Origin of the sequence: Amycolatopsis sp. lyj-346 (genome assembly GCF_046548975.1) — a bacterium.
Taxonomy (GTDB): Bacteria; Actinomycetota; Actinomycetes; order Mycobacteriales; family Pseudonocardiaceae; genus Amycolatopsis.
Genome location: NZ_JAJPWT010000001.1, coordinates 615,080 through 1,066,536 on the forward strand (window position 1 = coordinate 615,080; position 451,457 = coordinate 1,066,536).

Below are 451,457 nucleotides of genomic sequence, written 5' to 3' on the forward strand. Positions count from 1 at the left end.
CTCGACGCCTGCGCCGCCGGGCTCCTCGGCCGGAGCACCGGCGAACTCTTCCTCCGCGCCGAGCGCACCTCGGTCGACGTCGAAGGCCGGCTCGTCGAGCGCGTCGTCAGCCTGCTGGACCCGGACCGGTTCCAGTTCCACCTCACCTTCGGACACCGGTGAGCGCGCGGGACCGGGCGCTCGGCGCGTTCACCGGGCTGGCCGTCGGCGACGCGCTCGGCATGCCGACGCAGTCGATGTCCCGCGCCGCCATCGCCGCCACCTACGGGCCGGTCACCGGCCTGCTCACCGCCGTCGCCGAGCAGCCGGTCGCGCCGTCGATGCCGGCCGGCTCGGTCACCGACGACACCGAGCAGGCCGTCCTGCTGGCCCGGCTGCTCATCGACGGCCGCGGCGTCGTCGAGCCGCACGTCTTCGCCGACGCGCTGCTGATCTGGGAGGCCGACATGGTCCGCCGCGGCTCGGCGGACCTGCTCGGCCCGTCCACCAAACGCGCGCTCGCCCGGCTCCAGGACGGCGTCCCGGCCGACGAAGCCGGCCGCACCGGCACCACCAACGGCGCCGCCATGCGGGTCACGCCGGTCGGCATCGCCACGCCGTCGGACGACCTGCACCGGCTGGTCGACGCGGTCGTCGCGACCGCGCGGGTCACGCACAACACCAGCCTGGGCATCGCGTCGGCCGCCGCGGTCGCGGCCGCCGTCTCCGCCGGGGTCGACGGCGCGAGCTTGACCGAAGCACTCGACGCGGGCCAGCGCGCCGCCGTCGTCGGCGGCGAACGCGGGCACTGGGCACCCGGCGGCGAGATCGCCGCCCGCATCCGCTGGGCGCGCGACTGGGTGCGGGGCATGGCCCCGGCCGCCGTCGCCGACGCGGTCGCGCAGGTCATCGGCACGTCGGTCGCGTCGCAGGAGTCCGTCGTGGCCGCGTTCGCGCTGGCCGAGGCCATGGGTGACGACCCGCCGTCGGCGTTGCGCCTGGCCGCCGGGCTCGGCGGCGACACCGACACCGTCGCCGCGATCTGCGGGGCGATGCTCGGTGCCGCACACGGCGCCGGCGCCTTCCGCCCCGACGTCGTCGAGACCGTCCTCGCCGTCAACCGGCTCGAATTCGGGCCGCTCGTCGACGAACTGCTCAAGCTGCGCCGCCGATGACCGGGCGGCTGGTGCACACCGGGCAGGTCGTCGTCGACCTCGTCATGACGGTCCCAGCCTTGCCGCCGCTCGGCGGCGACGTACTCGCGTCGTCGACGAACCTGTTGCCCGGTGGCGGTTTCAACGTCATGGCCGCGGCCGCGCGGTCCGGTGCGCGCGTGCTTTACGCGGGCAGCCACGGAATCGGCGGCTTCGGTGATCTCGCCCGCAGCGCCCTTGCGGCCGAAGGCGTTGAACTGGCGCACGAACCAGTGTCCGAAATGGACACGGGGGTGGTCGTCGTGCTGGTGGACGCGACCGGCGAGCGCACCTTTGCGACCGGCACCGGCGCCGAAGGACGGCTGAGCGCCGAGTTGCTCGACCGCGTCACCCCAAAGAATGACGACGTCGTGTACGTGAGCGGATACAGTTGGTTGCACGAGATCAATCGCGCGGCCCTCATCGAGTGGCTGCCCCGGCTGCCCGGCTCGAAGATCCTGTTCGACCCCGGCCCGCTCATCACCGACATCCACCCTGGAGACCTCCATGCCATTCTATCCACAATAGACATATTGAGCTGCAACGCCCGCGAAGCCGAAGTGTTAGGCGAGCTGCCGCCGGTCGCCATCGTCCGCGAGGGCGCGAAAGGCTGCCGGGTTCACGAAAACGGCCGGATCACCGACGTCCCCGGGTTCCCGGTCGACGCGGTGGACACCACCGGCGCCGGCGACACGCACTGCGGCGTGCTGGCCGCAGAGCTGTTGCGCGGCAGTAGTGTCCTCGACGCCGCCGTGCGCGCCAACGCGGCGGCCGCGCTTTCGGTGACCCGGCGCGGCCCGGCGACCTCGCCGGGCCGCAAGGAGATCGACCAGCTGGTGGAGGCCATGTCATGACCGGTTCCCGCAGGCTCGAGGTGGAGACCAACGGCCTCGACGTGATCGACGACGCCGAGCGGCGCGGACGACCGCGGCAGCTGTTCTGGCCGTGGTTCGGCGCGAACGTGTCGGTGCTGGGGCTGAGCTACGGCTCGTTCACCCTCGGCTTCGGCATCTCGTTCGGGCAGGCGCTGGTCGCCGGCGTGGTCGGCATCCTGTTCTCGTTCCTCCTGTGCGGGTTCATCGCCATCGCCGGCAAACGGGGGTCGGCACCGACGATGCTGTTGTCGCGGGCGGCGTTCGGCGTGCGCGGCAACCGGCTGCCGTCGGCGATCTCGTGGCTGCTGACGGTCGGCTGGGAAACCGTGCTCGCGGCACTGGCGACGCTGGCCACGGCGACCGTGTTCGAGCGGCTCGGCTGGGGCGGCGGGACACCGACGAAGGTGGTCGCGCTCGTCGTGGTGGCGACGCTGACCGTCGCGGCCGGCGTGCTCGGCTTCGACGCGATCATGAAGCTGCAGACGTGGATCACCTGGATCACCGGGGTGCTCACGGTCGTCTACGTGGTCCTCGTGGCCGGCGACGTCCACTGGTCGGCGGTCAGCGCGCTGCCGTCCGGTTCGGCCCAGCAGTGGATCGGGGCGCTGGTGTTCCTGATGACCGGCTTCGGCCTGGGCTGGGTCAACGCGGCCGCGGACTACTCGCGGTACCTGCCGCGGTCGTCGTCGAGCCGGGGCGTGGTCGGCTGGACGACGTTCGGCGCGTCCGTGGCGCCGGTGGTGCTGCTGGTGTTCGGGCTGCTGCTGGCCGGCTCGTCACCGGACCTGAACAAGGCGATCGCGGCGGACCCGATCGGCGCGCTGACGACGTTGCTGCCGCTGTGGTTCCTGGTCCCGTTCGCGATCGTCGCGGTGCTCGGCCTGGTCGGCGGCGCGGTGCTGGACATCTACTCGTCGGGGCTGGCGCTGCTCTCGGCGGGCCTGCGCATCCCCCGCCCGGCGGCGGCGCTGGTCGACGGCGTGCTCATGATCCTCGGCACGATCTACATCGTCTTCTTCGGCGGCGAATTCCTCGGCCAGTTCCAGGGTTTCCTGGTGACACTGGGCGTCCCGGTGGCGGCGTGGTGCGGCGTGATGCTCGCGGACATCCTGCTGCGGCGAGGCGACTACGCCGAGCGCGAGCTGTTCGACCCGGCCGGCCGCTACGGCGACGTCCGGGTCGGCCCGATCGCCCTGGTGCTGGTGGCAACGGCGCTCGGCTGGGGCCTGGTGACGAACACGTCCGCGGACTGGCTGAAGTGGCAGGGCTACCTCCTGGAACCGCTCGGGCTCGGCGGCCGCGAAGGCGCGTGGGCGTTCGCGAACCTCGGCGTGCTGCTGGCGCTGGCTCTGGGCTTCCTGGTGACGTTGCTGACGCGGCAGCGGGTCCGCGCACAGGAGGCGGTGTGAAGAGGATCCTGGCGGTCATCGACCTGCAGAACGTCTTCGCCGACCTGGCAAGCCCGTGGTTCACCCCACGCTTCGCCGAGGTGATCCCACCGATCCACCGGCTGGTGACCGCCTTCGGTGACGACGTCGTGTTCACCCGCTTCGTCGCACCGACGCGTCCGGAAGGAGCGTGGCGCCGCTACTACGAGCAGTGGCCGTTCGCTCACCAACCACCGGACGCCCCGCTGTACCAGGTGGTCGGCGCGTTCAACCCACCATCCACAGTGGACGCCACAACGTTCGGCAAGTGGAACGCCCGGATGGCCACCCGAGTGGGCGGCGCCGGCCTGGTACTGGCGGGCGTCTCAACGGACTGCTGCGTCCTGTCGACGGCGTTGGCCGCCGCGGACGCGGGCGTCTCGGTGACGGTGGTCTCCGACGCGTGCGCGGGTGTTGACGACGAGAGCCACACCAAGGCACTGGACATCCTGCGGCTGTACGCCCCGCTGGTGAACGTCACCACGACCGCCGAACTGCTCGGCTGAGCACCAGCCACTCGCCGTTCAACCGGGCGAAGTAGATTCGCCTGCGTGATCGACCACATCAGCATCCCCACCGAAGCCGGTTCCTTCGACGCCATCGCCGCCGGGCCCGAAGACGGGCGGCCCGTGCTGTTGCTGCACGGCTTTCCCGAAGCCGCGGTCGAGTGGGAGCACCAGGTCGCCACCCTCGGGGTGCTCGGGTTCCGGGCCGTCGCGCCGGATCAGCGCGGGTACTCGCCCGATGTGCGGCCGGAGCGGGCCGGCGACTACTCCATCGATCACCTCGTCGGGGACGTCGTCGCGATCGCGGAAACGCTGGGGTGGCCGAAGTTCGACCTCGTCGGGCACGACTGGGGCGGGGCCGTCGCCTGGTGGACCGCCGATGCGCACCCCGAACGGCTGCGCAGCCTCGCCGTCGTCTCGACGCCGCACCCCGCCGCGCTCGCCGATGCCATGAAGACCGACGAAGACCAGTACCTGCGCACGCAGTACATGACCGAGTGGCGGCAGACCCGCGTCACCGAGCGGCGGATGCTGGAGAACGACGCACGGGCCCTGCGTGACATGTTCGAACGGCGCGTGTCGCCGTCGAAGGTCGACGACTACGTGCGGCGGCTGTCCGAGCCGGGCGCGCTCACCGCCGCCCTCAACTGGTACCGGGCCGGGCGGCCGGGCGGGAAGATCGGCAAGATCGCCGTGCCGACGCTGTACATCTGGAGCACCGAGGACGTCTCCTTCGGCTCCACCGCCGCGCTCGACACCGCGAACTGGGTCACCGGGCCCTACCGGTTCGAGATGCTCGAAGACGTCACGCACTGGGCGCCCGAGGAGACGCCGGAGGCTGTCACGTCGCTGCTCGTGGAGCACCTCAACGCGGGGTGACGGCCCGTCACCCCGCCGGGCGGACCGCGGGTAACCCACCCGCCTCGCGGTACGGCGCACCGCGAGCCGTCGTGTTCACTGGGGCACGTGGATACCGCGACCGAACCCGAGACCGAGCAGGTCGTCTTCGTCACCGAGGACGGCGTGCCCACCGGCGAAACCGGCCCCAAGCTGGCCAGTCACCACGAGCACACCCGGTTGCACCTGGCTTTCTCGTGCTACGTCCTGCGGCGCGGCGACAACGCCCTGCTGATCACCCAGCGCGCCCTCCACAAGAAGGTCTGGCCAGGGGTCTGGACCAACAGCGTCTGCGGCCACCCCGCACCCGGCGAAGCCATCGAGGACGCCGTCCAGCGGCGCGCGGGCTACGAGCTCGGGTTGCCGTCGCTGTCCGGGTTGCACTGCGTGCTGCCGAACTACCGCTACCGGACGCCGCCGTTCCAGGGGATCGTCGAGAACGAGTTCTGCCCGGTGTTCGCCGCGTGGGCCGACGCCGAGCCGGCACCGAACCCGGAGGAGGTCGGCGACTGGCGCTGGATTGCCTGGGCCGACTACATGGAGTTGCTGAACGACACGACGGCTAATGTGAGTTACTGGGCCAAGGACCAGTTCTCACTGCTCAAGGGCATCGAGCCGTTCTCCGGACTCTGAGCCGACCACTGCGGAGAGTCACTAACGCAGTCCCGTTTGAGCGAAATTCATCTTCTTCCACACCGGTACCTCAAGCGCGGCCGCCCCCACGTCGACAACCAAGGGGTGGTGGAGGTGGGGATGGTCGCCGAGGGCGAAGGCGCGCTGGGCCGGACGACCAGCCCGCAGCCGCCGGACCTGCTCCGCCTGCACGAGGCCATCGCCGGCCTCTTCGCCACCCAGGGCGACTGGCGGCGCGCCTACCAGCACCTGCGGTCCGCGCTGGACATCGCCCGCGACGGCAGTCTCCGCGACGCGCTGACGTCGAGCTACAACCGCCGCTACCTCGACGAGCGGCTGTACGGACCGTTCACCGACCGTCCGCCGCTGGCGCTCGCGCTGATCGATCTCGACCGCTTCAAGAGCGTCAACGACACGTACGGTCACCTCGTCGGCGACCGCGTGCTGCGCCGGGTCGCCGACCTCCTCCAGGAGGACCTCCCGCCGGGCGGCTTCTGCGCCCGCTACGGCGGCGAAGAGTTCGTGCTGTGGCTGCCGGGGCTCGACGCCGGACGGGCCGTCCGCGTCGTCGAGGACGCCCGGTTGCGAGTCGCCCGTCATCCCTGGTCACACCTGGAGCCGGGCTTGCGGGTGACCATCAGCGCCGGCCTGGCGCACGAGCCCGGGACGCCGGCGTCGCCGGAACGCCAGCTGCGCCGCGCGGACGCCCTGCTTTATGCGGCGAAACGCGCAGGCCGCAACAAAGTCGTCTATAGCGATGCGCAAACGACACAGTTAATAACCCACTCTGAGTAACGCAAACGGCGCATTACCCCGTCCGCCGAGAAGGCGTATCACCCGTTTGTCGACGCACACCGGCCGTTCGTCGACTCAAGGTGAAGAAAATTCCGGTGGGGTGTCGTCACGAACGGGGGGTATCCGTACGATAACGAAAACCTCCCGGGGAACGATCACCTTCTGCGGGGGGAGACGGCCAAGTCGAAGCCACCCCCTTCGATCGCGCGAAAGGAGACCGAGTGCCGGACGAGCTCGACAGCCCGGGAACCGGTCGCCACCTCGACGGTCCCGCGCGGCCCCGGCCCGGACGCCGCCGGTCGATGGAGGACCAGGGCGGGATCAGCGTCTCCGACGTCGTCGCCAAGACCACCGGCACTCGCCCGGTACCGCCCCGCGAGCAGCAGGACCGCCCCGACCAGGCGGGACGCCGGGTCCGCTCCGCCGAACCACCGGACGCACCGGCCCCGCCGCGGGCCTCGCAGCCGCGCGCTCCGCGGCCGGCGCAGGGTGCCGCCGAGGACCAGGTACCCACGGACGCCAACCGTCAACCCCGCACCCCGCGCCCCCGCCAGCCCCGCCGCACGACGGCCGCCGCCCCGCTGCCGGAGGCCCCGCCGCAGAGGCGACCCCCGGCCGCGAACCCGGGCCCGCAGCAGACGTCGGCCGCACCGCAGCCGCCCCGCCGCCTCCGCCGCCCGGTGGCCGAGCCGGACAGCGCCTCACCCCGACGCGTCCCCCGCCCCGACGCGGCGGCACCCCAGCGGCCGACCCCGGACAGCCCGGGTCCCCGCCGACCTGCCGAGGGGACCGCACCGCAGCGCACCGCAGGCGAGGGTCCCGCCGGACGCCGCCCAGCCGCCGACAGCCCGGCACTCCGCCACAGCCCGGCCGACGGCGCCGCACCGCAGCGCCCCGGCGGCGAAGGCCCCGCCGGACGCCGCCCCGCCACGGACAGCCCAGCACCCCGCCACAGTCCAGCCGAGGGCGCCGCACCGCAGCGCCCCGGCGGCGAAGGCCCCGCCGGACGCCGCCCCGCCACGGACAGCCCAGCACCCCGCCACAGTCCAGCCGACGGCCCCGCACCGCAGCGCACCGCGAGCGAAAGCCCCACCGGACGCCGCCCGGTGACCGACGGCCCGGCACCTCAGCGCCCCGGCGGCGACAGGCCGGCGCCCCGCCGAACCGCCGACAACCCCGCAACCCGGCGTCCCGCAGCACCGGCCGAGGCAGCCGCACCCCTGCACTCCACGCCGGACAGCCCGCGGCCCCGCCGCGCGGCCGCCGCCGACGGAGGCGCACCTCAGCGCCCCGGCGGCGATGGGCAGGCACCTCGCCGAACCGCCGACAACCCCGCGTCCCGGCGCCCCGCAGCCGCTGTCGCCGCTGTTCCGCCGCGGGCTGATCTTGATCCGCTGACCATGACCGACGAGATGGAAGCGATCGACGAGGCGACCCAGTACCGCCGCAAGATCGATCACACCCTCGCCCGGTTCTCCGCCGCCCATGACGAGATGGAAGCCGAAGAGGCCAAGCGGCGTGAGCGCCGTGAACGTCTCTCGCCCGCCTCGATCCTCGAGAGCACCCGGACCGCCCTGCACCGGGTTGTCGCCGCCGGGCCGTCTGCCGAAGAAGAGGCCGAACAGGCTCGGCTGCAGGAACAGAAGCAGCGGAAGGTCCAGCGGTCCGCGCGGTTCGGGCGGATCGCCGCCGCCGTCGTTGCCGGGCTCGTCTTCCTCGGGATCGGGGGCGCGTGGGGCGCCCAGACCTACTTCGACGCCAAGTTCACCCAGGTCTCCGCGCTCGACGAGGACTCCACCGACATCCAGGACGCCGAGGCGCAGGCCAACGACGAGAACTTCCTGATGGTCGGCTCCGACACCCGCGACGGCGCGTCCGCCGAAGAGGGCGTCGGCACCGCCGACAGCACTCCCGGCGCGCGCAGTGACACCGTGATGGTGGCGCACATCCCGGCCGACCGGAAGCGGGTTGTCGTCACGTCGTTCCCGCGTGACCTCGAGGTCAACCGGCCGGAGTGCCAGCGCTGGGACCCGGCGCAGAGCAAGAACACCGACGAGAAGGTTCCCGCGCAGAAGATCGCGAAGCTCAACACCGCGTACGCGGTCGGTGGGCCGTCGTGCGTCACCAAGGTGATCCAGCAGATCACCGGGCTGCGGATCAACCACTTCGTCGGCATCGACTTCAACGGCTTCAAGGAGATGGTCGACGCGGTGCACGGCGTCACCATCCACAACGAGATCCCGATCGACGACAGCATCCTCGGCAAGGTGCTGCTGCAGACCGGCGACGTCACGATCTCCGGCGACCAGGCACTGAACTTCGTCCGCGCACGGCACGTCAAGGGCGACCCCACGTCCGACTACGGCCGGATCAAGCGGCAGCAGGAGTTCATCGGCGCGCTGCTCAGGAAGGTCATGTCGTCGGACGTCGTGCTCGACCCCGGCAAGCTCAGCGACTTCATCAACGCCTTCGCGAAGGCCACCTTCGGCGACAACCTCGGCGTCAAGCAGATGATGACGCTGGCGCAGTCGATGAAGGGCCTGGACCCGTCGAAGATCACGTTCCTCACCGTCCCGACGGTCGGCACGGCCAACAACCGCGGCAACGAGGTTCTCGTCGCCAGCAAGACGAAGGCCCTCTTCGACGCGCTGCGCAACAACACCCCGCTGCCCGACCCGAACGCGCCGGTCCCGGTGGGCGAGCAGGCTCCGCCGACCAGCACGTCGAAGTCCAAGAGCAGCGGCAGCTCGAAGTCGACGACCACCCGCAAGAGCACCACCACGGGCTGAACCGCGAGGATCGTTAGACCGGGTTCACGTGCGGTTCACCCGGCGATGCGGTATTTGGCCACAGTTGGCCGTAGGGTTGGGCCATGCGTGAGGCTTACCATGTCGAACTCGAACAGCTCGCCGATCACCTGGCCGCGATGTCGGTCCAGGTCGCCGACGCGATGGAGCGGGCCACGAGGGCACTGCTGGACGCCGACCTCAGCCTCGCCGAGCAGGTGATCAGCGACGACGCCAAGGTCGACGACGCCCGCGCCCAGTGCGAGGAGCAGGCGTACGCCCTGCTGGCCCTGCAGGCGCCGGTGGCGACCGACCTGCGCACGGTCCTGGCGGCGATCCACGCCGCGGAGAGCCTGGAGCGGATGGGCGACCTGGCCCTGCACGTGGCGAAGGCCGCGCGCCGGCGGCACCCCGAGCCGGTGCTGCCGGACTCGGTGCGGCCGTACTTCGCCGAGATGGGCGAGGTCGCGGTCAAGCTGGCCCGCCAGACCGAGCAGGTCATCAAGACGAAGGACGTCGAAGCGGCGAAGACCGTCGAGTCCGACGACGACCAGGTGGACGACATCCACCGCCACCTGTTCACGGTGATCATGGACCGCGAGTGGCCGCACGGTGTGGCCGCGGCGGTCGACGTGACGCTGCTGGGCCGCTTCTACGAGCGCTACGCCGACCACGCCGTCTCGGTCGCGAAGCGCATGATCTTCGTCGTCACCGGCAAGATGCCGGGCTACGGCGTCGACGAAGACCTCTGAGCCACCCAAAGAAAAGCCCCCGGCCGCGGCCGGGGGCTTTTCCGTTACTCCACTTAGGACTCAGCCGAACCGGCCGGAAATGTAGTCTTCTGTGGCTTTTTCGTCCGGGTTGGAGAAGATCTTCTCCGTGTCGTTCAGTTCCACCAGCCGGCCCGGCTGGCCGACGCCGGCGAGGTTGAAGAACGCCGTCTGGTCGGAAACCCGGGCCGCCTGCTGCATGTTGTGCGTGACGATGACGATCGTGTAGTCCTTCTTCAGCTCGCCGATCAGGTCCTCGATCGCGAGCGTCGAGATCGGGTCCAGTGCCGAGCACGGCTCGTCCATCAGCAGCACGTCCGGCTGGACCGCGATCGCGCGGGCGATGCACAGCCGCTGCTGCTGACCGCCCGAAAGCCCGCCGCCCGGCTTGTTCAGGCGGTCCTTGACCTCGTTCCACAGGTTCGCCCCGCGCAGGGCGCGCTCGGCGATCTCGTCGAGCGCCTTCTTCCCCTTGGTACCACCCAGCTTCAGGCCCGCGACGACGTTGTCCTTGATGGACATCGTCGGGAACGGGTTGGGGCGCTGGAACACCATGCCGATCGTGCGGCGCACCTGGACCGGGTCGACCGACGACGCGTAGATGTTCTCGCCGTCCAGCAGGACGTCGCCCTCGACGCGGGCGCCGGGGATGACCTCGTGCATGCGGTTGAGCGTGCGCAGCACCGTCGACTTGCCACAGCCCGACGGGCCGATGAACGCGGTGACGTTGCGCGGCGGCACGGACAGGGTGACACCGTCGACGGCGTGGAACTTGCCGTAGTAGATGTCCACGTCCTTGACGTCGATTCGCTTTGCCATGGCTACAGCTCACTTCTTCTTCGGGGCGACAAGGCGCGCGAACACGGTGGCGAGAAGGTTGATCAGCGCGATGATGAGCACCAGCGTCAGCGCGGCGCCCCAGATGCGGTCGAAGCCGACCGAGCCGGGATCCATCGAGTTGGTGACGCGTTCGTTGTTCATCAGCAGCGGGAGGGCCGCCTGTTCGCCGCTGAAGATGTCCCAGTTCGTGTAGGCGGAGTAGCCGACCAGGACCAGCAGCGGCGCCGTCTCGCCCATGACACGGGCCAGTGCCATCATGATGCCGCCGATGATGCCGGACAGCGCCGTCGGCAGCACGATCTTCATGATCGTCTTCCACTTCGGCACGCCCAGCGCGTACGACGCCTCGCGCAGGTCGTCCGGGACGATCCGCAGCATCTCCTCCGACGACCGCACGACCACCGGGATCATCAGCAGCACCAGGGCCAGCGAGACGGCGAAACCGCTGCGCGGCAGGCCGAACGTGGTGATCCACAGCGCGTAGATGAACAGGGCGGCCACGATGGACGGCACGCCGGACAGGATGTCGACCATGAACGTGGTCGCCTTGGCGAGCTTGCCGTTGCGGCCGTACTCGACGAGGTAGATCGCGACGAGCATGCCGATCGGCACCGCGATGACGGCGCAGACGAGGCCCTGCAGCAGGCTGCCGACGATGGCGTGCAGCACACCGCCGCCGACCTCGTCGGACAGGTAGTTGCCCAGGTCCTCCGACCACCAGTTGCTGTACGGGAGGCGCTTGATGCCGTTCGCGATGACCGTGTACAGCACCCAGACCAGCGGAACGACGGCGATCAGGAACGAGAACCAGACCAGCGTGGTCGCGATCCCGTTCTTCACCTTGCGGGCCGCACTGACCTGCTGGAACGCGGGCGTTGTCGCGGGCGCTTCGAGCGAGGTGGTGGACATGGTCACAGCCCCTTCTTGCCGATGACGGACCGCGCGGCCAAGTTCACGACGAAGGTGAGCACGAACAGCACCAGGCCGGCCGCGATGTAGGCGCCGGCCGAAATCTCGTTGTTGAACTCGCTGTAGTTCGCGGCGATCTTCGATGCGAAGGTGGCGCCACCGTCGAAGAGGCTCCAGTCGAAGTTCTTGCCCTGCGGGATCAGCAGGATGACGGCCAGCGCGATCGTCTCGCCCAGCGCGCGGCCGAGACCGAGCATGGACGCGCCGACGTACCCGGCCTTGCCGAACGGCAGCACCGTGGTCCGGATGACCTCCCACCGCGTGGCGCCGAGCGCGAGCGCGCCCTCGATGTGCGGGGTCGGCGTCCGCTCGAAGACCTCGCGCGAAAGCGACGTGATGATCGGCAGGATCATCACGGCCAGCACGATGCCGGCGGTGAAGATCGTGCCGCGCACGCTCGGCGCGACGTTGCCGGGCGCCAGCAGCGGGAACCACGAGAACGTGTCGTTGATCCACTGCGAGAACGGCTCGATCGCCGGGGCGAACACCAGGATGCCCCACAGGCCGAAGATGATCGACGGCACCGCGGCGAGCAGGTCGATGATGTACCCGAACGGCCGGGCGAGGCGCGGGGGCGCGTACTGGGTGAGGAACAGCGCGATGCCCAGCGAGACCGGCATCGCGATGATCAGCGCCACGAGCGACGTCGCCACCGTCACCTCGAGCAGGTCGAGGATGCCGAACGACATGTTCGCGGGATCGCTCGTCGACCAGCCGTGGTTGGTCAGGAAGTTGCCCTTGTTGGCCTGCAACGCCGGGATCGCCTGGATGAGCAGGAACAACCCGATCAAGCCGATCAGGGCGACGACGAAAACACCGGCCCCGGTGGTCAGGTTCTGGAAGATGCGGTCACCGGGCCGCACATTCTTCGGTTTCTCACCCGCGGGCGGCTGCTTCTCGGCCGGCGGGGCTGGTTGCTCCGAAATCGGGACCTCCGGGGGCGTCGTGACGGACGACGAACGCCCACCGGGGTCGCCGGTGGGCGTTCGCGTCGAGGATGACTCGCTCATCAGCTACTTCTGACCAGCCTGTATCAACTCGGGGAGCTGTCGCAGCACCAGGTCAGGAGATGGCCTTGACCGCGGCCAGGACCTTGGTCTGCAGCGACTGCGGGATCGGGACGTAGCCCTTCGAGGACAGCGGCTGCTGGCCGTCGGTGGCGGCCACCGTCAGGAACGCCTTGACGGCCTTCGCGACGTTCGGGTCCGCGTACTTCGAGCAGACGATCTCGTAGGTCGCCAGCAGCAGCGGGTAGGCACCCGGGGTGTTGCTGGCGTAGATGCCGTTGAGGTCGAGCGCGAGGTCGTTCGACCCCTCCTTGAGGAACTTGGCCGCGTCGAGGGACTTGGCCACGTTCGCCGCGTTGAGCTCGACGCCGCCGGAGCCGCTGTCGAGCAGGGCCGGGGTCAGGCCGTCCTTGGCGAACGCGCCCTCGACGTAGGTGATGCCGCCGTCGGAGGCCTTCACCGCGGTCGCGACGCCGTTGGAGCCCTGCGCACCGTTGCCGACGCCACCGTTGAACTTCTTGCCCGCACCCTTGGTCCAGTCGGCCTTCGCGGCCGCGCCCAGGTACTTCTGGAAGTTGTCGGTGGTGCCCGACTCGTCGGCGCGGGACACGACCTGGATGGCCTTGTCCGGCAGGTTCAGGCTCTCGTTGCCCTTGACCGCCTTGATGGCCGGGTCGTTCCACTTGGTGATGCCGCCGCTGAAGATCTTGGCGGTCACCGACGGGGTCAGCGTCAGCTTGTCCACGCCGGAGAGCTTGTAGGCCACCGCGATCGGGCCGACCACGAGCGGGAGGTTCCAGGCGTCGCTGGCGCAGCGGGCCTTGGCGGCCTCGGCGTCGGCGTCCTTGATCGGCGAGTCCGAGCCGCCGAAGTCGATCTGGTTGGCGTTGAACTGCTTGACGCCCGCGCCCGAACCGCTCGGGTTGTAGTTGACCTGCTGGCCGGCGCACTTCTTGCTGTACTGCTGCGTGAAGATGTCGATGGCGTTCTTCTGGGCCGACGAACCTTCCGCGGACAGCGGGCTCTTGCCACCGCACTCCACGTCGGCGGTGCCGGTCGCAGCGGGCGCCGAAGCCGAGTTCGAGCCACTGCTGTTGGTCGCCGCGGGGTCGGTACCACAGGCGGCGAGCACGAGGGCGGCGCTCGCGACGATGCCCACCGCGCTCAGGGGCCGCATGATCTTCACTGCTGTTTCCTCCATCAGGAGCTTGACCGGGGTCGTCGCGGCGTACTACCGCGCCGGATCCGGACATTAGGCAGCGCTGATGGACGGTCGGCCGTGAACAAATGAACGCAAAGTGAACAGACCACCGGATGTGAGCAGGGCTACTAGCCGGACAGGTCGCCGTGTCCGGGCCGTGACCTGCGCGTTTGCCGTCAGTGACGACACGCTCGCGCGGCGTCGACCGTGGTCACCGACCGTACTGGACGTCGGTTTCGTGACGCGTGAACCCGAGCTTGGTGTAGACCGCCAGCGCCGGTGCGTTGTCGCCCTCGACGTACAGGATGATCTGCCGCAGCCCGAGGCCCGCGAGGTACCGCAGCCCGGCGAGCGTGAGCGCCCGCCCGAGCCCGCCGCCCTGCGCGGCCGGGTCGACGCCGACGACGTACACCTCGCCGACGCGTTCGCCGCCGAACCGGCCCGGCGTCGGCTCGTGCACCTTCGTCCAGTGGAAGCCGATGACGGTGTCTTTTTCCACGGCGAGGAAGAAGCCGTCGGCGTCGAACCACGCCCGCCGCTCGGCGGCGCGGACGTCGTCGGCGGTCAGTGCGCCCTGCTCGGGGTGCCAGTCGAAGGCACGGGCGTTGACCCGGACGACGGCGTCCTCGTCCTGCCCCGGCACGAACGTCCGCAGTGAGACACCGTCGCGCAGGACCGGCTCCGGCCAGTCCGAGTTCTCGACGTCGACGTGCAGGATCAGCAGCTCGCGCTTGCGCTCGAGGCCGGTCTTGAGCGCCAGCTTCTGCGCGGCCGGGTGATCGCCGTGCGCCCAGACGCGGAAGCCGACCGCGGCCCGCTCGTCGAGCGCCTGAAGCAGCTTCGCGCCGTAGCCGCGGTTGCGGTGGGCGGGGTGCACGAACAGCTCGGCGACCTGGTGCCCGAACGAGTTACCGGTGGTGTTGAGGTGCGCGTAGCCGACGACCTCGTCCTCGACGCAGGCGACGAGGTGCTCACCGCCGTCGAACTCGCCGGGGAGCGGCCCCGTGGGCTCGACCTCGGGCCGCCCGTCCGCGTCGCGCACGGCCAGCAGCAGCCGCCGCACGTCCTCGAGCTGCTGTTCGTCCAGTTCCTGGCGCCACTCGCCGTCTCCGCTCACCCTGCGACCGTACCCGGGCCGGACGCAACGCGACGGCTGTGCGGGACGTCTTCCGTGCGCGGAAGGGGGATCAGTGGGCGAGTTCGGGAGTGTCGGCCGAGGCCGAGGCCGGCGTTTCGGCGGTCGCCTGCGCGGGCACGCCCGGACGCGGGCCGCCGCTCTTGGCCGGCCGCTCGAACTTGTAGCCGACGTTGCGCACGGTGCCGATCATCTGCTCGTGCTCGGGGCCGAGCTTGGCGCGCAGCCGCCGGACGTGCACGTCGACCGTGCGGGTGCCGCCGAAGAAGTCGTAGCCCCAGACCTCCTGCAGCAGCTGGGCGCGGGTGAACACCCGGCCCGCGTGCTGCGCGAGGTACTTGAGCAGCTCGAACTCCTTGTAGGTGAGCTCGAGGGTGCGCTTGCGCAGCCGGGCGGTGTAGGTCGCCTCGTCGATCACCAGCTCGCCGACCCGCAGCTCGGCGTCGACCTGCGCGGAACCGCCGTCGCGGGTGGTGACCAGCCGCAGCCGGGCGTCGACCTCGGCCGGGCCGGCGGTGGGCAGCAGGATGTCGTCGGTGCGCCACTCGGCGCTGACCGCCACCAGGCCGCCTTCGCCGACGACCGCGATGATCGGGGTGGCCGCCTCGTCTTCACCGGTGCCCTTGAGCAGGCGGCAGAGGCTCTTCGCCGAGGCCAGGTCGCTGCGGGCGTCGAGGAGGATCACGTCCCGGTGGCCCGCGTCGAGCAGGGCCGTCACCTCGGGAGCGCGGACGCGTACGGTGTGCGGCAGCAGGTCCAGTGCGGGAAGTACCGAGGTGGCGTCGGCCTCTGCAGTCAGTACCAGAAGGTCCAGGCTCATCAGCCGCACCGCCTTATCGAGTCGTCGCCGCACAGCGGCGTTGGTCGGTGCTAAGTGAGAATAGCGGCTGAACGGCCGGGCACCTAACCCTTGCTGGATCGATCACACCTGGAGGAATCCGGGTGTCCCCGACGAACAGGAGTACGGACGCGATGGTGAGCAGGCCCGTGACCCGGGACGACCGACCCGCACCGAGGCCCGACGCGCGACGTCGCGGCCGCCGGGCCCGGCGCTGGGTGATCGCACTGGTCGTCCTGCTGCTTCTGCTGGTCGGTGCCGATTTCGGGGCCGCCGCGTACGCCGAGCACATGATTTCGCAGAAGGCCCGCACCCAGCTGCAGCTGAGCGACGACCCGTCGGTGACGATCCACGGCTTCCCGTTCCTCACGCAGGCGCTGGGCGGTGACTACGGTCACATCAGCGTGTCCGCCGCCGGCGTCCCGGTCGCGGGCAAGCTCCAGGACGTCGCGGTGAACGCCGAGCTGGAGAACGTCACGGCGCCGCTGTCGGACCTCACCTCGGGCAACACGAAGGCGATCACCATCGGCGAGCTGACCGGCTCGGTCACCATCAAGGCCGCCGACCTGGCCCGCCTCGCGCCGCTGGACAAGATCAAGGACCTGCGGATCGAGCCGTCGAGCTCCGACTACGTCGAAAACGGCGACGCCGGGCAGAGCGAGCCGGCGCCGACCACGACGAAGACCACCGAGGGCCAGGCCGACCAGGACGAGTCGAGCACCGGCGTCCGCATTTCGGGACACCTTCAGTTCGCGGGCAAGGATCTGGAAATCTTCTGTTTCGCGATGATCGAGGCCGACGCCGCCAAGGGGACGATCAACTTCCTCCCCAAGCGGCTGCAGTTCGGGAACAACCAGGAGACCACCGTGGTCCCCGCGGCGGTGCAGAAGGCGCTGATGCCGAACTTCAACGCCTCGATCAACACGAAGGACCTGCCGCTGTCGGTCACCCCGACCGGCGTGCGGGTGCAGAGCGGATCGGTGACGATCAAGGGCAAGGCGACGAACGTGTCCTTCGCGGACCTGAGCAAGTAGGAGCGGCCGGTGACGGGGCTGTGGGTACTCGTGGCGGCGCTGGTGGCCGCCACGGCCGCCGGCGCGCTGCTCAAGGCCCGAAACGGCCGGGTGCGCGACGCCAAACCCGCGCGTGCGCTGCCCGGTCCCGTCGCCGACGCCCTCGACCCGGCGTCCGCCGTGACGCTGGTCCAGATCTCCACCACCTTCTGCGCGCCCTGCCGGCACGCGAAGGCCGTGCTCGCGCCGCTGGCCGAGCGGACCGACGGACTGCACCACGTCGAGCTCGACGTGACGAACCAGCCGGAGGTCGCGCAGTCGCTGTCCGTGCTGCGGACGCCGACCACGATCGCACTGACCCCGGACGGCCGGGAGCTCCTGCGCGTCGGCGGCGTCCCCAAGGGACCCGAACTGCTCGCCGCCCTCCGGCCGCATCTCACCGCCCCCACCCCCTGACGTTCGCGTTCGCACATTCACTTTCCCCGGGAAAGATGCGTACGCGGGGGTGTGGTGTCCCACGTGCCGGGATGCATCCCAAGGTATGAACGTGGTTCCCACCCTGAGGGAGCTCTGGGTACCCTCACACCCGTGACCGGGCTGACCACCTTCTTCTTGACGCAGCGGCGTGCCGTCGACCTCTGCCGCGTCCGAAGCAGCCTGTGTCGCACTCACCCCGACCGGCGCTGACCGACGCCCGGACCCAGCCAGCCCCGATGACGCTGACGCGTGCCGTTCGCACGCACCCCTCTGCTCCAGCTGGAGGAACCATGTCCGCCGGACCGGCCGTCGACCCGCGAGGCCCGCGGTTCGCCGCCATCCTCACCACGATCGTGCTCGCGGTCGTGCTGGTCACCGAATGGTGGCCACTGCTGGCGGTCCAGACCGTCGTGTTCGCGATCGGCGCCTTCGCCGGCCTCAAACCGGCGCCGTACTCGATCCTCTACCGCACGCTGGTCGCCCCGCGTCTCGGCCCGACCGACGAGCGGGAGGACGCGGCGCCGCTGCGGTTCGCCCAGGCCGTCGGGTTCGTGTTCGCACTGGTCGGCACGATCGGCTTCGCCGCGGGGATCACCCCGCTCGGCCTCGTCGCGACGGCGTTCGCGCTGTTCGCGGCCTTCCTCAACGCGGCCTTCAACTTCTGCCTCGGCTGCGAAATGTACTTGCTGATCAAACGCTTCAGCCCCGCCCGCGCGTCCTGACGAACAACCCAGAAAGAGAGTCCAGTTCATGAGCCGTGAAGACGTCCTTGTCACCACCCAGTGGGCCGAAGAGAACCTGGACACCCCCGGCGTCGTGTTCGCCGAGGTCGACGAGGACACCACCGCCTACGACGCCGGCCACATCCGGGGCGCGGTGAAGTTCGACTGGCGGAACGACCTGCAGGACGGGGTGCGCCGCGACTTCGTCTCCAAGGAGGGCTTCGAGAAGCTCCTTTCGGAGAAGGGCATCTCCAACGACGACCTCGTGATCCTCTACGGCGGCAACAACAACTGGTTCGCCGCGTACGCGTACTGGTACTTCAAGCTGTACGGCCACGAGAAGGTCAAACTGCTCGACGGCGGCCGCAAGAAGTGGGAGCTCGACGGCCGCGAGCTCAACTCCGACGAGGTCAAGCGCGCCGCCACCGAGTACAAGGCGCAGGACCAGGACCTGTCGCTGCGCGCGTTCCGCGACGAGGTCGTCCAGTCGATCGGGTCGAAGAACTTCGTCGACGTGCGCTCGCCCGACGAGTTCTCCGGCAAGCTGCTCGCCCCGGCGCACCTGCCGCAGGAGCAGTCCCAGGTTCCCGGCCACATCCCCGGCGCGCTGAACGTGCCGTGGGCGAAGGTCGCCAACGAGGACGGCACCTTCAAGACCGAGGAAGAGATCAAGGAGCTGTACAAGGACGAGGGCATCGACGAGGGCAAGGGCACCATCGCCTACTGCCGCATCGGCGAGCGCTCCTCGATCGCGTGGTTCGCGCTCCACGAGCTGCTGGGCTACGAGGACGTGAAGAACTACGACGGTTCATGGACGGAATACGGCTCGCTCGTCGGCGTGCCGGTCGAGTTGGGAGCCAAGTGATGGCGGTTGACGACAGCTGCGGCGCACCGGTCCAGGAGGCCACGCCGTCGGACTTCGACACGCGCGGGCAGGTCGTGCTCGCCGGCAAGGTGACCGGCGCGAACGGGCCGGTCGGCGGCGCGTTCGTCCGGCTGCTGGACGGCGGCGGGGACTTCACCGGCGAGGTCGTCTCGTCGGCCGACGGCGACTTCCGCTTCTACGCGGCGCCGGGCGAGTGGACGGTCCGCGCCCTCCACCGCACCGGCAACGGCGAAGCCTCGGTCACCGCCGAGGGACCCGGCCTGCACCAGCTGGCCATCTCGGTCGCCTGAGTTCAGCCTCCTGAGGGCCTTCCCGCCGCGGCGGGAAGGCCCTCACGGCTGTCCGGGGGTCACCCACGCGGTGACTGTGCTCACCGCGGCGGCCCTGCGCAGGGCCGTCCGGAGCCGGGCGGACTATTCTGCGGGGCGTGGAAGCCATCTTTACGACTCTGCTGGTCCTCGCCGGCGTCGCGATCACCTGGTTCGCCGTGTACGTCGTTTACCGGCTGTACGCGGACCAGCGCTGACCCATGACCGCCAGCGGCGACGAAGCCATCGTGGCAGCGGAAAGGCGCGCGGAGAGCACCCGTTCGCGCAACCTCCCGCTGTGGGACGACCTGCCCATCCCCAACGACACCGCGAACCTGCGCGAGGGGCCGAACCTCAACGACGCCTGCCTCGCGCTGCTGCCGCTCGTCGGCGTCTGGCGTGGTGAGGGCGAGGTCGGCTACCCGACCATCGACGGCCCCCGCAAGTTCGCGCAGCAGCTGACGATCTCCCACGACGGCCGCCCGTTCCTGATCCACGAGTCCCGCGCGTGGCTCCTGGACGACGACGGCAACGTCATCCGCCCCGCCGCCCGCGAGTCCGGGTTCTGGCGGCCGCAGGCGGACGACACGATCGAGCTGCTGCTCACGCACAACACCGGCATCGTCGAGCTGTACTACGGCAAGCCGCGCAACCAGACGTCCTGGGAGCTCGGCACGGACGCGGTGATCCGCACGGCCACGGCCAAGGACGTCACCGCGGCCCAGCGCCTCTACGGCCTGATCGAAGGCTCCCTCGGCTACGTCGAGGAGCGGGCGATGGTCGGCCAGGAGCTGCAGCCGCACACCTCGGCCCTGCTGCACCGCGTCGTCGGCTGACGCCGTGCGCTGGCGGCGGTGCGGCGAGGACGCCGCCCTGCTCGACTGCGGCTCGCTCGACCGGATGCGGGCCGCCCACGCGATCGTGCGGGCCGCGCGCCCGCCCGGGGTCGTCGACCTCGTGCCGGGCGCGCGCAGCCTGCTCGTCGTCGGCGGTGTCGCGGCCGTGCGTGCGCTGCTCGAAGGCGCCGATCTCACGCGGCCGCCCGCGGAACAGCCCCGCGAAGTGACTCTCGACGTCCGCTACGACGGCGAGGACCTGGCCCTGATCGCGGCGGACGCCGGAGTTTCCCCCGACGCCGTCGTCGCGATGCACACCGAGGCCGGCTACACGGTGGCGTTCACCGGGTTCGCCCCCGGTTTCGGCTACCTGACCGGGCTTCCGTCGCCACTTAGGCAGCCTCGCCTGGAGTCGCCGCGGACCCGCGTCCCGGCCGGCTCGGTCGGGCTCGCCGGCGAGTTCACCGGCGTCTACCCACGCGAGTCGCCCGGCGGCTGGCGGTTGCTCGGGCACACGTCGGCGACGCTGTTCGACCCCCGCGCCGACCCGCCCGCGTTGTTCGCACCGGGTGTCCGCGTCCGCTTCCGGCGCGTCCGGTGAGGAGCCTGGAAGTGCTCGATCCCGGGCGGTACGCGCTGGTCGAGGACCTGGGCCGGCCCGGCTACGCCCACCTGGGTGTCGCGCCGTCGGGCGCACTCGACACGGCGTCGCTGCGGCTGGCGAACCGGCTCGTCGGCAACTCCGAGGACACCGCCGGGATCGAGGCCCTGCTCGGCGGCCTCTCCGTGCGGTTCACGGCGACGGCGACGGCGGCGGTCACCGGCCCGGCGGTCGACGTCCGGGTCGACGGCCGTCCGGCCGGCTCCCACGCGCCGCTGCCGGTCCGCGCGGGACAGACGTTGTCGATCGGCACCCCGGCGGCCGGGCTGCGGTGCTACCTGGCGGTGTCCGGGGGCATCGCGGTGGAGCCGGTGCTGGGCAGCCGGTCCCGGGACGTCCTCTCCGGCATCGGCCCGCCGCCGCTGCGCGCCGGCGACGTGCTCCCGCTCGGCGATCCCGGGATCCCGGCGGGCGCGGACGTCGTCGTGCCCCTCCGGGCGCCGGACGAGCTCGTGGTGGCCGTGACGCTCGGCCCGCGTGACGACTGGTTCGACGACCCGGCGGGCGGGCTCGCGGCGGGGTGGACGGTCACGGCCGAGTCCAACCGCGTCGGCCTGCGCCTCGACGGGACGCCGCTGCGCCGGGCCGTCGACGGGGAGCTGCCCAGCGAGGGCGTCGTCACCGGCGCGATCCAGGTGCCGCCGAGCGGGCGGCCGGTGGTGTTCCTCGCCGACCACCCGACGACCGGCGGCTACCCCGTCGCCGCGGTGGTGAAAACGGCCGCGTTGAGCGCGCTCGCGCAGGCTCGGCCGGGTACCCGAATCCGGTTCCGGCCTTCCTGACCAAGGCGTACCGCCGCGCGGGTGAGACCCCGGTCACGCGGTGCACCCGTCCGGGTAGGGGCCGGAACCATGTCGCGCCGTCACCCGTCCTCATAAGTGTGGAACAGGTGACGATCAGCGGTGGCACGGGTTTTCTCGACGTGAACACGCGAGCGCGGGCCGAGCTGCCGCAGTCGCTGCGGATCGCGCTGGCCACCGGGCAGCTGCGGCGTCCGCTGGCCGCCACCCTCGGGCCGGTGCTCGACCTGCTCGTCGACGGCGACTACCGGGTGAGCGGCCCGGAACGGCTGCGGGACGACCAGCAGCTCACCCCGACCGATGCCTGGCCGCCGTCGGACGAGGCCCGCGTCGGCTACTACCGGACGGCCATCCGCACCGGGCACCGGCCGGTCGCGGTGGTGCTGGCCGACGGCGAACGCGAGCTGATCATCGACGGCCACCACAAGATCGCCGCTTACCGCGCCGAAGAGGTCGCCCCCGCCGTCGTCCGGATCACCCAGGGTCAGGCGTATTCGCCTTCGTAGGCCGCGACGAGCTCGGCGTACACCGCTGCGGAATCGGGCAGCCGCTCGCCGTCCAGCGTGTGCACACGGGTCAGCTTGCGCACGCTGGAGGCCATGAACACGCCGTCGCCCTCGACCAGGTCGCGCACGGTCAGCGGCTCCACCTTGACCGCCCAGCCCGCCTTCTCGGCGCCGCGGAACAACGCGGCCTGGGTGGTGCCCGGCAGGATCCCGATGCTCGGCGGCGGCGTGTAGAGCGTCCGCCCCTTGGCGAGCACGACCGTCGACGTCGGCCCTTCGAACACCGAACCGCCGTCCGCGGTGAAAATCACATCTCCGGCACCGCGGCGGTTCGCCTCCCGCACCGCGGCCATGTTCACCGCGTACGACAACGGCTTGGCGCCGAGCAGCAGCCACGGCGCGCGCTCGGCGAGATCCGGCGGGAAACCGCGTTCCAGGGTGATCGCGGCGACGCCCTCGGCGCGGGCCTTGAGGATCGACGGCGCGACCTCCGAACCCAGCGCGAAGCCGGTCGGCACCGCGGCCGGATCGCCGTCGGATCCCCTCGTGCACACCAGTTTCAGCACCATTTCCGCCCCGCCCGCCCACCGTTCGAGCACCAGCGAAACGGCCCGCTCCCACGCCGCGAGGTCGGGCTCCGGCAGGTCGAGCATGGCCGCCGAGCGGGCCAGCCGCTCGAGGTGCGGCCGCAGTTCCCGTGGCCGCCCGTCGACGACGAGGATCGTCTCGAAGACGCCGTCGCCGCGCAGCAGCCCGAGGTCGTCGACCTTGATCTGGGCCACGTCGGGGTCGGCCGGGGTTCCGTCCAGGAAGACGAGCACGCGCATGCGGGACACGGTACTCACCTAGGCTGGGCGGTATGCCGTACTGCTCGCCGCTGCTGGACGTGCCCGGATCCATCCCTCCGCCCGACGACCACCCCGAAGCCGGCGTCCCCTGGCATTGGGGAGACCCCTTCGCGGAGCAGCGCACGGCCTCGCGCAGCGTGGTCGTGATCGACCGGTCGCACCGCGAGTTCCTCGCCGTGACCGGCGAAGAGCGGCTGTCGTGGCTGCACCTGGTGATCTCGCAGCACGTGACCGGGCTCGCCGAGGGCTCCGGCACCGAGGCGCTGGTCCTCGACAGCCAGGGCCGCGTCGAGGCGCACATGGTGCTCGCCCACCTGGACGGCACGGTGTACCTCGACAGCGACGCGGGCTCTCACGTGACGAGCGCGCTGCCCAAGGGCGGCCCCCAGACGCTGCACGAGTACCTCGAGGCGATGAAGTTCTGGTCCAAGGTGGACATCAGGGACGCCACGGGCGAATTCGCGCTGCTCACCGTGCTCGGCCCGGACGCCGAGCGCGTGCTGAGCGCGGTCGGCGCCGAGGTCGGCCCGGAACCGTACGCGGTGGCGGCGCTGCCGGGTGGCGGGTTCGCGCGGCGGATGCCGTGGCCCGGCCGCTCGAGCGTGGACCTGGCGGTGCCGCGCGCCTCGCTGGCGGACTGGTGGAAGCGGCTCACCGACGCGGGCGCGCGCGCGGCGGGCAGCTGGGTGTTCGACGCCCTGCGCGTCGAGTCGGTGCGGCCGCGGCTGGGCCTCGACACGGACGACCGCACGATCCCGCACGAAGTGGGCTGGGTCGGCTCGGCCGCGCACGTCGCGAAGGGCTGCTACCGCGGCCAGGAGACGGTGTCGAAAGTCCACAACGTGGGACGCCCACCGCGGAACCTCCTCCTGCTGCACCTCGACGGTTCGCCCGAGATCACCCCGGAAACCGGTGACCCGGTGCTCCTGGACGGCCGGACGGTGGGCCGGATCGGCACGGTGATCCAGCACCACGAACTCGGCCCGATCGCGTTGGCGCTGGTCAAGCGCTCGACGCCGGTGGGCGCGGAGCTGCTGGCCGGATCCGCGGACAACCTCGTCCAAGCGGCGATCGACCCCGACTCGGTGCCCGCGGAACAACCCGCGCCGGGGCGGGCGGCCGCGGCGCAACTCCGCGGCTGAAGGAACGCCCCTGACAGCGAGATCACGCTCTACCGGGATAAACTGCGCTGTGATCGAAGTGCGGCCCGGCGGCAGGCGGCGAATCGACCGCGTGCTCGGCCCGGGGTACCTCAGCGGCCTGGGTGAACTGCCGCTGAACGTACTGCGCGAGCGGCGCGACGAAGCCGCCCAGGAAGAGACCGACCTGTCCTACCTGCGCCGTCTCCTGCACGCCCGGATCGACATCGTGCGTGCGGAGCAGGCGCGGCGCAGTTCCGGCGGCGAAGCGAGCATCGTCGACCAGCTGGCGACGATCCTGGCCGACAACGCACTCGGCCCGGCGATGGGTTCGGGCCGCCACCAGCAGCTGGAGCCGTCCCGGGCCGGCGAGCACCGGCGGCACGCCGAAGCGCTGATCGGCGACACGGACCTGACCGACGTCGAGACCCTGACGGACGAGAAGCTCGCCTCCGCTTTGGACACCTACGCGAGCGAAGAGCTGTCGGTGTCGTCGTTCCGCCGCGAGGTCCAAGGCGTGATGGACACGCTGAACGCGGAGATCGCCAAGCGCTACCGGCAGGGATCGGCCACTGTGGACGAGCTGCTGGAGAACGAAGGCGGCCGCGGCGAGTGACCAACCCCGTGCTCGCCGAAGTCGTCCGCTCCGATTTCGTCGAAAGCGTTCACCGAGGCGCGCTCGTGATCACCGGTCCCGAAGGCGAGGCCCGCCTGGCCCTCGGCGACGTGGCCTCGCCGTTCTTCCCGCGGTCGTCGAACAAACCACTGCAGTCGGTCGGCATGCTGCGGGCGGGCCTCGGCTTCACGGGTGAGGACCTGGCGCTGGCGTGCGCGTCCCACTCGGGCGAGCCGGTGCACGTGAAGCGGGTACTGGAGCTGCTGGAAGTGGTCGGCCTGAGCGAAGACGACCTGGCGTGCCCGCCGGACTTCCCCCTCCACGTGCCGAGCATGCGCGACGCGGCCGAGCCGCGGCGGGTGATGATGAACTGCTCGGGCAAGCACACGGCGATGCTGGCGACCTGCGTCCGGGCGGGCTGGCCGGTGGCGGGGTACGAAGCGCCGGACCACCCGCTGCAGCAGGCGATCGCGGACGCCGTCTCGGAGCTGACGGGTGAGCCGATCGTCCACACGGGTGTCGACGGCTGTGGCGCGCCGCTGTTCGCGTTCTCCCTGACGGGGCTGGCGCGCGCGTTCGGCCGGGTGGCGTCCGCGACCTCGGGCCCCGCGTCGGAGGTCGCGTCGGCGATGCGCGCGCACCCGTGGCTGGTCGCCGGGACGGGACGCGAGGACACGGCGCTGATGTCCGCGGTGGACGGTCTGGTCGCCAAGGCGGGCGCGGAGGGCGTCCAGGCGTTCGCGCTGCCGGACGGTTTCGCGGTGGCGATGAAGGTGGACGACGGCGCGAAACGGGCGTGCGCGCCCCTGGCGGTGGAGGCTTTGCGGTACCTCGGGGCGGACGTTTCGGGGCTCGAGGAGCTGACTCACCCGGTGGTTTCGGGCGGCGGGCAGCCGGTGGGCGAGATCCGGGTGCCGCAGCTGCGCTGAACCGGCCCGCCTGCCGCGGGTGCCTGCCTGAGCAGCCCCCGTTTTCCACGCTACCGGCGGGCACCGACGGTTTCGGGCCGCGAGCACTGTCCTGGTTGGCGCTGTCCTAGTTGGCGCGTTCGCGGGCGGCCACGTCGCCCCAGAACTCCCGCAGGTCCGAGAACAGCTCGGCCAGCTCCTCGACGTTGCCCGAGCGCAGGGCGTCCAGGATGTCGTGGACCTCGTCGGCGGTGTTGTCGGCCTCGAGCACCGGGTCGGTGAACAGCTGCACCAGGCCGCCGTAGTCGAGCTCGACCACCGAGTCGGCGTGGAAGTTGTCCAGCCAGCGGCGTGTCTCGAACAGCACGCGGCCCGGTCCGGAGTCGCCGAACGTCTGCTCCAGCAGCTCGCCGGCCTCGCGGGCGCGGTGCTGAGCGTCGGCGAGGGTGGCGCGCCAGGACAGCTCGCGCCGGGGGTCGGCGCGGCCGTCGCCGAGCACCAGGCGCCGCTCTTCCGGCTCGATCAGCACGAACCACGGCAGCGGGACGGTCCAGGTCGTCGACAACGTGTGCGCCGCCGACGTGCTCAGGTCCGCCATCGCCGACTTCGTCCGGGCGCGGATCGCGTCCTGGGTGAAGCCGCCTTCGTCGAGGACGACGTTCTTCAGCGCCGGGTGCGCGTCGCCGAGGAAGGTGACGAGCGCGGCGGCCGAGCGGGCCCGCAGCTCCAGCGGGCAGACGAGCGGGCCGTGCTCGGCCTTGCCACCTGGTACTTCTTCGGGATCGAGCACCAGGACGTCGGTCAGCAGGCTCGGCGCCGGACGGCCGTCGGCGAGTTCGGCGGGCAGCAGCCGCCGCGGGGCGGCCACCTGTGACTTGAGCCACATCGCCTGTTCACGTGCCCCCGCGTCCGTCCGCCGCAGCTTGGCCGCCGCGACGGCCGCGCGCAGCCGCTCGTCCGGCGGTTCGCCCAGGGCGAGCAGGGGTTCGTACACCCGCAGGTAAGCCACGAAGGGACGGAGCACGGGTAGATCGTGGCACGTCTACCTGCACCGATCGCCACCGACCGGCCGGTAACCGGTGTCGGGCGGACACTGTCACGACCGGCACACCGTGCCACGTCGCATCGAACCCCCCGGACACGGTACGGTGTGACCAGGAAAGAATTGTCGAGACGATGCGGGGCCGCCGATTCCCCCGGCCGCCCCGCCCCTGTGCGAGGGGGTCGAGCCATGGGGCGCGGCCGGGCTAAGGCCAAGCAGACGAAGGTGGCGCGTGAGCTCAAGTACAGCTCGCACGAGACCGACTTCGATGCTTTGCAGCGCGAGCTGTCGAGTAACTCCTCGAATGATCATCATCACCACGAGGAGCCTTCCGACAGCCGGTATGAAGACCCGTACGACGACGGGTACGACGAGTACCGTCGTTGAGCACGCGTAAGACGCGCGAGGGCGAAGCCGGGCACCACCCGGCAACCGCCCTCGCGCGTCGTGTGCTGCCCAAGTGCTGTCCAGGCGCGGGGCTGCGAAGCGACGAAGGAGTGAGCCGGTGGTAAGTCGGGTTGGAGTCGTCGGGGCGGGCCTCATGGGGTCCGGTATCGCCGAGGTGCACGCGCGGTCCGGGTTGGACGTCGTGATCACCGAGGTGAACCAGCCGGCGCTCGACGCGGGCAGGGCACGCATCGAGAAGTCGCTGCAACGCGGCATCAAGAGCGGCAAGCTGACCACCGAGGACGCCGACGCCGCGCTCGCCAGGCTCCGGTTCACCACGGACATCGCCGAGTTCGCCGACCGCGAACTGGTCATCGAGGCGATCCTCGAGCAGGAGCAGGCGAAGGTCGACGTCTTCCGCCAGCTGGACAAGATCGTCGAGGCCGAGGACGCGCTGTTCGCGTCCAACACGTCGTCGATCCCGATCATGAAGCTGGGCATGGCGACGAGCCGTCCGCAGCAGGTGGTCGGCATCCACTTCTTCAACCCGGTTCCGGTGCTGCCGCTGGTGGAGCTGGTGCCCTCGCTGCTGACCAGTGAGGAGACCGCCCGCCGCGCGGAGGAGCACGCGACGACGGCGCTGGGCAAGACGGTCATCCGTTCACAGGACCGCGCCGGGTTCATCGTGAACTCGCTGCTGGTGCCGTACCTGCTGTCGGCGATCCGCATGATCGAGTCGGGCTTCGCGTCGGCCGAGGACATCGACCGCGGCATGGAGCTGGGCACGGCCCACCCGATGGGCCCGCTGCGGCTGTCCGACCTGATCGGCCTGGACACGATCAAGGCCATCGCGGACTCGATGTACGCGGAGTTCAAGGAGCCGCTGTACTCGTCGCCGCCGTTGCTGCTGCGCATGGTGGACGCGGGCCTCCTCGGCAAGAAGACCGGCCGCGGCTTCTACTCCTACAACTGACGCTGGTCGAACGTCACGGGCGCGTCGAAGGCGGCACGCCTCGCGGCGCGCCGCATCACGGTCAGGACGGCGGGTCCCAGCAGGACGATGGCGACGGCGTTGGTGACCGCGCGGCCGGTGTCCCAGCCGAGCGTCGACGTCAGGACGGTGTAGACGGCGAACCGGTGGAGGTTTTCCAGCACCGGCGCCCCGGGCACGAAGCTGAGTGGTGTGCTGGTCCCGGCGAGGAACGGCCACGACCACAGGCTCATCAGCAGCCCGAAGAAGTAGGCCGCGAGGACGCCGTAGCCGACGAGGAGGGCGATCTCGGCCTTGCCGCGCGGTTTCCGCGGGAGCAGGCCGGCCCCGAGCCCGATCAGCGATGACGCAAGCATCTGGAACGGCAGCCACGGCCCGACACCGGCGGTGAGCAGCGCGCTCGTGAAGAGCGACGTCGAGCCGAGCACGAACCCGAAACCGGGCCCGTAGACGCGGCCGGCGAGCACGAGCAGGAAGAAGACCAGCTCGATGCCCCCGGTGCCGGCCCCGAGGGGCCGCAGACCGGCGTTGACGGCCGACAGCACGCCGAGGAGGGCGAGCGCCTTGGCATCGATGCCACCCCGGGACAGCTCGGCGAGCACGACCAGGATGAGCACCGGCAGCGTCGCCATGAAGACGAACGGAGCATCCGCGGTGTGCGCGGCCGCACTCGGCTGAGGGTGCGCGAAGAGCGGCCAGCAGAACATGGCCAGCCCGAGAAGGCTCGCGACGGCGAGAACCAGCGCGGGCCGCGGAGTCAGCCGGACGGGCCGCGGCGGCGGGCGAAGGAAGCCGGTCACGCCGAAGTCACCCCCACGCGCCGAGCAACGGCTGGTCGCACGAAGGCATCACCCGGCCGAACCACGGCCGCCGAGGCGGGCTCGGCGGCCTTGCCGGGACCCCCGCCGCCGGCCCGCCCTGCTCCGGCGGGCACGCCAGCCTGGCGCAGGAAGGCACGGGTGCGGGCGGAAGGTCGGCGGCGGCGGACAACCGCAGGTCGGCACCAACGCACCCCCGAAAGACCGGCCGCGGACAACCGCTGGCAGGCACAGGCGCGATCGAAGGCGGGCGGGAGGTCGGCGCCGGACAACCGCAAGCAGGCGCGGGCGCGATCGGAAGCCGGCGGGACGCCGCCGACCGACACTCGCAACCCGGCACTAAGGCACCCGCGAAAGACCGGCGGACAACCACAGGCAGGCACAGGCGCGATCGGAAGCCGGCGCGAGACGGACAAACCGCAGGCCGGCGCGGGGTGCGCTCCCGTACCCGCGAGAGACCGGCGGCGGACAACCGCAGGCCGGCGGCGGAGTGCGCTCGTGGGCTTCGATCCCCCCGCCCCCCACCCCCGCCCCCCACCCCTCCCCGTCCCCCTCGGCTGCGTGCTCATGCCAGGGCCTCGGCTACCTCGTCCACCGTCAGCCACTGCTGCGGGGCCAGGATCTTCGCCACCTGCGGGGCGAAGGCCGGCGAGGCGACGATCACCTCCTTGGTCGGGCCGTCCGCTACCACCTCGCCGTCGGCCATGACCACCACGCGGTCGGCCACCGTGGCCACGAACTCGACGTCGTGGGTGGCCAGCACTACCGCGTGGCCCTGCGAGGCCAGCTCTCGCAGGGCCGACGCGAAGCGCCGCTTTGCGTGGTAGTCGAGGCCGCGGGTGGGCTCGTCGAGCAGGACCAGCGGTGGGGCCGACGCCAGCTGGATCGCCAGCACCAACGCCAGTCGCTGCCCTTCCGAAAGGTCGCCGGGGTGCGCTTCACCGGCGATTCCGGGTGCGAGCCGGTCCAGCAGGGCCCGTGCCGTTCCTGCCGGGACCTCGGACTCGGTGTCCGCCTGTGCGCACTCGGCGTCCACCGAATCGAGGTACAGCAGGTCGGCCGGGGTCTGCGGGACCAGGCCGACGCGCTGACGGGCCACTTTTGGCTTGAGCGATGCCGGGTCCGCGCCGCCGACGTCGACCTTCCCCGCCGACCTCGGGCCACTGCCCTGCACCGCCCAGAGAAGCGACGACTTGCCGGAGCCGTTGCGTCCCATCAGCGCGACCACCTCGCCCGGTCCGACACGCAGGTCCACCCCACGCACCGCCAGGACATCTCCGTATCGGACCACCACCCCTCTCACGTCCAGTGCCGAACCGGTCACCGACAGGCTACGACCCACCACCGACAATTTTTGAAGACTCGGCGCGAGCCGCGACCGCAGCGGCCCCGCGACCCGCCGTGCGTCCCGGACCGACAGCGGCAGCGGCGACCAGCCCGCCAGGCGTCCCAGCTCGGCGATCGGCGGGGCGATCGACGACGTCGCCAGGATCTCGGCCGGTGGTCCCGATCGGACCGAGCCGTCGCCGGGCAGGTACAGCAGCCGGTCCGCGTACTGCGCCACCCGCTCCATCCGGTGCTCGGCGACGATCACCGTCGTCCCCAGGTCGTGGACCAGCCGCGTGATCGCCGCGAGCACGTCCTCGGCGGCCGTGGGGTCCAGCGCGGACGTCGGCTCGTCCAGCACGACGACCGACGGGTGGGCCGTCAGCACCGAGCCGATCGCGACACGCTGCTGCTGGCCGCCCGACAATGTCCGAAGTGGACGATTCCGCAGCTCCGCGATGCCGAGCAGGTCCAGGGTCTCCTCGACGCGCTTGCGCATGACGTCCGGCGGCACCGCCAGCTGCTCCATCGCGTACGCGAGCTCCTCCTCGACGGTGTCCGTCACGAACCCGGCGAGGGGGTCCTGCCCGACGACGCCGACGACCGCCGCCAGCTCCCGCGGCGGGTACCGGGACGTGTCCAGACCGGCGACGACGACCCGGCCGGAAAGCCGGCCGCCGGTGAAGTGCGGGACGAGCCCGTTGAGCGCGCCGAGGAACGTCGACTTGCCGGCCCCCGTCGGCCCCGCGACCAGGCACAGCTCACCCTCCTCGACCTCCAGGGACACGTCCGACAGCACCGGCCGCGCGGCGTCCGGGTAGGTCACCGTGACCCGCGAGAACTCGATCATCGGACGACCTCCGGAACGGGCGGCGAGACGAACGCCGGCAGCACCGCGACCAGCACGGACAACGCGTGCACCCAGGAAACCTCCGGCCAGCGCAACGGGCTCAGCGAGGGGAACAACCGGCCCGGGTCGATCCGGGCGGTCGCGAACAGCAGCGCGCACGCCCCGACGCCGGCCGCGACGACCAGCGTCTCCGGCCACCGCCACGGGTCCGGCCGGTACGCCGTCCGCCGCACCCGCCGCCCGCCGAGGACGAAGCCCACGACGGCCACGGCCAGCCCGGCCGCCAGCATCGGGACGCCGAGCCAGGACGACGTCCCGTCGAGGACGCCGTAGACGCCGACGCACACGCCGGCCAGCCCGGCCAGAACACAGGCCGCGATCAGCGCCCGCAGCCGCACACCGAGGTCGGCCCGGCGGCCGTAGCCCCGGGAGTCCATCGCGGCCGCCAGCCGCAGCGACCGGTCCATCGCGTCCTCCAGCACCGGCACCACGATGCCCTTGACCGCCCGCAGCCCGCGACTCCGGCCCGCCCGCAGCCGCCGGGCCCGCCGCACCCGCTGCACGCTCTCGACGAGCTGCGGGGCGACCGTCAACGCCACCGTCACTGCCGTGCCCACTTCGTACAGCGCCCCCGGGACCGCCTTGAGCAGGCGCTTCGGGTTGGCCAGGGCGTTCGCCGCGCCGACGCAGACGACCATCGTCGCCAGCCGGAGGCCGTCGTAGAAACCGCCGAGCAGCTCCTCCGCCGACGTCGGCCCGAGCAGGGACAACCCGGCGACGATCGGGATCCGCGGCAGCGTGAACAGCACGTGGCCGCCGTCTTCGCCGCCGATCAGGATCCGGAACAGCACGCGCGAAGCGACGATCAGCGCGCCGACGTAGACGTACAGCCGGAACGCCAGCGCCCAGGGCGCGTCACTCCGCCGGTTCGCGACGACGAACCCGGCGACTGCGATGATCAGGCCGAGCAGCAGCGGGTTCGTCGTCCGGCTGGCGGCGACGGCCAGCGCGAGCGCCCAGGCCCACCAGGCGCCGGGGTGCAGCGCCCTACTGCGCACGCCGGCGACGGGCGACGACGATCCCGGCGCCGCCGACCAGCACGATCACGGCCGCCCCGACCACCAGGCCCCACGGGAACGAACTGCCCTCGTCGGCCGCGGCGGGGGCGGGAGACGGCGAAGCGGCCTGACGCACCGGCGGCACCCGCGGCGGCGACGGCAGGTCGTTCGCCGACTTCGGCCGCGCGAACGCCCAGCCTTCGAACCCACCCGGGGCCGGCTTCGCCGTCTGGGCCCCCTCCTGGCTCGACGTCCAGCTGCCGCCCGCGGAGGCGTGCCAGTAGCTCCAGTACGCCGTCGCCGATGGCATCCCCGCGCAGGGCTCGACGTCCGGACCGGGCTTGCCGTCGATCCGGCAGGCGACGGCCAGGCCGTACTTCTGCGAGCCCGCCACTTCGAGCCCGGCCTCCTGCAGGGCGGCGATGCCGTTCGCGGGCGTGCCGGCGGCGCAGCGGATCAACGGCTGCGGGCCCAGGTCGCCGAAGTCGACGACGACCGTCACGCCGCCACCCTCCGGGCAGGCCCCGTCGGTGCCCGCCGCCGAAGCGGGCGCGGATCCCACGAACGCGACACCGAACAGGAGAGCGCAAACAACGGCGAACCGGGAGGCGATCATGCAGGCACTTTAACCAGGCCGGTGCCCGCCGCAGGTGCGGTTCCGGAGCGACGCGGGACACACCTAGACTGCGGGCCGTGGGACAGCTCATCGCGGACGGACAGCTGCGCGTCGGCCTGATCGGCGCCGGCCCGTGGGCGACGACGATCCACGCGCCCGGACTGGCGGATCATCCCGGCACGGCGCTCACCGCGGTCTGGGCCCGGCGGCCCGAAGCGGCGCAAACGCTTGCGGAAGCGCACTGCGCGGCCACCGCCGGCAGCGTCGAAGAGCTGTTCGCGCAGGTGGACGCGGTCGCGCTCGCCGTTCCGCCGTCGATACAGGCCGAACTGGGGGTGCGCGCGGCCGAAGCCGGGAAGCACCTGATCCTGGAGAAGCCGATCGCCGCCGACCTCGATGGCGCGCGGCGGCTGGCCGACGCGGTCGCCGCCGCCGACGTCGCCGCGCTCGTCGTGCTGACCCTGCGCTACTCGGCGCAGACGCAGGAGTGGCTGGCCGGCCTCGCCCAGGCGGGCGGCTGGGCGGGCGGCGGTGCGCGCTGGCTGTCCGGCGCGCTGCTCGGCGGGCAGTACGCCGCCTCGGCGTGGCGGCAGGACGACGGCGGCGCGCTGTTCGACATCGGTCCGCACGCCCTCGACATGCTGGACGCCGCGCTCGGCCCGATCACCGAGGTGGTGGCGGCCCGGCAGAGCCCCGGCGACCTCTGGCACCTGATGCTGGCGCACGAGGGCGGCGTGGTCAGCACGGCCACGCTCTCGCTGCGGCTGCCGGTGCAGCCGACCGTCGTCGAGGTCGCGGTCTGGGGACAGCACGGATACCGGACGCTCGGGCGGAAACCGGGCTCGGCGCAGGAGTCCTACACCGCATTGCTGGACGATTTCGCGGCGATGATCGCGAGCGGGACGACAACGCACCCCTGCGACGTCCGGCGCGGTCTGCACCTCCAGGTCCTGCTCGAGCAGGCGCGCGAACTCGCCGCGAAGTAGTACACAGGGCAGCCTCTCGCCCTTCTGTTGCAGCACAACGCTTTCCCCTTGGCGCGTTGAATTCATCCACAGGGTTGTCCACAGCCTCCACTGTGGACGGTGTGTGCCCCCTGACCGAACCACGCCCGAACAACCGCCGCCACCGGAAAGATCACCGAATAGTGCGGTCCGGTCGGAATGCCGAGTCGATCTTGTGATGCGAAGGTGATCTTGCAAGAGGTCGTTGTATTGCGCACCGAAGATCTTGAGGGGTTCGAGAAGGGAAGCGCATGGGAGCTCTGCTGCGCGCCTTCTGGGGGATGATTCCGATTTCGGCCATCGCGCTGCCGTACGCGCTGCTCGGCTGGCCACTGCTCGCGGCGAGGCGCCGCCGGAGAATGGCCGCCCGCCGGGCGAGTGCGACGGCCGCCGTCGACTGCGCGGGCCTGCTCGTCGCGTTCCTGGTGTTTTGCCTGGTCACGATGCCCGTCGGCGGTTCTGCCGAGAGCACGCTCGACCTCGTGCCGGGCGCCGACGTCGCCGCGGCGCTCAGCAGCGACGGGTCACTCTGGCAGGTGATCGGCAACGTCCTGCTGCTCTGCCCGCTCGGCGCGCTGCTCCCGCTGCGGATCCGCCGCCTGCGCGCGCTGCCGCGGATCGCGCTGGCCGCGCTGGCCGCGTCGGTGCTGGTGGAGGGTACGCAATATCTGATCCACACCGGCCGCGTGACGTCGGCCGACGACGTCCTGCTCAACACGGCGGGCGCCACGCTCGGCGCGGCTCTGAGCCGCCGGGGCTGGCTCGCGCTGGACACGGCGCCGCCGGCACCGGTGGTGATCCCGCTGCCGCGCCGCACCGTTTGCGAGGCTCCGACGCTCCGGCTGCGGGTGCCGAGATCGGTGTGGGACACGCGCTACGCGGCCATCGCGCACCCGGAACGCCAGTAAAACCGGTTGCCTGCCGTGCGACCATGGCCGGGAAGAGCCCGTTCGAGTTCAAGGAATGACTGCCTATGCCTGGCGCCGTCTCCGGCGTCGGCCCCCGCTAGGCCCGACGCCCAGCGCCCTGCCCGCACGCCCGTCCGGGGCTGCGGTTCCTTGACATGCTCTCGAAAGGCTCCAACCCAGCAATGTCTGCCATTCAGGCTTATGTCCGCACGACGGCGCCGCGCGGCCGGGAGACCGAGCGGATCGGCCCGTTCCTCGCCACCTACTCGCCGGGCAATTCCCACCCGATGCTCAACTACGCGATCCCGGACGACGGCGCGAAGCCGACCGCGGCCGAGATCGACGCACTGACCGCGGCCTACCGGCGGCGGGACCTGCTCCCGCGGCTCGAGTACTTCACCGACGTCGCTCCCGACCTGGAGAAACTGCTGGTCGACGCGGGGTACGAGCTCGAACGGCGGGTGCCGTTGATGACGTGCGCACCGGCCGCGCGGGTCGATCGGCCGGCCCCGGCCGGGATCCGGCTGCGCGCGCCGGAGTCCGCCGAGGACTTCCGGCGCATGCGGTCGGCGCAGAACACGGCGTTCGGCGTACCCGCGGAAATCAGTGACGAAGAGGTCGAGCAGCTGAAGGCCGGTGCCGGGGTGCGGCACCTCCTGGCGGAGGACGCCGGCTCGGTGGTCGGCGGCGGGCTCGCGCTCGAAATCGTCGACGGCACCACCGAGATCGCCGGGATCGCCGTGCTCGAGCCGTACCGCGGCCGCGGGATCGCCGCTGCGCTCACGGCGCACCTCACCCGGCAGGTCCACGAGGCCGGGGCTCACACGGCGTTCCTCACCCCCGGTGACCTGGGGATCGGGAACGTCTACGCCAGCGTCGGCTTCCGGCCGGCGGGCGAGTGCGTGCACCTCTCGCTGAACTAGTCGTCGAAGCGGCCGGAGCGGCCTCGTTTCACGTCGCTCCGGCGCTTCTTCGACGCCAGGCGGCGCTCCTTCGAGCCGCGGGACGGCTTCGTGGGGCGCCGCTTGGCCGGCGGCGGCGCCGACGCGTCGAGCAGGAGGTTCACCAGCCGGCCGCGGGCCGCCTCGCGATTCTGCAGCTGGGACCGGTGCTCGCTGGCGGCGATCGTCAGGACACCGCCGACCAGCCGCGAGCCGAGCCCGGCCAGCACCCGGTCACGCAGGTGTTCGGGGATCGACGGCGAAGAAGCGACGTCGAAGGACAGCTCGACCCGCGAGTCCGTGGTGTTCACGCCCTGTCCGCCGGGGCCGGACGACCGCGAAAAGCGCTCGCTCAACTCGGCTCCCGGGATCACGAACCGGGAGCCGACCACCACGTCTTCGGCTGCCACACCGTCAAGTGTGGCAGCCCGAGCAACCGCGTTTCAGAACCGCGGGTGGTCACCCGAGAGGATCGCGCGCGGGCCGTCGACGTCGTCGGCGGGCTGGACCTCGCCCAGGATCCACGCCGGGACGTGGCGCGCGGTGAGCATGGCCAGCGCCCGGTCGACGTCCTCGGCGCCGACGACCGCGACCATGCCGACCCCCATGTTGAACGTCTTCTCCAGCTCGGCGCGCTCGACCTTGCCGCGCTGGCCGATCAGGGCGAACACCGGCGCCGGCGTCCAGGTGCCGCGCTCGAGCCGGGCGACCAGGCCGCGCGGCATGACCCGCGCCAGGTTGGCCTCCAGGCCACCGCCGGTGATGTGCGCGAACGTCCGGACCTCGGTCTCGGCGGCGAGCGCCAGGCAGTCCTTCGCGTAGATCCGCGTCGGCTCCAGCATCTCCTCGCCGAGGGTGCGGCCGAATTCCTCGACGTGCCCGCCGAGCGGCATCCGGGCGATGTCGAGCAGCACGTGCCGGGCCAGGGAGTACCCGTTCGAGTGCAATCCGGACGAGCCGAGGGCCAGCACGACGTCACCCGGACGGACCTTTTCCGGCGAAAGCAGCTGCGATGCCTCGACCACGCCGACGCCGGTGGCCGACATGTCGTAGTCGTGCTCGCCCATCATGCCCGGGTGCTCGGCGGTCTCGCCGCCGAGCAGCGCGCAGCCGGCCTGGACGCAGCCCTCGGCGATGCCGCCGACCAGCGCGGCGATCTTCTCCGGGTGCACCTTGCCGACGGCGATGTAGTCCTGCAGGAACAGCGGCTCGGCACCGGTCACGACCAGGTCGTCGACCACCATCGCGACCAGGTCGATGCCGACCGTGTCGTGCTTGTCGAGCGCCTGCGCGACCGCGATCTTCGTGCCGACGCCGTCGGTGGAGGACGCGAGCACCGGCTCCTTCCACTTGTCGAGCTTCAGGGAGAAGAGCCCGGCGAAACCGCCGACGCCACCCATGACCTCGGGCCGCGTCGCCCGCTCGGCGTGCGGCTTGAGCAGCTCGACGGCTTGGTCGCCGGCGTCGATGCTGACGCCGGCGGCGGCGTACGTGGCGCTCGTGGACTCGCTCACGGTGGAAGGACTCCCAACTGGAAGGACTGCTAGGGACGCCGGACGGCGTCTTCGGCACCGTACCCGGCGGAGCTGACGGGGGTCGCCGCGCCATTGACCGCGTCGAGGCTTTCGAGCAGGTGTTTCCCGATCAGCGCGTCCTCCGGCAGCGCGATCGGGTACTCACCGGAGAAGCACGCCGTGCACAGCCGCGACTTCGGCTGCTCCGTCGCCGCGACCAGGCCGTCCAGGGAAATGTAGCCCAGGGAGTCGGCGCCGATCGAGCGCCGGATGCCGTCGAGGTCGACGCCGTTCGCGACCAGCTCGGCCCGGGACGCGAAGTCGATGCCGTAGAAGCACGGCCAGCGGACCGGCGGCGACGCGATCCGGACGTGCACCTCGAGCGCGCCGGCCTCCCGCAGCATCCGGACGAGCGCGCGCTGGGTGTTGCCGCGGACGATCGAGTCGTCCACCACGACCAGGCGCTTGCCGCGGATGACGTCGCGCAGCGGGTTCAGCTTGAGCCGGATGCCCAGCTGGCGGATGGTCTGCGACGGCTGGATGAACGTGCGCCCGACGTAGGCGTTCTTCACCAGGCCGGTGCCGTAGGGGATGCCGGAGCCCTGCGCGTAGCCGATCGCGGCCGGGGTGCCCGACTCCGGCACCGGCATCACCAGGTCGGCCTCGACCGGCTGCTCGCTGGCCAGCCGCCGGCCGATCTCGACGCGGGTGGCGTGCACGCCGCGGCCGGCGATCGTGGTGTCGGGGCGGGCGAGGTAGACGTACTCGAAGACACAGCCCTTGGGGTCCGGGTTCGCGAACCGGGAGGAGCGCAGGCCCTCGGCGTCGATGGCGATGAGCTCGCCCGGCTCGACCTCGCGGACGAAGGACGCGCCGACGATGTCGAGGCCCGCCGTCTCGCTCGAGACGACCCAGCCGCGCTCGAGGCGGCCGAGCACCAGCGGGTGCACGCCGTGCGGGTCACGCGCCGCGTAGAGGGTGTTCTCGTCGGCGAACACCAGGCAGAAGGCGCCCTTCAGGGTGGGCAGCAGCTCCATGGCGGCGGCCTCGATGCCCTTGTCGGCGGCGTTCGCGGCGAGCAGGCCGCAGATGAGGTCGGAGTCGCTGGACGAGCCGGTCAGGCCCGCGTGCGGTTTGAGACCCGCTTCGATGGTGCGTTCGCGCAGCTCGGCCGTGTTGACGAGGTTGCCGTTGTGCGCGAAGGAGAGGCCGCTGCCGGTCGCGGTCGTGCGGAAGATCGGCTGGGCGTTCTCCCAGATGGTCGCGCCGGTGGTCGAGTACCGGCAGTGGCCGACGGCGATGTGCCCCTGCAGTGACTGCAGGATCTGCTCGTCGAACACCTGGCTGACCAGGCCGAGGTCCTTGAAGACCACGATCTGCGAGCCGTCGGAGACGGAGATGCCGGCAGCCTCCTGGCCCCGGTGCTGCAGGGCGTAGAGGCCGTAGTAGGTCAGTTTCGCGACTTCTTCCCCGGGAGCCCAGACGCCGAAGACGCCACACTCCTCTCGGGGTTCCGGTTCGGGCTGGTCGGACACGAGCTGCGGGTCGGAAACCACCGAGGAGCTCCTGGGAAGACGTGGTCAGGCCGGTTTCAGTGTAGACGGTGCGGACATGAGCCAGGCCCCGCCCGGCGTGGTTCTGACCACTTCGGACGGGGCCTGCAAGCGGCCGCTAACACGCATCCGGCAACGAAAGGATCTCCGTCAGCACCTGCGCGCCTTCTCCGCGGCGGTGCCACAACCACCGCTCCGGCTCGAAGATGTTCTCTTCGGAGCCGGGCATCCTGGTCGCCACGACGTCGTCCTCGGCGTTGAGCCGGACGACGTCGACGACGTCGTCGTGCACCCGCACGCCGACGACGGCGAGGACCTCACCGCGGTCGTCGGCGGGGTGGACGAACTGGTACCCGCGGGCCACCAGTTCCTGCAGCCCGGTTTCGATGTCGAAGACGGCGGCGACGGCCTCAGCCGAGGACATCGTCGAATTCACCGTCCTTCGCGCCCGCCAGGAACGCCGCCATTTCGGCGCGCGTGTAGACGAGCGCCGGGCCGGTCGGGAACCGCGAGTTGCGCATCGCGATCTCCCCGTTGGACAGTGGCGCAACCTCGACGCAGTTGCCGTATGCACCGCTGTAGCTCGCCTTGCGCCACTCGGCCCCGGACAGCCGATCGGCCGGGATGCCGTTCTCGAATCGCTCAGCCATGTTCCCACCTCTCGATGCGGAAAGCTCCAGGGGCAATGCATATGCATGTGCATTTGCCCGCGTATCCGAGGCTAGCACGTGTGCCTGCAGCGGTAAATGCACGTGCAGAATTTCTTGCAAAGTTTTCGGACGGTAAAGAACCCCGCCTTCACCGTTAACCTACCAGGTGACAGATACCTGCTCGTTCGGCCTAATAGCTACTCGGGGTCACCGCGCAGGGGGCACGACGATGCCTTGGCTCGAACGTGCCAAGGGTGCTAGATCTCCTGCCGGCGCTTCGCGAGCATCGAACGGCTCCGCTCCGGCGTCTCGGCATCGACGGCCAGCATGTCGAGTGAGCGGCTGTACTTTTCGATCTCTTCGCGCTTCTCGATGTAGTGCGCGCCGGTCAGGTATTCGACGTAGGCGATGTTCGGCAGTTCCGGTTCACCGAACCGCAGCAGGGAAAACGCGTGCTCCGCGGACAACCCGCTGCGCGTGTACGGCAGGACCTGGATCGACACGTGCGGCAGCGCGCTCATTTCGAGCAGGTACTCGATCTGCTGCTTGAGGACCTTCATCCCGCCGATCGGGCGGTAGAGCACTGATTCGTCGAGCACCATCCACACGCGCGGCGCGTCCGGCCTGCTGAACATCTTCTGCCGGCGCATCCGCAGCGCGACGAGCTGGTCGACCCGCTCGTCGGCCATCTCCGAACGGCCGTGGCTGAAGATCGCCCGCGCGTACGGCTCGATCTGGAGCAGGCCCGATACGTAGAGCGGCTCCCAGATCTGGATTCGCGCGGCGGCTTCTTCGAGCCCGACGAGGTCGGTGAACCAGTTCGGCATGGTGTCGCCGAAGCGCCGCCACCAGCCCGGCTCGTTGGACTGCTTGACCATGTCGAGGAACGCGCGGCGCTCCGCCGGGTCGTCGACGCCGTACATCGTCAGCAGGTCGGTGACGTCGCGTTCCTTGAACCCGACCCGGCCCAGCTCCAGCCGGCTGATCTTCGACTCGGACCCGCGGATGTTGTAACCGGCCTGCTGACGGGTGATACCGGCCTCTTCACGGAGGCGGCGCAGCTGTGAGCCCAGGATCATGCGGCGCGCCGTGGGGCCGATGTTCTGTTCACCTGCGGACGCGTTCACCGCGTTCATTCCCGGCCCTTCCGCGCTCACGTCACCAGGGGGTTCTAGCCCGACTACCGAAAGTACACGTTGGGCCGTCCTGCGCAAAGAGGTGACCCGGTTTACCGCATGCGTGTGGAGTCCTACTCTACGTAGAGTACGAGACTTTCGACACACAACTTGTGAGGTTCAACATGCCCGACGCCGCGACCCGGACCGAACGAGTTCCCGTGGGGGTCGACCCGACCCGAGCGAGCATCGCGCGCGTGTACGACGCCTTCCTGCTCGGGAAGGACAACTACGAGATCGACCGGGAGGTCCTGCACAAGGTGCAGAAGGCCGCCCCGGAAGCGCAGGACCTCGCCTTCGAAAACCGCGGGTTCCTGATCCGGGCGTGCCGCTTCCTCGCCAGCCAGACGGGCATCACCCAGTTCCTCGACTGCGGCTCCGGTCTGCCCACCGCCGAGAACACCCACCAGGTCGTCCAGCGGATCAACCCGGACATCCAGGTCGTCTACGTCGACAACGACCCGGTCGTGCTGGCCCACGGCCGTGCGCTGCTCGAAGAGAACGAGAACACCCACTTCGTCGCCGAGGACATCTTCGAGCCGCAGCGGATCCTCGAGAACGAGGTCGTCCGGCAGCACATCGACTTTTCGCAGCCGGTCGCGTTCCTCCAGCTCGGCACGCTGCACCACTACAACGGCCCGGCGGAACGGCCGGCGGAGATCATGAAGGAGTACGTCGACGCGCTGCCGTCGGGCTCGTTCGTGGCGATCTCCCACTTCTTCGACCCCGAGGACGAGGACTCCGCGACCGCCCGCAAGATGGAGGACTTCTTCCTGCACAGCCCGATGGGCTCGGGCACCTTCCGGACGCAGAAGGAGATCGAAGACCTGTTCCCGGGCCTCGAGATGGTGCCGCCGGGCGTGGTCCGCTGCGCCGACTGGTGGCCGGACGGCCCGCGGCTCAAGGACCTCAACGTGGCCCAGCGGACCATCGCGGGCGGGATCGGCCGCAAGCCGTAGTTCCCCGGCTCGCCCGCCCGTCAGGCACGGAGCAGGGGAAGCCAGTGGGACAGGTCGGCCCGGGTGCCCGACGCGGACACCCGGCCGTCGGCCACGGCCGTGGTCCAGTCCAGTCGCCCGGTGGCCAGCTCGAGCCACGTGCGCGGGTCGGTCTCGATCACGTTCGGCGGGGTGCCGCGGGTGTGCCGCGGGCCCGCCACGCACTGCACCGCGGCGAACGGCGGTACGCGCACCTCGACCGTCCGGCCCGGCGCGTCCGCCGCCAGTGCGCGCAGGCTGAGCCGGACCGCCGCGGCCAGTTCCGGGCGCGCCGGATCGGGCGCACCGCCCTGCAACCACGGGGAAATCGCCAGCACCGCCGCACGTAACTGTCCGGGGTCGACCGAACGCGAAGAGGCCATGGGCAAACAGTAGAGTGGCGCACCAAGACTTGGCAGGCACACCCGAGAACGTGGGGATGACGATGGCGCAGCGGGACGAGGCGGATCGGATGGTTTCGCAGCAGCCCACCGGAAGCGGAGCCGATCGCCCCGGCAGGCACGGCAAGCACAACCGGGCCGCCCGGCGCGGAGGGCAGCAGGCAAGGCGCACCGGCAAGCACGGCACGCCCGAGATCACCGCGGAGATGCGCGCGAACGCCCGCGCCAACCCGAACAGCTGGCTCTACGTCATCGACGAGGCCTTCGACCCGAACGGCCCGGTGCCGTCGTGGGCGGTCGTGGGCGCGTACCCGGTGAACGAGGCCGGCGACGTCGTCGCCGACTTCCACCCCAACGACCGCTACCGGCCCTCGCCCAAGGCCCTCGGCTTCCCGGACCCGGCGAACGACCTCGAGCACCTGCTGCAGCTCGTCCGCACCGAGCACCGCCCGCCGTCGGACCTGCCGAAGGCCGTCCTCGACGCGACGCTGTTCGTCTACGCGATGTCGCCGGTGCAGCGGACCGTCATCGGCTTCCACAACGCCGACGGCCGGGTCATGGTGCCCGCCTACACCCGCAAGTCGCTGGTGCCGCGCGAGTGGCCGCACGCGCGGGCGGTGCTCGGCCGGGACATCGTCGACCTGCTCGGCGGGCACCCGGTCGCGATCAACCCGCACGACCTCATCACGGCCGTCGTGCCGGCGGAGCACCTGCTGAAGGCCATCGCCGACGAGCGGCGCTGACCTGCGGGTCCCACCCCATCGAGTGATCATCGACTCGCCGATCCGGCGGCGGCGGTGCATCGTGAGGCTGAAGAAGTCTCACGAGATCGGTGGGGAGCACGAGGGTGAAACGACGTTCACTGCCCTTCGCCGCCGTCCTCGCGTCGGGCCTGCTCCTGGCCGGGCAGGCGCCGGCGAAGGCCGTCGATGTCCGCGGCGGCGCGGAGGACCACTACGCGGGTTCGCAGATCGCCAAGGTCGAGGGCGTCGGCGAGGCACCCGACGTGCTGTACGGAGACGACAGCCGGCAGCTCGGGCACGACGTCAGCGGGCACCAGGGCCCGGTCGACTGGCGGGGTGCGGCTGGGTCGGGCGCCAAGTTCGTCTACGTCAAGGCGACCGAGGGCACCGGCTTCGTGAACCCGCAGTTCGCGCAGCAGTACAACGGTTCGTACCAGGCCGGCCTGATCCGCGGCGCCTACCACTTCGCGCGGCCGGACATCTCCGACGGCGCGTCGCAGGCGCGGTACTTCCTCGCCCACGGCGGCGGCTGGTCCAAGGACGGCAAGACCCTGCCCGGCGCGCTCGACGCGGAGTACAACCCGTACGGCGAAACGTGTTACGGCAAGGACGCCGCCGGCATGGTCGCCTGGATCCGCGCCTTCTCCGACACCTACCGGGCGGCGACCGGCCGGTTCCCGACGATCTACACGTCGACGAGCTGGTGGAAGCGGTGCACCGCGAACAACGGCGGTTTCGGTGCCAACCCGCTCTGGCTCGCGCGCTACAACACCGCCATCGGCGAGCTGCCGTCCGGCTGGGGCACCCACACGATCTGGCAGTTCGCCGACCGCGGCACCCTGCCCGGTGACCAGAACTGGTTCAACGGCCCGGCGGACCGGCTGCTCGCGCTGGCGCTGGGCTGATCGGCCCCACTGTCCAATAATAGGTGTTAACTCGCCACCAATTAACGATCTTCTTCCCGGGAAAATCACCCACACGTATACCCAATTTCACGGAACTGAGTGACAAACGCCACTTCGTCCTCAACAATCGTGCTCGGGCGGCTACCTGCAGTAAGCCGCTCATCGCGAGGGTATCTGTGAAGGGATCCAACGATGTCCACCTCCCGAAGAGGGCGGCTGTTCGCTGCCCTGGTCGTCCCGGCCACGCTGCTCCTGCTCGGCAGCACGGCCCAGGCGGCAACCATGTCCCCCGAAGTCGACCCCGTGGCCGCGATCAACGCGGACATCGCACAGCACAACCACGAACTGGGGTCGCAGATCCGGCGCGTCGAAGGCGACAAGTCGACCCCGGACTCCCAGAAGGCGGCGCAGCAGCCGCAGCCCGGCCAGGCCATCCCCGGCCAGGTGCTGGCCACGGTGGCCGGCATGGACGTCGCCAGCTACCAGGGCAACGTCGACTGGGCGTACTGGTGGAACCAAGGTAAGCGGTTCGTCTGGACCAAGGCCACGGAGAGCACCAGCTACACCAACCCGTACTTCGCCCAGCAGTACAACGGCTCCTACAACCAGGGCTTCATCCGCGGCGCCTACCACTTCGCCACGCCGAACACCTCGAGCGGCGCGGCGCAGGCGCGGTACTTCGTCGCCCACGGGGGCGGCTGGTCCAAGGACGGCAAGACGCTGCCCGGAGCGCTGGACATGGAGTACAACCCGTACGGCGCGACCTGCTACGGGTTCAGCAAGGCCGGGATGACGTCGTGGATCCTCGACTTCCACGACACGTACCGCTCCCTGACCGGCCGCTACCCGGTGATCTACACGTCGACGAGCTGGTGGAGCAGCTGCGTGAGCGGTGACTTCTCCAGCACGGCCCCGCTGTGGGTCGCCCGGTACTCGTCGTCGGTCGGCACCCTGCCCTACAACTGGGGCTTCTACACCGTCTGGCAGTACACCTCGAGCCCGCTCGACCAGGACACCTTCAACGGTGCCTACGACCGGCTCCAGGCACTCGCCAACGGCTGATCCACCCCGGCCCGGCTCCCGGATCGTGACGGGTTCGCGTCGCCACGACCGGGAGCCGGTTTCATGCCGTACCGTCCGAGCTTGCAGAATGCTGCAGCCACGTCCTGGGGGAACCGCACGCGTCCACCGGACGTCGGAAGCGCACGAACCCCCAGCGCCCGGAAGGCATGAAAGATGACCTACCCGCCTCAGCCGGGCCAGCCCGGTCAGCCCGACCCGTACGGCCAGCCCGATCCGTACGGCCAGCCACCGTCCGGCGGCTTCCAGCAGCAGGGCGGGTGGGACCCCAACCAGCAGCAGCAGCCGTACCCGACGCAGCAGTACCCGCAGGGCTGGGACCCGAACCAGCAGGGCTACCCGCCGGCGTCGGGCGGCTTCCCGGCCAACCCGCAGCCGGCGTGGGGCGACCCGTACGCGCAGCAACAGCAGCAGCAGGCGTGGGCGGACCCGAACGCGCAGCAGTACGGCCAGCAGGCCTGGGACCCGAACGCGGCCGGCCAGGTGTCCGGCTGGGACCCCGCGACCGGCGGCTACGCGCAGGGCTTCGGCGGGCCGCCCGCGCCGCCGAAGAAGAGCAAGACCGGGATGTGGATCGCCATCGGCGCCGCCGTGGTCGTCGTGCTGGCCCTGGTGGGCATCACGGGCTTCGTCGCACCGGGGTTCTTCCTGTCGAAGGAGGACACCAACACGGCCGCGCCCCCGTCGTCGAGCACGTCCGCCAAGCCGTCCACGTCGAAGCCGACGTCCAAGAAGCCGACGACGTCGGCCACGAAGCCGCCGTCCGGCAGCGAAGGCGGCAGCTCGGACGCCAAGGCCGTGCTGCAGGGCTTCATCGACAAGCTGAACGCGGGCGACAACGCCGGCGCCGTCGCCATGGGCTGCGCCGACTCGAAGGAGCTGCTCAGCTCCTGGCTCGAGACGTTCCTCAAGCCGCCGCTGCAGCTGCAGCTCGGCGACGTGCCCACCGACAAGTACCTGGTCGAGGGCGAGGTCACCGGAACGTCCGCCGGCAAGCCGGTCAAGGGCACGCTGAGCGCCACGAACTTCGACAAAAAGGGCTTCTGCGTCAGCACCATGCTGGTGTCCTGAGCCGGTGAAGCTGTGGCGATCGCCGCTGGCGTGGACGTTCCTCGCGTCGGTGGCGCTGCTGCTCGGGGTCGGCGGCTGGCTGCTGTCCGACCCCGCCACCAGCCGCAGTGACGCGCTGAAGACGGGCGGCCTGGCCGGCGGCGCGATCGTGGCGCTGTACGCCCTGTGGCTGAACGACCGGCGGCGCCGGGTCGAGGAACGCCGCCAGGACATCGAGCGGCAGCGGCACGAACTCGAGGCGCAGCGCGCGGAACAGGACCGCGAGCGGGTCGCCGACGAGCGGTTCGCCAAGGCGGTCGAGCTGCTCGGGCACGCGGCCGACCAGGTGCGTGTGGGGGCGCTGCACGCGCTGGCGGGGCTGGCGCGGAGCAGGCCGGACTACACGCAGACGGTGCTGGACGTGCTGTGCTCGTACCTCCGGCGGCCGTTCGCGCACCCGCGGTACGGACCCGGCCTGGATCGCCACGTGCGCAGCGACACCCGAGGCGATCCCGAGCAAGAGCAGGAACTCCAGGTGCGCCTGACCGCACAGCGGCTGCTCAAGGACCTGCTTCCGGCCACCGACCTGCCGGACGCTCCGGACTACTACCTCGATCTCACCGGCGCTGTCCTCGAATACCTCGACCTCGGCGGGCGCCGGGTCGGCGGGATGCTGCTGCGGTACGCAGCTCTGCACAGCAGCACGAACTTCAACGGATGCCGGTTCACCGGCCGCGTGTACTTCACCGCCGCAGGCACCGGCGACGGCCGGTTGATCGGCAACTTCCGTTGCCGCGGAGCGGTGTTCGAAAGCCACGCTTGGTTCAGTGGAACCCACTTCGCCGAGCTCGCCGACTTCTCCGAGACCACGTTCGCCGGTCCGACCACGTTCAAAGACGCGGAGTTCGCCGGCGATGCGGTCTTCACCGGGGTGAAGGCCACCGGCTCGCTGGATCTGCGGCGGACCCGGTTCGGCGGCCAGACCGACCTGCGCTTCGCCGCATTGCCGGAGGTGGTTTCGCTGTACAACACCCTGGTCCAGACCGCAAAGGAAGTGCGGCTGCCCGAAGCGTGGGACCACGAGGAGCTGCGCGACGGGGAGGCGCGGATCGTCGCCAAGGCGGGCTGAGCAGCTCCCGTTTCCACGCCCGGCCTGGCGCGCGGTGTGACCGGCTGGGGCCTTCGGTCGCGCCGAAGGCCCCGGGCCAGGTCAGTCGAACAGGGCGGGAAGGGTGCGCTCCCAGGCTTCGCGCAGCTCGTCGAGCGTGAACTCCGTGATGCCCTGCAGTTCCAGTGCGCCCGACTCCGGGTCGACCACACCGGTCTTGCGCCACGGGAGGCCGCGCGCGGTGCACATCTCCGTGAAGCGGAGTTCTTCCGTGCGCGGGACCGCCACCAGCACGCGGCCCGAGGACTCGGAGAACAGCTGCACGAACGGGTCCTGGCCGTCGTCGAGGAACACGCGGGCGCCGCACTGTCCGATGAGGACGGTCTCGACCAGCGTCTGGATCAGGCCGCCGTCCGACAGGTCGTGGGCCGCCGAGATCATGCCGTCGCGGGACCCCGCCACCAGGATCTCGCCCAGCAGCTTCTCGCGGGCCAGGTCCACGCGCGGGGGCACGCCGCCGAGGTGGCCGTGCAGCTCGCGGGCCCACGCCGAGCCGTCCAGCTCGTCGTGCGTCTCGCCCAGCAGCAGCAGCGTTTCGCCCGCCTCCGCGCCGACGCCGGTCGGGATGCGGCGGGTGACGTCGTCGATCACGCCGAGGACGCCGATCACCGGGGTCGGCAGGATCGCCGCGTCACCGGTCTGGTTGAAGAAGCTTACGTTGCCGCCCGTCACCGGGATGCCGAGCTCGACGCAGCCGTCCGCCAGGCCGTGCACCGCCTGCTCGAACTGCCACATCACGCCCGGGTCGGTGGGGGCGCCGAAGTTCAGGCAGTCGGACACCGCGACCGGCGTCGCGCCGCCCGTGGCCACGTTGCGGTACGCCTCCGCCAGCGCCAGCTGCGCGCCGCGGTACGGGTCCAGGTAGACGAACTTGCTGTTGCAGTCGGTCGCCACCGAGACGCCGCGGCCGGACGACTCGTCGATCCGGATCATGCCGGAGTCCGACGGCTGGGCCAGCACGGAATTGCCGCGCACGTACCGGTCGTACTGCGACGTCACCCATTCCTTCGACGCCTGGTTCGGCGAGGAGATCAGCTTGAGGACCTCCGCGCGCAGTTCGTCCGGAGTGGACGGACGAGGCAGCTTCGCCGACGTGTCCGCGATCAGGGCGTCCTGAGTGGACGGCCGCTCGATCGGCCGGTCGTACACCGGGCCCTGGTGGGCGACCGTGTGCGCCGGGACGTCGACGACGACCTCGTCGTGCCAGGTGATGACCAGGTGCTCGCCGTCGGTGACCTCGCCGATGTCGGTGGCGATGACGTCCCACTTGCGGCAGACCGCCATGAACGCCTCGACGTTCTCCGGCGCGACGACCGCGCACATGCGCTCCTGCGACTCGCTGGAGAGCACCTCGGCGGGGGTCATCCCGGTGGCGCGCAACGGAACCCGGTCGAGGTAGATGTGCATGCCGCCGTCGCCGGCCGCGGCGAGCTCCGACGTCGCGCAGGACAGCCCGGCGCCGCCGAGGTCCTGGATGCCGACGACGAGCTTCTGCGCGAACAGCTCGAGGCAGCACTCGATGAGCACCTTCTCGGTGAACGGGTCGCCGACCTGGACGCTCGGCAGCTTCTTGCGGCCGCCCGACGACTCGTCACCCGAAAAGGTGTCACTCGCCAGGACGGAAACGCCGCCGATGCCGTCGAGGCCGGTGCGTGCGCCGAACAGGATGATCTTGTTGCCGGTGCCGGACGCGAAGGCCAGGTGCAGGTCCTCGACGCGCATCGCGCCGACGCACAGCGCGTTGACCAGCGGGTTGCCCGAGTAGGACGGGTCGAACACCAGCTCGCCGCCGATGTTCGGCAGGCCGAGGCAGTTGCCGTAGCCGCCGACGCCGGCGACCACGCCGGGCAGCACGCGCTTGGTGTCCGGGGCGTCGGCCGGGCCGAAGCGCAGCGCGTCGGCGACCGCCAGCGGCCGCGCGCCCATCGCCATGATGTCGCGGACGATGCCGCCGACACCGGTGGCCGCGCCCTGGTACGGCTCCACATAGGACGGGTGGTTGTGGCTCTCCACCTTGAAGGTCACCGCCCAGCCCTCGCCGATGTCGACGACGCCCGCGTTCTCGCCGATGCCGGCCAGCATCTTGGCCTTCATCTCGTCGGTGGCGGTCTCCCCGAAGTAGCGCAGGTGCTTCTTCGACGACTTGTACGAGCAGTGCTCGCTCCACATGACCGAGTACATCGCCAGCTCGGCGTCGGTGGGCCGGCGGCCGAGGATCTCGCGGATGCGGGCGTACTCGTCGTCGGCGAGCCCGAGCTCGCGATACGGCTGGGTGTGGTCCGGGGTCGCCCCGGCGCGCTCGGTGGTGTCAACGGTGCTGGTCACGGTGTCCGTGTCAGGGTTCGCCACGGCCGTCAGGATACGGGGCGCTCCCGGCCACCCCGGACAGTGGGCCGCCCAACCCGGCCACCCCGCAGCCGGTGTGACCGAGCCGACATCGCCGCCCGGCCGGAGCGCCCCAATGTGGCCTTCGGTGCGTCCAACGCACCCAAGGTGGCCTTCGGTGCGTTGAACGCAACCAAGGCCACCTTGGGGCGCTCGGGCGCCTGGGGACAACTCGGGTGGGCGGGCACGCTTGTGGACAACCCGGGGGTGGCTCGGGTGCGCGGGCCGGAATTGTCGGTGGCCGCGAGTAGCGTTGAAACCGGGGGTCCCCCAAGAGCGGCGGTGCCCCGAAGTGCTTCCCGAAGGCGCCGCGGCCGCCGCCGCGAGGGCGGGGCCGCCGTAAATCGGTCGCCTTTGCCCGGGTGTCGGCTTACCGTCGAGAATCGTGCTTTCCGCCACGTATCCCTTTCCGCCGCTGCGGCTGCCCGCACGGCCGACCGCGAGCCGCTTCCTGCTCGCCGTGTTCCGGGCCCGGCTCGGCACGGTGCTCGGTGCGGCCGCGATCGGTGTCGTGTGGGCGCTTCCCGGTGCGCTGCTGCCGCTGGTCGTCGGCCAGGGCATCGGTGCCATCGGTGCGCACGACGGCGCCGCCGTCGCGCGCTGGGCGCTGGCCGCGGCCGCGCTCGGACTGGTGCAGACGGTCTTCGGGACCTGGCTGCACTTCCTCAACTACGGCCTGTGGCTGCACGGCGCGGGCACGACCCAGCGGACGGTGTCCGCCCACACCACGCGCGTCGGCGCCGGGCTGCGCGAGCAGACCACCACCGGCAACCTCGTCGCGGTTTCCACGACGGACATCAACCACATCGGCAACACCGTCGAGATGACCGGCCGCGCGTTCGGCTCGCTGCTGGCGTTCGTCGTGGTCGCGGTGTGGCTGGTCTCGACGTCGCCGCTGCTCGGCGTGGTCGCGCTGGTCGGCGTGCCGGTCGCGGTGCTCGGCATCGGGCCACTGCTCGCGCCGCTGCAGAAGCGCAAGGCGACGCAGCGCGAGAAGCGCGGGGACGTCAACGCGCTCGGCGCGGACATCGTGTCCGGCCTGCGGATCCTGCGCGGCATCGGCGGCGAGCGGCGGTTCTTCGCCCGCTTCCGCGAGACGAGCCAGCGGGTGCGGCTGGCCGGCGTCGAGGTCGGCAAGGCCGAGGCGTGGCTGGCCGCGGCGGAGATCGCGCTGCCCGGCCTGGTCACCGTGGTGATCACCTGGCTCGGCGCCCGGCTGGCCGTGGCCGGCTCGATCGACATCGGCCAGCTGGTGGCGTTCTACGGCGTTTCGGCCTTCCTCATCTGGCCGGTCAACGCCGCGACGGAGGCCGTCGGGTCGATCACGTCGGGCCTGGTCGCGTCGCGGAAGGTGGTCGCACTGCTGGCCATCCACCCGAAGCTGGCGGACCCGGAGACGCCGGTGCCGCTGCCCGAAGGACCGCTGGAGCTGGTGGACACCGAGTCCGGCGTCCGGGTCGCGCCCGGCCGCCTGACGGTCGTCGACTTCGGCGCCGACGGCGAAGCGGTGGCCGACCGGCTGGCGCGGTTCGCCGATCCGGCCGAGGGCGAAGAGGTGCTGGCCGGCGGGGTGCGGGCGGACCACGTCGCGCTCGCGGAGCTGCGGCGGCGGATCGTCTACGCGCACAACCAGGACATCTGGTTCTCGGGCGTGCTGCGCGAGCAGCTCGCGCCGGCGCGGCCGAGCGGCGTCAGCATCACCGAAGCGCTGTACGCGGCCGACGCCGACGACATCGTCGAGGCGCTGCCCAACGGCGTCGACGAGGTGATCGGCGAGCGCGGCCGCGAGGTGTCCGGCGGTCAGCGGCAGCGGCTGAACCTGGCCCGCGCGCTGGCGACCGACGCCGAAGTCCTGGTGCTCGACGAGCCGACGTCGGCGGTGGACGCGCACACGGAGGCCCGCATCACCGAACGCGTCGCCGCGCTGCGACGCGGCCGGACGACGGTGGTGTTCAGCCAGAGTCCCTTGTGGGCACACGTAGCGGACGAAGTCTTCACGGTGAAGGCGGTAACGGTATGAAACGGCTTCCCACGGCGACCCGGCGGGACGTCCGCCGCTGGGCCCTGCAGACGGCGAGGAACCACAAACGCGAGTTCGGCCTGCTGCTGGGCTCGATGGCCGTGGCCACGCTGATCGGCCTGGCCGGGCCGCAGCTGATCGGCTCGCTCGTCGACGACGTCGCGGCCGGCACCACGACCGGGCACGTCGACGTGCTGGCGGCGGCGTTCGTCGGCATCCTGCTGCTGCAGGCGGTGGCCGCCAAGATCGCGCGGATGCGCGGCGCGGTGTTCGGCGAGCTGGTGCTGGCCGAGACCCGCGAGGAGTTCGTCGGGACGGCGTTGCAGCTGCCGCTCGGCACGGTCGAGGCGGCGGGCACCGGCGACCTGCTCAGCCGGGCCACCACCGACCTCGGCCGGATCGACCACGCGGCGCGGTTCGCCGTGCCGCAGATCCTGGTCGCGGCGGTGACCGTGGTGTTCACGATCGTCGCGATGGTGCTGACGTCGCCGCTGCTGTCGCTGGGTCTGCTGGTCGCGCTGCCGCTGCTGGTCCCGGTGAACGTCTGGTACCAGCGGCGGATCCCGTCGGTCATGCAGTGGATGCTCGACCGGTGGGCCGACCTGACCACCAGCGTCCACGAAACGGCGGAGGGTGCGCGCACGACCGAGGCGCTCGGGCTGACCGAGCGGCGGATCGACGCCGCGTACCACGAGCTGGACCAGAGCATCTACGGCGAGCGTCGGATGCGGGCGCTGCAGCTGCGGTGGCTGCCGTCGCTGGAGATCAGCTACGTGCTGCCGCTGGCGGTGATGCTGCTGCTCGGGCTGCTCGCGTACACGCAGGGCTGGGCCGGGCTCGGCGTGATCACCACGATGCTGCTGTACGTGCAGGGGATGGCGGCCCCGCTGAACGAGGCGCTGTTCTGGCTGGAAGACCTCCAGGTCGCGGCGGCCGCGGCGCGCCGGATCCTCGGCGTCCGGTCGGTCGCGGTCGAGGAGGCGGAGAAGGTGGCAGACGTGCCGCGCGGGCGCGACATCGACGTCCACGACGTCCGGTTCAGCTACACCGCCGACCGCGAGGTGCTGCACGGCATCGATCTGCGGGTTCCGCGCGGCGAGCGGCTGGCGATCGTCGGGCCGTCGGGCGCGGGCAAGTCGACGCTCGGCCGGCTGCTGGCCGGCATCGCGGCGCCGTCGGCGGGCTCGGTGCGCATCGGCGGCCAAGACGTCTCGGCGCTGGCCGACGACGTGCTGCGCGGCGAGGTGCTGCTGCTGACCCAGGAGCACCACGTGTTCTCCGGGACGCTGCGGCAGAACCTGGCCCTGCCGGCCCGCCGCGCGGGCGGCGACTGGACGGACGAGGAGCTGACGGCGGCGCTGGCGTCGGCGGGTGCGTCGGACTGGGTCGCGACGCTCCCGTCCGGCTTGGACACGAAGCTGGGGCCGGGCGAGCACCCGGTGCCGGCGGCGATCGCGCAGCAGCTGGCGCTGGCCCGGGTGGTGCTGGCGGACCCGCACACGCTGGTGCTCGACGAGGCGACGTCGCTGCTGGACACGGGTTCGGCCCGGGACCTGGAGCGGTCGCTGAACAGCGTGCTGGCGGGCCGGACGGTGATCGCGATCGCCCACCGCCTGCACACGGCCGCGGCGGCCGACCGCGTCGCGGTGGTCGAGGGCGGCCGCATCACGGAGCTGGGCCCGCACGACGAGCTGCTCTCGGCGGGCGGCTCGTACGCCCGCCTGGTGGCGGCGGCCAGTTAGTCCGGAATGTCCGGAGCGATCGGCGTGTTGCTCCCCGGTGGATGACCATCTACCTGGGGAGTGACATGTCGTCGTTCGTGATGACCGCCGCGGAACGCGAAGAGTTCCTGAGCGGGGTGCACGTGGGAGTGCTGGCGGTGGAGCGCGCCGGCCGGGCACCGCTGGCGGTGCCGGTCTGGTACGACTACACACCGGGCGGCGAGCTGCTGATCTGGATGGATCGCGACTCGGTCAAGGACCGCTCGATCCGCGCGGCCGGCCGGCTGAGCCTGGTGGTGCAGGACGAGAACCCGCCGTACAAGTACGTGACGGCCGAGGGCCCGGTGGTGGCGAACGACGAGCCGCCGACACGCGAGCAGGCCCTGCGGATCGCGAAGCGCTACTGGCCGGAGGAGCAGGCCACGGCCTACGTCGACTCGGCTCTCGGAGAGCGGTCGGTGCTGGTCCGGGTCCGGCCGGAGAAGTGGCTGTCGAACGACCAGAGCAAGAGCTGACCGGCGCCGCACTCGGCACCACGACGACGTCCGGGGCTGTGGACAACTCACGTCCACAGCCCCGGAACCGTCGGTGTCCCCCGGTAGCATGGTTACCGGGGGGCGCGGCCCGCCCTCAGGCCTTGACCAGCGCGTCCACCGCGCTAAAGAACATGCCGAGCCCGTCGTCGGACGGCCCCGTCAGCGCGTCGATCGCGTGCTCCGGGTGCGGCATCAGCCCGACGACCCGGCCGTTCTCGCTGCGGATCCCGGCGATGTCGTTGCGCGAGCCGTTCGGGTTCCCGCCGACGTACCGGAACACCACGCGGCCCTCGCCCTCAAGCTCGTCCAAAGTGGACTGCTCGGCCACGTAGCAGCCGTCGATGTTCTTCATCGGGATGAGGATTTCCGCGCCGGTTTCGTACCGGCTGGTCCACGCCGTGCCGGTGTTCTCCACCCGCAGCCACTGGTCGCGGCAGATGAAGTGCAGGCCCTGGTTGCGGATCATCGCGCCCGGCAGCAGGCCGGCCTCGCACAGGATCTGGAACCCGTTGCAGATGCCGAGCACCGGCATGCCCGCGCGCGCCGCCTCGATCACCGGCGTCATGACCGGCGCGAACCGGGCGATCACGCCCGCGCGCAGGTAGTCGCCGTAGGAGAAACCACCCGGGACGACCACGGCGTCGACGTCACGCAGGTCTTCGTCGGCGTGCCACAGCGGCACGGCCTCGCCGCCGGCGTAGCGGACCGCGCGGGCCGCGTCGCCGTCGTCCAGCGTGCCCGGGAAGGTGATGACGCCGATGCGCGCGCTCACGCGTCCACCCGCTTGATCGTCCACTGCTCGATGACCGGGTTCGCGAGGAAGCCTTCGGCGATCTTCTCCAGCGTCGCGTCGTCGACCGTGTCGTCGACCTCGATCTCGAAGTGCTTGCCCTGGCGGATTTCGGTGATCCCGGTGAACCCCAGGCGGCCGGCGGCGCCGAGCGCGGCCTGTCCCTGCGGGTCGAGGATTTCGGGCTTCGGCATGACGTCGACGACAACTCGGGCCACGGCAGGCTGCTCCTTATTCACGCAGGTCGTGGGTACCCCGCGAGCATAGTTCACCCGCTCGACCCCCTGGCGGGGCCCACCGGCAAACCTAGACTGGCTCCCGGCGCGGCGCTGCGCCATGATGAGTCGTTGACACCTCGCCAACAGGAGGCATCGTGGCCGTCCAAGACTCCTACGACTACGTCATCGTCGGCGCCGGGAGCGCGGGCTGCGTCCTGGCGAACCGGCTGACCGAAGACCCGGCGGCGCAGGTCCTGCTCCTCGAAGCGGGTGCGGAGGACACGGCGGACGAGATCCACATCCCGGCCGCGTTCGCGTCGCTGTTCAAGACCAAGTGGGACTGGAACTACGAGACCGTCGAGCAGAAGCACACGGGCAAGACGTCGTACTGGCCGCGCGGGAAGATGCTCGGCGGCTGCTCGTCGATCAACGCGATGATCTACATCCGCGGCAACCGCGCCGACTACGACGGCTGGCGCGATTCCCACGGCGCCGAAGGCTGGGGCTGGGACGACGTCCTCCCGTACTTCAAGCGCGCCGAGGGCAACCAGCGGCTCGGCGGGCCACTGCACGGCACGGACGGTCCGCTGCACGTCGAAGACCGCCGGTTCACCCACGAGCTGTCGCACGCCTGGGTCGATTCGGCCGTCACGTGGGGGCTCAAGCGCACCGACGACTTCAACGGCGAAAGTCAGGAAGGCGCCGGCGTCTACCAGGTGACGTGCAAGCGGGGCCGCCGGTGGTCCACGGCGGACGCCTACCTGCGCCCGGCGCTCGAGCGGCCGAACCTGACGGTGAAGACGTGCGCGCCCGCCACCCGCGTCGTCTTCGAGGGCACCCGCGCGGTTGGCGTGTCCTATTTGGACAACGGCGTGGAGCGCACCGCGCACGCGTCGACCGAAGTCATCCTTTCAGGTGGTGCTGTCAACTCACCGCAGCTGCTCATGGTTTCGGGTGTCGGCCCGGCCGAGCACCTGCGCGAGCACGGCATCGACGTCGTCGCCGCACTGCCCGGCGTCGGTGAAAACCTCCACGACCACCCGGCGTGCGGGATCATCTGGTCCACTCGCGACACGACCGACCTGGTCGACGCGGCCACCCCGTTCGGCTTGGCGCGGTACCAGCTGACGCGGCGCGGCCCCTTGACGTCGAACATCGGCGAAGCGGGCGCGTTCTACCCGACCACGAACGGCCTGCCTGCCCCGGACATGCAGATCCACGTGGTGCCGTCGTTATTCTACGACAACGGGTTGCGCGAACCGACGGTCCCGGGGTTCACCTCGGCGGCGACGCTGGTGGACGTCGCGAGCCGCGGACGGCTGCGGTTGAAGTCGGCGAACCCGTTGTGGAAGCCGGAAATCGACCCGGCTTACTACGCGGAGCCGCGTGACATGGAGAGGATGATCGCGGGGCTGCGGGCCCTGATCGAGATCGGGCAGGCGGGGCCGCTGCGGCGGTTCCTGGACAAGCCGTACCTGCCGGCGCGGCACGACCTGAGCGATTCCGAGCTGGCCGAGCACATCCGGGAGAACACGCAGACGCTGTACCACCCGGTGGGGACTTGCGCGATCGGGTCCGTGGTGGACCCGCAGCTGCGGGTGCAGGGGGTGGCGGGGTTGCGGGTGGTGGACGCGTCCGTGATGCCGGTGGTGCCGCGGGGGAACACGAACGCGCCGACGATCATGGTGGCGGAGAAGGCGGCGGATCTGATCCGGGGGCAGTCGGCTTAGCTGAGGCTTGGCGGGCGGGCACGAAAGCGCGGCCCTCGGCCCCCGGTATCCAGTTTACCGGCGCGCACTGACAATTCCGGGCCGTCGCGGGGTTGTGGACTCCAGTAGTCCACAACCCCGGACACGGCTCAGCGCTTGCCGTGCAGGATGGTCACCAGCTTGGCGACCAGTGCGTCCGTTGATTCCTTGCGGCTGAACGACGTCAACGTCAACGGGGCCGTGAAGCGCTGGCGTGCGATCGCCTTGGTGCGGGCGAACTCACGCAGTCCCTCCGGTCCGTGGATCCGGCCGAAGCCCGAATCGCCCACGCCGCCGAAGGGAAGCGACGCGATTCCGGCGAACGACAGCGGTGCGTTGATCGCCGTCATGCCCGTGCGCAGCTTCTCCGCCAGCTCCACTCCGCGGGACTTCGAGAATACGGTCGAGCCCAGGCCGTACTTCGTGTTGTTCGCGCGCTCGACCGCTTCGTCCATGTCGCGGACCTTCGCGATCGTCACCGTCGGGCCGAACGTCTCCTCCTGCACCGCCTCGGCGTCCTCGGGAACGTCGACCAGCACCGTTGGCTGGGCGTAGCGGTCGCCGACCGCGCCCTCGCCGCCCAGGACCGCCTTGCCGCCGCGGGCCAGTGCGTCCTGGATGTGCCTCTTGATCACCGAAAGCTGCGAGGGCATCGTCACCGGGCCGTACTGCGCTGCCTCGTCCGAGCCCGCGCGGACGTCCTTCGACTTCTCGACCACCTTGGCCACGAACTCGTCGTGGACCTTCTCGTGGACGTACACCCGCTCGACGCCGATGCAGGTCTGGCCGGAGTTGGAGAACGCACCCCACACCGTGGCGTCCGCCGCGGCGTCGAGGTCGGCGTCCGCGTCGACCAGGACCGGGTCCTTGCCGCCCGCCTCGATGACCACCGGGGTGAGCGTCTCGGCCGCCGCGGCCATGATGCGCTTGCCCGTTGCCGTCGAGCCGGTGAAAGCGATCTTGTCGACACCCGCGCCGACCAGCGCCGCGCCCGTCTCGCCGAAGCCCGTGATCAGCTGCAGCACCGGCTGCTCCGGCACGATCTCGGCGAACGCGTCGACCAGCCACTTGCCGACGCCCGGCGTGTACTCACTCGGCTTGAACACCACCGCGTTGCCCGCCGCGAGGGCGTACGCGATCGAGCCGAGCGGGGTGAACACCGGGTAGTTCCACGGGCCGATCACGCCGACCACGCCCAGCGGCTGGTACTCCACCGTCGCCGCCTGGTTCGACATCAGCAGCCCGGCGGACCGCTTCTGCTTGCCGAGCACCTTGCGAGCGTGCTTGCCCGCCCACGCGATGTGCTCGATGGCCAGGACGCTCTCCAGCTGCGCGTCGGCGATCGGCTTGCCGGTCTCGTCGCGGACCACCTGGCACAGCTGCGGCAGCCGCCGGGTCAGCACGCCCTTCCAGCTCTTGAGCCGCTCGGCACGCCCGGCGAAGCCCAGGCTCGCCCACCACTCCGCCGCGACGCGCGCCCGTTCGACGGTCGCCTTGACGTCCTCCGCGGTGTGGATCGGGTAGGTTCCGACCACCTCGTCGGTCGCCGGGCTGAGCGAGTCGAAGGTTTCGCCGATCGTCGTCGTCGGCTTCGGCTGGACGGCAGTCATCGGCGTCTCCCGTGGGTCGAGGGTCAGCCCAGGTTACGACGGTACTGACACGGTGCCAATAGCTCGCGCGGGCTTCACCACCAGCATTCCACCGGCGATCGCCGCGGCAAAGGCACCGAACACCGGGGCGAGCCACAGCGGCAGCACGCCGACCGCCAGCGAGCCGAGCCCGAAGCCGCACGCCTGCACGGTGAAGCTCAGCGAGAACCCCGCTGACCTGCGGTTTTTCGGCAGCAGCCGCTGCAGGTTGACCGACGTCGCGGCCACCAGCGGCCCGGTGCACGCGCCGATCAACGCGATCGATCCGATCAGTCCCGGCCAGCCGAAGCCGGCGGCGAGCACGAGCCCGCCGGCGACGAACCCGCCGAGGAACAGCCGCGGGTCGCCGGTCTTGCCCCGCCACGCGTAGAGCGCGCTGCCCACGATGCTCGCGCCGCTCAGCACGGCGATCACCACGGGTGCCGCAGTCGCGGGTGCCCCGAGGCGCTGGACCAGGGGCAGCGGGGCCACCTCGATCGTCGAGAGCAGCAGCCCGACGGTGAACGCGCAGCACAGCCACGGCAGGTAGGTGGTGACGCGCGCCGGCGGGACGTCGTCGCCGGATTCCGCCCGATCGGGCTCACCCGCACGGCGCGGGACGAGCGCAGCGGCGGCCACGCACGCGACGGCCATGGCGGCGACCGGGACGAACGGGCCGGCGAGGTCGAGCAGCGCGACCAGCGCCGGGCCGCCGATCAGCACGCCTTCGAGGAGCATCGCGTCGACCGAGATCGCCCGCGGCAGCAGTGCGTCGTCGACCGTGTCGGCCAGGAGCGTCCGGAAGCCGCCGGACAACGCCCCCGCGGCGACGCCGGGCAGGAGCACCAGCCCGAGCAGCACGGCGTTCGGCGCGTGGTTCGCGGCCGCCGCGGCCAGTACGACGAAGCCGGCGGCGGTGAGCAGCAGCAGCGCGGGCAGGCCACGCGCCGGGCCGACGCGGTCCAGCAGCCGCCCGACCGGGACGGCACCGGCCATCTCGGCGACGACGAAGACCGACATCAGCACGCCACCCAGCCGGTAGGAACCAGTCGTGGCGGTGGTCAGCAGGGTGAACGCGAGCGGCGCCATGGTCGCCGGGAGCCGGGCGAGCTGGACGCCCGCCGACCAGCGCCAGTACGCGCGATGGGTGAACAACGACATGGCGTCACGCTCTCTCGGCAGGCGTCCACGGCATACTGATTCGGGTGGGAGCGAATCAGTCGTGATCGAGCTGGCCCTGACCGCGGCCGGGAGCCAACGCGTCCGCTTCGCGATTTCGCCGTTGGAGGAGGTCCTGGGCGCGGTCCAGACGCTGCTCGGCATCCGGCGCCACCCGGCGCACCTGCCGTGGCTTTCCGACGTGCCGGACGTGCCCGAGCTGACGGCGGTGCTGAGCGCACGGCACTACATCACCGAGTTCCTGAGCCCGCCGCCCGACGGTCCGGAGACGACCGCCGAAGCGCAGCTCGACGTGGTTCGCGCGACGCCGCCTTCGCAGGTCGCGCTGGAACTGGGCATGGTCGACGCGGACCTGTCCGGCCTGCCCGCCGACCCGGCGGCCGCGCGCGACCTGCTCGCCGGCCAGCTGGCGACGGTGTGGCAGGCGGTGCTGGCGCCGCAGTGGCCTCGCCTGCGCGAGCTGCTCGCGGCGGACATCGCGCACCGGACGCGGCAGCTGGGCTCGGGCGGCCTCGCGGCGATGCTGGCGGAGCTCCACCCCCGCGTCCGGCTGTCGGGAACGTCGGTGCTGGTCGACGTCCGGGCCCGGGAACGGCTGTCGATCGACTCGCGGGGGCTGCTGCTGATCCCGGCGGTGTTCGCATGGCCGAACGTCGGGGTGGTGACGGTGCCGCCGTGGCAGGTTTCGCTGCTGTACCCGGCTCGGGGCGTGGCTTCGCTGTGGACTTCGTCCGCCACGCCGCCGGAACCGCTGGCGGAAATCCTCGGCCGCACACGCGCGCTGTTGCTGACAGCCCTCGACCGCCCGGCGGCGACGACCGAACTGGCCCAGCGGCACGGACTCGCCCCGGCGACGGTTTCGGCGCACCTGACGGCGTTGCGCGGGGCCGGGCTGCTGGCTTCGGAGCGGCGCGGACACCGGGTGCTCTACCGGCGCACGGAGCTGGGCGACGCGTTGCTGACCGGCAAACTGTGACGATGAACAGAGCGGTGACTTGGGAAGGCTTCCACAACACCAGGGACCTCGGTGGCCTGCCGACGCGGTCGGGCCGCACGACCCGCCGCCGTGCGTTCTTCAGGGCCGCGGACCTCCGGTTCGTGACCGGCGCCGGATGGGCCCAAGCGCGGGAATCCGGCGTCCGGACCGTCATCGACCTGCGCAACTCGGACGAAATCCGGCCGACGACGGAAACCCCCACAGCGCTGGCGGGTTCCGCGCAGTTCGCCGCCGCGGCCGCACCGGCGGCACCGGCGGCACCGGCGGGCATCGACCGCGTCGAGGTTCCCCTCGACGACATCGACGACATCGAGTTCTGGCGGTACGTCAACCGCGAACGGCTGAACGGCACGCCGCTCTACTACCGCGTCTTCCTCGAACGGAAGGCCGAGCGCTGCGCCGCCGTCATCGAGGCGATCGCCCGGTCCGGCCCCGGCGGCGTCCTGTTCCACTGCGGTGCCGGGCGCGATCGGACCGGTCTCGTCGCACTCCTGCTGCTGGCCCTGGTGGACGTCGCCCCCGACACCATCGCCGCGGACTACGACCTGTCCGCCGAAGCCGTGAAACCACTGTTCGCCGCGATGGGCACCGAAGACCAGGGGCCGGTCATCGCGGCGCTCCTCGCGGAGCGGGGCACTACGACCGCGGCGGCCATCCGGGAGACGCTCGAAGGGTTGGACGTCAAGCAGTACCTCCTCGATGCGGGCGTCGACGGCCGGGACCTCGACGACATCCGGCACCGGCTGACGAACCAGGACTAGGCTGGGATCGACCACCAGTGAAGGAGAACCATCGATGCGTATCGTCCATTTCGGACACGCCTGCCTGTTGCTGGAGACCGGTTCCGAGCGGATCCTGATCGATCCCGGCGTCTTCTCCACCGGCTTCGAGGGTGAGCGGGAGCTGTCCGCCGTGCTGGTCACGCACCAGCACTTCGACCACCTCGACGTCGAACGGCTGCCCCAGGTCCTCGAAGCCAACCCGGGCGCCAAGCTCATCGTCGATCCCGGGTCCGCTCCCGAAGTCGGGAAACTCGGCCTGGAGTTCGACGTCGCCGATGTCGGGGACACCTTCGCCGTCGGGGACACCTCGATCAAGGCCGTCGGCGGGGAACACGCCGTCATCCACGCCGATATTCCCGTCATCCCGAACATCGGGTACGTCTTCGACGACGGCGCGTTCTTCCACCCCGGCGACTCGTTCTTCGTGCCCGGCCAGCAGATCGACGTCCTCGGCCTGCCCACCGGGGCGCCGTGGCTCAAGGCCGGGGAGGCCGTCGACTACCTGCGGGCCGTCGCGCCCCGGGTGGCCGTGCCCATCCACGAAGCCGTGCTCGCCAATCCCGCCATGCACTACGGCCTCTTCGGCAACCTTGCGCCCGAAGGCACCGAGATCAAGGTGCTCGACCGCGGCGAACCGGCAAAGTTCTAGACCGCGCGGTGTGCCGGTCACGAACCGACCGGCACGCCGCACAACTCGGCCGCGCCGCGCCACAACTCCTCCTCCCGCTCCACGTCGTACGACTCCTTCGATGACGGCACGACCCGGCCACGGTCGAGGTACGCCCCGGACTCGGCCGGCCGGGACACGGTCATGGCCGCGGCCAGCTTGGCTCCCGCAGTCCGCGGGCTCGACGCGATGGGGGTCGCCCACAACAGCGGGAGCAGCCACCGGAAGCCGAACCGCTGGATCGCGCCGGCGTCGCGGACGAGGCCCGTGCCGGGAACGAGCCCGGGCGTGTAGGCATATACGTCGACCTCGGGAAGCCGCTTCGCGAGCGCGTGCACCAGGTACTGCACGCCGAGCTTGCTCGTCGAATAGGCCCGGCGCCCCGCGGCCACGGTTTCGGCCTCGGGGCCGGCGCCCGGGCGGGCGAGGCTTCGCGGGTCGCTCCAGCGGGGCGCCGGAACGAGGCCCAGGTTGTGCCGGAAGTCGCCGAAGTGCGACTCGCTGCCGGTGACCACGATGCGCGCGCCCGGCTCGAACCGGTCGGCGAGCAGGCGGAGCAGCAGGTAGTTCGCCAGGACGTTGATCGCGAACGTTGCTTCGAACCCGTCCGCCGTCGCCTTCGTGGCCGACGCCATCTGCACCCCGGCGTTGGCCAGCAACCCCGTCAGTGGCGGGATTTCCCGCTCGTCGAGCATCGTCCGCACTGCTTCCGCCGCCGCGCGCACTTCCGTCAGGGAGCCGAGGTCGCAGGCCACCGCCCGGACGTTCGGGTTCCCCGTGCGCGCGGCCAGTTCCCGCGCGAGGCGGCGCCCGGCCTCCTCGCCGCGCACGACGACGAGCAGCAACTGGTCCGGCCGGTCGCGCAGCAGCTGTTCGGCCGCGGCCCGGCCGAGTCCCCGGCTCGCACCCGTCATGAGCAGTGTCTTCGTCGGTTCGGTCACGGCCTCCCCTTTCACACGATCGGGTACTCAGTCCGATCTGGTACTCAGTACCGTAGCGCACTCGATACCGGTTTCGCTACTGTGTGTTCATGAGACAGCGCCCCTCGCTGCGGGAACGCAAGCAAAAGCAGGCTCGGGAACAGATCGTGGAGGCTGCCTTCGAGCTGTTCGCGGAGCGCGGCTTCACCGACGTCACGGTCGCGGACATCGCCGAGCGCGCAGAGGTGGGGCGCACGACGTTCTTCCGGTATTTCGGCGACAAGCAGGAGGTGGTGTTTTCGGACGAGCAGCAGCTGCTGGAGCATCTGGCGGCGCGCCAGCGGGCCATGCCCGGCGACGCACCCCAAAGCCTTCCGGCGGCTTTGGAGCAGGTCCGCCCCCTCGTGCTGGAGGTGTGCGCGGAGGCCACCGCGGATGCCGCGCGCTACGAAATGCACCAGCGGCTGCTGGAGCAGAACCCGGAGCTCAAGGACCGCAGTGCCCGGAAGCTGCAGCGGTTCGCCGAGCTGGGCGAAGCGATTCTGCTGGAGCGTGGCACGCCCAGGGAGGTCGCGGTGCTGGCGGCGCAGATCGCCGTGGCCTGTTACCAGGCGGGCAACCGGATCGCCGGCGCCGACGCACCCGCGCTCGCGCCGGCGGTCGACGTGGCCTTCGGGCGGCTGGACGTGCTCCTCGACCCGAATCCGGCGCACTGAGCCCGGAACGAGCTCGATCCCCGGCAGGGGACGGTGTTTGACAACTCCAGAGTGCAGCGGTCTCCCGCGGCCGTTCAGGCCGCGATGGCGCGCAACGAGCCGTAGGTCGCACCGAACGCGCGGTTCTCCAGGGCGACGTCCACCGCGTCGAGCAGGGCCTGGCGGAGGCCGGGGCGGGTCAGGTCCGCCGCTTCCACCCCCAGCCGGACCAGCCCGCCCCGGCGGGCCGAGCGCGCCGCCGCCAGGACCAGCGCGAAGCAGCGCACCGTCTCCGTGCGGTGCGACTGGCTCGTGAACTCCTGGACCCGCGCGCGGTGCACCTCGCCGGTCACGAGGTCCCGCACCGCGCCGAGGTCCGCGCACAGCCGGAAACCGTGCTCGGCCAGCGCCTGCAGCGTGCCCTGGGACGCGATCCAGCGCGGCGGCGCGAAGCCGTCGACCGACAGTCCCGCGTTGTCCAGCGCGGCCCGCGCGGCGATCAGCCGCAGGCGTGCCTCGTGGGCGGGCAGCGTCGCGAATTCCGCCCGTTTGCCCAGGTAGACCGTGCGGTGCGTGGGCGTGACGGTGTGGTCGTAGCCGTGCAGCAGCACGGAATCACCAGCGCGGGCGCGGGTCCGCACCCACTCCGTCACCGGGCCTTCGCCGGTGCGGGCGGCGTACAGCAGCGAGAGCGGCACCTTGCGGCGGTCGAGCTCGGCCGCGAGGTCGGCGCACCGGTGCAGCGTGCGCGGGGTGATTCCCGACAGCGAAACCAGCAAGCGAGCGTCCACGACCACCATGGGAGCGCACGCGTCTGAAACTCGCGTGAACTGCGCAGAACGGGCGGGCGACCGCTACCGGAAGCCTCACATGCCCTCACGCAGGCGCTTCGCCGCCACCGCGATCCGCCCCCGCAGGTCCGGGTCGGCGACCTGGCCATCGGCGACGTCCGCGCGCGAGACCGGGATCCGCGCGCACGCTTCCTCGACGATCTTCGCGCCCGCGTACGTCAGCACCTTGCGCAGCGAGTCGTGCGCGTCCCGGCCGCCGGTCGGCGCCGCGATCGAGGACGCGTTGATCCACGCCACCGGTTTGCCGTACATCTCCCCGCCGCCGACGGTCCAATCGAGGAGGTTCTTGAGCGAGCCGGGCAGCCCGCCCGCGTACTCCGGCGTGCAGATCAGGACCGCGTCGGCTTCCTTGAGCGCGGCACGCAGGGACGCGACCTCGGGGTGCAGTGGATCGCGGTCGTCATCGGGGTTGAAGTGCGGCAGGTCGCCGAGGCCGGTGTACGTCCTGCTCGCGGTGAGGGTCGCGACGGTCCCCAGCACCGCCGCATTGCCCGAGCCGGCTCGCAGGCTGCCGCAGATCAGCAGGATCACGAGGCCAGTCTGCCAGTGAAAGCCCGGTGATGCGCTGGTACGCCTCGATGTACCGGTGGCGCGTGGCCGTCACCACCTCGGGCGGCAACGGCGGCAGCGGCGACACGCAGTCCCAGCCGGACGCCGGGTCGACCAGCCAGTCACGCACGTGCTGCTTGTCGAACGACGGCTGCGGGACGCCGGGCTGGTGGCCGTCGGCGAGCCAGTAGCGCGCCGAATCCGGCGTCAGCAGCTCGTCGGCGAGCACGAGCCCGCCGTCGGCACCGATGCCGAATTCGAACTTCGTGTCGGCCAGCAGCAGGCCCTGCTCGGCCGCGCGCGCGGCACCCCGGCGGTACAGCTCCAGCGAGGCCTCCCTGACCTCCTCGGCGAGGGCACGACCGAGCACCGAAACGCACGTGCCGAAGTCGATGTTCTCGTCCTTCTCCCCGGGACGCGCCTTGGTGGACGGCGTGAAGATCGGCTCGGGCAGCCGCGCCGACTCGGCCAGCCCGGGCGGCAGCACCAGCCCGCACACCTCCCCCGACCGGCGGTAGTCCGCGTACCCGCGGCCGGTGAGGTAGCCGCGGACAACCGCCTCCACCGGCAGCATGTCGAGCCGCTCGACCAGCAGGGCACGGCCGCGGACGGACTCGGGGATGAGCGGGCCGTCGCAGGTCACGAGGTGGTTCGGGAGGACGTCGGCGAGCTCGCGGAACCAGAACACGCTCATCGCGGTGAGCACGCGGCCCTTGCCGGGGACCGACGTGGGGAAGACGCGTTCGAAGGCGGAGATGCGGTCGGAGGCGACGATCAGCAGGTGGTCGTCGCCCACCGCGTACAGGTCACGGACCTTGCCGGTCGCGAGCCGCGCAGGGATGGGGAGGGGTGTCACGCGCTGAACCCTAACGGGCACCCTCTGCCACCATGGATGATGCTGGCATGGCGTACGACTGGATCTCGGTGACCACCGACTACGGCCTGCGCGACGGCTTCGTGGCGGCCTGCCACGGCGTGATCGCGCGGCTGGCGCCCGCGGTGCGGGTGATCGACGTGACCCACGAAGTGCCACCCCAGGACATCCGGCACGGGGCGATGGCGCTGGCCCAGACCGTCCCCTACCTGCCCGAATCGGTGCACGTCGCGGTGGTCGACCCCGGCGTCGGCACCGCCCGGCTCGGCGTGGTCGTCGTCGCGGACGACGGGCTGCTGGTCGGGCCGGACAACGGCCTGCTGCTGCCGGCCGCGCAGGCGCTGGGCGGGGTCCGGGCGGCGTACGAGCTGGCGGAGCCGTCGCTGCGGCTGCCGGCGACGTCGGCGACGTTCCACGGGCGGGACGTCTTCGCGCCCGCGGCCGCGCACCTGGCGCTCGGAGTGCCTCCGGCCGACTTCGGCGACCCGGTGGACGGCCTGGTCGCGATGCCGGAGCCGTTCGTGGCCGCGTTCCCGGGGAAGCTCGTCTCGGAGGTGCTGACGGTCGACCACTTCGGCAACGTCCAGCTGGCCGCGACGCCGGCGGACCTGGAGCTCTCCGGCCTGTCCGGCGCGGTTTCCGTGCACAGCGAGCGGGTCGCGGTGACCACGGTGCTCGGCCGGACCTTCGCCGACGTGCCCGCCGGCGCGCCGGTGCTCTACACGGACTCGGCGGGCCGGCTCGCCGTCGCCGTGAACGGCGGCTCCGCGGCGGCCGTGCTGGGGCTCGGACCGGCCCAGGAGTGCACGATCACCTCGTCGCCGACGGCGACCTGACCCGGCCGCAGCACCGCGGCCTTCATCCCGAAGACGACACCGCCGCGCGGATCACGCCGGTAGGTCGCCAGGGTGCGGATCGGCTCGGGACCGGCCTTCGCGCCGGTCTCCTGGTCGATCATCGGGACCGTGCAGCGGACGCACTTCTCGGCGTAGCCGAACTTCGCGGTGCCGGCGGTCAGCTCGCGGGCTTCGTCTTCGCGGTGGGGTTCGCCCCAGCCCGCGATGACGATGTTCGGACGGAAGCGGTCCATCGGGACGGGTTCCCCCTGGCCGGCGGCAATCCGTTCGTTCAGGCTGTCCAAAGAGGACTCAGAGGCGAGGAGCACCGCGTGCCCGTCGGCGAAGGCGGCCCTGCCGGGGGTTTCGCCGCCGGTGACGCGCTCGTGGTCGGGCGTGACGCCGATCAGTTCGGCCGGCCGGCCGAGCAGGTCGGAGAACCACTCGTCGGCGGCTTCGCCTTGGCGGACGCCTTCGCCGTGCCACGCGAGCATCGACACCGGGCGCCGAGGGCCGTCACGCCGGATGTCGAGGACGAGGTCTTCACGGCCGGGGGCGGCCAGCGCGAGCCGGTCGCCGAGCACCCGCGGCCGGACGGACGCCAGCACCGGGTGCGGCCGCTGGGTGAGGATGTCACCGTCCGGCGTGACGAGCTGGAAGAACCGGTCGTACGCGAGCCCGGCGGAGGTCACCTCGGCGGACGGCACGTCAATGCCGGCGCAGGACTTGACCGGGTAATACGTCAGCCGAGCGATTCTCGCCATCTTCGCAGGTTATCCACATCGCCCCTGGCTATCCACAGATTTGCCCGTTAGCGGGTTCTCGCCGCCGCGACGAATAGACTGGACCAGGGACGCCCCCTGGGAGCCCGGAACTGCGGCCCGCTGGCACCTGCCTGCCCGCATGCGGCGCACGAGCCGGCCACTGCCCGGCGAGCTCGCTGCTGGTGGGTGGTGTTGAGTGACTGTGTCATGCGTTCGGCGGGCAGTCCCAGACGAGGGTTTGCGGGTCGGTCGTTGAGTTCGATGCCAGTGCCCGGGCACCGCGCGATCCGCGACTTCCGGTGGCCGGTCGCTGAGCATCACCATCGGGTGGCCATCCGCGGTCGCCGCTGATCCGGGCCTGTCCAGGGCCGACCAGAGCGACCAGTGCGCAGATCCGTGTAGTTCGACCCAGCCCCCCGTGGGGCGGGTGATGTTCGTGGCGTGCTGATGTGCCCGCGCGATCGTGGAATCGATCGACACTGACCAGCCCAGCAGGCCCGCGGCGTCTGCTTCGGACCGAACACCGCAGGCACGTCCCGCCACGCGATCCCGCACCGATACCGGTAGATGATTCCCTCCACCATCACGCGGGCATCGGAGGGGCTGGAGTCAGAGCACCTGCGAAAGGAACCGCTGCAAGCGGGGGCTCTGCGGCTCGTCGAAGAGCTCCGCCGGTGGGCCCTGCTCCACGATCCGGCCCGCGTCCATGAACGCCACCTCGTCGGCGACGCTGCGCGCGAAACCCATCTCGTGCGTCACCACGATCAGCGTCAGCCCCCGCGAAGCCAGCCCCGCCATCAGGTTCAGCACGCCCTTGACCAGCTCCGGGTCCAGCGCGCTCGTTGCCTCGTCGAAGAGCATCACCTCGGGGTCCATCGCCAGCGCACGGGCGATCGCCACGCGCTGCTGCTGACCGCCGGACAACGCGCTCGGCCGGTATGGGGCCTTGTCCGCCAGGCCGACGTCCGCCAAGCGGGCGCGGGCGATTGCCGAGGCCTCCTCCTTGCTCAGCTTCTTCACGCTGCGCAGCGGCAGCACGATGTTGTCCAGCACGCTTCGGTGGCCGAAGAGGTTGAAGTGCTGGAACACCATGCCGACGCGCTGGCGCAGCACGTCCGGGTCGGCCTTGATCACCGACTCGCCGTCGAGCAGGAGGTCGCCGGAATCGGGTTCCTGCAAGCGGTTCACGCAGCGCAGGAGCGTCGACTTGCCGGAGCCGGACGGGCCGATGACGCACGTCGTCTTGCCGCTCTCCACGCGGAGATCGACGCCGCGCAGGACTTCGAGCGTGCCGAAGCTGACGTGGATGTCCCGCAGCTCCACACTGGACGAACGCACCGCCGTTGTCACGAGGGCACCTTCCCGCTGGCGACCAGGTCCAGCTCGTCTCCGTCGCCCGGCTCGTCCACGCGCACCTTGCGGCCGGTCCGGAGCTTCTTGTCGATGTAGTTGACCAGGTGCGTCAGCGGCACCGTGATCACCAGGAAGAACACGCCGGCGGCGACCAGCGGGGACAGGTTGCCCGTGTTCGCCGCGAGGTCCTGGCCGATCCGGAACAGCTCCCGCTGCCCGGACAGCAGCCCGAGCACGTAGACGAGGCTGGAGTCCTTGACCAGCGCGATGAACTGGTTCACCAGCGCCGGCAGCACCCGCCGGACGCCCTGCGGGATGATCACCAGCAGCATGGACTTGGTGTAGCTCATCCCGAGCGCCCGGCTGGCCTCCATCTGGCCCTTGTCCACGCTCTGGATACCGGACCGGAAGATCTCGCCGATGTAGGCCGCGGCGATCAGGGACAGCGCCAGGATGCCCATCGGGTACGGGTTCGTGCCGACGACGTCCCGCGCGAGCGTGCCGAGTCCCTGGCCGATCAACAGGATCGTCAGGATGGCGGGCAGCCCGCGGAAGATGTCGGTGTAGACCCGCGCGGGCCAGCGCAGCCACCACTTGGTGGACAGGCCCATCACCGCCAGCACCATGCCGACCACGGTGCCGATCAGCGCCGAAGACACCGACAGGATCAGCGTGTTCAGCAGGCCGGTCTTCAGCAGATCGGGCAGGACCTGGGAAATGTAGTCCCAGTCGAGGAACGTGTTGATGAAATCATCCATTGTGGACTACTGCCCCGGCTTGAACTCGGCGGGCACCGGCGCGGTCGGTTCGAACTGGTCGTGCACCTTCACCCAGGTGCCGTCCGCGATGACCTTCTTGAGGCCGTCGTTGATCTTGTTGATCAGGTCCGTGTTGCCCTTCTTGAAGGCGAAACCGTGCGGGATGGTCGTGGTGATCGCCTTGGTCACCTTGAGCTTCGCGTCGGCGTTGTTCTTCGCGTAGTCCTCGGCGGTGGCCTGGTCGAACACCGCGCCGTCGATCGCGCCGGTCTTGAGGGCGTTGAGGGCCGCGGCGTCATTGGGGAACCGGACGGCCTGCGCGGTCGGTGCGTTCGAGCCGAGCCAGGAGTCCGAGACCGTGCCCTGGACGACGCCGATCCGCTTGCCGGCCAACGAGTTCTCGTCGGTGATGCCGGCGGTCTCCTTGGCTTCGATGCCGAGGGCCTGGTAGTTGTACGGCGCCGAGAAGTCGACGGTCTTCTTGCGGGCGTCCGTCTGGGAGATCGCCGAGCTGCCGATGTCGAACGTGCCGTTCGCGACCTGGCCGAGCAGCGCCGAGAACTCCGTCGCGGCGAACTCCAGCTTCAGGCCTTCCTTGGCCGCGATGGCCTTCAGCAGCTCGTTGTCGAAGCCGGTGTAGTTGCCGTTCTCCTGGTAGGCGTTCGGCTTCGAATCGCTCAGCGTGCCGACGCGCAGGGTTTTCCCTTCACCGCTGTCCGAGCCGCCGCACGCCGTGAGGGCGGCCAGCAAGGTCGCGGTGAGCGCCGTGACCAGTGTCTTCCTCATGCTTCTCCTAACCCTGGAACCCGGCCGGCACCGGAACGGTCGGCAGGAACTGCTGGTGCAGCTTAAGCCAGGTCCCGTCGGAGATCACCTGCTTGAGCCCGTCGTTGATCTTGCCGAGCAGCTCCGCGTTGCCCTTCTTCACCGCGAAACCGTGCGGCACGTCCGTGACGAAGCTCTTCACGACGACCAGCTTGGCGTCCGGGTTGTCGGTGACGTTCTTCTCGGCGATGGACTGGTCGAGGATGTAGGCGTCGACTGCGCCGCTCTTCAACGCGGTCAGCGCGGCGGCGTAGTCGGGGAAGCGCACGGCCTCGGCGGCCGGCACCGTGCTGGTCAGCCAGTGGTCGCCGACGGTCGCCTGGATGACGGCGACGCGCTTGCCCGCCAGTCCCTTTTCGTCGGTGACCGGCGTGCCCTGCTTGGCCTGGATGCTCATCGTTTCGAAGTCGTAGGCCGCGGAGAAGTCGACCGTCTTCTTGCGCTCGTCGGTCTGCGCGATCGCCGAGCTGGCGATGTCGTAGCGGCCCGACGCGACCTGGCCGAGCAGTGCGGAGAAGTCGGTCGCGGCGAACTCCAGCTTCAGGTTCTGCTTGGCCGCGATGGCCTTGAGCAGCTCGTTGTCGAAGCCGGTGTAGTTGCCGTCCTTGAGGTAGATGTTCGGCGGCGCGTCGCTCAGGGTGCCGACGCGCAACGTCGAGGAACCGCTGTCCGAGCCGCCGCAGGCGGTCAGCGCCAGGACGGCGGCCAGCACGGTGACGATCAGCTTCTTCATGTCACGCACCCAGGTTCTTCACGGGCAGGCCGGGGCCGCCCTGCCGGAGTTCCGTCGACAGCGGGGTGTTCTTGTAGAACTGCCCGTAGATCCGGGCGACCGTGCCGTCCGCGATGGCCTTCGCCAGGCCGTCGTTGAGCTTGTTCAGCAGGTCGGTGTTCGTCTTGGCCACCGCGAACGCCGACGGCGTGTCCTTGTCCTCGACGGTGTACCCGAGCTCGAGCGGGACGGCCGGGTTCTGGTCCAGGTACTTCTGCCCGATGTCCTGCGGGACGACCCAGCCGTCGAGCGTGCCGTTCTTCAGCTGCGCGAAGCCCGCGTTGTAGTCCGGGAAGCGGACGACCTGGGCCCCGGCGACCTTGCCCGCGAACTCGTCCTGCACCGAACCCTGGACGACGCCGAGACGCTTGCCGCCCAGCGAAGCGACGTCCTTCAGGTTTGCGCCCTTGGCCGTGACGATCGTGGTGAAGCCGGTGTTGTAGCCGTTGGAGAAGGCGACCGTCTTCTTGCGCGCCTCGGTGCTCGAGATCGTCGAGCTGCCGATGTCGAACTTGCCGCCCGCGACGCCGGCGAGCAGGCTGGCGAACTCGGTGCCGACGAACTCGACCTCGAAGCCTTCACGCTTGGCGATGTCGCGCAGCAGCTCGTTGTCGTAGCCGGTGAACCGGCCGTTCTCCAGGTAGATCGACGGCGGGGCGTCGCTCAGCGTCCCGACGCGCAGGGTGGTCGACCCCGCGTCGGAACCACCGCAGGCGGCGAGGGTCAACGTCAGCGCGCCCGCGGTCAGGGCGGCGGCGATCTTGGACAGCGTGGATCTCATCGCTTCTTCCATGGTGAGGACTGGCGCCGGGAAGCGCTCCGTGGTCAGCGATCGAGATTAGGGATTTCGCCCGTTCGAGTGGATTCGTTCCAGTCCGTGGACTGGTGGGTCAGCTCACAGGATCGGCTGCGGCACGTAGCCGGCGGCCTCGGGGAACCGCTCGAGGACCTGCGCGACGCGCTCGGCCACCTGCGTGACCTGCCGCCCGGCCGTGCCGGTGAACGAAATCCGGTCGGCGAGGAGTTTGTCCAGCTCACCGCGGTCGAGCGGGATGCGCTCGTCGGCCGCGAACCGGTCGAGGAGGTCGTTCTCGGCGCGGCCTTCGCGCATCTCGAGCGCGACGGCGACCGAGTGCTCTTTGATCGCTTCGTGGGCCGTTTCACGTCCGACGCCGCCGCGGACCGACGCCATGAGCACCTTCGTCGTGGTGAGGAACGGCAGATAGCGATCCAGCTCACGCTCGATCACCGCCGGGAAGGCGCCGAACTCGGCGAGCACGGTGAGGAACGTCTCCAGCAGGCCGTCGAGCGCGAAGAACGCGTCCGGCAGCGCCACACGCCGGACGACCGAGTCGGAGACGTCGCCCTCGTTCCACTGGTCACCGGCGAGCTCGCCGATCATCGACAGGTAGCCGCGCAGCACGACGGCCAGGCCGTTCACGCGCTCGCACGAGCGGGTGTTCATCTTGTGCGGCATGGCGGACGAGCCGACCTGGCCGGGCTTGAAGCCCTCGGTGACCAGCTCGTGGCCCGCCATCAGCCGGATGGTCTTGGCCAGGCTGGACGGCGCCGCGGCGAGCTGGACCACAGTGGACAGCACGTCGAAGTCGAGCGAGCGCGGGTACACCTGGCCGACGCTGACGAACCGCCGGTTGAAGCCGAGGTGCTGCATGACGCGGTCCTCGAGCTGGTCCAAAGTGGACTCGTCGCCGAGCAGGTCGAGCATGTCCTGCGCGGTGCCGACCGGGCCCTTGATACCGCGCAGCGGGTACCGCTCGATGAGGTTGTCGAGCCGCTCGAAGGCGACCAGCAGCTCGTCGGCCGCGGTGGCGAACCGCTTGCCGAGGGTGGTGGCCTGCGCGGCGACGTTGTGCGAGCGCCCGGCCATGACGGTGTCGGCGTGCTCGACGGCGAGCGTGGCCAGCCGCGCCAGCACGGCGCCGACGCGGGTCCGCACGAGCTCCAGCGAGCGGAGCAGCTGCAGCTGCTCGACGTTCTCGGTGAGGTCGCGCGAGGTCATGCCCTTGTGGATGTGTTCTTGGCCGGCGAGGTCGCTGAATTCCTCGATCCGCGCCTTGACGTCGTGCCGGGTGACGCGCTCGCGGGCGGCGATCGACTCGAGGTCGACGTTCTCCAGCACCCGCTCGTAGGCCTCGACGACGCCGTCCGGCACCTCGACGCCGAGGTCTCGCTGTGCCTTGAGGACGGCGAGCCAGAGCTGCCGTTCCAGGACGACCTTCTGCTCCGGGGACCAGAGCGAGACCAGCTCCGCCGAGGCGTAGCGGGCGGCGAGCACGTTCGGAATGCGGGGCTTGTCCGTCACGCCCTCACGATACCTGCGCAGGTCAGCCGGATTGCCGTGGCAGGCAGCACAGCGGCGCTTTCACCATTCGGCGAGGCCCCCGTCGTCGTGGCGCCACACCGGCGACCGCCAGGTGTGCCCGACCTCGTCGGCCCGGCGAACGGCCGCTTCGTCGACCTCGATGCCGAGGCCGGGCTTGCGCGGCCGGGCCGCGTAACCGTCCTGGAAGGCGAAGACCGACGGATCGACGAGGTACCCGTGCTCGCGGCCCTCGTGGTAGTGCATGCCCGCACTCTGTTCCTGGATCAGGAAGTTCGGCGTCGCGAACGCGATCTGCAGCGACGCGGCCAGTGAAATCGGGCCCAGTGGACAGTGGGGTGCCAGCGAAGCGCCGTACATCTCGGCCAGCGCACCGATCCGCCGCAGCTCCGAGATGCCGCCGGCGTGCGACGGATCGGGCTGGACCACCGCGACGCCGGCGTCGAGCACCGGCTTGAACTCCCAGCGCGAATAGAGCCGCTCGCCGACCGCGATCGGCACCGTGGAGGCCTCGACAACCGTGCGAAGTGCGTCGCCCTGCGTCTCCGGCAGCACCGGCTCCTCGACGAACATCGGCTGGACGTCCTCGAGCATCCGCACCAGCCGGCGCGCCATCGCGGGCGAGACGCGGCCGTGGAAGTCGATCGCGAGGTCGCGGTGCGGGCCGAGCACCTCCCGCGCTTCCCACGCGCGCGCCACCGCGGCGTCGGCCTCCGCGGGCGACGCGATCGCGGCCAGCGGGCCGGCGACGTTCATCTTGACCGCGGTGAACCCGGCCTCGACCTGCGCGGCCACGGCTTCACGGAGGCCGGCGGGCCGGTCGCCGCCGACCCAGCTGTAGACCCGGACGCGGTCGCGGACCGGCCCGCCGAGCAGCTCGTGCACCGGCGCGTTGCGGACCTTGCCCGCGATGTCCCACAGCGCGTGGTCGAATCCGGCGAGCGCACTGGAAAGCACCGGGCCGCCGCGGTAGAACCCGCCGCGGCGCAGCACCTGCCAGTGGTCCTCGATGCGGAGCGGGTCCTGGCCGATCAGCAGCTCCGAGAGCTCGTGCACGGCCGCGCGCACGGTCTCCGCGCGGCCCTCGACCACGGGCTCGCCCCAGCCGCTGACCCCTTCGTCCGTGCTGACCTTGAGGAACAGCCAGCGCGGCGCGACCAGGAACGTTTCGATCGCGGTGACCTTCACCGTGCCCCCGTTTCTACGCGGAATCCTTGGCGGCGGACCAGCCGCCGTCGACGGTCAGTTCGGCGCCGGTGACGAACGACGCCGCGGCCGAGAGCAGGAACGCGATCACGTCCGCGACTTCCGCCGGCCGGCCGAGGCGCCCCGCCGGGGTCGCCCGCGCGCTGCGTTCGCGGTCCTCCGGCGAGATGCGGTTCCAGGCCTCGGTGAGCACCGGCCCCGGGAGCACGGAGTTGACCCGCACCTCGGGGGCGTACTCGACGGCCAGCTGCCGGGCCAGCGCGACGAGCGCGCCCTTGCTCGCCGCATACGCGGGGTGGCCCGGCAGGCCGAAGTGCGCGTGCACCGACGAGACCAGCACGATCGCGCCGTGCCTCTCCCGCAACGACGGCAGGCACGCCTTCACGGCCAGGTAAGCGCCGGTCAGGTTGACGTCGAGCTGACGCTGCCAGCCGGCTCGGTCCAGTTCGTGCAGCGGCCCGGTGCTGGGTACGTAGGCGTTGCTGACCAGGGCGTCCACCTCGCCGATGGCCGCCCAGGTCGCTTCGTCCCGGACGTCGCCGCGGACCGGGACGACGCCGCCGGGGAGTTCGGCGATGTCCACGCCCAGCACGCGGTAGCCGTCGGCCAGGAGTTTCCGCGCGGTCGCCGCCCCGATCCCGGACGCCGCTCCGGTCACCACCGCTGTGGGCATCGCCTCTCAGACCCTTCCGTGAACGTGGTCGCCGGAAGCCAGCCTGACAAAGAGCCGCCAGAGCCGTCAAGATAACTCCTAAATTAGGATTTCAATCAGGAGCACCCCGGCGGCACCGGCCCGGACGACGTGCCAGGCTGGCTCCCGGTGGGTGCGGTCGCCCGGATCTGTGAGGAGCACGCATGGCTGAGCTGGTCTTCGTCGGGTGCTACACCGGCGATGCGGGGAACGGCACCGGGATCACGACGCTCTCGCGGTCACCGTCCGGCTCGCTGCGCGAAGTGGCTTCGCTGCCGCTGGAGTCGCCGTCCTGGCTGGTGCGCCACCCGTCGTTGCCGGTGCTGTACGCGGCCAACGAGACCGCGGACGGCGGCGTGACGGCGTTGACCTTCTCGCCGTCGGGCGAGCTGTCCGCACTGGGCACCGCGGAGACGGGCGGCGCGCACCCGTGCCACCTGGCGGTGACGCCGGACGGCCGGTTCCTGTTGTGCGCCAACTACACCGGCGGCAGCCTGGCGGTGTTCTCGCTGTCGTCAACGGGTGCCCCGGTTTCGCGAACCGCGCTGGTCCGGCACAGCGGCAGCGGCCCGGTGTCCGACCGCCAGGAAGCAGCGCACGTCCACATGGCGGTCCCGTCGCCGGACGGTTCCGTCGTGAGCGCGGTCGACCTGGGCACGGACGAAATCCGCAGCTACACGCTGACGTCGTCGGGCGGGCTGGAGCCGCTGGCGGTGTCCTCGCTGCCGCCGGGCACGGGACCGCGCCAGCTGGTGCGCCGCCCGGGCACCGACTTGGCGTACGTCGTGGGCGAGCTGGCCGGAACGCTGGTGACGGTCCGCGAGAAGGCGCCGGGCGCCTTCGAGGTGGTGTCGTCGACGCCGTCGACGCTGTCGTCGGTGACACCCAACCTGGTGGCACACCTGGAACTGGCCGACTCGCGCCTGTACGTGTCGAACCGCGGCCCGGACTGCGTGACGGAGTTCGCGCTGGACGACGCGGCCGCGGTGGCGGACCAGCCGTGCGGCGCGAACCCGCGGCACTTCGCGCTGGTGGACGGGACTTGTTACGTGGCCGCGCAGTCGGAGGACGCGATCACCGCGTTCACGCTGAGCGCGTCCGGCGAGGCGGAGCTGCGGTACTACCCGACGGGGTCACCGACCTTCGTGCTGCCGGTTTCGCTGCCCTGACGACGTTTATTGATAAATTATGAGAACTTCCCGGGCGGCGTAGGATGCAGCGGTCACGACCGGCCGGCTGAGAGGGCCCTCCATTGACCGAACACCGGCCACGCGGGCTGCACGGCCAGACCGTGGAGGCACTGGCCAGCCGGATCCTCTCCGACGAGTGGGGCGAGGGCGCCGTCCTGGACCTGCCCGCGCTGCGCGAAGAACTCGACATCAGCCTGACCGCGCTGCGGGAAGCGCTGAAGGTGCTGGCCGCCAAGGGCATGATCGACGCCCGGCAGAAGCGCGGCACCTTCGTCCAGCCGCGCGAGAAGTGGAACATGCTCGACGCCGACGTCATGCGCTGGCAGACCGCGGCCGCCGACGACCCCGGACTGCTCGACGAGCTCACCGAGGTCCGCGCGGTCGTCGAACCCGCCGCCGCCCGGCTCGCGGCCGGACGGGCGTCGGACGAAGACATCGAATCGCTGCGGGACGCGCTGGCCGACATGGCCGCCGCGGGCGACGACCCCGAGGCGAGCGTCCAGGCCGACCTCGCCTTCCACCGGCGGCTGATGGCCGCCACGCACAACAACTTCCTGGTGCGGATGGAACGGATCATCGCGATCGGGCTGGCCGAGCGCGACAAGCTCGTGCACGGTGCCTCAACCGCGGAAGACCCGGTGCCGAGCCACCGGAAGGTGTTCGACGCGATCGTCGCGGGCGACGCGGCCGCGGCGGAACAGGCGATGCTCGCCCTCGTCACGAAGGCCCGCGAAGACCTCGAGAGGGCTCAGCGCACGCGGTAGGCCGCTCATCCGGCGAGGGCCGCCTGGAGCATCCGGGCGGCTGCCGCGCGCGGCTCGGGGTCGACCGCGATCAGCGCGTTGACGACCGCGCCGTCGACCAGCGCGACCAGCCGCTCCAGCTCGGTGGCGGTGACCGGGGTGCCCGAGCGGGCGAAGATCTCCGTCAGCAGCTCGTTGAGCTGGGCCGACAGCGTCCGCATCAGCGGCCGCAGGTACGGGCGGCGGCCGGTCGCGACCAGCCGCTCGTACCGCAGGAGGACGGCTTCGGCGTCGGCGGCCGGGTCGCCGCTCTCCGGGCCGAGCAGCAGGTCCAGCACCAGGTCGACGGTCGCCTGCACCCCGCGGTTGCGGGTGGCGAGCTCGTCGAGCCGGCGGCGGCCGGTCGCCAGCTCGGCGTTCGAGTGGTGCTCGACGGCCGCCGTGACCAGGTCTTCCAGTGAATCGAAGTAGTACGTCGTCGACGCGAGCGGCAGGCCGGCCCGTTCGGCGACCGCCCGGTGCCGCACGGCGTCGAACCCGCCCTCGACGAGCAGTTTCGCGGCGGCCTCGACGAGCGCGGCGCGCCGTCGCTCCCCCTTCGGGGTGGTCGCAGCGGTCATGGCCGGTCATTCTGCCAACCGGGTGGACCCGGGCTCAGAAGCGGGGCGCGAGATCCTGCGCGAACCGGTCCACCTGACCCGCGTACGGCGCCGCCGCTCCAGGAGAAGGCACGCTGACCAGCACCAACACCCCACCGGACGCGGTACCGACCCGGGCCGTGACGGTGCCGGCGGGCTGGGACTTGAAGACTTCGGGGATGCCCTTCGGGTACACCGCCGCGGCGACTTCGCCGCCCGGGACCGGGAACCCGGCGGACCGGGACACCGTCGAACAGGCGCCGCCCGGGACGGCCCGGGTGGCGGCGACGTGGCCGGGGAGCTCGCCAGCGAGGGCGATGGCGAGCTCCCCGTCCACCTGTTCGCACCCGGAGGCGCCTTCGGCCAGCTGGCCGGTCTTCCCGTCCCCGGCACCCCCCTGCTGGGGTGGCTGAGCCGGGAAGTTCGGTGACTCCCCACCGATCTCAGGACGCATCGAGCCGTCGCCCGGTTGCGCGGAGCCCGGTCCGGATTGCGCGGGCGCGGCGTTGTCCGCCGCGGTCATCGATTTGGGGGTACCCCCGGAGAGCACCCCGTACGCGCCGAACCCGGCGACGACCAGGGCGACGGCGCTCACCCCGGTGGTGATCCGGTTCCGGCGGCGCACGGTCTGGCGGCGGGATTCGCGGACGATGTCGTCGCGGGAGAACGTCGGCGACGGCGCGTCCGGCGGCGCGGCGGAGAACAACGAGCGCAGCTCCTGCTCATCCATTGGTCTCCACCTCCCGTTCGAGGACCTGCCTCAGGTTCGCCAGCCCGCGGGCGGTCTGGCTCTTCACGTTGCCTTCGCTGCAGCCCAGCGCCTTCGCCGCGCCGGTCACGTCGAGTCCTTCGAAGAACCGCATGACCAGCACCGCCCGCTGCTTGGGCGGCACTTCCTTCAGCGCCGCGAGCAGGTCCTCCCTGGTCGCGACGAGGTCGTCGAGGCCGGGCGTGTCGTCGGACGGCTCCGGCAGCGTCTCGGTCTGCCACTCGCGCCGCCACGGACGCCGCGATTCGTCGATCGACGCCCGGACGAGCGTCGTGCGCACGTACGCGTCGGTCGCCGCGCGATCCCTGATCTTCGTCCACCTCCGGTGCAGTGCGACGAACGCCGTCTGCGCGAGGTCGTCCGCCCGGTGCCAGTCGCCGCAGAGCATGTACGCGGTCCGGCGCACGGCGTCCCGCCTGGCGGCGAAGTACTCCGCGAACTCCTGCTCGTCGCGCTGGTCCACGCGCAGTCTTGCTCCGCTCGATCGTCGTTCGCCCGGGAGGACGGAATCAGGGGCCACCACGGTTGCACGGACCGAGTGGGTTCGACCACCGCCGGGCTCATTGATCCCCACGACGTGGGTGTGATGTGATCACAACGTGACCTTCAGCCCGCCCGTACTGGACTTCCGCTCCGACACCGTCACCCGGCCGGATGAAACGATGCGGGCGGCGATGGCTTCCGCCGAGGTCGGGGACAACGTGCTCGAGCGCGACCCCACGGTCGCGGCCCTGGAGGAGCGGGCGGCGCACGTCCTGGGCATGCCGGCCGCGCTCTGGGTGCCGAGCGGGACCATGGCCAACCTGATCGCGCTGAGCCTGCACCTGCAGCGCGGCGACCGGTTCCTCGCCACCCGGGGCGCGCACGTGCTGGCCAACGAGCTGGGCTCGGCCGCGTGGCTGGCCGGCGGCATGCCGGACATCCTCGAGCACGACGGCGGCCCGGGCCGTCCATCGCCTGACGCCCTCGCAGCCGCGATCGGACAACCCGGGCCATACTTCACATTACGGACATCCCTGCTCTGTCTCGAGAACACCCACAACGCGGCCGGCGGCGCGGTGACACCGCCCGACGAGCACGCCCAGCTGCTGTCCGTCGCCAAGGAAGCGGGCCTGACCGTGCACCTCGACGGCGCCCGGCTGTGGCAGGCCGCGGTGGCGCTCGAAGTGCCGCCCGCCGCGCTCACCGTCGGCGTCGACACCGTGTCGGCCTGCTTCAGCAAGGGCCTCGGCGCGCCGGTCGGCTCGGTCGTCGCGGGCAGCGCGGCCTTCGTCGAACGGGCACGCCGGATGCGGCAGATGCTCGGCGGCGGCGTCCGGCAGGGCGGCGTACTGGCCGCGGCCTGCCTGATCGCGCTGGACCGCATCCCCGACCTGGCCGAGTCGCACGAGAACGCCCGGCGCCTGGCCGAGGGCCTGACCGAGTACGGCTGGGCGACGAACGTTCCGGACACCAACATCGTGCTCGCCCAGGTGCCCGACATCCCGACCGCGCTGGCCTGGCTCGACTCGCTCGGCATCCGCGCGGTGCCGATGGCGGGCAAGGTCCGGTTCGTCACTCACCGGGACCTGAGCGCGACCGACGTCGAAGAAGCCCTGCGCCGGCTCAAGTCCGGCGTCTGAACAGCACTGGGGGACCCGATGAACTGGATCGTGTTCGACTACGGCGACGTGCTCAGCAAGCCGAGCGCCGCACTGCCCGACCTGGCCACGGCGATGGGCGCGCCGCTGCCGGAGTTCCTGAAGGCCTATTGGGAGTACCGGATCCCCTACGACGCCGGCAGCACGCCGCTCGAGTACTGGCAGGCGGTCGGCAACGCCGTGGGCGCACCGGTCGACCAGGCGCTGTCGGCCGAACTGACCCGCATCGACGTCGAGGGCTGGGGTCACCTGGAGCCGTCGTCGGCGGCGCTGCTCGAAGCGCTCTCCGACGCAGGCGCGAACCTGGCGCTGCTGTCGAACGCGCCGGTCGCGTTCGGCGAATGGGTCCGCGCGCAGGACTGGGCGCGGTACTTCCGCGTGACGCTGTTCTCGGGTGACGTCCGATGCGTCAAACCGGACGCGAAGATCTTCCGCCTCCTGCTCGACGAGCTCGGCGCCGAGCCTGCCGACTGCCTGTTCTTCGACGACCGCGAGTCCAATGTGGACGGCGCACGGGCGGTGGGGCTCCGCGCCCACGTCTGGAACGGCGCCGACGCGGCCCGCGCCTGGCTGGACTGAGCACTCACGCGCACCGCATGGCCGCCTACCCGCCGTGATCCCCGTGTTCTAGGCTGGGCGTCCCACACTCCCCCGGTAGGTGCCCATGGCGATGAGCGAACGACCGTCGGCCCACGTCGACTTCGAACGGCCGAGCGTCGCACGCGTCACCGACGCGCTGATGGGCGGGCAGAACCACTACGAGCCCGATCGCGCCGTCCTGCGGCAGCTGATGGCGATCGCGCCGGAGGCCCCGGCCATGGCGCGGGAAATGCGGCAGTGGCTGGTGCGCGCCGTCCGCTACCTGACCGAGCGGCTGGCCGTCGACCAGTTCCTCGACCTCGCTTCCGGCTTCCCGACCGCGGAGAACACCCACCAGGTGGCGCAGAAGTACAACCCGGAGGCGCGCGTCGTCTACGTCGGCGACGACCCGGTGGTGGAGGCGCACGGCCGCGCCCTGCTCGTCGACAACGACTTCACGCACATCTGCGGCACCGACCCGCTGAACCCCGGCGAGACGCTCGCCGGGGTCGCGCGGTTCATCGACTTCGACCGGCCCGCCGGGCTCGTGCTCTGCGGCGTCGTCGACCACATCGCCGACCTCCAGCAGGCACAGCAGGTGGTCAAGTCCTACGTCGGCGCGCTGGCGCCGGGCTCATACCTGATCCTGCTGCACCAGCACAACCCGGACGACGGCTCCGACGCGGCCGCCGTCGCGACGTCCCTGCAGGAGCGCTTCGGCCACATCGGACTCGACACGCGCTACCGCACGCGAGCCGAGATCACGTCGTTCTTCGACGGCCTCGACCTGCTCGAGCCGGGGCTGACCGCGCCGCACCTGTGGTGGCCGGACGGGCCGCGCCTGGCGCCGCTGACGCCGGTCAACTGGACGGCGCTGGGCGGCGTGGCGCGGATTCCTCAGTAGCGGTTGATGCGCCGGGGGTCCTTCTTGCCGCTGGTGATCGCCTTGTAGCCGGCCGCGCCGAGGAAGGCGATGCCGCCGATGACGGCGATCCACAGGACCGCCTTGAACACGAAGCCGATCACGGCGCCCAGCACCATGAACGCCACCCAGGCGACGATCAGGCCGCCGACGATCTTCCAGAACATGGTTCCTCCGATGTTTCCCCGTGGCCCCACCGGCCCGATGGCTCCACACTGCCACCTGCCGCGGTGAAACTCCCCTCGGAAGGCCAACGTTCGGGGTTTATTCAGGGTTCCCCCTGGCCAGCCAGGCCCCCAGGCGGCGGACCCCTTCGTCGATGTCCTCGGCGCTGCCGGCGAAGGAGAACCGGACGTACTTGCCGCCGTCGACCGGGTCGAAGTCGACGCCGGGGGTGATGGCGAGCCCGGTGTCGGCGAGCAGCCGCTGGCACCAGCTCAAGCTGTCCCGGGTGTAGGCACTGACGTCGGCGTACGCGTAGAAGGCGCCGTCGGCGGGAGCGAGCTTGTCGAGACCGATGCGCTGCAGGCCGGCGAAGAGGCGATCCCGGTTGGCGCGGTACCGCTCGACGTGCGCGTCGGCTTCCGCGTACGCCTCGGGCGTGAAGGCGGCGAGGGCCGCGTACTGCGAAACCGCGGGCGGGCAGATGGTGAAGTTGCCGGTCAGGACATCGACCGCGCGGTGCAGGCGCTGCGGCACGAGCATCCAGCCGAGCCGCCAGCCGGTCATCGCGAAGTACTTCGAGAAGCTGCCGAGCACGATCGGCTCGCGGCCGTACTGCCACGCGCAGTCGAGTTCGGCGCCGTAGGAGATGCCGTGGTAGATCTCGTCGCTGATCAGCTGGACGCCGTGCGACGAGCACCAGCCGGTGATGGCGGCCAGTTCCCCGGGCGGCAGCACGGTGCCGGTGGGGTTGCTCGGGCTGGCGACGATCAGGCCGTCGATCGGCCCGAGCTCGTCGAGCAGGGCGACGGTGGGCTGGAAGTTCGTCTCGGCGGTGGTGGCGAACTCGACGACCTCGCAGCCCAGGACGGAGAGCAGGTTGCGGTAGGCCGGGTAGCCGGGCCGCGCCATCGCCACCTTCGCCCCGGGGTCGAAGGCGCTGAGGAAGGCGAGCAGGAAACCCCCGGACGAGCCGGTGGTCAGGACGACGTCGTGCGCTTGGACGTCGACGTCGTACCGCTTCCGGTAGTGCCCGGCCACGGCCTCGCGCAGTTCGGGGACACCGAGCTGCTCGGTGTAGCCGAGGGTGCTCCGGCGAAGGGCCTCTTGGGCGGCCTCGAGCACGGGCTTCGGCGCGGGCGCGGACGGCTGCCCGGCCGCGAGCGACACGAGATCGCCGTGACTGCGCTGCCGCGCCCCGGCCGCGGAGAGAACGTCCATGACGTGGAAGGGCGGCACGCCGGCCCGCAACGCGGGCCCGGCGAAAGCTCCGAGGTCGGCCATGGGGCCAGGCTAGTAGCCGCGGTAGGCACCACCGTGGGCCATGGCCTTGATGCCGGGCACGTTGTCGAGGCTCCCGTACCGGTCGAAGGAGTACCGCACGCCGGCGATGATGTTGTCGACCGGGTTGTAGATGTTGTCGTGCCCGGGCAGTTTGTGGGCGTTGAACGTCGAATCGATGCACTGCATGAGCCCTTTGGACGGGTGCCCCGCGGCGGCATTGGAATCCCAGTTGTTTATAGCGTTGGGATTTCCGCCCGATTCATGCTGAATAATCGCCCAAATCTTGGGAATGTCCGCTTCCGTCACCGGAATTCCGGCCGCCTGCAGTGCCTTCATGGCTTCCTGGATCCACTGCTGGACGTTCCCCGGAGGCGGTGAAGAAGGCGGGCCGCCGCTCGGGCCGAGGCCGCCGCCACCGCCTCCGCCGCCCCCACCGCCGCCGCCTCCGCCGTGGGAGGAGCCGTTGCTGTGGATGCCGCCCGTGCTCTTCGGGGCCGATGCCGAGCTGCTCGGCAGCGGGACCTGGTCGTAGCCGCCCTCGATCTGCTGGGACATCAGCTTCTGCGACGCCTTGATCGCCGTGTCGGCCTGGGTCTGCAGGCCGGTGACGTCGCCGTCGAAGCCGGCCGTGATGTTGTGGATGTCGGTCTTGGCGGTGGCCAGGATCTGGTCGGCGCTGGGGCTGGGCGCCGGCTTGCCTTCGTCGTGGGCCTTCTTCGCCGCGGCCAAGGCGTTGTTGATCTGGGTTTCGGCCGTGGCGTTGCGCTCGTTGACCGCCTTTTCCGCGGCGAGCTGCTTGTCCCCGACGTTCTTCTTGATCTGGTCGAGGGTCTTCGCGAGGTCGTCGAGGTCCTTGGCGACATCCTCGAGGTGGGTCTGCACCTTGGTCCCCGCGTCGCGGACCTGGCGGACGTATTTGAAGAACTCGTCGGCCGCGGGACCGGCCCACACCTTCGCGTCCAGTGCGTCGGTGGAGCTCTTCAGCGAAGCGTTGTGGTCACCGGCGTTCTTGCCCGCCTCGCGGAATTGCGCGGCCGCCGCGGTGATTTTTCCCAAATCGACCTTTTCGACCTGGTCGACCTTCTTCATGAAGGCTTCCCAGTTGTCCGGCGTTCCGGCGCCGCCTCCGTTCAGACCCACTCTGGTGCCCCCTGTTTATTTGTCGACGTGCAGCTTGAGATCGCTCGCGCCGACCTGGTCGGTCTCGGCGATCAGGCCGGCGGCCTTGCGCATGGCGAACCCCAGCGCCTCCATGTGCTTGCCCGCGGCGTCGAACTGGTTGTGCACGCCGTCCTTGAACTTGCCGACCGCGCCGTGCGCGTCGCCCGTGTCGTCCATGCCGCCGAAGGGGCTTTCCTTCTCGTGGTCCAGGCCGGTGACCTTCTGCTTGGACTTTTCGAACTCGTCCTTCAGCTTCTCCACCTGGCCGGCCGCGATGGCCATCGAGTCCGGGTCGTAGACAGGCACGGTTCGTCATCCCCTTCGGAAACTTGTCTCCGCCCGTTCAGACGTCGTCATGACCAGGACGGTTCCCGCGCTTACTTTATGACTTCGTCCGGAGCGCGGGTACGGATCTCCGCCAACTTCCCCCCAGCGGGGATCAGGCCTCCGCCATCAGTTCGCGGATCCTCGTCGCCAGCAGGGCGTTGTCCGCCGGGGTGACCGTGGCCCACTCGCGGCCGTCGCCGTCGCGGCCCACCTGGAACAGGTAGCGGCCCGCGTCCGTGTCGAAGAACGCCACCACCCGGTCCGCGCGGTGCACCACGCCGTCGCGCGAGGTGCGTTCCGCGCCGAACTGGCCGCGGGCCTCCTGGCCCAGCAGCATGCCCGAAAGCTCCTGGGCCTGGAACAACGGTATCCCCCGGTCGGCCAACGCCGTGACCAGCGCCTTTGCGTCACCCTTCGCCGCCGCGTCGGCGGATTTCACGACGTCGTAGGGAAGGCTGACCGTCTGGCCGATGCCCGGGCCGAGGTCGCCCGCCACCGAGACCGCCGCCTCCGGCAGGCCGTCCTCGGTGGCCGGGATCAGCCAGACCTCGCCGTTGTCCACCACCGCCAGCACCGCGTGGCCGCGCAGGCTGACCGCGCGGCCACGGATCTCGCGTTCCGCCCACACCCACACATCCAGCGCGGACTGCGGGCGCGCCAGCAGGTGCAGCAGGTCGGCCAGCTCGCCGGACACCCGCCGGTTGCGGGCCAGGCGCCGCTCGCTCAGCGACGCCCACGCCGACTCGACCAGCTCGAGCCGCTCGGCGCGGGTGGTGCCTTCGCTCGGCACGTCCAGCGCGACGTGCCGCCGGGGCAGTTCGAAGGACTCCCAGAGCACGTCGAACTCGAGGGCCGACAGGACGAGCGACACGGTCAGCGACCATCCCCGCCGTGGTCACCGAGCACGTCGGGGGACACCATCCGCTGGTCGGCGAACAGGTCCTGGTCGTCAACGCCGTAGCGGCGGACGTGCTCGGCGTCCTCCTCCTGCGGTGCCGCCTCGGACAGGTACTTCGTCTCGCCGGGCTTCTGCTTCGGGCTGATCTGCTCGGACTTGCGCAGCGCGACGGCTTCCTCCTCGGGCAGCTCGCCGACCGGCAACGGCCGCACCGGGCCCTTAGGCTGGCCCTTCTCGCGCCGCTGACGTTCCTTGTCGCCGCTCAACGCGCCGCCGGCCACGCCCGCGCCGATCGCCGCCGCGCCCGCACCGAGGTCGCCGGGGGTCGCGCCGGGCTTCACCACGAAGCCGCGTTCGCCCGTGTACTGGCCGGGCTGGAGCGGGGCCTGCGGCATCGCGCCGACCGTGCGGCCCTTGGCCAGCAGCCCGTCCGGGCCGCGGCTCGCGGAGCTGTCGATGCCGGTCGAGCCACCGGGTGTCCCCCCGCCACTGCCGCCGAGCGACTTGATCGGCGTCGTCGCCGGGGCCGAGCCGGGCGGCTGCGCGCCGGGCGCACCCGGCGGGCAGAACGGTTCGCCCTGGCCTCCGGTCGCCGGGCCGGGGGTGAAGCGGCCGGACGGGTCGCCGGACGTGCCGCGGCCCGGGGGCTGGACCCAGCCCGGGCCGGGCTGGAAAGCCGGCGGCTTCGCGCCCGACGGCGTCGTCGAACTCGGCGTCGTGTGCTGGGCGGGCGGAGCACCGGCCGCGCCGGCCGAGCTGGTCTGGCGCGGCGGCTGCTGCTGGGCGGGCCGGGACGACTGCTGGGCCGCGACGCCGTAGACCGGGGTCGGCGGATCGGCGTGCACGGTGTGGGAGACCGGCTGCACCACCGGCGGCTCGACGCGGACCGACCGGACCTGGTCCGAGGCCGGCTTCACGCCGCCGTCCGGCGTCACCGCGACCGCGGCGCCCGCGACGTCCAGCACGCCCGGCGTCACGCCGGGGGCGGCCAGCTTCAGCGACTCCGGGTCGGACAGCGCCTGCGTCGAGAGCAGGTTCGTGCCGCTCTGCTGGGCATACTCGTTCAACGCCTGCTGCGCCTGGGCCTTGGCGTCGTTCGCGGCCTCGACCTGCCGGGCGTGGTCGGTCTCGAAGCCGATGAGGCTCATCAGCAGGCCGTCGGTGAGGGTGAAGCCGCCCGCGCCCTTCCGGACCGTTTCGGCGTCCGGCAGCTTGTACTTGGTGCGGTTGAACGCCTCACCCTGCTCGAAGACCATTTCCGCGGCGTGCGCGACCTTCGTCGTGGCGTCCTGGGAGAAGCCGGCCTGCTCGGTGAACACCTGGCTGGCCGCGCCCCCGGCCTGGCTCTGCCACTCGACGCCGAGTTCGAGCAGCTGCGCGCGCAGCGTCTGGTCGGTGTGGGCGAGCGCGGTCGCGACGGCCTTCAGCGCGTCGACGGCGGTGCCGATGCTGCCGGTGCCGTCGCCGTTGATCATCCGCGTGATCTGGTCGGCGATCGCGGTGTTGGTCCAGCCGTCGAACCGGTGGTTCTGGATCCCGGCCGCGAGCTCGGAGAATTCCACGCGCCCTCCCTAGTTGCGTGCTTTCAAGGTCTGCAACGCCAGGTCGGCGGCGTGGGCCGACATGTCGCACAGCTGCGGCTGCGTGAGCCGGCCGCGGGTGATGGCGAAGGTCTGGACGGCGAGCGTCTGTCCCTTCGCGACGCCGACGAGCGTTTCGCAGTCGGCCGGGTCGCCGGCCGCGCGGTAGTTCGTCAGCGCCGGATGACCACCGATGGTCTTCGGCTCGGTGGTCATGCTGTTCTTCTTGCGTGCCCCGGTGATCCACTGGTCGAGATCCGCCGGGACGGACCGCACGTGGTAGGAGTGCACCGGCTCGGCGCCGTCGGCGTCGAACACGCAGGTCGGGCCGTCCTGTTCCGGAGCCATCCGCGGGACGCTGGTGACCTTCAGCGCGTCGAGCTGCACCTGGGGGAAGATCTCGCACAGGTCGACGCCCTGCAGCGTCAGGTCGGCCGGCCGCTGCGGCAGCTGGGCGGCCTTGGCGCTCTGCGACGCGGCCGTGGCGGCCGTCTCGACCGGGTACGGCGTGCCTTCGGTGCCCGCGGAGCAGCCGGCGAGCGCCGCCGTCGCGAGCACGCCTCCGGCGATCCGGTTACGCACCGTGCTTGCCGCGGTCACCGAACACCGCCGCCTTCTCCTCTTCGCTGATCTTGTAGTCCTTCGCGGCTTCGCGCAGCTGCGAGACCAGGCGCTTGAGGCCGGCGACGTACTCGCGGACCTGGCCGGCGTAGGAGCGGTCGCCGTCGGCGATCAGGGTGTTCCAGGCCTGGACCGACTGCGTGCTGATCACGTCGGCGGACGGCGCGTCGATCCGCAGCTGGCCGAGCTTGGTCAGCAGCTGGTCTTCGAGGGCGTTGGCCTGCTCTTCGACGATCCGGGCGACGTCGAGGAGCTTGTCCGGGTGGACCAGGACGTCCGCGGCCGCCGGCGCCACCGGGACGGCCGAACTGAGGTCTTGCGGGGGTCCGGGTGGCGGAGCCCCCGGCCCGGGGCGAAGCCCCGGAACAACGCCGTCGTACGAGGGTCCTGACATGCGCTCCCCTGACGTCATACGGACAGTGACCGGCCGGCTCCCGTCGAGGCTACCAACGTGGAGGTAGTAGCAGCCTGAGTTTGGACGAAGAGCGGGCCCGGCCGGTTCCCCCGATCCGTGGAATCAGGCGCGCTGTTTCGCCGAGGGGGCGCCGACCTCGCCGTTCGCCGCTTTCAGCGCGATGTCCGTGCGGTGGTGCGAGCCCGCGAGGTGGACCTTCTCGACGGTTTCGTACGCGTGCTTGCGCGCCGACTTGAGCGTCTTGCCGGTGCCGACCACCGACAGCACGCGGCCGCCGGAGGAGACGACGGCACCGTCGTCACGGCGGCGGGTGCCGGCGTGCAGGACGCCTTCCAGCTCGGCCCCGGTGATGATGTCGCCGGTCCGCGGCTTGCCCGGGTAGCCGTCGGCGGCGATGACGACGGTGACCGCGGCGCCGCCCGCCCACTCCAGCGGCGGGTGCTCGGCGAGCTTGCCGGTGGCGGTGGCGTGCATGAGCCCGGCGATCGGCGTGCGCAGCAGGGCCAGCACGACCTGCGTCTCCGGGTCGCCGAAGCGGCAGTTGAACTCGATGACCTGCGGGCCATCGGAGGTCAGCGCGAGGCCGGCGTAGAGCAGGCCGGAGAACGGCGCGCCGCGGTTGACCAGCTCGTCGGCGACCGGCTGGACGACCGTCTCGACCAAGTCGTCGACCAGGTTTTCGGGCGCCCACGGCAGCGGCGCGTAGGCACCCATGCCGCCGGTGTTCGGGCCCGCGTCGTCGTCGCCCACGCGCTTGAAGTCCTGCGCGGGCAGCAGCGGGACGACGGTGTTGCCGTCGACGAAGCAGAACAGCGACGCCTCCGGGCCGTCCAAATAGGACTCCAGGAGGACCGGGTGACCGCCGTCGAGCAGCATGATGGCGTGTTTGCGCGCGACGTCGATGTCCGGCGTGACGACAACGCCCTTGCCGGCGGCCAGTCCGTCGTCCTTGACGACCCAGGTCGGGCCGAAGCGGGCGAGCGCGGCATCGAGGCGGGCCGGGTTGTCGACGACCTCGCAGCGCGCGGTCGGCACGTTCGCGGCGGCCATGACGTCCTTCGCGAAGGCCTTCGACCCTTCGATCCGCGCGGCGGCGGCGGACGGGCCGAAGCAGGCGATGCCGGCCTTGCGCACGGCATCGGCGACGCCGGCGACGAGTGGCACCTCGGGCCCGACGACGACGAGGTCGGCCTGCCAGCTCTTGGCGAGCCCGGCAACCGCATCGGGATCGGCGGCTTCGACACCGAGCTGCTCGGCGACCGCGGCCGTCCCGGCGTTGCCGGGCGCACAGGCCAGAGCCGTGACGGTGGGATCGCCGGACGCCGCGAGGACAAGTGCATGCTCGCGGGCGCCGGAGCCGATTACCAGTACGCGCACGCCGCACAGCGTATCCGGCCGGGTTCGCGGCGCACACCGCACCGTCGCCGGGGGCCGGGGCTCGGCGCCGGACGGGCCTGTCCACAAGTCTCCACGGGTGTGGACAACTCGGCCTCCGGCCCCGGCGATCCGGAGGTTTCGTCGGAAGTCGCCGATACGCTGGACCCGGGGGGCGCCCCCGGCGGGCGAGGGCGGTTTCCGGCGGGCGAGGGGCGGTTTCCGGCGAAGTCGGCCGAGTAGCCCCTGCCGCCGGTATCAGCCGGGTGCAGCAGCGGGTTTTGAACGTCGCGACAGCCCCGACGTCCCGCGGTCGCCGCGAAGGGCCACCTGGCGATCGACCTGGCCGGACACGGCCAGCGAGGGTCGGGCTACCGCGCGAACAGGAGTCCACGTGCCGTTTACCGTGTCGACCGCTCAGGTACGTAGTTCGGATGCTTGCGGCATCGAGGGTGGCGCGAGTAGTCAGGGCACACCCTGAGTGAAAAGAGGTCACCAGATGAAGCGCAGACGTGTCGGTTTGCTGGCACTTGCCGGGCTCGCGTTGCTGAGCGTCACCGGCGTCGCGGTCGGTTCGGCCAGTGCCGACGAACCGGGTGCCGCCGGAAGCGGGTCCGCCGATGCGGCCGCGCACGGGCGGGGCCACCATGACCCCGTGATCATCGGACACCGCGGCGCGCCCGGGTACCGGCCGGAGCACACCCTCGCCTCCTACGAGCTCGCCTACCGGATGGGCGTCGACTGGGTCGACGTCGACCTCGTGCCCACCAAGGACGGTCAGCTCGTCGCCCGGCACGAACCCGAGATCGGCGGCACCACCGACGTCGCGAAGCACCCCGAGTTCGCGAACCGGAAGAAGACCGTCGTGCTCGACGGGGTCAGCACGACCGGGTGGTTCACCCAGGACTTCACGCTGGCCGAGCTGAAGACGCTGCGCGCGGTCGAGCGGATCCCGCAGAACCGGCCGCACAACACGCTCTACAACGGCCGCTACCAGATCGCCTCCTACCAGGAGGTGCTCGACCTGACCCGGCGCCTCGGCCGCGAGCTGCACCGGACGCTGGGCACCTACCCCGAGATCAAGCACTCGACGTTCTTCCAGTCCATCGGCAACCCGACCGAGCCGAAGCTGGTCTCGATCCTGAAGCGCAACGGCCTCGACCGGCCGGACGCGCCCGCGATCATCCAGTCGTTCGAGGTGTCGAACCTGGTCGCGCTGCACAAGCAGGTCCGGACGCCGCTGCTGCAGCTGACCTCGGCGACCGGCGCCCCGGCGGACCTCGTCGCGAAGGGCGACCCGCGGACGTACAAGGACCTCGTGACGCCGCAGGGGCTGCGTGAGATCGCGAAGTACGCGAAGTACCTCGGGCCGGAGAAGGCGCAGATCATCCCCCTGGACGCGGCCGGGAACCTGACCCGGCCGACCGCGCTCGTCGCGGACGCGCACCGGGCGGGCCTGAAGGTGCAGCCGTACACCTTCCGGAACGAGAACCCGTTCCTGCCGGCGAACCTGCGCTCGTCGGCCGAGCCGGACGCCTACGGTGACGTCTTCACCGAGGAGACGGCGTTCCTCAAGGCCGGCGTCGACGGCTTCTTCGCCGACCAGCCGGACACCGCGCTGGAGTCGCTGCACGCGTTCCTCGGCCGGTAATCGCTTTGCCGTCAAGGGCGCTTCCGTGGACGCTGAGTCCATGGAAGCGCCCTTTTCCGGTGTCGTGCTCGTCAGCCGCGGAGACGAAACGCTCCTCGCCGAGGCGTCCGGGTACGCGCACGTCGCCCACGGGGTCGAAAACACCGTCGAAACCCGGTTCGCGATCGCCAGCGGCACGAAGGGCCTGACCGCGCTGGTCGTCGTCGGCCTGATCGCCGAGGGGCGGCTGGCGCTGGAGACCACCGCACGGGAGGTCCTCGGCGGCGACCTGCCGCTGATCGACGACCGGGTGACCGTCGAGCACCTGCTGACGCACACCTCCGGCATCGGCGACTACTGCGACGAAGAGATCGACCCACCGCCGAACCCCCTGCTCGCCACGTCGGCCGACTACCTCGCCGCGCTCGACGGTTTCCCGCAGAGGACCCCGCCGGGCCAGGAGTTCCGCTACCACAACGGCGCGTTCGTCGTCCTCGGCCTGATCGCCGAACGGATCGCGGGCATACCTTTCACCGAGCTCGTCCACGACCGGGTCTGCGGGCCCGCCGGGATGACGGACACGGCGTTCCTCCGCTCGGACGCGCTGCCCGCCCGGACGGCCACCGGCTACCTCGAAGACGGCCGCACCAACGTGTTCAGCCTGCCCGTGGTGGGGCACGGCGACGGCGGGATCTACAGCTCCGCGCCGGATTTCCGGAAGTTCTGGCCCGCGCTGCTCGACGGCCGGATCGTGCCGCGCGAGTGGGTGGACCGGATGCTGCGCCCGCACACGGACGGCTACGGGCTCGGCTTCCGGCTGCCGCGGCCGGGTGTGGTGCACCTGGAGGGCGGCGACCACGGCGTCACGTTCTGGAGCAGGCACCAGCCGTCGTCCGGGCTCACCGCGACCCTGATCTCGAACGACCACCGAGGTGGCGGGCCCCGGCTGCGGCGGCTGGACGAGTTCTTCACGAAGGCTTGACACCCTCCGGGACCGGGGCTACCTTCGGCGAAATTCAATGGTCTGGCCGCATACCTTTCAAGAGGTGCCCGATGGACGTTTCCGACCAGCAGACCACTCCCCCCGACGACGACGCCGCCCGGCTACACCAGCTGGGATACGCCCAAGAGCTCAAACGGACGATGTCGGCGTTCTCGAACTTCGCCGTCTCCTTCACGATCATTTCGATCCTCTCCGGCTGCCTCACGCTCTACGGCTTCGGCATGAAGACCGGGGGCCCGGCCGCGATGATCTGGGGCTGGCCGCTGGTCGGGGTGTTCGTGATCCTGGTCGGGCTCGGCATGGCCGAGGTCTGCTCCAGCTACCCGACCGCCGGCGGGCTGTACTACTGGGCCGCGAAGCTGGCGCCGAACAAGTCCGGCCCCGCGTGGTCGTGGTTCACCGGCTGGTTCAACCTCATCGGCCAGATCGCGGTCACCGCGGGCATCGACTTCGGGGCGGCGCTGTTCCTCAACGCGTTCCTCGACCTGCAGTTCGGCTTCGAAGCGACGCCGGGGCACACGATCCTGCTGCTCGCGATCATCCTCGTGGTGCACGGCCTGCTGAACACCTTCGGCGTCCGGATCGTGGCGATCCTCAACAACGTCAGCGTGTGGTGGCACCTGATCGGCGTGCTGGTGATCGTCGGCGTGCTGGTGTTCGTGCCGGCCAAGCACCAGGACGCGTCGTTCGTCTTCGGCAGCTTCGTCAACCAAACGGGCTGGGGCTCGACGTTCTACGTCTTCGCACTGGGGTTGCTGGTCGCGCAGTACACGCTGACCGGCTACGACGCCTCCGCGCACATGACCGAGGAGACGAAGAGCGCGGCGACGGCCGGGCCGCGCGGCATCGTCATGTCGATCGTCGTCTCCCTCGTCGCCGGCTGGATCCTGCTGATCGGCCTGACCTTCGCCATCCAGGACTACGACGGCGCGGTCGGCTCGGCCACCGGCGTCCCGCCCGCGCAGATCTTCATCGACGCGACCGGCGCGGTCACCGGCAAGTTCCTGTTGCTGATCTGCATCGGCGCCCAGCTGTTCTGCGGCATGGCCTCGGTGACGGCGAACTCGCGGATGATCTACGCGTTCGCCCGCGACGGCGCGATCCCGGGTTCGGGCTTCTGGCACAAGATCAACAAGCGGACGCAGACGCCGACCAACGCCGTGTGGCTCGCCGCGGGCGGCGCACTGGTGCTGGCCCTGCCGTACCTGTGGAGCGCGACGGCCTACGCCGCGGTGACGTCGATCGCCGTGGTCGGGCTGTACGTGGCGTACGTGATCCCGGTGTTCCTGCGCGTCCGCCGCGGCGACTCGTTCGAGCCGGGACCGTGGACGCTCGGCCGCTGGGGCAAGCCGATCGGCATCATCGCGACCGTGTGGGTCGCGCTGATCTTCGTGCTCTTCATGCTGCCGCAGGTTTCGCCGGTGACGGCCGATTCGTTCAACTACACGCCGATCGCCTTCCTCGTGGTGCTGGGTGGGGCCGGCCTGTGGTGGGTGATCTCGGCCCGCAAGTGGTTCACGGGGCCGAAGGTCCAGGGTTCCGAGGCGGAACTGGCCGCGGTGGAACAGGAACTGAAGGAACTGGGCTGACCTCCGGTGACGGCGCGTGGCGGCCGGGGCGGACCACCGCCACGGCCGCCGCGCCCAGGGCGCCGACCAGTGCGAATGCGTAGAAACCCCATGGGTACGCGATTCCCGCCGTCAGCAGTGCGCCGCCGAGGATGGGGCCCGAGATCGCGCCGATGCGGCCGATGCCCGCCGACCAGCCGAGGCCGGTCGCGCGGATCGCGTCCGGGTAGAGCCGGCCGATGTAGGCGTACACCAGCACCTGGGCGCTGAACACGAAGCAGCCGGTGAGGAACACCGCCGCATACAGCCCGACGGCGGGCAGCTTCACGCTCAGCAGGGCGAGGAACACCGCGCCCGCGCAGAACCAGGCGATCGCCGACGGGCGGATGCCGACGCGGTCGGCGACCCGGCCCGCGACGAGCAGGCCCACAATGCCCCCGACGTTCAGCGTCAGCAGCAGGCTCAGCGCGGCGCCCAGCGGGTACCCGGCCTGGCGCATGATCTCCGGCAGCCACGTGTTCAGCCCGTAGACCAGCAGCAGGCCCATGAACGAGGTGACCCAGAACGCGATCGTCGCGCGCAGCAGGCCGCCGCGGAACAGCCCGGCGACGGCGTGCCCGGCCGACCGCTCGGTCTCGCGGACCCGCTCGAACGTCTCGGACTCCGGCAGGTACTTCAGCATCAGCGGAACCAGCACGACGGCGGGCAGCGCGCCGGCGACGAACATCGCGCGCCAGCCCAGCGGCGAGATCAGCACGATGCCCAGCAACGCGGTCAGCACCGCGCCGACGTGGTAGCCGGTCATCACGGTGGTCGTCGCGCTGCCGGACCTGCCCTGGCGCGCGTACTCCGTGACGAGCGTGATCGCCGTCGGCAGGCAGCCGCCGAGGCCGAGCCCGGCGATGAACCGCAGCAGCCCGAAGACGAACGTCGACGGCGCGAAGGCGCACAGCAGCGTGCACAGGGAGAACAGCGTCACGGAGATGATCAGGGATTTCCGGCGGCCGATGACGTCGGTGACCGTGCCGATCGCCAGCCCGCCCAGCATCATCCCGGCGAGCCCGACGGTCGACACGACCGACGCCGTGGCCGGCGTCAGGCCCCAGACGTGGCCGCGCAGCAGCACCGGCAGCACGGTGCCGAGCACGACCAGGTCGAACCCGTCGAGCAGGACGGCTGTCCAGGCCAGGGGCACGACCCAGCCGCGGGTGCCAGGGGACATCAGAACCTCCGGAGGTGCGTCGGTGCACGTCTTCCGCACAGGTGTGCGCATTGCGAACAAGTATGCATGTGGGATCCGGTACAATCCAGCGCTTTTCCGCTGAACGGAAGCCGAGCAAGGCCGTGCGACCTGCGGAAAGATGCGGCGAGTGGAACTTTTGACGCTGATGGGCGTGCTCGCCGGCTCGCTGGCGCTGACCGCGGTCGCGCGGCGCTACAACCTGTCCGCGCCCCTGCTGGTGGTGGTCGTCGCGCTCGGCGTCGCCCTGATCCCCGGTGTGCCCCGGCTGGAGCTCGAGCCGGAGCTGATCCTCACCGTGGTGCTGCCGCCGCTGCTCTACTCGACGTCGCTCGAGAGCTCGCTGACGCACTTCAAGACGGCTCTGCGGCCGATCATCACGCTCGGCGTGGTGCTGGTGGCCGTGACCGCCGTGGTCGTCGCCGTCGTGGTGCACCTCCTGCTGCCGGACCTGCCGTTCGCGTCGGCGCTGGTCCTCGGCGCGGTCGTGGCTCCGCCGGACGCGGTGACGGCGGTGGCGATCGGGCGCAAGCTCGGCCTGCCCCGGCGGATGATGGCCGTGCTGACCGGGGAGAGCCTGGTCAACGACGCCGCCGCGCTGACGCTGTACAAGGTCGCACTCGCCGCGGTCGCGGGCACCGCGGGCTCGGCCGGGCACGGGTTCGCGGTGTTCGGCGTGGCGACCGTGCTGGGCATCGCGACCGGCCTCGCGATCGGCGCGGTCGTGGTGCTGATCCGGCGGCTGCTCGACGACCCGCTGATGGAGTCGGCGTTCGGGATCATCGTGCCGTTCGCCGCGTACGTCACCGCCGAGCACCTGCACCCCTTCGGCGACGACTTCAGCGGGTCCGGCGTGCTCGCCGTCGTCGCGGCCGGCCTCTACCTCGGCCACCGCTCGCTGTACGCCTCACCCGCGACCCGCATGCAGGACAGATCGGTGTGGGCGTCGATCGACGTCCTGCTGGAAGCGCTGGTGTTCGCGCTGATGGGGCTGCAGCTGCCGTTCGTGCTGGACGGCGCCCAGCACGCGGCCCGCGACAACAGCACACTGGCGCTGGTCGCGGCCGCCGTGCTGGCGGTGACGGTGCTGGTCCGGATCCCGGCGGTGTTCGTCTCCGCGTACCTGCCGCGCGCGATGCGGCTGTTCGGCCGCGGCCGCGCGGCACCGTCGTGGCGGGTGCTGGCGGTGGTCTCGTGGACGGGCATGCGCGGCGTGGTGACGCTCGCCGCGGCGGCCGGCGTCCCGGCGGGCACCCCCGGCCGCGCGGAGATCCAGCTGTTCGCGTTCACCGTGGCCATCGGCACGGTGCTGCTCCAGGGGCTGACGCTGCCGCCGCTGATCCGGGCCCTGAAGGTCGAGGACCCGGACGAGGCCGCCCGCGACGAAGCCGAAGAACTGGCCGCGCGCGAAGTCGCGAAGCAGGCCGCGCACGAACGGCTGCGCGAGATCGGTCACGAGCGGCTCGCCGCCCTGGACCTGCCACCGGAGCGCATCGCCCACCTGAAGGAGCGCCTGGAACGGCTGATCGACATGCGCTACCGGTTCGCCAAGGCGGCGATCACGCTGTCCGGCGAGGACCATTCGGGCAGCCCGCAGGCCCAGTTCGCGAAGGCCCGGCGCGAACTGCTGATCACCCAGCGCAAGGCGATGATCGAGGAGAACCGCGCGGGCCGCCTCGACGACGAAGTGCTGCAGAAAGTGCTGCGGGAGCTGGATCTGGAGGAACTTTCGGTGTCGGCGACCCTCACGAACCGGTCGGGCTGAGCGCCGCCCAGGTCCGCAGGCGCTCCTCGGCGGAGCGGATCCCGGCCTGGGTGAGGACGACGTCGGTGGCGCCGGCGTCGTAGTAGCGCTGGATGCCCCGCGCGACGGTCTTTTCGTCACCGATCAGGGCCAGCTCGGCGGGGTGGTCCACGCCTTCCGCGTCGAGGATCTTCCGGTACGACGGAATCTGCCCGTAGAAGGCCATCTGCTCGACGGCCAGCGCGCGGACGGCGTCGGGATCGTCGGTGACGACGGCCGGGACGGCGGCGATGATCCGCTTCCCCGCGGGAAAGGCCGGGACGATCCGCTCGGAAAGCGCTCTCGGCCCGGCGAGGTACGGGAGGGTGCCGTCGGCGAGCTCACCGGTGACGGCCAGGGCCTGCGGCCCCATGGCGGCGACGACGACCGGCACGTCCCCGCCACCGGCCACAGTGGACGGACCGATCGAGTGCGCCAGTACGGTCTCGCCGTCGAAGTCGACGGCTTCCCCGGCGAAGGCCTGCCGGAGAACGGTCAGGTACTCGCGCAGGTGCCGGATCGGCGGCGGGTAGTCGAGGCCGTAAAGGGGGCCGAGGAAGCTCTTCGCGCCGAGCCCGATCCCGAGCGTGAACCGCCCCCCGGTGGCGGCCTGCGCGGTTTGCGCGGCGCTCGCGACCAGCAGCGGGTGCCGCGGATAGGTGGGCACGACGGAGGTGCCGACCTCGATCCCGGGCACTTCCCGCCCGGCGAGCGCGGCGATCGCGATGGCGTCCTGGCCGTGGGGCAGCTGGGAGAACCAGACGGATTTCAGCCCGGCCTCGGCGGCTTGCCGGGTCTGGGTGATGAGTTCTTCGACGAGGTTCGGTGCCGAGTCCGTGTCACCGGACGGCAGCGCGACTCCGATGGTCATGACCCCAAGTTAGCGAGGGGCGCCGGCCGGTTTCGGGCTTCCCAGAGAGCGGGAAACCGGCCAACTTCGAAAGATCTCATCATGGACGTGATGACGAAGAGCGTGGGCTTTTCACCCTCCCGGCGGCGCGCACGGCGAGCCCCCTCGCCCCTCCGTGCGCGCCGCCGGCACCGCACCCGGCGATGCCGAAGGTGTCAGTGCGGCTGTACAGGATCGGCACATCCGGCGAACATCGACTGGTCAAGCCACGCTCGCGGGGGGAGGGATGCTGTGGAGTTCCTGCTCCTCGGCCCGGTCGAGGTCCGGTCGGGAACCGTGCACCTGCAGCTGGCCTCACAGCGGCAGCGCGCGCTGCTTGCCGCCCTCCTGCTGGCGCCCGGCGTAGTGGTTCCACCGCACCGGTTGATCGAGGTGATCTGGGGTGAGACGGCTCCACCGTCGGCACCGGCGAACCTGCGCACCCACGTCGGCCAATTGCGCCGGCAGCTCGCCACGCTGCAAGGCGGTGCCCACCGCATCCACGCCCGGGCCGGTGGCTATCTCATCAAAGTCCAGCCGGATGAGCTCGATGCCGAGCGGTTCGAGCGCCTCGCCGCGGCGGGCCACCGGGCGCTGCTCGCCGGCGATGACGAGTGCGCCGCGGAGACGCTCGAGCGGGCCCTGGCTCTGTGGCGAGGACGACCGTTGGGCAACCTCGCCGCTACCGCCACGGTCGAGGGCGAGACGCAACGGCTGGTCGAGATGCAGCTCGCCGCCGTCGAACACCACTGCCGCGCGCGGCTCAACCTGGGTGCCTGTGCGGACGTGGCCGCCGAGCTCCACCGGCTGGTGGCCGACCACCCGCTGCACGAACGGCTCTGGGCACTGCTGATGCTCGCGCTGGCCGCCGCCGGGCAACAGGCAGCGGCGCTCGACGCCTACGACACGATCAGCAGCAGGCTGGCCGGCGATCTGGGCGCCGAACCGGGCTCCGAGCTGCGCAACGCACATTTGTCCGTGCTGCGGCACCAGGCCATCCCCGAGCCTTGTGCGTTGCGCCCCGCGCAGCTTCCCCGTGCTGCTTCGGGATTTCGTGGACGGCGCACCGAACTGCAGGCGCTCGACCGGCTGCTGCCCGGCGGCGACGGCCCGCGCCTCGGCGTCGTCGTCGGAACCGCCGGGGTCGGCAAATCGGACCTCGTGACGCAGTGGGCGCACCGGGTCCGCGACCGCTTTCCCGACGGGCAGCTGTACGCCGACCTCCGTCGTTCGGCCCGGCCCGGCCCCGTTCTCGTGCGGTTCCTGCGTGCGTTGGGGGTTCCGGCGCGGCAAATCCCCGAGGACCTCGATGAAGCCGCGGCGTTGTACCGATCCGTGCTGGCGGCCAAGTCCGTCCTCTGCGTGCTCGACGACGTGCTCGATCCCGGCCACATCCGGCCGTTGCTGCCTGCGGCGCCGAATTGCGTGGTTCTGGTGACCAGCCGCAACCGGCTCGACGGCCTGGTCGCTTTCGACGGCGCCCAGCACCTCACGCTGGACGTCCTCGATGCGGCTGACGCGGTCGCCGTGCTTGCGACCGCGATCGGTCCCGAACGCGCGGCCCGCGAACCGTCGGCCACCGCCGAACTGGCCGAGACGTGTGCGCGGCTGCCCATCGCCCTGCGCATCGCCGGTGCCCAGCTCCGGTACCGGGCCGCCCGCCGGGTCTCCGACCACCTCGCCGACCTGCATGCCCACGGTGTGCTGGACAGCTTGACGACCGACGGCGGAACCAGCGCGGTCCGGGGCGCCTACGACCTGTCCTACGCCGCGCTCGACACCGCAACCCGCCGTACGTTCCGGCTGCTCGGCCTGGTTCCCGGCCCGGACACGACCCCGGCCGCGGCCGCCGCGCTGACCGGTGCCCCGGCCTCGACGACGGCCCGCCACCTCGAACGGCTGGCCCTGGCCCACCTCGTCCAGGAGCATGCGCCGGGACGCTACCGCCTGCACGAACTCCTCCGCCGGTACGCCGTCGAACGCGCGGACCTCGAGTGCTCCGGGAAAGAACGCGACACGGCGACGCGCGCCCTGCTCGACTACTACCTCGCCCGCACCACTGCCGCCGCCGATCTGCTGTACCCGTTCGTCCTGCGCCAGTCTTCACCGCACCAGCAGTGCGGGTTCGACAGCGAGGAAGCCGCGCGGACGTGGCTCGACGACGAAGTCCCCAACCTCGTCGCGGCGATCCGCCGCGCCCACGCCCACCGGCACCAAGGGCGGACCTGGCAGCTCGTCGACGCCTTCCGCGGCCACTGCATGACAACCTGGCTCGCGGAAGGACCGGAACTGGCCCGGATCGGCCTCGCCGCCGCGGAAGCCACCGGCGAACCAGACCTGCGGGCTGCCGCGCACAACAACCTCGCCGCCACTTGCGCACACCGGTACGACTTCGGACCCGCCATCACCCACTTCGAAGCCGCTCTCCGGCTCTACCGCGCGCTCCGTTTCCAGCGGGGCGTGGTCAGCGTGCTGGAAAACCTGGCCACCCTCCACCTCGTCACCGGCGATCTCGATCGGGCAGGCGCGCTCTTCACCGAGGCGGGCGCCCTCGAACCGGAACGGAACCCGATCTGCCGCCGCAATCTCGGGGTTCTCCACGAACACCGGGGCCGGCTGGCCGAGGCGACCAGGATCCACGCCTCGCGCGCCGCCGGCACGCGTTGTCCGGACGACCTGGTCCTGCTCGCGCGCGTGCGTTTCCGCGCCGCCGATTACGAAACGGCCCTTTGCGCTGCCGAAGAGGCCGCGGAGCTCGCGCGGCGCGCGAACGATCGGTGCACCGAGGCCTATGCGTTCGCGGTGCTCAGCCGAGTCCACGCCGGCACCGGCGACGCTGCCCGCGCCATTCGCCTCGCGGAGGAAGCACTCGAGACCGGGCGCGGCATCGACGACGCCGGCGCCGAGATCGCCGGGTACGCCGCACTCGCGGTGAGCAGGCTCGCCGGCGGTCTCCACGCTCGTGCCCTGCTCAGCGGTCACCACGCCCTTCGCCTCGCCCGTCGAACCGGCATCCGGTTCGACGAGTGTGAAGCGCTCATCACCATCGGGCAGGTCCACCGGGCTGCCGGTTCACCGGAACAGGCCGGCCACTACCTCGGTGCCGCCTCGCAGCTGGCCGAAACTCACGGCTACCACGGGCTTGCCGCCGTCGCAGGTGAGACCTGAGCTACTTGCCGTTATCGCCTTCAACGCGAGCGGGCAAGCGCTTCCGCATGCCGGACGTGCCGTCTCCCAGAAATTGAGAACCCGAGCGGGCCGCCGTGGATTCGCCCACCCTGAAGCGAAATTCCGATCTTCAGGAGAGCCCATGTCGCTGACCGAAGTCATCGAAGGCACCCGCAAGGCCGTTGACGCCGATCCGCACAACGCTGCCGTCTCCTTCAGCGTTGACCACGTTCTCAAGCCCGGGACGAAGACCGAGGTCGAGGTCAAGGTGCGGGACCACCGGTTCACCGTCGACGAACCGGCCGCGCTCGGCGGGACCGACCAGGCCGCCAATCCCGTCGAGTACGCGCTGGCCGCGCTCGGGTCCTGCCAGGTCATCACCTACCAGTTCTGGGCGGCGAAGCGGGGGATCCCGATCGACTCCATCAAGGTCACCGTCGACGGGGACCTCGACCTGCACGGCTTCTTCGGCTTCTCCTTCAACACGCGGCCCGGGTTCGGGGACGTCCGCGTGTCCGTCGAGCTCGAAGGGCCGGCGAGCCGGGAGCGCTACGAAGACCTCAAGCGCGAGGTCGACGAGCACTGCCCGGTGCTCGACCTGTTCCGCAACGAGACGCCGGTCAGCACCAAGCTGACCTAGCCGGAACCTCAGACGAACGTGTGCCGCACGATCGTCTGCTCGCGGCCCGGGCCGACACCGATCGCCGAAATCCGGGCGCCGGACAGCTCTTCCAGGCGCTCGACGTACGCGCGGGCGTTCGCCGGGAGCTCCTCGAACGTGCGGCACGCCGAGATGTCCTCGAACCAGCCCGGGTGCTCTTCGTAGATCGGGATCGCGTGGTGCACGTCGGTCTGCGTCATCGGCATGTCCTGCGTGCGGAATCCGTCGACTTCGTAGCCGACGCACACGGGTACCTTCTCCAGCCCGGACAGCACGTCCAGCTTCGTGAGGAAGTAGTCGGTGATGCCGTTGACGCGCACCGCGTACCGCGCGATCACCGCGTCGAACCAGCCGGTGCGGCGCGAGCGGCCCGTCGTCACGCCGAATTCGCCGCCCTGCTTGCGCAGGTACTCGCCGGACTCGTCGTGCAGCTCGGTCGGGAACGGGCCGGAGCCGACGCGCGTGGTGTAGGCCTTGAGGATGCCGAGGACCGTGCCGATGCGGCCCGGCCCGATGCCGGACCCCGCGCTCGCGCCGCCGGACGTCGGGTTCGACGACGTCACGAACGGGTACGTGCCGTGGTCGACGTCGAGCAGCGTGCCCTGTGACCCCTCCAGCAGCACGGTTTCACCGCGCTCCAGCGCCTGGTTGAGCTGCAGGCGCGTGTCGGCGATGCGGTGCGCGAACTTCTCGCCCGCCGCCAGCACCTCGTCGGCGACCTGGTCGGCGTCCAGCGCCTTGCGGTTGTAGACCTTCACCAGCACCTGGTTCTTGAACTCCAGCGCGGCTTCGACCTTCTGGCGGAAGATCTTCTCGTCGAGCAGGTCCTGCACGCGGACGCCGACGCGGGCGATCTTGTCCTGGTAGCACGGCCCGATGCCGCGGCCGGTGGTGCCGATCTTGCGGCTGCCGAGGTACCGCTCGGTGACTTTGTCGATGGCCACGTGGTACGGCATGATCAGGTGCGCGTCGGCCGAAATCAGCAGCTTGGACGTGTCCACGTCCCGCGCTTCGAGGCCGGAGAGCTCGTCGAGCAGCACGCCGGGGTCCACCACCACGCCGTTCCCGATGACGTTCGTCACGCCCGGGGTCAGGATGCCGGACGGGATGAGGTGCAGGGCGAAGTTTTCGCCGTTCGGCAGGACAACCGTGTGACCGGCGTTGTTGCCACCCTGGTAGCGGACGACCCACTGAACGCGGTCACCCATCAGGTCGGTGGCTTTGCCCTTGCCTTCGTCTCCCCATTGGGCACCGATGAGCACGATGGCCGGCATGTGACACTCCAGGTGTTCGACGACGTGAGGTTTAGTGTCCCGGACGGACACCGGTGGCGCTGCTAAATGCCGGTGCATGAGCGTAACGGAGGACCCGCGGGTGCGCGGAATAGTGGTGGCTTGTGGCGAGGACTCGGCCGGCTTCGAAGAGGTCGACGACGTCGAGTCGATCCGCGTGCCGAGCCGTCCCGGCAAGGCGGAAATCGACCCCTTGCTGGGCGAACACGATCACCTGGTGGTGTCCGGCACGGACGCGGACCTCGCCGCGGTCGTGCTGCGCCTGCTTCGCAAGAACGCGCTCTCCGGCGTGTCGGTCGGGTTCGTGCCGTCGTCGCCGGACTCGGTCGTCGGCGCGCTGTGGGGGCTGCCGAAGACGCCGCTGCGGGCGCTCGCGCTGGCGTTGCGCGGCGAGGTCGACCCGGTACCGCTGATCCGCGACGACGTCGGCGGCGTGCTCGTCGGGCGCGGGCAGCTGCGGATGGTCCGCGGTGTGGCCTACGCCGACGAGCAGGTGGCCCTGCGGGGGCCGGCCGCGTCGATCGAGGTGACGCCGGACCCGGGCGGCCCCGGCTTGGCCGTCCGCGTCGTGAAGGGCACGATCTTCAAGCGGCCGTCGACGCTGTACTCGCGGGCGTTCCAGATCGGCTGCATCCCGACCCGGCCGGTGCGCGACGACGTCGTCCACGAGCGCGCGGTGAACAAGTGGACCTGGTACCGGCACACCGAGGACCTGCGGCTGGTCCGGGGCGCCCTCTGATCGTCACCGCAACGGTGGCCCGTGAGTAACGCGGTGTTCATTGACGGCCAGCAGCATGTCACCTATACGTGTTGTACGCGCCACTCTCGTGCCTCAAGGTTAGTTGTCCCCACTTCTAACCCGGAGGCAGCAAGATGCCAACCAGGCGTACTGTTCGTCATTCGTTCACCATTCTCGCCGTCACCGCGTTGCTGTCCGGCACCCTGGCCGGCGTCGCCGACGCGACCCCGCCGGGCATCCCGTCGGCCACCACGGCGAAGTCCGAGCTCGCGACCCTGACCGTCAAGGCCGACGGCTCGCAGACCGGCTACAGCCGCGACAAGTTCCCGCACTGGATCGACCAGGGCAGCAGCTGCAACACCCGCGAAGTGGTGCTCAAGCGCGACGGCACGAACGTGGTGACCGGGTCCGACTGCGCCGCGACCTCCGGGAAGTGGGTCAGCCCCTACGACGGCGCGACCTGGACCGTGGCGTCCGATGTGGACATCGACCACGTCGTGCCGCTGGCCGACGCGTGGCGCACCGGCGCGTCGTCGTGGACGACCGAGCAGCGCCGGGCGTTCGCGAACGACCTCACCGACCCGCAGCTGATCGCCGTGACCGACAACGTCAACCAGGAGAAGGGCGACAAGTCGCCCGACCAGTGGAAGCCGCCGCTGGTCGGCTACTGGTGCACCTACGCGAAGATGTGGGTCGCGGTGAAGTACAAGTTCAAGCTGACGATCAACTCCGCCGAGAAGACCGCGCTGACGGACATGCTCAACCGCTGCTGACGCCGGTACGCTGCGGCGGTGCGGATCCTCTTCACGTGCCGCCCGGCGTACGGCCACCTCTTTCCCCTGCTCCCCTTGGCGAACGCGGCACGCGCGGCCGGGCACCAGGTCGTCTTCGGCACCGGCGAGGCGTTCGTGCCGAAGGTGCGTGAGCTCGGCTTCGAGGCCCACCGCGTCGGCATCTCCATCGGCGACGCGGAAGCCGAGGCCAAGCGGCGGCACGGCGAGGACGCCGGCTTCCTCGACGTCGGCATCACGATGTTCGCCGAGCTGCTTCCCCAGGCGACGATGGCCGACCTGCGCCCGCTGCTGCCCGGGCTGCGGCCGGATCTGGTGGTTTACGAACAGAGTGACGTCGGCGCGGGTGCGCTGGCGCGGCAGGCGGGTGTCCCGGCTGCCTCGCTGGTGATCGGCCGGTCGATGCCGCCGGAGGTGCTCGCGGTGGCGGCCGAGCGGCTGGCGCCGCTCTGGGGTGCCCGGCCCGCGGACGCCATGCTCGGCGACGCCTGCATCGACGTCTGGCCCGACAGCGTCCGCGACCCGGGCACGGCGGCCGTGCCGACGGTGTTCCGGATGCGCCCGACGCAGTACAACGCCGCCGTCCCGCTGCCGCCGCTCCCGCGGGACGGCTTCGTGTACCTGACCCTGGGCACCGTGGTCTTCGGGGCGACGCAGGTGCTGCGCGGGGCGATCGCCGCACTGGCACGGCTGCCGGTGGACGTGCTGGTGGCGGTCGGCCCCGGCGATCCCGCGGCGCTGGGCGAGCTGCCGGAACGGGTGCGGGTGGCGGGTTTCGTGCCGCAGGCCGAGGTGCTGCGGCACGCGGGCCTGGTGGTGCACCACGGCGGCACCGGGACGGTGCTCGGCACGCTCGCCGCCGGCCTGCCGCAGCTGATCCTGCCCCAGGGCGCCGACCAGTTCGCGAACGCGGAGACGCTGTCGGCACTCGGCGCGGCCAAGGCCCTGGCAGGCGAGGACATCCGGATCGACGCGATCGAGGCGGCGGCCCGCGAGCTGCTGGACGACCCGGCGGCGCGGGAGGTCGCTCGGGCCGTTGCGGCCGAGATCGCCGGAATGCCCGCCCCGGAGCAGGTTCTCGGCGAGCTGGTCGCCTGGGCCTCGTGAGGGGCGCTAACCCGGATCACCACTCACGAGCGCCAGGATTTCCCGCGCCACCGCGTCGTTCTGGCGGAAGGACAACGCGTTCGTCCGCGGCCGGGTGAAGGCGGCCGCCGAGCGGGCGCTCGTGTGGGGGCCCACCGCGAACCGGTGCGGGTGCGGGCGGCCGGCACCGTCGAGCAGCCGGGAATCCGACACCCGCGTGTGGATGCGGCCCGACGGGAGCCGGGCGCCGGTCACCGGGTCCGCCACCGTCTCTTCCGCCAGCTCACCCGCGTCGCGCAGCTGCCGGAGCAGGCCGTCGGCCGCGCGGGTCACGCTCGGCTCCGGCAGCCGCGCCTCGATCAGCGTGCGGGCCTCGACGACCTCCGGGTGGCTCGCCGACGACGCCACGAAGACGCCGCGTTCCGCCGTGACCCGCATTTCCGCACCGGCAAAGGAAACCAGCCCGGCTTCGTGCAGCGCCAGCAACTCCTCCAGGCGGCGCGGAGGCGGACCGCTGGCGTAGTAGGAGAAGAACCCGTGGAACCAGCCGTCCACATCGGACACCTGCGACCCGGCGCCGAGGCGTCCTTTTTGGATCAGGACGGGCAGCTGGCCGTACACCGACAGCAACGCCATGAAGGCACCGAGGTCGGCACTGAACTCCTGATCCGCCCGGCGCGCCAGGTCCGCTTCGATGTACTTGCGCAGTTCCTTCCCGAACTCCTCCGCCGTGCCGAACCCGCGGCCCGCCATCGGCCGGTCCAGCCGGTCGAGGTCGAGCCGGTCGACCTCGGCCGGTACCGCCCGCGCGACGAGGTCCCGCATGGACGGCGAATCCCAGGCCAGGTCGGCGAAGGCGTCGGCGAACACGGCGAAGTCCATGCGGACGCGGCCGGGGTGCCCGGTGAACAGCTCGCTGTAGTAACCCCAGGCCAGTTCCTTCGCGATCAGCGGCCAGACGTCCCGGCGGAAGTCGAGGACGGGCCCGGCCAGCGCGTCGATCGCGTAGGCGTCGAAGAACCTGGGCAGCCGCAACGGTTTCCCGCGCGGCCGGTAGCCGATCTTCGCGTGGTAGGGCACCCCGCGCCGCGAGCCGACGTGCAGCACCGGCTCGGCGCCGCTCGGGTGGTAGCGGAGGCCGCCGCACGGGAGGTCCTCGAACCGCCCGCCGCGGCCCTCGGTCAGCAGCAGCATCAGATCGACGAACGCCAGCCCGAACCCGCGCACCAGCACGGTTTCGCCCGGCTCGACACCGGCGTAGTCGACGTCGGCGGTGTAGCCGGCCGGGTAGTAGGACAACCCGTGCCGCGCGGCGAACGCCACCAGCTCGCGCTCCCGCTCGCCGGGTTCCGCGTCGAGGTGGCCGACGGTGAAGACGACGGCGTCCGCGACGATCGCCGTTCCGTCGGACAGGCTGACGGTGCGGCCGTCGACCCCGGTTGCGCGGACCGCGTGCTCGACGACGTCGATGCCTTCGGGCAGGTCTTCGACGACCTTCCGGTACACCCAGGTCAGGTAGGCGCTCTGCAGGCGCCGGGTGGGGAAGTCGAAGGCGCCGAGCGCCGACAGCTCGACGGCGACGTCGGGCGGCACGTCGGCGTCGCGCCCGCCGTCACGCACCTTCCGCGCCCACTCCAGCAGCGACGGCCCCGGCCACACCGGGCCGGCCATCTTCACCGAGGAGTCGGTGAACATCGTGACGTCCTCGGGCATGGAGTTCATCCGCAGCAGGGGTGACTGGTCGTAGCGCCACACCCGGCCGGGCCCCGGCGGGAACGGGTCGATCAGGTGCACCTCGAGCCGACGGCCGCGCAGCAGTTCTCCGGCGTTCGCGCCGAGCCGTTCGAGGATGCCGACCCCGCGGGGTCCGGCGCCCACGACAGCCAGGGTGAACGGCGGGAGATCGGCCACGAACCCGAAGCTACGCCGGGGTTCCGGCGCGGGAAGCCGTTCCCACAGAGCGGAATCGCCGGCGCGACCAATCCACCCCGGCCCGCGGCTCCGAATTCCCCGGGCACCGGCGAAAGGAGCTCCGTTGTCCCTCGTCCACTTAGGCGCCCGGGCCTCGACCACCGCCCTCCACCTGCGAATACTTGGCTGATGAGATCGGTTCGCCGCACCGCGTCCACACCGCGCAGGACGTGGTCGGCACCCTCCTCCGGGGGCACTGGGCGATCTTCGCCCACGAATGGGCCGATCCGGACGGGATCGACCCGGAGCACTGGCGGGACGTCGTCGAGGCCGCCGCGGAGGCGGCCGGGGTCGACGTCGAGTTCGTGGTCATCCCGCGCCGGTCCCTGACCGTCGTGTTCAACCGGGCGGCGCCGCCCACCTTCGAGCAGGTCCGCGCGTCGATCGAGGTCATCGAACGTGCGCGCGGCCCACGCTGACCTTCCGTTCCCCCGGTAGCCACCTCGCGCACGCGAGGTGGCTACTTTTGCCTCTGGCGACCGACCAGGCGGTACGGAATGATCGATTGGTGACTCCTGGGCCACCGGTCAGACACTGCGGGCTATCGTCTGACCCGTTCGGGGAGCTCCGTGACGCCTTGGATACCAGCGAAAGAACCTAGAGATTTACCAACAGTCACGGGACACTGGCTGGGGTAACTCACGTACCGTGACCGCCTCATGACCGACTGGTCGTCTCGTCACCGGAGGTCATGGGACGCCGCGGTCTGTCAAGAGGTCGGGAGAAAACGCATGGCAGCACCGCCGGATCGCGTCACGTTCCGCGAGGTGTTCGGGATCGCCGAGTTCCGGGCGCTGTGGTTCGGCGAGCTGCTCTCGATCGCCGGCGACCAGCTGGCCAGGGTCGCGCTGTCCATCCTCGTGTTCACCGGGACGAACTCCGCGACGCTCACCGGCTTGACCTACGCCCTGACGTACGCGCCGTCGCTGCTGGGCGGCATCTTCCTGACCGGCTTCGCCGACCGCTTCCCCCGCCGCAGCGTGATGGTGCTCGTCGACCTGCTGCGGGCGGCCCTGATCCTGCTGGTCGCCCTGCCCGGCATGCCGTTCTGGCTGATGTGCGTGCTGGTCGGCGGCGTTTCCCTGGTCAACCCGCCGTTCAAGGCGTCACAGCTGGCCCTGCTGCCGCAGGTGCTCGAAGGCGACCGGTTCGTCGTCGGCATGGGCATCCGGAGCATGACCGTGCAGAGCGCCCAGCTGCTCGGCTTCGCCGGCGGCGGCGCGCTGCTGCTCGCCCTCGACCCGCACGTGGCGCTGATCGTCGACGCCGCCACCTTCGTGCTGTCGGCCGTTTTCGTGCGCTTCGGCGTCCGCGCCCGGCCGGCCGCGGCGACCGGCGAGCAGCGCAAGTCCTTCTTCGCGACGCTCGGTGGCGGCGGCCGGACGGCGTTCGCGAGCTCGCCGCTGCGGACGCTGGTGCTGTTCACCTGGCTGATGGGGCTGCTGCCGGTCTACGAGGGCATCGCCGCGCCGTACGTCACGGCGGCGGGCGGCGGCCCCGAAACGATCGGCCTGCTGCTCGCGGCCGACCCGATCGGCAGCGTCATCGCGACCTTCGCCTACACGCGCTGGGTGCCCGCGCGGCTGCGGCCGAAGCTGATCGGCCCGTTCTCGGCGCTGTGCGCCGTGCCGCTGGTGCTCTGCTTCCTGAACCCCGGCCCGGTCTCGTCGATCGTCCTGTTCGTCATCTCCGGCGGGCTGGGCACGGTCTGCCTGCTGCAGGCGACCGCGTCACTGACCCTGGCGGTGCCCGACGAGCAGCGGGCGCAGGTGATGGGCCTGTCCAACACGGGCCTGACCACGATGATGGGCATCAGCCCGCTGATCGGCGGCGTGCTCGCGGATCAGCTGACTCCGCATTCGACGGTCGGGATCTTCGGCATCGCCGGAATCCTGCTCACCCTCCCGCTCGCGGTGCTCTGGACCCGCGCGCTGTCGGGCGAGCCGGAACGATGGATCGACAAAGAAGCCGCACGCGCCGAACATGCTTGACATGCTCCGCGCGTGGGCTTGACCTGCGCGACCTTGCGGTGCGCTGTGCGGTCACTGATCTTTGCCGCGCATCGCTGGCCACCTCTCGTTCCGGTGTCAAACAAAAAGTACACACCGAAAGCCCTTGTGGACAGCACGCGAACGGTCTGAAACTGTCCGTGAGTAGATTGTCACTGATCACCTGCGCAAGGGGCTGGGGGAAAAATGGTCACATCGGGGGAACGATCTGGACAAGCCACGGCTCGTGGTGTTGCCGATTGGGCACTGTGGACCCGGCCACGAGCCTGGGTCGCCGTCACACTCACCGCGATCGCCGTCATGCTGGCTTGGACCACGGCCGCGACGCTCACGATCCCGGTCACGCTCGCGAACTTGGGGACGTTCGCGCTGCTCACCGCCCTGGCGGTGGCCCAGACCGAGGTCAGCAGGCGCATCGAGCGCCAGCGCCGGATCCTGAGCAACGGCCCGCACATCAACATGACGTCGGTCTGGCTGCTGCCCGCCGGGCTGCTGGTGCCGCCGCAGCTGGTGGCCGTCCTGGGCACCGTGCTCTACGTCTACCTCGCGTTCCGCAGCTGGTCCGGTACCCGCCCGGGTGAGGCCCACCGCGTCGCGGCGAACGCGACCACGATGATCCTGTCCGGCTTCGCCGCCGGCCTGGTCGCGGAGCTGTTCAGCGGGCACGGGATGGTGGCCGTCGCACTGGCCGCCGTCGCGTTCTTCACCACCAACACCGCCCTCACCGGGCTCGGCCTGTACCTGGCCGCCCCGGAGAAGGCGACCGTCGAGGGCTGCCTCGGCAACATGGACGACAACCTGCTGGAGCTGGCCACCCTGTGCGTCGGCGGCCTGCTCGTGATGGTCCTGACCACCGAGCCGCTGCTGTCGGTGCTCGTCATCCTGCCGCTGTACGTGCTGCAGCGGTCCGTGCTGATCAAGCGGCTGGAAGAGCTGGCCACCACGGACCAGAAGACGCAGCTGCTCAACGCCACCACCTGGCAGGACGGCGCGCAGCGCGAGATCTCGCGCGCGCAGCGGGAGAACGGCAGCTTCGGCGCCATGATGATCGACCTCGACCACTTCAAGCGGATCAACGACACCTACGGGCACCTCGCCGGGGACGACGTGCTCAAGGCGGTCGCCGCCGTCGTCAAGCAGGAGACCAGGGCGCACGACCTGGTCGGCCGGTTCGGCGGCGAGGAGTTCGTCGCGCTGCTGCCGTCGACGTCCAAAGAAGACGCGATCGTCACGGCGGAGCGGATCCGGCAACGGGTCAGCGAGCTGATCATCAGCACCAAGACCAACGAGGGCGCCGCCGTCGACATCGAACGGCAGACGGCGTCGATCGGCGTCGCCGCCTACCCGCTGGACGGTTCGTCCATCGAGGAGGTGATGGCGTCCGCCGACGCAGCGGTGTACGCGGCCAAACACGGCGGACGCAACCGGGTGGTGGGCTCGGCCGCGGCGGTACTGGCCCCGGCTTAGCGCCCTTACCGCAACCGCTCGATGACGTCGCTCGCCTTGGTCTGCAGGCGGGCGACGCCGCCCACGGTGAATTCGGTGAGCAGGTCGATCAGGGCGTCCTGGTCCGGCGGCTCGCCGTCCCAGGTGGCCTGGACCAGTGACTCGGTCATCGCGAAGAACAGCGTGACGAGCGCGCGGTCCGCGCGGCCGGAGTCGATGCCGTGCGCGGCCCACCGCTTGCGGCTGGCTTCGGCGTAGACGACGGCCAGCCTCTCCCTCAACCGGGTGAGAGCCGGGTCGCCCGCGCGCTCGGCCGCGCGAAGCACGCCGTACCCCTCGGGGTGGTCGGCGACGAAGGTGACCATGTTGGCGTAGTTGGCCCGCGCCCAGGCCCGCAGGCCGGGCTGCTCGTCGGCCACCGACGGCCCCGCGATGGCGGTGAACGCCCGCTCCTCGGTTTCCGCCACGACCTCGGCGAACAGCGTCGCCCGGTCGCCGAACTGTTCGTAGACGGCCTGGCGCGAGACGCCGGCTTCGCGCGCGATCTGCTCGATCGTCGCGCCCTGCATCCCGTGCTGCCCGACGACCCGCGCCGTCGCCTGCAGCACGCGGGCGCGCTGCTCCGAAACCGGGAGCTTGCGCGGCCGCCCACGCGGAGCCGGGCTTGACATGGTGGTCCACCTCACGTGATTCTTTTTCCGACACCTCTGTCCAAAAAGGTGTTCCCCCACGCACCCGCCCTGCTCAACGAGGAGCACGCATGCGTATCTTCCCCCGCCGCGCCCGATCCGCGGCCGTCGCCACGGTTTCCGTGCTGGCCTTGGCGACACTCGGCCCGCCCCAGGCCTCCGCCGCGTCCTTCTACGATCCGCCGTCCCCCCTGCCCGCCGGCGCCAACGGTGACGTCATCCGGCACCAGCCGTCGACGTTCTACATCGACCCGATCCAGCTGATCAAGGCCGACGCGAGCGTGCAGCGGATCATGTACCGCAGCACCGACACGCACGGCTCGCCGATCGCCGTCACCGGCACGGTGCTGACCCCGCGGTCGGCGTGGCACGGCAGCGGGGTGCGCCCGATCGTCTCCTACGCCGTCGGCACCCAGGGCGAGGGCGACGACTGCGCCCCGTCGAAAGCGCTTGCCGCGGGCTTCGAGTACGAAGGGCCGTTCATCGCCGGGCTGCTGACCCGGGGCTACGGCGTCGTCGTCACGGACTACGAGGGGCTGGGCACGCCCGGGGACCACACGTACGTCAACCGCGCGTCGGAGGGCCACGCCGTGCTCGACGCGATCCGCGCGGCGCAGCGGCTACCGGAGGCGGGGCTCCCGGACGACGGCCCGGTCGCGATCGCCGGCTACTCCCAGGGCGGTGGCGCGTCGGCCGCGGCGGCGGAACTGCAGCCGAGCTACGCGCCCGAGCTGAAGCTGAAGGGCGCGTACGCGGGGGCGGTGCCGGCGGACCTGGCTTCGGTGGCCAAGAACCTCGACGGTCACTACGCGGTCGGCTTCCTCGGCTTCGCGCTGGTGAGCATGAACTACGCGTACCCGGAGCTGAACATCCCGGCGCTGCTCAACGCCCGCGGGAAGCAGCTGTTCGAGCAGGTCCGGACCGAGTGCACGGTGGAGGCGATCGCGGCGCACGCGTTCACGCAGTCCTCGACGCTGACCACCGACGGCCGCTCGCTCGTCGCCTACCTCGGGGAGGAGCCGTACCGGTCGCGGGTGGCCGAGCAGAAGATCGGGACGCTGAAGCCGACGGCGCCGGTGCTGATCGTCCACAGCGCGCTCGACGACATCGTGCCCTACGCGCAGGACCGCGACCTGGGCCGGACGTGGTGCGGCAAGGGCGTGAAGGTGCAGTTCAGCACGTCGCTGGTGCCGACGCACGTGCTCGGCGCGGTGCGGGCGTACCCGGAGGCGTTCGCCTGGCTCGAGGGCCGCTTCGCCGGCCTGCCGGCACCGGTCAACTGCGGCTGGTTCTGAGGTCTCTCCCGCAGCCGGTCGTGAGTGGTAACCGGGTTACCACTCACGACCAGTGGGTCACTTCAGGCCGGTGGCTTCCGCGGCGGCGGGGTCGGAGTCGGCCAGGAACGTCCGGCAGCGCTCGTGCTCCTCGGCCTCGCCGATCTTCCCGGCGGCCTTGCCGAGCACGGCGAGGGCGCGGAGGAACCCCTGGTTGGGGCGGTGCGCCCAGGGCACCGGACCGAAGCCCTTCCAGCCCGCGCGGCGCAGCTGGTCGAGACCCCGGTGGTAGCCGGTGCGGGCGTACGCGTACGCGGCGACGGTCTCGCCCGCGTCGAAGGCCTTCTCGGCCAGCGAAGCCCACGCCTCGCTGTAGTAGGGGTGTTCGGCCGCGACGGTGGCCGGGTCCGTCCCGGCGTCGAGCGCGGCCTGGGCGGCGGTGTGCTCGGGCAGCAGCGTCGGCTCGGGGCCGAGCAGGTTGTGCGTCATGGCACCCATTCTGCCCACCCCCGCGGATCAGAAGAACAAGCCCACGAGAATCCCGCCGCCGGCCAGCACCAGCGCGGCGACGAGCACCGCCGCGACAACTCGTTTCGGCATCATGGCGGCACACCATGCCAAGCCGCGGCGGGGAAAAGCAAATTGCCCACCCGTAGGGGTGAACCCGGATTTTCGCGTCGTTTGCCACCGTCTTGGCCCACTCGTGACCATGACCGGCCATGATGTCGGGCATGGCCAAGGCAGTCGACGTCCCGGTGGACGTGATCCCGCGCAGTCCGATCGGCAAGACGCGGCTGTTCTTCACCCGGCACTGGCACCGCGGCGCCCCCGGGCAGCCGACGCCGGACTGGGTGCTCCGGTTCTGCTACGGGATGTGGCTGGCGGCGTTCGCGTTCAAGCTGGTCGGCTCGTCGTGGGACATGTCGTGGCACTTCATGTGGCTGCGCGACGACCTGGCCCCGCCGCACCTGATCAACACCGTCGGCACGGTGATCATCGTGGTGCTGGTGGCGATCCACAGCTACACGGGCCTCGGCGCCGACAAGACGTCTCTGCGGCTGATGCAGATCGGCCTGCTGATGTTCCTGATCGCGGCGCCCCTCGACGTCATCAACCACCGCGTCAACGGCCTCGACCTGACCGCGTGGAGCCCGTCGCACATGATGCTCTACCTGGGCACGGGCATCATGCAGGCCGGCGTCCTGCTGGGCTGGCTGCGGGCGGCGCCCCCGGGCCGGTTCCGCACCGGCGTGCTGCTCGCGCTGTGGGCGTTCTTCCTGGAGAACACGTTCTTCCCGAACGGCCAGCAGGAGTACGGCATCCTCGGCCTGCGCGCCTGGGAGCGCGGGGAGCCGGAGGCGGAGCAGTCGCTGCTGGACTTCGCGGCCAACCAGATCGGCCACCCGGTCGACCGGACGGCCGTGCTGCACTTCACGATGCCGATCCCGGAGTGGGTGTACCCGTTGTGGGGCATCGGCGTGATGGCGCTGATCCTGGTGCTCGCCCGCAAGACGTTGGGCTTCCGCTGGGCGGCATCGTCGGTGGCTCTCGGTTACGTCGCCTACCGGTCGGTGATGTGGCCGCTGCTGCTCGGGATGGGCTTCCCGGTGTCGACGGTGCCGTTCTACCTGCTCTTCGTGGGCCTGGCGGTGGATCTGGCGTTCGCGATGAGCCATGGCGTAGTGCGGGCGGCCGCGGGAGCGCTGCTGGTGACGGCGTTCGGGTACGGCGCGTTCTGGCTGCAGTCGCAGTTCAGGCCGTGGGTCCTGGGCGACGCCCACACGGAGTCGGCACCCCCGGCGGCCTACTGGACGGCGCTGGTGGTGCTCGGCGGGGTGTTCGTGCTGTGGGCCGCGGCCGGTCCGGCGACCCGGCGGTGGAACTCCCGGAAGACAAGCCTGTAGCACCACGTGCTACGCCGCGCTACCATGGTGGCATGAAGGTCATCAGCCAGCGCGAATTCCGCAACAGCTCGGCCGCCGTCATGGACGCGGTCGAAGCCGGCGAGACCTACCACGTCACGCGCAACGGCGTGGAGATCGCCGAAGTGCGACCGGTGCCGCGCCGGAAGCGGTTCACGGCCGAAGAACTGGTCGAACGGCACAAGCGTCTGCCCCGGGTGGACGCGGCCGCCATGCGGCGGGAGACAGACGAGTTCTTCGGAAGCGAAGACCGGATCGGCGACGAGGTCAACCCCTGGGAGCGTCGGCGTGGCTGACCGTCACGCTGCCGGTGTGCTGGACACCTGCACCTACATCGATCTCGATTCGCTGGATCCGAAGGTACTCCCGGAGTTCCCGGAGATCACCGCGGTGACCCTGGCCGAGCTCCACCAAGGTGTCGCGATGACGGCGGACCCCGCGGAGAGAGCTGTGCGGAACGAGCAATTGGGCGCGGCGATCGTCGAATTCACCCCGCTGCCGTTCGACGGCGAAGCGGCCGCGCGGTACGGCACGTTGGCCGCCTTGACCATGGCCGCCGGCCGGTCACCACGACCGCGACGGCTGGACCTGATGATCGCAGCGATCGCTTCCGTCCACGGATTGCCGCTGTACACCCGAAATGCGAAGGACTTCTTCGGCCTCGAGAGCATGCTCGAAGTCGTCGAGGTCTGAGGGTCACCAGCCGCGGCGGGTGACCTTTCGTGACGACCCGTGGAACCACCGCCTGAACAGGAAGGGCCGCCACGGAGATCCTCCGTGGCGGCCCTTCGCACGAAGAGACTTACTTGAGCTTCGTCCCAGCCGAGCCCAGGGCCTGGCAGGCCTCGACGACGCGCTGCGCCATGCCGGCCTCGGCGGCCTTCAGGTACGAACGCGGGTCGTAGACCTTCTTGTTGCCGACCTCGCCGTCGATCTTCAGGACGCCGTCGTAGTTCTTGAAGAAGTGGTCCACGATCGGGCGGGTGAACGCGTACTGCGTGTCCGTGTCGACGTTCATCTTCACCACGCCGTACGACACCGCCTCGCGGATCTCCTCCGGGAGCGAGCCCGAGCCGCCGTGGAAGACCAGCTCGAACGGCTTCGAACCCGCGTCCAGGCCGAGCTTCTTCGACGCCGCCTCCTGGCCGCCCTTCAGGACGTCCGGGCGCAGCTTGACGTTGCCCGGCTTGTACACGCCGTGGACGTTGCCGAACGTCGCCGCCAGCAGGTAACGGCCGCGCTCGCCGGCGCCCAGTGCGTCGATCGTCTTCAGGAAGTCGCCTTCGGCGGTGTACAGCTTCTCGTTGATCTCCGCCTCGACGCCGTCTTCCTCGCCGCCGACGACGCCGATCTCGACCTCGAGGATGATCTTCGCGGCCGCCGTCTTGGCCAGCAGCTCCTGGGCGATCTCGAGGTTCTCGTCGAGGTCGATCGCCGAGCCGTCCCACATGTGGGACTGGAACAGCGGGTTCTGGCCGTTCTTGACGCGCTCGGCCGAGATCTCGATCAGCGGGCGGACGAAGCCGTCCAGCTTGTCCTTCGGGCAGTGGTCGGTGTGCAGCGCCACGTTGACGTCATAGCGAGCCGCCACGACCTGGGCGAACTCCGCCAGCGCGGTCGCGCCGGTCACCATGTCCTTGACCTTCTGGCCGGACGCGAACTCCGCACCGCCGGTGGAGAACTGGATGATGCCGTCGCTCTCCGCCTCGGCGAAGCCGCGGATGGCGGCGTTCACGGTTTCGGACGAGGTCACGTTGATGGCCGGGTAGGCGAACTCGTTCGCCTTGGCCCGGTCGAGCATCTCCGCGTAGACCTCGGGGGTGGCGATGGGCATCGTTACTCCTCCTTGGCACAGGGTGGTCCCGACCGCATCGTACGAGGTCCGCCGCCGCCGCACACCGGTCCCCGCACAGAAACTTTCCCGCACGTCGGATCGGTTCAGAAGGGAGGCGTCCGGCCGCCGGGCGAACCGGCGGCCGGACGGGGCATCACCGCAGTTCGGAAGCCAGCGCCCGGTAGGCGGGCCACGGGTCTTCGTTCAGCACCTGGACGATCACCTGGTCCGCGCCCGCCTCGAGGTGGGCCGACAGCCCGCGGGCGATCGTCGCCGCGTCGCCGTGCAGCGCCAGCGCGTCGACCAGGCGGTCGCTGCCCGCGCCCTCGACATCCTCGTCCGTGAAGCCGAGTTTCCGCAGGTTGGCGACGTAGTTCGACAGCCCGAGGTAGAACTTCACCGTGTTGCGGCCGATCGCGCGGGCCTCGTCGGCGTCCGTGCCGAGGACGACCTTGTGCTCCGGGGCCAGCAGCTTGCCCGCGCCCAGGATCTCGCGCGTGCTGCGGGTGTGCTCCGGCGTCGTCAGGTACGGGTGTGCACCGGCCGTGCGCTCGCCCGACAACGCCACCACCTTGGGGCCCAGCGCCGCCAGTGCGCGACCGGCCACCGGGACGCCCGCCGCGTCGAGACCGTCGAGGTAGTCGACCAGCGCCGCGTACGGCTTCTTGTACTCCTTCGTCGCCTCGCGGTGGCCCGCGCCGACGCCGAGCAGGAAGCGGTCCGGGTACTTCCCGTTGATCCGGTGGTAGGCCTGCGCGATGTCCGCGGGCTCGTCCTGCCAGATGTTCACGATGCCGGTCGCGATGACCAGCGAGTCCGTCGCCGCGAGGAGGTCGTCGACGAAGGCGAGGTCGCCGCCGGGCGAGGCGCCCAGCCAGATCGAGCCGTAGCCGAGCTTCTCCGCCTCGGCCGCGAAGGCCGGGTCGACCTGTGAGTAGGTCCGCCAGATGCCGATCTTGCCCAGTTCGATAGCCATGGAACACCCCAACGCATGAGTGACCGGTTTTCGTCCCGACGTCCCGGATCGTGGGAAGTATTACCGTCGGGAGCATGACCAAGCTGGGTAACACCGAGCTCGACGTGTACGGGCTCAACCTCGGGTGCAACGTCTTCGGCTGGACGGCCGACGAGCCGCAGTCCTTCCGCGTCCTCGACGCCTACTCCGCGGCCGGCGGCAACTTCCTGGACAGCGCCGACCTCTACGGCGGCGGCGGTGGCTCGGAGACGATCATCGGCAACTGGCTGACCGCGCGCGGCCGGCGTGACGACGTCGTCGTGGCGACCAAGGTCGGCATGTGGGACGGACGACCGGGCCTGTCGGCGAAGAACATCCAGGCCGCGGCCGAGGATTCGCTGCGCCGCCTGCAGACCGACCACATCGATCTCTACTACGCCCACCGCGACGACCCGGACACCCCGCTCGAAGAGACCCTGGAGGCGTTCGACGCGCTGGTCCGCGCGGGCAAGGTCCGCTACCTTGGCGCGTCCAACTACCCGGCCGGACGGCTCGCCGACGCACTGTCCATTTCGGACCGGAACGGCTTCGCGCGGTTCGCCGTGCTGCAGCCGCACTACAACCTCGTCGAGCGGGACTACGAGCGTGACCTCGCGCCGCTCGTCGAGCGCGAAGGCCTCGCGACGCTGCCGTACTTCGCCCTCGCGAAGGGGTTCCTCACCGGCAAGTACCGCACGAAGGACGAACCCGGCGACAGCCCGCGCGCCGCCCGCGCCGTGTCCTATTTGGACGCCGACGGCGAACGCGTCCTCGCCGCACTGGACAGGGTCGCCGAGGCGCACGGCGTCTCCGTCGCCACGGTGTCGCTCGCGTGGTTGCGGCAGCAGCCGACGGTCGCCGCTCCGATCGCCAGCGCCCGGACACCCGAGCAGCTCACCGACCTGACCGCCTCGACCACCCTCGACCTGACTACAGACGAAGTAGCGTCACTTTCCCTATGAAAGATGCGTGCCAAGTCCCTGGCGACGCATCTTTCCTAGGGAAAGTGGCGTCTACTCTGGAGTAGCTTACTGCGGGTAAGTTGGGGTACGGTGCCCTCGAGAGCGACGTTCGACGTCCAGGAGGGCACCGTGGCCAACCCGTTTTCGCTGCTGAGCGGCACCAAGAAGGTCGACGGCAAGGTCGTGCTGATCACCGGCGCCGCCCGCGGCATCGGCGCCGGGCTCGCCGAGCGGCTGGCCGCGCGCGGTGCGAAGGTCGCCCTGGTCGGCCTCGAAGCCGACGAGCAGAAGAAGGTCGCCGACCGGATCGGGCCGAACGCGAAATCCTGGGAAGCCGACGTCACGAGCTGGGACGCGCTCAATGACGCAGTGACCGGCGTCGTCGAGCACTTCGGCGGGATCGACATCGTCATCGCGAACGCCGGCATCGCGACGGCGGGCTTCGTCCGCTCGGTCGACCGGGCCGCGTTCGAGAAGGTCATCGAGGTCGACCTGCTCGGCGTCTGGCGCACGTTCCGCGTCACGCTCCCGCACGTCATCGAGCGCAAGGGCTACCTGCTGGCCATCTCCAGCCTCGCCGCGATCACGCACGCGCCGGGCATGGCCAACTACGCCGCCGCCAAAGCCGGCGTCGAAGCCTTCTCGAACAGCCTGCGCGCCGAGGTCGCCCACCTGGGCGTCAAGGTCGGCGTCGCGCACCCGACGTGGATCCGCACCGACCTCGTCGAAAGCGCCGACGCGCACCCGGTGTTCGGCAAGCTCCGCGCGTCGATGCCCGGCCTGATCGGCAAGACGTACCCGCTGGACGTGGCCCTGGGCGACCTCGAGGCGGGCATCCTCAAGCGCGCCAGGACCATCCACGTGCCGCGCTGGGTCGGCGGGCTCAAGCTGTTCCGCGCCTTCCTGCCGCCGGTCATCGAGATCGGCTCCCGCAGCCGGGTACCTTCGGCGGACAAGGCCGCGCTCGCCGACATCGAGGCGCGCGGCGCGTTCGAGTCGGCGGTCACCGGCCACGGCGGGCGGGCCGCCACCAAGGGGTGAAGATGTCCCGTCGCGACCAGATCAGGATGACCGAGGACGAGGTGCGCGAGTACCTCGCCGGGCAGAAGGTCATCAACGTCGCCAGCGTCGGCCCGAACGGCCGCCCGCACCTCGCGCCGCTCTGGTACTTCCCGCACGAAGACGGCGTCGCGACCTGGACGTACGGCACGTCGCAGAAGGCGAAGAACTTCCGGCGGCTGCCGGAGGCGACCGTGCTCGTCGAGGACGGCGACAGCTACGAGAAGCTCCGCGGCGTCTCGTTCGAGGCCGACGTCGAGATCGTCGAGGACACCGCCGAGGTCACCCGGATGGGGACGGCGCTGATGCAGCGCTACTCCGGTGCCAAGCCGGGCGACCCCGCGCCGGCCGAACTGCAGGCCTTCATCGCAGGTCAGGCCGCGAAACGCGTCGGGCTGATCTTCCGGCCGACCAAGGTCGCCAGCTGGGACCACGGCAAGCTCGGTGGGACGTACTGATCGGTAGGGAGTACTTCCAAGTAACTGTTACCTGAGGTAACGTCATCTGGGCAGGATCCTCGACGCAGCGGAGGCCGACAGATGACCGAGCGGTTCAAGGTCGTGATCGTGGGCACCGGGTTTTCCGGGCTCGGCCAGGCGATCCAGCTCGAAAAGGCCGGCATCCGGGATTACGTCGTCCTGGAGAAGGCCACCGAGGTGGGCGGCACCTGGCGCGACAACTCCTACCCCGGGTGCGCGTGCGACGTGCAGTCGCACATGTACTCGTTCTCGTACGAGCAGAACCCGGACTGGTCGCGGTCGTTCTCGCCGCAGCCGGAGATCTTCGGCTACCTCAAGGGCGTCGCGGACAAGTACCGGCTGCGCGAGAAGATCCGGTTCGGCGTGGAGCTGACCGGCGCCCACTGGGACGAGCGGGAGCGCCGCTGGACGGCGACGACCAAGGACGGCCGCGAGTTCGTCGCGCAGTTCCTCGTCTCCGGAGTCGGCGGCCTGCACATCCCGCAGGTTCCCGAACTGCCCGGGATCGCGAACTTCAAGGGCCAGACCTGGCACTCCGCGCGCTGGAACCACGAGTACGACCTGCGCGGCAAGAAGGTCGCCGTCGTGGGCACTGGCGCCAGCGCCGTCCAGTTCGTCCCGAAGATCGCCCCCGAGGTCGCCGAGCTGACGCTGTTCCAGCGGACGCCGCCGTGGATCATGCCCAAGCCCGACCACGCGATGCCGTCGTGGGCGCAGACGCTGTTCAAGCGCGTCCCGGGCGTCCAGCGGGCCTACCGCAACGCGCTGTACTGGCTCCTCGAGGCGCGGGCCATCGGCTTCAACGGCCACCCGGCGATCATGAAGGCCGGCGAGCTGATCGCGAAGCGGAACATCGCGAAGGGCATCAAGGACCCCGCACTGCGGAAGAAGGTCACGCCGGACTACACGATGGGCTGCAAGCGCGTCCTGATCTCCAACGACTACTACCCGGCACTGGCCCGCCCGAACGTCGACGTCGTCACCGACGGCATCAGCGAGGTCAAGGCGCACTCGATCGTCGACTCCGCGGGCGTGGAGCACGAGGTCGACGCGATCGTCTACGGCACCGGCTTCAAGGTGACCGACGCGCTGGAGTACCTCGACATCACCGGCGTCGACGGCCGCAACCTCGCCAAGGAGTGGGCGAGCGAGGGCATGCGGACCCACAAGGGCATCACCGTCTCCGGCTACCCGAACCTGTTCTTCCTGCTGGGCCCGAACACCGCGCTCGGCCACAACTCCGTGGTGTTCATGATCGAATCGCAGGCGCGGTACGTCGTCGACGCCATCAAGCTCGCCGAATCGCGGGGCGCCGCGGCCCTCGACGTCCGGCCGGGCGTGCAGGACGAGTTCCAGCGCGAGATCCAGGACAAGCTGGTCAAGGGCGTCTGGACGCAGGGCGGCTGCAAGAGCTGGTACCTCGACGCGCAGGGGGTGAACCGGACGATCTGGCCGGGCTTCACCTGGCGCTACTGGCTGGAGACCCGCAAGGTCGACCCGGCCGACTACGAACTGTCCGGCCGGGTGTCATGACGGACGAGCTCGACGCGGGTTGCTGCCGATCCCCCGCGGCCCGGGCGGCGGAGTGACCGAGCCGAGCCGGGCACTTTCACGTGAAAGTGCCCGGCTCGGGCGGCCCCTGAGGCTCGACGGCAGCGGGCGCACCGACCACCTGATGTCCACTTTGGCCGGTGTCGTGGGCGTCTACCTGCGGTTGTCACAAGTCAGCGGGAAGCGGCGGCCGCCCGTGCGCACAGTGGACCGCGACCTTTCGCCGGTCGTCGAAACGATCCGGCCCGAGGCCGAAGGCGTCGTGAGCCTGCGGCTGGCGAACGGCGCCCCGCCGTCCACTTCGAACGGTTCGCCCCGTCGCCGATCGTCGCCGGCACGCCCTTCGAGCTCATCTTGCGAAGGTCAGGGCGCACGTTGGCGGTACCAGGCGACCGGACCGCGCTCGACGTGCTCCTGGCCACGCGGCCCGGCACGGCGTACTCGTGCCGTCAGGGCTTCTGCGGGACCTGCGCGGTGCCGACGGCCGACGGCGGGTCGATGCGGCTCTGCGTCGACCGCGGCACCACCGTGCTCGACCTATGACGGCAGCCAGGCGCCGATCACCGGCTTGAACTCGCGGACGGTCCGCTGCGCGACGACCCCCTCCAGGAAGTACGGGTCCTGGTCGATCGTCTCCTTCAGGTGCGCCTCGTCGTCGGCCTGGTACAGCGTGAGGCCGCCGGTCCCGTCGCCGAGCGGCCCGGCGACCGCGACGCGGCCCTCCTCGGCCAGCTTGCTCAGGAACTCGCGGTGACGCGGCCGGACGTCCGGCATCTTCTCCTGGACGTAGGTGATTTCGACGAGGAACCAGGCCATGTGGATCTCCGGGGTCGGGCGCGGACGGGACAGCGCCGACGCTACCCGTGTCACGGTTCTGTACCAGCAGCCGATCTGTGGCACCGGCATCTGAACCCGATAGGCTGGGCGTGCGTCAGTACCTGTGTGAGCGCTGTGAATACCGTGAACCTGCTGACGCGGCACACCGTGCAATCCGGGGTCGAGAACAGGCAGGGGTTCATGCTCGAGGGCAATGCGGAACGCAGTGTCGAGGCGACCCTCGGCCACCTGCGGGTCATGGACGGTCCGGCCCCGGCGCAGATCGCCGCGCCACTGACCCTCGAAGACCTCTACCGGCAGCACCGCATGCGACTGGTCCGGCTGGCGATTCTGCTGGTGGACGAGCCCGCGACGGCGGAAGACGTGGTCCAGGAGGCCTTCACCGGCCTGCACCGCAACTGGGGCAGGCTCCGCGACGCCGCGGCCGCGGTCGGCTACCTGCGCACCGCGGTGGTCAACGGGTCGCGCAGCGTGCTGCGCCGCCGGAAGACGGCCCGCGAATACGTGCCGCCGCACGCGGTGAACGCCCGGTCCGCGGAGAGCCTCGCGATGCTCTCCAGCGAGCACCAGGCCGTGGTCAGCGCGCTGTCCAAACTGCCGCCCCGCCAGCGCGAAGTGCTGGTGCTGCGGTACTACGGCGGGCTGAGCGAAGCCGAGATCTCTGAGGCCGCAGGCATCTCCAAGGGTACCGTTAAATCGACCGCCAGCCGGGCGCTCGAGGCACTCCAGAAGGCCATGCAAGCCCCACAGTGACCCGGGTGGACCACTCCGATCACTGAGTCGTATCACCATGCTTGGTCCAGACCAATATATGCTGGGGTGCGTGAGAGGCGCCGGAGATTTCGTGATCATGGGCGGCCGGGTCGCCGCCCCGGACCGTGTACTCGACGACGGCTGGGTAGCCGTCACCGACGGGCGGATCGCCGGCGTGGGTTCCGGGACCCCGCCGTCCGGCGAACACGTGGACGTCGGAGGGGCGCTGGTCGTCCCCGGGTTCATCGACACCCACTGCCACGGCGGGGGAGGTGCTTCGTTCACCTCCCTCGATCCCGAGGAACTCCTGACGGCGGTGCGAGCGCACCGCCGTCACGGCACCACCACCATGCTCGCCAGCCTGGTCTCCGACCCGGTGGACATCCTGCGCGAGCAGGTCGCGGCGCTGCGTGAGCTCGTCCAGGACGGCGAGGTCGCGGGCATCCACCTGGAGGGGCCGTTCATTTCGAAGGCCCGCTGCGGCGCGCACGACCCCGAGACCCTGCTCGAACCGGACACCGGCACGGTGGAGAAGCTCCTGCGCGCGGGCCAGGGCGCGATCCGGATGGTCACCATCGCCCCCGAGCTCCACGGCGGCGTGAAGGCCGTCCGGCAGCTGGCCGAGTCCGGTGTGATCGCCGCGATCGGGCACACCGACGGCGTCGAGGAGCAGCTGCTGCCGGCGATCGACGCGGGCGCGACGGTGGCCACCCACCTGTTCAACGGCATGCGGCCGCTGCACCACCGCGAGCCCGGCCCGGTCGGCGCACTGCTGGACGACGAGCGCATCACGATCGAGCTCATCTGCGACCTGGTCCACCTGCACCCGACCGTGGTCCGCCTGGCGGCGAAGCACGCGGGCCGCAACCGGACGGTTCTGATCACCGACGCGATGTCGGCCACCGACGCGGCCGACGGCCGCTACACGCTGGGCCGGCTCGAGGTCGACGTCCACGACGGCGTCGCCACCCTCGCCGACAACGGTTCGCTGGCCGGCAGCACCCTGACGATGGACACCGCCTTCCGCAATCTGGTCCGGGGTGCGAAACTCGGCATCCTGGACGCGGTGCACGCGACGTCCCAGCGGCCCGCGGAGCTGCTCGGCATCGCGGACCGCACCGGGATGCTGTGCTCCGGTTACCAGGCCGACATCGTGGTCCTCGACCAGGACCTGCGGCCCGCGAAGGTGCTGCGCCGGGGAGAATGGGTTGCCGAGGTGGGTACGGCTACCTTGAGTACGTAGACCTTGCGAGCGGACGGGCGGAGATGAGCGAGCCGAAGGACCCCGAGCAGCTGCTGGCGGACGCCCTTCGCGCGCAAGCCGTCTTCGCGCCGCAGGTGTCGCCGCCGGCACCTTCGGCGTCTCCTGCTCATGAGCCCGAACCGGCCACCGACGCGGTCCCGACCAGCGCGATCAACGAGCTGCCGTCGGCGTACGGGCTGCTGTCGGGGGCCAGCGCGGACTCGCTGGAGCGCGAGCGCGCGGCCCTGGACGCCGAGGCGCCCACGACGTTCGCCCCGCGGCCGCCGGAGCCGGTGCGGACGTCCGCGCAGCTCCCGGCGTACTGGATCTTGCTCCTGGCGGTGCTGCTGGGGCTCGCCGCGGGGTCCGTGGTGGGCCTGCTGACGCTGGTCTGACCGGGTCTCAGTCACGACTCAGGGTGACCCTGTACCGTTTTTGAGGTGATTCTCGCCCAGAGCACGGTCAACACGATGTCGCTGCTGCCGTCATGGCTGGACCCGCAGCACCTGCTGAGCGGTCTGACGACACCGGTCATCGCGGTGCTGTGCCTGATCATCTTCGCCGAAAGCAGCATCTTCCCGGTCCTGCCGGGTGATTCCCTGCTGTTCACGGCGGGCCTGTTCATCGCGAACGGCACGCTGGACGCACCGTTGTGGCTGGTGTGCGTCCTGGTGACGGCGGCGGCGCTGATCGGCAACGTGGTCGGCTACTACATCGGCTACTTCGCCGGACCGAAGCTGTTCAACCGCCCGGACTCGAAGTTCTTCAAGAAGGAGTACGTCGACAAGACGCACGAGTTCCTGGAGAAACACGGCCCGAAGGCGGTCGTGCTGGCCCGGTTCGTCCCGTTCGTCCGCACGTTCATCACGTGGATCGCGGGCATCGGCCGCATGGACCCGAAGCGCTACTTCACGTACACGGTGATCGGCGGCATCCTGTGGGCCGCGGGCATCACGGTGCTCGGCTCGCTGCTGGGTGGGGTGTCGTTCATCGCGAACAACGTCGACGCGATCTTCGTGCTGATCGTGCTGATCTCGGTGGTGCCGATCGTGCTGGAGTACCTGAAGGCGCGCCGCGAGAAGAAGCTGCCCGCCGAGGTGGACCCCGAGGTCACGCAGCGGATCCCGCGCATCAGGGACTGAGCCGGCCGAGGCTGGGCAGCCGAAACTGTCGGACCCTCGCGGTAACGTAAAAGCAGGGGTCCCCTGGGCGGGGACCCCTGTGAGCGCGGCTCAGGTCATCGAGAACATCGAGCCGGGGTTGAACAGGTTCTCCGGGTCCAGGGCCCGCTTGATCTGCTGGTGCACCCGCAGCCCCACCGGGCCGATCTCCCGGGCCAGCCACTCGCGCTTGATCTTGCCGACCCCGTGCTCGCCGGTCACCGTCCCGCCCAGCGACAGGCCCACCTCGAGGATCTCGTCGAACGCGCGCTGCGCCCGCTCGAACTCGGCCGGGTCGTCCGGCTGGTACACGATCGTCGGGTGCATGTTGCCGTCGCCCGCGTGGCCGACCACGGCGATCCGCAAGCCCACCTCCGTGCTGATCTTCTCGCAGCCGCGGATCAGCTCCGCGATGCGCGTGCGCGGCACGCAGACGTCGTCCGTCAGCCACTGGCCGTACGTCTCCAGTGCCGTCAGCACCACCCGGCGGGCCTGGAGGAGCATCCGGCCCTCTTCGAGGTCCTCCGTCGTGTACGCCAGGTCCGCGCCGCAGTCCAGGCAGATCTGCTCCAGCGCCGCCAGCTCGCGGCGGGCCACCTCGCCGCCCGCGTCCGACTGGCCGATCAGCAGCGCCTGGCAGTCCGATCCCGCCCCGAGGTCGGTCTTCAGGTACGCCTCCGACGCCTTGATCGACGACGCGTCCATGATCTCCAGCAGTGACGGCACGAGCCCTTCGCGCACCACGCGGGCGACGGCCTCCCCGGCCGCTTCGGTGGTGCTGAAGCCCGCGACCAGGGTCGCCGGGGCGTGGGGCAACGGCTTGAGCTGGACCGTCGCCTGCGTGATCACCCCGAGCGTGCCCTCGCTGCCCACGAACAGCCGCGCGAGGTCGTAGCCGGCGACGCCCTTCACCGTCCGGCGGCCGGTCTTGAGCAGCGAGCCGTCCGCCAGGACGACCTCCAGGCCGAGCACCGAGTCCGTCGTCACGCCGTACTTCACGCAGCAGAGGCCGCCGGCGTTGGTCGACAGGTTGCCGCCGATCGTGCACCAGTCGTAGCTCGACGGGTCCGGCGGGTAGAACAGCCCGTGCTTCTCCACGGCGTTGCGGAAGTCCAGGTTGACCACGCCCGGCTGCACGACCGCCAGCCGGTTGCCCGCGTCGATCTCGACGATCTCGTTCAGCTTGGTCAGCGACAGCGTGACGCAGCCGTCGATCGCGTTCGCGGCACCGGACAGGCCACTGCCCGCCCCGCGCGGCACGATCGGCACCTTGGCCTCGGCGCACGCCTTGACCACGGCCTGCACCTGCTCCGTATTCGCGGGCAGCACCACGGCGAGCGGCGTGCCCGACGGCGCCAGCGGCATCATGTCGCGGGCGTAGGAGGCGGTGACGTCAGAGTCGGTGAGCACGGCGCCCTTGCCGAGCAGGTCGCGGAGCCGGGTGACCAAAGCTTCGTTGCCCATGGCCTCATCGTAAGCCCGGAGAGTCCGCACTGCGGAAATCTTCTTTCGAAACCAGCCGTAACGGAGCAGTGCGTCAGCGGACCAGCCCCAGCAGCTTCTCGACGTGGACGGTCAGCAGCACCCGCTGGTCGGTGACCATGGCCTGGCGGTACTCGGCCCAGTCCGGGTGCTCGCCCGCCGCGCGGCGGTAGTAGTCGACCAGCGCTTCCACCGTGTCGTCGCCGGGCGCCGCGGCCGGCGCCGTGAGCGAAGCGCGGCCCTCGACGACGACGTAGCTCCAGCCGTCCTCGCTGCCCACGTGGAAGGTCACCCGCGGATCGCGGCGCATGTTCTTCGTCTTCGCCCGGGTCTCGGTGATCGACGCGATGAACGTCGCCGACGCCGGGTCGTACAGGTACGTGATCGTGGACAGCTGCGGACGGCCGTCGCGGCGGATCGTGGCGAGGACACCGTGGTGACGGGCGGCCAGGAAGTCCTTCAACGCTGTGTCGTCGGTCATACCCCTTCCAAGCCGGCCACGGCCGCGGTTGTTCCGGGGAGCAGCCCGGAGAAATCTTGCTTGCATGCGACAACTAAAGTGTGTTCGGCCACAACACGAGGTACTCCGCTTGCACAACCGCTAGTGAAGGCACATCCTTGCCTGAGGCAACTAGTTGCAGCCGCCAACCAACGCCTTGAAGGATCACCCATGGCACCGAACAACTCCGCCACCCGGCCCACGGCCGAGCTGGACCTCGCCGACCAGCTCGGGCACGAGCTCGTCCGCCTGGTCCGCCTGATCAACAAGGCGAAGTCGCAGGTCTCCAAACAGGGGCCGGACGGCATCGAGCGGGCGGCGTACGCGATCCTCTTCACCCTCATCCACGAGGGCCCGCAGCGCACCAGCAAGCTGGCCGAGTCGCTCCACTCCGAGATCTCCACGATCAGCAGGCAGTCGAGCTCCCTCGTCCAGCACGGCCTGGTCGAGCGCCAGGCCGACCCGGAAGACGGGCGCGCCTGCCTGCTCGCGCCGACGCCCGAGGGCATGCGGGTGTTCGAAGAGAACCGCAAGCAGCGCAACCAGTGGCTGGCCGAGGTGCTCGGGGACTGGACCGACGGGGACATCCAGACCCTGAACCGCCTGTTCGGCCGGCTCAACACAGGTATCGAGAACCACTCTCCACAGCTGGCCGACGCCCACGCGCCGGCCGGTGCACCGGCCAAGGGGGCCAATGCATGAGCGAGCTTGCGAGCGAATCATTCAACACTGCGCCGTCCGCTCAGGACGCACCGAGCGTCAGCGAGGTGGGCGCATGAGCACCACCGTTGAACAACCCGTGGAGAAGGAACCACCACGGCTGAGCCACCGCCAGATCGTCACGATCTTGAGCGGCCTGATGTGCGGCATGTTCCTCGCCGCGCTCGACCAGACGATCGTGGGTACCTCGATCGTCAAGATCGCCAACGACCTGCACGGCTTCGACCTGCAGGCCTGGGCGACCACGGCGTACCTGATCACCTCGACGATCGTCACGCCGATCTACGGCAAGCTCTCCGACATCTACGGGCGCAAGCCGTTCTACCTGGCCGCGATCACGATCTTCGTCGTCGGCTCCGCGGCCTCGACGTTCTCGACGTCGATGTACGAGCTGGCCGCGTTCCGCGCGATCCAGGGCCTCGGTGCCGGCGGTCTGATGTCGCTGGCCATGACCATCCTCGGCGACATCGTGCCGCCGCGTGAGCGGGCCAAGTACCAGGGTTACATCCTGGCCGTGTTCGGCCTGTCCACCGTGCTCGGCCCGGTGCTGGGCGGCCTGTTCGCCGGCATCGACGACCTGGCGGGCATCGACGGCTGGCGCTGGGTCTTCCTGATCAACGTCCCGATCGGCGTCCTCGCGCTGTTCGTCGTCGCCCGGGTGCTGAACGTGCCGCACGAGCGCCACGACCACAAGATCGACTGGTGGGGCGCGCTGACGCTGGTCGTCGCGGTCGTGCCGTTCCTGGTCGTCGCCGAGCAGGGCCAGAAGTGGGGCTGGGGCGACCAGAAGGCCATCTGGTGCTACGTCATCGGCGGCGTCGGCGTGATCTCGTTCATCGTGGTCGAGAAGCTGATGAAGGACGCCGCGCTGATCCCGCTGCGGCTGTTCAAGAACTCGACGTTCACCGTGGCGATCATCGGCGGTGTCATCGTCGGTGTCGCGATGTTCGGTGCGATCACCATGATCCCGCAGTTCATGCAGGTCGTGCAGGGCTACACCCCGACCGAGTCCGGGCTGCTGATGATGCCGCTGATGGCGGGCATCATGCTGAGCTCGATCGTGTCGGGCCGGCTCACCGGGAAGACCGGGCGCTACAAGATCTTCCCGATCATCGGCACCGTCCTGATCGCCGCCGGCGCGTTCTTCTTCGCCCAGGTCAAGTACGACTCGGCGGTGTGGCACCCGCTGGTCGCGGCCGCCATCATCGGCCTCGGCCTCGGCCAGTGCATGCAGACGCTGATCATCGCGGTGCAGAACGCGGGCCCGCGCAGCGACATGGGCGTCTCGACCGCGTCGGCGACGTTCTTCCGCCAGATCGGTGGTACCGCGGGTGTCGCGATCTTCCTGACCGTCCTGTTCAACACGCTGATGCCGAACATCACGAAGGCGTTCGGCGGGCAGCTGCCCGCCGGTGCCGGCGCGAGCGTCGGCACCCTGTCCGAGAACACCAGCGTGATCCAGTCCCTGCCGGACGCGATCAAGACGCCGATCCTGGTCGGCTTCACCGAGTCGATCACCACGGTGTTCTACATCGCGGGCGCGGTGGCCCTGCTGGCCACGGTGGTGCTGCTGTTCATGAAGGAGATCCCGCTGACCAACGCGGCCCCGGCCGCGGCGGCCATGGAGGGCGGCGAGGCGCTGCTCGACGCGGACGACCACGCCGACGAGCCGACCGAGATCGTCGAGCCGGTCCGTCCGGCCGACCGCGAACCGGCGCTCGTCGGTGGCGGGAAGCACGCGCTGAACAGCAACGGGCACGGCGACTACCAGGCCGTCTCGGGTGCCCCGTCGATCACGAACTCCCTCGGCCAGGCCGAGCTCGACGTCCCGGTCAGCGCGGGCGGCGTGCCGGTGACCGGCCACATCCGGCGTCAGGACGGCAGCCACGTGGCGGGCGCCGCGCTGACCCTGATCGACCAGCGCGGCCGCCAGGTCGCGCGGGCCACCGGGGCCGCCGACGGCAGCTACTCGGTACCCAGCCAGGGCCCGGGCGCGTACGTGCTCATCGTGTCCGCCCACGGCCACCAGCCGCAGGCCTCGAGCGTCGTGATCAGCAACGGGCCGGCGACGGTCGACGTCACGCTCACCGGGTCCGGCGAGCTGACCGGCACCGTGCGGGCGGCCTCGACGGGCCAGCCGCTGCCGAACGTGACCGTGACGCTGACCGACGACCGCGGCGAGGTCAACGGCGCGTTCATCACGACCGCGGACGGCACCTACGCCTTCGTCGGGGTCGGTGCCGGGGCGTACACCCTGGTCGCCAGCGGCGCGGGCTACCGGCCCGTCGCGCTGACGCTCACCGTGCCCGACAGCGGCGTGCTGCGCCACGACGTCGAGCTGGCCAGCTCGGTGCTGCTCACCGGCACCGCGCGGACCGAAGGCGACCGGGTCGTGCCGGACGCGCGGATCACCGTGCTCGACGCCGAAGGCAACGTGGCCGCGGTCGCGCGGACCGACGGCGAAGGCCAGTACGTGGTCAGCGACCTGCCCGCGGGCGCGTACACCGTGGTCGCGAGCGGCTACCCGCCGGCGACCAGCCAGGTGGAGCTGACCGGCGGCGAGGCGGGCCACGACGTCCGGCTGAGCTACGACCAGGCCCTCGACGAGCTGGTCGACCGCTCATGACCGGCTTGCGCGCGACCTTCCGCACGGCCGGGGGCTGGGCGGTGGAGCACGCGGTGCTCACCGTCACCGACCCGGCCGGGCGGCAGGTCGCCCGGCAGGCCGCGGACGTCCGCGGGGAAGTCGTCACCGGCGCGCTCGCGCCGGGTGCCTACACCGCCGTCGTCACCGCGGCCGGGTACACCCCGGTCGCGCGGACGGCGCAGATCGCCTCGGACGGCAGCGGCTCGCTCGGCGACGTCGTGCTGGCCCCGGTCGCCGAGGCGATCGAGCTGCCGCCCGCGGGGCCGTGGGTGATCGACCCGATGCACACGTCGGTGGTCGCGACCGCGCGGCACCTGGGCATCGCGAGCATCAAGGCGCGGTTCCCGGACGTGTCCGGCCGGATCGAGATCGGCCACCCGGCCGAGCGGTCGTCGGTGCACGCCGAGATCAAGGCGGCGAGCATCGACACCGGCATCCGGATGCGGGACGACCACCTGCGCTCGCCGGACTTCCTCGACGTCGACGTGCACCCGGTGATCACGTTCACCAGCACGGGGCTGCGGCAGCGCGCCGCGGACTCGTGGACCCTGCTGGGCGAGCTCACGCTGCACGGCGAGCGCCGGGAGGTCGAGCTCGAGCTGACCTACGGCGGCTGGGGCCCGGACCCGTGGGGCGGCGTGCGCGTCGCGTTCCACGCCGAGACGACGCTGCACCGGAACGACTTCGCGATCAACTACAGCGCGATGGTCCGCGCCGGCGTCGCGGCGGTCGGCACGACGGTGAAGATCGAGCTGGACGTCGAAGCGGTGCAAGGCGAGTCGCTGCCGCAGTTCTGAGGCACACCGTTTCGGAAGGCCCTCTCACCGCTGGTGAGGGGGCCTTCACGGTTGGTGAGCCGAAGAACTTCGGGAGAGCTCGATTTGACCGTTCGCCGCGGCCCGTTGACCCGGGCCACGTAGGCTCGCGGTGTGAACGTCGTGAGCATCGAGGCCGCGGGCGTCGGCGTGAGCTGGCTGGACACCGCCGGACCGCTGCTCGTCTGGGTGATCGTGCTGAGCTTCGTGTTCGTCGAGTGCGCGCTGATCATCGGGCTGTTCCTGCCCGGTGACTCGCTCCTGTTCGGGGCGGGCGTGGTGCTGGCGCAGCACGGTTCGGACGCCAACGCGTGGCTCCTGTCGGGGGCCGCGCTGATCGTCGCGATCCTCGGCAACCAGGTCGGTTACTACATCGGGCGCACCAGCGGCACCAAGCTCATCGCGAGACGCGACGGGAAGGTGCTGAACCGGCAGGCCCTCGAGCGCGCGCAGCGGTTCCTGGACCGCAAAGGCTTCTTCGCGATCGTGGCGGCCCGCTGGATCCCGTGGATCCGCACGCTGGCCCCGCTGATCGCCGGCGCCGCCCGGATGGACCCGCGCCGGTTCATGGTGGCGACCGCGCTCGGCGGGCTGCTCTGGGTGCCGACGCTGGTGCTGCTCGGCTACTACGGCGCGGGCCTGCTGGATTCGCTGCCGTGGGTGAAGACGGCGGCGCTGTGGATCAGCATCGCGTTCTTCGTGTTCGGCACCGGGTACGGCGTCCTGCGTTACCGGCAGGAAATGCGCCGCCCGGTGGACGAGCCGGACGACGCGCGGGCCTGAGCCGTCTTGCGGGGGTCCGAGTGGCGGAGCCCCGGATGTCACAGTCAGAGTTCCGGGTCGGCCCAGATCTCCAGCTGGATGCCGTCGGGATCGCGGAACACGACGACGCGCGAGCCTTCGAAGGTGCGCGAAGGCGCCACGTCCTGGTAGTGGACGCCGAACTCGGCGAGCCTGCTCTCCCACTCGGCCAGCTCGGCGGCCGAGTGCACCCGGAAGGCGACGTGGTCGAGGCCGGTCCGGCGTTCGTCGAACCCGCGCCGGCCGGTATCCGCGTGCTGCACCAGGACCACGGAGAACTCGTCCCCGGCGGACCGCAGCACGACCTTGCGCAGTCCCGTGTCCGGCTCTTCGCGCCGGGTGACCTCCTCGAGATCGAGGACACGCACGTACCACGGCACGCTGCGGTCCACGTCGGTCACGGTGAGCGCGAGGTGGTGCACGGACATCAGTTTGGCCATGGCTTCCGAAGCCGTCCTTTCTGGTGGCGGCTCCCCAGAGTTGCACAGCGTTCGACCGCCGAAACCGAGGTGACCAATTCCCCGGCCAATCGTGATCTCGCCGTCTCCGGCCGTCTCAGCAATCGGACGCCGGTAACCGAAGGTCACACGAGTACGTCAAGGGGTGTTCACACGGTCACCGAAAGTATCGCGGATCGATTGGCCTGACTGGCAGGAGGGCCGTCCGTCAGAACGGTGCGAGCAAGGAGGCATCCACTGAGCACCACGCCTGCCCAGCACAGCACCCCCCACCGGCCGTCCGCCAACGCGGTCCTGTTGATCGGCTTAGCCGTCACCGTCGCGGTCGCCCTGGTCACCTTCTTCTGGCCGCAGCTGGACACCAAGGTCGCCCTGCTTCTCACCCTCGCCGGTTCGGCGGTCTCCCTGGCCCTGAGCAGCAGGCTGGAGCTGGGCGAAATCAAGCAGAGCCTGGCGGGCCTCGGCCTGGAACCCCAGCGCGCCGCCCAGATCCAGCAATGGGCCAAGAGAGACAGGTTCATCCTCGCCAGGTACAACGAGCTGCGGAAGGAGATGGACGACCTCGCGTCCGGGACTTACCAGCTCCGCACCATCGACGCGGTGTTCGAAGACGACACCCGGTCCATCGACGAGATGACGGCGAACGAGGTACTGCGCTCCACCTGCCCCGTTTCGACCGTCTCGGTGGAAAAAGCCCGGGGTCAGATCGAAGATGCCCGATATCGCGCCTCGATCAGATCGCACATCGCCGCGGCTCAACGCGGCGTCAAGGTCACCCGCGTCTACCTCTTTCGCGACGAAGGAATGTTCACGGACGAAGTCCTGCTCGATCACCTCAAGAAGCTGAACGAGAACATCGCCGTGATGGTGTTGCTGCACGACGAAGCCCCCCAGTACGAAGATTTCGATTACCTGGTCTTCGGTAACCGCCGGGTGTCGGTGGGCGTCGTCGGTGGGGTGACCGGGACGGTGCAGTCGGCGGTCGTCTACTCCGACCGCGAGAAAGTCGAGGACTACATCGAGCGGTACCGGAGGCTCACTGGTCTGTCCGTACCGTTCGCCGAAGCCTTGCGTCGGGTCGAGAGCCGCAAGAACTGACCACGATCAGCGGCCGCCGCCGACGTCCAGTACCGCGCCCGTGGTGAAGGACGATGCGGCCGACAGCAGGAACAACACCGCTTCGGCGATCTCCGACGGCTGGCCGGCGCGGCCCAGCGGGATCTGCGGTGCGTACTTCGCCATCCGGTCCGGCAGGCCCGCGGCCGCGTGCAGGCCCGTGTGGATCATGCCCGGCCGGACCGCGTTGACCCGGATGCCGTCCGCCGCGGCTTCCTGGGCGAGCCCGAACGTCAGCGTGTCCACCGCCGCCTTCGACGCCGCGTAGTGCACCCACTCCCCCGGTGAGCCGGTGCGGGCGGCCGTCGAGGAGATGTTGACGATCGCGCCGCCCTCGCCGCCGTGGCGGGTCGACATCCGGCGGACCGCCTCGCGGCAGCACAGGAACACACCCGTCACGTTCACGTCGAGGGTGCGCCGGACGACCTCGACGTCGTAGTCCTCGAGCCGGCCGGGGGTGTTGCCGACGATCGCCGCGTTGTTGACCAGGCCGGTGACCGGGCCCAGCCCGGCCGCCGCGTCGAACAGTGCGCGGACGTCGTCCTCGCTGGAGACGTCCGCGCGGACGGCCATCGCCTGCCGTCCCGAAGCCCGCACCCGCTCGGCGACGGCTTCAGCGGGCGAAGCGTCGCCGGAGTAGTTCACGACGACGTCGTAGCCGCGCGAAGCGGCCAGCACGCAGATCGCCGCGCCGATCCCCCGGCTGCCGCCCGTGACGACGAGGGTCAAATCGCGAAGTTCGCCAGCGGCAGGTTCTCCAGCACCAGGTCGGCGCGGTCGCGCGTCTGCGAGATGAGGTCGGCGTTGCGCTGGTCCGAGCCGAGCGCGCGCTGCCGGGCCTCGACCAGCGAACGGCCGTAGCGGCGGTGGCGCGACACGAGCCGTTCGATGCGCTCGGGCTCGTCCGGCGCGAGGAACCAGGCCTCGGTGAGCAGCGGCCGGATCGCGCTCCACGGGTCGTCCGGCAGCAGCAGGTAGTTGCCCTCGGTGATGACGAGCTGGACCTCCGGCGGCACCGCGACGGCCCCGGCGATGGGTTCCTCGATCTCGCGGCGGAACTCCGGCGCGTACACCGTTTCGCGGCCTTCGGCCAGGCGGCGGATGAGGTGGTAGTAGCCCGCGGCGTCGAACGTGTCCGGGGCGCCCTTGCGCTCGGTGCGGCCCAGCCGGCGCAGCTCGACCTGTGCGAGGTGGAAGCCGTCCATGCCGACCACCGCCGCGCGCGAGCCCAGCGCGTTGGCCAGCGCCCAGGCGAGCGTGGTCTTGCCGGACGCGGGCGAGCCGATGATGCCGAGCACGTTGCGTTGCCCGCGCACGGTCAGCCCCTCGGCCCTGGCCAGCAGGTCGTCGAACGTCGTCATGTCCTGTTCCTTCCTGCGATCGCGGTCGTCCACGACCGCGGTCCCACCTGCCGCACCCGTTCGGCGGCCACCTCGTTGGCGAAGCGAATCCGGTCCGTCACCGTCGGTTCGCACGTCACGGCCACGGCGAGCGCGCCGTGCCAGACGTCGCCCGCCCCTAGTGTGTCCCGCGCTTCCACGTCCGCGACAGGCACCTCACCCGAGCTGCCGTCCGCAGTGGACCAGCGCACCGGGTGCGGCCCCGCGGTGGTGATCACGGTCGGGACGCCCCGCTCGTGCAGCCCCGGCCCCGGCGCACTGAAGTGCGCGGAACAGGCGGCCACGTCGACCAGCGGCAGCAGTTCGTCCAGCACGGGCTTCCAGCTCCCGGCGTCAAGCACGACCGGCACCCCCGCAGCCCTGGCCTCCCGCGCCACAGCCAACGCCAGCTCCGGATGATGCCCATCCACCAGCACCACATCAGCCCCAGCGGCCTCACCAGCCCCAAAAAACGTCACTTTCCCTAGGAAAGAGGCGTCTTTGGCGTTGCGAGAGACGACGGTGCGCTCGCCGTCTCGGTCGCGGACGGCGACCGCGCTGACCGGTGGCGGGTCGGCGAGCGAGGGAGCCAGGTCGATGAGCCGGACGCCGTGGGCCTCCAGGTCGGCGCGGGCGAGCGCGGCCAGCGGGTGTGCACCGAGGACGGTCAGCAGGGTCGCCTCGGCGCCGAGCGCGGCCGCCGTCACCGCGGCGTTCGTCGCGGGCCCACCGGCCGCGACGTCCACCCGCAGCGACTGCACCTTCTCGCCCGGTGCCGGGAGCTCGTCGACCCGCTGGATCAGGTCCACGGTGCACAGTCCCGCCAGCAGCACTCTCAACTCAGCCCGGCCACGTGGGTCGCGGCGGCGGCCTCTTCCACTTCGCCGTTCTCGTTGAGCCGCAACGCACCCGTGAGCAGGCCGACGACCTGGTTCATCGAGTGCGTCTTCGGTGAGACGACCGCGACGCGCTTGCCGAGGCGGTGCACGTGGATGCGGTCGGCGATGTCGAAGACGTGCGGCATGTTGTGGCTGATCAGCACCACCGGCAGGCCGCGGTCGCGGATCCGGCCGATCAGGTCGAGCACCTTGCCGGACTCGGCGACGCCGAGGGCGGCGGTGGGCTCGTCCATGATCACGGCCTTGGTGCCGAACGCGGCCGCGCGGGCCACGGCGACACCCTGGCGCTGGCCACCGGAGAGCGTCTCGACGGGCTGGCTGATCGACTTGATGTTGATGCCCAGCTCGTCGAGGATCCGCTGCGCCTCCGACCGCATGGTCGCGGTGTCGAGCTTGCGGAACAGCCCGAGCGGCCCCTTGAGGCGCTTTTCCCGCCCCAGGAACATGTTCGACGCGATGTCGAGCGCGGGCGCGACCGCGAGGTCCTGGTAGACCGTCTCGATCCCGCAGTGCCGAGCATCCAAAGGGGATTTGAAGTGGACGGTACGACCGTCCACTTTGATCTCCCCCTCGTCGGGGATCACCGCACCGGAAAGGGTTTTGATGAGCGAGGACTTGCCGGCACCGTTGTCGCCGACCACGGCGAGCACTTCGCCGGGCAGCAGGTCGAAGTCGGCGCCGTCGATGGCGGTCACCCGGCCGTAGCGCTTGACCAGTCCGCGGGCCTGGAGGATGGGTTCACTCATGACTGCTGCTGCCTCCTCGCGATCCGGTCCACCACGACGGCGGCGATGAGCAGGGCGCCGGTGGCGAGGTCCTGGTAGTTGCCGTCGACGTTCATCTGCGTCAGCCCGGACCGCAGCACCGCCACGACCAGCGCGCCCATCAGCGTCCCCAGCACCGAACCGCGGCCGCCGAACAGGCTCGTCCCGCCGAGGACGACGGCGGTGATCGAGTCGAGGTTGCCGAGCTGGAACTGGTTCGGGTCGGCGTTCGGCGTCCGGCCGAGCGCCTGCCAGGCGGCGAGCCCGAAGGTCAGCCCGGCCACGATGTAGACCGACAGCACCGTGCGGTTGACCTTGATGCCGGACAGCCGCGCGGACTCCGGAGCGTTGCCGACCGCGTAGACGTGCTTGCCCCACGCGGTTTTCGTCAGCGCGTACCAGACGCCGAGGTACATCAGCAGCGCCAGCGTCATGCCGTAGGTGATCGGGATGCCGCCGAAGAGGTAGCGCTTGGTGCCGAGCCACTGCAGCAGCCCGTCGGTCACCGGCACGGCCTGGCCGTCGGCGATCAGCTTCGACACCGCGGTCAGCATGGTGAACGTGCCGAGCGTGATGATGAACGCGGGCAGCTTGATCCGGGTGGCCAGCCCGCCGATGAAGATGCCGACGATGATCGTCAGCACGACCCCGGCGAGCAGCGCGACGAAACCGTTGGTGCCGGCCGCGGCGAGCTTCGCCATGATCAGCGTCGCGACGACCATCGACGCCGCGTTCGACAGGTCGATGCCCGAGATGAGGATGACGAGCGTCTGGCCCAGCGCGAGCGTCCCGACGACGAGCGACTGCTGGACCACGGTGGACAGGTTGTCGAGGTCGAAGAACGTGTCCGTGGCCAGCGAGAACACCGCGATCGCGACGATCAGCGCGAGCGCCGGGCCGACCGCGGGGGCGCGGAGGAGGAACTCGCCGAGTGACTCGCGTTCCCGGGCGGGTGTAGCGGTCGCCGTGGTCATTTCGTGCCTCCCCAGCAGTTCTGCAGGCCCCAGGTGGTGTCGTGGCTCTCGATGCCGGGCAGGGGCTTGTCGGTGATCACGGCCGACCCGGTGTTGACGAACCCGGTCGGCTTCTTGCCGGTCTTGGCGTACTCGACGGCGGCGAGCACGCCCTGTTCGGCCATCTTCGCCGGGAACTGCATGACGGTCGCCGCGTAGAGGCCGTCCTTGACGTTCTGGACGCCTTCGCAGCCGCCGTCGATCGAGCCCATGACGATCTGGCCGGTGAGGCCGCGGGCCTTCAGCGCCGCGTACGCGCCGCGGCCCATCGGCTCGTTCATCGAGTAGACGGCGTTGACGTCGGTGCTGCGCTGCAGCAGGTTCTCCATGCCCTGCTGAGCGAGGCTCTGGTCGCCGTTGGCCGCGGTGTGGCCCTTGATCTCCGGCGAGCCGTCGGTCAGCCCGATGCCCTTGAGGAACCCGGTGTGCCGCTGGGTGTCGACCGAGGCGCCGGCGGTGCCGTCGACCATGAGCAGCTTGGCCGGGACGCCCTTGAGCGCGGCCTTGACGTAGGCGCCCTGCTGCTCGCCCGCCGCGAAGTTGTCGGTGGCGAAGGTGGCGTCGACGGCGTCCGGCGGGTCGGTGGCGGTGTCGAGGGCGATGACCAGTACCCCGGCGTCGCGGGCGTCCTTGATCGCCTTGAGCACGCCGGTGGACGAGCTGGGCGTGATCAGGATGGTGTTCGCGCCCTGCTGGCGGAGGTTCTCGATGGCGCGGACCTGGCCGTCGTTGTCGCCGTCGAACTGGCCGGCGAGCGCGCTGAAGTCGGCGCCGTTGGCCTGCGCGGCCGCTCTGGCGGAGTTGCGGAGTTCCACGAAGTAGGGGTTGGTGTCGGTCTTGGTGACCAGGCCGACCTTCGCCTTGCCGCTCCCGCCCGTGTTGGTGTTGCCACCCCAGTGCCGCTCGACCGTGCACCCGGTCGTCGCGGTGAGGACGACGGCCAACGTCAGCGCGGTGAGACTTCGCTGTCTCATGGATTCCCAGCCTTTGTTCGTGTCGAGGCTTGCCGATGGTCGGGAAGGTAGACAGACTGCTCCGTGCGCGCAAGCGTTTGCGCAAACGCTTGCCGGAAAGGATGGGTATGCCCCAATCGAAGTCTTCGCGGCCGACCCAGCGGGACATCGCCGAGCTCGCGGGCGTGTCGATCACGACCGTCTCGCACGTCGTGAACGGGACGCGCGCGGTCGCCGAGGAGACCAAGGCGGCGGTGCTGCGGGCGATCGAGGCGACCGGCTACACCGGCGACGCCATCGCGCGCTCGCTGGTCACCGGGGGGACCCGGTCGATCGGGATGGCGATTTCCCTGGTGGCCAACCCGTACTTCGCGACGCTGATGCAGGCCATCGAGCGGGAGGCTTCGGCGCACGGGTACACCGTCCTGCTGGCCGACACCCACGACGCGGCGGACACGGAGCGCGACACCGTGCGGGCGTTGCGCTCCCGTCGCGTCGACGGCCTGCTCATCACCCCGGCACCCGGCGACGGCCCGGTGATCAGCGAGCTGGTGTCGCTGGACGTGCCGACCGTGCTGATCGACCGGCTGGCCACCCGCACCGACGTCGACCAGGTCGGCTCGGAGAACATCCAGGCGACGTCGGCGCTGACCGCGCACCTGGCGACGCTCGGGCACCGGCGGATCGGGATGATCAGCGGCGTGCCCGGGCTGTCGACGAGCGAGGAGCGCGTGCTCGGCTACCGGCTGGGGCTCGGCCGGTCCGGGCTGACGTGGTCGTCCGACCTCGTGGCCTGCGGAAACTCCTCGCGCGACGGCGGCGCGCTCGCCTTGAGCACGCTGCTGGCGCTGCCCGAGCCGCCGACGGCGCTGGTGGTCGGGAACGACAGCATGATGGTCGGGGTGCTGCACGAGGCCCGCCGCCGCGGGCTGCGGATCGGCCGCGACCTCCCGGTGGTGGTCTACGACGACGTCGAGTGGGCGGACCTGGTCGACCCGCCGCTGACGACGATGGCGCAGCCGATCGAGGAGATCGGACGACAGGCGGTGCGGCTGCTGCTGGCGCGGATCAACGACCCGGCGCGCAAGGCCGAAGCGGTCCGGCTGCCACCCACGTTGCGTCACCGTGAGTCCTGCGGCTGTCCACCGGTTCACTCACTCCAGTGAATCTGGGTTCCTGATACCGTCGCGCGGCCGTTCAGCGGATACGTTTCCGCTGAACGTTTGCGAGGGCTCATGACCGCACTTTCGCCGGACGTCCGGTTGTGGGACCCCCCGGTCACCTACCGGATCGGCGTCGCGATGGGTGTGCACGCGCACCCGAACTCCGGCGAACTGCTGCGCGCCATCAGGGCAGCCGCGGCGCAGGCGGGGTGTGACGTCGTGCTGGCGGACACCGAGGACACCGTGAGCGAAGAGGCCGCGGTGGTCCGCGCGCTGCGCGCGGACCTGGTGGACGGGGTGCTGCTGGTTCCCTCGGCCGGCGACGAAGCGGTGATCAACGGCCTGGTGCGGATGGGCGTGCCGACGGTGCTGGTGGACCGCGTGGCCGCACGCAACGACGTCGACCAGGTCGGCACGGAGAACGTGCACGCGGTGGCGTCGCTGGTTCGCCACCTGACCGACCGGCGGCACCGCAAGATCGGCCTGGTTTCGGGAGATGAGGGCCTGGAGGTCAGCCGCGAGCGCATCCGCGGCTACCGGCTGGGCCTGGAGCAGGCGGGCCTGCGCTTCAACCGCGAGCTGGTGGAGTCCGGCTTCTCGAACTCGGGCGGCGCCACCCGGGCAACGGCCAAGCTCCTCGACGGCTGGCCGTCCCCGACGGCTCTGGTGGTGGCGGACGAGGCGATGCTGGTGGGCGTCCAGTACGAGGCCCACCGCCGCGGCATCCGCATCGGTTCGGAGCTGGCGGTGGTCGGCTACGGCGACATGGACTGGGCCCGCCGCGTGAGCCCGGCGGTGACGACGCTGGTCCAGCCGGTCGCGGACCTGGGCCGCCGGGCGGTGCAGCTGCTGATGTCCCGGATGGCGGATCCGGATCGGCCACCCGAATCGGTCTGGCTGACCCCGAAGTTCCTCCACGGCGCGTCCTGCGGCTGCTGACCTGCCACAGCCCCGGTGAGTGACAAACCGTCCGGATACGTCACTTTATTGGTACTCTCGTCGCACTCCCGACCGGGAGGGCGAAACGGGGGAATTGCGCATGAGCGGGCAGTACATGAGCGGAAGCGTCTACTCGGCTTCCCTTTCGGCGGCGCTCAACGATTACTGGCAGACGCTGGAACGCCGCTGGATCAAGGACGCCGGGCAGACCTTGCGCGGCGGGACGAGCCAGATCGACGGCGTGCCGTCGCCCGCCCGGTGGCAGGTCCCCGTCGAATCACGGGGCCACCTGACCACCTGCCCGATCGTCGCCTGGGCCGTCAACGGCGGCACGCAGGCCACCCGGCCGTCCGCCGATGCCTGCGACGGGTGGAGCGTCCCGGACGCGAAGTACGTCGAGTGCCGGGCGCACGACGTCTTCTCGCAGGTCGGGGACTGGGCGTGGGCGAAACGGGAACAACTGGCAGCCGCGATCCCGGATCTCGCCGGCGGGCCGGAACTGTCGTCTCTCGAAGAGGCGCACGACAATCTCTTGAAGGTCGACGGGGCGATGCGACCGGACGGATCGGTCGACGCCTACACCCTGCCCGGCATGGTCGAGAAGCTCTCCACCAGGGACGACGGCAACAACAACCGCGCCTGGATGGCCGGGTGGACGGGGCTCGCGGCGAACAGCCTCAAAGGCGGCTTCCTTTCGACCGTCGGCGCCACGCTCAAGAACCAGGGCGTGCTCGTGCGGTGGCTGGCCAACTGCTACTCGATGCGGGCCACGACGATCCACGCCACCCGTAACAACATCCTCCAGCTCATCGCCCAGGCCACCCGCGAGCTTTTCGAAGCCGCGCCGCCGTCGGCACCGGCGGGCACTCCGAAGGTGAAGAAGGCGGTGAATGCCGCCAGTGAGGCGTGGGGCATCGCCACGACGATCGTCAAGGCACTGGGCGAGGAGGCTCCGGAGAAGGTCGGCACGTCGCTGACCCTGATCGGCTTCGTGGTCGACGTCGCGCTGAGCATCGGCGAGGCGAAACCGAACGAAGGGCTCCGGTTCCCGCAGCTGAGTGCCTTCTTCGCCCACCTGGATTCCGCCGTTCGCGCCCTCCACGAGGAGCTGAACGCGGCCGAAGAGGACTACCAGAAGGCCATCACGGCCATCGAGCACCGGATCGCCGGCGTCGATCGCACGGTCCTGGAACTCTACGACTTCACGAAGAGCAGTCCCGACGGTGACGACAGCGACCCGTCCGCTTCCGGCCGGTACGCCGTGGACGTCGTGGTGGTCATGGAGATCGCCCAGCACTGCTACGACGCCGCCGAGATCTACTCCGGCCTGTTGAGCAAGGTCGCAGCGGCGTCCTACGCCGACGGGCAGCTGGCGGGCCGTGGCGTCGTCCCCACCGCGGCGGACACCGCGTTGATCGCGTTGCGCAACGACGTCGAGTCGTTCTTCCAGAAGACGACCGCGCGGTACCTCATGGCGGCCGATCGCATCAAGAAAGCCGCCGAGAAGTACGCGGAGAGCGACGCGGAACAGAAAGCCCGGCTCCATGCCGCGATCGCCGATTGGCACGAGTCCGGCCAGGACAAGAAGCGCGGCAAGATCGACCTCGACCCGCGCAAGGAGGGCGTCCAGAACTGACGCGCCCGCTCACAGCGTCGCCGCGGCCTCCAGGAGCATCCAGCCGCCCACCTGGACCGACAGGTCCCGCTCCGGCGCGTCCTCCGGCAACGGCCAGGGTGCCGGGCGGTCCCAGTACGCGCTGAACCGCGGGCCCTCCGGCGTGGCCGCGGCACCTGCCCAGCACGCCTCCGCCGACGTCAGGACCAGGGACCGCGCCGTCGCGGCTTCCGGACCCGGCAACGAACGGGCCGCCAAAGCCAGGTACCGGGCCAGGATCGCCGCGAACAACCCGCCGTCCCCGCCGCCCTGGCCGCGGATCACGCCTCCTGGCGCGAGGTGCTCCGCCACCGCGCGGACCGTCCGGGCTGCCTCGTCCACTGAGGACAGTTCCAGGCACGCGCCGAGATACACCCCTTGGCAGTACGTGTAGATGTGCTGCACCAGCTCGCCCGTGTCCGCGCGGATCCCGTCCCAGACCAAGCCGGACGCTGGATCGACCAAAGTGGACGTCAGCCAGTCCGTCATGGCGCGAGCGCGGGCCACGTTCCCCGACCGGGCGTGGAAGATCGCCGCCGGGCCGTTGGCCGGGGCGTTCTTGAAGTCGTCGCCGCGGCGCCACCGGATGCCGCCGCCCGCCGCGGCCGTCCAGCCGGAGAGGAGCTGCGTGTCGATCGCGGCCAAGGCCGGGCCGGCGTCGATGCCCAGCGGCGAAACCCGTTGCAGGGCAAGGCCCAGCCACGCGATGTCGTCGTAGTAGTCGTTGGTCCAGCGGCCGAAGTTGCGCAGCCGCACCGAACGCACGAACGCGCGGATCAGCGCGAGCCGGGCCGGCGAAGGCGCCCGCAGCTGGGCGTCGGCCAGCGTGTCGAGCAGGTGGGCCTGCCACCAGTAGTTCCAGTGCCAGTGCAGCCGCTGGTCGACCGCGGCCGGCCAGCGGCTGCGGCCGAGGACCGTGCCGGGCAGTGCCCACACCCGGCGCAGGTGCCGCGAAGTCACCGCGTGTTCCGCGGCCGAGACGTCCATGCCGCAATCGTGCCTTGCCGATCGACATACCGCTCGGTACGTTCAGTGGTCATGACGACCGCCCACCTCACCTGCCCTCTGTGCGAAGCCACCTGCGGCCTGGAGGTGACGCTCGACGCGGACCAGCGGGTCACGCGCGTCAAGGGTGACGACCAGGACGTCTTCTCGCGGGGGTACATCTGCCCCAAGGGCGCGTCGCTCGGCGCACTGCACCACGACCCCGACCGGCTGACCGCGCCGCTGCTCAAGCGCGACGGCGAGTTCGTCGAGGTCAGCTGGCAGGAGGCCTACGACGAGATCGCCCGACGGCTCCCGCCGATCATCGAGCAGCACGGCCGGGACGCGGTCGCGGTGTACGCGGGCAACCCCGGCGTGCACAACATCGCGCTGACGCTCTACAGCCGCGTGCTCTACAAAGCCTTGGGCACCAAGAACTTCTACAGCGCGACATCGGTCGACCAGATGCCGAAGCACTTCTCCGCCGGCACGATGTTCGGCGATCCGCTCGCCATCCCGGTGCCCGACCTCGACCGGACGCGGCACCTGCTGATCCTCGGCGCCAACCCGCTCGTCTCCAACGGCAGCCTGATGACCGCGCCGGACATCCGCGGGCGGCTGCGCGGAATCCGGGACCGGGGCGGCAAGATCGTCGTCGTCGACCCGCGCCGCACGCGCACCGCCCAGTTCGCCGACGAGCACCACGCCATCCGCCCCGGCACCGACGCGCTGCTGCTGTTCGCGCTGGTCAACGTCCTGTTCGCGGAGGGTCTCGTCGCGCCAGGGCGACTCGCGGAGCACCTCAACGGCCTCGACGACGTCCGCGAACTGGCCCAGCCGTTCACGCCGGAGGCCGTCGCGCCGCGCACCGGCATCGACGCGGCCGAGATCCGCCGGATGGCGCGGGAACTCGCCTCCGAGAACGCCGTGGTCTACGGCCGGCTCGGCACCACGACGCAGGCCTTCGGCACCATCGCGAGCTGGCTGGTCGACGTCCTCAACGTGCTCACCGGCCACCTCGACTCCCCGGGCGGCGCGATGTTCCCGCTGGCCGCGTGCCAGCCCACCGGGAACCGGCGGCCGTTCGTCGTCGGACGCTGGCGCAGCCGCGTGCGCGGCTACTCCGAGGTCGTCGGCGAGCTGCCGGTCGCGACGCTCGCCGACGAGATCGAAACCCCGGGCGAGGGCCAGGTCCGCGCGCTGATCGCGGTCAGCGGCAACCCGTGCCTCAGCACGCCGAACGCCGGACGGCTGGCCGCGGCCGTCGAAAGCCTCGACTTCATGATTTCCGTCGACGTCTACCTCAACGAGACGTCCCGCCACGCCGACGTCATCCTCCCCGGCCCGTCACCGCTCGAACGCCCGCACTTCGACCTGGCCTTCTACCAGCTGTCCATCCGCAACGTCGCCAACTGGACGCCGGCGACGCTGCCCTCGGCGCTGCCGCAGGAATGGGAGACGATGCTGCGGCTCACCGGCATCGTCGCCGGTCAGGGCCCGGAAGCCGACGTCGCGGCGCTCGACGACTTCGTCGCCGGGGAGACCGCGCGCCGCAACGGGCTGGACGTCGCCGTCGCCGGCGAGCGCACCGGTCCCGCACGCCTGGTGGACCTCCTGCTGCGCGCCGGCCCCTACGACGTCACGCTGGCCGACCTCGAAGCGGCGCCGCACGGGCTGGACTTCGGGCCGCTGCGGCCGCGGATCCCCGAGGTGCTGTGCACGGCGTCCGGCCGGATCGAACTCGCGCCCGGGCCGGTGGTCGCCGACGTTCCGCGGTTGCGGGAAGAACTTGCGAAAACCGCGGAAGACGGCCTCGTGCTGATCGGACGGCGGCACCTGAGCTCGAACAACTCGTGGATGCACAACCTCGAACCGCTGGTCCGCGGCGGCAACCGGTGCACGGTGCAGGTCCACCCCGCCGACGCGACGCGCCTGGGCCTCACCGACGGCGCCCTCGCGTCGGTGACGTCCCGCGCCGGAAAACTGCAGGTCCCGGTCGAGGTGACCGACGAGGTCCGGCCCGGCGTCGTCAGCATCCCGCACGGCTGGGGCCACGACGTCGACGGCTCGCGGACGCGGGTGGCGCGCGCGAACCCGGGGGTCAACTCGAACCTGGTCGCCGACGAGACGCTGCTGGACGTTCCGTCCGGAACGTCGGTGTTGAACGGCATCCCGGTCGAGGTCACCCCCGTCTGACGCTTGACACCGATGTGGGGGCTGCCGCATTCTCGGCTCCGATGTTGACGTAAACATCGATCTTCTCCCGCGCGGCCCTCGGACATCGGAGTTCGTATGAAGCGCTTTGGCACCCGTATCTGGCTACGCGCCGCGATGGCCGCGGCACTGGCTGTTCCCCTGCTCGCCGTTCCGCAGAGCGCCACCGCCGCCACGAACGCGTTCCGCGGCGTCAACTGGGCGGACGCCCGCGACAACTACGTGGACGGCTGGGTGATCCCGACCGGCCTCGCCGCCGGGGACAGCTACGACAGCGTCCGCGGCAAGGCGGACGGCATCATCACCGGTTTCCAGCAGAAACTCGGCGCGAACACGGTGCGGCTGCCGATCAACCCGCAGAGCGTCAACTCGGACTGGTGGGGGCGGTACAAGGGCGCCGCCGACTCGGCCCTGTCCCACGGCATGAAGGTCATCTTCGGCTACTGGGAAGCGAACAAGGACGGCTTCGTCGACGACGGAGGCGCCTGGAACACCATGTGGGACAAGGTCACCGCCGACTACGGCGGCAACGGCAACGTGTACTTCGAGCCGATGAACGAGCCGTTCGGCTACAGCCTGAACGCCTGGGTGTCGCTCTGCTCGACCTGGCTGTCCCGGCACTCGAACATCCCGCGCGGCCGGGTGCTGATCAGCGGCACCGGCTACAACGACAACGTCACCGGCGTCGGCGCGGCGAGCGCGCTGAACGGCACGCTCCTGTCGCTGCACTTCTACGGCTTCTGGGCCTCGGACACGACCCGGTCGGCGTGGACCACGAACCTCAGCAACCGGCTCGGGTCGTACTCGTCGCGCACCATCATCGACGAGGCAGGCGCCCCGATGACGACCGGCTTGGACTACTCCGCCGGGCACCAGGACGGGAACAACTTCACCGCGTACTTCGCCGCCACCACGGACCTGGCGCGCTCCCGCCAGATGGGCGTCGTCTACTGGCCCGGCCTGCGGTCCGGGGACACGTACTCGATCACGCGGCAGAGCGGCAGCGGCCTGGAGGTCAACAACGCGACGGGCGTGGCCCAGCTGCGCTGGGGCTGGGGCCTGTAGGTCACCACGCGCGGCCGAGGTCGGCGTGCTGCCGGATCCAGGCGTGCATGACGATCCCGGCCGCGACCCCGGCGTTGATCGAGCGGGTGGTGCCGAACTGGGCGATCGACACCACCAGCGACGCCGCTTCCTGCGCCACTGGGGACAGCCCCGGCCCTTCCTGGCCGAAGAGCAGGACGCACTCGCGCGGGATCTCGGCCGTCTCGACCGGCTGGGAGCCCGGCGTGTTGTCCACCGCGACGACGGCGAGGCCGTGCTCGGCCGCGAAGCCGACCAGGCCGCCGACGTCGTCGTGGTGGCGGAGGTGCTGGTAGCGGTCGGTCACCATGGCGCCGCGCCGGTTCCAGCGGCGGCGGCCGACGATGTGCACCTCGGCCGCGGCGAACGCGTTGGCCGTGCGGACGACGGTGCCGATGTTGTGGTCGTGCTGGAAGTTCTCGATCGCGACGTGGAAGGGGTGCCGCCGGCTGTCCACATCGGACACTATCGCCTCGCGGCGCCAGTAGCGGTAGGCGTCGACGACGTTGCGGCGGTCGCCGTCCCGCAGCAGGTCGGGGTCGTACCGCTCGTCCGCGGGCCACTCACCCGGCCACGGGCCGACGCCGACCTCTTCGCGGCTCACCCACTCGGTGGGTCCGGCGTCGTACGGTGTGGTCACCCGGGAGATTGTCGCCTAGCCCAGGTGGACGGGGCGCACGCGGGTTTCCTCGCCGCGGTCGTGGCGGTGACGCCACCGGTGGTACACGCCGACGTAGGAGTAGATGACCACCGCGATCGCGCCGATGCCGATCGCCGGCAGCCAGGACTGCGGGAACACCGTGCCGTAGAGGTAGTAGGCGTTGAACCCGCCGGGCAGGTCGCCGAGCCCCTGCTGGTGCCGGAAGTAGTTCTCCAGCGCGGTGAACGGGCACGGCACCGGCGCCACGTTGACCAGGATCCCCCAGGCCAGCCCGAGCATGTGGACGAAGATGAGTTTCGGCCAGCGCCACGCCACGAATCCACCGAAGCCGATCAGCAGCAGCGCCACGATGTGCACCACGACGGTCACGTCGGCCAGGACCTTCGCCATCGCACCCCCTCCACCGATCCCCCTACCAGCGACTTTACTCCGCCGGCCGGGCTCGTCCGCCTCTACGGATGCCCAACGGTGTGATGTTTAACCCAGCAGAGCAACCTGTTCACCTCGGTGGTGACGGAGGCGTTACACCCGGTGGAAATTCCGGCGGGCGCTTCGCGGGGTACTGCGTCGGCTCCTCGTGGGGGTACTGGTCCGGCGCGCCGTCCGGTTTCTTCCGGTTCGGGTCGGCCGGGCGCTGCGGTTCCGGCGGCTCGCCGGGCTTCGACGGCTCGTCCATGCGCCCGACGGTACGCCCGGGCCCCGCCCGCGCCGCCCGGATTTCGCCCTCAGCCGAACGCCGCGCCGTCGAGGTCGGTGACGACCAAGCGCAGCCGCGCGTTCTCCCACTCCGTGCCGGCCAGCACCGCGCGCACCGCTTCGGCCGCCCGGTCCAGCCGCGGCGGGATCGGCAGCCGCGTGGCGACCAGCCGGATCTCGACGCGCTCCGCCGACAAGCCGACCGCCGGGTCCGAGGGCAGCCACGCCGCCACCGGTTCCGGGGTCGCCGGGCGGAGGCCGTCCACCTCCGCGAGCGCGCCGACGATCCTGCCGACGGCTTCGCGCGCGATCACCGGGCGGCCGGCTCGATGTCCATGATGGACACCGCCACTTCGGCGACGACCAGGCCGGTCTGCTCGGCGACGCACCGCGTCACCGCGCGCTGGACCGCCCGGCCGACCGCCGCCGCCTGGTCGGCCGCCGCGGTGACCAGGTCGATCTCGACCGTCACCCGGCCGTCGGTGGTCCGGACCCGGACGCCGTCCACCGGGGCCGGGTCGAGGCCCTTCCAGCGCCGGCGGGCCGTCCGCGTCCACGCCGTCACCAGGCCGCGCAGGCCCGGTTCGAGGCGCACCACGCCCGGCGTGGTGATCGCCGCCCGCGCCGCCACCCCGGCGATCACCGGGTCGGCGATCACGTATTCAACGCTCATTCCGCAGGCTCCCCGACAGCGTCTTCCTCAAAAATGTCGTCCACGAGCAGGTCGAGCTTCGCCAGCGTCAGGCCCACCCGGGCCGCGGCCGCCGCGGTCACCCGGTCCCGCACCTGCGCCAACGCCGCACCGCCCGTGGCGTTCCGCAGGCTCACCGCGAGGGTGAGCTCGACTTCGACGGCCCCGCCGCCGACGGCGAGCACCCGGCAGCGCCGGGCCCGGACACCGTCGACCGTGTCGGCCGCGTACCGCAGCACCACCGCCACCGCCTGCTCGCTGACCTCGACGAACCCGGGTTCCGGGGTCGGCAGGGGCACCATCGAGCCGCGCCGCACCTCGGCGCGCACGGCCGACATGATCCGCCCGAACAAGTCCGGCGACGGCGCGTCCTCCTCGGCCGCCAGCTCGGAAGTGGCCTCCCGCAACGCCAGCAGGCTCTCGCGCGCGGCGGCGCAGTGCGGGCAGGTCAGCTCGTGCTCGTCGGCCGGCCCGGCGCCGAGCCGCTCCCACACCTGCGCGACATCGCGCTCGCAGGGCAGTTCGTAGTCCGTCATCGCCATGGCTTCATCACCTGCGCCAGCTGGGCCCGGGCGCGCGCGATCCGGCCGCGGACCGCGGTCGCGTTCACGCCGACGATTTCGCCGATCTCGTCGTAGGACCGGCCGTGCACTTCACGCAGCAGCCAGCACGCCCGCTGCTCGGGTGTCAGCTGGCCCAGCGCCGCGGTCAAGGCGGCGAGCTGGCCGCTGAGCTGGGCGGCCCGCTCCGGCTGGAGGTCGCCCCGCGGCGACTCGGCGGTGTCGAGGTCGACGTCGGCCAGTGGCCTGCGCGCACGGATGGCGTTGAGGCAGCGGTTCGTGGTGGCCCGGTAGAGCCAGCCGACGAACGCGGCGTCCTCGCCGAGCTGGCCGAGTTTGCGCCAGGCGTTGAGGAACACCTCCTGCACGACGTCCTCGGCGTCACCGCGGTGGGCGAGCATCTTGACGGCGAGCCGGAACATCGGGCCCTGGTAGCGCAGCACGAGCTGCTCGTACGCCCGGACGTCCCCGTCCCGCGCGCGCCCGACGAGGGTCGCGTCGTCGAGCGGCGTGGTCGTCGTCGTCACGGCACCTCCTCGCGAGGAGGACACCGGGGCGCGGAAAACGTCACGCACCGATTGTGGGTGACGGCCGTCACCGGGGCGAATCCGCGGACCCGCCCCGGGCGGAGAGTCAGTCCAGGCCGAGGTCGTCCTTGCCGAGGACGTACCGGTACGCCAGACCTTCCTTCTCGATCGCCTCGCGGGCGCCGGTGTCGCGGTCGACGACCGTCACGACGCCGACCACGTCCGCGCCCGCTTCGCGCAACGCCTCCACCGCCGTCAGCACGCTGCCGCCCGTGGTGGACGTGTCCTCGACCGCCAGCACGCGCTGGCCGCGGACCTCCATGCCCTCGATGCGCCGCTGCATGCCGTGCTCCTTGACCGCCTTGCGGACGACGAACGCGTCCAGCACGACCCCGTCGGACGCCGCCGAGTGCAGCATCGCCAGCGCCACCGGGTCGGCGCCGAGCGTCAGGCCGCCGGCCGCCACGTAGTCCCAGTCCGCCGTGAGCTGGCGCAGGAGCTTGCCGATCAGCGGCGCGGCCGCGTGGTGCAGGGTCGCCCGCCGGAGGTCGATGTAGTAGTCGGCTTCCTTGCCGGACGCCAGGGTCACTTTTCCGTGCACCACGGAAAGATCGGTGACCAGCCTGGCCAGTTCGAGTTTCGCCGCTTGATCCAACCCGGGGTTCGCCACGGCCGAGAGTCTTACACACGGCCGGGTTCACTCACCGATGGATGTGGCGTCGACCGCACGGCCGCGCGTGGCGGCCCAGGCCGGGACCAGGATCGCCGCGAGCGAGAGCACCACGGCGATCGCGAGCACGGCCAGGTAGATCGTCACCGGGCCCGACGGCAGCAGCGACCCGGTCACCACGAGGCAGAACGGCACGATCGAGCCCGCCGCGACGAGCGTCCCGAGCAGCACCGCGATGGTCGCGATCAAGCCGCCTTCGACGCCGGCCATGCGCAGCACCTGGCCGCGGGTGAAGCCGCTCAGCCGCTGCACCCCGAACTCGCGGCGGCGCCGCGCGGTGGCCGTCACCAGCGTGTTCACCACGGAGATCACCGTGTACGCGATGATCATCCCGACGAGCAGGTAGTTGACCCAGGCGCCGACTTCGTTGCCCTTCGCGTGCGCCGCGATCAGCGCACCGCGGTCGCCGACGAACACCGGCAGCCCGGCCGTCGCTTCGCGAAGGCGCGAAGTCAGCGTCGCCGAGTCCACGCCCGGTGCGGCGCGGACCAGCAGCTGCGGGGCGAGCCCGAGCGTCGTGTGCGGTACCAGCAGTTCCGCGGGCAGCACCAGCCGTTCGAACCCGGGACGCTGGTCGACGACGGCGGTGACCCGCACCTCCACCGGCGTGCCGTCGCCGAGCCGCAGCGACAGCGTGTCGCCGACGTGGTGCCCGAGCGTCGACGGCACCTCGACGGCGTTCCCGGTCAGCTCGCTGACCCCCACCGCGGACCGGCCCTCGTCGTGCTGGCCCGAGTCGAACGGCTTCTCGACGAACACCGTGCTGGTGACGTACTCCGACGCACTCGCGACCCCGGGGGTGGCGCGCACCCGCCCCAGCACCGCCGGGTCGAGCCCGCCGGCCGCGCCGACGACGGCGTCCGCGCGCAGGTCCTCGGTGTAGGCCTGGTTCGAGACGGCTTCCTGGGTGGTCTGCAGGTAGATGTTGGCGGTCGCGATGCCGACCGCGAGCATGATCGGGGTGACCGCGCCGGCCGCCCGCACCGCGCCGACGCGGGTGTTGCGCAGCGCCACCCGGCCGTTCACGCCGGTGAGCGCCTCGACCGGCCAGCGCAGCAGCGTGGCCATCAGCTTCGTCACGCCGGGGCTGATCGCCGCGAGCCCGAACGCCCACAGCATCACCGCCGGGCCCGCCGTGCTGGCCGCGACCGGGCCGGTCATCACGGCGACCGTGACGATGCCGAGCGCCGTCCCGCCCGCGAAGCACAGGATCGCGGTGATCAGCCGGATCGGCGTCAGCCAGCGCCGCTCGACCGCGGCTTCGGCGAGTGCCTCGGTCGGGCGGATCCGCGACGCACGCCGTCCCGCCACGAAGGCGGCGCCCACGACGGCCAGCAGCGACGCGCCCGCGGCGACCACCGCCGGGAGCCAGCCCTGTTCGAACCGCAGCACGTCGGGGACGACGTGCTGGTCCGCGAGCCGGTCGAACAGCCACTCCCCGAGCACCGGGCCGAGCACCACCGCGGTGCCGACCGCGAGCAGCCCGACCACGAGCGCCTCGCCGAGCACCATCCGCCGCAGCTGGCGCGGCGTCGTGCCGACCGCGCGCAGCAGCGCGAGTTCGCGCTGGCGCTGCTGCGTCGACAGCGTCAGCGTGCCCGCCACGACGAACACCATGACCATCGCCGAGAGCCCACCGGACACGGCGGCCAGCACGATCAGGTTCTCGCCGCTCCGGCCCGTCTCGGGGAACTCCAGGGCGCCGCGGTCGACGCCGGTCGTCACGACCCCGGCGTCCCCGACGGCCGCGGTCACGGCGGCGACGTCACCACCGAAGACGCCGATGGTGTCGAAGCGGCCCGGGTGCCCGGCCAGCCGTTCGGCGTCCGAAGCCGCGAAGAAGACCGCCGCGTCCCGCATGGCCTGCGGCGCTTCGGCGATTCCGGAGACCCGGTACTGGCCGGCGCGGCCGTGCGCGGCGATCGGCAGCGTGTCCCCGACGGCGAGCCCGAGCCCGGCGTCGACCACGACTTCACCCGGCTTCGGCGCCTGGCCGCTGAGCGCGTACGGCGTCAGCACGGCGGAATCCCAGGCGTGGCCGAGCGCGCTCGCGGGGCCGATCTGCGCGGGGAAGCTGACTTCGCCGACGACGTTCGTGACGCCGGGGACCGCGCGCAGGCGGTCGGCCAGACCCGCGTCGAGCCGGACGCGCTCGGGCAGGGTCGCGTTCTCGAACTTGTGCTTGTCCTCGGGCTCGAGGGTCGCCGGGTCCTCCTCGGGCAGCTTGAGCGTCTGCTGCCCGCCGACCACGATCGGGGCCGCGGCCAGCCGCTGCACCGGCGTCTCGGACCGGATACCGGTCTCCATCAGGCCACCGCACGCCGAGACGACCAGCGCGCCGAAGAACACGGCGACGAACGTCGCCAGGAAACCGCCTTTGCGCAGGCGGAGGGTTCGCAGGGCCAGCTTGAACATCAGGCCCGCACCGCCAGCCGGCCCCAGGCCCCGAGGTGGGTCATCCGCTCGGCGACGGCTTCCGCGGTCGGCCGGGCCAGCCGTCCGGCGATCCGGCCGTCGGCCAGGAACACGACGTCGTCGGCGTAGGACGCGGCGACCGGGTCGTGCGTCACCATGATCACCGTTTGACCCGACGACCGGACGGACTCGCGCAGCAGGCCGAGCACCTCGGCGGCGGTCCGGGTGTCGAGGGCGCCGGTCGGCTCGTCCGCGAACAGCACGGCGGGGTTGGTGACCAGCGCCCGCGCGATCGCGACGCGCTGCTGCTGGCCGCCGGACAGCTGGCCGGGCAGGTGCTTGCGGCGCCCGTCGAGGCCGACGTGCGTGAGGATCCGCGCCACGAGCCGCTTGTCCGGGCGCTTCTTGGCCAGCTGCAGCGGCAGGACGACGTTCTGCTCGACCGTCAGCGCCGGGAGCAGGTTGAACGCCTGGAAGACGAAGCCGACGCGGTCACGCCGCAGCTTCGTCAGGTAGGTCTCGCTCTTGCCGTCGAGGTCCTGGCCGTCGAGCACGACCCGGCCGGACGTGGGCCGGTCGAGGCCGGCCGCGCAGTGCAGGAAGGTGCTCTTGCCCGAGCCGGACGGGCCCATCACCGCGGTGAACCCACCGCGCGGGAAGGCGATCGAAACCCCGTCCAGCGCGACCACGCCGTCGCCGTACTCCTTGCGCACGGCTTCCAGCCGAACCGCCTCATTCGTCATGGGGAAAACGCTATTGAGACGGCGCTTCGACCACCCTGGTGCGCGCGTGCGTCTTCCCGGTAGGGACAGCCCTACCGGGGCACTTTCACGTGAAAGTGCCCCTTTTCAGGTGCGGCCCCGGCCGCCGCTGATCCGGCGCAGCACCGCGCGCGGCAGCAGCCCGCCGATCGCGACGACGACCTTGTACTGCAGGCTCGGCACGGAGATCACCTTGCCGCGGCGCAGGTCCGCGAGCGCCTCGCCGACCACCTGTTCGACACCCAGCCAGGCGATTTTCGGGCCGGCTTTGCCGATGCCGGCCCGTTCGTGGAACTCCGTCGCGGTGAAGCCGGGGCAGAGCGCCATCATCCGGATGCCCTTCGGCAGCGAAGCGGCAATGCCTTCGGTGAAGGACGTGACCCAGTTCTTGCTGGCCGTGTAGGTCGAGCCGCGGCCGCTGAAGAAGCCCGCGACGCTGCTGACCTGGATGATTTCGCCGTGGCCGCGCTCGATCATGCCGGGCAGCACGGCACGGGTGAGCCGCAGGACCGCGGTGACGTTGACGTCGAGCTGGCGCTGCAGCGCGTCCGGCGGGATGGTCCAGAAGTCGCCGTTCAGCCCGAAGCCGGCGTTGTTGACGAGGAGGTCGACCGGCCCGGCCGCGAGCCGCTCCTCGACCGCCGTTCGACCGTCCACTTCGGACAGATCGGCGGAGAGCACTTCGACGGCGACGCCGTGCTTTTCCCGCAGCTCAGCGGCGTAGGCGTCCAGCCGCGCGGCGTCGCGGGCGACGAGCACCAGATCGTACTTCTCGGCGGCGAGCGTGCGGGCGAACTGGGCGCCGATACCGGCGGTCGCTCCGGTTATGAGAGCGGTGTTCATCCGGGGCTCCGCCCCGGGCCGGGGGCTCCGCCACCCGGACCCCCGGCAAAGAAACCTGTGGTGGTCATGTGGGTGAACATACTCGCTGGTCACGGGTGGACGTGCGTTCGAATGGGCGGGGAAGTATCGTCCGCCGCATGGGTAAGCACACCAGGCGCAAGAGCGGCTACCTGCCCAAGGTCGCCGCGGGCGCGGCGCCGGTCGCGCTGCTCTTCGCCGCCCCCGCCGCGGCACTCGCGAGCCCGGCCGAGCTGACCCTGCCCCTCGACCACCGCGACGACAGCACGTTCCGGCGTGACGTCGCGACGTCGGGCGAGGACGGCTCGTCGGTGGTGCGCGAGACGCTGACGGCGACCCGCCACGACTTCCTCGCGAAGGAAATCGCCGGCGTAGTGCTCACCAACGACCTGACCGGGTCCGCGATCACCCGCCGCGAAGAGCGGCAGACGGAGACGTCGGCCGCGTCGCGGGAAGCGGAGTCACTCGCCCGCGCCGGCCGGCACACGTTGAGCCTGGGCGGCGTCCGCGCGGTCACCGCGAACAGCCAGCGGTTCGGCCAAGGCGCTTCCCGCAACGTGTCACTCGCTCCCCTCGACGGCGGCGCCGACCACCGGATCGGCCTGGGCGAAGGCACGAGCCACGGCATCTGGCCCGCCGAGGGCGTCGACGTGCTGAGCCAGAACGCGGAGCAGCTGGACACGGGCCTGCACGGCACCTTCGCCGGCGACCTCCAGGGAGCGTTGTCAGCCCGCCGGTCCTCGGGCCAGGCGGCCGACCTCGGCCGCCTCGGCGCGGTCGGCACGGCGTCCGAGCAGTACGCAACGGGCCAGCTCACCGGCGTCCTGGACGTGGGCCAGAGCCACGAAGCAGGCGGCCAGCTGGGCCCGGCATGGGGCCTGGCGAAGACAACCCAGTCCCTCGGCCCGGCCGGCCCGGCCGGTTCAATCCGCGGCGACCTGAGCGTGGACCACGTGATCCACGCCGAAGGCACCACGACGTCAATGCGCGGCACCCTCGACCGGTCGGGGTCGCTCAGCGTCCTCGACCAGCGAATGCTCGGCCTCTAGCTCTCGCTCGGCTTCGGTTCCGCGTCCGCGGGCGGCTGCTGAACCGGCGTCCCCGCCGCCGGGGTGCCCGGGGCCGGGGCCGTGGCCTCCGACGGGACCGGGGCGCTCGCCTGGTGGCGGCCCGCGTCGTAGTCCTCGTCGAACGGGTCCACGATGTCCGCGATCTCACCCAGGTCGCGCAGCAGCCGCTCCAGGCGGGACGGGCCTGCCGTCGGGGCGACGCTGGCCAGGACCCACTCGTTCTCCAGCCAGGCCACGCCGACGTCGCCGCCCAGCTGGTCGGCCGCGTCGACGAGCTCCTGGGTGATCACCGCGCGGGCGCCGTCCGCGTCGTCCGCGAACGCGTACCGGGCGCCGATCGGGCCGAGCATCTCGGGCATGTCCGCGCGCTGGAACGGGACGCTGGACAGCCACATCTCGATCGGGATGCGGTGCTTCTTGTTGCAGCGCACCGCGACCACGACCGCGGGGATCTGGCCCTCGGTCTCGATGTCGAAGATGAACACGGGGCGGCGGCCGTCGGAGGTGAAGGTGGAACCCGCGACCACGTTCACGGCCGCGTCCGCGCCGAAGTAGCCGATCGCGCCGTTGGACCACTGCTGCGGCAGGCGCTCGTCCTCCTCGACGAACTGCCAGCCGCGCAACTGTGCCCAGCGCATTCGCTCGCGGTTGCGCGAGCCCTCCTTCGCCCGGTCGGCCGCGAGCAACCCCAGCCCCGCCACCAGGGCGACGGCCGCGATGACGAACCAGATCCACGCCGGAATACCCACGACCGCCAGGGTATCGCCTGTTACGCCGGAGGGATGATCGCCGGTACCCGTGTCGCCGGGCCCATTCGGAGCATTTTCCGCGGTTCCGGGTCGACAAATCGGCACGAACCACTGTGGACAGCCGTGAAGGCCACCTCGAGCGAGGTGGCCTTCACGAACGGTCAGACGCGGGTGACGGTCAGCGCGTTGCCGGCCTCCAGCTCCGGGGCGTCGACGAGCACGGTGTCGCCGTCCCGGACCCCGCCCGACAGCAGCTCCTTGGCCAGCTTGTCGCCGATCGCCGACTGGATCAGCCGCCGCAGCGGACGGGCACCGTAGATCGGGTCGAAGCCGTTGAGCGCGAGCCACTCGCGGGCGCCGTCGGTGACCTCCAGGTTCAGCCGCCGCTGCGCGAGCCGCGAAGCCAGCCGGGCCACCTGGATGTCCACAATGGACGTCAGCTGCTCGGTGCCGAGCGAGTGGAACACGACGATGTCGTCGAGCCGGTTGAGGAACTCCGGCTTGAACTGCCGCTGCACCACGTCCAGCACGGCGTCCCGCCGCTGCCGCTCGTCGAGCGACGGGTCGGCGATGGCCTGCGAGCCGAGGTTGGACGTCAGGATCAGGATGGTGTTGCGGAAGTCCACCGTCCGGCCCTGGCCGTCGGTCAGCCGCCCGTCGTCAAGGACCTGCAGCAGCACGTCGAAGACGTCCGGGTGGGCCTTCTCGACCTCGTCGAGCAGCACCACCGAGTACGGGCGGCGCCGCACGGCCTCGGTCAGCTGGCCGCCCTGGTCATAGCCGACGTACCCCGGCGGGGCCCCGACCAGGCGCGCCACCGAGTGCTTCTCGGCGTACTCGCTCATGTCGATGCGCTGCATCGCGCGCTCGTCGTCGAACAGGAACTCGGCGAGCGCCTTGGCCAGCTCGGTCTTGCCGACGCCGGTGGGGCCGAGGAACAGGAACGAACCGGTCGGCCGGTCGGGGTCGGCGACGCCGGCCCGGGCGCGGCGGACCGCGTCCGCGACGACCTGCACGGCCTCGGCCTGCCCGATGACGCGCCGGGCCAGCTCCTCCTCCATCCGGAGCAGCTTGCCGGTCTCGCCTTCCAGCAGCCGTCCGGCCGGGATGCCGGTCCACGCGCTGACCACGTCCGCGACGTCGTCCGCGCCGACCTCCTCCTTGAGCATGACGTTCTGCTGGCTGGCCTCGTTCGCCGCGGTGGCCGCTTCGAACTCCTTCTCCAGCGCGGGGATCCGGCCGTAGCGCAGCTCGGCGGCCTTGCCGAGGTCGCCGTCGCGCTCGGCGCGCTCCGACTCGCCGCGCAGCTGCTCGAGCTGCTCCTTGAGCTCGCGGACGCGCTCGATGGAGCCCTTCTCGTTCTGCCAGCGCGCGGTCAGCGCGGTGAGCGTCTCGCGCTTCTCGGCCAGCTCGGCGCGCAACGCCGCCAGCCGATCGCGAGAAGCGGCGTCGCTCTCCTTCGCGAGCGCCATCTCCTCGATCTCCAGCCGGCGCACGGCGCGCTCGACCTCGTCGATCTCCACCGGCCGCGAGTCGATCTCCATGCGGAGCTTCGACGCGGCCTCGTCGACCAGGTCGATCGCCTTGTCCGGCAGGAAGCGCGCGGTGATGTAGCGGTCGGACAGCGTCGCGGCGGCGACCAGCGCGGCGTCCGTGATCCGGACACCGTGGTGCACCTCGTAACGCTCCTTGAGCCCACGCAGGATCGCGATCGTGTCCTCCGGCGACGGCTCACCGACGAGCACCTGCTGGAAGCGCCGCTCCAGGGCAGCGTCCTTCTCGATGTGCTGGCGGTACTCGTCGAGCGTGGTCGCGCCGACCATCCGCAGCTCGCCGCGGGCGAGCATCGGCTTGATCATGTTGCCCGCGTCCATCGCACCGCCCTCGCCGGTCGCGCCGGCGCCGACGATCGTGTGCAGCTCGTCGATGAAGGTGACGACCTCGCCCGCGGAGTCGGTGATCTCCTTGAGCACGGCCTTCAGCCGCTCCTCGAACTCGCCGCGGTACTTCGCGCCGGCCACCATCGACCCCAGGTCGAGGGCGACGACGCGCTTGCCCCGCAGCGACTCCGGCACGTCACCGGCGACGATGCGCTGGGCCAGCCCCTCGACGATGGCCGTCTTGCCGACGCCCGGCTCGCCGATCAGGACCGGGTTGTTCTTCGTGCGCCGCGACAGCACCTGCACGACGCGGCGGATCTCGGTGTCGCGGCCGATGACCGGGTCGAGCTCGCCGGCGCGGGCACGCGCGGTGAGGTCGACGCCGTACTTTTCGAGCGCCTTGAACGTGCTCTCCGGGTCCGCGCTGGTGATCCGGGCCGAGCCGCGGACCTTGGCGAACGCCTCCTGCAGCGCGTCCGGCGTCGCGCCGTGGCGCTTGAGCAGGTCGGCGACCTGGCCGCCCTCGGTCGCGAGCCCGACGAGCAGGTGCTCGGTCGAGACGTACTCGTCGCCCAGCTCGGTGGCGAGCTTCTGGGCGCGCGTCAGCGACTTGACGGCGAAGGTGTCGAACTGCGGGCTCGACACGGTCGCGCCGGTCGCGGACGGCAGCGCCGCGATGAGCGGCTCGAGCTCCTTGTGCACCACCTCCGGGTCGGCCCCGACCGCGGTCAGCAGCGGCGCGGTCAGCCCCTCACCCTGCGCCAGCAGGGCGCCCAGCAGGTGCGGCGCCGACACGTGCGGGTTGCCGGCCATCGTGGCCGCCTGCGCCGCCGACGAGATCGCCTGCTGGGTCTTCGTGGTCGGGTTGAAAGCGTCCATCCCTCACCTCATGCTCGGTACTGCGAGAAGTCCTGGTGACAGGCCTGACCGTGACCCGCCACTTTCTCTAACGCACGAAAACTTGAGTCTGTTCCGCTCAACTTCGCCCGGGGGCGACCGCGCTCGCCGGCAACCGCGAGCCGAGGGTGCCGAGCCCGGCCACCGCGAGGCCGGCGCACGTCCCCACCAGCACCCAGGGTAACCAGTCGGCGACCGAGAACAAGGCCACCACGGCGGGCGCGATCACGTGCGCCACGGTGAACGCGTACTGGTACGCAGCGAGATAACGACCGCGGGCGACCGGAGGTGCCGCGGCCTCGGCGAGCGCCCCCGACCTCGGCCCGAAGACCAGGTCACCGGCGGCGAACACCAGCGTCGACACGAGCAGGTACCCCACCTGCCAGCCGGTGGGCACCAGCAGCACGCCCAGGCTGACCAGGCACCACGCGGCGAACAACGCCGAACCGACGCGCATCGCGTCGATCCGCGTCAGCCGGGCGGTGAGCCGCAGCGCGAGCGTGCCGCCGACGCTGGTCAGCACGGTCAGCAGGGCGAGGATCGCGCCCGGCAGCCAGGCCGGGCCGTGCAGCCGGTCGAGCACGAACACCGGCGTGCCGATCAGGAAGAAGTCCAGCGAGAGCCCGAAGAGCCCGCTGAAGAGGATGAGGGCGAGGTACGGCCGGTCACGCAGCACGCGCACCGACCGTTCGCGGACCGGCCGGTGCGGCCGCGCGAGCCGGACGAAGAAGACGAGGATCGACGCGGCCACGAAGAACGTCAGCACGTCCACGACGAGCGCGACGCGGTAGCCGGCGTTCCCGAGCCACGTCAGCAGCGCACCCGCCACGAGACCACCGAGGCCGAAGCTGGCGGCCCGCATCATCCCCACTTCGGCGAACGGCCGGTCCTTCGGGCCGTCGCCCGCGACGTCGGCGATCAGCACGAACAGTGAACTGTAGAACAGCTGCTGGCCGGCCGACAGCAGGACGGCCGCGACCACCACGAGGGCCGCCCGGTCGGCGATCAGGTACGCACCCGCACCCGCGGCCTGCAGCAGCTGGGCGCAGGTCACCACCGCCCGTGGCCCGAACCGGTCGACGAGCCGGCCGGCGAGCGGCGGCACGACGAGCCCGCCGACGGCGCCGAGGGTGACGGCGGCACCGGCCATGGCCAGCGGCATGCCGACCACCTGCGTCACGTAAACCAGCGCCAACGGGAGGAACAGACCTGAGCCGAAGTTGTCGATCCCCAGCGCGCACAGCAGTGCGACCCGGTCACGCGTCACCCCACCGACGTTAACCCTGACGAATGCCCCTAAGTCAGGACCGAACGGACAGTTTCCACAGGGGAAAAGGACACTTCCGGTGTGCCTCTCCCCGCGGTGTCACTTGTTCGTGTCGGCCAGGCAGGCGTCGCTGCCGAGGGCCTGGCGGAGGTCGGCGTTCATCTCCGCCAGGCGCGCGGTGAGGTCGGTGACGCGCTCGTCGTCCCAGCCGCCGAGCGCCTTCTCCATGAACTCGATGTAGTTGGCGCGCCAGCGGGCGAGCTCGGCTTGGCCCTTCTCGGAGACGCTGACCAGTGACGCCCGGCCGTCCTCGGGGGCGGGGCGGCGGTCGACCAGCCCGGCCGCGGACAGCTGGGTGATCTGCCTGCTGACGACCGAGAGGTCGACGAACCGGCGTTTCGCGAGCTCGGACGGCCGCGTCTCGCCGTTCTTCGCCAGGTCGGACAGCAGCATCGCGGCGGCCGGGTGCAGCCCGGGCTCGCTCTGCCAGGCTTGCATGACCCAAGCGTGCTGGAGCTGGGAAGCGGTCTTCAGCTCTCGCATGAGCTCGACCCGGACGTCGTCGTCGGTGTTGTCGAAGCCCATTCGGTACCTCCTTGGTTGCGCCATACAAGTATATTGCCGGACACTTGCCGTGGACAATCATCTCTCCGGTGAGGTCGCCCACGCCTGACCGGGGCGAATACACCCGGTCGGAGCAACAATGCGGGCAAAAGGGCGCCCGGCGGCTACCCTGCGGACGGACCGCGCGCGCGGTGCGGACGAGTGACGAGGTGGAGGCAGTGGCAATGGACCCAGGAGGCGGCCGTGGGCTGAACTGCCGTCACCGCACCCGGGCCGGCGGTGCATGATCGGGTGTCCCCGCTCAACCGTCCCGGACTCGTGACCGTTCCATGACAGCCGACTCGGTAAGCCCGCTCCCCAGGTCTTCGGCCCCGCGTGAAGCCCCCGCGGCCGTGATCGCGATGGTCCGGCTCATCCGGGACAGCTGGGCCAGGTCCGAGCCGTACATCGCCGACATCTCGCAGTTCTTCTACGGGATGCTGTTCACCCTGGCCCCGACCACGCGCGACTTCTTCCCGATCAACATGGAGATCCAGCGCGGCAGGCTGGTGCGGGCGCTGGTGCACATCGTGCAGATGGTCGACCGGCCGGACGACCTCGCGCCCTTCCTGCGCCAGCTGGGCCGCGACCACCGCAAGTTCGGCGTGGTGCCGCGGCACTACGAAGCGGTCGGGACGGCGCTGCTGGCGTCGCTCAAGAACCACCTCGGCCCGGCGTGGACGCCCGAGGTCGAACGGGCGTGGGCCGAGGCGTTCACCATCGCCGCGCGAGCCATGCAGGACGCGGCCGCGTCCGACACGAACCCGCCGTCGTGGCAGGCCACCGTGGTCGAGCACCGGCGGCTGACCTGGGACCTCGCCCTGGTGCGGCTGGTGCCGGACCAGCCGGTGCCGTACCACCCCGGCCAGTACGTCAGCGTCGAAGTGCCGCAGCGGCCACGGCTGTGGCGCTACCTCTCGCCGGCCAACGCGCCGCGCGAGGACGGCGGCATCGAGTTCCACGTCCGCGCGATCGACGGCGGCTGGGTCTCCCGCGCCATCGTCAGCCACACCCAGCCCGGGGACGTCTGGCGGCTCGGCCCGCCGCTGGGCCGGATGACGGTCGACCGGGAGGCGTCGCGGGCCGTGCTGATGGTCGCGGGCGGCACGGGCGTCGCGCCGCTGCGGGCGATCCTCGACCACCTCGCGCTGTGGGGCGAAAACCCGAAGACCCACCTGTTCTACGGCGGCCCGGCCCGCGAGGACCTCTACGACCTCGAAGAGCTGCGCGCGCTCGCCGCGACGAACCCGTGGCTGACCGTCACGCCGGTGGTGGAACGCGGCGGCGACGTCCCGGGGTTCGAACAGGGCACCCTGGCCGAGGCCGTGACGCGGTACGGCTCCTGGCCCGGCCACCACATCCTCGTGTCCGGCTCGCCGGCGATGATCCGCGCGACGGTGTCGCGCATGCTGGTCGCGGGCAGCGCGCTGGACCAGATCCAGTACGACCCGTTCACGATCGACTAGCCGCACCGGGCGGCTGCAATCCGCCGTCCGGTGATTGATTTCGTTACGCTTCGGAAATCGGCAACCAGTAACAGATGAATCCGACGCGTGATCATTTTCACGCAGCGACAGGCGGGGTTGACCGGGCGTACTTGAATTGCTCCGTTCGAGCGGAACGCGCGGAATCACGCGCATCTGCACGGGAATTCGCCTACAGTCGGGAACCCTCGGGGGCGGCACCGCCACAGCGACGCCGCATGCACGGCGCGAAATCCTTTGCACGACTGGAGATTACCGTTCCCGATGAGTGCTGAATCCGTGAAGATCTCCACCATGCCCGAGACGCTTCCCGTTTCGGCCGTGGAAGGTCGAGAGATGGCCCGGTTGATCCGTGAAAGTTTTGCGGAGGTCGAGCCGAAAGCTGATGCACTGGCGCAGTACTTCTACGGTGCGTTGTTCGTGGTCGCCCCCGATTGCCGGGATTTGTTCCCGGTGACCATGACGACGCAGCGGAGCAGGCTGCTGCGTGCCCTCGTGTACGTGGTGCAGATGGTCGACCGGCCCGACGAGCTGGTCACCTTCCTCGGGCAGCTGGGCCGCGACCACCGCAAGTTCGCCGTCGTCTCCCGCCACTACGACGCCGTGGGCGTCGCGCTGATCGCCGCGTTGAAACGGTTCCTCAAGGACAAGTGGACCGCCGAGGTCGCTTCGGCGTGGACTTCGGCCTACGGGCTGATCGCCAAGACGATGCGCGAGGCCGCCCAGTCGGAGACGGGACCGGCGGCGTGGGAGGCGACGGTGCTGGAGCACCGGAAGCTCGGCCGCGACGTCGCGCTGGTGAAGGTGCGCACCGAAGGCCTCCTGCCCTACCGCGCCGGCGGGTACGTCAGCGTCGAAGTGCCGCAGCGGCCGCGGTTCTGGCGGTACCTTTCGCCGGCGAACGCGCCCCGCGGCGACGGCCAGCTCACCTTCCACGTGCGCGCGGTGCCCGGCGGCTGGGTCAGCGGGAGCATCGTCAACCACACGAAACCGGGGGACGTCTGGCGCCTCGGGCCGTCGATGGGCGTGCTGAACGTCCGCCCGACCTCCACGAAGCGGCGCCTGCTGATGATCGGCGGCGGCACGGGGATCACGCCGTTGCTGGCGATCCTCGACGATCTGTCCCGCTGGAAGCGCAACCCGCCCGTGCACCTGTTCTTCGGCGGCCGGGTACCGGAAGACCTGTACGCACTGGAGCAGCTGCGACGGCTGGCCGCGACGTCGAAGTGGCTGACGGTCACCCCGGTGACGGAGGAGGGCGCACTGTCCGGCGGCGACCGCGGCACGCTCGCCCACGCCGTCACCCAGCGCGGCACGTGGCGCAACCACGACGTCCTCGTTTCCGGTTCGCCACCGATGATCCAGGCGACCGTCGCCAAGCTGCTGGCCAAGGGGATCGATCTGGAACGAATATCCTACGACCCCTTCACGCTGGACTGAGGTGTGCCGGGTGACCTCCTTTTTCTTCGGCGAACACCCGCACCAGCCGTTCCGACCTTCGCACTGGGCCGAGCGGAGCAGCGGAACCGGCGAACGGCGGTAGTTCGTTGACCGTTGTGCCCTAATCGCCTTATGGTCTAGACCACATCGTCCTCCGATGTGCTCGTTCGTCCTCCCCTTCGGAACAACGCCGTTCCCCTTCGAGGAGCCGGAATGACCTGGAAACGCAAGCTCTTCGCGGCCGCGGCCGGCGCCTTGTTCGCGCCGGTGCTGGTCGTCGTCCTCCCCGCCACGTCGGCGAACGCACACGGTTACGTGTCCGATCCGCCCAGCCGGCAGGCCAACTGCGCGGCCGGGAAGGTCTCCGGCTGCGGCAACATCGTCTACGAGCCGCAGAGCGTCGAAGGCCCGAAAGGCCTGCGCAGCTGCAACGGCGGGTTGTCGCAGTTCGCCCAGCTGACCGACGAGTCGAAGCCGTGGCCTGCCAAGTCGGTCGGCAGCACGGTGACGTTCAACTGGGTGTTCACCGCCCGGCACGCGACGTCGAACTACGAGTACTACGTCGGCAACACCCGCGTCGCGGTGTTCAGCGGCAACAACCAGCAGCCGCCGCCGACGTTGTCGCACACGGTGAACCTGGCCGGCTATTCGGGCCGGATCAAGGTACTGGCGATCTGGAACATCTCGGACACGGCCAACGCGTTCTACAGCTGCGTCGACCTGCAGGTCGGCGGGGGCGGCACCCCGCCGCCGACCACCACCCCACCGACCACGACCCCGCCGCCCACCACGACCCCGCCCCCGACGACCAAGCCGCCGACGGGTGGCACCTGGGCGACGGGCACGGCGTACAAGGCGGGCGACGTCGTGACGTACGGCGGCGCGAGCTACCGCTGCCTCCAGCCGCACACGGCGATCGCGGGCTGGGAGCCGCCGAACACGCCGGCCCTCTGGCAACGCCAGTGAGAGTGGTCCTGGCCGTCGTCGCGCTGCTGCTGGCCGGATGCGGCAGCGGCGCGACGCCGGCCGCGCCCGGGTACAACGCGGCCGACGTGATGTTCCTGCAGATGCTGATTCCCCAGAACCAGCAAGGGATCGAGATCGTCCGCCTGGCGGCGGCCCGCCCGCTCCCGGCGGAGCTGAAGGAGCTGGCGGCGGCGATCGAGGTGACGCAGCGGACCGAGATCGACGACATGCGGCGCTGGCTGCGCGAGTGGAACCAGCCCGACACGACGGACCTGAACCCCCAGGCCCACGCGGGCCACGGCGGGCTGAAGATGATGTCGCCGGACCTGGTGGGGGCGTTGAAGGCGGCCCCGGACGGCGAGTTCACCCGCCGCTTCCTGGACGTCCTGACAGGACAGCAGCAGGGCGCGATCGAGCTGGCCCAGGCGGAGAACGGGGCAGCCGGCGGCGTGAACCCGCAGGCGCGTGAGCTGGCTCGCCGGGTGATCGAGTCCCGGACGGCGGAGGTCAAGCAGCTGCTGAACACCAAGGCGTAACCCGCGGCGAAGGCCTCCCCGGTCGCCCGGGAAGGCCTTCGCCGCTTCGGTGGTCAGCGGCGCTTGGGGCGCCAGACCACCAATGCCGTCTGCTGGTTCATCGGCACCAGGTCCCGGCGGTAGGACGCGTGCGCCGCCGCCGTGGCCTGTTCCGCCGCGACGTACGCCGCGGCCAGTTCCTCGGTCAGCTCGGTGATCCGGGCCCGCAGCGCGTCGACCTGGTTCTCCAGTTCGATGATGCGCTTGATACCGGCCAGGTTGACGCCGTCCTCCTGCGACAGGCGCTGGACCTCGCGCAGCAGCGCGATGTCCCGCATCGAGTAGCGCCGCCCGCCGCCGGGGGTGCGGCCCGGTGACACCAGGCCCTGCCGGTCGTACGTGCGCAACGTCTGCGCGTGCATCCCGGCGAGCTGGGCCGCCACCGAGATGACGAACACCGGGGTTTCCTCGTCGCCTTCCTGCGGAATCCCGCCGAACATCACGCTCACCTACCTTGCAGCAGCTCGGTGATCTCGGGCCGGGGATCGTGCCCGGCCATCGCCTCGGCGTACGCCTGCAGTGCTTCGCGCGCCTTGTCGTCCAGTTTGGCGGGAATCGCCGCCTGGAGGGTGACGAGCAGGTCACCCTGCGAACCGTCGCGCTTGGCGATGCCCTTGCCGCGCACGCGCAGCACCCGTCCGCTCGCGGTGCCCGGCGGCACCTTGAGCGAGACTTTGGCTTCCAGCGTCGGCACCGTGATCGTGGTGCCGAGCGTCAGTTCCGTGAAGTCCACCGGCACGGTGATCGTCAGGTCGAGGGCCTTGCGCCCGAACAGCGGGTGCGGGGCCACGTGCACCCGGACGTACAGGTCTCCCGCCTGCGCCCCGCCCCGGCCCGGCTCGCCCTGCCCGGCCAGCCGGATGCGCTGGTCGTCGTCGACGCCCGGCGGGATCCGGACGGTCAGCGTGCGGGTCCGCGTGCTGATGCCCTCGCCGCCGCATTCGGGGCACGGGTCGTCGATGATCGTCCCGCGGCCGCGGCAGTCGCGGCACGGCTCGGAGAACGCGAACGCACCCTGGCTGCGGCTGACCAGCCCCGAACCGGAACAGGTCGAGCAGGTCCGCGGCGACGTGCCCGGCCGGGCACCGTTGCCGCTGCAGGTCGCGCAGGTCGCCGGGCTCGACAGCCGCAGCGGCAGGGTCGCGCCCTTGACCGCCTCGGTGAAGTCGATCCGGACGTCCGTCTCGACGTCGGCACCGCGCTGCGGCCGGTTCGCCGTCGCGCCCGCCGACGCCCGGCCGCGGCCGAAGATCCCGCCGAGGATGTCGCCGAGCCCGCCGAAGCCGCCCTGCTGACCCGCGCCGGCGCCGGCCTGGCCGAAGATGTCGCCCATGTCGAAGCTGCCGCCACCGCCGCCACCGGGGAAGTTGAAGCCACCCCCGCCGCCGAACAGCCGCCGCGCCTCGTCGTACTCCTTGCGCTTGCTCGCGTCGGAGAGCACGCCGTAGGCCTCGGAGACCGCCTTGAACTTCTGCTCCGCCTGCGCGTTGCCGGCGTTCGCGTCCGGGTGGTTCTCCTTGGCCAGCTTCCGGTAGGCCTTCTTGATCTCGTCCGCGGTGGCGTCGGAGGAGACGCCCAGTTCACGGTAGAAATCCTTACCGATCCACTCCCGTGCACTCATCGGGCGTCTCCTCCTCCCACTTGAACCGGATAGTGCTTACTGCTGCTGCTCATCGACTCCGCCGTCGAGTGGCAGCTCGCCACCGACGGACGGGTCCCCCGGGGCCGCACCGGGCTCGTGGTCGGTCACGCCGACCAGCGCCGCCCGCAGTACGCGGTCCCCGAAGCGGTACCCGCGGCGCATGACCACGGTGACCGTCGGGCCCGCCACGTCCGGCGAGGTGTTGTGCTGCACGGCCTCGTGCACGCTCGGGTCGAAGGGCTCGCCCTCGGCGCCGAACGACTCGAGGCCCGCGCGCTGCAGGCCGCTGATCAGCTTGTCGCCGACCGCCTTGAACGCGCCGGTGAGGTCACCGTGCTGCTCGGCCCGCTCGAGGTCGTCGAGCAGCGGCAGCAGGTCGTTCACCACGGTCGCCTTCGCGCCGATCACGACCGCCTCGCGGTCGCGCTCGACCCGCTTGCGGTAGTTGGCGTACTCGGCCTGCAGGCGCTGGAGGTCGGCGGTGCGCTCGGCCAGCTCCTTCTCCACGTCGGAGACGACCGACACCGAGTCGTCCACGATGGTCTCGCCGAGCGAGGGGCCCGCGTGCTCCACGGGCGCCTCCTCCGGCTCCGGCGCGGCGTGGGCCGGACCGGGCGGGCGGACCTGCCCGGTCTGGGGGTCCACCCGGCGCCGGTCCCGCACGACCACCGGCTCCTCGGGGCCTCGGCCCTGGTTCTCGGATTCGTCGTAGCTGTGGGTCACTTCTTCTCGTCCTCTTCGACGATCTCGGCGTCCACCACGTCATCGGCCTTGGCCTGGCCGCCGGCCGCACCGGCGTCCCCGGCCGCACCCGCACCGGCACCGGCGCCACCGGCCGCACCGGCCGCCGCGTCGGCGTTCGCGTTGGCGTACAGGGCGGTGCCCAGCTCCTGCGAAGCGGTGTTCAGCTTCTCGATCGCTTCGCGGATCTTGTTCGAGTCCGTGCCCTTCAGCGACTCGTTGGCCTCGTCGATCGCGGACTTGACCTTGCCCTTGAGCTCCTCGGGCAGCTTGTCGTCGTTGTCCTTGACGAACTTCTCGGTCTGGTAGACCAGCGTCTCCGCCTGGTTGCGGGTCTCCGCTTCCTCGCGGCGCTTCTTGTCTTCCTCGGCGTGGGCCTCGGCGTCCTTGACCATGCGCTCGATGTCGTCCTTCGGCAGCGCGGAGCCACCGGTGATCGTCATCGACTGTTCCTTGTTCGTGCCCAGGTCCTTCGCGGTCACGTGCACGATGCCGTTGGCGTCGATGTCGAAGGTGACCTCGATCTGCGGCACGCCACGCGGGGCGGGCGGGAGACCGGTCAGCTCGAACATGCCGAGCTTCTTGTTGTGCGCGGCGATCTCGCGCTCACCCTGGAACACCTGGATCTGCACCGACGGCTGGTTGTCGTCCGCGGTGGAGAAGATCTCCGAGCGCTTGGTCGGGATCGTGGTGTTGCGCTCGATGAGCTTGGTGAAGACGCCACCCTTGGTCTCGATGCCGAGCGACAGCGGCGTGACGTCCAGCAGCAGGACGTCCTTGACTTCGCCCTTCAGCACACCGGCTTGCAGCGCCGCGCCGACCGCGACGACCTCGTCCGGGTTCACGCCCTTGTTCGGCTCGCGGCCGCCGGTCAGCTCCTTGACCAGGTCCGACACGGCCGGCATGCGGGTGGAACCACCGACGAGCACGACGTGGTCGATGTCGCCGACGGCGATGCCCGCGTCCCGGATGACGTTGTTGAACGGGTTGCGGGTGCGCTCGAGCAGGTCCGCGGTGATCTTCTGGAACTCGGCGCGCGAGAGCTGCTCGTCGAGGAACAGCGGGTTCTTGTCCGCGTCCACGGTGATGTACGGCAGGTTGATGCCGGCGGAGTTCGAGCTGGACAGCTCGATCTTCGCCTTCTCCGCCGCCTCGCGGATGCGCTGCAGCGCCATCTTGTCCTTGGTCAGGTCGATGCCGTTCGTGGCCTTGAACTTGTCGACCAGCCACTTGACGATGCGCTCGTCCCAGTCGTCACCACCGAGGTGGTTGTCACCGGAGGTGGCGCGGACCTCGACGACGCCCTCGCCGATCTCCAGCAGCGAGACGTCGAAGGTGCCACCACCGAGGTCGAAGACCAGGATGGTCTGCTCCTTCTCGCCCTTGTCCAGGCCGTACGCCAGCGCGGCGGCGGTCGGCTCGTTGACGATGCGGAGCACGTTCAGGCCGGCGATCTGCCCGGCTTCCTTGGTGGCCTGCCGCTGGGCGTCCTCGAAGTACGCCGGCACGGTGATGACCGCGTCGGTGATCGTCTCGCCCAGGTACGCCTCGGCGTCGCGCTTCAGCTTCATCAGCACGCGCGCGCTGATTTCCTGGGAGGTGTAGTTCTTCCCGTCGATCTCGGTCTTCCAGTCGGTGCCGATGTGCCGCTTCACGGACCGGATCGTCCGGTCGACGTTCGTGACGGCCTGGTTCTTCGCCGGCTGGCCGGTCAGCACTTCACCGTTCTTGGCGAAGGCGACGATCGAAGGGGTGGTCCGGGAGCCTTCCGAGTTGGCGATGACCGTCGGCTCGCCGCCCTCAAGGACGGCGACGACCGAGTTGGTCGTGCCGAGGTCGATGCCGACCGCTCGCGCCATGGTGGTTCCTCCTGTGTACGGCTGCTATGTTCGTGACCTGCACGTTCGCCCTCGCCTTGAGCGAGGTCCTGGCAAGTTCTATCGGGCCTTCGCGCACCCCGTCAAGCCGGACTTGAGTCGACTGCGCTCAACCTCTGTACCCAGCCTAACGAGGCGATCCGGGTTCTTGTTCCCGGGTCCGGTAGCCGAGCGCCCCCAATGTGCTGTGACGCCGCTCACCGGCCGGTTCGGCTCACCGGCAGACCGCTCCGCGGCCGGGGACGACCCCGTTCACCAGGTACGCCACCTCGGCCGCCCGGGTGCAGGGGGAGTTGAACAGGCCCGTGTGGCCGTCGTCGGTGCGGGTGAGCAGGGCCGCGCCGTCGATGCTCGCCGCCAGTCCGCGGGCCCAGACCAGCGGGGTCGCCGGGTCGTGTGCGCCGCCGACCACCAGGATCGGCGGGGCGCCGTGGACCGGATGCGGCTGAGGTGGGTTCTTCGCCGGGACCGGCCAGCCCGTGCACCCGGCGGCGAAGTCCCAGTACTCCGAGTACCGCCAGCTGTGCGGCGCCGCCGCGCGGAGCAGGCGGGCCATCCAGGCCAGGTCCGCCGGCCTGGTGAACGGCGACGGGAAGTCGTGGCAGCCGATCGCCCGGTAGGCCCCGTAGATCGGGGACAGGAACTGGTTCCGCTCGGTCAGCCCCTTCGCGTCCGGGAACTCGCCCCCGGCCGCGGCCAGGTCCTTGCCCAGCGCCGGCCAGTCGTCCCGGAGGTAGAGGTGGCCGTAGACGCCCGCCGAGACTTCGTCGGCCGTCGCGGACCGGCCCAGTTCGCTCGACCAGATGCCCCCGCGCGCGGCCCTCGCCACGACGTCGTCGTAGAAGCGGAGGACGTCCCGGCCGTGCAGCGCGCAGCCGGCCGAGCCGCGGCACCACTCCGCGAAACGCACCAGCGCGTCCTCGGTGGCCGCGGCTTCCTCGAGGATGGCCTGGTTCATCGGCCGCGCGTGGTCGATCGCGCCGTCGAGCACCATCGAGCGGACCCGGCCGGGGTGCTTCGACGCGTAGACCGCGCCCAGCTCGGTGCCGTAGGAGAGGCCCAGCCACGAAATCTTCGGCTCGCCGAGCGCGATCCGGATCGTCTCGATGTCCTCCGCCGCGCTTTGGGTGTCCGCGTTCGCCAGCAGCGGGCCGGTCCGGGCCAGGCAGTCCGCGCCGGCCTTCCGGTTGTGCGCCACCAGCGCGTCGAACCCGGCCCGCGTCGACGGGAACCGGTCCAGCGCCGGGTCGAACAGCGTTGCCGCGTCGCACGTGATGCGTGGCGTGCTGTACCAGTCGCCGCGCGGGTCGAACCCGACGACGTCGAAGCGCTCGCGCAGCTGCGCGAGGTCCGGCGAGGCCAGCCCGCCGAACTGCACGAACCCGACCCCGGAGCCGCCCGGCCCGCCCGGGTTCACCAGCAGCGACCCGATCCGCCTGTTCGGATCACGCGCGGGCAGGCGGGCCAGCGCCAGCCGCGCCGACCCCAGCTCCGGCCGCGCGCGGTCGATCGGCACGTCGACCGTCGCGCACTCAGCCGACGGCTCCTGCTGCGTGGCGCACGGGCGCCACGAAAGCGCCGACGCTTCGGCGACGGCCGGTACACCCGCCATGATCACGACCGCCGCGATGACCGCGACGACCCGGCGCACGTCCATGATGTGTGTTCCTCCCCTGCACGCCGGCCTTCGGCGTGCTTCCTTCCTAACAGCGGCCACCGACAGTTCAGGAGTGGCGGGCCGTCCAGGAGGAGAGGAAGAAATCCGGTTTTCCTTGCTGCACAACGACTTCGGCCGGGGTGCCAACCCAGGAAGTCACTCGATAGTGGGAATCCGCGGTGACCGGCACCCCCTGCGCCGGCGTTTCCGCGGGCCCGCCCCGCGTAAAGCCGACGGCGCCGAACATCGCCACCGCCCCCAGCAGCGCGGCCACCAGCACGCGCCGTTCGATCCTGCCCATCGGAAATGCCCCCGTAGTAAGTGAAAGTCAGGCCGCGCGGACCGTGACGCTGCCGCTGTCGGTCGTCAGGTCCAGCACGTGCTGGGCCGAGCCGTCGGTCTGGACGCCGATGTCGCGGTGCCCGCTGTCGCTGTCGCCTTGGACGCGGTACGGCCCGTTCGGCACCTTCAAGTCGATGCTGCCGCTGTCGGCGTGCACCTTCACGTCGTTCGCCTGCACCAGCGCGAATTCGACGCTGCCGCTGGAGGACGTCACGTCGACCGGGCCGTGCACGTCGTCGCCGGTGATGCTGCCGGAATCGCTCTGCAGCTGGACCGCGCCGACGTTCCGCAGGTCGATCGAACCACTGTCCACCCGCAGCTTCACCGCGCCCGGGACGTCCTCGACCTTCGCGTGCCCGGAATCGACGTGAACGTCCACAGTCGACATCCCGGCGACGTCCAGCCCGCCGGAGTCGACGTTCCCCGTGACCGGCACCCCCGCCGGCACGACGACCTCGAAGTCGACCTCGCAGTTCGTGCCGCACGAGCCGAGCACCAGCTGGTCGCCTTCGACGCGGTAGAAGGGCCCGTCCGGCTTGTTCCGCCAGTGGTAGCTGACCTCTTCGCGCACCGTCGTCTGCCCCGAGCCGGTGCGGATCTTCACCGCCCCCGAATCGGCCTCGAGCTTCACACTGCGGATGGTTTGCGAAACGGTGCCGGTGTTCTCGTAGTCCGAACCCCAGCCCCACCCGAGCGCGGTCGCCAGGCCGACGCCGATCAGGACGATGCCTCCCAAAGCCAGAAGCGGGCGCGCCATGCTGGTTGGTCCCCTCAGTGGTGTTTCCTCTGCGTGAGAAACGTTATGCCGGGGTGAGCAGGCCGTACATGGGGGTAACCCCCTGAAAGACCCTGAGATCCCTCCCTGAGACGCGGGGGTGGTGCCCGGGGCCTAACCTGGCGCAAGTCTCCAGTTCCGTGATCAGGAGGATCCATGCCGCAAGCACCCGGTCCGTACGAGTCCCTGCCCGACGTGCCGTCGTTCACCCTGCGCAGCAACGACGTCGCCGACGGCGAAACCCTGGCCACGCCCCACTTGTCCGGTATCTTCGGTGCCGGCGGCGAGGACCGTTCGCCGCACCTGGCGTGGGAAGGCTTCCCGGCGGAGACGAAGAGCTTCGCGATCACCTGCTACGACCCGGATGCCCCGACCGGCAGCGGATTCTGGCACTGGGCGGTGTTCAACATCCCGGTTTCGGTGACGGAGCTGGCGTCCGGTGCGGGAGACGGCTCCGGCCTCCCCGAAGGCGCGGTGACGCTGAAGGGCGACGGCGGGGTCAAGCAGTTCCTCGGCGCCGCGCCCCCGCCCGGGCACGGCCCGCACCGCTACTACTTCGCGGTGCACGCCCTCGACCTGGACAAGCTGGAGGTGCCGGAGGACGCGACGCCGGCGTTCCTCGGCTTCAACATGTTCGGGCACACCCTGGCCCGCGCGGTGCTCACGCCGGTGTACGAGAACAAGGGCTGAGTTTTCCGGGACGGGCCCGGCGCTGTTGCGGATCGGCAACGGAGCCGGGCCCGTTTTTGTCGGACCCCGCTGACACACTGCGGTCATGTCACCACCGATAGCGACACCCCGGTCCAGGGCGCTGGGGTTCGGACTGCGGAAAGCGCGGAAGGCGCGCGGGTACGGGCTGCGCGAGCTGGCCCGCGCCACGGACGTGCACGCCGCCGAACTGTCCAATTGGGAGCTCGGCCTGCGGGTGCCCCGGATCGAAGAGGTCGCGCTCCTGCTCGGGCAGCTGCGGGTGCTCGGCACCGAGCGCGACAGGCTGTTCGAGCTGGCCCGCAACGCGCGCGAGCCGAACTGGCTCGAGAAGGAGATGCCCGACGCGCCGTCGATCCTCACGACGCTGGCCGAATACGAGCGCACCGCGGCGACGATCTTCAGCTGGCAGCCGATGGTGGTGCACGGCCTGCTGCAGACGCCGGACTACGCGCGGACGGTGCTGGCCCTCGGCGGCACTCCGGCGCAGCTGATCGAACAGCGGCTGAAGGTGCGGATGATCCGCCAGTCGGCGCTGCGCGAGCACCGCGCGCCGGAATGTTCCATCCTGCTCGGCGAGAGCGCGCTCCGGCAGCCGATCGGCGGCACCGAAACCCTGGTCGAGCAGCTCCGGCACCTTCTTGACGTCCCGAACCGGATCGAGTTGCGGGTGGTTCCGTCCGGCGGCGACTACCACCCCGGACTCAACGGTTCGTTCAGCGTCTTCGAGTACTCGGACCTGCCCGCGATCGTCTTCTTGGACCAGTACCGCGGCAGCGCCTACCTCTACGCTGAGGATCAGGTGGCGGACTACAAGTCCGCCGCGAAGACGATGGCATCCCTGGCGCTGAACGTGGCCGACTCGCGCGCGTTCGTCGAGGGGGTGATCGCCGAACTGGAGGCCTGACATGCACAACTGGCGGAAGTCCAGCTACAGCGGGCCAGAGGCCGAGTGCGTAGAAGTGGCGCTCGCCCCGGTGGTGCGGATCCGTGACACGAAGGACCGCCCGGGCGGAACCCTCGAAATCACCACCCGATCGTGGGACGCCCTCCTCACTGACCTGACGCGGCGCTAGTCGGTGAAGTTCGCCGAGTTGGGCCCTTCGCGCTCCAGGTAGTGCCCCCGGGTGTGCTCGGCGAAGCCGAACTGCCGGTACAGCCCGTGCGCGTCGGCGGTGTGGAGCATCCAGCGGAACTGAGCGCCGGGACCGTTGTCGATCATCTCCCGCACGATCTCCTTGCCGAGACCGCTGCCGCGGGCGGAGTCGACGACGAAGACGTCGGCGAGGTACGCGGACGAGACGCCGTCGGAGAAGGCGCGGGCGAAGCCGACCTGCTCATCGCCGCGGTAGGCGCCGACGACCCGCCACGAGCCGTCGACGGCGGCTTCGACCTGCTCGCGCGTGCGCCAGCGGCCCCAGTAGGCCTCGGTGGAGAGGAACTTCCACAGCACGTCGAGGTCCAGCCGCGTCCGGTCGTCGTCGAGTTCGTAGTCGCCAAAAGTTCGCATGATCCGAAAATAATCGGCACGTCAACGCGGTTTCAGCAGGTAGTCCACCACCGGACGCAGCTCGTCGGCCGACGGCGGCTCGTCGTCGATCAGGCCCTGGATGAGCAGCCCGTCGATGCCCGCGAGGAAGACCCGGAACGCCACTTCGTCGTCGTGGCGGACCATGGACGTCAGGACGTCCAGCCAGCGTCGCGCGGCCGGGCGCAGCTCGGGCTTCCGCGCGGCCAGCAGGTACAGCTCGTACTCCGCCATCGTGCGCCCGCGCCGCGGCCCCAGCGCCTCGGCCAGCAGGCCCGCGACCTCCTCGGCGCCGCGTGAACCGCGGGACCGGGCCCGGTCGATCATCCAGTAGACCTCGGTCGCCATGTCGCGGGCGCACGAGATGAGCGTCGCGACCAGCAGGTCGTCCAGCGACGAGAAGTGGTAGGTCGTGGACGTCGTCGGCACGCCGGCCTCGGCCGCGACGGTCCGGTGGGTGACGCCCGCGACGCCGTCACGCTCGATGATCCGCAACGTGGCCTCGATGAGTTCGGCGCGCCGCTTCTCGCCGCGCACCTTCCGGCCGTCCACTTGCAGCTTCACCATAGGGTGAAAACTACCTGAACGATCGTCCCAAAACAAAGAGCGACGTACACCACATCGGTGGGACTTAGGGCTACTCAACGGGTTACTCATCGGTAGGAAGCATTAGTCTGCCGGCTAACCCACCACGAATCATCCGGACGAAAGGCACCCGAACGATGGGCGCTCTGCAACTGACGCTCGGCGGGATCTCGGTCCTGCTCGGCGTCGTCGCCTGGGGAATGTTCGCCGCGACGATCGCGCGTTTCGTGCGCATCATCCGTCTCGGGCAGCCCGACTCGACCCGCAACGGCCCGTTCTGGCCGCGCATGAAGACGCTGATCAAGGAGTTCGCCGCGCACACGCGGATGAACCGCAAGCGCAGCGTCGGGCCGGCCCACTGGCTGGTCATGTGGGGCTTCCTGCTCGGCTCGCTCGCCCTGTTCGAGGCCTACGGCGAGGTCTTCGTCCCGACGTGGGGCTGGCCGGTCCTCGACGACTTCCCGCCGTTCCAGCTGCTCATGGAGCTGCTCGGGCTCGGCACGATCGTCGGCATCCTGGTGCTGATGGCGATCCGCCAGCGCAACCACCCGCGCCGCGCCGACCGCCAGTCGCGCTTCGCCGGCTCGAGCTTCAAGTGGGCCTACTTCATCGAGGCCGTCGTCCTGATCGAGGGCATCGGCATCATCGGCGTCCGGGCCGCGAAGTCCGCGCTGAACACGCACGAAGGGCCGCTGTGGGCGTCCTTCGTCTCGAACCCGATCGGCCAGCTGCTGCCGGCCAGCCCGAACCTGGTGACGATCTTCGCGTTCGTCAAGCTGATGAGCGCCACCGTCTGGCTGATCGTCGTCGCGCGCACGATGACCATGGGCATCGCGTGGCACCGCTTCAGCGCCTTCTTCAACATCTACTTCAAGCGCGAGGCCGACGGCGGCGTCGCCCTCGGCGCGCTCAAGCCGATGATGAGCGGCGGCAAGGTCCTCGACCTCGAGGAAGCCGACCCCGACGAGGACACCTTCGGCGTCGGCAAGATCGAGGACTTCAGCTGGAAGGGCTGGCTGGACTTCTCCACCTGCACCGAATGCGGCCGCTGCCAGGAGCAGTGCCCCGCGTGGAACACCGGCAAGCCGCTGTCGCCGAAGCTGGTCATCACGCAGCTGCGTGACCACGCCTACGCGAAGGCGCCGTACCTGCTGGCCGGCGGCAAGCGGGACATGGCGGGCGACGAGGTCGGCCTGTCCGGCGACAACATGTACGCGGGCATCGACGTCCTCGCGATCGCCGAATCGCAGAAGACGCTGATCGGCGACGACGGCGGCGTCATCGACCCCGACGTCCTGTGGTCCTGCACCAGCTGCGGTGCCTGCGTCGAGCAGTGCCCGGTCGACATCGAGCACGTCGACCACATCGTCGACATGCGCCGCTACCAGGTGATGATCGAGTCGTCGTTCCCCAGCGAGCTGAACGGCATGTTCAAGAACCTGGAGAACAAGGGCAACCCGTGGGGCCAGAACGCCAAGGACCGGCTGGCCTGGACCGAGGACCTCGACTTCGAGGTGCCCGTCTTCGACGGCGACCTCGGCGACACCGAGTACCTGTTCTGGGTCGGCTGCGCCGGCGCGTTCGAGGACCGCGCGAAGAAGACGACGCGCGCGGTCGCGGAGCTGCTGCACATGGCGGGCGTCAAGTACACCGTGCTCGGTTCGGAGGAGTCCTGCACCGGTGACCCGGCCCGCCGCGCCGGCAACGAGTTCCTGTTCCAGATGCTGGCCCAGCAGAACGTCGAGGTGCTGAACTCGGTGTTCGAGGGTCGTGAGCGCAAGGCCCGCAAGGTCGTCGTGACCTGCGCGCACTGCTTCAACACCCTCGCCAACGAGTACCCGGAGCTGGGCGGCCAGTTCGACGTCGTGCACCACACGCAGCTGCTGAACCGCCTGGTGCGGGAGAAGCAGCTGGTGCCGGTGGCGCCGGTCGCCGAGGACGTCACCTACCACGACCCGTGCTACCTCGGCCGCCACAACAAGGTGTACGAGGCGCCGCGTGAGCTGGTCGGCGCGACCGGCGCGCGGCTGCGCGAGATGCCGCGGCACGGCGACAAGTCGATGTGCTGCGGCGCGGGTGGCGCGCGGATGTGGATGGAAGAGAAGATCGGCAAGCGGATCAACGTCGAGCGCGTCGACGAGGCGCTGGGCACCGCGCCGTCGAAGATCGCCACCGGCTGCCCGTTCTGCAAGGTGATGCTGAACGACGGCCTCACCGCGCGGCAGAGCGACGGCAGCGCGAGCGAGAAGGTCGAGATCGTGGACGTCGCCCAGATGCTGCTGGAGGCGGTCAAGCGCAAGCCGGAACCGAAGCCGGTGGCGTTCGGAGCGCCGTCACTCGCGGAGGAGTGACACAGTTCCCGAGAACGCGCGGCCCCGGTCAGAAGTCCTGACCGGGGCCGTTTTCTTGATCGTAAACATTGGCCACTTCGTAGCCATTCCGCTACCCGTTGTCACAACTTTGTCCTGCCCAGCAGGCTCGCTAGCTGGGGCTTTGCTTCGGTAATCGTTTTCTTGAAAAATGTTCATGATAATCACCGAAATGGCCCATCAGATTGAGGAGAAACGACGGCCTGAACCCTGGACAAGCGGCGTATCCTGGCCTTTCCTCGCCGCCGCCGTTGCCAGCGAGGGCACCTTTGACGATCACGGAAACAGGGGGCGGCACGGATGGCCGAGGACCGGCGGACCACTACGACCGGCCGACACGCTCTCAACCCCCTCCCCGACGGCTACCGGCCCGCTTCGGACTACGTGCCCATCCAGCGCACCCTCGTGCGCCCGTACGTCCTCACGCGCGGCCGGACCCAGTCGCGGCGGCACCTCGCGATCGAAGCGATGGTCTCGACGCGGGCGGAGGCGCACTGGGACGGCGCCAGGCTGACCGGGGAGATCCGCTCGGTGCGCTCGCTGTGCCTGCACCCGCGTTCGGTCGCCGAGGTCGCGGCCACGCTGAGCGTGCCGCTCGGCGTCGCGCGCGTCCTGCTGGACGACATGGCCGAGCAGGGCCTGGTCACCATCCACGACAGCCGGACCTCCGCTGACGGCCGTCCCGCGATAGCGCTCATGGAACGCGTTCTGCACGGCCTGCGACGCCTCTGAGCACTACGCTCACAACGGTGAGTGAGCAATCCGGAAACTCCGGCGGCGAAAGCACCCTGACCGTCCTGCTCGCCGGCGGGGTGAACCTGGCGATCGCCGTGATGAAGCTGGTCGCGGGCATCATCACCGGCTCCGGCGCGATGCTGTCCGAAGCGGCGCACTCGGTGGCCGACACGATCACCGAAGTCCTGCTGCTGACGGCCTTGAAGCGCTCGGGACGCCCAGCCGACCGCGTACACCCCTTCGGCTACGGCAAGGAGCGGTACTTCTGGTCGCTGCTCGCGGCCGTCTCGATCTTCGCCTCGGGGGCGATGTTCGCGCTCTACGAGGGCGTTTCGACGCTGTTCGGGCACGGCGAGGCGCAGAGCACGTCGGTGCTCAGCTACATCGTCCTCGCCGTGGCGTTCGTGCTCGAAAGCACGTCGTGGCTGCAGGCCGTGCGGCAGGTCGTCCGGGAGTCGAAGGCCGCGAACCGCTCGCTGTGGACCTACCTGCGGCTCATCGACGACCCGACGCCGAAGACCGTGCTGTTCGAGGACTCGGCCGCGCTGGTCGGGCTGCTGCTCGCGTTCGGCGGCATCGGCCTGCACCAGCTCACCGGCTCGGAGGTCTGGGACGGCGTCGCGTCGATCGCCATCGGCCTGCTGCTCGCCTGCGTCGCCTACCTGCTCGGCCGCACCAACCGCGGCCTGCTCGTCGGGCGCCAGGCCGACCCGACGCTGGTCCGCGGCGTCCGCGACCACCTGGACAACGCGCCGGAGATCGAGGTCGTCGTGGACCTGCAGACCATGCTGATGGGTACCGACCAGGTGCTGGTCTGCACGCGCGTGGACTTCGACGACTCGCTCGGCGCCGCGGACCTCGAACGCGCGTGCGTCCGGCTCGCGACAGAGCTGACGGAGACGTTCAACGACGTCACCGAGGTGTTCATCGAACCGGTGCCGCGGTCGGATCCGGAGCTGCGGGCGACGGTGCTGGCGCGCTACGGCGACATCGCCGAGCGGTGGAGCAAGAGCCAGTAGGGGCTTCAGCAGGGCTTTCAGCAGGACCTCAGTAGCCGAAGTTCTGGACCCAGTACCAGCCCGCGGTGGTGACGCCGACGCCGATCTTCTTGAGCGTGCAGTTCAGGATGTTGGCGCGGTGGCCCTCGGAGTTCATCCAGGACTCCATCACCTGCGCCGCGGACGTCTGCCCGCGCGCGATGTTCTCCGCGCCCGGCTTCGGGTAACCGGCGTTCTTGATGCGCTGGTCGAACGTGGTGCCGTCGGGGCTGGTGTGGGAGAAGAATTTCTCGGCCGACATCTGGTCGCTGTAGTCCTGCGCGGCCTTCGTGATGTGCGGTTCCTCGGCCAGCGGAGCACAGCCGGCCTTGGCCCGCTCGTCGTTGACCAGCGTGATGACCTGCGCGGCGGCCGACGGGGCAACGCGGGCCGCGGCTTTGGTGCTCGGCGGCGGAGCTTCGGACGTCGTCGCGGGCGGGGGCGCGGACGTTTCGGTCGGCGTGGGGGCCGTGCTGGACGTCGCGGGAGCAGCGGAGGTCGTGGGCGCGGCAGGCTGACCGGGGGTGGTGGTCTGGACCTGACCGCCGGCGAGGTCGGTTCCGCTGCCGCTGCCGGCACCGGCGGGCGCGTTGGGCAGGACCAGCGCCGCGGCGCCGAGCTCGGCGGTGTTTCCTTCCGCGGTGGCCATCCAGGTGCCGGCCGCGGCGGAAAAAACGCCGAGCAGCACACTGAGTGACACGATCACCACGTGAGTACGTTCACCAATGGGGGACACGGCGCAGGAACGTATCACGGAACAATTACAGCGAGAACCCTGCGAACGCAGTGGTCACATTTCCCATCGGTGACAGGCACGGATTTCGAGGCAATCGGGCGCTTCCTCGTTACTCCATTCAGCCCATTCTGACGACGAACGCTGCTTCGTCTGTCGCGATCACCGGACGCCGGGTCGGATCCTGACCGGTAGCCGTTGCTTTACCCGTGAAGCCAACTTTGCCCGCGATCGTTGTGCAGATGTACGAGATTTCGGCGTCCACGGCCAGCTCTCCCGCGGTGCGTGCGCACGACGGCGTGTGGTCGTCGACGACTCCGACGTCGACGAGCGGGACGTCGCCGGTGTTCTTGACCAGGATCGAAAAGGTGACGGTGTCGCCCTCCCGGACTTCGTAGGGGGCCGCATCTTTCATGACGGCGATCCCGGGGTGGACGACGTCGACTTTTGCGTCACCGGCCGATTGCACGGTGCGACCAGTCGGATCAATTCCGGTGATCTCGACGGCTTGCCCGAAGTCGTCGGCGGGCGCTTTGCGGGTACAGGTGTAGGTCTTCACCGTTCCGGCGGCCAGCGCGCCGAACCCGGTGGCGCACGTCGTCCGCTTGGCCGCACCTTCGGCCACGTCTTTGTCCACAACGGACACTGCGGTCAGTGCGACGTCACCGGTGTTCTGCGCGGTGATGGTGAAGGTGACTTCGTCGCCGGCGCGGACCGTCGTGGGCGTCGCGTCGGCGGTGATCTTCACGGCCGGGTGGATGACGTCGATCTCGTCGACGTCTCCGGCGCCGACCGGTGGGCCGACCGGGGCGGCCGCCGTCGCCTTCACAGCGCGGACGACGTCGTCGGCGGGGGCCGTCGTGGCGCAGTCGAACTGTTGCTTGGCACCGGCTTCGAGCTGGTCGAAGGCCTTGCCGCAGGACGGCTCACCCTGGACGTTCACGGCGGTCAGCGGGACGTCGCCGGTGTTGGCGACGGTGATGGTGGAGGTGACGGCGTCGCCGGGGCGGAAGGGGCCGCCGTGGACGTCCTGGGTGAGCTGGAGGGCCGGGTGCAGGACGGTGTAGCCCGCATCGTCGGTCGCGCTGACCTGGCGTTTCGTCGGATCGGTGCCTGTTGTGGTGGCGGAGCTCACGAAATTGTCGGTGCCGGCGTCTACCTTGCAGGAGTGGCGCTGATGGGCGCCGGGAAGGAGGGTGCCGATGGACCGAGCGCACGCCGGAGTCCGGCTGTCCACAAGGGACACGTCGGTCAGCGGGACATCGCCGGTGTTCGCGACGACCAGGGTGAACGTGACGGTGTCGCCTTGTCGCACTCGTGCGGGTGAGGCGTCGTCGGTGAGGCTGATCGCGGGATGGATGACGTCGACGCCGGCCGAGGCGGAGGCGGTCACCGGCCGATTCGTGGCATCGGTACCGGTGACTTTCGCGGCGGCGGTGAAGTCGGTGTCACCGGCGGTTTGGGTGCAGCGGTAGGTGTGCTTCTCCTCCGGTTCGAGCCGGCCGAGGGATTTGGCGCAGTCCGCGGCGAGCGGGTCGGCGACGGTGACGTCCTGCAGCGCGCTGTCACCGGAGTTGGTGACGGTGATGGTCGAGGTCACGGTGTCTTTGTCGCGCACGACGGAGGGATCGACGGTCCGGACGATCGCAACGGCGGGATGAATGACATCGACGGCGGCTTCGGCCGAGGCGGCGACGTCGGGCCCAACCGGCGGAGTGGCGACAACCCGGACACCGCGGGTGACATCGTCGGCCGGGGCGGTGATGGTGCAGGCGAAGTCCCGGGTGGCGCCGGGTTCGAGCGTGCCATCGACAGCCTGGGCGCACCCGGCGGCCGGTGACTGGGTGGGTGGTGCGGTGGGTGCGCCGTTGCCGGACTGGGCCGCGGCTCGCCCGCCGGTGGTCGGCATCTCGGCGACCTGCCCGCCGGCACCCGGCTGAGCCGCGGCCTGCCCGGCGAACGCGCGCGCCCCCGGGGCCTGCGCGTCCGGGACCTGCGCGTCCGCGACTCGGAGGCCGGTCAGCGGCACGTCACCGGTGTTGCGCACCGTGATCCGGAAGGGCACCTTGTCGCCCTCGCGGAACGGGCCGCCCGTTGCCTGGGCCGTGAGCGCGACCGCGGGGTGCTGGACCGCGAACGCTCCCTCGGCGGCCGCCGTCACCGGGCGGGTGGTCGGGTCGGTGGCCGTCAGCGTCGGCTTGTTGGCGAAGCCCGTCGCGCCCGCGAGCGTCGTGCACGTGTACTCCTGCTGTGCCTGCGGCTGGAGCGTGCCGAGCCGCTTCGGGCACGTCGGGACCTGGTCGTCCGCGATCGTGACCTCGGTGAGCGGTACGTCGCCCGTGTTGGCCGCGGTGATCGTCCACGTCACCGTGTCGCCCTCGCGGACCTGGGCCGGTGTCGCGCGCACGGCCAGCCTGGCCGCCGGGTGGATCACGTCCACCGCCGCGTCGTCGGTGACCTTCACCGCGCGGCCGAGCTGGTCCTTGCCGGTGGCCGTGGCCGTGGTGGCGAAGTCGTCCGCCGGGGCCGGGGCGGTGCACGTGTAGGTGACCGTCGTGCCCGGGGCCAGTGCGCCGATCGCCTTGGCGCATGCCGGGACGTCGTCGGTCACGCCGACCTCGGTCAGCGGGGCGTCGCCGGCGTTGGCGACCGTCGTCGTGAACGTGATCGGGTCGCCGGCGCGCGCGATGCCCGGGGTGGCGTTCTTCGTGAGCGTCAGCGCCGGCGTGATCACCGTGACCGTGGCCGACGCGGTGGCCGTCACGGGCCGGCCGGCCAGGTCGGTGCCGGTCGCCGTCACCTGGGACGTCGCCGTCCGGGACGGGTTCGCCGTGCACGTGTGCGTCTGCGTCGCGCCCGCGGCCAGGCCGGCGAAGGTGTGCGCGCACGCCGTCGTCGTGTCGTCGGTGAGCTTCACCGGGGTCAGCGGGCTGTCGCCGGTGTTGCGCACCACGACCGTCCAGGTGACGGTGTCCCCCGCGTGGATCACCGGCGGGTCCGCGGTCTTGGTGACCTCGACCGCGGGCGCGATCGTCGGCGCGGGCGCGTCGGCGGTGGCCGTGACCTGCTTGCCCAGCTCGTCGGTGCCCACCGCGGTCGCCGTGTTGACGCCGTCGGCGATCGGCGCCTTCGCGGTGCACGTCGTCGTGCGGCTTTCGGCCGGCGCGAGCGCTCCGGTGAGCGCGCACGAAGGTGTCTTCGGGTCGGCGACCTGGAGGCCGGACAGCCCCGTGTCACCGGTGTTCGTGACCTTGATCGTGAAGGTCGCGACGTCGCCGGCGCGGTACGCGGGCCGGTCGGCCGTCTTCGTCAGGCCCAGTGCCGGGTGCAGGACGTCGACGGGCGCGCTCGCGACGCCGTCGAGGGCGTCGCCGAGCGCGCTCGTGCCGGTCGCCTTCGCGGTGTTCGCGAAGTCGTCGGGCGGCGCGGTTCCGGTGCACGGGTAGCTGACCGTCTGGTGCGGGGCGAGCGTGCCGAGCGGTTTGGCGCAGCCCGGGACGGCCGGGGCGGCGACCTCGACACCGGACGCCGCGACGTCGCCCGGGTTGGTCACGGCGACGGCGAACGTCACCGGCTCGCCCGCGTGCACTTTCGGCTGGGTCGCGCGCACGGCGATCTGGAGTTCGGGCACCGGCACCGAAAACGCGAGGTTCTGCGCCAGGATCGCGTCGCCGCTGGTGACGATGCCGAGCTTCGCGCTCGTCGCGCCGGCGGGGATGCTGTCGACGTTGAACGCCTTCGCGTCGACGCTGAAGTTGTTCTTGGCGCCCGGTGCCGCGGCGTTGTCGGCGTTGGAGATGAAGAAGTTCGACGTCCCGCCGGTCGCGGGCTCGGCGGCCGGAGTGCCGTCGACCAGGAACTGGTCGCCGGACGCACCCCAGTCGCCGTCGTACGCCGTGACGCCGAGGTGCGCGTCGGCGGCCGCCGCGCGGAAGCCGGTGATCGTCGTCTCGGCCGCCGGGGCGCCGGCGGTCTGCCGGACGTGGCCGTCGTAGACGACCACCTTGCGCTTGTTCGGCGCGTAGTCCGCGTTGCGCTCCGGGTAGGCGTAGACGAGCGCCACGGACCAGCCGCCGACGCAGTCGAAACCCTTGGGCGCCCAGACGTTCCCGACCGTCACGTCGAAAACCGACGGAACCTTCGCGAACCGGCTGGTCACGTCGGCGTGTGCCGAGTAATAACCGCCGTCTTCCGCGTACCCGGAAGGCGCGACGTCCACGGATGGCGCGCTGCCGACGGAAAGCCGGACGTTCTGCTTCGCGGGCGTCCCGGGTGGCGCGACCGCCGACGGGCCGCAGGTGGTGCTCCCGGCCCAGTTCAACCGGGCGAACACGACGTGGGCCCCGGGCGGGACGCCCACCGATGCGCTCGCCGAGTCGAACGTGCCCGGGTCGGCGTCGACGTCGGCCCACTGCATGAAGAACGCGTCGTTGGCCAGGGTGTCCTTGCGGTCGGCGGTGTTCGCGCACGCCGACGGCGTGGCGACCGTGCCACTGGCCGGCGCGCCGTCGGCGGCGACCGGGCAGCGCAGGACGCCGTTGCCCGCGTAGACGAAGTCGCCGTAGACCACGCCGTGGTAGCCGACCTCGAACGGTGGCGCGGCGGCCGCGCTCGCCGCCGGCACGAAGGCCGCGGCCAGGAAGACCAGTACCAGCACGAAAATCGGGCAACGCGATCTTTCGGGCAAGGGCACTCCTCGCCACCTCCGGGGCCGAGACGACCTTGGGAGCGTGGCACGAGACCCGGTTTTACGCCCCCAAACTCACTCGTTCGTGGAACCGGGGCCGGAGCCGGAGCCGGAGCCGGTCAGCTTCGCCGTCGAATCGTGGGTGAGGGCGGTGGCGGCCTGGACGAACCCGATCACCGTCCGGAGTTCGTCGTCGGTGTAGCGGTCGCAGAGCTCGTACATGCCCTTGACCAGGTCGTCCCACAGGTGCACGCCGCTCGCGATGGACCGCATGTCCAGCGCGATGAGGACCTTGCGCCGGTCGTCCGGGTGCGGTTCGCGGTTGACGACGCCCTTGCGTTCCAGCCGATCGATCATCGCCGTCACCGACGCCGGCGCGAGCCCTGACAGCCGCGCGAGGTCCTTCGGCGTCTGCGCGCCGAACCGCGCTAGGTAGTCCAGGACCTTGCCCTCCACCGCCGACAGCCCCCGGGTCTCGGAGATCGCGGTGTGGAACATGACCGTCTCCGTCGACAGCTCCCGGGACCTGAGCAGGACTTCTTCGACGAGTTTCGTGCGCTCGCTTGACACGGCGATCAGCCTAGCCCACTGTTTAGTTCGACAGAACGAATTAGTTTCTAAGATATTCGATGGGACGAACGACATGACACGGGCACTGATCATCGGCGGCGGCGTCGCGGGCACGATCACGGCCATCGCCCTGCACGAGGCCGGCCACGAGCCGCTGCTGTTCGAGGCGTACGACCGCGGCGCCGAAGGCGTCGGCGCGTTCCTGACGCTGGCCGTCAACGGCTTGGACGCGCTGCTCCCGCTGGGCCTCAAGGACGTGGTCCGGAGCGCGGGCTTCGACTCGCCGCGGATGTCGATCGGGCTCGGCAACGGCTCGCGGCTCGCCGAATTCCCCCTGGGCGACGCCCTCCCGGACGGCACGGTGAGCCAGACCGTCCTCCGCTCCGACCTCTACGTCGCGTTGCGCGACGAGGCCGCGCGGCGCGGCATCCGCGTCGGGTACGGCAAGCGCCTGATCGGCGCGAGCCAAACGAACACGCACGTCAGAGCGAACTTCGCCGACGGCTCGCAGGCCGACGGCGACCTCCTGATCGGCGCCGACGGCCTCCGCTCCCGGGTCCGCACGATCATCGACCCGGACGCGCCATCACCGCGGTACGTCCCCTTGCTGAACACCGGCGGGTTCGCCGAAGGCCTGGACCTGCCCGACGAGCCGGGCGTACTGAACATGGTGTTCGGCAGGCGCGTGTTCTTCTGCCACGTCGTCAGCACGGACGGCCGCGTCTGGTGGTTCGCGAACCCCGCCCGCAGAACCGAGCCGACCGCTTCCGAACTGGCTGCGCTCGCCGGGGAGAAGCTCCGCAGCGAGCTCCTGCACCTGGTGGCCCGCGACCGGACGCCGGCGGCCGAGATCATCCGCGCCACGCGGGAGATCTACCCGGCCTGGCCGACGTACGACTTCCCGACGGTCCCGGTCTGGCACCGCGGCCGCATGGTGATCATCGGCGACGCGGCGCACGCGACCTCGCCGGCGGCGGGACAGGGCGCCTCGATGGCCATCGAAGACGCCGTCACGCTGGGCAAATGCTTTCGCGACGTGCCGGACGTCGAGCGCGCGCTGACCACCTACGAGAGTTTGCGGCGCGGGCGCGTCGAAGCGGTGGTCGCGGCCGGCAAGCGAAACGGCGACCAGAAGGTGATCGGCCCGGTCGGGCGGGCGGTCCGCGACTTCTTCATCAAGCGGGCGTTCTCGAAGCCGTTCGACGAGGACCCGAACGCATTCATGTGGAACCACCACATCGACTGGGACGAGAAGGTCGCGGTTTAGCGCCCGAGGTACTTTTCCCCGCCGAGGGCGAATCCACTACCGCCAGGTGTCGACGCGGTGGAAGTTCTTGTACGCCCGGCTCGGGGTCGGGCCGCGCTGCCCCTGGTAGCGGGATCCGGCCTCACTCGAGCCGTACGGGTGCTCGGCCGAGCTCGACAGCCGGAAGATGCACAGCTGGCCGATCTTCATGCCGGGCCAGAGGGTGATCGGCAGGTTGGCGACGTTCGACAGCTCCAGCGTGATGTGCCCGGAGAAGCCGGGGTCGATGAACCCGGCGGTCGAGTGCGTGAGCAGCCCGAGGCGGCCGAGCGACGACTTGCCCTCGAGGCGGCCGGCCAGGTCGTCGGCCAGGGTGACGAGCTCGAACGTCGAGCCGAGCACGAACTCGCCGGGGTGCAGCACGAAGGGCTCTTCACCCTCCTTCTCGACCATCGACGTCAGCTCGTCCTGCTGCAGCTGCGGGTCGATGTGGGTGTACTTGCTGTTGTCGAAGACGCGGAAGAACCGGTCGAGCCGGACGTCGATGCTGGACGGCTGGACCATGCCGGCATCGAAGGGGTCGATGCCGAGCCGGCCGGCGTCGAGCTCTTTGCGGAGGTCACGGTCACTGAGCAGCACGGCCGAAGCCTATCCGGTGGGCTCAGGCGGCCCGCATGTGCTGCGCGTAGGTCGTGTCGGGAGCGAAGATCTTCTCGAGCCGCTTCACGTACCCGCGGCGGCCGGCCTGGCCGATCCGTTCCTGCAGCGCGGTGGCCCCGGGGATGAACCGCCGCACGGTCTCGGCGGCGAAGTTGACCCCCGCGACGGCGACGATCGCGGCCTGCGCGACGGGGTCGTCCGGCAGGCCGAGGAAGTCGGCGTTGGTCTTCCCGAGCACGAGCCGGCTGATCGACGAGTGCACGGCGACAGAGACGTGCGACAGCACCTTCCCGACCGCCCCGCGCCCCTCACCGACGGCGGCGTTGGCCTCGATCAGCGCCTTGGCGAGCCGCTTCGAGTCGTCGTCCGGGATGAATTCGGTGGCGGCGAGCAGCCAGAGCAGCCGCCAGGCGTCCTCTTCACCGGCGGGCAACAGCTCGTCGTCGACGCCCATGAGCCAGCCGATGTAGCGCCAGAGGTGCAGGATGTCGCCGCGCTCGCGGGCGGAGTAGCGGAGGCCGAGCAGCTGCGTGCCGAAGACGTAGACGAGCGAGAAGAGCAGCAGGGTTCCGGCGGTCTGCACCTGGTTGACGGGCCGGTCCCAGGCCGCGTAGTCCCAGTCGTCGCGCCGGTTCATGGCGGCGCGCACGTGGGCGTGCACGAGCCGGATCCGCAGCGCGGAGGCGTACCCCCGGGCACCGTGCTTGAGGGCACCGGGCGTGGTGACGTCGATCCACCAGGCGGCGGTCTCGACGAGCCGCCTGGTGGCCTTGTATTCGATCTCACCGGTGCCGACCAGCGATTTCGTGGCGCGCGAGGCGAGGTAGCCGCCCATCAGCGACATGTCACCGAGCGGGAAGAGCCCCAGCAGCCCAGCCCGCGTGATGGCTTTCGCACCGCGCTCGAGCCGCTCGTCATCGACCCAGTACGGCTTGGCGTCAACCTGGTCGAAGAAGTCCTTGAGCGGCCCAGGCGCTTGGGCACCACCGTTGAGCGCGTCCTCGAAGAGCTTCCGCCCGTGCCCCTTGGGCTGCTGCGCCATCCAGGCGACAACGTCGTCCGCGAGCCGGTCCTGCACCTGGGCGAACTCCCGCAGCCGCGCGACCTGGCGTTCGTCGCCCCGGATGTCACCCTCGATGAACAGCCGCTGAGCCAGCCGGAACCCGCCTTGCCGGAACAGCTCGGGCTCGTCCATGACGCTCACCTCCGGAGTCGACAACAAGTGTTGTCACATGACGCACGCGAGTCAAGGAGGGAGGGCGCTGGACAAGGGGATCACCGTGGCGTGTATGCTGGCAACGCACTGCGGATGTAGTTCAATGGTAGAACATCAGCTTCCCAAGCTGAATACGCGGGTTCGATTCCCGTCATCCGCTCTCATCGAAACCCCGGGCGCTTTGTCCGGGGTTTTCGCTTTCTATTCTGGCTCGCAAATGCGTCACGTGGGCCGCGGGCAAGCCGGTTTCCTCCGCACGCTCCAACGCCCCGAGAGCCGACTCAGAACCCAAGCGGTGCAACAACTCCGCCCGCGATGCGTGCCACCACGGGTACTCCGTCAACTCCGGCAACGCGTCCACCAGCGCCAATGCCTCGGCCGGGCCGTCCCGTTCCGCTACCGCCGCCGCGCGGTTCAACCGGACCACTGGCGTGTCCTGGACCGTCAACAGCACGTCGTACCAGGAAATCACCGCGTTCCAGTTCGTCTCTTCATAAGACGGCGCGAGGTCGTGGCATGCCGCGATGGCCGCCTGGATCACGTATGCGTTCGGCGTCGACGGCGTCCGGCGCAGTCCCCGGCCGACCAGCTCGACGCCTTCCTTGACCAACGCCGCGTCCCACAGCGAACGGTCCTGCGCGGAGAGCAACACCGGGGAGCCGTCCGGTCGGAACCGCGCGGGGCGGCGGGCGTCCTGCAGCAACACCAAGGCCAGCAGCCCCAGTGCCGTCGGCTCGTCCGGCATGAGGGACGCCAGCAACCGGGCCAAGCGGACGCCTTCCGCAAGAAGAGAAACCCGACCCGTGTAGCCCTCGTTGAAGATCAGGTACACCGTCGACGCCACGCCGGCCAAACGGGCAGGGAGTTCCTCCGCCGCAGGCACTCGGTACGGGATACGAGCCGTAGCGATCTTCTGCTTCGCGCGCGTCAGCCGCTTCGCCATCGTCGCTTCCGGCACCAGCAGGCCCCGGGCGACCTCCGCGGTCGACAAACCGCCCAATGTCCGAAGCGCCAAAGCCACCTGGGCGTCCAGGGACAACGCCGGGTGGCAACACGTGAACACCAGCCGCAGCAGGTCGTCGCGGACCGAGACCGGGTCCGGGCACGGGTCGATCGCGGGCATCGCCACGGCCTCCTTCCCGAGCCGCTTCGCCTCGCGGCGGAGCACATCCACCGCGCGGTGGCGGGCCGCGACCAGCAGCCAGCCACGCGGGTTGGCGGGGACGCCGTCGCGCGGCCACGTCTCCAGCGCGCGCACGACGGCGTCCTGGACCGCGTCTTCGGCCAGGTCGACGCTGCCGGTGACGCGGACCAGCGTGGCCAGTACCCGGGTGCCCTCGTCCCGGACCAGCCGCGCGACCGCGTCCCCGGCGCCGGTCACTTGCCGAAGTCGACGACCGGCCGGACCTCGATCGCGCCGTCCCAGGCGCCCGGGATCCGGGCCGCCACCTTGACCGCCTCGTCGAGGTCGGCGCATTCGAGCAGGTAGAAGCCGGTCAGAGCTTCCTTCGTCTCCGCGTACGGGCCGTCGCTGGTGACGATGTCGCCGCCCTTGCCGCCGGTGACGCGGACCGTCGTCGCGGTCGCCGTCGGGTACAGCGCCGCGCCGCCGCGGATCACCGCGGCCGCCCCCGCGCCGAACTCGTCGTAGTCCTTCATCATGTCCGTGGCCTCGGGCGTGGTCGGGTCGATGTCGGTGGCGTAGATGATCGCGGCGTACTTGGGCATGAGGTACTCCTCGCGGGTGCTGACCGGCGCCGATCGCCGGTTCTCACTGTAAGGACGAACGGGCGAAGCCGCGCCGGGACACTTGTCGCGAAGAAAGTCCGGCGGGCAGGGTGAACGCATGGCAGAGCCCGCGCTGTTCGGTCCGGACTTCGATCGCGACCCCTCGCCCGCCTACGCGTGGCTGCGCGAACGACCGCCGCACCGGCTCGCTTTTCCCACCGGCACCTGGGCCTGGCTGATCACCCGGTACGACGACGCCGTGACGGCGCTCAACCACCCCGCCCTGGTCAAGAGCCCCTCCGCCGGCAACGCGGAGTGGCAGCGCTCGGGCATGGGCCTGCCGCTCGACCACCGGCCGTCGCTCGCGTCGAACATGATCAACACCGATCCGCCCGAGCACACCCGGTTGCGACGCGCCTGCGCCGGCGCGTTCGGCCCCCGCCGGATGCAGCACCTGCGTGAACGCGCCCAGCAGGTGACCGACGAACTGATCGACGCCGTCGAAGCACGCAGGCACGGCGACCTGGTCACCGACCTCGCCTACCCGCTGCCGATCGCGATCATCTGCGATCTGCTCGGGGTGCCCGAGCGGTACCGGGACGACGTGCACGAGTGGTCACTCGTCATCGACAGCGCCGACGACACCGACGGCTCGAAGGTCCGCGAAGCCACCGACGTGCTGGAACGCCTGGTCACCGAGGTCGTGGCGGCCAAGCGCGCGGCGCGGGGCACCGATCTGATCAGCGATCTCGTCGCGCAGGAGGCGACCGGCAAACTCTCTGCGGACGAGGTGACCTCGACGGCCTTCCTGATCCTCATCGGCGGCCACGAGACGACCGTCGGGCTGATCGCGACCGGCGCCCTGGCGCTGCTGACCCATCCCGGCGAAGCGGCAAAAGCAAGAACCGACCCCGCGCACCGTGCGGCCGTCGTCGAGGAGACGCTCCGGCTGCACGCGCCGCTGCAGAACGCCACCTGGCGGTTCCCCACCGAGGACGTCGAGATCGGCGGCCGGCTCATGCGGCCGGGCGACCCGATCCTCGTCTCGGTGCTGGCCGCCGACCGCGATCCCGCCGCCTTCGCGGAACCGGACGCCTTCCGGCCGGGGCAGCGGACCGAGGAGCGGCGGCACATCGCCTTCGGCGCCGGGCCGCACCTGTGCATCGGCGCGGCACTGGCCCGGCTGCAGGCCGACGTCGCTTTCGAGACGCTGCTCCGCCGCCTGCCGACGGCCAGGCTCGCCGTGCCCGAAGCAGAACTCACCTGGTGGCCCAGCCCGATCACCCGCGGGCTGTTCCACCTGCCGGTCGAGCTGTGACAACCGGGGGCTCCGCACCCGGAACCCCCGAAAAACGGTCAACCCTCGACGAGCTCCCAGTCGGACTCCGGCGTCGCGCGGTCGTACACCTGACCCGGGGCGGCCTTCAGCACCGTGCGCACGTCCGGGTACAGGTTCGCCACGTGCTCCAGCTCCAGGCCCTCGACCTCGAAGTCCTCCGCCTCGGGGACCTCGAAGCCGACGAACAGCCAGGTGCCGTCCTGCTCGCGGACGACCTGGCGGACCGCGCGCACCGGCTGCTGCGGGCCGGTCGGGATCTCGGTCAGGCCGCTGCTGATCTGGGCTTCGTCGTCCGGCGAGCCCTCGAACTTCCAGGCCGCGCGGCGCTGGGCGAGCAGCCGGACGTCCTCGTCCTCGTCGTCCGAGCCGGTCACCGACGACAGCAGCCACGTGCGGCGCTCGGGGTCCCAGTCGGCGGCCATCCCGGTCGGGAGGCTCGCCAAGGCACCCAGCTGCGGCAGCAGTTCGACGGCTTCGCGCAGCGACATCTTGCCGAAGTTCTCGCGGTTGACCAGCACGTCTTCGGACAGCTCGGTGCCGTCGCTGATGAACCAGTCGTCCTCGTCGTCCAGCACGACGAAGCCCAGCGCGTCGGGGTCGTTCACCAGGGCCAGCGCGATGATGACCGGCCCTTCCGGGTCCTGGCGCAGCGGCCATTCGGTCGACATGCGCCATATCCCACCATCGGAGCCCCCCGCGCGGGGAGCCGGGGTCACCCGATCGGTTAATTCATCGACTGTTGATATCTGACTCCCGCAGGATCATCATGGGCGCATGGTGCTCTCCAAGCGGGTCGCCCGCTTCAACCGCGTCGCGACCAACCAGGTCCTCAAGCACGTCGCCGGGTGGGCTCCCGGGTTCGCCATGGTCGTCCACAAGGGACGGAAGTCCGGGCGCGAGTTCCGCACCCCGGTCAACGTCTTCCGCACGAAGGACGATTTCGTCGTCGCGTTGACCTACGGGCCCGGCGCGGACTGGGTGCGGAACGTGCTCGCCGCCGGCGGCTGCACGCTGGTCTTCCGGCGGGAAAATATTCACGTGCGCGGCGCCGAACTCGTGCACGATGATTCGCGGCAGGCCATGCCGGTCCCGATCCGGAAGATCCTCGGCCTGCTGGATGTCAACGACTTTCTGCTGTTGAAACGGGAGTGAAGATGCTCGAGGGGGAACTCGTCCGGCTGCGCGCGCTCGAACCGGAGGACGCCGAACGGCTGCACCCGTGGACCTACGACCCCGAGGTCGGCCGCTGGATGACCAACGAACACCCGCTGTCGCTCGCCCAGGTGCGCAAGCGCTGCGAGGAACGCCCGCGCAACACCTACGAGAAGGTCGTCCTCGGCATCGAGGCCAAGGCCGAGCGCAAGCTCATCGGCGTCATCGACCTGCGGGACGCCGAGCCCGAACTCGGTGAAGCCGAGCTGGACGTCTACATCGGTGACGCCGAATACCGGGGCGGTGGCTACGGCACCGAAGCCCTGCGCCTGATGTGCCGCTACGGCTTCAACGCCATGCGGCTGCACCAGATCACGCTCTGGGTGGTCGCCGGGAACGAGGCTGCCCGGCACGTCTACCGCAAGATCGGCTTCGTCGAAGAGGGCCGACACCGCGAATCGTTCATCGACGCGGACGGCGAGCGGCACGACATGATCCTGATGAGCATGCTGCGCGGCGAGCTCAAGTGAGGAGACGGCGCGGCGCCTTCAGCCGCCACGCTTCTTCGATCAGCTCGCGAAGCTGATCGAGCTCCACCCGCTCCAGGTCGACGATGATCGAGCCGTGCCCGTCGTAGTGCGGCGTCGTGAAGAAGGCCGCGTCGCCGGACTCCAGCAACGCGGCCTTCTCGTCGAGCCCGCACAGCAGGACCAGGCCACCTTCGGCCTCCGTCCGCAGCCGCGCGAACCCCTTGCCCGCCACCTTCAGCGAAGGCGAGCGAAACCACGTCGACTCCTCGACCTCCGGCAACGCGGAGGCGAGGCGCACGACGTCTTCCCAGGTCGTCATGGGTCCATTGTCGACCCGGTGTCTTGCAAAAACGAGAGCTACGGCAAGCGGGTGATCCGGTTCGCCGCGGGCGGGGCCAGGTTCGGGTGGGCGCCCAGGTACTCGATCAGGGCGTCGAGGTCCACCGGGCCACCCGAAAGGCCGGTGCCCTTGGTGAACTCGGTGAAGCCGTCCCCGCCGGCGGCGAGGAAGTTGTTCACCGACACGCGGTACGACGCCGCCGGGTCGACCGGCGTGCCGTTGATCGTGATGCCCGAGACCCGCGAGCCCTGCGGCGCGGACGCCGAGTAGCTGTAGTGCAGCGAGCTCGAAATCTGCAGGAAGCGCGTCACCGTGCCCTGCCACTGCTGCTCCAGCACGTTCTTCAGGTTCGCGCCGGTCAGCGTGATCGTCTGCATGATGTTCCCGAACGGCTGGACGGTGAACGCCTCGCCGTAGGTCACCACGCCGTCGCCCTCGCCGTTCGCAGACGACTTGTAGGTCAGGTCGGCACGGATGCCACCCGGGTTGGTCATCGCGACGACCGCGTTGTTCGACTGCGTGCCCGCCAGCTGCGCGTCCGCGATGACGTCGCCGAGCAGCGACTCACCGGCCGCGTTGCCCGCCGCCGGCAGGTCCGCGGTGATGGTGCCGACCTGCTTGTTCGCGATCGGCGCGGCCTTCGTCTTGGCGTCGGCGATCAGCGCGGCCACGGCCGGGTCGGGGGTGACCGTGCGGGTGACGATCTCGTTGAACGCCTTGGTCTGCGAACGCACGACGTCCCGCGTCTGGCGGCTGATCTTCAGGTCCACCACGGACAGCAGCCTGCCGAACGACGAGCCCTGGATGACCGGCCGCGGCTGGCCGGCCGGGTCGGTGAGCACGCAGTTGTACTGCTGGTGGCTGTGCCCGGTGAAGAACGCGTCGACCTTCGGCGTCACCGCGGTCGCGATCGCCGAGGCCGGGCCGGGCCGCAGCTTGCAGTCGTTCGGGCCTTCGACCTCGGTGCCGTCACCCTGGTGCAGCAGCACGACCTGGGCCTTGACGCCGAAGTGGTCGAGCAGGTTCGCGGTCCGGTTGATCGCCTCGACCTCGTCGCCGAACTTCAGGCCCTTGATGGCCTCCGGCGTGACGACGGTCGGCAGGTCCTTCAGGGTGGCGCCGATGACGCCGATCGGCACGCCGCCTTCGAACTTCACGGTGAACGGCAACAGCGCGGGCAGGCCGTTGGTGAAGTACACATTGGACCCGATGAACGGGAAGTTCGCACCCTTGAAGGTCTTCTGGAACTGGCAACCGTCGGTCGGGTGACAGCCGCCGAACTGCATGCGCTGCAGTTCCTTGAAGCCCTCGTCGAACTCGTGGTTGCCGACGACGGACGCGCTGACGCCGAGCATGTTCAGGAAGTCGACGGTCGGCTCGTCGTGGAACAGCGCCGAGATCACCGGCGACGCGCCGATGTTGTCACCGGCGGACAGCACGACCGAGTTGCGCACCTGCGAGCGAAGCTGCTTCACGTGCGTCGCCAGGTAGGCGGCGCCACCGGCGTCCACAGTGGTCCCGTCGGACTGGATGACGCGGCCGCTGGAGCCGGACGGCGGCTCGAGGTTGCCGTGCAGGTCGTTGAACGTGATGATCCGGACGTCGGTGGTGGAGTCCGGGCGCTGGCCCGCGGACGCGGGTGCGGTGGTCACCGCCGTGGTCGCCAGCGCGGCCGCGGCCAACACCGCGAGCCGGGTCGAAAGCCTCATGCGTGTTCTTCCTCCGATTCGCGCCCAAGTTCCCCGAACGGGCGCACGGCGGAGGATTCTGCCTCGCGAAGCAGTCACCTGCCAGGGTCAAAAGACGGACGTAAAGGGAACGTCACCTAACGGCTTCCGTCGAGCAGCACCCGCGCGACGAGTTCCGGGTCGTCGTTCATCGGCACGTGCCCGCAGCCCGGCAGCAGCCGGAACACCCCGTGCGGCGCGACTTTCCGCAGGTCGGCGACGCGCGGCCGGGCGAGGATCCGGTCGTGCTCGGCCCAGGCGATGGTCACCGGGACGTCGGTGACCGGGCCGGTGAACCGGAAGTCACCGCGCGACTGCGCCGCGGTCGGCTCGAACCCGGCGCACGACGTGCGGCGGCGTGCGCTGCGCGCGGGCTCGATGCCGTACCCGCCGGCCGGTTCGGGCGACGCACCGAAGCCCGGCAGGTCGACGGCACCAGCGGCTCGCCGCGGCCCGCCCGGTCGTAGACAACGTCGTCCATGATCCGAGCCTAAGACGCGGACAGCGGAAAAGCCGCAACCGCCAGTAACAGTTACTCCGCGTCCGGCTGGGTCCGGGTGCCGCTGTCGGCCGACCGCTGGACGGCGTCGAGCACCCGGTGCAGGCGCAGGGCGTGCGCGAAGTCCGGCAGGTCGCCCTTGAGGTGCCGGGCGTAGGCGTGCGCGACGTTGTACGACGGCTCGGCGCTGCGGCCGGCCAGCTGCGGCAGCTCGTACCGCGCGGGCACGGTGAGCTTCTCCAGCGTGCCGGTGCGGCTGCCGCGCAGCGTCAGTTTCGCGATCCAGAACAGCGGGTCCGCGGCCTCGACGACCAGCGTGCCCTCGGTGCCGTTGATCTCCCAGTGGAAGTCCGTGGCCGGCGACGTCCCGCCACGCAGGTGCAGCGACGCGACGGCACCCCCGGTCAGCACCCCGGTGACGGCGATCTGGTCCGGCGCCGTCATCTCGACCGACTCGCCGGTGACCTCGTCACGCACCCGCGGCCGGACGGTCGCCATCGTCGCCGACAGCTCGGCGAAGCCGCCGAGGACCATGGCCAGCGCGTCGACGGTGTGCGCGAACGGAATGGTCAGCATCGTCGCCCCGCCCGCGGGGTGCAGCTGGTAGTCGCGGCCGGCCCGCACGCTCGGGCCCCAGTTCGCGCCCGAAGCGATCAGCGACGTCGAAAGCACGCGGCCGACGTAACCGTCCTTGATGAGGTCGCGCAGGTAACGCAGCGCAGGCGCCGACCGCCCTTGCAGGCCCACCGCGGTCGTCTTTTCCCGGGCGGCGTCGGCCAGCGCCTCGGTTTCGGCCAGGCTGACGCCCAGCGGCCACTCGCTCAGCACCTGCTTGCCCGCGGCCAGCGCGGGCTCGATGAGCGCCCGGTGCTGCGGCACCTTCACGGCGACCACCACGAGGTCGACCTCCGGGTGACGGGCCAGCTCCCCGGCGTCGCCGAAGGTCAGCGGCACGCCGTACTTCTCCCCGGCCACCCGCGCCGAGTCGGCGCTGCTGCCGGCGAGCGCGCGGAGTTCGTAGCCGTCCACCGCGGCCAGCGCGGGCACGTGCGCGGTCGCGGCCCAGCCGCCGTTCGCGCTGAGCCCGACGATGCCGACCCGGACCGGTGCCATGAGCGTTCCTTTCGTTGCCTGCATAGAGCCCGACGTGCCGAGCGTCGTGCTCATTCCCGTATCGGCGCAAGCAGCATCCGGTTACGCCGGCATGACATCGATCACCCGCCGCCCGCCGATCGGTCGCGCGGGGATCGGCCGAGTGGCCGATGGCGTCGGACCCTTCGACCGAAGCGGCACCGGCGGCAAGATCCATAACGTCGGTGGCATGACGAACGCACAGCTCACGGCCCTGCAGCACGGCTTCATCGCCTTCCTCGCGCTGTGGGCCGTGGTCCTGGTGCCGCAGCTGATCACCCAGCTCGCCCGGTACGGCGGCCTGCGGCCGCGCGGCCTCGCGACCACCGCGGCGGTGCTGCTCTACGGCTGCATGACGCTCGCGGTCGTGTTCCTGCCGCTGCCGGGTCCCGGCACCCGCCGGCTCGCGCAGACCGTGCAGCTGCACCCGTTCCAGTGGATCGCCGACATCCACACCGAGCTGCTCAAGCACGGCGGGACCTGGTTCATGACGCAGACGTTCCAGCAGGCGTGCCTCAACGTCCTGCTGTTCGTGCCGCTCGGGGTGTTCGCGCGGATCCTCTGGCGCCGCGGCCTGACCGGCACCGCGCTGATCGGCTTCACGGCGTCACTGCTCATCGAGCTCACGCAGCTCACGGCGAACTTCGGCACGGCGCCGTTCGCCTACCGCATCTTCGACGTCGACGACCTCGTGAACAACGCGTTCGGCGCCGTCGTCGGCTGGGTGTTCGGGGCGCTGCTGCTGACGCTCCTGCGGTCAACGGTCGACGTGCAGCCGGCCCGGCGCGAGCGGGTCCACTTCGCCGAGACGCGCTAACCGCGCTTTCCGCTGCAGCGCGGCCCGCTTGGCGGCCCGCCGGTCTTCCATGACGACAACGAGCGCGGCGACGGCCAGAACCAGCGCGACCAGCCCGAGGACGATCGGAAGCTGCACGAATCCTCCTCGGTACGGCGCTGTGCGGGAGATCACACAGGTTACGCAGGTCAGTACCGAATTCGCTACCCCCCGCGACGGGTTCGACCTCCACGTCGCCGCGCATGCCGGAAACTGGACGGGTGAGCACCCGACCCACGAAGGACCAGCTGGCCGCGGCGCACAACGCCACCATCCCCGACGTCATTGCCCCTGACCTCGACGTTCTGTTCTGCGGCATCAACCCCGGTCTCTACTCCGGCGCGCTCGGCCGGCACTTCGCGCGCCCCGGCAACCGCTTCTGGCCCGCGCTCCACAACGGCGGCTTCACCCCGCGGCTCTACGCACCCAGCGAGCAGGACAAGCTGCTCGAACTCAAGCTCGGCGTCACGAACGTCGTCGCCCGGACCACCGCCCGCGCCGATGAGCTCACCGGCGACGAGCTGCGCGAAGGCGGGAAGATCCTCACCGCGAAGGTGCTCGAGTACCGGCCGCGGTGGCTGGCCGTCGTCGGGATCACCGCCTACCGGACCGCTTTCGGCTTTCCGAAGGCGCGCGTCGGCCCCCAGGAGCACCGGATCGGCGACACCAGCGTGTGGGTGCTGCCGAACCCGAGCGGGCTCAACGCGCACTGGACGCCGTCCGGGCTGGCGGCGGAGTTCGCCCGGCTGCGAGCCGCATCCGATGACTGTCGAAATCGTTGAACGGACTACGGGCCACCCTCAGTAGCGCCGACTGCCCCATCAGCCCCTTTCCCGCCCGGGCGAGCCAACTGTCCAAGATCGACTTCTACGGAAAGTTTGCTGTGACCGGCGGATTGGGCCATGAGGGGGATTTGGCGTCATGAGCTGGGCAATCGCGACTCGTACCAAGCAGGAGTAGTCACTTCCGGCCGGTCCAAGCAGGGGGACCGGGCGGTGCCGGAGACGTCCGGCCCCCGGGAGTGACGACAGAGACGGAGGCCCGCGATGCACGGCATCGAGCCCACCCGCAGGCCCACCGGGCCGCCCGGACCCGGCGGTCGCAGCCTCGGCGTGGCGGTCGTCGATCCCGTGCCGATCTTCCGCGACGGCCTCGCCGCGCTCGTGCACCGCAGCCAGGGGCTGCACTGGGCCGGTCAGGCCGCCAGCCACCACGCCGCCCTGCAGCTGTGCGAGCAGGTCAAACCGGACGTCGTCATCCTGGACTCGGCGCTCGACCCGAACTGCCACCTGACCAAGCTGCTCAACGCCGGCGACCCCGCGCTGCTGCTGGTCACCCTGATCCGTGACGCGAATCGCACACAGCAGTACCTCGCGGCCGCGATCGCGGCGGGCGCGCACGCGATCGTGCCGCGGTCGATCGATTCGCGACGGCTCGCCGAAGCGATCCGGCGGGCGCACAGCGAACGTCGTTACATCGACCCGGCCATCGCCCCGCTGACCGCCCGGCCGAAGCGCGCCACCACTCCGAAGGGCGACCTCGCCCACGACAGCCCGCCGTCGCCGCGCGGCGGGATGCCGCTGTCCAGGCGCGAGTACCAGGTGCTCCAGCTGGTCGCCGAAGGACTCGAAAACTCCGGGATCGCGAAGCTGCTGTTCCTGTCCGTCGAGACCGTCCGGACCCACGTGAAGAGCATCCTGCGCAAGCTTTCCGCGCGGGATCGGACACACGCGGTGACGATCGCCTTCCGCAGCGGGATCCTCATCGCCCGGCCCGAGGACGGGCACGTTCCGGTGACGGCGGACACAACAGCGATCCCGGGCCACCGCTGACCCCTCTTGCCCAGGCCGAAGGCAACATTCAGGTGGATTTCCGATACTCGGAAGTGCGGATCTGCTTGCTCCAGTTACCCGCAGGTAATATCCTGAAGTTACCGGCGAGTAAGGCGAATATGTGCCCGGCCGGGGAGCCGAACACATTGGAGTGACGACATGGGCCACTACAAGAGCAACGTCCGAGACCTCGAGTTCAACCTCTTCGAGGTACTCGGCGTGCAGGAGCGCCTGGGCAAGGGCGTGCTCGCCGAATCCGACGAAGAGACCGCCCGCGGTGTGCTGTCCGAGCTGAACAAGCTCGCGACCGGCCCGCTCGCCGAGTCCTTCGCCGACGCCGACCGCAACCCGCCCGTGTACGACCCGAAGACGTTCAGCGTCAAGATCCCCGAGTCGTTCAAGAAGAGCTACAAGCAGCTCCTCGACGGCGAATGGTGGCGCCTCGGCCTGACCAACGACCTCGGCGGCTTCGGCCTGCCCCCGACCGTGCAGTGGGCGGCGTCCGAGCTCATCCTCGGCGCGAACGCCCCGCTGTTCATGTACATGGCGGGCCCGAACTTCGCGATGATCGTGAACAAGAACGGCACCGAAGAGCAGAAGCACTGGGCCCAGCTCATGATCGACCGGGCCTGGGGCGCCACGATGGTGCTGACCGAGCCGGACGCCGGCTCCGACGTCGGCGCGGGCCGCACCAAGGCCACCAAGCAGGAGGACGGCTCCTGGCACATCGACGGCGTGAAGCGGTTCATCACCTCGGCCGAGCACGACATGAGCGAAAACATCATGCACCTGGTGCTCGCTCGCCCCGAGGGCCCCGGCATCGAGACCAAGCCGGGCACCAAGGGCCTGTCGCTGTTCCTCGTCCCGAAGTTCCACTTCGACTCGAAGACCGGTGAGCTGGGCGAGCGCAACGGCGCCTTCGTCACGAACGTCGAGCACAAGATGGGCATCAAGGCCTCGACGACGTGCGAGCTGACCTTCGGCCAGCACGGCACCCCGGCCAAGGGCTGGCTGCTCGGCGAGGTGCACGACGGCATCGCGCAGATGTTCCAGGTCATCGAGTACGCCCGGATGATGGTCGGCACGAAGGCCATCGCGACGCTGTCGACGGGCTACCTCAACGCGCTCGAGTACGCCAAGGAGCGCGTCCAGGGCGCCGACCTGCCGAACATGCTGAACAAGGCCGCGCCGCGCGTGACCATCACCCACCACCCGGACGTCCGCCGCTCGCTGATGCTCCAGAAGGCGTACGCCGAGGGCCTCCGCGCGGTCTACCTGTACACCGCGTCGTTCCAGGACCAGCTGTGGACCGGCGAAGGCGACCTGAAGCTCGCGCACGGCGTCAACGACCTGCTGCTGCCGATCGTCAAGGGCGTCGGCTCGGAGCGCGCCACCGAGCAGCTCGTGCAGTCCCTGCAGACGCTGGGTGGTTCCGGCTTCCTGCAGGACTACCCGATCGAGCAGTACATCCGCGACGCGAAGATCGACTCGCTGTACGAGGGCACCACGGCCATCCAGTCGCTGGACTTCTTCTTCCGGAAGATCGTCCGCGACAAGGGCCAGTCGCTGGCCTTCGTCGCCGGGGAGATCACCAAGTTCATCGAGTCCGAGGCGGGCAACGGCCGGCTCAAGAACGAGCGCGTGCTGCTCAAGCAGGCTCTCGAGGACACCCAGGGCATGCTCGGCTCGCTGATCGGCTACCTGACGGCGTCCCAGGAGGACCCGCAGAGCATCAACAAGGTCGGCCAGCACACGGTCCGCCTGCTGATGTCGGTCGGTGACCTGCTCATCGGCTGGCAGCTGCTCAAGCACGCCGAAGTCGCCATCGGCAAGCTCGACGCGGGCGCGTCCGCCAAGGACGTCCCGTTCTACGAGGGCAAGATCGCCTCGGCCTCGTTCTTCGCGAAGCAGGTGCTGCCGGAGCTGACCGCCCGCCGCGCCATCGTGGAGGCCGCCGACAACGCGCTCATGGAGCTGGACGAAGCCGCGTTCTGATCAACGTGTTCGCCCGAAGGACCCCTTCCCGGCCGGGAAGGGGTCCTTCGGCGTTTCGGGATCCGATCGCCGGGGAATTCCGTCTTCGAGTTCGCGGGATCCGAGTGGCCGGACCCGCACCGAGAGGAGAAGCGATGACTGTCGCCGGCATCATCAGTGCCATCGTCGTCGGGTTGATCATCGGCGTTTTGGGCCGGCTGGTCGCTCCCGGCAAGCAGGGCATCCCGATCTGGCTGACCATCCTGATCGGTATCATTGCCGCGTTCATCGGTACGGCCATCGCGCGGGGTCTGGGCTACGCCGACACGAATGGTATCGACTGGCTCGAGGTCCTCACCCAGGTCGTGCTCGCCGCGATCGGCGTCAGCATCGCTGCGGCCGCCTACGGCCGTCGTGGTGTAACCAGGTAAGGCTTTCGGTCACAGCCCGGCCGGTCCACCTTCGGGTGAACCGGCCGGGCTTTTCCGTGCTACGGCTTGGCCGACGCGCGGGCGAGCGCGACGGCGAACCCGGTACCCACCAGCAACAGCACCGCGGCCCAGGTCATCGTCGTGGTGATGGCGTGCGCGGACGAACCGGCGGCGAGTGTCAGGAAGAGACTGCCGAACGTCGCCACCCCGATGACCTGGCCGAGCTGCAACGTCGTAGTGAGCAGGCCGCTGGCGTCCGCCGCGCGTTCGAGCGGGACGTGGGTGAGCGCGTGCGCCATCAGGGACCCGAACGCCAGGCCCATGGAAAGGCCGAACAGCAGGAGCGCGGCGAAGAACAGGACACCGCCGTCTCCGCCGTCCTTGAGGCTGAACCCCAGCAGGGCGTAGGCGACGGCGGACCCGACGTAGCCGCACGGCGTCAGTGCCGTGTGGACGCGTCCGGGCAGCTTGTGCCAGAAGAACCCGCACACGCCGAAGACCACGCCGCCGGGCGCCATGGTGAGCCCGGCGGCCAGCGCCGTCGCTCCGAGGCCCGCCTGCAGGTGCAACGCGACGCAGAACAGGAAACCGCCGTAGGACGCCACTCCGGTGGCCAGCGCGGCCAGTCCGGGTGCGACACCGCGGATCCGCAGGACGCCGAGGTTCACGAGGGGATCGCGCACCCGGCGTTCCACGACCACGAACAGCACGGCCAGCAGCGCGCCCGCCGCGAGCGAAGCGAACGTCCACACCGGCCAGCCGGTTTCGTGCCCGAGGACCAGCGGCAGCACGAGGAGCACCACCGCGGGCACGGCGAGCGCGAGGCCGGCGACGTCCAGCCGGCGGCCCGCCTTCGCCGCGCCGCCCGGCACCAGACGCAGGGAGAGCACGGCCACGAGCACCCCGATCGGCACGTTGACCAGGAAGATCGGCCGCCAGACCGCCCCGAAGAGGTCCGCGCCGACGAGCACGCCGCCGAGCACCTGGCCGGACACGAACGCGACCGAGATGACCGCGGTGTACGCGCTGAGCGCCTTGGCCCGCGCGGGGCCGCTGAACTGCGCCTGGATGACGCTGATGACCTGCGGCATCATCAGCGCGGCCCCGGCGCCCTGCGCGATCCGCGCGACGATCAGCGTGGCCGGGTCCGGCGCGAACCCGCAGAGCAGCGAGCAGGCGGTGAAGGCGAGGACGCCGGTGACGAACAGCCGTCGCCGCCCGAACAGCTCGCCGAGCCGGGCGCCGGTGATCAGCAGCATCGCGTAGCCCACGGTGTAGCCGGAAACGATGAGCTGCAACGCGGCGCCGGACGCGTGCAGGTCGGTGCGGATGTCGGTCATGGCGACGTTCACGACGGTGACGTCGAGCAGCGCCATGAACTGACCGAGCAGCAGGACGGCCAGCATGAACCACGGCCGCGCGGCCCGGTCGGGGATGGCCGGGGCAGAGGTGGTCAGAGTCATGCTGCTGACCTTGGGGGTCTTCGGTCCGGCGCGGAGAGAGCCTGCCGATGCTGGTATTGGGAGCACCTGCCTTGGTCCGGGGGTCCAGGTGGCGGAGCCCCCGGCTCGGGGCGAAGCCCCGGACAACACAGCGGAAATTGTCGTACCCCTCGGGCACCATGTCCGCATGACGTCAACGCAGGTCCACGCCGGCCGCCGGGAGGAACTCGGCCAGTTCCTCAAGGCGTGCCGGGCGCGGATCGGTCCGGAGGAGGTCGGGCTGCCACCCGGCGTGCGCCGCCGCACGAGCGGGTTGCGGCGGGAGGAGGTCGCACTGCTCGCCGGCGTCGGCGTCACCTGGTACACGTGGCTCGAACAGGGGCGGCCGATCAACGCGAGCGCTCAGGTGCTCGACGCGGTGGCGCGCACGCTGCGGATGGACCACCCCGAGCGGGAGCACCTGTACCGGCTGGCGGAGCTGACGCCGTCGCGGCTGCCGTCGGCGGTCGAGGTCGTGCCGGACACCGTGCGCGAGGTGCTGCGCGCGCTCGATCCCCTGCCGGCCACGGTGATCAACGGCCGGTTCGACATCCTCGCGTCGAACGCGGCGCAGGAGGAGCTGTTCTGGGAGTGGCACAGCCTGCCGTGCCTGCACAAGAACCTGCTGTGGTGCTGCGTGACCGAGCCGAACGCGCGGCGGATGCTGCTGAACTACGACGAGGAGGTGCCGCACATGGTCGCGCGGATGCGCGCCGAGTACGGCAGGCACGTCGGTGACCCGTCGTGGGACGAGGACATCCGGCGGCTGTCGGAGCTGAGCCCCGAGTTCGCCAAGTTGTGGGCGCGGCACGAGGTCGCGGAACCGCGGCCGCGGGTGCGGGAGTTCCAGCACCCGCGGGCAGGCCGGATGAACCTCAGGCTGACCGAGCTGGCCGTGTCGGAGGCGCCGGGTCTGCGGATCCAGGTGTCCACTCCGGACGACCCGGCGACGTGGGCGTTGCTGCCCTTGACCCGGCTGGAGGAATCGTGACCCTGCTGGACCTGAGCGACCGGGGGCTGACGTCGGTGCCGTCGCTGCCGGACGACGTCACCCGGCTCGACCTGTACAAGAACTCGCTCTCGGCGGTGCCCGGGTCGCTGTGGTCGCTGACCGGGCTGCGCGTGCTGAACCTCGCGGCGAACCGGATTTCTTCGCTGCCGCCGGGTATCTCGGCGCTGACGTCGCTGCACACGCTCGACCTGGCGCACAACCGGTTCGACTCGCTGCCGGACGAGCTGGGCGAGCTGGCCGGGCTCACCGAGTACCTGTACGTCAGCGACAACCGGCTGACGAAGTTCCCGGATGCCTGGTGCCGGCTGGGAAAGCTGCGGTACCTCGGGTGCACGGACAACCGGCTCACGTCGCTGCCCGCGGACCTCTCGGGGTTCGCGGCGCTGCGTGAACTGCGGCTGTACCGCAACGAGCTGGCGGCGCTGCCGGAGTCGATCGGCACGCTGGGAGCGTTGCGGGAGCTGCACCTGCGGGGCAACCGGCTGACTTCGCTGCCGTCGTCGATCGGCTTGCTGAGTGAGCTGCGTCAGCTCGACCTGCGGGAGAACCAGCTGACGACGCTGCCCGCGTCACTGGCCCGGCTGTCCAAATTGGACAAGCTGGATCTGCGCTGGAACAAGCAGCTCCGGGAGCCGGCGTGGCTGCGCGACTTCGAGGAGGCGGGGTGCATGGTCCTTCGCTGACAACTCAACAGAGAACGGTCGGACGCGGACCGTAGGTCGCCGTGTGCGACGTCCGCCGGAGCTCGGTGCCGCTCGCGAGGTCGTAGAGCACGCGGGTGTCAGTGACGCTGAAGCCGGACGAGCCGATCGAAGGACGGCACGTCCCGTCCTCGCCGGAGCCGAACTGGATCGGGGGCGGGTCGCCGGGTGTCTGCGCGCCGGTCTGGCCCTCGACGCGGAAGTGCCGGGTGCCCCAGATCCGGACGGTCACCGAGTCACCGGAGACGGTGGCCTGGATGGCGATCCCGGTGGCGGCGTCGTTGGTCAGCTTGAGCTCGACCGGGCTGCCGTCGGCGTTGACGGCCTTGGCGTCGCGGCCGACGGGGTAGCGGTCGAGGTAGTGGTCGTGCTCCAGGTGACCGGCGTCGGCCAGGCCGGCGAGGTAGGCGGCGTTGTACAAAGTGGACGCCAGCTGGGAGACGCCGCCGCCGACCACGGACGGGCCGGTGCCGTCCTCGTCGACCGGGGCGGGCACGTAGCCGGCGTCCGCGGTGCGCGGGCCGGAGCGGCCGCCGAGGCTGAACGTCTCGCCGGGCTTGACGATCGTGCCGGACACGCGGGCGGCGAGCGTCCGGTTGTTCGTCTCGGCCGGGCCGGTCAGGCCGCCGGTGGTGAACTCGCCGATGACCTCCTTGATGCCGAGCGCGTTGGCGGCGTCGGTGGTCACGCTGGGTGTCGACGCGCTGTAGACGACGGGGAGATCCCGCCCGTCGGTCTTCTTGAGCACGTCGATCAGGGGGAGGAAGGTCTTCTCCCAGTCCACCTTGCGGGCGTCTTCGGACGGCTCGATCGTCGGCTGGTCACCGGTGAAGACGATCTGCGCGTCCTTGCCGTCGGTCTCGGTGCTCGCGAGCTCGTCCTTGAGGGCGGCCTGCAGCTTGCCCTGGTCGATGCGGACCTCGACGGCCCCGCCCTCGACCGCGGCGAACTGGAACGAAGACGCGATGGTGGCGGGCTTCAGCGGAACGTCCTTGCCTTCGCCGTGCACGACGACCGGTTTCGCCACGGCGGGCACGACGATCTGCCGGCAGGCGGCCTGCACCCCGGCGGCGGTCGCCCGCACGGGCGTGATCGCCATGGCCAGCTTGACCCCGCCGGGGTCGAGCCAGTGGTCGGTGACGGTGTGCGCGGCGCCGGCCAGGTCGGTCAGCTGCTGGCCCTGCCGCGGCAGGATCGGGTAGGCGGTGACACCACCGTCGCTGCCCGCGATCGGGGTGAACCCGACCGAGCCTTCGGTCGCGGGGTGGTTCAGCTTGCCCTCGGCCAGCTCGCGCACGGCGTCCGCGATCCGGTTCTGGTCGGTGCGCGTGGCCACCCCGACCTCGCGGCTGGTGAAGAAGGACATGATCCGCGTGATCGGGCTGAGCGGCTGGTGCCCGGCGAGCCCGAGGGTGTTCGGCCAGTCGAGCCCGAGCCCGGACCGCGAGGGCACGAGTTCGGCCTGCACGTCCCCGCCGTGGACGACAACGGGCCGGATCAGCCGCGGCTCGAGTTCCTGCCGCAGCTTGGCCTCGGCCTCGGCATGGCTGAGCCCTCCGACCTCGATGCCGGCCACGGTGACCCCGCGCGGCACGTCCCCGGCGCTGACGGCCAGATCGATGGCGTAGAGGATGACGAAGAGCCCGAGCGCGAGCCCGATGGCCATCATGGTCCGGGCGACGCCCGTGCGCAGCTTCCGGGCGGGCGTCTCCGGAGCCGGCGGGGGCGCGGGGGTTTCGAGCAGCTCGCCGAGCAGGTCGTCGGAGAAGAGATCGGTGGTGGCGGCCGGCGCTTCGGCAGCGGGCTTGGCCGGTACGGGTTCTTGCGGCGCGGCATCCGGTTCCGCGGCGGGCCAGACCGGCGGCAGTCCGGCTTCGGCTCCGGGTTCGGCGCTGGTCTCGGCCCTGGGTTCGGCGCCGGGTTCGGCCAACGGCAGCCGGGGTTCGGCCTCAGGCACCTCAACCGACTCAGGGGCCCCAGCGGACTCGGCCACCTCAGCCGGCTCGGGCTCCGCCGTGCTCGCGAGCTCGCGCACGTCGGTGCCCTCGCGTACCTCTTCGTCTGCCACGCGCCTGCCTTTCGCGGGACCCGACCTACAGGTAGAGCCCCGTCCCGTGCTCGGTGCGCTCGGTCGCCACCGCGTGGATGTCGCGTTCGCGCATCACCAGGTGCCCCTCGCCCTGGATCTCGACCTCGAGCTGGTCCTCCGGGTTGAAGAGCACGCGGTCGCCGGTCTTGACGTTCCGCACACTGTTGCCTACGCCCAGTACATCACCCCACGCCAGCCGTCGCGCCACCTGCGCCGTCGCGGGGATCACGATGCCGCCGCTGCTGCGGCGCTCCCCTTCTTCCGGCGACAGCCGCACGAGTACCCGGTCGTGCAGCATTTGGATTTCGAGTTTCGGCCCGTCAGACACGGCCTGCATGTTACCCGCCGGTCCGAGGCTCACCGGCCATGACCAGGCTCAATTCGCTCGCGCCGCCGTCCTCGATCCGCACCGGGACGCCCCAGTCCTGCCGGGTGATGCGGCACGCGGGGTGCTCGGCGCCGTCGTCGCAGCTCGCGGCCTGCGCGACGACCTGCAGCACGCCCTCCGTGACGCCGGGGGCCAAGCGGATCTTGCGGTTCAGGTCCGTGCCGGTCCCGCCGCCGTCGGCCAGCAGCGACGGCGGCGACGCGCTGATCTCCAGCCGCGTCGACGGGCCGAACCGGTCGTCCAGCTTCTCGCCGGGTGGTGCCGTGAACACCACCGAAAAGTCGATCTCGCCCGGCGCGAGCACCGTCGGCGGGCGGCGCACCGCGTGCGCGTCGCCGGTGACGAGCGTCGGCTCGGCCGCCGTGAGCGGGGTCAGCCGGTTGCCCGCGGACTCGACGGCCAGCAGCTCGCCGTCGTGCAGCAGCAGGCCCTGGGGCTCGGCGAGCCCGGTCGCGATCGTGGTGACCTGGCGGGTGAAGACGTCGAAGCGGCGGACCGCGCCGTTGTAGGTGTCGGCGATCGCGATCTTGTCGCCGGGCAGCACGGCGAGGCCCAGCGGGTGCTGGAGCAGCGCCTGGTCGGCCGGGCCGTCGGTGTGGCCGAAGGAAAACAGGTCGACGCCGATCGCCGTCTGCACGGTGAAGGACTCGCCGTCGGGCTCGATCCAGCGCAGCGCCGACGTCTCCGCGTCGACGAGCCACAGCTTGTCGCCGTCCACGGCCAGACCGGACGTCTGCGCGAAGAATGCTTCGCCGACGTCGCCGTCGCGAAGCCCTTCGACGGTTGTGCCGGCGAAGCGGCGGATCGTGCCGCCGACCGGGTCGAACACGCTCAGCGTGTGGTTGCCCGCCATGGCGACGACCACTCCGCCGGCCGGGCCCCACCAGACGACGTCCCACGGGCTCGTGAGGTCGGTCTCGGTGGCCTTGCCGGAGTCCGGCCCGGTACGCCACTGCGCGCCGGTGCCGGCGACCGTCGTCACCTCGCCGGTGATCAGGTCGAGGCCGCGCAGCCGGTGCCCGGCCGTGTCGGCGACGACGGCGTGGTAGCCGACGCGCTCGGCGATGTCGTACGGCAGCAGCGCGATGCCCGACGGCTCGGTGAAGGTCGCGATGTCGAACGGACCGTCCTGGTCCCCGCGGGCCCCGCTGCCGAAGCGGCGGATGACGGTCTCGCCGTCCGAGGCGAACTCGACGATCGCGTGGTGCCCGGTGTCGGCGACCAGGACGCGCCCCTCGGCGGTGGCGACGGCCTTGCTCGGGAACCGCAGCTCGCCGGGCTGCTCCTCGACCGGCACGTACGGGCTGCCGCCGCGCCGGAGCGTCCCCTTCGCTTCGTGCTTCGTCACGAGCTCCGCGATGACGCGGCGAAGCGCCTCTTCGTGCCCTTCGCCCGCGGCGACGTGTACGACGTACCCCTCGGGGTCGACGACGACCAGCGTCGGCCACGCGCGGACCGCGTACTGCGACCACAGCTCCATCCCGGGATCGTTGACCACCGGGTGGTGCACCTCGTACCGGCGGACCGCCGCCTCGATCGAGGCGCGCTCGCCCTCGTGCAGGAACTTCGGCGAATGAACACCCACGGTGACCAGCACGTCCGCGAACTCGGCTTCCAGCGGACGCAGCTCGTCGAGCACGTGCAGGCAGTTGATGCAGCCGCTGGTCCAGAAGTCCAGCAGCACGACGCGGCCGCGCAGCTCGGCGAGGGTGATCGGGCGGCCACCGGTGTTCAGCCAGACGTCGCCGCGCAGCTCGGGGGCACGCACGCGGCTCTGCGGTCGTGGAGAAGTCACGGCATGAGTGAACTACACGCGCTCACGCTCTGTTCCCCGGTCCGCCCGATGAGAGAACAAACTCACCCATTGGTGGACCTCCAGGTCGGCGCGAAAAAGGACGCGCGGGCGGGTGAGCCGCCGCTTAGGCTCAGGTCATGACCCCCGTCCAGCCGGCCGGCGCCCTCACTCCGGAGGAGGCGCGGCACCTGCAGGAGAACCTCCGGGAACCCGTGCGTCCCGGGCTGAGCGAACCCGAACTCGACGACGTCGAGCGCCGGTTCGGCTTCCGCTTCGCCGCGGACCACCGGACGTTCCTGTCCGCCGGCGTCCCGATCGGCGACCGCTGGCCCGACTGGCGCTGCGGCAACGTCGAACAGCTGCGCAAACGCTTGGCCTGGCCGGTCGACGGCGTGCTGTACGACGTCGAACACAACGGCTTCTGGCTGCCGGACTGGGGCACCCGCCCGGTCGGCCCGGAAGACGCGGTCCGCGAAGCCCGGCGGCGCCTGGCCGACGTGCCGCAGCTGGTGCCGGTGTGCGGGCACCGGTACCTGCCCGGCCTGCCGGGCGCGGTGGGCTACCCGGTGCTGTCGGTGTACCAGACGGACATCATCGTCTACGGCAGTGACCTGCGGGATTACCTGCACCGCGAGTTCGCGACGGGCGGCATCAGCACGGCCCCACCGGACGGCCCGCGCTACATCCCGTTCTGGTCCCGCTTCATCGACTAGCCTCGGCGGCCCGCTTCAGCCGGGCCAGGGTGGCGGCGATGTTGGCGGTGTTGGCCCGTTCCCGGTCCCAGACCCCGGTGACGGTCGAGGTCGCGACCTTGAACCACGCCGGCCGCCGTTCCCACATGCTTTCGACGACGACACAGCCGTCGCGCCCGGGTTCGAAGTCGTACTGCCAGCGCGCGACGGGCAACCCGGCAACCGAGGTGACCTCGAAACCGAACCGGCGCCCGGGCTCGGCGTCGGTGATGGTGGACAGGGTGCTCCACCGCCGCAACCCCCGCCGGTTGCGGCCGCGGAACTTCGCACCGACGACGGGTCCGGAGGCACCGCCGACCCACCGGTGCCCGGCATATTCCTCGGCAACACCCGCGAGCGCCGCGGGATCACTGACCAGGGCGTACACGGTCTCGGGAGCCGCATCGATCTCGATCCGGCCGGTGACGTCGGGTGCGTTCAAGAAAACCTCCACACTGAGGGACATACCGAGGGTATGTCAGAGACCGCCGTTGGGTAAACGGCCTGTGGATGCCCACCGAGTGATGTGGACAGCCGGTGCCGGAAACGCCGTTACGGCCGGGTCTGTCAGCCCCCGGCGATAGACTGGACCTGGGGACGCCCCCCGGAGAGGGTGGGGGCTGGGGTTGGGGAGATCTGGCCGGCCGTCGCTCAGTTGTCGCGGCGCAGCATGCGGCTGACACCCGCCGCCACGGTGGTGGCCAAGATCCATCCTGAGGCTGTGAAGCCCGCCGCCACCCAGTTGTCCGGGCCGTGCATGTACCACCTCGACTTGTTGCCGAAGTCGACGATCGGGACCAGCAGGTCGGCCGTGTAGATCACCGGGTTCCACTGCAGGCCGGTGTCCTGCTGGTTCACCACGCAGCGCGGGCCGCTGGCCACGAAGCGGCCGGACTTGTCGTTGACGCAGTTGTCGGAACCCAAGCCGAACCAGAGGCTGCCCAGTACCAGCAGTGTCAGGAGCCAGCCGAGGGCGCGGACCGGGCGGTAGCCGTAGCCGACCATCGAGCGCTGGAGCCAGCTCCACAGCCGCACTCCCGGGCCGAAGAACTTGAAGCCGCCGGCCAGCGCTTCGTACCTGAACTGCTGCTTGCGCAACGCCACCGTCGAGGCGTGCTCTTCGTTCCCGGCCGCGCGCAGCATGTGCGCGAGCTGGTCGTACGGCCCTGGCCGGTAGCCGCGCATGGCCTTGCGCAGGAGCTCGATGCGCTCGTCGAGGGCCTTGTCGTCGGCGAGGGGGATGCCCTTCTTCAGCGCGTCGTAGCGGAAGTCCTCCAGCTCGATGCCGTCGGAGGCCGCCCAGAACTGCTTGTTGTCGCTCAGCGTTCCGCAGTGGGCCCGCCTCAGCACGATGCGGCCCGCCGGTGGGCTGCTCGGGGTCAGGATGAACTCGTCCGAGGCGACGTCGCCCGCGTCGAGGGCGACGCCGAACGGGGGGAGTGAGCCGAGCTGGGAACCGCGGAGGTCCACGCGGCGGGCGACCTGGGCGCCGTCGAGGTTCACGCCGCCTTCGGCCACGAACGGGCGGCCGTTGGCGTCCCGGAGCGTCAGGTCGCGGCCGACCCGGCCGGTCCGGACGTCGAGGGAATAACTGCTGGTCGCGCGGCGGCCCGGGTCGGTCAGCCGGGTGCCCGCCAGGTTGATGCTGCCGCCGACCTCCACACCCTGCAGGCGCAGCGTGCCGTGGATCGTGGCGTCGGTGAGCTGGAAGTTGCCCGCGATCTTCGACCGGCGCGCGGAAAACACGTCCCGGCCCGGGTGGCGGAACATCGAGTTCCAGGCCAGGAAGTTGCCGCCGACGGTGACGTCGGCCAGCCGCAGCTGTCCCGTCGGCACGCGCAGGCTCGTCGCCTCGATGTCGCCGCCGATCTCGGTGCCGTCGAGGTGCAGGGCGCGGTCGTAGTACGGCACGGTCTTGCCGCGTTCGACGCGGATCTCGGCGCCGGCCAGCCGCAGCGAGCCGCCGATCCGGGCGTTGACCATCCGCAGCGTGCCCAGTGCCTGCAGGCCGTCGGACAGCTCGACGTTGCCGTCGACGCGCAGCCGGTCGGCGACCAGCGCCGGCCGCGGGTCGATGTACGGGTCGTTGGACTTCCACGCGTCGACGGCGATCGGGCCGTGCTGGGACACCGTCAGCTTGGCCTCGCGCAGCGAGATGTCGCTGTCCACCGTGGCGCTCGGCAGGTACATGATCCCGGTCGCGGAGAACCGCTTGCGCTGGCTGGCCGGCCCGTAGTTGTCGACCTCGCACAGCAGGCTGCCGCCGATGTGCAGGCCGTTGCCGTTGAGCGCGAAGCCGTCCGGGTTGTTCAGCGTGGCGCCCGAGAAATTGACGTTACCGCCGGTCCTCAGGCCGGGGAGCCGGACTTCGCCGTTCGCGACCATCCGGTACGCCAGCAGCGCGCCGTTCAGCACGAGCCGGTCGGCGTGGATCGCCTTGCCGTGCGGGTGCGAGATCACGGTGCGGGTGAGCACCATCGAGCCCTCGATCACGGCGTCGGTCAGGTTGACCGCGGCGTTCGGCATGCCGCGTTCGCGGTCGTCACCGCGCTGGACCGTCGTCTCTTCGATCTCCCGCCGGTCCCCGTCGACCTGCACGACGCTGCGGATCAGCCGGACGTCGTTGCGGCTGCGCAGGTTGCGGGCCTTGAGCCCGGGCAGCCAGCACTTCCGGAAGACCAGGCCGAGCAGGTGCGCCTCGCGCACGTCCGGTGGCTGCTCGAACCGGCAGCGCTCGAACCGGAAGAGGTACTTGAGGTCCGCGGCCCGCAGGTCCAGCGTCCCGGTGATGTAGGCGTCCTCGACGTAGACGATCGGGGCGTTCGTGGCCTGCCGCCGCCAGCGCATCAGGCCAGCGCTGCCGGGTTTCAGCAGGTCGGAGGCCTTGACCTCGTAGCGGCGGTCCGGAATGCCCGCGAAGGGGTCCAGCGGTGGCAACGCGCTTTCGGTCGACATGCCTGCCCCCTCCCTCACCCGCCATCAAGGTAGCGAAAAAACGGCGGAAACGGTGCCGGAACACCGTTTCCGCCGCACTCTGCTTCTTCCGGGGGCTCCGGGTGGCGGAGCCCCCGGCTGGGGCGAAGCCCCGGATGTCACAGCCCTCAGGCGTTGGGGTTCAGCACCCGGGCCAGGAAGGACTTGGTCCGCTCTTCGCGCGGGTTCCCGATGATCTGCTCGGGCGGTCCCTCTTCGACGACGACGCCGCCGTCCATGAACAGGACCTTGTCCGCCACCTCGCGCGCGAACTGCATCTCGTGGGTGACGACGACCATGGTCATGCCGTCCTTGGCGAGCTGCTTCATCACGCCGAGGACGTCGCCGACGAGTTCCGGGTCCAACGCGGACGTCGGCTCGTCGAACAGCATCAGCTTCGGCTTCATCGCCAGCGCCCGGGCGATGGCGACGCGCTGCTGTTGCCCGCCGGACAGCTGCGCCGGGTAGTTCTTCGCCTTGTCCGCGAGGCCGACGCGCTCCAGCAGCTCGAGCGCGCGCTGCCGCACCTCGGCCTTCGGCTCGCGCCGGACCTGGATCGGCGCCTCCATGACGTTCTCGATCGCCGTCATGTGCGGGAAGAGGTTGAAGCGCTGGAACACCATGCCGATGTCCTTGCGCTGGAACGCGACCTCGTTCTCGCGCAGCTCGTGCAGCTTGTCGCCGCGCTGCTTGTAGCCGACGAGCACGCCGTCGACGTAGAGCCGGCCGGCGTCGATCTTCTCGAGGTGGTTGATGCAGCGCAGCAGCGTCGACTTGCCCGAGCCGGACGGCCCGATCAGGCAGAGCACCTCCCGCTCGCGCACCTCGAGGTCGATGCCCTTGAGGACGTCGACACTGCCGAAGCTCTTGTAGATCTTCTGCGCCGAGACCACGGGGGTCTTCGGCTCGGCGACCTCGGTGGTCATGTGACGTTCCCTCCGCCCCGGCCGAACACCCTCGACCGCCAGCCAGCCCGCTGGACGACGTCCCGCGAGGTACCCCGCGCGAAGCGCTTCTCGATCTGCATCTGGATCAGGGTCAGCACCGACGTCATGAACAGGTACCAGGCGGCCGCCGTGATCAGCAGCGGGACCGTCTTGTAGTTCTGCGAGTAGATGGTCTGCACCGCGACCATCAGCTCGAAGTACCCGATGGCCACGACCAGCGACGTCGTCTTCAGCATGGAGATCGTCTCGTTGCCGGTCGGCGGGATGATCACCCGCATCGCCTGCGGCAGGATGATCCGCCGCAGCGTCTTCGTCCGGCTCATGCCCAACGCGCTCGCCGCTTCCAGCTGGCCCGAGTCGACCGACTGGATGCCACCGCGCACGATCTCCGCCATGTACGCGGCCTCGTTGAGGCCGAGGCCGAGCAGGGACGCGGTGAACTGGGTGATCAGCTGGTTGGTGTCCCAGCTGACGAACTCCGGTCCGAACGGGACGCCCAGGCCGAGGCGCGGGTAGGCCAGCGCCAGGAAGTTCCAGATCACCAGCTGCGTGATCAGCGGCGTGCCGCGGAACAGCCAGATGTAGATGCCCGCCGCCCCCGAGGTCAGCGGGTTCGGTGAGAGCCGCATCACGGCCAGCAGGATGCCGCCGACGATCCCGATCAGCATCGAGATCACGGTCAGGATCAGGGTGTTCTGCAGGCCGCGCAGCACCCGGTCGTCGAAGAGGTAGTCCCCGACGACCGGCCACTGCAGAGCGTCGTTCGTGATCACGCTGCGGACCACGATGAACGCGACGAAGAGCACGATCACCCCGGCCACCCAGCGCCCGTAGTGGCGCACCGGGACGGCCTTGATGGGCTCGGCGTCGTTCGGCGCCTCGGCGGGAGGCGCTTCGGAGGAACTCAAAACCACGTCCTAACTCGACAGACTCAGGAGGCCGGGTTGATCTCCGACTTGGTGACCGCGCCGGCGGCGTTGAGACCCCACTTGTCGAGGATCTTCTTGTACGCGCCGCTGTCGATCAGCTTCTGGATCGCACCCTGGACGGCCTTGCCGAAGTCACCGCTGTTCTTCGGCAGCACGATGCCGTACGGCGCCGTGTCGTACGGCGCGCCGACCGACTCGAGCTGGCCGTTGGTCTGCTTGACCGCGTAGTCGATGACCGGGGAGTCGGCCAGCTCGCCCTGCACGCGCTTGGCGGTGAGGGCCAGGTTGACGTCGGTCTGGGCCTGCAGCTGCGTGACCTCGATGGCGGGCTTGCCCGCGCCGGTGCACGCGGCGTTCTTCTTGTCGAGGTCCTCGACCTGCACGGTGCCCTTCTGGACGGCGACCTTCTTGCCGCACAGGTCGTCGATCTTCAGGCCGTCGGGGTTGCCCTTCAGCACGGCCAGCGAGGTACCCGCGCTGTAGTAGGAGATCATGTCGACCGACTGCAGCCGCTCGGCGTTGATGCTGAACGACGACATCGCCAGCTCGTACTTCTTGGCGCCGATGCCGGGGATGATCCCGTCGAACGCGGCGTTCTGGAAGTCCATCTGCACGCCGAGCACCTGGCCGATGGCGGTGCCGAGGTCGACGTCGAAGCCGGCCGGCTTGCCGTTGTCGACGAACTCGTTCGGCGGGTAGCTCTGGTCCTGGCCGACCACGATCTTGCCGTCGGCCTTGACGTCGGCCGGCACCATGGCGGCCAGCGCGTCGTCCTTGGCAACCGTGCCTGCGTCACCCGATCCGGTGCCCGGCGCGGGCGCGGAGCTGCTGGTGCCCACGTTGCCCGCGCCACTCCCTCCCGCTCCGCACGCCACGGTCAAGCCGACCAGGGCGAACGCAGGCAGCAGGGCGATCGCCTTGAGCTGGGTTCCTCGGGCCACGTCGTCACTCCTCGTAGTTCTCAGGTTCTGAGAGCACGCATATTGCCACTCATCCATACCAAAGCACAGCACCGTGAAGTTACGGCGATGTTTAGAGCGACGCGCGTCGTACCGCGGGTATCGCGCCCACCCCGTGGCGTGAGTAAGGATGTCGTTCATGAACGCCACCCCGCCGCGGCTGCCCCCGTCCGGTCGACGCGCGAGGAAGGCGGCGGCCGGCCGGATCACCCGTCCGGGAGACCGGTTCGAGGGATACCTCTCGCCGGAACGGCCGCACGCCGAGGCCTACGACGAGATGTTCGCCACCGACGGCACGGTCCGCGGCCCGTACCGGGCGCTGTACGAATCGATCGCGGCCCTCGACGCGCACGACCTCAACTCGCGGTCGCTCGCCCTGGACCGGGCGATGGTCGACCAGGGCATCACGTTCTCGCTGTCCGGACAGGAGCGGCCGTTTCCGCTGGACCTGGTGCCGCGGGTGATCCAGGCCGCCGAGTGGACGAAGATCGAGCGCGGGGTCGCCCAGCGGGTCCGCGCGCTCGAAGCGTTCCTCGCCGACGTCTACGGCGACCGCCAGATCCTGCGCGACGGCGTGCTGCCGCGGCGGCTGATCACCTCGTGCGAGCACTTCCACCGGGAGGCCTTCGGCATCAACCCGCCGAACGGCGTGCGCATCCACGTGTCCGGTGTGGACCTGGTGCGGGACGAGGAGGGCACCTTCCGGGTGCTGGAGGACAACCTCCGCAACCCGTCCGGGGTGTCGTACGTGATGGAGAACCGGCGCACGATGGCCCGGGTCTTCCCGGACCTGTTCGCCCAGCACCGGGTGCGACCGGTCGGCGACTACGCGTCGCACCTGCTCCGGGCGCTGCGTGCGGCGGCCGCGGCGAACGTCGCCGACCCGACGGTCGTCGTGCTCACCCCCGGCGTGCACAACTCGGCGTACTTCGAGCACTCGCTGCTGGCCCGGCTGATGGGCGTCGAACTGGTCGAAGGCCGCGACATGTTCTGCCGCGACAACGTCGTCTACCTGCGGACCACCGAGGGCGAGCGCCAGGTCGACGTCGTCTACCGGCGGATCGACGACGAGTTCCTCGATCCGGTGCACTACCGGCCGGACTCCGTGCTCGGCGTCGCCGGCATCCAGAACGCGGCCCGTGCGGGCAACGTCGTGGTCGCGAACGCGATCGGCAACGGACTCGGCGACGACAAGCTCGTCTACACCTACGTGCCCGAGATGGTGAAGTACTACCTGAACGAGAAGCCGCTGCTGCCCAATGTGGACACCTTCCGCTGCTGGCTGCCGGACGAGTTCGACCACGTCATGACCCACCTCGACGAGCTGGTCGTGAAGCCGGTCGACGGCTCCGGCGGCTACGGGATCGTCTTCGGGCCGGAGGCGACGAAGAAGGAGCTGGACACGTTGCGGCGCAAGGTGCGCGCGCACCGGCGGGGCTGGATCGCGCAGCCGGTGGTCCAGCTCTCGACCGTGCCGGCCAAGGTGGACGACCGGCTCGCGCCGCGGCACGTCGACCTGCGGCCTTTCGCCGTCAACGACGGCAAGGAGATCTTCGTCCTCCCCGGTGGCCTGACGCGGGTGGCGCTGCCGGAGGGCAGCCTGGTCGTCAACTCCTCGCAGGGCGGTGGCTCGAAGGACACCTGGGTGCTGGCGTCCCGTGCGTCGACGGCCGAGCGCGAGCTGGAGCAACCCGCGCTCGGCACCATGTCCACTGTGGATGGACTGGCCGCCGAGCAGGGGCCGGAACTGACGACGTCCCAGCAGCAACAGCAGCAGCAACAGCAGAGCTAGGGGGGTTCGCATGCTCGCACGCAACGCGGAATCGCTGTACTGGATCGGCCGGTACGTCGAACGCGCCGACGACACCTCCCGCATCCTCAACGTCTCGGTCCACCAGCTGCTGGAAGACGCGACCGTCGACCCGGACCAGGCGAGCCGCCAGCTACTGGCCGTCCTGGGCATCGACCCGGAGGGCGCGGAGTCGCTGGACGTGTGGAAGCTGACCGAGCTGGTGGCGTACGGGAAGGACAACCCCGCGTCGATCGTCGGCTCGATCAACTCGGCGCGCGAGAACACGCGCGGCGCCCGCGAGGTCGTCTCGACCGAGTTGTGGGAATGCCTGAACGCGACGTGGAACGCGGTGCCCGACCGGCAGCGCTACGCCCGGCGCGCCGGCCCGCACGCGTTCCTGTCGTTCGTGGAGGAGCGCGCGGCGATGTTCGCCGGCCTCGCCGATTCGACGATGAGCCGCGACGACGGCTGGCTGTTCATGGTGCTGGGCCGCTCGATCGAACGCGCCGACATGGTGGTGCGGCTGCTGCTTTCGCGGGTCGCGGACCGCGCGTCCTCGCCGGGCTGGATCACGGTGCTGCGCTCGGCCGGCGCGCAGGACACCTACCTGCGGACGTACCGGGGCGCACTGGACGCCGGCCGCGTCGTGCAGTTCCTGCTGCGGGACACGCTGTTCCCGCGTTCGGTGTTCCACGCGCTGCGGCAGGCCGAGGAGTGCCTGCAGCGGCTCGACCCGGGCGGCGGCGCGCGCACCAACGAGAAGTCGGAGGCCCTGCGCGAGCTCGGCCGGGCCCGCAGCGAGCTGGAGTTCCTGCGCCCGTCGGAGCTGCTCACCGACCTGCCGCGCCGGCTGACGGCACTGCAGACGTCGATCAGGGAAATCGGGGAAGCGGTTTCATTGCAGTACTTCAGCACGTCGCCGTGGGTGGCGTGGAGTGGCGCGGAGGTTTCGCTGTGACGTGGCAGCTGCGGGTGGCGCACCGGACGGGGTACCGGTACGCGACACCGGCGACGCAGTCGTACAACGAGGCCCGGCTGACCCCGCGCTCCGACCGCCGCCAGACGACGGTGGCGACGCGCATCGAGACGACCCCGGCCACCCGCGCCTACCGGTACACCGACTACTGGGGCACGACGGTGACGTCGTTCGACCTCCACGCGCCGCACACGGAGTTCACCGTGCTGGCGACCTCGGTGGTCGAGACCGCGGACGAAGCCGAACCGATCCGCACGGCGTCGTGGAAGGACTTGCGTTCCGACACGGTCGTCGACCACCGCACCGAGTACCTGACCCCGACCGACTACACCCCGCGCGACGTCACGCTGGCGCGCGAGGCCCGCGCACTGCGGCGCGGGCTGGACCCGGCGGACGCGGTGCTGGCGGTCTGCGAGTGGGTGAACAAGCAGCTCAAGTACCAGCCGGGAACCACGGGCGTCCACTCGACGGCGACCGACGCCTGGCAGGCGCGCGAAGGCGTGTGCCAGGACTTCGCGCACGTCACGCTGGTGATGCTGCGCGCGATCGGGGTGCCGGCGCGGTACGTGTCGGGGTACCTGCACACGAAACCGGGCGCGAAGCTCGGCGAGGTCGTCGAAGGCGAGTCCCACGCGTGGGTCGACGTCTGGACCGGCGGCTGGTGGGCGTACGACCCGACGAACGCGATCCAGGTCGGGCCGCGGCACGTGTGGGTGGCCATGGGCCGGGACTACGCGGACGTGGCGCCGCTGAAGGGGATCTTCACCGGGGGTGGGCAGTCCATTCTGGACGTCTCGGTGCAGCTGACCCGGCTGGCCTAGGCGGTCCGTTCGTCGAGCAGGTTCCGCAGGTGGTCGATGGTGGCGCGGACGTCGTTTTCCCACTTCCGCGCCTCCTCGTCACCGCCCTTCGCGGCGTCGAGCTGGGCGAGCACCCAGGTGCGGATCAACGCGGTCGGCTGGACGTTCCGTTCGACGGCAAGCTGCCTGAGTTCCTCGATCCGGTCGACGGGGATGCGCACGCTGTAGACGGCGGTGGGGTTCTTGGACGGCCGCTGGTGCCGCACCCAGTTGACCTCGGCGTCGGCGCCCGGATCGGCCTCCGCGGCCTCTGCCACGCGAGCGAGAAGTTCTTCGTCCGTGATCACGAAACCTCCCAAATTCCTTGATAAACCTGCCGGGTCCGCTTGTCCGCGGGCCAAGCCGTCGCAACCAGCCAAACACCGTCCGGCGGATGTTGGTCCGGCAGCAGGACCACCACTGTCAGCGCCGCCTCCACTGCGTGCTCCGGTCCGATGCCCAGGAAAGTATTACACGGTAATACAAACTCGATCGAGGCAACACCAAAGCCGGCGCGTCCCAAGGTTGGAACGCGCCGGCTCGGGAAGACTTCAGCCGCGGGCGTGGGCGTCCAGGATGTGGGCGACGGCCTCGGTGACCTGCTGCGCGTAGCCGAGGTGCAGCCACTCGTCCGGCACGTGGATGTTCGAGTCGGCGCCGCACGCGCCGGTGACCAGGAACTGCGCCTCCGGGTACTTGCGCGAGAGCAGGCCCATGAACGGGATCGACCCGCCCATGCCGGTCGCGCGGTGCGGCCGGCCGAAGACCTCGTCGCTGACCGTGCGCAGGGCCGTCGTCAGCCAGGGCGACTCGGTCGGTGCGTTCCAGCCGTTCTCCGCCTGCGGCGCGTCGAGCGTGACCTTCGCGCCGTACGGGACGTCGGTGGTCAGGACGCGCTTCACGGCTTCGAGCGCCTTCTCGGCGTCGACCGTCGGCGGGAGGCGGAAGCTCAACGTCAACGTGGTGCTCTCGCGCAGGACGTTGCCGGCGTCGGCGGGCTTCGGGAAGCCGTCGGCGCCGATCACCGACAGCGTTGGGCGCCACGCGTTGTTGAGCATCAGCTCCAGCGCGTCCTCGGTGATCACGCGGCCGCCTTCGACCAGCGGGAACGCCTTCGACAGCGCCTCCGGGAAGTCCTGGGAGACGGCCTTGAGCTCCGACAGCCGGTTCGCCGGGACGTCGACCTTGAGCTCGTCCAGCAGCAGCTCGCCGGTCGCGCTGTCCTCGAGGCGTTCGATCAGGTGCCGCAGGATGCGGAACGAGCTGGCGACGACACCGCTGGCGACGCCGGAGTGCTGCGCCGAGCCCAGCAGCTGCACCGTGACGTCGAGGTGCAGCATCCCGCGCAGGCTCGTGACCAGCCACAACCGTTCGTAGTCACTGCCGCCGGCGTCGAGGCAGACCACCAGCGAGACGTCGCCGATGCGGTCGGCCAGGTGCTCGACGTAGGCGGGCAGGTCGGGGCTGCCGGACTCCTCGCCGGTCTCCAGCAGCAGCACGATGCGGGCGTGCTCGCCGCCGGCCGCGTGCACGGCTTCGATCGCCGTGGTCGCCGCGTAGCCGGAGTAGCCGTCGTCGACGGACCCGCGGCCGTACAGCCGGCCGTCGCGGATCACCGGGGTCCACGGGCCGAGGCCTTCGGACCAGCCGCCGACCGGGGGCTGCTTGTCGAGGTGGCCGTACATCAGGACGGTGCCCTTGTCCGCCGCGCCCGGGGTCGCCGGGACGTCGACGAGCAGGACGGGGGTCCGGTCTCCGAGCTGCACGACCTCCAGGCTCGCGCCGGGCAGGCCGCGCCCGGCGATCCACTCGCGGACGTGGTCGACGGCGGCGGCGAGGTGGCCGCTCTTCGCCCATTCGGCGTCGAAGGCCGGGGACAAGGCGGGGATCGCCACCAGCCCGGACAGGCTCGGGATGACGTCGTTGGTCCACGACGACACGACGGATTCACGCACGGATTTTTGCTCCACGCCGCCATCGTGCCACGCGCGTCCCGACGTGCGGCACGTCACAAGGTCGCTCACCCCTCGTGAGTGGTTAGGGGGTGGGAACCCCCCTAAACCCCTCACGACCCCTGGTGAGCACGCGCGTCGATTCCCTACGCTCGTAGGTCCGATGCTCGGGCTTCCTAACGTTTCCCCTGTTCAGGAGGCCTTTCTCAGCAACAAATCAGTATCCGTGACTCACCAAAGCGTGGACCTTCGTGCCAGGATGTCGGCGTGAACCGTCAACGCCGACGGTGACCGAGCGCTTCGGACCCGATGCGCTGGTCCCCGCCGGTGCAGTCGCTGTGGTCGCCACAAGCGGCCGCCAGAGGCACCGACACGAGGAGTACTGCGCATGCCGTCCGAACAGTGGACGCACCCGGAGCCCGGAGACGGGCCGGCCGCCGTCGCGGCCCAGCCTTCCCCCGAGCAGGTGATCGCCGGATTGCGGGCAACCAGCGAAGGTGGCGCTGAGCTGACTCAGCTGCTCACCCCCGAAGGCGAACGGGTCCCCTCGCCCCAGTTCGACAAGTACGTCGAGGACGTCGACGCCGAAGCGCTGTGCGCGCTGTACCGCGACATGGTGCTGGTGCGGCGGGCCGACCGCGAGGCCAACGCCATGCAGCGCCAGGGCCAGCTGGGCATCTGGGTCCCGCTGCTCGGGCAGGAAGCCGCGCAGATCGGCTCCGGCCGGGCGTTGAAGACCGGCGACATGGCGTTCCCCAGCTACCGCGAGCACGGCGTCGCGTACGCGCGCGGGGTCGACATGAAGGACCTGCTGGGCATCTTCCGGTGCACCGACCACAGCGGCTGGGACTACCAGCGCCACGGTTTCCACCCGTACACCATCGTGATCGGCAACCAGGTGCTCAACGCCGCCGGCTACGCGATGGGCCAGAAGTTCGAGGGCAAGGTCGGCGACGACGACGGCGAAGCCACGATCTGCTACTTCGGTGACGGCGCGACCTCGCAGGGCGACGTCCACGAGGGCTTCGTCTGGGCCGCGGTCTACGACGCGCCGCTCGTCTTCTTCTGCCAGAACAACCAGTGGGCGATCTCCGAGCCGACCGAGCGCCAGTCGCGCCTGCCGCTGTACCAGCGCGCCCGCGGCTACGGCTTCCCCGGCATCCGCGTCGACGGCAACGACGTCCTCGCCTGCCTCGCGGTGTCGCGCTGGGCGCTCGACGAGTGCCGCCACGGCAACGGCCCGGTGCTGATCGAGGCGTTCACCTACCGGATGGACGCGCACACGACGACCGACGACCCCAGCCGCTACCGGCTCTCCGACGAGCTCGAGGAGTGGAAGCTCAAGGACCCGATCGAGCGCGTCCGGGCGTACCTGGCCCGCGGCGGCTACGCCGACCAGGCGTTCTTCGACAGCGTCCAGGCCGACGCCGACGCGTTCGCCGCCGATCTGCGCGAGTACACGTTCAACATGCCGGAGCCGCCGCCCGAGAGGATCTTCAGCAACGTCTACGCCGAGGGCAACCCGGTGCTGGACGCGCAGCGCGAAGAGTTCCTGTCCTACCTCGACGGCTTCGTATCGGCAGGTGAGCACTGATGTCCGACCTCCAGAAACTCACCATCGGCAAGGCCATCAACCTCGGCCTGCGGCGCGCGATGGAAGAAGACCCGAAGGTCCTGATCATGGGGGAGGACGTCGGCAAGCTCGGCGGCGTCTTCCGGATCACCGACGGCCTGCAGAAGGACTTCGGCGAGCAGCGCGTGCTGGACACGCCGCTCGCGGAGTCGGGCATCATCGGCACCGCGGTCGGCCTGGCCGTGCGCGGCTTCCGGCCGGTGTGCGAGATCCAGTTCGAGGGCTTCATCTTCCCCGGCTTCGACCAGATCTCCTCGCAGCTGGCGAAGCTGCACTACCGGACGCAGGGCAAGATCAAGATGCCCGTCGTGATCCGGGTGCCGTTCGGCGGCGGGATCGGCGCGGTGGAGCACCACTCCGAGTCGCCGGAGTCGCTGTTCGCCCACATCCCCGGCCTGAAGGTCGTCTCGATCTCCAACGCCGTCGACGCCTACTGGGGCATCCAGCAGGCGATCAAGTCGGACGACCCGGTCCTGTTCTTCGAGCCGAAGCGGCTGTACCACTCGGGTGCGCTGCGCGCCGAAATCGACGTCGCCGCTACGCCGGTCTCGTGCTTCTCGTCGCAGGTCGTGCGCGAAGGCACGACGGCGACGGTCGTCGCGTACGGCCCGTCGGTGAAGGTCGCCCTCGACGCGGCCGCCGCGGCCGCGGACGAGGGCAAGTCCCTCGAGGTCATCGACCTGCGCACGCTCTCGCCGCTGGACCTGGGCCCGGTGTTCGAGTCGGTGCGCAAGACCGGACGGCTGATCGCGCTGTCGGAAGCGCCGTCCGAGTCGTCGCTGACTTCGGAGATCGCCGCGCGCGTCCAGCAGGAGTGCTTCTACTCGCTGGAATCGCCCGTCCTCCGGGTGACCGGGTTCGACACGCCGTACCCGCCGGCCAAGCTCGAGGAGCACTACCTCCCCGACCTGGACCGGGTGCTGCACGCCGTCGACCGAGCACTGTCCTGGTAAGGGGGATTTCCGCGCAATGCCCACGTACAAGCAATTCCCCTTGGCCGACACGGCGGAGGGGCTGACCGAAGCCGACATCCTGTCCTGGCACGTGAAGCCGGGCGACACCGTGACGGTGAACCAGATCGTGGTCGAGATCGAGACCGCGAAGGCCGCCGTCGAGCTGCCGATCCCGTGGGCCGGGGTCGTCACGGAGCTGCACGTCGAGCCGGGGCAGACGGTGGAGGTCGGCACGCCGATCCTCACCATCGACGTCGACCCGGGTGGTGCGGCCGCGCCCGCTCCTGCCGCCGCGCCCGCTCCCGCTGCCTCGGCTCCGGCCGAGGAAGAAGAGATGAAGCCGCTGGTCGGGTACGGCTCCAAGGCCGTCGTCACGCAACGGCGCGCCCGCAAGGGGGCTGCCCCCGCGGCGGCTCCGGCTGCCGCTGTCACCGCGCCTGCCCCGGTTGCTCCCGCGGCTCCCGCTCCCGCCCCGCGGGGTGGGTACGTGCCGCTGGCCAAGCCGCCGGTGCGGAAGCTGGCGAAGGACCTCGGCGTCGACCTGCACGCACTGACCGGCAGCGCCGAGGGTGGCGTCATCACCCGCGACGACGTGGAGCGCGCCGCCAACGGCACTCCGGTCGTCACGTCCACTGTGGACAGTGGATCCCGTGAGCGGCGCGTGCCGGTCAAGGGCGTCCGCAAGATGACCGCGGCCGCGATGGTGCAGAGCGCGTACACCGCTCCGCACGTCACGGAGTTCCTGACCATCGACGTCACGCCGATGATGGAGTTCCGCGAGAAGCTGAAGAAGTCGCGGGAGTTCGCCGGGATCAAGGTCACGCCGCTGACGTTCGCCGCGAAGGCCGTGTGCCTGGCGGCGAAGCGCACTCCGGACATCAACGCGGTCTGGGACGAGGCGGCGCAGGAGATCGTCTACAAGGACTACGTGCACCTCGGGATCGCCGCGGCGACGCCGCGTGGGCTGATCGTGCCGAAGATCCGCGACGCCGATTCGATGTCGCTGAAGGAGCTGGCGGAGTCACTGACGCAGCTCACGGAAACCGCGCGGGCGGGCAAGACGACGCCGGCCGACATGGCGAACGGCACGTTCACCATCAGCAACATCGGCGTCTTCGGCATCGACACGGGCACCCCGATCATCAACCCGGGCGAGTCGGCGATCCTGGCGCTCGGCTCGATCCGCGACACGCCGTGGGTGGTGGACGGCCAGGTGCAGGTCCGCAAGGTGATGCAGCTGTCGCTGAGCTTCGACCACCGGGTGATCGACGGTCAGCAGGGCTCGGAGTTCCTGGCCGACGTCGGCGCGTTGCTGGCCGACCCCGCCATGGCGATGACGTACTGAGCTGACGCAGGTAGAGGGCCGTCCCGGGAGTCCGGGGCGGCCCTTTCCGCTTTCGCCGCAGGCGTACTCGCTTGACGGAGTGAGTACTCACTCCGCACACTGGTCGCATGACACCAGCACCCGAAACCCGGCGGCGAGCGCCGGGCATGAGCGTCGAAGCCCGGCGCGCCATGATCGTGCACGCGGTGCTGCCGCTTCTGATGGAACACGGCACCAGCGTGACGACCAGCCAGATCGCCCGCGCCGCCGGCATCGGCGAAGGCACGATCTTCCGCGCGTTCAAGGACAAGGACGAGCTCTTCGACGCCTGCACCACCGAGGCGCTGCGGCCCGACCACGTGCTCGACGCGATCGCCGACATCCCCCTGGACCAGCCCCTGGAAGACCGGCTCGTCGAGGCCGCCGAAGCGCTCAGCGCCCACCTCGAGCGGATGGGCACCCTGATGGGCGCCCTGCACGCGTCCGGACGGCACAAGCTGCGCGACCCCGAGCAGCGCCTCAAGGACCGGCGCAGCAGCTGGAAGGGCAGCCGCCGGGAATCGATGGCCGCCATGCGCGGCGCGATGGTCGAACTGTTCACACCCGAGAAGGACCGGCTGCGGCTGCCGCCCGAGCAGCTCGCCTCGCTGTTCCTGGCCCTGCTCTTCGGCGGCCGCCCGATGGCCGCGGACGGTGACGCGCCCACCACGCGCCAGGTGGTCGACGTCTTCCTGCACGGCGCCGTGGAGGCCCCGTGATCCCGGGCGGCGGGGGCGGCATGGAGTTCATGATGGCCCGGCGCGGCCGGCGGCGGCACGCCGTGACGGTGCCGGAGAGCGGGCTCACCGGGCCCGTCGACATTCCCGAACCGAAGCAGGACGACCAGCCGAAGGATCTGCGCTCCCGGTTGAAGCGCGCGAAGACGTCCGTAGCGGGCACGGTCCGCGGCCTGCCGAAGGTCGTCAAGCTGACCTGGCAGGCCAGCCCGGTCCTGACGATTCTCCTGGCGCTGATCACGCTGCTGTCGGGGCTGCTGCCGACCGCGACCGCGTACATCGCGAAGCTGCTGCTCGACGCCGTCGTCGCGGCGATCCAGGGCAAGGGGACCACGGGCGACATCGTGAACGTCGCGCTGCTCCAGTTCGGCGTGCTCGCCGCGACCGCGATCAGCAGCGCGCTGACGTCGATCGCGCAGTCGCTGCTGCAGGAACGCATGACGCTGACCATCCGCCACCAGGTGATGGCGCACGCCAGCGACCTGCACCTCGCGTACTTCGAGGGGTCCACGTCCTACGACATGCTGCGCCAGGCCGCGCAGGAGGCGCCGACGCGGCCGCTGTCGATGATGAACTCCGCCCTGGGGCTCGTGCGGACGCTGATCACGTTCGGCAGCATGGTCGCGCTGCTCGTCGCGATCAGCCCGCTGCTCGCACTGGTCGCGCTGGTGGCGCCGATCCCGGCGTTCATCTCGCAGTCCAAGTACGGCTCGCGCGCGTTCTGGCTGACGTTCCTGATGTCGCCGATCAAGCGGCGGATGGACTACCTGTCGTCGCTGGTCACCACGGACACCTACGCCAAGGAGACGAAGCTGTTCGGGCTCGGCCCGTACTTCGTCGACCGGTTCCGCCGGCTGGGAGTGGTCTCGTACGAGCGGCAGCGGAAGCTGACGATCAACCGCAACATCAGTTCGACGTCCTGGGGACTGCTGAGCACGCTCGCGGGTTCGGCGATCGCGCTGTACATCGCACTGGAGGCGGTCGGCGGCCGGCTCACCCTCGGCGACCTGGCGTTGTACACGGCCGCGGCGACGTCCGTGCAGACGTCGGTGTCCGGGCTGTTCACGGCGTTTTCGGGGATGTACGAGAACAACCTGTACTTGGACACGCTGTACCGGTTCCTGGACACGAAGCCGGAGATCACGGCGCCGGCGTCCCCACGGCCCGTTCCTCCTGTTGTGGAGGGTCACATCGAGTTCGACTCGGTCACCTTCGCCTACCCGGGTGCGGACGAGCCGGCGCTGGAGGACGTCAGCTTCGAGATCCGCCCGGGCGAGACGGTGGCGGTGGTGGGCCGCAACGGCGCTGGCAAGTCGACGCTGTTCAAGCTGCTGTGCCGGCTGTACGACCCGACGGACGGCCGCATCCTGCTGGACGGTGTCGACATCCGCGAGTACGACCCGGTCGAGCTGCGCAAGCGGATCAGCGCGATGTTCCAGGACTACGTGACGTACCAGGGAACGGCAGCGGAGAACATCGGCCTCGGCGACCTTTCGCGGCTGGAAGATCGCCCGCACATCGAGGATTCGGCCGCCCGGGCGGGCGCGGACGAGCGCATCGAGCGGCTGCCTTCCGGCTACGACAGCCCGCTGGGCCGCTGGTTCGACCAGGGCGTCAGCCTGTCCGGGGGCGAGTGGCAGAAGATCGCGCTGGCCAGGGCGTTCCAACGGGAGGCGCCGATCCTGATCTTGGACGAGCCGACGTCGGCGCTGGACGCCCAGGCCGAGCACGACCTGTTCGAGCGGCTGCGTTCGCTGTCCGAAGGGCGGACGACGCTGTACATCTCCCACCGGTTCTCGACGGTGCGGCAGGCGGAGCGGATCCTGCTGCTGGACCACGGAAAGGTCGCGGAGTACGGCACGCACGAGGAGCTGATGGCGGCGAAGGCGGGGTACGCCGATCTGTTCACCCTGCAGGCTCGGGCGTACCTGGACGAGGTGCCGAGCTGAGCCGTTCCACCGCCGCGACGGCGGCCGTCCGGCTACCGTCCTCGTCATGGGGGAGTTCGCCGGGTTCGAGCCGGCACCACCGGTAGTGCTGCCGCCGTCGCGTTCCCGGTCGAGGACGTGGCGGCGGCTGCTGGTCGCCGCGCTCGTCGTCGTGGTGCTCGTGGTGGTGATCGTCGTGCTGACGCGGGAGCCGGGCCCGGGTGAACCGGGCTGGCAGCCCCTGACCGGGGAGGTCGAGAACCATTCGAGCACCGGAGCGGCCGGCCTGCAGTTCGCGCAGGTCCTGGCGAACGACGAGGACAGCGACGTCGTGATCGAGTCGGTGCGGGCGGAGGTGCCGGCCGGGCTGACCGTCAAGGAGCCGGGACAGCTGCCGCTGGGGTGGTTCACCGAGGGTTACTGGCTCACGCCGCCGAAGCTGATCCCCCTGCCGGTCACCGCCCCGGCCGGCCACAAGATCAAGTTCGTGGTCCGGTTCCACGTGAGCTGCCCACCCGCGAAGCCGGCCACGCGCATCCCGTGGCGGCTGTTCCTGACCGTGCGGTCCGGCCCGGTGCGGCAGGAGGTCGAGGTGGGCTCGCTGCGGCCGATCGAGCTGGTGGACAGCGCATTGCCGGAGTTCTGCGGCTAGGGAAACGAGCACGACCTTGCCGATGCTGCGCTGATCAGGTGATCGCGCGGCGCGAAGGCAGGGCCGTGCCGCCGCGCAGCTCGACGTCCTGCCACGGGAGAGCGATCTCGTCGTCGTCGTCCTGGTCGACGACGGTCACGGTGTCGAGCACCCCACCGGTGAGCCGGATCCGCCCGGCGACCCCGCTCAGGTCGACGCGGCACCGTTCGAACCGGCAGTTCTCGGCGAGCACCGGGGCCGGCAGGACCGCGGATCCGTAGCCGCGCCTGCTCGAGAGGTCGAGCTCGAGGTCGGTGAAGTCGCAGCGGTCGAACACCAGCCGGCCGAAGGCGAAGTCCAGCTGCCTGAAGTCCAGCACGGGCGCGGTGAACCGGCACCGGAAGAAGGCCACCGACGAGGACTGGAGGAAGGCGTCGGCGAAGTCCACCTTGCCGCCGGCGAACTCCGCGCCGACGAACAGCACCTCGCCGGCGAACCGCCGTCGCGCGAAATCGGCGTTTTCCATGGTGACGCCGGTGAAGTCGAAGTCGAGCGCCGACCAGGAACCCGTGGTCCGGTCACGGATCACCCGCAGGATCGCCTCCCGCACCTCGATCTCGCCGTCACCTTCCCGCGTGATGCGGAGGTAGCCGCAGAGAACGTCGACGCAGACCTGGCGCTTGTCGGCCCAGTCGTCGGCCAGGCCGGCCATCGCGTAGACACCGGCGAGCCGGACGGCCGGGCTTTCGTTGGCCAGCTGCTCGGCGGCGCTGCCGAAGCGTTCGTTGAACTTCTGGACGACTTCGCGATCGGCCCGCTGAACGGCAAGAGCGTGTTCGTCCTCCGCCACCCGCTGTTTCCGGTAGCTGACGGCAAGCAGCACCACGCCACCGAACCCGGCCACGACGGAGAGGGTGATCTTCAGCAGGTCGAGCAGCTGCCCGACGTCGAACTGGCGGCTCGCGGGCAGCTGCGGCCAGCCGAGGAACCACAACAGGCCCCCGGCGGCACCACCGGCCACGAGCACGGCAACCCCGAGCCACCCGACAACCGACACGGCCATCCCCCGACGCCGGGGCTGCCGACGCGTGCGCGTCCACACAACCCCGGGAAACCCGGCCCGCCGGCGACGACCGTGCCAGAGCACGAGCAAGGCCGCGACCAGGCACAACGCAATGAGGAGCCAGCGAAGCCAGTCGGACACGAGGGGTGAGACTAGCCGGTGCCGTCCGCCGGCGGGATCAAATCGGACAGGTCGTTCGTTGTGCGGGTATGGCTGTCGCGTTCCTGCTTTACGTCTTCGCCGAAATCGCCGCGATCTGGGCGGTGGGTTCGGCCGTCGGCGTGCTCGGCACGGTGGGCCTCCTCCTGGCGGGCGCGTTCCTGGGCTCCTGGCTGGCCCGCCGCGAGGGCGGCAAGGCGATGAGGGCCTTCACCGCCGCGGCCCGCTCGGGACGCCCGGCGGAGAAGGAACTGACCGACGGGATGCTGGTCGGCCTGGGCGGAGTGCTGATCCTCGTGCCCGGGTTCATCAGCGACGTGCTCGGGCTGCTGTTGATGCTGCCGCCGTCACGGGCGGTGGTGCGCCGGTGGTGGCTTCGGCGGGTGGAGAAGCGAGCGATGCGGTTCGCCAACCAGCGACGAGGGCCGGTGATGGTGGTGGACAGCGAGGTCGTGCCGCCGACGGAGCCGCGGCGGGAGCAACCTACGGTGATCGAGGGGCGGATCGTCGAGAATTGATCATGCGTGCACCTCGCGGTGGTACTTGAGGAAGTCGCTGCCGAGGTTGTGTGACTCCTGCACGGTCAACACGCCCGCCGGCTGCCCGTGGCGAACGATCGTCAGATCCGGGTCGATGACAATGGCCCCGCGGTCGAACTGGACGTGACAATTGGGGCAAAGACACAGCACGTTGGGCGGCAGGTCGGGGCCGCGGTGGAGGCCGCCGAGCGCCTGGATGTGCGCCCCTTCCGAATATCCGCGGCCATCACCCACCGACAGGCGGACACCGCAGATTTGACAGGTGTGGTCGTACATCTTCTTCACGTACTCGACGACCTCGGTCGAGCGAACTGTTCGCTGAGTGACGACCTTCTTGCGTTCCGGCTGAACGTTGCCCAGCGGGGCTTCACCGTGGTGCAGTTCAGCAGACAGCAAGACGTCTTGCCTGGCGAATGCGACGTCAACTCCGACGCTCATCTTGACCATGCGGAACCGACAAATCTGGTAGCCGCCCTGCCCTGACACCAGTGCGGCATCGTCGACTCGAAATAGACCGTCGTAGCGGTAACCCGAATCGGGTGCGTACGGCGACTTCCGATCCGCGCCGCGCACCACCCGGACCGGAGCACCGGTCAACCAGCTGGTGCGCAAGGCAGCGTTTCCCGACGCTTCGAACGTCTGGTCAGCGTTCTGTCGACCGCGGTCATCCCGACCTCCGTGGCCGGTGTAGAGCAACTCATCCCCGTGATCGTCGTCGTCCTCATAACCGCCGGACGACACGATGGACTCAGCGCCCGTCTTGCCGGTTCCCACAATGCCCGCCTGCAGCGCACGATGGATGCCACTCGCCGCCACCTCAGCCCGGCTGGCGAACACTGCGCCTTCCGAATAGCCGGGGATCTCGCCAATGCCCGACCCGAAGCCCGCGGTCGACAGGACGTTGAGATCTCGGAAGTCGAAACCCAACGCGGTCAACCGCGCGACGACGGTCTGCAACCCACCGCTGAACTCTTTGGCCGTAAGGACCTGGCCTGTCGCATATCCGTGGGCCGCGCCTAGGAGTGCCTTCGAGTCGTACTGCTTGCCGCCATAGAGCACGACGTACCTGCGTGACTGGCCGAAGCCGTACTTGTTCAGGAACGCATCACGGCCGAGGTCATCGAACTCGGCGATGGCTTTGAGGACATGCTCCTGGTTCACGTCGGCGAGGCTCATAGCACCACCCTAAGGTGGGACACCGACAGTTTGGTGTCACCGACCCGCGACAGCTAGTCCACGGATGGCTTAGGGATGTCGAAGTAGCTCGAGAACCGCACCGCAGGGGCGTACTCGCCCTTCACCTTCACCCGGCCCGTCACGAACATCGCTGCCACGGCCGCGTTGCCCGTGGCCATCCGGATGAAGTCGTCCACGGACAGGGTGATCGTCGTGTCCGGGGTTCGGGACAGGTCCGTTGACGAGACGCACACTCCGTCCTCGATCACCGTCTGGAAGCGGTCGTAGCCGTCCTCGCCGGTGCCCTCGGAAAAGCGCCAGGAGACCACGCAATCCACGTGGCGGGCTCGGGTTGGTGAGAAATGCTCCGACATTCGGCGGAAGATCTCGTCCAGAAATACCGCACGCAACTCCGGGTGGTCCGCGATGGCCTTCAACTGGTCGCGGGATGCGCGGCGGACCACGTCCACCAGGACGTCCGTCGACAAGGAGCTCAGCTCGATGCCGGCGCCCGCGGAGCCCAGCATGTGCAGGGTTTCCAGGACCTGGATGAACTGCTCGGGTGTCAGGCGATCGATGACCAGCTTGTCCGCGAACGCGTTCACCGCGTGACCGCCTCGAAGAGTGCGGGGCCGCGGTAGGCGCCATTTCGCGTTTCGGGGCACGGGGACGGACTATACGGGGTGCGGGAGGTCGAAGAATCCGATCAAGCCGGCCGCGAAGGCCAGGTCGCCTTTGACCTTTATCCGGCCCGTGACGAACAGCACCGCCGGTGTTGCCTGGTGGGTGATGAGCCGGAAAAAGTCGGCCGGCGCGATCGTGATCGTGACCCGCGGGGCGGAGTGCATCTCCCGGCTCACCGTGCACGAGCCGTGCGAGATCGCTGTCTCGTAGCGGTCGTAGCCGCCCTCTCCCGCTCCGCCCGACAGGCGCCAGTGGACCACTGCCTGCAGGTCGCGGGCGCGATCGGGCCGGATGTGCGCGCCCATGCGGGCGAAGATCTCGTCCAGCACGCGCTCCCGCAGCGGGCGGTCCGCGACGACGCTCTCCAGCTGCGCGCGCGACGCCGAGGCCACCAGGGACGCGAAGCGGGCCGGCTCGACCTTGCTCAGGTCGAACGCCGGGGCACGGGAAGCCAACGTGAGCAGTGCCTTGAGGAAACGGCGGAAGTCGTCCTTGCGGAGTTCGGCGGGGTCGAGGGCTTCGACGAGCGCGTTGACGTCGAGGGCGTGGGCCTCCGGACCCAGCGGGTCGAGCCGCTCCAGTGCGTCGAGCAGCGCCGCGCCGCGGAGGTCCGCGATCCGATCGGCGCTGGTCATCCCGGCGTTTTCGGCCATGGTCACCCCTCTCCCAGTTACCCAAGAGTAATACTACCCGTCAGTAGGTAGGCGGGCAAGCGTGCCGAAATCACTCTCACGGGTCCGCTCCCGGTACCGTCTCCGGGCAGCAACGAGGAGGTCCAGAGTGTCAGAGGAAGATCAGCGTCCGCCCGAACGGGCCAGGCGGCTGCCGCGCGCCGTGCGCGAGCGGCAGATCCTGGACGCGGCCGTCCAGGTCTTCTCGCGCCACGGCTACCACGCCGCGTCGATGGACGAGATCTCCGACGTCGCCGGCGTCTCGAAGCCGATGATCTACACCTACCTCGGTTCGAAGGAAGACCTCTTCGGCGCGTGCATCCGCCGCGAGGCGACGCGCCTGCTCGAGGCCATCCAGGCCGGCGTGCAGCCCGACCTGCCGCCGGACATGCAGCTCTGGCACGGCCTGCGGTCCTTCTACCGCTTCGTCGCCGAGTACCGCGAGTCCTGGACGGTCCTGCACCGCCAGGCCCTGACCGTCGGCGGCGCGTTCGCCGCGGAGGTCACGGACATGCGGGTGCGGGCGATCCAGCTCGTCGCCGCGCTCGTGGTGTCCGCCGGCACCCGCAAGGGCGTCGGCGAGCAGGCCGAGTTCTCCGGTGAGGGCCTGGCCGCCGCGTTGGTCGGGGGGGCCGAGTCGCTGGCCGACTGGGCCCTCGACCACCCCGACATCTCCGACGGCGTTCTCGCCTCCTGGCTGATGAACCTCGTCTGGCTCGGCTTCAACGACCTCATCGAGGGCGAGGTCTGGAAGCCTTCAGAGTGAGGTGATCGAGCCTTCCAGGTGCGGCTTCGATTTGCTCCACAGCTCGAAGGCCCAGCCGTCGTCCACCGGCCACGACGTGAAGGCCGCCTTGGCCGGCAGCAGCACCGGCTGCTTGAACTTCACGTCCACGGTGAACGCCTCCGGCAGCCGGCCTTCGAACGCGGCCAGCGCGTGGGCCTTCGTCCACATGCCGTGGGCGATCGCCGCCGGGAAGCCGAACAGGCGGGCCGTCAGCGCGTGCAGGTGGATCGGGTTGCGGTCGCCCGAGACCTCCGCGTAGCGCCGCCCGATGTCGCCCGGGATCCGCCAGATCGCGTCCGGCGTCGGCGGTGCGAGCTGTTCACGCCGCGAGGAAGACCCGGAACCCGAGCCGCGCCGCAGGTACGTGCTCACGTCCGTCCACACCGCCTCGTCGCCGACCTGCGCTTCGCTGATGACGTCGAATTGACGGCCCTTCTCGTGCGGACGCAGGTTCTCCGCCCGTACGCGCACGGTCAGCGGCTCGCCGACCCGCAGCGCGCGGTGCTGGGTGATCCGGTTCGCCACGTGCACCATGCCGAGCAGCGGGAACGGGAAGCCCGGCTCGGTCATCAACGCCATCTGCAGCGGGAACGCCAGCATGTGCGGGTACGTCGCCGGCAGCTCGTCGCTCAGCCGGAAGCCGCACACCGTGTTGTACGCGGCGAGGTGCGCCGGGTCGACGACGACGCCCGTGCGCACCAGCTCCGTGTCCGGCAGCTCGGCGCCGGCCGCCTTGCGCAGGACGCCGCCGAGCAGCGCCTTCGGGTACAGCGTGGCCAGGCTCGGCGTGCTGTCGAGTTCGCGGATCGCCACGTCACGCCCCCAGCAGGGCCTGGCCGCAGACGCGGACCACGTTGCCGTTCACCGCGGCCGACGCCGGGTTCGCGTACCAGGCGATCGTCTCGGCGACGTCGACCGGCAGGCCGCCCTGGCCGAGGCTGGACAGCCGCCGGCCGGCTTCGCGGATGAACAGCGGCACGGCCGCGGTCATCTTGGTCTCGATGAACCCGGGTGCGACGGCGTTGATCGTGCCGCCGTAGGCCGCCAGCTGCGGCGCGCCGACGTTGACCATGCCGATCACGCCCGCCTTCGACGTCGCGTAGTTCGTCTGGCCGACGTTGCCGGCGATGCCCGCGATCGACGAAACGCCGATGATGCGGCCGTTCTCGTTGAGGACCTTGTCGGCGAGCAGCTTGTCGTTCACCGCGAGCTGCGAGGCGAGGTTGACGGCGAGCACCGAGTCCCACGCGCTCTCGCTCATGTTGCCGAGCGTCTTGTCGCGCGTGATGCCCGCGTTGTGCACGACGATGTCGACGCCGCCGTGACGCTCCTTCAGGTACTCCGCCAGCTTCGCGGGCGCGCTCGGCGAAGTGATGTCGAGCTGCAGCGACGACCCGGCGACCTTGTTCGCCACCTTCGAGAGGTCACCGCCCTGCGCGGGGATGTCGAGCGCGACGACGTGCGCGCCGTCGCGGGCCAGCACCTCGGCGATGGCCGCGCCGATGCCGCGGGACGCGCCGGTGACCAGCGCGACCTTGCCGTCGAGCGGCTTCTCCCAGTTCGCGGGCGCGGAAGCCGTCTTGCCCTCGGTGCCGATCCGGATCACCTGCGCGTCGACGAACGCCGACTTCGCCGAGAGCAGGAAGCGCAGCGTCGAGTCCGTTGCCTCTTCGGCACCGTCGGCGACGTACACGAGCTGAGCGGTCGCGCCGCGCTTCAGCTCCTTGCCCACCGACCGGATGAAGCCCTCGAGTGCGCGCTGCGCGATCCGCTCGCGGCCCTCGACCTGCTCCGGCGGGGTGCCCAGCACGACGACCCGGCCGGACGGGCCGACGCTGCGGATCACCGGGTGGAAGAAGTCGTAGACCTCACGCAGCCGCGCGGGGTCGGTGACGCCGGTGGCGTCGAAGACGAGCGCCGCGTGCCGGTCGGCGGCGGTGGTGACGACCTCGATGCCCGCGTCGGCCAGTTGGTCGCGGAGGGTCTTCTCCAGCCGGCCGCCGGGCGCGGCGCCGAGAAGTGCGGGACCCTCGAGGGCGGGTTGCCCGGGCCGGTACCGGCGCAGCGTCGCGGGATTGGGCAGGCCGAGCTTCGGCACCACGAACTTCCCCACCGGGGTTTTCGTGAACTGCTGGTACCTGTCAGCCATCGGATGCCTCCCGTGCAGTCTGCGTCACGTCGCAGTCTAACCTACTCGCTAGTAGGTTACAGTGTGAGGGAGACGACCAGAGAGGTGAAGTCATGCCGCCGAGGAAAACGCCCGCAGTGCGCAAGGTCGCGATCATCGGGGGCAACCGGATCCCCTTCGCGCGGTCGAACGGTCCGTACGCGAAGGCCTCGAACCAGGACATGTTCACCGCCGCGCTCGACGGCCTGGTCAGCCGCTTCTCGCTGCAGGGCGAGGTGATCGGCGAGGTCGCCGCCGGCGCGGTGCTCAAGCACTCGAAGGACTTCAACCTGGCCCGCGAGAGCGTGCTGGGCAGCAAGCTTTCGCCCGCGACGCCCGCGTCCGACGTCCAGATGGCGTGCGGCACCGGCCTGCAGGCGATCGTCAACGTCGCCAACAAGATCGCGCTCGGCCAGCTCGACTCGGCGATCGCCGGCGGTGTCGACACGACCAGCGACGCGCCGCTCGCCGTCAACGAGGACCTGCGTCAGATCCTCATCCAGCTCAACGCCGCCAAGACGCTCGGCGACCGCCTCAAGCTCGTCGCGAAGATCCGCCCGGGACACATCGTCCCGGCGATCCCGCGCAACGAGGAGCCGCGCACCGGGCTGTCGATGGGCGAGCACGCCGCGCTGACGGCCAAGGTCTGGGAGATCACCCGCGAGGCGCAGGACGAACTGGCCGCCAGCAGCCACCAGAAGCTCGCCGCCGCCTACGACCGCGGGTTCTTCGACGACCTCGTGACGCCGTTCCTGAAGCTCGCGCGCGACCAGAACCTGCGTCCGGACTCGACGGCCGAGAAGCTCGCCAAGCTCAAGCCGGCCTTCGGCGGCCCGAACGGCACGATGACGGCGGGCAACTCGACGCCGCTGACCGACGGCGCGTCGACGGTCCTGCTCGCCACCGACGAGTGGGCGAAGGCGCACAAGCTGCCGGTGCTGGCGTACCTGACGTTCTCGCAGACCGCGGCCGTCGACTACGTCCACGGCGATGAAGGACTGCTGATGGCGCCCGCGTACGCCGTGCCGCGGATGCTCGCGCGGGCCGGGCTTTCGTTGCAGGACTTCGACTTCTACGAGATCCACGAGGCGTTCGCGTCGCAGGTGCTGGCCACGCTCAAGGCGTGGGAGGACCCGGCGTTCGCCAAGGAGAAGCTGGAGCTGGACGCGCCGCTCGGCGCGATCGACCGGGCGAAGCTGAACGTCAACGGCTCGTCGCTGGCGGCCGGGCACCCGTTCGCCGCGACCGGCGGCCGGATCGTCGCGACGCTGGCGAAGCTGCTGCACGAGAAGGGATCCGGCCGCGGCCTGATCTCGATCTGCGCGGCCGGCGGCCAGGGCGTCACCGCGATCCTGGAGAAGTAACTTTCCCAGGGAAAGTGCCGCCCTCGGGAGCCCGGGAGCGGCACTTTCCCTGGGAAAGAGTCAGTTGGGGAGGGCCTTCTGGGCCCGCTTCGCGAGCTTGTTCGCGCGCTTCTGGCCCTTGCGGCTGAGCTTCTCGGCGCTGTGGCCGACGTCCTTCGCGGCGCGGCGCGCCCGCCAGCCGACCGACGGCTTCCCGGCCGTGTCGGCGACCGCGAGCAGCAGGCCACCGGCCAGGCTCGCGTTCTTGAAGAACTGGATCTGCTGCTGCTGGCGCTCGGCGGGCTCCTTGATGGTCCAGAAGCTGTGCGTCGAGAGCGTCGTGGGCACCAGGCTGCCGAGGAGCAGCCCCGCCGCGAGCCGCGGCGCCTTGCCGGACGCGAGCGCGAGACCGGCGCCGATCTTCACCGCGGCGTCGATCCGGACGAGCGTCACCGGATCGCGCGGGACCTGCTCCGGGACGACGTCGCCGAACTTCTCGAACGCGTTGTTGAGGAACGGTTCCGCCGCCTTGGCGTGGCCCTCGGCCTGCCTCAGCGCATTGATCCCGCCCGTCACGAAGATCGTGGCGAGCAGGGGACGTGCCACTCGACGGAGTATCACGGTCATAGCCTTCCTCGTACGGGCCGCTGCCTGGTCGAACCTACTCCGTGGATGCCCGCTCGGCCCGTGCTCGAATCCTCATCGGGCTTTCTGCGCGAATATCGCGTGAAGGCTAGAGGTCACTATAAAGCGTTAGCGGTTGACCTTGACGTTGCGTCAACTTCTATCGTCGACGTCATGGAGTGGTCGATCCAGGACATCGCCCGCTCGGCGGGGACCACGAGCCGGACCCTGCGCCACTACGACGCGGTCGGCTTGCTCGAGCCCAGCCGGATCGGCAGCAACGGCTACCGCTACTACGACGAGCAGGCGCTCGTCCGGCTGCAGCGGATCCTGCTGCTGCGCGAACTCGGCCTCGGGCTGCCGGCGATCGCCGAGGTGCTCGCCGGGCAGCGCGACAGCGCCGCGGCGCTCGAAACCCACCTGGAGCTGCTCGAAGACGAACAGCGGCGGATCGGACGGCAGATCGAGTCGGTCCGCACGACCCTCCGGAAACTGAAGGGAGGTGAACGACTGATGGCAGAAGAAGTGTTCGACGGCTTCGACCACACGAAGTACGAGAAGGAAGTGACCGAGCGGTGGGGCGCCGACGCCTACCGGCGTGGCAACGAGTGGTGGAACTCGATGTCGGCGGCGGAGAAGAAGGCCCACCAGCAGGAGCAGCTCGACATCGCGGCGGCGTTCGGCGCGGCACGCGCTTCGGGTTCGGCACCGGGTTCCGCCGAGGTCCAGGCGATCACGCGGCGGCTGCACGAGTGGCTGCGGCCGGCGGTCTCGTCGGTGTCCGCGGGGTACTTCGCGGGACTCGGGCAGTTGTACGTGGACGACCCGCGCTACGGGCTCGAAGGCGCGACCGCCGAGTTCGTCCGGGATGCGATGAAGATCTACTCGGAGCGGAACCTGACCGCCTAGTGGCGCGTCGTAAGGGCGCACTGGGGGTAGAGCCGACCAGGGCTGCAGACCTGTTCGGCTCTATGTACGGCCATCCGGTCGAACGTCGGCGACACGCACCAGGCGTCTATGGCGGAATATCGGGCTCACCCTAGAAACGCCGATAGCTTGGCAGAGTGGACCCCATCCGCAACCCCTTCGCACCGGGCGCCGGGCAGCGGCCGCCCGAGCTGGCCGGGCGTGAGCGTGAGCTCAAGGCCTTCGAAGTCGTGCTGGAGCGGGTGGCGCGGGGGCGGCCCGAACGCAGTCTCGTGCTCACCGGGCTCCGGGGCGTCGGCAAGACCGTGCTGCTCGGGGAGCTGCGGGCGATGGCCGTCCGGCACAAGTGGGGGGCCGGCAAGATCGAGGCGCGACCGGACGCCGAGCTGCGGCGGCCGCTGTCGGCCGCGCTGCACCGGGCCATCCGGGACCTCGCCGTGCGGCACCGGGCGCCGGATCGGGTCGAAGAGGTGCTGGGGGTCCTGAAGGCGTTCGCGCTGCGGGCCAACAAGCCCGACGCCAAGCTGCGCGACCGGTGGCAGCCGGGCATCGACGTGCCCGCCGCGCAGGGACGAGCCGACTCCGGGGACATCGAGATCGACCTCGTCGAGCTGTTCACCGACGTCGCCGAGCTGGCCGCGGACGTCGGCACCGGTGTCGCGCTGCTCATCGACGAGATCCAGGACCTGCAGCCGGACGACGTCTCGGCGTTGTGCGCGGCCTGCCACGAGCTGTCGCAGTCGGGCGCACCGCTCGTCGTCGTCGGGGCCGGGCTGCCGCACGTGCCCGCGGTGCTCTCGGCGTCGAAGTCCTACTCCGAACGGCTCTTCCGGTACGCGCGCATCGACCGGCTCAGCCGTGAGGACGCCGACTTCGCCGTGATGGCGCCGATCGAACGCGAGGACGCCGGCATCGAACCGGAAGCCCTCGACGCGCTCTTCGACGCGTCCGGCGGCTACCCCTACTTCATCCAGGCCTACGGCAAAGCGGCCTGGGACGCGGCGCCGTCCGACCCGATCACCGTCAAGGACGTCCAGGTCGCGGCGCCCGAGGCGGAGTCGGAGCTGGCGGTCGGGTTCTTCGGCTCGCGCTACGAGCGCGCGACGCCGGCCGAGCGGGAGTACCTGCAGGCGATGGCCTCGCTGACCCAGGGCCGTGACGAGCCCGCCGGCACCGCCGACGTCGCGGTGTTCCTCGGGAGGAAGCCGTCGTCGCTGTCGCCGGCGCGCGACAGCCTGATGAAGAAGGGCCTGGTCTACTCCGCCGAGCGCGGGCAGATCGCCTTCACCGTGCCGCACTTCGGCCACTACCTGCTCGGGCGCGACTGACCTGGGCTTTTCCGGCTCTCTCGCACTCTATGCACGTCGCTATGACTTTATAGCGGATTCTCTAGATCAACGTAGACAGTTGTAGCAGGTTGCTTCGCCGTGACCGCCGCCACCCTCGATCTCTCCGGCCCATACCCATGTTTGCCGATGATTCATCGGCCAGTGCGCCAAGTCACCGGATATTCATTGGCATCCTTGTGAAAAAAGGCGCATACTAGACCTACAAGCCACCAAGAACCCTCGAAGGGGATGCAGAAACCGATGAACAACATCGCCGCCAAGCTCCGTGCCCGTCGCGCCGAGACTCGCACTCGCCGGGCGCTGAACCGGGCGATCGACACCGCCGCCACCGCGACGGTCCGTCAGGAACTCATCGCGATCGCGCAGGCTCGCTCGGCCTACATGCGCTGATCTCTCACCCCGTGGCGGGTCGCCCATTCGAGTGACCTAGGCCACATCGTGCTCACGGTGTAACGCCGCCCGAAGGGGCGTCGATACCCAGTACGACCCCGTGATGCTGGCGGACCCCCGACCTGGCAGCATCGCGGGGTTTTCCATTTCCCCGGAAATCCTCTTGCCGCGGGCGCTTTCCGCAGTAATCTTTGACTTCGTCAACGAACTTGTTGAGGTGGTCAATGAACGAAGCTCAGCTCGCCGACCGGGTGTCCGCGGTCCGCGCCTTCAACCGGCTCTACACGTCCGTCATCGGCGTGCTCGACGAAGGCCCGGCGGACGCCGAGTACTCGCTGCCGGAAGCGCGCGTGCTGTTCGAGCTCGCGCACCAGGACCCGCTGCCCGTGACGGACCTGCGCAAACGCCTCGACCTCGACGCCGGCTACGCCAGCAGGCTGCTCGCGCGGCTGGAGTCCCGCGGGTTGATCGCGCGCGAACGGTCCGAGGAAGACGCCCGCCGCCAGCTCGTGCGGCCGACCCCGGCCGGCCGGGAGGCCTTCGCGGTGCTGAACCGCCGCTCGACCGACCGGATCGGCGGGCTGCTGCACCGCTTCGCCGACGAAGACCAGCAGCGCCTGCTGGCGGCGATGCGCACGATCGGCGACCTGGTCGGCGACCGCCGTCGCGACCCGGCCCTCGTCCTCCGCCCACCACGGCCGGGTGACCTCGGTTGGGTGGTGGAACGACACGGCGCGTTGTACGCCCGCGAGTACGGCTTCGACGCGCGGTTCGAGGGACTCGTCGCGCGTGCGGTCGCCGGCTTCGCCGACCGCAGCGACGACCCCGGGCAGGCGTTCTGGATCGCCGAACTCGACGGCGAGCGCGTCGGCAGCATCGGCTGCGAGCGCGGCGAGAACGACGGCACCGCGCAGCTGCGGCTGCTCCTGCTCGAACCGTCGGCTCGCGGTCACGGCGTCGGCAAGCGGCTCGTCACCGAGTGCGTCGAGTTCGCCAGGGCGCACGGCTACCGGGCAGTGGAGCTGTGGACGATGTCCGCGCTCACCGCCGCGCACGCGATCTACCGGGCCGCCGGGTTCCAGCTCGTCAAGGAAGAACCACACGACGGCTTCGGGCCGGCGCTGGTCCAGCAGTTCTGGCGCCTGGAGTTCTAGCGCGGCACCCGGCCGAGCAGGAAGAACTCCGGGTTCGGGCGGAGATCAGTGAGGTGGGCGAGCCGGTTCGACATCGCGAACAACGCCGTGATCGCGCCGACGTCCCAGATTTCGTCTTCGGTCAGACCGGCGTTGCGCGCGGCTTCGAGGTCGCCTTCGCCGAACAGCGCGGAGTCCTGGGCGAGGGCGAGCGCGAGGTCGACGATCGCGCGGCCGCGCTCGTCCAGCTCGACCTGCCAGGGGTTGCTCGACACGCGGTCGGCCAGCTCGGGGTCCTTGGCGCGGATGCGCAGGATCGCGCCGTGGGCGACAACGCAGTAGGTGCAGTGGTTGGCGCCGGAGGTCGCGACGACGACCAGCTCGCGCTCGGCCTTGGTGAGTCCGTCGGTGCGTTCCATCAGCGCGTCGTGGTAGTCGAGGAACGCGCGCAGCTCGGCGGGGCGGTGGCCGAGCGCGCGGAAGATGTTCGGCACGAAGCCGGACTTCTCCGCGATCGCGCCGATCCGCTCGCGCAGGTCGTCGGGCAGGTCTTCCGGTTCCGTGATCGGGAACCGGCTCACGGCGTCGTCGCTCATTGCAGGCCTTTCGGGGGTCCGGGTGGCGGAGCCCCCGGCCCGGGGCGAAGCCACGGTTGTCACTGCGCTTCACGCCAGCCGTGGTTGGGTAGCGGCGTGACGGACTACGTCGACGGGTACTGCGAACGGATCGGGCCCGGGCTCTGGGGTGAGCCGCTCAACAGTCTCAGCAACTTCACCTTTCTCGTCGCCGCGATCCTCGTGTGGCGGCTGGCCAACGGGGGCCGCGTCGGGCGGGTGCTCGCCGCGCTGATCGGGCTCGTGTTCGTCGCGAGCACCGCCTTCCACCTGCTCGCGACGCGGTGGGCCGCCGTCGCGGACTCGGTGGCGATCCTCGGGTTCGTGCTGGTGTACGCCGTGTTGTTCGCGCGCACGTTCTGGAGCCGGCGGCACGCGTGGGTCGCCGCGCCCGTGTTCCTCGCGCTCACCCTCGTCACGGCGTTGCTGGGTGGCGGGCTTTACCTGGGCGCCCTCATTGGCTTGGCGGTCTTCGCCGCCGCACTCGCCTTCGCGCGCGACGCCTACTGGACGCACTTCGCCGTGGCGGGCGCCGTTTTCGCACTCTCACTGAGCCTGCGTGCGCTCGACCGGGACGTGTGCGACTACGTCCCGGCCGGCACGCACTTCCTCTGGCACCTGCTCAACGGCCTGGTGCTCTACCTCGTCTCACGGACGATCGTGCTCAAAAACCGTCCTTGATGGACTAGTGGACGCCGATCGGGCGCAGGTCCTTGTCGTGCTCGTCGGCGTGGTAGTCCTCGGGCTCGGTGTCGTCCGTGCCGTTGAACACCTTCATCTTCCGCGCGATCACCGTGACGATCGCCGCGACCACCAGGTTGCCGATCAGGGCGACGAAGCCGACGTAGATCTGGACCGGCGAACCCGCGAAGGGGTGCCAGCCGAACAGCGACAGGTTGCCCAGCGGCAGCGCCGAGCCGCCGAAGTGCTGCTTTCCGCTGGCCGGGTTGGGGATGCCGTACAGCATGATCAGGCCCCAGCCGATGCCGACGATCCAGCCCGCGATCAGGCCCCAGCGGTGGAACCAGCGCGTGTACAGCGCCAGTGCCACGGCCGGCAGTGTCTGGAGGATCAGCACACCACCGATGAGCTGCAGGTCGATGGAGAACTGCGGGTCGATCAGGATGATCACGGCGACCGCGCCGAGCTTCACGACCAGCGAAGCGAGCTTCGCCTGCTTGGCTTCTTCCTGCGGTGTCGCGTTCTTGCGGATGTACTCCTTGTAGATGTTGCGCGTCCACAGGTTGGCCGCGGCGATCGACATGATCGCCGCCGGCACCAGCGCGCCGATGCCGATCGCGGCGAACGCGATGCCGGCGAACCAGGACGCGAAGGTGCTGTCGAACAGGACCGGGACGATCGTGTTGCCGTCCGGCTTGCCGGTCGCCGCGTTCGTCAGCGGCTTGACACCCGCCGTGATCGCGACGTACCCGAGCAGTGCCAGCAGGCCGAGCACCAGCGAGTACGCCGGCAGCGCGACCATGTTCCGCTTGATGACGCTGCGGCCGCGCGAGGCCAGCACGCTGGTCAGCGAGTGCGGGTAGAGGAACAGCGCGAGCGCGGAGCCCAGCGCCAGCGTCGCGTACTGCAGCTGGTTGTTGGCCGTCAGCAGGATGCCGTCGGCCTTCGACGGCGTCTGGTCGAACTTGGCCACCGCGGTGTCGAAGATGTGCGACCAGCCACCCAGCTTCGAGGGCAGGTAGATGATCGCCACCAGGATGACGATGTAGATCAGGATGTCCTTGACGAACGCGATGAGCGCGGGCGCCCGCAGGCCGGACTGGTAGGTGTAGAAGGCCAGGATGACGAAGGCGACCAGCAGCGGCAGGTGCCCGACGATGCCGGAGCCGTTGATGCCCATCGTCCGCAGCACGGCTTCGAGGCCGACCAGCTGCAGCGCGATGTACGGCATGGTCGCGACGATGCCGGTGATCGCCACCAGCAGCGCGAGGATCGGCGAGCCGAAGCGCCCGCGGACGAAGTCGGCCGGGGTGACGTAGCCGCGGACCCGCGAAACCGACCACATCCGCAGCGCCGGGAGCAGCACGATCGGGTAGACGACGATCGTGTACGGCAGCGCGTACAGGCCGAGCGCGCCGGCGCTGAACACCAGCGCGGGCACCGCGACGAACGTGTACGCCGTGTAGAGGTCGCCGCCGAGCAGGAACCAGGTGATCCACGAGCCGAACTTGCGGCCGCCGAGACCCCATTCGTCCAGGTGGTCGAGCGTGCTGCCGCGCTGCCAGCGCGACGCCATGAAGCCGAGCACGGTGACCAGGGCGAACAGGATCGTGAAGATGATCAGCTCGGGCCACTGCAGGTTGCTCATCGAGCGTCCCCCTCATCCAGGTCGTCGACGCTCAGCTTGTCCGGGGCGTCAACCGTCGGCTTGTCCCGCGTCATCAGGTAGACGATCCAGGTGCTCAGCACCCCGATCGCGACGAAGAGGAACTGGAACCAGTAGAAGAACGGCAGCCCGAACAGCCGTGGACCGTCCATGTTGAACAGCGGCGTGACCAGGACCAGCAGCGGGACGATCAGGAGCAGGTTCCACGGGCTGAACTGGAACCCGCGCACCTTCCCGTCGTGCTTCACAGTCGACATCGGACCTCACCTAACACTCCCGTAACCGACCGCATGACCTTAAGACCTGGGTGACAGCGAGTCACGCAAGTCGGATATCGATTTGATCGCCGCGCGGAACGCTCTCCGACGAACGTGGGTTGCCCAGCCGGTACGGGGCCTATATCAATAACCCGACTCCGCACGCGCATACCCGATAGGGGCAACCGAATGACTCGACTCCGCTACGCGGTGGTGATCCCGGCCATCGCCGGCACCCTGCTGGCCGGGTTCACTCCTGCATTCGCAGGTCAGGAGGTCGCGGCCGGTAAGCAGCCGCTGAACTCCACGAACATCCCGGCGCAGTACGCGAACCAGAAGCTCGATTGGCACAAGTGCGCTGTCCCCTCCGAGCTGCCGTCGGCCCCGCCCGCGGGCGCCGAGGACATGGAGTGCGCGACCTACAAGACCCCGCGCAACTGGTACCAGGCGAACGCCCAGATCGACCTGACCATCGCGGTCAGCCGCCTGAAGGCGAAGCTGGACTCGACCGCCAGCGTCGTCACCAACCCCGGTGGCCCCGGCGCGCCGGGCCGCAACTTCCCGGCCCGCCTGCGCAACCAGACGAAGCTGCGCGAGCACCAGGAGATCGTCGGGTTCGACCCGCGCGGCACCGGCAAGAGCACCAACATCACCTGCGGCGGCGCCATCGGCACCGGTTCGGACCTGGACCCGCGTGACCGGGACCGCGGCAACCTGAACCTGATCCTGCAGGCCACGAAGTACGCGGCGCTGTCCTGCCAGCAGAAGTCCGGCGAGCTGGGCCCGCTGATCAACACCGACCAGACGGTCAAGGACATCGACCTGCTGCGCGTGCTGCTCGGCCGCGACACGATCAACTGGGTCGGCTACTCGGCGGGCACCTGGATGGGCTCGCACTACGCGCAGGCCTACCCGACCCGCACCGGCCGGTTCGTGCTCGACTCGGCGACCGAGTTCACCACGACCTGGCAGAAGTCGTTCGACTGGCAGCCGCTCGGCTTCGAGCGCCGCTGGCGGCAGGACTTCCTCCCGTGGATGGCGAAGTACGACAAGCTCTACCACTTCGGCACCACCGGCGAGGCGGCCCGCCAGACCTACGAGCAGGTCCGCTACGCCCTGACCCAGGGCGCGGTCACCCTGCCCGACGGCTCGACCGTCTCGGCCAACGGGCTCGACTCGTTCATCGCGTCGCAGATCTACTCGAAGCGCGCGTTCCCCGGCCTGGCCGACTACCTGGTCAGCGTCCGCACGCTGACCCAGGGCACCGCTTCGGCGCAGGCCAAGTCCTCGGCCGCGCAGAAGGTCAAGGCCGGCGACAAGAGCACCGTCACCTACGGCCCGCAGCCGCTGATGGTCCCGGCCGACGGCGACTCCTACGACGCCAGCTTCTGGACCATCCCGTGCAACGAGGGTCCGTGGACCGGCTCGCCCAACAGCGCCATCAAGGACTCGCAGAAGCTGATCGACAAGCAGCTGCCGCTCCTGGGTGCCGGCTGGTTCATCCAGCCGTGCCTGTTCTGGAAGAAGCCGCCGTCCCCGCTCCCGGTGCTGGACGGCAAGGGTGTCCCGCCGGTGCTGATCGTCCAGTCGGAGCACGACCCGGCGACGCCGCTCGAGGGCGCGAAGCGTGCGCACAAGGCGTTCGCGGGTTCGCGGATGCTGACGATCACCGGCGAGGGTGACCACGGCATCTACGCCGGCGGCAACGTGGGTGTGGACAAGGTCGTGGAGGCCTACCTGGTCGACGGCGTGGTGCCGAACGACCAGAACCTGCCCGGCATGCCACTTCCGGTGCCCGCGGGCGCCTGAAGGCACTAGATCTGGTGGGGCCCCGTCGAGCTTCGGCTCGGCGGGGCCTTTTCCACACCTGTGCACAGAGTTATCCACAGGCAGTGGACAACTCCAGTGGTATGGGGAGTGGTATTAGAATCGGTCTCATGGTGCGAGTGCCGCTGACGGACGAAGAGCGCGAACGGGGCGAACGCCTCGGCCAGGCGTTGCGGGCGGCGCGGGCCGGCCGGAGCATGGTCGACGTCGCCGCCGAGGCGGGGATCTCGGTCGAGACGCTCCGGAAGATCGAGACCGGCCGCATCCCGACGCCGGCGTTCTTCACGGTCACGGCCATCGCCGACGCCGTCGGCCTGCCGCTGGACGAACTGCGCGCGGTCGTCACGCCCGCCGCGTCACCACCGCTTTCGCAGGCCAGCTAGAGCGGGCGCAGCTGCTTGAGGATGTGCTCGCGGTCGTTGAGGAACGCGCAGCCCCGCACCGGCAGGTCGTAGCTGTTGAGCAGCTTTTCGAAGTCGGAGAACTCGTCGGCGGAAAAGCCGAAACCGACCCGGACCGCGTGTGCGGCCAGCACGTCGGCCAGTTCCTCCCACTCTCCGGCCCACAGCAGCGTCCGGTAGTGCGTGTAGTCCTCCGGGGAGAGCCGGTTGCCGATCGTGGTCAGGACGCTGTCGGCGAAGAAGCTGATCCGGTTGCCCTTGAGGTCGGCGACGGTCGGGTTCGCCGGGTCCCGCGCGGTGTCGGGGTTGCGGACCACGCCCGGCCCGGCCACCGGGTAGGCGGTGTGCACGTGCCCGTTGTCCTCGACCAGCACGATCACGTGCACGTTGAACCGCTCGCCGGCACAGCGCCACCGGCCGTTGCGCTGCTGCCGCCGGGCTTCGCTCGGGTCGTTCGCGACGTCCTTGACCACGGAGATGATCTGCTCGTCGGTCCAGCCGGCCGGGAACTCGCTGGTCGCCCTGCGCCCGACGCCCGGTGCGTGCCCGCCGCCCACTGGCTGCTCCCTTCGTCGCACCGAGAGTAGGTCAAACGGCGGCGGCGAGCACCACGATGCCGACGACCTGCAGATCGAGACCGCGGAAGAGCTGCCGGGTGAGGTTGGCGGGCATCGGGCCCATCGGGGTGTCGATGAACCCGGGATTCGCGTAGTCAACGGCGGTCCGGGTGACCGTGCGCAGGATCGAGAGCACCGACAGCGGCACGGCGAGCCACGCGGTCGCGGCGAACGACGTCCCACCCGCGCGGGTGACCAAGACGAGCACCGCCGCCCAGAGCAGGCCGGCGCCGGCGAGCACCAGGCCGTGGGCCAGCACCAGGTTGCGGTCGGCCGAGCCCAGCCACCGCCGCCGTCCCGGGTTCCGCCAGAGTTCACCGAGCCCGCCGCCGAACGGCATCAGCGCGACGTACGCGCCGATGCCGATCAGGACCGCGCCCGGCACGGTCGGCACCGCGATGTGCGCGACGACGACCGCGAGGCCGACCAGCAGCGCCGCGCCCGCGTACCGCGACCGGCCGAGCGTGCCCGCCCAGGCCAGCCGCAGCGGGGTCGGGCGGCGCAGCGAAAGCCCGCCGACCGGCGCGGACGGCGGGAGCAGCATCAACGGGTCGAGGAAGGTGACGGCGACCGCGCGCAGCACCCGGCCGTCCCACCCGGCGAGCAGGGCCGCCCGGCCCGCGCGCGACACCGGTTCGCCGCCGAAGGCCAGCGGGAGAGCCGCGGCCAGCACCCCGGCCGCGACGAGCTGGACGGCCGCCGGGCCGAGGCCGAACGCGGCGATCCCCAGGCCGAGGACCGCGAGCACCAGCGGGCCGGCCGCGTCGAGGCGCCGGGACGTCCGCCTCGCCGTCGCGAAGGCCGCCACCCCGGTCGCGGCGACCATCGCGATCGCCGCCCGCCACTCCGCCAGCCCGGCCCCGCCGACGGCGAGCAGCAGCGCGGCCAGGTAACCGGTCACCGCGACCACGCCGGTCCACGCGCCGAGCAGCCGCAGCGTGACGACGCGGCCGCGGTCCACCGGGGCGAAGTCGAGCCAGGTCAGCTCCGCCGGTTCGACCCACGCGAAGCCGCGGCGAAGCAGGCCGCGCCAGCCGACCGCGCAGCAGAGCGTCAGGAGCCCGAGCACGGCCGGGAAGGCCGGAGTGGACGAGCCGTAGAGCGCGGGCCGCCAGCTGTCGACGTGGAAGAACGCGGTGAACAGGAACCCGAAGCCGAACAGGAAGGCGAAGGTGGCGGTGTCGCCGCTGAAGATCCCGCCGAACCGCTTGCGACCCGGAATCCGCATCCGGCGAGGCGCCGACGTCACCACAGTTCGAGCACGCTGTCCGCGGCCTCCAGCAGCGGCGGGTGGTGGGTGGCCACCACGACCGCCGCGCCGGCCGCCGTCGACCGGGCGATCACCTCGACCAGCCACTCCTTGCCCGCGGTGTCCAACGCGCGTTCCGGCTCGTCCAGCAGGAGCACCCGGTGCGGCCGGGCGGTGACGCCGAGCAGCAGCAGGCGACGGCGCTGGCCCGCGGAGAAGTGCCCGGACGTCACGCGCATGCGTTCGCCGAGGCCCGCGTCACGCAGCAGCTCCTCGTGGTCGCCGAGGTCGGCGCCGAACGAGCCGGCCATCAGCTCGAGGTGCTGCAGCGGGGTCAGCTCGGCGAAGAAGTCGGAGTCGTCGAAGAGCACCGACACCGTGCGCCGGAACTCGACGTCTCGCTCGTCCGGCGCCTTCCCGTCGACCAGCACGCGGCCTCGCTGCGGCTTCTGCATGCCGTAGAAGCAGCGCATCAGCGTCGACTTGCCGACACCGTTGGGCCCGACGATCGCGGCGCACTCCCCGGGGTCGACGGAGAAGTCGAGGTCGTCGAACAGCCACAGTTCGCCGGCCCGGACGCCCAGCGCCTTCGCGTCGATCACCGGAGGTGCTCGAGGACCGGCGCGAACTCCTCCAGGAACGGTTCCAGGATGGTGAAGTAGCTGAACCCGAACCGCTCCCGGCGCCCGCGGAGCTGGTCGGCGATCTGCGCGGGTGTGCCGACGAGGGCCACCGGCAGTTCGCCGACCTCCGCGGCGGTCAGCCGCCCGCCGGCGAGCTGCTCGACCTCGGCCAGGCCGGCCGCCCGGTCGTTCGTCACCTTCACGAACTGGCAGAGAAGGTTGAACTCCACCTCGGACTCGCGCTCACCGAGCCTCGCCCGGACGAAGGCCACCCGCTCGTCGACCTCCTCGGGCCCGGCCGCGGCCAGTGGCGCGCCGTCGGGTGTCTTGGTGGTGCCGGTGAAGCCGATGATGTCGGCGTGCTCGGCGGCCAGCGTCAGGATCCGGTCGCCGCGGCCGGCGAGCAGCAGCGGCGGCCCGGCCGGGCGCACCGGCGCCGGCTTGTGCTCCGGATCGGCGTAGCGCCGCTTGAGCTCGGTGATCGTCCGCTCGAGGTGGTCGACGCGCTCGCGCGCGGACGGGAACGGCATCCCGGCGGCCTCGAACTCCGCCTTCACGTACCCGGCGCCGAGCCCCAGCTCCAGGCGCCCGTCGGTGAACTGGTCGGTGCCGGTGACGTCCCGGGCCAGCAGCACCGGGTTGTAGAACGGCGTGTTGAGCACGAAGGTGTTCAGCTTGACGCGCGAGGTGACCTCGCCGGCCAGCACGAGCGCCGGGAACGGCGGCGCCATGCCGAGGTGGTCGGCCGCCGACAGGACGTCGTAGCCGAGGTCCTCGGCTTTGCGGCACTTCTCGACCCAGGCGGCGCGGCTGTCCGGCACGACCATGTTGACACCGAAACGGAAATCCCCAGTCATGCTGACCAAGGTACTCAGCGGAGCTTTTGGATCACCGGGGAGAGCCTGGTCAGGTCGTCTTCGAGCACCGTGAAGTAGCTGACACCGAGGGTCTCGCGGGTGCGCCGCAGCTGCTCGGCCACCGCTTTCGCCGAGCCGGCGAGGACCGTGGCCAGCGCGCCGAGCTCCTCGACGCCGAGGTGCGGCACGAGCTGGTGGGCCGTCTCCAGTGCCGCCCGCCGGTCATCGGTGATCCGGACGAAGTGGACCATCAGGTTCAGCTCGGCGTCCCGGCCGCCGAGCGCCCGCCGCACGAAGCCGGCGCGCTCGGCCAGCGCGGCGGGACCGGCCAGGGCCAGCCGCCCCTCGGCCGCGCCGGGCGCCGTGCCGGTGAGGGCGATGGTGTCGGCGTGCGCGGCGGCGAAGGTCAGCATCCGGTCGCCGCGGCCGCCGAGCAGCAGCGGCGGCCGCGTGCGGCCGGTGAACGCCCGCTCGATCTCGGTGACCACGTCGACGAGCCGGCCGAACCGGCGGCCGGGCGTGCCCCAGTCGATCCCGGCGGCCTCGAACTCCGCGCGGACGTACCCGGCGCCGACCCCGACCTCCACCCGGCCGCCGGTGAACTCGTCGAGCGCGGCGAGGTCGCGGGCCAGGAGCACCGGGTTGTGGAAGCTCGCGTTGAGGACGTAGGTGTTCAGCCGGATCCGCTCGGTGGCCTCGGCGGCGAGGAGCAGGGCCGGCACCGGCGCCACCCGTCCGAGGTGGTCGACCACGCCGACGACGTCGTAGCCGAGGTCCTCGGCCTGGCGGCACTTGGCCACCCACTCGGCCCGTGATCCGGGCACGTACAACGCCACGCCGAACCGGAACGGTCTCATGGCCGCGAAACTACCCCGGACATGAAGAAGGGACGCCTCCCGGATGCGGCCGGAAGGCGTCCCTTGCTCAAGGAGCTCAGGCGAGGCGCTGGGCCAGCGCGTCGAGCTCGTCACGCAGCGACGTCGGCACCTTGCCGCCGATCTTCTCGAACCACTCCTCGATCAGCGGCAGCTCCTCGCGCCACTCCTCGGGCTTGACGTCCAGGGCGGCCTGGATGTCCTCGATCGGCTCGGTCAGGCCCTCGGTGTCGAGGTCCTCGGCCCGCGGCACGAAGCCGACCGGCGTCTCGACGGCGTTGCCCTTGCCCTCGACGCGCTCGATGACCCACTTGAGGATCCGCGAGTTCTCGCCGAAGCCCGGCCACAGGAACCGGCCGTCGTCGCCACGGCGGAACCAGTTGACGTAGAAGATCTTCGGCAGCTTGTTCGCGTCGGCGTTCTTGCCGAGGTTCAGCCAGTGCTTGAAGTAGTCACCGGCGTGGTAGCCGAGGAACGGCAGCATCGCCATCGGGTCGCGGCGCACGTTGCCGACCGCGCCGGCGGCCGCGGCGGTGGTTTCCGACGACATGGTGGCGCCCATGAACACGCCGTGCTGCCAGTCGCGGGCCTCGTTCACCAGCGGCACGGTGGTCTTGCGGCGGCCGCCGAACAGGATCGCCGAGATCGGCACGCCCTTCGGGTCGTCCCACTCCGGCGCGAGGATCGGGCACTGCGACATCGGCGTGCAGTAGCGCGAGTTCGGGTGGGCGGCCTTCTCGTCGGAATCCGGCGTCCAGTCCTGCTGCTTCCACGAGGTGGCGTGGGCGGGCTTGTTCTCCATGCCCTCCCACCAGATGTCGCCGTCGTCGGTCAGTGCGACGTTCGTGAAGACCGTGTTGCCCTTCTCGATCGTGCGCATCGCGTTCGGGTTGGTGTGCCAGTCGGTGCCCGGGGCGACGCCGAAGAAGCCGAACTCGGGGTTGACCGCGTACAGCCGGCCGTCCTCGCCGAAGCGCATCCAGGCGATGTCGTCGCCGAGGGTTTCGGCGCGCCAGCCCGGGATGGTCGGCTGCAGCATGGCGAGGTTGGTCTTGCCGCAGGCGCTGGGGAACGCCGCCGCGACGTAGTGGACCTTGTTCTCGGGCGAGATCAGCTTGAGGATCAGCATGTGCTCGGCGAGCCAGCCCTCGTCACGGGCCATCACCGAAGCGATGCGCAGCGAGTAGCACTTCTTGCCCAGCAAGGAGTTGCCGCCGTAACCCGAACCGTAGCTCCAGATCGCGCGCTCTTCGGGGAAGTGCGAAATGTACTTCGTTTCGTTGCAGGGCCAGGAAACGTCCTTCTCGCCCGGTTCGAGCGGCTTGCCGACCGAGTGGAGTGCGGGCACGAATTCGCGCTCGGATCCGTCGGGAGCGACGAACTTCTCGAGCGCCGCCTTGCCGGCGCGGGTCATCACGCGCATCGAAGCGACGACGTAGGCGAAATCCGTGATTTCGATACCCAGCTTGGGATTGTCGTCGCCGAGCGGGCCCATGCAGAACGGGATGACGTACATCGTGCGGCCACGCATCGAGCCGCGGAACAGCTCGGTCATGGTGGCCTTCATCTCGGCCGGGTCCATCCAGTTGTTGGTCGGACCGGCGTCCTCGGGACGCTCCGAACAGATGAAGGTGCGGTCTTCGACGCGGGCGACGTCGTTCGGGTCGGAAGTGGCCCAGAAGGAGTTCGGCTTCGACTTGAGCTGCACGAACGTGCCCGCCTCGACCAGCTCCTGGTTGATCCGGGCGGCTTCTTCGTCAGACCCGTCGACCCACACCACGCGGTCCGGGGTGGTCAGTTCGGCGACCTCCCGGACGAAGGACAGCACGCCGGTGTGCGTCGTCGGCGCGGTGTCCAGTCCGGGGATGGCGACTGCGGTCATCTCTACTCCTGACTTCCGACGACAAATGCGCCCGCACCGGAACGACGTTGTCCCGGTGCGGGCGTCATTGCCGGCGACCGAATGGCTTCGCACACCGGCTGGCGAACCGGTGTGTGCGATTTGGGATTCCCCGAGAGTAGCCGCATGACCGGCGAGTAACCGAGAGCTGACGTGTAGGTTCTCTCACAAGAACGATAAGGGAATCGATTCAGATGTCACTTGATCGGTGTATTCGGTGAAAATCTTGCGGTGCGCTGGCTCACATTCGCCACTTCCCCTGGGTCCGGGGCGGGAGCGCCCGGGCGGGCGTGGGGGTCGCACCCCACATGATTCTGTGACCTGCTCGTTTTCATTGACGACATGAAGAAAGCCCGAGGCAAGAGCCTCGGGCTTTCAAACTATGACCTGGGTCACCTTCAGTTCGGCGAAATCCACTGCCCGGTGCCGGAGTCGATGCGCGCGACGCCCTCGAGCGTCTGCGTGCCGGCCTCGCCCCACGCGGCGTCGGCGGCCGGGTCGCCGTCGGTCCCGGCGTTCATCAGTCCACTGGAGACTTCGGTCCACTGGCCGGGGCCGGAGTGCTCGAACGTCGTGGTCGTGCCGTCGGCCTCGGTCTGCACCGCGATGTCGGCTTCGCCGTCGCCGTCCTTGTCGGTGAAGGCGATAGTGCCGCCGCTCTTCGTCTCGACGATGGCGGTGTCGTTGTGGCCGTCGTGGTCGGTGTCGATGGTCGCGACCCCCGCGTCCACCTCGCCGTCCGGCAGGTCGGCGTGGATGTGGCCGCCGGAGCTGTCGTCCCGGCCGCCGGTGTCGGAGTCGTCCTGGCCGCCGCCGTCCTGGACCCACTGGCCGCTGGCCTCGTCGTAGACCGCCTGCTCGACGACCTTGCCGTTCTCGTCCAGCACCGCGTAGTGGTCGGCCTCGCCGTCGTGGTTCGTGTCGATGAAGGCCTGCGCCGAGCCGTCTTCGTGCTCGATGATCGCGGTGTCGTTCACCCCGTCTTCGTTCACGTCGTAGTTGACCTCGGCCTGGTACTCCTGGCCGTCGACGTGGACGGTCATCGCGTCCGCGCTGCTCGCGTCGGTGTCGCTGCCGCCGCTCTCGTCGACCCACATGGGACTTCCCCCTTCGAACCGGGTAACACGCTCCGACCTGCTGTCTGAGGGTATGACTCACCGTAGGCCCGTTCGGTTCCGCTCCACAACCGGACCGGCGCTCAGGCGGTTTTGTCCCGGAGCGCCCGGATGCGGGTCAGGAAGGCTTCGGCGCGCTCCCGGCCGTCGCTGACCTCCTTGAGCCGCTTCGACACGACGGCGATCTTCTTGGCCCGCTCCTGCGCGCCCATCTTGATCGTCTTGTCGACTTCCTTCAGCTCGGCCTCGATGGCGTCGATGCGACGGCCCAGTGCCTCGTCCAGCGCCATCGACAGCTGCTGCTCGGCCTCGATGAGCTGCTCGGCGACGAGCTGGTCGAGCGTCGAGCGGGCGTCCGCGATGGCCTCCACCAGCCACTGCTTCATGTGCTGCTTGTCGGCGGCGTGCTTGCGGGTGCGGGCCATCCACCAGCCGGCACCGAGGCCGATGATGATCGTCGCGGGCAGCACGACCGGGTTGAGGATCGCGACGCCGGCCAGCGGGAGCGCGACGATCTTGCCGGCGCCGACACCGCCGGAGATGCCCATGAAGACGAGCAGCTTGTCCTCGGCCGTCGGCGGCTTCTTGTCCGGCGGGCGCAGCACCACCGGCGGGCCGCCCGCCCGGGCGAACTGCGCGCGGATGACGTCGAGCTCTTCGGGCGAGAACAGCTCCGACAGCGAGACGTTGGTGACCTGGTTCAGGCGCTGCGAGAGCAGCATCGAGATCCGCTGCGACGTCGTCTGCAGTGCGATGTCGACCTGCTGGGGCAGCGCGGCGAGCTCTTCGCGCTTGGCCGCGTCGATCAGCTGGCGGAAGTGGGTCTGCGCGTCCCGCATCTGCCGGCTGCTCTCGTGCCCGACCTCGACGCGGGTGCGCTGCACCTCGCCGCGCAGCTTCAGCTGCCAGCCGCGGGTCGAGCTCCGGCGTTCGGCCTGCAGCTGGTCACGGCGTTCGCGCAGCTGCTCGGCCTCGGCCTCGCCCGCCGACAGCGCCCGGCTCTCGGCCTGCAGCTTCGCCTTGAGCTCGCCGAGCGCACTGGACAGCGCGCGCAGCGTGTTCGCCTCGCCGAGCATCGCCGAGCGGCCCACGAGCAGCTCCTGCAACGCCGTCTGGATCGCCGCGACCCCGGACTTCTCCCGCAGCATCGCGGCCATCTGCTCGTTGGGTGCCTTCGCCGCGGTCTCGAACATCCGCGCCGACACCGGGTGGAACACCGCTTCGGCGAAGCGGGGCGCGTGCTCGCGCAGCAGCTGCCGATCGGCCTCCATGATCTCGCGCCAGCCGCGGAACATGTCCACCTTGGTCAGCGCGAACACCACGGTCTCGACGCGCTCGCCGACGTCACGCAGGAACTGCAGCTCACTCGAGGTGAAGGGCGCCGAGGCGTCGACGACGAACAGCAGCGCGGTGGCGCCCGCGGCGGCTTCCTTGGCGAGCTGGCCGTGCATCGAGTCGAGCCCGCCGACGCCCGGCGTGTCGACCAGCGAAAGCCGTTCCAGCAGCGGCACCGGCCCGGTGACCTCGACGTACCGCGGCGGAATCTGGCCCGGCGGCAGCTCGTGGGCGGCGGAGACCCAGTTGATCAGCTGGCCGAGGTCGATCGGCACCGGGGCGAGCTGGCCGGGGTAGCAGGCCTGCGCGCCCCACGTGCCGGCGTGGTCGAAGACCAGGTAGGTCGCGGTGGCCACGTCGGCGTCCACAGGGGACAGCCCCGGCCGCGCCAGCAGCGCGTTGACCAGCGAGCTCTTGCCGCGGTTCGTCTCGCCGACGACCACGACGGCCGGCTTCTTCGGCCGGGCCTTCCGGATGTCGTCGACCCACTTGGCGGCGTCGGGATCGGCGTCGCGGACGACGGTCAGCAGCTGGTCTCGGGTCGCGGCGACCTGCGCGGGCAGGCTCGGCGCGGTCGGTGCGCTCACGGGCTCTTCTTCGCGTAGACGGTGACGATCGGGGGACGCAGCAGGCGGTCGTGGTCGGCGAAGCCGGTGACTTCGGTTTCCGCGACGATGCCGTCGAGCGCCGGGTCTTCGGTCGGGACCGCGCCGCCGGCTTCGTGCCGGGCCGGGTCGAACCGTTCGCCGTCGGGCCGCAAGGCCTGGACGCCGATCGCGGCGAGCCCTTCCTCCAGGCGTTCGACGACGCCGCCGCTGCGGGCGCGGTCCAGCGCGTACAGGCACATCTGGATCAGGGCCTGGCGGTCGGCGAGCGCGCGCTCCAGGTCCGCGACTCCTTCGGGGGCGGCGACCTGCTGCTGCAAGGGATGCACATCGGTGTCCGACGCGGCGGCACCGCGTTCGGTTCCGTCCTTGCGAAACCACGCCATGCCCACAGTGAACCTCATTCAGCCGCCGTCCGGCGGCGAAGCCGGGCGAAGGAACCGGATCAGGATCGTCCGGAGGATCGCCAGTTCGGCCGCCAGATCGAGGTCCGGGTCCAGGGTGACCCGCGAAATCATCGCGTCGATCAGGCCGACGAGCCAGCCGGCGGCCGCGCGCGGGGTGACGCCGGGGTCGATCAGCCCGGCGTCGGCGGCCCGCCGCACCAGCACGGTCAAGCCGTCGCGGAGGGCCACGTCGTTCCGCCGGATCAGCTCGGCGAAGTCGTCGTCGCGGGCGGCCTGCGCGGCGGCTTCCAGCACGAGCCGGGCGACCGCCGGGTGGGCGAGCTGGCCGGCCAGCTCGGTGACGACGTCGAGCAGCGCGGTCAGCGGATCGCCGGTCTTCGCCGCGGTTTCGAGGCGTTCGGCCGTCTCGACGGCGTCGTCGGTGAAGATCGCCGTGAACACCGCGCGCTTGCTGGGGAAGTAGTGGAAGAGACTGCCGGAGCTGATGCCCGCGGCCCGGCAGATGTCCGCCGTCGTCGTCCGCTCGAAGCCCTTCTCGGCGAAGCACCCGGCGGCGGCGTCGACGATCGCGCGGCGCTTGGCCGCGTGCTTGGCCGGGTCGACGGTCCTCATCGCTCGACCGGCGGCTCGTCTTGCCAGGGGTAGCCGTGCTCGGCGAAGGCGGGCGCCAGCTCGCGGCCGGAGAGGTCGGTCTTCTCGCGAGCGATCTCCCGGCCGTCCGTAGTGCGCAGGACCAGCTCCTTGCCGTCGAGGTAGACGGCCTCGAGGTCGGCCTCGATGCGCCGGGTCTTGTCGCCGCGGACCAGGGTGACCCGGGTCGGCGACACCGTGACGACGAGCCGCTCGTGCGCCCAGATCGCGGCGAACACCAGGCCGAGCAGGAGCCCACCGGCCACCGCGGCCAGCGTCGCCCACGGCTGCGGCAGCTTCGTGAGCACCTTGAACACGCCCTGGAACGGGAAGACGGGCAGGTCGCTCACCCAGGCGGCGCCGGCCCAGACCCCCACGCCGAGCGCGCCCCCGATGAGCGGGCAGCCGACCCAGGACCCGGTGCGCAGCCAAGACGGCTCGTCGACGGTCGTTTCCATACCCCATTATTAGACCGCGCGCTCGGTTTATGCAGCCGGGGGTCAGACGAGATCGTCGATCACTTCGCGGAGGACCGCTTCCAGGCCGGGACCGTTTTCGGCGAGGCGGGAGGAAACGAGCAGCTGGTCTTCGGCCGTGCGCAGCCAGATCGAGCCGGCCACCGAGATCTCGATGACGTTCAGGCGGAAGGGGTAGGCGCGGCGGCCCTGCTTCACCTCGGCCTCGCGCACCAGCTGGCCGAGCCGTTCGCCCGCCACGATCTGGCGGCGGTAGAAGCCGGGTGCCCACGGGGTGGTGCCCGGCGGCTCCTGCGTCCCGCGCAGGGCCGGACCGCGGGCGTTGGCGAAGTGGCGCGCCGCGGCCGGGGCGAAGAAGTCGACCGCCTGGCGCATCGCCGAGCCCGGGGCGAGCGCCGTCCGGCCGTACCGGGCGCGGGCACTGCGCGGGTCCGGGTCCTCGCGGCTGCGCAGGAAGGCCAGCAGATCGACCCACCAGTCGGCCCACTGCGCCTGCACGGCCGCCCGGTCGAGCCCGGCCGGAACGTGCACGGGGACCTGCGGCTCCACCGGCGGCAGCACCTGTCCCTCGGAAACGGACAGTGCCAGGGCGTCACGGATGTACAGCGCAACGTCGACCTCGGTCTCGCTGCTCCAGCCGGCTCGCCAGGATGTCGTGTTTTCTAGGCGCACGACTCAACAGTACGCGGAAGAAGGGGCTCACCAGGGGAAGTCGGCAAGCAGCAACAAACTCACCCTTCTCTGACCTGTTGCCAGATCAGGAAGTACGCCCGGTGGACGACGTGCGCGACGCGGCTCTGCGCCGGCGTCGCCCCGAAGGACGCGAAGGACCGCCACCAGCCCGCGCGCTCGAGCGCGTGCGCGGCCAGCTCCGGCCGCGGGGCGCCGGGCTTGCCGAGCTGGGCGCCGATGTCGGCGTTGCTGCCCACCCGCAGCACCTCTTCGGACAGGTCCTCCGGCATGTCGACCGCGCCGGAGGCGACCAGCGTCAGCGCTTCGAGCAGCCGCAACTGGTGGGCCTCGGGCTTGGCGAGCAGCACCTCGATCGCGTCGTGGACGCGCTGGCGCTCGGCCGGATCGGCCGACGCGTGCGCGAGCGCGGTCACCGAGGCCAGTGCCGCGGCCGCCTTGATGCCGTCGGCGCGGGCGGCGAACACCACCGCCAGCCGCTGCCGGACCGCCTCCAGGCCGGACGCGTCGAGCAGCGCCCGCCGCAACGCGCCCGCGGTGAGCTCCGGCTCCTTGCGGATGGCCTCGACGGCGTGCGAGATGCCGAACAGGTCGAGCTTCTCCAGCAGCCGCAGCCGGGTGCCGGCCGGGACGTCGCACTCCCAGCTCGTGAAGATGTCGGCCGAGATCAACATGGTCTGCAGGACGTCGTCGTCGAGGTCGGCGAGCTGCCGCAGGGCCTCGGCGTCGGCCGAGGTGAACCCGCCGGACTCGGCGGATTCGGCGATCAGCCCGATCACCGGCAGCACGTCGGCGACACGCGGCTTCAGCGTCGACGCCTGCTTCTCGGCGAGCAGCGTCGCGGCCTTCCAGACGTCGCCGCCCGCTCCTTCGACCGACTCGGGCGCGATGGTGTCGGCCTTGTTGAGCACGGCGATCGCGTTGACCGGGCCCGCCTCGCGGCTCGCGGTGGCCGCGGTGAAGGCGGCGAGGGCCTGCTGGTCGTCCGCGCGGACACCCTGGGTGACGACGTACAGGACGGCTTCCGCGCCGGCGACGGCGTTGCGCGAGGTGTCGTCGAGCTCGTCCGAGCCCTCGTCGTCCTCTTCCTTGCGGTGCTTAGCCGCACCCAGCAGCTGCTCGGTGCGGGACACCGATGCGGCGTCCAGCGAACCGAGGCCCGGGGTGTCGATCACCGTCATGCCCTGGAGGACGGCGTTGGTCAGGTACGCCTCGATGTGCGACACCTGCTCGATGTCGACGCCCAGCTCGGCGGGGATCATGCCGTCGGAGGCGAACGGGAGCACCTGCTTGCGGCCGTCGGTGAAGACGATTTCGACACGGTCCACCGTGCCGTACTGGAACCGGGTCACCAGCCGGGTGCACTCGCCGATGTCGGTGGGCGCGACCCGGCGCCCGATCAGCGCGTTGACCAGTGTCGACTTGCCCGACTTGATCCGGCCGGCGACGGCCACCTGCAGCGGCGCCCCGAGCCGGCGCAGCACCTCGGCGAACCCGGCGGCGGTGCGCGCGGAGACCTGCGGCTGCAGGCGGTGGCACAGGTTGGCCACGGACATCGACAGCGGACCCGCGAGCCGGCCCTGCTCCGGTGACGTCACGGCCCCCAGCCCTCCCCCGTCTCACGGACAACCCCTGTACGACAACCCCTGAATCGTGCCATGCGCCTCATCCCCAGGTCGCACCGAAGGTGGTACCGCCGACCGACGCGCCGTCTCCGCGGCGCGACCTAGTGTTGTGTGGTGCGACGGCTGAGCCTCTGGATGCGTGCCCACCCCATGGCGGGCGACTCGGTGCTCGCCGTCCTGCTCGGCCTGTTCGACCTGATGTTGTTCGCCGCCGGCGGCTTGGACGAGGTCGTCGGCCTGCCGCCCTGGTACGTCGCCGTGCCGGTCAACATCGCGATGGTGCTGCCGCTGGTGTTCCGGCGGCGGTCGCCGCTGTGGTCGGCCTACACCGTGCTGGTGATCAGCATCGTGCACGCGACGCTGCAGCTCGGCATCGCGAGCGTTGCCGGCCTCGCGATGAGCATCTACTCGGTCGTCGTCTACGCGGGGCGGCGGCAGGGGCTGGTGTTCGTCGGCGCGGTCGTGGCCGCGTCGGCCGTGCAGCTGGCGCTGGACCAGACGGAGCTCGTCATCTCCGTGCTGTTCCTCGCGTTCGGCATCGCCCTGTGCTGGACCCTCGGCGAGTTCGTCGGGGCCCGGCGCGCCTACGACGTGGAAGTGGAGGCCAGGTTGCACCTGCTCGAGACCGAACGGGACCAGGCCACCCGGATCGCGGTGGCCGAGGAGCGCGGGCGCATCGCGCGCGAGCTGCACGACGTCGTCGCGCACGCGGTGAGCGTCATGGTCGTGCAGGCCGACGGCGCGTCGTACGCGATCCAGAGCAACCCCGAGCTCGCGCAACGGGCCCTGCAAACGATTTCCGAGACCGGCCGCGGCGCGCTCGGCGAGCTGCGGCGCCTGCTGGACGTGCTCCGCAGCGACGACGCGGACGGTGAGCCCCGGGTACCGCAGCCGGACGCGCACGCCGTCGCCGAGCTGGCCGACCGGATGCGCACCGCCGGCGTGCCGGTCGAGCTGGAGCTCGGCGAGCTCGGCGACCTGCCGGCCGGCGTCTCGCTGGGCATCTACCGGATCGTGCAGGAATCGCTGACCAACACGCTCAAGCACGCCGGGCGCGGCGCGACCGCTTCGGTGCGGGTCCACCGCACCGGCGACCTGGTGGAGGTGCTCGTGTCCGACGACGGCGCCGGCCGCGTCCCGCAGCTGGTCCCGGCCCGACGGCGCGACCCCCGGCTGCCGGGCGGGAACGGCCTGATCGGCATGCGCGAGCGCGCGCACGTGTACGGCGGGACGTTGGACGTGGGCCCGGCCCCGGGCGGAGGGTGGCAGGTCCGCGCGGCCCTGCCGGTTAGGTTGGACAAGTGATCCGGGTGGTGGTCGTCGACGACCAGGAACTGATGCGCGTCGGGTTCCGGATGGTGCTGGGCGCGCAGGCCGACATCGACGTCGTCGGCGAGGCCGGCGACGGCGCGCAGGCCATCGAGCTGGCCGCCGAACTGCGTCCCGACGTCGTGCTGATGGACATCCGGATGCCGGTCCTCGACGGCGTCGAGGCAACGAAGCGGATCGTCGCCGACGGCACCGCCCGCGTGCTGGTGATGACGACGTTCGACCTCGACGAGTACGTCTACGCGGCGCTGCAGGGCGGCGCGAGCGGGTTCCTGCTCAAGGACACCCAGCCCGACCACCTGGTGTCGGCACTGCGCGCGGTCGCATCGGGCGACGCGGTGGTGTCGCCGTCGGTGACCCGCCGGCTCCTGGACCGCTTCGTCGGCACCGGCAGCTCGCCGATGCGGGACACCGCCGAGCTCGACGTGCTCACCGACCGCGAACGCGAGGTGCTCGTGCTGATCGCCAAGGGCATGTCGAACCTGGAGATCGCCGACGCACTGTTCCTCTCCGAAGCGACCGTAAAGACCCACGTCGGTCGGATCCTGGCGAAGCTGGAGCTGCGGGACCGGGTGCAGGCCGTGGTGCTGGCCTACGAAACCGGCCTCGCCCGCCCCGGCCTCGCCTAACGCGCTCAAGCGGCACTTTCACGTGAAAGTGCCGCCCTTGGGGGTTAGCGGAAGGTGGTGGGTGGGGTGGTTGCCGGGTCCTTGCCTGCGTGGCGGACTTCGGTTAGCCAGCGGCCGAAGTCCGGGCGGTCGCCGTCGATGTCGGTGTAGCCGTACTCCTTCATCAGGGTCCAGGACGCCAGGGTCTGGCCGGCGAAGCGGGAGACCTCGGGGTCTTGGGCCAAGGCCGCGACGCCGCGGGCCAGCAGGTACGGGGTCTCGGAGATCTTGAAGTCGGCCGGGGCGAGCTTGCCGACCGCGTCGCGCCAGTTTTCCTCGGTGACCTCGAAGTGGTCGAGCATCGATTCCGAACGCAGGAAGCCCGGGGTGACGGCGAGGCCGACGCAGCCGTCCTTCTTCAGCTCCACGCCCAGCGCCCGGCCGAGCGCGCGGATGCCGCACTTGGCCAGGTAGTAGGGGAGGCCGGCGCCGACGTAGTCGTCGTTGTCGCCGTCGGTCACCTCGAGGACCAGGCCGCGGCGGGCAACCACCAGCGGCAGGAGCTTGTGCAGGGCGATGAGGTGCGTGTCGAGCGCGTTGTGCGTCAGGGTGAGCGCGTCCTCCAGTGGCGTCTCCCAGAACGGCGCGTCGAAGTGGAAGTACATGTCGCCGCCCCAGACGTCGTCGACCAGGATGTCGATTCCGGCTGCTTCGGACTCGATGCGCGCCTTCAGTGCGTCCACATCGGACACCGAGGTGAAGTCGCAGCGGACGACGACCGCGCGGCCACCCGCCGCCTCGACCAGTTCGCCCGTCTCTTCGATCGTCTCCGGGCGCTTCATCGGCGACGCCGTTTCGCGCGTCGTGCGGCCGGTGACGTACACCGTCGCGCCCGCGCGGCCCAGCTCCACCGCGATCGCCCGTCCGCAGCCACGGGTCGCCCCGGTGACCACCGCTACCTTCCCCTGCAAACTCACGTGTTCTCCCGTCCCCGCCACGCGGTCAGCACCGCGTCGACGTCCTCCGCCAGCCGGTCGGCCAGCCGCCCGTGCGGCCGGATCGACCAGTCGATCGACACTCCGTTGATCACCCCGAGCACCGCGCGGGCCGCCCGCGGCACGCTCGGCGCGTGCGGCAGCGATCCAGCCGCCGCCCGCACGAGCCGCCGCAGTTCTTCCTCGACCGCCGTGAAGTGCTCGCCCAGCAGCGACCGCAGCACCGGGTCGCCGATGTCCACGCCGAGCTGGCCCAGGTGGTTCGCCGCCTCTTCGGCGTCACCGAGCACCGCGTAGACCGACACCGCCGCGGCGCGCAGGCCGCCGACCGGATCGTCCGCCCGCTCCGCGCACTCGCGCATCTGCTCGACCGCCCGCCGCGTGGCCCGGCGGCTCATCGCCTGCAGCAGGCCACTCTTGGAGCCGAACCGCTGCGCGACCGTGCCGACCGAGACACCGGCTTCCGCCGCCACCTGCGCCAGCGTGAAACCGGGGCCGCAGCGGCCGATCACCGCCTCCGCCGCACCCAGCAGCCGTTCGTCGGTGATGCTCCTCGGCCGGGCCACGCAGTTATTGAACCACAGTTCATTAATGCCGTCGAATCAGGGTCGTCTCAGGGTCATCACGGATCGCGCATCGGCCGAAGAGCCAGCAAGGTACTACTCAGGTAGGGGGAGCGGCTCGGCCTTGAGGGTGACGCGCAAACCACCCCCGACCCGCGACGATGAACGCGTCGTAAGCGAGGGGCGGAAGAGGAGCAGTCATGATCGAGGCAACGGGCCTCACCAAACGGTACGGAAAAACGCTGGCGGTGAACAACCTGTCGTTCTCCGTGGCCGCGGGCCAGGTCACCGGCTTCCTCGGTCCGAACGGGGCGGGCAAGTCCACCACCATGCGGATGATCCTGGGCCTGGACAACCCGACGGGCGGCCAGGTCACCATCGGGGGCAAGAAGTACCACGACCTCAAGGAGCCGCTGCGCACCGTCGGCGCCCTGCTCGACGCGAAGTGGGTGCACCCGAACCGCTCGGCGCGCGCCCACCTGCTGTGGATGGCGAAGTCCAACCGCATCCCGGCCGCCCGCGTCGACGAGGTGCTCGAGACGGTCGGCCTGACCAGCGTCGCGAACAAGCGCGCCGGCGGGTTCTCGCTCGGCATGTCGCAGCGCCTCGGCATCGCGGCCGCCCTGCTCGGCGACCCCGAGGTGCTGCTGTTCGACGAGCCGGTGAACGGCCTCGACCCGGAGGGCATCCTCTGGATCCGGAAGTTCATGCACCGGCTGGCCGAGGAAGGCCGCACGGTTTTCGTGTCGAGCCACCTGCTTTCGGAGATGGCGCTGACCGCGAGCAACCTCGTGGTGATCGGCCGGGGGCAGCTGATTTCGCAGTCGTCCACCGAAGAATTCGTCGCCCGCGCCGCCGAAAACACGGTGAAGGTGCGGTCTCCGCAGTTGGCCGAACTCCGCGACGCCTTGCAGCGCGCCAGCGCGGGGGTCGTCGACGAGGCGAACGCGCTCGTGGTGTCCGGGATGGACAGCGACAAGATCGGCGAGATCGCCGCCGCCAACCGGATCGTGCTGCACGAGCTGAGCCCGCAGACCGGTTCGCTCGAGCAGGCCTTCATGCAGATCACCGGCGACTCGGTCGAGTACCACACCGGCCTCGACGCCGAGGCGCAGCACGTGCTCGAGTCCGCCAAGTAACCGGGGAAACCAAGATCATGAACCTGCTCGCGGTCGAACGCATCAAACTGTTCAGCACCCGCTCACCGTGGTGGTGCGCACTCATCACCCTGACGCTGGCCGTCGGCTTCGCCGCCATCATCGCCGGCGCGTCGCCCGCCGACGAACCGCTCTCGGTGGCCGCCACCCAGTTCGGCGGCTCCCAGTTCGGCATCGCCGTGGTCATGGTGCTCGCCGCGCTCTCGGTGACCACCGAATACCGCTTCAACACCATCCGCACGACGTTCCAAGCGGTGCCGCACCGCTCGCCGGCGCTGATCGCCAAGGCGGCCGTCGTCGCGCTGGTCGCGCTGGTCATCGGCGAGATCGCCGCGTTCGGCGCCTGGGGTCTCGGCCTGCTCATGCGGCCGAACGACAACCTGGGCCTGCACACCACGCAGGACTGGCTGAACGTCGCGGGGCTCGGGCCGGTGTTCGCGGTCAGCGCCGTGCTCGCGGTGGCGCTCGGCGTCCTCATCCGGCACAGCGCCGGGGCGATCGCCCTGCTGCTCATCTATTACTTGGCCGTCGAAGAACTGGTGCAGCTGATCCCGAAGGTCGGGCAGAACATCCACGAGTGGCTGCCGTTCAACGTGGCGAACAAGTTCCTGCGCGGCTCGGCCGTCGGGGGCGACGGCCCGGCGCCGTCGGACTCGCCGCTGAGCCCCGGCTGGGCGCTGGCGTACTTCGCCGGCATCGCGGTCGTGTTCCTGCTCGTCGCGCTCGGGGTCGCGAAGAAGCGGGACGCCTGAGGGGAAACAGGGGAAATAGGGGAAACCGGGAATCCGGGTCGCGCTGTCGGGGGGCGACCCGGATTCCCGTTTCGCAGTAGGCTCCCCTGGACGGACGGGGGAGCCCATGATCGAAGCCACAGCACTGACCAAGCGGTACGGCGCCACCACCGCGGTCAACGAACTCACGTTCACCGCGCGGTCGGGGCGCGTCACCGGCTTCCTCGGCCCGAACGGCGCCGGCAAGTCGACGACGATGCGGCTGATCCTCGGCCTCGACAGCCCGGACGCGGGCCGGGTGCTCGTCGACGGCGTCCCGTACCGGCAGCTGAAAGATCCACTGAGGACGGTCGGCGCGATGCTGGACGCCACCTGGCGCCACCCGGGCCGCAGCGGGCGCGACCACCTGCGCTGGCTGGCCGCGACCAACGGCATCCCGGACAAGCGGGTCGAAGAGGTGCTGACGCTGGTCGGGCTGACGAGCGTCGGCAAGACGCGCGTCCTGCAGTACTCGCTCGGCATGCAGCAGCGGCTGGGGATCGCCGCCGCCATGCTCGGCGACCCGCGCGTGCTGCTGTTCGACGAGCCGGTCAACGGCCTCGACCCCGAGGGCATGGCGTGGATCCGGAAGCTGCTGCACTCGCTGGCCGCCGAAGGCCGGACCGTGTTCGTGTCCAGCCACCTGCTGCCCGAGATGGCGCAGACCGCGCAGGACCTCGTGGTGATCGGCCGCGGCCGGCTGATCTACCAGGGCACCATGGACGACTTCATCGCGCAGACGAGTGAACACGGCGTGCGCGTCCGCACCCCGCACGCGGAGCAGCTGCGGGCGGCGCTCGCCGGGCAGGCCGAGTTCACCGAAGCCGACGGCGCCTTCCTGGTGTCCGGGTTGGACAGTGACCGGATCGGGCAGCTCGCCTTCGACGCCGGCGCGACGCTGCACGAGCTGAGCCCGCTCACCGGCTCGCTCGAGCAGGCCTATCTCGACCTCACCCGCGACGCCGTCGAGTTCGCGGTGCCGTCTTCGGAGGCCTCACGATGATCGCCAACCTCCTCCGCGCCGAACGCATCAAGCTCGTCAGCACCCGGGCGCCGTGGTGGTGCCTGGCCATCGCGATCGTCGCGCCGCTCGCGTTCACCGCGCTGTTCTTCGCGCTGGCCGGCCCGGAGATCCCGCCGACCGTCGGCAACACCCAGCTCGCGAGCGGCAACGGCCGGACCGTGCTGCTCGTCCTCGCGGTGCTCGCCACCGCGTCGGAGTTCAACTGGGGCACCATGCGGCTGACGTTCCAGGCGGTGCCGAGCCGGGTCCCCGCGCTGCTGGCCAAGGTCGTGGTCCTCGGCGCGCTGGGCACGGTGCTCGGGCTGGCCATCGGCTTCGGCTCCTGGGGACTGGCGTCGCTGGTGCAGCCGGACGCCGACCTCGCGCTGCATTCGGCCGCCGCGTGGCGCTCGGTGCTCGGCCAGAGCCTGGTCTTCCTGTTCACCGCGGTGGCCGGGGTCGGCGTCGCGCTCCTGCTGCGCAGCGTCGCCTTCGCGCTGACGGTGGTCCTCGTGTGGACACAGGTGCTGGAAGGCGTCCTCGTCTTCATCCCGGGCATCGGCAGGCAGCTCTACCTGTGGATGCCGTTCCACGCCGCCGACGAGTTCCTCGGGGCGGGCGGGTTCGCCGCAGGACCACTGGGCCTGCCGCCCGCGCCGCTGGGACCGTGGGGCTACCTCGGTTACTTCGCGGCGATCACCGTTGCCCTGTTCGTGGCCGGCGTCCTCGTCACGGCACGGCGCGACGCCTGAGCGTGACCGCCGTCTCAATACCGCACAGAACCTTGTTAACAAAAGGTGAAACAACTGTGGCTTCTCTCACAGGCACCGGACATACTGCTACGACCAGGCAAGATTCATAAGTGAAGCACCGGACCCGTCTGAGCTCCCCTGGAGGTGAATCTTGACGGTGGACACCGGGCAAGAATTGGGCGGCACGATTCCCCGGGCCCGCGCCGAAGACGACGCTCCCCGGCTCGAACCCATGCTGCACCTCGAATGGTCGCGGGCGATCGAACTCCCGCAGGCCGCCATGACGGCGGCAACGCCGGCCGAACTCCGCCGCGCGTGGGTGCACCGCGCGCCCGAAGACAACGTCCTGGCCCTGTTCCGCGCTTCGAGCGGGATGGCGGGCCCGGTCCCGGCGCCGTGGTGGCTGCGCGCGATGGCGGACGGCAAGCTCGATTCGCGGGAACAGGGTTTCCGCGTCGAGGACCGGATCGCGCAACTGCTCGGCAGGCGCCCGGGGTGGGAATTCGTCCCGTGGGCCGCGGACGGCGAATCCGGCTACTGGGAGTTCATGCCGTCCGAACGCGGGAAATCGGGGCACGCGATTCCCACGACGGTGATGAACACCGACCGGCACGCCGGCTGGATCGACGTCCTGCCCGCGCACACCGGGCGGACACCGGACCCGATCCCGGTCGCCGGGCTGGCCGGGTTGCGATCTCGTCTCGGGGTGTTCGAAGCAGTTCGTTGATCCATCCATGCCCCCGCCACCACCCTCAACGGAGGCGCTGCGAGCCCAGCTACATTCCACCCGTGGAAAACGAGGACCAACCCCGGCTACGCAGTGTCGTCAGCTTCGTGAAGCGCGGCGGCCGGATGACCGTCGGGCAGCAGCGCGCTTGGGACGAGCTGTGGCCTGATCTGGGCCGCACGGTGAGCGAGCTGCCCGCCGGTCCGCTGGACTTCACGGAGTGGTTCGGCCGCGAGGCGCCGGTGATGCTGGAGATCGGCTCCGGCATGGGCGAGACGACGTCGCAGCTGGCCGCCGCGGCGCCGGAGCTGAACTACGTCGCGGCCGAGGTCTACGACCCGGGCCTCGGCCAGCTGATGCTGCGCGCCGAAAAGCTCGGCGTCGAGAACCTGCGGCTGCTGCACGGCGACGCCGTCGTGCTGCTGACCAAGCACGTCGAGCCGAACTCGCTGCACGGGGTACGGCTGTTCTTCCCCGACCCGTGGCCGAAGAAGAAGCACCACAAGCGGCGGATCGTGTCGCCGTCGTTCGCCGCGCTCGTCGCGTCACGGCTCGCGCCCGGCGGCACCTTCCACATGGCGACCGACTGGGAGAACTACGCCGAGCAGATGCTCGAGGTCTGCTCCGCCGAACCCGCACTGCGCAACCGCTACGACGGCTGGGCCCCCCGGCCGGAGTGGCGCCCGGTGACCAAGTTCGAGCAGCGCGCGGACGTCGAAGGCCGCGTCTCCCACGACCTCGTCTTCGAGAAGCAATAGGGGCACTTCCACGTGGAAGTGCCCCTCCCTGGTGGGCACTTCCACGTGAAAGTGCGGGGTTCGCCCCTCCCCCGACAGAGGGGCGAACGCGCTATTCGTCGGCCAGCGGCTCGGCCTGGACCCGCTTGAGCGCGGGCGTGCAGACCGACGCGCCGAGCAGGGCCACCCCGACCCCGAGCACGACCGGCGCCAGCAGCCACGGGCTGAGCACGATGCCCCGCTCGTCGACCATGCTGTAGAGCCCAACACCGACCAGTACTCCGACAATTCCCGCGCCGATGGTGGCGACCAGTGCCGGCAGCGCGGCTTCCATCCGCAACGCCCTCGCCAGCACCCGCACCGGCGTGCCCGCGGCCATCAGCGCGCCGAACGTGCGGCGGCGGTCCATCACCGAACCCGCCGTCGCGACCGCGGCACTGCAGCCGGCCAGGATCCCCGCCGCGATCAGCCCGATCACCGTGACCCGGCGCAGGTCGCCGAGCTCGGTCTGCTGGTTGTACAGGTACTGGTCGCGGCTGCCGATCTCCGCGCCCGCCGCCGGTCCGGCCAAGGCCGTCCGGACGGTCTCGCGGTTCGCGTCGGTGGTCGGCGCGACGACGGTGTAGTCCTTCGGCGTGAAGCCGTCCGGCAACGCGGCCGGGTCGATGACGAGCGAGCCGGACAGGTCGGCGTCGGGGTAGTGGACGGCTTCCACCCGCGTCCCCGACTTCGCGGCCATCGCCGGGCCGTCCCAGTTCGCGGCGATCCGGTACTGCGCCAGGTCGATCGCCGAGTCGCCGAAGACGGCCGGGCCGCCCGTGCAGTTCTCCGGCGTGAGCCCGAAGCGGGTCAGCTTGACGGCGTCGGCACAGGTCATCACCAGCGCGCGGTGGCCGTAGCGGTTGTCGCCCGCACCCTTGACGAGGTAGACCTCGCCGACCGCGACCGCCTTTTCGGACTGGCCGTACTTCTGGAGGGACGCGTTGGCCTGGTCGACGATCTTGCCCGCGTGCGACGCGTCCGAGTCGACGTAGAGCACGGAGTCGGCGAAGGACCGCCCGCCACCGGCCATCGACTCGAACGTCGGCAGCAGCGTCAGCGCCATCGACCCGGCGAACACCGCGAGCACGATCCCGGCGGACGCGCGGTAGGCACCCTTCGGGTCGTCACGCAGGCGGCGGCCGGCGAGCAGCGCGGACGGGCGCCGCCAAGCCTGGACGAACGTGCCGCCGACCGCCGACGTCACCCACGGCCCGACGATCGCGGCCGAGCCGACCAGCAGGAACAGCCCGGCCATCACCAGCCCGATGCCGCCGGTTTCCTTCACCGTCGTCACCGCGACCAGGAAGAACAGCCCGGCCGCGGGCAGCGCCAGCAGCCGCCACCAGCGCAGCGGCTTCTTCGTGTGGCCGCCGGTGGCGAACAGCGGGTTCTTGAAGACGCGGCGCAGGCCGAGGACACCGGCCAGCACCACGAGCACCGGGATGAGCAGGACGATGAACACCGTCAGCCCGGCCGGCAGCGCGAAGTCGGCCGCCAGCCAGGTACCGCCGGCCCACGGCACGAACGACGCGAGGCCGTGCAGCGCCGGGCTGATCAGCAGGCCGAGCAGCGCGCCGATGCCTGCCGACAACGTCGTCTCGGCGGCCACCATGTTCGTGACCTGCCCCGGCGTCGCCCCGGCCAGCCGGATCGCGGCGAGCCGCCGTTCCCGCCGGGCCGCGGTCAGCCGCGCCGACGACGCGACCAGCACCAGGCTCGGCACCAGCAGCACGATGATCCCGACCCAGGACAGCAGCATGAGCAGGGGATCCGGGCTCGCCTTCCCGCTCGGGAAACCCGCCAAGGGGGAAACGTTCTCCGGCATCGCGTCCGGGGTGTGCCCGGTCAGCGCGACCAGCTGCTCCGGGAACCGGAGGCCGTCTTCGGTGAAGGCGCCGACGGGCTTGCCGAACCGGTCGCCGAGCTCCGCGGCCGGGTGGGCCTGCAGGAGGCGGCCGAGCGCGGGTGACACGACGGTCTCGCCCGGCCCCGGCAGCTGCGGCACCCCCGGCGGAAGCGCGATGCCCGCCGCGGTCGCGCCCGGCGCCAGCGCGACGTCGACGCGGGTGATCTGCTGCCCGCCGAAGTAGTCCATCGAGGCGGAGTAGAGCAGCTTGGCCGGGCCGTCGGCGTTGCGGCTGTAGAAGTCGGCGCCCTGCCAGAGGGCACGCTGTTCGCGGTTCTGCGTGGCGAACGGCAGCGTCGCCAGCAGCAGCACCAGCCCGGTCGCGACGGCCACCCCGATCGCGGTGAGGATCGCCGACGTCCGGGTCCGCCGGTCCACCCGCAGCACCCGCAGGGCGATCTGGAGGGAGTTCACGCCGCCAGCCTCGTCGCGATCAGGCCGTCCCGGATGGAGACGGTCTTGGGCATCGACTCGGCCAGCTCGCGGTCGTGGGTCACCACGATCACCGCGGCACCGGTCTCGTGGGCGGCACCGAGCAGGGCGTCCATCGTCTCGCGGCCGGTGCGCGTGTCGAGCGCGCCGGTCGGCTCGTCGGCGAAGATGACCTTCGGCCGGTGGGTCAGCGCCCGCGCGATCGCGACGCGCTGGGCCTCGCCGCCGGACAGCTCGCCGGGACGGCGGCGTTCCTTGCCGGCCAGGCCGAGGCGCGAGAGCCAGACGCGGCCGGCGTCGATGGCTTCCTTGCGGCCGAGCCCCGCCAGCAGCGACGGCAGCGCGACGTTTTCTTCGGCCGTCAGCTCGGCCACCAGCATCCCCGACTGGAAGACGAACCCGAACTCGGTGCGGCGCAGCTCGCTGCGCTTCTTCTCGCCGAGGTGGTCGATCCGCTGCCCGCCCAGGAAGATCTGCCCGTCGTCGGCCCGGAGGATGCCGGCCAGGACGTGCAGCAGCGACGTCTTGCCCGAGCCGGACGGCCCGACGATGGCGACGGCGTCCCGCGGCTGGATGTCGATGTCGATGCCGGCCAGGGCGTACTGGGTGCCGTAGCGCTTCACCAGCCCGCGGCCGGACAGCACCGGGCCGTTCGTCGCGTGTGGAGTGTTCGGGTCCACGAGGTTCTCCCTGTCGTTCGGATCTTGATGCCGATGAGCTTCACCGAGATCAGGGGGCGTCCACTTCGGGCAGAAGGCCAGTCACACCCCGGTCCGCCTCGGCCGATCGGCCGAGGCAGCGCGGGCCAGTCGGCCAAGGTGCGGGTGCCGGGGAATCACGTAACGTCACGTTGTGCCCGCCGCGCCTCTGCCGAAAACGCTCTCCACCCGCACCACCGCCCTGGTGCGGCGCATCGGCGTGCCCTCGGCCGTCCTGTTCGCCGCCCTGCTGTTCGACGTCGTCTACACAACCCAGGCGGCGCTCGACGAGCACGGCCCGCGCTTGGTCGATTTCGGCCTGCTGCCCGGCATCTTCGCGATGGTGGCCTGCGGGCTCTGGGCCCAGAAGCGGGCCGCCGTCGCCGCGGTGGCCGGCGGCGGGGTGCTGATCTTTTCCACCCTCTTCATCCACGCGTTGCGCATCCCGCCGTACTCCAGCGTGCTGCCGAAGGTGACCATCACCGAGGTCGTGGCCGGGGTGCTGATGGTCTACTACGTGGCCCGCCGGGCGCGGGCCGGCGTGGCGTTCTGCGTGGTGGGCTTCCTGGTCTTCGCGGGCCTCGTCGCCGTCTTCGGCCGGTACGCGGGCGTCGCCCAAATCGACAGCAGCACGGGCACCCAGGCGCTGCTGTTCGGCCTGCTGCTGCTCGTCGGCCCGCTGGTGCCCGCCATCGCGGCCCGCGACCGCGGCCCGCGCGCCGATCCGCGGACGCGGCGGCTGCGCCGGATGAACGAGCTGGCGATGGGGCAGTGGCCGCTGATGGGGCTGCTCGCCTTCGCGCTGCTGTTCGAGTTCGGCTACACGTACTCGAACACCGCCCGCGGGTTCCCGATCCTGTTCTGCTCGATCCTCGCGGCCGTGATCGCGGTGCTGTCCCCGCGGCGGCCCGCGGACGCGCTCCTCGGGCTCGCCGGCGTCATGCTGCTGTCCGCGGTCATCACGCCGTTCCTGCAGCTGCGCTCCTTCGACTACCCGGTGCCGGGCGGCGTGCCTGCCACGCAGATCGTGGCCGGCATGGGCGTCGTGGTGAACCTGACCCGGGCCCGCGGGCTGAGCCAGTCCTGGGCGCGGGTCGCGGTGCTCTCGAGCGTCGTCGCGCTCGCGACGATCCTCAACTCGGACGCGCGCCAGGGCCTGCAGACCGATCCCCAGACCCTGTCCATCCTCGCCTTCGCCGCGACGCTGATGCTGGGCATCTCCATCGCCCTCGGCCTGATGCTGCGGTCACGGGACTCCGAACGGACCCAGGCCGTGCAGTCCGCGGTGAGCGACGCGCAGACGGCCGAGCGGATGGCGCTGGCCCGCGAACTCCACGACGTCGTCGCCCACCACGTCACCGGGATCGTCGTGCAGGCGCAGGCCGCCCGGCTGATGGCCGCGCAGAAACCCGAGATCGCGGTCGAGGCGATGGGCCGGATCGAGAACGCCGGCGTCGAGGCCCTCGCGGCGATGCGGCGGCTGGTCCGCTCGATGCGCGGCGACGCACCGGCCGGGTCGAGCGAGTTCAGCGAGCAGGCCACCACCGACCTCGGCGCCGACCTGCGGAAACTGGTCGAAACGGCCAACCACGGCGTGCCGACGTCGATGCACCTGGACGTGCCGCCGGACCTGCCGCACGAGGTCGGCCGCTCGGCGCTGCGGCTGGTGCAGGAGTCGCTGACGAACGTCGGCAAGCACGCCTCGGGCGCGACCGAGGCCTTCGTCGTCGCCGAGGTTCAGGGGAACCAGTTGCACCTGCGGGTGACGGACAACGGACGCGAGACGGCACACCGGCCGGCCGGCGGGTCGGGCGGCTACGGTCTGGTCGGCATGCGCGAACGCGTCGCGCTGCTCAAGGGCCGGTTGTCGGCCGGGCGGGGCCCGGACGGCGGCTGGCGCGTCGAAGCTTGGCTGCCGCTGGCGGCCGGAGACACGGAAGGGGACGAGTGATCCGGGTACTGATCGCCGACGACCAGGAGATGGTGCGGATGGGCTTCCGCATGATCCTGGAGTCCAACGACGACATCGAGGTCGTCGCCGACGTCGCGGACGGCGTCTCGGCGGTCTCGAAGGCCCGCGAGCTACGCCCGGACGTCTGCCTGCTCGACATCCGCATGCCCGGCCTCGACGGCCTGGAGGTCACCCGGCAACTGGCCGGACCGGACGTGGCCGACCCGCTGAAGGTGGTCGTCGTGACGACGTTCGACCTCGACGAGTACGTCCACACGGCACTGCGCAACGGCGCCTCCGGGTTCCTGCTGAAGGACGCCGGCCCGGCGCTGCTGATCGAGGCGGTCCGCGCGGCCGACCGCGGCGACGCACTGGTCTCCCCGCAGATCACCGTGCGGCTGCTCAAGCACTTCGACGGGTCCGGCTCGGCGAAGCGGCACGTCGCGCCACCGTCCGAGCCGCTGACCGCCCGCGAGCTGGACGTCGTGAAGGCGGCCGCGCGCGGGTTGACGAACACCGAGATCGGCGCGGAGCTGTTCATGTCGCTGTCGACGGTGAAGACGCACCTGGCGTCGGTGCAGAGCAAGATCGGCGCGCGGAACCGGGTGGAGACCGCGGCCTGGGCGTGGCGGAGCGGAGTCGTTTCGTAATTGCGGGTGCGTAGTATCCAGAGATGCAACGCCGTTTCCACGCCCCTGTCGTTCTCCCCGCCGACCCGTCCTGTTCGCTTCTCCGTGACGCGGTCGTCGATGTCGACGCCGATGGGCGCATTTCGTACTGCGGACCGGCGGCCACCGCCCCCGGATCCGCCGCACCGGTCACCACCCTGACCGGCATCCTGCTGCCCGGCCTGATCAACACGCACGCGCACAGCCCGATGACGCTGCTGCGCGGCATGGGCGGCGACCTGCCGCTGCTGCCGTGGCTCAACGAGATCATCTGGCCCGCCGAGGCGAAGCTGCGCCCGGAGGACATCCGGACCGGCATGCTGCTCGGCTCGGTCGAGATGCTCCGCCACGGCGTCACGACCAGCGCCGAGATGTACTTCGAGGGCGAGCAGCTGGTCGACGCGGTCCTCACGACGGGTGGCCGCGTGCTGGTCGCGCCGCCGGTGATGGAGCTGCCGGGCCTCGACTGGCGGGCCCAGCTGGCCGCCATCGAGCGCTGGATCGACACGGACGGCCTCCGCTTCGGCCACGGCGACCGCATCGAGCTCGGCTTCGGCCCGCACTCGGCGTACATGCTGTCCGAGGATGGCCTGCGGGCGACGGCGGAGTCGGCCTTGTCGCGCGGCGCGCTGGTGCAGATCCACGTCGCGGAGGCGGCGGAGGAGGACACGGCGGTTCGTGCCGCGCACGGTTCGGTGCCGGCACTGCTTCGTGAGCTGGGCATGTTGGACGGCCGGGTGCTGGCGGCGCACGCAATTCACTTGTCGGATTCGGATATCGCGCTGTTCGCTTCGCACGGCGTCGGAATGGCGCACTGCCCGGGCTCGAACGCGAAGCTGGCTTCGGGCATCGCGCGGATCGCGGATCTGCGGGCCGCGGGGGTTTCGGTGGGTCTCGGCACGGACGGCCCGGCCTCCAACGACGACCTCGACCTGTGGGAGGAACTGCAGCTCGCGGCCATGCTGGCCCGCTTGGCCACGGGCAACTCGACGGTGCTGACGGCAGCGGACGCCTTCCTGCTGGCCACCCGCGGCGGAGCCGCGGCACTGGGCCGGTCCGACATCGGCGCGCTGGAGCCGGGCCGGTGGGCGGATCTGGTGCACATCGACCTGGACGACCCGGCGTTCGCGTGCGGTTTGGAGGTGCCGGACGAGCAGCTGCTGTCGAACCTCGTGTGGGCCGCGGGGTCGCGGCGGGTGCGGGATGTTTGGGTCGCGGGTGAGCAGGTGGTGACCGACGGCGAGTCGGTGAAGGTGGACCGGGCGAAGGTGCAGGCCGGCGTGGCCGAGACAGCGGCACGGCTGCGGGCCTGATCCACAAGCGCACGGCACTGTGGACAACTCGGGCCGGTAGCGTCGATCGGGCGGGTTTGTCGGTAGCCGCCGATATACTGGACTTGGGGACGCCCCCCAGGGAGGGCGGGGGAGTTCGGCCGGGCCCGATGGCTGCTCAGCGGGGGCGGAGGATGATCTCCGTCGGGTGGGCGTCCGGGGTGGCTGATACCGCCGTCACGACCGCGGTGGCCACCGAGTCCGCCTTCAGCAAGTGCGCCGTGTCGTACTCGCGGCCTTCGCCCGCGAAGATCTCCTGCTGCATCTCCGTGTCCGTGCGGCCAGGGTAGACCGATGTCACGCGGATCCCCGGCTCCTCCTCGCGGAGGGCGTCGGCGAAGGCGCGGACCGCGAACTTGCTCGCCGCGTACGGGGACCAGCCTGGGCGGGCGTTCAGGCCCGCTCCCGAGTTGATTACCACCACGTGGCCGCGGGCCGTGCGCAGTGCCGGGAGCAGGAGGCGGGTCAGCTCGACCACCGCCAGGGTGTTGACCTCGAAGTTGTCGCGCCACGCGGTGGCCGTGGCGTCCTCGATGCGGCTCAGGCGGGCGACGCCAGCCGAGTGGACCAGGACGTCCAGTGAAGTGATGTCCGCGACCGCCGAAGTGAGCGAAGCGGAGTCCGTCAGCTCCACGGGCCACGGCTTCGCGCCCGGGAGTTCCTTCGCCAGCGTGGCCAGCGCGTCGGCGTCGCGGCCGCCGAGGAGCAGCCGGTGCGTCGGGGCCAGCTGGTGGGCGACCGCCGCGCCGATCCCGCGGGAGGCGCCGGTCACCAGGGCGAGGGGAAGATCCGTCATGGCCCCACCGTAGCGGCGAACCCGGCGTCGACCGTGCGGTCTTCGCGCTTGCCGGTGCCGAGGGTGCGCGGGTCCGCGCAGCCGGACGCCGGGTCGGTGTCGGAGTCTCGGGCGTCGTCGCCGGTGTCCTTGGGTGCCGGGTGGTAGCCGTCCGCGGTGAAGCACACCTGGTACGTGCCGTCGTCCAGGCCGTCGAAGCCGTACGCGCCGTCGGGGCCGGTGACCACGCTCGCCAGTTCCTTGCCGTCGGCGTCCTTCAGGACCGCCTTGACGCCGGCGAGGCCAGGTTCGCCCGCGTCCTGCAGGCCGTTGGCGTCCGTGTCGGCCCAGGCGAAGTCGCCGATCCGGTTCGTCGGGGACAGCAGGCCGAGGTCCGCCGCGAAGTCTTCGTGGGACGGCCGGCCCACCGTGCGCGGGGCGGTGCAGCCGCCCGGGTCGGCGTCCGAATCACGGTCTTCGCTGCCGGCGTCGCGGCGGGTCACGGTGAAGTCCGCCGGGACGGCGAAGCAGAGCTGGTAGGTGCCGTCCTTCAGCTTCTCGAAGCCGTACTTGCCCTTGTCGTCGGTCGTCGCGGTGCCGACCGTGCCGCCCGCGCCGTCCTTCAGCGTCACCTTGACGCCCGCGACGCCGGGCTCGTCCGGGTCCTGCAGGCCGTCGCGGTTGCGGTCCGCCCAGACGAAGTCGCCGATCTTCGCGATGGCGGGCGGCGGGAGGACGGTGATCGTGGCCGACGCCGTCTTGTCGCCGAGCGTGCCACCCGGGTGGTGCACGCCAGTGACCTTCGCCGTGTTGACGTGCCCGCTGTCGGCCACCGCGAGGTCCGGGTGGTCGCAGGTCAGCTGCCGGTTCGCGCCGGCGGCCAGCGCGAACGGCGCGAACGGCTCGGCGCACCACGGGTCCTGCACCGTGATCCCGGTGAGGTCCTGGGTGCCCTCGTTGGTCACGGTGATCCGGTAGTGCGCGGTTTCGCCCGCGGTGACCGTCGCGAACGACGCCCACGCGCCGGTCGCCGGGTTCTGCACTTCCTTCTTCACCGAGTACGCGGCGAGCTGGAGGTCGACGCAGTCCCAGTGCAGCCGGTCGAGGGTGGTCGTGGCGAAGAACTTCACCGCCGTCGCCTTCGGCGGCGCCGTCACCGCCGGGAAGTCCTGGTGGACGAGGGTGTCGTCCCCGGCGTAGTGGTCGGCGACGAGCTTGGTCTCCTGGATCTGCGTGCCGGTGGCGTCGTAGAACCGCAGGCCGGTGGCCGGTTCGTACCGCGGCGCGCGCGAAGCTGTCCAGACGCTGAGGGAGTAGACGCCGCCGGGGACGAACCGCTCGGTCTGGTAGGCGGTGCTGGTCTTGCCGTCCGGTGTCTGGACGACCGCCGCCCGCTGCCCGTCGACGGCGTACTCCCGCACGGTCAGCAGCTTCGGCACCTTCGCCGCCGGCGTGCCGGGCGGGACCGGAGCGGCCGGGGCGAAGACGTACCCGTCCGGAGCGCCGTTGCGGGCCGCGAGCTCGAGGCTCGGGTTCGCCGCCAGCCCGCCGCAGACCGGCGCCGCGTCGGCGGCGGTGGACGTGGACGCGGGCACGACCGCCGCCGCGATCGCCACCACCGCCACCGCCACCGTGCGCCCCGAGAAGATCACCTCTCGACTATGGCGCGCGGTGCGGGCCCGCACCGGCCGAGAACCGTCCACTTAAGAGTGAACCTCGGCCGGTGTGAGCCCGGTGGGTCAGCGCTCGCCGATGCGGCCGGGCAGCCCGAAGCGGCCCTTCTTCCACACCGAGACCAGCGACGGCCGCGGCTGCGAGGTGCCGCCGTCGGGCCAGTGCGACGTCGGGTTCGCCGAGCTCGCCGCGTTCTCGCCCGGGTGCTGGACCGCGACGAGGACCAGGTGGTCCGTCACGACCGGGCCGCACGTCTCGGCACCGACCGGCACCGAGAGGAACTGCTTGACGTGACCGCGCTCGGCTCCGGTCACCGGCACCGAGAACAGGCCGTCGTTCCAGCCCAGCGCGTTGCCGTCGGTGGAGACCCACAGGTTGCCGTGCCGGTCGAAGGCGACGTTGTCCGGACAGGAGATCGGGCTGACCTGGTCCTTCGGGAAGCCGCCGTAGTAGGTGTCGGCCGCCTTCGGGTCACCGCAGACCAGCAGCAGCCGCCAGGAGAACCGGGTCGACGCCGCGTCGCCGCGGGCCTCCTCCCACTCCAGGACCTGGCCGTTCTTGTTGGCCACCCGCGGGTTCACCTCGTCGACGCCCGCCTTGCCCGCCGCGCCGCGGTCGCTGTTGTTGGTCAGCGCCGCGTAGACCCGGCCGTTGACCGGGTTCGGCTCGATGTCCTCCGGCCGGTCCATCTTCGTCGCGGCGACCTTGTCGGCCGCCTGCCGGGTGAAGACGTAGACCTCCTCGGCGGTCATGCCGTCCACAAAGGACTTGTTGCCGCTCGCCAGCGGGATCCACTCGCCGGCGCCGTCGAACTCGCCGTCGGCCGGGAGCTTGCCGGTGCCGTCGACCTCGCCCGGGCTGTCGCCGGTGAAGCGGGCGACGTACAGGGTGCCGTCGTCGAGCAGCGCCGAGTTGTGCCGCCGCGCGTGCGCGCTCTTGCCGGGCTTGTACTTGCCGTTCGAGACGAACTTGTAGATGTATTCGAACCGCTCGTCGTCGCCGGTGTAGGCGGCGACGCGGCCGTCGGCGGTGATCTTGATGTTCGCGCCCTCGTGCTTCAAGCGGCCCAGCGCGGTGTGCTTGATCGGCGTCGAGTTCGGGTCGTTCGGGTCGATTTCGACGACCCAGCCGAACCGGTTCGGCTCGTTGGGCTCCTGCGCGACGTCCCAGCGCTTGTCGAACCGCTCCCACTTGCGGGTGCTGGCGCCGGTGCCGATCGCGTACCGCTTGAGCCGTGCCGCTTCGACCGGGTCGGTGACCGTGCCGGCGTTCGCGAAGTACTGGTGGATGTTCTCCTCGCCGGAGAGCACCGTGCCCCACGGCGTCACGCCGCCGGAACAGTTGTTCTGCGTGCCGCGGACCTTGCGCCCGGTCGGGTCGGCCGACGTGCGCAGGTACTTCGACCCGGCGGCCGGGCCGCGGACCTCGAAGATCGTGTCGAGGGTGATCCGGCGGCCGAACCGGCTGGGCACGACCTCCAGGCCGCCGCGGACCGGGTCGCGGCGGGCCAGCAGCACCGACAGCCCGTGCGCCGCCCAGGCGATCTTGACCTGCTCCTCGGTCGGGTTGGCCGGGTCGTACTGGTCGGCCGGGAACATGTGCGTCTCGGCGGTGTACTCGTGGTTCACCACGAGCAGGTTGGTCAGGCCCAGCGGGTCCTGCGGGATCAGGCCGACGAAGTCGTTGTTGTAGCCGAACTGCTTGGCCTGCGCCGCCGCCGTCTGCTTGGTGAAGTCGAACTTCGGCGCGCCGGGGACGACCGGGTCGCCCCAGCGGATGACGACGCGCTGGGCGTAGCCGTCGGGGATGCTGACCGCGTCGAGCTTGTTCGGCGGGACCGGGTCGAAGTCGGTGCCCGGGACCGGGCGCGGCTTCGGCCCGTGTCCGTGTCCGTTCGCGGCCGCGGTGCCGTCGGCGGCCGCCGCGGTCCCGGACAGCGCGGCGAGGCCACCCGCGGCGGCGGCGAGCACGGCGCCGGCCTTGAAGACCCGGCGGCGGGACATGTCCTTGACGAGGTCGCCGAAGTACTCGTTCCCGGACTCGTTCGGCTCCGGGTGAGCGCACGCGTTGCCGCAGCGGTACTCGCAGGTGATCGGGGAACGTCCACCCGGGTGTGCGGGGAACAGCGGGAGCAGACGGTCGGGCACAGCGCCTCCATGGTGGGAGTTCGGGAACCCAGTGACCGTATGTGCCGAAAACCAGCCGATCCAGACATCCGGATGAACAACGGGTGTATTACTCGCAATGCTCACGCGTGGGCGCCCCCGAACGGCCGACGGCTCCCGGACACTTGGTCCAGGGGCCGTCGCTCAGCGTGATGTCAGAACTCTTCGCCGACCAGTACCGCTTCCGGCGGCACGGTGTGCGGGTCCGCCTTCTTCTCCCGCAGCGAGAGCAGCGCACCCGCGACGACGCACAGCACGGCCGAGGCGACGAACGGCGCCTGCGGCGAGCCGAACCACTCGGCGACGTGCCCGACGAGCGTCGCGGCGACCGCGCCACCCAGCCAGCGGCAGAAGTTGTAGCCCGCGCTGGCGACCGGCCGCGGCGCGTCGCCGATCGCCATCGCGGTGCCGGTGAACAGCGTGTTCAGCAGGCCGGACACCAGGCCGGAGACGATGATCCCGGCGACCAGCACCGGCTTGCTCGGCACGGCCAGGACCACCATGAGCACGGCGTACCCGAAGACGGCAGCCGCGGCGGCGTGCCGCTCGCCGAGGCGGGCGGCCAGCCGCGGTGCCAGGGCAACCCCGGCGACGGCAACGCACAGGCCCCAGCCGCAGAAGACGAGCCCGACGGCGATCGCGTTCCAGCCGAGGACGAACGGCGACCAGGCGAGGACCGCGAAGAACGCGGCGGTGTACAGCGCCGAGGCGACGGAGGTGCGCAGCAGGCCGGGGTGCTTCAGCGCGCGCAGCGGGTCGAGCAGCATGATCGGGTCGCGCTTCTCGTGCTTGTCGCTCTGGAGGAAGACCGCGCACAGCACGAGCGCGCCCGCCATCAGGATCGCGGTGCCGAGGAACGGCCCCCGCCACGAGATGCTGCCGAGCAGCGCACCCAGCAGCGGACCGATCGACAGGCCGACACCGAGGGCGGCCTCGTAGAGCAGGATCGCGCCGGACTGGCCACCGGTCGCGGCGCCGACGATCACCGAAAGCGCCGTCGCGATGAAGAACGCGTTGCCGAGGCCCCAGACCGCGCGCAGCCCGACGAGCTGCTCGATCGAGCCGGCGGCCGCGCAGAGGGCGGTGGCCGCGACGATCAGCGTCAGGCCGGCCAGGACCGTGCGCTTCGCGCCGAAGCGGGCACTCACCGCGCCGGTGACCAGCATCGCGACGACCTGGACGCCGAGGTAGGACGAGAAGAGCAGGGTGACCTGGGACGGCGTCGCGTCCAGCCCCTTGGCGATGGACAGCAGGATCGGGTCGACCAGCCCGATCCCCATGAAGGCGATGACCGCGGCGAACGCGGTGATCCACACCTGCTTGGGCTGGCCCTTGACCGCGTCCAGCAGACTCGAGTGGTGTTCAGCGCTCATCGCTGATCAGTTCCTCCTTCTTGGTGTCGACGAGCAATTTGGCGAGGGCGGGCAGGGCGGCTTCGATCGCGGCGCGGTCGGTCTCGAACTCGGCCGGTGGGCGAGATCGGTGATCTCGGAAGTCACTTAGCCAGGCTAACAAAAATTAGTAAGGGTAGCTAAGTAAGTCCGCTCACAGGCTAGGCTCGGGCCATGGACGCGGTGATCTTCGACCTCGACGGCGTACTGGTGGACTCCGAGCGGATCTGGGACGAAGTGCGGCGCGCGGTCGTCGCCGAGCACGGCGGCACCTGGCGCGAGGAGGCGACCCGGGCCCAGCAGGGGATGAGCACCCCGGAGTGGGCCCGCTACTTGGTGGAGGAGCTCGGCGCGCGGCTCTCGCCACCGGAGATCGCCACACTCGTGGTCAAGCGGATGGCCGCCCGGTACGCCGAGGAGCCGCCGCTGATCCCCGGCGCGGTGGACGTCGTCCGGCAGGTGTCGAAGCGGTGGCCGGTGGCGATCGCGAGCTCGTCGCCGGTGATCCTGATCAAGGGCTTCCTGGACGTGACGGGCCTGCCGGTGGGCGCGGCGGTGTCGTCCGAGCAGGTCGGGGCGGGGAAACCGGCGCCGGACGTCTACCTGCGGGCGGCCGAGCTGCTGGGTGTGGCGCCCGCGAATTGTGCGGCGGTGGAGGACACGACGAACGGGCTGCGGTCCGCGTTGGCGGCGCGGATGGCGGTTTATGCGGTGCCGAACCCGCACTTCCCGCCGGACCCGGAGGTGCTGAAGCAGGCGACGGCGGTGGTGGAGAAGATCACCGGCTTGCCGGGGGCGCTTGGGTTGGGTTGACCTCGTAGCGGACCGGCGGCGAACCGGGCTTCACGTCGGCCAGGAACAGCCGGCCAGGACCCAGCAGACCGACCGCTTTGGCTTGGCTCAAATCACCCGCGGCGTCGTAGAGGCGCAGCGACTGCACCACCCGGTCGACGAGGAAGACGGCCTTGCCCTCGGGCAGCGGCCCACCGTTCTTGCCGACATACGCCCCCTTCACGGGGTACCCCGTGAGAGGGACGCACGACGGAGACTCGATGCCGTAGTTCGGCCCGCCCCTGGTCACGCCCTTGATCAGCGCTTCGACGCAGAACATGCGCTCTCCCGCGGTTCCGGTCGCGACGACGGCGTGCGAGGTCCAGTTGTCCGTCTGCCCCGTGAAGTCGACGAGCGCCATCGAATCGCTCGTGTCGAGCGCGGGCGGCGAGATCAGGGGCTTGGCGATGACCAGATCCTGCCCCGGCTTCGCCGCGGGCTGCGGGGGCGGGGTCGGGGCCGGGTTGAGCTGCGTGGCCAGCAACACACTGGTCAGCACCACCAGCACCGCGGCCAGCGGGGCACCCCACACCGCGACCCGGCGGCGGCGTGACTTCGCCGGCCGCCGCTGCCTGCGCTGCTGCTCCGCCCACGCCGCGTCGAGGTTGGGCGTGACCTCCCGGGCCTGCCCTCGCAGTGCTTCGGCCAGCTCGCGTTCGAGGTCGGTCATCGCTCACCTCCCAGGTCGTCCCCCAGGTGCTTGCGCAGGTTCTCCATCGCGTGGTGCGTCGTCGCCTTGACCGTGCCCGCGGAGATGCCCAGCGTCTCCGCGATGCCCGCCGTGCTGAGGTCCAGCCAATAGCGGAGCACCAGCACCTCGCGTTGCCGCCGGGACAGCCTCGCCAGCACCGCGCGCAGCTGCCCGTGTTCCCAGTTGGCCACCGCCCGGACCTCGGCCGACAGCTCGTCCGGCGGCCGGTCCTGCGGGGTTCGCCGGACGACGCGCAGGTGCCGGGTCCGCGACCGCGACATGTTCACCACGGTCGTGCGGAGGTAGCCGGCCACGCGCGTGTGGTCGGTCAGGGAGTCCCAGCGCTGGTGGAGCTTGACGAAGGCCTCCTGCGCGACGTTCTCCGCGTCGTCCGCGCCGAGCAGGTGGGCCAGCCGGGTCATCTGGCCGAAGTACTCGCGGAAGAGGTCGTGAAAGGTCGGCGCGCCCAGGTCCCCCGGCGCGCTTTCGCCGACACTCGCACTCACACCCCGCCAACGCCTACCCCGCCCCATCGGTTTACCCATCCGGCCAAAAAGTAGGCCGCCCCCCGCACGACACGTAACCTCCACTCCCAAGCCACTCGGCCGTGACTGTGGTCGGATGGGTAAAGATCGGCACAGTGTGCACCACGCGAAGAAGGCCGCCACCAGCGGTGACGGCCTTCGACGGGAGACAGTTTTACCGCTCGACCTCGCCGCGGATGAACTTGTCGACGGCGTCGCGCGCGGTCGAGTCGTCGTACTGCTCCGGCGGCGACTTCATGAAGTACGACGAGGCCGACAGGATCGGGCCGCCGATGCCGCGGTCGAGCGCGATCTTCGCGGCGCGCACCGCGTCGATGATGATGCCCGCCGAGTTCGGCGAGTCCCACACCTCGAGCTTGTACTCCAGGTTCAGGGGCACGTCGCCGAAGGCGCGGCCCTCGAGCCGGACGTAGGCCCACTTGCGGTCGTCGAGCCACTGCACGTAGTCCGACGGCCCGATGTGGACGTTGCCCTTGCCCAGCTCGCGGTCGACCTGCGAGGTGACGGACTGGGTCTTGGAGATCTTCTTGGACTCGAGCCGCTCGAGCTCCTTCATGTTCAGGAAGTCCATGTTCCCGCCCACGTTGAGCTGCATCGTCCGGTCGAGCTGGACACCGCGGTCCTCGAAGAGCTTCGCCAGCACGCGGTGCGTGATGGTGGCGCCGACCTGGGACTTGATGTCGTCACCGACGATCGGGACGCCCGCGTCCTCGAACTTCTTCGCCCACTCGGGGTCGGAGGCGATGAACACCGGCAGCGCGTTGACGAACGCCACGCCGGCGTCGATCGCGGCCTGGGCGTAGAACTTGTCCGCCACTTCGGAGCCCACCGGCAGGTACGACACGAGCACGTCGGCCTCGGCCTCGCGCAGCGCCGCGACGATGTCGACCGGGGTCTCGTCGGACTCCTCGATCGTCTCGCGGTAGAAGCGGCCGAGCCCGTCGTGGGTGTGGCCGCGCTGGACGGTCACGCCGAGCGGCGGCACGTCGGCGATCTTGATGGTGTTGTTCTCGGAAGCGAAGATCGCCTCGGACAGGTCGCGGCTGACCTTCTTGGCGTCCACGTCGAAGGCGGCGACGAACTCGATGTCGCGGACGTGGTAGCCGCCGAAGTCGACGTGCATCAGCCCCGGGACCCGGGTGGCCGGGTCCGCGTCCCGGTAGTACTGGACACCCTGGACCAGCGACGCCGCGCAGTTGCCGACGCCCACGATGGCCACCCGTACGCGGCGGTTGTCGCCCATGGGGTTTTCTCCTTCATCCGTGTCTGTTCAGTAGGTCTGGTGCCGCGACGCTGCGGCCCGGGCCGGCGGCTCAGGTCTCCGGACCCTGCCGTTCGGCTTGTTCGTGCGCGATCAGCTCGTTGAGCCAGCGCACCTCCCGCTCGCTGGTCTCCAGCCCCAGCCGGTGCAGCTCGCGGGTGTAGCGATCGATCTTCTCCTCGGCCCTGGCCAGCGCCGCTCGCATACCCTCACGGCGTTCTTCCACGCGGCGGCGGCGGCCCTCGAGGATCCGCATCCGCACGTCGGCCGGGGTGCGCGAGAAGAAGGCCAGGTGGACGCCGAAACCCTCGTCGTCCCAGGTCTGCGGCCCGTCGTCGCCGAGCAGCTCACCGAAGCGCTCCTTGCCCTCCGCGGTGAGCTTGTAGACCCGCCGTCCGCGCCGCGACCACGCCCGGTCGTCGGCCTCGTCCAGCTCCTCGACCAGGTACCCGGCCCGCAGCAGCTTCCGCAGGGTCGGGTACAGCGAGCCGTACGAGAACGTCCGGAACGTGCCGAGCGTCTCGTGCAGCCGCTTGCGCAGCACGTACCCGTGCATGGGCGCTTCGTGCAGAAGACCGAGGATCGCGAACTCCAGCACACCGCACCCCCTTCGGGAACAAACCGAGACAACCCGCGTTGCTCCGAACGAGCGCCTCGGTCCAACCTACTCAGCCACTATATCGCGCCGATACATCGGAGTGGCGAAGGTAACCCTCACCAAGTACCCATCGGGGGCGAAATTCACCGGAGAGTTATCGAACTCCCGGCGTGTCCACGCCGGTCCCGGGCTTGGCCGCGCTAGGGGGCGTGGACCACACAGGAAGAGCCCGTACTCTGTTCTCGTGATTAACCAGCGGCAGGTCGTGGACTACGCGCTGCAGCGCCGTGCGCTGCTGGCCGAAGTCCGCTCCGGGCGCGTCGGCAGCCACGAAGCCTGCGACGCGAGCCCGTACCTGCTGCGGGCGGCGAAGTTCCACGGCCGGGACGGTGAGCTGCCCTGCCCGATCTGCCGCCAGCAGCCGCTGACCCTGGTGTCCTGGGTCTACGGCGACGAACTCAAGCACGTCGCGGGCTCGGCCAGGACCCCCGAAGAGCTGGCCAGGATGGCCGGCTCGTTCGCCGAGTTCACCGTGTACGACGTCGAAGTGTGCCGGGCGTGCCACTGGAACCACTTGGTCCGGTCATACGTCCTGGGCACAGGGGAACCGGCGGATCCGCGAAGGACCGCACGCCGGTGAGCCACTGTACGACCATCGCAACACGCAGGTCAGTACCCCTGCGGGTACTGATCCGGGAGGCCCATCCGTGACCGACGACAACCGCTCCTGGCCGAACCAGGAGCCAGACGCACCTCGCCGCGCCCAGTGGCCGGGTGAAGAGGCGGGACCCGCGTGGCCCGGTGAGTCGCCCCGGCGCGCCACCCCGGCTCGCGGCAACCCCCAGCAGGGCGGTCCGGCCTGGCCCGCCGGCGACGAAGGTGGCCAGCAGTGGCCCGGTGACCAGCCACAACGTCCGCAGGCGCCCCGCGGTCAGAGCGGCGCGGCCGGACGACGTCAGCCGCCGCCCGGCCGCCGGCCCGGCGGTCCGCCCGGCTCGCCGCCGCAGGGCTTCCGGCAGCCGCCGCCCGCCGGGCGTCGTCCGGAACCGGAACCCGCGCGTGAGCCGGATCTCATCACCCACCACGCGCACAACGGGACCGAAGACGGCTACGAGCCGTACGACGACCGGTTCGACGAGTTCGCCGACGACGTCGAGCCCCAGCAGGAGCTCGACGAGAAGGGCCGCAAGGTCCTCACCCCGGCGCAGCGGAAGAAGCGCCGCTGGAAGATCATCCGCCGGGTCGCCTACGCCTGCGTGGGCGTCTTCTTCGTCGTGCCGGCGATCGCGTTCGTGATCACCTACTTCATGGTCGACGTGCCGACGCCGGAGAGCGTCGCGGCGCTGCAGAGCCAGCCCGTCACCTACTACTACGCCGACGGCAAGACGGTGATGGGCCGTCAGCTGCCCAAGGGCGGCGACCGCCAGCTGCTCAAGCCGGGCGAGATCCCCGACGTCGTCAAGCACGCCGTGTACTCCGCCGAGGACTCGACGTTCGAGACCAACTCCGGCTTCGACTTCACCGGCATCCTGCGCGCGGTCTTCAACCAGGCGACCGGCGGCCAGGGCGGTGGTTCGACCATCTCCCAGCAGTACATCAAGCAGGCCACCCAGAACGACGCCCCGACGCTGACCCGCAAGTGGACCGAGCTGGCCAAGTCGTTCAAGATGAACAACCAGGAGTCCAAGGAAGAGATCATCACGGGCTACCTGAACATCGTCTACTTCGGGCGCGGGGCGAACGGGATCCAGGCGGCCGCGAAGGCCTACTTCAACAAGGACGCCAAGGACCTCAGCCCGTCCGAGGCGGCCCTGCTCGCGGGTCTCATCCAGGGTCCGGGCCGCTCCGAGAACCAGGAGTACGCCCAGCGCCGGTGGACGTACGTGATGGACCAGATGGTGGCCAACAAGTGGCTGCGCGCCGACGAACGCGCGGGTGCGCAGTTCCCCACGCCGATCCCGAAGTCGTCCAGGGACACCGGTCAGTCGATGCCGTTCCACATCCAGCAGCGGATCGACGAAGAGCTGGCCGCCCAGGGCTACGACAGCGCCAAGCTGCACGCGGCAGGCGCCAAGGTCTACACCACGATCGATCCCAAGGCCCAGAAGGCGGCCGAGGACGCGGTGACGAACAAGCTGAAGGGCCAGAAGGACACTCGGCTGAAGGGCGCGCTGGTCGCGGTGAGCCCGAAGACCGGCGGCGTCCTCGCGTACTACGGCGGCCCGGACATGGTGAAGAACGACAAGGGCGAGGACCAGACCGGCGAGGACTGGGCCGACGTGCCGCAGAACCCGGGCTCGTCGTTCAAGGCGTTCGACCTCGCCGCGTACCTCAAGATGGGCAAGGGCCTCGGCGACACCTTCGACGGGTCCAACAACCGGATGTTCCCCGGCCGGTCGACACCGCTGCGCAACGCGGGTGACAGCGCCAGTTGTGGCACGGAGTGCACCGTGGCCAAGGCGATGGAGATCTCCGCGAACACCGTGTTCTACGACATGGTGCTCAACGTGACGAAGCCGGCGCGCGTGGCACAGGCCGCCAACGAAGCGGGCGTGCCGACGTCGCCGCAGATGAGCCAGGACATCAACATCGCCCTCGGCGGTGGCGCCACCGTGGCCACGCCGGAGGCCATGGCCGCGGGGTACGCCACCTTCGCCGGTGACGGCATGCGCCGTGAAGCCCACTTCGTCACCAAGCTGACCAACGCCCAGGACGAGGTCGAGTTCGACGAGAGCAAGTACGAGGCCAAGCCCGCGTTCGACGGCGACGCGCAGAAGACCGCGCAGATCGCCGGCAACGTGACCACGGCGCTCGGCCCGGTCATCACCCACTCGAAGCTCGACTGCCCGACCGGTCACCAGTGCGCGGGCAAGACCGGTACGCAGCAGTACGACCTGCGGGACGGCGACCCGAAGAACTACTCGGAGCGCAACGCGCAGACCTGGATGGTCGGCTACACCCCGTCGGTCTCGGCCGCGGCCTGGGTCGGCGGCGACGGCAACGTCCCGCTGCACGACAACGCGAACAAGCCGATCTTCGGTAGCACCTACCCCGGGCCCATCTGGGAAGAGTTCATGAAGAACTACCTGCAGGGGACCCCGGGCGAGAAGTTCGACAAGGTCGACCCGATCGGCAGGGACGCCAACGAGGTCACCACGACGCAGCCGAAGCCCTCGAACACGCCGACGACGTCGGAGACACCGCCTTCGACGTCGTCCGAGACGCCCACGGAGACCTCCAGCGAGACCGAGACCTCGACGTCGCGGCCGAGCCGGACGCCGCGGCCGGGCCCGGGCGGGTCGACCCCGCCGCTGCCCGGCGACGGGCTGGCCCGGCCACCGGGCTCGGAAGAAGGCTGACCGGAGGCCCCGCACTGGAAACAGTGCGGGCCTTCCGTTTGGTGAACCACCGCCGTCCGTGGTCCGTGTGGAGTGTCGAGGGGTCTGCGCCCGCAGCCCACCGGCGTACCGAGGACGGCCCGTGTACACCGACCGAAATCGCTCGAGGTCCGGCCGCAGGCCGGTTCCGCGTGGTCGCTACCAGCCACGCCGGCCCCTCCCGCAGCCGGCCGAACCGGACGGCCCCGCCGACGACGGCACCCTGTCACCGGAACCGGCCCCGTTGCCGGACCTGCGCAAACGCCGCTGGAAGACCGTCCGCCGGGTGCTGTACGTGCTGTCCGGCCTGTTCTTCCTGGTGCCCGCGGTCGCCTTCGTGATCACGTACGTCGCCGTCGACGTGCCTTCGCCGGCCACCGTCGCGCAGTCGCAGGGCCAGGCCGTCACCTACCTCTACGCCGACGGCACCGAGATGGGCAAGGACGTGCCCGCCGGCGGGAACCGGCAGATCCTCGACCCGGCCCAGATCCCGGACGTCGTCAAGAAAGCGGTGATCGCCACCGAGGACGCGTCCTTCGAGACGAACTCCGGCTTCGACGTCTCCGGCATCCTGCGGGCCGCCTACAACCAGGCCACCGGCGGGTCCGGCGGCGGCTCGACGATCTCGCAGCAGTACATCAAGAACGCCTCCGGCGACGACGCACCGACGTTGACGCGCAAGTGGGTCGAGCTCGCGAAGTCGTTCAAGATGAACCAGACCTACGAGAAGGCGGACATCATCACCGCCTACCTCAACATCATCTACTTCGGCCGCGGCGCGTACGGCATCCAGGCGGCGGCGCAGGCGTACTTCGGCAAGGACGCCGCCCAGCTCACCTACTCCGAGGCCGCCCTGCTCGCCGGGCTGATCCAGCAGCCGGGCCGTTCGGAGAACGCGACGGTCGCGCGCGACCGGTGGGGCACGGCCCTGGACCGCATGCAGCGCAACGGGTACCTCACCACCGCCGACCGGAAGGCGGCGAAGTTCCCGACGCCGGTCCCGCTCGTCGAATCGCGGCAGGGGACCACGCTCAACCCCTTCGTCAAGAAGCAGGTAAAGGCCGAGCTGGCCGCGGCGGGGATTCCCGAGGAGAAGTACTACTCGGGCGGGTTCCAGGTGTTCACGACGATCGACTCGAAGGCGCAGGAAGCCGCCGAGAATGCCGTGGCCGAGGGCATGGCCGAGCAGACCGACGACCGCATCCTCGACGCGCTGGTCGCCGTCGACCCCCAGACCGGCGGCGTGCTCGCCTACTACGGCGGGGCGCCGATCGTGAAGGGCCCGAACGGCGAGGACCAGGCCGGGCGCGACTGGGCGGACGAACCGCACAACCCCGGGTCGTCGATGAAACCGTTCGACCTGACGGCGTTCCTCAAGGGCGGCCGCGGGCTCAACGCGATGTTCGACGGCCGCTCGCCGCGGACGTTCCCCGACGTGCCGCTGCCGGTGCGCAACGCCGGCACCAGCAGCAGCTGTTCCGAGCAGTGCACGGTGGCCGAGGCGATGCAGCGGTCCACGAACACCGTCTTCTACGACATGGTGCTCAACGTGACGAAGCCGGGCGGGGTGGCCGAAGCCGCGCAGGAGGCGGGCATCCGCACGAAGGACAACGGCGGCCGCAGCGTGCTGTTCACCGGGGACAACAACATCTCCATCGGCGGCGGCCAGACCGCGGTGACACCGGCGGACATGGCCGCGGCGTACGCGACCTTCGCCGCCGGCGGCGTCCAGCGCGGCCGCCACTTCGTGCAGAAGGTGACGAACTCCCAGGGCGAGACCGCCTACGAAGCCGACGTCCGCGCGACGGACGCGTTCGCGGACAACGACCGCGGCCGGAGCCGGCAGATCGCCGGGAACGTGACCGCCGCGCTGGCGCCGGTGATCCCGTTCTCGCGGCTGTCCTGCCCGGCCGGCCACGAGTGCGCGGGCAAGACCGGCACCCAGCAGCACACGCCCGGCGACGACGAACCCGCGTCCGCGGCGAACTCGAACTCCCAGACGTGGATGGTGGGCTACACGCCCTCGGTGTCCGCCGCGGTCTGGGTGGGCAGCGACGGCGACAAGGCCCTGCGCGGCCCGACCGGCGCGCCACTGACCCCGTCGGCCGTGGCCGGTCCGGTGTGGCAGCGGTTCATGCAGCTCTACCTGGCCGGCAAACCGGCCGAGCGCTTCGACCGGGTCCAGGCGATCACCTCGCCGCAGGACGACCAGCTGCAGTTCCAGCTCCAGCAACAGCAGCAGGACCAGCGCTTCAGCATCGGCCGCGGCGACCGCGACGACGACCAGGACCAGCAGCAGCAGCAGGACCGCGGGCGCGGCAACGACCGGCGCGACCGCCGCGGCGACGGGAACGGGAACGACACCGGTCAAGCGAACTTCGGCCCGTGAGCACGCCGGGCCGGGGAGGAGGCCGTGACCTCGGAGCTGGGGGTCATCGAGGTCACGGCCAGTCAGGGGGTCAGAGCTCGACCACGGTGCCTTCGACGCCGGAGCGGTGGGCCGCCTCGATCACGCGCAGGGCCGCGACCGACGACGCCGGGTCGACCGGGAAGCCGCCTTCGCCGCGCAGGGCGTCACGCACCTGGGCGTAGAACTGCTCGTAGCGGCCGACCTCGGTGGGCACGGTCTCGACCTCGGGGCCGACGCCGAGCTTCCCGGCGTCCCCGGCGGGCTCGGTGCCCCAGCCCGCGTCGCCGGGCCGCAGGCCCGCCTTGATCTGCGGTTCCTGCACGTCGAGGCCGTACTTGGTGAACGTCGCCCGGTTGCCGAGCACCCGGAACCGCGGGTTCTGCGTGCCCGCGAGCGCGGTCGCCCACAGGTGCGAGCGGACGCCGTTCGCGTGGTGCAGCGCGACGAAGACGTCGTCGTCGACCTGGACGCCGTCCCGGCGGCGGTCGACTTCCGCGTAGACGCGCGTGACCGGGCCGAACAGCTGCAGTGCCTGGTCGACGATGTGCGCGCCGAGGTCGTAGAGCAGGCCGCCGGCCTCGGCCGGGTCGCCGAACTCGCGCCAGTTGTCCTTGGGCTTCGGCACCCAGCGGTCGTAGCGGGACTCGAAGCGGAAGACCTCGCCGAGCCGTCCGGAGTCGAGAACCTTCCGCACGGTGAGGAAGTCGGAGTCGAGCCGCCGGTTCTGGAAGACCGTCAGGCCGACGCCCGCCGCGTTCGCCGCGTCGACGACCCGCTCGGCTTCGGCGGCGGTCGGCGCGAACGGCTTGTCGACGACCACCGGCAGGCCGGCTTCGATCGCCCGCAGCGCGAGCGGCACGTGCGTGCGGTTCGGCGTGCTGACCACGACGAGGTCGAGGTCGCCCGCCCGCTCGAACAACGCGTCGGCGCCGGGCACGACCTCCGCGCCCGGGTGGTCGGCGCGCGCCTGGGCGGCGTTGCCCGACGTGGTGATCACCGCCGGGGTGAGCCCGGGCGTCGCCGCCACCAGGGGAGCGTGGAAGACGCGTCCCCCGATGCCGTACCCGAGGATGCCCACGCGCAAGTCGTCCGCCATGCCGCCATTAAACAACAGCGTTGCCTAACTGACCAGACGTGCGAAGATCCTGCCCATGGCGGACACCGGGGTGAACCTGCGCGACGTGCGCGCACACAACCGTGCCCTGCTGCTCACGCACATCCTGCGGGCGGGCGGCCTCAGCCGGGTGGAGCTCGCCGAACGCACCGGGCTCACCCAGCAGGCCGTCTCCAAGATCGTCCCCGAACTCCTCGGCACCGGCCTGCTGGACGAACAGCGGCAGCAGCGCAGTGGAGCAGTGGGCAAACCCCGCACGGCGCTGCGCATCCGGGCGAGCGCCAAGCACGCGCTGGGCGCGCGCCTCGACCGCGACGAGTACCGCGTGCTGCGCACCAACCTCGTCGGCGAGGTCGAGGAGACGGCGGGCGGCCCGCTGCCGCCCGGTTTCACCCCCGAGCAGGCCGTCGACGCCATCGGGGCCACCGCGCTCGAGCTCGCCGACGGCTTCGACGTGCTCGGCTTCGGCCTCGGCGCGGTCGGCCCGCTGGACCACCGCGCCGGCCTGGTCCGCGCCGCGACGAACATGCCGGGCTGGCACGACGTGCCCCTGCGCGACCTGCTGGAGCGGCGCACCGGGCTGCCGGTGACGCTCGACAAGAACACCAACGCCGCCGCGTTCGCCCGGCTCTGGCCGCACGGCGAGCCGACGGCGACCGCGGTGGTGCTCGTCGGCACCGGCATCGGCGTCGGCCTGCTGATCGACGGGCGCCTCTACCGCGGCCCGCGGACCAACGCGGGTGAATTCGGCCACACCACGATCGCCTTCGACGGCCCGCGCTGCGCGTGCGGGCGGCGCGGCTGCGTCGAGATCATGGCCAAGCGGGCGCCGGACACCCGGGCCGCCGCCGGCTTCCTCGGCATCGGGCTGGCCGACCTGGTGCAGGTGCTCGACCTCGAACGGATCGTGCTGGCCGGGCGGGCGGTCCGGGACGAGCCGGACGTCCACCGCGAAGCCGTCGCGGCCCGGCTCGAAGAACTGCTCCCGCTGCCGCACTGGCAGCGCATCGAGGTCGTCGAAGACACCTCCGGCGAGGAGCTCGTCGCCCGCGGCGCGGCGGCGGAGGTCCTGGCCTCGTACTACGCGAATCCCGCATGATCACCGGCTTCACCGCCGCGCACACCGATCACCGATACGATCCGCCTCGTGCCAGAGGAGACCACGCGGGAGGCGGAACCCGCTCCCGTGACGCTGACCCGGGCGGAACGGATCGTCCCGAGCTGGAACGAACCGCTCGCGGCGGCGGTCACCAGACCGCTGGGCGGCCCGCTGGGTGAGCACGCCGCGGTGGGCAGGCACTGGTTCTGGTCACCCCAGCGCGTCGGGCTGCTGCTGGCCACCCTGGCGCTGGTGCTGTGCTGGTTCGGCAAGAGCTCCTGCATCCAGCAGTACCAGGACTCCAGCGGCGCCACCCAGCTCGACTGGCGCGCGGGCCGTCCGTTCGTGGCCATGTGCTACTCCGACATCGTGCCGCTCTACGGCTCCGAGCGGCTCGACCGGCCGGGCACCTTCCCGTACTACACGTCGTGGAAGGAAAGCTCCCAGACCGCCGAGGACAACACCCGGTACATGGAGTACCCGGTGCTCACCGGCCTCTTCCAGTGGGCGAACGCCAAGCTCGCGGCGGGCTGGTACAACGTCGCCGAGGCCGGCTGGCTGCCGGGCGGCCTGCCGGTGGCGATCTACTTCGACATCACGGCGTTCTTCCTGGCGGCCGCGTGGCTGGTCACCGTGTGGGCGACCGGCCGGACGGTGAGACGCCGGCCGTGGGACATGGTCCTGGTGGCGATCTCGCCACTGGTGCTGGTGCACGCCTTCACCAACTTCGACGCGCTCGCGACCGCGTTCACCGCCACCGGCCTGCTCGCCTGGGCGCGGAAGCGGCCGCTGCTCGCGGGGCTCCTGCTCGGGCTCGGCGCGACGGCGAAGCTCTACCCGCTCTTCCTGCTCGGCGTGCTGTTCGCGCTGTGCCTGCGCGCGGGCAGGCTGACGCCGTTCTGGAAGACCGCGGGCGCCGCCGTCGCGACGTGGCTGGCGGTGAACGCGCCGTTCATCCTCACCGCGACCCGCGGCTGGTGGGAGTTCTTCCGGATGAGCACCCTGCGGCCGATGGACCCGGACTCGCTCTACAACGTCTTCTCGTACATCACCGGCTGGGCCGGGTTCGACGGCGTGCTGCAGAAGAACCAGACACCGACGTACCTGAACATCACGGTGGCCGTGCTGTTCCTCGGCTGCTGCGCCGGGATCGCCTACCTCGCCCTCGCCGCGCCACGCCGTCCGCGCGTCGGCCAGCTCGCGTTCCTCGTCGTGGCCGCGTTCCTGCTGACGAACAAGGTGTGGAGCCCGCAGTACTCGCTGTGGCTCGTCCCGCTGGCGGTGCTGGCCATCCCGCGTTGGCGGCTGCTGCTCGGCTGGATGCTGATCGACGCCGTCGTGTGGGTGCCGCGGATGTTCTACTACCTCGGCGTCGACCACAAGGGCCTGCCCGAAGGCTGGTTCCTCGGCACGGTCGTGGTCCGCGACCTCGCCGTCGTCGCGCTGTGCGTGCTGGTGGTCCGGGAGATCTACCGCCCGGCCACCGACCTGGTGCGGATGGAGGGCGAAGACGACCCGGCCGGCGGCTTCCTCGACGGCGCCCGGGACGTGATCATCCCGAACGCCACCCGGCGCCGCCGGCGGGCCGTAACCGTCTAACCCAGCTGTTCGCGCAGGTAGGCGATGTCGGCGGCCTGCCCGTCGGCCGGCGTCTCGACGACGACCGGGGCGCCCGCCTCGCGGGCGACGCCGACCAGCGCCTCGGGGTCGATCGTCCCGTCGCCGCGCACGACGTTGGCGTGCCGGTCGCGGGTCGAGCCGAACTCGTCGCGGGAGTTGTTGAGGTGCACCAGGTCGATCCGGCCGGTGATGGCCTTGACCTTTTCGACGGCGGTCGACAGGTCCCAGCCCGCGGCGAACGCGTGGCAGGTGTCCAGGCAGAACCCGGCGCCGAACTCGCCGACCTTGTCCCACAGCCGGGCGATGACGTCGAGGTCGCGGGTGATCGCGTTCTCGCCGCCGGCGGTGTTCTCGATCAGGATCGGGACCTTGAAGCCGCCCTTCTCCTGCTCGCGCTCGAACAGCTTGCGCCAGTTGTCCAGGCCCGCCTCGACGTCGTCGTTCGCGCCGACGTGCCCGCCGTGCACGATCAGGCCCTTCGCGCCGATCGCCGCGGCGCCGTTCGCGTGCTGCGTGACGTTCTTCCGGGACGGGATCCGGATCTTGTTGTTCAGCGAAGCCACGTTGATGAGGTACGGCGAATGGATGAACACCTCGACCGGGTCGGCCGCGATGGCCTCGCCCTGCGGGTGCGGCTTCGGGGCCTTCCAGCCCTGCGGGTCGGAGAGGAAGAACTGGACGACGTCGGCTTTGCGGTCGGCGACCGCGGTCAACGGGTCGTCGTCACGGACATGGGCGCCAATCAGCATGCCGAGCACGGTACTCCGGTTCCATTTTCGGCCACTTGAGCCGGTTGGTGACGCTCGTGGAGTACCGTGAGCGCGTTCCGTGATCCAGATCGGTCCGACTGCCGGAGGGGCATGATGGGGAAGCACGTCGCCCGGATCACCGCACTGGGGTTCACGCTCGCGGCGTCAGCGGCGCTCGCGGCGCCGGCGGTCGCGGAAACCAACCCCACCCTCGGCGGGAGCTGCGAGGCCACGCTGCAGCAGGGGAGTTCTTCCGGGCTGACGCTCGACGCCGGCGCCCCGCTGAACGCCCCGAACCAGCTCACCGTCGGCCTCGACTCGAGTTCGCGGAACACGAACGGCTCGGCACCCCTGCTCACGCTGCCGCTCGGCGACACCGTGAAGGCCCTCGGCATCGGCCGGCTGCCGGTGGTCGGCGACGCGGCGGCGAAGGGTGTCTGCCCGGCCGCGCAGGGCACGGTCAACGCCGTCGGCAACCTGACGCAGGGCGTGGCAGGCGAACTGCCGCCGCTGCCCATCCCGCCGGACCCGAACCCGCCGCAACCTCCCACTCCGCCCGGCCCGACCCCGCCGCCCGGCCCGACCCCGCCGCCGGGCCCCGGGCCGAACCCGCCGGGCAGCAGCACCGGCCCGATCGTCACCGGACCGGGGAACGCGGGCCTGCCGGGTGACGCCATCTCGGGCATCTTCACCAACGCCGCACTGCTGCCGGGCAGCCTGGTGCAGGCGCCGGTGATCGCGCAGATCATCCCGGGTCAGCAGCTGCCGCCACCGACCGTCGACGCCCAGAAGTCGGGCACGGCGGAGGCGTTGCCCGGCGTCACGCCGCCGGCGAAGCTGCCGATGCTGCTCGCGGTGCTGGCCCTGGCGATCGTCGCGGCCGCGCTCGTCCGGGCCTGGATCCGCCGCAGCCCCGCCTGACGCACGGTGACGTCGCCTTCCACCCGAATGCCGGACAATTCTGAACGAGCGGGCGTCACCCTGCTGCCTTAGCGTCGTTGTCCTGGGAAGAAGGCGACGACACCAGGGGCGGTGAGCATGCAGGACCGGACACGGAGGGCAACAGCGCTCGGTGCGGCGGCGGTCGTGCTCGCGGGTTCAGCCGTGCTCGGGATGCCCGGCACCGCCTCCGCGGACACGAAGACCGTGCCCTGCGGCAGCACCGTTTCGGCCAAGCCGGGCGACCGCGTCCAGGGCTCGCTGCTCGGTCTGCCGCTCATCGACCTGGGCCTCGTCACCCAGGCGACCACCGTGCTGACCACCACCGTGAGCGGGCTGCTCAACACCGTCTGCAAGGTCACCGTGAACGTGGTGAACACCGTCGTGTCCCCCGTGCCGGTGGTCGGCGCCCCCGCGGCGAGCGCGCTCAACCAGGGTGTCGAGGGCGTGACCGGCGGCGCCCAGCAGGGCCTCCGCTCTCTCAGCGGCGGCCAGCCCGCGCCGCAGCAGCCCGGCGGCACGGGCGGCAGCCCGCAGCAGCCACCCGCCCAGGGTGGGTCCGGGGGCGCGCCGCAGGGTGGCACCCCGGCGGGCACCACGCCCATCCCGGACGCCAACAGCCCGCTCCTGCCCGGCTTCGCGAGCACCCCGGTGTTCGGCGGCTTCCCCTTCACCCTCGGCACGGGCTACGCGCCGATGCGCGACTACAGCGGCATCCCGTTCGCGACGGCCGGCCTGTTCACGCCGTCGCCGGCGATCCGGTACGGCAGCCAGATCCCGGGTTACGCCCCGCAGTACGGCCTCAGCGGTCCGGATGGCGCGGCCGACGGCAACTCCGGCGTCCAGACCGCGGGTCAAGCCGAAGCGCTACCCTCCGCCTCAGACGGCTTCACGAACGGGTCGAATCTGCCCCTGTTGATCGCGGTGCTGGCACTGTCCGGAGTCAGTGCGGGCCTCGTCCGCACGTGGGTGATCCGCCGGATGGCCGCTGCAAATTGAGCCAACTGCCGAGTATCTTTCACGTATCTCGGTCGTTCATTCTGGTGTTGCCTGGAACGACGCCCCCGTAATTCCCTGGAGGACAGCGCCCGTGCGGAAGATCCTGACCGTCACCGCCATTGCCGCGTTCATGGCCGGCGGCGCGTTCCTCTCCACGGGCACCGCCGCCGCCGCGACGACCCTCGTGAGCAACAGCTGCACGGGCTCGGTCACCGGGCAGATGGGCGACCAGGTCGCGATCGACGGGGCCTCGGTGAAGACCCTCGTCACGAACGGCGCCAACAACGCCGGAACCGTCGCGATCGGCAGCTGGGCGGGCGATTCCATCGCCAAGAACCACTCGATCCCGGTGGGCCAGGTGCCGAACGCCGCGGGCGGCGAGGTGACCGGCGCCGCGATCGGCAAGGCGGTGCGCACCGCCTTGGCCAACTCCGGCACCTGGGGACTCGGGCTCGACTGGAACAAGACGTTGAACAGCGTGGAGAACACGGTCGCCAAGGGCTGCGGCCTCACGCTGCTCGCCGGCAACTACGTGGCGCCGAGCACCCCGGGCCAGCCGGGCAACGCCGGCACTCCGCAGGGCAGCACCGGCACCAGCACCAGCCCCGGCGGCGCCGGCGGCAACCTCTCGAACCTGAACCCGGGCACCGCCGGCGGCACGGGCGGCAGCGCGCCGATGCGCGACTACAGCGGCATCCCGACGGCGACCGCCGGTACGGCCGTCGCCCCGGGTGTGCGGTACCCGGCGAACGGCACCCTGCCCGGTGACGCGTCCGCCCCGCAGGCGGGCCAGGGCGACCAGAGCGGCCAGGGCGCCGACATCCGCGACGCCGGCAACGCGCAGTCGCTGGCCTCGAACAGCGCGTCGAACGACGTGCAGCTGCCCATGCTGCTCGCGGTGATCGTGCTCGCCGGGGTGACCGCCGGGCTCGTCCGCACCTGGGTCCTGCGCCGGGCCGGCTGACCCCGCCGTCCGGCCCCGCAGGCACCCCCAGGTAGCCTTACCTGGACAAACCCTCCTGTCACGGACAGTCCGTGACCGCGAGCCCATAGGAGGTGAGTGGTTGTGTCACGCCATTACGAGGTAATGGTCATCCTGGACCCCACGCTCGACGAGCGCACTGTCGCTCCGACGCTGGACACCTTCCTCAACGTCATCCGCACTTCGGGCGGAAGCGTCGAGAAGGTCGACGTCTGGGGCCGGCGCCGGCTTTCGTACGAGATCAAGAAGCACGCGGAGGGCATCTACGCCCTGCTGGACCTGAACTCGTCCTCGGACGCGGTGAAGGAGCTGGACCGCCAGCTTTCGCTGCAGGAGACCGTGCTCCGCACCAAGGTCATGCGTCGCGAGGTCAAGCGCGCCGCGGCCAAGCCCGCCGCCGCCAAGGCCTGAGCCGAAGGGGAATCCCGATGGCTGGAGACACCGTCATCACGGTGATCGGCAACCTGACGTCCGACCCGGAGCTGCGCTTCACCCCGTCCGGTGCGGCGGTCGCGAACTTCACCGTCGCGTCCACCCCGCGCACGCTCGACAAGCAGTCGGGCGAGTGGAAGGACGGCGAGGCGCTGTTCCTGCGCTGCAACATCTGGCGGCAGGCGGCGGAGAACGTCGCCGAGTCCCTGACCCGCGGCGCCCGCGTCGTCGTGCAGGGCCGCCTGAAGCAGCGGTCGTTCGAGACCAAGGAAGGCGAGAAGCGGACCGTCGTCGAGCTCGAGGTCGACGAGATCGGCCCCTCGCTGCGCTACGCCACGGCCAAGGTCAACAAGGTCAGCCGCGGTGGCGGCGGCGGTGGTGACTTCGGCGGCGGCGGCGGTGGCGGCGGAAACCGCGGCGGCGGCGGCGGAATGCCTGCCGACGACCCGTGGGGTTCCGCCCCGGCCGCCAGCAGCGGTGGCGGCGGCGGCTTCTCGGACGAGCCCCCGTTCTGATCTCGTACACATCCACACAGATTTGAACTTCCAGGAGTAACCAGTGGCCAAGCCACCCATTCGCAAGCCCAAGAAGAAGGTCTGCGTGTTCTGCAAGGCCGAGAAAAAGGGCCGCCCGGAACTGATCGACTACAAGGACACCAACCTGCTGCGGAAGTACATCTCCGACCGCGGCAAGATCCGTGCCCGTCGCGTCACCGGCAACTGCAGCCAGCACCAGCGTGACATCGCCATCGCGGTCAAGAACTCCCGCGAGATGGCGCTGCTGCCCTACACCTCGACCGCGCGCTAAGGGAGGGCACTGACATGGCGAAGATCATCCTCACCACGGACGTGGCCAACCTGGGCGGCCCCGGCGACATCGTCGAGGTCAAGGACGGCTACGCGCGCAACTACCTGCTCCCGCGGGGCTACGCGATCGCGGCCTCCAAGGGCGCGGAGAAGAACGTCCGCACGATCCAGCGCGCGCAGGAGAGCCGTCGCATCCGCGACCTCGACCACGCCAAGGAGATCAAGGCGACGCTGGAGGGCCTCGGCGCCATCCAGCTCACCGGCAAGGCGGCCGAGGGCTCGAAGAAGCTCTTCGGTTCGATCACCGCCGGCGAGATCGTCGACGCGATCAAGGCGGCCGGTGGCCCGCTGCTCGACAAGCGCGTCATCGAGCTCCGCGACCACATCAAGACCGTGGGCAAGCACTCGGTCGGCGCCCGGCTGCACCCGGACGTCAAGGTCGAGGTGCGGCTCGAGGTCAAGGCCGTCGCGCAGTAAAGCTGTACGTCGTGTGAAGGCGGGTCGCCCCCTGGTGGGCGGCCCGCCTTCACGCTTTCCGGGGAACCTCGGACACCGCGGCGCCGTCGGAGGAGAATGGGCGCCGGACGCGAAGGGGATGGATCGGGATGGGTAACGAGGTCAACATGTCCGCGCCGGCCGGTGGTGGCGGCGGTTTCACGTTCGACGCCGACAAGATCGACGGCGTCATCAAGAAGTGGCAGGACCTGCAGTCCGACCTGAAGCGCGACTACGTCGACGCCAACCTGATGGCGAACGTGAAGGCGCCCGGCAAGGAGTTCGCCAGCGGCGACTGGGAGAAGCTCGCGAACCCGTCCGGCAAGGCGTTCCTCGAGCAGAACCGGAAGATGCAGGAATACGTCAAGAACTACATCGACGCGCTCACCGCCGCGAAGCAGAAGATCACCACCAAGGAGTCGGACACCCTCACCGACCTCTCGAAGACGGGGAACCAGGCCACGTGAACCGACGACTCACCGCCGTCCCGGCGCTGGCCGTTGCCGTGCTCGCTCTCGCCGGCTGCGGCGGCACGACCAGGGGCACCGCCAACCCGGCGCCGTCCACGGCCGAGTCGGGCAGCGAGACCACCCGGTCCACCGCCGACACCGCGCCGAGGGTGCCCAGCCCGCTGAAGACCGGGTCGATCACCTCGGACGCCTGCGCGACGATCGACGCGTCCGGGCGCTCCTCGCTGGGCCTCGGCGAAGGCGAGCCGCGGACCACGGGCAACGGCCCGAGCTGCACGTTCCAGGAAACCGCCGACCCGGGCAACCAGATCGACGTGACCACGGTGACGGCGAACAAGAACGGCCTCCAGGACGTCTACGACACCAAGGCGAACGACGCCTACTGGGGCGAGACCCAGGCCGCCGGGTACCCGGGTGTCTACGCCGCCGCGGTGGACGACCGCAAGAACGGCAAGTGCGGCCTGTTCGTCGCGGTGACCGACGAGCTGGTGGTCAACATCCTGGTTCAGTACGACAACGGCGCCGGGGCGGCCGACCCGTGCCCGGTCGCGATGAAGTTCGGCGAGGCGATGATTCACACCTTGGGAGGCTGAGATGCTGGAACTGGTGCTCCTGGGCGGCTTCGCCGCGTACAACATGGCGACGACGCATTCGGACGACCACACGTCGGTGCAGGGCGAACGCAAGATCGACTGCTACGACATCTGGGAGAAGATCACCACCGGTCCCGGTCCGGGCTCGATCGAGAACGGGCAGTCGGCGGCGAGCCGGCTGAAGGGTGCCTACCAGGAACGCCTGGGCACGATCGACGCGCTGGCCAAGGAGATGGACGCGGCCTGGACCGGCGGCGGCGCCGACGCGGCGCAGCAGGCCGGCGCCCACCCGCTGCGGGTGTGGATGGAGGACTCCGGCACCAAGCTCACCGACTCCGACAAGTACCTCGGTGAGCAGCACAGCGCCTTCACCACGGTGCACGCGCAGGTGCAGCCGGTGCCGAAGGACCCGCCGAAGAACAACCTGCTCAACGCGGTGACGCCGTGGACGACCGACACCGACCGGGCGATCCGCGACTACAACGCCAAGGGCCAGGCCAACGTCGACGCCTTCAACACCTACTACAAGGCGAGCAACGACAACGGCCAGAAGATGCCGACGTACGCCGCGCTCGAGGGCCAGCAGGAGAACGTCAACGTCGACGGCGGCAAGGACGGCAAGAAGAAGCCGGGCGGCACCGACGGCAACGGCTCGGGCGACGGCAACGGCAACGGAACCGGGACCGGGACCGGGACCGGCTCGGTCCCCGGCGTCAACATGCCGGCACCCGGCACCGTGCCGTCCTTCCCCGGCCAGCCGAACACCCCCGGTGGCAGTTTCGACCCGTCGAAGGTGCCGGGCTTCAACGACCGCTCCAACATTCCGGGCTTCGACCCCTCGAAGATCCCGGGCGGGAACTACGACCCGTCCAAGATCCCCGGGGCGGGCAACTACACCCCGCCGAACTTCGGTGACGGCACCCACTCGTCGGGATTCACCCCGCCGAAGATCCCCGGGGCCGGCGGCGGCTTCGGGCCCGGTGGTGCGGGCGGCGCGGGCGACTTCGCCATCCCCGGCGGCGGCTTCGGGCCCGGCGGCTCGGGCGGGATCGGCGACCCGGCGGCGGGCTTCGGGCCGGGCGGCGGGGGCTTCGGGCCCGGCGGCTCGACCGGAGCGGCCATGCCCGGCGCCGGTGACGCGGCCGGTGCCGGTCGCGGCGGCGCGGGTGCCGGCGGGGCGATGGGCGGCGCGGCCGCGGGCCGCGCCGGTGCCTCCGGGATGGGTGGCATGGGCGGCATGCACCCCGGCGGTGCCAGGGGCCAGGGCGGTGGCGACGACGAACGCACGTCGAAGTACCTGCTCGGCGACGACCCGAACGACATCTTCGGGACCGACGAGCTGACCGCGCCGCCGGTCATCGGCGAGTAGCGCACGCAGGCCCGCCGGGCGCGTGCCAAGATGGGCGCGCCCGGCGTCTTCCGCGATCACCGGGTTCACCGAGTTCGATCTTCACTGTGTCCGATTCTTACTGTGTCCGATTCTTACTGGGGGCAAGAGCGGTGCTGGACAGGCAGGTCACCATCACGACCGGCACCCTGGTCAACCTGATCCGGCGCCGGGGCGGCGAGCCGCACACCGTGCTCTCCGAGACGCCCACCTGGTACAGCGACGAGGCCCAGCGCTCCGAGGACGAGCGGACCAACGCCGAGCTCGCCAAGGCCGGGCTGTTCGGCCCGCGTGGCATGCACCCCGGGTTCGTCGCGACGATCGAAGCGGTCGCCCGGCCGCAGCTGGAGTACTACGGCTGGATCGACGGCGGGTTCCAGGGCAAGCCGGTGAGCTACCGGCTGCTCGCCGGCAGCGCCGGGGGCGAGGCGTTCGTGCTGGCCAAGCACGAGGAGCTGGACGTCGTCGTGCTCGAGTCCTCGCGCCCGGGGGAGCTGCTCGACGACTTCCTCGGCCAGATCCCGAAGCTGGCGCCCGGCCGCGGGACGCCGCTCGCGGTGCCGAAGAGCCAGATCGAGGGCACCGCCCGGAGCGACGAAGGCGGGTTCGCGGTGCTTCGCAGCGACCGTCCGGCCGAGGGTTCGCAGGAGGCCGACGAGCTCCGCCGCATCCTCGCGTTGCGCCGGATGGGGAGCGGGAGCCTCTACGTCGCGGCCCGCAGCCGCACCGGCGCGCGGCACCGGATCGAACGCCCGGTGAACTACATCGATACGTCGGAAGGCCGGTGGCTGACCGAGGAGATTCCGGGACGCGGCGAAAACCGGATCGCCTGCACCCCGGCCGACCAGCGCGTTCTCGCCGACCGGTTACGCAGCGCACAGGGCCGGCTCACCGCGGCCTGATCCACCAGCCGTTCAGCCCACCGGGTTACGCGTCTACCCTCCGTGATATTCATCCACAGGCCGCCCGGTTCAATGGGCTCGAGCTGGTCCACGACACGCCGAAGGACGGACTTCCCGCGACACGCCGGACGAGTTTTCCGCAAGTTCTCCACACCTTGTACACAGTCGCTGACCAGCGGATTCCCCAAAGCCGATCACGCTTGTCCCCAACTTGTCCACAGCTCTCACGGCACCTGTGATTGGTTACCCCCGTTCATCCACAGGTTGTCCACAGAAGGGTCCCCACCCTGAATTGCCATCGGCCTTCCGGGGGATCTAGCGTGCCCGCTCGGGCCTGTACTCACGGTGGCGCTCCGCGTGTCTGCGGCAGCCGGCCGGCGTTGTCGCCGATCATCGGGGGACGAGGTCAGGTGAACGAAGGTGCGGGCGCCAGCCACGTGCTTCGAGAGCGAAGATCCGGCATAATCGAACGGGTGTTCGACACAATGAGGAGGTGTCCGGGGCGGTGGCGCTGACCGACGACCGCAGTCCGATGTACGCGGAGTCCGACCCGGGTCCGAGCGACCCCGGCGGCGGCGGCTTCGACCGCCAGCCGCCGCAGGACATCCCGGCCGAGCAGTCCGTGCTCGGCGGCATGCTGCTGTCGAAGGACGCGGTCGCCGACGTCATCGAGGCGCTCGGCCCCGACGACTTCTACAAGCCGGCCCACCAGGCGATCTACGACTGCATCCTCGACCTCTACGGCCGCGGCGAGCCCGCCGACCCGATCACGGTGTCGGCCGAGCTGGAGCGGCGCGGGGAGCTGGGCCGCGTCGGCGGCGCGCCCTACCTGCACACGCTGATCGCGACGGTGCCGACGGCGGCGAACGCGGGGTACTACGCGGAGATCGTCTCGGAGAAGGCGGTGCTGCGCCGGCTCGTCGAGGCGGGCACCCGGATCGTGCAGTACGGCTACGGCGCGGCGGCGGGCGACGGCGCGAACATCGACGAGGTCGTCGACCGCGCGCAGGCCGCGATCTACGACGTCACCGAGCGGCGGACCAGCGAGGACTACGTCGCGCTGGAAGAACTGCTGCAGCCGACGATGGACGAGATCGACGCGATCGCCTCGCGCGGCGGCCAGTCACAGGGCATCCCGACCGGGTTCGCCGACTTCGACGAGCTGACCAACGGCCTGCACCCCGGGCAGATGATCATCGTCGCGGCCCGGCCCGGTGTCGGCAAGTCGACCCTCGGCCTGGACTTCGCGCGTTCGGCGTCGATCCGGCACGGCCTGACCAGCGTCATCTTCTCGCTGGAAATGAGCCGCACCGAGATCGTCATGCGCATGCTGTCGGCCGAGGCCAAGATCCGCCTCGCCGACATGCGCGGCGGCAAGATGTCCGACGACGACTGGACGCGGCTGGCCCGCCGGATGAGCGAGGTCTCCGAAGCACCGCTGTTCGTCGACGACTCGCCGAACATGACGATGATGGAGATCCGCGCGAAGGCACGCCGGCTGAAGCAGCGGCACGACCTCAAGCTCGTCGTCCTGGACTACCTCCAGCTGATGACGTCGGGCAAGCGCGTCGAGTCGCGGCAGCAGGAAGTCTCGGAGTTCTCCCGGCAGATGAAGCTGCTGGCGAAGGAGATCGAGGTCCCGGTGATCGCGATCAGCCAGCTGAACCGTGGTCCGGAACAGCGCACGGACAAGCGCCCGATGCTGTCCGACCTGCGTGAGTCCGGCTCCCTGGAGCAGGACGCCGACCTCGTCATCCTGGTCAACCGCCCCGACGCCTGGGAGCGGGACGACCCGCGCGCGGGCGAGGCGGACCTGATCATCGCGAAGCACCGCGCCGGGCCCACGGCGACGATCACCGTGGCGCACCAGCTGCACTACAGCCGTTTCGTCGACCTCTCGCACGACTAACCGAGAGCGCTGTACCCGCGGACGAAAGCCGTGAGGAGCCTGCCGAAGTTCTCGCGGTCTTCCTCCGGCCAGTCGGCCATGACCTCGGCGAACACCCCGCGGCGGAAGGTGTGCAGCTCGTCCAGGTGCGCCTGGCCGGCCGGCGTCGGCACGAGCACCGCCCGCCGTCCGTCTCGCTGATCGGCTTCGCGGCGAAGCAGCCCTTGCTCGACCGCGCGCGCCACGAGCCGGCTGGCGCGCGGCTGGTCGACGCCCATCGCCGCGCTCAAGGCCGTCACCGTGCTGGGTTCCCCGCGTTCGGCGAGCTCTTCGACGACGTCGAGCAGCTCGAACACGGGATCGTGCGCACCGCGGCCTCTCGCCTTGCCGATCCGGCTGAGGGCACGCCGCTGCTGGCTGCGGCGGATCGCGATCATGGCGCGCTCGACGTCGGCCACCGCGTCCGTCATGGTTGCTCCATCTCCGAATTACCGGTACCTCTCGAATCCTCCATGACCCAGGCCCTCGACGCGGAACCGCCACCCACCGCCTGAGGAATATCCCGGGGCACAGCGTCGTCTACTCCAGTAGTTGAACTTTCAAGCACTGGAGCGTTCGATGACCCGCACCCCGGTTCTCTACCTCAGCCACGGCGCCCCGCCGCTCGCCGACGACGCCACCTGGACCCGTCAGCTGGCCGGCTGGTCCGCGGCCCTGCCGGAGCCCCGCGCGATCCTGATCGTGTCGGCGCACTGGGAGGAGGCGCCGCTGACCATCGGGGCGACGACGACCGTGCCTCTCGTGTACGACTTCTGGGGCTTTCCCGAGCGCTACTACCAGGTGCAGTACGCCGCTCCCGGGGCGCCGGAGCTGGCGGAGAAGGTCCGGAAGCTGCTTCGCTCGGCGGAGACGCCGGTGCACGACGCCCCGGAGCGCGGCCTCGACCACGGCGCCTACGTGCCGCTGGTGGAGATGTACCCGGACGCGGGTATCCCGGTGCTGCAGGTCTCGATGCCGTCGCTCGACCCGCAGGAGCTGTTCGACCTCGGCCGCAAGCTCGCGCCGTTGCGCGACGAAGGCGTGCTGATCATCGGCAGCGGCTTCTTCACCCACAACCTGAGCGGGATGGCCCGCGCCACCGACGGGACGCCGCCGGCGTGGTCGGCCGAGTTCGACGACTGGGGTGACGAGGTCCTGCGCAGCGGTGACGTCGACACGCTGCTCGACTTCCGGCACAAGGCGCCGGCGGCGGCGCTCGCACACCCGCGGATCGAGCACTTCGCGCCGCTGTTCGTCTCCCTCGGCGCCACCTCGGACGAGGGCTCCGGCCGCACGGTCATCGACGGCTTCTGGCACGGCTTGGCGAAGCGTTCTCTCCAGTTCTCCTGATCCGCCCCGCGGACGCGAGCGAGCCCCAGGAGCCGATGCGGCTCCTGGGGCTCGTCGTCTCCAGGGAAGGAGTGCTATTCGGTGTTCGCGGGTGGCCCGCGTCCGCGGTCACGTCGCTTGAGCGCTCCGTGCGAGGTTGCCCTCGCGGCGCGGTGGAGCGCCTGCCTCCGTGACTGCGGAGTTCGTGGGCCGGCGGGCTCCCCGGGTTCCGGAGAACCCGCCGGCATCACCGCACTACTTGCGCTTGACCAGGCCCATCAGCTTCGCGAGGAAGCCAGTGGAGTCCAGGCCCGACATCGCCGGAACCTGCGGGGTGCTGTCGAGCACCGGCAGCTTGGCGTTCACCGGCACGGCCGGGGCGGCCGGCAGCGCGGTCGGCAGGGCGACCGGCAGGGCCGGGGCCTCGAAGGGCAGGCCGGTGGCCGGGACGTCCGCACGCTCGGTGCCGCGGCCCCCGAGGGAACCCAACGCCGACAGCCCGTTCACCGCGGGCAGCGCCGAGGCGGTGGGCAGCGACGGAACCGCGGGCAGCTTCGGCAGCGCCGGAGCGCCACCCACGGCCGGCAGCGTGACGGGCAGGCCGGCAGCCGGCACATCCGCACGCTCAGTGCCGCGACCCCCGAGGGAACCCAACGCCGACAGCCCGTTCACCGCGGGCAGCGCCGAGGCGGTGGGCAGCGACGGAACCGCGGGCAGCTTCGGCAGCGCCGGAGCGCCACCCACGGCCGGCAGCGTGACGGGCAGGCCGGCAGCCGGCACATCCGCACGCTCAGTGCCGCGACCCCCGAGGGAACCCAACGCCGACAGCCCGTTCACCGCGGGCAGCGCCGCGGTGGTGGGCAGGGCCGGCTTCGGCAGCGCCGGGGCCGGCAGCTGCGGGAGCTGCGAAGCACCCGACAGCGGGCTGGTCAGCTGCGGCACGTCGGCGCGCTCGGTGGCCAGCGGAGCCGCGACCGGCAGCGCGGGCAGGCCCTGGGTGGGCAGCCCGGCGGTCGGCAGGTTGCTCGCGAGCCCGGTCACCGAGGGCAGGCCCTGGGTGGGCAGCTGGCTGGTCTGCAGCGCACCGGTCAGCCCGTCCAGCGCAGGCAGCCCGCCGACCAGTCCGCCGACCGGCAGCTTGCCCATCAGCCCGTCCACCGACGGCATGCCACCGGCGGTGGGCAGACCGCTGCGAAGCGGCGCCAGCGACGGCAGCTCGTCGGCCGCGAGCTCCGACCCTTCGGCCGGGAACGCGATGGCGTCCACGGCTTCGTCGTCGATGCTCGTCGCGTTCGTCGCGTACGCGGTGGCGACCCCGAGCAGTTCGAGCGGCACGCCGAAGATCTGCACCGGCAGCGCGAACGCGTGGTACGCGTTGATGCCCGACAGGCTGGAGTGGTCGCCCGCGGTGACGGCCTTGCCGCCGTTCTGCGTGGTCAGCGTGTTTTCGCCGATGGCGTGCGCCACGCCGCCCACGGTCACCGCGTCGCCGAACACCTGCGCGATCGCGGTCACCGGCAGGTCGAGGATGTTGCCGGAGATCGCGCCTTCGACACCGGAGGTGGTGTCGTCGCCCGAGTTCTCGACCTCGGTCATGTTGATGCCGGTGCCCTTGGCGACACCCGCGACGCTGACGGCGTCACCGAAGACCTGCGCCACCGCCAGCGGGTCGACGCCGACGATGTTGCCGGCCACGCTGCCGCGGTCGCCGTTGGTGGTGGCGTCGCCGCCCGCCTCCGACTCGACGTCGTTGGTGCCGGCGCCGGTGCCCAGCGCGGCCCCGGCGATCCCGTTGCCGAAGACCGTGCCGGCGCCCGCGATCGGGGCCTTCACGATGTTGCCGGTCAGCGCACCGTCGCGGCCGTCGGTCACGGCGTCGCCGCCCGCCGTCGCGTCGGTGATGTTGTCGTTCTCACCGGTGCCGATGCCGCCGAGGGCGCCACCGACGCCCATCGCCTGCACGGGCAGCGCGACCGGGGCCTCGATGATGTTGCCCGCGCCGGCACCCGCCGGGCCGTTGGCCTTGACGTCGCCGCCCGCGTTGGACGTCGTGTCGGTCGAGCCCTTGCCGTGGCCCTGGCCGATGAGGGCGCCACCGAGGTTGGCGGCCTGCACCGGGGTCGACAGCGGGACCGTGCCCAGGTTCGAGCTCAGGAAGCCGCCGTCGTCCACGGTGCTGCCACCGCCGCCGCCGGAGACGACCTTGGTCTCGTCGGCCGCGCCGGTGCCCTGGCCGATGAACGAGCCACCGATGCCGAAGACCTCGGCGGGCAGGCCGACCGGCACCTGGACGAGGTTGCCCGAGCCGGCCGAGTCGTTGCCCTGCGTGCCGTCGTACGCCCCGGCGGTGACCGTCTTGTCCTCGGTCGCCGTGCCGGTCGCGTTGCCGATGTGGCTGCCGCCGATACCGAAGACCTCGGGCGCGCCCGCGGCCTGGGTGTTGACGATGTTGCCGCCGAGGAAGGCGCCGTTGCCCTTGGTGTAGCTGCCGTTGCCGGCGTTGGCGTCGGTCGTGTTGTCGTGCGCGGCGTTCGCCTGGCCGATGTACGTGCCACCGATGCCGAAGGCCTCGACCGGCAGCGCGACCGACGGGTTGAGGACGTTGCCCGACCCGCTCGAGTCGTCACCGGTGGTCTTGACGAAGCCACCCGAGTCGACAGTGCTGGAGGAACTGCCGGCGGCGGGGATGCCCGAGGAGGCGTTGCCGATCCACGAGCCCGCGACACCCGCGACGTTCGCGATCGGGGACAGCGAGGCCGCCCCGCCGTTGCCGGAGAGGAACGAGTCGTCGCCGCTGGTCTCGAGGTAGGTCGGGATGCCGAGGCTGCCCGTGCGGGTGGCGCCGGCCGTGGCGTCGGCGGAGGTGTTGCAGCCGTCGGAGTTCGACAGCGAGCCCCACACGGCACCCGAGTTGCAGTTGAACTTGACCGGCAGGGCGATCGGCGCACCGACCACGTTGCCCGACCCGGAGGCCTGGTCGCCGGAGCTGAACAGCGAGCCACCGGAGGTGGCGACGGTGTCGGCGGAGTAGTCGTGGCTCTGCCCGTTGCCGAGCAGGAACGAAGCGGCGTTGCCGGTCACCTGCACCGGGGTGGCGAACTGGCCCGCCACCACGTTGCCGGAGAGCGCGGAGCCGTCGCCGTTGGTGTCGACGTCCCCGGTCTCGGTGGTGCTCTGGCTGGCCGACCCACCGGTCACGCGGCCGGTGCCGCCGGCGACCCCGCCGCCGTTGCCGGCGATCTGGACGGGGAGCGCCCAGTCGAGGACGACGGCGTTGCCCGCGAGGCTGGAGTCCTGGCCCGTCGTCTTGACGTCCTGGTCGTGCGTCCAGGTCTGCGAGTGGTCGCCGCCGACGACGTGCGCGTCGCCGAGCACGCCGATCGCGTTGTCGACGATCTGGATCGGGACGACGATGTCGCCCGCGACCTTGTTGCCCTTGAGGTTGTTGTGGCTCGGGGTGAACTTCGCGCCGAAGGCGCTCTCACTGACCGGGCTCGCCTCGTCGAACTGCTTGGCGGCTTCGTTGGCCGGCTTGGTGACGGGCTTGGTGCTCAGCTCCGTCTGCCCGGCGGGCAGGTCCAGCTGGCCGAAGGGGGTGCCGACCGCGTTGTTGGCTCCCTGGATCGGAGCCGTGACGTTCAGGTCGAGCGGCGAGGCAGGGGTGTCGGGGTTGACGTTCTCGTCAGCCGAGGCGATGCCGGTGCCCAGCATCAGCAACCCACCCGTGACAAATGCGGTCTGGAGTCCGCGCTTTGCCCACGTCTGCATGGGGTTTTTCTCCTTCATTTAGGGTTCCCTTGCGGGTTCATGGGGTGCGCCCGTCGAAAGAACGGCGATGGCGCCCGAGCGCACCGAGGGGATGGAACTTCTTGCGGGCGCGAGAAAGCGCACCGCCGAGTCACGGGTGTGGAGCGGACGCGAAGCCGTCAGCGAAGGACGGATGTGGACGCGTCAGCGACCCGTGGTGGGAGGTGTTCAGTCAGGAGTGACGCCGGGCTGTTCGCCCGGGGTGCGCATCGAGTGGCGCAGGCCGGCGCGGCTCATTGCCGCGACGGCGGTGTCGACGGCTTCGGTCGTCCAGAAGGGGACGCCGAAGTTGAAGCCGTCGAGGTGTCCACCGGGGGCCGTGGTGCCACCCGGGGCGGTGGGGACGGCCGGCGCGGCCGGAAGCTGCGCCGGAGTCAGCGGCGACGGCAGATCACGGTGCCCGTCGCGGGAACGTCCCGCGGCACCGGTGCCGTCGTCGTGCTGCCAGCCCGCCGGCATCGCGAGCGCGGCTCGCAGCGCGGCGGGAAGTTCGACGGTCGAGACGGCGGGAGTGCCCGCCACCTCGCCAGCGCCGGAGGTCACCGGCGCCGCCTCGACCGGGTCGAGACCCGGGAGGCCGGGGAGCGGGACCAGGTTGCCGTGCCCGGCCGGGTCGAGCAGCTGCCACACCTGGCGGCCGAAGTCCGTGGCCGGCTTGGGGGCGATGGTCTCCTCGATGACCTGGCGGGTGTCCTCCGGCTTGCGCGCGATGTGCTCGAACGCGCCGAGGGTGCGCTGGGCCGGGTTCAGCACGGCTTCGTCGGCGAGGTCGGTGACCGAGTCGCCGACGAGCTCGGAGGCCTTGCGCCCGGCGGTGCCGGCGTCGGTGCGGCCACACGGGCGCGGGGCCTGCGGCTCGCTCCACGTCGTCGCGTCCTGGTGGCAGGCCACCTCGGCGGCCCCGCCGGCGACCTCGCCCGCGAAGTGGCCGGTGCCGCGGTTCGCGTCGCCGATGCCGGCCGACGTGGCGTCGGTGACCGGGGTGACGGAGGCGGTGCCCACCTGGACGGTGTCGGCGGAAGCGGACGCGTCGGAGACGAGCCACGCGGCGGCGGTGCCCGCCATCGCGCCACCGAGGACGAGCAGCGCACGCGACACGAGACGGACGGCGCGTTTGGCGCTCTGCCCCTCGTTCGTCGCGGTGGTCGCCACTCGTCGTCTCCTTCATGCATGGTTCGTGATCCGGCCGTTGCGGAAGCGACCTAACCAAACCGGCAGCGCGCCGCGCACTCTTGACACGACTTGATGCCCCCATCGTGTGAAAGACACACGGTGTAGCCCGATTTGACGGTCGGTGATCATCCCTGGCCGCCACGTGTGTCGGACGCGGCCGCGGGAATGCGGCCGGATCGACCGGTCCAGCCGCTACGGTGAGCCGGTGACCCACGCGCGACGCGAAGACCCGTTCCTGCCGGAGCACGAGGACGTCACCGGGCTGATCCCCCGGGGCCTGCGCATCAGCGCGGCGCTGGCGTGGCGGCTGATCGTGGTGGCGGCGGCGTTGTACGTCGTCGGGTGGGTGATCGGGCGCCTGTCCGTCGTCGTGATCCCGCTGGGCATCGCCCTGCTCCTCGCGGCGCTGCTCGCGCCGGCCGTGCAGAAGCTCGTGGCGGTCCGGTTCCCGCGGGGACTCGCGACGGCGATCGTGCTGATCGCCGGGCTCGCCGTGCTGGGTGGTCTGCTGACGTTCGTCGTCACGCAGTTCTCGAGTGGCCTGCCCCAGCTGCAGAGGCAGCTCAACGAGAGCCTCAACCAGATCAAGGACTGGCTGATCAACGGCCCGGCGCACCTGCGCCAGGAGCAGATCCAGCAGTTCATCAACCAGGTCTTCGGGTTCCTGCAGGACAACCAGAGCTGGCTCACCGACACGGCGCTGACCACGGCGAGCACGGTCGGCGAGATCGTCACCGGTTTCCTGCTCACGCTGTTCATCACCATCTTCTTCCTCAGCGGCGGCGGCGACATCTGGACGTTCCTCGTCCGGGTCGCGCCCGGCCGGGTCCGCAACCGCGTCGACGTCGCCGGGCGCCGCGGATTCGCGTCGCTGGTCAGCTACGTGCGGGCGACGGCGGCCGTGGCGGTCGTCGACGCCGTCGGCATCGGCATCGGGCTGTGGATCGTGGGCGTGCCGCTGGTGATCCCGCTGGCCACGCTGGTGTTCCTCGGCGCGTTCATCCCGATCATCGGTGCGGTCATCACCGGCGGCGTCGCGGTGCTGATCGCCCTGGTCACGAACGGCTTCATCGGCGCGGTGATCGTGCTGGCCATCGTGATCGGCGTGATGCAGCTGGAAAGCCACGTGCTGCAGCCGCTGCTGCTCGGCCGCGCGGTGAAGCTGCACCCCCTCTCCGTCGTCCTCGCCATCACCGTCGGGCTCGTCGTGGGCGGGATCGCGGGCGCGCTGATGGCGGTGCCGATCCTGGCTGTGCTCAACGCGGGCATCCGGTCCCTGCTGCACGAGGAGAACCCGGACCCGGCCGAGGTGAACGTCCTCACGGACCAGGCGGCGCAGCCGAACGACGCCGAGCCCGGATCCCCGACCGCCACGGTGGCGACCCGTGGCGAAGACGACGACGAGAAGTGACCGTCCGGCGGACGCCCGATCCGGTCACGCCCATGTGGCGGGGCGTGCTCGCCTTCCGCGTGCTCACCTGGGCGTTCGCCTGCGCCACGGTCATCGTCCAGAGTGGTGAGTACCGGCGCGAATGGCTGGCGTGGACCGTCCTCGGCGTGATGGCCGCCTGGTCGGTCGGGAGCAGCTTCCTCTACCTGCGCGAGCGGACGCGCCCGCCCGCGCTGGTCGTCTTCGACCTCGTGCTGACCACCGGGCTGCTGCTGACCTCGCCGTGGGTGCTGAGCGACACGCAGTTCGCGCTGAACGTCCCGCTCATCACCACGGTGTGGGCGGCCGTGCCGCCGGTCGCCGCGGGCGCGCGGTTCGGTGCCGTCGGCGGGGTGCTCGCCGGCCTGGTCGTCGGGGTGGCGACCGCGCTGGCGCGGGAGAAGTTCGACCTCGACATCGCCCGCGACGGCGTCCTGCTCGCCGCCGCCGGGCTGCTGGTCGGGATGGCTTCGACGATGGCCCGCCGGTCGGCGGCGCGGCTGGAGCAGGCGCTGCGGAAGGAAGCGGCGACGGCCGAGCGGGAGCGGCTGGCCCGGTCGATCCACGACAGCGTGCTGCAGGTGCTCGCGCGGGTCCGCAAGCGCGGCAACGAGGTCGGCGGCGAAGCGGCGGAGCTGGCCCGGCTGGCCGGCGAGCAGGAGATCGCGCTGCGGTCGCTGGTCACGACCGAACCGGTCAAGCCGAACGAAAGCGGCCGGACGAGCCTGCGCGCCGCGTTGCAGCTGCTCGCGACGCCGTCGGTGCAGGTCTCGGCCCCGGCGGACGACGTCGAGCTGCCGTCGCACGTCACCGGCGAACTGGTCGCCGTGACCCGCGAAGCCCTGGCGAACGTCGAGAAGCACGCCGGCCGGGACGCGCAGGCGTGGGTGCTGCTGGAGGACCTCGGTGACGAGGTCGTGGTGAGCATCCGCGACGACGGACCGGGCATACCGGACGGCGTTCTCGAGCAAGCCGCCGCGGAAGGGCACCTCGGCGTGGTGGAATCCATCCGGGGGCGGGTCCGCGACCTCGGGGGCAGCGCGACCCTCGACACCGGGCCCGGCCGGGGCACGGAGTGGGAGGTCAGGGTGCCGAACACGAGGGGTGCGAAATGAGTGACGAACCGCGGATTTCCGTGATGGTGGTCGACGACCACCCGATGTGGCGCGACGGGGTGGCCCGTGACCTCACCGAACACGGCTTCGACGTGCGGGCGACCGCGCCGGACGCCGGCGCGGCGGTGCGGATCGCGCGGACCGTGCAGCCGGACGTCGTCCTGATGGACCTCAACCTCGGCAGCACGTCGGGCGTGGACGCGACCCGCGAGATCACCGCGGCCCTTCCCTCGACGAAGGTGCTGGTGCTCTCGGCCAGCGGCGAGCACAAGGACGTCCTGGAAGCGGTGAAGGCGGGCGCGTCCGGTTACCTGGTCAAGTCGGCGTCCGCGGTGGAGCTGGTCGACGCCGTGCACCGGACCGCCGCCGGCGATCCGGTGTTCACCGCGGGCCTGGCCGGGCTGGTGCTCGGCGAGTACCGGCGGATGGCGGACGCGCCGGCGGAAGGGGCCGAGCCGCCCCGGCTGACCGAGCGCGAAACCGACGTCCTGCGCCTCGTCGCGAAGGGGCTGACCGCCCGGCAGATCGCCGAACGGCTCGTGTTGTCGCACCGCACGGTGGAGAACCACGTGCAGTCGACCCTGCGGAAGCTGCAGCTGCACAACCGCGTCGAACTCGCCCGGTACGCGATCGAACACGGCCTCGACGAGGAGTGACCGTCAGAACAGGACCGCCAGGCCCGACCAGTTTCCGGCCGGCAGGGCGGCCTGGCCCAGGCGCCACTGCGGTTCGCCGGGGTGCCAGGCGGCGAGGACGCCGTCGGCGAGCACCAGGTCACCGGCGGCCGACCAGTCGAAGCCGCCACCGCGGTTGAGGTGCTCGGTGACGAACGGCATCCCCGGCACGTGTTCCCAGGTCGGCCCGTCCGGGCGGAGCAGCCAGATGTCGCGGACCTGCGTGCCGGTGTTCCGGTAGGTGGGGTTGGCGAAGTCGGCGGCCCAGACGGTGCCTTCGCGCGAAGGCACCACGGTGGGTGCCGCGCCGCTCGCCGGCCTGCCCAGCTGAGTGCTGCGGTTGCCGCGCAAGTCGACCAGAGTCAGGTCGGTCAGGCCGTCGAGCAGCATCCAGTCGCCGGCCACGCCGAGGATGCGCGGAGCCTGCCGGACCGTGCGGCCGGTGGACGGCTCGATCAGGGCGTCGGTCGATTCGACGGAACCGGAGTTGATGGTGATCAGCAGGCCGTGCGCGGTCTCGGTCCGCACCTGCGTGCGGCAGCTGGCGGGCTGGCCGCGGCCGAGCTCGCCCGCGGAGAACGAGACGTGCTGGAGGCGGCAGTCGTCCGGCGCGTCCTGCCGGATCAGCCAAACGCCTTCGCGGTCGGCGTCCGGGGCGACCGACCAGGCGCGGCCGAGGGACCGCGGCGGGCTCGACGGCCCGGTGTACTCGAGGACTTCGAAGGGTTCGGAGTTCTGGGTGTACGGCGGATAGGCCGTCAGCACGGCGTGCTTCCCGACCCGGACGACGGTCAGCCCGACTTCGCCGCCGGGGTAGCCGGGCGGTGTGGCCACGGCGCCGCGGTCGGCGTCGAAGAGGGTGGGGCCGACGGTCGGGAGCAGCACGGTGACGCCGATGCCGCCGGTCGCCTGGACGCCGGTGAGCCCCTCCGGCGGAGGCGTCGCGGGAGACGGCGGTGTGGTCGTGGTGCTCGGCGGCGGTGCCGGAGGTTCGCCGGTGCACGCGGACAGCAGGACCACGGCCGCGACGGCGGCGGCGCGGACTACGGGTCCGTTCAGGGTTTTCCCCCGATCTCCCTGGTGAGATCCGGTTCTACCATCGTGAGCATGGGCGAGGAAGAGACCGCGGCGGCGGAACCGCTGACCGAGACCAAGCCGTTGAGCGAACGCGATCTCCGGGTGTCCGACGACGAGCGCGAGCACGTCATCGGCGTGCTGCAGAAGGCGATCGGCCGCGGGATGATCGACCTCGACGAGTTCACCGAGCGCACCGACCGCGCGCTGGCGTCGAAGACACGCGGCGAGCTGAACGCCGTGCTGGCCGACCTGGCCGGTCTCTACCACCCGGCCGCGGCTCTCGCCGCCGCCCCGGCGTACGCGTCTCCGGCGGGCTACAGCGGTTACCCGGCCGGCCGGCGCATCGAGCTGAACGCGAAGTATTCGTCGCTGCACCGCGGCGGGCCGTGGGTGGTGCCGTCCGAGCTGGTCGTGCGCAACAAGTACGGCTCGACGAAGCTGGACTTCACCGAGGCACAGGTGCAGTCGCCGGTGGTGCACATCGAACTGGACGCCAAGTGGGGCTCGGTCGAGATCATCATCCCGGAGCACGCCGCGGTGGACCTCAACTCGATCGGTGACGTCAAGTTCGGCTCGATGGAGGACAAGACCCACAGCAACGGGAGGATGGGCAACCCGCGGTACGTGCTGAGCGGCCGGGTCCACGGCGGTTCGCTGCTCGTCCGGCACCCGCGGCGCGGGCTCTTCGGCTAGCCGGGGCCCCTCTGCCCCCGGCGTCAAGAAGGCCTCCCCGCCCAGGCATCGGGCGGGGAGGCCTTCGCGCGTCAGGCGGCGAGCGTCCGGACCGAGCGCAGGTGCCGGGCGACGAAGAAGACGAGGACGGCGAACGCGACGGCGGCCAGTCCGGCGACGACGTGCAGCCCGTCGGGCAGGCCGTGGGAGCGGACGACGGCGTTGCCGAGCGTGCCGACGGTGGCGAGGCCGAAGGCGTAGCCGAACTCGTTGACGGTCTGCGCCAGCGAAGCGGCGGCACCGGCCTTGCGCACCGGAACCGAGCCGACGACGAGATCGGTGCCCAGCGCGACCATCGGCCCGACACCCAGCGACGTCACGGCGAACCCGAGTGCCGGCCAGCCGGGCCCGGCCGCGGGCTCGACGAAGGCGAGGACCGCCATGCCGGACGCGGCGAGGGCCACACCGCCCGCGATCAGCCTGCCGGGCCGCACCCGGCGGGCGAGAACGGGCGCGGCGAGGAAGCTGACGGTCGAGGCGGCCATCCCCGGCAGCAGCCCCAGCGCGGCCCCGACCGGCGACAGGTGCTGCGCGAGCTGGAAGAACTGCGCGACGAACAGCATCGTGGTGCCGCCGAGCATGCTGAACAGCAGCAGGACCATCGCGGGGACGCCGAGCAGGAAGACCGAGCCCCACCAGAAGTGTTCGAGCATGAAGCCGCCGACCACCGGCCCGACAATGGCGCCGACGGTGAAGCAGCCCGCCCAGATCCCGATGGCTTCGGCCCGCTGCCGCGGGTCCGCGAACATGGTGCCGATGAGCGAGAGGGTCGACGGAGCGAGCGTGGCCCCGGCGATCCCGAGCGCACCCCGCGCGACGATGAGCATCCCGGCACTGGTGGAGAAGGCGGCGACCACGGAGGCGACCCCGAAGGCGGCGGCCCGAAGGCGGCGGCCCCGATGAGCAGCAGCTTCCGCCGGTGGCGGTCATGGTGAGGTCCTCTCGACTCGGGTGCTTCCCTTCTCACCTCTTCGTCGAGCGGCCGTGGCCAGGATCGACAGCGGCCCGGATTTTTTGGGCCGAACGCCGTCTTGAGGCGAGGTTGCCCACACCCCTCGATCAATGTGGACAACCTCGCCGGTTCAGGTTCGCACAAGGCAGCACTGTCGGTGATGACCGATAGACTGAAAGTGGGGGGCGCCCCGGCGGGTGGGGATTGATTCGCGCACGGACGAAACCATCAGCCGAGCCGGGCGGGCTCTGGCGGGCAGGTTCAGGGGCGGGCTGCCGCGCGGGCGGTTGTGGGGCTCGTGGTTGCCAAGACCGCTTCGGCCAGGGCTTCGCACTCCGCCAACGTCGTCGCCGCCAGGCTTGCGCCGACCGGGCGGATTGCCGGGGCGTTCATCGACAAGCTCGTCAGGCCCAGGCCCGCCAAGACGAGGGCCAGGCGCGGGTCGGCCGCTGCTTCGCCGCAGACGCCTGCCGGTTTGCCCGTTGCCTTGGCTGCGTCGCCGATCAGCTTCAGCAGGCGCAACAGCCCCGGCTGCCAGGGGTCGTTGAGCTTGGCCACCGCGCCCAGCTGGCGGTCCGCCGCGAACGTGTACTGGGCCAGGTCGTTCGTGCCCACCGAGACGAAGTCCACCGCTTCGAGGATTTCGCGGGCGCTCAGCGCCGCCGCCGGGATCTCGATCATCACGCCCGCACGGGCGATGCCCGCCGCGCGGACCCGCTCCGCGAACCAGGCCGCTTCCTCGACCGTTGCCACCATCGGGGCCATCACCGAGACCTCGGCGCCCGAATCGCCCGCCGCGCCGGCGATGGCCTCGAGCTGGCGGTCCAGCACCTCGGGGCGGTCGAACGCCACGCGCAGCCCGCGGACGCCGAGCGCCGGGTTCGGCTCGGCTTCCGGGGACAGGAACGCCAGGGGCTTGTCGGCGCCCGCGTCGAGGGTCCGCACGATCACCGGCTTGCCGCGGAACGGCGACAGCACCGCCGTGTACGCGGCGCGCTGGTCGGCCACCGACGGCTCGTCCGAGGCGTCCAGGTAGCAGAACTCGGTGCGGAACAGGCCGACCCCTTCGGCGCCCGCGTCGGCCGCGGCCTGCGCGTCGGCCGGGGAGCCGACGTTGCCGTAGACCTTCACGCGGTGGCCGTCGGCCGTTGCGCCCGTGCCGTTCCACTCGGTGAGCTGGGTCACCGTTGCCGTGACGACCGGCGCCGACGGGTCCGCGAGCTCGACCGTGCCCGCGTCGCCGTCGACCGCAAGCGCTTGCGCGTCCAGTGCCAGCAGTCCGCGCACCGCGACGACGGCCGGGATGCCCAGTGCCCGCGCCAGGATCGCGGTGTGGCTCGTGGGCCCGCCTTCCTCGGTGACCAGGGCGAGGACCTTCGCCGGGTCGAGGCCGGCGGTGTCGGCCGGCGCGAGGTCGCGGGCGACCAGCACGCTCGGCGACGCCAGCTCGGGCACGCCAGGCGGCGCGATGCCGAGCAGCTCGGCGATCAGCCGGTCACGCACGTCGCGGACGTCGCGGACGCGCTCCGCCATGTACCCGCCGGCCGCGGCGAGCGCTTCGGCGAAGCCTTCGGCCGCCTGGTAGACGGCGCGGGCGGCGGGCAGTCCCTGCGTCTTGACCAGCGTTTCGGCCTGCGACGCGAGCGCCGGATCGGCCGCCATCGCCGCGGTCGTGATGAGGATCGTCGCTGCCTCGCCGGTGGCGGTCTCGGCCTGCTTTTCCAGCCGGCCGGCGACGATCGCGGCCGCGGGAGCGATCCGGGCGGCTTCGGCGGCCGGATCGGCCGGGGCCGGGGTGGCGGCGGGCTCGCCGAGCGGCTCCGCGACACGGACGACGGGACCGCTCGCGCGGCCGGGGCTGACGGCGACTCCGTTGAGGGACCCCGCGGAGGCGGCATCGGACCCCGCCGACGCACTCTTTCCCGCGGAGGCGGCATCGGACACGACCGACGCACTCTTCGCGGAGGCGGCGTCAGGCTCGGGCGCGGCGGCAGCAAACTCAGGCATGGTCTAGACCATAACTCAGGTAGGCCTGGATATCTCGTGGTGGCGGGCACAAACCGCGTTGCCCTACCTGTTCGAGCACCGGCCGGACCTCCTCGTGCCACCAGGAGCCGGCCAATTCGCCGCGGCTGCGGACGGGCCGTCGGGTCAGCATACGGCGGAAACCCCAGGCCTCGGCCGAGTCGGCGAGCCGGAACCAGTCGGCCGGATGATCATTCCCCCAGGTCGGCGGCGGTGGGGTAGGACGGCTGGGCCCCGTGCCGCGTCACGCTGAACGCCGCGACGCGCACGGCTCGTTTCGCCGCGGAAACCAGGTCGGCACCGTCGGCGAGCGACGCGGCGAGTGCGCCGGCGAAGGCGTCACCGGCCCCCGTGGTGTCCACGGCCTCGACCTTCGGCGACTCGACCCGGCTCACCGAGCCGGTTTCGACGACGACGGCGCCGGCCGCACCCAGCGTGACGACGGCCGCCCGCGGGCCCAGGTCGAGCAGGGTCCGGAAGTCGGCACCGGGCCCGGTGAGCCAGGCGGCCTCGTGCTCGTTGACCAGCAGGACGTCGAGCTTGGCCAGCGTTTCCGGGGAAAGCTTGGCAGCCGGCGAGAGGTTCAGCAGCACCTTCACGCCCCGTTCGGCGGCCCGCGCGACGGCGTGCTCGACGGTCGGCAGCGGCACCTCCAGCGAGACGACCATGATCTCGACCCCGTCGAAGACGGCGTCGACGTCGGCGGGCTCCAGGCTGGAGTTGGCGCCGGGGGAGACGAGGATCGAGTTCTCGCCGTCCGGGGTGACGGTGATGTAGGCGATGCCGGTCGGCCGCTCGCTGGTGCGCACGAGCCCGGTGTCGACGCCCGCGGCGCGGAGCGAATCGAGCAGCAGCCTGCCGTAGGGATCGTCGCCGACGGCGCCGAGCAGTGCGACGTCCGCCCCGAGCCGGCCCGCCGCGACCGCCGTGTTGGCTCCCTTGCCGCCCGGCGAGAGCACGGTGTCGCCGCCCAGCACCGTTTCCCCGCCGCCCGGCCGCCGGTCCACCGCGACGACCAGGTCGGCGTTGGCGGATCCCACCACGAGCACGTCCGAGTTCATACCCCGCACTGTGCCACGAAGGCGACTGTGCCACGAAAGCGGTCAGGACCAGGTCAGCAGGGGCGGCGGGGAGATAAGTGAAGGTTTTTGTAACTTATCCGGGGCGGAGTGCGACAATCATGCGAGCAGCGGATGCCCGTCACTCGATCGGGGGATGTCCGTCCCCCGGACGTCACTTCGTGGCCCCGGTCCCGCTCTCCTGGTGCGTCACCACGCAAGACGTGGTGGCTTGCCCCCACCGGCGCGAGCCGGGCAGGGCATCGGGTCGCCGGCGCCGATCACGTAGCCCCCCGAGTGATCGGCGTCGGCGGCGCCCCGCCCGACGGTCAACACGACCTCGCGGGGCAGCGATGTGGGCGCGCGCCTGCCGAACTTGCGTGCCGCCGAGGGCTCAACGTCTGCGGCAGCCCCTGCACGTCAGTAGCCGTACGGTGATCGCGCTGGCCAGCGGCGGGCCGGGACCTGGGTCGTGCACTTCTTCGCCGCGCTCGGGATGGCCGCCGTGTGCATGTGGTTGCTGAGGCCGCTGACGCGGTGGCAGGCGCGAACGCCCGATCCGGTCGATTTTTCGCACACTCGGTAACCGCTGCCGTATCGTGCGTGACGTACGAGGGAGGTCGAACGCGAGGGGAGCGCGGTTCGGTGGGGTTGTTCGGCGACATGCTCGACGCTGCCAAGCACGTCGGGTCGGAGATCGCGCGCGCCGTCCAGTCGGGCGGTGAGCGGCTCGGCAACGTCTTGGCCGGCGCGGGCGTCGGCCTGCTCGTGGGTGGGCTGCCCGGCGCGATCGCGGGGGCCTACGTCGGCTCGCAGACCGGGACGGGGGCGGCGAACCCGCAGGCTGCCGGGCTGTCACCCGGTCAGCTGGTCCGGGCCGTGCTGAGCGGTCCCGGTACCGAGTCGCTGCAGAAGGTCCACCAGGCGGGTGTCGACCAGTCCGCTTACCAGCGCCGGCTCGAACAGGGCACGCGTGAGCTGACCTCCGCTCTCGAATCCGCGTGGACGGGTGGCGCGTCGGACGCGGCTCGGGAGCGGCTCAAGCCGTTGACAGCGTCGGCGACCTCGGCGTCCACGACCCTGGACCGCAACTCGACGCTGGCCCAGGCGCAGATCGACCAGTTCCACCGGATGAAGAACTCGCTGCACCCGGACGTCAAGGACCAGCCGCCGACGCGCAGCGCCTGGGACGTCGCGACGCCGTGGGACACCGACACCGAAGCCAAGATCAACCAGTACAACCGGAAGGCCCAGGAGAACGTCGAGCGGTACAACGCGTACTCCCGGCAGTCCAGCTCGAACACCGCGGCCCGGACGATCGACTACGGCCAGCTCCGCGAGTACACCGGCGGCGACTTCACGGTGAAGGGGTTCGCGATGAGCAGCTCGGAAATGCGGGCGATGCTCAAGAACGCGACGGAGTTGCGGATTTCGATCCAGCAGCAACGCGACGCCGCGCAAGTGCTGTCGCAGGCGACGCCGCCCCGCTCCGGAGCCGGCCAGCACCGCGGCCGTCACCGGTCCGAACGGTGTGAACGAGGCCGGGCGCTACTACCAAGGCCATCTCGATCACCAGTACAAGTACCTGTCCGAGTTGATCAAACGGCTGCAGAAGGCACTCGGGATCGTCGAGGCGGCCGACCGGCAGGCGGCAGACGACACGAACAAGACAGGCGGAGCCCTCGAATGACGAAGCGATCCACCACGACCACGGCCGCGATCATGGCCGGCGGCTTGCTGATCTCCGCGTGCAACGGCACACCGAAGGCACCAGCGAACACCACCGCACCTTCGAGTACCGCATCGGCGAACAGCGACGTGCCTGCCGTGCCGAATCCCCTCCCGGCGCAAGCACTCGAGGGCAGCCCGTGCGAAAGCGCACTCACCACCAGCCAAGTCAGCCACTTCCTCGGGCAGCCGACCCCGGCCAAGCCCAGTGACACCGAACTCGGCCCGATGTGCCAGTGGAGCAGCGCTTCCGGATCAGGAGCCGGCATCACGGTCGCCTACCAGACGAAATCCGAGCGGGGAATCGGGCTGGCTTACGAGAACGTGAAGCCCAAGGCCGCGCGCTGGCAGCCGCTCGAGCCGGTTCAAGGATTTCCCGCCGTCGCCTACACGAACACCGATGACAACCGCGCCTGCGTCATCGTCGTCGGCGTCACCGACCAGCTGGCGTTTTCCACGGCGTTGACGCTCGGCGACAAGTCCGCGGCCGAAGGCAAGGATTGCTTCGACGCTGCTCCGGACGTGGCAGACGCCGTACTGACGAACCTCAAGGCGCGGGCCTGAGCTGCACCTTTTCGTTACGGCAGACATCGCGTCAACGCAAAATCTGTCGTACCAAGCGCCTAGACTGTTCGGATGAGCCACCCCACGCGAAGGGGTCGCGCGCGTGCGGCTACCGAACAGGACATCCGGCGGACCGCCCGGAAGCTGCTCGTCGAGCAGGGGCCGGAGGCGGTCACGCTGCGGGCCATCGCGCGGGAGCTGGGGATCACCGCGCCCGCGCTCTACCGCTACTACGAGTCTCGTGACGACCTGGTCGAAAACCTGCGGCTGGACGTCTGCGCCGACCTGGCCGACGAACTCGCCGAGGAGATCGCCGAACTGCCGGATGACGGCATGCTGCAGCTGTTCGCCATCTGCAAGGGTTTCCGGCGGTGGGCGCTCACCCACACGAAGGAGTTCACGCTGGTCTTCGCGTCGCCGACCGGTGGGGTCGGGTCGACGTCGGGGAGTGCGCTGAGCCGGGTCGACGAGCCGTTCGGGCGGATCTTCCTCGCCGCCGCCGGGCGGGTGCTCGCCCGGCACGACATCGTGCTGCCCTCCGCCAGCGGGGTGCCCGATGAGCTGCGGGACGACCTGAAGACGTTCCAGGAGTCGCTGGTCACCGTGCTCGTCGAGTCCGATCAGGGCGTGCCCGTCGAAAAGATCGACCTCGGCGTGACGTACCTGATGATCCAGTTCTGGGCCCGGCTCTACGGGCACGTCACGCTCGAGGTCTTCGGCAACTACCCGATCCCCATGTCCAAACCGGACGTCCTGTTCGAGGCGATGCTCGCCGACCTCGCCCGGGAGATCGGGCTCTACTCCGGTTAGGCCGCGTGGCCGCCGTCCACGGACAGCACAGCGGCGGTCACGTAGGCGCTGGCCGGCGCGGCCAGGTAGGACACCGCCGCGGCCACTTCGGCCGGTGTGCCGTAGCGGTCGAACGCCGTCAGGGCGCGCTGGTCCGCCGCGTACGGGCCGTCGGCCGGGTTCATGTCCGTGTCCGTCGGGCCCGGGTGGACCAGGTTCACCGTGATGCCACGCGGGCCCAGCTCGCGGGCGAGCGCCTTGGTCAGGCCGACCATCGCCGCCTTGCTGGTCGCGTACAACGCCATGCCCGGCCCCGGTACGCGGTCCGTGACGCAGCTGCCGATCGTGATCACGCGGCCGCCGTCGCCCAAGACGCCGGCCGCCGCCTGCGTGGCCGCGAACACGCCGCGGACGTTCACCGCGAGGACGCGGTCGACGTCTTCCAAGGAGGTTTCGTCGAAAGCGCCCACGAACCCGACGCCCGCGTTGTTCACCAGGACGTCGAGCCGGCCGAACTCGGCGACGGTCGCCGAGACCGCCGATGACACGGCGGCCGCGTCGGCCGAATCCGCCTGGATCGCCAGCGCGCGGCGGCCGAGGTGCTTGATCTGTTCGACCACCTCGGCCGCCCGCGCGGCGTTGTGCTGGTACGTCAGCGCGACGTCCGCGCCGTCCTCGGCGAGCCGCAGTGCCGTGGCCGCGCCGATGCCCCGGCTGCCGCCCGTCACCAGTGCCACCTTGCCGTCGAGGGTCATCCCCGGTTCTCCTTCGATCGAACGGTCTTTCCTTGACCGTTCAATCAAATCGAGAACGCACGAGAAGCACCGGCGGCTTTCGGACGGTGCGCTACAGGACGATGTTGACCAGCCGCCCCGGCACCACGATGACCTTGCGGGGCGAGCCGTCGCCGACCATGGCCGCGACCTTCTCGTCCGCCAGTGCCGCCGCCTGGACCTCCTCCGACGACGCCGAAGCCGCGACCGTCACCCGGGACCGGACCTTGCCGTTGACCTGGATCGGGTACTCGACCGAGTCCTCCACCAGGTACTTCTCGTCCACCACCGGGAACGGGCCCTGAACCAGCGAATCCACGTGGCCCAGCCGGTGCCACAGCTCCTCGGCCAGGTGCGGGGCCAGCGGCGCCAGCATCAGCACCAGCGGCTCGGCCAGCTCTCGCGGCGTCGACGCAGCACCGCCGTACACCTTGGTGACGTGGTTGTTCAGCTCGATCAGCTTCGCGCCGGCCGTGTTGAACCGCATCTCCGCGTAGTCCTCGCGGACACCCGCGATGGTCTTGTGCAGCACCTTGCGGTCCGCCTCGGAAGCGTCCTCATTGGACACCCGCAGCTCACCGGTCGTCTCGTCGACGACCAGGCGCCACAGCCGCTGCAGGAACCGGTGCGCGCCGACGACGTCCTTCGTCGCCCAGGGGCGCGACATGGCCAGCGGGCCCATCGCCATCTCGTAGAACCGGAACGTGTCGGCGCCGTAGTTCTCGGCCATCTCGTCCGGCGTGACGACGTTCTTCAGGCTCTTGCCCATCTTGCCGTACTCCTGGGTGACCTCTTCGTCGTTGAAGAAGTACTTCCCGTCGCGCTCCTCGACCTGCTCGGCCGGGACGTAGACGCCGCGGGCGTCCGTGTACGCGTACGCCTCGATGTAGCCCTGGTTGAACAGCTTCCGGTACGGCTCCTTGGACGTCACGTGGCCCAGGTCGAACAGCACCTTGTGCCAGAACCGCGAGTACAGCAGGTGCAGGACCGCGTGCTCGACGCCGCCGACGTACAGGTCGACGCCGCCGGTGTCGTCCGCGCCGTACTCGCCGGGGCGCGGGCCCATCCAGTACTGCTCGTTCTCCGGCGCGCAGAACGTCTCGCTGTTCGTCGGGTCCAGGTAACGCAGCTGGTACCAGCACGAACCCGCCCAGTTCGGCATCGTGTTGATGTCGCGGCGGTAGGTCTTCGGGCCGTCGCCCAGGTCCAGTTCGACCTCGACCCAGTCGGTGGCGCGGGCCAGCGGGGACGACGGCATCGAGTCGCGGTCCTCGGGGTCGAACGTCACCGGGGAGTAGTCGGCGACCTCGGGCAGCTCGATCGGCAGCATCGACTCCGGAACGGCGTGGACTTCGCCGTCCTCGTCGTAGACGACCGGGAACGGCTCGCCCCAGTAGCGCTGGCGCGAGAACAGCCAGTCGCGCAGCTTGTACTGGACGGTTCCGGTGCCGGCACCCTTTTCGGCCAGCCAGTCGATGATCGCCTTCTTCGCTTCGGCGACGTCCATGCCGTCCAGGAAGCTCGAGTTGATCGCCGGGCCGTCACCGGTGTACGCCTTGCCGTCGAAGCCTTCCGACGGCTGCACGGTCCGGATGATCTCCAGGCCGAACTTCTCGGCGAACTCCCAGTCCCGGACGTCCTGGCCGGGCACGGCCATGATCGCGCCGGTGCCGTAGCCCATCAGCACGTAGTCGGCGACGAAGATCGGGATCTGCTTGTCGTTGACCGGGTTCGTCGCGTACGCGCCGGTGAAGACGCCGGTCTTCTCCTTGTTCTCCTGCCGGTCCAGCTCGGACTTCCGCGACGCGGCGACGCGGTACTCCTTGATGGCCTCGGCGGGCGTCGCCGCACCACCGGTCCACCGGGCGTCGACGTCCGGCGGCCACGCCTCGGTGACCAGCTCGTCGACCAGCGGGTGCTCCGGCGCCAGCACCATGTAGGTGGCACCGAACAGGGTGTCCGGCCGGGTCGTGAAGACCTCGATGCCGTCTTCGCCGGCCTTGAAGGTGACGCGGGCGCCGTGCGAGCGGCCGATCCAGTTCCGCTGCATGGACTTGACCTTCTCCGGCCAGTCCAGCAGGTCCAGGTCGTCGACCAGGCGATCGGCGTACGCGGTGATCCGCATCATCCACTGCCGCAGGTTGCGGCGGAAGACGGGGAAGTTGCCGCGCTCGCTGCGGCCGTCGGCGGTGACCTCTTCGTTCGACAGCACGGTGCCCAGGCCCGGGCACCAGTTGACCGGCGCTTCGGAGATGTACACCAGGCGGTGGTCGTCGATGATCGTCTTGCGCTCGGCCGCGCTCAGCGACGCCCAGTCCTGGTCGCCCGGCACCGGGCGCGAGCCGTCGGTGAACGCGGCCTCCAGCTCGGCGACCGGACGTGCCTTGCCCGCCTCGGTGTCGTACCAGGAGTTGAAGATCTGCAGGAAGATCCACTGCGTCCAGCGGTAGTACTCGGGGTCGATCGTGGAGATGCGACGGCGTTCGTCGTGGCCCAGGCCCAGGCGCCGGATCTGGCGCACGTAGGTCCGGATGTTCTCCTCGGTCGTCTTGCGCGGGTGCTGCCCGGTCTGGACCGCGTACTGCTCGGCCGGCAGGCCGAACGCGTCGAAGCCCATCGTGTGCAGCACGTTGCGCCCGATCATCCGGTGGTACCGGGCGAAGACGTCGGTGCTGATGAAGCCCAGCGGGTGCCCGACGTGCAGGCCGGAGCCCGACGGGTACGGGAACATGTCCTGGACGAACAGCTTGTCGCTGGGCACCTGCTGCCCCTCGACGGCGAGCGGCCCGACGGGGTTGGGCGCGTGGAAGGTCCCCTGGTCGGCCCAGTGGTCCTGCCAGCGCTGCTCGATCTGGCCGGCCAGCGCGGCCGTGTACCGGTGGGCCGGGACGTCGGTCCCTGTCGCCTCAGTCATGCCGTCTTCCTCCGCTGTCGCTACTCCAGAAACAACTCGACCCCTCAGCCACCAGGGCATGAGGGGTCGCCGCGCCGGCCGGGCCGGGCCCGGTCAGCGCGGCAGGCCAAGCCCCTTGAAAAACGGGAGCAGCCGAGCCGTGTTCATGGGTTCATCTTAACTTGCTGGTCAAAGCCGTTCCGAGGGGACCGCCAGTGCGACGAACTGGGTGACCTGCGTCGCCGAGAAGTTGTTGTCGCTGACCAAGATCAAACTGCGCTCGCCGTTCGGCAGCTTCGGCCCCCACGTCATCCCCTCCAGGTTGTCCACAGTGGACAAGCCGAGGTCGGCCGCGTCGAAGAGGAACCGCTTCTTCACCGGCTTGACGTGCTTCGCGTCGGCCAGCGACTTGACGTTCAGGACGTTCGTCGCGCCCTTCGTGTCGATCTCGTAGACGCGCACCTTGTTCCCGACGCCGGTGCTGAACGAGCGCTCCATCATGAGGAACTTCGTCGGGTCGGCCTGGTCGACGGCCAGCATCGAGGAGACGCCGGTGGTGGCGAACGCCGTCGGCGGCACCGGCGCGGCGAACAGCGGCTCCTGCGGGTAGGCGAACTGGGCCAGTACCGGCCCGAACCGCGACTGCAGGGTGATCCGCGACAGCGCGCCGGCGGTCGTGGTCGCCTCCGGGCCGTCCTGCAGCAGCGGGCCTTCGACCTCGCTGGCGATCAGGGAGCCGAAGCCGGCGAACGTGAGGCCTTCGAGGACCAGGTTCTGCCGCGGACCCGCCGTCGGCGTCATCTTCTCGTTCGCGGGGATCGGCAGGTCGCGGACGTATTCGCCGTCGCGGCGCGCCTCGCGGATCGACGGGTCGATCAACGTCGTCGCCGTCCGCTCGCCCTCCTGCGACCAGTAGTAGCCGCCGCTCCACGGGTCGACGCGCAGCTCTTCGGGGTCGATCGTCTGCTCGTTCTGCGGCTTCGCCGGGTCGTTCTGCACGAGCGGCGGGTACGGGGTGCCGTCGGGACGCAGCAGCGGCTTGGTCCCGGTGAGGGTGACCGGGCCGACGCCGTTCGCGGAGACCGGGAAGGTCGCCGTGTAGAAGCGGGCGGGGTTGATCGCCGACCGGTCGTCGCAGATCAGCGCGTAGCCGCCGGTCCGCGGGTCGTAGTCGATGCTGGACAGGCCGCCGACCGTCGTGCCCTGGAACTGCAGGGCGTTGGGGACGATCTGTTCGCCGAGCAGCCGGATCGGCCGCTGGTGACTCTCGGTCGCCTCGGCCGGCGCGGCGGCGAGGATTCCCCCGATCAGGGCCGTAGCCAGGACGGTGGGCAGTACACGCGGTGACATGGCCTGTAGCACAGTCGATCAGGGTATCCGGCAGGTTGCCAGGACGTCACGCTTATCCTTGACCTCGTGTTCGCTATCGCGCTGGTTCCGGTCGTGCTGGGTCTGCTTGTCGGCTTTGGTGGGTTTCTCGGTTTCCGCGAGCGCTTGACGCGCGAAGGCGGCACCGGGGTGCGCACCCAGGCGACGTTGCGCAGTGAAGAAGCGTTCAAGCTGGCCAACCGCGTCGCGGGCCTGCCGACCATGGCCGGTGGCGCGATCTCCGTGCTCACCGGGCTGGCCGGGCTGGCCATGCCGACGACCGGTGGCCTGGTTTCCGCCGCGCTCGCGGGCGTGCTCGCGATGCTGCTGCTGGTCATGGGCGGTGGCGTGCTCGGCAACCGGGCCGCGCTGACCGTGCCCGCCCCGGCCCCGGCGGCGCCGGCCGGCTGCAGCGGCTGCGCGTGCGGTGCCGGCGGCTGCGGCGTCTTCAAGAAGGAAGAGGCCTAATTCCGCTGGAGGTCGCCCGGGTGGGTGGCCAGTAGCGCGAGCGGGATGCCCTGACGGCGCAGGACCTGGCTCCACAGGTCGCCGTCCGGCGAGGCCAGGATGTCGCTCGGCAGCGCGGGCACGATGACCCAGTCGTCACGCTCGATCTCGCCGGCCAGCTGCCCCGAGTCCCAGCCCGCGTACCCGGCGAACACGCGCACGCCGCGGACCTTCGGCACCAGCACTTCGGGATCGGTGTCCAGGTCGACCAGCGCGACCGGGCCGCGGACCGCGATCACGCCCGGCACGCTCGCCGCCGTCTCGCCGGTGCGCAGCGCGGCCAGGCACAACGCGGTCTTCTTCTCGACCGGCCCACCGACGAACACGGCCTGCGGTTCGGCGACGTGCCCGCCCCAGCTGGGCAGCACGTCGTGCACGGCGACGTCGCTCGGCCGGTTCAGGACCACGCCCAGCGTGCCCTCTTCGCGATGATCGATGACGAACACCACGGTCCGCCGGAAGTTGGGGTCGACCATCGTGGGGGCGGCGACCAGGAGCGTTCCCGGTTCAACCTCGGCGTCCGCTGGCACGCGACCCATGATCCCACCCTTGGCCAGGCGAATGACTTCGGCTCGGGAACAATCGTCCCAGCAGCCTCGTTTGAAACATGTGGCCGGCGCACTCCGTGTCCCCCGGGCTCACTGAAGAACCGCCTTTGTGGAATACCGTCCGGCTGGAGCCACACTGCGCATAGCCGCCGAGAGGCGACCTCAGTGCGTCGGCCACCCTTTACTCTGGCTTGGTGACGATCAGCGCCCAGTCGGCGACAGCTCGAAGAGGTCCTCGGGAGCTGCTCAAGGACCCCGACTTCCGGCGTCTGCTCTTCACGCGCTTCGCCGCCAGCTGGGGCGACGGCGTCTTTCGCGCCGGCCTCGCGGGCGCTGTCCTCTTCAACCCCGAACGCGCCGCCGACCCGCTGGCCATCGCCGGTGGGTTCGCCGCGCTCCTGCTGCCGTACTCGGTCGTCGGGCCGTTCGCCGGCGCCCTGCTGGACCGCTGGGACCGCCGTCGCGTCCTGATCTTCGCGAACCTCCTGAGGGGACTGGCGATCGTCTGCGCGTCCGCCGCCGTCGGCTTCGGGTTCGGCGGGATCGGGCTGTTTTCGCTGGCACTGGCGGCGGAAGGGATCACCCGCTTCATCGGCTCCGGCCTTTCGGCGTCGCTTCCGCACGTCGTCGAAGAAGAGAGCGTCGTGACGGCGAACGCCTTCGCCACCACGCTCGGCTCGGTGGTCGCGGTCATCGGCGGCGGCTGCGCGATCGGCCTCCGGGCGCTCTTCGGCAGCAACGACGTCGGATCGGCCGAGACCACGGCGTTCGCGGTGCTCGGCACGCTCGTCTCGGCGTTCATCGCGCGCGGCTTCGCCCGGGGCGTGCTCGGGCCGACGGTGGTCGACGAGCCGCCGAACCCGGTCCTGGCGGTCGCACGCGGGCTGGCCGACGGCGCGCGGCACGCGTGGCGCGCCCCGAGCGTCACGGCCGGGTTCGTCGCGCTGTTCGCGCACCGGGCGTCGTTCGGGGTGTCGCTGCTGGTCACCGTGCTGCTGATGCGCAACTACTTCACCGACCACGGGATCCTCCGCGCCGGCCTGCCCGGGCTCGGCCAGATCGCCGCGCTCGCCGGAGCCGGCCTGCTGATCGCCGGCTTGCTGACCGCGCGGCTGATCCGCCGGTTCGGCCGGCTGCGCGCGGTGCTCGGTTCGCTGCTGGTCGCCGCGATCGCGCAGTCCGCGCTGGGCCTGCCGATGCTGCTGCCGCTGGCGCTGCTTGCGTCGTTCGCCATCAGCGGGGCCGGGCAGGTGCTCAAGCTCTGCGTCGATTCGTCGATCCAGCTCGACGTCGCCGACGAAGCCCGCGGCCGGGTGTTCGCGCTGTACGACACGCTGTTCAACATCACCCAGGTGGCGGCGGTTTCGCTGGCCGCGCTGGTCGTGCCGGACGACGGCCGTTCGCCGGGCCTGCTCATCGCCGCGACGGCGTGCTACCTCGTCGGCGGAGCGGGGTACGTACTCGCCCGGCGACGCGTGATTCGCTGACGCAAACACCCGAACCGGTCACGGTGACTGCTCCATTGGCATTAGGGTGACCGGGAAGTCATTAGTAGGTTCGAGGGACACCGGGGGCACCTGTGACCACCGCGGGCGACGACCGTGCACAGCTCGAAGCACGCAATGCCGCGATGAAGGACCGGATGGACACCCTCCTGGAGAACTTCGAGCGGCAGACCGCGCAGCTGCGTGACGCCCAGGCCGCGGCCGCCGAAACCACCGCACAGGTGAGTTCGCCCGACGGCCTGGTCCGCGCCACCATCGACGCCGCCGGCAGCCTCGCGAAACTCGAATTCGCCCCGAGCACCTTCGAGCGCACCACGCCGGCGCAGCTCGCGAACACCGTCCAGACCCTGGTCCGCCAGGGATCGTTGCAGGTCAAGCAGAAGATCGCGGAGCTGATGGCCCCGATCACCGAGGGCCTGCCCGACCTCTCGGACCTGGTCGAGGGCGCGCCGTCACTGGCCGGGCTGGTACCGCCGATCCCCTCGTTCGACGAAGAACCGCCTCCGGCACCGCGGCCCGAGTCGTTCGAAGACGGCGGGTCGATCCTGCGCAACGAGCAGGCACCTCCGCCGGTGCCCGCGCCCAAGCCGGCCCCCAAGCGCGTCCGCCCGCCGCGTGAGGACGACGAAGAGCCACCGTCGTCCTGGATGACGAGGGGCGACTGATGCCGGAGGGGGGTTCCGGGTTCACCGCGGAGCCGGACGCGGTCCTGCGCGCGTCGAACGGCCTGGTGACCGCGGCCGACGCGCTCGACAACGCGGGAAAGGCACTGCAGGCCGCCCTCGCCGCACAGGGTGAGTGCTGGGGCGGCGACGAGTCCGGCAAGGAGTTCGCCAAGGACTACGTGCCGGGCGCGCAGGGCGCCGTCGAAGGGTTCACCAACCTCGTGCAGGGGTTGCGGGGGATGCAGCAGAACGTCACCAAGTCGATGAAGGCGATTTCGGGCGCCGACGAAGACGTGACGTCCCAGCTGAGCAAGGGGCAATGACGCGTGGGTATGGAGATGCCCGACGCGGTCAAGTGGCTGCTGCCGATCGTCGTCGGGGAGAGCTGGCCCGAGGGCGACGAGACCAAGCTGCGCGCACTGCGCGACGCGTGGCACACGGCGTCTTCGGCGATCGCGCCGGTGTCGGAGACGGGCAACGTCGCGGCGTCCGGCATCCGCGACAACTGGACGGGTGACGGCGCCGACGCGTTCGCGGAGCAGTGGAAGAAGTTCGTCGAAGGCGACGAGGCGTACTTCAAGCAGCTGGCCGAAGCGACGAAGGCCCTCGGGGATTCGTGCGACCAGACGGCGTTGGACGTCGAGTACACGAAGTACATGATCATCATCTCGCTGATCGTCCTGGCCGCCCAGATCGCGGCGATGATCGCGGCGGCGGCGGTGACGTTCGGCGGTTCGACGGCGGGGATCGCGCCGGCCCAGATCGCCACCCGGATGACCGTGCAGATGCTGTTCCGGCAGCTGCTCGAGAAGCTGGCGCAGCAGGGGTTCAAGCAGGTCGCGAAGGAACTGCTGGAGAAGCTGCTCAAGCAGGGCCTCAAGAAGATCGGCATGGAGGTCCTCAAGAACGAGGCGATCAACCTCGGGATGGACGCGGGCATCCAGGGCCTGCAGATGGCCAAGGGCGATCGCAAGGACTGGGACTGGTCGAAGACGTCCGACGCGGCGATCTCGGGCGCGGTCGGCGGCGTCGTCGGCGCGGCGTCCGGCTCGATCGGCCGCGGGGCGACCGAGGGACTTTCACACAGCGCGGGCGGGCAGATCGCGGACGCGGCCATGCGCGCCGGAACCCGGGGCGCGGTCGAGGGCGTCGCGCAGACCGTCGGCCAGGCGGCGGTGACCGGGGACCTGGGGTCGTTGACGCCGGAGCAGCTGCTGATGGGCGCGTCCAGCGGCGCGGTGGACGGGGCGGTCGGGGGCGCCAAGGAGCAGATGCACTCGGTCCGCGACACGAACATCCCGCGCGTCGACTCGGATGGTGACTCCGGGGACTCTGGTGACTCCGGTGGGCCGGGGGATTCGGGGGATTCGCGGCGGGGGGCGGGTGAGGAGCCGGGTTCTGCTTCGGAACCGGAGTCTCGCGGTGAGTCCTCGTCGGAGCCTGAGGCCCGGCGGGAGTCTGAAACTCGCGGTGAATCCTCGTCGCAGCCGGAGTCTCGACGGGAGTCCTCGTCGGGGCCTGAGTCTCGCAGGGAATCTTCGGCGGAGCCGGAGGCCCGGCGGGAGTCTGAAGCTCGCGGTGAATCTTCGTCGCAGCCGGAGTCCCGGCGGGAGTCCTCTTCGGAGCCGGAGTCGCGGGGCGAAGAGCCACGCCGTGAGACCTCCTCCGAGCCGTCACGCAGCGAAGACTCGCGCCGTGAGCCGGCCGCGGCACCCGAGTCGCGAGGCGAAGAGCCGCGTCGCGAGGCCTCCTCGGAAGGTGAGACGCGCAGCGAGCAACCACGCCGCGAAGCCGTCGCCGAGCCGGAGCCGCGTCATGAGGCGTCGTCCTCGCCGGAGGCCCGGCGAGAGCCCGAAGCGCAGCAGCGTGCGGACGGCGGGTCCCCACCGGCCGCCGAGCACCGCGCGCCCGAGGGGCCGCGGCCCAGCACGGACCAGCAACCGGAACGTCCGGTCTCGCCGGCTTCGACACCGAGCCAACCGTCGACGGGCGGCGGCGCACCACAGGGCGGCTACGGCATGGCCCCGCCGCCGGGCGCCGGCCAGGAGCCGGGCCGCCCGAGCGGCGGACGCCCCCAGGACAACGTCGGAGCGGCCGGCTTCACGGGCGGCCAGAGCCAGCCTTTCGCGGCGGATGCGGGGCCGGCACCGTTCCAGAACGGACCGTCCCCGCAGCAGGCACCACCACCGGGTGGATTCCCGCCGCCGGGCGGTTTGCCGAACGGCGGTGGCCAGGGAGGCGCGGGTGGCCCCGGTCCGCGCCCGGGTGGGTCGCCGATGCCGCAAAACGGCGGCGAACAGCCACGCCGGGTCCCGCCACAGGACCCCCGCCGAATGCTGCAGGGCGGCCAGCCACCGATGCCGCAGGGCGGGTATCGCCCAGGAGGCCAGCCCCCACAGGCCGGCCGGCCCCAGCACGGTGGGCAGCCGGGTGGGCAGCCAATGCATGGCGGACAGCCGGGCGCCCAGCCACCCGGCGGTCAGGCAGTTCAGCCCGGTGGACAGCCGCCGCACGGTGCTCAACCGGGTGGCCAACCACCGCACGGTGGGCAGCCAATGCACAACGGCCAGGCCGCTCAGCCCGCCGGGCAACCGCAGGGCAGGCAGGCAACTCAACCCGGCGGCCAACCGCCGCACGGTGGGCAGCAGGGTGGCCAGCCGCTGCATGGCGGCCAGGCAACTCAGCCCGGCGGGCAGCCCCCCCATGGGGCTCAACCGGGTGGCCAACCGCTGCATGGCGGGCAGCCACCGCACGGCGGCCCGACAACTCAACCCGGCGGGCCGGCGCCGCACGGTGCACAACCCGGCGGCCAACCGCCGCACGGCGGCCAGGCCACTCAACTCGGCGGGCAGCCGCCGCACGGTGCACAACCCGGCGGCCCGACAACTCAACCCGGCAACCAACCGCCACACGGTGGGCAGCAGGGTGGCCAGCCGCTGCATGGTGGCCGGACAACTCAGTCCGGCGGCCAACCGCCGCACGGTGCACAGCCCGGCGGCCAGCCATTGCATGGCGGCCAGGCAACTCAACCCGGCGGGCAACCGCTGCTGGGCGGGCAGCCCGGCGGCCAACTTCCGCACGGTGCACAACCGGGCGGACAGCCGCCGCGCGGTGGACAGGTCGCTCAACCTGGCGGGCAGCCGCCGCACGGCACGCAACCGGTGCGGCCGGGCGGACAGCCGCCGCAGGGTGGTGGGCAGTTGCCGCAGGGTGGGCAGCCCGTTCAGCCCGGTGGGCAGCCGCCGCGTGGTGGGCAACCGGGGATGTCCGGGGCGCCGCTGCCGCCGGGTGGGCAGGCTCCGTTGCCGCCGGGGGTGCGGCCGCCTCAGGGTGGGCAGCCGCCGGTTGGGGGTGGGCAGGCGCCTCAGGGTGGGGTGCCTCCGCAGGATCCGCGGCGGATGCCGCCGCCGCAGGGTGGGCAGCGGCCGCCGATGGCTGGGGGGCAGCGGCCCGCGGGGTATCCGAATCAGCCTCGGGGTCCTCAGGGACCCGGGCCGCACTCCGGTGGACGGCCGCCGATGCCGCCTCCGCCGGGTGGACGGCCGCCGCACGATCCTCGGTTGGGGCCGCCTCGGCAGGCTGGGCCGCCGCAGGTGCCGCCGCCGCGGTTCGGGCCGCCGCAGGAGCAGCTGCCGCCGCGGGGACCGTTCGAGCCGCCGCGGCCGATGGACCGTGCGCCGGAAGCGCCGCAGCGACCGGTCGAGCAGCCGGGTCCGGTGGCCGAGCCCACGCAGCCGCCGGTCGCCGAGCAGCCGGTTGAGCAGCCGAGCGCCGACCAGCGCACGCCTGCGCCCACCGAACAGGGGCACCCGGCAGAACAGGGCGCACCGGGCAACGAGCGGGGTACCAGCGAACGGCCGGTCACCGAAAACCCACCCACAGCCGAGCGCGAGCCTGCCCAGGAACGCCCGGCCAGCGAGCCAACCGACCAGCCTGGACACGACCGGACCCAAGAACAAACTCCGGCCCACGACCGCTCGGCAGGACAGCCGACCACCGAACCAACGGACCAGACTGGACACGACCGGGCCGGCGAACAGCGTGCTCCCGAAACCGAGCAGGGAACGCCCGCCCACGAACGGGCGGCGGACGAGAACCCGGCCACCGCCGAGCAGCCGGTGGACCAGAGCCCTGCCGCCGATGGACAAGAGCCGGCCGGAGCGGGGCGCGAACACGACTACGGCCAGCCTGGTCTTGACGAGCCCTACCTCACCGATCCTCGCTTCCACACCGATGATCCCGCCGGGATCAGGCGGATCGAAGACACCTTCATGGACTCCGGGAAGACGAGCGACCAGGACGGTGAGTGGCGGCACGAGCAGGTCAATCGCGAAGCGCGGGCGAAACGCGACCAGTGGCACCCCGGGATGTCCGACGCCGGGGCCGTTGCCGTGCACGCCTATACGCGGACCGAGATGGTCGGGCCGCTCAACCACGCGCTGCGGATGGGGAGTCCCGAACTCGTCCATCTCGCTCCGCAGGCCGCCGCGCTCGTCTCGGGGCTGAACGAACTTCCGCCGCATGAAGGTGTTGTCTCGCGGCGGGTTGACTTCAAGGGTGATCTCGGGCGGCTGCAGGCCTTCCTCGCGCGGTTCCACGACGGTGCGCACATCACCGAACCGTCGTTCCTGAGCTCCTCGAAGGTCGACGCGCAGCACCCGCGCAGCAACTTCCCCGGCGAAGTCGAGATGCGGATCCAGTCGAAGACCGGGCGTGACGTCGAAAAGCTGGCCAGCATCGGGCACGAGCGCGAGGTTCTCTTCAAAGCCGGGACGCAGTTCAAGATCACCGGCATCGAAGAGGGGCCCGGGCACCCCAACCACAAGCCGGCACCGGTGCGCGGCGAACCGCACTACGTCGTGCACGCCGAAGAGATCGCGCCCGGCGATCCGGGACACCTCGTCGACGCCGATGCTCGCGATGCCATCGAGCAACGCCGGGCCAGTGAGCGTGCCGACGAGGACCGCTTCCAGCGCGAAGCCGACGAAGAGCTCGCGAAGTTCTACGAGCAGTACCCCCAATACGCGCCGGGCAACGACATGGCGTCGAAGCTCAACGCCTTCGATCCGCCGGGTGCCGAGCCGCTGCCCGAACGGCGGCCGCCGGCCACCGGGGAACCGGAGGGTGGCTGGGTGGAGCTGGCCGAGCCGCTCGCGCCCGGCGGGCCGCCCGTGCTGCACGCCGGGTCCGTCGAGACGCCGCAGCAGCACGCGCGCCTCGTGCGTGACGCCGTTCCCGAGCTCGGTGGGGTCAACACCCGCAACCACTACAGCCCGGACGGCCTCGAAAACGGCTACCGGACCAACGCCGCCGAGTCGGTGGTCGCCTTCGACCGGCGGATGAACGGCGAGGACGTCGTCGCCGGGCCGGCGCGGCAGCAGAGCCTCGGCGAGCGGCTCGGCGGCCCGTGGAGCGGCCGGGACAGCTTCGACGGCGTTGCCCGTGAGCTCGGCGAACGTCCGGTCGGTGCGCGGAGTGCCGTCGCCTTCGAGACGCCCACTGGGGAGTCGCGGCTGGTTGCCGCCGTGCACACCGAACACGGGGTGCTCTTCGCCGATCCCGTCACCGGGCGGCTTGCCGAACTGCCGCACGACGCCACCGGGATCCACTCGATGCCGCTCGGCGGCGACGCACCCCAACACCACGAAACGCCCCCGCACCACGAAGCGCCCCAACACGACGAAGCGCCTCCGAAGCAAGAAGCGATCAGCGACCGGCTCAACCCGCCGTCCGAGCGCGTCCCGCACGACGAGGGCTACCTCTTCGACGGCGAGCACCGCGGCACCCCGGCCGACCACGAGAGCATCCGCCGCGCGGTCGGTGACGACGACATCTACCAGCAGGTCCACGACCGCGCGCTCGCCCGCCGGGACGCCGCCGGGCTGCCGGTGACCGATGCGGGTGCCGTCGCGCTGCACGGCTACACGCGCGGCGAGTACGCCTACGACGTCAACGAGGCCCTGCGCCGCGGCCCCGAGCACCCCGGTTTCGACCTCGCGCAGCAGAACACCCGCGCGATCGTGGACGGTCTCAACCAGATCGTCCCCGAGTCCGGCGAGACCATCCGCGCCTACGACGTCGGCGGCGACCCGCGGCTGGCCGACCTGGTCGCCGGGCCGTACGAGCCGGGTGCGGTGGTCGTCGAGCCCGCGTTCTCGAGCGCGTCGATCAAGACCGGCGAGCTCACGTCGTCGAAGTTCGGCGATGACATCGAGCTGCACGTCCGGTCGAACAACCTGCGTGACATCTCGAAGCTCGCCGAGAACCCGGGTGAGCGCGAATCGCTGTCGCCGCCCGGCACCCAGCTGCTGGTCCACGAGCGGCGGCTGGAGACGGTCGACGGCCGCCGCAAGTGGATCATCGTGGCGGAGGAGATCGGCCCCGGTCACCCGCGCTACCTCGACCCCGAGACCGCGAAGCAGAAGATGGCCGAGCGGCGGGCCGAAAACGAGCACAACGCGCCCGAGTTCGAACGGCGCAAGCAGGCCGCGATCATGGAACGGCTCGGCGGCCTCGGCGAGCCGCAGCACGTCTCTCCGCAGCCGGAACACGCGTCGGTCCACGACGTCCAGGACAGCCTGGCGGAACCGCCGCCGCCCCCGGCGCCGGTGCACGACTACTCGCGGCTGGCCAGGGCGACGAACCCGCCGTCGGAACCCGCCATCCACGCCGGCGGCACGACGGAGAGCGAGCGCGCGGCCTACGTCCAGGACCGCCACCCGCACCTGCGCGAGGTCAACCCGGGCTTCCGCGAGCCGGGCGCCTTCGAAAACGGCTACATGACGAACTGCACGCGCGGTCCCCGGGCCTACATGGACCAGCTGCGCGGCGGCGACACGACGGCCGAGCCGATCCTGCCGCACGAGATGGGCAGCCGTGGCACGCTCGAACACCTCGAGGGCGAGTTCGGGGAGACGTTCTCCCCGCGCGACAGCTACGACGACGTCATCCGCGAGATGCGCGGCATGCCGGCCGACCACCACGCCGTGGTCGCGGTGAAGTACCCGGGCCCGAACGGGGTCGAGTACGGGCACGTGGCGATGGTCGTGCACACCCGCGAGGGCGTCGCGTTCATCGACCCGCAGTCCGGCGACCTGATGCACCTGCCGCAGCCGCCGTCGGGCATCAAGCTGATGCACGTCGGCACGCCGGACGAGGTGCACGTCCAGCCCGAGCACGGCACCGGCGAGAGCCACGGCGGCTACGGCTCGGCGGCCCCGCACGACGCCTTCCTGGCCCGCGACGACGTCGCCGCGGCGCTCGACGGGCACGCGGACGCCGACTACATCCGCGCGCACCTGGGAGAACACCCCGGCTTGGTGCGGCTGCTTTCCGACCCGGGCAACGACTACTTGACGCGCTCGCTGCTGGACAACCCGAAGACACTGGCCAGCCTGCTCAAACACCCCGAGGCGATCCCGATCCTCGAGGACGCGGTCCACGAGGTGAACGAGCGCGGCTACAGCGTGATCGACGACGTCGAGCACCAGGGCGTCGAGCCGTTCGACCCGACTCCGGAGCAGGTGGAAATCTCGGCGGACGTGGCGCGGATCGCCCAGGACTCCCCGGAATCGTCGCGGCGACACGGCAGCTTCGACCAGGAGCGGGTCGGCGACCCGGAGTACTGCGAGCAATGGGTCGCCGAGGAACGCGAGCGCTGGCCCGAGACGCAGGGCACGCTCAACCGCATCACCGAGCGGATTGCCGGCGAGACCGACGGCCACCCGGGATTCCGGCCGGAGCCGAAGGACAGCGTGCGGGCGTTGGCGAAGATCGAGAAGCACGACTGGGACGGTTCGCAACTGCATGACCTGGTCGGCACCAAGATCCAGTTCGAACAGGTGGCGGACATGTACCGCGCGCTTGACGCGGTGCGCAACGACCCCGAGTTGACGATCGTCGACTTCACCGACCGGCTGGCCGCGCCGAAGGACAGCGGCTACCGGGACCTGCAGCTCAACGTCCGGCTGCCGAACGGGCACGTGGCCGAACTGCGGCTGCACCTGACGCACATCGACGAAGTGGCGTCGTACGAACACGCGCTCTACGAGGTCCGCCGCGATTTCGAGACGTTCAGCAGGAAGGACGGCCGCGAAGGCCTCCTCTCGCCGGAGGAGGCGGCCCTCACCGCGGCGCTGACCGAGCAGGTCCGAAGCCGTTTCGAGGAAGCGTTCCGGCTGGGGATGACATCCGAGGAGAGCGGCTGATGGCCTTCCAGACCCCGATGTTCTACAAGTACTACTCCCGCACCTACCGGATCGACTCCACGCCCGACGGCGGGTTGAAAGGCACCATCCTCAATCTCCGCACGGGGTTCTTCGAAGAGGACACGGACAGCAGCCACATCCGCGAGCTCATCTGGTCGACGACCGAATCGAACATCGGCGGTCCGTTCGACGAAGAAAAATTCGTCCAGGAGACCGAAATCGAGCGGTGCAACTACCTGAACGGCGACGGCCCGATCTTCGCGCTGTACGAGACCATGAAGGGCATCGACGATGTCGCTGTCCGGGAAGGACGCCGACGGACTCCGCAGGAAACCGCGCTGGTCCGCGCCCTCCGCAAGCGCACCTTCAAGATGTGGGAAGACGAGGCCGCTCGCCGAGCCGCCGGTGAGCCGCCGTCGTTCACGGTGACGAGCCGGTTGAGTCCGAGGCAATGATTCACGTGGAACATCGACTTTCGCCCGACGAGCAGCGCACTCTCCTGGTGCGGCTGGGAAAGCTCGTGCGCGAGCACCGGGCCGACGCCGCCGTGCCCGCCGTCGCCGACTTCCGGCAGGTCGGGAAGCACGCCGAAATCGCGGGCCACAACACGGCAACGCCGGACGAGCTGGCCGATCTCTTCACCGAGCTGCGGGCCGGCATGTACGCCGAGGGCCGCGGCACCTGGCTGCAGGCGCGGTTCACGCTCGACCCCGGCGGCGGCTTCGACTTCGACTTCGCGCTCGACGACGATCCGGTGTGGACCGACCCACCCGAGCCGGCCGCCTACCCGGAGGAGCTCGCCGCGTTCCCGCGGGCCGACGAGCACGTCCCGGACTGGTGGCGGCTGCGCGCGCAGCTGCCGCTGGGCGTGGTGTTCCGGCACGCCGACGTCGGCGGCCCGGACGTCGAACGGCCGCCGCTGACCGACACCGAGGTGCCGCTCGTGCTGCAGTACCTCGAGCGCGAGGCCGTCGTGCACGAGGACGGCGACGAGCGCTTCCACACCGACGGCACGTGGATCTGGTCCGACGCGGTCGCGCTCCTGCTCGCGGAGCACGGCGTGCCGCCGGAGCCGGACCTGGTCGCGCACATCCGCCGTCACCACTTCCAGCCGCCGTACGTCGAGCCGCTGGTCCGGCGGACCGCCGAGGCGGACCTGCTGGGCAAGCCGCGGCCGAAGCCGGGCCGCGCCGACGTGAAGAAGACCGCCGGGGACGTCGTCGCCGAGCTGGAAACCACGCCGGACCCGCAGCTCGGCGACGAAGAACTGCTGATCGTGCTGGTGCAGCGGCTCGGCGAGCACGGGGTGTGGCCCGAGGCGTACCGGGTCGGCGAGCGCGCGGATGGCGCCTGGTGCCTCAACTACACCGCCGACGGCTGGGAAGTCGCCGCCCACGCCGGCGGGAAACCCCGCGCACCGAAGTACTTCACCCGGCTCGAAGACGCCGCGCAGCAGCTGCTCGGCGCGTTGCTGCTGCACCCCGCCCGGATGACCGCCGGGCACGAAACACCGCTGGAAACCGCGAAAGAGCTCGACGACTGGCCGGTGCACCCGGCGCCGGGTGAGCCTCCCCTCACCCTGCTCCGCAACAAGCGCATCACCAGGCTGGTGGCGGGTACGGTCGTCCTGCGCTTCGGCGAGGAACCGGGCAACCTCGTCCACCACGGGGAGGTACGGTTCGCCACGACGTCGCTGCCGCTCGAACGGGAGCGGGTGCGGCGGAGCTACCGGCTCAGACGCCCCCTGCACGTGATCACCGGCATCACGGTTCCGTGGGCGAACCTGCCGGGTGGCGCGGTGGCCTTCGTGCTGCCGAAGACGATCGCCGAGCACGAGTCCGACGGAAGCCTGGAGAGGATCGAGTAGGTGGAAGCGGCGGAAGCGATTGCCAAGGTCGGCCAGTGGCTGCGTGCGGTGCACGGTCCGGACGTCTCCGGCCCCGCCGGGCTCCGGGTGGACACCGAGAAGGTGCTGCGCATCCCCGAGGGCTGGTCGGTGCCCTACAACACCATCGCGTTCCTCGACGAGGGCCGGCCGGAGAAGGAGATCTTCCCGCCGCCGTCGGTCGTCGTCCGTGAGCCGGACGGCGAGCTGCGGCAGGCGCACCCGCACCCCGGCGGGCTGTCGGTGCCGGTGGCGTTCCCCGGCCAGGAGAACTGGCGCGAGGTCGTCGACCCCGAGTACGTCAAGGCCGGGCTCGGCGAGCTGGGCGTGCCGCTGCAGGCCGTCGCGGGCTGGGTGAAGGTCGACGCCGACGGCAACCAGACCGGCGAAGAGCGGGAGAACCCCGAGTACAAGGCCGGGCCGATCCGCCGCGGCTACCCGAAGCCGGAGAACACCCTGGAGACGCTGCTGTCGTTCGGCAGTGTCGGCTGGCTGACCCGGGAACTGCTGCTCATCGGGCTGATCCGGTGCGAGGTGTTCGTCCCGCTCGACCTGGAGACCGGCAAGACCGACCGGTTCTACTTCGCCGAGGAGCGCAACGAGCTCAAGGTGTTCAGCTCGACCCGGCACCTGCCCTATCGCGAGCACGGCTGGTGGAAGGTCGACGTCGCCACGCTGGCCGAGTTCGAGCACCCGCCGAACCTGGTGATCAACGGCGGCCCGACGACCATCGAAGACGTCTCCAGCGGGGAGCTCGCGGAGATCGTCAAGCGGTTCCCGCGGCACGAGCCGCGCATCGACGTGCACGGCCGCTGCCCGGAAGCGGAGGAGGACCTGATCCGGGTCGCCGCCGAGACCGCGGCCCGGATGGGTCTGCCGGACCCGGTGAAGCCGCCGCTCCTGGCCGCCGAGAAGGCACGTCGGCGCGGCTTCGAGCTGACCGCCGAGGAGTGCGCGAAGACGGTGCTCGGCGCGTCCTGGCTGAAGCGGATGGAGATGCCGGAGCCGCCGCGCAGCAAGCCCAAGGACCTGCGCGCGAACGGCCTCGCGCCGGCGTACGACAACGCCGGCCGCACGGTGCCGCGGCTCGACACCTTCGGCAAGTACTTCGAGCGTGACCTCGACGGCTTCCGCTACGGCTGGCAGCGCGTCACGGGTGCGTACGTCGGCTTCGCGCTCGGCGAGGCCCTCGGCGCGGCCGTCGACCGGATGATGCTGCACGACATCCACGCGAAGTTCGGCATCGAAGGCGTCACCGACCTCATCCCGGCGTTCGACCAGCCCGGCCGGATGGGCTCGCTGACGCAGCGGCTGCTCTTCTACACCGAGGCGGTCATCCGCAGCCCGCACCGCGAGCAGCCGGAGTCCCGCGAAGCCGAGCAGCTCTTCCCCGACGTCGTCCGCGGGGCGCTGCAGCGCTGGCTGCGGACCCAGGGCGCCCCGATGGACGCCCCGGACGGCTGGCTCGTGCAGGTCCCGGACCTGCACGCCCGGCGCGACATCGACGACGCCGAGCTCAACGCCTACCACCAGATGGCGACCGGGGCCGCGGGCGCGCTGCCGATGACCGGCCCGGCCGCGCTGATCCCCGCGTTGCCCGCCGCGCTGACCATGGCCGGGCCCGGCAGCGGGTTCAGCGGCGGGGCGCGGCAGGCGGTGCGCGCACTGGCCGGCGTCACGCACCCCGACGAGCCCGATCTGGCCGCCGCGACCTACCTGACCTGGCTGTTCGAGCACGCGCTGACCAAGGACGCGTTCAGCTTCCCGATCTGGAACACCAGCCGCGAGGTGCTCAACCCGGACAGCCAGTTCCAGCAGGGGCCGGAGTGGACGGCGATCGCCGAAACGGTCGCCGAGTCGGTGCCGTTCTTCGGCGAGCACGGGCTGCCCGACCTGCGGATGCCCGAGCTGATCGGTGACGGCAAGACGACGCTGTCGGTGCTCGGACGCGCCTTCGCCGCGTTGTCGGGCTTCGAGAACTATCCGGAGCAGGCGCTGCTTCGCGCCGTCAACCACTCCGGCCGCAGCGCGCTCACCGGGGCGATCGCCGGTGCCCTGCTCGGCGCGCGCACCGGGATTCCCGGGCTGCCGCAGAAGTGGGTCGACCAGCTGGAACTGCGGTACCTGGTCGAGAACGTCGCATCGGACGCCTACTGGCACTTCGACCGGCATTCGGCGCTGAGCGCGCTCGGCGACGTCTGGATCGAGCGGTACCCGCGGCATTAGCGCGAGGATGGGGAGAATGGACGAAGAGGAAGCCGTCGCTCGCGCGCGGGAGTGGTTGCGCACGCGGCCCGGCGGTGACCGGCTGCGGATCCGGCCGGAGTTCACCGCGCGCCGCCCGGACGGCTGGAGCTTCACGGTCAACGCGGCCGGCTACCTGGACGGCACCGACATCGGCGCCGGACTGTTCCCCAGCCCGGTGGTCTTCGTGCCGGACGACGGCGAGACCGGGCTGGACCAGGCGGCGATGGCGAGCACGCCCGCCGAGGCCGAATGGCGGCCGGACGTCGACCCCGAGTTCGACGAGAAGTCGTTCCCCCAGCTCGACCTCCCGGTGCGGGCCGTCCGCGGCTGGACCCGGGCGAACGGCGAGCACCGCGTCAACGAGCAGTACACGCCCGGTCCGGTCTGGCGCGGCTTCCCGGTGCCGTCGACCGACGCCGAGAAGCTGCTGAACTACCTCGCCGCGAACTGGATCAGCCGCGCCGAGTTCGTCCGCGCCCTGCTGGACTGCGAAGTGCTCGTGCCGTTGCTCGGCACCGGCGAACCGCTGCTGCGGCCGGTGCCCGGCACGGGCGAGCGCGAAGTCATCGCCTACAGCTCGTCGGCGAAGGTGCCCGGGCGGTACCCGCGCCGCCGGCGCGTGACGGTCCGGGACCTGCCGCCGTCCGGGCTGACCCTCGACCCCGGCACCGGGCTGGTCCGCAGCCTCACCGCCGCCGAACTGGGCACGACCGGCGAGCACCGGCCCGTCGTGGAAGAGCCCGCGCCGGAAGCCGGGCCCGAGGTCGCCGAGGCGCTGCCCGCGCTGGTCGCGGAGTTCGGCGTCGAGCCGCCCGACCTGCTGGAACGGCACCTGCGGTACGCCCTGGACCACGCCCGCGACCACCACTTCGAGCTGACGCCGGACGAGTGCGTCCGGTACCTGCGCGGGTTCGCCTGGCAGTACCGCAACGGCGTCCGCCGCCGGGCGGGCCAGGAGCCGGAATGGCCCGCCGACCTGGGCGCGAACGGCTTGATCGCGCACGTGGACGAGGACGCGCGCCCGCGCCCGGTGCCGTGGACGTTCGGCAAGTTCTCCGCCTTCGGGACGCCGGCCGACCGCTTCGCGTGGCACCGGATCGTCGGCGCGTACGTCGGCTTCGCGATCGGTGACGCCCTCGGCGGCGGCGCGGACCCGGCGGACCCCCTGCCGTTGGGCGGCCTGACCCGGCACCTGCTCTTCCACACCGACATCGTGCTGCGCGGCCTGCCGCCGGTGCCGACCGGCGAAGTCCCGGCGACCCTGCCCGAACCGGACCCGGTCGGCTGGCTCGCCGTCGCGACCCGGCACGCCGGCCCCGCGCCCGCCGAGTTCTCCGCTTTGCTGGCCACAGCCTTGGCCGCGACGCCGGCCGCGGCGGTGGCACTGGCGGACGTCGACGGCGAGCAGTACGCGAAGGACGTCGCCCGCGAGCTGACCGGCAGCGCGGCCGGTGCCGAGGTCACCGAGGGCGTCGAGCTGCTGATCTCCCTGTTCCAGGCCCTGCTGACCCGGGAGACCTTCGCCCTGCCGGTGCACGTCCGCCTGCACGAGGTGGGTGGCGACCTGGCGACGTCGACGCTGGCGCTGCGGGCCGACCGCGACGCCGACGACGTCACGCAGCTGGAAAGCATCGGCGACGGCCGGAGCGTCCGGTCGGTGCTCGGCCGCGCGCTGTTCGCCGCGGCCAAGCGCGGCTACGACCCCGAGGCCGCGATCAGGCTCGCCGCGCGGTCCGGTCCGGTGGCCGGGGCGATCGCCGGTGCGCTGGTCGGCGCCCGCGTCGGCGTGCCCGGCCTGCCGTGGGTGGCTTCGCTGCCCGATCTCGGCCTGCTCGACGACGTCGCCAGCGACATCTTCTGGTACTTCAACCGCAACGGCCTCCAGACGGAGACCGCGGAGCACGCACGCTGGGAGCGCCGGTACCCGAGCGGCCGGTTCACCCCGGAACGGAAGGGACCCGACTTGCGATCGCGACTGCGGGGCAGCCTGCTGGCCGGGGCGATCGGCGACGCGCTGGGTGCGAAGACGGAGTTCGACTCGATCGACCGGATCCGCGAGATCGCCGGGCCGGACGGCATTACCGACTTCATCCCCGCGTACGGCGGCGTCGGCCGGATCACCGACGACACGCAGATGACGCTCTTCACGCTCGAAGCGCTGATCAGGGCCCACGCCCAGCAGCGGAAGACCGGCTCCGCCGACGTCGTCCACTCGCTGCAGATGGCCTACCAGCGCTGGCTGCACACCCAGGGCGTCACGTGGGACCGGGCCCGGGGCCCGCAGTCGGCGGTCGAGGCGGCCGACGGCTGGCTGATCACCCACCAGGAGCTGTTCAGCCGGCGGGCGCCCGGCCTGACCTGCTTCGGTGAGCTGGAGGCGTACGGCCGCTCGGGTGTCCGCGGCACCATCGACCGGCCGGTGAACAACTCGAAGGGCTGCGGCGGCGTGATGCGGGCGGCGCCGATCGCGCTGTGGTCGGACGACCTCGCCGAGGTGTTCCGGCTCGGGGCCGAGAGCGCCGCGCTGACCCACGGTCACCCGAGCGGGTATTTGTCGTCCGGCTGCTTCGCGGTGATCGTGCACGAGCTGCTGCACGGAAAGCCGCTGCTCGACGCGGTCGCGACCGCGCGGGCCGAGCTTGTGAAGCACCCGGCGCACGAAGAGCAGAGCGCCGCGCTCGACGCGGCTCTGGCGCTGGCGGAACAGGGGCCGCCGACGCCGGAGAAGCTGGAGTCGCTGGGGCAGGGCAACGTCGGCGAGACGGCGTTGTCGATGTCGGTGTACGTCGCGCTGACCACCACGGACGTCGATTCGGCGTTGCTCGCGGCGGTCAACCACAGCGGCGACAGCGACTCGACCGGTTCGGTCTGCGGCAACCTCGCCGGCGCGATGTACGGCGAGGAAGCACTGCGGCAAAGCTGGCTGGACCAGCTGGAACTTCGCGAAGTCATCGTCGGCCTCGCGGACGACGCGCTCACCGAGTTCGGCCCGGGTGCGCCGGGCGACGACCGGTGGTTCGCTCGGTACCCGGTCGACTAGGTTCTTGGGGTTACTGGGGACGGGGAGGACAAACGTGCGTTACCGGGTTGAGGTCGCCGAACGCCCGGACGGCCTGTACGCGACGTGGGGTGAGGGGACCTACCGCGCGCAGCGGTCGACCACGGACGGCACCGTGCTGCTTTCGGTGCTGCCGGAGGAAGAAGCGCCGGAGGGCTTCGACAAGGAGTTCAACGGCCGTCCGGCCCGGGTGGTGCCGGCGGGCGAGGTGCCGTCGACGTTCACGCTGCGGACCTTCGCCGAGTACGACGGCGAGGTCTTCGAGGTCGCGCCGGGCGACCGGCCGGAGCTGACCCTGCGCTGGGTCCGCGACGACGCCGCCCGCGCGGCCCAGCTCGGGCTGACCGACTTCTCGGTCACCGTGCCCGCCAAGCAGGTCACGGCGCTGTGGCAGACGCGGCTGGACTTCACGGAGACGCCGGAAGCGCGGCCGCAGCCGGGCACCGGCGACCAGAACGCGCTGCTGCGCGCCATCGGCCGGACGCTCCTGCACACCGTGCCGGGCGGCTGGGCCCGCGTCGGCGCGCAGTTCCGGCAGGTCGGGGACTACGCCGAGATCGAGGTCCGCGCGGTCGGCGACGAGGACGGCCCGGTGTCGGTGTCCCTGCCCGCGGTGCCCCGCCTCGGCGGGCTGTTCGCGCGGCTGCGGGCGGCGATGTTCCAGGCCGAGGCCGGCACCTGGTTCCAGGGCACGTTCACCCTCGACGCCGAGTCGAAGTTCGACTTCGACTTCGACGCCGACCGCGAGCCGGACTGGCGGGTGCCGCCCAACGACGGTGGCCGCCCGTCTACGGCCGCCTACGAGCTGGAGCTGGCGACCTTCCCGCGGACGCCGAAGTACCTGCCGGCGTGGCTGACGGCGAAGGCCGGGCTGCCGCTGGACGTCGTGTTCCGGACCGCCCGGGTCGCCGACTCGCACGTCGAGGGCGAGCGACCGGTGGTCAACCGGCCGCCGGTGCCGCCGGACCAGGTCCGCGGCCTGCTCGACTACCTGTTCCGGGCGCCGGTGGCACTGCACCGGCCCGCGCCGCTGCCGGACATCTTCGGCGGGCCGGGCGCGAAGCCGGACGTGCCGAACGCCTTCCACACCGACGGCACCTGGATCTGGCCCGCCGCCGTGCCGCACTACCTGCGCAAGTACGGAGTGCCGCCGGAGCCGGAGCTGGTCGAGCACATCCGGGCAGCCGGGTTCCGCCCGCCGTTCGTCGGGGAGCTCGTGCGCGCGACGGCGGAGGCGGAGGTCCTCGGGCAGCCGCGGCCGCCGCAGACGGCCGCGGACCTGCCGGACGAGCGCGCGCTCACCCGGGTCGCCCGCGGCGAGCCGGTGCGGCACCTGCGTGGCGCGGAGACCCTGGAGCTGCTCCAGCAGCGGCTCGCCGAGCACGGCGTGCCGGCCGCGGCCTACCGGATCGGCGCGAACGAGGTGCCTGCCGAAGGCGTGTGGACGCTGCGCCGCGCCGAAAACGGCTGGGAGGTTTCGCGGCCGCCGTTCGACGAGCCGGTGGCGTTCGGCTCGCTCGGCGACGCGGCCCGGTTCCTGCTCGGCGTGCTGCTGATGCTGCCGCCGCGGCCGGCGGAGGAGTCCGACCAGCCCGCCGACTGGCCGATCCTGCCGATGCGCGGCGAACCGCCGTTGAACTTCTACCGCGGCAAGCGCCTGCTCGTGCTGCCGCCGGGCACCACGGTCGTCCGGTTCGGCAACGAGACCGGCAACCTGGTGCACGCCGGCGGCTCGCGGTTCGTCGAGACGGCGCTGGCGTTCGACCGCGAACGCGAGAAGCGGCTCTACCGGGTGCAGCGCGCGATCCGCGTGCTGACCGGCGTGACGGCGCCGTGGGGCGGGCTGCCGGGCGGCGCGGTCGCCTACCTGCTGCCGCGGCCGCTCGCCCAGCACGTCGAGACGGGTTCGCTCAGCAGGCAGTGATCAGGACGGCGGGCGACCACCAGTAGTCGGCGAGCGGTTCGACGCCGACTTGCGCGAAGCCCGCCGTCGTCAGCTGCTGGGCCCAGACTCGGGCCGGGTGCTCCCAGTTCGTCCGGTGCTGCCCGGAGACGATCCCGAGCAGCACCGGCAGCAGGAAGCCCTGGGCGACCAGCGAGGCGTCTTCGCCGTACTCGGCCACGCCACGCTCGTAGCGCTCGACGAGCGACCGAAGGTGCTCCGGCGAGCCTTCTTCGAACTCCGGGACGTCGAATTCGGCGATCACCAGCGTGCCCGTGCGCAGCTGCAGCGCGCGGAGCACCTCGGCACGCTGCTCGGGCTCGATGGACTGCAGCGCGAACGTCGACTGGACGAAGTCCCAGCCGAGGTCGTCGCGGGCCAGGAAGTCCTGGGCGGTCGACTGCCAGCACTGGGCCGACGGCACCCGCTCGTGGACGCCTTCGAGCAGCGCGGCCGACGGCTCGACCAGGTCGATCCGCGCGGGAACGTGCGACGCCTGCTCCAGCGCGGGGACGACGGCGAGGCCGTCACCGCAGCCCAGGTCGAGCAGCGACTCCGGCTTGGCGGCGTCGTACCGGGCGGCCAGCTCGGCGCTCAGCGCCCGGTACAGCTCGACGTTGCCGCCGCCGCGGATGAACGCCGTGAACGCGCTCGGCTGGTCGTACACCGGCGCCGACTCCTCGCCGGCCAGGTGGGCCCGCAGTTCGTCCGCCAGCGTGGAGCCGGCGCGCCCGGCCTGGGCGGCGAGTTCGGCGGCTTGGTCGCGGTCACCGGAGCGGTAGGCGGCGAGGGCGTCGGCCAGCAGGTCGATCGAGGTCATGGTCAGGAGATATCAGAACGGGACCCACAACGTCACCCGTGTGCCACCCCCGGCGAGTCCCGATTCGACCAGCGACGTCCCGCCGACCTCGGCCAGCCGCGCGGTGATCGACTCGCTGATGCCGAACCCGGCCGGGTGGTCGGCCGGGCTGAAGCCGCTCCCGTGGTCACGCGTGATCACCGCGATGCCGCCGTCCCGCTCTTCGACGCGGACCACCACCCGATCGGTGCCGGAGTGCTTCATCGTGTTCCGCATCGCCTCGCGGACGGCGTCGCGGATGGCGATCTGCCGGACTTCCGACAGGGTGTCGTCGTCCAGCTCGGCCACCACGAGCTGGGCCCGCAGGCCGTCGCGGGCCATTTCGGCGGCGAGCGCGGCGAGCTTCTCTCCCAGCGGCCGCGCGCCGGCCTCGGCCCGCTCGGACGCCGCCGATTCGATCGTCTGCCGGACCTCCACCGCCTGCGCCCGCGCCAGCCGCTGGATCTCCGCCAGCCGCTCTTCGGCGTCGCCGGGGCCGGACAGCGCGATCGCCTCCAGCGTCTGCAGCACGGTGTCGTGCAGCATCCGGTGCTGCTTGGCGCGCTCGGCCAGCCGCCCGTTGCGGGTGCCGTAGGCCAGCGCCAGGCGCGTGCCGAGGCCGGTCAGCACCAGCGCTGCCGCCGCCAGGAACAGTTCCGCGAGCAGCACGGAGTACGTCGAAAAGGCGGCGCCGACCTCGAACCGGCCGGTGTTCAGCCAGTTCGCCAGCATCCGCAGCGGGAAGCTGAGCAACCCGAAGACCAGGCCGCTCGGGACGCCCAGCGCGAGCGTCAGCAGCCCGGCCTCGCCGAACAGGTGGACGCTGGTGACCGCGAGCGCGTCGAAGTACACCGGAGCCGGCACGGTCAGCGCGATGAGCAGCGGCGAAACCACCGTGAAGGCCAGGTCGGCCGCCAGCAGCTTCCCGGCGTTGCGGCCGCGGTACGGCGCCGAACGGAACATCCAACGGAAGCCGATGACGTTCAGCGCGACCGACAGCAAGGTGAACACCCCGACCGGCAGCAGCCCGGTCGTGCCGTGCCGGAGGACGTAGCCGCCGAACTGGCCCGGCACCGCGAGCAGCCGGTACGCCAGCGGGATGAGCACGACGTAGCGGGTCGCGCGCAGCAGCAGGCCGTCGCGCTCGGCGGGGTCGATCGGGCCGGACATCCGGGCGATGCGCCGCAGCGCGTGCATCGGCGCCGGGTCGGCGATCTCGTCGGGCAGCTCACTCGTGGCGGTGGCGATCGCGGGGGCACCGCGCCTCAGCAGCGCCACCAGGAAGCTGCCCCCGCCCGCCACGGCTCAGGCGCCCCCGACGCCGTTTTCCGCGGCCCACTTCTTCAGCTCGGCGACCGCCTCGTCGTGCTCCAGCGGGCCCCGCTCCATCCGCAGCTCCTTGAGGAACTTCCACGCCTTCCCGACGTCCGGCCCCGGCTTAAGGCCGAGCAGCTCCATGATCTGCTCGCCGTTGAGGTCCGGCCGCACGCGGTCGAGGTCCTCCTTGGCCTTGAGCGCGGTGATCCGGGCCTCGAGGTCGTCGTAGGTCGCCTGCAGCGCGGCCGCCTTCCGGCGGTTGCGCGTGGTGCAGTCGGCGCGGACCAGCTTGTGCAGCCGGGTCAGCAGGTGTCCGGCGTCGGTGACGTACCGGCGCACCGCCGAGTCCGTCCACTCGCCCTTGCCGTAGCCGTGGAATCGCAGGTGGAGGAACACGAGCTGGGAGACGTCGTCGACGACCTCCTTGGAGAACTTCAGCGCCCGCAAACGTTTGCGGGCCATCCGTGCGCCGACCACCTCGTGGTGGTGGAAGCTGACGCCGCCGCCCGGCTGGAACTCCCGGGTGGCCGGCTTGCCGACGTCGTGCAGCAGCGCCGCCAGCCGCAGGATCAGGTCCGGCTCGGACGTCGGCTCGTGCGTCTTCTCCAGGTCGATCGCCTGGGCGAGCACGGTCAGCGAGTGCTGGTAGACGTCCTTGTGCTGGTGGTGCTCGTCGATCGCCAGCCGCATCCCGGGCACCTCCGGCAGCACCCGGTCGGCCAGCCCGGTGTCCACCAGCAGCTCCAGCCCGGGCTGCGGGTCGGCCGCCAGCAGCAGCTTCGACAGCTCGGCCTGCACCCGCTCGGCGGTGATCCGGTCGATCTCCTCCGCCATCGACGTCATCGCGTCGACCACCCGCGGCGCGGCGGCGAAGCCCAGCTGCGCGGCGAAGCGGGCGGCACGCAGCATCCGCAGCGGGTCGTCGGCGAACGACTCCTGCGGCGTCGCGGGGGTGTCCAGGACCCGCTCCCGCAGGGCGCTCAGCCCGTCGTGCGGGTCGATGAACGTCTTCGACGCCAGCTCGACGGCCATCGCGTTGACGGTGAAGTCGCGGCGCAGCAGGTCGCCCTCGATGCTGTCGCCGAAGGTGACCTCGGGGTTGCGGCCGACGCGGTCGTAGCTGTCGGCGCGGAACGTCGTGATCTCGAGCTGCATGCCCTTCTTCGTCACGCCGACCGTGCCGAAGGCGATCCCGACGTCCCAGACCGCGTCGCCCCAGCCGCTGACGATCTTCAGCACCCGGTCGGGCCGCGCGTCGGTGGTGAAGTCGAGGTCACCGGAGGGGCGGCCGAGCAGCGCGTCGCGCACGCTGCCACCCACGAGGTACAGGCGGTGTCCCGCACTGGCGAACCGTTCCGCCAGCTCCTCTGCCAGTGGAGCGACCTCCATCAGCCCCACCACCTGCTTGTCGACCACGTCGTTCACGAAAATCCCACTACGTTCCAGGTGCGATTGCTCCAGGCACCGCCGGACACGGACACGCTGTCCAACCTACCGGTGCAACCGTTTGCTCTAGCATCGCAGCATGTCTGGATCAGCCGGCCGCCCCGGCGCCTCGAAGCCGCGCAGGCGGCGCAGGCGTCAGCGCGGCAGGCGCCTGACCACGGTCGACGAGACGTCGGCCGGTGGCCTCGTGGTGGACGCCGACCGCGAACAGGCGGTGCTGATCGGCCGGCTCGACCGGCACGGCAGACTGCTGTGGTCGCTGCCCAAGGGCCACATCGAGGACGGTGAGACGGTGGAACAGACGGCCGTGCGCGAGGTGAAGGAGGAGACCGGCATCTCCGCGCGCGTCACGCGGCCACTGGGCACCATCGACTACTGGTTCGTGGCCGAGAAGCGGCGCATCCACAAGACCGTGCACCACTTCCTGCTCGAAGCGCTCGGCGGTGAGCTCTCCGACGAAGACGTCGAGGTCACCGAGGTGGCCTGGGTCCCGCTGGCCGAGCTGGAGTCCAAACTCGCCTACTCCGACGAGCGCAAGCTCGTCCGGAAGGCCAAGGAACTTTTCGCGCGCCCGGACGTCCACGGACGAGACGAGCACGCCCCTGAGGGAGCCCCCGAGTGAAGCGGTTCGCCGCAACCTTCCTGTCCGTCCTCTTCCTGGCCGTCCCCGCCCTCGCCGGCGCCTCGGTCGCCCAGGCGCAGGAGGGCGCGCGCCTGCGCATCGACCTGGCCGGGCTCAGCCCGCGGGTGATCACGACGTCGGCGACGACGCTGACCGTCACCGGCACGGTGACCAACACCGGCGACCGCCGGGTCGCCAAGCCGCAGGTCCGGCTGCAGGTCGGGGACCGGGCGACGACCGAGCGCGGGATCGGCGACGTGCTGTCCGGCGCGGTCGTCAAGGACACTCCGCTGACCGAGTTCACCTCGGTCGCCGACGTGCTCGAACCGGGCCAGAGCGCCCCGCTGAACATCACCGTGCCGCTGACCGGAACGCGGGCGGACCGGTTCGCCCGCCCCGGCGTCTACCCGCTGCTGGTCAACGTCAACGGCACCCCGGAGTTCGGCGGGCCGGCGCGGCTGGGTGCGGTCAGCATGCTGATGCCGGTGCTGGCCGGGCCGGGCAAGCAGGCCGCCGCGCGGGGCGGCGCGCCGAGCATGACCCTGCTCTGGCCGCTGACCGGCAACATCCCGCACGTCTACGCGGCGCCGTACGGGAGCCCGATGGTGCTGGCCGACGACCGGCTGGCCACCGAAATCAGCGGTGACGGCCGGCTGAACGCGCTGGTCACCTCGGCGGCGACGGCCGTGCGGAACAGCTCGAACCTGGCGAAGTCGATGTGCTTCGCGCTCGACCCCGACCTGCTCGCCACCGTCGACGCGATGACCCGCGGCTACCTCGTCCACACCGACACCGGGAACGTCGACGGCAAGGGTGCCGAGGCCGCGAAGGCGTGGCTGTCCGAGCTCCGCACGCTGGTCGGCGGCCGCTGCGTGGTGGCGCTGCCGTTCGCCGACGCCGACCTCGACGCGCTCACCCGCATCCGGCCCGGCGACACCAGCCTGGTCAGCCGGGCCGTCACCGGCGCGTCGACCATCCAGCAGCTGACCGACGTCACCCCGCAGACCGGCGTGCTCTGGCCGGACGGCACGCCCAGCGCGTCGGTGCTCACCGCGCTGACCGAGGCCGGCGTGCGGACCGTGCTCACCGACGCGGGCAAGCTCGCGCCCGCCGGGGCCGGCGGCGGCGTCACCGTGCAGGGCAGCACCGCCCGCCTGCAGCCGACCGACTCGCTGATCTCGGCCGCGATGACCGGCGTCCCGACCGTGCCCGGCTCGGTCACGGTGCCCGCGACGACCGAGCGGGCGGTCGCGAGCCAGAACGGCCTCGGCGCCCTCGCCTTCCGGGCCGGGCTCGGCCTGACCGCGGGGCCGCAGCGGCCGGATCACCTGCTGGTCGCGCCGCCGCGGCGCTGGGACGCCTCGGCCGAGGAGTTCGGCACCTACCTGCAGCAGGTCGGCGAGTTCCTGACCGCGGGCCTGGTCACGGCGACCGGGCTCCCGGCGCTGCTCGCCGCCAGTCCCGAGGTCTCCGGCTCGGTCGGCGACGGCGGGCCGGACCCGGCCACGGGGGTCGACGCCGGGGTCGTCTCGACGCTGGCCGGACTCGACGTCCAGGCCACCGGGCTGGCGTCGGCGATGCAGCTCGACCCGACCAAACGGGTGAAACCGGACGACGTCGTCGAGCCGGTCCGGCTGGCCGAGCTGCGCGGGGCGTCCACGGCGTGGCGGGGGCTGCCCGCCGACGCCGCGACCACGAACGCGCAGGCCGAGCTCGCGGCGATCAGCGGGCGGGTGACCGTCTCGCAGCCGAAGCAGACCATCGCGCTCGCGTCCGGCAACTCGCCGCTGCCGGTCTACGTCAGCAACGACCTGCCGGTCGGGATCAACGCCCGGTTCGCCCTCGACAACAACACCGGCCTGCGCCCGGGGGACGCCAAGGACTGGTTCTTCCCGGCCAGCGGCGGCAAGAACTACTTCCTGCCGGTGGAGGCGCTGCGGGCCGGCCGGTTCAGCGTCGATGTGTCGTTGCGCACGCCCACCGGTACCCCGCTCGGGTCATCCGCGCGGTTCGAACTGACCTCCACCGAGTACGGCGCGATCACCATCATCGCGACCGTCGCCGCAGGTGTGGCCCTGCTTCTGCTCGCTTCCCGGCGGATCTACCGGCGGGTGAAGGACGCCCGCGCGGGCCGCGACGTCGTGGACTGATCCGTCGGCCTTCGAGTGTTCCGGGCGGTTCGCGATTACCCTTGGTCCGCACGTGCGCGGCACCGGGCCGCGGCACCGGAGTAGAGCACCGAGGATTGGGCACGCGTTGGAGAGAGAGCCGGGCTTACCACCCGAGCGTGCGGGTCGTCCTCGGCGCGAAGGGCCCACACCACCGCCCCCGCCACGGGGCGACGGTCCGCCACGGGCGTCGCAGCCGGTCCGCCGCCAGCAGCAGCCACCGCCTCCGCCCCCGGAGCGCGGCCGCCGCCAGCCGCCCCGCAACGGCCACACGCGCCAGATGCCGGCGCCCGACGACGCGACGGTCCGTGACCAGCGCCCGGTCCGCGAAGACGGCCCGCCCCGGGACGGCCGTCCCCGCCGCGGCGACCAGGCACCCCACGACGGCCGCGCGCCCCGCGGCGACCGCCCGGCGCGCGACGACCGCCCACCCGCCGACGACCGCCCGGTCCGGGGCGACCGCCCACCCGCCGACGACCGCCCGGTCCGGGGGGAGCGCCCCCCTGGCGGCGGCCGCCCGGCCCGCGCTCCCCGTGGCGACCGCCCGGCCCCGGACGACCACCCCGTCCGCGGCGACATCCCGCCCCGCGACCAACGAGCCCCTCGCGGCGACCGCCCGCCACCGGACGATCACCCGGCCCGCGACCACCCGGCCCGCGGCGAACGTGCACCCGGCGGCGACCGCCCGGTCCGCGACCCGCGCGCCGCACGCGGCGCTCGGCCGGCGCCGGACGACCTGCCGCCCCGCGACCAGCGCGCCCCCCGCGGCGACCGCCCGGCCGCGGAGGAGTTCCCGGCCCGCGAGGGCGGCCCCCGCGGCGACCGGCCGCGCGACGACTGGCCCCGTGACGACCGCGGCCCGCACGACGACCGCGCCCTCCGCGAGGACCAGCCGCCGCGCCGGGTTCCGCCGCCGCAGGGCGGCCGGCCGCCGCGCAACGCCGGCCCGGCACCGACGCGGGTCCAGCCCGTGCCGCCGCCGAACGGTGGGCAGCCAGTACCGCCGGGCAACCCTCAGCCGGGCCTGCCGCCGCACGGCGGGGGACAGCCGGCCGTACCGCCGCCTGGCCTGCCGCTGAGCGGCGCTCAGCCCGTCGTATCGCCGGGCAACCCGCAACCCGGCCCGCCGCCGCACGGCGGGGGACAGCCGCCGCACAGCGGAGGGCAGCCAGTACCGCCGGGCAACCCCCAGCCGGGCCTGCCGCCGCACAGCGGAGCCCAGCCGGCCGTACCGCCGCCAGGCCTGCCACTGAGCGGCGCCCAGCCCGTCATATCGCCAGGCAACCCGCAACCCGGCCCGCCGCCGCACGGCGGGGCGCAGCAAAGTGGCCCGCAGCCGGTCCCGGGCCCCGCTCCGCACCAGGGACGGCTCCCGCAGCCCAGCCCGCCGCTGACCCCGCCGCCCGGCAGTCCGGCGCTCGGTCCCGGCACCCCGCCGCCGGGCACGCCGGTTCCGTCCCGTGGCCGCGGGGCCCGCCGTCCGGCGCCGGTCCGGCCGTGGCAGGAGGAGGCCCAGCAGGCTCCGCACCCGCCCGACCCGGAGGCGACGCGGTTCATCCCGCGGACCGCCGGCGTCCCGATGAACTCGCGCTGGCCGGTCGCCGACCCCGACGTCATGCGGCCGTACGACGCGCTGGCCACCCAGGTCATGCCGGCGCTCAAGGGGCCGCTGGTCAAGCCCCGGCCGGGCGAGGAAGCGCCGGAGGCCCCGGCCAAGGCGCCGTCGCTGGCGAAGGCGTCCGGCCGGATGGCCATCGCGTCGCTGATCAGCCGGATCACCGGCTTCCTGTGGAAACTGCTGCTGGTCGGCGCGATCGGCCAGGGCATCGCGAACGACTCGTTCAACGTCGCCAACACGATGCCGAACATCATCTTCGAGCTGCTGATGGGTGGCGTGCTCGCCAGCGTGGTCGTGCCGCTGCTGGTGCGCTCGCAGGACGACCCCGACGGCGGCACGGGCTACACCCAGCGCCTGCTCACGGTGGCGTTCTCGGTGCTGCTGGTCGGCACGGTGGTGGCGGTGCTCGCGGCACCGGCGTTCACGAGTCTCTACGTCGACTCGTCCGGCCAGGCCAGCGCGGCGCTGACCACGGCGTTCGCCTACCTGCTGCTGCCGGAGATCTTCTTCTACGGCGTGTTCGCGCTGCTGTCGGCGGTGCTGAACGCCAAGCAGGTCTTCGGGCCGACCGCGTGGGCGCCGGTGATCAACAACCTGGTGGTCATCTTCACCATCCTGGTCGTCTGGATCATGCCGGGCGACATCAACACCACGCAGGTGTCGATCACCGACCCCAAGGTCCTCACGCTGGGCATCGGCGTCACCGGCGGCATCGTCGCCCAGGCGCTGCTGCTGATCCCGCCGCTGCTGCGGTCCGGCTTCCGGTTCAAGTGGCGCTGGGGCATCGACAAGCAGATGAAGGAGTTCGGCGGCCTCGCGCTGTGGATCCTCGGCTACGTCGCGGTGAGCCAGATCGGCTACACGATCAACACGCGCGTGCTGACCAGCGGTTCACCCGGCGGTGTCACCGCCTACAGCAACGCCTGGCTGCTGTTCCAGCTGCCGTACGGCGTCATCGGCGTCTCCCTGCTGACCGCGATCATGCCGCGGATGAGCCGCGCGGCCGCCGACGGCGACCACAAGAAGCTGATCGGTGACCTGTCGTACGCGTCCCGGATCTCGACGGTGATGCTCGTGCCGATCTCCGCGGTGATGACCGTGGTCGGCGGCTCGATCGGCATCGCGCTGTTCACCTTCGGCAAGGGCACGGTCGAAACGGCCGAGCGGCTCGGCGACGCGCTCGCCATCTCGGCGTTCGCGCTGCTGCCGTACGCGCTGGTCATGCTGCAGATGCGGGTGTTCTACGCGATGAAGGACGCGCGGACGCCGACGCTGATCATGATCGTGATGACGCTGGTCAAGGTGCCGCTGCTGTACCTGTGCCCGGTGCTGCTGTCGCCGGACAACGTCGTGCTCGGCGTGATGATGGTCAACGCGCTGACGTTCGTGGTCGGCGCGATCCTCGGCCAGGTTTGGCTGTGGGTGACGCTGGGCAACTTGCGAAGCAAGCGGGTGATCGGCGTGATTCTCTTCACGGTCGTCGCGAGTGTGCTGGGTGTGGCCGCCGCGTGGGTCGCGGGCAAGCTGGTGCCCGACTCGTTCGGGCCGACTTTCGGTGCCTGGGTGAAACTGCTGCTGCAGAGCGTCGTCGGCATCGTCGTTTCGTTCGGCGTGCTGGTGGCGCTGAAGGTGGAAGAGCTGAGGCCGGCCACTTCGAGGTTCACCCGGTTGATCAAGCGCGGGTAACGATTGCGGTACGGAAGGCGACAACTCCCGCGTCGTATTCTGGGTACCCTCAGTGCGGGGAGCTAGCGGGAGAGTGCGGGTGGACACGAGGCGGAGCGAACAGGCGGGGGGTGCGAACCACGTGGGCAAGGCCCAGGTCGGATCGCTGGCCCCCGGGCGTGTGGTCGGTGACGGCCGCTACCGCCTCCTCGCGCAGTTCGGCGTGGACGAGCGGGGCGACGCGCACCTTTGGCGTGCCCGGGACGGGCAGCTGAAGCGGGACGTCGCGCTGACCCTGCTGGTCGGCGACCCGGCGGATCCCGAAGCCGCCCGGCTGGCCCGGCGGACGCTGGAACGCGCAACGCACGCGTCGAAGTTCGGCCACGGTGGCGTCGCCCGCGTGCTGGACGTGCTCGCCCTCGGCAGCGGCATCACCTCGAGCGAAGGCCTGCTCGGTGTCGTCGTCGCGGAGTGGACCAAGGGCAGCGACCTGGTGGACCTCGTCGCGCAGCGGCCGGTGGCGCCCGCCGCGGCCGCGCGGATGGTGCAGGCGCTGGCCGAAGCCGTCGAGCAGGCCCACCAGAACGGGCTCGTCCTCGGCCTCGACCACCCCCAGCGCCTGCGGCTGACGCCCAACGGCGCGCTCAAGCTCGCGTTCCCCGGCCCGCTGCCGGAGGCGACGCTGCGCGACGACGTCAAGGCGCTCGGCGCGGTCCTGTACCTGCTGCTGACCGGCCGCTGGGCGCTGCCCGGCGGCCCGCCCGCGATCCCGGCGGCCCCGCTGACGCCGCAGGGCCGGATCGTCCCGCCGCGCCAGCTGGTGCCGACGGTGCCGGCCGACCTGTCGTCGCTGGCCGTGCGCACGATCGAGGACGGCGGCAACGGCGGCATCCGCACCAGTGCGGCCATCCTCCGCGTGCTCGACCAGGTGGCCGAGGAAGAGGAACGCACCCAGCTGATCAAGGCCGTCGGCGGGGACGTCGCCGAGCCCGACGGCACGATCTGGACGACGAAGAAGCCGGTCAAGGACGTCGCCCGGCGGCGCAAGCTCGCCCTCGGCGTCACGGTGCTGGTGGTCGCGACCGTCGTCATCCTCGCCTGGGGCGGCCTGATGCTGATCAACGTCTTCCAGGGCGATTCGAAGGCGAGCGGGCCGTCGATCAACGTCGCCGCGCCGCCGGCGTCGAGCCAGCAGAACGGGGCGCCGCCCCCGTCGTCGTCGGCTCCGGCCCCGCCGCCTTCGCCGACCGTGGGCGCCCCGGTGGCCCCGCAGTCGGTGGCCGTCTTCAACCCCGAGGGCCGGGGCGACAACACCGGCCGGGCGCGGTACGCGATCGACGGCAAGCCCGAGACGGAGTGGCGGACCGAGAAGTACAAGCAGCAGTTCCCGGCGATCAAGCCGGGTGTCGGGCTGCTCGTCACCTTCGAGAACCCGATCAACCTCAGCCAGGTGAAGATCACCGGAGGCACCCCCGGCACCAAGGTCGAGGTCCGCTCGGCGACCGAGAAGAGCCCCGAACTCGCCGACACGAAGGTGGTCGGCAACGGCGACCTGAAGGACGGCGAGACGACGATCCCGCTGGCCCAGCCGACCCAGGGCGAGTACTTCATCGTCTGGATCACCCAGCTGGGCGACGCGGACGGGCAGTTCATGACCGAAATAGGCGACCTGTCCTTCCTGCCTGCGGGGTGACGCACCCGACAGGGTCAGTAGGCTCTTGCGGGTGACAGCTGCAGCTCCCACGGATGCGGATCTGATAGCGGCTCACGCCGCGGGAGACCCTCATGCGTTCAGCGAACTCGTCCAGCGACACCGCGACCGCATGTGGGCGGTGGCCCTGCGCACGGTCCGCGACCCGGAAGAGGCCGCCGACGCGTTGCAGGACGCGTTCATCTCGGCGTTTCGCGCGGCCGGGAACTTCAGAGCGGAGTCGCAGGTCACGACGTGGCTGCACCGGATCGTGGTGAACGCCTGCCTCGACCGGATCCGCCGCCGCCAGGCGCGCCCGACCGTGCCGCTGCCGGAAACCGGCTTCAACGAGCCCGCCACGCCCCGCGACTCGATGGCCGAGCGGGAGACCAGCCTGCTCGTGCGCGAGGCCCTCGACCAGCTGCCCGAAGACCAGCGTGCCCCGATCGTGCTCGTCGACGTCGAGGGATACTCCGTCGCCGAGACGGCCAAGATGCTCGGGATCGCCGAGGGCACGGTGAAGAGCCGGTGCGCGCGGGGCCGCGGGAAACTCGCGAAGGTTCTCGGGCACCTGCGGAACCCCGATGCGATTGCGAACGTCCCAACTCACGAAAGCAAACGGGCCGGGCGTCAGCCGGGTAGCGGGGAGGGACGATGACGGACGAAAGCCGGGGGATCGGGGGGACCATCGGTCCGCCCTGGTCTGTCGACGTGCTCGCCGACCTCCACGCCGGCGTCCTGGACGACACCGACGCGGCCGAGCTGTGGCCGCTGGTCAACGCCGACCCCGAAGCCCGGGCGATCCTGGACGCCCTGGACGCCACGCAGGCCGATCTGGCCTCCCTCGCGGACGCGCCGGCCCCGCCGATGCCCGCGGAGTTCGCCGCCCGGCTGGACGCGGCACTGGCCGCCGAAGCAGCGGCCGCCTTTCTTGGACAAGCACAGCCTGGACAAGCACAGCCTGGGAAAGCCCAGTCGGCGGCCGGGGGAGCGACTCCGGCAGCTCCGGCACCTCGGGACGCACCGGTGGTGGACCTCGCGGCGGCCCGGCGGCGGAACAAGCGGCTCGGCTGGGCCGCCGGCGTCCTGACCGCGGCCGCGGCGGCGGTCGTCGCCGTGACCGTCGCGATCCCGAACACCGCGCAGCGGCCCGGCACCCCCGACGTCGCGGCTCCCGCCCCGACGGGCCCCTCGGTCGGCAGCGACGGCGCCGGTGCGCAGGCACTGGTCGGCAAGGCGATCGGCGTCCGCGACTTCGGCCCGCTGCAGAGCGAGGACCGCCTCGACGCCTGCATCGCGGCCGCCGGGCTGGACCCGAAGGTGCGGCCGGAGGGCATCCGCCCGGTGAACGTCGGCGGCAAGGCGGGCGTGATGATCATCCTGACCACCGGCAAGCTCGCCCAGTTCCGGCTGGTCGCCTTCGGCGCGGACTGCGGGCCGGGAAATCCGGCCGTGCTGTTCGACAAGGTCGTCGGCGAGAAGTAACCGCGCCTCCGAGGAGACGAGTAGCGGCTGTCACGCCGGGGAACATGGCCACCTACGATCGTGTTGAGCCTGGTACACGGGTCACTACGAGCGGAGGTCACGGGTGGCTGCCGAGGAAATCAGGAACCTGATCATTGTCGGGTCGGGTCCTGCCGGATACACCGCTGCCGTTTACGCGGCGCGGGCCCAGCTTGAACCGCTGGTGTTCGAGGGCACGCAGTTCGGCGGCGCGCTGATGACGACGACCGAGGTCGAGAACTTCCCCGGGTTCCGCGACGGCATCATGGGTCCGGACCTGATGGAGGAGATGCGCAAGCAGGCCGAGCGTTTCGGCGCCGAGCTGCGCGCGGAGGACGTCGAGTCGCTGGAGCTGACCGGCGAGGTCAAGTACGTCCACGCGAACGGCAAGCGCTACGCCGCCCGCGCGGTCATCCTCGCCATGGGCGCGGCGGCGCGGTACCTGAACGTCCCGGGCGAGCAGGAGCTGCTCGGCCGCGGTGTCTCGGCCTGTGCGACCTGTGACGGCTTCTTCTTCCGCGACCACGACATCGTGGTCGCCGGCGGTGGCGACTCGGCGATGGAGGAGGCGACCTTCCTGACGAAGTTCGCGAAGTCCGTCACGGTCGTCCACCGGCGCGAGGAGTTCCGCGCGTCCAAGATCATGCTCGAGCGCGCCCGCGCGAACGAGAAGATCAAGTGGAAGCTGAACTCGCAGATCACCGGCGTCCTGGGCGACGGCAAGGTCGAGGGCCTGCAGCTGAAGGACACCAAGGACGGCTCCGAGTCGACGCTCGACGTGTCGGGCTTCTTCGTCGCGATCGGCCACGACCCGCGCAGCCAGCTCGTGCGTGGGCAGGTCGACCTGGACGAGGACGGCTACGTGCTCACCCAGGGGCGGACTTCGTTCACGAACCTGGACGGCGTCTTCGCGGCCGGCGACCTGGTGGACCGCACCTACCGGCAGGCGATCACCGCCGCGGGCTCGGGGTGCAGTGCCGCGATCGACGCGGAACGATGGCTCGCGGAGCACGGCGAAGCGGACGCGCACGAGGCGGCCGAGCTCGTCGGCGGCGGCTACGGCGCGGGCACCAACTGACTTTCCGGCGTTCAACCACCCCGAAGGAGAAACCATGGCCAACACCGTGAAGGTGACCGACGCAACGTTCGTCGACGAGGTTCTGACCAGCGAGAAGCCGGTCCTCGTGGACTTCTGGGCCACCTGGTGCGGCCCGTGCAAGATGGTCGCCCCGGTGCTCGAGGAGATCGCGGCCGAGAACGGCGAGAAGCTGACCATCGCCAAGATCGACATCGACGAGAACCCGAACACGCCGCGTGACTACCAGGTGATGTCCATCCCGACGCTGATCCTCTTCCAGGGCGGCAAGCCGGTGAAGCAGATCGTCGGCGCGAAGCCGAAGGCCGCGCTGCTGTCGGATCTCGCCGACGTCCTCTGAACCGAACAAGCCCGGCGAACCCGGGGCCTGCGGGAATCCTCCTGCGGGTCCCGGGTTCGTCGTCTTTCGGAGGAATCTGTTCCCTGCGGGTGAATCGAGCGTGACGAGAGCCACCGCGGGTACTCCGCGAACGGGTCCTTGACGTACCTACCGGGCCTGCGCTGTCACCCAGAGTTGGCAAGGCACAATAGAAGACCTGGGCTCGTCCCAGCGAAGGTTTTCCCCAAGTCCTGCCACGCGCCGAGCCCCCCGAATCGGTGCCTTAGGAAGAGCGAGGAGTGCATGCGGGTACTCCGCCGCGGTGACGCCGGTCCGGACGTCGCCGAGATCAGGTCCATCCTGGCCGGGATGGACCTGCTCCCGCCGGTCACCGGTACCGACGACTACGACACGTTCGACGTCGCCGTCGAGCACGCCGTCCGTGCCTTCCAGCAGCGCCGTGGGCTGATGACCGACGGCATCGTGGGTGCGGCGACGTTCCAGGCGCTCAAGGGCGCCAGCTACCACCTGGGCAGCCGCCCGCTGTCGTACATGATCGCCTCCCCGGTGCACGGCGACGACGTCTTCACCCTGCAGGAGCGGCTCACCGAACTCGGCTTCGACGCCGGCCGCCCCGACGGCTACTTCGGGCCGGCGACCGAGCGCGCGCTCAAGACGTTCCAGCGCGACATGCGCCTGACGCCGGACGGCATGTGCGGCCCGGCGACCATCCGCGAGCTGCACCGCCTGTCCTCGCCGCGGGCCCGGGGCGGGCGCCCCGTGTTCCTGCGCGAGCAGGAGCAGGTGCGCCAGGCCGGTCCGCGCCTGCGCGGCAAGCGCATCGTGATCGACCCCGGGCACGGCGGCGACGACCTCGGCGTGGTCGCCGGCGGCCTGCGCGAGGCCGACATCGCGTGGGACCTCGCCCGCCGCCTCGAAGGCCGGATGAAGGCCACCGGCATGGAGGCGCTGATCTCCCGCGGCCCGAACCACAGCCCCACCGAGCTGGAACGCGCCCGGTTCGCCAACGACGCGGGCGCCGACCTGTTCCTCTCGCTGCACAGCGACAAAAACCCCTCGCCGCGCGCGCAGGGTGTCGCGAGCTTCCACTTCGGCACCGGCAACGGCACGACGTCGACGGTGGGTGAGCTGCTGGCCGGCTTCATCCAGCGTGAGGTCGCGGCCCGCACGGGCATGCTCGACTGCCGCACGCACTACAAGTCGTGGGACATCTTCACCCGCACCCGCTGCCCGGCGGTCCGGGTCGAGATCGGCTACCTGACGAACCCGGACGACGCCCGCAAGCTCGGCGACCCGGCGTTCCGCGACATCGTCGCGGAAGGCATCCTGATCGCTGTCAAGCGCCTGTACCTGCTCGGCGAAGGCGACCAGCCGACGGGCACGTTCACGTTCGCGGACGTCCTCGCGCACGAGCTCGCCAAGGCCGAATAGAGCCGACCACAACCCCTAGCGGCTCTCCTTCACCTGCCCCACCACCCCTGGGGACGCGTTCGGCGCGTCCCCAGGTTTCCGGGCAGTTCTCCACAGGTTTTCCACCGCTCCTATCAGCGCTCTGTGGATAACTCGGCACTTCTTCCACAGTTGTGCACACCACTCTTTCGGGCATGCCCAAGCACAGGCGCAAACGTTTGCGACCGAGGAATCAGGCGCCGGGAACCAGGCGCCTGACATCAGGTGCGGAGGATCAGGCGCGGCCGAGGCTCGGCTCGGCGGTGGTGATCGTCACCTGGCCGAGCAGCTTCTCCAGCGCCGCCTCGACGTCTTCCTTCCAGGTGATGGCCGAACGCAGCTCCAGGCGCAGGCGCGGCCACTTCTGGTGGGGACGGACGGTCTTGAAGCCGACGCTCTGCAGGAACGCCGCCGGCAGCACACAGCTGTGGCCGCCGTCCGGGTCCGCCTCGTCGGGACGGGCGTCGCCGAACGCTTCGATCGCGCGGACACCGCGCTTGGTCAGGTCCTTGGCGACCGCTTGGACGAGCATCCGGCCGAGCCCACCGCCGCGGAACTCCGGGAGGATCTGGAACGCGGTCAGCAGGACGGCGTCCGCGCTCGGCGGCGACGTCGGGAAGGCCAGCGCACGCGGGACGGCGTTCGGCGGGGCGTACAGCACGAACCCGACCGGCAGCGTGTCGCTGTAGACGATGCGGCCGCAGGAACCCCATTCGAGCAGCACGCTCGACACCCAGGCTTCCTTCTCCACCTCGGTCGCGCCGAACTCCTCGGCCTGGTGCTTGAGGTGGGGGGCGAGCTCCCAGTACACGCACCGGCGACAGCTCTTCGGCAGGTGCTCCAGGTTGTCCAGTGTGACGCCCACGACGCGACGCGACACCCGCGACCTCCCTGACCTGCGCTTCCGACCGGCTGCCCGTTCGTCAAGCCGCGCAAGATCCACGGCACGAACACGGGAGCCACGGTCGAGGATAGGCCGATGTGACGAGCACCGAAAGGCCAGGGGGTCCTGATGGGTGCACGGTTACACTCGATGGGATCCACCAGCTCCCGCGGGAGTGACCGTGTCCGCCGAGCCCCGGGTGAACGTCGATGACCGAGAACCGCCCCAGCAAGCCGCACAGCGGCCGCCAGAACCTCGACCCCCACCTCGAGCGGTACGCCGCGCGCACCGCGGGGATGACCGCCTCCGAGATCCGGGCGCTGTTCGCGGTGGCCAGCCGGCCCGAGGTGGTTTCACTGGCCGGCGGGATGCCGAACCTGGCCGCGCTCCCGCTCGACACGCTGTCGGCGCAGGTGGCCGAGATCATCGCCGAAGACGGCATGGTGGCGCTGCAGTACGGCTCGGCGCACGGCATTCCGGTGCTGCGCGAGCAGATCTGCGAAATCATGGCTCTGGAGGGCATCAAGGCGCACCCGGACGACGTCGTGGTGACCGTCGGCTCGCAGATGGGCCTGGACATGGTCACGCGGCTGTTCTGCGACCCCGGTGACGTCGTGATCGCCGAGGGCCCCTCGTACGTCGGTGCACTGGGCTCGTTCGCCGCCTACCAGGCGCAGGTCGTGCACGTGGCGATGGACGACAACGGCCTGGTGCCCGAGCTGCTGCGCGAGGCGCTCGCCCAGACGGAGAAGGCCGGCCGCCGGGTCAAGTTCCTATACACGATCCCGAACTTCCACAACCCCGCCGGCGTCACGCTGGCCGTCGAGCGCCGCGCGGAGATCCTGGAGATCTGCCGCGCCCACGACGTCCTGGTCGTCGAAGACAACCCGTACGGGTTGCTCGGCTTCGACGGGCAGACGTACCCGGCGCTGCGCTCGACCGATCCCGACAACGTCGTGTACCTCGGTTCGTTCTCTAAGACGTTCGCCTCCGGCCTGCGCGTCGGCTGGGTGCTGGCGCCGCACGCGGTGCGCGAGAAGCTCGTGCTGGCCGCGGAGTCGGCGACCCTGTGCCCGCCGACGTTCAACCAGATGATCGTGTCGCGCTACCTGGCCACGCACGACTGGAAGGGCCAGATCAAGAAGTTCCGCGAGAACTACCGCGAGCGGCGTGACGCGATCCTGTCCGCGCTCGACCAGTACCTGCCCCCGGGCTGCTCGTGGACGAAGCCGGACGGCGGGTTCTACGTCTGGGTGACGGTGCCGGAAGGCGTCGACACGAAGGCGATGCTGCCGCGCGCGGTGACCGCGCGGGTGGCGTACGCGTCCGGCACCGGCTTCTACGCCGACGGGTTCGGCAGCCGCCAGATGCGGCTGTCCTACTGCTACCCGACGCCGGAGCGGATCCGCGAAGGCGTGCGGCGGCTGGCAGCCGTGCTGGAGTCCGAAATGGACCTCGCCCGCACCTTCGGTAGCGTGGTTTCGCGCCAGATCCAGGGACCGCAGAACCCGTCCCCGGACACGGTCTAGTTCTTACCTTCCTAAGGAGTTTCCACGGTGGTCGACCGTACCGTTGCCGTGCTCGCCGGCGGGCTTTCGCACGAACGCGATGTCTCGCTGAGGTCCGGGCGACGGCTCTCCGCGGCGCTCAAGTCCGAAGGCCTCGGCATCGAGGAGTGGGACACCGACGCGGGCCTGCTGGAGCGCCTGCGCACCCAGCGGCCGGACGCGGTGGTCGTCGCGCTGCACGGCGGCGAGGGCGAGAACGGCTCGGTGCAGACGGTGCTGGAGATGCTGGAGGTGCCGTTCGTCGGCACGGGCTCCCAGGGCTGCCGCCGCGCGTGGGACAAGCCGACCGCGAAGGCGCTGCTGGAGAACGCCGGGTTCGTGACGCCGGACTGGGTGGTGCTGCCGCACAGCACGTTCCGCGAGCTCGGTGCCCAAGCGGTGCTCGACGCGATGGTGGAGCGGCTCGGCCTGCCGCTGATCCTCAAGCCGGACCAGGGCGGCTCCGCGCTCGGCACGCAGGTGGTGCGCGAGGCGGCGGAACTGCCGGCGGCGATGGTCGGTTGTTTCGCCTACGGGGACACCGTCCTCGCGGAGCGGTTCGTGGACGGCGTCGAGGTGGCCGTGACGGTCATCGAGGGCGAGGACGGACCCGAGGCCCTCCCCGCGGTCGAGATCGTCCCGGAGAGCGGCGTGTACGACTACACGGCCCGCTACACGGCCGGCCTGACGGACTTCTTCACCCCGGCCCGCCTCGACGACGCCGCGGCCAAGGCGGCGGCCGAGCTGGCCGTCGCCGTCCACCGCGTGCTCGGGCTGCGGGACATCTCGCGCACCGACGCGATCGTCGCCGCGGACGGCTCGGTCAACTTCCTGGAAGTGAACCCGTCGCCGGGCCTCACCGAGACGTCGACGGTGCCGATGGCGATCGACGCGGCGGGCAAGTCGCTCGGCACCGTGTTCGCCGACCTGATCGCGCGGGCGATTTCTCGCTGACCCCAGCGCCCACGAAAGGCCACTACCGAACCTCGGTGGTGGCCTTTTTCGTGTCCGGGGTGATCATCACTGAATGTGTTCGCCGTGACTGCGTCGAGCAATCATCACCGTGACGAAACACCCTGGGGTGATCCCTAATCGGTTTTCGGTGTCTGATTTGTCCCATTCGCATCGATGATCGAGACGATCCGTTCGAGGTCGTCGACCGACCCGAACTCGAGCGTGATCCGGCCCTTGCGGCGGCCGAGGTCGACCTTCACGCGGGTGTCGAAGCGGTCCGAGAGGCGGTTCGCGAGCTCCTGCAGCCCCGGCGCCTGGATCGGCTTGCGCGGCGCGGGCTTCGGCTTGGCCGGCTTCTCGCTCTTCTTGAGCGTGACGGCTTCCTCGGTCGCCCGGACCGACATGCCCTCCGCGACGATGCGCGCGGCGAGCTCCTCCTGGCTTTCCGCGTCCTCCAGCGACAGCAACGCGCGCGCGTGCCCGGCCGACAGGACGCCCGCGGCCACCCGGCGCTGCACCGGCAGGGGAAGCTTGAGGAGCCGGATCGTGTTGGTGATGACCGGGCGGCTGCGGCCGATCCGGCTCGCCAGCTCCTCGTGGGTGACCGCGAACTCGTCGAGCAGCTGCTGGTACGCCGCCGCCTCTTCGAGCGGGTTCAGCTGGACGCGGTGGATGTTCTCCAGGAGCGCGTCACGCAGCATCGACTCGTCGGCGGTCTGCCGGACGATCGCCGGGATCGCTTCGAGCTCCGCCTGCTGGGAAGCACGCAGCCGCCGCTCGCCCATGACGAGCTCGTACTCGTCGTTCCCGAGCTCGCGGACGACGATGGGCTGCATGAGCCCGAACGCGCGGATCGAGTGTTCGAGCTCGGAGAGCGCGTCCTCGTCGAAGACCTGGCGCGGCTGCTTCGGGTTCGGCTTGATCGAGCCGACGGGGATCTCGCGGTAGACCGCGCCGGCGACCTCACCGCTGTGCTGCTTTGCCTGACCGTTGGCCGCGAACCAGCCCTTGTCCTCGGCCGCCTTCTTGTCCGCCGCCGTCGCGTCGCCGGGGGCGGGCAGGGGACCACCACCGGTGGGTCCGGTCGGGATCAGGGCGGCGAGGCCGCGCCCCAACCCTCCTCGACGCTCGGTCATGTCGAACTACCCTTCTCCATCTTTGCGCCGCGCTCGGCGATCTCCTTGGCCGCGTCGACGTAGCTCATCGCCCCGCGTGAACCGGGATCGTAGGCGAGCACGGTCTGGCCGTACCCGGGCGCCTCCGACACCTTCACGCTGCGGGGGATGACGGTCTTCAGCACGGTGTCGCCGAAGTGGTTCCGCACCTCGTTCGTCACCTGGTCGGCCAGCTTGGTCCGGCCGTCGTACATGGTGAGGAGGATCGTCGAGACGTGCAGTTCGCGGTTGAGGTGCTGCTGCACGAGCTCGATGTTGCTCAGCAGCTGCCCCAGGCCTTCGAGCGCGTAGTACTCGCACTGGATCGGGATGAGCACCTCCTGCGCGGCGACCATCGCGTTGACCGTCAGCAGGCCCAGCGACGGCGGGCAGTCGATGAGGACGTAGTCGACGCCGATCTGGTCGAGGATCTCCGAGGAGATGGCCTCCTTCAGCCGCGACTCGCGGGACGCCATCGAGACGAGCTCGATCTCGGCGCCGGCGAGGTCGATCGTCGCGGGAACGCAGAAGAGGTTGGGGGACTGCTCGGTCGGCTGGGCGGCCTCCGCGAGCGTCACCTCACCGATCAGCACCTCGTAGATGGAGGGCGTCCCGGACCGGTGGTCGACGTCGAGCGCGGTGCTCGCGTTGCCCTGCGGGTCGAGGTCGACGACGAGCGTCTTGAGCCCGTGGACGGCGAGTGCGGCGGCGAGGTTGACCGTGCTGGTGGTCTTGCCGACGCCGCCCTTCTGGTTGGCGACGGTCAGCACGCGCCGGCGACCGGGGCGGGGAAGCGTCCGCTCCGGGTGCAGCAGACGCGCGGCGCGGGTGGCTTCTTCGGCGATCGGCGTCCAGCCCACGTCGTGGCTGGTCTCCGTGGAGTCGGACGGCGGGGGATTCACCGGTCTCGACACCTCCTCCATCTAGACGTCTGGTCGGTGGTCGAGTCGCTTCGTTTCACGTGGAACATCGCGGCCCGTTAACGCTTCCTGCTCCGCGCCTTCGGCTTGCCCGTGGCAGGGAGGCGACGGATCTTCACGACCGTGCTGGGGACCTCGAGAACCGCCGCACCGCACTCGACGATGAGTGGGTCAGCCCCGCCCGCCTTGCGGATGGCGGCGCCGTCCCGTTCGATCTCGTCCGCCGCGCTGGCGCCCTTGAGGGCGACCAGGAAGCCATCGGGACGGACCAGCGGCAGGCACCAGTCCGCGAGACGAGCGAGCGGGGCGACCGCGCGAGCGGTGACGATGTCGGCGCCACCGAGCTGCTCACGCACAGGCTGCTCCTCCGCGCGTCCACGGACGATGGTGATCGGGAGTTCCAGCTTCTCGGCCACCTCGGCCAGCCAGTCCACCCGGCGGGCCATCGGTTCGAGCAAGACGATATCGAGGTCCGGTCGCGCGATCGCCAGCGGTACACCCGGAAGCCCGGCCCCCGACCCGACATCGACGACGCGGGCACCCTGGGGCATCTGCTCGCCGATCACCGCCGAGTTGAGCACGTGCCGTTCCCACAGCCGCTCGACTTCCCGCGGACCGATCAGCCCCCGCTCGGCCCCGTGCCGCTCCAGGAGTTCGACGTACCCGGCCGCCTGGTCGACGCGCTCACCGAACACCCGTCCCGCCGCGGCCCGCACCGCATCCGCGGCCTCCTCCAAGCTCACTCCGTCTACTCCTCGTCCGCCGGTTTCACGTGAAACCACGCTCGTGTGATTGTCCCCGATGAGCCGGAGAAAACGAGCCGACAGTCCGCAGATGTGGACAACTACACTCAGCCGCCGTCGCTGTGGACCGTTCCACGTGAAACATCACGCGTGTAATTCGCTCCGCCGAGGCGTCGCGTTCCCCAACCGGATGCCGCTGAAGCCCAGCGAGCTCGCCGCGGCCGCGTCGACGAAGTCCCAGAGGTTCGTGAGCACCCGCAGCTGGATTCCCGCCGACGCGTGCAGCGCGAGCAGATCGCCGACCGGCTCCGGTGGGCCGAGTGGCGCCACCGGGGTCACCGCCACCATCGCGTGGCCGTGCTCGCCGAACGGCTCGAACGCCGACGCCGGGAACCGGTACGCGAACAACCGGACCCTCCGCACCGCCTCGAGCCACCGGTACTCGATCGCGTGGACCCGCGAGCCGTCCCCCGGTCCCAGGATCCGCGAGCGATCTTCAGCCGAAGTCCCCGCCGCCACCCACGCCATCGCACGCGGGCACTGCCGCGGGAACCAGTAGTCCGGGGCGCGGCCCGCGTCGACCGCCCAGACGTACGCCTCCGGCTGCCGCGCCGTCGCCGCCACGTGCGGCTCGAAGCGGGTGATCGCCGGGTCTTCCGAGAAGTGCAGGACCTCTCCCGGTGCGGGACGCATGAGCCACACCTAGCACACAAAGAAGCGGCCCCACCCGAACCAGTCGGGTGGGGCCGCTCCGAGAACCGGGGCCTCAGGCCTCCGGGAAGATCACCACACGGCGCTTCGGGTCTTCGCCCTCGCTCTCGCTCGTGACGCCCGAGACCGTCGCGACCGCGTCGTGGACCACCTTGCGCTCGAACGGGCTCATCGGCTGCAGCCGCACGCGCTCGCCGCTCTTCAGGACCGACTCCGCCGTCGACCGGCCGAGCTCCTTCAGCTCCTCGCGGCGGTCCGCGCGCCAGCCCGCGACGTCCAGCATCAGGCGGCTGCGGGAGCCCGTCTCCTGCTGGACCGCCAGGCGGGTCAGTTCCTGCAGCGCCTCGAGCACCGTGCCGCGCGGGCCGACGAGCTTCTCGAGGTCCTCGCCGCCGTCGATGCTCACGATCGCGCGGCCGGCTTCCACGTCGAGGTCGATGTCGCCGTCGTAGTCGAGCAGGTCCAGCAGCCGCTCGAGGTAGTCGCCGGCGATGTCACCCTCCCGCACGAGGACGTCGTCGTCACCACCTTCCGCCTTCTGCTCGCCCGTCTCACCGTCGGCCGGCGTCACGTCTTCCTGATCGGCGTCGATCGTGTCGATCGTCTCCGACATCATTCGTCTCCTCTCCGAACCGGTCGCGCCTCAGCGGCGCTTCCGGCCCGACTTCCTGGTCGAGTCTTTGAGAAGGCCCGGCACTCCGGTGCCGTTGTCCTTCGAGCCGTTCTGGCTGCCTGCGTCGGCCGGGACCTGATCCGCCGCCGTCGCGCCGTCCGCCTTCGCGGCCTCTGCCGCCGCCTTGGCGGCGGCCTCCGCGGGCGTGGTCTGGGCGAAGCCGTGGGCCGAGCCCGCCTTCGTGACCTTCTTCTGGGAGCCGGTCTGCCCGGACTGGTTCTTCCTCTGCTGGACCGGCTTCTGACCGACCTTCGGCGCGGTCGGCTTCTGACCCGGCTTCGGCCCGAGCGTCGCGCGCTTCTCCGCGGCCTCCGCCTTGAGCGCCGCCTCTTCCTTGTCGATCTTCGTGTAGACGAGGCGCTGCTGCATCAGGGTCCAGCCGTTGTTCGCCAGCCAGTAGAAGAGGAGGCCGAGCGGGAACAGGGCACCGAAGACGAGCACACCGAGCGGGAAGATGTACATCGTCAGCTTGTTCATGATCGCGGTCTGCGGGGTGGCCGACGCGGCGTTCTGCCGGGCCACCGAGTGCCGCGCGGTCAGGTGCGTGGCGATGGAGGCGACGATCATCAGGGGCAGCGCGACGGGGAGGACGCCCCACTGGAAACCGACGTTGACGGCACCGCCGCTGACGACCCCGACACCGTTGTAGACGGCCTCACCGAGGTTGACGCCGAACAGCTTCGCGTTGACGTAGGACTCGACGTCGTGCTGGGTGAAGAAGTAGTTCTCGGTCTTGGGGCCACCACCGGGCGGCGGCATCGTGAACGCGCGCAGGACGTGGTTCAGGCCGATGAAGACCGGGATCTGAAGCAGCATCGGCAGGCAGCTGCCCAGCGGGTTGACGCCGTGCTCCTTCTGGAGCTTCTGCATCTCCGCGGCTTGGCGCTGCCGGTCGTTCGCGTACTTCTTCTGGATCTTCTTCATCTCCGGCGCGAAGTCCTGCATCTTCTTCATCGACCGGACCTGGTTCACGAACGGCTTGAACATGATGCCGCGGACCGTGAACGTCAGGAAGATGATGCCGAGGATCCACGCGACCGCCGAGGCTTCCCCGAAGACGAAACCGAAGACCTTGTGCCAACACCAAAGGATGAAGGACACGGGGTAGTAGATGAAATCGAGCACTGCTGCTACTCCTCGATCGGGGTTTCAGGTCGTCGGTGGCGCCAGGAGAACGTCTCGGGCACGGGGTCGCGGCCTGGTGGCGTCCAGGGGCCGCAGCGCAGCAGCCGGCGCAGCGCGAGGTAGGAGCCACGGCCGGCACCGTGCCGGGTGAGGGCGTCGACTGCGTACGCGCTGCAGCTCGGGTAGAACCGGCAAGCCGGCGGGAGGAAAGGCGAAATCGCCTTGCGGTAGAGCTTGATGGGGAACAGCAGGACCCAGGCGACGGGACCGGGCCTCGGTGGCTCGGGTTCGACGTCGTGGTCGTGGTCGTGCTCGGGGGTGGCTCGCATGCCGGTCACACCGCTGATCCGTGGTCGGGGGCCGCGTCCGCGGGACGCGTCGGGCGGGGGACATCCCCGGCCGGACGGCGCGACGACAGAAGCCCCAGCCGGCGCAATGCGGCGTCGAGATCGGAGCCGAGCTCGGCGCTGGAAGCGGTCGACGACGGCGGCAATGCCCGTACGACCAACGCTGTGCCGGCGGGCAGTGTTCCGAGCCTCGCCGAAACGAGATGACGCAACCGCCGGCTGACGCGGTGGCGGACCACCGAATTGCCGACGGCCTTGCTCACCACAAAACCCGCCCTGGCCGCCGACGGTGGATCGGCGGCCTCGGACGGGTCCGTGGTCAGCGCGTGGACGACGAGGCGGCGCCTGCCTGCCCGGGACCCGCGACGGAGAACCACGCGGAAATCCTCGCTCCGCCGCAGACGTGCGGCAGCCGGCAGCACGGCGCGCCTCGATCGGGTGCGATCAGGCGGACAGCTCAGCGCGGCCCTTGCGACGGCGGGCCGCGAGGATGGCCCGGCCGGCGCGGGTCCGCATGCGCAGGCGGAACCCGTGGGTCTTCGCGCGGCGGCGGTTGTTCGGCTGGAAGGTGCGCTTACCCTTGCTCACTGCTTCTCCTGTGTGTCGCGTCGGGCGGGAACAGTTCCTTCCCCCCGCCTGGCGTGTCGTGCGGGCGCACGGCAGTCTCTGATGTCTCCTACCAACGTGTGGCCTCGTCACGACGAGCGATGACAACGTGGGCACGCGAAACGCACCCGTCGCATACGGGAGACCTTACGAGGGTACGCACCCCCGTCGGGCGGCCGGTAAGCACCCCCTCGGCCACGGTACGCGACCGGTCGGCGCACCCGCGGGGTTCAACGCCGCGGCACCGAATGGCAACGGGCCGTGCACCGTGAAATGCTGGCCGCCCAGGATGCCTTGTGGCCACGAGCGGGGCTTGTTAGCGTGCCTCTCTCGGGTCACCGGTCGAGGTGCACGAGTATCCGGGTGGTGGAGTGCCCACCGGCGTACGACGAGCCCGCAGGTGACGGCACCGCGGGTCGCCGTACATTAGTGCACAGCTGTGGACAACTATGTGGATATTCGCTGTGCCGGTGCGCGGACAGGTCTCCTGTGATCGCCGGGTGGAGTGACCGGGGCGGTCCCGGGGCCGGTCCGGCCGTCCACGCCGACGAGGGGAGGGGAGCCAGACAGGTGTCGGATCACCAGCACAATCTGGGTGTCATCTGGGAACAGGTGGTACGCGAACTGTCCGACGGGACCCTGTCTCCCCAGCAGCGCGCCTGGATGCGGGTGACCCGGCCGATCGGCCTGCTCGACGGCACGGCGCTGCTCGCGGCGCCCAGCGACTTCGCCAAGGAAGCGATCGAGCGCGGGCTGCGCGGCGCGATCACCGACGCGCTTTCCCGGCGGCTCGGCCGCGCCATCTCCCTCGCCGTGAAGGTCGACAGCGCCGAAGCCGTCGCCCCGGCACCCGCCCCCCGCTACGTGCCGTCACCCGGCCGGGTGGAAAACGGCGGGAGCCCCGAACCCGCCCCGCCGATGCCGGGCAACGGCGCGCCGATGATGCCGCCGGCGCGGCCCGCCGAACCGGCGCCGCCGATGCCGATGCCGATGCCGGCCCACCAGGCCGTCGCGTCGAAGCCGGACGACGGCGACGACACCGACGAGGAAGTCGACGAAGAGGGCGAGGCGCTCGCCGCGGTCCACGAGATCTGGCCGACGTTCTCCGGCCAGCCGATCGCCGGCCAGCCGTACACCGCGCCGGCGCAGCCGCAGACGTCGAAGACGAAGCTGAACGAGAAGTACACCTTCGACACGTTCGTCATCGGCGCGTCCAACCGCTTCGCGCACGCGGCCGCGGTCGCCGTCGCCGAAGCACCCGCCCGCGCCTACAACCCGCTCTTCATCTGGGGTGAGTCCGGGCTCGGCAAGACACACCTGCTGCACGCGGTCGGCCACTACGCGCAACGGCTCTTCCCGGGCATGCGCGTCCGGTACGTCTCGACCGAAGAGTTCACGAACGACTTCATCAACTCCCTGCGTGACGACCGCAAGGTCGCCTTCCAGCGGCGCTACCGCGACATCGACATCCTGCTCGTCGACGACATCCAGTTCCTGGAGGGCAAGGAAGGGACGCAGGAAGAGTTCTTCCACACCTTCAACACCCTCCACAACGCGAACAAGCAGATCGTCGTCAGCTCCGACCGCCCGCCGAAGCGCCTCGAAACGCTGGAAGACCGGCTGCGGACGCGGTTCGAGTGGGGCCTGATCACCGACATCCAGCCGCCCGAGCTCGAGACGCGCATCGCGATCCTCCGCAAGAAGGCGGCGCAGGACAGGCTGGCGGTGCCGGGCGACGTCCTGGAGTTCATCGCCTCGCGCGTCGAAGCGAACATCCGGGAGCTCGAAGGCGCGCTCATCCGCGTCACCGCGTTCGCGTCGCTGAACCAGCAGCCGGTCGACGCCGGGCTGGCCGAGATCGTGCTGCGGGACCTCATCCCCGACTCCCACGCCCCGGAGATCACCGCGCCGACCATCATGGGCGTCATCTCCGAGTTCTTCGACGTGACGCTCGACGACCTGTGCGGCCCCGGCAAGACGAAGGCGCTCGCCACGGCCCGCCAGATCGCGATGTACCTCTGCCGCGAGCTGACCGACATGTCGCTGCCGAAGATCGGGCAGACGTTCGGCGGCCGCGACCACACGACGGTCATGCACGCGGACAAGAAGATCCGCAAGGAGATGGCCGAGCGCCGGCGGATCTACGACCAGGTGCAGGAGCTGACGTCGCGCATCAAGCAGCGCGCCCGCCAGTAGCACATCCCTTACCTCCCAACGACTTCGGGGCGTCCACGCAAAGTGGACGCCCCTTCGTCGTTATTGGACACAGTCGTCTTTGGAGCGTCCGAAGCACGCGTACGCCCGCGAAGCGCGTGTACGCGTGCTTCGCCAAAGTCGCGAAAATTGTTTGTACACAAGGAAGTTTCCCCATGGTGTGGGCAGATTGCCCACAGTGCCAACGGATCTCCCACCAGCGATGATCCGGATTCGGTCCACATCCCGCCCACAGCCGATCCACAGCGCATCCACACCCTTGTCCACGCTGATTCCACAGGTTGCCCACATGCTGTGCACAGGAGGGGCCGATCACCCGGAAGAGCGGTTCGAACCCCGTCCGGCACCCCCAGAGCCTGGGTACAAATCGCCTCACACCTGGGGACAACCGTGGGGACAACTGAGGACAGCTGTGGACGAATCCGGGGGTGCCCGAAACCATCCACGGACGGCCCGATCTACCCACAGGTCTGCCACCACCGTTCTCCACATGCCCGCGAGCCGTCCGACCTGCGCGAACGAGCTCAATCCACACAATCCACAGCCCCTACTACTGCTACTGCCTTTTAGATCTCTTCTAAGAGAGAAAAAGATAAAAACAGGCGGAGGCCGAAACTGGGGACAGCCGCGAGATCGAGTCGTCATGTCGACAAAGGCAAGGGGAGGCCGAGGTGACGGCGGTGCCCGCGACGGCCTAACGTGGATGCCTGCACCTGGTCCGCGCTCCGGCCGCTCGAGCGGAGGACGGACCGGCCGGAGGGGCAGCCGGTCACTGCTCCGCGAGAGAGGCCTGGCCCGAGCCCGCAGGGGGCTCGATCGTCGAAAGGATGCGCGCATGAAGATCCGCGTCGAGCGTGACGGGCTCGCCGACGCCGTCGCGTGGGTGGCCAGAAGCCTCCCCTCCCGGCCACCGGTGCCGGTGCTGGGCGGTGTCCTCCTCGACGCCGGTTCGGACGGCGAAACCGACGCGCTGACGGTCTCCGGCTTCGACTACGAGGTCTCCGCCACGGTCGGGGTCCCCGCGACGATCGCCGACGGTGGCCGCCTGCTCGTGTCCGGGCGCCTGCTCGCCGACATCACCAAGTCGCTGCCCGCGCAGCCGGTCGAGATCTCCGTCGACGGCTCGCGCGCCACCATCACCTGCGGCAGCGCGCGGTTCTCCCTGCCGACCATGCCGGTCGAGGACTACCCGCAGCTGCCGTCCCAGCCCGCCTTCGCGGGCGAGCTCGCCGGCGACGCGTTCGGCCAGGCCGTCACCCAGGTCGTCGTCGCCGCGGGCAAGGACGACACGCTGCCGATGCTCACCGGCATGCGGCTCGAGATCTCCGGCAGCTCGCTGACCCTCGTCGCGACCGACCGGTTCCGGCTCGCCATGCGCGAGTTCACCTGGCAGCCGGCCGAGGGGCTGGCCGACGCCGCGGTGCTCGTCCCGGCGCGCACCCTCGCCGAGGCGGCCAAGACGCTCGGCGCGAGCGGCGCCACGATCCGCCTCGCCCTCGCCAGCGGCGAAGGCCTGCTCGGCCTGTCCGGTTCCGGGCGCTACACGACGACCCGCCTGCTCGACGCGGAGTTCCCGCCGTACCGGCAGCTGCTGCCCGCGTCGCACACCTCGCGCGCGGTCATCGAAGTGTCGGCTCTCACCGAGTCCATCAAGCGCGTTTCGCTGGTGGCGGAGCGGGGGACTCAGGTACGACTGGAGTTCGGGGACAACACGCTGCGGTTGTCCGCGGGCGGTGACGACGAGGGAAGCGCCGAAGAGGAGCTTCAGGTCGAGTACGAAGGTGAGCCGGTGACCATCGCGTTCAACCCGGGTTACCTCGTCGACGGCCTCGGTGCGCTCCACAGCGACCGGGCGGAGCTGACGTTCACCACGCCGAACCGGCCCGCGCTGATCAAGCCCGCCGACGCCGAGGGCAACGTCGTCCCCGGCTACCTCTACCTCCTGATGCCGGTCCGCCTTCCCGGCTGATGAAGCATCTTTTCGGGGTCCGGGTGGCGGAGCCCCGGCCGGGGCGAAGCCCCGAGTGACACAGCACTTCTCGTTCGCACGTAAGGGGATCTCATGGTTCAGCTCGGTCTGATCGGCCTGGGCAAGATGGGCTTCAACATGCGTGAGCGGCTGCGCGCGGCCGGTCACGAGGTGGTCGGCTACGACCGCAACCCGGACGTCAGCGACACGACGTCGCTCGAGGACCTGGTGTCCAAACTGGACGCCCCGCGGATCGTGTGGATCATGGTGCCGGCCGGCGACCCGACCCGGGCGACCGTCACCGAGCTGGGCAACCTGCTCGCCGAGGGCGACATGGTGATCGACGGTGGCAACTCCAAGTACACCGACGACAAGCTGAACGCCGATCTCCTCGCGGCGAAGAACATCGGCTACCTGGACTGCGGCGTGTCCGGTGGCGTGTGGGGCAAGGAGAACGGTTACGGCCTGATGGTCGGCGGCGCGGCCGCCGACGTCGAGCGGGCGATGCCGATCTTCGACGCGCTGCGCCCGGACGGCCCGCGCGAAGAAGGCTTCTCGCACGCGGGGGACGTCGGCGCGGGGCACTACGCGAAGATGATCCACAACGGCATCGAGTACGGCATGATGCAGGCCTTCGCCGAGGGCTTCGAACTGCTCGAGGCCGCGAAGGTCGTCAACGACGTGCCCGCGGTGATCAAGGGCTGGCAGCGCGGCACGGTCGTCCGGTCCTGGCTGCTCGACCTGCTCGTGCGCGCGCTCGACGAGGACCCGGAGCTCGACGACCTCGAGGGCTACGTCGAGGACTCGGGCGAAGGCCGCTGGACGCTCGAAGAGGCGATCAACAACGCGGTGCCGGCGCCGGTCATCTCGGCCGCGCTGTTCGCGAGGTTCGCTTCGCGGCAGGAGCACTCGGCCGCGATGCGCGCGGTCGCCGCGCTGCGCAACCAGTTCGGCGGGCACGCCGTGAAGAAGATCGGCGGGTAGGGAGTCTCTGGTGTATCTGCGTCATCTGCAGGTCACCGACTTCCGCTCCTGGCCACAGGCCGATCTCGCCCTCGAACCGGGGCCGACCGTGCTGGTCGGCCAGAACGGTCGCGGCAAGACCAACCTGCTGGAGGCGATCGGGTACGTCGCGACGCTGGGCTCGCACCGCGTCGCGACGGACGCGCCGCTGATCCGGCACGGCTGCGAGCGCGCGCTGGTGCGGGTCGCGGTGGTCAACGACGACCGCGAACTGACCGTCGAGCTCGAGATCACCGCCGGCCGGGCGAACCGCGCCCGGGTCAACCGCGGCGCGGTCGGCCGGCCCCGCGACGTGCTCGGGATCCTGCGCACGGTGCTGTTCTCCCCGGAGGACCTCGCGCTCGTGCGGGGTGACCCGGGCGAGCGACGCCGGTTCCTCGACGAGCTCCTGGTGCTGCGCGCGCCGCGGTACGCGGGAGTCCGGGCGGACTACGAGAAGGTGCTTAAGCAGCGGAACGCCCTGCTCAAGACGGCCGGGAAACGACGTACGGGCCGCGAAGACCCGTACGCGCTGTCGACGCTCGAGGTCTGGGACGACCACCTCGCGGTTACGGGCGCGGAGCTGCTCGCCGCGCGCTTGAATCTCGTCGCCGACCTCGCGCCGTACGCGGCTTCGGCGTACATGGGCGTTGCGCCCGACTCGCGTCCGGCGAAGATCGCCTACCGGTCGTCGCTGGGTGCGGCCCTGCCGGAGACGTACGGCGTACCGGACGGTGAACGGGCGCAACCCGAGGTCCTGAAGGACGTCTTACTCAAGGCGCTGGGCGAAGCCCGCAAGGCGGAGCTCGAGCGCGGGATCAGCCTGGTCGGCCCGCACCGGGACGAGCTGGAGCTGATCCTGGGCGAAGCCCCGGCCAAGGGCTACGCGAGTCACGGCGAATCGTGGTCGTTCGCGCTCGCCCTCCGGCTCGGCAGCTACGAGCTGCTGCGCGCGGAGGCCGGCGAGCCGGTGCTGCTGCTCGACGACGTGTTCGCCGAGCTGGACCGCAAGCGCCGGGCCCGGCTGGCCGAGGTGGCCGCGAGCGCCGAACAGGTGCTGGTGACCGCCGCGGTCGACGAAGACGTGCCCGTAGAGCTGGCCGGCCACCGGTTCACGGTGGCGGATGGTGAGATCACGCGTGACTGAAGAGGGCGGACAGCGTCCGGCAAGATCGAATCGCACACCCCGTGTGATCGCCGACACAGAAGTTACCCACCGATCTGGGGACAAACCTGTGGACAGTGTGGATAACACGGTGAATGAGTTATCGCCGCGCGTGACCAAGCGGCCAGATGGGTGGCGAAAACCGTCACGCGAAGGATTTTCCGGCGACTCGAAGCCGGCCGCGGGTACGGAGCGTGACGGCGACGCTGCGCCGAACGATACCCCTCCCACTGGGCGCGACCTGGCGCACGCGGCCCTCGAGGCCGCGAAAGCCAAGGCGAAGGAGCGGGGCGTCCCGCCCGGGCGCCGCCGTCCCGCGGTCGGCAGCGGGCAGCACCCCCGGCGGCGCCGCTGGTCGGGGCCGGGGGCGGACGCGCGCGACCCGCAGCCGCTCGGACGGCTCGTCTCCCGGCTGGTCAAGGACCGCGGCTGGAACGAGAGCGTCACGAGCGCCCGCGTCTTCGCCCAGTGGGCGCGGCTGGTCGGCGAAGACGTCGCCGAGCACGCGCAGCCGGTCGCGCTCAAGGACGGCGAGCTGACCGTCCGCGCCAGCTCCACGGCGTGGGCCACGCAGCTGCGGTTGCTGCAGGGAAAGCTGCTGGCCAAGATCGCGGCGGGGGTCGGCAACGGGGTCGTCAAGCGGATGCGGATCCAGGGGCCGACCGCCCCGAGCTGGCGGAAGGGACCCCGCCACGTACCGGGCCGCGGCCCCCGTGACACGTACGGCTGACCCGGGTTGCGCGATGCTCGGTTGAATGCGCCGAGAACGCATCCAGACCTCCCGAGATACGTCAAGACTCGACTCGAACCGATTTCGTTCGTCTGTGACGCGTTCAGGGGTGTCCTTGCCGCATGTCAGCAGACGCGGCCAAGTACACTGGAGGAGAGCGAGTATCCGCTCGGGCGAGACGAGGAGAAACAACGCCGGTGACCGAGAACAAGAGCGAGTACAACGCGTCGTCGATCACGGTGCTCGAAGGCCTCGAAGCGGTCCGCAAGCGCCCCGGCATGTACATCGGTTCCACCGGTGAACGCGGGCTGCACCACCTCGTCCAGGAGGTCGTCGACAACTCCGTCGACGAGGCGATGGCCGGGCACGCCACCAAGGTCGAGGTTACGCTCCTCGCCGACGGCGGCGTCCGCGTCGTCGACGACGGCCGCGGCATCCCCGTCGACATGCACCCCAAGGAGAACAAGCCGACCATCGAGGTCGTGCTCACCCAGCTGCACGCGGGCGGCAAGTTCGACAGCGACTCCTACGCGGTGTCCGGCGGCCTGCACGGCGTCGGCATCTCCGTGGTGAACGCACTCTCGACGAAGCTGCTGGCCGAGGTCAAGTACGGCGGCCGCAGCTGGCGCCAGCTGTACACCAACCAGATCCCGGGACCCCTCGAAGACCTCGGCCCGGCGACCGAGACCGGCACGACGATGACGTTCTGGGCCGACGGCGACATCTTCGAGACCACGACGTTCAACTTCGAGACCATCTCGCGCCGGCTCCAGGAGATGGCGTTCCTCAACAAGGGACTGACGCTGTCGCTGCGCGACGAGCGCGTCGCCGACGAGGAGACCGAAGAGGACGCCGAAGGCAAGGTCGCCCGCGTCAAGGAGAAGGTCTACTGCTACCCGGGCGGGCTCGAAGACTTCGTCAAGCACATCAACGGAAGCAAGGACCCGATCCACCCCAGCGTGATCTCCTTCGACGCGAAGGGCGTCGGTCTCGAGGTCGAGGTCGCGATGCAGTGGAACAACGGGTTCACGCCGTCGGTGTACACGTTCGCCAACACGATCAACACCCACGAGGGCGGCACCCACGAAGAGGGCTTCCGCGCCGCGCTGACCCGCGTCGTCAACACCTACGCGCGCGACAAGAAGCTGCTCAAGGAGAAGGACTCCAACCTGACCGGTGACGACGTGCGCGAGGGTCTCGCCGCGATCGTCTCGATCAAGCTGGGCGAGCCGCAGTTCGAGGGCCAGACCAAGACCAAGCTGGGCAACAGCGAGGCCAAGACGTTCGTGCAGCAGCAGTCGAACGAGTGGCTGGCGGACTGGTTCGAGCGCAACCCCACCGAGGCGAAGACGATCATCAACAAGTCGATCTCCTCGGCGCAGGCCCGGATGGCCGCGCGCAAGGCGCGTGACCTGGTCCGCCGCAAGGGTGCGCTCGAGATCGGCGGCCTCCCCGGCAAGCTCAAGGACTGCCGCTCGACCAACCCGGCGGAGTGCGAGCTCTACATCGTCGAGGGCGACTCGGCCGGCGGCTCGGCCAAGGAAGGCCGCGACTCGATGTACCAGGCGATCCTGCCGATCCGCGGCAAGATCATCAACGTCGAGAAGGCCCGCATCGACCGCGTCCTCAAGAACACCGAGGTCCAGTCGCTGATCACCGCGCTGGGCACCGGCATCCACGACGAGTTCGACCTCTCGAAGCTGCGCTACCACAAGATCGTGCTGATGGCCGACGCCGACGTCGACGGCCAGCACATCACCACGCTGCTGCTCACCCTGCTGTTCCGCTTCATGACCCCGCTGATCGAGCACGGCCACGTCTTCCTGTCGCGGCCGCCGCTGTACAAGATCAAGTGGCCGCGGGCGGAGCCGGAGTACGCGTACTCCGACCGCGAGCGCGACGCCGTCATCAGGGCGGGCGTCGAGGCGGGCAAGAGGCTGCCGAAGGACGACGCGATCCAGCGCTACAAGGGCCTCGGCGAGATGAACGCCGAAGAGCTGTGGGAGACCACGATGGACCCGGCGAACCGGCTGCTGGGCCGGGTCACGATGGACGACGCCGCCCAGGCGGACGATCTGTTCTCCGTCCTGATGGGCGAGGACGTCGAGGCCCGCCGGTCGTTCATCACGCGCAACGCCAAGGACGTGCGCTTCTTGGACGTGTAGGCGTTCCCCGCTCTTTGTCCCGCTAGGACTCTCCACTCGAGAAGGACCTCATGACGGAAACTCTGCCGCCGGCTCCGGAACACGACCGGATCGAGCCGGTCGACATCCAGCAGGAGATGCAGCGCTCCTACATCGACTACGCGATGAGCGTCATCGTGTCGCGGGCGCTGCCGGACGTGCGTGACGGCCTCAAGCCGGTCGCCCGCCGGATCCTGTATTCGATGTTCGACTCCGGCTTCCGGCCGGACCGCGGGTACAACAAGTGCTCGCGCGTCGTCGGCGACGTCATGGGCAACTACCACCCGCACGGTGACTCGGCGATCTACGACGCGCTGGTCCGGCTCGCCCAGCCGTGGTCGCTGCGGTACCCGCTGATCGACGGCCAGGGCAACTTCGGCTCGTCGGGCAACGACCCCGCGGCCGCCATGCGGTACACGGAGTCCCGGCTCGCGCCGCTGGCCATGCAGATGCTGGCCGACATCGAAGAAGACACCGTCGACTTCTCCGACAACTACGACGGCCGCACGCAGGAGCCCAACGTCCTGCCGTCGCGGTTCCCGAACCTGCTGGTCAACGGCGGTTCCGGAATCGCGGTCGGGATGGCGACCAACATCCCGCCGCACAACCTGCGCGAGGTCTCCGAAGGTGTCGCCTGGGCGCTGGAGAACCCCGAGGCGACCGACGACGAGCTGCTGGCCGCGCTGCTGGTCCGCATCAAGGGCCCGGACTTCCCGACCAAGGCGATGATCCTCGGCACGTCCGGCATCGAGGACGCCTACCGCACCGGCCGCGGCTCGATCCGGATGCGCGCGGTCGTCGAGGTCGAAGAGGACGCGAAGGGCCGCACGATCCTGGTCGTGTCCGAGCTGCCGTACCAGGTCAACCCGGACAACCTGGTCGAGAACATCGCGAACCTGGTCCGCGACGGCAAGCTCACCGGCATCGCCGACATCGCCGACGAGTCCAACAGCCGGTCGGGCATGCGGATCGTCGTCACGATCAAGCGCGACGCGGTCGCGAAGGTCGTGCTGAACAACCTCTACAAGCACACCCAGCTGCAGCAGAACTTCGGCGTCAACATGCTGGCCCTGGTCGACGGCGTGCCGCGCACGCTGCGGCTCGACCAGATCATCCGGCACTACGTGAAGCACCAGGTCGAGGTCATCGTCCGGCGGACCAAGTTCCGCCTGAAGAAGGCCGAAGAGCGGGCCCACATCCTGCGTGGGTACGTCAAGGCGCTCGACATGCTCGACGAGGTGATCGCCCTGATCCGGCGGTCGCCCTCGGCGGACGAGGCCCGGCCGGCCCTGATGGAGCTGCTGGACGTCGACGAGATCCAGGCCACCGCGATCCTCGACATGCAGCTGCGGCGCCTGGCCGCACTGGAGCGTCAGCGGATCATCGACCAGCTGGCCGAGATCGAGCTGGAGATCGCCGACCTCAAGGACATCCTCGCGAAGCCCGAGCGGCAGCGCTCGATCATCCGCGACGAGCTGATGGCGATCGTCGAGAAGTACGGCGACGACCGGCGCACGAAGATCATCGGCTTCAGCGGCGACGTCACCGACGAAGAGCTCATCGCGGTCGAGGACGTCGTCGTCACCATCACCCGCACGGGGTACGCCAAGCGGACGAAAACGGACCTGTACCGCTCGCAGAAGCGCGGCGGCAAGGGTGTGCAGGGCGCGACGCTGAAGCAGGACGACATCGTCCAGCACTTCTTCGTTTGTTCGACGCACGACTGGATCTTGTTCTTCACGAACAAGGGCCGCGTCTACCGGACCAAGGCGTACGACCTGCCCGAGGCCAACCGCAACGCGCGCGGCCAGCACGTGGCGAACCTGATGGCGTTCCAGCCGGACGAGCAGATCGCCCAGGTCATCCAGATCAGGAACTACGAGGTCGCGCCGTACCTGGTGCTCGCCACCAAGCGCGGCCTGGTCAAGAAGACCAAGCTCACCGACTTCGACTCCAACCGCTCCGGCGGCCTCATCGCCATCAACCTCCGCGAAGGCGACGAGCTGGTCGGCGCGGTGCTGGCGGCGGCCGAGGACGACCTGCTGCTGGTGTCGGCCGAGGGGCAGTCCATCCGCTTCCACGCGACGGACGAGGCGCTGCGGCCGATGGGCCGCCCGACGTCCGGCGTGATGGGCATGCGCTTCAACGACGGCGACGAGCTCCTCGGCATCAGCGTGGTCAAGGAGGGCAAGTTCCTCCTGGTGGCGACCGACGGCGGCTACTCGAAGCGCACGGCGATCGAGGACTACCCGGTCCAGGGCCGCGGCGGCAAGGGCGTGCTCACCATTCAGCACGACCGCAAACGTGGCAGGCTGGTGGGTGCGCTCATCGTCGACGCCGAGGACGAGCTGTACGCGATCACCTCGAGCGGCGGCGTGATCCGCACACCAGCGGGCGACGTCCGCAAGGCAGGACGGCAGACGAAGGGGGTCCGGCTGATGAATCTCGGCGAAGGAACCACTCTTCTCGCGGTCGCACGCAACGCGGACGAGCCCTCGGACGTCGCCAATGGTGACGCTCCCGAAGCGCCGGAAACAGCTGAAGCGGCCGAAGCGGCTGACGAGACGACGACGCCGTCGGAGCAGTAAGTTCCACAACTACGGACAGCGCCCCACGGCACGGGTAAGGACTGACTCTTCGTGACACCGACCGAGAATCCCGAGGCAGCGGGTTCGAACGGAACGCCGGCGAGCCCGCCTTGGCAGCGGGTCGACAAGGAAGGCGACGCCGAAGCAACGGTCAAGCTGGCCACGGACGAGGCTGTGCCCCCGGCCGGAGCAACGCCGCCCGTCGCCGCCGAACGCCCGGTGGTGACGGGCAGCGCGGCCCCCCGCCTGTTCGGCGGCGCAGCCGAAACCCCACCGTCAGGCAGCGGCGAGGTCCCCCCGGCCGCGACGCAGCGAGCTCGCCCGAGCGCGCTGCGCCGCCCGGGCCGCGGCCCCCGCCGCGCGTCCCTGCAGGTCAAGCGCTTCGACCCGTGGTCGGTCCTGAAGCTGTCCCTGGTACTGGGCGTCGCAATGTTCTTCGTCTGGCTGGTGGCCGTCGGAGTGCTGTACACGGTCCTGGACGGCATGGGTGTCTGGGACAAGCTGAACGGAACGTACTCCTCGCTGGTCGGCGGCGAGGGCGCAAACGCCTCGGCCGAACCCCTGATCAGCGCGGGCCGCGTCTTCGGCATCGCAGCCATCCTCGGCGCGATCAACATCGTCCTGGTCTCGGCACTGGCCACGGTGAGCGCCTTCATCTACAACGTCTCGGCCGACCTGGCCGGAGGCCTGGAAGTGACGTTGTCCGAACGGGAGTGACCCGGTTGCAGGGCCCCTCCGGGGGTCCTGTAAAGTTCTTCTCGTTCAAGGGCCTATAGCTCAGGCGGTTAGAGCGCTTCGCTGATAACGAAGAGGTCCCAGGTTCAAGTCCTGGTAGGCCCACGCAGGTCAAGCCCGGTCCGCTTTTGCGGACCGGGCTTTTGCATGACCTGACGAGCTGGGCAGCGTTGTCACCCCCTGTTCGCACGAGCAAATAGCTCGGTGTCGTTTCGGCAGGTCCGGGCTTAACTTCGGGCAATGGCGAACGAACTGACCATTCCGCTCCTGCCCTGCCCTTCCATCGACGAGATCGCGTCGTTCTACGAGATGCTCGGCTTCGAGATCACCTATCGGCAGACGCGGCCGAACCCGCACGTCGCGGTGCGGCGGGAAGACCTCAACCTGCACTTCTTCGGGATGGACGGCTACGACCCGGCGCAGTCGTACAGCACGTGCCTGGTCATCGTGGCGGACACCAGCGAGCTGTTCGAGGCCTTCGCGGCGGGAATGCGTTCCGTGCACGGAAAACTGCTCGTCTCCGGCATCCCGCGGATGACCCGGCCGCGGCTGCGCAACGACCGGTACACCGGGTTCACCGTCGTCGATCCGGGTGGCAACTGGATCCGGATCCACACGGCCGCCAAGGAACCCGAGGCGCAGACCAAGCTCGCCAAAGCCATGGAGAACGCCGCGCGGCAGGCGGATGCGCGCGGCGACGAACGCCAGGGACTGAAGATCCTGGAAGGTGCGCTGAAGCGGGCGACCGGCGACGAACCGGAGTTTCCGGCGGCGCAGGAGTACCGCGACGAGCTCATCGAACGGATCAGGGGGGTCTGAGCCGCGGCCGGCGAGCGCGTCAGTCGTGTTCCATGGTCAGGATCGCGCCGGTCTGCTGGGCGATGTCCACCTCGATGCGGCCTTCGCCGCTGTCGGCGATCTCGACTTCCCAGCTCGGCTTTCCCTGAGCCGAGTCCTGTTCCACGCCCAGGGAGTGGCCGCCGTACTTCTGGGTGGCGATGCGTGCGGCCTCCGCCTGGTCGACCACGTGCGCGGGGGCGGCCGGCGCAGAGCTCGGTGCCGGTGCCGGTGCCGGTGCCGGTGCGGAACTGCATGCGGTGGTCACGGCGAGCAGGACGGCGGCACCGGCGATCAGTGGGGCACGCATGGAACAACAACTCCTTCTGTTGACGACTTTCCCTTCCGAGGATGTCTTCGGCAGAAGGTGACGACATCGGGGTTCGACCCTGAGATGTCCCGGATACAGGTCAGCCCTGCCGGGAAGAGAAGGCCGGCAGGGCTGAGCGGTTACGGTCGGCGCGCCGCACGGTCGCCTCTCGGCGAACGGCGCATCGCGGCTCCAGCCTGACGGAACTCCGCGAAGGCGATGAGGTGAGGCCCGGGGGACACGGTGGGCACACCGACCAGTCAGTACAACAGGGCGGCCCCAGCTGCTATTTCCCCGTGCGTGTGACATGCGTTACCAGTGGTTCCACGTGGAACCAACGAGTGCCCGAGACCCGCGCCGGAGCCGTGCAGTAACATCACGGGGTAAGGGAAGCAAGCTGAGAAGGGGGCTTCGGTGAAGAAGCTGCTGGCACTCGCCGTCATCGCGGGCGGCGTCCTGTTCGTCGTCAAGCGCAACAAGGCGGCCAAGGCCGAGGCCGACCTCTGGCGTGAGGCGACCGCGCCGGTCCCCTCCACCAACGGCACCACTCCGGCCAAGCCGGCGGGCGCTTCCCACAACTGATCCTCCGCGGGCGGTTCGCCGCCCGCGTCCGGGGCTGTAGCTCAATTGGTAGAGCACCGCCTTTGCAAGGCGGGGGTCAGGGGTTCGATTCCCCTCAGCTCCACAACTCGAACGGTCCGCACGCGCAAAGCGTGCCCCAGGTCAGGTTCGTGTCAGGTCGGTGTCAGGCCGTCGCTCGACAGTGGTTCCCATGACAGACCTGGCGATCACGGCCTCCGGACTTCGGAAGGCCTACCAAGACAAAACCGTCCTCGACGGCGTTGACCTCGAAGTCGAGGCCGGGACGATCTTCTCACTGCTCGGCCCGAACGGGGCCGGCAAGACCACCACCGTCAACGTGCTCACCACGCTGGCCAAGGCCGACGCCGGCACGATTCGTGTTGCCGGGCACGACGTTGCCACCGAAGCCAAGGCCGTGCGGGCGGCGATCGGTGTCACCGGGCAGTTCGCCGCCGTGGACGAACTTCTTACCGGGCAGGAAAACCTGCAGCTGATGGTCGACCTGAACCGGGCCGGCAGGGGTAAGAAGACCGTCGCCGAGCTGCTGGAGCGCTTCGAACTCGCCGAGGCGGCGCAGAAGCCCGCGTCGACCTACTCCGGGGGCATGCGGCGGAAGCTCGACCTCGCCATGACGCTCGTCGGCCAGCCGCGGATCATCTTCCTCGACGAGCCGACCACCGGCCTCGACCCGCGCAGCCGCCGGACCATGTGGGCCATCATCCGCGACCTGGTCGCCGACGGCGTCACCATCTTCCTCACCACCCAGTACCTCGAGGAAGCCGACCAGCTCGCCGACCGCATCGCCGTGCTCGACCAGGGGCGGCTGGTTGCCCAGGGCACTGCCGACGAACTGAAGCGCCGGATTCCCGGCACCCACGTCCGGCTCCGGTTCACCACCGCCGCCGGGCTCGACGCGGCCGCGCGCGTGCTCACCGACGGCACCCGGGACGACGAAGCCATGGTGCTGCGCGTGCCCAGCGACGGTGGCACGAAATCGCTTCGGTCCCTTTTGGACAGACTCGACGAATACGCGCTCAGCGCCGAAGAGCTGTCCGTTCACACCCCTGATCTCGACGACGTCTTCCTCGCCCTGACGGGCCACGCCACGGAGGTTCCCGCGAAATGAAGTCCCACTCGATGGTGATGCTGCGCCGCAACTTCAAGCACATCGCCCGGAACCCGATGTCGGTGTTCAACGCGATCCTGATGCCGGTCGTCGTCATGCTGATGTTCGTCTACATGTTCGGCGACGCGTTCAGCGTCGGCGTGAACTACGTCGACTACGCAACGCCGGGGCTGATGCTGCTGGCCGTCTGTTACGGGCTCGGCGCCACCGCGACCGCGGTGAACTCCGACATGACCAAGGGCATCATCAACCGCTTCAAGGTCATGGACGTCTCGCGCGGCGCGGTGCTGACCGGGCACGTCGTCGCCAGCGTGCTGACCAACCTGGTCGCCATCGCGGCCCTCCTCGGCGTGGCCTTCCTGCTGGGCTTCGACCCGGCGGCGGGCTTCCTCGGCTGGCTCGGCGCGGTCGGCGTCGTCGTGCTGCTCGGGTTCGCGACCGGCTGGCTGACGATCGCGCTGGGGCTGGCGGCGAAATCGCCGGAAACGGCGGGCCTGGCTTCGGTGCCGCTGGTCATGCTCCCGTTCTTCAGCAGCGCGATCGTGCCGGCGGACAAGATGGGCCCCGGCCTCAAGCAGTTCGCCGAATACCAGCCGTTCACGCCGATCATCGAAACCCTGCGCGGGCTGCTCAACGGGACGCCGGCCACCGGCACCCTGCTCGCCGCCCTCGCCTGGTGCGCCGGGATCGCCGTCGTCGGCTACCTGTGGGCGACGTCCACCTTCAAGAAGCGAGCGTGACCGCGGCCAGCTCCGGCCAGCCCGCCTCCGCGCCCGCCCGCGTCGCCTCGGTGAACCCCAGGTCACCGAGGCGACGCCGGGTGGTCTCCTCGATGCGGGCCACGTCCGGGTGCGACCGGTCGAGCAGGCCACGGACGCCCGCGCTCGCCCCGAGCAACCGCGCGGCCTGTTCGTCCTGCCCGCCGCGCAGCGCCAGGTCCGCGAGACCGATCAGGACCTGCGCGATCGTGAGCGGGTGCCCCGCCTCGGTCGCCGCTTCGAACGCCGCCGCGCGGTGCGCAAGGGCCTCGCCGAGGTCCTCGGCGAGGTAGCCGAGGAGGTCCTGGGCCACGGCTTGGACGCTCGGGCGCCGGGCGTCGTCGCCCAGCATCGTCGTGGCGACGTCGAGCTGACGGCGGGCCTGGCCGCTGTCGCCGCGCCAGCGGGCGAGTTCCGCCTTGGCCAGCGCCAGCTCGGCCAGTGCGTTCGGCCAGGCGACGCGCTCCGCGGCCCGCTGAGCCCCGGCCAACGCCGCCGCGCTCGCCTTCTCGTCGCCCAGCAGCCAGTACAGCTGGGCCTGCCGCGACCGCATCCGCACGACGTCCTCGATGGCGCCGACCTCGGTCACGACCTCGACGGCCTGCTCGTAGTACTCGCAGGCTTCGGCGAACTCACCGCGCACGGCGATGCGGTCCGCCAGCTCGGTCAGGGCGAACGACGTGCCCCACCGCTCACCGAGCGCGCGGAACTCGGCGACCGCCGCCTCGACAAGCGCGTCCGCGGCCTGGTCGCCGTGGCCGAACTGGATGCGCATCTTGCCCAGCTGCAACCGGGCCACCGCGCGCACCCACGGGTCCTCGTCGGCGAGCAGCGGTTCGAACGCCGTCAGCGCCGCGTCGGGTCCGTGCAGCAGGCGTTCCAGCGCGGCGGCGAAGCGCAACGCCAGCCGCGGGTTTTCGACCCGGCGGCTGATCTCGTACGCCTTGCGGATCCAGTCCTCCGCCCGGTACTCGTCGCTCTGCTGCCCGGACGTCACGAACTGGACGACGAACGTGTAGACCACCCCGCGGATCTCGTCCGGCACCTCGCCGGGCAGGGCGGTGGCCGCCATGATCAGCTCGTTGCCCTCCGCCCGGTGCCCGGCGAGCCACCAGTACCAGCCGGCGGTCGCCGCGAGCCGCATCGCTTCGGCCGCCTCGCCCGCCGCGAGTGCGCCGCGCATCGCCGCAGTGAGGTTGTCGTGCTCCGCTTCGAGCACGCCGAGCCACGCCAGCTGCTCGGCACGGCGCAGGTGCGGCTCCGCTGTTTCGGCGAGCTCCGTGAAGTACGCGAGGTGGGCGCGCCGGGCGACGTCCGTCTCGCCGGCCTCCGCGAGCCGCTGCTCGGCGTACTCCTTGATGGTGCCGAGCATGCGGTAGCGCGGGGCGTCTTCGCCCACGACGACCACCAGCGACTTCTCGGTCAGCGACGTCAGCAGGTCGAGCACCTCGTCGCTGCCGCAGACCCGCTCGGCCGCCTCCAGACTCGCCCCGCCGGAGAACACCGAAAGCCGGCGCAGCACCACGCGTTCGGCGTCGGACAGCAGCTCCCAGCTCCAGTCGATCACCGCGCGCAGCGTCCGGTGCCGCGGGAGCGCGGTCCGGCTGCCGCCGGTCAGCAGGCGGAACCGGTCGTCGAGCCGGTGCGCGAGCTGGTCGAGCGACATCGTGCGCAGGCGCGCCGCGGCGAGCTCGATGGCCAGTGGCATCCCGTCCAGCGCACGGCAGACGCGGGCCAGGGTGCGGGCGTCCGCCGCGAGGTCCTTGCGCACCGCGCCGGCCCGGTCGCGCAGCAGCCGGACGGCCGGAGCGGACTCGATTTCGGCGTCGTCCGCGTTCTCCGCGGGCAGGACCAGCGGCGCGACCTGCCACAGCGCCTCACCGGTGATGCCGAGCGGTTCCCGGCTGGTCGCGAGGATCCGCAGCCGGCGGCACTCGCCGAGCACCCGGTGCGCGAACGCCGCCGCCGACTCGATGACGTGCTCGCAGTTGTCCAGTACCAGCAGCATCGACCGCTCGCGCAGGGCGGCAATGACCCGGTCCGTCGGCTCGGCATCCGGTGCCTCGCCGACGAGCGAATCCCGCAGCTTGAGCGCACCCAGCGTCGCCTGGGCCACGTCGTCGCCGGCCCCGATGCCCGCCAGCTCGACCAGCCACGCGCCGTCCGGCAGATCGCCGAGCAGCGTGCGCGCGGTTTCCGTGGCCTGCCTGGTCTTCCCCGACCCGCCCGGCCCGATCAGCGTGGTGAGCCGGTGTTCGGCGATGAGCTCGCGGACCGCGGCGACGTCGGCGTCCTTGCCGACGAAGCTCGTCAGCTCGGCCCGCAGGTTGGTCTTCCGGGTCTCCTCCCGCCGTCCGAGCTCGCCGCGCAGCAGCGCCACGTGCACTTCGGCCAGCTCCGGTGACGGGTCGACGCCCAGCGTGTCGGCCAGGGTTTCCCGCGTGCGCTCGTACACGAGCAGTGCTTCGGTGTCGCGGCCGGTCGCGACGAGGGCGCGCATCAACGCGGCGACGAGCCGTTCCCGCATCGGATTCGCGGCGACCAGGTCGGTCAGCTCGGTGACCAGTTCCGCGCCGTGGCCCAGCCGGACCTCCGCGTCGAACCGGTCCTCCAGTGCGGCCAGGCGCAGGCCTTCGAGCCGGGTGACCGCGGCCTGGAACGCCGCGCTTTCCGGCAGGTCGACGTCTTGGGCGGCCGGACCGCGCCAGAGGGCGAGCGCCTCCCGCAGCCGCCGCGGATCGTCTTCCTTGCCGGCCTGGCCGACGAGCCGCTCGAAACGCACGGCGTCGACGTCGTCGGGCGCCACCACCAGCCGGTAGCCGGTCGGGCGGCCGTCGACCGAGCCTTCCGGCAGTGCCTTCCGCAGCCGGGAAACCAGGCGTTGCAAGGCGTTCGGCGCCTCGGCGGGCGGCTGCTCACCCCAGATCCAGTCGACGAGCGTCCCCTTCGGGACCACCTGCCCCGGTTCGAGCGCGAGCGCGACCAGCAGCCCGCGCAGCCGGGCGCCCGGCACATCGGCGAGCGCGCCGTCGTCCGTGCGCACTTCGAAGGGCCCCAGGATCCCGATCTGCACCTGGCGATCTTGCCACGGGCGTCGGTGTCCGAGGCGTGTCAGGCCCGTGTCAGCCCGCTCGGCGATCGTCGTCGGCACACACCACGAAAGGAACTCCGATGAGCCAGACGGCCGACGTCCCGCACGGACTCCCCATGGACCGCGACGCGGGGCCCTTCGACCCGCCGAGCGCGCTCACCCGGCTGCGCGACGCCCGCCCGGTCAGCCCGCTGGTGTTCCCCGACGGGCACGAGGGCTGGCTCGTCACCGGCTACGAAGAGGTCCGGCAGATGATGGCCGACACGCGGTTCAGCTCCCGCCTGGACCTCGACGTCATCCACGTGCCGTACGAGACGGGCATGCCCGCCGCCACCGAGCCGTCCCCGCCGATGCCGGGCATGTTCGTCGCCATGGACCCGCCGGACCACGGCCGGCTGCGCCGCAAGCTCACCGGCGCCTTCACCGTCAAGCGGATGAAGCAGCTGGAGGAGCACATCACCGACGTCGTCGAGCGGCAGCTGGACCACCTGGCGCGGCTGGCCCCGCCGGTCGACCTGGTCAAGGAGTTCGCGCTCCCGGTGCCGTCGCTGGTGATCTGCGAGCTGCTCGGCGTGCCGTACGCGGACCGGGAGACGTTCCAGGCGAACTCGGCCCAGTTCATGCTCCGGGAGCAGACGCTCGAGGAGAAGATGGGCGCGTACATCGCGCTGAACACGTACCTGTCCGAACTGGTCACGAGCAAGCGCGCCGAGCCCGGCGAGGACATCCTGTCCGACCTGGCCCGCCACGACGACCTGACCGTCGAAGAGCTGACCGGCGCGGCGTTCCTGCTGCTCCTCGCCGGCCACGAGACGACGGCCAACATGCTGTCCCTCGGCACGTTCGCGCTGCTGGAGCACCCCGGACAACGCGCCGAACTGACCGCCGACGCGGAACTGCTGCCCGGTGCCGTGGAGGAGCTGCTGCGCTACCTGGCCGTGGCCGACCTCTTCTTCCGCTACGCCACGGAGGACCTCGAACTCGGCGGGGAGACGATCACCAAGGGCTCGACGGTCGTCGTCTCGCTACTGGCCGCCAACCGCGATCCCCGGCGCTTCGAAAACCCGGACACCCTGGACATCCGCCGCAACGCCCGCGGCCTCCTGTCCTTCGGCCACGGCGTGCACCAGTGCCTGGGCCAGCAACTGGCCCGCATCGAGATGCGGGCCGGGTTCGAAGGCCTGCTGCGCCGCTTCCCGACCCTGGCGCTGGCGGTTCCGGCCGGGGAAGTGAAGCTGCGCACGGACATGAACATCTACGGCGTCCACGAACTGCCGGTCACGTGGACCGCAGGAAGCTGATCACCGCGTCCCGTCCCGCGTGGCCGCGCTCGCGGTTCTGGATCGAGTGCGACTCGCCCGGCACGATCACCAGCCGGCCCCGCGGGGCCTGGGCCGCTTCCTCGCGGGCCCACTCCAGCGGCGTCGACAGGTCGCGGTCGCCGTTGAGCAGCAGCACCGGGACGTCCGGCAGCGGCCCGGCCGGGTTCGACGCCGGACGTTCCGCCGGCCACGGCAGGCAGGTCTGGATGAACCCCTGCTGCGTGGCCACACCCGTCGTGTACGGCCAGGTCGCCGAGTCCGGGAGCGTGCGGGAGGCCAGGGACAGCAGCGGACGGCGGAGCGCGATCGGCGTCGCCGCGGAACCCCACGGGAACCGGCCGTCCGCGCACAGCGTGGCCGCGTGGAGGCCGGCGCTGAACGCTGCCGGGTCGTCGCCGCCGGGCTGGTACGCGGCGAGGAGACCGTCGAGGCGGGCCGGGGCGCCGCCGCGGGCTTCGTGGAGGGCGCCGATGATGTCGCCCGCTGCCGGGTTGCGGTAGGTCGGGTCCGCGAATTCGTACGACACGATCGTGTCGAAGATCCGGACGCCGTCCGCCGTGCCGCGGTGGCGGACCACCCACGCCAGGTCCTCGGCCGGGTCGTAGCCGCAGGCCGGGGCCACCGCGCAGGCCTCGCGCAGCACGCGGGCCTCCGCCGTCAAGCCCGTCAGGTACAGCGAAGCCGACGCCGTCGCGTGGTGCGGCAGCACCGAATCGAGGATGACCTTGCTGACGTGGTCCGGGTGCGCGATCGCGTACCGCGCCGCCGTGAAGGAGCCGTAGGAAACGCCGTCGACGACGAGCTTCGGCACGCCCAGTGCCTGCCGGAGCCGGTCGAAGTCGGCCACGCTCTGGTCGGTCGAGTACAGCGGTGCCGTGTCGCCGAGGATGCGCGCGCACTCCTGCACCGCGTCGGCCGACGGGGTCGCGATGTCCGAACTGCCCACCTGCGCCTGCAGGCCGGGGCACTTCAACGCGCCCGACGGCCCGGTGCCGCGCTGGTCCAGCATGACGATCCGGTAGTCCTGCGCGACTTCCGGCAGCCGCTGCTTGGCGATCCGCGTGATGGTGCCGACGCCGCCCTGCCCGGGGCCGCCGGTGAGGAACAGCAGGACGCCCTTGGGCGCGTTCGCGTTGTCCGCGGTCGCGACGGGCAGGTCGAGCGTGCCCGGCACCCGGCCGGTGTGGTCGAGCGGCACGGTCAGGGTCGAGCACGTGAAGCCCGGCTGTCCCGGGCACGGGTGCGGATCCGCCAGCTTCGGTCGTCCCCCAGGACGCGCATCGGCCGGGGCCGCACCCCCGAGTGCGGCGGTCAGCGCCAGGACCAGCCCGGCGGTCAGCATCTTCGAGCGCATGCGTGCATCATGCGCACAGCCGCCCGCGCCCGCGATACCCCCGATCAGGGTTTGACGCAGGAGATCTTCGCCCGCACCGCACCCGCGGGGGCGGCTTCGCCCGCGGTGTTGGGGACGTTGTCGCGGCGGTTGCCGTCGGACTGCGTGACGCACAGGCGGCCGTCCGGCAGGAGCACCGGGCTGGTCGGGAACTCCAGCGGCCCGCCGTTGCGCAGCTTCGACGTCGGGTCGGCCGGGTTGCGGAAGTACTCCGCCACGCGGCCGTCGCGGCGGGCCACGACGATCGCGTTGCGCTCGTTCACCGCCGTCCAGACGCCGCCCGCGCGGTCGAGGACGATCCCGTCGGCGCCTTCGAGGTACGGGTGCTGCACCTCGACGTTGTCCAGGCACAACGTGTTCGGCGGGAAGGCGACGTCACAGCCGGTCGTGGCGCGCGGCAGGCCCGCGCGGGTCATCGGCACGCGCCAGAGCGCGCCCCGGGCCGTGTCCGCGACCAGCAGCGTGCCGTCGGCGGTGAAGGCCAAGCCGTTCGCGACGATGTGCTGCGAGCCCGCGGTGTCCGCCGCCGCGCGGCCGTTCGGCGTGATCGTGACCGTCCCCGGCGGCAGGCCGCGCACGTCCCGGCCCACTCCGCCGACGCCGTTGACCACGTTGACGTCGCTGACCATCGGCTGCACGCGGAACTGCTCGGCGGCCACGCCGTCCGCGCCCGCGCGCCACACCCGGCCCTGCCCGGTGGTGCCGTCGGAGATCCACAGCGCGCCCGAGGAGTCGAAGGCCAGGCCGTTCGCACCGGGGACGCCGCTGGTGAACACCGTCGCGGACGGCGGGTTCGCCGCGTCCGGCACGAACGACACCACGGTGTCCGCGTTCGCCACGTACAACCGGCCGCGGCGGTCGAACGCCAGCCCGGCGGGGTTGCACGGCCCCGGGATCGTGCCGACGACGGCCGCGGGACCGCCGGTGGCCGCGACCCGGTGGACCGGGCACGGATCGGCGCCGCGCGCCGGCGTGTAGAGGTTGCCCCGCCCGTCGGTGGTCAGCCCTTCCAGGCCGAGCGGCGCGGCGAACACCGTCTCGAAGACGGCGGGGTGCCGCGGCGGGGCGGTTTCACCGGCGGAAGCGCCGGACAGCAACCCGGCGGACAGCGCGGCGGTGGTGGCAAGGACGACGATCCGGCGCATCAGGGCCTCCGTTTTGTCGGATTTCCTGCCTACGCCGCCGCGTCGGGGCCGTCAAGGCCAGAGGCGCTCGCGGACCCAGCCGCCGCCGGACTTCCGGTACCGCAGCCGCACGTGCCGCCGGTCGTGACTGGCCTGCCAGAACTCGACGACGTCCGGGTCGACGAGGTACCGCGTCCACGTTTCCGGGGCCACCCCCGGGTTTTCCGCCACCCAGCGTTCCGCCGCCGCGGCCGCCGCGTCGAGCTCCGCCGGATCGGCCAGCACCTGCGACTGGTTCCCGATGAACGCCTCGACGCGGGACGCCGGCGGCCGGGCGAGGAAGTCCGCCGCGGACACCCCGGGCGCGGCGGGGGAGACCGGGCCGCGCAGCCGGACCTGGCGGCCGCGGCCGGGCCAGAAGAACGTCAACGCCGCGCGCGGATCCTTCTGCAGCTGGAGGCCTTTCGGGCTTTCCGAACTGGTCGCGACCGCCCAGCCGGCCGGGCCGACGTCCTTGAGGATCACCACGCGCGCGTCCGGTGCGCCATCGGCATCCACTGTGGACAGCGTGACGGCGTGCGGCGCCAGCACGTGCTCGCCGGCTTCGGTCAGCCACTCGAGGAACAGCGCCTGCGGGTCCGGCGGCGCCCCTTCCGGCGTGAACCCGGGAAGTTCTTCGGGGAACGACGGCCAGCCGCGCAACTGCACCATGTCAGTAACCGTACGGACCCTGCTGGGGCGCGTGCCCCGGCGGTGGGTAGACCGGCGGCTGCGGACCGGCCGGGCCGGCGTACGGCGGGGGCGGCACCTGCGGGGCTGGCGCGGCCATCGGCGGCTGCTGACCGGGGTACTGCTGCTGGGCCTGCTGCCACTGCACCTGCTGGTAGACCTCGGCGGGCTGCGGGAAGCAGTACGTCAGCTTGGCGTTGACCGAACCCTGCACCGCGGCGCCCCAGAACTTGCCGCCGACGAACGCGTACAGCTGCCCGGCCGAGAGGTCCACCGCGACCATCCGCGTCTCGCCGCCGAACTGGTTGCCCGACTTCGCCGACGCGGCCTGCGCGGCGTCCGGGTACACGCGGCCGCCGACGAGCCCGGCGATGACGACGGACGCCGCCGTCCAGCCCATGGTGCCGGTCAGGTTCGCGCGGGCGTGCTGCGTCGCGCGCCCGGTGAAGTCGTACAACGCCGCCGCGCTGACTTCCGGGACGGCGGCCGCGACCACGCAGTAGTTCATCGTCGAGAGCATCACCGACTCGGTGAACAGCCCGACGACGGCCGTGGCGGGGCCGATCTGCACGGTGTTCAGCCGCCCGCCGGCCCGCTGGATGCGCTCGGCCATCGCGCCGAGGTACTGCTCCGGGGTGAGCACGGGGTCATCGTCGCACGTCCGGTCGTCACGCCGACGTCAGCCAGCGGTTTTCACACATGCTTCGTGGTTGACTGTCCGCGCTATGCGACGACTCGTACTTCTCGCGCCCGCCGTGGCCCTGCTGGCCGGCTGCGGCGCCACCACCGTGACCGGCACCGCGGCGCCCAGCCCGCCGTCCGCGTCCACGAACTCGAGCAACGCCGGCGGCCTGCCACCGGACCCCCAGCCGGGCGCGACGGAGGACTGCCCGTACCTCGGCAGCGAAGTCGTGGCCGAGGCGAACGGCCAGCACGTGTCGAAGGTGCGCGTGTCGGCCGACCAGCCGCACCCGGCGTGCTTCTTCTACCGCCCGGACGGGAAGGTCCAGCTCACCGTCCGGGTGTACGTCGGGGACGCGAAGACGGCGACGGCGCTGGTCAACCAGGCGGCGCCGCTCGATTCGTCCAACCCGGCGAGCGACCCTTCCGGCTGGAAGGGTGGCTATTTGTCGACCGGCGACGGGGCCGTCTACGCGGTCGCGAAGGGGTCGGCAGCGGTCATCGCGTCCACGAACCAGAAGCAGAGCGTCAAGGCACGGACAGTGGTCAAGAAGGCTATCTCTGCCCTGAAGCTCTAGGTAGTGACCTCCACACGGGTGAGTGATGTTGATCTTGTATTACCCTGTGCGTCACGCGCAGGCTTCGTGGACTCGCGCACCGCAGCCACCGGGGATCCCCACCCCGGGGCGGGGCACCAACTCTGCAACGACAAAGGACAAGATTCGTGGCTGACACCCTCAAGGAAATCCTGCTCGACTCCGGCCGTCGCCCGGCTGTCGTCTCCGACTTCGAGACCCTCGTCGACGCCGAGGTCTCGGACAAGGGCGGCGTTTCGGGTGCCGTCGTGAAGACCGGCTTCGCCGCGGTCAAGAAGATCAAGCCGGGCATCATCCCCTCGGCCGTCGACACGCTGCTGCCGGACTTCGCCTCCGCGCTCGAGCCGTTCTACGGCGACTACCGCGCCAAGGGCGGCAACGACTTCGGCGCCTACCTGTCCAGCCGCTCGGACGAGGCCTCCGACGCGCTGCTGAGCGTCACCGACACGCGTGCCGAGAAGAGCAGCCGCGACAGCATCAAGAAGGTCTACTCGAAGCTGCGCCCGAACGGCAAGAAGAACGTCGAGGAGGCGCTGCCGCGTCTCGGCCAGCTGATCGACAAGCACGCCGCTGCCGTCTGAGCAGACTGAAGCACCACTGAAACACCGCACGACCGAAGAGGCCCCCGGCTGCACCACCGGGGGCCTCTTCGCGTCCTGTTCAGTTCTTCTTTTCGGCCGGCGCCGCGGACGGCGCCTTGCCGTTCGCCTGCGGGGTCGGCTTCGCCGCTTCGGCGGGCTTCGGCGCGGGCGGGGTGGCCTTCGGCGGCGCGGGCGCGACCGGCGGCTCCTGCTTCGAGCGGAGGGCGTAGGCGGCACCTGCGCCGACCACGACCAGGCCGAGCAGCCACGGCCACTTGCGACGGCTGCGGGTGCCCTTGGCGGCCGACTTGGCCTCGGACAGAGCGGCGTAGAAGTCCTTCTTCGCCGCCTTGAAGTCCTTCTTGCCGCGGCGCTTCGACTCGCCGGCCGCCTTCGCGGCCTTGATGGCGGCCTTCTTCGCCTTGCGACCCGGCTTGCGCAGCTCGGAGAGACGCGCGAGCGCCTCCTGGCGAGCGGCCTTCGAGCTCTTCTTGAGCTCCTTGCGGGTCAGTTCCGTCTTCTTCGCGAGCTTCTTCTGCGCGCGCCGCCCCTGCTTGACACCCTCGGTGACGAGTTTGTCGGCGGTCTCGACGGCCTGGGCTGTCGCCCGGGACATGGGCTTCACCTCATCATTCGTTTTGACACTGCTCTGTTACCCGTAACCTATCGTGCCCCTTTTTCGCGGCGCCCGCCGCAGATGGCACGATGAAGCTCGTGAAAGCTACGCTGCACACCAACCAGGGTGACATCCACCTGAACCTGTTCCCGGACCACGCGCCGAAGACGGTCGCGAACTTCGTCGGGCTCGCGGAGGGCACCAAGGAGTACACCCAGCCGAACGCGGCGGGCACGAACTCCGGCCCGTTCTACGACGGTTCGATCTTCCACCGGGTCATCGACGGGTTCATGCTCCAGGGCGGCGACCCGACCGGCACCGGCCGCGGCGGCCCCGGCTACAAGTTCGGCGACGAGTTCCACCCGGAGCTGCAGTTCAGCAAGCCGTACCTGCTGGCCATGGCCAACGCCGGGCCCGGCACCAACGGCTCGCAGTTCTTCATCACCGTGGCGCCGACCACCCACCTCAACTTCCGCCACACGATCTTCGGCGAGGTGGCCGACCAGGATTCGCGCACGGTCGTCGACACGATCGCGCGCACGTCGACCGGCCCGGCGGACCGCCCGCTGACCGACATCGTCATCGAAAAGGTCACGATCGAGCACTGACGGCTTCCTCGCGTGGGTTTCGGTAGGTTGGTGCCATCGTGAACCAACCGCCGAACCCCGCCGCCGAACAACAAGCCGCGCTGCCCGGGTGCTGGTGGCACCCGAACCGCCCGACCGGACTGAGCTGTTCCCGGTGCGGGCGTCCGGCGTGCCCGGATTGCCTCCGCGAAGCCCCCGTCGGCTTCCAGTGCACCGACTGCGTGCACAGCGGCTCCCAGCAGCAACGCCGTCAGCACCGCGGCTACCAGGAAGCCGGCTTCGGCCAGCGCACCGTCTTCGGCGCGCGCATGTCGCAGTCGGTGCTCGTCACCCAGGTCATCCTCGTGGTGAACGTCGTGATCTACCTGTTCACGGTGTTCCAGGCGCAGAGCCTCAACGACAACGAGCTGTCGCCGCTCTTCCAGTACGGCACCCTCTACGGCGACGCGACCATGGGCCACGGCGAGTGGTGGCGCGTCCTGACCAACGGGTTCCTGCACTACGGGCCGATCCACATCGCGGTCAACATGTTCTCGCTGTGGATGATGGGCCGGTCGCTCGAACAGGTCTGCGGGCGCGGCCGGTACCTCGCGCTCTACTTCGTCTCCATGCTCGGCGCGTCCACGGCGGTGCTGCTGTTCGGCGACCCCACCGGCTTCCCGGGCACGGCAGGCGCGTCCGGAGCGCTGTTCGGCCTGATGGGCGCGTACGCGGTCACGGTGCTGAAGCTGCGCCTGAACCCCACCGGCCTGATCATCACGCTCGCGCTGAACGCGTTCATCACCTTCGGCATCCCGGGCATCTCGATCTTCGGGCACATCGGCGGCCTGGTGACCGGTGCGCTGGTCACCGTCGCGCTGCTCTACGCGCCGCAGTCCGTCCAGGCGCGGTGGCAGGCCATCGGCATGGGGATCATCGTCGTCGCGCTCCTCGGCCTGCTGGTCTACCGCGGCGCGCAGGCCGTCCCCGTCGAGACGTGCCAGTTCGTCCAGTACCGCGTCGGCCTGTACTACACCTGCGGCTAGCTCCGCGCTCGCAGCGTGCTGAGGACGTCCAGGACGTCCCGCGGGTCCTCGCCGAGGTCGAGCCACCCGAAGACGTACAGCTGCTCGTCGTGCTCGATTTCGAGCGTGACGCCGTCGCGGCCCATCCGCCGGGTGGTGCGCAGCCGGGTGCGCGTCCGCGCCCACGGCAGCCGGTGCGTGCCGCTCAGCGTCCGGGCCACCAGGCCTTCGGCGTCGGCGGCCAGCCGGGGCCGGACGACGGTGGCGTGCCCGGCGAACGCGCCGACGGCGACGGCCGCCAGCGCGAACAGCACCAGCCCGCCGCGGTCGCCGGCCAGCGCGCCGGCTGTCACGCCGACCAGCAGCAAGGCGGTGACCGCCCAGGCCGATACCACAACGGCGGGGCGGGGCGCCCACGAGGTGGGGTAGTTATCCACAGGGGTTATCCACACTGGGGATGAGTCACACCGCTGTAATTCGACGTCAAGCCGCCGATCGGAGTAATAATCAGCGCCAGCGCATGGTCATGAGGAGACCGGCGATCATCAGCGCGAACCCGCCGGCGAAGTTCCAGTTCCCCAGGTCGGCCATCCAGGAGATCTTGTCCCCGGCGATGTAGTTGACCAGCAGCCACACCAGGCCGAGGATCATCAGCCCGAACATCGGGATCTTCCAGGCCAGGCCGGTCGGGCCGGCAGCCCGCACCTTCACCGGCGTGCGCCGGTCAGCGGGCGGGGTGTAAGCGGTCTTCTTGCGGACCTTGGACTTGGGCATCGTGTGTTCCTCGCGGTGCTCTTCGGGCTCGTCTGGTGGCGACGTCCCGCTGAGGGTGCGCAACCGGCGCCACGTGCACACGTTAACGTAAACGACCGCAGGAAAGCAGCGGCCAGGAGTGGTCGGATTTCCCGGACCGTGACAACGGGGTCACCCAGGGTTCGACGCGGCTTGAGAGGAGCTTGCGTGGCTACGCGCGAAGGACCGGACGACGACCGGCGCAGATACCCCGGACCACCCATGCCGCCGCGCCGTCCCGCCACACCCCCGCGCGGTCAGGTGCCGCCCCGCCAGCCCCAGGCCGGCCCCCAGGGTCAGCCGCCCCGGCGTCCGCAAGGCCCGCCGCCCCGCCGCTACACCAGCCCGCCCCCACCGCCCAGTGCGAACGAGGAGACCGTCGTCATCGCCCCGGTCGGGAAGGGCGGCACCGCGACCAAGGAGAAGCCCGCCCCGGCCCCGCTCGGCAAGGGCGGCGTCGCGATCCGGACGGCCGGCGAAATCCTCATCACGCTGGGCCTGGTCGTGCTGCTGTTCATGGTCTACGAGCTCTACGTGACCGACCTGTTCTCGGCGGGCAAGCAGTCCGAGGCGAGCGACCAGCTCGAGGGCGAGTGGGCGCACGACCGCACGCTGCACCCCGAACTGATCGACGGCAAGGCGTTCGCCCGCATCCACATTCCGACCTTCGGCGTCGACTACAACTTCACCATCCAGGAGGGCACCGACGACGTCGCCCTCGAAGTCGGCCCCGGCCACTACAAGGGCACGGCGCTGCCCGGCGAGCCCGGCAACTTCGCCGTGGCCGGTCACCGCGTCGGCAAGGGTGCCCCGTTCAACGACCTGGACAACCTCTCCTCCTGTGACCAGATCGTGATCGAAACCTCCACCGACTTCTACGTCTACAAGGTCCTGCCCTACGACGACGAGGTGAAGGACTGGGCGGCGGGCAAGGGCGCGGACCCCCAGTGCAAGGGCGTCTCGACCCTGCGTGCCGCGAACTCCGAGGACGGCGGCGCGTACAGCGAGACCTTCGGCCGCAAGGTCGTGCTGCCCAGCCAGGGCACCGCCGTGAACCCGGTCCCGTACAAGGACGCCGACGTGCTGCCCAAGGCCCAGCAGGCCGCGCTGCTCACGCTCACCACCTGTCACCCGCAGTTCTCCGCCCGGGAGCGGCTCATCATCACCTCGGTGCTGACCCAGCAGGTGCCGAAGAACCAGGTCAAGGACTACGGCGACCTGCTCTCGAAGATCGGGGAGGCCTGATGTACGCCTGGATCTGGGGGAAGCTGCCCGGTCCGTTCGCGGCAAAGCTGACGATCGCGGTCGTGCTGGTGCTCGGCGTGATCGCGCTGCTGATGTTCGTGGTCTTCCCCTGGCTGGAGCCCCGGCTGTGGTTCAACGAGGTCGCGGTCAACTGAGGTTCGGCGTCTTCCTGGTCAGCGGCCGCTTCCCCGGCCAGGCGGACGGCGACGTCCTCCGCCGGTCGGTCCGTGCCGCCGAGCTGGCCGAAGAGGCCGGCTTCGACGACGTCTGGTTCGCCGAGCACCACTTCATGCCCTACGGCGTGTGCCCCTCCGCGATCACCCTCGCCGCACACGTGCTGGGGCGGACCTCGCGGATCGGGGTCGGCACCGCGGTCAGCGTCCTGTCGACCACGCACCCGGTCGCGCTGGCCGAGCAGTGGGCGATGCTCGACGCCGTGTCCGGGGGACGGTTGCGGCTCGGCGTCGGCCGTGGCGGGCCGTGGCAGGACCTCGAAGTCTTCGGCACCGGGCTGGACCGGTACGAGAGCGGCTTCGAGGAAACCCTCGACGTCTTCCTGCGCGCCGCCACCGGCCGCGTCGACGCGGCGGGGAGGCACTTCGCCTTCCGCGAGGTGCCGGTGGTCCCCGCGCCGGAACGGCGGCCGGACGTCGTGGTGGCGTGCGGCGGGCCGAAGTCGGCCGCCGTTCGCCAGGCCGGGGCGCGTGACCTGCCGCTGCTGCTCGGCCTGCACGCCGACGACGAGGAGAAAGCCGCCACCGTCGCGGCCTACGGCAAGCCCGCGGACCACATTTCGACGGTGCTCTGCCAAGTGGGGGACGCCGGAGTGGTGCGAAAAGCCCTGCCGGGGTGGCTGGAGGACGGGCTCGGTGCGCACGTCACGGTCGACGGGCGGCCCGGGCCCAGCCGGGACCCGGGTGAGTACACCGAACGGCTCTGCGCCATCCACCCGGTCGGCGACGCGGCCCACTGCGTCCGGACGCTGGAAACGAGCCTCCGGCGCACCGGCGTCTCCCACGTGCTCATGCTCGTGGAAGCGTCGGGTACGCCGGAGGGCACGTTCGAGAACATCGCGCGGATCGGCGCCGAGGTGCTGCCCGCGCTGCGGGCTAGCAGTCCCGCAGTTCCGGGCTCTGGTTGAGCAGCTGGCCGCGCGGCGAGACGAACGCGCGGTAGCGGTCGCCGTCCAGCTCGGAGTTCTTGAACACGGCGACCCGGTGGCAGTTCTGGAACGCCAGCTTGACGCCGAAGTGCCGTTCGAGACCGCCGCGGATCGCGTCCGAGGCCAGCGCCCGCAGCAGCTGCCCGCGGGCGGCCTCGCTCGGCGGCGGGGTCTCGTTGTCGGCGAAACCGTCCGCCGCGCCTTCGGCGTCGGCGATGACGCCGGTGATGACCTCCCAGGCGTACGGCAGGGATTCCTTGACGCAGGTGACGAACTCGGCGTCGGTGACCTCCCCGCGCTCGGCCTTCTCCAGCAACGCGGGTGACACGTCCAGGGACATCGAACCTCCAGTTTGAGCAGGGCCACCTTCCTGGCTACTCGGCGGGTGGTCGGGCCACAAGAGAAAACGATGATCATCACCACTTTGGCGGAAGCGCCGGTCACTCCCAGCGAAAGAGCTTCGCCGCCAGTGCCGATCCGAGCACCGCGAAGGCACCGAGCACGACGAGCTGCAGCGGCTGCACGCCGGTACCGACCCAGGCGTCCTGGAGCGGCTGCGTGCCCGGCGGCACGTAGTCGCCGATCCGGCGGATGACCTCCGGCAGCAGTGGCCGCGGCAGGTACACCCCGCCGAAGAACATGGTCGGCAGGAACGCGACCATCGCGACGCCCGCGGCGGCCTTGGCCGTGCGGGCGACCGCGGCCGCGATCAGGCCCAGCGCGAACATCGAGACGACCCCGAGCAGCAGCGTCAGCAGGAAACTGACCGGGTGCTTCGGCATCGGGACGTCGTAGACGGCGTTGGCCAGCCCCAGCACCAGCGCGATGCCCGCCAGTGCGATGACGACGTGGATCAGCAGCTGCGCGCCCAGCAGGTTCGCCGGGTGCACCGGCGTCGTCGCCAGCCGCCGCAGCACTCCCTGCTCGCGGTAGGTCGCGACGGCGCCCGGGATCGACTGCAGCGCGAGCATCGCGAGGCTGACGACGATCAGCGACGGCACCCACGCGTCGAGGAACCGGTACCCGCCGGCCGCCGGGCTCGGTTCGGTCATGCCCGGGATGGCGCCGATGGCGAGCAGCAGCACGGCCGGCAGCAGGATGCCCGCCGCCGCCACGAACGGCGAGCGGAGGAAGAGTTTCGTTTCGGTGGCGGTGATCTTGGCGAAGGTGTTCACCGGGCACTCCTCGTGAGCGAGACGAACGCGTCGTCCAAAGTGGCTGCATCGACTGACTGGCGGAGCTCGGCCGGGGTGCCGGTGGCGACCACGCGCCCGGCGTCGAAGATCGCGACGCGGTCGCAGAGCCGCTCGGCCTCGTCCATGAAGTGGCTGACCAGCAGGACCGTGACGCCGGTGGCGCGGATGCCTTCGACGAGCCGCCACGTCTCGCGGCGGGCGTGCGGGTCGAGCCCGGTGGTCAGCTCGTCGAGTATCGCCAGGTCGGGCTGCCCCACCAGGGCCAAGGCGATCGAGACGCGCTGCTTCTGGCCGCCGGAGAGCTTGCCGAAGAAGCTGCGGGCGTGGTCGCGCAGGTCGAGCTGATCGAGCAGGACGTCGACGTCGGCCGGTTCCGGGTAGAAGGACGCGAACAGCTCCAGTGCCTCGCGCACCCGCAGTTTGGCGGGCAGCCGGCTCTCCTGCAGCTGGACGCCGACGCGGCGAGTCAGTACTGCGTGGTCGGTCGCCGGGTCGAGGCCGAGCACGGAGATCGTGCCGCCGTCGGCCCGGCGGAGGCCCTGGAGGCATTCGACGGTGGTGGTCTTCCCGGCGCCGTTCGTGCCGAGGATGCCGAAGATTTCGCCGCGCTCGACGGTGAACGAAACGCCGTCGACCGCGACCCGGGTGCCGTAGCGCTTGCGGAGGTCGGTGACTTCGATGATTGGCATGGCTACGAACGTACGAACTCGGAGCGGTCCGCAGAATGACGCTGAAACCCCAGCTCAAGTAGGGTTTTGCTGAGGCGGGGGTGGGGCTGGGCCCACCCCGGTCCGGAGGCTCGGGGCAGTGCGCGGACCCGGTCCGGCCGACGAGGATCTCGGGGAAGGAGGTGCTCGATGACGTACCTGCGTGCGGTCGGCCGGGCGTTGGCGCTCGCCGCGTTCGCGTTGCTGAGCTGGCTCGACGTGCTGGTCGAGCTGATCGCCTTCGCGCTCCTGTGCGTCGGGTTGGTCTTCTTCCTCGGCCCCGCGGTCGAATGGTCCCGCGGCCGGTCGAGGCTCGCCCGGACGCTGGCCGCGCGCTGGTGCGGCGTCGAGATCGCCTCGCCGTACCGGCCGCCGCCGCCGGAACCGACGCGGGAGCGCGACGGCTGGTACCGCGACGGCAACACGCTCTACAAGCGGGCGTTCTGGATCCGCTGGCAACGACGGCTGACGTGGGCGCTGGAGGATCCGGCCGCGTCGCGCGAATGCGGCTGGCAGCTGGTGAACCCCCTGGTCACCCTGCTGCTGCCGATCGCCGTGCTGCTCGGCGGGCCACCGGTGCTGCGCGGGTACGGCCGGTGGACGCGGTGGTGGATCGGCCCGCACCCGGTTCGCGAACGGCGCGGGAACTGGCTGCGCCGCCACCTCGAGTCGTTGGGCCACCAGCTCGGCATCCTCGCGCTCTCCTTGGTGTTGTTCGTCTTCTCGGTGTGGCAGCTGGTCATCATCTTCGGCGCCATGCCGGTGGCGGCGCCGGTCGTGGTGTGGAGCCGGTCGATCACCGACACGCTGCGCCGCGAGGCCGGGAACTGGACCGGCGTGCGGATCGCCCGGCCGTACCTGCCGCCGCCCGGCCTGCCGGTGCCCCGCCCGGACGGGCTCTACCAGGTCGGCAAGCAGCTGTACGAGGAGCCGTGGTGGGCGATCCAGCAGGCCCGCACCCAGTGGCTCCTGCGTGATCGAGCGACCTGGCGCGACCTCGCCGGCGGCCTGCTGATCTCGCTGGTTTCGCTGGCACTGGCGCTGCCGACGTTCGTGTTGACCACCCGGGGACTCCTCCAGCTGCTGGCCATCTGGGTGTGGCGGCCACTCGCGTCGCGTCCCGTCGACTGGTTCCCGCTGCCGGAGGTGTCGACGCACCTCGACGCGCTCGCGCAGACCCCGGTGGCGCTCGCGATGTTCGTCGCCGGCCTGGCGCCGACCACGTGGCTCGCCCGGCAGCAGGCTCGGTTCGCCCGCGTCTGGCTCGGGCCGACCGAGTCGTCCCGGCTCGCCCAGCGCGTCGAACGGCTCAAGCAGACGCGCTCCGACGTCACGGTCACGCAGGCGGCGGAGCTGCGGCGGATCGAACGCGACCTGCACGACGGCATCCAGGCGCGGCTGGTTGCCATGGGGATGAAGCTCGGCGCGGTCGAAGCGCTGGTGGACACGGACCCGGCCGCGGCGAAACGGCTCACGGCGGAGTTGCGCGCGTCGTCGTCGGAAGCACTCACCGAGCTGCGCGTGCTGATCCGCGGCATCCACCCGCCGGTGCTGTCCGAACGCGGGCTGCTGGACGCCGTGCGTGCGCTGGGGCTGGACAGCCCGCTGAAGGTCCAGGTCACCGGCTCGCTGCCGGGACGGGTCGAGGAGCCGGTCGAGGCGTGCGCGTACTTCGCGGTGTCGGAGCTGCTGGGGAACGCGGCGAAGCACGGCGCGAAACGGGCGGCGATCGACGTGCGGTTCGCCGACGACCTGCTGACGGTCGTGGTCACCGACGAAGGCCCGGGTGGCGCGAACCCGGCCCTCGGCTCGGGGCTGCGCGGAATCGAGCGCCGGCTCGGCGGGTTCGACGGTAGGTTGACGCTGACCAGCCCGATCGGCGGCCCGACGAAGGCGACCCTGGAGATCCCGTGTCAGCTGGACCAAGAACCCTTGTCGCCGAGGACCAGTACCTCCTCCGAGACGGCCTGACGCACCTGCTGACGGCACACGGCTTCGACGTCGTCGCGGCGGTCGCCAGCGGTCCCGAACTCGTGGCGGCGTTGCGCTCCCACCGCCCCGACGTGTCCATTGTGGACGTCCGGATGCCGCCGACCAACACCGACGAGGGCCTGCAGGCCGCGCTGGCCGCCCGCCGGGAAACCCCCGGGCTGCCGATCCTGGTGCTGTCCCAGCACGTCGAGCAGCTGTACGCGCGTGAACTGCTGGCCGACGGCACGGGCGCGATCGGCTACCTGCTGAAGGACCGCGTGTTCAACGCGGAGCAGTTCATCGACGCCGTCCGCCGGGTCGCGGCGGGCGGCACCGTGATGGACCCCGAGGTGATCGCGAAACTGGTGGCGGGCAACGCTTCCGACCCGTTGGCGGCGTTGACCCCGCGCGAGCGCGAGGTCCTGGCGCTGATGGCGGAAGGCTGTTCCAACGCGGCGATCGCGTCCCGGCTCCACTTCAGCGAAGGAGCGGTGGGCAAGCACACGGCGAACATCTTCGCGAAGCTGGACATCACCGCTTCGGACGACACGAACCGCCGCGTGCTCGCCGTGCTCACCTACCTCGGCGCGGGGGCTTAGCCGCGCGAGACCCGGGTCATCTCCTCGCGCTCGACCACCTTGACCCGCTCGCGGCCCGCCGCCGCCCCCAGTGCCTTCTCGTGCGCGTCGAGCCGGCCCCAGCCGTCCCAGTTCGTGAACGGGATGCCGCGTGCCTCGAGGAAGTCGAGGATCGACTCCGGCGACGCGTACTTCGGTGCCGTCAGCGTGTCCGCGTCCGCCAGGAGGCTCGCGATCGTCTCCGCCGCGTCGCCCTTCGTGTGGCCGATCAGGCCGACCGGGCCGCGCTTGATCCAGCCCGTCACGTACACGCCCGGCAGCTGGTTCTCGTCCAGGTCCAGCACGCGGCCCGCCTGGTTCGGCACGACGCCGGCCACGTGGTCGAACGGCAGCTCCGGCAGGTGCGACGACAGGTAACCGACCGCGCGGTACACCGCCTGGACGTCCCAGTCGTGGAACTCGCCGGTGCCGCGGACGTTCCCGTCGCCGGTGAGCTCGGTCCGTTCCGTGCGCAGGCCCGTGACGCGGCCGTCCTCGCCGAGGACCTCCGCGGGCGAGTGGAAGAAGTGCAGGTGCAGCCGGCGCGGGCGGGACCCCGGCTCGCGGATGGCCCACTCCTGCAGCGTCTTGACCACCATGTCGATCTGCTTCGACGCGCGCAGGGCCGCGATGCTGCCGTCGTCGAACTCGATGTCCTCCGGGTGGACGATGACCTCGACGTTCGGCGAATGGTCCAGCTCACGCAGCTCCAGTGGCGTGAACTTCGCCTGCGCCGGCCCGCGGCGGCCGAACACGTGCACGTCCGTCACCGCGCTGGCCTTCAGCCCCTGGTAGACGTTGTCCGGGATGTCGGTGGTCAGCAGCTCGTCGGCGGTCTTCGCCAGCACCCGCGCCACGTCCAGCGCGACGTTCCCGACGCCGAGGACGGCGACCGAGGAAGCGGTCAGCGGCCACGTGCGCGGCACGTCGGGGTGGCCGTCGTACCAGGACACGAAGTCGGCGGCGCCGTAGCTGCCGTCCAGGTCGATGCCCGGGATGTCGAGCGCGCGGTCGGCGGACGCGCCGGTCGAGAAGATCACCGCGTCGTAGAACTCGCGCAGCTCGTCGAGCTTGATGTCGGTGCCGTAGTCGATGTTGCCCAGCAGCCGGATGTTCGGCTTCGAAAGCACCTTCTCCAGCGCCGTCACGATGCCCTTGATGCGCGGGTGGTCGGGCGCGACGCCGTACCGGATCAGCCCGAACGGCGCCGGCATCCGTTCGAACAGGTCGATCTGCACGTCGGCGTCGGCCTTGTCCAGGATGTCGGCGGCGTAGATCCCGGCGGGACCGGCACCCACCACGGCTACACGAAGAGATCGGCTCACTCGCTCCACGGTAAGTTAGGGTCGCCTAACTTAAAATGTGATTTGGCGTACGGTCCACGGAGTGGGAGCCGGTAAGCTCGGCGCCATGCGCGTTCTCGTCGTCGACAACTACGACAGCTTCGTCTACAACCTGGTCCAGTACCTGGCCCAGCTCGGCGCCGACTGCACGGTCTGGCGCAACGACGTCGTGGAACTCGACCGCGTGCCCGAGTTCGACGCCGTGCTCGTCTCGCCCGGCCCGGGCACCCCCGAACGCGCCGGTCAGAGCATGGACGTCATCCGCAAGTGCGCCGAGACGAGCACGCCGATGCTCGGCGTCTGCCTCGGCCACCAGGCGCTGGGGGTCGTCTACGGCGCGACCGTCGACCGCGCGCCCGAGCTGCTCCACGGCAAGACGAGCCAGGTGCGGCACACCGGCGCCGGCATCCTCAAGGACCTGCCCGGGGAGTTCACGGCCACCCGGTACCACTCGCTGACCGTGGTGCCCGACACGATTTCCGAGGCCGTCTTCGAGATCACCGGCCGCACCGAATCCGGCATCGTGATGGGCATGCGCCACCGCGAGCTGCCGCTGGAAGGCGTCCAGTTCCACCCGGAGTCCGTGCTCACCGAGGGCGGCCACCGGATGCTCGCGAACTGGCTGGCCGCCGCGGGCCACCCCGTCGACCCGGCCAAGGTGAACGAGCTCGAGCGCGCGACCAAGGCGCTCCAGAAGGCCGCTGTTGCGTGATCCGGCTCGAGGGGGTCGGCAAGCGGTACGGGCGTGGTGACCTCGTCCTGCGCGACGTCGACCTGACCGTCGAGCCCGGGCACGTCGTCGGCATCCTCGGCAGCAACGGCTCCGGGAAGTCGACGCTGCTGCGGATCATGGCCGGCGTCTCGCACCCGACCACCGGCACAGTGGCAGGAACCCCGCGGATCGGCTACCTGCCGGACCGCTTCCCGGCCGGCCAGCGCATGGGCGCCCGCGCCTACCTGCGGCACATGGCGCGCATCCACGGGCTCGCCGACCTCTCGGTGATCGACCCGCTGCTCGAACGGCTCGCCCTCGTCGGCGGCCCGGCGGCGCCGCTGCGCACCCTGTCCAAGGGCAACGCGCAGAAGGTCGGCCTCGCCCAGGCGGTGATGGTCCGGCCCGACCTGCTGATCCTCGACGAGCCCTGGTCCGGGCTGGACGTCGGCACGCACACGATCCTCGGCGAGCTCGTCGCCGAGACGCGGGCGCGCGGGGCGAGCGTCGTGTTCACCGACCACCGGCCGCAGGTGGTGCACGACCACGCCGACGTCGTCCACCGCATGGACCAGGGCAGGCTCACGGCGGAAAGCGCGGAGCCGACCACCCGGATCGTGCTGCGCGGCGACGGCCCCGGCTGGGCGGCCGAGCCGGGCGTGCGGCACGCCGTCACCGAAGGCCCCCAGGTGGTGCTGACGGTCGAGGTCGCCCGCGTCGACGCGGTCCTGCGGCGAGCACTCGAGAACGGCTGGTCGGTGCGGGAGGTGGCGCCGTGCTCGCCATGACCCGGTACTACCTGGCGCTGCTCGGCCATTCGCAGCGGTACCTGCCGGCGTTGCTGGCCTACCTCGCGCTGTGCGTGATCCTCTACGCCGACCCGAATTCGCCGCCGCTGCCGCTGTTCGGCACCAGCGCCGGCGGATTGCTGGTCGTGTCGTGCTGGCTGACGATCGCGCTGCTCGACATCGAAGACCCGGTGCAGCGCCTGGTGACCCTGAGCCACGCACGCCAGTGGCGTCGGATGATCACCGGCGCAATCCTCACGGTGCTGGCTTGTTCCTTGGTCCTCACCGCGATCACCGAGGTGTGGTCGGCACTCAAGTCGTTCCAGATCCAGCCGTCGGCGCTCGGCATCGGGCTGCTCGCGCACCTCGCGTGCGCGGTGCTGGGCATCGCGATCGCCCTGCCGTGCTCGCGGCTGCTGGTCAACCGCATCGGCTGGACGGTGCTCGCCGCGGTGATCACCCTCTTCGTCGTCCTGCTGGCGAAGATCCCGCTGGTCCACCCGCTGCTGCGCGCACTGACCGACGAGAAACCGGTCGGCGGTCCACTGGCGCTGGCGCTGGTGACGTCGGTGGCGATGCTGGCCGCCAGCTTCTTCGCCGTCTCGGCGCTCGTGCACCGGCGTTCCTGACGTTGTTCCACGTCGGTCACCGCCTGCGGAACACGTCCTGCCGTTGCCCTAGTGACAGGCATCCACCTGATTGCCCAGGTCACGCAACCCCGGTCTGCGAGAGGCGAACCGGGCTTGACCTGCGCGGGCCTACCAGGACTTGAACCGGGGACCTCTTCGTTATCAGGGCAAGTCCGCGGCTCACTGCTCCCTGAGACACCGCGCTAACCTCACGCTTCAGTGTCCGTAGACGTCCACTAACGACTACGGCTGATCTCGGCGGTTGTCACTGAGTTCGTCACTCATGCGCTGAGCTTGACCAGAAGGTCAGGGCATCTAGACCAGGAGAGCTTGAGGCCGCGGGGTGCCCGCGAACTAGCCATCTATCAACCCGACCTCGGTCATCCATGTATGCAATTGGTTGTCTCCGTGGCTCCCCATCCTCTGCCATCGAACTGAGCCGTCCGACATAAGCAAGGTGGTATCAGCTTGACCGTAGTCGGCAAGCAGGTCAGCTGCGATGTTATAAGCAGAGGTCAGGAGCTGAACAGGTTCCTCGATCAGCGAGTGCAAAGAGGCCGTGAGGTGAGACGGCTCGTTCGAGCCACGCTTGACCGAACTATGATCGATAAACATGCTCTGTTCGGTCGGCGGCCGCAGGTCCGGACTGACCGTCTGTGCGCCGATGGTCCTCGCAAGCACATCGATGTCACCGTAGGCTCCGACCCAATTCGCATAAGAAGAGGCCATATGCAAAAGCGCCAGTATTCGCAGCTCAAGTGCTGAATAGTTGAGCTTCGGGGGCTCACCATGGCTTCCTACACTCACAAGGGTCCTTAGGAAAGACGAGCCATCCGTATACCACTCCGCCTCAGCAAGGTCGAATTCATATCGCAGCCGCCCGCGTTGCACGATCGGCATGCGCCCAATAAATCCCTGAGCGAGGCCAGGAATGGGCGCATTTCTAGCCAGGCCGCCATAGAACCCAGCCATCTGACTAATGAACCCTGTATCTACCCGACGTTCAGCTGGCACAGCAGGCACGGCCGCCAGTTCCAAAAATACGAGAGGCCTAGCATTGTAGACGTCCCCTCCTTCAGGGGCCAAACCGGTTCCTCGCTTGAAAACCTCCCGAACCCGGATGACATGGTCTTCAGCCAGCCTAAACCGATCTCGATAACGAGCCGCTATCTCATTCTCCTCAAGCCAGGCGGTATTGCGACCCACCCGTAGCGCATAAGAGTATTCCGGTCGACTCGTTTTTCGAACTGCATGCGGAGCCAGAGGACTGCGAGGTACACCGATTAGATAAAAACCCATTCCTGAGGCGTCCGGGTCTTCCACCACCCGTATCGCGACGTCAGGATAAAGCGGCACCACTCTTGCTCGCAGTCCTTGTTCCATCTTGCCAATTAGGTCATCACATTTAGTAACATCTAAAGGCCTCAGCTCGAATGCGTTCCCCTGGTCATCCTCGGCGATGCCAATAATGATCAACCCACCTTGAGCGTTGGCTAGCGCCGTAACGTCTTTGGCGAGTTCGTCCAACCCAACTGGCTTGGAGGTGTACGAGTCCTCGGCCTTGAAGTCGAGTTGGACATCCTCGGCTACCCGATCCTGGCATGCCCTCCGGAGCTCTTCGACACGGAGATCTTGGAAGTCGGCGCCGAGCTTGGCGGCTACGCGGGGCAAGCGGACAGACATCTGCTCATCCTACTGGTTGGCACCCTCTTCAGCCTTGGCTTTTTGTGCCTCCAGCCTTTCGTAGTGGCGCTCAGCAACCTCTCCGTACTTCTCCGTCCACGGGTATGCAGGCTCGGGTTTCACAACCAGGCGAGAACCATCGTTTTCGAAGTACCGAAGATCCAGATTGAACAGATGCGAGTCGCGGACGTTCATACCAAGGTCGCGAACCCAGAACTCAACCTGCAGGAAGCAGTTCTCCGGCTTACTCACGCCCGCCATCCGCAAGTCATCAGAATGAATAAATCCACGCCATTCTACGTACCGCGTTTCGCTTGGCGGCAATATGATCTCCTGCCCGCTTCTCATGCCGACGAATTCTCCGACCGAGTGCCTTAAGATGTCTACACGAGCCGAAATATTCGAGCAGTTTACAAGAGCAAAGCTCACATGTCGAACGAAAAGATAATTCTGCGTGCTCTCCAGATGCATAACCGAGTCGACCTTGACGGGGACTGAGTTCCAGTCAATGGGCGCTATTCGATCGAGATATCCGAGCGAGGGCAGGGCGTCAGCAGCTGAATTCGGCGCCCGCCCCCCTGGCATCGCCCGAACGTATACCGCAGGGGCCCGTGTATCGAGTTGAGCTTTTATGAATCGCTCCTCAGCAGCCTCCGACGCGGCTCGTTCGCGTTCCTCAGCGGCTAGCGCTCTCGCCTCCGTCCTCTTGGCGCGTTCTTCAGCCTCTTGGAGCGCGCGGACCTGTCGGTCAGCGTCCTCACGGGCCAACTCCAACTGCCCCAGATCTGCAGCTACTTGCTTGCGTATCTCGTCCACCTGCAACTCGGCCGCTTTCGCGGTCTTGGCAGTCCACCTTGCAGCAAGCACAGCTGCACCCAAAGCCAGGAAAGCAGAGACGCCCCCGATCCATGTCGGCACGTCGCCAAGATCTGCACTCATAAGTGGCCAGCCTAACGTGTCCTGCGTCACTGTCCGGCGCCTACTTCGGACATCGGCGCGCCTTTACGCCGACATAGACACGATCCGGCTACCGGGGCTTGCCGAGAGGTGGCCAGCACGGCTTAGCTGCCTTCTACGAGACTTTGATAAGGCCCATCCGGTCGGCCATGCCGCGGACCTCGCGGGCTACCCCTTCGCGCCGAGCACGGGCAAGCATCGTGGAGATGATCTCTCGGACGAACGGGTTCGTCCGAGTCCGGATGTGCCCCAGCTTTTCAGCCCGTACCAGGAGGGCAAGCACCTCCTCGTCGGGCCGCCGGATGCCGTAGAGCGCGCGGGCGTGCTCGATCAGGAACGTTGTGCGGCGCGAGTCGATGGTGAGCTCGGCCGGATCGACGGTCGCGGCCAGCCGGGCGGCTTCAGCGTGGTCGCCGCGTTCGAGGGCTGATGAGATGCGCCAGAGCACGACGTTGGCCGGGCTGAACAGTAGGAAGTTTCGGTTGCCGTACTCGACGTGCTCGGCCAGGCCGGCGGCTTCGTCGAGCGCTGCGGTTGCGTCGCCGCCCAGGACGGATTCGGTGTAGCCGGTGGTGAGGGTGAGTGCGCCGCGGACGTCGTAGGCGTCGGCCGGCACGTAGTCCAGGGCGCGCTCGGCGAGCTTGGAGGCTCGTTTGTGCGCGCCGAGGCCGGATAGGGCCTGTGTGCGGGCAAACTCGGCGAGGGCGATCCAGCCGGGTTCGCCGAGCCGCTGTGCTGCCTCGTGGCCGCGGTCGGCGGCGATCCAGGCCAGCTCGAATGCTCCGAGCCCCTTCGTGAGCAGGGCCGTGGTGTGAGTGGCGGTGACGAGCGAGCGGAGCGCGTCCGGCTTGTCGACGTGGGTGTGTAGGGCGAGCAGCAGCTCGGGGAGTCGGGCGCCGACCTCGGCGTCCTGGTTCGCCTGCCGCAGGGCTGCGACCAGCTGCGTCTCGGACAGCAGTTGCGCAAGGTCGCCGATCGGCGGCTCGGTGCCGTCGAGGTCGGTGCTCAGCAGGGCGTCGCGGATAGCGGGGATGGCAGAGTCGGCCTGCGGGTCGCGGATCTCCAGTCCGTCGCCTGTGATGTCGGAGAGGCTGACGCGGAGCGCGCCGGCGATCGCGACCAGGGTTGAGCGCTTGTCGATCGCGGTGCGTTCGTTTTCGATCTTGGACAGGTAGCCCTTGGACAGGCCGGACAGCCCGGCGAGCTGTTCGAGGGACAGGCCGCGCCATCGGCGAAGTCTGCGGATCGTGATGCCGATCGAGTCCATGCGCCTCAGGGTACAGACTTGGGTTTCCTGGCAGGAAACGTTTGTGACCTGCACCTTTGTACGGTCACTAACTATGCGTGATCGACGACGTACGCGACAGAGCACCGAGGGGGTCGACCACCTCGGCAATCCCGCCCAGGTCGAGGTCGAGGTGCGGGATGACGGCCGGATCGCGCTGACCAGCTCCACACCGCCCGACGAGCCGATCCTGTTCAGCGCCGAGTCGGCCGCGCAGCTTCGGAACCAGCTGGGTGACGCGTTGACCGTCTCGCTGCGCGACGCTCGCACAGCTCGGGGGTGCACGACGCCATGACCGCGGAGCACTTCGACGACCGGCCGACGTTCTGGTGCGGTGCGTCGCTGTTCAACTCGGGTGGTCAGCGGCTCAACGAGATCGATCTCGATACCTACCGGCATCCCAAGATGCACGTGGACATGACCGACGCCGACTGGGAGCAGGCCGCCGCCGCTCTCCGGGCGTTCGAGGTCGAGCGGGGGCTTCGATGACCGCGTTGGACGACGGGCCGATGACCGGCACCGACTCGCACCAGGACTTCTGGGAGTGGTACGAGTTCACCGGTGGCGACGGGTGGGCTCACCTGTACCTGCACTCGCAGATGGCCAACCCGCGGCTGTTCATGCTGCTGCCCTGGTGCCTGACCGACGTCCGGTTCCCGCTGGAACACGACCGGCCCAGCATCAGCCGCCGCCGGATCATCCCGAAGCCGGGCCGGGTGTGCCCGGTCTGCGCGGCCCAGAACGAGCGCCGGCGGATCGAGGTGCCGCGTGCACGCTCGTGATCGCGAGTTGCTCGCCGCGCTCTCGAAGGTCAATTCCACGATCGGGAGCGTGACGGTCGAGCTGCTGACCCTCCAGCCGGACGACGCAGCCTACGCCGCCGGCCTGCGCACCCTTGGCCGCCAACTGATCCACATCGGCGTCGCCCTCACTCGCCGCGCCGACGAACTCGACGGCACCGAGCTCGATCCATTTGCGCTGCTCGACGCACTCAACACAGAGACCTACGACCGAACGGAGCGGTCTGAACCGTGACCGAAGCTGCACTCCGACCAGCCGTCATCGCCCTGGCCGGCGGACTCCGCGAAGCCCGAAACGACCGCGGCATCGGCCTGCGCCGGCTCGCCGCCATGGTCGACATCCATCCCTCCGTGCTGTCGAGCTTCGAACTCGGCCACCGAACACCACAAGACACGACCGTGGCCCACATCCTCGGCGTCCTGCGAGCACCGCAACACGTGCGCGAACACCTCATCGACCTGGCCCGCCGTACCCACGACCACGACTTGATCGACCACACCGGACACGCCGAGAACTACCTGCGCACCGCCTTCGAGCAGCGATCCACCCACGTAACCGAATGGTCGCCGACGCTCATCCCCGAGACGCTGCAAACCGCCGAATACGCCCGCGCGTTGCAGGACACCGGCTTGCTCAACCCCGAGGCCGCCGACGTGAGTTGCCTTCTCCGCACCGCACGTCAGCTCGCCCTGTCCGACCAGCCGGGACCGCTACACACCTTCCTGATCGGCGAGGCCGCCACACGCCCCGACGCCTGCACCCCCGACGTCCTCCGCGACCAGCTCGACCAACTGCGCACCTGGACAAGAAAGCCGCGGATCGCCGTACGCATCGTCCCCGCCGCCGACTGCCCACCCGGCCTGGTCGAACCGTTCACCCTCTACGAACACCTCGCCGTCGCACTGCGCCACCACGGCAGCGCCGTGTACTCCACCCACCAAGCCACCTTGACGACCTACGAGAAAACCGCCCGAGCACTCCACCGCCGCGCCACGGAATGCAATTTGCAAGCTTCAATTTTCTGCCCGGGCTTCCAGCGAGACCACCCGGCCGACTAAGGTTCGGGGCCTCTCCGGTTCCGGGCGAAAGGAGATCGGGTGACGGCTGGGATCGTCGCGATCACCGTGCCAAACTCCGCCGGCGAGCTTCCGGAGCTCGCCGCCTGGCTGCGAGGCGAAGACGAGCTCCGCGGCCGCGTCCAGGTCTTCGACGCCGTTGTGGTCGGGGTGTCGAGCAGCTCCGCCGACGTCTTCTGCCGCTCGCTCTTCGCGTGGCTGATGCGGTGCCGGGAAGCCCGCGTCTCGCTGAAGGTCAAGCGCTCTGGTGCCGCCGAGGAACTCGAACTCGACTTCGGTGCCGCGAGTAACGCCGATCAGGTTCTCGTTGCCGTGCAAGGGTTTCTCGACAAGTCCTGACTTATGAAGAAGGCCCGCACGGCGAACCGTGCGGGCCTTCTTCGCGAGCCTGGGATCAGGGGCCGGAGGTCTTCGTCGTCGTTGACGGGAACAAGCTCTCCGCAACGCTGACGGTGACCGCCTGGTCCTTGTCGATCTGGGTGCCCGCCCTCGGGTTCTGGCCGGTGACCGTGCCTTCCGGCTGCCCGCTGGTCCGGTCCGCTCGCTGGCTCAGGCTTCCGGTCCAGCCCATGCTCTGCAGCTTCTGCTGCGCCTCTTCGACGGTCATGCCGACGAGGCTCGGCATCTGGATCTGGGTCGGCTGCGTCTGGTCGGGGCCGGTCGACACGGTCAGCGTGATGACCTCGCCGACTCCCAGCTGCCCACCGTTCGGGTTCTGGGTGATGACCGTGTCCTTCGGCACCGTGTCCGAAGCCTGGTCGACCCTCTTCGTCTTCCAGCCCTGGCCTTCCAGCGCCGCCTTGGCCTGCGAGTACGGCTTGTTGGTGAAGTCGGTGACCGTCTTGAGCTGCTTCGACTTGCCCACCGTGATCTTCACGCTGGTGCCCTGGGCGACCTCGGAAGCCGCGGCCGGGGTCTGGTTCTGCACCAGGCTGGCCTGGTTCGGGTCGTCGACCTCGACCTCGCCGACGTTCGGGTCCAGGGTCAGCTTCGCCTCGGTGAGCGCCTGCTCGGCCTGGTCACGCGTCTTGCCCTTGAGGTCCGGCACGCTGGCCTTGCCCGGTGCGGTGCCGACGTACAGCGTGATCTTCGTGTTCGGCGCGACCGAGACCCCGGCCGACGGGTCGGTCTTGATGACCTTGTTGATGTCGTCCTGACCGCACTCCGGGTTGCCGTCGGTCGCCGGCACCCCGCAGGTGACCTGCTTCGGCTCGATCGTGCCGTCGAAACCCTTGCTCTTCAACGTCTCGCGAGCCTGGGGCACCGTCTGGTGCAGCACGTCGGGGATCGCGATCGTGGAGCTGTCGTTGCTCTTGAACGAGCCCGACAGCCACATGATCAGCAGCACCGCGCCCAGCACGAACACCGCGGCCACCGCGGCCAGGATCGTGCGGCGGCGGCGCTTGGCCTTGGGGTCTTCGTTGTCCGGCTCGCTGTACTCGTCGTAGCGCTGCGGCTGCCGCCGGTCGGCGTTCATCACCTGCGTGCGCTCGTCCTCGGACATCACCATCGGCGCCACCGGGCGCTGGCCCGAGAGCGTGCGCACCAGGTCCGAGCGCATCTCCGCGGCCGACTGGTAGCGGTTCGCCGGGCCCTTGGCCAGCGCCTTCAGCACGACCGCGTCGAGCTCCGGTGCGACCGCCGGGTTCACCGAAGACGGCGCGCTGGGGTCTTCGCGGACGTGCTGGTAGGCCACCGCGACCGGGGAGTCGCCGGTGAACGGCGGCTCGCCGGTGATCAGCTCGTACAGCACGCAGCCGGCGGCGTAGACGTCGGAACGGGCGTCGACCGACTCACCGCGGGCCTGCTCCGGCGACAGGTACTGCGCCGTGCCGATCACCGCGGCGGTCTGGGTCATGGCGGACTGGCCGTCGTGCATCGCGCGCGCGATGCCGAAGTCCATCACCTTGACCGCGCCGTTCTTCGTGATCATCACGTTGGCCGGCTTGACGTCGCGGTGCACGATGCCGTGGCGGTGCGAGAAGTCCAGCGCCGCGCAGACGTCGGCCATGACCTCCATCGCCCGCTTCTGCGACATCGGACCCTCGGTCTTGACGATGTCGCGCAGCGTCCGGCCTTCGACGTACTCCATGACGATGTACGGCAGCGGCCCGAACTCGGCGTTCGCCTCACCCGTGTCGTAGACCGCGACGATCGCCGGGTGGTTCAGTGCGGCGGCGTTCTGCGCTTCCCGGCGGAAGCGCTCCAGGAACTGCGGGTCCCTGGCCAGGTCGGCACGGAGGATCTTGATCGCGACTTCCCGGCCGAGACGCACGTCGTGGCCGTGATGGACCTCGGACATGCCTCCGTAGCCGAGCGTTTCGCCCAGCTCGTACCGGTTGGAGAGCAGTCTGGGTGTGCTCATCTCTGGGTGCCGTTCCATTCCGTCCAAGGTGTGGTCATGATGCCTTGCCGGCCATCGTCGGCCGTGCCCGGAGTGCTCGCCGAACCGGCAGGCTCCTCCGCAGGCACCTGTCTGCCCGGAACCACCTGGCTCTGCGTCTGGCCGTTGTACGGTGGCGAGCCGTTGCCGCTGCTCAGCATCTTCGCCACCAGCACGATGGCCGCCACCAGGACAACGAGCAGGATGGCCGCGAGAAGCGCCCACCAGCCCCACTGCGTCTTCTTCCGGGGGGCCGGCAGCATGACCTGCCGCGGAGCGGGCCGCGACGGCGGGCCGATGGCGGCCATCGGGTTCATCGCGGGGGACGGCGGGCCGAGCGGCATCTGCTGTTGCTGCGGTGGCAGCTGCTGCGGGGGCACCGGCACCGGCATCGACGGCGGTGGCTGCACCTGCTGCTGGGGTGGTTGCTGGGGCTGCTGCCCGGTCGCGTACGTGGCGTTGACCAGCCCGGACGGCGTCGGCAGCGGCAGCCCGGAGCGAACCGCGGCAACGGCGGCCGCGAACTCGCCGCCGTTGTTGTAGCGCTGCCGCGGATCCTTGACCAGGGTCGCCTCGATCACCGCACGCGCCGCGGGCGGCACGTCCGGCGGCAGCGGCGGCGCGATGTCGCGGATGTGCATCATCGCGACCGTCACGGCGTTCTCGGACAGGAACGGCCGGTGGCCGGCGAGGCACTCGTAGCCGCACACCGCCAGCGAGTAGACGTCGGACGCCGGCTCGGCAGGTTGGCCCAGCGCCTGCTCCGGGGCGATGTAGTGCGCGGTGCCCATGACCATGCCGGACCGGGTGACCGGGGCCGCGTCGGCCGCCTTCGCCACGCCGAAGTCGGTGATCTTCACCTGCCCCGCCGAGGTCACCAGGATGTTGCCCGGCTTGACGTCGCGGTGGACCAGGCCGTGGGAGTGCGCTGCCTGCAGCGCGTTGCCCGCCTGCTCCAGCATGTCGAGGGTGAACTCCGCCGACAGCCGCCCGTGCTTGGCCAGCAGCCCGGCCAGCGGGTCGCCGTCGACGAGCTCCATCACCAGGTACGCGATCGGCAGGTCGCCGTCGAAGAGGGTTTCGCCGTAGTCGTGCACCGCGGCGATGCCGGGGTGGTTCAGGGACGCCGTCATCCGCGCTTCCGTGCGGAAGCGGTGGAGGAACTCGGCGTCGCCGGAGAGTTCGGCCTTGAGGATCTTGACGGCCACGGTCCGGTCGAGCCGGGTGTCGCTGGCCTGCCAGACCTCGCCCATCCCGCCGACGGCGATCCGGCTCGTCAGCTTGTAGCGGTCGGCCAGCAGCTGACCGGAGGACAGCATGCGCTATCCACCCCCGAGCTTCGCGTTGATGGCCGCGCGGCCGATCTCCGCCGCGACCGTGCCGCCGGTGGCCGCGAGGCCGCGGTTGCCGCCGTCCTCGACGATCACCGCGACCGCGATCTGCGGGTTGTCGGCCGGGGCGAAGGCGGTGTACCAGGCGTGCGGGGCGGTGTTCTTGGAGTCCGTGCCGTGCTCGGCGGTGCCGGTCTTCGACGCGATCTGGACGTCCGGGCGCTTGCCGCCGCCCTTGGTGAAGCCTTCGGAAGCGATCATCATGTCCTTGAGGATCGCGGCGTTCGACGACGACAACGCCGGGGTGCCGGTGAGCTCGGTGGGGCTGTAGTCCTCGATCGTCGACAGGTCGGGGGCCAGCACCGACTGCACCAGCTGCGGCTTCATCGCCATCCCCCCGTTGGCCACGGTGGCCGCGAGCAGGCAGTCCTGGAGCGGCGTCAGCCGGACGTCGCGCTGGCCGATGCCGCTCTGGTAGAGCGCGCCCTGCGAGTCGAGCGGGCCGACGGTCGAGGGGGCGACCTTCATCGGCACGGTCAGATCGGTCTGCCCGATGCCGAAGTTCGCCGCCGTCTTCTTCATCTTGTCCGCGCCGAGCTGGCCGGCGAACTGGGCGAACGGCACGTTGCAGGAGTGCGCGAGCGCGTCCTTGAACGTGTTGCCGGGGCAGCCCTGGCCCGCGTAGTTCTCCAGCGTGACGCTCGTGCCGGGGAGCTTGGTGTTCGGCGCGGTGTCGACCTGGGTGTCCGGGCCCTTGCCGTCTTCGAGCACGGCCGCCGCGGTGACCAGCTTGAACGTCGAACCCGGCGGGTAGGTCTCCGAGATCGCCCGGTTCAGCATGGGCTTCTTCGGGTCCTTGATGTTCGCGTTCCAGGCGTCGGTCTGGGCCTTCGAGGTGTGCGAAGCCAGCTGGTTCGGGTCGTACGACGGCGTCGAGACCATCGCCAGGATCCGCCCGGTGCTCGGCTCCATCGCGACGACGGCGCCGGTGTAGCCCTTCTGCGTCATCAGGTCGTACGCGGCCTTCTGCACCGCCGGGTCGATGGTCAGCCGGACGTTGCCGCCGCTGGGGTCCCGGCCGGTGACCATGTCCGACAGCCGCCGCACGAACAGCCGCGGGTCGGAGCCGTTGAGGACGTCGTCCTCGGCGCGCTCCAGGCCGCCCGCGCCGTAGTTGATCGAGTAGTAGCCGGTGACCGGCGCGTACATCGGGCCGTCGGCGTAGGTCCGGATGTACTTGTACTTGTCGTTCGACGGGTTGATGCTGGCCAGCACCTCGCCGTTGGCCTGCGACACGATCTTGCCGCGCTGGCGGGCGAACTCTTCGTAGAGCACGCGCGCGTTGCGCGAGTCGGTGCGGTAGTCGTCGGCCTTCACCACCTGGATGTAGGTGGCGTTGGCCAGCAGCAGAACGATCATCACGAGCATCGCCATGCCGACCTTGCGGAGCGGGGTGTTCATGCCTGCGCGCCCCCGTCCGCCGGCGGGCGCTGCACGAGCACGGTGTGCGCCTCCGCGATCGGGGCCTGCGGCTGCTGCTGCGGCTTCGGGCGGGAGGCGGGCTTGCGGGCCGCGTCGGAGATGCGGAGCAGCAGCGCGACCAGGATGTAGTTCGCGAGCAGCGACGAACCACCCTTCGACAGGAACGGGGCGGTGATACCGGTCTCCGGGATGAGTTTCGTGACCCCGCCGACGACGACGAAGATCTGCATGACCATGGTGAACGCGAGCCCGCCGCCCAGCAGTTTGCCGAACGTGTCGCGCACGGCCAGCGCGCTGCGCATACCGCGCATCGCGACCAGCAGGTACAGCATCAGCACCGCGGCCAGCCCGATGAAGCCGAGCTCCTCGCCGATCGCCGCGGTGATGAAGTCGGTGGCGGCCTCGGGCACCATGTCCGGCCGCCCGGCACCGAGCCCGGTGCCGCCGACGCCGCCGGTGCCGAGCCCGAACAGGCCCTGCGCGAGCTGGTAGCCGCCGCCTGCCTCGTCGTAGGTGGCCAGCGGGTCCAGCCAGTTCGCCACGCGCTGCTGGACGTGCGTGAAGAGGTTGTAGGCGATCACGCAGCCGACGGCGAAGAAGCTGAGGCCGAGGACGACCCAGATGATCCGCTCGGTCGCGACGTACAGCATGACCAGGATGACGCTGAAGAACAGCAGCGACGTGCCGAGGTCCTTCTCGAACACCAGGATGCCGATGCAGGCGAACGCGGCGATCAGGATCGGGCCGAGGTCGCGGGCGCGCGGGAGCTCGACACCGACGAGCTTCTTGCCCGCCACCATGAACAGGTCCCGCTTCGACACCAGGAACGATGCGAAGAAGATCATCAGCAGGATCTTCGCGAACTCGCCCGGCTGGATCGAGAAGAACGGCAGCTTCAGCCACACCTTGGCGCCGTTGACCTCGGACAGGCTCGACGGCAGCAGTGCCGGCAGCGCCAGTGCGACGATCCCGACCAGGCCGGCGGTGTAGCCGTAGCGGGTCAGCGTGCGGTGGTCGTTCACCACGACCAGCACCACGACGAAGAACACCAGCGAGATCCCGGTGAACAGCACCTGCGCGGTGACGGCGGGCGTGTAGTCCTTGCCCTGCTGCGTGGCCCGTTCGGCCAGTGCCAGGTCGATCCGGTGGATCATCACCAGCCCGATGCCGTTCAGCAGCGCGACGCAGGGGAGCAGCACGGGGTCGGCGTACGGCGCCCACCTGCGGACGGCCAGGTGCGCGCCGGTCAGCACGCCGAGGTAGGCCAGCCCGAGCCAGATGATCGACGCCGTGAGCTCCTGCTCCTGGTTCGCCTCCACCAGGACGAGCGCGATGGTGACGATGAACGTCGCGAACCCCAGCAGCACCAGCTCGGTGTTGCGGCGGGTCGGGACCTCGCGCGGCGGGTTCGTCTGGAACTGCGCGGCGAGCGGTTCGGCGGCACGCGCGGCGGGCTGGCTCATCAGTTACCGCCTCCCGTCGTCGGTGCCGTCGAACTCGGCGTCGAGCAGTCCCTCCCCGCTGGCTGGCTCGCCGACGACGGGGCGGTGGAGCCGGCCGGAGCCGACGGAGTCGTCGTCGGCGTGACCGGAGGGGTCGGCGTCGGGGACGGCTGACCGCCCGCCGGCGCGCAGTTGTTCAGGCGCTTGCGCAGCTGCAGGAAGTCGTCGATGTACTTCCGCGCTTCGTCGAGGTTGTCCTTCTTGACGCCGTTCTGCACCGCCAGCCGCGCGTCCTCCTGGAGCTGGGTGACGCGCAGCTTGTCCGTGCACACCTGGCTCGGCGGGCAGGACCCCTGCTCGTAGGCGTGCAGGTCGATGCCGAGAATGCTGCCGGGGACGCCGCGGTAGATCACGACCTCCCCGTCCGCTCCCTCGCCGACATAGTACTGACTCAGCACGAAGTAGCGGGTCGAGATGGCGGCCGCGGCGAGCACGACGAGCACCACGAGTGCGCCGGCCAGCCAGCGGAACCGCTTCCGGCGCCGGGCCTTCGGGTCTTCCTGGGGCTGCGGCAGTTCCTGGCGCGGCGGCGGGGGCGGCTGGGTCAGCGCCCTGGCCCGCGCCGCGGGGGAGTCGCCCTGGTGCCGTTCGTCGCTGCCGTCCCCGGCGGCGCCGCCCACGATGGGCGCGTCCTCACCGAAGTCGACGTCGACGACGTCGGCGATGATCACCGTGACGTTGTCCGTGCCGCCGCCCTTGAGCGCCAGCTCGATCATCCGGTCCGCGCACTGCTGCGGGTCCGGGATCTGCACGGCCTCGGCCAGCGTCTCGTCGCTGACCATGCCGGACAGGCCGTCCGAGCAGATCAGGTACCGGTCGCCGGCGCGGGCTTCGCGCACGGTCAGGCTCGGCTCGACCTCGTGCCCGGTGAGCGCCTTGAGCAGCAGCGACCGCTGCGGGTGCACCGCCGCCTCTTCGGGCGTGATCCGGCCTTGTTCGAGTAGTTCGTTGACGAAGCTGTCGTCCCGCGTGATCTGCGCGAACTGACCGCCGCGCAGCAGGTAGGCCCGTGAGTCGCCGACGTGCACCAGCCCCAGCCGGGTGCCGGCGAACAGGACGGCGGTGAGCGTGGTGCCCATCCCGTCCAGGTCCGGGTCCTGCGAGACGAGTTCGGCGATCGCCGCGTTGCCGTTCGCCACCGCTTCGCGCAGCTGGGCGAGCAGGTCGTCGCCCGGCTCGTCGTCGTCGAGCGGGGCGAGGGAGGCGATGACGACCTTGCTGGCGACTTCACCCGCCGCGTGCCCACCCATGCCGTCGGCGAGCGCGAGCAGGCGAGGGCCGGCGTACACGGAGTCCTGGTTGCTCGAACGCACCAGGCCCCGGTCGCTGCGGGCTGCGTAGCGGAGGACGAGAGTCATGGGCGAAGCTCGATCACCGTCTTGCCGATCCGGATGGGGACTCCGAGCGGGACCCGGAGGGGTGCAGTGACCTTAGCCCGGTCGAGATAGGTGCCGTTCGTCGAGCCCAGATCTTCCACGTACCAGTCCTCACCGCGCTGGGCGATCCGCGCGTGCCGGGTCGACGCGTAGTCGTCGTCGAGGACCAGTGTGGAGTCGTCGGCACGGCCGATCAGGATCGGCCTGCCGTCCAGCGCGATGCGCGTCCCGGCGAGCGCGCCGTGGGTCACCAGCAGCTGCTGCGGCGACTTGCTGTTGCGCGGCTTCTTCTCCTTCTTGCGCCCGAAGGTCGGCACCTGCACGCGCATGCCCGACGCCGCGTAGAGGTCCGAACGGACGACTCTGAGCGCGGCGAACACAAAGAGCCAGAGCAGCACGAGGAAGCCCACCCTGGTGAGTTGTACGACCAGCTCTGGCACTTGGTGTGTCCGCTCCCGACTCGTCCGTGCAGCCGCGGCGCGGGTACGCCGCGGTCCCCCCGCACGTCAATTCTGCGGGAACAGTATTCCGGGTCCCGAGTCAGCCCTGTGTACGGAACACGAGGGACGAATGACCCACCCGGATGACGTCGCCGTCGGCGAGCTGCCAGGTCTGGACCGGGGTGCCGTTCACGGTCGTGCCGTTGGTCGAGCCGATGTCGGCGAGCGTCGCGCTCTGACCGTCCCAGGTGATCTCCAGGTGGCGGCGCGAAACCCCGGTGTCCGGCAGGCGGAAGTCGGCGTCCTGGCCGCGGCCCACGACGTTCCCGCCCTGCTTCAGCGAGTACGTCCGGTTCGAGCCGTCGTCCAGCTGCAGGCTCGCCGCGAGCTGGCGGCCCGGCGCGGGCGGCGCGTAGCCACCCTGCTGCTGGGCGTACGGGTCGGCGGCCGGCTGGCCGTACGCCTGCTGCTGGCCGTACTGGTCGTACCCGCCCTGCTGCGGCTGGCCGTACTGGTCGTAGCCACCACCCTGCGGCTGCGCGTAGCCGCCCTGGTCGTAGCCACCACCCTGCGGCTGCGCGTACCCGCCCTGGTCGTAGCCACCGCCTTGAGGCTGCGCGTAGCCGCCCTGGTCGTAGCCGCCACCCTGCGGCTGGGCGTAGCCCTGGTCGTACCCGCCGGCCTGGGGCTGCTGGCCGTACTGGTCGTAGCCACCACCCTGCTGCGGCTGGCCGTACTGGTCGTAGCCACCGGCGGCCGGCGGCTGCTGACCGCCGTACTGGTCGTATCCACCCTGCTGGCCGTAACCCTGGTCGTACCCGGGCTGCTGGCCACCCTGCTGTCCGTAGCCGTACTGGCCCTGCTGGCCGTACGGGTCACCCTGGTCGTATTGGCCGTAGCCGGGGGGCTGGCTCATTGCTGGGTCTCCTGCGTTGCTGGGTCGTGCCGACCGCGGTGAACCGGCGCCGGAGGGGCGGGCGTCGGGATCGACGGACGAACGGGTCTTGAACTGTCCAGTATGCAGCGCCTCGTTGCGCTCGAGTGATACGACGACGTCACCATAGGTGTCCAGGCCCTCGGCGGCGAGGTGTTCCGCCACCGCCTTGGCCAGCACCTGGGTGACGCGTTGCTCGTCGCCGGCCATGCGTTCGTGGTCAGCTGCCCCCAGGGACACGATGTAGTGATTCGGGGCGAGCTGCCGGCCGCCTGCCAGCTCACGAACGTTCTCCTCACTCTCCCGCTCCAGGGCGATCGCCACTTCCTGCGTGACGACATTGCCACCGAACATGCGCGCGAAAGTGTTCCCCACCAGGTTCTCGAGTCGCCTGTCGAATCGTTCGGCGCGGCCCACCGGGGAAAACCTCCTCACACGCGTGCTTTCGCATCGATCCTATCCGGGTGAGCCAGCCCCTACACGGCCCCCGGTGAAAGCCGTTCAAAGCACCTGCTAGTCTTCTCCTCGCTGTCAGAGAAGCGCTCGGGCGAGTGGCGGAATGGCAGACGCGCACGGTTCAGGTCCGTGTGTCCGAAAGGACGTGAGGGTTCAACTCCCTCCTCGCCCACGCTGTTCAGGGGCCCGATCGCTAGCGCGATCGGGCCCCTTCCCATTTGCCTGGTGTCTCCCGGGGGGCCGAGCCCCCCGGACCCCACGGTGCCTTCCCTCGCCTTCCAGCGTGGTCCGGGAGGCAGTCCGTGGGCTATGTCACCGTGTTCGCCCTGGGCGAAGTTACGCCGTGTGGGTGGCTATCCAGTCCGCGATGACGTCCGCGCGGCTCGTCGTCTCGATGCCCGCGTGGGGGCAGCCCGGTCCCGTTGCCTCCAGTGCGACCAGTTCGGTGCCCGAGAAATACGGCGCTCCCGAGTCGTACGTGCAGGCGCTGGTCGTGGTTTCCGGGGCGGCGCCGCGGACGCCCAGCGTGGTCGGGTCGACCTTGGCGATCGCCACCGTGCCCTGCTGCAGGCGGGTGGCCGGCTTGGGGTTCGGGCCCGTCAGGCTGCCCCAGCCCGCCAGCGTCAGCTGCCGGCCGACCTTCGGGACCGTGCGGCTCACCGACAGGGGCGGCACCGTGGTCACCGGGGAGTCGAGGCGGATCAGCGCGACGTCGTTCTCCTTCGCCTGGAGGACCTCGGTCGCCTTGCGGGCGACACCGGATTCCGTGGCTTCGTCGGTCAGGCCGAGCGTCACCGTCGTCGAGTACGGGACCTTGCCCGAGACCCGGTTGCGGTGGGCGTCGTGGAAGCAGTGGCCGGTCGTCAGGATCCAGGCGGGCGCGACGAGTGCGCCCGTGCAGTAGCTGCTGTACGTCGAGCCGTCCGGGCGCGGGATCTTCGTCATCGCCAGCTTCGCGACGAACCCGTACTGGCCCGGCGGGACGTCGGAACCGTGGGCGACGGCCCAGGCGGCAGGTGCGGTGGAGATGGTCAAGGCAGTGGAGATGGCCAAGACGGCAGCGGCGCGCAGGCGCATTCTTCCCCTTCGTCGAGTCGGTGGTCGACGTCCGACGTTAGGGCCGCTGCCGCGGGCGGGGAATTCCCTGGCCGGGCGTCACCCGGTGGTCCATCGGGTGACGCCCGGCCCGTGGGGATCAGTTCACGCCGACCAGGTCGACGACGAAGATGAGGGTCTCGCCCGGCTTGATCACGCCGCCCGCGCCGCGGTCGCCGTAGGCCAGGTGCGGCGGGATCACCAGCTTGCGGCGGCCGCCGGTCTTCATCCCCGCGACACCCTGGTCCCAGCCGGAGATGACCTGACCGGCCCCGAGGCCGAAGCGCAGCGGCTCGCCGCGGTTCCAGGACGCGTCGAACTCTTCGCCGGTCGAGTGCGCGACGCCGACGTAGTGCACGGTGACGGTCTTGCCCGCCGTGGCCTCCGCGCCGTCACCGACGGTGAGGTCGGTGATCTCCAGGTCGGCCGGCGCTGGTCCGTCCGGGCGGTCGATGAGGGGCTTTTCCAAGGTCATGGGCCTCACCGTACCGACGCCGTGAGGGCTGCGCCGATCGGCCTACGCCCAAGGAGGGGAAAAACGCGAAAACTCTTCACACTTCGGCTACTGCTGGGTAGCGTGCGCTTCGTCACTTTTCTGGACTGAGGGGAGCCCGGCATGCGACGTCGCATCCGCGCCCTGACCGTTACGACACTGGGGGCCCTCGTGGCCGGTCTGACCCAGGTCGCCGTCACCGCGCCGGCCGCGCAGGCGGCCGTGTCGCCCGACGACTACTGCGGCGGGCAGTGCAGCGACATCCTCCCGCCCGGCGAACAGGGGAGTGCCACCCTCGCGGAGATCCTGGCGCACAAGCTGCTCGGCACCCGCCCGGCGCACTCGGCCGACCAGCTCGGGAAGTACTCCTCGCTGGCCACCGGCTACAAGACGCTGACCACCAGCGCGATCAACCAGTACTTCAACGACGCCTCGTTCGGCGTCCCGGCCGACCAGGTGGCGAGCACGACGAAGCCGCGTGCCGACGTCACGATCGTGCGGGACAAGGCCCTCGGCGTCCCGCACATCACCGGGACCACCCGCGCCGGCACCGAGTTCGGCGCCGGGTACGCGGCCGCGCAGGACCGGCTGTGGCTGATGGACGTGCTGCGCCACGCCGCCCGCGGGCAGGTCACCTCCCTCGCCGGTGGCGCCGAAGCCAACCGCGAGCTCGAGCAGTCGTTCTTCGCGAACGCGCCGTACACCGAAGCCGAGATGCAGCAGCAGATCGACCGCGTCGCCGCCAGCGGCCCGCGCGGTGCGCAGGGGCTCGCCGACGCGCAGGCCTACGTGGACGGCATCAACAAGTACATCGCCGACTCGCGCAGCGGCCGGTACTTCCCCGGCGAGTACGTGCTGACCGGGCACATCGACTCGATCACCAACGCCGGGACGATCGACCCGTTCAAGCTGACCGACCTGGTCGCGCTCGCCTCGCTGGTCGGCGCCCAGTTCGGCGCGGGCGGCGGCGGCGAGGTGCAGAACGCCATCGCGAAGCTCGCGCTGCAGGAGAAGTACGGCCTCGTGCAGGGCGAGAAGGTGTGGCAGAGCCTGCGCTCGGCGGACGACCCCGAGGCCGTCAAGACGCTGCACGACGGCCAGACCTTCCCGTACGGCAAGACACCGGTCAACGCGGTCGGGCAGGCCATGCCGGACAAGAACTCGGTGACCCCGCAGCAGCTGGTGTTCGACAAGACCGGCTCCGCGGCCACCGCCACGCCGTCCACCGTGGACGTCGCCGCGCCCGCCGAGCAGGAGCCGGCCCGCGGGATGTTCGAGAACGGCGTGCTGCCGGGCAACATGCTGAGCGAGAAGCACGGCATGTCCAACGCGCTGCTCGTCTCCGGCGCCAAGACCGCCAGCGGCCACCCGGTCGCCGTGTTCGGCCCGCAGACCGGGTACTTCGCTCCGCAGCTGCTGATGTTGCAGGAACTGCAGGGGCCGGGGATCAGCGCGCGCGGTGCGGCGTTCGCGGGCCTGAGCCTGTACGTGCTCCTCGGCCGCGGCCAGGACTACTCGTGGAGCGCGACGACGTCGGGCCAGGACATCATCGACACCTACGCGTTGCAGCTGTGCGACCCGAGCGGCAACGCGCCGACGAAGGACTCGAACCACTACACCTACCAGGGCAAGTGCGTGCCGATGGAGACCGTGGAGGTGAAGAACGCCTGGAAGCCGACGCTGGCCGACGGCACCGCGGCCGGCTCCTACACGTTGCGCAGCTACCGGACGAAGTACGGCCCGGTGCAGAGCCGGGCGACCGTCGGCGGCAAGCCGGTGGCGTACGCGGCGCTGCGCTCGACCTACTTCCACGAGGTCGACTCGCTCATCGGCTTCCAGGAGCTGAACGACCCGACCTTCGTCAAGTCCGCGGCGGACTTCCAGAAGGCCGCGCAGGACATCAACTTCACGTTCAACTGGTTCTACGCCGACTCCAAGGACATCGCCTACTACAACTCCGGTGCCAACCCGGCGCGGCAGTCCGATGTGGACCCGAACATGCCGGTGTGGGGTGACCAGGGGCACGACTGGACCGGCTGGAACCCGGCGGGCAACCAGGCGAACCTCACGCCGCCGTCGCAGCACCCGCAGTCGATCAACCAGGACTACTACGTCAGCTGGAACAACGCGCAGGCCAACGGCTACGCGGCGGCCGGGGCGGACAAGTCCGCCGTGCACCGCGCCGACCTGCTCGACTCCCGGGTGAAGAAGCTGATCAACAGCGGCACCAAGGTCACCCGGGCGAACTTGACCCAGGCGATGTCGGAAGCCGCGGTGGCCGACCTGCGTGCCGAGCGCGTGCTGCCGCTGCTGCTGCAGGTGCTGGACAAGGCGCCGGTCACCGGCGCGGCGGCGGACGCCGTGGCGAAGCTGCGGACCTGGCTCTCGCACGGCCAGCTGCGGACGGAGACGTCGGCGGGCAGCAAGACCTACGCCGACGCGGACGCGATCCGGATCTTCGACGCCTGGTGGCCGCTGCTGGTCCAGGCCGAGTTCAAGCCCGGCATGGGTGACGCCGCCTACAACGCCATGACCGGCGTGCTGGGCATCAACGAAAGCCCGTCCGGCTGGCAGAACGGCAACGGGCAGCACGCCGGCCAGCCCCACAAGGGTTCGTCGTTCCAGTTCGGCTGGTGGGGTTACGTCAGCAAGGACATCCGGCAGGTGCTCGGCCAGCCCGTGGCCGGCCCGCTCGGGCAGACGTTCTGCGGCGGCGGCAACGTCACCGCGTGCCGCCAGGCGCTCGTCGACTCGCTGACCACGGCCGCCGGCCAGGCCGCGAACACCGTCTACCCCGGTGACGCGTCCTGCTCGGCCGGTGACCAGTGGTGCGCCGACTCGATCGTGCACAACGCGCTCGGCGGCATCACGCAGGACAAGATCAGCTGGCAGAACCGCCCGACGTTCCAGCAGGTCGTCGAGTTCGCCGCGCACCGCGGGGACAACGTCGCGAACCTCGCGGCGACGAAGACGGTCAGCGCCACCAGCGCCGAGTCCGGCTTCTACAACTCGCCGGCGTCGAACGCGATCGACGGGAACACCTCGAGCCGCTGGGCCAGCGACTGGAGCGACGACCAGGCGATCACCGTCGACCTCGGTTCGGTCCAGCAGGTCTCGCGGGTGATGCTCAACTGGGAGTCCGCGTACGGCAAGGGTTACCGGATCCAGCTCTCGCCGGACGCCGTGCACTGGACGGACGCGGCCGTGGTGACCGACGGCGACGGCGGCCAGGACAACGTCTCGTTCGCCGCGACCCCGGCCCGGTTCGTGAAGCTGCAGGGCGTCCAGCGCGGCACCAAGTACGGCTACTCGCTGTACGAGTTCGAGGTGTACGCGCACTGAGCCGGTAGGCACTGAGAAGCCAGGCCGGGGCACTCGCGGACGCGTGCGTGCCCCGGCCGCCCCTTATCGTGGGCTGATGGACGACTGGACGCCTCGCACCAAGGCCATCGCCGCCGGCCGGCCGCACGGTCCTGGCGAGCCGCTGAACACCCCGCTCGTCGCCACCAGCACCTACCAGGCCGGTGGCGATTTCGTGTACGCGCGCGGCGACGGGACACCGACGTGGCACGCGCTCGAGGAAGCCGTCGGGGCGCTGGAAGGCGGGCAGGCGACGGCCTTCGCGTCCGGGGTCGCCACCCTGGCGGCGGTGCTCGATCTGCTGCCGGTCGGGTCGCGGGTCGCCGTCCCGACGTTCAGCTACGCCGTGACGCGGGGGGTGCTGGCCCACGCGCAGAAGCTCGGCAAGCTCGCCGTCACCGAGCTCGAGCCCACGGACACCGATGCCTGGGTCGCCGAGGCCGCGACGTCCGACCTGGTCTGGCTGGAGTCGCCGACCAACCCGACCCTCGACGTGATGGACATCGAGACGATCGCGGCCGCCGCGCGCGGCCGGGTCGTCGTCGACAACACCTTCGCGACGCCGTTGCAGCAGCGGCCGCTCGAACTCGGCGCGGACGTCGTCGTGCACAGCGCGACCAAGCTCATCGGCGGGCACAGCGACCTGCTGCTGGGCATCACGGTGGCCAAGGACCCGGCCGTCGCGGCCGAGCTGCGCGGCGCGCGGACGCGGGTGGGGTCGACGCCCGGCGCCCTCGAAGCCTGGCTCGCCCTCAGGGGGCTGCGGACCATGCCCGTCCGGCTCGCGGAGCAGTCCCGGACCGCCGCGCTGCTGGCGGAGCGGCTCGCCGGGCACCCCGCGGTGCGGCGGGTGCGCTACCCGGGCTTCGGGATGATGGTCTCCTTCGACCTCGCCGACGCGGAGACGGCGGACCGCTTCTGCGCGTCGGTCCGGCTGATCCGCTCGGCGACGAGCCTCGGCGGCGTCGAGAGCCTGGTCGAGCGGCGGGCGTGGCTGGCGGGCGAGGAGCGCGTCCCGGCCGGGCTGGTCCGGTTCAGCGTCGGCCTGGAGGACCCCGGGGACCTGTGGGAGGACCTGACGTTCGCCCTCACGGAGTAACGCGGGCCGCCGAAACGTCGATAGTCGCGACATCGCAGGTCGATGTTGGGAGTGCACCGTGGGCAGCACGCTGAGCCGGGTCGCCGGAGTCGTTTTCGCAGGTGCGCTCGCCGCCTTCGCCGCCGCGCCCGCCGCGCTGGCGCAGACGGAAACCAGCACGTCGCCCACGGAAACCACCACGTCTGCTTCGGAGACGGCAACCTCGGGCAGCCCGACGAGCACGCCTGCGTCGGAGACGCCGTCCACGGTGCCGTCGTCCACGTCGGGCATCGCGACCGCGACCCCGGACCAGCCCGAGGCCGAGACCACGGACAAGCGGATCGCGCCCAAGGCGGAACCCGAGCTCAAGGACGACACCCAGGCGCCGGCGAAGGGCGACGACTACCAGGACAACGCCGGCCACGGCTTCGTCGGCCTCGGCGGCGAAGGAGTCCTGGTCATCGGCTGCGCGGCCGGAGCGCCCGGGAACGTGGCGACCCAGTACCTGAGCGTCACCGGTGGCCCGGACCAGGACGAGGCCGACGGCCGCTACTGGAACTACTCGGTGCGCGTGGTCGACGCCCCGGCCGGCACGACCACCGCCAAGTTCAGCTGGACCTGTGCCGGCGTCGAAGGCAACGGGATCGTCGAAGTCCGGCAGGACGAGCCGCCGGCCCCGACGAGCACGACCACGACCACGAGCAGCTCTTCGCCGTCGAGCACCGCGCCGATCACCACGGCGGCCGCCACCACGGCCGGCTCCGCGCCCGCCGGCAACGCCGCGCCGAAGGCCCAGGTCAAGGTCGAGCCCAAGGGCGGCGTCGAGACCGGCTTCGGCGGCACGGCCCGGTGACGGCCCGCCGGGCGGGTGCGGCGCTCGCCCTGGTGCTGGCCCTCGCCGGGTGCGCTACCGCCGAACCACCGAAACCCGCGGCGGCACCGGTGCCGTCGGTGCCGTCTTCGGTGCCGGTGACCAAGCCGTTCAAGGGCCTCCGCCCGACGTCGGTGCGGATCCCGAAGATCGGCGCGGAGTCCAGCCTGCTGGCCGTCGCCGTGAAACCCGACGGTTCGATCTCCGTCCCGTCGGTGCACACGCCGATGCAGGCGGCCTGGTACAAGCTCTCGCCGGTGCCCGGCGACGTCGGCCCGGCGGTCGTGCTCGGGCACGTCGACGGCGACCGGAAACCCGGTATCTTCTTCAAACTGAAGGACCTGGCACCCGGCGACGAGGTCGACATCGACCGCAGCGACGGGCGCAAGCTGAAGTTCGTCGTCGACCGCGTCACCCAGGTCCCGAAGGACACGTTCCCGCGCGAGGCCGTCTACGGCAACAGCGACAAACCCGAGCTGCGGCTGATCACCTGCGGTGGCGCATTCGATCACGCAGAGCACAGCTACCGGGACAACATCATCGTTTACGCGAACCTGGCCGGGTGATCACCGGCGAAAGCGCGGCCGGCGGCACCGTCCGATGTGGATTTCGCCGGGCCGGAACGTTACCGGTTTCCGCAGTGCTTTTCTTCACCTTCAATTCGTTTCCGGCATATGTCGCCGATAGGGCAGGATGTCCTGGTCGCCCGATCTTGTGCGTTCAGCACCGGGCGGCTCGCGTAGTGGGGGTCATTGCGCGTTTCCTTCCCTGGGAGTCACCTTGAAGAAGACCCTGGGCCGTCTTGCGGGCGCTGTGCTCGCGGGGGCCCTGCTCACGCTCACCGTCTCGCCTGCCGCGCTCGCGCAGGAGGCTCCGGTCACCTCGACGACCGAGGCCGCGCCCACCTCCGAGGCGCCGCCCACGACGACGGGAGCACCCACGAGCACCTCGGCTCCGTCCTCGGAGCAGCCCACCTCGCAGCAGCCGACGTCGTCGCAGCCGACGTCGACCGGCACCGGCACGCCCACCTCGAGCAAGCCGACCAAGCCCAGCACGCCGACCACCGAGCCGACCGACCCGTTCCCGCACGGTGACGACTACCTCGACGACGTCGCGTACGCGTGGGAGTTCGACGGCGGCGCCGGCATCCTGGTCATCGCCTGCGCGGCGGGCGAGCCGCGGGACGTCAGGGCCAACGACTTCACCGTGGCCGCCGGCCCGTTCCAGGACGGTGCGGACGGCCGCTACTGGGGCTTCGACATCCAGCTCAACGACGGCAAGCACCTGACCGACACCACCGAGGTCTCCTGGACCTGCGAGGGCAAGCCGGTCACCCGGCCGGTCGGTCACGGCGGCGGCTCGGCCACCGTCGGCGGCCAGGTCAAGGTGACCCCGAAGAACGGCGGCGTCGAGACCGGCGACGGCGCGACGGCCCGGTCCTGACCGCATGACCACGCAGTTCCGCCGTGGCGGCCGCGTGCTCGCGGCCGCACTGGCGCTGTCCTTCGCACTGGCCGGCTGCGGGACCTCCACCCCGCAGGCGGCGGCCCCGTCCTCGTCCGCACCGGCCCCGCCGCCGGTGACCAAGCCGTTCGCCGGCCTGCGCCCGACGCAGCTGAACATCCCGAAGATCGGCGCGCAGTCGTCGCTGGTCTCGGTGCTGCCGAAGGCCGACGGCGGGATCTCGGTCCCGTCGGTGCACACGCCGATGCAGGCGGCCTGGTACAAGATGTCGCCCGTGCCCGGCGAAACCGGGCCCGCGGTCGTGCTCGGGCACGTCGACGGCGACAAGAAACCCGGGATCTTCTTCAAGCTGAAGGACCTTGTCCCGGGTGACGAGGTGGACGTCGACCGCAGTGACGGCAAGAAGGTGAAGTTCGTCGTCGAGCGCGTGGAACAGGTCCCCAAGGAGACGTTCCCACGTGAGGCCGTCTACGGCAACAGCGACAAACCGCAGCTTCGGCTGATCACCTGCGGTGGTGCGTTCGACCAAGCCGAGCACAGCTACAAAGACAACGTGATCGTGTACGCCAACCTCGTGGCGTGATTTCCCGCTGAAGGCCACCTCCGCGACGGAGGTGGCCTTCAGCGCGTTCAGCCGACGCCCGAGCCGGGGTACGGGAACGCGGGCTTCAGCGCGGTGCCGGGGCACACCCAGCGCCGCATGCCCGCGTCGCAGACCGCGTACCCCCAGTTGATCAGCCGGTCCTGCGTGGTTTCGGACAGCCGGGTCAGCCGGGTCTTCGTCTCGGCGAGCCGCCGGGTCTGCGCGGCCGGCGCCGGCAGCGCGTCCGGCAGTTCGAAGTTTTCGATGTCGCTGTAGGTCGCCCAGTACGTCCCGGCGTACGTCTTGTCCTCATAGGACTTGAGCAGCGAGCCGGTCCGCAGCTCGCGGACCTGGTTGTCCATCACGGTCAGCACGCGCAGCAGCTGCATCGGCCAGTTGTGCCTCGGCTTGGCCTCGTGCCGCATCTTCTTGCCCGCGTCGCTGACCAGGACGGTCGCCCGCTGGTTCTCGATCGGGTCGAGGCCGAGGTTGTCGTACACGCCGGCGTCGCTGAGCACGATCTTGCGACCGGGCTCGTGCGGATCGGGGATCACGACCGGGGACAGCATGGGCGGGAACGCCGACGACGCGGCGACCGCGGTGGCGAGCGGGATCTGCCCGTGCGGGCCGGGCTGGCGGAAGAACCACCACAGCGAGCCGTCCTGCAGGCTGGTCGCGGTGAACACGAAGTTCGGCCCGGCCGGGTCGAGGTCCGCCAGGCAGCAGTCGCCGAAGAGGTGCTTCGCGTAACGTGACGCCAGTTCTTCGCCCGCGCTGCGCCACGGGATGAACATCGCCTTCAGCGTCACCGGGACGTCGAGGTTGGTGCGGGCCAGCTTCCGCAGCGGCGCCACGACCTCCTTGCCGAAGTTCTCCGCGACGCCGTCTTCGCCGAAGTACAGCTTGTGCCACGCGTGCGCGAGCACCCCGGCCGCGATCGAACCGCCGGAGACGCTGGAGACGGTGGTGAGCTTCGGCAGCCAGCCGAGCTCGTTGAGCCGCCAGAGCGCGCCGGCGTGGAAGAGCATTGCGCGGTAGCCGCCGCCCGAGAGCGCGAGGCCGACGCCGTCCCGTTTCGCCGAGTCCACGTCGGCGAGTTTAGGGCCGCAGCAAAGGCGCCAGCAGTGGCCGCTGCCCGGCCGGGACGTATTCGGCGTAGTTGTCGTACAACGCCTGTTTGGCCAGGTGTGCCGCGGCCGCGCCGTCGGCCGCGCGGATCGCGTCGAGCACCTCGGCGTGGTGGGCGAGCCAGGCGCGCATCAGCGACGTCCGGTTGCTGGCGTGCTCCAGCTTGTCCTCGATCAGTTCCAGCACCACCCCGCGCACGACCTCTTCGCTGACCACCAGCAGGGGATTGCGGGAGATGCGCGCGATCACCTCATGGAAGGCGACGTCGGCGCGGCTGAACTCGGCATAGCCGTGGGAGACGCCTTCGCGCATCGACTCCAGGGCCGCGTCGAGGCCGGTCAGGTCGTCTTCGGTGCGGAGTTCGGCGGCGAGCAGGTGGGCCGAGCCGTCGAGGATCATCCGGAACTGCAGCAGCTCGGCGAGCCCGACGTGGTCGGCGCGCGCGAGCCGGTGCATCGACCGGTGCAACGCGGCGGGCGAGGCGGCCAGCACCTCCGGGCCGCGCGGGTCCCCGGGCCGGGACCGGATCATCTCGGCCGCCTGCAGCACGCGCAGGGCTTCGCGGATCGTCGAACGGCCGACGCCGAACTGCGTCATCAGCTCGCGCTCGCTCGGCAGGCGTTCTCCCGGCTTGAGCGTGCCGCTCACCACGGCCTGCTCGATCTGCTCGACGACCCGCTCGTACGCGCGGACCGGAGCCACCGGTTCGAACCGCATCCCTTGACCTCGTCGTCCGCTCGGTGCAGGCTACTGGTCAGACCAGTGTACCCACCTGGAGGCCGAATGAAAGCCCGGATCACCGCGTGCGCAGCAGCCTTGCTGCTCGTGGCGGCCGGTTGCTCGGCCGGCTCGTCGGCCAGTGTTTCCGCAGGCCCGGACACACTTTCCGTCGGCTTCACGGCGGAACCGGCGAACTTCGACTTCACGCGCACCGACGGCGCCGCCATTCCGCAGGCGCTGCTCTACAACGTCTACGAAGGCCTGGTGAAGCTCGACGCACAGGGCCGGGTGGTGCCGTTGCTCGCGCAGTCGTGGACGATCAGCCCGGACCGGCGCACCTACGACTTCAAGCTGCGGCAGGGCGTCAAGTTCAGCAACGGCGCCCCCTTCACCGCCGAAGACGTCAAGTTCTCGCTCATGCGGGTGAAGACCGCCTGGACGATCTCGATCAAGTCGGCGATGGACGTCGTCGACCACGTCGACGCCGTCGCGCCGGACCACGCGCGGGTGGTGCTGGCCAAGCCGTCCAACGGCTGGCTGTTCAGCCTCACCAGCCGGCTCGGCGCGATGTTCAGCCCGGCCGGCGTCGCCGACCTGGCGAACAAGCCGGTCGGCACCGGGCCGTACGTCGTGGCGGCGCGCAAGCGCGGCGACTCCGTGGTGCTGAAGGCGAATCCCGCGTACTGGGGCCGGAAACCGGCCTACGGCACGGTGGTCCTCAAGTACATCAAGGACCCGACCGCGCTGAACAACGCGTTGTTCAGCAACGGCATCGACGTCATCTCCGCGATCACCGCACCCGACTCGATCCCGCAGTTCCAGGCCGACGACCGGTTCCAGGTCGTCCAGGGCACGACGAACTCCGAAGTCACGCTGGCCATGAACAACGCGCGGCCGCCGCTGAACGACGTCCGCGTGCGCCAGGCCCTGACGTACGCGATCGACCGCAAGGCGTTGCTCGACACCGCGTGGGCCGGGCGCGGGACGTTGATCGGCAGCATGGTCCCGCCGACCGACCCCTGGTACGAAGACCTGGCGAACGTCCACCCGTTCGACCCCGCGCGGGCCAAGGCGTTGCTGTCCGAGGCCCGCGCGACGAACCTGAACCTGCGGCTGCGGATCCCGAACCTGCCGTACGCGGTGTCGGCCGCGCAGGTCGTCCAGTCGCAGCTCGCCGACGTCGGCGTGCGGACCACGATCGAGCCGCTCGACTTCCCGGCGGTGTGGCTCAAGCAGGTGTTCACCGACCACGACTACGACCTGTCGATCATCCAGCACGTCGAGGCGCGGGACATCACGACGTTCGGGAAGCCGAAGTACTACTGGGGGTACGACAGCAAGCGCGTCCAGCAGCTGCTCGCCGAGGCGGACGGCGGGACGCCGGAGCAGCAGGTCGCGGACATGAAGCAGGTGGCGCGCCAGCTGACCGCCGATGCCGCCGCGGACTGGCTGTTCCTGTTCCCCAACGTGATCGTCGCGAAGACGAAGGTCGGCGGATTCGTGCAGAACCAGGTCAGCGAGTCGTTCGACCTCACCGGGCTGGCGCCGCGATGACGGCCAGGGTGGTGCGCCGGGTGGCGATCTTCGTGGTCAGCGTGCTGGTCGCGTCGATCGTGGTGTTCCTGTTCATGGCGGTGCTGCCGGGCGATCCGGCGCAGGTCGCGCTGGGCGTCAACGCGACGCCGGAGCTGCTGGCCAAGACGCGCGCGGAGTTCGGCATCGACCGCCCGCTCCTCACCCAGTACTTCGACTGGATCGGCGGGGTGCTGCACGGCGACTTCGGCCGCTCGTACGTGACGCGGGACGCGATCGGCCCGCAGCTGCTCGACCGCCTCGGCGTGACGCTGTGGCTGGTCGGCGCGGGCATGCTGGTGGCGCTGGTGATCGCCGTGCCGGCCGGGACGTTCGCCGCGGTCAAGCACCGGAAGGCGGCCGGCGCGGGTGTCTCGGGCCTGTCGCAGATCGGCGTCGCCATCCCCGCGTTCCTCGCCGGGATCATCCTGGTGCAGATCTTCGCCGTGCAGCTGCGCTGGCTGCCGTCGGGCGGGTGGACGCCGCCGAACCAGGACTTCGGCGAGTTCTTCCGTGGTCTGGTCCTGCCCGCGCTGTCGCTCGGTTTGGTGCAGGGCGCGGTGCTCACGCGCTACGTGCGTTCCGCCGTGCTGGACACGCTCGGCCAGGACTACCTGCGCACCGCGCGCTCGAAGGGGTTGCGGCCGGGACAGGCCTTGGTGCGCCACGGCTTGCGCAACGCGTCCGTGCCGGTGGTCACCGTGCTGGGCCTCCAGCTGGCGACGCTGCTGATCGGCGCGGTCGTCGTCGAGCGCGTGTTCGTGCTGCCGGGCCTCGGCTCGATGCTGCTGGACGCCGTGTCGGCGCGTGACCTGCTGACCGTGCAGGGGATCGTGCTCGTCCTGGTGGTCGGTGTGCTGCTGGTCAACTTCGTCGTCGACGTCCTCTACACCGTGCTCGATCCGCGATTGCGGGGTTCGTGATGCGCAATCTGGTCATCGGCGGGGTGCTCGTCGGCCTGGTGGTGCTGGCCGCGCTGCTGTCGTTCGCGTGGACGCCGTTCGACCCGGTGAAGGTGGACGCGACCCACCGGCTGCTCGGCTTCACCGGCTCCCACTGGTTCGGCACCGACAAGTTCGGCCGCGACCTGCTGAGCCAGCTCATGGTCGGCGCGCGGACCACCCTGTACGTCGGGGTCGTCGCGGTCGGCATCGCGGCCGTGATCGGCACGCCGCTGGGCATCCTCGCGGGCATGTCCCCGCGCCGGCTCGGCGAGTTCGTGATGCGCGTCAACGACCTCGTGCTCGCGTTCCCCGCGCTGCTGCTGGCCATCATGTTCGGTGCGGTGTTCGGGGCGGACACGCTGACCGCGATGGTCGCGATCGGCATCGCCACGATCCCGTCGTTCGCACGGATCGCCCGGTCCGGGACGCTGCAGGTGATGAGCACCGAGTTCGTGCTCGCCGCCCGCGCGGGTGGGCGCTCGCGGCTGAACATCGCGCTGCGGCACGTGCTGCCGAACATCTCCGGCCTGCTGATCGTGCAGGCGTCGGTGTCGTTCGCGATCGCCGTGCTCGCCGAGGCGGCGTTGTCGTTCCTGGGCTTCGGGACGCGGCCGCCGACGCCGTCGTGGGGCCGGATGCTGCAAGAATCCCAGGAACTGCTGACCGTGCAGCCGCGGCTGGCGCTGGTGCCGGGGATCGCGATCGCCATCGCCGTGCTCGGCTTCAACCTCCTCGGCGACGGCCTCCGCGACCGCCTCGACCCTCGATTGGCGGCACGCGTATGACGCTCTCGGTGCGCGGGCTCAGCGTCTCTTCGCTGGTCCGGGACGTTTCTTTCGAGATCGGCGCCGGCGAGCGCGTCGGCCTGATCGGCGAGTCCGGCTCCGGGAAGTCGCTGACCGCGCTGGCGGTCATGGGCCTGCTGCCCGAGGAGCTGCCCGCGTCCGGCTCGGTTTCCCTGCACGGCCGGGAGCTGCTGGGAATGTCCGAAAAGGACCTTTCCCGGCTGCGCGGCGACGAGCTGGCCATGGTGTTCCAGGAGCCGATGACGGCGTTGAACCCGGCCATGCGCGTCGGGCGCCAGGTCACCGAGCCCGGCCGCATCCACGGACGCCGTCACCGCGCCGAGGACCTGCTGTCGGCGGTGGGCTTGCCGGGCACGGCCCGCGCGTACCCGCACCAGCTGTCGGGCGGCCAGCGGCAGCGGGTCGTGCTCGCGATGGCCTTGGCCAACAGCCCGTCACTGCTGATCTGCGACGAGCCGACGACCGCCCTCGACGTCACGGTCCAAGCCCAGATCCTGTCGCTCATCAAGAGGGCACTTTCACGTGAAAGTGCCCTTCTCTTCATCACGCACGACCTCGCGGTGGTCGCGTCGGTGTGTGAGCGCGTGCTGGTGATGCTGGACGGCGAGATCGTCGAAGCCGGCTCGACGCGCGAAGTGCTGACGCAGCCGAAGCACGAGTACACGCGGAAGCTGCTGGCCGCCTCGGACCTGGAGGCCCGGCGATGACCGTCATCGAAGTCCGCGACCTCGAACGCCGCTACGCCCGGCGGGACGTCCACGCGCTGCGCGGCGTCAGCTTCGACGTCGAGGCGGGCCGGCGGTTCGGCATCGTCGGCGAGTCCGGCTCGGGCAAGTCCACGCTGGTCCGGCTGCTGGCCGCGCTCGACAAGCCGACCGCCGGCACGGTCTCGTTCCAGGGCAGGCGCATCGACAACCTGCCCGAACGCAAGCTCGGCTTCCTGCGCTCGGAACTGCAGATCGTCTTCCAGGACCCGATGGGCTCACTCGACCCGCGGATGCGCGTGCGCGACATCGTTTCCGAGCCGATGGGCCGACGGCAACCCGACCGCGTCGCCGAGCTGCTCGCCGCCGTCGGCCTCCCCGCCGACGCCGCCCAGCGCTACCCGCACCAGTTCTCCGGCGGCCAGCGGCAGCGGATCTCGATCGCCCGCGCACTCGCGCCGAACCCGAGCGTGCTGATCGCCGACGAGCCGGTCAGCGCGCTCGACGTCTCCGTGCGCGGCCAGATCCTCGACCTCCTGGCGTCGCTGGTGGACCAGTTCGCGCTGACGCTCATCTTCGTGTCGCACGACCTCGGCGTCGTCCGGCACGTCTGCGACCGGGTCGCGGTGATGCGCCGCGGCGAGCTCGTCGAGCTCGGCGACGTGGCGCAGGTCTACGACGCGCCGCAGCACGAGTACACCCGGGAACTGCTGGAAGCCGCGCCGAACCTGCGCGCGGAACTGGCCCGGCTGCGTGGAGGTGAAGATGACTGACTACCCGGACGGCCTGCCGGTCGGCGCGGGCTGGGTGTCCACTGTGGATACCGAAGAAATCGTTTTCCCCTATGACGGGAGCGTGATCGGCCACGCACCGGTCGGCACTCCTGCGCTGGCTTCACGCGCGGTGGACGAAGCTGTCGCCGTGGCGCGCGAAGTGGCTTCACTGCCTTCGCGGGTTCGTCGTTCGCTGCTCAACGACGTCGCCGCCGCGGTGCGTTCTCACCGCGAGGAGTTCGAGAACCTGCTCGTGCTGGAGACCGGCAAGCCGCTGGTCGACTGCCGTGTCGAGGTCGCACGCACGATCGTCACCTGGGAAGCCGCCGCCGAAGAGGTGTCCCGGCTGCACGGCGAAACCGTGCCGCTGGACCTGTTGCCGTCCGGCGACGGACTGGTCGGGTTCTGGAAGCGCAAGCCGATCGGTGTGGTCGTCGGCATCGCGGGCTTCAACTACCCGCTGCTGCTCGCGTCGCACAAGATCGCGCCGGCGATCGCCGCAGGCTGCCCGGTGATCGTCAAGCCGGCCCCGCAGACGCCGCTGGCCACGCTGTGGCTGGTGCACCTGGTCCGGCAGTTCGCTTCGCTGCCGTCGATGGTCCAGCTGGTCACCGGGGACGCATCGGTGGGCGCCGCACTGACGACCGACCGCCGGATCGGCGCGGTGTCGTTCACCGGCTCGGCCGCGGTCGGCCACCGCATCGCCCGCGACGCGGCCCCGACGAAGACGCTGCTGGAACTCGGCTCCAACGCGGCACTCGTGGTCGCGGAAGACGCCGACCTCGAGGCGGCGGTGGACGCCGTGCTGCGCGGCGGGTTCTACGCGTCCGGTCAGGCGTGCATCTCGGTGCAGCGGGTCCTGGTCGTCGCGTCGGTGGCGTCCGAGTTCACCGAACGGCTCCTCGCGCGGCTGGACGAGGTCGTCGTCGGCGATCCCCGCGACGAGAAGACGCGGGTGTCCGCGCTGATCGACCCCGCGTCCACCGAGCGCGTCGCCGCGTGGATCGAGAAATCCGGCGCACGCCGGGTCGGCGGTGGGATCGACGGCACCGTGCTGCGGCCGACCGTCCTGCTCGACGTCCCGGACGGCGTCGAGGCCTGGGACGAGGAGATCTTCGGCCCGGTCGTCTGCGTGCGCACGGTGTCCGATGTGGACGAAGCGTTCGCCGCGGTGAACGCGTCCCGCTACGGTCTCCACGCCGGCGTCTACAGCAAGTCGCTGAACACGGCGTTCCGCGCGCTCGACGAGCTGGAGGTCGGCGGTGTCGTCGTCAACGAGGTGCCCGGCTTCCGCTCCGACACCATGCCCTACGGCGGCGTGAAGGACTCCGGCATCGGCCGCGAAGGGCCGCGCTTCGCCATCGAAGAGCTGACCGTGACGAGGATGGCGGTGCTGCGCCCGTGAACTATTCGACGCTGTTCCGGCTCGATGGACGGCGGGCCGTCGTGCTCGGTGCCGGTGGCATCGGCCGCGAAGCCGCGCGGGCGCTGGCCGCGCACGGCGCTGACGTGGTGTGCGCGGACCGCGACCTCGATGCCGCGCGCGAAACCGGCGTCGGCGAGGTCTACGAGGTCGACCTCTTGGAGCCCGGCGCGATCGATCGCGCGGCGACGGACCTCGGCCCGCAGGACGTCGTCGTGCTGACCGCCGCCACGAACGTCCGCAAACGTTTGCTCGACTACACGCGCGAGGAGTTCGACCGCGTCATCGCGCTGAACCTCGGCGTGACGTTCGAAGTCGTCCGGGCGTTCGGCGCCGACATGGTCACGCGCGGGCGGGGCAGCATCATCGGCTTCTCGTCGATCCGCGGCACGACCGTCGAGCCCGGTCAGGGCCCGTACGCGGCCACCAAGGCCGGGCTCGTCCAGCTGTTCCGGACGGCGGCGGCGGAGTTCGGCCCGGCCGGGGTCCGGGTCAACGCGATCGCTCCCGGCGTCGTCGAGACCCCGCTGACCGCGCAGATCAAGGCGAACCCCGAGTGGTACGACGCGTACGCGGCGAAGAGCGCGTTGGGCCGCTGGGCGCGTCCGGACGAACTCGCCGGAGCGGTCGTGTACCTCGCTTCGGACGCTTCGTCGTTCGTGACCGGCTCCGTGCTGGCCGTGGACGGTGGCTGGACCGCCGTCGACGGCCGTTTCGACCCGCCTGCCTCGTGAGGAGCGTGCATGACCGAGCTGCCTGACCTGACCGCCGTCGAGCTCGTCGCGCAGTACCGCGCGAAGACGCTCTCGCCGGTCGAGGTGACCGAAGCCGTTGTCGCGCGTGTCGAAGCGCGAGAGCCGGAGCTGCACGCGTTGTACGCGTACGACCCTTCGGGTGCTCTCGAAGACGCGAAGGCGTCCGAAGCCCGCTGGGCGGCCGGCGAACCCCTGGGCCCGATCGACGGCGTCCCGCTCACGCTCAAGGAGAACATCGCGACCCGCGGCACGCCGGTGCCACTGGGCACGGCGGCGGCGACGCTCGCCCCGGCCGCCGAGGACGCCCCGGCGGCGGCGCGGGTCCGCGAATCCGGTGGCCTCCTGCTGGCCAAGACGACCATGCCGGACTACGGGATGCTGAGCTCCGGGCTGTCGAGTTTCCACGCCACGGCCCGCAACCCGTGGCAACCGGCGGCCACACCGGGCGGGTCCAGCGCGGGTGCGGGCGCGGCGGCCGCGGCGGGCTACGGCCCGCTGCACGTCGGCACGGACATCGGCGGCTCGATCCGGCTGCCCGCGGGCTGGTGCGGCCTGGTCGGCCTGAAGCCGAGCTTCGGGCGGGTGCCGGTCGACCCGCCGTTCCTGGGCCGGGTCGCCGGCCCGATGACCCGCACGGTCGCCGACACGGCGTTGCTGATGAGCGTGCTCTCGTGCCCGGACCCGCGTGACCACCTGTGCCTGCCGCCGTCGGACCTCGACTGGTCCGCGCTGGACGGCTCGTTGACCGGCCTGCGCGTCGGCCTGCAGCTCGAGGCCGGCCTCGGCCTCCCGGTGGACCCGGCGATCCGCGACGCCGTCACCGCGGCGGCCCGGGCGTTCGAAGCGGCGGGCGCGGTCGTCGAGCCGGTCGAGCCGTTCCTGACCCGCGAGATGCTCGACGGCCTCGACGTGTTCTGGCGCACGCGGGCGTGGTCCGACCTGACGGCCCTGCCGCCCGACCGCCGCGCGAAGGTCCTGCCGTACATCGCCGACTGGGCGGCGGGCGGCGCGAACGCGTCCGGTGTGGACGTCTACCGCGGCTTCGCGCAGATCGACGTGATGAGCGTCGCGGCCCTGCGTGCGACTTCGGCGTTCGACGTCGTCCTGTCCCCGGTCAGTCCGGTCGCGGCGCCGCCGGCGGAGTGGGCGTCGCCGACGAACGACCCGGCGCGGCCGTTCGAGCACATCGGGTTCACGGTGCCGTACAACATGTCCGGCCAGCCCGCGGTGTCGCTGAACTGCGGCTACACCGACGACGGCCGCCCGATCGGCCTCCAGCTCGCCGGCCGTCGCTTCGACGACCTCGGCGTGCTCCGCGTGGCCGCGGCGTACGAACGGCTCCGGCCGCCGCAGCGGCCCTGGCCGGTGGGGTAGGGAAGGAGTTCCGGACCTTCGGCGAAGTGGGGGTGAAGCTGTCGCCGACGGGAAGGAACCCCATGACAGAGGCAGCCCCATGACGGCGGCCACGATGCTGGGCAGCGAGCAGTTCACCGAGGTGCACGACCGCTACTTCCCGGACATCCACCGGTACGTCGCCGGGCGGCTCGGTGCCCAGGTCGCGGAGGACGTCGCCGCCGAGACGTTCCTCGTCGCCTTCGACCGCCGGAAGACGTTCGACGCCGCCCGCGGCGAACTGCGCGCCTGGCTGTTCGGCATCGCGACGAACCTGGTCTCCCGGCACCGCCGCAAGGAGGCCCGCCACTACCGCGCGCTCTCGCGGCTGGACCTGCGCGAGACCGCCGAAGGGCACGAAAACCGCGTCGTCGCTTCGCTGACGGTTGCGCGGCTGGGGAAGGCGTTGTCCCGGCTGTCCGCCGGCGAGCGCGACGTCCTGCTGCTCGTCGCGCTCGGCGACCTCGGTTACGCCGAAGTGGCCGAAGCACTCGGCATCTCCCCGGGCACGGTCGGCTCCCGGCTGACACGGGCCCGCAAGAAGCTCACCCCCGTTCTCGCCGAGGAGGCGTCCGATGAATGACCTGCAGACCCTGCGCGCGGCGCTCTCGCCCCACGAAGTGCCGCAGGACGTCGCCGACCGGAGCCGGCACCGGCTGCGGAACCACATGCTCGCGGGCCCTCGCCGCCGGGTGCGCCCGCTGGCGCTCGGTGCCGGTCTGGTGGCCGCCGCGGCCGCGGCCGCCGTCGTGGTGGCGACCCTGCCCGGCGCCCCGGCGCCCGCTCCGCAGCCGCAGGCCGTGGCCCCGGTCGTCACCGGCCGGCAGGTCCTGCTGGCGGCGGCCACGGTGGCCGAGCACGCCCCGGCGGGCACCGGCAAGTACTGGCACATCAAGACCGCCTCGGACAAGGAGGTCTACGAGTACTGGTACGCCTCCGACGGCCACCTGTTCTTCCGCGGTGCGAAGTCCGGTGGCCGGGTCATGCCGCTGGGGTTGTTCCCGTTGCGGCTGGCGGCCACCGAGGTGACCTTCGAGCAGCTCCGGACCCTGCCCACCGACCCGGCGGCGCTGCGGGACTGGCTCGTGAACGCGATCGCGCACAGCGGTGCCCGGACGAGCGCGGGTCCGTTCACCGCGGCGGACCGGGAACGGGAGCTGCTGCTGTCGATGGTTTCGCTGGTGTCGACCCTGCCCGCACCGCCGGCCGTGCGAGCGACGGCCTTCCGCTCGATCGCGGCGTACCCCGGCGTCCAGGACCTCGGTGCCGTCCCGGGCGGCCGAGGTTTCCTGCTGCCCGGGGAGTACCGCCTGGTGGTCGACCCGTCGACCGGCCGCATCAACCGGACGTCCATGTACGTGTCCCCGGACGGTGCGATCTACGTGGTCGCCAATCCGCAGGGCGCGCAGGTCAATGCCGAGTGGACGGACTCGCTGCCGAAGTGAACCGTCCCGGTGGCCGGGCAACCGGCCCGGCCACCGGGGTTCAGTTCTTGACGGCCTCGGCCAGCGCGAGCACGCGCCGCGCGTTGCCGACGTGCAGGTTCTCGATCATCCGGCCGTCCACGGTCACCACTCCGCGGCCTTCCTTCTGCGCTTCCTCGAAGGCCTCGATGATCCGGCGCGACCGGTCGATCTCTTCCTCGGACGGCGCGAA

The 451,457-nt window shown here is 70.6% G+C and carries 434 protein-coding genes, 4 tRNA genes and 1 pseudogene (2 of these 439 running past the window's edge); 233 read left to right on the forward strand and 206 right to left on the reverse strand.

Annotation, left to right across the window (positions count from 1 at the left end; genetic code table 11):
• The 10 genes from ACLJQE_RS03025 to phoU all read left to right on the forward strand — a co-directional run.
• Positions 1-162: the 3' end of a GntR family transcriptional regulator gene (locus ACLJQE_RS03025; protein WP_410637365.1), read on the forward strand. It extends 531 nt beyond the left edge of the window; only the last 162 of its 693 coding nucleotides appear in the window; the start codon falls outside the window, past its left edge; the stop codon is at positions 160-162.
• The gene (locus ACLJQE_RS03030; RefSeq protein ID WP_410637366.1) at positions 159-1,154 is read left to right on the forward strand and encodes an ADP-ribosylglycohydrolase family protein; all 996 of its coding nucleotides are present in this window, start codon (positions 159-161) and stop codon (positions 1,152-1,154) included. The genes ACLJQE_RS03025 and ACLJQE_RS03030 overlap by 4 nt, the downstream gene beginning before the upstream one ends.
• Complete coding sequence (locus ACLJQE_RS03035) at positions 1,151-2,026, forward strand: PfkB family carbohydrate kinase (protein ID WP_410637367.1); 876 nt, start codon at positions 1,151-1,153, stop codon at positions 2,024-2,026. The genes ACLJQE_RS03030 and ACLJQE_RS03035 overlap by 4 nt, the downstream gene beginning before the upstream one ends.
• Complete coding sequence (locus ACLJQE_RS03040) at positions 2,023-3,456, forward strand: purine-cytosine permease family protein (RefSeq protein ID WP_410637368.1); 1,434 nt, start codon at positions 2,023-2,025, stop codon at positions 3,454-3,456. Before ACLJQE_RS03035 ends, ACLJQE_RS03040 begins: the two co-directional genes overlap by 4 nt.
• Complete coding sequence (locus ACLJQE_RS03045; protein ID WP_410637369.1) at positions 3,453-3,980, forward strand: cysteine hydrolase family protein; 528 nt, start codon at positions 3,453-3,455, stop codon at positions 3,978-3,980. The genes ACLJQE_RS03040 and ACLJQE_RS03045 overlap by 4 nt, the downstream gene beginning before the upstream one ends.
• Positions 3,981-4,025: 45 nt before the next feature.
• Positions 4,026-4,859 (forward strand): alpha/beta fold hydrolase, encoded by an 834-nt coding sequence (locus ACLJQE_RS03050; protein WP_410637370.1) that lies wholly within the window; start codon positions 4,026-4,028, stop codon positions 4,857-4,859.
• Between the two features lie 87 nt (positions 4,860-4,946).
• The gene (gene idi / locus ACLJQE_RS03055) at positions 4,947-5,510 is read left to right on the forward strand and encodes an isopentenyl-diphosphate Delta-isomerase (protein ID WP_410637371.1); all 564 of its coding nucleotides are present in this window, start codon (positions 4,947-4,949) and stop codon (positions 5,508-5,510) included.
• 120 nt (positions 5,511-5,630) lie between these two features.
• Positions 5,631-6,305 (forward strand): GGDEF domain-containing protein, encoded by a 675-nt coding sequence (locus ACLJQE_RS03060; RefSeq protein WP_410637372.1) that lies wholly within the window; start codon positions 5,631-5,633, stop codon positions 6,303-6,305.
• A gap of 1,400 nt (positions 6,306-7,705) precedes the next feature.
• The gene (locus ACLJQE_RS03065) at positions 7,706-9,094 is read left to right on the forward strand and encodes an LCP family protein (RefSeq protein ID WP_410637373.1); all 1,389 of its coding nucleotides are present in this window, start codon (positions 7,706-7,708) and stop codon (positions 9,092-9,094) included.
• An 83-nt stretch (positions 9,095-9,177) separates the two neighbouring features.
• Complete coding sequence (gene phoU / locus ACLJQE_RS03070) at positions 9,178-9,843, forward strand: phosphate signaling complex protein PhoU (RefSeq protein ID WP_410637374.1); 666 nt, start codon at positions 9,178-9,180, stop codon at positions 9,841-9,843.
• A gap of 60 nt (positions 9,844-9,903) precedes the next feature.
• Here the strand turns inward: phoU and pstB are convergent, their stop codons facing one another.
• The 6 genes from pstB to ACLJQE_RS03100 all read right to left on the reverse strand — a co-directional run bounded on the left by pstB (position 9,904) and on the right by ACLJQE_RS03100 (position 15,833).
• Positions 9,904-10,680 carry a phosphate ABC transporter ATP-binding protein PstB gene (gene pstB, locus ACLJQE_RS03075; protein ID WP_410637375.1) on the reverse strand — a complete coding sequence of 259 codons (777 nt, stop codon included), beginning with the start codon at positions 10,678-10,680 and terminating at the stop codon, positions 9,904-9,906.
• Between the two features lie 9 nt (positions 10,681-10,689).
• On the reverse strand, positions 10,690-11,610 hold the full coding sequence (gene pstA, locus ACLJQE_RS03080) for a phosphate ABC transporter permease PstA (protein WP_410637376.1): 921 nt from the start codon (positions 11,608-11,610) through the stop codon (positions 10,690-10,692).
• Between the two features lie 2 nt (positions 11,611-11,612).
• The gene (gene pstC / locus ACLJQE_RS03085; protein WP_410638295.1) at positions 11,613-12,533 is read right to left on the reverse strand and encodes a phosphate ABC transporter permease subunit PstC; all 921 of its coding nucleotides are present in this window, start codon (positions 12,531-12,533) and stop codon (positions 11,613-11,615) included.
• Positions 12,534-12,732: 199 nt separating this feature from the next.
• Positions 12,733-13,863 (reverse strand): phosphate ABC transporter substrate-binding protein PstS, encoded by a 1,131-nt coding sequence (gene pstS, locus ACLJQE_RS03090; RefSeq protein ID WP_410637377.1) that lies wholly within the window; start codon positions 13,861-13,863, stop codon positions 12,733-12,735.
• A 226-nt stretch (positions 13,864-14,089) separates the two neighbouring features.
• Complete coding sequence (mshD, locus tag ACLJQE_RS03095) at positions 14,090-14,995, reverse strand: mycothiol synthase (protein WP_410637378.1); 906 nt, start codon at positions 14,993-14,995, stop codon at positions 14,090-14,092.
• Between the two features lie 70 nt (positions 14,996-15,065).
• Complete coding sequence (locus ACLJQE_RS03100) at positions 15,066-15,833, reverse strand: winged-helix domain-containing protein (RefSeq protein ID WP_410637379.1); 768 nt, start codon at positions 15,831-15,833, stop codon at positions 15,066-15,068.
• Positions 15,834-15,985: 152 nt separating this feature from the next.
• On the opposite strand from ACLJQE_RS03100, the gene ACLJQE_RS03105 reads away from it, so the two are divergent.
• The 10 genes from ACLJQE_RS03105 to ACLJQE_RS03150 all read left to right on the forward strand — a co-directional run bounded on the left by ACLJQE_RS03105 (position 15,986) and on the right by ACLJQE_RS03150 (position 22,060).
• The gene (locus ACLJQE_RS03105; protein WP_410637380.1) at positions 15,986-16,885 is read left to right on the forward strand and encodes a DUF2993 domain-containing protein; all 900 of its coding nucleotides are present in this window, start codon (positions 15,986-15,988) and stop codon (positions 16,883-16,885) included.
• A gap of 9 nt (positions 16,886-16,894) precedes the next feature.
• Complete coding sequence (locus ACLJQE_RS03110; RefSeq protein ID WP_410637381.1) at positions 16,895-17,320, forward strand: TlpA family protein disulfide reductase; 426 nt, start codon at positions 16,895-16,897, stop codon at positions 17,318-17,320.
• A gap of 132 nt (positions 17,321-17,452) precedes the next feature.
• Positions 17,453-17,551 carry a putative leader peptide gene (locus ACLJQE_RS03115; protein ID WP_410637382.1) on the forward strand — a complete coding sequence of 33 codons (99 nt, stop codon included), beginning with the start codon at positions 17,453-17,455 and terminating at the stop codon, positions 17,549-17,551.
• An 80-nt stretch (positions 17,552-17,631) separates the two neighbouring features.
• Positions 17,632-18,063, forward strand: coding sequence for a DUF4395 domain-containing protein (locus ACLJQE_RS03120; protein ID WP_410637383.1), 432 nt, complete (start codon positions 17,632-17,634; stop codon positions 18,061-18,063).
• Positions 18,064-18,091: 28 nt separating this feature from the next.
• Positions 18,092-18,928, forward strand: a complete 837-nt coding sequence (locus tag ACLJQE_RS03125) for a sulfurtransferase (protein WP_410637384.1) — start codon at positions 18,092-18,094, stop codon at positions 18,926-18,928.
• On the forward strand, positions 18,928-19,239 hold the full coding sequence (locus ACLJQE_RS03130) for a DUF1416 domain-containing protein (RefSeq protein ID WP_410637385.1): 312 nt from the start codon (positions 18,928-18,930) through the stop codon (positions 19,237-19,239). Before ACLJQE_RS03125 ends, ACLJQE_RS03130 begins: the two co-directional genes overlap by 1 nt.
• A 239-nt stretch (positions 19,240-19,478) precedes the next feature.
• On the forward strand, positions 19,479-20,093 hold the full coding sequence (locus tag ACLJQE_RS03135; protein ID WP_410637386.1) for an FABP family protein: 615 nt from the start codon (positions 19,479-19,481) through the stop codon (positions 20,091-20,093).
• 4 nt (positions 20,094-20,097) lie between these two features.
• Positions 20,098-20,694 carry a 5-oxoprolinase subunit B family protein gene (locus tag ACLJQE_RS03140; RefSeq protein ID WP_410637387.1) on the forward strand — a complete coding sequence of 199 codons (597 nt, stop codon included), beginning with the start codon at positions 20,098-20,100 and terminating at the stop codon, positions 20,692-20,694.
• An 11-nt stretch (positions 20,695-20,705) separates the two neighbouring features.
• Positions 20,706-21,536 (forward strand): biotin-dependent carboxyltransferase family protein, encoded by an 831-nt coding sequence (locus ACLJQE_RS03145; protein WP_410637388.1) that lies wholly within the window; start codon positions 20,706-20,708, stop codon positions 21,534-21,536.
• 98 nt (positions 21,537-21,634) lie between these two features.
• Positions 21,635-22,060 carry a hypothetical protein gene (locus tag ACLJQE_RS03150; RefSeq protein ID WP_410637389.1) on the forward strand — a complete coding sequence of 142 codons (426 nt, stop codon included), beginning with the start codon at positions 21,635-21,637 and terminating at the stop codon, positions 22,058-22,060.
• Here the strand turns inward: ACLJQE_RS03150 and ACLJQE_RS03155 are convergent.
• Entirely contained in the window at positions 22,039-22,887 is an 849-nt protein-coding gene (locus ACLJQE_RS03155) for an aminodeoxychorismate lyase (protein WP_410637390.1), read from the reverse strand. The two genes, ACLJQE_RS03150 and ACLJQE_RS03155, sit on opposite strands and share 22 nt — an antisense overlap.
• A 32-nt stretch (positions 22,888-22,919) precedes the next feature.
• On the opposite strand from ACLJQE_RS03155, the gene ACLJQE_RS03160 reads away from it, so the two are divergent.
• From ACLJQE_RS03160 to ACLJQE_RS03170, 3 genes are read left to right on the forward strand one after another with little or no spacing between them, the layout of a single operon-like run.
• A complete protein-coding gene (locus ACLJQE_RS03160; RefSeq protein ID WP_410637391.1) occupies positions 22,920-24,050 on the forward strand; it encodes a YgfZ/GcvT domain-containing protein in 1,131 nt (376 codons plus the stop codon).
• Positions 24,051-24,099: 49 nt separating this feature from the next.
• Positions 24,100-24,663 (forward strand): aerial mycelium formation protein, encoded by a 564-nt coding sequence (locus tag ACLJQE_RS03165; RefSeq protein ID WP_410637392.1) that lies wholly within the window; start codon positions 24,100-24,102, stop codon positions 24,661-24,663.
• Positions 24,660-25,592, forward strand: a complete 933-nt coding sequence (locus ACLJQE_RS03170; RefSeq protein WP_410637393.1) for an asparaginase — start codon at positions 24,660-24,662, stop codon at positions 25,590-25,592. The genes ACLJQE_RS03165 and ACLJQE_RS03170 overlap by 4 nt, the downstream gene beginning before the upstream one ends.
• A gap of 106 nt (positions 25,593-25,698) precedes the next feature.
• On the opposite strand, the gene ACLJQE_RS03175 is transcribed toward ACLJQE_RS03170, so the two are convergent.
• On the reverse strand, positions 25,699-26,595 hold the full coding sequence (locus tag ACLJQE_RS03175) for a hypothetical protein (RefSeq protein ID WP_410637394.1): 897 nt from the start codon (positions 26,593-26,595) through the stop codon (positions 25,699-25,701).
• Positions 26,596-26,802: 207 nt separating this feature from the next.
• Between ACLJQE_RS03175 and ACLJQE_RS03180 the strand changes: the two genes are divergently transcribed.
• Both ACLJQE_RS03180 and ACLJQE_RS03185 read left to right on the forward strand, forming a co-directional pair.
• Entirely contained in the window at positions 26,803-27,000 is a 198-nt protein-coding gene (locus ACLJQE_RS03180; RefSeq protein ID WP_410637395.1) for a DUF3073 domain-containing protein, read from the forward strand.
• A gap of 118 nt (positions 27,001-27,118) precedes the next feature.
• Positions 27,119-27,973, forward strand: a complete 855-nt coding sequence (locus ACLJQE_RS03185; RefSeq protein WP_410637396.1) for a 3-hydroxybutyryl-CoA dehydrogenase — start codon at positions 27,119-27,121, stop codon at positions 27,971-27,973.
• On the opposite strand, the gene ACLJQE_RS03190 is transcribed toward ACLJQE_RS03185, so the two are convergent.
• From ACLJQE_RS03190 to ACLJQE_RS03205, 4 genes are all read right to left on the reverse strand, one after another.
• On the reverse strand, positions 27,964-28,791 hold the full coding sequence (locus ACLJQE_RS03190; RefSeq protein ID WP_410637397.1) for an ECF transporter S component: 828 nt from the start codon (positions 28,789-28,791) through the stop codon (positions 27,964-27,966). The genes ACLJQE_RS03185 and ACLJQE_RS03190 overlap by 10 nt on opposite strands.
• Positions 28,792-29,374: 583 nt before the next feature.
• Positions 29,375-30,985: an ABC transporter ATP-binding protein gene (locus tag ACLJQE_RS03195; protein ID WP_410637398.1), complete on the reverse strand. Its 1,611-nt coding sequence runs from the start codon at positions 30,983-30,985 to the stop codon at positions 29,375-29,377.
• A complete protein-coding gene (locus ACLJQE_RS03200) occupies positions 30,982-32,043 on the reverse strand; it encodes a CbiQ family ECF transporter T component (protein WP_410637399.1) in 1,062 nt (353 codons plus the stop codon). The genes ACLJQE_RS03195 and ACLJQE_RS03200 overlap by 4 nt, the downstream gene beginning before the upstream one ends.
• Positions 32,033-32,659: a hypothetical protein gene (locus ACLJQE_RS03205; protein ID WP_410637400.1), complete on the reverse strand. Its 627-nt coding sequence runs from the start codon at positions 32,657-32,659 to the stop codon at positions 32,033-32,035. The genes ACLJQE_RS03200 and ACLJQE_RS03205 overlap by 11 nt, the downstream gene beginning before the upstream one ends.
• Positions 32,660-32,736: 77 nt before the next feature.
• Here ACLJQE_RS03205 and ACLJQE_RS03210 point away from each other — a divergent pair, with 77 nt between their 5' ends.
• The 3 genes from ACLJQE_RS03210 to ACLJQE_RS03220 all read left to right on the forward strand — a co-directional run bounded on the left by ACLJQE_RS03210 (position 32,737) and on the right by ACLJQE_RS03220 (position 35,494).
• Complete coding sequence (locus ACLJQE_RS03210; protein WP_410637401.1) at positions 32,737-33,645, forward strand: Gfo/Idh/MocA family protein; 909 nt, start codon at positions 32,737-32,739, stop codon at positions 33,643-33,645.
• A 269-nt stretch (positions 33,646-33,914) separates the two neighbouring features.
• Positions 33,915-34,571, forward strand: coding sequence for a VanZ family protein (locus tag ACLJQE_RS03215; RefSeq protein ID WP_410637402.1), 657 nt, complete (start codon positions 33,915-33,917; stop codon positions 34,569-34,571).
• 182 nt (positions 34,572-34,753) lie between these two features.
• Positions 34,754-35,494 (forward strand): GNAT family N-acetyltransferase, encoded by a 741-nt coding sequence (locus ACLJQE_RS03220; RefSeq protein WP_410637403.1) that lies wholly within the window; start codon positions 34,754-34,756, stop codon positions 35,492-35,494.
• Here the strand turns inward: ACLJQE_RS03220 and arfB are convergent.
• The 6 genes from arfB to ACLJQE_RS03250 all read right to left on the reverse strand — a co-directional run bounded on the left by arfB (position 35,491) and on the right by ACLJQE_RS03250 (position 40,365).
• A complete protein-coding gene (gene arfB / locus ACLJQE_RS03225; RefSeq protein WP_410638297.1) occupies positions 35,491-35,907 on the reverse strand; it encodes an alternative ribosome rescue aminoacyl-tRNA hydrolase ArfB in 417 nt (138 codons plus the stop codon). The two genes, ACLJQE_RS03220 and arfB, sit on opposite strands and share 4 nt — an antisense overlap.
• A 48-nt stretch (positions 35,908-35,955) precedes the next feature.
• Positions 35,956-37,026, reverse strand: coding sequence for a phosphoribosylformylglycinamidine cyclo-ligase (purM, locus tag ACLJQE_RS03230; protein ID WP_410637404.1), 1,071 nt, complete (start codon positions 37,024-37,026; stop codon positions 35,956-35,958).
• A 29-nt stretch (positions 37,027-37,055) separates the two neighbouring features.
• Positions 37,056-38,582 (reverse strand): amidophosphoribosyltransferase, encoded by a 1,527-nt coding sequence (purF, locus tag ACLJQE_RS03235; protein ID WP_410637405.1) that lies wholly within the window; start codon positions 38,580-38,582, stop codon positions 37,056-37,058.
• 115 nt (positions 38,583-38,697) lie between these two features.
• The gene (locus ACLJQE_RS03240) at positions 38,698-39,003 is read right to left on the reverse strand and encodes a hypothetical protein (protein WP_410637406.1); all 306 of its coding nucleotides are present in this window, start codon (positions 39,001-39,003) and stop codon (positions 38,698-38,700) included.
• The gene (locus ACLJQE_RS03245; protein ID WP_013230745.1) at positions 38,990-39,229 is read right to left on the reverse strand and encodes a DUF397 domain-containing protein; all 240 of its coding nucleotides are present in this window, start codon (positions 39,227-39,229) and stop codon (positions 38,990-38,992) included. The genes ACLJQE_RS03240 and ACLJQE_RS03245 overlap by 14 nt, the downstream gene beginning before the upstream one ends.
• Before the next feature lie 257 nt (positions 39,230-39,486).
• The gene (locus tag ACLJQE_RS03250) at positions 39,487-40,365 is read right to left on the reverse strand and encodes a helix-turn-helix domain-containing protein (protein ID WP_410637407.1); all 879 of its coding nucleotides are present in this window, start codon (positions 40,363-40,365) and stop codon (positions 39,487-39,489) included.
• 200 nt (positions 40,366-40,565) lie between these two features.
• On the opposite strand from ACLJQE_RS03250, the gene ACLJQE_RS03255 reads away from it, so the two are divergent.
• Complete coding sequence (locus ACLJQE_RS03255; protein WP_410637408.1) at positions 40,566-41,363, forward strand: SAM-dependent methyltransferase; 798 nt, start codon at positions 40,566-40,568, stop codon at positions 41,361-41,363.
• A gap of 20 nt (positions 41,364-41,383) precedes the next feature.
• On the opposite strand, the gene ACLJQE_RS03260 is transcribed toward ACLJQE_RS03255, so the two are convergent.
• Positions 41,384-41,764 carry a sterol carrier family protein gene (locus tag ACLJQE_RS03260; protein WP_410637409.1) on the reverse strand — a complete coding sequence of 127 codons (381 nt, stop codon included), beginning with the start codon at positions 41,762-41,764 and terminating at the stop codon, positions 41,384-41,386.
• A gap of 56 nt (positions 41,765-41,820) precedes the next feature.
• Here ACLJQE_RS03260 and ACLJQE_RS03265 point away from each other — a divergent pair, with 56 nt between their 5' ends.
• The 5 genes from ACLJQE_RS03265 to ACLJQE_RS03285 all read left to right on the forward strand — a co-directional run bounded on the left by ACLJQE_RS03265 (position 41,821) and on the right by ACLJQE_RS03285 (position 46,689).
• Positions 41,821-42,525: a type VII secretion system-associated protein gene (locus ACLJQE_RS03265; RefSeq protein WP_410638298.1), complete on the forward strand. Its 705-nt coding sequence runs from the start codon at positions 41,821-41,823 to the stop codon at positions 42,523-42,525.
• 104 nt (positions 42,526-42,629) lie between these two features.
• Positions 42,630-43,430, forward strand: coding sequence for a lysozyme (locus ACLJQE_RS03270; protein WP_410637410.1), 801 nt, complete (start codon positions 42,630-42,632; stop codon positions 43,428-43,430).
• Between the two features lie 192 nt (positions 43,431-43,622).
• On the forward strand, positions 43,623-44,492 hold the full coding sequence (locus ACLJQE_RS03275; protein ID WP_410637411.1) for a lysozyme: 870 nt from the start codon (positions 43,623-43,625) through the stop codon (positions 44,490-44,492).
• Between the two features lie 174 nt (positions 44,493-44,666).
• Positions 44,667-45,581, forward strand: coding sequence for a hypothetical protein (locus ACLJQE_RS03280; RefSeq protein WP_410637412.1), 915 nt, complete (start codon positions 44,667-44,669; stop codon positions 45,579-45,581).
• 4 nt (positions 45,582-45,585) lie between these two features.
• On the forward strand, positions 45,586-46,689 hold the full coding sequence (locus ACLJQE_RS03285) for a pentapeptide repeat-containing protein (RefSeq protein ID WP_410637413.1): 1,104 nt from the start codon (positions 45,586-45,588) through the stop codon (positions 46,687-46,689).
• An 81-nt stretch (positions 46,690-46,770) separates the two neighbouring features.
• Here the strand turns inward: ACLJQE_RS03285 and purL are convergent, their stop codons facing one another.
• The gene (gene purL / locus ACLJQE_RS03290) at positions 46,771-49,077 is read right to left on the reverse strand and encodes a phosphoribosylformylglycinamidine synthase subunit PurL (RefSeq protein WP_410637414.1); all 2,307 of its coding nucleotides are present in this window, start codon (positions 49,075-49,077) and stop codon (positions 46,771-46,773) included.
• 421 nt (positions 49,078-49,498) lie between these two features.
• Between purL and ACLJQE_RS03295 the strand changes: the two genes are divergently transcribed.
• From ACLJQE_RS03295 to ACLJQE_RS03305, 3 genes are all read left to right on the forward strand, one after another.
• Positions 49,499-51,133 carry an ABC transporter ATP-binding protein gene (locus ACLJQE_RS03295; RefSeq protein ID WP_410637415.1) on the forward strand — a complete coding sequence of 545 codons (1,635 nt, stop codon included), beginning with the start codon at positions 49,499-49,501 and terminating at the stop codon, positions 51,131-51,133.
• On the forward strand, positions 51,130-52,875 hold the full coding sequence (locus ACLJQE_RS03300; RefSeq protein ID WP_410637416.1) for an ABC transporter ATP-binding protein: 1,746 nt from the start codon (positions 51,130-51,132) through the stop codon (positions 52,873-52,875). Before ACLJQE_RS03295 ends, ACLJQE_RS03300 begins: the two co-directional genes overlap by 4 nt.
• 65 nt (positions 52,876-52,940) lie before the next feature.
• Positions 52,941-53,369: a pyridoxamine 5'-phosphate oxidase family protein gene (locus tag ACLJQE_RS03305; RefSeq protein ID WP_410638299.1), complete on the forward strand. Its 429-nt coding sequence runs from the start codon at positions 52,941-52,943 to the stop codon at positions 53,367-53,369.
• Positions 53,370-53,484: 115 nt separating this feature from the next.
• Here the strand turns inward: ACLJQE_RS03305 and purQ are convergent, their stop codons facing one another.
• Together purQ and purS are read right to left on the reverse strand one after the other, a co-directional pair.
• Positions 53,485-54,162, reverse strand: a complete 678-nt coding sequence (gene purQ, locus ACLJQE_RS03310; RefSeq protein ID WP_410637417.1) for a phosphoribosylformylglycinamidine synthase subunit PurQ — start codon at positions 54,160-54,162, stop codon at positions 53,485-53,487.
• On the reverse strand, positions 54,159-54,398 hold the full coding sequence (gene purS / locus ACLJQE_RS03315) for a phosphoribosylformylglycinamidine synthase subunit PurS (protein WP_003056885.1): 240 nt from the start codon (positions 54,396-54,398) through the stop codon (positions 54,159-54,161). Before purS ends, purQ begins: the two co-directional genes overlap by 4 nt.
• A gap of 155 nt (positions 54,399-54,553) precedes the next feature.
• On the opposite strand from purS, the gene ACLJQE_RS03320 reads away from it, so the two are divergent.
• Entirely contained in the window at positions 54,554-56,128 is a 1,575-nt protein-coding gene (locus ACLJQE_RS03320; protein WP_410637418.1) for a GMC family oxidoreductase, read from the forward strand.
• A 128-nt stretch (positions 56,129-56,256) separates the two neighbouring features.
• On the opposite strand, the gene ACLJQE_RS03325 is transcribed toward ACLJQE_RS03320, so the two are convergent.
• Together ACLJQE_RS03325 and ACLJQE_RS03330 are read right to left on the reverse strand one after the other, a co-directional pair.
• Positions 56,257-57,756 carry an aldehyde dehydrogenase family protein gene (locus tag ACLJQE_RS03325; protein ID WP_410637419.1) on the reverse strand — a complete coding sequence of 500 codons (1,500 nt, stop codon included), beginning with the start codon at positions 57,754-57,756 and terminating at the stop codon, positions 56,257-56,259.
• A 33-nt stretch (positions 57,757-57,789) separates the two neighbouring features.
• On the reverse strand, positions 57,790-58,935 hold the full coding sequence (locus tag ACLJQE_RS03330) for an MFS transporter (protein WP_410637420.1): 1,146 nt from the start codon (positions 58,933-58,935) through the stop codon (positions 57,790-57,792).
• 61 nt (positions 58,936-58,996) lie between these two features.
• Here ACLJQE_RS03330 and ACLJQE_RS03335 point away from each other — a divergent pair, with 61 nt between their 5' ends.
• The 3 genes from ACLJQE_RS03335 to ACLJQE_RS03345 are packed head-to-tail and all read left to right on the forward strand — an operon-like array spanning position 58,997 to position 61,381.
• A complete protein-coding gene (locus tag ACLJQE_RS03335; RefSeq protein WP_410637421.1) occupies positions 58,997-59,929 on the forward strand; it encodes a DUF5937 family protein in 933 nt (310 codons plus the stop codon).
• A gap of 2 nt (positions 59,930-59,931) precedes the next feature.
• The gene (locus ACLJQE_RS03340; protein ID WP_410637422.1) at positions 59,932-60,711 is read left to right on the forward strand and encodes a tyrosine-protein phosphatase; all 780 of its coding nucleotides are present in this window, start codon (positions 59,932-59,934) and stop codon (positions 60,709-60,711) included.
• Between the two features lie 34 nt (positions 60,712-60,745).
• Complete coding sequence (locus tag ACLJQE_RS03345) at positions 60,746-61,381, forward strand: MBL fold metallo-hydrolase (protein WP_410637423.1); 636 nt, start codon at positions 60,746-60,748, stop codon at positions 61,379-61,381.
• Between the two features lie 17 nt (positions 61,382-61,398).
• Here ACLJQE_RS03345 and ACLJQE_RS03350 read toward each other — a convergent pair whose 3' ends face one another.
• Positions 61,399-62,340: an SDR family NAD(P)-dependent oxidoreductase gene (locus ACLJQE_RS03350; protein ID WP_410637424.1), complete on the reverse strand. Its 942-nt coding sequence runs from the start codon at positions 62,338-62,340 to the stop codon at positions 61,399-61,401.
• 89 nt (positions 62,341-62,429) lie between these two features.
• Between ACLJQE_RS03350 and ACLJQE_RS03355 the strand changes: the two genes are divergently transcribed.
• Positions 62,430-63,035, forward strand: a complete 606-nt coding sequence (locus ACLJQE_RS03355; protein WP_410637425.1) for a TetR/AcrR family transcriptional regulator — start codon at positions 62,430-62,432, stop codon at positions 63,033-63,035.
• Positions 63,036-63,109: 74 nt separating this feature from the next.
• Here the strand turns inward: ACLJQE_RS03355 and ACLJQE_RS03360 are convergent, their stop codons facing one another.
• The 3 genes from ACLJQE_RS03360 to ACLJQE_RS03370 form a co-directional block, all read right to left on the reverse strand.
• Complete coding sequence (locus tag ACLJQE_RS03360; RefSeq protein ID WP_410637426.1) at positions 63,110-63,814, reverse strand: DUF2334 domain-containing protein; 705 nt, start codon at positions 63,812-63,814, stop codon at positions 63,110-63,112.
• A 66-nt stretch (positions 63,815-63,880) separates the two neighbouring features.
• Positions 63,881-64,345 carry an NADPH-dependent FMN reductase gene (locus ACLJQE_RS03365; RefSeq protein ID WP_410637427.1) on the reverse strand — a complete coding sequence of 155 codons (465 nt, stop codon included), beginning with the start codon at positions 64,343-64,345 and terminating at the stop codon, positions 63,881-63,883.
• Positions 64,266-65,270 carry a phosphoribosylaminoimidazolesuccinocarboxamide synthase gene (locus ACLJQE_RS03370; RefSeq protein WP_410637428.1) on the reverse strand — a complete coding sequence of 335 codons (1,005 nt, stop codon included), beginning with the start codon at positions 65,268-65,270 and terminating at the stop codon, positions 64,266-64,268. The genes ACLJQE_RS03365 and ACLJQE_RS03370 overlap by 80 nt, the downstream gene beginning before the upstream one ends.
• A gap of 47 nt (positions 65,271-65,317) precedes the next feature.
• On the opposite strand from ACLJQE_RS03370, the gene ACLJQE_RS03375 reads away from it, so the two are divergent.
• Positions 65,318-66,124 carry an S-adenosyl-l-methionine hydroxide adenosyltransferase family protein gene (locus ACLJQE_RS03375; protein WP_410637429.1) on the forward strand — a complete coding sequence of 269 codons (807 nt, stop codon included), beginning with the start codon at positions 65,318-65,320 and terminating at the stop codon, positions 66,122-66,124.
• Here the strand turns inward: ACLJQE_RS03375 and ACLJQE_RS03380 are convergent.
• From ACLJQE_RS03380 to ACLJQE_RS03425, 10 genes and pseudogenes are all read right to left on the reverse strand, one after another.
• The gene (locus ACLJQE_RS03380; RefSeq protein WP_410637430.1) at positions 66,007-66,888 is read right to left on the reverse strand and encodes an MOSC domain-containing protein; all 882 of its coding nucleotides are present in this window, start codon (positions 66,886-66,888) and stop codon (positions 66,007-66,009) included. The two genes, ACLJQE_RS03375 and ACLJQE_RS03380, sit on opposite strands and share 118 nt — an antisense overlap.
• A 264-nt stretch (positions 66,889-67,152) precedes the next feature.
• A pseudogene (locus tag ACLJQE_RS03385) lies at positions 67,153-67,286 on the reverse strand (IS30 family transposase); the annotation flags it as partial.
• 211 nt (positions 67,287-67,497) lie between these two features.
• Entirely contained in the window at positions 67,498-68,238 is a 741-nt protein-coding gene (locus ACLJQE_RS03390) for an amino acid ABC transporter ATP-binding protein (RefSeq protein WP_410637431.1), read from the reverse strand.
• A complete protein-coding gene (locus tag ACLJQE_RS03395; RefSeq protein ID WP_410637432.1) occupies positions 68,235-68,999 on the reverse strand; it encodes an amino acid ABC transporter permease in 765 nt (254 codons plus the stop codon). Before ACLJQE_RS03395 ends, ACLJQE_RS03390 begins: the two co-directional genes overlap by 4 nt.
• 6 nt (positions 69,000-69,005) lie before the next feature.
• Positions 69,006-69,785, reverse strand: coding sequence for an ABC transporter substrate-binding protein (locus tag ACLJQE_RS03400; protein WP_410637433.1), 780 nt, complete (start codon positions 69,783-69,785; stop codon positions 69,006-69,008).
• Positions 69,786-69,792: 7 nt separating this feature from the next.
• Entirely contained in the window at positions 69,793-70,557 is a 765-nt protein-coding gene (locus ACLJQE_RS03405; protein WP_410637434.1) for an ABC transporter substrate-binding protein, read from the reverse strand.
• A gap of 1 nt (position 70,558) precedes the next feature.
• A complete protein-coding gene (locus ACLJQE_RS03410) occupies positions 70,559-71,377 on the reverse strand; it encodes a substrate-binding periplasmic protein (protein ID WP_410637435.1) in 819 nt (272 codons plus the stop codon).
• 114 nt (positions 71,378-71,491) lie between these two features.
• The gene (gene purB, locus ACLJQE_RS03415) at positions 71,492-72,919 is read right to left on the reverse strand and encodes an adenylosuccinate lyase (protein WP_410637436.1); all 1,428 of its coding nucleotides are present in this window, start codon (positions 72,917-72,919) and stop codon (positions 71,492-71,494) included.
• A 60-nt stretch (positions 72,920-72,979) separates the two neighbouring features.
• Positions 72,980-74,125 carry a galactonate dehydratase gene (dgoD, locus tag ACLJQE_RS03420; RefSeq protein WP_410637437.1) on the reverse strand — a complete coding sequence of 382 codons (1,146 nt, stop codon included), beginning with the start codon at positions 74,123-74,125 and terminating at the stop codon, positions 72,980-72,982.
• Between the two features lie 13 nt (positions 74,126-74,138).
• The gene (locus tag ACLJQE_RS03425) at positions 74,139-74,816 is read right to left on the reverse strand and encodes an SDR family NAD(P)-dependent oxidoreductase (protein WP_410637438.1); all 678 of its coding nucleotides are present in this window, start codon (positions 74,814-74,816) and stop codon (positions 74,139-74,141) included.
• A gap of 182 nt (positions 74,817-74,998) precedes the next feature.
• Between ACLJQE_RS03425 and ACLJQE_RS03430 the strand changes: the two genes are divergently transcribed.
• Together ACLJQE_RS03430 and ACLJQE_RS03435 are read left to right on the forward strand one after the other, a co-directional pair.
• Entirely contained in the window at positions 74,999-76,003 is a 1,005-nt protein-coding gene (locus ACLJQE_RS03430; RefSeq protein ID WP_410637439.1) for a lactonase family protein, read from the forward strand.
• A gap of 83 nt (positions 76,004-76,086) precedes the next feature.
• Entirely contained in the window at positions 76,087-76,788 is a 702-nt protein-coding gene (locus tag ACLJQE_RS03435) for a FadR/GntR family transcriptional regulator (protein ID WP_410637440.1), read from the forward strand.
• Between the two features lie 5 nt (positions 76,789-76,793).
• Here the strand turns inward: ACLJQE_RS03435 and ACLJQE_RS03440 are convergent, their stop codons facing one another.
• From ACLJQE_RS03440 to ACLJQE_RS03450, 3 genes are read right to left on the reverse strand one after another with little or no spacing between them, the layout of a single operon-like run.
• Complete coding sequence (locus tag ACLJQE_RS03440) at positions 76,794-77,387, reverse strand: TetR/AcrR family transcriptional regulator (protein ID WP_410637441.1); 594 nt, start codon at positions 77,385-77,387, stop codon at positions 76,794-76,796.
• Between the two features lie 34 nt (positions 77,388-77,421).
• On the reverse strand, positions 77,422-78,135 hold the full coding sequence (locus tag ACLJQE_RS03445; protein ID WP_410637442.1) for a hypothetical protein: 714 nt from the start codon (positions 78,133-78,135) through the stop codon (positions 77,422-77,424).
• Positions 78,128-78,637 carry a SigE family RNA polymerase sigma factor gene (locus tag ACLJQE_RS03450; protein ID WP_410637443.1) on the reverse strand — a complete coding sequence of 170 codons (510 nt, stop codon included), beginning with the start codon at positions 78,635-78,637 and terminating at the stop codon, positions 78,128-78,130. Before ACLJQE_RS03450 ends, ACLJQE_RS03445 begins: the two co-directional genes overlap by 8 nt.
• Positions 78,638-78,773: 136 nt before the next feature.
• Here ACLJQE_RS03450 and ACLJQE_RS03455 point away from each other — a divergent pair, with 136 nt between their 5' ends.
• The 3 genes from ACLJQE_RS03455 (at position 78,774) to ACLJQE_RS03465 (ending at position 81,297) form a co-directional block, all read left to right on the forward strand.
• Positions 78,774-79,796 (forward strand): threonine aldolase family protein, encoded by a 1,023-nt coding sequence (locus ACLJQE_RS03455; RefSeq protein WP_410637444.1) that lies wholly within the window; start codon positions 78,774-78,776, stop codon positions 79,794-79,796.
• An 18-nt stretch (positions 79,797-79,814) separates the two neighbouring features.
• Positions 79,815-80,393 (forward strand): HAD family hydrolase, encoded by a 579-nt coding sequence (locus ACLJQE_RS03460; protein ID WP_410637445.1) that lies wholly within the window; start codon positions 79,815-79,817, stop codon positions 80,391-80,393.
• A gap of 85 nt (positions 80,394-80,478) precedes the next feature.
• Positions 80,479-81,297: an SAM-dependent methyltransferase gene (locus ACLJQE_RS03465; RefSeq protein WP_410637446.1), complete on the forward strand. Its 819-nt coding sequence runs from the start codon at positions 80,479-80,481 to the stop codon at positions 81,295-81,297.
• On the opposite strand, the gene ACLJQE_RS03470 is transcribed toward ACLJQE_RS03465, so the two are convergent.
• The 9 genes from ACLJQE_RS03470 to purD form a co-directional block, all read right to left on the reverse strand.
• The gene (locus tag ACLJQE_RS03470; RefSeq protein ID WP_410637447.1) at positions 81,291-81,482 is read right to left on the reverse strand and encodes a hypothetical protein; all 192 of its coding nucleotides are present in this window, start codon (positions 81,480-81,482) and stop codon (positions 81,291-81,293) included. The genes ACLJQE_RS03465 and ACLJQE_RS03470 overlap by 7 nt on opposite strands.
• Before the next feature lie 97 nt (positions 81,483-81,579).
• Positions 81,580-82,761: a pyridoxal phosphate-dependent aminotransferase gene (locus tag ACLJQE_RS03475; protein ID WP_410637448.1), complete on the reverse strand. Its 1,182-nt coding sequence runs from the start codon at positions 82,759-82,761 to the stop codon at positions 81,580-81,582.
• Positions 82,762-82,770: 9 nt separating this feature from the next.
• Entirely contained in the window at positions 82,771-83,901 is a 1,131-nt protein-coding gene (locus tag ACLJQE_RS03480) for a transglycosylase SLT domain-containing protein (protein ID WP_410637449.1), read from the reverse strand.
• 15 nt (positions 83,902-83,916) lie between these two features.
• Complete coding sequence (locus ACLJQE_RS03485) at positions 83,917-84,228, reverse strand: hypothetical protein (protein ID WP_410637450.1); 312 nt, start codon at positions 84,226-84,228, stop codon at positions 83,917-83,919.
• A 133-nt stretch (positions 84,229-84,361) separates the two neighbouring features.
• Positions 84,362-85,120 carry an ESX secretion-associated protein EspG gene (locus ACLJQE_RS03490; RefSeq protein WP_410637451.1) on the reverse strand — a complete coding sequence of 253 codons (759 nt, stop codon included), beginning with the start codon at positions 85,118-85,120 and terminating at the stop codon, positions 84,362-84,364.
• Between the two features lie 2 nt (positions 85,121-85,122).
• Positions 85,123-86,709: a hypothetical protein gene (locus tag ACLJQE_RS03495; protein ID WP_410637452.1), complete on the reverse strand. Its 1,587-nt coding sequence runs from the start codon at positions 86,707-86,709 to the stop codon at positions 85,123-85,125.
• 9 nt (positions 86,710-86,718) lie between these two features.
• Positions 86,719-87,285 carry a DUF3558 domain-containing protein gene (locus tag ACLJQE_RS03500; RefSeq protein WP_410638300.1) on the reverse strand — a complete coding sequence of 189 codons (567 nt, stop codon included), beginning with the start codon at positions 87,283-87,285 and terminating at the stop codon, positions 86,719-86,721.
• Positions 87,286-87,301: 16 nt separating this feature from the next.
• Positions 87,302-87,643 (reverse strand): hypothetical protein, encoded by a 342-nt coding sequence (locus ACLJQE_RS03505; protein WP_410637453.1) that lies wholly within the window; start codon positions 87,641-87,643, stop codon positions 87,302-87,304.
• Between the two features lie 222 nt (positions 87,644-87,865).
• On the reverse strand, positions 87,866-89,140 hold the full coding sequence (purD, locus tag ACLJQE_RS03510; protein ID WP_410637454.1) for a phosphoribosylamine--glycine ligase: 1,275 nt from the start codon (positions 89,138-89,140) through the stop codon (positions 87,866-87,868).
• A 496-nt stretch (positions 89,141-89,636) separates the two neighbouring features.
• On the opposite strand from purD, the gene ACLJQE_RS03515 reads away from it, so the two are divergent.
• From ACLJQE_RS03515 to ACLJQE_RS03525, 3 genes are all read left to right on the forward strand, one after another.
• Positions 89,637-90,788: a glycerophosphodiester phosphodiesterase gene (locus tag ACLJQE_RS03515; RefSeq protein WP_410637455.1), complete on the forward strand. Its 1,152-nt coding sequence runs from the start codon at positions 89,637-89,639 to the stop codon at positions 90,786-90,788.
• A 40-nt stretch (positions 90,789-90,828) separates the two neighbouring features.
• On the forward strand, positions 90,829-91,749 hold the full coding sequence (locus ACLJQE_RS03520) for a serine hydrolase domain-containing protein (protein WP_410637456.1): 921 nt from the start codon (positions 90,829-90,831) through the stop codon (positions 91,747-91,749).
• Between the two features lie 71 nt (positions 91,750-91,820).
• A complete protein-coding gene (locus ACLJQE_RS03525) occupies positions 91,821-93,359 on the forward strand; it encodes an amino acid permease (RefSeq protein ID WP_410637457.1) in 1,539 nt (512 codons plus the stop codon).
• Here the strand turns inward: ACLJQE_RS03525 and ACLJQE_RS03530 are convergent.
• A complete protein-coding gene (locus ACLJQE_RS03530) occupies positions 93,286-94,560 on the reverse strand; it encodes an MFS transporter (protein WP_410637458.1) in 1,275 nt (424 codons plus the stop codon). The two genes, ACLJQE_RS03525 and ACLJQE_RS03530, sit on opposite strands and share 74 nt — an antisense overlap.
• 148 nt (positions 94,561-94,708) lie before the next feature.
• On the opposite strand from ACLJQE_RS03530, the gene ACLJQE_RS03535 reads away from it, so the two are divergent.
• On the forward strand, positions 94,709-96,343 hold the full coding sequence (locus ACLJQE_RS03535; protein WP_410637459.1) for a cation:proton antiporter: 1,635 nt from the start codon (positions 94,709-94,711) through the stop codon (positions 96,341-96,343).
• Here ACLJQE_RS03535 and ACLJQE_RS03540 read toward each other — a convergent pair.
• Positions 96,324-97,232, reverse strand: a complete 909-nt coding sequence (locus tag ACLJQE_RS03540; protein WP_410637460.1) for a TIGR03564 family F420-dependent LLM class oxidoreductase — start codon at positions 97,230-97,232, stop codon at positions 96,324-96,326. The two genes, ACLJQE_RS03535 and ACLJQE_RS03540, sit on opposite strands and share 20 nt — an antisense overlap.
• 270 nt (positions 97,233-97,502) lie before the next feature.
• Between ACLJQE_RS03540 and ACLJQE_RS03545 the strand changes: the two genes are divergently transcribed.
• Together ACLJQE_RS03545 and ACLJQE_RS03550 are read left to right on the forward strand one after the other, a co-directional pair.
• Positions 97,503-100,418 (forward strand): BTAD domain-containing putative transcriptional regulator, encoded by a 2,916-nt coding sequence (locus ACLJQE_RS03545; RefSeq protein ID WP_410637461.1) that lies wholly within the window; start codon positions 97,503-97,505, stop codon positions 100,416-100,418.
• 142 nt (positions 100,419-100,560) lie between these two features.
• The gene (locus tag ACLJQE_RS03550; protein ID WP_410637462.1) at positions 100,561-101,058 is read left to right on the forward strand and encodes an OsmC family protein; all 498 of its coding nucleotides are present in this window, start codon (positions 100,561-100,563) and stop codon (positions 101,056-101,058) included.
• Positions 101,059-101,066: 8 nt separating this feature from the next.
• Here ACLJQE_RS03550 and ACLJQE_RS03555 read toward each other — a convergent pair whose 3' ends face one another.
• Positions 101,067-102,353 carry an adenylosuccinate synthase gene (locus tag ACLJQE_RS03555; protein ID WP_410637463.1) on the reverse strand — a complete coding sequence of 429 codons (1,287 nt, stop codon included), beginning with the start codon at positions 102,351-102,353 and terminating at the stop codon, positions 101,067-101,069.
• A gap of 112 nt (positions 102,354-102,465) precedes the next feature.
• On the opposite strand from ACLJQE_RS03555, the gene ACLJQE_RS03560 reads away from it, so the two are divergent.
• The 3 genes from ACLJQE_RS03560 (at position 102,466) to ACLJQE_RS03570 (ending at position 105,008) form a co-directional block, all read left to right on the forward strand.
• Positions 102,466-103,110: a hypothetical protein gene (locus ACLJQE_RS03560; RefSeq protein WP_410638301.1), complete on the forward strand. Its 645-nt coding sequence runs from the start codon at positions 102,466-102,468 to the stop codon at positions 103,108-103,110.
• 134 nt (positions 103,111-103,244) lie between these two features.
• Entirely contained in the window at positions 103,245-103,883 is a 639-nt protein-coding gene (locus tag ACLJQE_RS03565; protein WP_410637464.1) for an HNH endonuclease family protein, read from the forward strand.
• Positions 103,884-103,901: 18 nt separating this feature from the next.
• A complete protein-coding gene (locus ACLJQE_RS03570) occupies positions 103,902-105,008 on the forward strand; it encodes a glycosyltransferase (RefSeq protein ID WP_410637465.1) in 1,107 nt (368 codons plus the stop codon).
• Between the two features lie 6 nt (positions 105,009-105,014).
• Here ACLJQE_RS03570 and ACLJQE_RS03575 read toward each other — a convergent pair whose 3' ends face one another.
• Positions 105,015-106,898 (reverse strand): FAD/NAD(P)-binding protein, encoded by a 1,884-nt coding sequence (locus tag ACLJQE_RS03575; protein WP_410637466.1) that lies wholly within the window; start codon positions 106,896-106,898, stop codon positions 105,015-105,017.
• 182 nt (positions 106,899-107,080) lie between these two features.
• Between ACLJQE_RS03575 and ACLJQE_RS03580 the strand changes: the two genes are divergently transcribed.
• The 3 genes from ACLJQE_RS03580 (at position 107,081) to ACLJQE_RS03590 (ending at position 110,434) form a co-directional block, all read left to right on the forward strand.
• Positions 107,081-107,377 carry a hypothetical protein gene (locus ACLJQE_RS03580; RefSeq protein WP_410637467.1) on the forward strand — a complete coding sequence of 99 codons (297 nt, stop codon included), beginning with the start codon at positions 107,081-107,083 and terminating at the stop codon, positions 107,375-107,377.
• Between the two features lie 312 nt (positions 107,378-107,689).
• Positions 107,690-108,949: an MFS transporter gene (locus ACLJQE_RS03585; protein WP_410637468.1), complete on the forward strand. Its 1,260-nt coding sequence runs from the start codon at positions 107,690-107,692 to the stop codon at positions 108,947-108,949.
• Positions 108,950-109,270: 321 nt separating this feature from the next.
• Positions 109,271-110,434, forward strand: a complete 1,164-nt coding sequence (locus ACLJQE_RS03590) for a GGDEF domain-containing protein (RefSeq protein ID WP_410638302.1) — start codon at positions 109,271-109,273, stop codon at positions 110,432-110,434.
• A 5-nt stretch (positions 110,435-110,439) separates the two neighbouring features.
• On the opposite strand, the gene ACLJQE_RS03595 is transcribed toward ACLJQE_RS03590, so the two are convergent.
• Complete coding sequence (locus ACLJQE_RS03595; RefSeq protein ID WP_410637469.1) at positions 110,440-111,084, reverse strand: TetR/AcrR family transcriptional regulator; 645 nt, start codon at positions 111,082-111,084, stop codon at positions 110,440-110,442.
• A gap of 89 nt (positions 111,085-111,173) precedes the next feature.
• Between ACLJQE_RS03595 and ACLJQE_RS03600 the strand changes: the two genes are divergently transcribed.
• Positions 111,174-112,397, forward strand: coding sequence for a lipase family protein (locus tag ACLJQE_RS03600; RefSeq protein WP_410637470.1), 1,224 nt, complete (start codon positions 111,174-111,176; stop codon positions 112,395-112,397).
• A 57-nt stretch (positions 112,398-112,454) separates the two neighbouring features.
• Here the strand turns inward: ACLJQE_RS03600 and ACLJQE_RS03605 are convergent, their stop codons facing one another.
• Positions 112,455-112,865, reverse strand: coding sequence for a DUF3151 domain-containing protein (locus ACLJQE_RS03605; protein WP_410637471.1), 411 nt, complete (start codon positions 112,863-112,865; stop codon positions 112,455-112,457).
• Positions 112,866-113,107: 242 nt separating this feature from the next.
• Between ACLJQE_RS03605 and ACLJQE_RS03610 the strand changes: the two genes are divergently transcribed.
• The 3 genes from ACLJQE_RS03610 to ACLJQE_RS03620 are packed head-to-tail and all read left to right on the forward strand — an operon-like array spanning position 113,108 to position 114,991.
• The gene (locus tag ACLJQE_RS03610; protein ID WP_410637472.1) at positions 113,108-114,280 is read left to right on the forward strand and encodes a hypothetical protein; all 1,173 of its coding nucleotides are present in this window, start codon (positions 113,108-113,110) and stop codon (positions 114,278-114,280) included.
• A gap of 32 nt (positions 114,281-114,312) precedes the next feature.
• Positions 114,313-114,594 (forward strand): type II toxin-antitoxin system Phd/YefM family antitoxin, encoded by a 282-nt coding sequence (locus tag ACLJQE_RS03615; RefSeq protein WP_410637473.1) that lies wholly within the window; start codon positions 114,313-114,315, stop codon positions 114,592-114,594.
• On the forward strand, positions 114,587-114,991 hold the full coding sequence (locus ACLJQE_RS03620; RefSeq protein ID WP_410637474.1) for a type II toxin-antitoxin system VapC family toxin: 405 nt from the start codon (positions 114,587-114,589) through the stop codon (positions 114,989-114,991). Before ACLJQE_RS03615 ends, ACLJQE_RS03620 begins: the two co-directional genes overlap by 8 nt.
• Positions 114,992-115,100: 109 nt before the next feature.
• On the opposite strand, the gene fbaA is transcribed toward ACLJQE_RS03620, so the two are convergent.
• Positions 115,101-116,132, reverse strand: coding sequence for a class II fructose-bisphosphate aldolase (gene fbaA / locus ACLJQE_RS03625; protein WP_410637475.1), 1,032 nt, complete (start codon positions 116,130-116,132; stop codon positions 115,101-115,103).
• A gap of 154 nt (positions 116,133-116,286) precedes the next feature.
• On the reverse strand, positions 116,287-117,108 hold the full coding sequence (locus ACLJQE_RS03630; RefSeq protein WP_410637476.1) for an LLM class F420-dependent oxidoreductase: 822 nt from the start codon (positions 117,106-117,108) through the stop codon (positions 116,287-116,289).
• Positions 117,109-117,182: 74 nt separating this feature from the next.
• Between ACLJQE_RS03630 and ACLJQE_RS03635 the strand changes: the two genes are divergently transcribed.
• From ACLJQE_RS03635 to ACLJQE_RS03655, 5 genes are all read left to right on the forward strand, one after another.
• Positions 117,183-118,088, forward strand: coding sequence for an aldo/keto reductase (locus tag ACLJQE_RS03635; RefSeq protein WP_410637477.1), 906 nt, complete (start codon positions 117,183-117,185; stop codon positions 118,086-118,088).
• A 129-nt stretch (positions 118,089-118,217) separates the two neighbouring features.
• Positions 118,218-119,129 carry an SDR family oxidoreductase gene (locus tag ACLJQE_RS03640; RefSeq protein WP_410638303.1) on the forward strand — a complete coding sequence of 304 codons (912 nt, stop codon included), beginning with the start codon at positions 118,218-118,220 and terminating at the stop codon, positions 119,127-119,129.
• 2 nt (positions 119,130-119,131) lie between these two features.
• The gene (locus tag ACLJQE_RS03645) at positions 119,132-119,605 is read left to right on the forward strand and encodes a pyridoxamine 5'-phosphate oxidase family protein (RefSeq protein ID WP_410637478.1); all 474 of its coding nucleotides are present in this window, start codon (positions 119,132-119,134) and stop codon (positions 119,603-119,605) included.
• An 81-nt stretch (positions 119,606-119,686) separates the two neighbouring features.
• Positions 119,687-121,159 (forward strand): flavin-containing monooxygenase, encoded by a 1,473-nt coding sequence (locus ACLJQE_RS03650; RefSeq protein WP_410637479.1) that lies wholly within the window; start codon positions 119,687-119,689, stop codon positions 121,157-121,159.
• Between the two features lie 393 nt (positions 121,160-121,552).
• Positions 121,553-121,720 carry a 2Fe-2S iron-sulfur cluster-binding protein gene (locus ACLJQE_RS03655; protein WP_410637480.1) on the forward strand — a complete coding sequence of 56 codons (168 nt, stop codon included), beginning with the start codon at positions 121,553-121,555 and terminating at the stop codon, positions 121,718-121,720.
• Here ACLJQE_RS03655 and ACLJQE_RS03660 read toward each other — a convergent pair.
• Positions 121,715-121,993 (reverse strand): YciI family protein, encoded by a 279-nt coding sequence (locus ACLJQE_RS03660; protein ID WP_410638304.1) that lies wholly within the window; start codon positions 121,991-121,993, stop codon positions 121,715-121,717. The genes ACLJQE_RS03655 and ACLJQE_RS03660 overlap by 6 nt on opposite strands.
• A 201-nt stretch (positions 121,994-122,194) precedes the next feature.
• On the opposite strand from ACLJQE_RS03660, the gene ACLJQE_RS03665 reads away from it, so the two are divergent.
• The 4 genes from ACLJQE_RS03665 (at position 122,195) to ACLJQE_RS03680 (ending at position 125,152) form a co-directional block, all read left to right on the forward strand.
• Positions 122,195-122,767 (forward strand): RNA polymerase sigma factor, encoded by a 573-nt coding sequence (locus tag ACLJQE_RS03665; RefSeq protein WP_410638305.1) that lies wholly within the window; start codon positions 122,195-122,197, stop codon positions 122,765-122,767.
• A 91-nt stretch (positions 122,768-122,858) separates the two neighbouring features.
• Positions 122,859-124,010 carry an N-acetylglucosamine-6-phosphate deacetylase gene (gene nagA, locus ACLJQE_RS03670; protein ID WP_410638306.1) on the forward strand — a complete coding sequence of 384 codons (1,152 nt, stop codon included), beginning with the start codon at positions 122,859-122,861 and terminating at the stop codon, positions 124,008-124,010.
• A 23-nt stretch (positions 124,011-124,033) separates the two neighbouring features.
• Positions 124,034-124,405 carry a hypothetical protein gene (locus tag ACLJQE_RS03675; protein WP_410637481.1) on the forward strand — a complete coding sequence of 124 codons (372 nt, stop codon included), beginning with the start codon at positions 124,034-124,036 and terminating at the stop codon, positions 124,403-124,405.
• A gap of 45 nt (positions 124,406-124,450) precedes the next feature.
• The gene (locus ACLJQE_RS03680) at positions 124,451-125,152 is read left to right on the forward strand and encodes a DedA family protein (protein ID WP_410637482.1); all 702 of its coding nucleotides are present in this window, start codon (positions 124,451-124,453) and stop codon (positions 125,150-125,152) included.
• A 90-nt stretch (positions 125,153-125,242) separates the two neighbouring features.
• Here ACLJQE_RS03680 and ACLJQE_RS03685 read toward each other — a convergent pair whose 3' ends face one another.
• Both ACLJQE_RS03685 and ACLJQE_RS03690 read right to left on the reverse strand, forming a co-directional pair.
• Complete coding sequence (locus tag ACLJQE_RS03685) at positions 125,243-126,634, reverse strand: FAD-binding oxidoreductase (RefSeq protein WP_410637483.1); 1,392 nt, start codon at positions 126,632-126,634, stop codon at positions 125,243-125,245.
• A 73-nt stretch (positions 126,635-126,707) separates the two neighbouring features.
• Entirely contained in the window at positions 126,708-127,133 is a 426-nt protein-coding gene (locus ACLJQE_RS03690) for a PPOX class F420-dependent oxidoreductase (protein WP_410637485.1), read from the reverse strand.
• A gap of 189 nt (positions 127,134-127,322) precedes the next feature.
• Between ACLJQE_RS03690 and ACLJQE_RS03695 the strand changes: the two genes are divergently transcribed.
• From ACLJQE_RS03695 to ACLJQE_RS03710, 4 genes are all read left to right on the forward strand, one after another.
• Positions 127,323-127,853, forward strand: coding sequence for a MarR family winged helix-turn-helix transcriptional regulator (locus tag ACLJQE_RS03695; protein ID WP_410637486.1), 531 nt, complete (start codon positions 127,323-127,325; stop codon positions 127,851-127,853).
• Positions 127,854-127,926: 73 nt separating this feature from the next.
• Positions 127,927-130,497: an MFS transporter gene (locus ACLJQE_RS03700; RefSeq protein WP_410637487.1), complete on the forward strand. Its 2,571-nt coding sequence runs from the start codon at positions 127,927-127,929 to the stop codon at positions 130,495-130,497.
• On the forward strand, positions 130,494-131,315 hold the full coding sequence (locus ACLJQE_RS03705) for a YceI family protein (RefSeq protein ID WP_410637488.1): 822 nt from the start codon (positions 130,494-130,496) through the stop codon (positions 131,313-131,315). Before ACLJQE_RS03700 ends, ACLJQE_RS03705 begins: the two co-directional genes overlap by 4 nt.
• A 132-nt stretch (positions 131,316-131,447) precedes the next feature.
• Entirely contained in the window at positions 131,448-132,116 is a 669-nt protein-coding gene (locus ACLJQE_RS03710; RefSeq protein WP_410637489.1) for a DedA family protein, read from the forward strand.
• Positions 132,117-132,160: 44 nt separating this feature from the next.
• Here the strand turns inward: ACLJQE_RS03710 and ACLJQE_RS03715 are convergent, their stop codons facing one another.
• Positions 132,161-132,574: a VOC family protein gene (locus ACLJQE_RS03715; protein ID WP_410637490.1), complete on the reverse strand. Its 414-nt coding sequence runs from the start codon at positions 132,572-132,574 to the stop codon at positions 132,161-132,163.
• 315 nt (positions 132,575-132,889) lie between these two features.
• On the opposite strand from ACLJQE_RS03715, the gene ACLJQE_RS03720 reads away from it, so the two are divergent.
• The gene (locus ACLJQE_RS03720; protein ID WP_410637491.1) at positions 132,890-133,690 is read left to right on the forward strand and encodes a hypothetical protein; all 801 of its coding nucleotides are present in this window, start codon (positions 132,890-132,892) and stop codon (positions 133,688-133,690) included.
• Positions 133,691-133,696: 6 nt separating this feature from the next.
• Here the strand turns inward: ACLJQE_RS03720 and ACLJQE_RS03725 are convergent, their stop codons facing one another.
• From ACLJQE_RS03725 to ACLJQE_RS03750, 6 genes are read right to left on the reverse strand one after another with little or no spacing between them, the layout of a single operon-like run.
• Entirely contained in the window at positions 133,697-134,437 is a 741-nt protein-coding gene (locus ACLJQE_RS03725; RefSeq protein ID WP_410637492.1) for an SDR family oxidoreductase, read from the reverse strand.
• Entirely contained in the window at positions 134,434-135,069 is a 636-nt protein-coding gene (locus ACLJQE_RS03730) for a nucleoside/nucleotide kinase family protein (protein ID WP_410637493.1), read from the reverse strand. The genes ACLJQE_RS03725 and ACLJQE_RS03730 overlap by 4 nt, the downstream gene beginning before the upstream one ends.
• Positions 135,066-135,920, reverse strand: coding sequence for a PfkB family carbohydrate kinase (locus ACLJQE_RS03735; RefSeq protein WP_410638307.1), 855 nt, complete (start codon positions 135,918-135,920; stop codon positions 135,066-135,068). The genes ACLJQE_RS03730 and ACLJQE_RS03735 overlap by 4 nt, the downstream gene beginning before the upstream one ends.
• Positions 135,921-135,922: 2 nt before the next feature.
• The gene (locus ACLJQE_RS03740; protein ID WP_410637494.1) at positions 135,923-136,732 is read right to left on the reverse strand and encodes an ATP-binding cassette domain-containing protein; all 810 of its coding nucleotides are present in this window, start codon (positions 136,730-136,732) and stop codon (positions 135,923-135,925) included.
• Positions 136,729-137,724, reverse strand: a complete 996-nt coding sequence (locus ACLJQE_RS03745; protein WP_410637495.1) for an ABC transporter permease — start codon at positions 137,722-137,724, stop codon at positions 136,729-136,731. The genes ACLJQE_RS03740 and ACLJQE_RS03745 overlap by 4 nt, the downstream gene beginning before the upstream one ends.
• Positions 137,721-138,737 carry a substrate-binding domain-containing protein gene (locus tag ACLJQE_RS03750; protein ID WP_410637497.1) on the reverse strand — a complete coding sequence of 339 codons (1,017 nt, stop codon included), beginning with the start codon at positions 138,735-138,737 and terminating at the stop codon, positions 137,721-137,723. Before ACLJQE_RS03750 ends, ACLJQE_RS03745 begins: the two co-directional genes overlap by 4 nt.
• Before the next feature lie 107 nt (positions 138,738-138,844).
• On the opposite strand from ACLJQE_RS03750, the gene ACLJQE_RS03755 reads away from it, so the two are divergent.
• The 3 genes from ACLJQE_RS03755 to ACLJQE_RS03765 all read left to right on the forward strand — a co-directional run bounded on the left by ACLJQE_RS03755 (position 138,845) and on the right by ACLJQE_RS03765 (position 142,454).
• A complete protein-coding gene (locus ACLJQE_RS03755; RefSeq protein ID WP_410637499.1) occupies positions 138,845-139,882 on the forward strand; it encodes a LacI family DNA-binding transcriptional regulator in 1,038 nt (345 codons plus the stop codon).
• Between the two features lie 69 nt (positions 139,883-139,951).
• On the forward strand, positions 139,952-140,818 hold the full coding sequence (locus tag ACLJQE_RS03760) for a LacI family DNA-binding transcriptional regulator (RefSeq protein WP_410637500.1): 867 nt from the start codon (positions 139,952-139,954) through the stop codon (positions 140,816-140,818).
• 100 nt (positions 140,819-140,918) lie between these two features.
• Positions 140,919-142,454, forward strand: coding sequence for a hypothetical protein (locus ACLJQE_RS03765; protein ID WP_410637501.1), 1,536 nt, complete (start codon positions 140,919-140,921; stop codon positions 142,452-142,454).
• Between the two features lie 9 nt (positions 142,455-142,463).
• Here ACLJQE_RS03765 and ACLJQE_RS03770 read toward each other — a convergent pair whose 3' ends face one another.
• Positions 142,464-143,459: a glycoside hydrolase family 76 protein gene (locus tag ACLJQE_RS03770; protein ID WP_410637502.1), complete on the reverse strand. Its 996-nt coding sequence runs from the start codon at positions 143,457-143,459 to the stop codon at positions 142,464-142,466.
• A gap of 51 nt (positions 143,460-143,510) precedes the next feature.
• Between ACLJQE_RS03770 and ACLJQE_RS03775 the strand changes: the two genes are divergently transcribed.
• Both ACLJQE_RS03775 and ACLJQE_RS03780 read left to right on the forward strand, forming a co-directional pair.
• Complete coding sequence (locus ACLJQE_RS03775) at positions 143,511-145,652, forward strand: molybdopterin-dependent oxidoreductase (protein ID WP_410637503.1); 2,142 nt, start codon at positions 143,511-143,513, stop codon at positions 145,650-145,652.
• Positions 145,653-145,748: 96 nt separating this feature from the next.
• Positions 145,749-146,735 (forward strand): cellulase family glycosylhydrolase, encoded by a 987-nt coding sequence (locus ACLJQE_RS03780; protein ID WP_410637504.1) that lies wholly within the window; start codon positions 145,749-145,751, stop codon positions 146,733-146,735.
• A gap of 1 nt (position 146,736) precedes the next feature.
• Here the strand turns inward: ACLJQE_RS03780 and ACLJQE_RS03785 are convergent, their stop codons facing one another.
• The 10 genes from ACLJQE_RS03785 to ACLJQE_RS03830 form a co-directional block, all read right to left on the reverse strand.
• The gene (locus ACLJQE_RS03785; protein ID WP_410637506.1) at positions 146,737-147,393 is read right to left on the reverse strand and encodes a TrmH family RNA methyltransferase; all 657 of its coding nucleotides are present in this window, start codon (positions 147,391-147,393) and stop codon (positions 146,737-146,739) included.
• A gap of 15 nt (positions 147,394-147,408) precedes the next feature.
• Complete coding sequence (locus tag ACLJQE_RS03790; RefSeq protein ID WP_410637507.1) at positions 147,409-147,804, reverse strand: DUF2784 domain-containing protein; 396 nt, start codon at positions 147,802-147,804, stop codon at positions 147,409-147,411.
• A gap of 335 nt (positions 147,805-148,139) precedes the next feature.
• Positions 148,140-148,424: a hypothetical protein gene (locus tag ACLJQE_RS03795; protein WP_410637508.1), complete on the reverse strand. Its 285-nt coding sequence runs from the start codon at positions 148,422-148,424 to the stop codon at positions 148,140-148,142.
• Positions 148,421-148,783 (reverse strand): Asp23/Gls24 family envelope stress response protein, encoded by a 363-nt coding sequence (locus ACLJQE_RS03800; protein WP_410637509.1) that lies wholly within the window; start codon positions 148,781-148,783, stop codon positions 148,421-148,423. Before ACLJQE_RS03800 ends, ACLJQE_RS03795 begins: the two co-directional genes overlap by 4 nt.
• Positions 148,780-149,343: an Asp23/Gls24 family envelope stress response protein gene (locus tag ACLJQE_RS03805; protein ID WP_410637510.1), complete on the reverse strand. Its 564-nt coding sequence runs from the start codon at positions 149,341-149,343 to the stop codon at positions 148,780-148,782. Before ACLJQE_RS03805 ends, ACLJQE_RS03800 begins: the two co-directional genes overlap by 4 nt.
• Positions 149,334-149,888 (reverse strand): RNA polymerase sigma factor, encoded by a 555-nt coding sequence (locus tag ACLJQE_RS03810; RefSeq protein WP_410637511.1) that lies wholly within the window; start codon positions 149,886-149,888, stop codon positions 149,334-149,336. The genes ACLJQE_RS03805 and ACLJQE_RS03810 overlap by 10 nt, the downstream gene beginning before the upstream one ends.
• 106 nt (positions 149,889-149,994) lie before the next feature.
• The gene (pyrE, locus tag ACLJQE_RS03815) at positions 149,995-150,558 is read right to left on the reverse strand and encodes an orotate phosphoribosyltransferase (RefSeq protein ID WP_410637512.1); all 564 of its coding nucleotides are present in this window, start codon (positions 150,556-150,558) and stop codon (positions 149,995-149,997) included.
• A 27-nt stretch (positions 150,559-150,585) separates the two neighbouring features.
• Positions 150,586-153,033 (reverse strand): ABC transporter permease, encoded by a 2,448-nt coding sequence (locus ACLJQE_RS03820; protein WP_410637513.1) that lies wholly within the window; start codon positions 153,031-153,033, stop codon positions 150,586-150,588.
• Positions 153,033-153,776, reverse strand: a complete 744-nt coding sequence (locus tag ACLJQE_RS03825) for an ABC transporter ATP-binding protein (RefSeq protein WP_410637514.1) — start codon at positions 153,774-153,776, stop codon at positions 153,033-153,035. Before ACLJQE_RS03825 ends, ACLJQE_RS03820 begins: the two co-directional genes overlap by 1 nt.
• A gap of 105 nt (positions 153,777-153,881) precedes the next feature.
• Entirely contained in the window at positions 153,882-154,637 is a 756-nt protein-coding gene (locus ACLJQE_RS03830) for an SDR family NAD(P)-dependent oxidoreductase (RefSeq protein ID WP_410637515.1), read from the reverse strand.
• A 137-nt stretch (positions 154,638-154,774) separates the two neighbouring features.
• On the opposite strand from ACLJQE_RS03830, the gene ACLJQE_RS03835 reads away from it, so the two are divergent.
• Entirely contained in the window at positions 154,775-155,704 is a 930-nt protein-coding gene (locus ACLJQE_RS03835) for a hypothetical protein (protein WP_410637516.1), read from the forward strand.
• Here the strand turns inward: ACLJQE_RS03835 and ACLJQE_RS03840 are convergent.
• The 4 genes from ACLJQE_RS03840 to ACLJQE_RS03855 form a co-directional block, all read right to left on the reverse strand.
• On the reverse strand, positions 155,701-156,474 hold the full coding sequence (locus ACLJQE_RS03840) for a hypothetical protein (RefSeq protein ID WP_410637517.1): 774 nt from the start codon (positions 156,472-156,474) through the stop codon (positions 155,701-155,703). The genes ACLJQE_RS03835 and ACLJQE_RS03840 overlap by 4 nt on opposite strands.
• 161 nt (positions 156,475-156,635) lie before the next feature.
• Positions 156,636-159,233, reverse strand: a complete 2,598-nt coding sequence (clpB, locus tag ACLJQE_RS03845; RefSeq protein WP_410637519.1) for an ATP-dependent chaperone ClpB — start codon at positions 159,231-159,233, stop codon at positions 156,636-156,638.
• 97 nt (positions 159,234-159,330) lie between these two features.
• Entirely contained in the window at positions 159,331-160,518 is a 1,188-nt protein-coding gene (locus ACLJQE_RS03850; RefSeq protein WP_410637520.1) for an MFS transporter, read from the reverse strand.
• Positions 160,519-160,617: 99 nt separating this feature from the next.
• On the reverse strand, positions 160,618-161,103 hold the full coding sequence (locus ACLJQE_RS03855; RefSeq protein WP_410637521.1) for a MarR family winged helix-turn-helix transcriptional regulator: 486 nt from the start codon (positions 161,101-161,103) through the stop codon (positions 160,618-160,620).
• A gap of 308 nt (positions 161,104-161,411) precedes the next feature.
• Here ACLJQE_RS03855 and ACLJQE_RS03860 point away from each other — a divergent pair, with 308 nt between their 5' ends.
• From ACLJQE_RS03860 to ACLJQE_RS03875, 4 genes are all read left to right on the forward strand, one after another.
• Positions 161,412-162,587 carry a globin domain-containing protein gene (locus tag ACLJQE_RS03860; RefSeq protein WP_410637522.1) on the forward strand — a complete coding sequence of 392 codons (1,176 nt, stop codon included), beginning with the start codon at positions 161,412-161,414 and terminating at the stop codon, positions 162,585-162,587.
• Between the two features lie 354 nt (positions 162,588-162,941).
• Positions 162,942-164,045: a globin domain-containing protein gene (locus ACLJQE_RS03865; protein ID WP_410637523.1), complete on the forward strand. Its 1,104-nt coding sequence runs from the start codon at positions 162,942-162,944 to the stop codon at positions 164,043-164,045.
• A 213-nt stretch (positions 164,046-164,258) separates the two neighbouring features.
• Positions 164,259-165,011 carry a lytic polysaccharide monooxygenase gene (locus tag ACLJQE_RS03870; RefSeq protein ID WP_410637524.1) on the forward strand — a complete coding sequence of 251 codons (753 nt, stop codon included), beginning with the start codon at positions 164,259-164,261 and terminating at the stop codon, positions 165,009-165,011.
• Positions 165,008-165,547, forward strand: a complete 540-nt coding sequence (locus ACLJQE_RS03875) for a DUF305 domain-containing protein (RefSeq protein WP_410637525.1) — start codon at positions 165,008-165,010, stop codon at positions 165,545-165,547. Before ACLJQE_RS03870 ends, ACLJQE_RS03875 begins: the two co-directional genes overlap by 4 nt.
• Before the next feature lie 53 nt (positions 165,548-165,600).
• On the opposite strand, the gene ACLJQE_RS03880 is transcribed toward ACLJQE_RS03875, so the two are convergent.
• The 7 genes from ACLJQE_RS03880 to ACLJQE_RS03910 all read right to left on the reverse strand — a co-directional run bounded on the left by ACLJQE_RS03880 (position 165,601) and on the right by ACLJQE_RS03910 (position 172,602).
• Positions 165,601-166,026, reverse strand: coding sequence for a heat shock protein transcriptional repressor HspR (locus ACLJQE_RS03880; RefSeq protein WP_410637526.1), 426 nt, complete (start codon positions 166,024-166,026; stop codon positions 165,601-165,603).
• 5 nt (positions 166,027-166,031) lie between these two features.
• Positions 166,032-167,207, reverse strand: coding sequence for a molecular chaperone DnaJ (gene dnaJ / locus ACLJQE_RS03885; RefSeq protein WP_410637527.1), 1,176 nt, complete (start codon positions 167,205-167,207; stop codon positions 166,032-166,034).
• Between the two features lie 36 nt (positions 167,208-167,243).
• Positions 167,244-167,951, reverse strand: coding sequence for a nucleotide exchange factor GrpE (grpE, locus tag ACLJQE_RS03890; protein ID WP_410637528.1), 708 nt, complete (start codon positions 167,949-167,951; stop codon positions 167,244-167,246).
• Complete coding sequence (gene dnaK / locus ACLJQE_RS03895; protein ID WP_410637529.1) at positions 167,948-169,828, reverse strand: molecular chaperone DnaK; 1,881 nt, start codon at positions 169,826-169,828, stop codon at positions 167,948-167,950. Before dnaK ends, grpE begins: the two co-directional genes overlap by 4 nt.
• A gap of 232 nt (positions 169,829-170,060) precedes the next feature.
• Positions 170,061-171,503, reverse strand: a complete 1,443-nt coding sequence (locus ACLJQE_RS03900; RefSeq protein ID WP_410637530.1) for an alpha/beta hydrolase — start codon at positions 171,501-171,503, stop codon at positions 170,061-170,063.
• 67 nt (positions 171,504-171,570) lie between these two features.
• Entirely contained in the window at positions 171,571-171,804 is a 234-nt protein-coding gene (locus ACLJQE_RS03905; RefSeq protein WP_410637532.1) for a hypothetical protein, read from the reverse strand.
• Positions 171,805-171,831: 27 nt separating this feature from the next.
• The gene (locus tag ACLJQE_RS03910; RefSeq protein WP_410637533.1) at positions 171,832-172,602 is read right to left on the reverse strand and encodes a DUF4097 family beta strand repeat-containing protein; all 771 of its coding nucleotides are present in this window, start codon (positions 172,600-172,602) and stop codon (positions 171,832-171,834) included.
• Between the two features lie 174 nt (positions 172,603-172,776).
• Between ACLJQE_RS03910 and ACLJQE_RS03915 the strand changes: the two genes are divergently transcribed.
• From ACLJQE_RS03915 to ACLJQE_RS03925, 3 genes are all read left to right on the forward strand, one after another.
• A complete protein-coding gene (locus ACLJQE_RS03915) occupies positions 172,777-173,310 on the forward strand; it encodes a YbhB/YbcL family Raf kinase inhibitor-like protein (RefSeq protein WP_410637535.1) in 534 nt (177 codons plus the stop codon).
• A gap of 85 nt (positions 173,311-173,395) precedes the next feature.
• Positions 173,396-174,235 (forward strand): helix-turn-helix domain-containing protein, encoded by an 840-nt coding sequence (locus ACLJQE_RS03920; protein ID WP_410637536.1) that lies wholly within the window; start codon positions 173,396-173,398, stop codon positions 174,233-174,235.
• 1 nt (position 174,236) lies between these two features.
• A complete protein-coding gene (locus tag ACLJQE_RS03925) occupies positions 174,237-174,404 on the forward strand; it encodes a DUF397 domain-containing protein (protein ID WP_410637537.1) in 168 nt (55 codons plus the stop codon).
• Here ACLJQE_RS03925 and ACLJQE_RS03930 read toward each other — a convergent pair.
• Together ACLJQE_RS03930 and ACLJQE_RS03935 are read right to left on the reverse strand one after the other, a co-directional pair.
• The gene (locus tag ACLJQE_RS03930; RefSeq protein WP_410637538.1) at positions 174,401-174,838 is read right to left on the reverse strand and encodes a GNAT family N-acetyltransferase; all 438 of its coding nucleotides are present in this window, start codon (positions 174,836-174,838) and stop codon (positions 174,401-174,403) included. The two genes, ACLJQE_RS03925 and ACLJQE_RS03930, sit on opposite strands and share 4 nt — an antisense overlap.
• Positions 174,839-174,859: 21 nt before the next feature.
• On the reverse strand, positions 174,860-175,420 hold the full coding sequence (locus ACLJQE_RS03935) for a TetR/AcrR family transcriptional regulator (RefSeq protein ID WP_410638308.1): 561 nt from the start codon (positions 175,418-175,420) through the stop codon (positions 174,860-174,862).
• 158 nt (positions 175,421-175,578) lie between these two features.
• Between ACLJQE_RS03935 and ACLJQE_RS03940 the strand changes: the two genes are divergently transcribed.
• From ACLJQE_RS03940 to ACLJQE_RS03950, 3 genes are all read left to right on the forward strand, one after another.
• The gene (locus tag ACLJQE_RS03940) at positions 175,579-177,792 is read left to right on the forward strand and encodes a (Fe-S)-binding protein (RefSeq protein ID WP_410637539.1); all 2,214 of its coding nucleotides are present in this window, start codon (positions 175,579-175,581) and stop codon (positions 177,790-177,792) included.
• A 318-nt stretch (positions 177,793-178,110) separates the two neighbouring features.
• Positions 178,111-178,542: a DUF742 domain-containing protein gene (locus ACLJQE_RS03945; protein ID WP_410637540.1), complete on the forward strand. Its 432-nt coding sequence runs from the start codon at positions 178,111-178,113 to the stop codon at positions 178,540-178,542.
• 17 nt (positions 178,543-178,559) lie between these two features.
• Entirely contained in the window at positions 178,560-179,564 is a 1,005-nt protein-coding gene (locus ACLJQE_RS03950; RefSeq protein WP_410637541.1) for a cation diffusion facilitator family transporter, read from the forward strand.
• A gap of 28 nt (positions 179,565-179,592) precedes the next feature.
• On the opposite strand, the gene ACLJQE_RS03955 is transcribed toward ACLJQE_RS03950, so the two are convergent.
• The 3 genes from ACLJQE_RS03955 to ACLJQE_RS03965 all read right to left on the reverse strand — a co-directional run bounded on the left by ACLJQE_RS03955 (position 179,593) and on the right by ACLJQE_RS03965 (position 185,572).
• On the reverse strand, positions 179,593-180,291 hold the full coding sequence (locus tag ACLJQE_RS03955) for a CAP domain-containing protein (protein ID WP_410637543.1): 699 nt from the start codon (positions 180,289-180,291) through the stop codon (positions 179,593-179,595).
• Between the two features lie 145 nt (positions 180,292-180,436).
• Entirely contained in the window at positions 180,437-184,972 is a 4,536-nt protein-coding gene (locus ACLJQE_RS03960; protein ID WP_410638309.1) for a hypothetical protein, read from the reverse strand.
• Positions 184,973-185,077: 105 nt separating this feature from the next.
• Positions 185,078-185,572: a MarR family transcriptional regulator gene (locus ACLJQE_RS03965; RefSeq protein WP_410637544.1), complete on the reverse strand. Its 495-nt coding sequence runs from the start codon at positions 185,570-185,572 to the stop codon at positions 185,078-185,080.
• 73 nt (positions 185,573-185,645) lie between these two features.
• Here ACLJQE_RS03965 and ACLJQE_RS03970 point away from each other — a divergent pair, with 73 nt between their 5' ends.
• Positions 185,646-186,839, forward strand: coding sequence for an FAD-dependent oxidoreductase (locus ACLJQE_RS03970; RefSeq protein WP_410637546.1), 1,194 nt, complete (start codon positions 185,646-185,648; stop codon positions 186,837-186,839).
• A gap of 36 nt (positions 186,840-186,875) precedes the next feature.
• On the opposite strand, the gene dcd is transcribed toward ACLJQE_RS03970, so the two are convergent.
• Both dcd and ACLJQE_RS03980 read right to left on the reverse strand, forming a co-directional pair.
• Positions 186,876-187,457: a dCTP deaminase gene (gene dcd, locus ACLJQE_RS03975; protein ID WP_410637547.1), complete on the reverse strand. Its 582-nt coding sequence runs from the start codon at positions 187,455-187,457 to the stop codon at positions 186,876-186,878.
• Positions 187,458-187,479: 22 nt separating this feature from the next.
• A complete protein-coding gene (locus tag ACLJQE_RS03980; protein WP_410637548.1) occupies positions 187,480-188,673 on the reverse strand; it encodes an oxygenase MpaB family protein in 1,194 nt (397 codons plus the stop codon).
• Between the two features lie 110 nt (positions 188,674-188,783).
• Between ACLJQE_RS03980 and ACLJQE_RS03985 the strand changes: the two genes are divergently transcribed.
• Positions 188,784-188,854, forward strand: a tRNA-Gly gene (locus ACLJQE_RS03985).
• On the opposite strand, the gene ACLJQE_RS03990 is transcribed toward ACLJQE_RS03985, so the two are convergent.
• A complete protein-coding gene (locus ACLJQE_RS03990) occupies positions 188,846-190,075 on the reverse strand; it encodes an RNA polymerase sigma factor (protein ID WP_410637549.1) in 1,230 nt (409 codons plus the stop codon). The two genes, ACLJQE_RS03985 and ACLJQE_RS03990, sit on opposite strands and share 9 nt — an antisense overlap.
• Positions 190,072-190,422 (reverse strand): YciI family protein, encoded by a 351-nt coding sequence (locus ACLJQE_RS03995; RefSeq protein ID WP_043787244.1) that lies wholly within the window; start codon positions 190,420-190,422, stop codon positions 190,072-190,074. The genes ACLJQE_RS03990 and ACLJQE_RS03995 overlap by 4 nt, the downstream gene beginning before the upstream one ends.
• A 118-nt stretch (positions 190,423-190,540) precedes the next feature.
• Between ACLJQE_RS03995 and ACLJQE_RS04000 the strand changes: the two genes are divergently transcribed.
• On the forward strand, positions 190,541-191,740 hold the full coding sequence (locus ACLJQE_RS04000) for a cytochrome P450 family protein (protein WP_410637551.1): 1,200 nt from the start codon (positions 190,541-190,543) through the stop codon (positions 191,738-191,740).
• 38 nt (positions 191,741-191,778) lie between these two features.
• On the opposite strand, the gene ACLJQE_RS04005 is transcribed toward ACLJQE_RS04000, so the two are convergent.
• Positions 191,779-192,429, reverse strand: coding sequence for a hypothetical protein (locus ACLJQE_RS04005; protein ID WP_410637552.1), 651 nt, complete (start codon positions 192,427-192,429; stop codon positions 191,779-191,781).
• 106 nt (positions 192,430-192,535) lie between these two features.
• Here ACLJQE_RS04005 and ACLJQE_RS04010 point away from each other — a divergent pair, with 106 nt between their 5' ends.
• Both ACLJQE_RS04010 and ACLJQE_RS04015 read left to right on the forward strand, forming a co-directional pair.
• Complete coding sequence (locus tag ACLJQE_RS04010; RefSeq protein ID WP_410637553.1) at positions 192,536-192,913, forward strand: nitroreductase family deazaflavin-dependent oxidoreductase; 378 nt, start codon at positions 192,536-192,538, stop codon at positions 192,911-192,913.
• 2 nt (positions 192,914-192,915) lie between these two features.
• Entirely contained in the window at positions 192,916-193,443 is a 528-nt protein-coding gene (locus tag ACLJQE_RS04015; RefSeq protein ID WP_410637555.1) for a GNAT family N-acetyltransferase, read from the forward strand.
• Here ACLJQE_RS04015 and ACLJQE_RS04020 read toward each other — a convergent pair.
• From ACLJQE_RS04020 to ACLJQE_RS04035, 4 genes are all read right to left on the reverse strand, one after another.
• Entirely contained in the window at positions 193,436-193,762 is a 327-nt protein-coding gene (locus ACLJQE_RS04020; RefSeq protein WP_410637556.1) for an MmcQ/YjbR family DNA-binding protein, read from the reverse strand. The two genes, ACLJQE_RS04015 and ACLJQE_RS04020, sit on opposite strands and share 8 nt — an antisense overlap.
• Before the next feature lie 38 nt (positions 193,763-193,800).
• Entirely contained in the window at positions 193,801-195,492 is a 1,692-nt protein-coding gene (locus ACLJQE_RS04025; RefSeq protein WP_410637557.1) for a bifunctional metallophosphatase/5'-nucleotidase, read from the reverse strand.
• Between the two features lie 116 nt (positions 195,493-195,608).
• Complete coding sequence (locus ACLJQE_RS04030; protein ID WP_410637558.1) at positions 195,609-195,779, reverse strand: alpha/beta fold hydrolase; 171 nt, start codon at positions 195,777-195,779, stop codon at positions 195,609-195,611.
• A 263-nt stretch (positions 195,780-196,042) separates the two neighbouring features.
• Positions 196,043-197,122: a Gfo/Idh/MocA family protein gene (locus ACLJQE_RS04035; protein WP_410637559.1), complete on the reverse strand. Its 1,080-nt coding sequence runs from the start codon at positions 197,120-197,122 to the stop codon at positions 196,043-196,045.
• Between the two features lie 208 nt (positions 197,123-197,330).
• On the opposite strand from ACLJQE_RS04035, the gene ACLJQE_RS04040 reads away from it, so the two are divergent.
• Complete coding sequence (locus ACLJQE_RS04040; protein WP_410637561.1) at positions 197,331-197,957, forward strand: VanZ family protein; 627 nt, start codon at positions 197,331-197,333, stop codon at positions 197,955-197,957.
• Here ACLJQE_RS04040 and ACLJQE_RS04045 read toward each other — a convergent pair.
• Complete coding sequence (locus ACLJQE_RS04045; RefSeq protein ID WP_410637562.1) at positions 197,898-198,074, reverse strand: hypothetical protein; 177 nt, start codon at positions 198,072-198,074, stop codon at positions 197,898-197,900. The two genes, ACLJQE_RS04040 and ACLJQE_RS04045, sit on opposite strands and share 60 nt — an antisense overlap.
• A gap of 122 nt (positions 198,075-198,196) precedes the next feature.
• Between ACLJQE_RS04045 and mug the strand changes: the two genes are divergently transcribed.
• From mug to ACLJQE_RS04065, 4 genes are all read left to right on the forward strand, one after another.
• Complete coding sequence (gene mug, locus ACLJQE_RS04050) at positions 198,197-198,757, forward strand: G/U mismatch-specific DNA glycosylase (protein ID WP_410637563.1); 561 nt, start codon at positions 198,197-198,199, stop codon at positions 198,755-198,757.
• A 264-nt stretch (positions 198,758-199,021) separates the two neighbouring features.
• Complete coding sequence (locus tag ACLJQE_RS04055) at positions 199,022-199,807, forward strand: response regulator transcription factor (protein WP_410637564.1); 786 nt, start codon at positions 199,022-199,024, stop codon at positions 199,805-199,807.
• 159 nt (positions 199,808-199,966) lie between these two features.
• The gene (locus ACLJQE_RS04060) at positions 199,967-201,802 is read left to right on the forward strand and encodes an acyl-CoA dehydrogenase (protein WP_410637565.1); all 1,836 of its coding nucleotides are present in this window, start codon (positions 199,967-199,969) and stop codon (positions 201,800-201,802) included.
• 134 nt (positions 201,803-201,936) lie between these two features.
• Entirely contained in the window at positions 201,937-202,212 is a 276-nt protein-coding gene (locus ACLJQE_RS04065) for a GlsB/YeaQ/YmgE family stress response membrane protein (RefSeq protein ID WP_410637566.1), read from the forward strand.
• 59 nt (positions 202,213-202,271) lie between these two features.
• On the opposite strand, the gene ACLJQE_RS04070 is transcribed toward ACLJQE_RS04065, so the two are convergent.
• Complete coding sequence (locus ACLJQE_RS04070) at positions 202,272-203,675, reverse strand: MFS transporter (protein ID WP_410637567.1); 1,404 nt, start codon at positions 203,673-203,675, stop codon at positions 202,272-202,274.
• A gap of 166 nt (positions 203,676-203,841) precedes the next feature.
• Between ACLJQE_RS04070 and ACLJQE_RS04075 the strand changes: the two genes are divergently transcribed.
• Complete coding sequence (locus tag ACLJQE_RS04075; RefSeq protein WP_410637568.1) at positions 203,842-204,684, forward strand: helix-turn-helix transcriptional regulator; 843 nt, start codon at positions 203,842-203,844, stop codon at positions 204,682-204,684.
• Positions 204,681-205,388 carry a leucine-rich repeat domain-containing protein gene (locus tag ACLJQE_RS04080; protein WP_410637569.1) on the forward strand — a complete coding sequence of 236 codons (708 nt, stop codon included), beginning with the start codon at positions 204,681-204,683 and terminating at the stop codon, positions 205,386-205,388. Before ACLJQE_RS04075 ends, ACLJQE_RS04080 begins: the two co-directional genes overlap by 4 nt.
• A gap of 4 nt (positions 205,389-205,392) precedes the next feature.
• Here ACLJQE_RS04080 and ACLJQE_RS04085 read toward each other — a convergent pair whose 3' ends face one another.
• From ACLJQE_RS04085 to ACLJQE_RS04095, 3 genes are read right to left on the reverse strand one after another with little or no spacing between them, the layout of a single operon-like run.
• Positions 205,393-207,474: a VanW family protein gene (locus ACLJQE_RS04085; protein WP_410637570.1), complete on the reverse strand. Its 2,082-nt coding sequence runs from the start codon at positions 207,472-207,474 to the stop codon at positions 205,393-205,395.
• 25 nt (positions 207,475-207,499) lie between these two features.
• Complete coding sequence (locus ACLJQE_RS04090; RefSeq protein WP_013230909.1) at positions 207,500-207,832, reverse strand: GroES family chaperonin; 333 nt, start codon at positions 207,830-207,832, stop codon at positions 207,500-207,502.
• A gap of 1 nt (position 207,833) precedes the next feature.
• Positions 207,834-209,651, reverse strand: coding sequence for an NHL domain-containing thioredoxin family protein (locus ACLJQE_RS04095; RefSeq protein ID WP_410638310.1), 1,818 nt, complete (start codon positions 209,649-209,651; stop codon positions 207,834-207,836).
• A 164-nt stretch (positions 209,652-209,815) separates the two neighbouring features.
• On the opposite strand from ACLJQE_RS04095, the gene ACLJQE_RS04100 reads away from it, so the two are divergent.
• A complete protein-coding gene (locus tag ACLJQE_RS04100; RefSeq protein WP_410637571.1) occupies positions 209,816-210,391 on the forward strand; it encodes a hypothetical protein in 576 nt (191 codons plus the stop codon).
• Here the strand turns inward: ACLJQE_RS04100 and ACLJQE_RS04105 are convergent.
• The 5 genes from ACLJQE_RS04105 to ACLJQE_RS04125 form a co-directional block, all read right to left on the reverse strand.
• The gene (locus ACLJQE_RS04105) at positions 210,381-210,875 is read right to left on the reverse strand and encodes an SRPBCC family protein (RefSeq protein ID WP_410637572.1); all 495 of its coding nucleotides are present in this window, start codon (positions 210,873-210,875) and stop codon (positions 210,381-210,383) included. The genes ACLJQE_RS04100 and ACLJQE_RS04105 overlap by 11 nt on opposite strands.
• A gap of 185 nt (positions 210,876-211,060) precedes the next feature.
• Positions 211,061-213,364, reverse strand: a complete 2,304-nt coding sequence (locus ACLJQE_RS04110) for an oxidoreductase (protein WP_410637573.1) — start codon at positions 213,362-213,364, stop codon at positions 211,061-211,063.
• 146 nt (positions 213,365-213,510) lie between these two features.
• Complete coding sequence (locus ACLJQE_RS04115) at positions 213,511-214,308, reverse strand: amino acid ABC transporter ATP-binding protein (RefSeq protein WP_410637574.1); 798 nt, start codon at positions 214,306-214,308, stop codon at positions 213,511-213,513.
• Positions 214,305-215,237, reverse strand: coding sequence for an amino acid ABC transporter permease (locus ACLJQE_RS04120; RefSeq protein ID WP_410637575.1), 933 nt, complete (start codon positions 215,235-215,237; stop codon positions 214,305-214,307). Before ACLJQE_RS04120 ends, ACLJQE_RS04115 begins: the two co-directional genes overlap by 4 nt.
• Positions 215,238-215,260: 23 nt before the next feature.
• Positions 215,261-216,199: an ABC transporter substrate-binding protein gene (locus ACLJQE_RS04125; protein WP_410637576.1), complete on the reverse strand. Its 939-nt coding sequence runs from the start codon at positions 216,197-216,199 to the stop codon at positions 215,261-215,263.
• 148 nt (positions 216,200-216,347) lie between these two features.
• Here ACLJQE_RS04125 and ACLJQE_RS04130 point away from each other — a divergent pair, with 148 nt between their 5' ends.
• From ACLJQE_RS04130 to ACLJQE_RS04140, 3 genes are read left to right on the forward strand one after another with little or no spacing between them, the layout of a single operon-like run.
• Positions 216,348-218,009, forward strand: coding sequence for a circularly permuted type 2 ATP-grasp protein (locus ACLJQE_RS04130; protein WP_410637577.1), 1,662 nt, complete (start codon positions 216,348-216,350; stop codon positions 218,007-218,009).
• 10 nt (positions 218,010-218,019) lie between these two features.
• The gene (locus tag ACLJQE_RS04135) at positions 218,020-218,967 is read left to right on the forward strand and encodes an alpha-E domain-containing protein (RefSeq protein WP_410637578.1); all 948 of its coding nucleotides are present in this window, start codon (positions 218,020-218,022) and stop codon (positions 218,965-218,967) included.
• On the forward strand, positions 218,964-219,806 hold the full coding sequence (locus ACLJQE_RS04140; protein ID WP_410637579.1) for a transglutaminase family protein: 843 nt from the start codon (positions 218,964-218,966) through the stop codon (positions 219,804-219,806). The genes ACLJQE_RS04135 and ACLJQE_RS04140 overlap by 4 nt, the downstream gene beginning before the upstream one ends.
• Here ACLJQE_RS04140 and ACLJQE_RS04145 read toward each other — a convergent pair.
• The gene (locus ACLJQE_RS04145) at positions 219,803-220,132 is read right to left on the reverse strand and encodes a hypothetical protein (RefSeq protein ID WP_410637580.1); all 330 of its coding nucleotides are present in this window, start codon (positions 220,130-220,132) and stop codon (positions 219,803-219,805) included. The genes ACLJQE_RS04140 and ACLJQE_RS04145 overlap by 4 nt on opposite strands.
• Before the next feature lie 243 nt (positions 220,133-220,375).
• Positions 220,376-221,794, reverse strand: coding sequence for a M20/M25/M40 family metallo-hydrolase (locus ACLJQE_RS04150; protein ID WP_410637581.1), 1,419 nt, complete (start codon positions 221,792-221,794; stop codon positions 220,376-220,378).
• A gap of 370 nt (positions 221,795-222,164) precedes the next feature.
• On the opposite strand from ACLJQE_RS04150, the gene pdhA reads away from it, so the two are divergent.
• The 6 genes from pdhA to ACLJQE_RS04180 all read left to right on the forward strand — a co-directional run bounded on the left by pdhA (position 222,165) and on the right by ACLJQE_RS04180 (position 229,042).
• On the forward strand, positions 222,165-223,370 hold the full coding sequence (gene pdhA / locus ACLJQE_RS04155) for a pyruvate dehydrogenase (acetyl-transferring) E1 component subunit alpha (protein ID WP_410637582.1): 1,206 nt from the start codon (positions 222,165-222,167) through the stop codon (positions 223,368-223,370).
• Positions 223,370-224,362: an alpha-ketoacid dehydrogenase subunit beta gene (locus ACLJQE_RS04160; RefSeq protein ID WP_410637583.1), complete on the forward strand. Its 993-nt coding sequence runs from the start codon at positions 223,370-223,372 to the stop codon at positions 224,360-224,362. Before pdhA ends, ACLJQE_RS04160 begins: the two co-directional genes overlap by 1 nt.
• Positions 224,363-224,378: 16 nt before the next feature.
• Positions 224,379-225,707, forward strand: coding sequence for a dihydrolipoamide acetyltransferase family protein (locus ACLJQE_RS04165; RefSeq protein ID WP_410637584.1), 1,329 nt, complete (start codon positions 224,379-224,381; stop codon positions 225,705-225,707).
• A 146-nt stretch (positions 225,708-225,853) separates the two neighbouring features.
• Positions 225,854-226,444 (forward strand): TetR/AcrR family transcriptional regulator, encoded by a 591-nt coding sequence (locus ACLJQE_RS04170; RefSeq protein WP_410638311.1) that lies wholly within the window; start codon positions 225,854-225,856, stop codon positions 226,442-226,444.
• Positions 226,445-226,464: 20 nt separating this feature from the next.
• Positions 226,465-228,411, forward strand: a complete 1,947-nt coding sequence (locus tag ACLJQE_RS04175) for an ABC transporter ATP-binding protein (protein ID WP_410638312.1) — start codon at positions 226,465-226,467, stop codon at positions 228,409-228,411.
• Positions 228,412-228,457: 46 nt separating this feature from the next.
• A complete protein-coding gene (locus ACLJQE_RS04180) occupies positions 228,458-229,042 on the forward strand; it encodes a hypothetical protein (RefSeq protein ID WP_410637585.1) in 585 nt (194 codons plus the stop codon).
• Between the two features lie 34 nt (positions 229,043-229,076).
• Here ACLJQE_RS04180 and ACLJQE_RS04185 read toward each other — a convergent pair whose 3' ends face one another.
• On the reverse strand, positions 229,077-230,084 hold the full coding sequence (locus ACLJQE_RS04185; protein ID WP_410637586.1) for a hypothetical protein: 1,008 nt from the start codon (positions 230,082-230,084) through the stop codon (positions 229,077-229,079).
• 209 nt (positions 230,085-230,293) lie between these two features.
• On the opposite strand from ACLJQE_RS04185, the gene ACLJQE_RS04190 reads away from it, so the two are divergent.
• Entirely contained in the window at positions 230,294-230,761 is a 468-nt protein-coding gene (locus tag ACLJQE_RS04190) for an FxsA family protein (protein WP_410637587.1), read from the forward strand.
• Here ACLJQE_RS04190 and ACLJQE_RS04195 read toward each other — a convergent pair whose 3' ends face one another.
• The 3 genes from ACLJQE_RS04195 to ACLJQE_RS04205 all read right to left on the reverse strand — a co-directional run bounded on the left by ACLJQE_RS04195 (position 230,762) and on the right by ACLJQE_RS04205 (position 233,295).
• Positions 230,762-231,958, reverse strand: a complete 1,197-nt coding sequence (locus tag ACLJQE_RS04195) for a YDG/SRA domain-containing protein (protein WP_410637588.1) — start codon at positions 231,956-231,958, stop codon at positions 230,762-230,764. It abuts the gene before it with no gap.
• A 53-nt stretch (positions 231,959-232,011) separates the two neighbouring features.
• Complete coding sequence (locus ACLJQE_RS04200; protein ID WP_410637589.1) at positions 232,012-232,563, reverse strand: SCP2 sterol-binding domain-containing protein; 552 nt, start codon at positions 232,561-232,563, stop codon at positions 232,012-232,014.
• Between the two features lie 69 nt (positions 232,564-232,632).
• A complete protein-coding gene (locus ACLJQE_RS04205; RefSeq protein WP_410637590.1) occupies positions 232,633-233,295 on the reverse strand; it encodes an SCP2 sterol-binding domain-containing protein in 663 nt (220 codons plus the stop codon).
• A 127-nt stretch (positions 233,296-233,422) separates the two neighbouring features.
• Here ACLJQE_RS04205 and ACLJQE_RS04210 point away from each other — a divergent pair, with 127 nt between their 5' ends.
• Positions 233,423-234,079, forward strand: a complete 657-nt coding sequence (locus ACLJQE_RS04210) for a TetR/AcrR family transcriptional regulator (protein ID WP_410637591.1) — start codon at positions 233,423-233,425, stop codon at positions 234,077-234,079.
• Here the strand turns inward: ACLJQE_RS04210 and ACLJQE_RS04215 are convergent.
• Entirely contained in the window at positions 234,071-234,913 is an 843-nt protein-coding gene (locus tag ACLJQE_RS04215; RefSeq protein ID WP_410637592.1) for a MaoC family dehydratase, read from the reverse strand. The genes ACLJQE_RS04210 and ACLJQE_RS04215 overlap by 9 nt on opposite strands.
• 1 nt (position 234,914) lies before the next feature.
• Positions 234,915-236,249 (reverse strand): 3-oxoacyl-ACP reductase, encoded by a 1,335-nt coding sequence (locus ACLJQE_RS04220; protein ID WP_410637593.1) that lies wholly within the window; start codon positions 236,247-236,249, stop codon positions 234,915-234,917.
• Between the two features lie 92 nt (positions 236,250-236,341).
• Here ACLJQE_RS04220 and ACLJQE_RS04225 point away from each other — a divergent pair, with 92 nt between their 5' ends.
• A complete protein-coding gene (locus ACLJQE_RS04225; RefSeq protein WP_410637594.1) occupies positions 236,342-237,631 on the forward strand; it encodes an acetyl-CoA C-acetyltransferase in 1,290 nt (429 codons plus the stop codon).
• Between the two features lie 60 nt (positions 237,632-237,691).
• Here the strand turns inward: ACLJQE_RS04225 and ACLJQE_RS04230 are convergent, their stop codons facing one another.
• Positions 237,692-238,237 carry a DoxX family protein gene (locus ACLJQE_RS04230; RefSeq protein ID WP_410637595.1) on the reverse strand — a complete coding sequence of 182 codons (546 nt, stop codon included), beginning with the start codon at positions 238,235-238,237 and terminating at the stop codon, positions 237,692-237,694.
• Positions 238,238-238,408: 171 nt separating this feature from the next.
• Here ACLJQE_RS04230 and ACLJQE_RS04235 point away from each other — a divergent pair, with 171 nt between their 5' ends.
• From ACLJQE_RS04235 to ACLJQE_RS04250, 4 genes are all read left to right on the forward strand, one after another.
• Complete coding sequence (locus ACLJQE_RS04235) at positions 238,409-239,143, forward strand: MerR family transcriptional regulator (protein WP_410637597.1); 735 nt, start codon at positions 238,409-238,411, stop codon at positions 239,141-239,143.
• Between the two features lie 155 nt (positions 239,144-239,298).
• A complete protein-coding gene (locus ACLJQE_RS04240) occupies positions 239,299-240,489 on the forward strand; it encodes an ATP-binding protein (RefSeq protein WP_003058004.1) in 1,191 nt (396 codons plus the stop codon).
• Between the two features lie 261 nt (positions 240,490-240,750).
• Positions 240,751-240,900: a hypothetical protein gene (locus ACLJQE_RS04245; protein WP_329053657.1), complete on the forward strand. Its 150-nt coding sequence runs from the start codon at positions 240,751-240,753 to the stop codon at positions 240,898-240,900.
• A 224-nt stretch (positions 240,901-241,124) separates the two neighbouring features.
• A complete protein-coding gene (locus tag ACLJQE_RS04250; RefSeq protein WP_410637598.1) occupies positions 241,125-242,054 on the forward strand; it encodes a GNAT family N-acetyltransferase in 930 nt (309 codons plus the stop codon).
• On the opposite strand, the gene ACLJQE_RS04255 is transcribed toward ACLJQE_RS04250, so the two are convergent.
• A complete protein-coding gene (locus ACLJQE_RS04255; protein ID WP_410637599.1) occupies positions 242,051-242,629 on the reverse strand; it encodes a peroxidase-related enzyme in 579 nt (192 codons plus the stop codon). The two genes, ACLJQE_RS04250 and ACLJQE_RS04255, sit on opposite strands and share 4 nt — an antisense overlap.
• Positions 242,630-242,725: 96 nt before the next feature.
• Here ACLJQE_RS04255 and ACLJQE_RS04260 point away from each other — a divergent pair, with 96 nt between their 5' ends.
• Positions 242,726-243,328, forward strand: coding sequence for a hypothetical protein (locus ACLJQE_RS04260; protein WP_410637601.1), 603 nt, complete (start codon positions 242,726-242,728; stop codon positions 243,326-243,328).
• Positions 243,329-243,332: 4 nt separating this feature from the next.
• Here ACLJQE_RS04260 and mctP read toward each other — a convergent pair whose 3' ends face one another.
• A complete protein-coding gene (gene mctP / locus ACLJQE_RS04265; RefSeq protein ID WP_410637603.1) occupies positions 243,333-244,976 on the reverse strand; it encodes a monocarboxylate uptake permease MctP in 1,644 nt (547 codons plus the stop codon).
• Complete coding sequence (locus ACLJQE_RS04270) at positions 244,973-245,251, reverse strand: DUF3311 domain-containing protein (RefSeq protein WP_410637604.1); 279 nt, start codon at positions 245,249-245,251, stop codon at positions 244,973-244,975. The genes mctP and ACLJQE_RS04270 overlap by 4 nt, the downstream gene beginning before the upstream one ends.
• Before the next feature lie 189 nt (positions 245,252-245,440).
• Between ACLJQE_RS04270 and ACLJQE_RS04275 the strand changes: the two genes are divergently transcribed.
• Together ACLJQE_RS04275 and ACLJQE_RS04280 are read left to right on the forward strand one after the other, a co-directional pair.
• On the forward strand, positions 245,441-247,060 hold the full coding sequence (locus ACLJQE_RS04275) for an alpha/beta hydrolase (RefSeq protein ID WP_410637605.1): 1,620 nt from the start codon (positions 245,441-245,443) through the stop codon (positions 247,058-247,060).
• Positions 247,061-247,188: 128 nt separating this feature from the next.
• Positions 247,189-247,461 carry a helix-turn-helix domain-containing protein gene (locus tag ACLJQE_RS04280; RefSeq protein ID WP_410637606.1) on the forward strand — a complete coding sequence of 91 codons (273 nt, stop codon included), beginning with the start codon at positions 247,189-247,191 and terminating at the stop codon, positions 247,459-247,461.
• Here ACLJQE_RS04280 and ACLJQE_RS04285 read toward each other — a convergent pair.
• From ACLJQE_RS04285 to ACLJQE_RS04345, 13 genes are all read right to left on the reverse strand, one after another.
• Entirely contained in the window at positions 247,458-248,036 is a 579-nt protein-coding gene (locus ACLJQE_RS04285) for an EndoU domain-containing protein (protein WP_410637607.1), read from the reverse strand. The two genes, ACLJQE_RS04280 and ACLJQE_RS04285, sit on opposite strands and share 4 nt — an antisense overlap.
• Positions 248,037-248,067: 31 nt before the next feature.
• A complete protein-coding gene (locus ACLJQE_RS04290; protein ID WP_410637608.1) occupies positions 248,068-249,348 on the reverse strand; it encodes a hypothetical protein in 1,281 nt (426 codons plus the stop codon).
• Positions 249,342-249,947, reverse strand: coding sequence for an ATP-binding cassette domain-containing protein (locus ACLJQE_RS04295; protein WP_410637609.1), 606 nt, complete (start codon positions 249,945-249,947; stop codon positions 249,342-249,344). Before ACLJQE_RS04295 ends, ACLJQE_RS04290 begins: the two co-directional genes overlap by 7 nt.
• A complete protein-coding gene (locus ACLJQE_RS04300) occupies positions 249,944-250,825 on the reverse strand; it encodes an LLM class F420-dependent oxidoreductase (RefSeq protein WP_410637610.1) in 882 nt (293 codons plus the stop codon). Before ACLJQE_RS04300 ends, ACLJQE_RS04295 begins: the two co-directional genes overlap by 4 nt.
• 14 nt (positions 250,826-250,839) lie before the next feature.
• A complete protein-coding gene (locus ACLJQE_RS04305; RefSeq protein ID WP_410637611.1) occupies positions 250,840-251,682 on the reverse strand; it encodes a TIGR03621 family F420-dependent LLM class oxidoreductase in 843 nt (280 codons plus the stop codon).
• A 76-nt stretch (positions 251,683-251,758) separates the two neighbouring features.
• Positions 251,759-253,582, reverse strand: a complete 1,824-nt coding sequence (locus ACLJQE_RS04310; protein ID WP_410637612.1) for a phosphoenolpyruvate carboxykinase (GTP) — start codon at positions 253,580-253,582, stop codon at positions 251,759-251,761.
• A gap of 416 nt (positions 253,583-253,998) precedes the next feature.
• The gene (locus ACLJQE_RS04315) at positions 253,999-254,697 is read right to left on the reverse strand and encodes a hypothetical protein (protein ID WP_410637614.1); all 699 of its coding nucleotides are present in this window, start codon (positions 254,695-254,697) and stop codon (positions 253,999-254,001) included.
• Positions 254,698-254,798: 101 nt separating this feature from the next.
• Positions 254,799-256,637 (reverse strand): dynamin family protein, encoded by a 1,839-nt coding sequence (locus ACLJQE_RS04320; RefSeq protein WP_410637615.1) that lies wholly within the window; start codon positions 256,635-256,637, stop codon positions 254,799-254,801.
• The gene (locus ACLJQE_RS04325) at positions 256,634-257,041 is read right to left on the reverse strand and encodes a nucleotide exchange factor GrpE (protein ID WP_410637617.1); all 408 of its coding nucleotides are present in this window, start codon (positions 257,039-257,041) and stop codon (positions 256,634-256,636) included. The genes ACLJQE_RS04320 and ACLJQE_RS04325 overlap by 4 nt, the downstream gene beginning before the upstream one ends.
• A gap of 18 nt (positions 257,042-257,059) precedes the next feature.
• Entirely contained in the window at positions 257,060-257,674 is a 615-nt protein-coding gene (locus tag ACLJQE_RS04330) for a TetR/AcrR family transcriptional regulator (RefSeq protein WP_410637618.1), read from the reverse strand.
• Positions 257,671-258,150: a hypothetical protein gene (locus tag ACLJQE_RS04335; RefSeq protein WP_410637619.1), complete on the reverse strand. Its 480-nt coding sequence runs from the start codon at positions 258,148-258,150 to the stop codon at positions 257,671-257,673. Before ACLJQE_RS04335 ends, ACLJQE_RS04330 begins: the two co-directional genes overlap by 4 nt.
• Before the next feature lie 42 nt (positions 258,151-258,192).
• The gene (locus ACLJQE_RS04340; protein WP_410637620.1) at positions 258,193-258,840 is read right to left on the reverse strand and encodes a hypothetical protein; all 648 of its coding nucleotides are present in this window, start codon (positions 258,838-258,840) and stop codon (positions 258,193-258,195) included.
• 59 nt (positions 258,841-258,899) lie between these two features.
• The gene (locus ACLJQE_RS04345) at positions 258,900-260,414 is read right to left on the reverse strand and encodes a dynamin family protein (protein WP_410638313.1); all 1,515 of its coding nucleotides are present in this window, start codon (positions 260,412-260,414) and stop codon (positions 258,900-258,902) included.
• A 219-nt stretch (positions 260,415-260,633) separates the two neighbouring features.
• On the opposite strand from ACLJQE_RS04345, the gene ACLJQE_RS04350 reads away from it, so the two are divergent.
• Both ACLJQE_RS04350 and ACLJQE_RS04355 read left to right on the forward strand, forming a co-directional pair.
• Positions 260,634-261,788 carry a sensor histidine kinase gene (locus ACLJQE_RS04350; protein ID WP_410638314.1) on the forward strand — a complete coding sequence of 385 codons (1,155 nt, stop codon included), beginning with the start codon at positions 260,634-260,636 and terminating at the stop codon, positions 261,786-261,788.
• Positions 261,785-262,441, forward strand: coding sequence for a response regulator (locus ACLJQE_RS04355; protein ID WP_410637621.1), 657 nt, complete (start codon positions 261,785-261,787; stop codon positions 262,439-262,441). Before ACLJQE_RS04350 ends, ACLJQE_RS04355 begins: the two co-directional genes overlap by 4 nt.
• A 44-nt stretch (positions 262,442-262,485) precedes the next feature.
• Here ACLJQE_RS04355 and ACLJQE_RS04360 read toward each other — a convergent pair whose 3' ends face one another.
• Complete coding sequence (locus ACLJQE_RS04360; protein WP_410638316.1) at positions 262,486-263,391, reverse strand: SDR family NAD(P)-dependent oxidoreductase; 906 nt, start codon at positions 263,389-263,391, stop codon at positions 262,486-262,488.
• A 2-nt stretch (positions 263,392-263,393) separates the two neighbouring features.
• Complete coding sequence (locus tag ACLJQE_RS04365) at positions 263,394-263,981, reverse strand: TetR/AcrR family transcriptional regulator (RefSeq protein ID WP_410637623.1); 588 nt, start codon at positions 263,979-263,981, stop codon at positions 263,394-263,396.
• Between the two features lie 197 nt (positions 263,982-264,178).
• On the opposite strand from ACLJQE_RS04365, the gene ACLJQE_RS04370 reads away from it, so the two are divergent.
• From ACLJQE_RS04370 to trmB, 6 genes are all read left to right on the forward strand, one after another.
• Entirely contained in the window at positions 264,179-265,117 is a 939-nt protein-coding gene (locus ACLJQE_RS04370) for an ABC transporter ATP-binding protein (protein ID WP_410637625.1), read from the forward strand.
• A gap of 17 nt (positions 265,118-265,134) precedes the next feature.
• On the forward strand, positions 265,135-265,887 hold the full coding sequence (locus ACLJQE_RS04375; RefSeq protein ID WP_410637626.1) for an ABC transporter permease: 753 nt from the start codon (positions 265,135-265,137) through the stop codon (positions 265,885-265,887).
• Positions 265,888-265,993: 106 nt separating this feature from the next.
• Complete coding sequence (locus ACLJQE_RS04380) at positions 265,994-266,908, forward strand: ABC transporter ATP-binding protein (protein WP_410637627.1); 915 nt, start codon at positions 265,994-265,996, stop codon at positions 266,906-266,908.
• On the forward strand, positions 266,905-267,660 hold the full coding sequence (locus ACLJQE_RS04385; protein ID WP_410637629.1) for a hypothetical protein: 756 nt from the start codon (positions 266,905-266,907) through the stop codon (positions 267,658-267,660). The genes ACLJQE_RS04380 and ACLJQE_RS04385 overlap by 4 nt, the downstream gene beginning before the upstream one ends.
• Before the next feature lie 157 nt (positions 267,661-267,817).
• A complete protein-coding gene (locus tag ACLJQE_RS04390) occupies positions 267,818-268,387 on the forward strand; it encodes a hypothetical protein (RefSeq protein ID WP_410637630.1) in 570 nt (189 codons plus the stop codon).
• 62 nt (positions 268,388-268,449) lie between these two features.
• A complete protein-coding gene (gene trmB / locus ACLJQE_RS04395; RefSeq protein ID WP_410637631.1) occupies positions 268,450-269,145 on the forward strand; it encodes a tRNA (guanosine(46)-N7)-methyltransferase TrmB in 696 nt (231 codons plus the stop codon).
• Between the two features lie 91 nt (positions 269,146-269,236).
• Here trmB and ACLJQE_RS04400 read toward each other — a convergent pair whose 3' ends face one another.
• Entirely contained in the window at positions 269,237-271,486 is a 2,250-nt protein-coding gene (locus tag ACLJQE_RS04400) for an FtsX-like permease family protein (protein ID WP_410637632.1), read from the reverse strand.
• The gene (locus ACLJQE_RS04405; protein ID WP_410637633.1) at positions 271,483-272,184 is read right to left on the reverse strand and encodes an ABC transporter ATP-binding protein; all 702 of its coding nucleotides are present in this window, start codon (positions 272,182-272,184) and stop codon (positions 271,483-271,485) included. Before ACLJQE_RS04405 ends, ACLJQE_RS04400 begins: the two co-directional genes overlap by 4 nt.
• A 172-nt stretch (positions 272,185-272,356) precedes the next feature.
• Between ACLJQE_RS04405 and ACLJQE_RS04410 the strand changes: the two genes are divergently transcribed.
• The 3 genes from ACLJQE_RS04410 to ACLJQE_RS04420 are packed head-to-tail and all read left to right on the forward strand — an operon-like array spanning position 272,357 to position 276,134.
• Positions 272,357-274,153: a sensor histidine kinase gene (locus ACLJQE_RS04410; protein ID WP_410637634.1), complete on the forward strand. Its 1,797-nt coding sequence runs from the start codon at positions 272,357-272,359 to the stop codon at positions 274,151-274,153.
• A complete protein-coding gene (locus ACLJQE_RS04415) occupies positions 274,150-274,803 on the forward strand; it encodes a response regulator (RefSeq protein WP_410637635.1) in 654 nt (217 codons plus the stop codon). Before ACLJQE_RS04410 ends, ACLJQE_RS04415 begins: the two co-directional genes overlap by 4 nt.
• Before the next feature lie 23 nt (positions 274,804-274,826).
• Positions 274,827-276,134, forward strand: coding sequence for an amidohydrolase family protein (locus ACLJQE_RS04420; protein ID WP_410637636.1), 1,308 nt, complete (start codon positions 274,827-274,829; stop codon positions 276,132-276,134).
• 136 nt (positions 276,135-276,270) lie between these two features.
• Here the strand turns inward: ACLJQE_RS04420 and ACLJQE_RS04425 are convergent, their stop codons facing one another.
• The 4 genes from ACLJQE_RS04425 to ACLJQE_RS04440 all read right to left on the reverse strand — a co-directional run bounded on the left by ACLJQE_RS04425 (position 276,271) and on the right by ACLJQE_RS04440 (position 282,139).
• Positions 276,271-276,948, reverse strand: a complete 678-nt coding sequence (locus tag ACLJQE_RS04425) for an SDR family oxidoreductase (protein ID WP_410637637.1) — start codon at positions 276,946-276,948, stop codon at positions 276,271-276,273.
• Complete coding sequence (locus ACLJQE_RS04430; protein WP_410637638.1) at positions 276,945-278,579, reverse strand: SdrD B-like domain-containing protein; 1,635 nt, start codon at positions 278,577-278,579, stop codon at positions 276,945-276,947. Before ACLJQE_RS04430 ends, ACLJQE_RS04425 begins: the two co-directional genes overlap by 4 nt.
• 87 nt (positions 278,580-278,666) lie before the next feature.
• Entirely contained in the window at positions 278,667-280,748 is a 2,082-nt protein-coding gene (locus ACLJQE_RS04435; RefSeq protein ID WP_410637639.1) for a PhoX family protein, read from the reverse strand.
• A 173-nt stretch (positions 280,749-280,921) separates the two neighbouring features.
• Positions 280,922-282,139, reverse strand: coding sequence for an MFS transporter (locus ACLJQE_RS04440; protein WP_410637641.1), 1,218 nt, complete (start codon positions 282,137-282,139; stop codon positions 280,922-280,924).
• A gap of 192 nt (positions 282,140-282,331) precedes the next feature.
• On the opposite strand from ACLJQE_RS04440, the gene ACLJQE_RS04445 reads away from it, so the two are divergent.
• Positions 282,332-282,970: an HAD family hydrolase gene (locus ACLJQE_RS04445; RefSeq protein WP_410637642.1), complete on the forward strand. Its 639-nt coding sequence runs from the start codon at positions 282,332-282,334 to the stop codon at positions 282,968-282,970.
• Here the strand turns inward: ACLJQE_RS04445 and ACLJQE_RS04450 are convergent.
• The 4 genes from ACLJQE_RS04450 to ACLJQE_RS04465 all read right to left on the reverse strand — a co-directional run bounded on the left by ACLJQE_RS04450 (position 282,936) and on the right by ACLJQE_RS04465 (position 286,083).
• Positions 282,936-283,658 carry a hypothetical protein gene (locus tag ACLJQE_RS04450; protein WP_410637643.1) on the reverse strand — a complete coding sequence of 241 codons (723 nt, stop codon included), beginning with the start codon at positions 283,656-283,658 and terminating at the stop codon, positions 282,936-282,938. The two genes, ACLJQE_RS04445 and ACLJQE_RS04450, sit on opposite strands and share 35 nt — an antisense overlap.
• Complete coding sequence (locus ACLJQE_RS04455) at positions 283,655-284,185, reverse strand: RNA polymerase sigma factor (RefSeq protein ID WP_410637644.1); 531 nt, start codon at positions 284,183-284,185, stop codon at positions 283,655-283,657. The genes ACLJQE_RS04450 and ACLJQE_RS04455 overlap by 4 nt, the downstream gene beginning before the upstream one ends.
• A 193-nt stretch (positions 284,186-284,378) precedes the next feature.
• Positions 284,379-285,467, reverse strand: coding sequence for an inositol-3-phosphate synthase (locus ACLJQE_RS04460; RefSeq protein WP_410637645.1), 1,089 nt, complete (start codon positions 285,465-285,467; stop codon positions 284,379-284,381).
• A 70-nt stretch (positions 285,468-285,537) separates the two neighbouring features.
• On the reverse strand, positions 285,538-286,083 hold the full coding sequence (locus ACLJQE_RS04465) for a PadR family transcriptional regulator (RefSeq protein WP_410637646.1): 546 nt from the start codon (positions 286,081-286,083) through the stop codon (positions 285,538-285,540).
• Positions 286,084-286,327: 244 nt separating this feature from the next.
• Between ACLJQE_RS04465 and ACLJQE_RS04470 the strand changes: the two genes are divergently transcribed.
• The 3 genes from ACLJQE_RS04470 to ACLJQE_RS04480 all read left to right on the forward strand — a co-directional run bounded on the left by ACLJQE_RS04470 (position 286,328) and on the right by ACLJQE_RS04480 (position 291,849).
• Positions 286,328-286,723: a DUF5318 domain-containing protein gene (locus ACLJQE_RS04470; protein ID WP_410637647.1), complete on the forward strand. Its 396-nt coding sequence runs from the start codon at positions 286,328-286,330 to the stop codon at positions 286,721-286,723.
• Positions 286,724-286,790: 67 nt separating this feature from the next.
• Positions 286,791-289,442, forward strand: a complete 2,652-nt coding sequence (locus tag ACLJQE_RS04475; protein WP_410637648.1) for a transglycosylase domain-containing protein — start codon at positions 286,791-286,793, stop codon at positions 289,440-289,442.
• A 121-nt stretch (positions 289,443-289,563) separates the two neighbouring features.
• Entirely contained in the window at positions 289,564-291,849 is a 2,286-nt protein-coding gene (locus ACLJQE_RS04480; protein WP_410637649.1) for a transglycosylase domain-containing protein, read from the forward strand.
• 70 nt (positions 291,850-291,919) lie between these two features.
• Here ACLJQE_RS04480 and ACLJQE_RS04485 read toward each other — a convergent pair whose 3' ends face one another.
• A complete protein-coding gene (locus ACLJQE_RS04485; RefSeq protein ID WP_410637651.1) occupies positions 291,920-292,966 on the reverse strand; it encodes a Gfo/Idh/MocA family oxidoreductase in 1,047 nt (348 codons plus the stop codon).
• A gap of 55 nt (positions 292,967-293,021) precedes the next feature.
• On the opposite strand from ACLJQE_RS04485, the gene ACLJQE_RS04490 reads away from it, so the two are divergent.
• Together ACLJQE_RS04490 and ACLJQE_RS04495 are read left to right on the forward strand one after the other, a co-directional pair.
• Complete coding sequence (locus tag ACLJQE_RS04490; protein ID WP_410637652.1) at positions 293,022-294,083, forward strand: ROK family transcriptional regulator; 1,062 nt, start codon at positions 293,022-293,024, stop codon at positions 294,081-294,083.
• 48 nt (positions 294,084-294,131) lie between these two features.
• Positions 294,132-295,682 carry a glycosyltransferase family 87 protein gene (locus ACLJQE_RS04495; RefSeq protein WP_410637653.1) on the forward strand — a complete coding sequence of 517 codons (1,551 nt, stop codon included), beginning with the start codon at positions 294,132-294,134 and terminating at the stop codon, positions 295,680-295,682.
• Here the strand turns inward: ACLJQE_RS04495 and ACLJQE_RS04500 are convergent.
• A complete protein-coding gene (locus tag ACLJQE_RS04500) occupies positions 295,679-296,452 on the reverse strand; it encodes a deoxyribonuclease IV (RefSeq protein ID WP_410637654.1) in 774 nt (257 codons plus the stop codon). The two genes, ACLJQE_RS04495 and ACLJQE_RS04500, sit on opposite strands and share 4 nt — an antisense overlap.
• Positions 296,453-296,566: 114 nt before the next feature.
• Here ACLJQE_RS04500 and ACLJQE_RS04505 point away from each other — a divergent pair, with 114 nt between their 5' ends.
• From ACLJQE_RS04505 to dnaB, 12 genes are all read left to right on the forward strand, one after another.
• Complete coding sequence (locus ACLJQE_RS04505) at positions 296,567-297,373, forward strand: hypothetical protein (RefSeq protein WP_410637656.1); 807 nt, start codon at positions 296,567-296,569, stop codon at positions 297,371-297,373.
• A gap of 117 nt (positions 297,374-297,490) precedes the next feature.
• Entirely contained in the window at positions 297,491-298,390 is a 900-nt protein-coding gene (locus ACLJQE_RS04510) for a hypothetical protein (RefSeq protein ID WP_410637657.1), read from the forward strand.
• 130 nt (positions 298,391-298,520) lie between these two features.
• Positions 298,521-299,354, forward strand: a complete 834-nt coding sequence (locus tag ACLJQE_RS04515; protein ID WP_410638317.1) for a hypothetical protein — start codon at positions 298,521-298,523, stop codon at positions 299,352-299,354.
• A 102-nt stretch (positions 299,355-299,456) separates the two neighbouring features.
• Entirely contained in the window at positions 299,457-299,783 is a 327-nt protein-coding gene (rpsF, locus tag ACLJQE_RS04520) for a 30S ribosomal protein S6 (protein ID WP_176742059.1), read from the forward strand.
• A gap of 17 nt (positions 299,784-299,800) precedes the next feature.
• Positions 299,801-300,319: a single-stranded DNA-binding protein gene (locus tag ACLJQE_RS04525; RefSeq protein ID WP_285987441.1), complete on the forward strand. Its 519-nt coding sequence runs from the start codon at positions 299,801-299,803 to the stop codon at positions 300,317-300,319.
• 43 nt (positions 300,320-300,362) lie between these two features.
• On the forward strand, positions 300,363-300,611 hold the full coding sequence (gene rpsR, locus ACLJQE_RS04530) for a 30S ribosomal protein S18 (RefSeq protein ID WP_003098744.1): 249 nt from the start codon (positions 300,363-300,365) through the stop codon (positions 300,609-300,611).
• Positions 300,612-300,625: 14 nt separating this feature from the next.
• On the forward strand, positions 300,626-301,087 hold the full coding sequence (gene rplI, locus ACLJQE_RS04535) for a 50S ribosomal protein L9 (protein WP_410637658.1): 462 nt from the start codon (positions 300,626-300,628) through the stop codon (positions 301,085-301,087).
• Positions 301,088-301,215: 128 nt separating this feature from the next.
• A complete protein-coding gene (locus tag ACLJQE_RS04540) occupies positions 301,216-301,572 on the forward strand; it encodes a hypothetical protein (RefSeq protein WP_410637659.1) in 357 nt (118 codons plus the stop codon).
• Positions 301,569-302,168, forward strand: a complete 600-nt coding sequence (locus tag ACLJQE_RS04545) for a DUF3558 domain-containing protein (protein WP_410637660.1) — start codon at positions 301,569-301,571, stop codon at positions 302,166-302,168. The genes ACLJQE_RS04540 and ACLJQE_RS04545 overlap by 4 nt, the downstream gene beginning before the upstream one ends.
• Before the next feature lies 1 nt (position 302,169).
• Entirely contained in the window at positions 302,170-303,537 is a 1,368-nt protein-coding gene (locus tag ACLJQE_RS04550; RefSeq protein WP_410637661.1) for a hypothetical protein, read from the forward strand.
• A gap of 131 nt (positions 303,538-303,668) precedes the next feature.
• Positions 303,669-304,457: an ESX secretion-associated protein EspG gene (locus ACLJQE_RS04555; RefSeq protein WP_410637662.1), complete on the forward strand. Its 789-nt coding sequence runs from the start codon at positions 303,669-303,671 to the stop codon at positions 304,455-304,457.
• 505 nt (positions 304,458-304,962) lie between these two features.
• The gene (gene dnaB, locus ACLJQE_RS04560) at positions 304,963-306,366 is read left to right on the forward strand and encodes a replicative DNA helicase (protein WP_410638318.1); all 1,404 of its coding nucleotides are present in this window, start codon (positions 304,963-304,965) and stop codon (positions 306,364-306,366) included.
• On the opposite strand, the gene ACLJQE_RS04565 is transcribed toward dnaB, so the two are convergent.
• The gene (locus ACLJQE_RS04565; protein ID WP_410637664.1) at positions 306,363-306,815 is read right to left on the reverse strand and encodes a MarR family winged helix-turn-helix transcriptional regulator; all 453 of its coding nucleotides are present in this window, start codon (positions 306,813-306,815) and stop codon (positions 306,363-306,365) included. The genes dnaB and ACLJQE_RS04565 overlap by 4 nt on opposite strands.
• A 148-nt stretch (positions 306,816-306,963) precedes the next feature.
• Here ACLJQE_RS04565 and ACLJQE_RS04570 point away from each other — a divergent pair, with 148 nt between their 5' ends.
• Positions 306,964-307,734 carry a dioxygenase gene (locus tag ACLJQE_RS04570; protein ID WP_410637665.1) on the forward strand — a complete coding sequence of 257 codons (771 nt, stop codon included), beginning with the start codon at positions 306,964-306,966 and terminating at the stop codon, positions 307,732-307,734.
• A gap of 234 nt (positions 307,735-307,968) precedes the next feature.
• Here ACLJQE_RS04570 and ACLJQE_RS04575 read toward each other — a convergent pair whose 3' ends face one another.
• Positions 307,969-311,481, reverse strand: a complete 3,513-nt coding sequence (locus ACLJQE_RS04575; protein WP_410637666.1) for a PE-PGRS family protein — start codon at positions 311,479-311,481, stop codon at positions 307,969-307,971.
• Between the two features lie 207 nt (positions 311,482-311,688).
• Entirely contained in the window at positions 311,689-312,672 is a 984-nt protein-coding gene (locus ACLJQE_RS04580) for a hypothetical protein (RefSeq protein WP_410637667.1), read from the reverse strand.
• Between the two features lie 226 nt (positions 312,673-312,898).
• Between ACLJQE_RS04580 and ACLJQE_RS04585 the strand changes: the two genes are divergently transcribed.
• The 3 genes from ACLJQE_RS04585 to ACLJQE_RS04595 are packed head-to-tail and all read left to right on the forward strand — an operon-like array spanning position 312,899 to position 315,893.
• Positions 312,899-314,104 (forward strand): AI-2E family transporter, encoded by a 1,206-nt coding sequence (locus ACLJQE_RS04585; RefSeq protein WP_410637669.1) that lies wholly within the window; start codon positions 312,899-312,901, stop codon positions 314,102-314,104.
• Complete coding sequence (gene macS / locus ACLJQE_RS04590; RefSeq protein ID WP_410637670.1) at positions 314,101-315,237, forward strand: MacS family sensor histidine kinase; 1,137 nt, start codon at positions 314,101-314,103, stop codon at positions 315,235-315,237. The genes ACLJQE_RS04585 and macS overlap by 4 nt, the downstream gene beginning before the upstream one ends.
• A complete protein-coding gene (locus ACLJQE_RS04595) occupies positions 315,234-315,893 on the forward strand; it encodes a response regulator (RefSeq protein WP_410637671.1) in 660 nt (219 codons plus the stop codon). Before macS ends, ACLJQE_RS04595 begins: the two co-directional genes overlap by 4 nt.
• A gap of 3 nt (positions 315,894-315,896) precedes the next feature.
• Here the strand turns inward: ACLJQE_RS04595 and ACLJQE_RS04600 are convergent, their stop codons facing one another.
• Positions 315,897-316,931, reverse strand: coding sequence for a hypothetical protein (locus tag ACLJQE_RS04600; RefSeq protein ID WP_410637672.1), 1,035 nt, complete (start codon positions 316,929-316,931; stop codon positions 315,897-315,899).
• 87 nt (positions 316,932-317,018) lie between these two features.
• On the opposite strand from ACLJQE_RS04600, the gene ACLJQE_RS04605 reads away from it, so the two are divergent.
• Complete coding sequence (locus ACLJQE_RS04605; protein ID WP_410637673.1) at positions 317,019-317,681, forward strand: DUF1707 domain-containing protein; 663 nt, start codon at positions 317,019-317,021, stop codon at positions 317,679-317,681.
• Between the two features lie 71 nt (positions 317,682-317,752).
• Here ACLJQE_RS04605 and ACLJQE_RS04610 read toward each other — a convergent pair whose 3' ends face one another.
• The 3 genes from ACLJQE_RS04610 to ACLJQE_RS04620 all read right to left on the reverse strand — a co-directional run bounded on the left by ACLJQE_RS04610 (position 317,753) and on the right by ACLJQE_RS04620 (position 321,758).
• The gene (locus ACLJQE_RS04610; protein WP_410637674.1) at positions 317,753-318,577 is read right to left on the reverse strand and encodes an MFS transporter; all 825 of its coding nucleotides are present in this window, start codon (positions 318,575-318,577) and stop codon (positions 317,753-317,755) included.
• 356 nt (positions 318,578-318,933) lie between these two features.
• Entirely contained in the window at positions 318,934-320,679 is a 1,746-nt protein-coding gene (ptsP, locus tag ACLJQE_RS04615; protein ID WP_410637676.1) for a phosphoenolpyruvate--protein phosphotransferase, read from the reverse strand.
• A gap of 209 nt (positions 320,680-320,888) precedes the next feature.
• The gene (locus ACLJQE_RS04620; protein WP_410637677.1) at positions 320,889-321,758 is read right to left on the reverse strand and encodes a ribokinase; all 870 of its coding nucleotides are present in this window, start codon (positions 321,756-321,758) and stop codon (positions 320,889-320,891) included.
• Positions 321,759-322,400: 642 nt separating this feature from the next.
• Here ACLJQE_RS04620 and ACLJQE_RS04625 point away from each other — a divergent pair.
• Both ACLJQE_RS04625 and ACLJQE_RS04630 read left to right on the forward strand, forming a co-directional pair.
• Entirely contained in the window at positions 322,401-324,047 is a 1,647-nt protein-coding gene (locus ACLJQE_RS04625; RefSeq protein ID WP_410637678.1) for a DUF3558 family protein, read from the forward strand.
• Positions 324,048-324,119: 72 nt separating this feature from the next.
• The gene (locus tag ACLJQE_RS04630) at positions 324,120-324,857 is read left to right on the forward strand and encodes a TetR/AcrR family transcriptional regulator (RefSeq protein WP_410637679.1); all 738 of its coding nucleotides are present in this window, start codon (positions 324,120-324,122) and stop codon (positions 324,855-324,857) included.
• Here the strand turns inward: ACLJQE_RS04630 and ACLJQE_RS04635 are convergent.
• From ACLJQE_RS04635 to ACLJQE_RS04645, 3 genes are all read right to left on the reverse strand, one after another.
• Complete coding sequence (locus ACLJQE_RS04635) at positions 324,854-325,591, reverse strand: SDR family oxidoreductase (protein ID WP_410637680.1); 738 nt, start codon at positions 325,589-325,591, stop codon at positions 324,854-324,856. The two genes, ACLJQE_RS04630 and ACLJQE_RS04635, sit on opposite strands and share 4 nt — an antisense overlap.
• A gap of 91 nt (positions 325,592-325,682) precedes the next feature.
• The gene (gene leuS / locus ACLJQE_RS04640; RefSeq protein ID WP_410637681.1) at positions 325,683-328,523 is read right to left on the reverse strand and encodes a leucine--tRNA ligase; all 2,841 of its coding nucleotides are present in this window, start codon (positions 328,521-328,523) and stop codon (positions 325,683-325,685) included.
• A gap of 168 nt (positions 328,524-328,691) precedes the next feature.
• Complete coding sequence (locus tag ACLJQE_RS04645) at positions 328,692-329,852, reverse strand: esterase-like activity of phytase family protein (protein WP_410637682.1); 1,161 nt, start codon at positions 329,850-329,852, stop codon at positions 328,692-328,694.
• A 66-nt stretch (positions 329,853-329,918) separates the two neighbouring features.
• Here ACLJQE_RS04645 and ACLJQE_RS04650 point away from each other — a divergent pair, with 66 nt between their 5' ends.
• Positions 329,919-330,338, forward strand: a complete 420-nt coding sequence (locus ACLJQE_RS04650; RefSeq protein ID WP_410637683.1) for an SdpI family protein — start codon at positions 329,919-329,921, stop codon at positions 330,336-330,338.
• Here the strand turns inward: ACLJQE_RS04650 and ACLJQE_RS04655 are convergent.
• The gene (locus tag ACLJQE_RS04655; protein WP_360269834.1) at positions 330,335-330,916 is read right to left on the reverse strand and encodes a YqgE/AlgH family protein; all 582 of its coding nucleotides are present in this window, start codon (positions 330,914-330,916) and stop codon (positions 330,335-330,337) included. The two genes, ACLJQE_RS04650 and ACLJQE_RS04655, sit on opposite strands and share 4 nt — an antisense overlap.
• A gap of 203 nt (positions 330,917-331,119) precedes the next feature.
• Between ACLJQE_RS04655 and ACLJQE_RS04660 the strand changes: the two genes are divergently transcribed.
• The 9 genes from ACLJQE_RS04660 (at position 331,120) to ACLJQE_RS04700 (ending at position 350,416) form a co-directional block, all read left to right on the forward strand.
• A complete protein-coding gene (locus ACLJQE_RS04660; RefSeq protein ID WP_410637684.1) occupies positions 331,120-332,412 on the forward strand; it encodes an MFS transporter in 1,293 nt (430 codons plus the stop codon).
• A 143-nt stretch (positions 332,413-332,555) separates the two neighbouring features.
• Entirely contained in the window at positions 332,556-333,095 is a 540-nt protein-coding gene (locus ACLJQE_RS04665) for a YbaB/EbfC family nucleoid-associated protein (protein WP_410638319.1), read from the forward strand.
• The gene (locus ACLJQE_RS04670; protein ID WP_410637685.1) at positions 333,095-333,418 is read left to right on the forward strand and encodes a WXG100 family type VII secretion target; all 324 of its coding nucleotides are present in this window, start codon (positions 333,095-333,097) and stop codon (positions 333,416-333,418) included. Before ACLJQE_RS04665 ends, ACLJQE_RS04670 begins: the two co-directional genes overlap by 1 nt.
• 9 nt (positions 333,419-333,427) lie before the next feature.
• Positions 333,428-341,302: a toxin glutamine deamidase domain-containing protein gene (locus ACLJQE_RS04675; RefSeq protein WP_410638320.1), complete on the forward strand. Its 7,875-nt coding sequence runs from the start codon at positions 333,428-333,430 to the stop codon at positions 341,300-341,302.
• Entirely contained in the window at positions 341,302-341,757 is a 456-nt protein-coding gene (locus tag ACLJQE_RS04680; RefSeq protein ID WP_410637687.1) for a hypothetical protein, read from the forward strand. The genes ACLJQE_RS04675 and ACLJQE_RS04680 overlap by 1 nt, the downstream gene beginning before the upstream one ends.
• Complete coding sequence (locus ACLJQE_RS04685; RefSeq protein WP_410637688.1) at positions 341,754-343,169, forward strand: TNT domain-containing protein; 1,416 nt, start codon at positions 341,754-341,756, stop codon at positions 343,167-343,169. Before ACLJQE_RS04680 ends, ACLJQE_RS04685 begins: the two co-directional genes overlap by 4 nt.
• Positions 343,170-345,413 carry an ADP-ribosylglycohydrolase family protein gene (locus ACLJQE_RS04690; protein WP_410637689.1) on the forward strand — a complete coding sequence of 748 codons (2,244 nt, stop codon included), beginning with the start codon at positions 343,170-343,172 and terminating at the stop codon, positions 345,411-345,413.
• Between the two features lie 16 nt (positions 345,414-345,429).
• Positions 345,430-348,474 (forward strand): ADP-ribosylglycohydrolase family protein, encoded by a 3,045-nt coding sequence (locus tag ACLJQE_RS04695; protein WP_410637690.1) that lies wholly within the window; start codon positions 345,430-345,432, stop codon positions 348,472-348,474.
• Between the two features lie 34 nt (positions 348,475-348,508).
• Positions 348,509-350,416, forward strand: coding sequence for a glycohydrolase toxin TNT-related protein (locus ACLJQE_RS04700; RefSeq protein WP_410637691.1), 1,908 nt, complete (start codon positions 348,509-348,511; stop codon positions 350,414-350,416).
• Here ACLJQE_RS04700 and ACLJQE_RS04705 read toward each other — a convergent pair.
• The 3 genes from ACLJQE_RS04705 to ACLJQE_RS04715 are packed head-to-tail and all read right to left on the reverse strand — an operon-like array spanning position 350,403 to position 354,014.
• Positions 350,403-351,254, reverse strand: a complete 852-nt coding sequence (locus ACLJQE_RS04705; protein ID WP_410637692.1) for a class I SAM-dependent methyltransferase — start codon at positions 351,252-351,254, stop codon at positions 350,403-350,405. The genes ACLJQE_RS04700 and ACLJQE_RS04705 overlap by 14 nt on opposite strands.
• Positions 351,255-351,266: 12 nt before the next feature.
• Positions 351,267-352,574 carry a sensor histidine kinase gene (locus ACLJQE_RS04710; RefSeq protein WP_410637693.1) on the reverse strand — a complete coding sequence of 436 codons (1,308 nt, stop codon included), beginning with the start codon at positions 352,572-352,574 and terminating at the stop codon, positions 351,267-351,269.
• Positions 352,575-352,577: 3 nt separating this feature from the next.
• Positions 352,578-354,014, reverse strand: a complete 1,437-nt coding sequence (locus tag ACLJQE_RS04715; protein ID WP_410637694.1) for a CCA tRNA nucleotidyltransferase — start codon at positions 354,012-354,014, stop codon at positions 352,578-352,580.
• 100 nt (positions 354,015-354,114) lie between these two features.
• Here ACLJQE_RS04715 and ACLJQE_RS04720 point away from each other — a divergent pair, with 100 nt between their 5' ends.
• Both ACLJQE_RS04720 and ACLJQE_RS04725 read left to right on the forward strand, forming a co-directional pair.
• The gene (locus ACLJQE_RS04720) at positions 354,115-354,657 is read left to right on the forward strand and encodes an NUDIX hydrolase (protein WP_410637695.1); all 543 of its coding nucleotides are present in this window, start codon (positions 354,115-354,117) and stop codon (positions 354,655-354,657) included.
• A complete protein-coding gene (locus ACLJQE_RS04725) occupies positions 354,654-356,807 on the forward strand; it encodes a DUF6049 family protein (protein ID WP_410637696.1) in 2,154 nt (717 codons plus the stop codon). The genes ACLJQE_RS04720 and ACLJQE_RS04725 overlap by 4 nt, the downstream gene beginning before the upstream one ends.
• A gap of 124 nt (positions 356,808-356,931) precedes the next feature.
• Here ACLJQE_RS04725 and ACLJQE_RS04730 read toward each other — a convergent pair whose 3' ends face one another.
• Positions 356,932-358,185, reverse strand: a complete 1,254-nt coding sequence (locus ACLJQE_RS04730) for a hypothetical protein (RefSeq protein WP_410637697.1) — start codon at positions 358,183-358,185, stop codon at positions 356,932-356,934.
• A gap of 219 nt (positions 358,186-358,404) precedes the next feature.
• Between ACLJQE_RS04730 and murJ the strand changes: the two genes are divergently transcribed.
• The 7 genes from murJ to ACLJQE_RS04765 all read left to right on the forward strand — a co-directional run bounded on the left by murJ (position 358,405) and on the right by ACLJQE_RS04765 (position 366,168).
• Positions 358,405-360,129 carry a murein biosynthesis integral membrane protein MurJ gene (gene murJ, locus ACLJQE_RS04735; RefSeq protein ID WP_410637698.1) on the forward strand — a complete coding sequence of 575 codons (1,725 nt, stop codon included), beginning with the start codon at positions 358,405-358,407 and terminating at the stop codon, positions 360,127-360,129.
• A 79-nt stretch (positions 360,130-360,208) separates the two neighbouring features.
• On the forward strand, positions 360,209-361,801 hold the full coding sequence (locus tag ACLJQE_RS04740) for a protein kinase family protein (protein ID WP_410637699.1): 1,593 nt from the start codon (positions 360,209-360,211) through the stop codon (positions 361,799-361,801).
• Between the two features lie 31 nt (positions 361,802-361,832).
• Positions 361,833-362,456, forward strand: coding sequence for an RNA polymerase sigma factor SigM (gene sigM / locus ACLJQE_RS04745; protein ID WP_034284380.1), 624 nt, complete (start codon positions 361,833-361,835; stop codon positions 362,454-362,456).
• Positions 362,453-363,283 (forward strand): hypothetical protein, encoded by an 831-nt coding sequence (locus ACLJQE_RS04750; protein WP_410637700.1) that lies wholly within the window; start codon positions 362,453-362,455, stop codon positions 363,281-363,283. The genes sigM and ACLJQE_RS04750 overlap by 4 nt, the downstream gene beginning before the upstream one ends.
• A 103-nt stretch (positions 363,284-363,386) precedes the next feature.
• A complete protein-coding gene (gene trxB, locus ACLJQE_RS04755; protein ID WP_410637702.1) occupies positions 363,387-364,379 on the forward strand; it encodes a thioredoxin-disulfide reductase in 993 nt (330 codons plus the stop codon).
• 34 nt (positions 364,380-364,413) lie between these two features.
• Positions 364,414-364,737: a thioredoxin gene (gene trxA, locus ACLJQE_RS04760; protein ID WP_003082899.1), complete on the forward strand. Its 324-nt coding sequence runs from the start codon at positions 364,414-364,416 to the stop codon at positions 364,735-364,737.
• Between the two features lie 282 nt (positions 364,738-365,019).
• The gene (locus tag ACLJQE_RS04765; protein WP_410637703.1) at positions 365,020-366,168 is read left to right on the forward strand and encodes an N-acetylmuramoyl-L-alanine amidase; all 1,149 of its coding nucleotides are present in this window, start codon (positions 365,020-365,022) and stop codon (positions 366,166-366,168) included.
• A gap of 253 nt (positions 366,169-366,421) precedes the next feature.
• Here the strand turns inward: ACLJQE_RS04765 and ACLJQE_RS04770 are convergent, their stop codons facing one another.
• Positions 366,422-367,066 carry a GNAT family N-acetyltransferase gene (locus ACLJQE_RS04770; RefSeq protein WP_410637704.1) on the reverse strand — a complete coding sequence of 215 codons (645 nt, stop codon included), beginning with the start codon at positions 367,064-367,066 and terminating at the stop codon, positions 366,422-366,424.
• Between the two features lie 212 nt (positions 367,067-367,278).
• Between ACLJQE_RS04770 and ACLJQE_RS04775 the strand changes: the two genes are divergently transcribed.
• The gene (locus ACLJQE_RS04775) at positions 367,279-368,598 is read left to right on the forward strand and encodes a PLP-dependent aminotransferase family protein (protein ID WP_410637705.1); all 1,320 of its coding nucleotides are present in this window, start codon (positions 367,279-367,281) and stop codon (positions 368,596-368,598) included.
• Between the two features lie 27 nt (positions 368,599-368,625).
• Complete coding sequence (locus tag ACLJQE_RS04780; protein WP_410637707.1) at positions 368,626-369,570, forward strand: D-alanine--D-alanine ligase; 945 nt, start codon at positions 368,626-368,628, stop codon at positions 369,568-369,570.
• A gap of 134 nt (positions 369,571-369,704) precedes the next feature.
• Here ACLJQE_RS04780 and ACLJQE_RS04785 read toward each other — a convergent pair whose 3' ends face one another.
• The 9 genes from ACLJQE_RS04785 to rpmH all read right to left on the reverse strand — a co-directional run bounded on the left by ACLJQE_RS04785 (position 369,705) and on the right by rpmH (position 375,831).
• Complete coding sequence (locus ACLJQE_RS04785; RefSeq protein WP_410637708.1) at positions 369,705-370,706, reverse strand: ParB/RepB/Spo0J family partition protein; 1,002 nt, start codon at positions 370,704-370,706, stop codon at positions 369,705-369,707.
• A complete protein-coding gene (locus tag ACLJQE_RS04790; protein ID WP_410637709.1) occupies positions 370,703-371,626 on the reverse strand; it encodes a ParA family protein in 924 nt (307 codons plus the stop codon). Before ACLJQE_RS04790 ends, ACLJQE_RS04785 begins: the two co-directional genes overlap by 4 nt.
• A 77-nt stretch (positions 371,627-371,703) precedes the next feature.
• Entirely contained in the window at positions 371,704-372,387 is a 684-nt protein-coding gene (rsmG, locus tag ACLJQE_RS04795; RefSeq protein WP_410637710.1) for a 16S rRNA (guanine(527)-N(7))-methyltransferase RsmG, read from the reverse strand.
• Between the two features lie 144 nt (positions 372,388-372,531).
• Positions 372,532-373,080 (reverse strand): DUF6886 family protein, encoded by a 549-nt coding sequence (locus ACLJQE_RS04800; RefSeq protein WP_410637711.1) that lies wholly within the window; start codon positions 373,078-373,080, stop codon positions 372,532-372,534.
• 73 nt (positions 373,081-373,153) lie between these two features.
• Positions 373,154-373,711, reverse strand: a complete 558-nt coding sequence (locus tag ACLJQE_RS04805; RefSeq protein ID WP_410637712.1) for a protein jag — start codon at positions 373,709-373,711, stop codon at positions 373,154-373,156.
• A 30-nt stretch (positions 373,712-373,741) separates the two neighbouring features.
• Positions 373,742-374,896, reverse strand: coding sequence for a membrane protein insertase YidC (gene yidC / locus ACLJQE_RS04810; RefSeq protein WP_410637713.1), 1,155 nt, complete (start codon positions 374,894-374,896; stop codon positions 373,742-373,744).
• Positions 374,897-374,901: 5 nt separating this feature from the next.
• The gene (yidD, locus tag ACLJQE_RS04815; protein WP_410637714.1) at positions 374,902-375,225 is read right to left on the reverse strand and encodes a membrane protein insertion efficiency factor YidD; all 324 of its coding nucleotides are present in this window, start codon (positions 375,223-375,225) and stop codon (positions 374,902-374,904) included.
• A gap of 5 nt (positions 375,226-375,230) precedes the next feature.
• Complete coding sequence (rnpA, locus tag ACLJQE_RS04820; protein ID WP_410637715.1) at positions 375,231-375,665, reverse strand: ribonuclease P protein component; 435 nt, start codon at positions 375,663-375,665, stop codon at positions 375,231-375,233.
• A gap of 22 nt (positions 375,666-375,687) precedes the next feature.
• Positions 375,688-375,831, reverse strand: a complete 144-nt coding sequence (gene rpmH / locus ACLJQE_RS04825; RefSeq protein WP_037363527.1) for a 50S ribosomal protein L34 — start codon at positions 375,829-375,831, stop codon at positions 375,688-375,690.
• A gap of 588 nt (positions 375,832-376,419) precedes the next feature.
• On the opposite strand from rpmH, the gene dnaA reads away from it, so the two are divergent.
• The 10 genes from dnaA (at position 376,420) to ACLJQE_RS04875 (ending at position 389,254) form a co-directional block, all read left to right on the forward strand.
• Positions 376,420-378,045: a chromosomal replication initiator protein DnaA gene (gene dnaA, locus ACLJQE_RS04830; protein ID WP_410637716.1), complete on the forward strand. Its 1,626-nt coding sequence runs from the start codon at positions 376,420-376,422 to the stop codon at positions 378,043-378,045.
• A gap of 853 nt (positions 378,046-378,898) precedes the next feature.
• Positions 378,899-380,032: a DNA polymerase III subunit beta gene (gene dnaN, locus ACLJQE_RS04835; protein WP_410637718.1), complete on the forward strand. Its 1,134-nt coding sequence runs from the start codon at positions 378,899-378,901 to the stop codon at positions 380,030-380,032.
• A gap of 93 nt (positions 380,033-380,125) precedes the next feature.
• On the forward strand, positions 380,126-381,016 hold the full coding sequence (gnd, locus tag ACLJQE_RS04840) for a phosphogluconate dehydrogenase (NAD(+)-dependent, decarboxylating) (protein WP_308677737.1): 891 nt from the start codon (positions 380,126-380,128) through the stop codon (positions 381,014-381,016).
• 10 nt (positions 381,017-381,026) lie between these two features.
• Entirely contained in the window at positions 381,027-382,181 is a 1,155-nt protein-coding gene (recF, locus tag ACLJQE_RS04845) for a DNA replication/repair protein RecF (RefSeq protein ID WP_410637719.1), read from the forward strand.
• 130 nt (positions 382,182-382,311) lie between these two features.
• Entirely contained in the window at positions 382,312-382,929 is a 618-nt protein-coding gene (locus ACLJQE_RS04850) for a DciA family protein (protein ID WP_410637720.1), read from the forward strand.
• 197 nt (positions 382,930-383,126) lie between these two features.
• Positions 383,127-385,094: a DNA topoisomerase (ATP-hydrolyzing) subunit B gene (gene gyrB / locus ACLJQE_RS04855; protein WP_410637722.1), complete on the forward strand. Its 1,968-nt coding sequence runs from the start codon at positions 383,127-383,129 to the stop codon at positions 385,092-385,094.
• A 50-nt stretch (positions 385,095-385,144) separates the two neighbouring features.
• Positions 385,145-387,700 carry a DNA gyrase subunit A gene (gene gyrA / locus ACLJQE_RS04860; RefSeq protein ID WP_410637723.1) on the forward strand — a complete coding sequence of 852 codons (2,556 nt, stop codon included), beginning with the start codon at positions 385,145-385,147 and terminating at the stop codon, positions 387,698-387,700.
• 51 nt (positions 387,701-387,751) lie between these two features.
• Entirely contained in the window at positions 387,752-388,417 is a 666-nt protein-coding gene (locus ACLJQE_RS04865) for a DUF3566 domain-containing protein (RefSeq protein ID WP_410637724.1), read from the forward strand.
• 49 nt (positions 388,418-388,466) lie between these two features.
• Positions 388,467-388,540 (forward strand) — tRNA-Ile (locus ACLJQE_RS04870).
• A gap of 135 nt (positions 388,541-388,675) precedes the next feature.
• A complete protein-coding gene (locus ACLJQE_RS04875) occupies positions 388,676-389,254 on the forward strand; it encodes a hypothetical protein (RefSeq protein WP_410637725.1) in 579 nt (192 codons plus the stop codon).
• A gap of 19 nt (positions 389,255-389,273) precedes the next feature.
• Here the strand turns inward: ACLJQE_RS04875 and ACLJQE_RS04880 are convergent, their stop codons facing one another.
• Positions 389,274-389,582: a PepSY domain-containing protein gene (locus tag ACLJQE_RS04880; protein ID WP_410637726.1), complete on the reverse strand. Its 309-nt coding sequence runs from the start codon at positions 389,580-389,582 to the stop codon at positions 389,274-389,276.
• Between the two features lie 414 nt (positions 389,583-389,996).
• Between ACLJQE_RS04880 and ACLJQE_RS04885 the strand changes: the two genes are divergently transcribed.
• The 4 genes from ACLJQE_RS04885 (at position 389,997) to ACLJQE_RS04900 (ending at position 392,030) form a co-directional block, all read left to right on the forward strand.
• Entirely contained in the window at positions 389,997-390,164 is a 168-nt protein-coding gene (locus ACLJQE_RS04885; RefSeq protein ID WP_003100602.1) for a DLW-39 family protein, read from the forward strand.
• 30 nt (positions 390,165-390,194) lie between these two features.
• Positions 390,195-390,267 (forward strand) — tRNA-Ala (locus ACLJQE_RS04890).
• Between the two features lie 87 nt (positions 390,268-390,354).
• On the forward strand, positions 390,355-391,290 hold the full coding sequence (locus ACLJQE_RS04895) for an ATP-binding cassette domain-containing protein (RefSeq protein ID WP_410637728.1): 936 nt from the start codon (positions 390,355-390,357) through the stop codon (positions 391,288-391,290).
• Positions 391,287-392,030, forward strand: a complete 744-nt coding sequence (locus ACLJQE_RS04900) for an ABC transporter permease (protein ID WP_410637729.1) — start codon at positions 391,287-391,289, stop codon at positions 392,028-392,030. Before ACLJQE_RS04895 ends, ACLJQE_RS04900 begins: the two co-directional genes overlap by 4 nt.
• Here the strand turns inward: ACLJQE_RS04900 and ACLJQE_RS04905 are convergent.
• Positions 392,014-395,121 carry a BTAD domain-containing putative transcriptional regulator gene (locus ACLJQE_RS04905; protein WP_410637730.1) on the reverse strand — a complete coding sequence of 1,036 codons (3,108 nt, stop codon included), beginning with the start codon at positions 395,119-395,121 and terminating at the stop codon, positions 392,014-392,016. The genes ACLJQE_RS04900 and ACLJQE_RS04905 overlap by 17 nt on opposite strands.
• 98 nt (positions 395,122-395,219) lie before the next feature.
• On the opposite strand from ACLJQE_RS04905, the gene ACLJQE_RS04910 reads away from it, so the two are divergent.
• A complete protein-coding gene (locus ACLJQE_RS04910) occupies positions 395,220-396,440 on the forward strand; it encodes a cytochrome P450 (protein WP_410637731.1) in 1,221 nt (406 codons plus the stop codon).
• Here the strand turns inward: ACLJQE_RS04910 and ACLJQE_RS04915 are convergent.
• The 4 genes from ACLJQE_RS04915 to ACLJQE_RS04930 are packed head-to-tail and all read right to left on the reverse strand — an operon-like array spanning position 396,418 to position 400,350.
• Positions 396,418-397,815, reverse strand: coding sequence for an alpha/beta fold hydrolase (locus ACLJQE_RS04915; RefSeq protein ID WP_410637733.1), 1,398 nt, complete (start codon positions 397,813-397,815; stop codon positions 396,418-396,420). The genes ACLJQE_RS04910 and ACLJQE_RS04915 overlap by 23 nt on opposite strands.
• Positions 397,816-397,859: 44 nt before the next feature.
• Positions 397,860-398,999 (reverse strand): SMP-30/gluconolactonase/LRE family protein, encoded by a 1,140-nt coding sequence (locus ACLJQE_RS04920; RefSeq protein WP_410637734.1) that lies wholly within the window; start codon positions 398,997-398,999, stop codon positions 397,860-397,862.
• Between the two features lie 51 nt (positions 399,000-399,050).
• Entirely contained in the window at positions 399,051-399,689 is a 639-nt protein-coding gene (locus tag ACLJQE_RS04925; RefSeq protein ID WP_410637735.1) for a pyridoxal 5'-phosphate synthase, read from the reverse strand.
• A 1-nt stretch (position 399,690) separates the two neighbouring features.
• Positions 399,691-400,350, reverse strand: a complete 660-nt coding sequence (locus ACLJQE_RS04930) for a hypothetical protein (protein WP_410637736.1) — start codon at positions 400,348-400,350, stop codon at positions 399,691-399,693.
• Positions 400,351-400,432: 82 nt separating this feature from the next.
• On the opposite strand from ACLJQE_RS04930, the gene ACLJQE_RS04935 reads away from it, so the two are divergent.
• Together ACLJQE_RS04935 and ACLJQE_RS04940 are read left to right on the forward strand one after the other, a co-directional pair.
• Positions 400,433-400,966, forward strand: a complete 534-nt coding sequence (locus tag ACLJQE_RS04935) for a DUF2020 domain-containing protein (protein WP_410637737.1) — start codon at positions 400,433-400,435, stop codon at positions 400,964-400,966.
• 146 nt (positions 400,967-401,112) lie between these two features.
• Complete coding sequence (locus ACLJQE_RS04940) at positions 401,113-401,565, forward strand: DUF6918 family protein (protein WP_410637738.1); 453 nt, start codon at positions 401,113-401,115, stop codon at positions 401,563-401,565.
• A gap of 79 nt (positions 401,566-401,644) precedes the next feature.
• Here the strand turns inward: ACLJQE_RS04940 and ACLJQE_RS04945 are convergent, their stop codons facing one another.
• The gene (locus ACLJQE_RS04945; protein ID WP_285987524.1) at positions 401,645-402,181 is read right to left on the reverse strand and encodes a hypothetical protein; all 537 of its coding nucleotides are present in this window, start codon (positions 402,179-402,181) and stop codon (positions 401,645-401,647) included.
• Between the two features lie 89 nt (positions 402,182-402,270).
• Between ACLJQE_RS04945 and ACLJQE_RS04950 the strand changes: the two genes are divergently transcribed.
• Together ACLJQE_RS04950 and ACLJQE_RS04955 are read left to right on the forward strand one after the other, a co-directional pair.
• Entirely contained in the window at positions 402,271-402,789 is a 519-nt protein-coding gene (locus ACLJQE_RS04950; RefSeq protein ID WP_410637739.1) for a peptidylprolyl isomerase, read from the forward strand.
• A gap of 38 nt (positions 402,790-402,827) precedes the next feature.
• Positions 402,828-403,793, forward strand: a complete 966-nt coding sequence (locus tag ACLJQE_RS04955; protein ID WP_410637741.1) for a rhomboid family intramembrane serine protease — start codon at positions 402,828-402,830, stop codon at positions 403,791-403,793.
• On the opposite strand, the gene ACLJQE_RS04960 is transcribed toward ACLJQE_RS04955, so the two are convergent.
• Positions 403,790-404,209, reverse strand: a complete 420-nt coding sequence (locus ACLJQE_RS04960; RefSeq protein WP_410637742.1) for a PH domain-containing protein — start codon at positions 404,207-404,209, stop codon at positions 403,790-403,792. The two genes, ACLJQE_RS04955 and ACLJQE_RS04960, sit on opposite strands and share 4 nt — an antisense overlap.
• Before the next feature lie 70 nt (positions 404,210-404,279).
• Entirely contained in the window at positions 404,280-404,546 is a 267-nt protein-coding gene (gene crgA / locus ACLJQE_RS04965) for a cell division protein CrgA (RefSeq protein WP_176173814.1), read from the reverse strand.
• 240 nt (positions 404,547-404,786) lie between these two features.
• Between crgA and ACLJQE_RS04970 the strand changes: the two genes are divergently transcribed.
• The 3 genes from ACLJQE_RS04970 to ACLJQE_RS04980 are packed head-to-tail and all read left to right on the forward strand — an operon-like array spanning position 404,787 to position 406,950.
• A complete protein-coding gene (locus ACLJQE_RS04970) occupies positions 404,787-405,809 on the forward strand; it encodes a class E sortase (protein WP_410638321.1) in 1,023 nt (340 codons plus the stop codon).
• Positions 405,809-405,964: a hypothetical protein gene (locus ACLJQE_RS04975; protein WP_410637743.1), complete on the forward strand. Its 156-nt coding sequence runs from the start codon at positions 405,809-405,811 to the stop codon at positions 405,962-405,964. The genes ACLJQE_RS04970 and ACLJQE_RS04975 overlap by 1 nt, the downstream gene beginning before the upstream one ends.
• On the forward strand, positions 405,937-406,950 hold the full coding sequence (locus ACLJQE_RS04980; RefSeq protein ID WP_410637744.1) for an LLM class flavin-dependent oxidoreductase: 1,014 nt from the start codon (positions 405,937-405,939) through the stop codon (positions 406,948-406,950). The genes ACLJQE_RS04975 and ACLJQE_RS04980 overlap by 28 nt, the downstream gene beginning before the upstream one ends.
• On the opposite strand, the gene ACLJQE_RS04985 is transcribed toward ACLJQE_RS04980, so the two are convergent.
• The 3 genes from ACLJQE_RS04985 to ACLJQE_RS04995 all read right to left on the reverse strand — a co-directional run bounded on the left by ACLJQE_RS04985 (position 406,919) and on the right by ACLJQE_RS04995 (position 408,856).
• Complete coding sequence (locus ACLJQE_RS04985; RefSeq protein ID WP_257922765.1) at positions 406,919-407,311, reverse strand: SCO5389 family protein; 393 nt, start codon at positions 407,309-407,311, stop codon at positions 406,919-406,921. The genes ACLJQE_RS04980 and ACLJQE_RS04985 overlap by 32 nt on opposite strands.
• A 100-nt stretch (positions 407,312-407,411) precedes the next feature.
• Positions 407,412-408,146 (reverse strand): ABC transporter permease, encoded by a 735-nt coding sequence (locus tag ACLJQE_RS04990; RefSeq protein ID WP_410637745.1) that lies wholly within the window; start codon positions 408,144-408,146, stop codon positions 407,412-407,414.
• A complete protein-coding gene (locus tag ACLJQE_RS04995) occupies positions 408,143-408,856 on the reverse strand; it encodes an ABC transporter ATP-binding protein (protein WP_410637746.1) in 714 nt (237 codons plus the stop codon). The genes ACLJQE_RS04990 and ACLJQE_RS04995 overlap by 4 nt, the downstream gene beginning before the upstream one ends.
• A 168-nt stretch (positions 408,857-409,024) precedes the next feature.
• Here ACLJQE_RS04995 and ACLJQE_RS05000 point away from each other — a divergent pair, with 168 nt between their 5' ends.
• Together ACLJQE_RS05000 and ACLJQE_RS05005 are read left to right on the forward strand one after the other, a co-directional pair.
• Positions 409,025-410,845, forward strand: a complete 1,821-nt coding sequence (locus ACLJQE_RS05000) for a histidine kinase (protein ID WP_410637747.1) — start codon at positions 409,025-409,027, stop codon at positions 410,843-410,845.
• Positions 410,785-411,444 carry a response regulator gene (locus tag ACLJQE_RS05005; RefSeq protein WP_410637748.1) on the forward strand — a complete coding sequence of 220 codons (660 nt, stop codon included), beginning with the start codon at positions 410,785-410,787 and terminating at the stop codon, positions 411,442-411,444. Before ACLJQE_RS05000 ends, ACLJQE_RS05005 begins: the two co-directional genes overlap by 61 nt.
• On the opposite strand, the gene ACLJQE_RS05010 is transcribed toward ACLJQE_RS05005, so the two are convergent.
• Complete coding sequence (locus ACLJQE_RS05010) at positions 411,441-412,760, reverse strand: FAD-dependent oxidoreductase (RefSeq protein WP_410637749.1); 1,320 nt, start codon at positions 412,758-412,760, stop codon at positions 411,441-411,443. The genes ACLJQE_RS05005 and ACLJQE_RS05010 overlap by 4 nt on opposite strands.
• Before the next feature lie 112 nt (positions 412,761-412,872).
• Here ACLJQE_RS05010 and ACLJQE_RS05015 point away from each other — a divergent pair, with 112 nt between their 5' ends.
• The 3 genes from ACLJQE_RS05015 to ACLJQE_RS05025 are packed head-to-tail and all read left to right on the forward strand — an operon-like array spanning position 412,873 to position 414,934.
• On the forward strand, positions 412,873-413,517 hold the full coding sequence (locus ACLJQE_RS05015; RefSeq protein ID WP_410637750.1) for an aminodeoxychorismate/anthranilate synthase component II: 645 nt from the start codon (positions 412,873-412,875) through the stop codon (positions 413,515-413,517).
• Positions 413,514-414,305: an ABC transporter ATP-binding protein gene (locus ACLJQE_RS05020; protein WP_410637751.1), complete on the forward strand. Its 792-nt coding sequence runs from the start codon at positions 413,514-413,516 to the stop codon at positions 414,303-414,305. Before ACLJQE_RS05015 ends, ACLJQE_RS05020 begins: the two co-directional genes overlap by 4 nt.
• The gene (locus tag ACLJQE_RS05025; protein ID WP_410637752.1) at positions 414,293-414,934 is read left to right on the forward strand and encodes a hypothetical protein; all 642 of its coding nucleotides are present in this window, start codon (positions 414,293-414,295) and stop codon (positions 414,932-414,934) included. The genes ACLJQE_RS05020 and ACLJQE_RS05025 overlap by 13 nt, the downstream gene beginning before the upstream one ends.
• 354 nt (positions 414,935-415,288) lie before the next feature.
• Here ACLJQE_RS05025 and ACLJQE_RS05030 read toward each other — a convergent pair whose 3' ends face one another.
• The 3 genes from ACLJQE_RS05030 to ACLJQE_RS05040 all read right to left on the reverse strand — a co-directional run bounded on the left by ACLJQE_RS05030 (position 415,289) and on the right by ACLJQE_RS05040 (position 418,841).
• On the reverse strand, positions 415,289-416,617 hold the full coding sequence (locus ACLJQE_RS05030) for a helix-turn-helix domain-containing protein (protein ID WP_410637753.1): 1,329 nt from the start codon (positions 416,615-416,617) through the stop codon (positions 415,289-415,291).
• 9 nt (positions 416,618-416,626) lie between these two features.
• Entirely contained in the window at positions 416,627-417,556 is a 930-nt protein-coding gene (locus ACLJQE_RS05035) for a hypothetical protein (protein ID WP_410637754.1), read from the reverse strand.
• 133 nt (positions 417,557-417,689) lie between these two features.
• The gene (locus ACLJQE_RS05040; RefSeq protein WP_410637755.1) at positions 417,690-418,841 is read right to left on the reverse strand and encodes a helix-turn-helix domain-containing protein; all 1,152 of its coding nucleotides are present in this window, start codon (positions 418,839-418,841) and stop codon (positions 417,690-417,692) included.
• A gap of 73 nt (positions 418,842-418,914) precedes the next feature.
• Here ACLJQE_RS05040 and ACLJQE_RS05045 point away from each other — a divergent pair, with 73 nt between their 5' ends.
• From ACLJQE_RS05045 to ACLJQE_RS05070, 6 genes are read left to right on the forward strand one after another with little or no spacing between them, the layout of a single operon-like run.
• On the forward strand, positions 418,915-419,154 hold the full coding sequence (locus ACLJQE_RS05045) for a hypothetical protein (RefSeq protein ID WP_410637756.1): 240 nt from the start codon (positions 418,915-418,917) through the stop codon (positions 419,152-419,154).
• Positions 419,151-419,348, forward strand: coding sequence for a hypothetical protein (locus ACLJQE_RS05050; RefSeq protein ID WP_410637757.1), 198 nt, complete (start codon positions 419,151-419,153; stop codon positions 419,346-419,348). The genes ACLJQE_RS05045 and ACLJQE_RS05050 overlap by 4 nt, the downstream gene beginning before the upstream one ends.
• Entirely contained in the window at positions 419,345-419,641 is a 297-nt protein-coding gene (locus tag ACLJQE_RS05055) for a hypothetical protein (RefSeq protein WP_410637758.1), read from the forward strand. The genes ACLJQE_RS05050 and ACLJQE_RS05055 overlap by 4 nt, the downstream gene beginning before the upstream one ends.
• A gap of 49 nt (positions 419,642-419,690) precedes the next feature.
• Positions 419,691-419,894, forward strand: a complete 204-nt coding sequence (locus ACLJQE_RS05060; protein ID WP_410637759.1) for a hypothetical protein — start codon at positions 419,691-419,693, stop codon at positions 419,892-419,894.
• Positions 419,891-420,718, forward strand: a complete 828-nt coding sequence (locus ACLJQE_RS05065) for a helix-turn-helix domain-containing protein (RefSeq protein ID WP_410637760.1) — start codon at positions 419,891-419,893, stop codon at positions 420,716-420,718. The genes ACLJQE_RS05060 and ACLJQE_RS05065 overlap by 4 nt, the downstream gene beginning before the upstream one ends.
• Before the next feature lie 39 nt (positions 420,719-420,757).
• Positions 420,758-421,075: an effector-associated constant component EACC1 gene (locus tag ACLJQE_RS05070; RefSeq protein WP_410637761.1), complete on the forward strand. Its 318-nt coding sequence runs from the start codon at positions 420,758-420,760 to the stop codon at positions 421,073-421,075.
• A 55-nt stretch (positions 421,076-421,130) separates the two neighbouring features.
• Here the strand turns inward: ACLJQE_RS05070 and pknB are convergent, their stop codons facing one another.
• The 7 genes from pknB to ACLJQE_RS05105 form a co-directional block, all read right to left on the reverse strand.
• Positions 421,131-423,101 carry a Stk1 family PASTA domain-containing Ser/Thr kinase gene (pknB, locus tag ACLJQE_RS05075; RefSeq protein WP_410637762.1) on the reverse strand — a complete coding sequence of 657 codons (1,971 nt, stop codon included), beginning with the start codon at positions 423,099-423,101 and terminating at the stop codon, positions 421,131-421,133.
• Positions 423,098-424,438, reverse strand: coding sequence for a serine/threonine-protein kinase (locus ACLJQE_RS05080; RefSeq protein ID WP_410637763.1), 1,341 nt, complete (start codon positions 424,436-424,438; stop codon positions 423,098-423,100). Before ACLJQE_RS05080 ends, pknB begins: the two co-directional genes overlap by 4 nt.
• A 3-nt stretch (positions 424,439-424,441) precedes the next feature.
• Complete coding sequence (locus ACLJQE_RS05085; RefSeq protein ID WP_410637764.1) at positions 424,442-425,911, reverse strand: peptidoglycan D,D-transpeptidase FtsI family protein; 1,470 nt, start codon at positions 425,909-425,911, stop codon at positions 424,442-424,444.
• Positions 425,908-427,395 (reverse strand): FtsW/RodA/SpoVE family cell cycle protein, encoded by a 1,488-nt coding sequence (locus ACLJQE_RS05090; RefSeq protein WP_410637765.1) that lies wholly within the window; start codon positions 427,393-427,395, stop codon positions 425,908-425,910. The genes ACLJQE_RS05085 and ACLJQE_RS05090 overlap by 4 nt, the downstream gene beginning before the upstream one ends.
• Positions 427,395-428,792 carry a PP2C family protein-serine/threonine phosphatase gene (locus ACLJQE_RS05095; protein WP_410637767.1) on the reverse strand — a complete coding sequence of 466 codons (1,398 nt, stop codon included), beginning with the start codon at positions 428,790-428,792 and terminating at the stop codon, positions 427,395-427,397. The genes ACLJQE_RS05090 and ACLJQE_RS05095 overlap by 1 nt, the downstream gene beginning before the upstream one ends.
• Positions 428,789-429,250 carry an FHA domain-containing protein FhaB gene (locus tag ACLJQE_RS05100; RefSeq protein WP_003079002.1) on the reverse strand — a complete coding sequence of 154 codons (462 nt, stop codon included), beginning with the start codon at positions 429,248-429,250 and terminating at the stop codon, positions 428,789-428,791. The genes ACLJQE_RS05095 and ACLJQE_RS05100 overlap by 4 nt, the downstream gene beginning before the upstream one ends.
• 100 nt (positions 429,251-429,350) lie before the next feature.
• Positions 429,351-430,601 (reverse strand): DUF3662 and FHA domain-containing protein, encoded by a 1,251-nt coding sequence (locus tag ACLJQE_RS05105; protein ID WP_410637768.1) that lies wholly within the window; start codon positions 430,599-430,601, stop codon positions 429,351-429,353.
• Between the two features lie 128 nt (positions 430,602-430,729).
• Between ACLJQE_RS05105 and ACLJQE_RS05110 the strand changes: the two genes are divergently transcribed.
• Positions 430,730-430,812 (forward strand) — tRNA-Leu (locus ACLJQE_RS05110).
• Between the two features lie 164 nt (positions 430,813-430,976).
• Here ACLJQE_RS05110 and ACLJQE_RS05115 read toward each other — a convergent pair.
• Together ACLJQE_RS05115 and ACLJQE_RS05120 are read right to left on the reverse strand one after the other, a co-directional pair.
• Positions 430,977-431,717, reverse strand: coding sequence for a S1 family peptidase (locus ACLJQE_RS05115; RefSeq protein WP_410637769.1), 741 nt, complete (start codon positions 431,715-431,717; stop codon positions 430,977-430,979).
• A gap of 118 nt (positions 431,718-431,835) precedes the next feature.
• Entirely contained in the window at positions 431,836-432,210 is a 375-nt protein-coding gene (locus tag ACLJQE_RS05120; RefSeq protein ID WP_410637770.1) for an FKBP-type peptidyl-prolyl cis-trans isomerase, read from the reverse strand.
• A 141-nt stretch (positions 432,211-432,351) separates the two neighbouring features.
• Here ACLJQE_RS05120 and ACLJQE_RS05125 point away from each other — a divergent pair, with 141 nt between their 5' ends.
• The 6 genes from ACLJQE_RS05125 to ACLJQE_RS05150 all read left to right on the forward strand — a co-directional run bounded on the left by ACLJQE_RS05125 (position 432,352) and on the right by ACLJQE_RS05150 (position 439,584).
• Positions 432,352-435,570, forward strand: a complete 3,219-nt coding sequence (locus ACLJQE_RS05125) for a penicillin acylase family protein (RefSeq protein WP_410637771.1) — start codon at positions 432,352-432,354, stop codon at positions 435,568-435,570.
• Between the two features lie 76 nt (positions 435,571-435,646).
• On the forward strand, positions 435,647-436,687 hold the full coding sequence (locus tag ACLJQE_RS05130; RefSeq protein ID WP_410637772.1) for a trans-sulfuration enzyme family protein: 1,041 nt from the start codon (positions 435,647-435,649) through the stop codon (positions 436,685-436,687).
• Between the two features lie 58 nt (positions 436,688-436,745).
• Entirely contained in the window at positions 436,746-437,519 is a 774-nt protein-coding gene (locus tag ACLJQE_RS05135) for a hypothetical protein (protein ID WP_410637774.1), read from the forward strand.
• The gene (locus ACLJQE_RS05140) at positions 437,516-438,103 is read left to right on the forward strand and encodes a class F sortase (protein ID WP_410637775.1); all 588 of its coding nucleotides are present in this window, start codon (positions 437,516-437,518) and stop codon (positions 438,101-438,103) included. Before ACLJQE_RS05135 ends, ACLJQE_RS05140 begins: the two co-directional genes overlap by 4 nt.
• A 214-nt stretch (positions 438,104-438,317) precedes the next feature.
• Positions 438,318-438,980, forward strand: coding sequence for a hypothetical protein (locus ACLJQE_RS05145; RefSeq protein ID WP_410637776.1), 663 nt, complete (start codon positions 438,318-438,320; stop codon positions 438,978-438,980).
• Between the two features lie 4 nt (positions 438,981-438,984).
• On the forward strand, positions 438,985-439,584 hold the full coding sequence (locus ACLJQE_RS05150) for a class F sortase (protein WP_410637777.1): 600 nt from the start codon (positions 438,985-438,987) through the stop codon (positions 439,582-439,584).
• A 47-nt stretch (positions 439,585-439,631) separates the two neighbouring features.
• Here the strand turns inward: ACLJQE_RS05150 and ACLJQE_RS05155 are convergent, their stop codons facing one another.
• Together ACLJQE_RS05155 and ACLJQE_RS05160 are read right to left on the reverse strand one after the other, a co-directional pair.
• Positions 439,632-440,672, reverse strand: coding sequence for a patatin-like phospholipase family protein (locus ACLJQE_RS05155; RefSeq protein ID WP_410637778.1), 1,041 nt, complete (start codon positions 440,670-440,672; stop codon positions 439,632-439,634).
• 10 nt (positions 440,673-440,682) lie between these two features.
• Positions 440,683-441,429 carry a FadR/GntR family transcriptional regulator gene (locus ACLJQE_RS05160; protein WP_410637779.1) on the reverse strand — a complete coding sequence of 249 codons (747 nt, stop codon included), beginning with the start codon at positions 441,427-441,429 and terminating at the stop codon, positions 440,683-440,685.
• A gap of 66 nt (positions 441,430-441,495) precedes the next feature.
• Here ACLJQE_RS05160 and ACLJQE_RS05165 point away from each other — a divergent pair, with 66 nt between their 5' ends.
• The 10 genes from ACLJQE_RS05165 (at position 441,496) to ACLJQE_RS05210 (ending at position 451,246) form a co-directional block, all read left to right on the forward strand.
• Positions 441,496-442,986 (forward strand): ABC transporter substrate-binding protein, encoded by a 1,491-nt coding sequence (locus tag ACLJQE_RS05165; RefSeq protein WP_410637780.1) that lies wholly within the window; start codon positions 441,496-441,498, stop codon positions 442,984-442,986.
• On the forward strand, positions 442,983-443,927 hold the full coding sequence (locus ACLJQE_RS05170; RefSeq protein ID WP_410637781.1) for an ABC transporter permease: 945 nt from the start codon (positions 442,983-442,985) through the stop codon (positions 443,925-443,927). The genes ACLJQE_RS05165 and ACLJQE_RS05170 overlap by 4 nt, the downstream gene beginning before the upstream one ends.
• Positions 443,927-444,733, forward strand: coding sequence for an ABC transporter permease (locus ACLJQE_RS05175; protein WP_410637782.1), 807 nt, complete (start codon positions 443,927-443,929; stop codon positions 444,731-444,733). Before ACLJQE_RS05170 ends, ACLJQE_RS05175 begins: the two co-directional genes overlap by 1 nt.
• On the forward strand, positions 444,730-445,461 hold the full coding sequence (locus tag ACLJQE_RS05180; RefSeq protein WP_410637783.1) for an ABC transporter ATP-binding protein: 732 nt from the start codon (positions 444,730-444,732) through the stop codon (positions 445,459-445,461). Before ACLJQE_RS05175 ends, ACLJQE_RS05180 begins: the two co-directional genes overlap by 4 nt.
• Positions 445,458-446,231, forward strand: coding sequence for an ABC transporter ATP-binding protein (locus ACLJQE_RS05185; protein WP_410637784.1), 774 nt, complete (start codon positions 445,458-445,460; stop codon positions 446,229-446,231). Before ACLJQE_RS05180 ends, ACLJQE_RS05185 begins: the two co-directional genes overlap by 4 nt.
• Complete coding sequence (locus tag ACLJQE_RS05190) at positions 446,224-447,636, forward strand: aldehyde dehydrogenase family protein (RefSeq protein ID WP_410637785.1); 1,413 nt, start codon at positions 446,224-446,226, stop codon at positions 447,634-447,636. Before ACLJQE_RS05185 ends, ACLJQE_RS05190 begins: the two co-directional genes overlap by 8 nt.
• A complete protein-coding gene (locus ACLJQE_RS05195) occupies positions 447,633-448,388 on the forward strand; it encodes an SDR family NAD(P)-dependent oxidoreductase (protein ID WP_410637786.1) in 756 nt (251 codons plus the stop codon). Before ACLJQE_RS05190 ends, ACLJQE_RS05195 begins: the two co-directional genes overlap by 4 nt.
• 9 nt (positions 448,389-448,397) lie before the next feature.
• Positions 448,398-449,783, forward strand: coding sequence for an amidase (locus tag ACLJQE_RS05200; RefSeq protein WP_410637787.1), 1,386 nt, complete (start codon positions 448,398-448,400; stop codon positions 449,781-449,783).
• Positions 449,784-449,862: 79 nt separating this feature from the next.
• Entirely contained in the window at positions 449,863-450,384 is a 522-nt protein-coding gene (locus tag ACLJQE_RS05205) for an RNA polymerase sigma factor (RefSeq protein WP_410637788.1), read from the forward strand.
• Positions 450,377-451,246 carry a CU044_5270 family protein gene (locus ACLJQE_RS05210; RefSeq protein WP_410637789.1) on the forward strand — a complete coding sequence of 290 codons (870 nt, stop codon included), beginning with the start codon at positions 450,377-450,379 and terminating at the stop codon, positions 451,244-451,246. The genes ACLJQE_RS05205 and ACLJQE_RS05210 overlap by 8 nt, the downstream gene beginning before the upstream one ends.
• 40 nt (positions 451,247-451,286) lie before the next feature.
• Here the strand turns inward: ACLJQE_RS05210 and ACLJQE_RS05215 are convergent, their stop codons facing one another.
• A protein-coding gene (locus ACLJQE_RS05215) for an HpcH/HpaI aldolase/citrate lyase family protein (RefSeq protein WP_410637790.1) crosses the window boundary here: on the reverse strand, positions 451,287-451,457 show its end. 681 nt of this gene lie beyond the right edge of the window; only the last 171 of its 852 coding nucleotides appear in the window; its start codon lies off the right edge, out of view; it ends in the stop codon at positions 451,287-451,289.

Coding starts and splice junctions, on each gene's coding strand:
- ACLJQE_RS03035 (WP_410637367.1), top strand. CDS start 1,151: ATGACCGGGCGGCTGGTGCACACCGGGCAGGTCGTCGTCGACCTCGTC.
- ACLJQE_RS03040 (WP_410637368.1), top strand. CDS start 2,023: ATGACCGGTTCCCGCAGGCTCGAGGTGGAGACCAACGGCCTCGACGTG.
- ACLJQE_RS03060 (WP_410637372.1), top strand. CDS start 5,631: ATGGTCGCCGAGGGCGAAGGCGCGCTGGGCCGGACGACCAGCCCGCAG.
- ACLJQE_RS03065 (WP_410637373.1), top strand. CDS start 7,706: ATGACCGACGAGATGGAAGCGATCGACGAGGCGACCCAGTACCGCCGC.
- phoU (WP_410637374.1), top strand. CDS start 9,178: ATGCGTGAGGCTTACCATGTCGAACTCGAACAGCTCGCCGATCACCTG.
- pstB (WP_410637375.1), bottom strand. CDS start 10,680: ATGGCAAAGCGAATCGACGTCAAGGACGTGGACATCTACTACGGCAAG.
- pstA (WP_410637376.1), bottom strand. CDS start 11,610: ATGTCCACCACCTCGCTCGAAGCGCCCGCGACAACGCCCGCGTTCCAG.
- ACLJQE_RS03100 (WP_410637379.1), bottom strand. CDS start 15,833: ATGAGCCTGGACCTTCTGGTACTGACTGCAGAGGCCGACGCCACCTCG.
- ACLJQE_RS03105 (WP_410637380.1), top strand. CDS start 15,986: ATGGTGAGCAGGCCCGTGACCCGGGACGACCGACCCGCACCGAGGCCC.
- ACLJQE_RS03120 (WP_410637383.1), top strand. CDS start 17,632: ATGTCCGCCGGACCGGCCGTCGACCCGCGAGGCCCGCGGTTCGCCGCC.
- ACLJQE_RS03125 (WP_410637384.1), top strand. CDS start 18,092: ATGAGCCGTGAAGACGTCCTTGTCACCACCCAGTGGGCCGAAGAGAAC.
- ACLJQE_RS03130 (WP_410637385.1), top strand. CDS start 18,928: ATGGCGGTTGACGACAGCTGCGGCGCACCGGTCCAGGAGGCCACGCCG.
- ACLJQE_RS03135 (WP_410637386.1), top strand. CDS start 19,479: ATGACCGCCAGCGGCGACGAAGCCATCGTGGCAGCGGAAAGGCGCGCG.
- ACLJQE_RS03155 (WP_410637390.1), bottom strand. CDS start 22,887: ATGCGCGTGCTCGTCTTCCTGGACGGAACCCCGGCCGACCCCGACGTG.
- ACLJQE_RS03160 (WP_410637391.1), top strand. CDS start 22,920: ATGCCGTACTGCTCGCCGCTGCTGGACGTGCCCGGATCCATCCCTCCG.
- ACLJQE_RS03180 (WP_410637395.1), top strand. CDS start 26,803: ATGGGGCGCGGCCGGGCTAAGGCCAAGCAGACGAAGGTGGCGCGTGAG.
- ACLJQE_RS03195 (WP_410637398.1), bottom strand. CDS start 30,985: ATGATCGAGTTCTCGCGGGTCACGGTGACCTACCCGGACGCCGCGCGG.
- ACLJQE_RS03205 (WP_410637400.1), bottom strand. CDS start 32,659: ATGATCGCCTCCCGGTTCGCCGTTGTTTGCGCTCTCCTGTTCGGTGTC.
- ACLJQE_RS03215 (WP_410637402.1), top strand. CDS start 33,915: ATGGGAGCTCTGCTGCGCGCCTTCTGGGGGATGATTCCGATTTCGGCC.
- ACLJQE_RS03220 (WP_410637403.1), top strand. CDS start 34,754: ATGTCTGCCATTCAGGCTTATGTCCGCACGACGGCGCCGCGCGGCCGG.
- ACLJQE_RS03240 (WP_410637406.1), bottom strand. CDS start 39,003: ATGTCCTCGGCTGAGGCCGTCGCCGCCGTCTTCGACATCGAAACCGGG.
- ACLJQE_RS03245 (WP_013230745.1), bottom strand. CDS start 39,229: ATGGCTGAGCGATTCGAGAACGGCATCCCGGCCGATCGGCTGTCCGGG.
- ACLJQE_RS03250 (WP_410637407.1), bottom strand. CDS start 40,365: ATGAACGCGGTGAACGCGTCCGCAGGTGAACAGAACATCGGCCCCACG.
- ACLJQE_RS03260 (WP_410637409.1), bottom strand. CDS start 41,764: ATGGCCTCTTCGCGTTCGGTCGACCCCGGACAGTTACGTGCGGCGGTG.
- ACLJQE_RS03265 (WP_410638298.1), top strand. CDS start 41,821: ATGACGATGGCGCAGCGGGACGAGGCGGATCGGATGGTTTCGCAGCAG.
- ACLJQE_RS03275 (WP_410637411.1), top strand. CDS start 43,623: ATGTCCACCTCCCGAAGAGGGCGGCTGTTCGCTGCCCTGGTCGTCCCG.
- ACLJQE_RS03280 (WP_410637412.1), top strand. CDS start 44,667: ATGACCTACCCGCCTCAGCCGGGCCAGCCCGGTCAGCCCGACCCGTAC.
- ACLJQE_RS03300 (WP_410637416.1), top strand. CDS start 51,130: ATGAAACGGCTTCCCACGGCGACCCGGCGGGACGTCCGCCGCTGGGCC.
- ACLJQE_RS03305 (WP_410638299.1), top strand. CDS start 52,941: ATGTCGTCGTTCGTGATGACCGCCGCGGAACGCGAAGAGTTCCTGAGC.
- ACLJQE_RS03325 (WP_410637419.1), bottom strand. CDS start 57,756: ATGACTGCCGTCCAGCCGAAGCCGACGACGACGATCGGCGAAACCTTC.
- ACLJQE_RS03330 (WP_410637420.1), bottom strand. CDS start 58,935: ATGTCGTTGTTCACCCATCGCGCGTACTGGCGCTGGTCGGCGGGCGTC.
- ACLJQE_RS03340 (WP_410637422.1), top strand. CDS start 59,932: ATGAACAGAGCGGTGACTTGGGAAGGCTTCCACAACACCAGGGACCTC.
- ACLJQE_RS03345 (WP_410637423.1), top strand. CDS start 60,746: ATGCGTATCGTCCATTTCGGACACGCCTGCCTGTTGCTGGAGACCGGT.
- ACLJQE_RS03355 (WP_410637425.1), top strand. CDS start 62,430: ATGAGACAGCGCCCCTCGCTGCGGGAACGCAAGCAAAAGCAGGCTCGG.
- ACLJQE_RS03360 (WP_410637426.1), bottom strand. CDS start 63,814: ATGGTGGTCGTGGACGCTCGCTTGCTGGTTTCGCTGTCGGGAATCACC.
- ACLJQE_RS03375 (WP_410637429.1), top strand. CDS start 65,318: ATGGCGTACGACTGGATCTCGGTGACCACCGACTACGGCCTGCGCGAC.
- ACLJQE_RS03380 (WP_410637430.1), bottom strand. CDS start 66,888: ATGGCGAGAATCGCTCGGCTGACGTATTACCCGGTCAAGTCCTGCGCC.
- ACLJQE_RS03395 (WP_410637432.1), bottom strand. CDS start 68,999: ATGGATGATTTCATCAACACGTTCCTCGACTGGGACTACATTTCCCAG.
- ACLJQE_RS03400 (WP_410637433.1), bottom strand. CDS start 69,785: ATGAGGAAGACACTGGTCACGGCGCTCACCGCGACCTTGCTGGCCGCC.
- ACLJQE_RS03405 (WP_410637434.1), bottom strand. CDS start 70,557: ATGAAGAAGCTGATCGTCACCGTGCTGGCCGCCGTCCTGGCGCTGACC.
- ACLJQE_RS03410 (WP_410637435.1), bottom strand. CDS start 71,377: ATGAGATCCACGCTGTCCAAGATCGCCGCCGCCCTGACCGCGGGCGCG.
- ACLJQE_RS03425 (WP_410637438.1), bottom strand. CDS start 74,816: ATGCCCACAGCGGTGGTGACCGGAGCGGCGTCCGGGATCGGGGCGGCG.
- ACLJQE_RS03430 (WP_410637439.1), top strand. CDS start 74,999: ATGGCTGAGCTGGTCTTCGTCGGGTGCTACACCGGCGATGCGGGGAAC.
- ACLJQE_RS03440 (WP_410637441.1), bottom strand. CDS start 77,387: ATGACCGCTGCGACCACCCCGAAGGGGGAGCGACGGCGCGCCGCGCTC.
- ACLJQE_RS03445 (WP_410637442.1), bottom strand. CDS start 78,135: ATGGATGAGCAGGAGCTGCGCTCGTTGTTCTCCGCCGCGCCGCCGGAC.
- ACLJQE_RS03460 (WP_410637445.1), top strand. CDS start 79,815: ATGAACTGGATCGTGTTCGACTACGGCGACGTGCTCAGCAAGCCGAGC.
- ACLJQE_RS03465 (WP_410637446.1), top strand. CDS start 80,479: ATGGCGATGAGCGAACGACCGTCGGCCCACGTCGACTTCGAACGGCCG.
- ACLJQE_RS03470 (WP_410637447.1), bottom strand. CDS start 81,482: ATGTTCTGGAAGATCGTCGGCGGCCTGATCGTCGCCTGGGTGGCGTTC.
- ACLJQE_RS03475 (WP_410637448.1), bottom strand. CDS start 82,761: ATGGCCGACCTCGGAGCTTTCGCCGGGCCCGCGTTGCGGGCCGGCGTG.
- ACLJQE_RS03515 (WP_410637455.1), top strand. CDS start 89,637: ATGAAGCGCAGACGTGTCGGTTTGCTGGCACTTGCCGGGCTCGCGTTG.
- ACLJQE_RS03520 (WP_410637456.1), top strand. CDS start 90,829: ATGGAAGCGCCCTTTTCCGGTGTCGTGCTCGTCAGCCGCGGAGACGAA.
- ACLJQE_RS03525 (WP_410637457.1), top strand. CDS start 91,821: ATGGACGTTTCCGACCAGCAGACCACTCCCCCCGACGACGACGCCGCC.
- ACLJQE_RS03530 (WP_410637458.1), bottom strand. CDS start 94,560: ATGTCCCCTGGCACCCGCGGCTGGGTCGTGCCCCTGGCCTGGACAGCC.
- ACLJQE_RS03540 (WP_410637460.1), bottom strand. CDS start 97,232: ATGACCATCGGAGTCGCGCTGCCGTCCGGTGACACGGACTCGGCACCG.
- ACLJQE_RS03550 (WP_410637462.1), top strand. CDS start 100,561: ATGTCGCTGACCGAAGTCATCGAAGGCACCCGCAAGGCCGTTGACGCC.
- ACLJQE_RS03555 (WP_410637463.1), bottom strand. CDS start 102,353: ATGCCGGCCATCGTGCTCATCGGTGCCCAATGGGGAGACGAAGGCAAG.
- ACLJQE_RS03565 (WP_410637464.1), top strand. CDS start 103,245: ATGCCAACCAGGCGTACTGTTCGTCATTCGTTCACCATTCTCGCCGTC.
- ACLJQE_RS03585 (WP_410637468.1), top strand. CDS start 107,690: ATGGCAGCACCGCCGGATCGCGTCACGTTCCGCGAGGTGTTCGGGATC.
- ACLJQE_RS03595 (WP_410637469.1), bottom strand. CDS start 111,084: ATGTCAAGCCCGGCTCCGCGTGGGCGGCCGCGCAAGCTCCCGGTTTCG.
- ACLJQE_RS03600 (WP_410637470.1), top strand. CDS start 111,174: ATGCGTATCTTCCCCCGCCGCGCCCGATCCGCGGCCGTCGCCACGGTT.
- ACLJQE_RS03605 (WP_410637471.1), bottom strand. CDS start 112,865: ATGACGCACAACCTGCTCGGCCCCGAGCCGACGCTGCTGCCCGAGCAC.
- ACLJQE_RS03610 (WP_410637472.1), top strand. CDS start 113,108: ATGGCCAAGGCAGTCGACGTCCCGGTGGACGTGATCCCGCGCAGTCCG.
- ACLJQE_RS03615 (WP_410637473.1), top strand. CDS start 114,313: ATGAAGGTCATCAGCCAGCGCGAATTCCGCAACAGCTCGGCCGCCGTC.
- fbaA (WP_410637475.1), bottom strand. CDS start 116,132: ATGCCCATCGCCACCCCCGAGGTCTACGCGGAGATGCTCGACCGGGCC.
- ACLJQE_RS03630 (WP_410637476.1), bottom strand. CDS start 117,108: ATGGCTATCGAACTGGGCAAGATCGGCATCTGGCGGACCTACTCACAG.
- ACLJQE_RS03635 (WP_410637477.1), top strand. CDS start 117,183: ATGACCAAGCTGGGTAACACCGAGCTCGACGTGTACGGGCTCAACCTC.
- ACLJQE_RS03645 (WP_410637478.1), top strand. CDS start 119,132: ATGTCCCGTCGCGACCAGATCAGGATGACCGAGGACGAGGTGCGCGAG.
- ACLJQE_RS03650 (WP_410637479.1), top strand. CDS start 119,687: ATGACCGAGCGGTTCAAGGTCGTGATCGTGGGCACCGGGTTTTCCGGG.
- ACLJQE_RS03660 (WP_410638304.1), bottom strand. CDS start 121,993: ATGGCCTGGTTCCTCGTCGAAATCACCTACGTCCAGGAGAAGATGCCG.
- ACLJQE_RS03665 (WP_410638305.1), top strand. CDS start 122,195: ATGCTCGAGGGCAATGCGGAACGCAGTGTCGAGGCGACCCTCGGCCAC.
- ACLJQE_RS03675 (WP_410637481.1), top strand. CDS start 124,034: ATGAGCGAGCCGAAGGACCCCGAGCAGCTGCTGGCGGACGCCCTTCGC.
- ACLJQE_RS03685 (WP_410637483.1), bottom strand. CDS start 126,634: ATGGGCAACGAAGCTTTGGTCACCCGGCTCCGCGACCTGCTCGGCAAG.
- ACLJQE_RS03690 (WP_410637485.1), bottom strand. CDS start 127,133: ATGACCGACGACACAGCGTTGAAGGACTTCCTGGCCGCCCGTCACCAC.
- ACLJQE_RS03695 (WP_410637486.1), top strand. CDS start 127,323: ATGGCACCGAACAACTCCGCCACCCGGCCCACGGCCGAGCTGGACCTC.
- ACLJQE_RS03700 (WP_410637487.1), top strand. CDS start 127,927: ATGAGCACCACCGTTGAACAACCCGTGGAGAAGGAACCACCACGGCTG.
- ACLJQE_RS03705 (WP_410637488.1), top strand. CDS start 130,494: ATGACCGGCTTGCGCGCGACCTTCCGCACGGCCGGGGGCTGGGCGGTG.
- ACLJQE_RS03715 (WP_410637490.1), bottom strand. CDS start 132,574: ATGGCCAAACTGATGTCCGTGCACCACCTCGCGCTCACCGTGACCGAC.
- ACLJQE_RS03730 (WP_410637493.1), bottom strand. CDS start 135,069: ATGACGACGTTCGACGACCTGCTGGCCAGGGCCGAGGGGCTGACCGTG.
- ACLJQE_RS03740 (WP_410637494.1), bottom strand. CDS start 136,732: ATGAGTGAACCCATCCTCCAGGCCCGCGGACTGGTCAAGCGCTACGGC.
- ACLJQE_RS03745 (WP_410637495.1), bottom strand. CDS start 137,724: ATGACCACGGCGACCGCTACACCCGCCCGGGAACGCGAGTCACTCGGC.
- ACLJQE_RS03750 (WP_410637497.1), bottom strand. CDS start 138,737: ATGAGACAGCGAAGTCTCACCGCGCTGACGTTGGCCGTCGTCCTCACC.
- ACLJQE_RS03755 (WP_410637499.1), top strand. CDS start 138,845: ATGCCCCAATCGAAGTCTTCGCGGCCGACCCAGCGGGACATCGCCGAG.
- ACLJQE_RS03760 (WP_410637500.1), top strand. CDS start 139,952: ATGACCGCACTTTCGCCGGACGTCCGGTTGTGGGACCCCCCGGTCACC.
- ACLJQE_RS03765 (WP_410637501.1), top strand. CDS start 140,919: ATGAGCGGGCAGTACATGAGCGGAAGCGTCTACTCGGCTTCCCTTTCG.
- ACLJQE_RS03770 (WP_410637502.1), bottom strand. CDS start 143,459: ATGGACGTCTCGGCCGCGGAACACGCGGTGACTTCGCGGCACCTGCGC.
- ACLJQE_RS03775 (WP_410637503.1), top strand. CDS start 143,511: ATGACGACCGCCCACCTCACCTGCCCTCTGTGCGAAGCCACCTGCGGC.
- ACLJQE_RS03780 (WP_410637504.1), top strand. CDS start 145,749: ATGAAGCGCTTTGGCACCCGTATCTGGCTACGCGCCGCGATGGCCGCG.
- ACLJQE_RS03790 (WP_410637507.1), bottom strand. CDS start 147,804: ATGGCGAAGGTCCTGGCCGACGTGACCGTCGTGGTGCACATCGTGGCG.
- ACLJQE_RS03800 (WP_410637509.1), bottom strand. CDS start 148,783: ATGAGCGTTGAATACGTGATCGCCGACCCGGTGATCGCCGGGGTGGCG.
- ACLJQE_RS03805 (WP_410637510.1), bottom strand. CDS start 149,343: ATGGCGATGACGGACTACGAACTGCCCTGCGAGCGCGATGTCGCGCAG.
- ACLJQE_RS03820 (WP_410637513.1), bottom strand. CDS start 153,033: ATGTTCAAGCTGGCCCTGCGAACCCTCCGCCTGCGCAAAGGCGGTTTC.
- ACLJQE_RS03825 (WP_410637514.1), bottom strand. CDS start 153,776: ATGACGAATGAGGCGGTTCGGCTGGAAGCCGTGCGCAAGGAGTACGGC.
- ACLJQE_RS03830 (WP_410637515.1), bottom strand. CDS start 154,637: ATGAACACCGCTCTCATAACCGGAGCGACCGCCGGTATCGGCGCCCAG.
- ACLJQE_RS03835 (WP_410637516.1), top strand. CDS start 154,775: ATGGGTAAGCACACCAGGCGCAAGAGCGGCTACCTGCCCAAGGTCGCC.
- clpB (WP_410637519.1), bottom strand. CDS start 159,233: ATGGACGCTTTCAACCCGACCACGAAGACCCAGCAGGCGATCTCGTCG.
- ACLJQE_RS03855 (WP_410637521.1), bottom strand. CDS start 161,103: ATGGGCTTCGACAACACCGACGACGACGTCCGGGTCGAGCTCATGCGA.
- ACLJQE_RS03860 (WP_410637522.1), top strand. CDS start 161,412: ATGACAGCCGACTCGGTAAGCCCGCTCCCCAGGTCTTCGGCCCCGCGT.
- ACLJQE_RS03865 (WP_410637523.1), top strand. CDS start 162,942: ATGGCCCGGTTGATCCGTGAAAGTTTTGCGGAGGTCGAGCCGAAAGCT.
- ACLJQE_RS03870 (WP_410637524.1), top strand. CDS start 164,259: ATGACCTGGAAACGCAAGCTCTTCGCGGCCGCGGCCGGCGCCTTGTTC.
- ACLJQE_RS03880 (WP_410637526.1), bottom strand. CDS start 166,026: ATGTTCGGCGGGATTCCGCAGGAAGGCGACGAGGAAACCCCGGTGTTC.
- dnaJ (WP_410637527.1), bottom strand. CDS start 167,207: ATGAGTGCACGGGAGTGGATCGGTAAGGATTTCTACCGTGAACTGGGC.
- dnaK (WP_410637529.1), bottom strand. CDS start 169,828: ATGGCGCGAGCGGTCGGCATCGACCTCGGCACGACCAACTCGGTCGTC.
- ACLJQE_RS03900 (WP_410637530.1), bottom strand. CDS start 171,503: ATGGACGTGCGCCGGGTCGTCGCGGTCATCGCGGCGGTCGTGATCATG.
- ACLJQE_RS03905 (WP_410637532.1), bottom strand. CDS start 171,804: ATGGGCAGGATCGAACGGCGCGTGCTGGTGGCCGCGCTGCTGGGGGCG.
- ACLJQE_RS03910 (WP_410637533.1), bottom strand. CDS start 172,602: ATGGCGCGCCCGCTTCTGGCTTTGGGAGGCATCGTCCTGATCGGCGTC.
- ACLJQE_RS03915 (WP_410637535.1), top strand. CDS start 172,777: ATGCCGCAAGCACCCGGTCCGTACGAGTCCCTGCCCGACGTGCCGTCG.
- ACLJQE_RS03920 (WP_410637536.1), top strand. CDS start 173,396: ATGTCACCACCGATAGCGACACCCCGGTCCAGGGCGCTGGGGTTCGGA.
- ACLJQE_RS03925 (WP_410637537.1), top strand. CDS start 174,237: ATGCACAACTGGCGGAAGTCCAGCTACAGCGGGCCAGAGGCCGAGTGC.
- ACLJQE_RS03930 (WP_410637538.1), bottom strand. CDS start 174,838: ATGCGAACTTTTGGCGACTACGAACTCGACGACGACCGGACGCGGCTG.
- ACLJQE_RS03940 (WP_410637539.1), top strand. CDS start 175,579: ATGGGCGCTCTGCAACTGACGCTCGGCGGGATCTCGGTCCTGCTCGGC.
- ACLJQE_RS03945 (WP_410637540.1), top strand. CDS start 178,111: ATGGCCGAGGACCGGCGGACCACTACGACCGGCCGACACGCTCTCAAC.
- ACLJQE_RS03970 (WP_410637546.1), top strand. CDS start 185,646: ATGACACGGGCACTGATCATCGGCGGCGGCGTCGCGGGCACGATCACG.
- ACLJQE_RS03980 (WP_410637548.1), bottom strand. CDS start 188,673: ATGGACGAGCCCGAGCTGTTCCGGCAAGGCGGGTTCCGGCTGGCTCAG.
- ACLJQE_RS03995 (WP_043787244.1), bottom strand. CDS start 190,422: ATGCCCAAGTACGCCGCGATCATCTACGCCACCGACATCGACCCGACC.
- ACLJQE_RS04000 (WP_410637551.1), top strand. CDS start 190,541: ATGGCAGAGCCCGCGCTGTTCGGTCCGGACTTCGATCGCGACCCCTCG.
- ACLJQE_RS04005 (WP_410637552.1), bottom strand. CDS start 192,429: ATGTCGACCGAATGGCCGCTGCGCCAGGACCCGGAAGGGCCGGTCATC.
- ACLJQE_RS04010 (WP_410637553.1), top strand. CDS start 192,536: ATGGTGCTCTCCAAGCGGGTCGCCCGCTTCAACCGCGTCGCGACCAAC.
- ACLJQE_RS04015 (WP_410637555.1), top strand. CDS start 192,916: ATGCTCGAGGGGGAACTCGTCCGGCTGCGCGCGCTCGAACCGGAGGAC.
- ACLJQE_RS04020 (WP_410637556.1), bottom strand. CDS start 193,762: ATGACGACCTGGGAAGACGTCGTGCGCCTCGCCTCCGCGTTGCCGGAG.
- ACLJQE_RS04025 (WP_410637557.1), bottom strand. CDS start 195,492: ATGAGGCTTTCGACCCGGCTCGCGGTGTTGGCCGCGGCCGCGCTGGCG.
- ACLJQE_RS04035 (WP_410637559.1), bottom strand. CDS start 197,122: ATGGCACCGGTCCGGGTCGGCATCGTCGGGCTCAGCGCGAACGGCGGC.
- ACLJQE_RS04040 (WP_410637561.1), top strand. CDS start 197,331: ATGACGAACGCACAGCTCACGGCCCTGCAGCACGGCTTCATCGCCTTC.
- ACLJQE_RS04055 (WP_410637564.1), top strand. CDS start 199,022: ATGCACGGCATCGAGCCCACCCGCAGGCCCACCGGGCCGCCCGGACCC.
- ACLJQE_RS04060 (WP_410637565.1), top strand. CDS start 199,967: ATGGGCCACTACAAGAGCAACGTCCGAGACCTCGAGTTCAACCTCTTC.
- ACLJQE_RS04065 (WP_410637566.1), top strand. CDS start 201,937: ATGACTGTCGCCGGCATCATCAGTGCCATCGTCGTCGGGTTGATCATC.
- ACLJQE_RS04070 (WP_410637567.1), bottom strand. CDS start 203,675: ATGACTCTGACCACCTCTGCCCCGGCCATCCCCGACCGGGCCGCGCGG.
- ACLJQE_RS04075 (WP_410637568.1), top strand. CDS start 203,842: ATGACGTCAACGCAGGTCCACGCCGGCCGCCGGGAGGAACTCGGCCAG.
- ACLJQE_RS04090 (WP_013230909.1), bottom strand. CDS start 207,832: ATGCAGGCCGTGTCTGACGGGCCGAAACTCGAAATCCAAATGCTGCAC.
- ACLJQE_RS04100 (WP_410637571.1), top strand. CDS start 209,816: ATGACCCCCGTCCAGCCGGCCGGCGCCCTCACTCCGGAGGAGGCGCGG.
- ACLJQE_RS04105 (WP_410637572.1), bottom strand. CDS start 210,875: ATGTCCCTCAGTGTGGAGGTTTTCTTGAACGCACCCGACGTCACCGGC.
- ACLJQE_RS04110 (WP_410637573.1), bottom strand. CDS start 213,364: ATGTCGACCGAAAGCGCGTTGCCACCGCTGGACCCCTTCGCGGGCATT.
- ACLJQE_RS04115 (WP_410637574.1), bottom strand. CDS start 214,308: ATGACCACCGAGGTCGCCGAGCCGAAGACCCCCGTGGTCTCGGCGCAG.
- ACLJQE_RS04130 (WP_410637577.1), top strand. CDS start 216,348: ATGTCGTTCATGAACGCCACCCCGCCGCGGCTGCCCCCGTCCGGTCGA.
- ACLJQE_RS04135 (WP_410637578.1), top strand. CDS start 218,020: ATGCTCGCACGCAACGCGGAATCGCTGTACTGGATCGGCCGGTACGTC.
- pdhA (WP_410637582.1), top strand. CDS start 222,165: ATGCCGTCCGAACAGTGGACGCACCCGGAGCCCGGAGACGGGCCGGCC.
- ACLJQE_RS04160 (WP_410637583.1), top strand. CDS start 223,370: ATGTCCGACCTCCAGAAACTCACCATCGGCAAGGCCATCAACCTCGGC.
- ACLJQE_RS04165 (WP_410637584.1), top strand. CDS start 224,379: ATGCCCACGTACAAGCAATTCCCCTTGGCCGACACGGCGGAGGGGCTG.
- ACLJQE_RS04170 (WP_410638311.1), top strand. CDS start 225,854: ATGAGCGTCGAAGCCCGGCGCGCCATGATCGTGCACGCGGTGCTGCCG.
- ACLJQE_RS04175 (WP_410638312.1), top strand. CDS start 226,465: ATGGAGTTCATGATGGCCCGGCGCGGCCGGCGGCGGCACGCCGTGACG.
- ACLJQE_RS04180 (WP_410637585.1), top strand. CDS start 228,458: ATGGGGGAGTTCGCCGGGTTCGAGCCGGCACCACCGGTAGTGCTGCCG.
- ACLJQE_RS04185 (WP_410637586.1), bottom strand. CDS start 230,084: ATGGCCGTGTCGGTTGTCGGGTGGCTCGGGGTTGCCGTGCTCGTGGCC.
- ACLJQE_RS04190 (WP_410637587.1), top strand. CDS start 230,294: ATGGCTGTCGCGTTCCTGCTTTACGTCTTCGCCGAAATCGCCGCGATC.
- ACLJQE_RS04195 (WP_410637588.1), bottom strand. CDS start 231,958: ATGAGCCTCGCCGACGTGAACCAGGAGCATGTCCTCAAAGCCATCGCC.
- ACLJQE_RS04205 (WP_410637590.1), bottom strand. CDS start 233,295: ATGGCCGAAAACGCCGGGATGACCAGCGCCGATCGGATCGCGGACCTC.
- ACLJQE_RS04220 (WP_410637593.1), bottom strand. CDS start 236,249: ATGGCTGACAGGTACCAGCAGTTCACGAAAACCCCGGTGGGGAAGTTC.
- ACLJQE_RS04225 (WP_410637594.1), top strand. CDS start 236,342: ATGCCGCCGAGGAAAACGCCCGCAGTGCGCAAGGTCGCGATCATCGGG.
- ACLJQE_RS04230 (WP_410637595.1), bottom strand. CDS start 238,237: ATGACCGTGATACTCCGTCGAGTGGCACGTCCCCTGCTCGCCACGATC.
- ACLJQE_RS04235 (WP_410637597.1), top strand. CDS start 238,409: ATGGAGTGGTCGATCCAGGACATCGCCCGCTCGGCGGGGACCACGAGC.
- ACLJQE_RS04245 (WP_329053657.1), top strand. CDS start 240,751: ATGAACAACATCGCCGCCAAGCTCCGTGCCCGTCGCGCCGAGACTCGC.
- ACLJQE_RS04250 (WP_410637598.1), top strand. CDS start 241,125: ATGAACGAAGCTCAGCTCGCCGACCGGGTGTCCGCGGTCCGCGCCTTC.
- ACLJQE_RS04255 (WP_410637599.1), bottom strand. CDS start 242,629: ATGAGCGACGACGCCGTGAGCCGGTTCCCGATCACGGAACCGGAAGAC.
- mctP (WP_410637603.1), bottom strand. CDS start 244,976: ATGAGCAACCTGCAGTGGCCCGAGCTGATCATCTTCACGATCCTGTTC.
- ACLJQE_RS04270 (WP_410637604.1), bottom strand. CDS start 245,251: ATGTCGACTGTGAAGCACGACGGGAAGGTGCGCGGGTTCCAGTTCAGC.
- ACLJQE_RS04275 (WP_410637605.1), top strand. CDS start 245,441: ATGACTCGACTCCGCTACGCGGTGGTGATCCCGGCCATCGCCGGCACC.
- ACLJQE_RS04280 (WP_410637606.1), top strand. CDS start 247,189: ATGGTGCGAGTGCCGCTGACGGACGAAGAGCGCGAACGGGGCGAACGC.
- ACLJQE_RS04300 (WP_410637610.1), bottom strand. CDS start 250,825: ATGACTGGGGATTTCCGTTTCGGTGTCAACATGGTCGTGCCGGACAGC.
- ACLJQE_RS04305 (WP_410637611.1), bottom strand. CDS start 251,682: ATGAGACCGTTCCGGTTCGGCGTGGCGTTGTACGTGCCCGGATCACGG.
- ACLJQE_RS04310 (WP_410637612.1), bottom strand. CDS start 253,582: ATGACCGCAGTCGCCATCCCCGGACTGGACACCGCGCCGACGACGCAC.
- ACLJQE_RS04315 (WP_410637614.1), bottom strand. CDS start 254,697: ATGTGGGTCGACGAGAGCGGCGGCAGCGACACCGACGCGAGCAGCGCG.
- ACLJQE_RS04325 (WP_410637617.1), bottom strand. CDS start 257,041: ATGGCGTGGTTTCGCAAGGACGGAACCGAACGCGGTGCCGCCGCGTCG.
- ACLJQE_RS04330 (WP_410637618.1), bottom strand. CDS start 257,674: ATGAGGACCGTCGACCCGGCCAAGCACGCGGCCAAGCGCCGCGCGATC.
- ACLJQE_RS04335 (WP_410637619.1), bottom strand. CDS start 258,150: ATGGAAACGACCGTCGACGAGCCGTCTTGGCTGCGCACCGGGTCCTGG.
- ACLJQE_RS04345 (WP_410638313.1), bottom strand. CDS start 260,414: ATGTCCGTGGCCAACCTGTGCCACCGCCTGCAGCCGCAGGTCTCCGCG.
- ACLJQE_RS04350 (WP_410638314.1), top strand. CDS start 260,634: ATGGCGGGCGACTCGGTGCTCGCCGTCCTGCTCGGCCTGTTCGACCTG.
- ACLJQE_RS04370 (WP_410637625.1), top strand. CDS start 264,179: ATGATCGAGGCAACGGGCCTCACCAAACGGTACGGAAAAACGCTGGCG.
- ACLJQE_RS04375 (WP_410637626.1), top strand. CDS start 265,135: ATGAACCTGCTCGCGGTCGAACGCATCAAACTGTTCAGCACCCGCTCA.
- ACLJQE_RS04380 (WP_410637627.1), top strand. CDS start 265,994: ATGATCGAAGCCACAGCACTGACCAAGCGGTACGGCGCCACCACCGCG.
- ACLJQE_RS04385 (WP_410637629.1), top strand. CDS start 266,905: ATGATCGCCAACCTCCTCCGCGCCGAACGCATCAAGCTCGTCAGCACC.
- ACLJQE_RS04420 (WP_410637636.1), top strand. CDS start 274,827: ATGCAACGCCGTTTCCACGCCCCTGTCGTTCTCCCCGCCGACCCGTCC.
- ACLJQE_RS04425 (WP_410637637.1), bottom strand. CDS start 276,948: ATGACGGATCTTCCCCTCGCCCTGGTGACCGGCGCCTCCCGCGGGATC.
- ACLJQE_RS04440 (WP_410637641.1), bottom strand. CDS start 282,139: ATGAGCGCTGAACACCACTCGAGTCTGCTGGACGCGGTCAAGGGCCAG.
- ACLJQE_RS04445 (WP_410637642.1), top strand. CDS start 282,332: ATGGACGCGGTGATCTTCGACCTCGACGGCGTACTGGTGGACTCCGAG.
- ACLJQE_RS04450 (WP_410637643.1), bottom strand. CDS start 283,658: ATGACCGACCTCGAACGCGAGCTGGCCGAAGCACTGCGAGGGCAGGCC.
- ACLJQE_RS04460 (WP_410637645.1), bottom strand. CDS start 285,467: ATGGGCGACAACCGCCGCGTACGGGTGGCCATCGTGGGCGTCGGCAAC.
- ACLJQE_RS04485 (WP_410637651.1), bottom strand. CDS start 292,966: ATGGCGGACGACTTGCGCGTGGGCATCCTCGGGTACGGCATCGGGGGA.
- ACLJQE_RS04490 (WP_410637652.1), top strand. CDS start 293,022: ATGGCGGACACCGGGGTGAACCTGCGCGACGTGCGCGCACACAACCGT.
- ACLJQE_RS04500 (WP_410637654.1), bottom strand. CDS start 296,452: ATGCTGATTGGCGCCCATGTCCGTGACGACGACCCGTTGACCGCGGTC.
- ACLJQE_RS04505 (WP_410637656.1), top strand. CDS start 296,567: ATGGGGAAGCACGTCGCCCGGATCACCGCACTGGGGTTCACGCTCGCG.
- ACLJQE_RS04510 (WP_410637657.1), top strand. CDS start 297,491: ATGCAGGACCGGACACGGAGGGCAACAGCGCTCGGTGCGGCGGCGGTC.
- ACLJQE_RS04515 (WP_410638317.1), top strand. CDS start 298,521: ATGGCCGGCGGCGCGTTCCTCTCCACGGGCACCGCCGCCGCCGCGACG.
- ACLJQE_RS04525 (WP_285987441.1), top strand. CDS start 299,801: ATGGCTGGAGACACCGTCATCACGGTGATCGGCAACCTGACGTCCGAC.
- rplI (WP_410637658.1), top strand. CDS start 300,626: ATGGCGAAGATCATCCTCACCACGGACGTGGCCAACCTGGGCGGCCCC.
- ACLJQE_RS04540 (WP_410637659.1), top strand. CDS start 301,216: ATGGGTAACGAGGTCAACATGTCCGCGCCGGCCGGTGGTGGCGGCGGT.
- ACLJQE_RS04550 (WP_410637661.1), top strand. CDS start 302,170: ATGCTGGAACTGGTGCTCCTGGGCGGCTTCGCCGCGTACAACATGGCG.
- ACLJQE_RS04565 (WP_410637664.1), bottom strand. CDS start 306,815: ATGACGGACGCGGTGGCCGACGTCGAGCGCGCCATGATCGCGATCCGC.
- ACLJQE_RS04570 (WP_410637665.1), top strand. CDS start 306,964: ATGACCCGCACCCCGGTTCTCTACCTCAGCCACGGCGCCCCGCCGCTC.
- ACLJQE_RS04575 (WP_410637666.1), bottom strand. CDS start 311,481: ATGCAGACGTGGGCAAAGCGCGGACTCCAGACCGCATTTGTCACGGGT.
- ACLJQE_RS04595 (WP_410637671.1), top strand. CDS start 315,234: ATGAGTGACGAACCGCGGATTTCCGTGATGGTGGTCGACGACCACCCG.
- ACLJQE_RS04605 (WP_410637673.1), top strand. CDS start 317,019: ATGGGCGAGGAAGAGACCGCGGCGGCGGAACCGCTGACCGAGACCAAG.
- ptsP (WP_410637676.1), bottom strand. CDS start 320,679: ATGCCTGAGTTTGCTGCCGCCGCGCCCGAGCCTGACGCCGCCTCCGCG.
- ACLJQE_RS04620 (WP_410637677.1), bottom strand. CDS start 321,758: ATGAACTCGGACGTGCTCGTGGTGGGATCCGCCAACGCCGACCTGGTC.
- ACLJQE_RS04630 (WP_410637679.1), top strand. CDS start 324,120: ATGAGCCACCCCACGCGAAGGGGTCGCGCGCGTGCGGCTACCGAACAG.
- ACLJQE_RS04635 (WP_410637680.1), bottom strand. CDS start 325,591: ATGACCCTCGACGGCAAGGTGGCACTGGTGACGGGCGGCAGCCGGGGC.
- leuS (WP_410637681.1), bottom strand. CDS start 328,523: ATGACTGAGGCGACAGGGACCGACGTCCCGGCCCACCGGTACACGGCC.
- ACLJQE_RS04645 (WP_410637682.1), bottom strand. CDS start 329,852: ATGTCACCGCGTGTACTGCCCACCGTCCTGGCTACGGCCCTGATCGGG.
- ACLJQE_RS04655 (WP_360269834.1), bottom strand. CDS start 330,916: ATGGGTCGCGTGCCAGCGGACGCCGAGGTTGAACCGGGAACGCTCCTG.
- ACLJQE_RS04665 (WP_410638319.1), top strand. CDS start 332,556: ATGAAGGACCGGATGGACACCCTCCTGGAGAACTTCGAGCGGCAGACC.
- ACLJQE_RS04670 (WP_410637685.1), top strand. CDS start 333,095: ATGCCGGAGGGGGGTTCCGGGTTCACCGCGGAGCCGGACGCGGTCCTG.
- ACLJQE_RS04675 (WP_410638320.1), top strand. CDS start 333,428: ATGGAGATGCCCGACGCGGTCAAGTGGCTGCTGCCGATCGTCGTCGGG.
- ACLJQE_RS04680 (WP_410637687.1), top strand. CDS start 341,302: ATGGCCTTCCAGACCCCGATGTTCTACAAGTACTACTCCCGCACCTAC.
- ACLJQE_RS04685 (WP_410637688.1), top strand. CDS start 341,754: ATGATTCACGTGGAACATCGACTTTCGCCCGACGAGCAGCGCACTCTC.
- ACLJQE_RS04695 (WP_410637690.1), top strand. CDS start 345,430: ATGGACGAAGAGGAAGCCGTCGCTCGCGCGCGGGAGTGGTTGCGCACG.
- ACLJQE_RS04705 (WP_410637692.1), bottom strand. CDS start 351,254: ATGACCTCGATCGACCTGCTGGCCGACGCCCTCGCCGCCTACCGCTCC.
- ACLJQE_RS04720 (WP_410637695.1), top strand. CDS start 354,115: ATGTCTGGATCAGCCGGCCGCCCCGGCGCCTCGAAGCCGCGCAGGCGG.
- murJ (WP_410637698.1), top strand. CDS start 358,405: ATGAACTCGCGCTGGCCGGTCGCCGACCCCGACGTCATGCGGCCGTAC.
- ACLJQE_RS04750 (WP_410637700.1), top strand. CDS start 362,453: ATGACGGACGAAAGCCGGGGGATCGGGGGGACCATCGGTCCGCCCTGG.
- trxA (WP_003082899.1), top strand. CDS start 364,414: ATGGCCAACACCGTGAAGGTGACCGACGCAACGTTCGTCGACGAGGTT.
- ACLJQE_RS04765 (WP_410637703.1), top strand. CDS start 365,020: ATGCGGGTACTCCGCCGCGGTGACGCCGGTCCGGACGTCGCCGAGATC.
- ACLJQE_RS04775 (WP_410637705.1), top strand. CDS start 367,279: ATGACCGAGAACCGCCCCAGCAAGCCGCACAGCGGCCGCCAGAACCTC.
- ACLJQE_RS04785 (WP_410637708.1), bottom strand. CDS start 370,706: ATGACCGAGCGTCGAGGAGGGTTGGGGCGCGGCCTCGCCGCCCTGATC.
- ACLJQE_RS04800 (WP_410637711.1), bottom strand. CDS start 373,080: ATGCGTCCCGCACCGGGAGAGGTCCTGCACTTCTCGGAAGACCCGGCG.
- ACLJQE_RS04805 (WP_410637712.1), bottom strand. CDS start 373,711: ATGTCGGAGACGATCGACACGATCGACGCCGATCAGGAAGACGTGACG.
- yidD (WP_410637714.1), bottom strand. CDS start 375,225: ATGCGAGCCACCCCCGAGCACGACCACGACCACGACGTCGAACCCGAG.
- dnaN (WP_410637718.1), top strand. CDS start 378,899: ATGAAGATCCGCGTCGAGCGTGACGGGCTCGCCGACGCCGTCGCGTGG.
- gnd (WP_308677737.1), top strand. CDS start 380,126: ATGGTTCAGCTCGGTCTGATCGGCCTGGGCAAGATGGGCTTCAACATG.
- gyrA (WP_410637723.1), top strand. CDS start 385,145: ATGACGGAAACTCTGCCGCCGGCTCCGGAACACGACCGGATCGAGCCG.
- ACLJQE_RS04875 (WP_410637725.1), top strand. CDS start 388,676: ATGGCGAACGAACTGACCATTCCGCTCCTGCCCTGCCCTTCCATCGAC.
- ACLJQE_RS04880 (WP_410637726.1), bottom strand. CDS start 389,582: ATGCGTGCCCCACTGATCGCCGGTGCCGCCGTCCTGCTCGCCGTGACC.
- ACLJQE_RS04895 (WP_410637728.1), top strand. CDS start 390,355: ATGACAGACCTGGCGATCACGGCCTCCGGACTTCGGAAGGCCTACCAA.
- ACLJQE_RS04900 (WP_410637729.1), top strand. CDS start 391,287: ATGAAGTCCCACTCGATGGTGATGCTGCGCCGCAACTTCAAGCACATC.
- ACLJQE_RS04910 (WP_410637731.1), top strand. CDS start 395,220: ATGAGCCAGACGGCCGACGTCCCGCACGGACTCCCCATGGACCGCGAC.
- ACLJQE_RS04915 (WP_410637733.1), bottom strand. CDS start 397,815: ATGCGCTCGAAGATGCTGACCGCCGGGCTGGTCCTGGCGCTGACCGCC.
- ACLJQE_RS04920 (WP_410637734.1), bottom strand. CDS start 398,999: ATGCGCCGGATCGTCGTCCTTGCCACCACCGCCGCGCTGTCCGCCGGG.
- ACLJQE_RS04925 (WP_410637735.1), bottom strand. CDS start 399,689: ATGGTGCAGTTGCGCGGCTGGCCGTCGTTCCCCGAAGAACTTCCCGGG.
- ACLJQE_RS04935 (WP_410637737.1), top strand. CDS start 400,433: ATGCGACGACTCGTACTTCTCGCGCCCGCCGTGGCCCTGCTGGCCGGC.
- ACLJQE_RS04945 (WP_285987524.1), bottom strand. CDS start 402,181: ATGTCCCGGGCGACAGCCCAGGCCGTCGAGACCGCCGACAAACTCGTC.
- ACLJQE_RS04950 (WP_410637739.1), top strand. CDS start 402,271: ATGAAGCTCGTGAAAGCTACGCTGCACACCAACCAGGGTGACATCCAC.
- crgA (WP_176173814.1), bottom strand. CDS start 404,546: ATGCCCAAGTCCAAGGTCCGCAAGAAGACCGCTTACACCCCGCCCGCT.
- ACLJQE_RS04970 (WP_410638321.1), top strand. CDS start 404,787: ATGCCGCCGCGCCGTCCCGCCACACCCCCGCGCGGTCAGGTGCCGCCC.
- ACLJQE_RS04975 (WP_410637743.1), top strand. CDS start 405,809: ATGTACGCCTGGATCTGGGGGAAGCTGCCCGGTCCGTTCGCGGCAAAG.
- ACLJQE_RS04985 (WP_257922765.1), bottom strand. CDS start 407,311: ATGTCCCTGGACGTGTCACCCGCGTTGCTGGAGAAGGCCGAGCGCGGG.
- ACLJQE_RS04995 (WP_410637746.1), bottom strand. CDS start 408,856: ATGCCAATCATCGAAGTCACCGACCTCCGCAAGCGCTACGGCACCCGG.
- ACLJQE_RS05000 (WP_410637747.1), top strand. CDS start 409,025: ATGACGTACCTGCGTGCGGTCGGCCGGGCGTTGGCGCTCGCCGCGTTC.
- ACLJQE_RS05015 (WP_410637750.1), top strand. CDS start 412,873: ATGCGCGTTCTCGTCGTCGACAACTACGACAGCTTCGTCTACAACCTG.
- ACLJQE_RS05030 (WP_410637753.1), bottom strand. CDS start 416,617: ATGTCTGTCCGCTTGCCCCGCGTAGCCGCCAAGCTCGGCGCCGACTTC.
- ACLJQE_RS05035 (WP_410637754.1), bottom strand. CDS start 417,556: ATGAGTGCAGATCTTGGCGACGTGCCGACATGGATCGGGGGCGTCTCT.
- ACLJQE_RS05040 (WP_410637755.1), bottom strand. CDS start 418,841: ATGGACTCGATCGGCATCACGATCCGCAGACTTCGCCGATGGCGCGGC.
- ACLJQE_RS05045 (WP_410637756.1), top strand. CDS start 418,915: ATGCGTGATCGACGACGTACGCGACAGAGCACCGAGGGGGTCGACCAC.
- ACLJQE_RS05050 (WP_410637757.1), top strand. CDS start 419,151: ATGACCGCGGAGCACTTCGACGACCGGCCGACGTTCTGGTGCGGTGCG.
- ACLJQE_RS05055 (WP_410637758.1), top strand. CDS start 419,345: ATGACCGCGTTGGACGACGGGCCGATGACCGGCACCGACTCGCACCAG.
- pknB (WP_410637762.1), bottom strand. CDS start 423,101: ATGAGCACACCCAGACTGCTCTCCAACCGGTACGAGCTGGGCGAAACG.
- ACLJQE_RS05080 (WP_410637763.1), bottom strand. CDS start 424,438: ATGCTGTCCTCCGGTCAGCTGCTGGCCGACCGCTACAAGCTGACGAGC.
- ACLJQE_RS05085 (WP_410637764.1), bottom strand. CDS start 425,911: ATGAACACCCCGCTCCGCAAGGTCGGCATGGCGATGCTCGTGATGATC.
- ACLJQE_RS05090 (WP_410637765.1), bottom strand. CDS start 427,395: ATGAGCCAGCCCGCCGCGCGTGCCGCCGAACCGCTCGCCGCGCAGTTC.
- ACLJQE_RS05095 (WP_410637767.1), bottom strand. CDS start 428,792: ATGACTCTCGTCCTCCGCTACGCAGCCCGCAGCGACCGGGGCCTGGTG.
- ACLJQE_RS05115 (WP_410637769.1), bottom strand. CDS start 431,717: ATGCGCCTGCGCGCCGCTGCCGTCTTGGCCATCTCCACTGCCTTGACC.
- ACLJQE_RS05120 (WP_410637770.1), bottom strand. CDS start 432,210: ATGACCTTGGAAAAGCCCCTCATCGACCGCCCGGACGGACCAGCGCCG.
- ACLJQE_RS05125 (WP_410637771.1), top strand. CDS start 432,352: ATGCGACGTCGCATCCGCGCCCTGACCGTTACGACACTGGGGGCCCTC.
- ACLJQE_RS05130 (WP_410637772.1), top strand. CDS start 435,647: ATGGACGACTGGACGCCTCGCACCAAGGCCATCGCCGCCGGCCGGCCG.
- ACLJQE_RS05150 (WP_410637777.1), top strand. CDS start 438,985: ATGACCACGCAGTTCCGCCGTGGCGGCCGCGTGCTCGCGGCCGCACTG.
- ACLJQE_RS05160 (WP_410637779.1), bottom strand. CDS start 441,429: ATGCGGTTCGAACCGGTGGCTCCGGTCCGCGCGTACGAGCGGGTCGTC.
- ACLJQE_RS05165 (WP_410637780.1), top strand. CDS start 441,496: ATGAAAGCCCGGATCACCGCGTGCGCAGCAGCCTTGCTGCTCGTGGCG.
- ACLJQE_RS05170 (WP_410637781.1), top strand. CDS start 442,983: ATGACGGCCAGGGTGGTGCGCCGGGTGGCGATCTTCGTGGTCAGCGTG.
- ACLJQE_RS05175 (WP_410637782.1), top strand. CDS start 443,927: ATGCGCAATCTGGTCATCGGCGGGGTGCTCGTCGGCCTGGTGGTGCTG.
- ACLJQE_RS05180 (WP_410637783.1), top strand. CDS start 444,730: ATGACGCTCTCGGTGCGCGGGCTCAGCGTCTCTTCGCTGGTCCGGGAC.
- ACLJQE_RS05185 (WP_410637784.1), top strand. CDS start 445,458: ATGACCGTCATCGAAGTCCGCGACCTCGAACGCCGCTACGCCCGGCGG.
- ACLJQE_RS05190 (WP_410637785.1), top strand. CDS start 446,224: ATGACTGACTACCCGGACGGCCTGCCGGTCGGCGCGGGCTGGGTGTCC.
- ACLJQE_RS05200 (WP_410637787.1), top strand. CDS start 448,398: ATGACCGAGCTGCCTGACCTGACCGCCGTCGAGCTCGTCGCGCAGTAC.
- ACLJQE_RS05205 (WP_410637788.1), top strand. CDS start 449,863: ATGACGGCGGCCACGATGCTGGGCAGCGAGCAGTTCACCGAGGTGCAC.
- ACLJQE_RS05210 (WP_410637789.1), top strand. CDS start 450,377: ATGAATGACCTGCAGACCCTGCGCGCGGCGCTCTCGCCCCACGAAGTG.